Genomic DNA, 448,853 nt, shown 5'->3' with positions numbered 1-448,853 from the left:
GGGTCGCGATCACGAACTGGGTGGTCCGGTGGTGTTTCTCCATCACGCGCCGCAGCGCCTGCTGGAAGTCCTCGCGGATCGCCTCCGCGTTGTCCAAGAGGACCGTCTTGTACTCGCCGGACATCGGCGCGTACGACGCCGACTCCTTCAGCACGCGGTTTATCATGTCGCGTTTCGCCATGCGGCTCCGCCCCGCGAGGAACCCCTCGAACCGCGGGTCGGTGCGTATCTCCTTTTTAGTCCGACCGAAGAAGTCGGCGACGTTGATCTCGATCAGGTCGGCCTCCGGATCGGCGTGCGAGGCGTCCGCGAGCGCCCGCGCCGCCGCCGTCTTCCCGACGCCCGGGGGACCCTGAACGACGAGGTTCATCGGCTCGTCGACCGCGCGACGCAGGCGGTCGCGGGCCTCGTCCTGTCGGATCTCGTCGAGGTCGGGCGCGTGCGCGTCTGTCCACAGCGGTTCCTGCATCACCCGTGAGTCGGAGCCGCGCGGTCAAGAATCGGTCGGTCGGGACGGCGGACTACCGGCGTCCCGCGCGCTCGATCGCGCGCCCCCAGAGGTACGTGGCGACGAGGAGCCCGTACGCGAGGACGAAGGAGCCGATCAGCGGCCCGGCCCGCGACACGGTGAAGAGCGCGCCGCCGACCCCGACGGCGACGACGAGCGCGGTGAACCCGAGCGTCCAGCCGAAGAAGTAGGCGCCGTGACCGGCTACCGGCCAGAGCGCCGCCACGGTGAACGCCCGTCGGATCGACCCGTGTCGGCCGTAGGTCGCCAGTGCGATCGGGACCAGATAGAGCCCGATGACCCCCATGAACAGGACGGCCGTCGAGCCGGCGAGGATCACGGCGACCGGCGCGTCAGCCCCGGGCTCCAGCGTGACGATGCCGTAGAGGGTGACGAGGAGCGCGGCGAACGGCACGCCGAGGAGCGCCACGCAGACGACGATACCGCCGATCGACCGGCGGGCGAGCGTCCGGCCGTCTGCGAGGAAGGGCGGCATGGAGTCGCCCCGTTCGCTGGCGACCAGCACGCGGACCAGGTAGCCGACGACCGGGAGCGCGGGAAGCACCGGGACGACGGCCGACAGCGCGAAGAGCAGCCAGACGGCGAGGAGGGGTCGCTCCGCGGCGTCACCGGCGATCGGGTACGTGACCGCGGCGATCGAAGGGCGCATGGATGCGCTCACCCGCCGGACCGTAGTATGTTCGTCGGTCTCGAGTCGTCCGAGCGAGCGCCGAGCGGCGGCGAATACGACGGCGAGACGACACCGAGAAATTGACTTCAGAAATTGTTCTAAAAGAATGAGTAAGTATATATGGCAATCTTCCATCGTACAGCATGTAGTATCATGACAGACACAAGCGACCGACTATCACGACGACACTTCGTCGGAGCGACGGGGGCGGCGACGCTGACGGGCCTCGCCGGTTGTTCCGGTGGCGGTGACGGCGGCGACGGCAGCGACGGCAGCGATGGCAGCGACGGCGGCGACGGCGGCGACGGCGGCGACGGCAGCGACGGCGGAGCCCCGCTCGAAGTCCTCCACGCCTGGACCGGCGGTGACGGCGCGCGCGCCGCACAGGCGCTCGTCACGGCCTTCGAGGAGGAGTATCCGGATGTCGAACACGAGTTCAACCCCATCGGGGGCGGCGGCAACCAGAACCTGGACGCGGTCATCGCGAACCGGCTCCAGAACAACGATCCGCCGGGCGCCTTCGCCAACTGGCCCGGCCCGAACCTCCAGCGGTACGATGGCGTTCTGGGCGAGGTCGACGACGTGTGGGAGTCCGAGGGCTTCGCTGACGTGATGGTGGACGAGGCGGTCGACCTTCACCAGTATAACGGCGCGTACCGCGCCGTTCCGCTGGGGTCCCACCGGCTGAACTGCCTGTTCTACAACACGTCGGTCGTCGAAGACGCGGGCGTCGACCCCGACTCGCTGACGAGCGTGTCGGCGTTCATCGACGCGTTGGAGACCGTCCAGAGCGAGACGGACGCGATCCCGATGACCCACGGCGCGAGCGGGACCTGGACGACGACCCAGCTGTTCTCCTCGACGATGCTCGGCCAGGAGGGGTACGAGGCGTACATGAACTTCCTCGACGGCAGCCCCGACGAGGCCGCCGTTCAGGCGACTTTCGAGTCGCTGGCGGAGATCCTCGACAACTACATCAACGAGGACGCCTCCTCGATCGGACTCACGGAGTCCAACCAGAACATCATCGAGGGGAACGCGGCGTTCATCCACCAAGGTAACTGGGCGGCCGGCGCCTACCGGAACGCCGAGGACTTCAGCTACAACGAGGACTGGGGCTTCAAGACCTACCCCGGCTCGGAGGGCATGTACATGCTCCACTTCGACTCGTTCCTCTACCCCTCGGGCAACCCGACCCCGGACGCGGCGGACAAGTTCATGCAGTTCGTCGGGAGCGAGGCGGCACAGGTCGCGTTCAACCAGTATAAGGGCTCGATCCCGACCCGAACCGACGTGGACATGAGCCAGTTCGGGCCGTACCTCCAGGAGACGCAGGAAGACTTCGCCAGCGCCGACGAGCGGCCGCCGAACCTCCAGCACGGGCTCGGCGTCCCCTCGGAGACGATGACGGCGCTGAACGACGTGATCTCCAGCGAATTCTCCGGACCGTACAACGTCGAAGCCGCGACGCAAGGCTTCGTCGACGCGGTCTCCAACTGACTCCGGTCCACGATGCGACCGGATTTCGGCGGTTTCGGCACACGACGACCGATATGACACGGAATACTGACAACGGCGACGACAGTGGCGACGCGGTTCCGGACGGGGGCGTCACCGACGGCGGCGTCGCCCGAGACCGGCAGGACTCCGGATTCAGTCCCGTGGCCGCACTGAACGACCGCTTCGGCAGCGACTTCGTGGAGTCGTCACAGTTCTGGCTGCCACCGTTCCTGCTGGTGGGACTCTTCGTCTACGGCGCGATCATCTGGAACCTCCTGATCTCGCTTACGGACTTCAGAGGCTTCGGGACGCCGGACTACAGCGACCTCGACTTCGAGATGTACACCCGTGCGCTGGCGGACGGCGGGTTCATCGACGCCGCGATAAACACCTTCATCCTCCTCGTGGGGTTCACGCTGGTGACGCTCGCGCTCGGGCTCGGGCTCGCGATCCTGATCGACCGGAACATTCGGTTCGAGAACACCTTCCGGACGATCTACCTCCTGCCGATGAGCCTCTCGTTCGTCGTCACCGCCCAGTTCTGGGCGTGGATGTTCAACTTCAACAACGGCGTCATCAACATCGTGATCACGTCGCTCGGGTTCGGCCGAGTCGACTGGATCGGGAACCCGCGGATCGTCCTCTGGGCGGTCATGTTCGCGTTGATGTGGCAGTTCGCCGGCTACGCCATGGTCGTGTTCCTCGCGGGGTTGCGCGCCATTCCGGACGAACACTACGAAGCGGCCAAGGTCGACGGCGCCTCGACGGTCAAGATGTACTGGCGCGTGATCATCCCCCAGCTGAAGGGGTCGACGATCAGCGCGTCGGTCGTCCTGATGGTGTTCGCGCTGAAGGCGTTCGACTTCCTCTACTCGCTGGTCGGCGGCTACCGACCACCGAACGGGGCGGACATCCTCGCGACCAAGATGGTGCGTGAAGCGTACGCGAACCTGAACTGGGCGTACGCGTCGGCGATCGCCATCACGCTGTTCGTGATGACGCTCGGGATCGTCGGCCCGTACCTCTACTACCAGTACAACCGGGGGAACCTATGAGCGACGACGCACGAACCGACGGCGGAACGGCATCGGCGAGAGACCCGGACGCGTCCGCGGGGGCGTTGTCCGGGGTCGACGGGTACCGGGTCCTCCTGTACCTCGGACTGCTCGGGGTCTTGACGTTCTTCCTGATCCCGATCGAGTCCGGGCTCGTTACCTCGTTCAAGACCCCGAGCGGGGTCAGCGGCTCCCTCCCGTTCGCACCGCCGACGGGGAGCACGTTCACCTTCGGGAAGTGGCAGGCCGCGTTCGACGCGCTCGGACGCGGACTGATAAACAGCGCGCTGTACGCGATCCCCGCGACCGTAATCTCGGCACTGCTGGGGAGCTTCGCGGCCTACGGGATCACGCAGTCGAACTGGAAGCCGCGGTACAAGGCGCCGATCCTCGCGCTGTTCGTCGCCGGGATATTCATCCCCTACCAGGCCGTGCTCGTGCCGCTCTCGCAGTTCTGGTCGATGGTCCCGCTTCAGGAGTCGCTTGGATTCCTGTGGGACCTCGGAATCAACAACGACTACACCGGGGTGATAGAGCTGGTCATCACCCACGTGGCCTACGGGCTGCCGATCTGTACCGTCCTGTTCAGGTCGTACTACAAGAACATGAGCGAGGAGATGATCGAGGCGGCGCGGCTGGACGGCGCGTCTATCCGTCGCATCTACCGTCGCATCGTCCTCCCGCTCTCGGGACCGATGTTCGCGGTGGTCCTGATCTACCAGTTCACGCAGATCTGGAACGACCTCCTGTTCACCCTCGTCTTAGTCCAGACCGAATCCAGCGCGGCGGCACCGATCGTGTTGATCCTCGCCGGACTGGGGACGTCGCTCGAAGGCCAAGACTTCGCGCTTCGGATGGCGGGCGCGTTCATCGCCGCCCTGCCGACGCTCGCGGTGTACATCGCGTTCGGCGAAGAGTTCGCCGAGGGGGTGGCGACGTGACCGCCGCCGCTCGCCAGCAGCAATCTATGACTCGACAGCAACCACGCAGCCGACCGAAGGCATCGCTCTCGAACCGCCGCGCCGCTCCGTGGGGGCGATAGCATGGGAACGCTCGAACTCGACGGCGTGACCAAGGTGTTCCCCGACGGCGACGGCGAGGTCGTCGCGGTCGACGACGTCGACATCGAGATGCGCGACGGCGAGTTCCTCGTCGTCGTCGGCCCCTCCGGCTGCGGCAAGTCGACGACGCTCCGGATGGTCGCCGGGCTAGAGACGATCTCCAGCGGGGAGATCCGGCTCGACGGCAGCGTCATCAACGACATGAAACCGCAACACCGGGACATCGCGATGGTGTTCCAGTCGTACGCCCTGTACCCCCACATGACCGTCCGGGGGAACATGGCGTTCGGCTTGGAGGAGTCGACGGACCTCTCCGACGACGAGATCGACGCGCGCGTCACCGACGCCGCGGAGACGATGGGCATCCCCGAGCTGCTCGACCGGAAACCGGCCGACCTCTCCGGCGGGCAGCGACAGCGGGTCGCGCTCGGTCGGGCGATCGTCCGCGACCCGGAGGTGTTCCTGATGGACGAGCCGCTCAGCAACCTCGACGCGAAGCTCCGGTCCGAGATGCGGACCGAGCTCCAGCGGCTCCAAGCCGAACTCGACGTGACGACGATGTACGTCACGCACGACCAGACCGAGGCGATGACGATGGGCGACCGGATCGCCATCTTGGACGGCGGCGAACTCCAGCAGGTCGCGACGCCCCTGGAGTGTTACCACGAGCCGGCGAACCGGTTCGTCGCCGGGTTCATCGGTGACCCGTCGATGAACTTCTTCGACGTCGAGCGGGACGGGGGGACCCTCGTCGGCGACGTGTTCGACTACTCGCTGTCGGCGTCGACGCTCGACGACATCGGTGACGTGACCGATCTCACGCTCGGGGTCCGTCCGGAGGACATCTCGTTGACCGGCGACGCGACCGGCGAGCACACCTTCTCGACGGTCGTCGAGGTCGTCGAGCCGATGGGTGACGAAAACACGGTGTACCTCCGGTTCGAGGACGCACCCGAGGGCGAGACGTTCATCGCCACCGTCGGCGGCCTCCAACAGGTCTCGGTCGGCGACGAGGTCACCATCGAGATTCCGGAGCGGACGATTCACCTCTTCGACGGGAAGACCGGCGAAGCGGTCCACAACCGCGAGATCGACGAGTAGCGCCGCGACAGTCGACGTCGACGGGAGACGGCGACTCCCGGCGCGGCGGTCCGTTCACTCTCGAATCCGCTCTACCTCTCGCCGGATCCCCTCGCGGACCCGGTCAGCGGCGTCGCCGTCCTCCGGGGGGTCGGCCAGCTCCGCGTCTTCGGTCTCCAGCAGGCGGTCGAGTTTCCGTTCGAACTCGCGCTCGTCGATGTCGCCGCGGGCGTACCGCTCGCGGAGGGCGTCGAGGGCGGGGTCGCCGGTCGCGTTCTCGCGCTCGTCGTCGGAGCCGTCCTCCGGGACCGGCTTCACCAGCGTGTGGAGGACCGGGAGGACGATGAAGAGGCCGAAGAACCACACGAGCGGGAGCGACCACCAGAGGCCGGTGAGGAGGGGGGCGGCGACGCCGGCGCCGAGGACACAGAGCGCGAACACCCGTCGCCAGCGGTGGCGGAGGTTCCACGCGATCCGGCCGGGGAGTCCGGTCATGGTCGAGGCGACGCCTGCGAGGCTGAAAGCGGTTTCGTCGACCGTTGACCGCCTCCCGCGACTGAAGACGCGGGAATCCCATCACGGGATATCACGGCGGTCGAGACCGGCCGAGTGCCCGACTCAGCCCCGGTCGAACACCAGCCGGTCGCCCGGGGTGACCCCGTGGCGGTCGCTCCACCCGCGCGGCACTTCGAGGACGTACATTCCGGTCCCCCCGTAGCGCGTGTACGGGCGCGACTCCACCTCGGCCGCATGAATTCGCGTGACGGTCCCGTTCGCGTCGGCGAAGACGATGTCGAGCGGAAACGCCATGTCCCGCATCACGTAGGCGCGCTCCGCAGTCCCGTCGTGGACGAACAGCATCCCCTCGTCGGCACCGAGGTCGTCTGTCGCGGAGAGCCCGACGTACTGTTTGAGCGGCCCGTCAGCGACCCGAACCTCGACGGTCGCGAGCGACTCGCCCGTGTCGCCGTCGACCGCCTCGACCGCCGCGGTGTCGTAGCCGGTTATCAGGAGGCCGGGGGCGCTCAGGGCGGCGCCGACCGCGAGCGCGACGACGAGCGCGCCAGCGAGGGCGGCGGCGTAGCGGCGGTTCACGGCCGGGGTTCGCGGTCCGGAAGGAAATCGTTTTCCGCTCTCGGGGGGTTGTTTCGCTGAGGGCTCGTGGTCTAGCTGGTTATGACGCGGCCTTTACAAGGCTGAGATCGGCGGTTCGAACCCGCCCGAGCCCACTGTTGTTGTCGCGAGCAATTTCGCGAGCGACAGCAACGTGCGTGTTTGAGGGCGGGTTCGAACCCTGAAAGTCGCAGCGTCGAGCGTGGCGAGACCACTGGTCTCGCAGGCAGCCGGCGCGAAGCGCCGGCGACGAAGCGAGACGACCGTCTTTCTTCGGTTCGAACCCGCCCGAGCCCACTATCGGCGCCGCGAACAACTCGTGAGCGGCGTCGCTGTGACTGTTCGAGGGGGGTTCGAAGCAGGGAACGGAGCGAGCGCAGCGAGCGGAGTGAGTGAGGTTCGAACCGCCCGATTCGGTGTTGCCGTCGCGAGCAATTTCGCGAGCCCGAACTGGCGCCGGCGATCCGCTCAGAGGTCGGCGGCGTCGAACTTCAACAGTCCGACGAGCGGCGGCGCGACCGTCCAGAACACCAGCATCGCGGCCGCGGAGATCTGCCGGTTCGCGGTCTCGCCGGCGAACAGTCGTCCGGCGAGGAACTCGCGCGACAGCGCCTCGACCGCCGTGGTCGGGTTCGAGACCCGAAGGAACACCTCGATCTGGGCCGCCGACGCGGGGAGCGCGTCGACGAGCGGACCGGCGGCGTCGATCAGTCGGCCGGTGAGGAGGCCCCAGAGGAGGACGAACAGCACGTAAATGCCGATGCTGCCGATGAGCGCGCGTAACTGCGTCGCGGAGGCGGCCGAACAGCCCACGGAGATGGCGACGAAGACGACGCCGAGCGCGGCCGCGAACACGGTGTAACCGAAGAACGCCCCGGCGTTGAACGTGACCGGCGCGACGATCAGCACGGCCGCCGGCAACAGGAAGCCGGCGAACACCGCGAGCGAGAGCGCCGCGCCGCGACCGACCACCTTCCCGAACACCACGTCCGCCCGCGAGTGCGGGAGCGATAAGAGCAGTTTCAGCGACCCGGACTCGCGCTCGCCGCTGACGGCGCTGTAGCCGACGACGACGCCGACCAGCGGGACGAGGTACGTCACGAGGACCGGGCCGACGAAGAAGCTCAACAGGGCCTCCGTGGCGAACTGTTCGTTCTGTCCGGTGGGGCGAACGATGAACGCGAGCACCGAGACGAGCAGCGAGAACAGCGCGATCAACGCGATCATGCCGCGCGACTGAACCGTCTCCTGAATTTCTTTCCGAGCGATGGCGGCGAGGCTCATGAGTTCACCCCTTCGGCCGCGGTATCGTCGGCAGGGCGGTCGGGGGCAGTCGAGTCGGACTCGGAGCCGGCCGCGTCGCCCTCCGTGTACGCCAAGAAGAGGTCCTCCAGCGAGGCCTCGCGCGTGTGGAAGTCGGCGACCGTGACGCCCGCGTTCTCCAGCGCAGCGATGACGTCGGTCTTGGCGTCGCTGGCGCAGTTCACCACCAGTTCGTCGCCGTCGCGCGTGACGCCGGAGACGCCGGCGAGTTCGCGGACCGCCGCGACCGCGTCGTCGTCGACGCCCGCCGCCGAGACCTCCAGCGTCTCCTCGCCGCCCACGGCCTCGCGGAGCCCCTCGACCGAGTCCTCGGCGACGAGCTCGCCGTCGCGGAGGATACCGACCCGGTCGCAGACGGCGTCGACCTGTTCGAGCACGTGCGAGGAGAAGAAGACGGTGGCGCCGCGGTCCGCCTCCGTGCGGACGATCTCTCGCATCTCCTTGGCGCCGGCCGGGTCGAGGCCGGAGGAGGGCTCGTCGAGGATCAGCAGGTCGGGTTCGCCGACGAGCGCCATCGCCAGGGCGAGTCGCTGGCGCATCCCCTTCGAGTACTCGCCGGCGGAGCGGTCGGCGGCGTCGAGGATCCCGACGCGGTCTAACAGGGCGTCGGGGTCGTCGTCCGCGTCCTTCGACTCCACCGCGAACTCGACGTGTTTCCGTCCGGAGAGGCGGTCGTACACCGCGAACCCGTCGGGGAGCACGCCGGTCCGCTGCCGGACCTCGACCCCGCCGGTCGCGACGTCCGTCCCGAGGACCCGCACCGTCCCCGCTGTCGGGCGGACGAGGTCGAGGAGCATGTCGATCGTCGTCGACTTCCCGGCGCCGTTCGGCCCGAGAAACCCGTACACCTCGCCGTCCTCGACGGTGAGGTCGAGGTCGCGGACGGCCGTGACGTCGGCGAACTCCTTCCGCACGCCGCGCAGTTCGATCGCGGTCATGCCACTCGGTTCCGGCGTCAGCTGATAAAGGGTTGCGGGTTAGAGCCCGCGTCGCCACCGCCCTCAGTCCGACTCGTCGGGCGGCCACGAGACGCCGCGGTCGGCGAGCAGGTCGGCGAACGCGGCCTCGTCGAGGACGGGCACGTCCTCGGCGGCCGCGTCGTCGCGCTTCGACCGGCCCGGGTTCTCCCCGGCGACGAGGTAGTCGGTGTTGCCGGAGACGCTGGAGGTCGCGTTCGCGCCGCGCGCCTCCACGTGCGCCTGCGCCTCGCCCCGCGTCGTCGACAGCGACCCGGTGAACACGAACGTGAGTCCGTCGAGCGCGTCGCCGTCGTCGGCGTCGATCGATTCGGGCTCGACGCCGCGCTCGCGGAGCCCAGCTATCGCCGCCCGGTTCTCCTCTCGGTCGAAGAACGTCCGGATCGACGCGGCCACCTCGGGCCCGACGTCGTCGACCTCGCGGAGGGCCCCCTCGTCGGCGTCCAAGAGCGCGTCGAGCGACCCGAACTGCGCCGCGAGCGCGCGGGCGGTCGTCGCGCCCACGTCCGGGATACCGAGGCCCGCGAGGAAGTCGTCGAGCGGCGGGTTCCGGGTCGCGTCGAGCTCGGCGACCAGGTTGGCCGCGCTCGTCTCGCCCCACCCCTCCAGCGCGGCGAGGTCGTCGGCGGTCAGGTCGTAGAGGTCCGGCAGCGACTCGACGAGGCCCGCCTCGCGGAGCTGTTCGACCCGTTCGGGCCCGAGCCCCTCCACGTCGAGCGCGTCGCGGCGCGCCCAGTGTTCGACCGCTCGCTCCAACTGCGCCGGGCAGCCGAGCCCGCCGGTGCAGAACGCGAGCGGACCGTCTCGCTCGACTTCGGCCCCGCAGACGGGACACGCGTCGGGGAACGCGTACGTCCCCTCGGAGCGCTTCTCGACGACCTCCGGCACGTAGGGGATCACGTCGCCCGCCCGGTAGATCCGGACGCGGTCGCCGACGTTCACGCCGAGCGCCTCGATCTCTGCCGGGTTGTGGAGCGTCGCCCGCGAGACGGTGACGCCGCCGACGTCGACCGGGTCGAGTTCGGCGACGGGCGTGAGCCGCCCCGTGCGCCCGACCTGGACGGTGACTCCCTCGACCGTCGTCGTCGCGGTCCGCGGGGGGAACTTGTACGCGAACGCCCAGCGCGGGGCTCGCGACGTCGACCCGAGCGCCTCGCGGTGGACGAGGGCGTCGACCTTGATCACGACGCCGTCGACCGCGTAGTTCAGGTCGTCGCGGGCCGCGAGGATCTCGTCGCGGTAGTCGATCGCACCCTCGATGTCGTCGACGACCGCGACCCGGTCGTTCCGGGGGAGCCCGAACGACTCGAACGCCGTCAGCGCGTCCCGGTGCCGGTCGGGGCGGTCGGGGCCGTCGTCGCCGGACTCCCACGCCAGCACGTCGAAGAAGAAGACGTCGAGGGGGCGCTCGGCGACGACCGACGGGTCCAACTGGCGGAGCGTGCCGGCCGCCGCGTTCCGGGGGTTCGCGAACGGCTCCTCGCCGCGTTCGATCAGGGCCTCGTTGTACGCCTCGAAGGCGTCGCGGGGCATGTACGCCTCCCCGCGGACCACGAGGCGCTCGGGGTGGTCGGCGCCCCGCAGGCGCCCGGGGACCGAGCCGACGGTCCGCACCTGCGCTGTCACGTCGTCGCCCTCGCGGCCGTCGCCGCGGGTGGCCGCGCGGACGTACTCGCCGTCCTCGTAGACGACCTCGACGGAGAGGCCGTCGAACTTCGGCTCGCAGACGTACGCGAGATCGGCGGCGGCGAACCCGGAGATATCGCCCGACTCGGCGGCGGCCGCCAGCCCGTCGCGGACGCGCTCGTCGAACTCGCGGACCGCCGCGGCCTCGGTGTCGTTGTCGATCGACAGCATCGGCGCGACGTGTTCGACGGTCGCCAGCTCGTCGAGGGGCTCGCCGCCGACCCGACGGGTCGGCGAGCCCGCGGTCGGGAGGTCGAAGGCGGCTTCGAGGTCGCTCAGCCGGGAGAACAGCGCGTCGTACGCCTCGTCAGCGATTAGCGGGTGCGCCTCGACGTAGTAACGGTGGTCGTGCTCGCGGACCGCCGCCCGGAGCAGTGCGGCCTGCTCGGCGGCCTCGTCCTCGGAGAGGTCGCCGACCGGTTCGAAGTCGGTCGGCGGGTCCTCGACGTACGGGTTCTCGTCCGGGTCCGCGTGCCGGGTCGACGAGGTCGTCATCGGTCGATCGTGGGGCCGCCCGGCGTAAAAATGACCGTTTCGGGTCGACGCGGACGCGACTCGGCCGGCGGGTCAGACGAGGCGCTCGCCGCGCACGAACACCGCTTCGGGGTCCTGCCACGCCGCCGCGTCGGCGTTGGGGTCGGCGTCGAGCACGACGAGGTCCGCCCGGTAGCCCTCCGCGACGCGGCCCGCGTCGTCGAGGCCGAGCAGGTCGGCCGCGTTGACGGTGGCGGCTTCGAGCGCCCGCTCCGGCGAGAGCCCGTAGTCGACCATGTGCGCCATCTCCTGTGGAATCTCCTCGAAGAAGTTGAACGGCGTGCCGGCGTCTGTCCCCATCGCGATCGGAACGCCGGCCTCCAAGGCGTGGTCCCACGCGTCGTCGAAGCGGTCCGCGGCGTCTTCCGCCTTCGCGACGGCGTCCTCCGGGATCCCCGCCTCCACGCCGTTCTCGACGATGCCGCGGAGCGCGCTCGCGGTCGGGACCCAGTAGGTCCCCCGGTCCGCCATCATCTCGGCCGCCTCGCGGTCCATGAACGTCCCGTGTTCGACGCTGGAGATGCCGGCCTCGACGGCGTTTTTGATCCCCACCTCGCCGTGGGCGTGGGCCGCGGTCGGGGTGTCGGTCGGCGCGGCCGCGTCGGTGAACGCGTTCAGCTCCTCGGGGGTGAGCTCCGGCGCGCCCGTCACGGCGCCCTCGGTGAGGACGCCGCCGGTGGCCATACACTTGAGCACGTCCGCGCCCGCCTTCAGCTGCTCGCGGGCCGCCTTTCGCACCTCGGCGGGGCCGTCGGCCTCGCGTCCGAACCAGTTGCCGTGGCCGCCGGTCATGATCACGTTGCGGCCGCACGCGAGGACCCGTGCGCCGTCGATGTCGCCCGCGTCGACCGCCTCTCCGGCGTCGAGGGCGAGCATCCCGCGACTGCCGAGGTCGCGGACGGTAGTGACGCCGGCCTCGGCCGCCGCTTCGAGGTTGCTCGCGGCCCGGTAGCTCGCCGTGTAGTCGCTGTCGGAGACCGCGGTGGCGACGTCCGGGCGACCGTCCATCATCACGTGGACGTGCGCGTCGATCAGCCCCGGCGCGACGACCCGTCCGTCGACGCCGAGCGTCGTGACCTCGTCGTCCGCCCCGTCGACCGCGGCGTCGACCGCCTCCGGATCGCCGACCGCGACAACCTCGCCGTCCGCGACCGCGACGTCCGCTTCACGAGTCCCGTCCGCGTCCGCGACGCGACCGCCTCGAAGTACGTACATACCCACACGAGGGACCGTTCGACGGGTAAACGCTCGGGTCGCGGTAGTCCGGCGTTTTCAGATGGTGACGTGTCACACACCCCCACATATAACCGGGTAGCCCGAGACGGCCCGCATATGGCAACAGACGACGAAACGGACCGCGGTGGGGGACTGTACGAGCGGCGGATCGGAACGCCGAAGACGAACGACGAGGTGAACGGCTACTGGCTGTTCGGCTTCGGCGTCCTGCTCGGCCTCGCCGGCGTCGCGGTGTTCTTCCTCACGGAGGCGGCGACGACGACGCGCGGTATCGGGTACGCGCTGGCCGCGCTGGCGCCGCCGTTCTTGATGCTCGGGGCCGTGATCCGGTTCCCGCTCCGACGGACGGGGACCTATCTCGGCTACCTCGGGACGGCGGTGAGCGTCCTCGGCGTCGTGTGGTTCGTGAACATCTTCCCGGGCGGCTGGTCCACCGTCTCCGGAGAGCCGACGGTGATCGGGCTGTACGGCGTCGGGCTGTTCCTCATCGGTGTCGCGGGAACCGTCGTGCCGCTGCTCTCCGACCCCGTCTACGAGGACTACGAGCGGATGCAAGACGAAGCGGCCGCGGCGACGGCGGCGACCGCGGAGACGAGCGGCGAGCTGGACGCGACCCGCGAGGAGCTAGACGCGACCCGCGAGGAGCTAGACGCGACCCGCGAGGAGCTAGACGCGACTCACGACGAGCTAGACGCGACCCGCGAGGAGTTAGACGCGACCCGCGACGAGCTAACCGAGGCACACGAAGAACTGACCGGGACGAACGAGGAACTGGACGCGGCCCGCGACGAGCTGGACGAAACCCGTGAGGAACTGACGGCGACGCACGAGGAACTGGAGACGGCCCGAGCGGAGATCGACACGGTCCGGTCGAGTAAGGCCCGCTTCGAGCTGTTCGAGGACGCGGGCGGGAAGCCGCGCTGGCGGCTCCGCCACCGCAACGGCAACGTCGTCGCGACCTCCGGACAGGGGTACAGCAGCCGCGGGAAGGCCCAGCAGGGGCTCCACAGCGTGCGGCGGAACGCGCTCGGCGCGGGACTCCTCCGGATCGAGACGCCCGTCGAGGAGGCGGCGGCGGTCGCGGACGACGACGGGCCGGAGCCGGAAGACGCCGAGGAGCCGGACGTGGCCATCCCGGACGAGGACGCCGCGCCGGAGAGCCGGGCGACGTTCGAGCTGTTCGCCGACGGCGCCGACGAGTGGCGCTTCCGGCTCCGCCACGACAACGGCAACGTCGTCGGCGACTCCGGCGAGGGGTACGCCTCCAAGTCCAACGCGAAGCGCGCGCTTGCGAAGCTGCGCGACCACGTCGCGGGCGCGGACTATCTCCGCATCGACCCCGCGGCGTTCGAGGTGTTCCGCGACGCCGCCGGCGAGTACCGCTGGCGGCTCGTCCACGAGAACGGCAACGTCCTCGCCGACTCCGGCGAGGGGTACGCCTCCCGGTCGAAGGCCCAGCAGGGACTCGACAGCGTCAGGTCGAACGCGGGCGGCGCGGGCCTCGAGTTCCCCGACGACGAGGGCGCGGAGGGACGGGAAGGCGACGGCGAGAGCAAAGCGACGTTCGAGGCCTACGATGACAGGGCCGGCAAGTGGCGCTGGCGGCTCGTCCACGACAACGGGAACATCATCGCCGACTCGGGCGGGGGGTACGCCTCCAAGTCGAACGCGACGGACGCAGTCGAGCGCGTCGGCGAGTACGCGCCCGACGCGAGCGCGCTGGCGGCCGGGAGCGCGGCCTTCGAGATATACGAGGACGCGGGCGAGGAGTGGCGCTGGCGGCTCCGCCACCGCAACGGCAACCTCCTCGCCGACTCCGGCGAGGGGTACGCCTCCCGGTCGAACGCCGTCGAGGCCGTGACCCGAGTGAAGGCGAACGCGCCGGGCGCGGAGACGGTCGAGCAGTAGGCGCGCGGGCGATTCGGGCGGCGTTTTTCGGGTTCAGGTCGCCGCCAGCAGCTTCAGCCGCAGGTCGCGCTCGTCGACCTCGTACTTGAACGCCGGGTTGCCGTCCACCAAGACGTACGGGACGCGCTCGCCGTACTCCTCGGCCAGTTCGGGGTCGGTGTCCACGTCGACCTCGTCGAGGTCGACCGCCACGGCGTCGAGGTCGGCCGCGGCGGACTCGATCGTCTCGCGGGCGACGACGCAAAGCGAGCAGTCCTCGCGGGTGTAGAGGGTGACCGGGACGGTCGTCGCGTCGGCGGCGGCGCCGTCGTCGTGACCGCCCTCGCCGCCGTCGGTCGAGGTGGGTTCGCTCACTGGTCCGTTTCGTCGTCGGGGTCCGTTTCGTCGTCGGGGTCCGTTTCGTCGGCCAGCAGTTCCTCGGCGACCGTCGCGGGGTCCAACAGGTCGGGATCGACCGCGAGGTCGGCGACGGTCGCGACGAACTCCGGCAGCGACCGGCTCGCGTACGTCACGATCCGAACGTCGGGGTTCAGCTCCTTCGCGATCGGGATCCCGGTGGCCTCCTCGACGTCCGTGAGGACGAACAGGTCGGCGTCGGCGATCCCGGCGTCTTCGAGCTTCGCCGCCGTGACGAGCCCGTCGATGCGGGCGATCTCGACGCCCAGCGCCGCCAACTCCTCGCCGAGGCCGCGCTCGTCCGGGCCGGCGACGACGGCCGTTAGCTGGTCCGCCATCACTCGTACTCGATCGTCGCGGGCGGCTTGTGGGTCACGTCGTACACCACGCGCGCCACGTTCTCGTTCTCGCCGGTGATCCGGCTCTGGATCCGCTGGAGCGTGCTCCAGTCGAGCTCCTGTGCGCGGGCCGTCATCCCGTCGCGGCTCTCGACCGAGCGGACGGCGACGACCCAGCCGTGGACGCGGTTGTCGCCCTTGACGCCGGTCGCCTTCCCGAGGACCGCGGCGAACGCCTGCCACGGGTCGTACTCCTCCAGTTCCTCCTCGACGACGTGGGTCGCCTCGCGGGCGACGTCGGCCTTCTCGGGCGTCACCTCGCCGACGATCCGGACGGCGAGCCCGGGCCCAGGGAACGGCATCCGCTCCGAGATGACCTCCTCTAACCCGAGCGCGCGAGCGACCTCGCGGACCTCGTCTTTGTACAGGTCGCGGACCGGCTCGACGATCCCCTCGAAGTCGACGACCTCGGGGAGCCCGCCGACGTTGTGGTGCGATTTGATGTTCCCCTCGGACTCGATGCGGTCGGGGTAGATCGTGCCCTGAACGAGGTAGTCGGCGCCGACGTCGCGGGCGACCGTCTCGAACTCGTCGATGAACCCCTCGCCGATGACGTGGCGCTTCTCCTCCGGATCGGTGACGCCGGCGAGGCGCTCGAAGAAGCGTTCCTGGGCCTCGATCACCCGCAGCGACTCCATGAAGTCGAACGTCTCGCGTATCTCCGCGGTCTCGCCCTTCCGCATCAGTCCCGTGTCGACGTAGACGGGGGTGAGCTGGTCGCCCACCGCCTCGTATGCGAGCGTCGCCGCGACCGACGAGTCGACGCCGCCGGATAAGGCGATCACGGCGTTCGCGTCGCCGATCGCCTCGCGGATCTCGGTGGTCGCCTCCTCGATGAACTCCTCCGTGTCGACCATCTATAGCCTCACGTCCGCGTTCCGCTCGGTTGTGTCCGTCGATCCCAGCGCGGCCTCGACGAGGGCGACGAACGGCGGGCTCGCGCGGTCCGGCCGCGACCGGAACTCGGGGTGCGCCTGCGTGCCGAAGAAGAACGGGTGGTCGCCGCGTTCGACGATCTCCATCCGGTTGTCGGCGTGCCCGGAGAAGGTGAGCCCGTCGGCCTCCAACCGCTCGATGTACTCGGGGTTCACCTCGTAGCGGTGGCGGTGGCGCTCGGTACAGGAGTCGGCGCCGTACACCCGCGCCGCGAGCGTGTCGGGTTCGATGTCGGTCTCGTGGGCGCCGAGCCGCATCGTCCCCCCCATGTCCTCCGTCTCGTACTGCTCGGGGAGGAGATCGATGACGGGGTGCGGGGTGTCGGGGTCGATCTCCGCGGAGTGGGCGCCCTCCAGTCCGAGCACGTTGCGCGCGTGTTCGACGACCGCCATCTGGAAGCCCAAGCAGAGCCCGAGGAAGGGCACGTCGTTCTCGCGAGCGTACCGGACCGCCTCGATCTTCCCGTCGGTGCCGCGGGAGCCGAACCCGCCGGGGACGACGACCGCGTCGGCGTCGGCGAGACGCTCTTCGTGCTCCGCGCGGGTCTCGTCGGCGTCGACCCACAGCACGTTCACCTCGGTCTCGGTGTGGATGCCGGCGTGTTTCAGCGCCTCGTGGATCGACATGTAGGCGTCTTCGAGCGCGTACTTGCCGACGAGGGCCACGTCGATCTCGCGGTCTCGGTCGCGGGTGACCAGTTCGCGCCACTCCGTCGAGCGCTCTGCTTTCGGGAGCGCCTCGTCGACGAGCCCGAGCCGCTCCATCACGTACTCGTCTAACCCCTCGTCTTCGACCATCAGCGGGACGTGGTAGATGTCCGGCACGTCGGGGTTCGAGAAGACGGCGTCCGTGGGCACGTCACAGAACAGGGCGATCTTCTCTTTCGTCTCCGGGTCGAGGCGGTCCTCGGACCGACCGACCAAGATGTCGGGCTGGAGCCCGATCGAGCGCAGCTCCTTCACGGAGTGTTGGGTCGGCTTCGTCTTCTGCTCGCCGTTCTTCGAGTAGGGGACGAGCGTGACGTGCGTAAAGAGGATGTCCTCGTCGTCCTCCTCGTGAGCGAACTGGCGGAGCGCCTCGAGGAACGGCATCGACTCGATGTCGCCGACCGTCCCGCCGATCTCGACGAGGCAGACGTCGCTCCCCTCGGCGGCCTCGCGGATGCGCCGCTTGATGTCGTCGGTGACGTGCGGGATGATCTGAACGGTCTTTCCGAGGTAGTCGCCGGCGCGCTCGCGCTCGATGACGTGCTGGTAGGTCTTCCCCGTGGTGACGTTGTGGTCGAACGTCATGTCGGTGCCGAGGAAGCGCTCGTAGTTGCCGAGGTCGAGATCGACCTCGCCGCCGTCCTTGAGGACGTACACCTCGCCGTGCTCGTAGGGGTTCATCGTCCCGGCGTCGACGTTGAGATAGGGGTCCACCTTGACGGCGGTGACGTCGAAGCCCGCGTTGGCGAGAAGGCGCCCGGTACTGGCGGCGGTGATGCCCTTGCCCAGCCCGGACATCACACCGCCCGTGACGAACACGAACTTCCGACCCAGCGAGGGGTCGTACCCCGTGTCGGGATCTGCTGGCATATCGACCGTCCGTCAGGGGCCGGCAAAACCGTTTCGGACCCGCCGTTCCGGGTGGACGTTCGTGGCTATCTGCCGAGGCACCGCCCGACCGCCCGACGGCGGGGCGGCCGGCTCACTCCGGCGCGGCGAGCCGGTAGCACATGCCGGGCTCGTCGGTGTCCTCCGGGGCGCGCTCGGTGTAGTAGATCCCGTCGTCGGTGACGAACGGCGCGCTGGTCACCTCGCCGTTGCCCTCGACCGCCCAGGTCACCGAGCCGTCCTCGCGATCGAGCGCGTAGAGGTGCTCGTCGTACGAGCCGACGAGGACGTGCCCGTTCGTCACGGTCACGTTCCCCGTGATCCACCCGTCCGTCGGGGTCGACCACAGCTCCTCGCCGGTCGCTAAGTCGATCGCGTAGACGTTCGTGTCGTGGCTCCCGACGTACACCGTCCCGTCGTGGACCGCCGGCGCGCACATGACGCCGCCGGTGCGGATCGGGTCGGGCTCGTCCGACGGCGACACGGACTCGTCCGTCTCGAACGACCAGAGCCCGGCGCCGTCGGTGACGTCGACGGCGGTGACGGTGCCGGCCCACGACGGGACGACCGCGATCCCGCGGCTGACCGCGATCGGCGCCTTGACGTCGCCGCCGGTGTCGAAGGTCCACGCGCGCTCGCGGTCGGCGAAGGACCACGCGTAGACGCGGCCGTCGTTGGCGCCGAACAGGAAGCGGTCGCGGTCGAGGTCGACCGCGACGGTCGAGTGCGGGTGGTCGGTCGGCCGGCCGTCGCGCCACACCTCCTCACCGCTCTCGGCGTCCAGCGCGACGGCGGCGCCGCTCGGCGGCGAGAACTCGACGGCGACGTACAGGGTTCCGTCGTGGTACGTCGGGCTGGCGGCGGCCGCGTCGCCGATATCGGTCTGCCACTCGATCTCGCCGCTCGCGACCGAGACCGCTGAGACGACGCCGTCGTAGGTGCCGACGTACGCCGACCCCTCGGCGACCGCGGGAGTACCGTGGCTCCCCCACTTGGCGTCGGAGAGGTTCGTCGCCCAGTTCGTCGTCCCGTCGACCGCGATCGACTGGATCCGGCCCGTGTCGTCGGCGACGAGGATGTCGCCCGACGGCGTCTGCATCGGACTGCCCTTCGAGGCGGAGTGCTCGCCCCGGTTCGCCGGCACCGACCACCGCACCTCGACGGTCTCGGGTATCGTCGCGTCGACGTGGCCGTGGTTCCGGAGCCCCTGTCGGAACTGCGACGCGAGTCCGTCGGACGACTGCGGTCGGGCGGCGAGATCCAGCGGCAGCTCAACGTCGTCAAACGTCGGTCCGGCGCCGGCAGCGGGCGAGTCACCGCCGGGCGGCGAGTTGTCGCCGAGCGAGCTACAGCCGGCGAGTCCCGCGACGCCGACGCCGCCGGCGACGCGGAGCAGGTCGCGACGCGTCCGTTCTCTCATGGGAACCGGTTCGCGGGTGGGGATAAAAATCCATGTCGCTCGGACCGAGCCGGAGCGGAGTCGACGAACGCGATACGGCCGCGGCTGCTCGAAGGAGCGGTGTGAGAGTTTTGCGAGGGAAGAGCGCTCCGAGAGCGCCTTCCGCATCACGGGGGGGGGACCCCGGCGATGCGAGGGGAGGGATTTGAACCACGGTCGCGCCGGAGGCGCTCCCTGATTCAAATCCCTCCAGCATTCGGGCGTTGTGACGCGCTCGTGCGAGGGGTGAGATTTGAACCCACGGACCGCCGCGAGACGGTCCGGCTCGCTTCGCTCGCCGGCTGCGACCCGCGTGCTCTCGTTCGCTCGCAAGGCTCGCTCACGAGAACTCTACGGGAGCGGAGCTTGAATCCGCCGTCGTTTCTCGGCAGAGAGTCGCGCGGCTGGCGGGATAACGGTGTGAGAGTTTTGCGAGGGAAGAGCGCTCCGAGAGCGCCTTCCGCATCACGGGGGGCGGACCCCGGCGATGCGAGGGGAGGGATTTGAACCCACGGACCTCTACAGGAGCGGAGCTTGAATCCGCCGCCGTTTCCGGGCTTGGCTACCCTCGCACGCGGTTCGAATGAGTCCCTCGCGGAGATTTAAACCACCGGTTTCCGCGCCGGCCCTCGCGGCGCGCCCCGCGTCGAGGAGCTACTTCGTCGCGATGTCGGCCCAGACGAGCCGGTGGTCGGAGGCCTCTTCGGCCGCGTCGCTGAGCCCGCGCTTGTTCGCGTTCGAACTCGGCCAGACCACGGACGACGAGCGCAGCGACAGGTCCGGCGAGGGCAGGACCCAGTCCACGGTGGCCCCGCCGCCGAACTCGGCCGTCGCGTAGGGGTTCCCGCGCTGTGCGCCGCCCGGACTCGTGGGACGGCTCCGGCTGTTGAAGTCCTCGTTCTCGATGAAGAACTTCCGGGCCGGGTCGAGCGGTTCGTCGCCGGGGCCGGCGTTCATGTCGCCGAGGAGGACGTAGGATGCGTCGTCGTCGAGGCCGCCCTCGGTTCCGGAGTCGTCGTAGATGTAGTCCTCGCCGGCGACGTATTCGGCCCAGAACCGGTTCTCGTCGTGGTTCCAGCGACCGTTGAAGTTGTTCGCGGCGTCGAATCCCGTCGGCGTCGGGTGCGAGAACAGCCCGTGGACGACTTCGCCGTCGACGTCGAACGGCACGTCGATGTGCGTCTTCGAGGAGAGCCGGAACGCGCCCAGTTCGTCCTCGGTCAGGTAGATGTTACCCTCGCTCGTGTCGACCCCGTCGTCGTCGGCGAGCGGGATGAGGTTGTCCGGCATGTCCGCCCACAGGAACTCCTGGAACGAGCGGATCGCGCCCTCGTCGAACGGAATCTTGCTCGCGATGCCGAAGGCGTACTGGCCCGGATAGAACCCGAATCCGAAGGCGTCGCCGGGGCGCTCGCCGGCCTCGCCGTCCTTGTTGAAGTCGTAGTCGGTGTCCGGCAGGAGCCCGGTGTTGCTCTCCGGCTGGAGGGTGTGGTCGTACTCGATGCCGTCGAGACCCTCACGCTGCGGGACGCTGAGGTAGTTGTCGACGAACGCCTCGATGTTCGTCCGGTCCGTGGGAACGTTCACGTCGTCGTCGTCGCTGTTCTCGACCGTCGCCTCCTGCTCGTTGTTCGCGAGCTCGTTCACGACGAGCACGTCCGGGTCGACTTCCTGTACCACGCGGGCGGCCGCCTCCGCCTGGTCGTCGCCGGGAGTCTGGACCTGCTCCGTCCCCAGATTGACGACGTTGAACGCGGCGTACCGCGGCGTCGACGGCTTCCCGCGGGCCGCCGCGGTCCCCGCGACGCCCGAGAGCGTCACCGTCGCGCCGATCGCCTTCAGAACGCTCCGCCGTGAGCTTGGTTGTGGCATGCGAACACGAATTTCATTTGTAGGATGTTAAATTTTTTATTATACATAAATTAATTGACTACTGCGTCGGTGTAATCAGTGCTGCCGGCGAACGCTCTCGTTCGTGAGGAGCGGTCTTCGAGGACGAACGGTTCGGTCCGTCGGGTGGTTCGGTCGTGGCGGCTCAGTCCGCCGACCGAGCGCCGACCAGCGTCGCACGAAAACCGCCGGCCGACGACTCGCCGACCTCCAGCGTCCAGCCGTGGGCGGCCGCGACGCGCTCGACGATGGCGAGGCCGATGCCGGTGCCACCCCCCTTCGAAACGCCGAACGCGGTCAACCCAGACGACGCGTCGGCGGGCCCACCGTCGGCGTCGGGCAGTCCCGGTCCGTCGTCGGCGACGTACAGGCCTCGGTCGTCGACGCCGATCCGCACCTTCGGCGCGTCGCCGGCGTGGTCGAAGGCGTTGCCGATCAGGTTCCCGACCGCGCGGCGGAGGAGCGTCGGGTCGCCGACGACCGGTCCGGGGTCCTCGACGACGACGTCGGCGTCGGACGGGGTGGCGCCGAAGTCGCCCGACTCCAGGCAGTCGCTCGCGAGGTCGTCGAGGTCGACGGCGGCGTCCTCGGTCTCGACCTCGGCCGGGTCGCGGGCCATCACGAGCGCCTCGTCGATCATCGTCTCGATCCGGTCGAGCGCCTCCTCCGCGGCGGCGAGCCGCTCCGTGCTGTCGGTCTCGCGGGCGAGTTCGACGTACCCGCGGGCGACCGAGAGGGGGTTCCGGAGGTCGTGGGAGAGGAAGCCGGCGAGGCGTTCGAGCCGCTCGTTGAGCCGCCGGAGCTCGCGCTCGCGTTCGACCCGGTCCGTGACGTCGCGGATGACCCCGACCGCGCCGACGACGCGTCCGTCGCGTTCGATGGGTGACAGTCGCGTCTCGGTGGTCACCTCCGTCCCGTCGCCGAGCGTCGTCGTGAGTTGGACGCGCTCGTCTTCCGACTCGCCCGCGAGGACGGGTTCGACGGCGTCTCGGTATCGCTCGCCCATCTCCGCGGGCCAGTGTCCGGCCTCGACGATCCGCTCCGGGTGTTTCCCGTGGAGGACCGCCTCGTCGAAGCCGGTCACCTCGCGGAGCCGGTCGTTGACGAACACCCGGTTCCGGTCGGCGTCGAGGACGTACGCCCCGTCGCCGAGCGCGTTCACGATCGACTCGGCGCGGTCGATCGGCGCGGAATCCGGCGCGGTGTCCATGGCCTAGGCACGGGCCCGTCGCTCAAGTGTCCTCCGGGTGGCGGCAAAACCGGCGGGCGCTCAAAGCGCGATCATCGTCACGCCGACGACGGCGAGCAGGGCGGCGAGGAGGCGGATCCGGAAGTAGCGCTCGCCGAGGATGATCCCCCCGAGCACGACGGCGACGATCGCCTGAGTGTTGATCACCGGCGAGGCGACGCTCGCGGGGAGCGACGCGAACGCGACGGTCGTCAGGTGTTCGCCGAGCGCGACGAGCGCGCCGGCGGCGAGGAACTTCGGCGCGTCGCGCCGGGTCACGGCTGCCGGGTTCCGGACCGCGGCCGGCAGCAGGATGACCCCGACGCCGACGAGGAGCAGCGGGACCCACAGCGTGCCGGGGATCGCGAGCTCCTGGAGCGCCACGCGCTTGCCGAGGTCGGCGACGGCGTAACACGCCGCGCTCACGACGGCGAGCTGGGCGGGTCGAGAGTGGACGGCGCTGACGAGCGGCGCGAGCAGGCTCCCCGGCTCGTAGTTCGCGACGTAGACGGCCGCCGTGGCGACGACGGCGCCGGCGATCTGGATCGGCGCCAGCACCTGCCCGAGCAACAGCACCTCGAGCGGGAGCACGAACATCGGGACGACCTTGTTGATCGGCATCACGTACGAGAGGTCACCGCCCTCTATCGCCCGGAGGAAGAGCACGAAGGCGGCCGCGGTCGCCGCCGCGGTGCCGGCGACGACGGCGACTGAGACGGGGTCGACCGCCGCGAGCGACCGCGCGATCCGCCCGGGCGCGCCGACCGGATCGGTCGCGAGCGCCGCCACGTCGCCGTCGGTCGTCGCGGCGGTCACCGGGAGGAACCACGCGAGCGCCGACGCGTTGATCAGCACCGTGACCCCCGCGGGCGGGTAGTCGGAGAAGAGCCGCTTGAGCGCGAAGACGTACACGCCCCAGACGAGCGCGGCCCCGATCGCGAAGAGGAGTCCGAGGTCCATCGTCCGGCCCGAGGGCGGGTCGCCGAAAGAAGGGTTCGGTCCGGTCGCGTCCCGCGGGCCGAGCGCGGCCGAGGAGCGCGACCGAGAGCGGCCGCGGTCGCGAGCGGTGCGACCCGCGGACCGCGAAACGGTTAGGTCGCTGGGCGCGAGACGGCTTCGCATGGACGAGCACACCCGGGACCCCGGCGTCGCCCCGCCGCTCGGGGACCCGACCGGGTGGCACGCGGGCGGCGACGGACCGGACCGGGCTGACGAATCGGACCGGGGTGACGACGCCGGGTCAGCCGGCGACGCCCGGCTCGCCGGCGGCTACTGGGAGCACGCCACGCTCCGGCGGGCGACCGAACACGGCGTTCGGCTGTTCAACGACGGCGCCTACCACGAGAGCCACGACTGCTTCGAAGACGAGTGGTACAACTACGGGCGGGGCACCGTCGAGAGCGCCTTCCTCCACGGGATGGTTCAGGTCGCCGCCGGCGCGTACAAGCGCGTCGACTTCGAGAGCGACGCGGGGATGCGGTCGCTGTTCGAGACGGCCCTCCAGTACCTCGACGGCGTCCCGGGGGACTTCTACGGGGTCGACGTCGACGACGTTCGTGAGACCCTCCGGGCCGCGCTCGACGACCCGAGCGCGGTCGACGACTGGCAGATCCGCCTCGACGACGCGCGGACCGCGGCGTATCCGGCCGACTACGAGTACGCGGAGCGGCTCGAAGAGAGCCACTGAGGCGGGCTGAAGACGCGGGTTCCGATCCCCGGCGGAGAGGCGGCGGCACGACCGCGCGGAGCGCCGGCGATCCGAACGCCACTTATCCGCCGCCTACCTGTGAGCCGTATGGAGATTCACGACTTGGGCGACGGCGACCCGGAGGTCGCCGTGGTCGGCGGGATCCACGGCGACGAGCCCTGTGGACCCCGGGCCGTCGAGCGGCTGGTCGACGCCGACCTCGAGGTCGAGCGACCGGTGCGGCTGATCGTCGCCAACGAGGCGGCGCTCGCCGCCGGCGAGCGGTACCTCGACGCGGACCTCAACCGGGCGTTCCCGGGGAACCCCGACGGAGCGGCACACGAGGTGCGGCTCGCGGCCGACCTGGTCGACGCGCTCGACGGCTGTACGACGCTCGCGATCCACTCGACGCAGTCGTACGCCGGGCCGTTCGCCGTCGTCGACTCGATGGACGAGGTGACCCGCGCCGTCGCGCCGCACCTCCCGGTCGACGCCGTGATACAGACCGACGCGTTCACCGAGGGGAGGCTCATCGAACACCCGCACACGCTCGAAGTGGAGGCCGGGCTCCAGGGCTCCGACGCCGCCGCCGACAACGCCTACTGGCTGTCCCGGGCGTTCCTCGCGGCGACCGGCGCGATCTCCGCGCCCGGCGCCGACGACGTGCTGGACGCCGGCGGCCGGGAGGACGTCGCGGTGTTCCGACTCCGCGAGCGGATCCCGAAGCCCGCCGCCGACAGCTACGAGGTGTTCGCACACAACTTCGAGCGCGTCGCCGCCGGCGAGCGGTTCGCGGCCGCCGACGGCGAACCGCTGCTCGCCGACGAGCCGTTCTACCCGGTCTTGCTCTCGCCGAACGGCTACCGCGACCAGTTCGGCTACGTCGCCGACCGGGTCGGCACGCTGGAGTGAGACGCCGGGACGCCCCCGCTACTCGACGAGTTCGATCGTGTCGTCGCCGTTCGGCACCACGCAGATGAACGCGCCGGCCTCGTCGCCCTCGTTCCGGTACCAGTGTTCGGCGCCCGCGGGGATCAACAGGGCGTCGCCGGGCGAGACCGCGTGTTCCGTGTCGCCGATTCCGACGACGTACTCGCCGGCGAGGACGTACTGCTCGTGTTCGACCGCGTTGGTGTGACGCGGAACCTCGGCGCCCGCCGCGAGTTCGAAGCGTCGCATCGCGAAGTGCGGCGCGCCGTCTGACTCGTCGATGAGGACGGCCTTCGAGAGCCCTTCGGCGGCGTCGACCGGCTCTGCCGTGACTTCGTCCCCGCGTTTCACGATCGGCCCGAGGTCTGCTGTGTCGCTCATGGTCGTCCGTGACGGTGCCCGTGTATTTAAGCGATCACCGACCGAACCGGTTGGCATGCGTGGAATCAAGATCGGGAGCGCGTTCGGCATTCCGATCAGGCTCAACTGGACGTTTCTGATCGTCTTACCGCTGTTCGCGTACCTCATCGGCGGGGAGGTGGGTACTATCGTGGAGGTGATGAACGAGGCAGGGGGGATCGGGATCGACGCGGCCGTGCTCGCGTCGGGGCCCGCGCCGTGGCTGCTCGGGCTGGCGGCCGCTATCGGGCTGTTCGTCGGCGTGTTGCTCCACGAGTTCGGGCACTCGCTGGTCGCGATGCGGTACGGGTACGAGATCGAGTCGATCACCCTGTGGCTGCTCGGCGGCCTCGCCAGCTTCAAAGAGTTCCCCGAAGACTGGAAACACGAGTTCTGGATCGCGATCGCCGGACCCCTGGTCAGCGTCGCGGTCGGGGTCGCGTGTTTCGGGGTCGTCTTCGTCCTGCCCGCCGGGACGGGGGGCTCCGTCGGAGTGAACGCCGCCCTCTTCGTCTTCGGCTACCTCGCGCTGTTGAACGTCGTCCTCGCCGTCTTCAACATGCTGCCCGCGTTCCCGATGGACGGCGGCCGGGTCCTCCGGGCGCTGCTCGCGCGGAACCAGCCGCACGCGCAGGCGACCCAGCGGGCCGCCTCCGTTGGGAAGGTGTTCGCGTTCCTGATGGGGATCATCGGGCTGTTCACCTTCCAGCTCCTGTTGATCGTGCTCGCCTTCTTCATTTACATCGCCGCCTCCGGCGAGGCCCAGCAGACGACGCTGAAGGCCGTCTTCGAGGACGTCACCGTCGGCGACGTGATGACCAGCCGCGAGGACCTCCACACGGTGAGCGAGGACACCTCCGTCGCCGAGCTGATGAATCGGATGTTCACGGAGCGTCACACCGGCTACCCCGTCCTCGACGGGGACGAACTCGTCGGGATGGTGACCTTAGAAGACGCGCGGTCGGTCCGCGACGTCGAGCGCGACGCCTACCGCGTCGACGACGTGATGGCGACCGACATCGTCGCCGTCGCCCCGAACGCCGACGCGTTGAGCGCGCTCCAGACGATGCAAGAGAGCGGGGTCGGTCGGCTCGCGGTCGTCGACGCCGACGGGGAGCTCGTCGGACTCATCTCGCGGTCGGACCTGATGACCGCGTTCAACATCATCCAGACCGGCGGGACGCCGGGCGTCATCAGCGGCCGCCAGGGGGTCGAGGACGGCCCCGGCGTGTTCTGACCGCTCGGCCGCTCGACGTCGGCCGACCGAACCCCCCGGCGTGGGGTATATACGCGGCAACGACCTACCTCGGCACGTGACAACCCGGACCATCCGCGCCCGCGACCGGCCGGTGTTCGGCGTCGACGTCCACAGCGGCGACGTCCGCGGCGACAGCCCCTCCTACGCGCTCGTCATTCTGGACCCCGTCGACGAGGACGACGAGGACGCCCCCGACGCCGACGGGCCGATGGCTCGGGTCACCCGCGACGTGGTCTCCTTCCGGAAGCTCTGCCGGCTGATCGACGACCGCGAACCCCTCTACGTCGCCACCGACAACGCCTACGAGCTGGCGGCCGACAAGGGGGAGCTCGTCGGGTTTCTCCGGTCGCTGCCCGACGGCACCCGACTGGTCCAGGTGACCGGCGCGGAGCGGCCGGAACCGCTCTCGCGGGTCGCCTCCCGACACGGGATCCCCTACGGCAAGAAACCGATGAAGGAGGCCGAGGCGTCGGCGCGGCTCGCGGCGGCCAACGTCGGCCACGAGGTGACCGCGTTCACCGACGAGACGACGGTGAAGGTGTCGCGGGGGCGCTCGACCGGAAAGGGCGGGTGGAGCCAGGACCGCTACACCCGCCGGATCCACGGCAACGTCAGGAAGCGGACGCGACAGGTCCAGTCGAAGCTCAAGGAGGCGAACCTCTCGTTCGAGCGCGACGTGACCGAGAAGTACGGCGGCTTCGCGAACGCGACGTTCACCGTCGAGGCGCGCCCGGAGGACATCCCCGTCTCGAACTCTCGGGCGGGCGACGTGCGCGTCGAGGTCGAGCGCGAGCGGCGCGACGGCATCGAGTACGAGCCGCTCGTGAAGCGGCGCGACCGCGTTATCGTCGGGATCGACCCCGGCACCACCACCGCGGCGGCCGTCGTCGGCCTCGACGGCACCGTCCACGCGCTGTACTCGTCGCGCACCGCCGACACCGCCGACGTGACGGCGTGGATCGTCGAGCAGGGGCGGCCGATCATCGTCGCCGCCGACGTGGAGCCGATGCCGGAGACCGTCGAGAAGTTCCGACGGTCGTTCGACGCCGCCGGCTGGCAGCCCACGACCGACCTCCCGGTCGACGAGAAGCTCCATCGGGCCCGAGAGGCGAACTACGCGAACGACCACGAGCGGGACGCGCTGGCGGCGGCGCTGTACGCCTACGACGACCACGAGGACCAGTTCGACCGGATCGCGGCGAAGACGCCGCCGCGGCTCGACCGCGAGGCGGTGATCGCCGGGGTCGTCGCGGGCGGCTCGTCGGTCGAGGCCGTCATCGAGGACCTCCGCGAGACCGACGACGGCGGGGGCGACGGGGGCGACGAGGACGAGCCCGACCCGACCGAGCCCGAGCGCACCGAGGAGGAGGAGACGATCCGGCGGCTCCGCGAGCGCGTCGACCGGCTGGAGTCGCACGCGGAGTCGCTGGAGGACGACCTCGACGAGCGCGACGAGCGGGTCGAAGAGCTGGAGTCGGAGCTAGAGGAGGCGAAACGCGAAGAGCGGATCGAGGCCCGCACGCGACGGGCGGTCTCGCGGCTGGAGCGCGAGACGGACCGGTTGGAACGCGAGCGCGACGAGGCGCAGGAACGCGTCGCCGACCTCGAACGAAAGGTGGAGACGCTGAAGGAGCTGTGGCGGCTCGACCACTCGAATTTCGGTGACGTCGCCGAGGGACGCGGGCTCGTCAGCGTGAAGGTCGTCGAGCAGTTCACGCTCGACGCCCTCGACGCGGCCGACGAGGCGTACGGGCTCGTCGCGGGCGACGTCGTCTACCTCAGAGACCCGTCGGGCGCCGGCCGCCGGACCGCGGAGCGGCTCGCCGAGACGGAGCCGCGGGCGGTGATCCGCGACGAGGGGAACCTCTCGGACGTGGCCGACGAGGTGCTGTTCGAACGCGGAGTCCCGGTGGTCCCGGCCGACGCGGTGCCGATCCGAGAGGTCGACGAGCTGGCGGTCGCGAACGAGGACGACCTCGCCGACGCCGTCGCCGACTGGGAGGAGCGCGCCGAGCAGCGTCGCCGCGACGAGAAGGCCGAGCGGATCGACCGGATCATCTCGGAACACCGCGCGGGCCGCACGCTCCCCGAGACGGAGGAGTGAGCGGCGAGCGGGGCCGGGGCGGCGGCGCTCCGCGTGAGTCGTCGGCACGCATCCAGAAGTCATATGTCCGGTAACGCACACTCGGAGGTATGGACGCTCACGAGCTGATCACCCGGAACGCGGCCGAGGTGGTCACCGAGGCGGAGATCGAGGCGCTGGCCGACGACCCCGAGGGCAAGCGGGCGTACGTCGGCTACGAGCCCTCGGGCGTGCTCCACATCGGTCACATGCTCACCGCGAACAAGCTCATCGACCTCCAGGAGGCGGGCTTCGAGGTGACGGTCCTCCTCGCCGACGTTCACGCGTACCTCAACGACAAGGGCTCGTTCGAGGAGATCCGCCACACCGCAGAGCGGATGCGCGACCAGTTCATCGCGTACGGGCTCGACGAGTCGAACACGCAGTTCGTGCTCGGCTCCGACTTCCAGCTCGACGACGACTACACGCTCGACCTCCACGCCTTGGAGCTGGAGACGACGCTCGCGCGGGCGGAGCGGGCGATGGCCGAGATCAGCTCGGGCGACTCGGTGAAGGTGTCGCAGGCCGTCTACCCGCTGATGCAGGCGCTCGACATCCCGTACCTCGGCGTCGACCTCGCGGTCGGCGGGATGGAACAGCGCAAGGTCCACATGCTCGCTCGCGACGTGTTACCGAGCATCGAGCGCGAGCCGCCGACGAGCCTCCACACGCCGCTGATCGCCGACCTCGGCACCGGCCGCGGGAAGATGTCCTCCAGCGAGGGCGTCACCATCTCGATGGAGGACTCGCGCGAAGACATCGAGTCGAAGGTGAACGACGCCTACTGCCCGCCGACCGCGGACCCCGAACCGACCGAGGACGGCGCCGACCGCGAGAACCCCGTCCTCCAGGTGTTCGAGTACCACGTGTTCCCCCGGTTCGACTCCGTCGTCGTCGAGCGGCCCGAGGAGTACGGCGGCGACTTAGAGTACGACGACTACGAGGCCCTCGAAGCGGAGTTGGAGTCCGGCGAGCTCCACCCCGCGGACGCGAAGGGGGCGCTCGCCGAGTACCTCGACCGCCTCATCGCGCCGGGGCGCCAGCAGCTCGCCGAGTAGGCCGGTCGCTACTCGGAGTTCGCTTTTCGCTGCGTCGCGTGACTGCCGGCCGGGCAGCTCCCGTCCAGACAGCTCCGTCCGGCGGCCGTCTCGAAGACCGGGAGCCCGCAGTCGCACTCGTCGACGACGACGCCCGCCGGGAACGAGAACGTCGTCTCGCAGCCGGGGTAGTTCTCGCAGCCGAGGTAGACGCGGCCGGGCGCGGAGCGGACGGCGAGGTCGCCCTCGCAGTCGGGACAGTCCCAGACCGCGTCGAACCGGTCGCTGACGGCGTCTTCCATCGGGTCGCAGGCGGGGTCGAGACAGAGGTGGAACGGCTCGCCGCGCTCGACGCGGATCTTCGGCAGCCCGCAGTCGTCGCAGGTCGCGTCCGTGACGCTCGCCCCCGCGGGCAGTCCCCGCCGCGTCTCGCAGTCGAGACAGACCACGTCGCCGCGCGAGCGCACGAGCGGCCCGCCGTCGTCGGGACAGGTACCGACCGGCGTGCCCGCCTCGGTGACGGGGAGCGCCCGGCTCGCTGTCGCCTCCTCTGCGACGACGCGGAGCCGCCGGGAGCCGTCGCGGGCGGTGACGGTGAACCCCTCTTCGTCGCCCTCGACGACGACGCTCTCGGGGCGCGTGAGCCACGCGACCGGCTGGTAGCCGTCGGCGTCGTGGACGAGCGTGGTGTCGTCGGGCTTGATGAGGACCACGACGCGCCCGCGGTGGGTGCGCGTTCGGTCGCCGCGGTCGGTCACCTGACAGTCGCCTGCGAGTACGCGGAGTCGTTGCGGCATAGGGCGGGTTGCCCCGTTCTCCCGTTTAAGCGGTCGGCGGTGAGCCGCTCCGCGCGGCCGGGCGGCCGATCGCGCTCTTTACGGCGGGTATTGTGTGGTTAACTTAGCAAGATCGCTCTGGGAGGGCAGATATGAGGGAGGGATCTGATTCGGACCCGTCGGTGACGGCCGACGGAGCGTCCCCCGTTCGGGTGGGCGTGTTGAGTTTCCACAACAGCAAAGAGACCAAAGCGATCCTCAACGCCGTCCGGGCGTTGGGCCACGAGCCGGTCTGGCTCCGCGAGGAGAACACCAGGTCGTGGATCGAAGACGAGCGTCTCCGATTCGACCCCGACGTGGAGGTCGTCGCGAACCGACTGCTGATGACGAAGGCCGCCGAGCCGTTGGACGACCTCGGGATCGCGACGGCGTACGCCGCGTCCCGCGCGGTGTTGAACCCGCCCGAGGTCGTCGTCCGAGCGCTTCACAAGTACGGGACCGCGGCGAGACTCGCGACGGCGGGGATTCCGGTTCCGGACGCGTACATCGCATTCAGCCGACGAACGATCAACGAGGGGAGCCGCCTCACGAGCGAGAAGGCGGTCCACAAGTCCGCGATCGGGACGAACGGGAATCGGATGGCGATCGTGGGCGCGGACGATACCGTCGCTCCGCATATCGCTCGCCGTCGGGCGTTTTTACAGGAGTTTATCGACACCGGCACCGAGCGGCCGTTCGACGTCCGCGCGTACGTCGTCGGCGACCGCGTCGTCGGCGCGATGAAACGGTACGCGCCGTCGGACGAGTGGCGGACGAACGTCGCCGTCGGCGGCGAGGTCGAAGATTTCACCGCCGACTTGCCCGAGGAGGCGGCGCGGCTCTCACGAGAGGCGGCCGACGTGCTCGGCCTCGACTACGCCGGCGTCGACCTGTTGTGTCGCGACGGCACCTGGTACGTACTTGAGGTGAACGTGACGGCGGGATTCAAGGGGCTCTTCGAGGCGACGGGGATCAGTCCGGCACCGTCCATCGCCGCGCTCGCCATCGAGCGGGGCGGCGGCAGCGTCGACCGCGATCGCGTCACGTCCCTCGCGTCGGTTCTGGACGATTCGGTCCCCGACTGTAAGCCCTCGATCGATCCGGAGCCGGAGGAGTCGATGACGATCGGCTACACCGAAGCTGTGACGGTGAGCGCGGGCCGGCGGGCGGTCGACGTGGTCGCCAAGTCGGACACCGGCGCCCGGCGGACGAGCATCGACTTCGACGTCGCCGCCGAGACCGGCGCCGGGCCGATACTCAAGACGGTCCGCGTGAAGTCCGGATCACAGCGGAAGCGACAGCGGCGCCCGCTCGTCGAGATCGACGTGAAGATCGGGAGCCGCTGGCAGACCGTGACCGCGAGCGTCGAGAACCGGAGTCACATGAACTATCCCGTGCTGCTCGGGCGGGACGTTCTCGACGGGTACCACGTGGACGTCACGAAGCGGGAGCGCGAGGAGTGACCTACTCGACCCTGACCGTCCGCGCCGCCCGGACGGGCAGGAGCGGCAGGTCGGGGAAGCTGACCTCGACGACGAACTCCAGTTCGTCGGCGTCCGGCGGCCCGAACACGCCGACCGGGACCGTCGCCTCCCCGTCGAGGTACGTCGTCGTCGCGCTCATCTCCACGTCGTTGACCGTGACGCGGATCCCGGCGCGGGCGCTCCCGGAGACGGCGGCGACGCCGACCTCGCACATCTCGTTTTCGCCGACCGCGATGGCCTCGGGGAAGTCCCCCCAGTCGACGTCGACCCGCGGGCAGTCGCGGGCGGCGTCGACGACCCGCTCGGCGACGGAGTCGCTCATGCCGGCGCCGGAGAGCGTCTCGGGGCCGCCGTCGACGACGTCGACGGGTGAGGTGAGGTCGGCGTCCGCGAGGCGCTCGGCGCGCCCGGAGCCGACCCCCTCGATCGCCGTGAGCGCGACCGCCTCGCGGGAGACGCCGTGTTCGACGCGCGCCTCGACGCGGCGGGCGAGGTTGGCGGCGCGCGGGCCGGCGAAGCGGTCGAGGAACTCGGCGAGCGCGGCCAGCAGGCGGAGCGCGTTCTGTCGGATCACCCACGCGTCCGAGCGCAGGTCGCTCGGGATGGAGTCGTTCATCCCGGCGAGCAGGATGGCGAACACCTTGCGGTGGCCGTCTTCGAGGTCGGTGTCGCGGCCGTCGAGGATCCGGTCGATCGCGTCCGACTCGGCCGAGCGCGCCGAGACCGAGTCGAACTCGCCGGCGGCCGCGACCGTCTCCAACACCGAGTCGACCGCCATGGAGTCCCGGTCGGCGAGCGCGCGGAACCGGCGGGCGGTGTCGAGCCGCATGTAGTACTTCGATGCGAGTCGCCCCAGCGCGGTCGGTTCGATCGCGAGGTCGTCGTCGGCCGCGACGAACCCGTCGTCGACGAGCGATTCGAGCGTGTCGCGGACGCGGTCGCGCAGCGTGGAGAAGTCGTACTGCTCCGGCTGCGACGCCGCGCGGACGTAGTAGAAGGTGGTCTCTAACCACGCCATCACGTCCTCTAACCCGCGGATCGTCCCCATCGCGATCTCGGCGTTGAGGTGCGACTCCAGTTCGGCCGCCAGTCGAGATTCGATCGCTTTGCCCTCGCGGAGCAGTTTCCGGTACTTGTCGGCGTCCGCGCGGTCACAGACCACCCAGCCGTACCCCACGTCGTCGTACTCCGGGCGGCCGGCGCGGCCGAGCATCTGGAGCACGTCCAACGGCGAGATGTCCGTCTCTCCCTCCAGCGGGTCGTGGTACTTCGTGTCGCGGATGACGACGCAGCGCGCCGGGAGGTTCACCCCCCACGCGAGCGTCGACGTCGAGAAGAGGAACTTGATCTTCCCCTGTTTGAACCACTCCTCGACGCGGTCGCGGTCGTCTTTCCCGAGGCCGGCGTGATGGAAGCCGACGCCGTCGGTGACCGACTGACGGAGCGTGTCGTTCGTCAGCTCCGTGGCCTCGTTGTGGAAGTCGTAGTCGTCCCGCGAGTCGATCGGGATGTCGCGCTCCGTGATCTCGTCGCGCGCCTTCTTGGCGGCCTGGACCGTGTCCTGTCGGGAGGAGACGAAGACGAGCGCCTGCCCGTCTTCCCGGACGTGCGGCTCGGCTAAGTCGAGCGCGCGGTAGAGCCGGCGGTACTTGTCGGCGAACGCGTTCGAGCCGTGCGAGTACGTCTTCACGCCGGTCTCTAAGTCGACGGGGCGGTACTCGTCCCCGAACGCGTACGTCGTCTCCGCGGGCGCGTCGAGCCACTCGGCCACGTCGTCGATGTTCGGCATCGTCGCCGAGAGCGCGACGACGCGCGGGTCCTGGAGCCGGCGGAGCCGCGAGACGGTGACCTCCAGCACGGCGCCGCGCTTCTCGGAGTCGAGCAGGTGGACCTCGTCGATGACGACGCAGTCCACGTCGGTGATGAACGAGTAGCGCGCCGAGTCGTGTTTCCGCGTCGCGCTGTCCGCCTTCTCCGGGGTCGTCACCAGCACGTCCGCGCGCTCGGCGCGGCGGGGGTTCAGGTCGCGCTCGCCGGAGACGACGTAGACGGAGTAGCCCAGCTCCTCGAACCGCTCCCACTCGCTCTCCTTCTCGTTGGTGAGCGCGCGCAGGGGCGCGACGAACAGGGCGGTCCCGCCCTCGGAGAGGGTCTTACAGATCGCGAGCTCGGCGAGCGCCGTCTTCCCGGAGGCCGTCGGCGCCGACGCGACGACGTTGTGGTCGGTCTCGAGAATGCCCGGCAGCGCCTCGCGTTGCATCCGATTGAACTCCTCGAACCCGAAGGCGTCGGCGAACTCCGGCACCGCGTCCGCGACCTTCACGGCACACCACACCCGTGTGCGAGTCGTCGGGAACCGCGGCTGTGTCGCATCGGATCGACGGGAGGGCCTCGGGGGCAAAGGCGTTTCTCATACGGGCGGGACGGGGCGGCCGTGCGCGGCGTGGCGCTCGCGACGGCGGTCGGCGGCGATCGCGCCGTCGGAGACCCCCACCGTTTAGGTGACCGCGACCGACCGAACGGGTATGCTTCCCTCGTCGCCGGTCGTGATCGGTGTCGCCGTCGCGGTCGCGCTGCTCGCGCTGTTCGTGCTCGTCCGCCGGCTCCGCGGCCCGTCGGCCGAGGCGCGCGAGTCGAAGCGCGCTCACGAGGCCGCCCAGAAGCGCGACGCGCCCGTCGAGATCGGCGAGACCTACGAGTTCGGCGTGACGGAGCTCACCGACCACCACTCCGGGGACGAGGTCGCCGTCGGGAAAGTCGAGGGGTTCGTCGTGTTCACCGAGGACGTCCCCGGCGGCCTCGAGCCGGGCGACGTGATCCGCGCGAAGGTGCTATCCTTCAACGAGGGGCGAACCTCCGCCGACGCGACCTTCGTCGGACGGGCGTAGGCCGAGCGGACGGAGACGCGCGGTCACCGCCCGGACCACTTCCTCGCCGAACCGGAGGTTCATACGTGATGCCGACGAAGTGGTGTCGCAATGGCTCAGGCCGGCACCCAGGACCTCACGGAGCGGTTCATTCAGTTCTACCGTAACTACTACCGCGAGGAGATCGGACAGCTCGCCCAGCGGTACCCCAACGAGCAGCGCTCGCTGTACGTCTCCTACGACGATCTCTTTCAGTTCGACCGCGACCTCGCCGAGGACTTCCAGAGCAAGCCGGACCAGATGCGCGAGTACGCCGAGGAGGCGCTGCGGCTCTACGACCTCCCCGCGGACGTCAATCTCGGCCGCGCACACGTCCGCATCGAGGACCTCCCCGACAGCGTCGACATCCGCGGCATCCGCGTCCACGACGACCACATCGGCAAGCTGGTCTCGGTCCAGGGCATCGTCCGGAAGGCCACCGACGTGCGCCCGAAGGTGACCGAGGCCGCCTTCGAGTGCCAGCGCTGCGGCACGATGACGTATATCCCGCAGTCCGACGGCGGCTTTCAGGAGCCACACGAGTGCCAAGGCTGTGAGCGACAGGGTCCCTTCCGCGTCAACTTCGATCAGTCCGAGTTCGTCGACTCCCAGAAGCTCCGCATCCAGGAGTCCCCCGAGGGCCTGCGCGGCGGCGAGACGCCCCAGTCGCTCGACGTGGACATCGTCGACGACATCACGGGAGAGGTGAGCCCCGGCGACCACGTCACCTGCGTCGGCGTCCTCCACATCGAGCAGGTCGAGCAGGGCAACGAGAAGTCCGCCATCTTCGACCTGTACATGGACGGCGTCTCCATCTCCATCGAGGACGAGGAGTTCGAGGACATGGACATCACGGAGGCGGACAAACGCGACATCATCGAGCTCTCCGAGCGCGACGACATCTACGAGGCGATGGTCGGCTCCATCGCCCCGGCCATCTACGGCTACGAGGAGGAGAAGCTCGCGATGATCCTCCAGCTGTTCTCCGGCGTCACCAAACACCTCCCCGACGGCTCCCGGATCCGCGGCGACCTCCACATGCTCCTTATTGGCGACCCCGGAACCGGTAAATCTCAGATGATTTCGTACGTAGAAAACATCGCGCCCCGTTCGGTGTACACCTCCGGGAAGGGGTCGTCCGCGGCGGGGCTCACGGCCGCCGCCGTCCGCGACGACTTCGGTGACGGCCAGCAGTGGTCGCTCGAAGCCGGCGCGCTCGTCCTCGCCGACAAGGGGATCGCCGCAGTCGACGAGCTGGATAAGATGGACTGCGTCACGGGCGACACGCTGGTCTCGCTCGCCGACGGCCGCGTCGAGCGCATCGACGAACTGGCGCGAGAGGCGGCCGAGGACGGCGACATCGAAGACCTCTCGAACGGTCGCCGCGTCCACGACGTCGACCTCGACGTCTGGTCGATGGACGAAGACGGGAACCTCGTGGAGCGGTCCGTCTCCGCGGTGCACGAGTACGACGCGCCGTCGGAGCTGACCCGGGTCACGACGGAGACGGGCGAGTCGCTGACCGCGACCGCCGACCACCCGTTTTTCGTCCTCGATGACGGGGAGCGCGTCGAGCGCGAGGCGGCCGCGCTCGACGACGGCGACTGGGTGTACGTCCCACGAAGGCTTCCGACGAAGGCGGCGGACGGCGGAGCGGTAGCCGCGAGCGGCGGGAGTGGGCCAGCGGCCGAGCCCGTCGATGGGGAGGACGTCGACGCCGCCACGGCGAGCGTCATCGGGTACCTCTCCGGCGACGGGAACGTCTTCTACGACCGCGACGAAGGCGTCTACGGCGTCCGGTTCACCAACGCGGACGAGGAACTGCTGGACGACTTCGAGCGCGCGGCGCGGGCGGCGTTCGACGCGGAGCCAGTGCGACCGCCGAGCGAACAGCGCGACGACGGCGTCGAGACGGTCCGCGTCACCGGGAAGGAACACGCCGACGCCGTCCTCGACGCTGGGATGAACCTCGGTCGGTACGACGAGAAGTGCTTCCCGACCGCCGTCTCGACCGGAAGCCGCGCGGCGAAGGCCGCGTTCGTCCGGGCGCTCGCCGACAGCGAGGGGCACGTCGACGAGTCGGCCGGCAACGTTCGGATCGCGTCTGCGAGCCGAGACCTGCTGAATGGCGCGCGGAACCTCCTCTTAGGGTTCGGCGTGTCGAGCCAGCTCCAGCACCGCGAGCGGGACGGGGGCCGCGACGTGTACTACCTCGCGGTGACCGACGCCGACTCGCTCGCGGCGTTCCGGCGGTACGTCGGGTTCACGGCCACGCGAAAGGCGGAGGCGCTCGACCGCGTCGTCGACGCGGCCGGCGGCGGTCGCACGATCCTCGACGTGGTCCCGGAGGTCGACGACGTGCTCGCGCGGTGTCGCGACTCCCTCCGGCTTCACCAGCGCGAGTGCGGCGTGAATCCGGTCACCTATCACGACTTCGAGAGCGGGGCCGCGAACGTCTCGCTCCACCGCGCCGAGCGGATATTCGCGGCGTTCGAGGAACGCCGGGAGCGCGCGGCCGACGACGTCGGCCCGCTCGACGCGGGCCCGACGTGGGAGGCGCTCTCGGAACTGCGGCACCGATACCACGTCTCGCAGTCCGAGTTGGCCGATGGGACGACGCTGTCACAGCAACGTATTTCCGGCGGGTGGGGCGAAAGCGAGGAAGTCCGCCGGACGGTGACGGACCGGCTCCGGGAGGTGCTGACCGAAGTTGCGGCGACCGACCTCGGGGACCTCCGCGAGTTCGTCCGCGGCGACGTGAAGTGGCGACAGGTCGAGTCGGTCGAGACGGTGCCGCCGGAATCGACCGAACACCGCGGCGAGGTGCTCCGGCAGCGCCTCGCCGACGTCATCGGGGGACCGGTTGAGACGGCCGAACAACGCGCTCGCGACCTGCTCGACCCCGGTCCGGTCAGCGAGACGCGGGCGGAGCTGTCGGCGGCGCTCGACGCGTACGGGATCAGTCAGGCGGACGTGGCGTCGAGACTGGACGTGACGCAGGCGACCGTGTCGCGCTGGCTGTCCGGCGCCGTCGAAACGGATCGGCTCGACGACGTGCGCGAGGCCGTCGCCGAGGAGGTCGACGCCGTCGAAGCGGAACTGCGGTCCATACTGACACGGATCGACGACGGGGAGCGGCCGCGGGTGTACGATCTGACGGTCGAAGGGACGCACAACTTCGTCGCGAACGGGCTCGTCGTTCACAACTCCTCGGACCGCTCCGCGATGCACGAGGGGCTCGAACAGCAGAAAATCTCCGTCTCGAAGGCGGGGATCAACGCGACGCTGAAGGCGCGGTGTTCCCTGCTCGGCGCGGCGAACCCGAAGTACGGCCGGTTCGACCAGTACGAGCCGATCGGCGAGCAGATCGACTTAGAGCCCGCGCTCATCTCGCGGTTCGACCTGATCTTCACGGTGACGGACAGCCCGGACGCGGAACACGACTCGCGGCTGGCGAAACACATCATCAAGACGAACTACGCCGGCGAGCTCAACACCCAGCGGGCGGAGGTCCCCTCCTCGGAGTTCACCGCCGAGGAGGTCGACGCGGTCACCCAGGAGGTGGCACCGGAGATCGACGCGGAGCTGCTTCGGAAGTACATCGCTCACGCGAAGCGCTCCTGTTTCCCGACGATGACGGACGAGGCGAAAGACATCATCGAGGAGTTCTACGTCGACCTCCGTTCGAAGGGGGCCGACGAGGACGCGCCGGTGCCGGTCACCGCGCGGAAGCTGGAGGCGATGGTGCGGCTCTCGGAGGCGAGCGCGCGGGTCCGCCTCTCGGACACCGTCGAGCGCGAGGACGCGGAGCGGGCGACCGACATCGTCGAGTCGTGTCTCAAGGACATCGGCGTCGACCCGGAGACCGGGCAGTTCGACGCCGACGTGGTCGAGACGGGCACCTCGAAGAGCCAGCGCGACCGCATCAAGAACATCAAGGGGCTCATCGCGGACGTCGAAGAGGAGTACGAGCAGGGCGCGCCCGTCGACGAGGTGCTCGACCGCGCGGGCGAGATCGGGATGGACCCCGGGAAGGCGGAACAGGAGATCGAGAAGCTCCGCACGAAAGGCGAAGTGTACGAGCCCAAGCAGGGGCACCTCCGGACGACGTAGATGGACCGCATCTCCGCGATACGGAACGTCGAAGACGCCCTCCGCGAGTTCGAGAACGGGGACGCGGACCTCGCCGCGACCGAGCGGCGCGTCGCGGCCGTGCTCCGGACGTACGCCACCGAGTTCGACGGCGACGACGACGTGTTCCGTGCGGTCGGCGACGACGCCGTCGACGGCACGGTCGTCGTCGCCCCCTCCGAGCCGGCGGCGCGCGAGCGCGTCCTCGCGGTGAGCGGCGTCGATTCGGACGAGGGTCACCCGAGCGACGGCGAGAACGGAGAGGATGACCCGGAATCCCTCGAATTCGACGTTGATCGGGTCTGAGCGTCGACTCCGGTCGCGCGTGGCGTCGGAGCGTCGCTGAACGCGACTGAAACGTTCGGGTCCGGAACCGATAAATTCCGAAATCGACCACCGGCGGGCGTGTTGTTGGTCGTGACCTACTCGGCGGCCGCCCGAACCGGTCTTCGAAACCTGTGTCGCCGCCACGAGTCGGTCGTCGCGCGGCGGTTCGGTCGCGCCGCGCTGTTCGACGAGACGGAGTACGCCGCGTTCCTCGCCCTGCGGCTGCGGGAGTCACACGGCGGGGACGTTCAGATCGAGCGCACCGAGCCGTTCAACGAGTTCGTCGCCGTCGAGCCGGCGGTCCGCGAGGCAGCCGCGGCCTACGCGGACCGCTCCGCGAAGGCGACGCCGTACGCCGCCTTCGCCGCGGGCACCGATCACCCGGACCCGGAGGCGATGCGCGACCGGGAGCTGTGACCGGGGACGCGTCGACGCCGGGTGATTCGAACGCGGACCGAGACGAGGGCTTGACTCCCGCCCGAGTGCCCCCGGAACCGAGCGAGGTGATCGGCCGGCTCCCGACCGACGCAGGGCTCCGACGGCAGCTCGCGGCGGCCGCTCGTTCGCGGGGCCGAACCGCGTCGGTGGCGGCAGAGATCGTCGAGATCGAGGCGGAACTCGCGGACATCGACGTGAAGTCGGTGGACCTGACGGCGGCGCGGCGGCGAGTCGCGGAGGCGACGGGCGAGACCGAGCGGCTGAAAGAGCGGGTCGCGACGCTCCGCGGTGACGCGCGGGCGCGTCGCGCGGTCGACGCCGACGAGGAGGCCGCGCTCGACGAGTTAGAGTCCGCCGCCGCCGAGCTGTCGGCCGCACAGACTGAGGCGATCGCCGCCGAACAGGCGCTCGAACGCGCACGGGCCGAGGCGGCGCGCGCCCGCGACGAACGCCGGCGCCGACTGCGGCTCCGCGACCGGCTTCGGAACCGGCGGCGCGACGCTCGCCGCGAACTCGCCGCGTCGGTGTACCCGGAGTTCCGGGAGGCGCTCGCGGTCGTCCCGGGCGGGGATCCCGACGCGGCCGGCGACGACCCCGGCGCGTACGACGGCGATCCGATCGCCGCGTCGCTCGCTGCCGTGAGGGTCGCGGCGCTCGACGGCGCCGTCGAACTGCGCGGCGAGGCGGCGCGAGCGGTCGAGGCGTCGAAGCGGAACGCGAGGGCGCTGCTTCGAGCGAGTCCGGTCCGGGTGAGAGGCGAATCACTCGCGTCGGTCGGAGCCGGGAGATCCGACGGGCACTGAGATCGCGAACCGGACGTTTCGCCCGGACGTTTACGTACGATTCCGCGGGACCCGGCGCATGGAACTCGACTGGTCCGTCGACCGCGAGGGCGACGCGTCGCTCGTCGGCGTCAGAGTGCGCAACGACGAGGCGGTCCCGAGGCGAGTCCGGATCGAGAGCCGGCTGGACGGAGCGGTGCTCCCGCCGCGGCGCGGCGGCGTCCCCGAGGCGGGGTGGGACGCCGGAGGCGTGACGGCGGTGATCGATCCCGGCGAGCGCGAGACGTTCGGGTTCGCGACCCTTGCGGACCCGGTCGAGCCGCCGGTGGAGATCGCGGGCGTGGCGCCCGCGACGCCCGGGGCGGCTGACGGGCAGGCGGCGAGACAAGGCGAAACGGCCTCCGTTCAGACGGCGGTTCGAGACCTCGCGGACCACCGTCCGCCGCGTCGAGCCGTCGCTGGGGCGGAAGCGGTCGATCACGACGAACGCGGGTCGGACGGAGCCGATCCCGGACGCGACGAGGGCGACGGAGAGCGCGCGGAACCGGTCGGCGAGGGCGGTTCCGATCCGGTCGCGACCACGGAAGAGCGGCCGAACGCGGCGATTCCCGCCGAGATCGAGGCGTGGTTCGCTGCCGTCGAGGCGCGGATCGAACAGGCGGAGCGGCTGACGGGCGCGGACCTCGCGACGGCGACGGCGGTCGTCGAGGAGGCCGGTGGCCTCGACGCGATTGAGGGACTCGACGAGCGCGTCGCGGCCGACGCCGAGCGCCTGAAGGCGGTCCGCGACCGCGCCGCGGCGCTGGCCGAGCGCGCCGACGAGAGCGAGGTCCCGACCGAGGCGCTGGAGGCGCTGGCGTGATCCTCGCGGTGGCCGGCGGGAAGGGCGGCGTCGGGAAGACGACGCTCGCGTACAACGTCGCCGCCGAACTCGACGCGGCGGTCGTCGACGCCGACCTCGGGATGGCCGACCTGCCGAGCGGTCGCGGTCCCGACCTCCACGACGTGCTCGCCGGCGCCGCAGACCCGGCCGAGGCAGTCCGACCCGGACCGGTCGACGTCGTCCCCTGCGGACGGACGCTGGCCGGCGCGCGCGCAGCGGACCTGACGCGGCTGGCGGAGGCGGTCGAGGCGATCGAACGCGAGTTCGGGACCGTCGTCCTCGACTGTCCGGCCGGGCGGCGGGCGGACGCGGGCGTGCCGCTCGCGGTCGCGGACGCCTGTCTCCTCGTCGTCTCGCCGCGGGCGTTCGCGCTGGCAGACGCGATCCGGACCCGGGAGCTCGCCCGCGAACTCGACGCCGGGCTGGTCGGCTGCGCGGTCAACCGGGTGACTGAGCCTCCGCCGGTGGACGCGATCGGCGACGCGCTCGGGGCGCCCGTCGAGGTGGTGCCGGCCGACCCGCGCGTCGGTCGGTCGGTGGCGGCGGAGCGACCCGTCGCGGTCACTGCCCCCGACAGCGACGCCGCAACAGCCGTTCGGTCGCTGGCGCGCCGCGTCCCGGAGTGAGCGGACGGGCGAGGCGTCGCGACATCGCGTCCTTTTACCCGCCGCGACCCCTCGGCGAGAGCGATGCTCACGGTCGCGTTCGTCTTCGGAGTCGCCGTCGTCGCGGCGATCGCGGTCTCGGTCGGCCCGCTGTACGCGGCCGACAGGTTCCGCGACCTGCGGGACCCGACGCCCGCGGAGCGCGCGCAGATCGCGGCGCTGGCGGAGCCCGGCGGTCTCGACGTCGAGCGGATCGCGATCGAACCCGTCGGATCGGACGGTGACGGGAGCGAGAACGCCGGTCCCGCCGAGGTGTCCGTCCGGGGACCGCCCCGACGGCGGGTGTTGTTCCTCACCGAGGACGTGCTCACCGGCCTCGACGAGGACGTCGCGATCGGCCTGTTCGCGGCGGAGGCCGGCCGAGTGGCGACGTACTACGCCGAGTTCCGGGCGGTCGCCGTCGGCGGCGTGTTGGCGGCGCTGGCGGCGGTCGTGACGACGCTCGTCCCGTTCGAAGCGGGATTCCTGACAGTGATCAGCGTCGGCCTCGTCTCCTTCTGGGCCGGCCGGCGGGTCCAGTACGCGGCTGACGCCCGCGCCGCGGACGCGGTCGGCGCCGACCACGTCGCCGACGCGTTCGAGCGCGTCGCGGAGCGCCGCGGCGTCGAGCCCCAGACCGGAGACTGGTCGACGTGGTTCGAGGTCCAGCCGCCGCTCGGCGACCGAATCGCGCGGCTCCGCGAGCGGACCGACGGGTCGGAGTGAGAGGAAAGAGCGGAGAGGGACGGAGTCGGTGGTGTCGGCCCGTGACTCAGCTCTGCGTCTGTCGGGCGACGGCGGAGTCGGGGCCGACGGTGACGTCGTAGCCCGCGACCGAAAGCGAGACGTCGACGTCGCTGTCGGGCCGGCCGGCGACGACGGCGTCTAGGGCGTCCGGGTCGACGTGGTCGTACAGCACCACGCCCTCTTCTTCGAGAAGGTCGGCGGGTTCGACCCCGGCGAGGTCGGCGATCGCTTCGACGACGGCGAGGCTGGGCGCGGGACCGTCGCCGCCGTGACGGACGCGGGCCGTCTCGGGTACCGAACCGGAATCGCTCGATCCGGCTGTTGCGCTGCTCATACATGCCGACACTCCGGCAGACCACATAAACTGGTCGTTCAGTTTATCAGAAGTGAGTCTCGGGCGGCGGCGCGGTCCCGGAACCGTTACCAACCAGCCGCACGCGTGTAGAGACAACTCGAATGCGACTCCCGAAACGACAGCTCGCGGTCCTCGAGGCCGCGAGCGCGACGGACGAGCGGACGGTAGCGGAGATCGCCGCCGAGACCGACACGAAGCCCGAAACGGTCGCCGGGGCGGCGTTCGACCTCGCGGACGAAGGGCTCGTCGAGGTCGGGTCGGTAACCGACGAGACGCTCGAACTCACCGACGAGGGGCGGACCTACGTCGACGCCGGGCTCCCCGAGACGCGGCTCTACCGGGCCGGGCTCGACGCCGGCGCCGGCGCCGAGCCGGTCTCGATGGGGGCCGTCATCGGCGAGGCCGACCTCGACGGTCCGGAGGTCGACATCGCGCTCGCGAACTTCGCGCGCAAGGGGTTCGGCACCGTCGAGAGCGGCGAGCTCTCGGTCGACCCCGACGCCGACCCGGACGGGGACGCGGAGGCGACGGCGCTCGCGGCGCTGGCCGGCAGCGGCGACCCCGGCGTCGACGAGGCGGTGCTCGACCAGTTGGACTCCCGCGGGCTCGTCGACCGCGGCGAGTCGGTCACGCGGACGGTTCGGCTCACCGACGACGGCGTCGACGCGCTGATGATGGGCGTCGAGGCGACCGAGACGGTGGGGGCGCTCACGCCGGAACTGCTCGCCAGCGGCGAGTGGCGCGACGTGGAGTTCGCCGAGTACAACGTCGAGGCCGAGGCGGAGACCGCTCGCGGCGGCCGCAAGCACGTGCTCCGCCGGACGGCGGACCGCGTGAAGGACGTGCTGGTCGGCATGGGCTTCCAGGAGATGGAGGGACCCCACGCTGACGCCGACTTCTGGATCAACGACTGCCTGTTCATGCCCCAAGACCACCCGGCGCGGACCCACTGGGACCGCTTCGCGCTCGACGTGGACCCGATGGAGTCGATCCCGGCGGAGCTGATCGACCGCGTCGAGGCGGCCCACCGCGACGGCTGGGGGGACGACGGCGACGGCTACCACTCCCCGTGGTCCGAGGACTTCGCTCGCGAGGTCGCCCTGCGCGGCCACACCACGTCGCTGTCGATGCGTTACCTCTCGGGGATCGCGGGCGCCGACCTGGAGCCGCCCCAGCGGTACTTCTCGGTCGAGAAGGTGTACCGGAACGACACCTTGGACCCCACGCACTTACTGGAGTTCTTCCAGATCGAAGGGTGGGTGATGGCGGAGGACCTGTCGGTGCGTGACCTCATGGGCACCTTCGAGGAGTTCTACCGGCAGTTCGGGATCACCGACATCCGGTTCAAGCCGCACTACAACCCCTACACCGAGCCCTCCTTCGAGCTGTTCGGCGAACACCCGGAGACTGGCGAGGAGATCGAGATCGGTAACTCCGGCGTCTTCCGCGAGGAGGTCACCGGCCCGCTCGGCGTCGACTGCGACGTGATGGCGTGGGGACTCGCCTTAGAGCGGCTCGCGATGTTGACCACGGGCGCGGAGGACATCCGCGACCTCCACGGGACCCTGGCCGACATCGACTTCCTGCGGAACGCGGAGGTGAGCTACTGATGCCCGTCGTCGACGTCGACCCCGACGAACTCCGCGAGCTCACCGGTCACGAGGACCTGTCGGACGACGACCTCAAGGCGGACCTGTTCGGGCTCGGCTTGGAGTTCGAAGGCGAGACCGAGGAGGGGCAGTACCAGTTCGAGTTCGCGCCCGACCGGCTCGACCGGCTCTCCGTCGAGGGCGTCGCGCGCTCACTGCGGTACCACTACGGCGACGCGCGCGGCGTGTACGTGCCGAACACGAACGACCCCGAGTGGACCATCGAGGTCGACGAGTCGGTGCCCGACGAGCGGCCGTACGTCACCGGGGCCGTGGTCCGCGGCGTCGACCTCGACGAGGCGGCGCTGGAGTCGCTGATCCAGCTCCAAGAGAAGCTCCACGCGACGATGGGGCGCGGCCGCGCGAAGGGCGCGATCGGGATCCACGACCTCGCGATGGTGAAGGGCGCGCCGCTCCAGGAGGGCGCGGAGCGCTCGATCACCTACCGCGGCGTCGACCCCGACGGCGCGCCGTTCGTGCCGCTGGACGCGAACGACGAGCTGACCCCCGCCGAGGTGCTCACCGAGCACGCCACGGGCGAGACCTACGCCGACCTCGTCGCCGACCTCGACCGCTACCCCGCGATCTACGACGAGCTGGGCCTGTTCTCGTTCCCGCCGGTCATCAACGGGAAGCGGACGGAGGTGACGACCGGCTCCCGGGAACTGCTCGTCGAGCTCACCGGCACCGACCAGTGGACGATCGACAAGATGTGTACGATCATCTGTTACGCCCTGTCGGCCCGCGGCGCGACGATCGAGGAGGTCGAGGTGAACTACGCCGACGGCGCGACGCACCCGAGCGAGTACGGGGCAGAACTCGTTCGTCCGAACCTCGACGTCGACGAGAAGTCGGTGGCACACGACCGGATCGAGACGCTGCTCGGGGTCGACTTCGAGCCCGAGGAGGTCGTCGACTGCTTCGAGCGCGCCGGGCTGGACGCGAGCTACACGCTCGGTGAGGACGTGACCTACGAGGTATCGATCCCGCCGTACCGCGTCGACGTGCTCCACCCGCTCGACCTCGTCGACGACGTGGGGCGGGCGTACGGGTTCGACAACTTGGAGCCGCGCTACCCGGACGTGGGCACCGTCGGCGGCCGCCACGAGCGCTCGCGGCTAGAGGACGCGGTCCGGACGAGCCTCGTCGGCCTCGGCTTCGAGGACCTGCTGAATTTCCACATGACGAGCGGCGAGGAGAACTACGAACGGATGCGCGTCGAGCCGGGCACCGGCGGCGCCGCGGTCGACGGCGCCGGCGTCTTCGGCGGCGGGGATCCGGTCGAGATCACGGAGCCGTACAGCGAGGAGTACACCCAACTGCGCAGCTGGGCGCTCCCGTCGCTCGTGATGCTGTTAGAGCGGAACACCCACAACGCCTACCCGCAGGACGTCGCCGAGGTCGGCTTCGTCGCCGAGCGCGACGGCGACGAGAACACGAGCGTCGCCGAATCGCGGCACGTGGCCGGGGCGGTCGCCCGCCGCGACGCCTCCTACGAGGTCGCGAAGGGCCGGCTACAGGCGCTCTGTAGCGACTTCGGCGTCGACGTGGAGACGCCCCCGACCGACCATCCCTCGTTCATCGATGGTCGCGTCGCGAGCGTCGTGATCGACGGCGAGCGCGCCGGCGTGATCGGCGAACTCCACCCCGCGGTGCTCGTCGAGCACGACCTGGAGGTGCCGGTCGCCGCCTTCGAGTTCGACCTCGACGCGCTCAACTGAGCGACCGCGGTGGAACGGCGGAGATCGGAACTTCCGTTCCGTCGGTTCTATCACGTATTATCACGGACGAGTTCGCGAACAGAAGACATATATTCCCGATGGAGAACTGACCGGGCATGAACTGTGAGAGATGCGGTATCGACGCCTCGCTCACGCACCGTGACGTCGACGGCTTCGCGTACTACCTGTGTGGCGCCTGTGTCAGGGGCTGGGACGCGGTGCGGTCCGTGTCGACGGACTCGACCGACGACGCGCGCTCGCCGGCGCGGTAGGCCGACGGCACCGCGGGCGGGCGGCAGCAGTCCGGTTCAGAGTCCGCTCGCCGTCGCCGCGGCGGGAGCGCGTCGCGGGCGGATCGCGGTTCCGACCGGTCGCGGGGCGACGCATCAACCGTCTTTTATTCCGGCGCAGTAGTAGACGTTCACACAGGTGAACCCAGTGTGGCACAGGAGTTCCTGATTCCACTGGTCGCGGGGATCATCGGACTCGGCGTCCTCGCACAGATCCTCGCGGCTCGGCTCCGAGTACCGAGTATCATCTTCTTCCTGTTGGTCGGGGTGATAATCGGGAGACCGGGACTCGGAATCGTGACCAGCGAGACCTTCGGGAGCTCCCTCCCGGCGATCGTCGGGCTCGCGGTCGCGATCATCGTGTTCGAGGGCGCCTTCCACCTGGAGTTCGAGCGCATCCAGAAGGCGCCGCGGGCGGCGGTTCGGCTCGTGACGATCGGCGCCGCCATCGCGCTGGTCGGCACCGCGGTTGCGGTCCGGTTCCTCGAGGGGTTACCCTGGGCGCTCTCGTTCGTGATCGGCGCGCTGCTCGTCGCCACGGGACCGACGGTCATCTCTCCGATCCTCGAGGTCGTCCCGGTCAGGGACCAAGTCGCGGCCGTCCTCGAGACCGAGGGGATCGTCAACGACGTGACGGCCGCGATCACGGCCGTCGTGCTCTTCGAGGCCGTGAACCCGACGGTCGCCGCAGAGGGGCTCGTCCGCGGCTTCGCGCTCCGGCTCGGCGGCGGCCTCCTCGTCGGTCTCGTCGTCGCGGGCGTCCTCTACTACCTGCTCCGGTACGTCGACCTCTCGCCCGGCGCGGCGCCGCGGAACGCGCGGCTGCTCGTGCTCGCCGGCGCGCTGGCCGCGTTCGCCGGCGCGAACCAGCTAGCGAGCGAGGCCGGCGTCGCGGCCGCCGCCACCGCGGGCCTCGCTCTCGGGAACTTAGACGTCCCGTACAAAGAGGAGATCACCGACTTCAAAGGCGACATCACGCTGCTCGTGTTGTCGTTCGTGTTCATCGCGCTCGCCGCCCAGTTGCCGCCGGCGGCGATATTCGACGTGGGGCTCGCCGGGCTCGGGGTGGTCGTCGTCATCGCCGTCGTGATCCGGCCGCTCCTCGTGTTCGTCTCCACGATCGGCGATCGGTTCACCCTCTCGGAGCGACTGTTCATCAGCGCCATCGGACCGCGCGGGATCATCCCGGCGTCGGTCGCGACGCTGTTCGCCACCGAGCTCAGGGCGGCCGCAACCGAGCTCAACGACCCCGCCCTCGCACAGCAGGCGGACCTCCTGATCGGGACGGTGTTCCTGGTCATCTTCGTCACCGCCCTCGTTCAGGGCGGGCTGGCACGCTACATCGCGCAGTACCTCAACGTCATACCCATGAGAGTCATCATCGTCGGAGGCGGGCAGGTGGGCCGCGCGCTCGCCGAACGCCTCGAAGACCGCGGCGAAAACGTCGTCATCGTCGAACACGATGAGGCGAAGGTCGAATCGCTCCGAAACGACGGCTTCTCCACCGTCATCGGCGACGGAACGGACACGGAGCTGTTGCGGAAGGCGGGGGCGGACAACGCCAAGATCGTCGTCGCCGCCACCGGTGACGACGACGCGAACCTCCTCGTCGCGCAGCTATCGAAGACGAATTTCGGCGTCGAGCGCGTCTTAGCGAAGGCGAACAACTCCGACAACGTCGAGGCGTTCGAGGACTTAGGCGTGAGAACCATCTCGGCCGCGATGTCGGCCGCGTGGGCCCTCGACAACCAGATCGAGCGGCCGGACCTGGCCCACTGGATGACCGAGGTCGGTCACAACGGCGACGTCCAACAGCTCGAGGTCACCAACGAGACGTTCTTCGGCAAGAAGGTCAAGGAGGTGGGGACATTGCTGCCCGACGGCTGTCTGATCGCCGTCATCAGCGACGGAGACCGGGAGTCGGTCGAAGTCCCGGGCGCGGACACCGTCATCGAGCGCGGCGACCACGTCACGCTCCTCGGGCAGCGCGAGGCCGTCCGCGAGGGGATGGAACTGGTCGGCGGCGCGTAAACTACCCTACCCTACTCCCTCGGCGCTATGCGCCTCGGTCCTTGAGGGTAGGGCTTTGATGTGGACTCCCGGCAATCAGTCGCCAGCAAGAGGCTGGTAACTCTCGCCGTTCAAGGTCCCACCATTCACACGCACGTCTACTGGTGCGTCTCCGTCCCCCGACTTGGGCGAGGAACGGAGTTTGTGCTGTCGCTTCCGAGCGTACCGCACACCAATGTTCTTCGCAGCGTTATAATCCGCGTTGACCTCATAGCTGCATTTCTGGCACTCGAAGTGTTCACCGTGGCGGTTGCCGTCGTGCGTAAAGCCACAGTCTGTTCGAGAACAGCGTTGGGATGTGTGGTTCGGCTCGACCTGCTCCACGGAGACCCCCTGTTCAGGGCCTTTGTATGAGACGTATTCAAACAGGCGTCGGAACGCCCAGACGTGGTGCCACTTCGCGTGTGGAAGCCGCTCTCGAATGTCGCTCAACTCCTCGAACGCGATTACGTCGCAGTCGTGTTCGACGGCTTCCGAGACGAGTTCGTTGGCGATCGTGTGGATGTACTGTTTGCGCCAGGCTTCTTCACGCTTCCCGAGGCGAAGCAGGGCCTTGTGTGCGGCCTCCGTGCCGCGTTGTTGCATCTCACCACGTCGCTTCTCGAACTCACGACACCAGTGGTCGTAGTCGTCCCCCTGCCAAAACGTGCCGGTTGAGGACACAGCGAGGCTGTTGACGCCGAGGTCGATACCGAGGACCGTTTGGTCGGAGTGCCCGGTATCTTCCGAAACCCCATCGTCACTGTGTGTCCGCCGCGTCGAAATGTTGAGGTAGAACTCGTCAGTGGCCGCGTCGTACCGAAGCGTACTCTCGCGGAACTCATAGTTCTCGGAGAGTACGTACCGCTCGTAGGGCGTCGGACTGTCTGCCGGGAGAACAAACGAGGGTTCGACTCGGCCCTCAACAGTTGCCAGTGACACCTTGTTCCGGTAGAAGGTCGCGCTCCGTGTGTCGTAGTCCATCGTTTCGGCGGTGAACGTCGGTTGAGAGACGCGCTGTCCCTTTTTCCACCGTTCGACACACGCTTTGACGGCTTCGACAGCACGTTTGATAGCGGCTTGGACAAGTTGGGCCTGTAGGTCTGTCTCCTCCCGAAGTTCGGCGTAGAGCGCGTCACGAACCTCTCGCTTGTTGGTCTTACACTCAGTGTAGGAGGTGTCGGACCAACAGTAGTCGGCGGTTCGGTTCGCACAATACCGGTATTGGTCGGCGGTTCGGTGGAGTGCGTCGCGTTGCTCGTCGGAAACGGCGAGTTTCACGACGGCGGTTCGACGCACACCCATAGTTTCAGAGAGTACCCGACGGTACTTATAGGCCTGGGAGTCGGTCGGTCGCGGTGTGGCGGTTGTGTCGTCCCATGTCGGTTTCCTCCCCGACCTACTCGCTCACTCCGTTTGCTCCTTGAGGTCGGGGGCTCCACCTCGAAAATGCTGAGGCCGCCGAGCGCGAGGCCGCGGAACCGTCACTCCGAACCCGGCGACGCGTCCGGCAGCGGCGGATCGATGCCGAGCAGATCGGCGCTCACCTCCCACAGGCGGCGGGCCGCGGTCGCGTCCCGCGCCGCCCGCGACGGCTCGGTAGGTCGCCGGTCGGCGAAGTACTTCCCGGTGACGTCGGCCGTCTCGGGCGACACGGCGGGAACGAGCAGCTCGGCGGCACCGTCCGCGACGCTCGTCACGAACGGCAGCGCGTCGAGCGCCTGAAGCGCGCGCGGCAGCGGGCCCGGGAGGAACCGACTGAACCCGCTGCCGGGGATCGCTCCGGGGTGGATGCTGTTCGAGACGACGGACCGATCGAGCGTCTCGACGCGCTTGGCGAGTTCGGCCGCGAACAGGACGTTGGCGAGCTTCGAGTGCCCGTACGCCCACGTGGCCGAGTAGTCCTCGACCGTGCGGACCCGCGTGAGGTCGAGTTCGGACCCCCGATGGGCGGCGGAGGCCGTCGTCACGACCCGGCTGCCGTCGGTGAGGTGATCGAGGAGCTCGGCCGTCAACAGGTAGGGACCGAGGTGGTTCACGTGGAACGTGTACTCGACGCCGAGGTCGGTCCGTCGCCCCTCTCGGAAGAAGCCGCCGGCGTTGTTGATCAAGACGTCGAGCCCGTCGGTCGCTTCCCGGACGGTCGCCGCGAGGTCGCGGACCGAGTCGGGGTCGGCGAAGTCCGCCGGCACGAACCGCGCGTCCGACCCGGTCGCTTCGAGTTCGTCGACGACGGCGTCGCCGGCGGACCGGTCGCGGCCGTGAACGATGACGTCGGCGCCGAGCCGTCCGAGCGCGAGGGCCGCCGCCCGTCCGATCCCGCTCGTCGAGCCGGTGACGAGCGCCTGAACCCCGTCGCAGTCCACGCCCTCGACGCCGGCGATCTCCTCTGGTCGGCTCATGGGGTACGTTCGTGCCGAGTACACTTGAGACCCATCGCGGACGGCCCCGTTCGACGCGCCGGCGTCGACGCGTCGCCCGGGGGCACGGACCGAGGATCGGTGCGGGCAACGAAGGCGGGAGGGACGGCGGCTCGGCAGCGACGAGTCGGTCAGGCCGGCTGCGACTCGAGTTTCTTGTAGTCGATGTAGTCCGCACCGCGGAGCTCCTCGAGGAGGTTGATCGCCGCGCGGGCCCCTTCCCCGACGGAGGTGGCGATCTGTTGGTGCCCGCCCGTGACGTCGCCCGCCGCGTACACCCGGTCTACCGGCGTCGACTGGTCGGGGTCGGTGACGATGTCGTCGCCGTCGACGGGGACCCCGAGCATCTCCGCGAGGTCGGTGCCGCCGGCGGTACCCAGCGCGACGAACAGCCCGTCGATCGCGATCTCCTCGCCCGAGCGCGTGACAGCGGCTTCGAGCCCCTCCTCCCCGACGAGCCGGTCGAGCCGGTCGGTGGTCACGGGGATCCCCGCGTCGGCGACTCGCTCTCGAAGCCCCTCGTCGGCCTCGAACGACGACCCGTTGGTGAGAATCCGGACGTCGTCGGTGTAGTCGAGCAGCATCAGCGCCTCCGTCGCGGCGTAGTTGTCGTCCCCGACGACGGCGACGGGGCTGTCTCGGTAGAAGTACGCGTCACACTCGACGCAGTAGGAGACGCCGCGGCCCTCGTACGACGCCACGTCTCCGATGGCCGGTCGCTCGTAGTCGGCGCCCGTGGCGATGATCACGCCGTCGACGGCGTACTCGTCGACCGTCGTTTCGATCCGGTACCGCTCGTCGTCGGGTTCGATCCGGACGACTTCCTCTTCGACGATTTCGGCGCCGTACTTCTTCGCGTGTCGTTGACCCAAGTCGACGAGCTCTGGACCGGTGACGCCCTCCGGGAATCCGTAAACGTTCTCCATCGTGTCCACGTCGCGGGTCGTCCCGCCGCCGTCGTCGAACACGAGCGTCCGCCTGTCCGCTCTGGCCGTGTAGATGGCGGCGTTCAGTCCGGTCGGGCCGCCGCCGATGATCGCGACACCAGACATGCGTATTGTATATTTTGTACTATACTCACTTATGTATTCCGGCCGCACGGAGATCGCGCGCGGCGTCTCACACGGCTCTGAAACGCACAGCAGCTACCGGAGGAAGCAGATTCAAACGCACATGGACGCGCCTGACCGCCTCTATCGTCTCGTGTTGTCGGCACGCTCGGATGGTCGAACACGGCCGGTACGCTGACATCGGATGTCGATCGGCATCAATCCGCTCGGTAGATATTGTACATAACACACATAACCATTATATGGATCTAGCCGCAAGGGAGACGCGATGAGCGATCGAGACGAGATCCGACGAAAGAAGCTCGAGGAGCTACGGGAGAGAGCGACGGACGGCGGCGCCGCCGAAGCCGTCGAGGGTCGACGCGAACCCGTTCACGTCGAGGGCGACGACCACTTCGACGAACTCGTCGCGGCGGACGGGGTCGTTCTCGTCGACTTCTACGCGGACTGGTGTGGTCCGTGTCAGATGCTCGAACCGATCGTCGAGGAGCTGGCCGCCGAGACCGACGCCACCGTGGCCAAGGTCGACATCGACCGGCACCAGGGGCTGGCACAGCGACACCAGGTTCGGGGCGTCCCGACGATGTCCCTCTTCGCCGACGGCGAGGAGGTCGAACAGATGGTGGGTGTAAAGCAGAAGGCGGAGCTACGCTCGGTGATCGAACGGTACGCCTGAACGCGCCGCGGCGGTGTCGGCCCGCGGAGACTCGCGGCGAGCCGCTCCGCGGGCGACTGTGGTCAGGCCCGCTGGACCGGCTGATGGGTTTCAGCGAGGCGTCGGAAGTTATCGAAGATCCGTTTACTCGCCCGAGCGGCCTCGACGGATTCGTCGGAGATACCGTTGAGCACGGAGCGGACGCGTTCGTCCGGGAGGTCCTTGCCCTCCGTCACCCAGACCGCGGTCTCGCGGTCGTACTCCGGGTGGAACTGGACGCCGTACGTGCTTCCGACGCGGAACGCCTGTACACCGTTGTCGTTGCGAGCGAGCGTCGCCGCGCCCGCGGGGAGCTCCACGACCCGATCTGAGTGGGTCTCGAAGCTGGTGAACGTCTCGGGGACGCCCTCGAGTAACGGGTCCTCCCCCACGCGTTCGATCCGCTCGTACCCGAGTTCGTACGCACCCATGTCGGCGACTCGGCCGCCCAGCGCCTGTGCGAGGAACTGGTGGCCCCAACAAATTCCGAGGATCGGTACGTCGGACCGGTGAACCCGGCGGACCCACTCCGTCGCCTCGTGGATCCAGTCGCGGTCGTCGTACACTGAGGTCTGCGAGCCGCTGATGACGACGCCGTCGAAGCGCCAGTCCGCCGCCGACACCGACGGCGGGAACTCGCCGTCGCTGATCTTGTAGACGGAGAGGTCCGCGTCGAGTTCGCGACGGAGGTTCGACTCCGCCGGGGTGTCGCCCACTGACGCGTCGATCACCGCGAGTGCCGGGCTCATACTGTACCCGAGGAGTGGTAACGCCAAGTACTTTTGTGTGTAATGTACTATACACGCACAGTTGATCTGCGGTCACCTCTGACCGGGTCCACCGCGGACCGTGATCGGGCGAGTGTCAGCACGTGCGCCGTCAAGGGGGGCTGTATCTGGCGTCGCACGCGGACGAGGCCGGGTGATCCGGCGCCGTCTCGACGTCGAAACACGGAGTCCGAATCGGTGTCTCGCCGCTTAGTATTGTGAAAAATACGCAAATGTATTAAGTGGCCTTGCTCCGTACTCCGTCTCGGAATGGTCGATTCGGTCGCTGACCAGCTCACACGGGACATGGACTGTGAAGCGCTGCTCGGTTGTTTCTACGGGCACACCGGGTTAGACGAGTCGTGTTTCCGGGCGCTCGGATCGTCGAATCGGCCGCTGACGGTCGACGACGTCGCGGCGGCGGTCGGGCACGACCGGTCGACGGTGTACCGGTCGGTCCAGCGGTTGCTCGCGACCGGAGTGGTCGAGAAGGAGCAGGTGAACTACGACGACGGCGGCTACTGTCACGTCTACTCCGTCGTGGACTCCGGAGCGGTCAGTCGTGACATGTACCGGACGCTCAACGACTGGTACACGGAGTTCGACGGGGCCATCGATGACTTCGCGATACCGGACACCGGGCCCGACTCGCCACCCGTCCGGGACTGATCGAGGCGCCGTTCCGGCGAGGACGTCGGGCGCCGCCGTATTACGGCGGCGTGACGCGCTCGGCTCAGACGAGTCGCGCGGCCGCTTCGCGGATCGAGAGCCCCTCGCCGACGACGTCACGCCGATAGTGCATGTACACCGCACCCAACGGTGGCTGGATGACGTACGCCAGCGCGATCGGCAGGACCGCGGCGGCGGGAATCGCCTCGGCGGCGACGACGATCGCCAGCGCTATCGAGAGGTTGCGCATGCTGGTGGCGTACACCAGCGCGACCGCCCGCGGCGGGTCCAGCAGGGCCCGTCCGAGGAGGACAGCGACGCTGAGGAGCGCGGCGTAAAACACCACCAAGGGGAAGATCGTACTCGCCGAGGCGACCGGATCCGCGAGGATCTGACTCGACCGTAAGGTCATCGCGACGAACACGATCAACAGTACGCCGAGAGACGACAGCCCGCCGAACAGGGGTTTCAGCCGTTTGAATCCCTCCGGAGAGTATCGCCGGAGCAACAGCCCGCGGGTGAGCGTGCCGGCGACCATCGGCGCGACGACGATTTGGAGGAGCTGCCGGTACAGTGCGGACGGATCGAACCCGACGTTGGCGGGCACGAGTACCGACAGGTACGCCGGCAGGATCGCGACCGCTGCCAGTAGGTTCACCGCCATCGCGACCAGTGCCGCCTCGAGGTCGCCGTCGGCGAGGCCGGTCCACGCCGCCGTCATTCCCGAAGTCGGGATGAGGGCGATGAAGTACAGCCCGACGGCGTAGGCGACGTTCCCGCCGAAAAAGCCCCGAGCGAGGCCGATCGCCAGCGCCGGGGCGATCCCGAAGTTGACCAGCAGGCTCACCCCAACCGGTCCGGCGTGATCCCGGACGTTGACCACCTCTCGGAGGTCGACGTTGATCATCATCGGGTAGATCATGACGAACAGGATCGGGGTGACGGCGATCTTCAGTGCGCCCTTCGTCGCCGGACCGGCGACCTGGCCGAACGCGAGTCCGACGGCGAGAGACCCGACGACGACGTAGATGAGGTGCTCTTTGACCCCGGTGAGGAACGCGCGTATCATCTCGCGTCGGTGACCCGCCCTATGTCCAGTCGTTCGACCCGGTGGGACACCGCCGCTCGTCGGACGGGCGGGCGGAGTATCGCCGCCGGGCTAGTTCGCTCCGTGGTCCGTGAACGCTCCCGGTCCGGGCCGATGGCGGCGTTACCGCCCGACGCCTCGACGGGTCCGGAGGCGAGCGCGAGAACCGTCCCGCTCGGACCGAAGCCAGTGTGCGATCCAATGAACTCGAAGAGTGTCTCGGGCGCCACGCATTTACTTGTGTGCGTTTCGTACAAAAATGTGCGGGTGACACTCGCATGGGTTTCCGAGGGCACGGCTCGCACTGAATGCGAGCAGAGGGCATTGGAACGTGTATTTGAGGAATTCTGCGAAACGATCTCTCGATCCTCAACGCGTTCGAGCCGGGGTGGGGATACGTAATCGACCCGCGGAAAGCTTAGAATTGTGAAATACCCACAATTACTAGGTGGAACACGCCGATACACTCGTCCGCGTCAAGCATGCCCCTGCGAGAACGAGCGAGGAGACTCACGGACCGAGTGCGATCGGCGGTGGCCGGTGAGCGAACGGTCCGATTGGTCGAGCGACTCCGACGGGTGCGCGGCGGCGACCCGTGGTTCGACAAACGAGGACTCGACACCGTTCGTCGGCGACCGGTCGACGACGAGACCATCGAGCGGCGACGACGGCGACAGCGGTATCTCGGCGTCGCCTTCGTCGGGCTGCTCGTAGCGGCGATCTGGTACCCCGTGCTCGCGGGAGTCGGCGTCGTCGGGTGTGCCACCGCGGCGGTCGGAGTGGGTGCCGTTCGGGGGCGGTTCTACTGTAACCACCTCTGTCCCCGGGGCGGGCTGCTCGACGGTTACGTTCGACTGTTCAGCCGCGGGAAGCGAACGCCGGACTGGTTCAATCACCCGCTGATCCGCGTCGTCGTGGCGGCGACGGCGTTCGGGCTTCTCGCGACGGGGATCCGCGCGGCGTGGCGACAGGGCGGATCGCTCGGCGTCCCGTTCCTGACCATGCTCGCCGTGAGCACGCTCGTCGCCGTCGGTCTCGGCGTCGTTTACCACCAGCGCGCCTGGTGTCAGGTCTGTCCGGCCGGAACGCTCTCACACGCCGTCCATCGGATCGCGGAAGCGCTGGGCCGCGACCCCGCACCGCGCGTCGAAGTCGACGCGGACGCGTGCGTGGACTGCGGCCGGTGTGGGACGGTGTGTCGTCAGGATATCAACCCGGGACAGTACGCCGACCGGGAGGTCACCGACCACGGCGACGTGTTCTCGTGGGGAGGCACTGAGGGTGCGACTCGCGAGGCCGACGGCGTCGTGGACCACGGGGACTGCCTCCAGTGTTCGGCCTGCGTCGAGGAGTGCCCCACGGACGCGCTGTCGTTCGACGCGGAGTAGGCGGACAGCGACTCGGTCGTGTACGGTGCGCTGAATCGAGCGTCACGGCCCCTCGTCGCCGACGCGATCGGCTCCACGGCGTCAACGAGGCGGCGGGAACCGCGGACAACACCGGTGTGACCGGACGAATAGTCAGTATTCTTAATAAATGGGTATTCTACACAATACTATTACGGCGGGCCGCGTACTTCCACGCGTACATGACCCAACTCGACATCGAACCGACGGACACCGTGGACTCGCGCGGGGCCGCCTGCCCCGGACCGCTGATGGACCTCATCGGGCAGGTCCGGTCGGCAGACGCCGGCGACGTGGTCCTCCTGTTGAGCGACAGCGATCGGTCGCTGACCGACGTGCCAGAGTGGGTCGACGAGACGGACAACGAGCTGATCGCCGTCGACGAGACGGGCGACGAGTACGGCTTCTACGTGGGGGTCTCGGGATGACGCGCGTCGCGATCCTCGGCGGCGGCACCGGCGGCGCGGTGCTCGCCAACGACCTCGCGGAGCGGCTCGGCGCGGAGATCGACGCCGGCGACGTTGAGGTGACGCTGATCAACGACGGCCCCGACCACGTGTACAAACCCGTCTGGCTGTACGTTCCCTTCGGACAGCGGGAGCCCGCGGACGGGCGACGGCCGCTCAGCGAACTCGTCGACGAGCGGGTAACCCTGACCGTCGACAGAGCGACCGCGATCGACACCGAGCGCAAGTCGCTGGCGCTCGCCGACGGCGACGCGCTCGAGTACGACTACCTCGTCGTCGCGACGGGCTCGACGCTGGCCGACGGGGAGATCCCCGGCCTCGCGGAGGGCGGTCACGACTACTACTCCGAGTCGGGTGCGCTGGCGCTCCGCGAGGAGCTGCTCTCGATGACGGAGGGACATCTCGTGCTTAGCGTCGTCGGAACGCCCCACATGTGTCCCGCCGCGCCGCTGGAGTTCGTCTTCATGGCCGACGACTGGTTCCGCGAGCGCGGGCTCCGGGACGCGATCGACATCACGTACACGTACCCGGTCCAGCGGGTCCACGGGAACCCCCACATCGCCGAGTGGGCGGCACCGCTCATGGAGGAACGCGACATCGACGTGGAGACGTTCTTCAACGCCGAGTCGGTCGACCCCGACGCGAAGGTCATCGGCTCGATGGAGGGCACCGAGATCGAGTACGACCTCCTCGCGGCGATCCCGCCCCACCGCGGCGTCGACGTCGTCGAGGAGGCCGGGCTCGGCGACCGCGGGTGGGTCGACGTGGACAAACACACGCTGGAGGCCGAGGCGGCCGACGACGTGTACGCCCTCGGAGACGCCGCGACGACCGGCGTGCCGAAGGCCGGAAGCGTCGCGCACTACCAGGCGGGCGTCGTGAGTCAACGGATAGCCAGCGAGATCCGCGGTCGCCCCGCGACGGCGACCTACGACGGCAAGACGCTGTGTTTCATCGAGACCGGGATGGACGCGGCGTCGTTCGTCGAGTTCGACTACGAGAGTCCGCCGTCGCCGGCGCCGCCCTCGGAGAAGCTCCACTGGTCGAAGCTGGCGTACAACGAGTCCTACTGGCTCACCGCACGGGGGCTGCTCTGACCATGACGCGGGACACGGCCTCCGAGCAGGTCGCCCTCGAGGCGGCCATCGAGCGGAATCCCGAGGCGGTCGCGCAGTTCGTGGAGCGCCTCGACGCGGTCAACGAGCTGTTGGACGTGCTCGCCCTCGGCGAGAGCGCGCTGGACGACGAGATGGTTCGCGAGCTCTCCGCGACCGGGTCGACGCTCGCCGAGTCCGCGGACGGGCTCGCGACCGACGAGACGGTCGCGCTCGCGGAGACGGTCGGCGAGAACGGCGACGAGCTACGGGAGGCCCTAGAGACGGTGCTCGCGCTCCAGCGGAGCGGGACGCTCGACGAACTGGCCGAGGTCGCGGAGGTCGGGTCGCTGGCCGCCGCCGCGCTCGACGACGAGATGGTCAGGTCGCTGGCCGCCACCGGTTCGTCGCTCGGGGAGGTCGCACAGACCGCCGCGGACGACGACACCCGCGACGGCATCGAGACGCTGCTCCGGGGCCTCGGCGACGCGGAGCGCGCGTCGCCCGAGCCGCTCGGCGCCGTCGGGCTGGTGCGCGGACTGCGCGACCCAGACGTTCAGCACGGGCTCGGCTACCTGCTGACGCTGGCGGCCGCGATCGGCGCGGAGCGGAGCGAGGACGCGTCGGACGCCGACTGAGTCGGCCGACCGGAGCACCCGTTCCGGCGGTCGCCGTCGCTGGGCGTTCGGTGTCGGGGCGGCTGTCGCTTTTACTGTCAGAAGGGGGAACAGCGGTGACCGTCGGCGGCGGAGCGAACCCCCGACGGTCGCGGTCGGCGTCGCGTTCGAGCGCGTTCGAGCGCGTCTGAGCGCGTTCGACCGACGACGCTCAGACGAGCAGTTGGATGTCGGCGTCGGCCATGTCCTGAAGCGCCGTCGCGGCGCCGACGCCGGTGGTGACGCCGTCGTAGAAGTCGTTCTCGTCGTAGTCCATGAGCTCGATGGTCATCTGGCAGGCCTGGAACTCGACGCCCATGTCGAGGCTCGTCTCGAGAAGTTCCTCGACGGTCGCGGTGTCGTTGTCCGCGATGCGTCGCTCCATCATCTTCGTCGTCACGCGGTCCATGCCGGGGAGCGCCGCGACCGCGTTCGGGACCGGCATGTTGGGGTTGCCGACGGAGCTGAGCTTGAGGTTCTTCGAGCGCTCCTCGTGGAGGATATCCAACCCCCAGAACGTGTGGAAGACGGTCACCTCGTAGCCGAACGCGGCGGCGGTGCTGGCGAGGATGAGCGGCGGGTACGCCATGTCGAGCGTCCCCTTCGTCGCGATGATGCTCATCTTCTTGCCGTCCTCGCCCGTGGCGTCGGCGAGCGCCGCCTCGAGTTCGTCGACGCGCGCGGCCAGTTCCGCGCGCGAGGGCGCGTCGTCGGGCGCGGCGCCGTCGGACGGGGCGTCGGATGTGTCCGTGCTCATCGTTACTCCGTCTTGCGCACGTAGTGTTTGTACACGTCGTCGCCCGCTTCCTGACCGACGAGTTCGACACCCGCGGTGCCGGCCGCCCATCCGTCGATGTCGCTCATGCTGCCGGAATCGGTCGCCAGCACTTCGAGGACGTCGCCGACCGCGAGGTCGTCGATGGCTCCCTTCGTCTTCACAACAGGCATGGGGCACGATGCGCCTTTCACGTCGAGCGTCTCCGCGATGTCGTATTCAGCACTCATTGGTTATCTGCTCCGGTGGTCTGTATTGGAGCTAACGCACAATACCCGATGCCGAAGTAAAAGATTGTCGGTTCTTGTGTTTATCACAAACTACTCTCAGACCGAACCCAGCCATAGACCCGATTAAAGTCTTGTTTTCTGGGTCCTTCTAGTATGAAGCGTTTCTTCAGCGACCATAGTATTGCTTAGTAAAGGAAATACTATGAAAATGCTTTTGTGCGTCAGGCCGGTAGGTGTGGTTGTCCGATATGAACGCTGACGACTTCCCGACTCCCGACGTCTCCGTGGCGTCGGTCGAGCCGGAGACGCTGAAGGACCGAATCGACGCCGGTGACGACGTGACGCTCCTCGACACGCGGATGCGTTCCGATTACGAGGAGTGGCGCATCGACGGTGAGAACGTCACGTCGATCAACGTCCCGTACTTCGAGTTCCTCGAAGACGAGATCGACGACGACGTCCTCGACCGGGTTCCCGACGACCGCGAGGTGACAGTCCTGTGCGCGAAGGGCGGCGCCAGCGAGTACGTCGCGGGCACGCTCGCGGAGCGCGGGTACGACGTCGATCACCTCGAAGACGGGATGAACGGCTGGGCGAGCATCTACGAGACCGTCGAGGTCACCGAGTACGACGGCGCCGGTACGCTCGTACAGTACCAGCGCCCCTCGTCGGGCTGTCTCGGCTACCTCCTCTACGACGACGGCGAGGCCGCGATCATCGACCCGCTGCGGGCGTTCACCGACCGCTACCTCGCGGACGCCGCGGACCTCGGCGTCGAGTTACGGTACGCGCTGGACACCCACATCCACGCGGACCACATCTCGGGTATCCGTGACCTCGACGAGGAGGGCGTCGAAGGCGTCATCCCCGCGGCCGCCGTCGACCGCGGCGTCACGTACGCCGACGATCTGACGACCGCGGAGGACGGGACCGAGTTCCGCGTGGGCGACGCCACCATCGAGGCCGTCCACACGCCGGGCCACACCACGGGAATGACCTCCTACCTCGTCGACGGGAGCCTGCTCGCGACCGGTGACGGGCTGTTCATCGAGAGCGTCGCCCGCCCCGACCTCGAGGAGGGTGACGAGGGGGCGCCCGACGCGGCCCGCATGCTCTACGAGTCCCTCCAAGAGCGCGTGTTGACGCTGCCCGACGACACGCTGATCGGGGGCGCACACTTCAGCGACGCCGCGGAGCCGGCCGCCGACGGGACCTACACCGCGCCCGTGGGCCGGCTCGTCGCGGAGATGGACGCGCTCACGATGGACGAGGACGATTTCGTCGACCTGATCCTCTCGGATATGCCGCCCCGACCGGCCAACTACGAGGACATCATCGCGACGAACCTCGGCCAACACGCCGTCGACGACGAGGAGGCGTTCACCCTCGAACTCGGCCCGAACAACTGCGCGGCGAGCCAGGACTCGCTCGCGGGTGACTGACGCCGCCAATGGTGACTGATCCAGTCCCGCTCCAGATGGCCGCCGAGTTGTTCCCCAACGGGATCAGTCGCTACGCCATCGGCGGGCTTCTCGTCGGGCTCGGCACCGTCGTCGTCTACCTCGGAACGGGTATCCCGGCCGGGGCGAGCACGTTCCTCGAGTCGACGCTGTCGTACGTCTCCGGGCAGTCGCGGTTCCAACAGTACGTCGCCTCGCGGGACTGGCGAGTCGTGTTCACGGCCGGCATCGTGCTCGGCGGCCTGGCCTTCGCCGCGACGTTCCAGTCCGGGCTGGTATCGAGTACGCTGTACGAGCCCGGAGCCACCGGACAGCTGTACGACGTCGCGGGCGTGACGCTGTGGCGGACCGACGTCCAGCCGTGGCGGCTGTTCTTCGGCGGCATCCTCGTCGGTATCGGTACCCGGGTCGGCAAGGGGTGTACGTCCGGACACGGCGTCTGCGGCGTCGGATCGGCGTCGAAGACGTCGCTCGTCGGCGTGGTGACGTTCCTGGCCGTGGCCATCGGAACGGCACAGGTCGTCGCCGCGCTGGGGGTGAGCCCGTAATGGCGGACCGACATCCCCTGTTCAAGCCGCTGGTCTTCGTCGGCGGCCTGATATTCGGGTTCGGTCTCGGATTCAGCCACATGGCGCGCCCGGAGGTCGTGTTGAACTTCCTGCAGTTCGACGACCTCGGGCTGCCGTTCGTCATGTTCGGTGGCGCTATCGTCTCCGGGCTCGCCTTCGCGCTGCTCCCGCGGATTCGGGACGCCGCGCCGCTCACCGGCAGGCCCTACGAGCGGCGGCTGAAGCCGTTCGACCGGAACGTCCTCGTCGGCGGCGCCGTCTTCGGCGTCGGGTGGGGGCTCTCCGGGATCTGTCCGGGCGCGGCGTACGCCAGCCTCGGCGTCGGTAACGTCACGATCCTGTGGGCGCTCGCCGGGATGTTCCTCGGCGCGTACGCCCAAGGCTACTGGCGCAGCCGCAGTCCGGCCTCGGACGCCGCGCCGACGGGCGCCGACTGACGCCCGTTTCAGATGGACCTCGCTTTCACCGCCCTCTTCGTCGCCGCGGCGCTCGCCAGCCTGTTCATGGCGTGGGTGATCGGCGCCGGGTCGAGCGGCGCGACCCCGTTCGCGCCCGCGGTCGGGGCGAACGCCATCGGAACGATGCGAGCCGCCCTCCTGGTCGGCGTCTTCGGGTTCGTCGGCGCCGTCACGCAGGGCGGAAACGTCTCGGAAGCCGTCGGGAGCGGGCTCGTCGGCGGAATGACCATGCCCGTCGCCGGCGTCATCCTCGTGTTGGTGTTGGGCGCCGGCCTGATGGCGGTCGGCATCCTCACGGGGTATCCGATCGCGACCGCGTTCACCGTGACCGGCGCCGTCATCGGCGTCGGACTCGCCCTCGGCGGAACGCCGGTCTGGGCGAAGTACCAGCAGATCGCGACCGTCTGGGTGTTGACGCCGTTCGTCGGCGGCGGGATCGCCTACGCCATCGCGAGCGTGCTCCCGCGGCCCGACGTGCCCGAGCGGTACAGCGTCCCCGTCCTCGTCGGTCTCGTGGCCGTCGTCCTCGTGAACGTCCAGTTCAGCTTTCTCGGCGCGGGAGGCGCCACGGGGACCGCGAGCGGCGTTACACAGCGGCTGCTGGCGGTCGAGGGCCCCGCCGCGGCCGTCGCGGTCACCGGCGTCGCGGCGGTGGGCGTCGCCGCCGCGGTCCGGTGGGACGTCGGTCGCGACCGACGGGGGGGACTCCGTCACGTGCTGCTCGCTCTCGGGTCGCTCGTCGCGTTCTCCGCGGGCGGCAGCCAGGTCGGGCTCGCGGTCGGACCGCTGATTCCGCTCCTCGAGTCGGTCGAGACGGTGTCGCTGGTCGCCGTCCTCGTCGGCGGCGGCGTCGGGATGCTCGCGGGGTCGTGGATGGGTGCCCCCCGGATGATCAAGTCGCTCGCACAAGACTACTCGTCGCTCGGCCCCCGACGCGCCATCTCCGCGCTCGTCCCCTCGTTCCTGATCGCGCAGTTGGCCGTCCTGTTGGGGGTCCCCGTCTCGTTCAACGAGATCGTCGTGAGCGCGATCATCGGGAGCGGCGCGGCGGTCGGCGGGCGCGAGGCGGTAGACCCCGAGAAGATTCTCCTGACTGCGGGGGCGTGGGCGGGGTCGTTCGCCCTCTCGTTCGGACTCGCGTACGGCGCGAGCGCGCTGGTGTTGTAGCGGCGAGCGGGTGGCGCCGCCGTGCGGCTGTCTTCTCTGCGGACCGCCTGCGTCGATCAGAGACGTACAGCGACCGGGTTCCGGAGCCGCCGGCGGGCGATACGTTCGCCATAAGTTACGGATACTCCGGCCGAGGTTACCCGAATATAGTATTGTGCGATAAACCCAAAACCGTTATAGGCACGAGGCGGGTAGGAGTTCTTGAGCAGAAATGTGCCAACAACGAATTTCCGCGGTCGGACATCGGAGTGAGAGTCGATGGCAGGACTAGAGATTCCCACCTGGGATCCGCAGACGGCCTTGCTCATCGGGACGATCCTGCTGGAAGCGATCGTGTTGTACGCGGGGTACGGCGGACTCGAACGGCTCGTCGGCGGGCCGCTGATGCGACTCGTAGTCGGAGGTGAACCGGATGCTCAGTAGTCTGCTCGGCGGCGCGGGATTCCTCGGGACGAGCCCCGAGATGCTGGCGTTGTTCGTCGGGTTCGGCCTCGTCGTGGGAGTCCTGTTCGGGTTCTTCGGCATGGGCGGGTCGTTCCTCGTGACGCCCGCGCTGTTGATGCTGGACTACCCGGCGCCCGTCGCGGTCGGCAGCGGGATGGCGTTCGTCTTCGGAACGGCGGTCATCGCGACGCTGAAACACCACGACCTCGGGCAGGTCGACTACAAACTCGGCGCGATCATGATAACCGGAACGACCATCGGCATCGAGGTCGGTCGCGCCAGCGTCTACTACCTCGAGTCGCTGGGACTGGCCGGCGGCGTCATCAGCGTGGCCTACGTCGTGCTGCTCGGCGGCGTCGGGGCCATGGTGACCCGTGACGCCCTGCGCGGTGACGGCGGGGGCGGCGTCGACCACGAGGCGGCCGACAAGGACCTCAGCGAGTACGAGATACCCGAGGTCGCGAAGACGATCCAACGGACCGTCCGCGTTCCCCCGATGGTGACGCTCCGCGGCGACGTCCGCGTTTCGGCGTGGGTGATCACCGCCGTCGCCTTCGCGACCGGCGTCCTGTCCGGCTTCCTCGGCGTCGGCGGCGGGTTCATTCGGATGCCGGCGATGATCTACGCGATCGGCGTGCCGGTGCCCGTCGCGGTCGGCACGGACCTCTTCGAGATCGTCTTCTCCGGCGGCATCGGGAGCTATCTCTACGGACAGGGCGGCGGCGTGAATCTCGGGATCGTCGTCCCGCTGCTGTTCGGGAGCGCGCTCGGCGCGCGCGTCGGGTCCGCGGCGACCGCCATCGTCGACGCGGACGGGATCAAGGTCTACTTCGGCGGGATGCTCCTGATCGGCGCCGTCGCGGTCGGGATCGGTGAGGTCGGTTCGTTCCTCGGTAACCCCACGCTCGAACTGGTCGGACTGGTCCTCGTCATCGGGGCGGCGGTCGTCGTCGCCGCCGCGATCCTCTACACGACGGTCACCTCCCTCCGACAGACGCGTCGGCAGACGGTCACGGCCGCGGACTGAGCCGTTCGAACGTAGTCTGCGTCGGAGTTCGGTTCGGCCGTCCGCCGCGGCGACCTCTCGGCGGACGAACGGCTCGCAGCCGACCGTTCCCCCCGGTTTCTGCGCCCTCAGCAAAATTGTGCGATATGTACAAAAGTCTTTTATTCGCCCGGGGCATACGTTCTGTCGATACCGATGCCAGACTCGATGGCCGAACAGCTCCGTCAAGACATGGAGTGTGAGGGGCTACTGGAGTGTTTCCACGGGCTCAAAGACCTCGACCGGGAGTGTTTCCAGGCGCTCGTCGAGGCGGAAGAACCGCTGACGGTCGACGAACTCACGGAGCACGTAGACCGGGAGCGCTCGACCGCGTACCGCGCCGTCCAGCGCCTGCTCCAGACGGGGATCATCGAGAAAGAGCAGATCAACTACGACCAGGGCGGCTACTACCACGTCTACTCGCCGAGCGACTCGGCGGAGATCACCGACGACATGCAGCGGCTACTCAACGACTGGTACGCGAAGATGGGCCAGCTCATCGGCGAGTTCGAGAGCAAGTACGAGCAGTCCGAGACCGCGGCCCCCGCCGCCGAAAACTGACGGTACTCCGCGGCAGCCGGTGGTCGCTGCGCGGCCGCCGCGCCGGCTCGACGCGCGCCGGTTCGGCGCACCTCGATCGCCCTCGCCAGCCGACGATCGGCGAGGCGATCACCGGAGAGGTTCCGACAGCCGGCCGCGACGTGGGACATCACAAAGGAACCGCTTAGTACCCACGATAAACGGTCTAACTATTCCTGCTGCCGTTTTAAACGGTCGCTGTCGAGCGTAAATCGACCCGAACGAACCACAGAGCCGGTGAATCCGAGTGAAGACGCGTCAACGCTCTCACCGTTATATGCCCCTGTCCGTGTTGGTCGCAAGTACGAACGCCCCATGTCATCCAGCACGTCCTCCACGCGACTGCCGACGCCAGCCCGACACGGGACCGCCATCGCCGCCGCGTGCGGTCGCCGCGCGGCCGCCGGCGTTCGGGCCGTCGCGTTCTGGGCGGCGGTCGCGCTGCCGCTCGCGTACGTCCCCGCGGCCTACGGTGTCGCACCCTTCGAGGCGGCGGGCAGTCCGCTCGTCCTCGTCGCAGTCCACGTCGCGTGTTTCCTGCTCGGCCACGGCCACGCCGCTCCCGAGAACTCCGACTGAACGCCATGAGCACCGACACAACCACGACCGACGACCGAGAGCCCGAGTCGACCAGCACGAAAGCCAGCCGCCTCGCGTCGTTCCTGCGCGAGGAGGCCGCCGGCGGCGAGGCCTACGTCAAGGCGAAGTTCATCGCCGACGACGTCGACCTCTCGCCGAAGGAGATCGGGGCGCTCCTCGTCCAGCTTCAAGGCTCCGTCCAGGACATCGAGATCGAGCAGTGGTCGTACACGGGCGCGACGACGTGGCGTATCTCGTCGGCGTAGCGGGACGGTCGTCGGGTCGGCTTTGCTTCGACGGGGCGGTGTCGGGAGACCTCCGCGACCGTCCTGGGAGACCTCCGCGACCGTCCTGGGAGACCTCCGCGACCGTCCCGGGAGACACCTCTCGGTTCAGAGCAGAGAGCCCGTCGGAAACGCCAGAACCGGCGGTCAGTCGGAGACGCGGAACGTTCGCGTGGTGTCTCTGTCGCCGCGGACGACGCCGACTTCCTCGAGACCGAGCGAGGTGAAGATCTCGCTCCAGTCGCGGTAGTACAGGGGCGTGTCGTCGTCGACGTAGTTGACGTCCGGGTCGGGGTCAGGCGGTTCCTGGACCGGCCTCTCGATCTCCGCGGTGACGAGGACGGTGTCGGTGACCCGAGCGATTTCCGCGAAGACCCACTCGACGTCGGGATGGAGGTGTTGAAGCGTTTCGACCGAGTAGACCGCGTCGAACTGTCCGGTGTCGAACGATTCGATGCGGTCCTCTATCGGAGCGCAGTGAAAGGTCCCGTCCGCGGCGAGTTCGGGGTACGTCTCCCGCATCGTGTCGAACGCGCCGGCGTCGATGTCGATCCCGGTGAGGTCCTCGAAGCCGTGGTCGGCGAGGTGTTTGAGGTGACGGCCGGAGCCGCAGCCGAGTTCGAGCACGCTCGCGTCGGGGCCGACGCACGTGCCGAGGCCCTCGCGAACGAGCGCACTCGTCTCGTCGGGGCCGTAATGTGAGTAGTACGCCGGGGAGTATCTGCCCGCCCGGTCTGTCCACGCGTCTCGGACGGTATCGGGGTCCACGTGTGTCGACTTCGTGAGAGATATAAAACGTCGTTGAAGGGTCCCCAGCGGAAACGACCGGAAGATCGTGACGTGTTACCGTATTGTACGTTCACGAATGCACTTAATTGGCCACCACCCGCACGATCGTCCATGACAGAAGAAGGGTACGACTTCGTCGTGGTCGGCGCCGGGTCCGCGGGCTGTGTGCTCGCGAACAGACTCACACAGGATCCGGAGACGTCCGTGCTGCTGCTCGAGGCGGGCGAGCCCGACGACGAGCGGAACATCCGGATCCCGGCGGCGTTCCCGGAGCTTTTCAAGACCGAGACGGACTGGGAGTACTACACCGAGCCGCAGGAGCACTGCGACGGCCGAGAGCTCTACTGGCCCCGCGGGAAGACGCTCGGCGGCTGCTCGTCGAACAACGCGATGATCTACGTCCGCGGCCACCGGTCCGACTACGACCACTGGGCCGACCTGGGGAACGACGGGTGGGAGTACGACTCGATGCTGGAGTACTTCAAGCGGGCGGAGACGTTCGAACCGTCGGTCGCGGAGTACCACGGGACCGACGGTCCGCTCAACGTCGCCGATCAGACCTCGCCGCGACCGGCCTCCGAGGCGTTCGTCCGCGCCGCCGTCGAGGCCGGCTACGACCGGAACGACGACTTCAACGGCGCAGAACAGGAGGGCGTCGGCATGTACCACGTCACCCAGAAGGACGGGGAGCGCCACAGCGCGGCCGACGCGTACCTCAAGCCCGTCCTCGACCGCCCGAACCTCACCGCCGAGACGGGCGCACAGGTGACCGAGGTGACCATCGAGGACGGTCGCGCGACCGGCGTCGAGTACCGACAGGACGGCCGGACCCGCGTCGCCGGCGCGAGCGGCGAAGTGATCCTCAGCGCCGGCGCCGTCAACTCGCCGCACCTGCTCATGCTCTCGGGGATCGGCGACCCGGCGCACCTCTCGGAGCACGGCATCGACGTGACGGTCGACGCGCCCGGCGTCGGTCGGAACCTCCAGGACCACCTGTTCGTGTTCACCGTCTACGAGACGGGGAACGACGTGAGCACGCTCGACGACGCCGGCGGGCTCTTAGACATTCTCAACTGGTTCGTGTTCAAGCGAGGCAGACTCACCTCCAACGTCGGCGAGGCGGGCGGCTTCGTGCGGACTGACGAGGAGCAGTCGCGGCCGGACCTCCAGTTCCATTTCGCGCCCTCGTACTTCATGGAGCACGGACTCGCGAACCCCGCCGACGGGAGGGGTTTGTCGATCGGTGCGACGCAGCTCCGGCCGGAGAGCCGCGGCCGCGTCACGCTCGCGTCGGACGACCCGTTCGACGCGCCGCGGATCGATCCGAACTACCTCGCCGAGAGCGAGGACGTCGCGACCCTCGTCGAGGGGGTGAAACGCGCCCGCGAGATCGCCGCACAGGAGCCGCTCTCGGAGTACGTCGGAGACGAGGTGTGGCCGGGCGAGGACGCCCGGTCAGACGCGGCGATCGCGGAACACGTCCGCGAGAAGTGCCACACGGTGTATCACCCCATCGGCACGTGTAAGATGGGCGACGACGAGGCGGCCGTCGTGGACGACAGGCTCCGCGTCCACGGCGTCGAGGGACTGCGCGTCGCGGACGCCAGCGTGATGCCGACGCTCGTCGGCGGCAACACGAACGCGCCGACGATCGCGATCGCCGAGCGAGCGGCGGACCTGATCCGTGACGATCGGGCGGCGCCCGCAGAAGGGCCGGTCGCGGCGACCACCGACTGACGCGGCGCCGCCGCGCGCGTCGCCGACGGTCTCACCTCTCTCGCGACGCCCACACGTCGCGGTCCGCGTCGCCGCGGTCGACGATGGCCACGTCGCACTGAATGTCCTGGATGCGCTCGAAGGTCGGCGGGGAGACGAGCCGCGAGGCCGCGGACCGGTCCCCGCTCGACCCCATCAGGACGAGGTCGTAGGTGTCCGCGTTCGCGCTGAGGAACGCCGTTACCTCCGACCGCGCGACGCGCGTCTCGACCGGCCCCGCCGCGGTCTCGACGAGGTTCGCCAGCTTCGTCTCGGCCTGTCTGCGGTCGGACTCGGCGTCGATACAGGTACAGACGCTCACCCCGCCGCTCTCGCCGGCCAGTCGCTCGGCGAAGTCGATCATCGCGTGCGCCGAGTCGCCGGGGCGGGCGACCAAGACGAGGACGCGCCGCCAGGTGTCGACGCCGTTCGTCGACCGGAACGCGACGGCGTCGAGGGGGCCGGCGAAAACGCCCCGGGTGAACGACGAGAGGAGGCCGTCTTCGGTTTCGTACGGCGTCACGAGCAGGTCCGAGTTCGTCGCGCGGGCGGTCTCGACGGCGACCCGCGTCGGATCGCCGTCGGCCGCGACGACCACCTCGCAGGGCACGTCGAACCGCTCCCGGATGTCCGCGGCGTGGCGTTCGAGTCGCTCGGCCGCCGTCGCCGCCGCCCGGTCCGTGACCGCCTCCTCGAAGTCGCCGTCGAACGACGTGCGCACCGACTCCGGCAGGTCCTCCGGCGTCGCGGCGTCGTGGTCGGCGAGCACCGCGCGCTCTGCGGCCGCCATCTCCGCGTCGTCGACGACGTCGAGGAGGACGACCTTCCCGGCGTCGTGGGCCGCCGCGAGCCGCGCCCCGAAGAACGCGGTCGCCTCGCTCGTCTCCCCGCGCATCGGCACCAGCACGTGGTCGTCGGCCTGCGTCGTCCCGTAGAGGTAGCGGGCGCGCTCCTCGTAGAACCACGTGCGCCAGACGGCGAACGCGCCCGCGACGAGGCCGCCGGAGACCGCGACGCCCACGACGTAGGCCGCCGCCGGATCGACAGCGGTGCCGAACACGAGCACCGCGTCGCCGCGCGCGCTCACCAGGACCAAGAGCGCCGTCGAGAAGGCGGCCGGCTCTTCGACGTCGGCGAGCCACGTCAGGCCGCCACAGAGCATGATCGACAGACCGGCGCTGAGCGGACTGATCGCGGTGGCCGAGACGCCGCCGACGCCGAGCAGCGAGAGTTCCAGCGCGACCCACCCCGCGAGTGCTCCCACCACGAGGCCGCCGACGAACGTCCGCGGCGAGGAGTACTTCCCCTGCGGGTCGGCAAAGAGCGTGTAGGTCCCCGACGCCAGCGGCGGGAAGAGGAGAAAAGAGAGGTCAGTCAGGTTCGTTATCTGGGTGACGAAGGCGATGAGCACCGGCACGAGCAACAGCGTCGTCAAGTGAAGGAGATTGGTCGTGTCCGCGGTCCACTGCCGGAGCTCCGCGAGCTCCCGCCGTTCGATCCGACGCGCCCGTAGGCGAGCGGCGGCGAGTTTCGCTCGCACCCTGTCCAGCATTACTCCCCCTTCGCCCGTGGCGGTCAAGAGCGTGGCGGAGCGTCCGCCGCGGACGCTGAGGTGGCGGCGGTGTCGAGAACGGAGCTCGCCTTACACATCGCCGCCGAAAACGGAGTCCGGATCGGCGCGCATCCGCGACACGATGTCCGCAGAGAGCTCGTCAGGCGACAGCCGTTCGAGTGCTCGCTGGAGTTCCCGTTCTTCGGGGAGGGCGTAAATCTGGCAGCTGACTGCCTCTTCAGACGTTTGAACGACGGTATCGAAGACGAACGCGTACTCCTGTTCGGTCGCGAGGTCGACCATTATCGGGTCGACGAGCGCCGACGCGAAGTCGTGGACGAACTCCGGCGGGGTGTGTTGGTTGGAGGTGCCGAGCACGTTCGCCCAGCCGTCGACGAACCCGCTGATCATGACGTTACAGATCTCTTCGATCGCACTCCGATGCATCGATCCGAAGGATCCACCGACGGGACCGGTGCCCATGGCCTCCGCGACCGTCTTGGCGGACGGTTCGTCGAAGAGGACCAGCACGTATCCGCTCGGCAGCCCGGTGAGTTCGACCGCGACGCCCACTTGCCGGTCGTCGCCGAGTTTCGCGGAGAGGTGCTCGACCCTGAGAAATCTCATCCGGCTGATGTCGACCGTCGTGTCGATGCCGGTCATCATGGTGATGTTGTCGCCGGCCGTCGCTCCGCCCACGGCGGCCATCCGGCTGAAGAGCTGTAGCTTATCCAACGGAACCGGGGTCGACCGGTCGGTGAACTCCTCGACGAGAGCGGACTCGAACGACTCCCGCTCCAAGAAGGAGTACGCCGACGTCTCGACGGCCAAGGCCGACGTCTCGAAGACGCTGGTGACCGTCGTAACCTGCCCGGGCGTTCCGTCCGACGGCGTTCGCTCCGGGAGTATCTCCGTCCCGCTCCCGGTGAGACACGTCGGGGGGTCCTGATCGATGGTGCGTCGCAGGCGGTCGGCCCAGCCGTCGATGAAGCCGCTCAACAGTATGTTCCCGACTTCGGTCAGTCGCGGCTCCACGTTCGTCTCGGCGTCCGTGTCTCCGGGGAGGCTCTTCACGAGCGTCCTCGCGCCGGCGCGGTTGAACACGAGCAGCGCAGTACCGGTGATGCCGCCTGAGAACTCGGTCGCGACCCCGATCAAGTCCTCGTTTCGAAAGTCGGCGACGATGTCGCTTTGACGGAGCAGGTCGATGCTCGTCGCTTCGACGGCCGGCTCGACGCCCGTCAGTTGACCGAGCGCGCGAGCCGCTCGTTCCGATCCCTCGTGAGCGAGCCGATTGAACCGTCCGAGCGCGTCGACCTCCACTCTCATCGGGTTCGTTCGGACCGGACCGCGGTCTGTCGGGGGGTAGCTGGCTGTGAACGACTAGGATCGCCTGACCGAGCGGCCGCGTTCGAACGGACGCCAGTGCGCCGTTCACGACCGGGCGGATCTCCCTGATTCATGTATCGGGCCACTGTAAGTGTGAATTCAAAGACGTGTCAAAAACGTATCCCCTCCAAGTATTGCTGTTGAGAATTATCCCGGAGATTGTCTCGGGTTTCGCCACGGTCGTGCGCAGTCGGGCGGCGCCGCGAGCGTGGCGTTCGCGAGGGGGGTCGTTCACGCCGAGTCGGTCTGCCAACCGATGAACTGCTCGAATGCGTACGTGAACCCGAGGAAGGCGGCGGCGAACACGAACCAGCGGAATACGTCGAACGCGCCCGTGAACGCGAGGACGTTGAAGATGTACGATAACGATCCGCCGATAAACGCGGCCGTGTAGAGGTTGCGTCGGAGGGACATAGAGAGCGTTCGGCGGAGTTCGGCTTAGTTCTGATCCCAATCACGTCCGTCGGTCGACCACAGACCGATCCGGTCGACTACCCTCATCCGTCCGGACGGACTGGTCCGTTCGTCCGGTTCTCGGACGTTTCGACCGGCGATCGAGCGTGTTCCGGTGTGAGTCACTGCTGTTCGGCACCGAGCGAGTACCTCTGCGGATGCGTCACCGCGTCCGGTCACTGAGCGGCTCACGACGAACGGATCGGTTCCGCCCGGTCGCCGCGAAAGCGGCCCGTTCATGTCTGTACGCCGGTTATGTGGTCGATTCGGGGGCCGCGGGATCGGCGATACGGGTTTATCACCGGGGGATCTACCGGGAGTCATGACACAACGATCCCTCCCGGTTCGCGCGCTGTGGTTCGTGTTCGTCGGCTGGTGGGTAACGCCGATCGTCGTCAACACCGCGTGGCTGCTCAACGTCACCGTCGTCCTGCTCCCGGTCGGGATCAAGCTGATCAACCTCGTCCCGACGGTACTCACCCTCGCGGAGCCGCGGTCGCTTTCCGAGCCCGATTCGGCGCGAGGACAGCGCTCGCTCGCCGTCCGGGCGGTCTACTTCGTCTTCGTCGGCTGGTGGCTGAGCCTGCTGTGGGCGAACGTGGCGTCGTTCCTCGCGATCACCGTCGTGGGGCTCCCGGTCGCGGTCTGGATGCTCAACCGGCTGCCGTACGTCACGTCGCTGTACCGGTTCCACGGGTGACGCCGACGGTCGATACCAGGCCGGCGAGCTCGGATCGCTACGCGGGACAGAACTCGCGGACGGCGTCCGCCGAAACGGTCACGTTCCCGTTGCCGACGGTCACCGGGCCACCGGTGACGGCAGCCAAGAAGTCGCGAAGCCCCTCCAGATACGCCGACGGTCGGTCCTCTCGGATGACCATCGTTCGCTTGCCGGCGAACGCCGTCGCTCGGTGGTCGAGGTAGATCCGGGCGAACGACGCCCGTGCCGACTCCGGCACGTCCCACGCGACGGACGGGAAGGCGTCGAGGCCCACCTTCTCGCCCGTCGGGGCACCCATCGCGACGAGACACCGACCGAGGACCGAGCCGTCACACTCCGGTACCACCTCGGTCGCACGGCCGTCGTCGTCGGCCCGGCGGACGGCCGTCTCGACGCCGACTCGGTCGAAGACCGCTCGGACGTCGTCGGTCTCGAGGCGCCGCCCCACGGTCACCGACGGGACGTACGTCTGGGTCTTGATACTGCCACCGGCGAGGACGTGCGCGAGGAGGTCGACGAGCGCGGCCGCGGTCTCGCCTGCCGGGTCGGGATCGAGCCAGCCGTGGTTGAGGCCGGTCTGAATGCCGCGGACCGGGTCGGGCATGCCGCCCTTTAGCCACCCGCGCACGCGACTCGGCGGGAGGTCGAGCGTGTTCCCGACGCGAGTGCGACCGTGGGCCGGGTGCTCGGCCGCGTACTCCCGAACGCGTCGGTAGTCGAGGACCTTCTCCCATGGGTCCGGGTACTCCCGGTCGCTGTACGTCCGGGCGAGGGCTGGGGCCGTGGGGCTCATACCTTGAGTAATGGACACTTACAGCTTGAACGTGCCGGACTAATTTTCACGAGTGAGAGGTGGGCCATCAAGTATTTATACAGGATCTGCCTACCCTTCAGTAGCCAGCGACCCGAGAGACGTGACCCGCGACTAATCCGGGATCGCGCTCATCGGACCCTGCTGGGTTCAACTATGAAACCAGGCAACCTATTCAACAACGATGACCGCGGTGTGAGTCCGGTAATCGGAGTCATACTGATGGTCGCAATCACCGTCATTCTGGCCGCCGTCATCGGGACGTTCGTGCTCGGACTCGGTGATCAGATCGGTGGATCGGCCACGGCCGGCGTGACTGTCGATGGGGATGGAACAGGAAGTGCTACTGTAACGCTCACTAATACTGGAACGGCTGAAAGTGTTGATATTGTGAATTCAACCACTGGTGACCGGGTTTCGTCTTACACGGGGACTCTTCCGATAAACAGCACTGGGGCTAGCGTCACGGTCAGCTCTCAAGGGGATTACAACGTGATCGCAACTGGGCCGAACGGAGAGGAATCGGTTCTCCGTTCGTTCAACGTAACCACGCCGTAGTCGATCAGCCCCGGCGGCTGACTATCTTATTAAGCGGAACCCTCTTTTCATAGAGTTCTATCTCCCTTGTTAAGCGAGATTAAAACCATGTCACCGCCGCCGACTCTGGATTGCTGTTCGGTACCGTAAGCCAACCACTTAAATATTGAACTGCTGGATCGTCACCGGATCGATCTCGTCGCAAGCCTCGCAGATGTTCTCCTGTGGATGGATCAGATGCGCGAGCGGGGCGTCGATCACCACGCTCATCGGAGAATCGTCGTCGGGACTTTTCGCCGAGACCCCGGTCCCGTTCTCAAGTTGGAACTCGCGTTCGTCGGTGACGTTGATTCTGGCTTGACAGATCATTCATACACATTGAATGTACTGCGGTCGCTCGCCGCGCCGGAGTGACTGAACCGCACTCTGTTGAAGTATGTCCGACGGATCGGCCGCAATCCGACGATTCCCACTCGCAACACGACGGATTTCAGGGAACGCTAGTCACGGACGCGGGCGAGGAACTGTTTCTGTGCGACACAAACGTTCTTGCGAACTGATTAGAGTAATTATTCCCTTTTATTCTGATATAAAATCACGTTCGAAGCTATTCGAAAGACGATTGTGGCGAATCTCGGGTTGTCTTTCTCGCTATTTGCTATAAAAGCTCATAAGCGGCCGGTTTTTCGAGGTTTGTCGATACAAGTTTGGGTGGACGCAGGTCCGATCGGGATCGCCGAGAGCTGCGCGCGCGCAACGTAGAATATACAGACTCTCAGGCCTACTTGTCTGTTTTAAACGCTTTTAAGCAGTTTACGCTCATTTTTCAGACGAGGCCGTTCGCTCGACGAACGGTCGATCCGTGTGTCTACAGTGAAATAAGTCGGAAAGTCTAGTAATAGTAAAATCTGATAAGATAGCTCCTATACGATGCGGAACGAGTCACGTGAGAGAGGTCGACGGCGCTCTCGGTTCGAGGGTCGGGCACGAAGGTCGAACCGGCGCTGGGGCTCGGCCACAGCTTCAAAATAACAACGTTACGTTTGTTATGGTACGTAGATCGGTGCGCGGTCAACAATCGACGACCGGTCGCCCGCGGGTCCGGCGCTGTGACCGAACGAGCGGGGAAACCTGCCGTGAAAGATATTTGTTCGGCCGCTACATACTGATCTAATAATAGTCAATTTAGATATCTTTTGAGCCTCGTGTGAATTAAAAGTCGGTTCAAGACGGCTCTGAAACACTTTTATAGGTTATTACGCGTTCTAATCTATTTATCAACTTTTATTTCTGTATTCGGGTACACAGCTCGCTACTTCACGTACGTATTCGAACATATCTGTCGTGTCGTGCGATAGAAATTCATACCGGGGGCACGAGGAGTGAGCCATGGACCGGGACACGCTCAAGCGAGCGCTGGAAAACGCCGACCTGACTGGGTACGAGGCCGAGGCGTATCTGACGCTCGTCGACCACGGACGACTCCCCGCCGTCGACGTCGCCAAAAAGTCCAGCGTGCCGACCTCACAGGTGTACGAGACCCTTCGGTCACTGGAGGGGAAGGGGTTCGTCGAGACCATCGATCAGGACCGGCTTCACGCGGAGCCGTCGGACCCCGTCAACCTCCTCACGCACCTGCGCGAGCGCGGGGAGCTCTTCACCGACGCCGCCGAGGAGCTCGAGGACCGCTGGGAGCAGCCGGACCTCAACGAACACCGCGTCGGCGTCGTCAAACACACCGAGACGGTACTCGAACACGTCCGGACGCAGATCCGGGAAGCCGAGGTCGCCGTCGAGGTCGCGTTGACCGCCGAGCAGTTCGAGTCGCTGCGGACGGACCTGAAGGCGGCCGCCGACCGGGACGTGGTCATTCACGTCGCGGTGTACTACGAGCCGGACCTGGCCGCGCGGAGCGAGGAGTGGGACCTCTCGGCGCCGAACCTAGAGATGCGCGTCGTCAAGATTCCGGGCCCGTTTCTCGCCGTTCTCGACCGGAGCCGGACCTACTTTGCGCCGAACTCGCGCGCCGGGGAGAGCTACGGGATCTTGATCAACGACAACATCCTCTCGTTTATCAACCACTGGTACTTCCAGACCTGTCTCTGGTACTCGTGGGAGCCGCTGTCGTCGAACCAGCGGCTTCCGAAGACGTACATCAGCCTCAAGGAGTTCATCCGCGACATCAGCGACGTGTATCACGGCGGCGCGACGGTAGCGGTGACCATCGACGGCCTCGACGTCGAGACGCGGGAGTTCCGGACGGTCACCGGGACGGTCGCGAACATCTACTACCCGGACATATTCGTCAACCACAGCCCGTCGCTGGAGCGGCTCTCGACGTACTCCGTCGTCTGGCTCGACGCGGAGACGGAGGAGCTCTCGATCGGCGGCTGGGGGGCCGTCTTCGAGGACATCGAAGCGCAGAAGATAACGCTCGAAGCGATCTCCTTCGACGGCGTCGATCAGTCGTAGGTCGTCTCGACGCGCAGTCCGACCGTCTGTTCACCGACGCGGACCGAGTAGTCGCCGGCGGCGGTCTGTCGCACGCCCTCGGCGTCGACCCGACCGAGCGACGCCGCGTCGAGTTCGACGGACACCGAGTCGCGCTCTCCGGCCTCGAGCGAGACGCGCTCGAATCCGCGGAGCTCGCGGACCGGCGTCACCGTCGGGCTGGCGTGGTCGGTGACGTACACCTGGACGACGTCCGTCCCGGCGCGGTCGCTCACGTTCTCGACCGGAACCTCCACCGTCGTCGTCTCGTGCGGGCCGACGATGGAGTCCGCCAGCGTAACCTGTCCGTACTCGAACTCGGCGTAGCTGAGCCCGTGGCCGAACTCGAACAGCGGGTCGTACGACGAGGGGTGTTCGTCCTGTCCGATCGGCGTCGGGTGCGGGAAGTGGTTGAAACGGGCGGGCAGGTGGCCCTCGGACTTCGGGATGGTGATCGGGAGCCGGCCGCCGGGGTCGTTCTCGCCGAACAGCGTCTCGGCGACGGCCCGGCCGCCCATCGTCCCGGGGTAGTACGCCATGAGCAGCGCCGGCACGTTGTCGGCCATCCAGTCGACGATGAGCGGTCGACCGGTAATCAACACGCCGACGACGGGGGTCCCCGTCTCGTGGATCGCCTCGACGAGGTCGCGTTGCGCGTCCGGGAGGCTAAGCGAGTGCCGGTTGGGGAACTCGTCCGGTTCGGTGCCGGTGTCGGCCGTCGGCCCGAACTCGTGGAGGTACCACGGCTCGCCCACGGCGACGACCGCCACGTCGGCGTCCGCGGCCGCGTCGACGGCCGCATCGACGTCGAGCTCGTCGTTCATCGTCGCACCCTGTTCGTATGCGACGTCGCCGTCGGTGACCGCTTCTACCCCGTCACGGACGGTGACGATGTCCGTCCCCTCGGGATCGGGAACGCTCCAGCCACCGAGCTGGTGGACCGGGGCATCAGCGTTCGGACCAGCGACCAGCACGTCGGCGTCGTCGTCGAGCGGCAGCAGGTCGTCGTTTTTCAACAGCGTCATCGACTCCCGGGCCGCCTCGAGAGAGGCCTCTCGGTGCGGCGCCGCGCCGACCACGTCGCGCGCCTCAGCGGGGTCGACGAAGGCGTCCTCGAAGAGTCCGAGCCGGAACTTCTGTTCGAGCACGCGCCCGACGCTCTCGTCGAGGGCCGACTCGGCCAGTTCGCCCTCCTCGACGAGTTCGACGAGGTGCTCGGCATGGTCGACGGCGTCGACCGAGGCGATGTCGAGGCCGGCGTCGCGCGTCTGCCGAACGGAGCCGCGGTGGTCGGCCGTGATCTTGTGGTCGTCGTGGAGCATCCGGACGCCGTTCCAGTCCGAGACGACGGTCCCGTCGAAGCCGAGCGTCCCGCGGAGCAGGTCGGTGAGGTACCGCCGCGACCCGTGCGCCGGCTCGCCGTCGACGGCGTTGTAGCAGGGCATCACCGACTCGACCCCCTCGTCGAGCGCGTCGAGGAACGACGGGAGGAACACGTTCCGCAGCACGTACTCGGACACTTCGACCGGCGCGGCGTCCTCGCCGCGGGCCGGTTCGCTGTACGCCGGGAAGTGCTTGGCCGTCGCGATGACGGACGATGAGTCTTCGATCCCCTCGCCCTGATACCCGCGGACCTTCGCGGCCGCCAGTTTCCCGCAGAGGTACGGGCTCTCGCCGAACGTCTCGAAGGCGCGGCCCCAGCGCGGTTCGCGGGCGACGTCACACGTCGGGGAGTAGTTCTGGTGCGCGCCGGACCGCCGCACTTCCGTCGCCGTGACGTCGGCGGCACGCTCCGCCGCCTCCGCGTCCCAAGTCGCCCCGACGCCGAGGCCGTTCGGAAACGCCGTCCCCTCGGCGACGTACGCGTGGCCGTGGACGGCGTCGACGTTGAACAGCAGTGGAATGCCGAGACGCGTCTCCGAGAGAGCGACCTCCTGGAGCCGGTTGACGTTCTCGACGATGTCGTCCAGGCGCATGTCCGCCGCGCCGCCCCAGCCGAACGACGCGACCGCGCCGAGGTGGTGGTCGCGGATCTCGTCGGCGGCGTCGTCGACCGTTTTGAACTCGCTGAGTTGGCCGGCCCACGTGCCGACGAGCTGGCCCGCCTTCTCTTCGAGCGTCATCCGGTCGAGGAGGTCCTCGACCCGGTTCGAGAGAGTGGCAGTCTCGTCTCTGTAAAGGGGTTGCTCGCTGCTTGACTGCATACGCATAGAGGGTAACCAAGTTGGTTTATAATTTTTGATGGCGGGAAAACCCCATCAGGCGGTCGAATCGCCGGAAACGACGACGATCCCCGACTTCGTGATCCGCAGCCGCTGGTCGGCGCTGACGTCCTCGAAGCGCCGCTCGGTCCCGTCCGGCCAGACGACGCGGAGCGACACCGTCTCGCCGGCGCCGACCCCGACGTGTTCGACCCGGGAGTCCTGCGAGAGGAAGTCGGTGTTCGAGGTGTGACGGACCACCTGCTCTCCGTCGGCCGTCACGGTGACTTCGGCGCCGAGCGCCGTCGCGCCGCGCTCGTCGACGACGCGGAACTGGAGGCCGTTCCGGTCGTCGACCGCGGCGTTGTCGTAGACGACGAACTCGGCGTCGTACGTCGCGACGACGAGCTCCTGTTCGCCGTCGCGGTCGTAATCGAGCGTGGCGAGTCCCCGGCCGTCGGTCTCGCGCATTCCGTTCGTCTCCTTTTCGACGCGCTCGTACGCCCCATCGTCGCCCGCGACGCTCCGGTTGGACTGGAACACCATCGGGTGCGTGTACACCGGATCCTCGCGGTCGACCCTGATGACCCGCTGGGTCGTGTGGACGAGGTCGCGGTCGCCGTCGTTGTCGAAGTCGGTCATGCTCGCGGCCCAGCCCCACCCGCCGCGGCGGACACCGAGACCGTCGGCGCGGTCGGTGAACTCCCCGCCGCCGCGGTTGACGAGGAGGGTGTTCCCCTCGGTCCGACTCGAGTGAATGACGTAATCGAGCAGGCGTTTCAGTCGCTCGTACCGCTCAGGCTCCATGTTCGCTTCGAGGTCGGGGAACCAGATGTTCGAGACGAACACATCCGGCCGGCCGTCGCCGGTCACGTCGGCGACCTCTGACGCCATCCCGTTGCGGGCCGTCGAGCCGCCGAGCGACCGCCGCTCGAACCCCCCGCCACCCCGGTTCACGTAGATTGTGTCGTTGTTGTAGTCGTTAGCGACGTGGATGTCGGGACGACCGTCCCCGGTCAGGTCGGCGAAACTCGCCGCCAAACTCCAGCGCGCCCCCTCGATATCGTCGGTCCGGACGCGCTCGTAGGCGCCGCCGACGTTCTCGTAGAGGTAGTTCGGGTTCCCGTTGTCGACGTCGATGCTGGCGTTCGGGCTGAAGTAGCCCGCGGGCTTCCCCTCGCGCCACGACCCCGACTGGTAGACGAAGAGGTCGGTGTCGCCGTCGCCGTCGTAGTCGGCGGCCGCCGCGCCGAGCGGGTACGTGAGGGTACCGAGCCCGTAGTCGGTCGGCTCGAACGTGCCGCGGTCGTTGTCGAAGGCGTGGACCGTCCCGTCGCGGCCGAAGAGGAGGAGGTCCGGCCAGCCGTCCCCCTCGACGTCGACGAACGAGGCGCTCTTCACTGCCCCGTCGACGGACGGGAACGAGCCCCGCCGCGAGAACGTCCCGTTCCGGTTCACGAACAGCGCCGGCTCGGCCCCGCCGACAGCGAGGACGTCCGGCCACGAGTCGCGGTCGACGTCGGCGACGTACACGCCGGAGTTCCCGTTGCCGACGCCGCCGCCGCTCGCCTCGTACGCCAGTCCCGCCTCCGCCGTGGCGTCCTCGAACTGGATCCGCGGCGGCTCCGTCGCCGGGTCGTCGCCTCCGGTCGCGAACACCCCGGCGGCGGAGCAACCGGCGAGGAGGACGAACAGACAGACGGCGCCGACGCGCAGGCCTCGTCGCATCTCAGACCACCGGGAGCGCGCGCTTCTCGCGGGGCGGGGCGAGGTAGCTGCCGCGCCGGAGCGTCTCTAGGTAATCGGTGATGCCGTGGTCTTCGGCGGGCACGTCGTGGTCGTACTCGTCGACGTTCATCGTCTTCCGCGTCTCGACGAAGTCGGCCATCGTCTCCTGGATCGCGTTGAACTGGAACCCCGCGCCGTCGCGGACCGTGTCGGCGACGCCCTCGGTCCGCCGGAGGATGCGCGGTTCGAAGTCGTCGTCACGGGCCCGGGCAACCTTCTGGGTGTGGCCGACGCGGTCGTACTCCTCGGCGTGGGCGTCGATGTCTTCGACGTGCGACTCGGTGACGCCGCTGTCGCCGCCGAGCTTGTCGCCGGTGTCGCCGACGTCGTCGGGGTCGTGCGCCGGACAGAACATCTCGGCGGTCCGTTCCGCCTGCCCCTGGTCGTACCAGCGGTCGAGGTCGATCCGGAGCGTCGAGGAGGCGATCGTCGTCCCGCCGGCCATCGGCCCCTCGTCGATGGTGACGCGGTCCTCGCTCGGGAGGTTGTCGCGGAATCCGGACTTGTACCCCATCGACAGCGGGGCGTCCTCGGGAACGTCGTCGTGGTCGAGCTTGTCGGCCGGCAGCCCCTTGCCGACGTAGCCGACGTGGCGGCCGGCCTTCGAGAACACCCCCTCGAACGTCGACTCGACCGGGAGGCCGTTGAGCTCGTCGAGCTCGCCGAACAGCGCCTCCTCCGCGGCGAGGAGGATCGAGCCGATGTCGCTCGTCAGTATCAGCACCGCGTCGTACTCGTCCGCGCGGGCCGGGTCCTCGCCGACGGCTTCGAGGACTGACTCCGGGGTCGAGAGCCCCGCGGGGACGTCGCCGACCGCGTCGAAGTAGGCCGGGGCGTATCCGAGCATGAAGAGCAGTCCGCGGTGGAACGGCGCGCCATCATCGCCTCCGGTGCCCCACTGGAAGGCTCGTTCGAGCGTTCGGAGCGCCTCCTCGACAGTCTCCCGCTCGGCGTCCGTCGGCGGCGTCGACCCCTCGTAGCGCATCCCGATCCCGACGAGCTGCTGCGGGGGGACCGTGTTACCGTGCGCGTCGCGGACGAGGAACTCCCCCCAGCGGTGCTGGCCGTCCGGAACGGCACTCGGATCCCCACGCGGGAACGTCGGATCGGCGTCGGCCGGGGCCCCGTCGGTCGAGCCCGGCGCCTCGCCGAGCCGGCCGCGCTCCGCCTCGAGGCACGCGGAAAGGGCGCTGCTGCCGCCGATCGCCACCGCGGTACGGACGAACGCACGACGCGGAATGTCTCGACTCTCGTCTGAAGGCATCATCCGTGGTAACGAGTGTCTCAGGTTAATTCTTTTGTCGCGGTCACGCTCGGGCGTCCTACCGAGAGATCTCGGTTCTGGTCGGCAGGATCGCGGGCCCGCACGCGATCTAGATTGTCCATGATAGTCCATTTACCATAACATTTAATAACAGATGACAGAACGTGATAACCGTTACATGGCAAATCCCAACGACGACTATAGCGATATTGTCAGCCGGCGGCAGTTCGTCGCCACGGCGGGCGCCTCGGGGGCAGCGGCGCTCGCGGGTTGCGCGGGCGGTGACGACGGCGGTGGCGGCGGCAGTGGGAGCGGGAGTAACGGCGGCGACGGGAGCGACGGGAGCGACGGCGGCGACGGGTCGGGCGTGATCGACACCGCGCTCGTCGGCGCCACGAACAACGGCGTGCCGTCGAACCTCCACGTGAACCCGATGGGGACCCAGAACTACGACTGGATCGCCGGCAACCACATCTTCGAGCGCTTCGCCGCGTACAACTTCTCGACGAAGGAGTTCGAGCTCGCGGGGCTCGACGAGTGGTCGTTCGAGGAGACGGCAGTCACGCTCACCCTGCGCGACGACCTCACCTGGGACACGGGCGACGACGTGACGGCGAGCGACGTCATCCGGCAGTTCCGCCTGATGGAGAAGACCGGCTCCGCGCTCTGGGACTACGTCGAGAGCGTCGAGCAGGGCGGCGACGACAAGACCGTCGTCCTGAACCTCGCCGAGCCGACGAACCCGGAGATCATCAAGCACACGCTGGCGAACGGCGACCTCCGGATCCACGCGTACGGGCCGGTGTACGAGGAGTTCGTCGACCAGGACGCCTCGGCCGTTCAGGAGTTCAAGTGGGAGGAGGACATCCACGGGAACGGCCCGTTCAACTTCGAGGAGAAGCGCGACCAGGGGTGGACGCTCACGCGGAACGAGAGCTTCCACTCCGCGGACAACGTGAACTTCAGCACGTACGAGCTGCTCACGCGGACCGACAACACCGCGCTCCAGCAGGGGCTCTTGGGCGGCGAACTCGACGTGGTCACGAGCCTGTTCACGCCGCCGACGACCGTCGCGAACTTCCCGGACCGCGTCGAAGAGGTCCAACTGCCGGCGAAGTGGGGGTACGGCGCCCTCTTCAACCACAACGACGAGCACTTCGGGAAGCGAGAGGTGCGGCAGGCGGTCGCGCACGTGATCAACCGCCAGCAGGTCGCCGAAAACGCCGGGCCGCGGACGAAGGACCCGGCGCCGAAGGTCACCGGTATCGCGCCGGCCGACCAGGAGACGCGGCTGGGCGACCGCTTCGACAGCTTCGAGAGCTACGGCATGGACGCCTCCCAGACGGAGGAGGCCGCCTCGCTGCTCCGCGAGGCCGGCTACTCGAAGTCCGACGGCAAGTGGCGCGACGGCGACGGCAACGCGCTCGGCGGCGAGTACCTCACCCCGGCCGGCTGGACCGACTGGACGACGGCGACGAACACCGTCGTCGACCAGCTCAACTCTTTCGGCTTCGACTTCGACATCAACTCGCTCCCGATCGGCGACTTCTTCAGCAGGTACATCGAGTCGAACTTCACGATGGGCGCGCTCTACTGGCTGCCCGGCGGCGCGCGCTCGTCGTTCCCGTACTTCCCGCTGCGCTGGCAGATGAAGATCCCGGACATCAGCGGCGGGCACGGGTTCACCGAGGGTGAGAAGACGGTGCCCGCGATGGACGGCTCCGGCGAGATGACGATCGACCCCCTCGAGGAGATCAAGACGGTCGCCACGACCCAAGACGAGGCGGCGGCGCGGGAGACGATCCAGCGCGTCGCGTGGCATCACAACCAGAACATCCCGGTGTTGAGCCTGGTCGGGAAGGTCGACCAGTCGTGGCTCACCGACGCCGACTGGGACGTCGTCGGCCCGGACGACCCGGCCCGCGGCGTCAAGTGGCCGTCGCACTGGCTCCCGAAGCAGGGGAAGCTGAGCGCGACGGAGTAATCCGACGGCACATAGTACGCAATGGTCAACTACTACGTGCGGCGGACCGCCAGGGTGTTCGTCACGATCTTCCTCGTAGCGTCGCTGACGTTCGGTCTGGTCCGGCTCCTCCCGGGCGGTCCGTTCACGCTGTTGCGGGCGCAGTTGCTGCGGCAGGGGGTCCCGGCCGACGAGGTCGACGCCCGGATCGCGAACCTCCAGAACATCCGCCCGGACGAGCCGCTGTGGATGCAGTATATCGATTACATGACCGCGCTGGTACAGGGCAACCTGGGCGAGTCGATCTCGCTCGGCGAGCCGGTGGTGTCGGTGCTGGCGAAGGCGGCGCCGTGGACGGTGTTCGTCGTCCTCGTCTCGACGATCCTCGTGTTCGTCGTGGGCATCTTCCTCGGCTCGCTACAGGCGTACTGGGAGGGCGGCCGGTTCGACCAGGTGGTCACCGGCGTCTCCATCTCGATGATGTCGCTGCCGTTCTACGTGGTGGCCGTCCTCCTGTTGTACGTGTTCGCCTACCAGTTCGGCTGGCTGCCGACCGCGGGGACGATCAGCAACAGCGTCGACCGGAGCCTCAGCGTCCCGTTCGTCGTCAGCGCGCTGAAACACAGCATCCTGCCGATCGTCTCGTACACGCTCGGCGCCGCCGGCGGGCAGGCGCTCGCGATGCGGGGCAACAGCATCCAGGTGCTCGGTAACGACTACGTTCAGGTGGCGCGGCTGCGCGGCCTCTCCGACGGGCGTATCGCGACCCGATACGTCGCGCGGAACGCCATCCTCCCGCTGTACACGGGGTTCCTGCTGCTGCTCGGCTTCCGCCTCGGCGGGACCGTCATCTTAGAGCAGATCTTCTCGTACACCGGGCTGGGCTACTACATGATCACGGCGCTGAACGCGAACGACTACCCGCTGATGATGGGGACGTTCCTCGTGATCACCGTGGCGCTCGTGATCGGCGTGTTCGTCGCCGACCTGACGTACAGCCGGATCGACCCGCGGATCAGCGCAGGTGAGTCAGATGAAGCCTACTGAGACCGATAGCACGGCCGTCGACTGGCGGGGCGACAGCGCCTCGTCGCCCGACGTGACGAGGCGGGAACGGCTCAAGGAGACGTACGAGGCGCGGGTGCGGACGCCGGCGCTCGTCGCGTGGTCCGACTGGCGGACCCGGTTCGGCCTGTTGATCATCGGCGGCTACGTCCTCATGGCGCTCGTCGCGGTGCTCGGCCTCTGGCGGGAGCCGTCGACGAGTCAGGCGCCGCGGCTCCTCGGGCCGTTCGCCGACATGAGTTATCCGCTGGGAACGACCCAGTCGGGGGTCGACCTCATGGCGCTTATTATCCACTCGACGCCGACCATCCTCATCCTGATCACCGCCGGCGCGGTCTGGGCGACCCTGATTGCCGTCGTCATCGGCACGGTCGCCGGCTACAAGGGCGGCAGCGTGGACCGCGGACTGATGTCGTTTTCCGACCTGGTGATGGCGATTCCGGGGCTGCCGCTCGTCATCATCCTGGCGGTGACGCTAAATCCGGAGAACCCGGTGGTCCTCGGCGTCATCATCAACATCAGCTACTGGGCCGGGCTCGGACGGTCGCTCCGCTCGCAGGTGCTCACGATCCGCGAGAACAACTACGTCGAGGCGTCGCGGACGATGGGGATCAGCACGCCGCGTATCATCGTCAAGGACATCATCCCGAACCTGATGCCGTACATCACGGTCAACTTCGTGTTCGCCGCGCGCTACGTCATGTTCGCATCGGTCGGGCTCTACTTCCTCGGAGTCTTGCCCTACTCGGCGCAGAACTGGGGCGTGACGCTCAACTTCGCGTACAGCAACGGGGCGCTGTTCTCGTGGCAGGCGGCCCACTGGCTGTTGGCCCCGATGGTCGCGATCATGGGGCTCTCGCTCGGCCTCATCCTGCTCGGACAGGGGCTGGACCGCGTGTTCAACCCCCGCGTCCGGACGCGGATGGCCGGCGAGTCGAAATCGACAGTCGCCGACGACGACGACGACACCGTGACGGAGGTATTCTGAATGGCATCACACACGACGGCCGACGGACGGTACGACGACCCGACGGGCGAAAGCGACCCGATAATCGAGCTGAACAACGCCAAGGTCACCTACGACGGCGGCGAGTCGTTCGTCTTGGACGACGTCAGCCTCTCCGTCGAGCGCAACGAGGTCGTCGGGGTGGTCGGGGAGAGCGGCAGCGGGAAGTCGATGCTCGCCTCGGCGATGCTCGACGCGATCCCCGACCCGGGCCAGCTGTCGGGCGAAGTGCTTTATCACCGCCCCGATGGAACGACCGTCGACGTGCTCGAACTCAGCGACGAGGAGCTGCGCCAGTTCCGCTGGGAGGAGGTCGCGATGGTGTTCCAGGGCGCGATGAGTTCGTTCAACCCCACGATGAAGATCGGCGGGCACTTCGAAGAGACGCTGAAGGCCCACGACGCGCGCGTGTCCGAGGGAATGGAGTTCGCCCGGGAGCTGTTGTCCGACCTGTATCTCGATCCCGAGCGCGTGCTCGACTCGTATCCCCACGAGCTGTCGGGCGGGATGACACAGCGGGCGCTGATCGCGCTCTCGCTCGTGCTCGAACCCGACGTCCTCGTGATGGACGAGCCGACGGCGGCGCTCGACCTGCTGATGCAGCGGTCGATCCTCACGCTGTTGGAGGAGCTCCAGCGGAAGTACGACCTGACGATGGTGTTCATCACGCACGACCTGCCGCTGGTGGCCGCGCTGGCCGACCGGATGGCCGTGATGTACGCGTTCGACCTCATCGAGGTGGCGCCGCGCGACCAGCTCATCGGGAACTCCGGACACCCGTACACGCGCGCGCTGCTCAACTCGACGCCGAACCTCGACGCGCCGTTAGAGGAGATGCGACCCATCGAGGGGCAGAGCCCGGCGCCGGTCAACGTCCCGGCCGGCTGTTCGTACGCGCCGCGCTGTCCGCTCGCCACGGACGAGTGCCGCGAGGTCGACCCCGAGTTCTACAAGACGGGTGAGAACCACCGAACGGCCTGTCACCGCTGGGAGGAGGCCCGAGAGCGAATCACGTTAAACTTCGAGACCGCCGAGGACGGTGCCGCGAGCGGCGGCTCGGAGGGGGGAACATGAGCCGGTCGGACGCGTTCGGCTCGTCCGCCGCCGCCGGGCGGGACGACGAACCGCTCGTGTCGCTCGACGGCGTGGAGGTCCACTTCGAGAAGGAACAGGGCCTCTTCGAGTTCTTCGAGGAGCCGGACACCGTCAGGGCCGTCGACGGCATCTCGCTGGACATCGAGGAGAACGACGTGCTCGCGCTGGTGGGCGAGAGCGGGTGCGGCAAGTCGACGCTCGGGAAGACGACGATCGGCCTCCAGCGCCCCACGGGCGGGAGCGTCCGGTACCGCGGACAGGACATCTGGGCGGCCAAAGACGGCGTCGGCGACGTGGAGATCCCGTTCGACGAGATCCGCTCGTCCCTGCAGATCATCCACCAGGACCCGGGCAGTTCGCTGAATCCGAACCAGAAGATTGTCGAGATCCTCTCGCAGCCGATCAAGCTGACGCACCCGAACGTCGGGGTCAACGAGCGCCGCGAGCGCATCTACTCGCTGCTCGAACGCGTCGGGATGAACCCGGCCGCGGACTTCGCCGACCGGTACCCCCACCAGCTCAGCGGCGGGGAGAAACAGCGCGTCGCGCTGTCGCGCGCGCTGTTGATGAACCCGGACCTCATCCTCGCGGACGAGGCGATAAGCGCCTTAGACGTCTCCCTCCGCGTCGAGATGATGGACCTCATGCTGGACCTCCAGGACGATTTCGACACCTCGTTCGTGTTCATCTCGCACGACCTGTCGAACGCGCGGTACTTCGCCGAGCACGGCGACGGCCGCGTCGGCGTGATGTACCTCGGGGAGATCGTCGAGGTCGGCCCGGCGGAGGAGCTCATCGAGGATCCGGGTCACCCGTACACGAACGTCCTCCGGTGGGCGACGCCGAGCCTAGCGCTCGACGCCGGCGGCGCCGGCGAGCCGCCGGTACGCAAGATCGACATTCCCGACCCGGTCAACCCGCCGAGCGGCTGTCGCTTCCACACGCGCTGTCCGGAGGCGCGGGACGTCTGCCGCGAGGAGACCCCGGAGCTGCGCGGCGAGCCGGGCGGTCACCAGAGCGCCTGCTTCCGTAACGAGCCGGACCATGAGTACTGGGACAGCCGGCCCGTCGAGGACTGAGTCGCCCGCAGCGGTACCTTTTTTTCCGCGTCAGCGAGAGGACTCGTATGGACGCGAAGCCACAGACGCTCGTCGTGACCGGCGCGCTCGGCGGCGCCGGGCGCTGGGTGGTCGATCGGCTCACGGAGGAATCGTACGACATCGTCGCCGTCGACCGCGAGCTCCCGGTGGGGACGCCGCCGGAGGAAGTGGACTTCCGCGCGGTCGACCTCGTCGACGCCGGGGAGACGACGGACCTCATCGCGGCGGTCGACCCCGACGCGGTCGTCCACCTCGCGGCGATCCCCGACCCGCTGAACCACGCCGGCGAGCGCGTCTACCGCAACAACGTGTTGAGCACGTACAACGTGTTGAACGCGGCCGGGCGGATCGGCGCGGACGTGACGTGGACCTCCAGCGAGTCGGCGTACGGGTTCCCCTTCGCCGAGTCGGCGCGGGCCCCGGACGCCCTGCCGATCGAGGAGACGCATCCGCTGCGCCCCGCGGACCCGTACGGCCTCTCGAAGGTCAGCGGCGAGGAGACGGCGAAGGCCGTCGTTCGACGGGACGGGATCTCCGTCGCCTCGATCCGCCCCTCGTGGGTCCAGTATCCCGGCGAGTACTTCGTCACCGAGATCCGGGAGGCGTTCGACCTCGACGCCCTGGCGGCGAATCCGTCGGCGGCGGTCGGCGGCGGCCCCGGGAACTACTGGTCGTACGTCGACGTCCGCGACCTCGCCGACCAGATCGCGCGCACCCTGGAGGTGCCCGTCGACGGGCACGAGCCCTTCCACTGCCACGCGAGGGAGAACTATCTCGGGGAGGAGACGACCGAGCTGTTCGCGGCGCTTCTGGGCGAAGTTCCCGAGCCGTGTGCGCTCTCGGGCGACGCGTCGGCGTTCTCGACGGCCAAGTCCGCGGAGCGGCTCGACTGGGCGCCGAGCCACAGCTGGCGCACCGAGTCGGCCGTCCCGGGCCCCGACTTCGACGCGCCCTGAGCGCGCTGTCGCGTTAACTTAGTAACAACATGGCTGCCGTCATGCGATTTTACTCATGTGTTCTAGAATGTTGTAGCGGATCGTGTTCTGTAGATCAACGGGAAGGAGAAGTGAGAAGGCAGATCCTGTTTCTCACAGAGTTACTACCTATTTTGAGTTTATAAATTGGCTTTCCCGAACCCGGCGAATACCCTCGCCATCTTGCGTTTCTGCTTAACTTAACGCGACCGAGCGCGCCGGCAGCAGTTTTTTGCCGGCGGCGACGAGACGCCGAGGCGTGGAGTACACGACGCTCGGAGCGACCGGAACGGAAGTGAGTCGCATCGGACTGGGCTGTATGAGCTTCGGCGGCGAAGAGCCGTGGATGCTCGACGAGGCGGAGTCCAGAGAGATCATCGACCGGGCCGTCGAGCTGGGGATCAACTTCTTCGACACGGCGAACGCCTACTCCGCGGGTGAGAGCGAGGAGATCCTCGGCCGGGCGCTCGACGAGCGCGACCGGGCGGAGCAGGTCGTCGCCACGAAGGCGTTCTTCCCGGTCGAGGAGGGGCTAAACCGGAGCGGGCTCTCGCGGAAGGCGATAGAACAGGAGCTCGCCGACTCGCTGGACCGGCTCGGGATGGACACCGTCGACCTCCTCCAGATCCACCGCTGGGACGAGGACACGCCTATCGAGGAGACGCTTCGGACGCTCGACGACGCCGTCCGTCGCGGCGACGTGCGACACCTCGGCGCCTCCTCGATGTGGGCTTACCAGCTCGCGAGGGCCCAAGAGACCGCGCGGGCGAACGGGTTAGAGCGGTTCCAGACGATGCAAAACCACTACCACCTGGCGTATCGCGAGGAGGAGCGGGAGATGCTGCCGCTCTGTGAGAAGGAGGACATCGGCGTCATCCCGTGGGGGCCGCTGGGGCAGGGATACCTCACCCGGCCGCACGACGAGCTACAGGCGACCGCGCGCGGCGATCCGGCGAACCACCACAACCCGACGCCGGAGTACGGGGCCGGCGGCGGGCGCGAGATAAACGAGCGAGTCCAAGAGCTCGCCGACGACCGCGGCGTCTCGATGGCGCAGCTATCGCTCGCCTGGCTGCTTCACGAGGACTGGGTGACCGCCCCCATCGTCGGCACGACGAGCGTCGAACACCTCGAAGAGGCCGCCGAGGCGGTCGAGATCGACCTCTCCGAGTCAGACGTGGAGTACCTCGAGGAGCCGTACGAGCCGCAGCCGATCATCGGCCACGAGTAGGCGACGAGCGGTCGCTCGGGGGCGTCCCCGGTCACGCGACGCGTCCGGGACCGCCCTCGGCCCGCTACTCGTCCGGCGGCGACGGCGACAGCCGACCCGACGCCACCATCGCCTCCAGCGGGTGGTCGGCGCCGTCCGCGGGCAGGTCGACCCGGCCGGTCCGGCGGACCGACTCGTACCCGGCGAACACGATCTCGGCGGTGTTGAGGCCGATCCGGCCGCTGAGCGACGGTTCTCGACCGTCTTCGAGCGCGTCGACGACCTCGGCGACCGCCCGGTCCTGGAACCCGGAGCCGTAGCGGTCGGTCTCGGAGCCCGTGGCGTGCATCGTCTCGCCGTCGACGTCGACCGCCTCGCGGTCCCCGCCGTGCGAGACGGCCAGCATCGGCCCGTCGTCGACGTCGATGCGGATCTCGCCGTCGGTGCCGCGGAGCACGAGCGAGGCGTTGGCGAGGTCGCTCCCCTCGCCGCCCGAGAGCACGCCGTAGACGCCGTTCTCGTAGCGCCACTGGGCCCACATCTGGTTCTCCTGGTGCGTCCCGAACCGCACGTCCTCGTCCCGGTAGTCGAGCGCGGCCAGCACCCACTCCGCGGCGCGTTCGTCGTTGAACATCCCCGCTAGGTCGATCGTGTGCGCGCCGGTGTCGTAGAAGTCGCCCCAGGTGATCTCGACCCGTCGCAGGTCGCCGATCTCGCCCTCGTCGAGGAGCCGCTTCGCCTCGACGAACGGCTTGCCGAACCGTCGCTGGCGGTTGAACGTCAGCTGAACGTCGTTCCGCCGACACTCCTGGACCATCGCCCGCGCGTCGTTCCACGAGGTCGCCATCGGCTTCTCGCAGTGGATCGCCGCGACGGTGTCGCTGCGGGCGCAGCCGACGACCACGTCGCGGTGGACCGCGGGCGGCACCGCGACCGTCACGAGGTCGGGGTCCAACTCGGCGAGCATCCGCTCGGACGCCTCGTAGACGGCCGACTCGGGGAGGTCGAACGCGTCGGCGAACGCGGCCCCGTTCTCCGGGACGATGTCGGCGACGCCGACGACCGAACACCGGTCGTCGTTCTCGAACCCCTCCGCGTGTCGATACCCCATCGCGTACCCGTCGACGGACGGGTTCTCCGGGTCCGGGCCTGCGCCGATGACGGCAACGGTGTACTTCGTCACGGGTTAGAGAGTACCATGCGAAACCGGGTGAAAGGCTTTACGCACCTCGGGGGGCCGTACAGCTAAACGGTTCGCGGTCCACGGGGGAACGTGAACGTACTCATCATCGGCGGCACGGGGCTCATCAGCACGGCGATCACGCGGCAGGCGACCGCCGCGGGCCACGACGTGACGGTGTTCACTCGCGGACGGACCGACGCGGGCCTCCCGGAGTCGGTCGATCACGTTACGGGCGACCGGACCGACCGCGACGCGCTGGAACGGGCCCGCGACGCGGTCTCGTTGGGGTGCGTGATAGACATGGTCGGCTTCGACCCCGCGGACGTCGAGACGGCCATCGAGGTGTTCGCCGGCCACGTCGACCAGTACGTCTTCTGCAGCACCGTCGACGTGTACCACCGGCCGGTCGAGACGATGCCGATCCGGGAGCGGGCCGCCCGGGAGCCGCCGGTCAGCGAGTACGGCGCGGACAAGGCGGCCTGCGAGGACCGCCTGTTCGACGCCTACCGGAGCGACGGCTTCCCGGCGACGGTCATCCGGCCCTGGCACACCTACGGCGAGGGGGGCGGCCTCATCGACACGCTCTCCAGCGCGGCGTACGTCGACCGCCTCAGGAAGGGCAAGCCGATCGTAGTCCACGGGGACGGCACCTCGGTCTGGGGGCCCTGTCACCGCGACGACGTGGCCGCCGCCTTCGTCGCGGCGATCGGGAACCACGAGGCCGTCGGCGAGGCGTACCACGTGACGGCGACCGACCCGTTGACCTGGAACCAGTACCACCGGCGCGCGGCGGCCGCCCTCGACGCCCCGGAACCGGACCTCGTCCACGTGCCGACCGACGCCCTTCGCGCGGCGGTCCCCGACCGGGTGTCGCCGCTGGTGGACCACTTCCGGTTCTCGACGGTGTTCGACACGCGGAAGGCGGAACGCGACCTCGGCTTCCGACAGACCGTCTCCTGGGAGGCGGGCGTGCGGCGGACCGTCGCGCGGCTCGAGGCCGACGACGCGATCGAACCGTGGGACGCGGACCCGACGTACGACAGGATCGTCTCGGCCTGGCGGGAGGCGACCGACGCGTTCGTCGCCGAGTTCGAGTAGCCGCACCTCCCGTCGTCGCCGAGGGCGACCGGTACCCCGATGAGTTATACCGCGGCGTCGTGACGTTCCGGTATGACGGAATTCGGCTTCCAGCTCTACAGTCTGCGTGACGTCGAGGACCCGCTGCCGACCGTACTCGACCGCGTCGGTGCGACGGCGTTCACCGGCGTGGAGTTCGCCGGTCTCGGCGAAGCGACGCCGGCGGCGGTCGCCGGGACGCTCGCGGCGGGCGGGCTCGCCCCCGCCGCCGCCCACGCCGGTCTCGAGGCGATCGAGGCCGACCCCGACGCCGTCGCGGCGACCGCCCGCGGCGTCGGGTACGAGGACGTGGTCGTCCCGTGGCTCGGCCCCGAGCACTTCGAGTCGGTCGCCGCCGTCGAGGCGGCCGCCGACCGGCTCTCGGCCGCGGCCGACGCGCTCGCCGACCGCGACCTCCGAGTACACTACCACAACCACGACCAGGAGTTCGTCTCCCTCGACGGCCGCCCGGCGTTGACGCACCTCCTCGAGGCCGCCGACGGCGTCGGCCTCGAACTGGACGTGGGGTGGGCCGGCGCGGCCGGCGAGGATCCGCTCGCCTACCTCGACGCCCACGGAGACCGGATCACGCACGTCCATCTCAAGGACTACGACGCCGCGGCCGGCGACACGGTCGTCGTCGGCACGGGCGACCTCGACTTGGATCGGACCGTCGGACTCGCCCGCGAGAACGCGGTCGAGTGGCTCATCTACGAGGCGGAGACGGGCGCCGACTCGTACGCCACGCTCGAGACGGCGGCCGACACCGTCGCCGGGCTCAAGTAGGGCGTCGAGTCAGGAGGCGGGGCCGGCGGCCGAGGAATCGGTGACCGCGCCGCGGACGGGTCAGACGGTCCGGACGGTGGCGTACCCCTCGAAGTTGAGGACCACCTGCTGAGCGAAGTCGCCAAATACGGCCTTCCCGGTCGGGGATCGCGAGTCGCCGAGGACGAACACGTGGCCGCAGTCGTGCTCGTCGGCGGCGTCGAGGACCCGCTCCGCGCGGTCGTCCTCGGAGCCGACGCTGACGGCGATTTGGACGTCGACGTGGGCGTCGCCCAGCACGTCCGTGACGAACGACCGCGCCTTCGCCGTCGCGCCGTCGATGATGCTGGCGCGGTCGTACTCGACGTTCTCGATCCGCCCCACGGCTTCGAGCGTCGTCACGTCCTCGTCGTACTCGTCGGCGTCGAGGTGCCACAGCGCCACGAGGTCGTCGTCGCTTCCCCGGGCGCTGGCCGCCGCCTCCGCCAGCAGATCGCGGTGTGCGTCCGTCTCTTCGAGGCTTACGAGACCGCGTGTCATACGATCGCGACCGGGGGCAGAGTGATAAAAACACCGGCGAGACGCGCGACGGCGGCGCGGGCGGTCGGCGAGCGGACCGGGACGTTAATCACCGTCGACGCAGTGGCACGGGTATGGCGCTCAGAGAGGCGATCGTCGACGCGGTGTGCGAACAACGGACCCAGCTGCCGCTGCTTTTGGCCGTCGTCATCGTGATGGGAGTGCTGCTCGCGTTCTCGCTCTTGTTCCTCCAGCCCGGGACCGCCGCCTACGTCATCGCGCTGGTGGACGCGATCCTCGTCGTCGGCTGTCTGGTCGTGTTCGGCGGCGCGTACTGGTACTGCACGCAGCGGGCGATGGAGGGGTGAGACACTGCACGCGATGGACGGGTGAGACGCCGGCGGTCAGCTGGCGAGAAACGACGCCGTCTCCGCGGCGAACGTCGCGATCTCCTCGTCCGGGTCGGACGCCGCGACGCGTTCGAGCGCCTCGACGTGCGCCTCGTCGCCGAGGAAGCCGAACAGCCTGACTGCGCGCGCTCGGACGAGGTTCGCCTCCGCGTCCAGCGCCGTCAGGGCGACCGACGCGTGCGGTCGCACCGCCTCGGGAGACGCCCGCGCCACCGACCCGAGCGCGTCCAGCGCCGCGCTCCGAACGACGGCGTCGTCCGCGGCGGCGAGGTCGGCGAGGGTCGCGGCGTGGTCGGCGACGGCCGCCGGTTCGGCGTTCGCCGCCGCGATGACGACGTTCGACGCGAGCTGGCGCGCGTGCTGCTCGTACTCCCGGCTCTCCCGCTCGCGCTGTTGGATCGCCTCCTTGGTCCCCGGGTCCTCGACGTAGGCGACGGCGGAGTCGCCGCCGGCGGTGACCGGCGCGTCACCGAGCCCGTCGAGGAGCGCTCCGAGGACCGGCACGCAGGCGGCCGGCCGCTCCTCGGCCACGTCGCAGAGCGGCCGAGCGCCCGCCAACTGAACGCTCGGGAGATCCGACCCCACCAACGCCGCGAGGTCGTCGACGACCGGCACGAGCGCTGCCGCGTCGAGCGCTGCGATCTCCTGAAGCGCCGCGGCCGCGGTCTGGACGACGCCCGCGTTGTCGTCGCGTAGCACCGCGCCCAGTTCCTCGACGAACGGGCGAACCCTGTCGACGTCGTCGGCCGCGAGCGCCGCACAGACGCGCGCGCCGCGCTGACGGACCAAGGAGCGCTCCGACTCGAGGGCGGCACGGAGTTCGGCCGGCGCTATCGACTCGGGATCGACGTCGTCTAACACCACTCCGTCGAGTGGGGCGTCGCTACGACCCGACATACGGACGAGCCTTCCGTGCCGACGGGCAAATACGTACCGGTCACCCCGTCCTCGCCGTCCGAGCGGACCGCCGGTGGCGGGCGGCGAGATCCGGCCGCTCCGGGGGCGTTCGACGGCCGTTGGCAGTAACATACGAGAGTTGAGGGTATTTGGTTTCAAGTTATAAGTCGTACAATCGCCGTACGTGAGTGCTACAGAAACATAATAACTATATCATGTACGTGCCATTGTAAAATAATTCTGTCTTATCAGCCACGGTCGCGCAAATCGCGCCGGGCGCGGTCGTCCGCTCGGTCACGAGAATAACAATAGTACGACTGTTATTCTGCGACGGGAGCGTTATTCTGCGCTGTCGGCAGCGGCGTGCGCCGAGCGAGGATCCGGGAGGGTAGGCCGTCGGAGCGGGCGACCGCAGGCTCTCGCGGCCGCGCCGGGGCTAGATGTCGGTGATACGTTCGTACTCGTCGGAGAGGGCGGCCGCGTCCTCGGGAAGCAGCGCCACGAGGAGGTAGCCGGTGTAGTCGTCGAGGTACTCGACGAGCGTCGCGATCCGCTCGGAGTCGATGGCCTCCAACGAGTCGAGCACCACGAACGGGAGCGCCTCGTACACCTCGTGGGCGAGGTAGCCGGCGAGCGCGAACACGAGCCCCGTCACTTCGCGCTCGCTCTCCGAGAGGTGGTCGACGGTGTCCTCGTAGGCGGCCCCGGACGCCGACGTGCGGATGACGTGAAGCTCGAACACGGTCTTCGTGACCGTCCGACGCCCCTCGCGGACGTCCCGCTGGACCCGCTCGATCCAGATCCGGTCGAGGTTGTCGTAGTCGAGCAGCGCCAGCACGGTGTCCATGTGGTCGTTGAACTGCTCGACCGCGCTCTCCTCGATGCGCTCGATCTTCGTCCGGAGCAACTCGATCTCGTCCGAGACCGCCTCCCGCTCGCGCTCGATCTCGTCCTGGTCGGCGAGGCGGTCCTCGATCTCGGTGACGTTGGAATCGACGCGTTCGAGGTCGTTCTCCAACTTGCCGAGTTCGTACTCGAGCTCGTTCACCGCCTTGTGGAGGTCGAGCACCGCGCTGGCGTCGTCGTCCTCCAGCTCCTCGACCTCGGCCTGAATCGCCTCGATCTCGTCGATCAGCGTCTCGCGGCGCTCGCGAAGGTCTTCGATGCGCGCTTCGATCTCGCCCTGCTCGCGTTCGATCGCGGACAGCCGCTCTTCCAGCCGGTCGCGCTCGCGCCGTGACTGCTCGTAGTCGCGCTTTTCCGCCTCCAGCTCGGCTATCTCGTCTTCGAGGTCTTTCGCCCTGCCGACCGCCGTCTGGCTGCGGTCTCGCAGCTGGTCGAGGGTGGCCTCGATCTGCTCCCGTTCGACGCTGCTGCCGCACGTCCAGCAGGTCACGTCGTCCGCCGCGAGCAGTTGCCCGGTCACGTCGTCGTCGTCCGCGTCGCCGAGGTCGTCGAACGCCGCCGACTCGGCGTCGTCGAGCATCTCCTCGTTGAAGCCGATGACGCCCTGAAGCTCGTTCACCCGACTCGTCACCCGCTGTTTCTCGTCCCGGAGCTGCCGTATCTCCGATTCGATCTCGTCGATCCGCCCGTCCGGAACGTCGGGGAGATCGGCCAGTTCGCGCTCGAGTTCGCGCTGGTCGCGCGTGATCGCCTCGAGGCTCTCCTGTTCGGTCTCGAGTTCGTACCGAGCGTCGTCCAGCGCCGACCGCTTCGACCCCAACTCGTCGAGCTTCTCGTCGAGCTCGGACGCCTCGTCGCGGCTCTCGTCGACGGTGGCGTCGGCGGCCGCGAGCTCGTCCTGTTTCGCGCGCAGTTCCGCCTTCTTGTCCTCGATCTGCGACCGCAGGTCGCGCCGTTTCTCCTCAAGCGGCGGGAGCTTCCGTTTGAGGGAATCGAGCTCGTCGAGCTCCGACACGAGTGCGTCTCGCCGCTCGACGAGGCCGTCGATCTCCGCGCGAATGTCGTCGACGTCGACGGGCCGCATTATCACCTCCCGGAGGTCGGCGTTGGCGGCCACGGCCCGTCGCGCCTCGTTCGATTCGAGGAGGAACGCGAACAGGTCCGCGGGGTCGGGGTCGTCGAGGTACGGCTCGCCCGACGACGCGATTCCGTCGCCTCGCCGGCGGAACTGTCGCGTGTACGTCTCGTCGCCGATCGAGAGTTCGACGGCGGCCTCGTCGGCGTCGCCCTTGACCGCGACGTTCTCGCTCCCGAGCGCGGCCATGACGGCCTGGAGGAACGAGGTGCGGTTCGTGGCGTTGCGTCCGACGAGCACCGTCACGCCGGGGGTAAACGAGACCGTCGTCTCCTCGATCCCCCCGATGTTCTCCGCCCGCAGGGTGGCATCGTGATCGGTTACCTGTTCGATCTCCATTGCGAACAGATGGCGGCGGTGGACAGATAAATCTTAAGGACGGACCCCTGAACGGTCGCAACGCCGCTGAAGCGACGGGGCCGCGACGCACGGAGTGACCGCGCGGTCACTCCGAACACTCGCACCCGCCGCGTTCGAGCAGCTCCTCTATCTCGTACCGCGTGCCGCAGTCCTCGCAGAACACGCTGATCTCCGCGAAGACGCGGAACTCCCCGATCTGAACGTGACCGCCGTTCCGAAGCTGGTCCAGCCGCTCTTCCGTGACCGTCGTCGCCCGCCCGCGGAGTCGCTGGATGTGCTCCGTCTCGACGACCGTCCGCGGCCGGTCGTCCGTGGCGTGTTCGGCACCGCGGTCGCCCTTCAGGTACGACCGGATCGCTTGGTAGGTGACGAAGTCGCTCCGGAGCCCCTCGACGTCGACGGCGTTGCGTTCGAGTCGCCGGCGGGTCCGCGTCCGGTCGGCGCTGCCGACGTCGTCGTCCGTCAGCAGTCGGTAGATGTTCTCGGTCTCGCCGTCGAGCGGCTGCATCCCCGCGTCCGCCAGCCGCTCCGCCAGCAGCTGCCGGTTGAAGTAGTCGGCGAGCGCACGCAGGCTCAGTCGGTCGTCGCCGTCCGCGGTCCATCGGCGCTCCAGTTCGGGGCCCAGGCTCTCGAAGCCGTACTCGTCGATGAGCCTGGCGACCTTCGTTCGCCGACCGCTCCCGTCGCCGCCCGACTCGTCTGAATCGCTCATACCCGAGGCACGGCCACCGAGCGGAATAGTCTTCTGGGGACGGACCGGTGCCGCGTCGCGAGGGGGCGCGACGGACGCCGGCGGCGAGCCGTCCGTACCGGTTCGCGCCTCGAGAGTCGGGCGGTCGGGCCTAGGTCGGGAGAGTGAAACGCGGAACGAGATTGTGACGGTAGGGGTGCCCGCAGTCGTAGTTAGACGCAACTACCAGAAAGAGTTTATATATGTAAATTTGATATTTTGTCTGTGAGGTCCGCTATCGGCAGAGTGACCGTTAGCGAGTGTCGAACCTGACGAAGGCGATGGATGATATTCAACAAACCCCTCGGGTTCACATCTCACATGAGACCAGTCCGGAGTAATTGAATTAGACAATAAGATTCCAAACAATACATATATAGTAGAAATAAATTACGTAATTGGGTGTTTAATAGTGTCTGTATTTAGAAAATTAATTTAAACTAGACTTTTTGATGAAGTACAAAATTTTTGGTGGAGACACGAATAAATATAATATTGAGTATATTTCTAAATACCTGTTTGTTGTAAGTATTTCTGACCGGCGGCCATAGAACGAACATGAGCGGACTCGACCGCGACGCGCGAAGGGGTCGCGATCGGTGACGTATTCAACCCGATTTCAGGACTGGGTTCAGAAGGAACCGATTTGTCTGATTCCGTAGCGTAGCGAGTCGCTACGGTAGAATTAGTACTTGTCGTGAAACGCTTCGTAAGTAAGCGGGCGCGACGGGATTTGAACCCGCGGCATCTACCGCGACAGCCCCGCTACCGCCCGAAAACAGCAATCTAACATCAGAATAAGCGTGCCTCCGCCCCGCGACAGCCCGGCAGTCCATGAAAATCGTCTCTTGCCGATGAAAGACTATGACCCGAAAATGCGAGAAGCCCGACGCTGATGTGGGCGAAGCGGTAGAATCGTTTCTTTCAGACAAGTCGATTGAGTACGCCGACAGCACTATCTATTCCTACCGGTCTCGGTTAGGCCACTTCGTTGAGTTTTGCCAAAACAATAACATCAACACCCTGGAACAACTCGAACCAGCAGATATTGATCAGTACAAATCGTGGCGGTTCGATGATCACGCACTTGAGACAGTAAAAACACAAATGGACAGCCTCAGAATGCTGTTGGAGTGGTGTGAGAAGCGTGGTTACGTCCAAGAAGGTATTCCGGACGTATGCGAAAGTCCACACACAAGAGGCGCACAGCGTTCTGATATTGTCCGCCACGACCGTCAAAAGGCAATTGTCGATCACTTGGAGAAGTTTCGATACGCGTCGTTAGAACACGTTATTATCGCGCTCCTTTCTCACACCGGTCTCCGTGCTGGTGCGGTTCGTGGACTCGACGTTGCCGACGTGAATGTAGAAGAACAGTCGTTAGACATTGTTCACCGACCCAATTTTGATACTCCACTCAAAAATAAAGAAAACGGAGAGCGGAAAGTAGCGATTTCGGAGCGTATGTGTGATATACTGTCTGATTACATCGAGAACACACGCCACGAACAGGTAATGGACGGAAGAAAGCCACTACTGACGACTTCCTACGGAAGAATCAGCCGGACGGCGTTGCGAGAGACGGCGTATAGGTGGACACAACCATGTCAAATCGGCCGAAAATGTCCACACGGCGAAGATCCCGACGAATGCGAATTCACACAGAGGAACCACGCCAGTAAGTGTGAGAGTAGTAGCGCCACACACGCCTTTCGTCGGGGCGTGATTACGTCTCTACTCCAAGATACATCAGAAGAAGTGGTGGGTGGACGATGTGACGTAACTCGGAGAACTATGAACGCACATTATGATATGCGTTCAGAAGAAGACAAGATGAATAAGCGCCGAGAAGAATTGGGTATTTGAGCAACGACGGCAAATACTTTTTTAAATACATATATAATCGATAGTATGTCAATACAAAATGACATAAATAATAGAGATGAAGAACAGAATATCGAAGTTATCGCCGCCGACGTTCCTGCGTGCGAACGCCCGATGGTTCAATTCGTATTGAATCAGCCGGAATTGGGCGCACCAGTACGTGTGATGGACGCTGGTGACGGGTTCATCGTTGAGACTGACGCTGACGAAATTGTCGAAAACAATATCGCACACGCTGGTCTCACGGTTGTTCGATAACTAACAACCAAAACACCATCTTTTGGGCGCTCTTTTCCGAATATTCGATTGAATTGACGAGATATATCCATACCGTCCGGTCGTTGCTCACCAACATTATGGACGGTGGGGGGAGGGTGCCGTGGTGATCGGGTATAGCGCAAATCACGGGATGGGTGCGCCCGGCCAACCATCACGTGTCGATGGCAAGATGGACGGTAGCGGGCGTCTCCCGTCCACACGTCCGGTCGGCTGTCAGTCTCTCCTGATCGATCTTTCGAACTACTACTACTACTAATCATATAATAAACACTTGTATATATTATTAATTAATTAATAATGTATCGGATAAATTATTAGTGAATAGGGGTGAGTGAGACCAGCGAGAGTGGATTGGGGGAGCGTCGTGTGAACGACAGGTGGCGTCTCTCTCACCGTTAATATCGGACGTGTGAGACCAGCGAGAGTGGATTGGGGGAGCGTCACCCACCCCGTTTTTTGGCGAGACCACCATCACTACGCCACCCTCCCCCACCACCGTCAATTGTGACGTGTTTTACTCCGATATTTTGATTTGGTAAATAATGAATCGAATAATAACCGTTTCAGGTCGTTATTAATTGATAATTAGATATTGTATAACACGTCCACTTGTTCTACCCACCCCTTCATTTGGCGAGACCGTCAAATACCACCACCCCACCAAATAACGCAAATGAAGGGTGATTTATCGTCTTATGTACGCATAACACCCGGCATTAACTGTCTCCCTTTGGAATTTCATAATGGTATCAGTCCTTAATAGAAAAATAATAACCTACTCAATACATTATAACCCTTTATCTTTATATGCTCCTATCACTAAGTAAGTAATATGAGAGAAATAACATGTCATACGGCAGAAGCGGTCGAAAAGCAACCGACAATCAATCTTGGGGACTTGTCGGTGATCAAAACAATCGCCCAATCCGGGAATCGAAAACTATCGAAGGGCGTCGTCATCAGCGAAATGATGGATATGATGTTCCTTCGGCGGCATAATACTACATTGTCGTCTGTAAGCGAACAAGTCCGGCATAATAACGCTCGTATCATACAAAAAGAGGGGACTGACGTGTGGGGGTTGACCGAAACTCGTCGTAATGTGGATGTGGATACAGAGCAGTACGGCGATTCTGACGCTTCTGAACAGGTTAATGCGTGGATTCCTCCCCATATCGTTGATTGTGTTGAAGAAGTATACGGCCCACGCAAGTGGCGAGAGGCAATATCGGCGGCTGTTGGGTGTTATATGTCCCAATCGTTCAATTCGCTCCATCAAGTGATGGCAGTTCAGATTGATGTTATCAGCGAGACTTATGAGACCACAATTGGTGCGTGGATTGACGAAAATGCGGATGAATGGGTGGTCTCGATGAATACCGCCAACCCGGAAGATTGGGGTGACGGCTATCAGAACAATGTTGGTGGTAACACACCACGAGACATCCGTATTGATTGGATTCAAGAGGCGTTTGAGAATATACTACCACAGGCGTATGTTTCCGAATCTAAGGTTGAGAAAATATTAAATCAATTCTTTGACATAAGTGGAGGAGAAGCCAAGAGTAAGGCGACTGATCCTGAAATTGATTATGACCAGATCAACGCCGAGTGGTATGATAGCGTCATCGATAATGTCGATTCTGATGTGAGAGAACGGGTTGATAATCCGACTGAATTGGCGGCTCTATCCGGTGACAATGTCGAACAATTGTCAATCATTGACGACGCTCCTGAAAATATGGTGATGGATGACGGTAAAAACCACGTGACGGCAAAGGCAACTCACAACTTGACGTTCAAAGCCGATTGGGATGATCTCACGTGGGAGACTCGTCTTGGCGTGACGGCCGGGGATGTTGATGATCCTGAATTGAGACATGATAATGGTGATTCACAATGACGGACTCAATCGAACAACGAGACCGGGAAGTGCTGTCGGTTCTGGTTGAACAAGGTGGTGAGACCACTACATCCACACTACGGGATCGAATCTTGTGGATGAATCAACCGTCCCAATCATCATATCGATTAGATAAGTTGGATGATATGGGTCTCGTGTCGGCAACATCCGGGGTTAGTGATGGTTCATACGTCACACGTCGGGTTCAATTGACTGATAGTGGGCGCGAATTTGTTGATAATCACGACATTGAGACCGGAGACCCCAATTGTGAAGACCGACTGAACAAACTTGAAGCCAAGAACAAATCGCTTCAAAAGCAGGTTGCCGCCCAACAAGCCGTCATCGATGAAATCGAACGTGTCTTTGATGACCTTGGAATTAACATGAACGTTGAAAAAATCATGCGAGATGCGGTAGAGATCGAGAACATGTGAGTATTCAGTTGGTTATTCAATTTGAATATTCAACTTTAATAGCCAATTAGAGGTATGGCCAACGAATATCAAAATTTAACTATCCAATTTAGTATCCAATATAGTATTAAATTTAATATTCAATCCTATCCAGTACACAGTCCGTCAAGGTATAAAGGGGTGTGAGCCACGGGCAGGAGTAAAAAGAGCGTGAATATCCGGTGAGCTTCGATCACCGTCACACAAGCGAGCAGTAGGTGCCCCTTCTAATTCTGGTGAGACCATCAATAACTGAATACCGAAGTAGATAGAATATCGACAATAAGCAAAACAAACATCGACAAGTCCTGTGAAATACACAAAATATTAGGCATCGGTAAGTACCGATGACAAGTATCAACATTGAACCCAAATAAAAACACAATTGATGAATTACAACCAAAATTAATTCTAACAGGGCCAGTATCGACAGAGACAAATTTTTAGATAGTGTTGAGGGAAACAGTCATTCAAATTAAAAACCTCTCAGAAGAGTCAGCAGGTGATTTATTTTACAGTTAGGGAGATATGGACACAATGATCACCCAAATATAATGACACACATCGACAATGGAAACCCAAAGAGTACATTGAATATCGAAGTGGAGAAATTATAACTCAACTATTAATTATAATCTGAAATAAGGGGAGTTATAATACCATATACCCACAAGATTAGCGTTAGAAATTAATTAGGATCAAAGTCACAATCCTGAAGTTTCCTCCGAGCTTCGTGTGCTGGAATGATTTTCTTATCCCAATTAAGGAAGCTGTCATCAGAGTTTGTATCAGGACTCGATGGCCGTTCTAAATTATGATAGTATCCAACCTGCTGATCTTCAACTAACTTTTTCTCGTGGTGAAGAAGTATTGGTTCAATATCGGCTTCTTCTGCTAAACTGAGTTGTAAGTAGTAGTTTGGCCAATCATTTGAGTAAGGTGTCCAGCTGTTAGGACTGATTCCAGATCTCTTTATTTCAATTAGTGCCGCCGGATCTCCAGGCTCCTTTTCAACAAATATGTCAAAGTCCTGGATTACATAACTACTTGGCAGATATTCTCGGGTATATTCCTGAAATGAATTTGTCTTTTTATTTTTCGGCTTGTATGCCCCGCCGTCAACGTCAGAATCGGTATCAAATAAATCTTGAATAGTAGGTTCAAGTTCAGATATCTTGACCGTCTGTAAGTCCTTTGTAAAAGTCCCGTCACCAGAGTGCTTGATTTTGCCGATCTCAACAGTTCCCTGCCCCGACCTCCAGCTTATTTTATGTTCTCCGAACCAAATCAACGGTATATTTGCTCTTTCCGCTATCTTTGCCAAGGATTCGAGCTTACCTATTCTTGGCTCTTCGGATTCTCCAGGCGTCAAGTTATCCCAAGAATCCGGCCAGTGAAACGAGATTCCAATTGGGTAGACTTCGCTTTTACCATAAGCGCCAAAGGTTCCCCACATTCTGAACATGTTACCTGCTGTCGATGCGTGGATACCACCATCCACATACTGAGCAAATTCGTCAGTCATACTTCCGAGATAATCTTCTTATGGAGAACGTATAAAATTATGTCATCAGACTAAAAGTCAGATAGTGAGGAATTGCTACCGGAGTCGGGATCGTCATCGAGACCTCCACGGTGGAAACTTCGGGTTCCAACCTCGTCAAACTGGTCAAGATCCCCCACAAGTACATCTGTTTCTTTGGCCCCTTGGACACGACTCTCAGTAACTACACTACGCATTTCTTGAAGCTTTTCTGCTTCAATATCTGAACCAATAGCACTAAGAACAGCTGAATCAAGTCTGGTTTGCGCATTTTCATCACCATTTATTAGGCTTTTGTAGGCCTCTGAAATAGCGTTCTGTTCATCTTCAGTCATGTCTAACACGTTTGCTACTGGTATTTCTTCAAGCTCATAGGTCATAATTTCGAGAGATCCACCCCCTTCATTCCTTCCCCAAAATTCAAGAAGAACAGAATGAACGGTGGAGTTGAGATAGCCCGCAAAAACATCCGATTTGACTTCAGGGTCTATATTTATACATTGTACTCGATTAGATGGAATTAGCTTGTCGGCGTTAGATACAACGACGACTCGCTCATCAATGCCGTATGGGTGAACAAGTTGTGGCGGTTCAAGATCACCCATATTGAACCAAACGTCACGAGACTTGAGAGTGGATCTATTGTGATAGCCCTGCTGTTCACCATGTTCAACGTACTCGGCAAGTACATCATAACCATCGCGTTTTAGAGCGTTTTTAGCCCTTTCTGTAAGGTCAGCATTCGAAGCAAGACCTTGTGTATCTTCTTTAATCTCATTAATATAGCCATTTACATCAAGAATATACAGCCCTGTATCTTCTTTTGTGACTGTATGCCCCTGTACATCACGATAACTTTTGAGTGCCGGGCGATAGAACCGATCGTCAATTGGCCAGGTCTCTAAATCATCTTCAGACAAAAAGAAGAAGTCATTAGCACCGGTTTTGTTACCGTATGACACATCAGCTAAGGTGTCAAGCGAAACCATAGTCTGGTTCTCAGTTAGTTCAATAAGGTCTTGCGGAGCCTTGAGGTAGTGAGCAATTTTGGAGGAAGATCTTTTTTCCAGCGAGGACTGAGTTACTGCTACGATTCTATAATTGGGTCTGTTCCGGAGGATCAGCTCGTCATCGCTCTCTAAATTAAAATTGTAATCAGCAGTATCAACAATATCTTCAGGTTCCATTTTTTTCTTGATACGAATAAATCGCGTTGTAGTGTCACGCCGCTCAGATTCATCCTCACACCGTTCAATTAGGAGTAGGGCCGTATCCACAAGGGCATCCTCAAATGAACGATTTGAGAACCCAACAACAGCATTTATTTTGTAGTGATCATGTAAGAATGTCTGGAAGCTATCACCGTATCTTGTCATCATCCATTTTGTCGGGATAATATAACCAAGCCGACCACCTTCTCGGAGGAACTGTGTAGCATGAGTCACGAAATAAATATACGCATCACATTTTTTAGAGAGGCTTTTACTACCATCATAATATGTTGTCCGACTTTTTGAACCAAATGTTTTGAGATGTTCTCGGAAATGCTCTTTATTTGGATAAAGACTCTCGTGTCTGATGTACGGAGGATTTCCTACGACAGCATCAAATAATCCCATTTCCTCTTCAGATTCTTCTTCCGCATTGTCATCGATCCGTGAGTCCTGAAGGAAGTTAGTATCAGGATCAAAATTAAAGAAGGAATCATTGTACGCGTGGATAGCATCTGTCTTTTCATTGATATTTTGACTCGCCAGGTTTAGAGCAGTAAGGTGAAGCGGGAACCTGTTAATGTCAATAGAAACTATGTTATCAATTATTTGTTGGTGGCCGGAGCTTAGTGAGGATTTATTCAGCCCCTTATACGATTCAACACTAAACGTTCCACTTCCAGATGCGGGATCTAATATCCGGGAGATGGTACTGTCATCAGTACCGTTGTTATCCATGCGGAGGCACCAATTAACAATTGTTTCCGCAATCTTGGGAGGCGTATAGAATTGTCCAAGGGCTTTCCGTTCGGTCTTAGGGATAAGCTCTTCGTAGATTCCACCAAGAAGATCTTCGTCAATGTCCCCGACTGAGATATTTTCTATATCTTCTACTAAGCTGTGAATGTCTTTTTTCGTCTTTTTGTTCTCGGGGAAATTCTCAAATAAACTACTGTCATTATTGAATATTGGCTTGTAGTCGATCTCTTCAACGATACTGTCAAATTTACGGCGGATATGTTCGTCGAGATAGTCAATAGTGGTAACGCCAGTTAGTGGTTCAAGCGAATTTCCACTTGCTGTGGGAATATTATCTGGTGTTTTTTCCCTAACGACTTCATAGAATAGAATCTTATTGGTGAGTAAATATGCGTACTGTTTAGCCGCTACCTCATGCTGTTCTTCATTTGAGAGACTGGAATAGTCATTCTCGTGTACCCATTTGTCGAATTGATTGATGAATTTCTCGTTACTATTGTATGTCTGCTTAGATTCGTATTTATATGCGGGCCAAATAGATGCGTGAAACGAATGTAGGAGATTAACCACACGATCCCTCTCTGTTTGACGGGGTAGTTCCCCTTGATTGTATAGCGTAGAGACTGCCTCCAAAATCTCCGGAACAGATTCTTTAACAGACTTGTTTGTCAGTTTGAGAGAGTAATACGGAATATCGGAAGGATCAATTTGCCCTTGATAGTTGAATAAGAAAAATGATTCAGAATTACAGGTTGCGAAAAAATCTGCGTTAAGATCGTCTGCGTAATCGCGGGCCTGCTTGATTACATCTTTTCTTCGTGGGAAAGTGTCACTCCGTTTGACTTCAATTACCAGGCTACCATTTGTGTGGCTCGGAATATAGATATCTGCTTCTCTACCATCTACATCTTGCTCAGTAGTCGGTTCTGCGAAAGGTGTCTGATTTTCGTCGATATAGTCTTTGAGACGGGTGAATAGCAGGCTGTGGAATCGAGCTTCTTTGGGAGGACTTTCGCTCATTGAATGTTAACAAGGTGATTACTCCAAGCATATTAATTGCTTGTAAGTGGTGGCCTATTCGACAGTACGAGCGAACCAACCCTTCAAACAGGAATTGTTGACTACAGGTATTTTTTGGGGTATGTTCAATAAAATATCGGTTTTTATTCCAGCTTTCGAATAATTTTGCCGGTCAATTCGGACACAACCTCTAAGATCTCATGCTTATTTGAAATCGAGTCCAGATCGTCACGAACACGGACAATTGCGATCAGTCGATCGTTCCGCAAACATAGGCGACAGTTATCGAGACCAATAACAATAGTACCGCTACTGCGGTCAATGACCCACCAGTTGGTGAGGTACTCAATCTCTTCTACGTCCGACCCAAATACATGGGAATCGAGATCTACTTTTGTGGTACGCCACTTCATGCTCGTACGGTTGTCTGTGAGATTAATAAATTTAACTGACATGCGTCAAAACGCATGACTGGAGAGATTTGAGGGGTAAAACCATAAATAAAGTAGAAGTCAAAACAGGGAGATAGTCCGCAACAGAAACAAGCATTTATTTGAATAAGCATTGAAAAATTGGTATGGAAGTCGAATCATTACCTTATAAGAGTAGGATGTTATCGCATTTGATCAAAAGTTACGGCCCACTAAGCAGATCAGAATTAGTGAAGATGGTAGATATGCCTCGTGATGAAATGGATAGGATAATTGTTACTTGGCGTGATATTGGATGGGCTGAAAAGACTAAAGACGGATACGTGATGACAGACATATATTAATATTCACATATTCTTGTAAAATGTGAAAAATTCTCTCTGGTATAGACTCAAAGCAGGGGATAAACAGGTACAGAACCCATTTTATTTTCGCCAAACTCTTGGAAAAGACGAAAACACTTATTAAATTTAAATGCTGACATATAATTATATGAAATTAGAAGAAACAGATTCAGGATATTATCGGTGTTGGCTTTCCGAGACCGAACAAGAACAGATGACCGAACACTACAATGAATCGCCTAAGAAACAGTTGGCACTCCGTCTAATGCTTTTCAGCGGTCTCCGAGTAGGAGAGGTACCAAACATTAGCAAAGACAGCATCGAGACCACAGACGCCAATTATGACCTACTCACGGTAGTTGATGGGAAGTATGGGACACGACAGACAATGATCACCCCGGAGACACGAAATCAAATCAGGACAATAGCCAATACGCTGGAATTGAGCCAAGGTGACCCAATTATAGACGTTGCTAAGAGAACCGTCCAGAATTGGGTCTCACAAGCCGCTGAATCAATTGACCACCCGCACGCCGATGATGTGAGTGCGCACGATATGCGACGTACATGGGCGACACGACTGGTTCATAGCGGTCTCCCATCCGATATAGTGATGGATTGGGGTGGGTGGGATGATCACGGGACGTTTCGAGACCATTATTGGTCGTTGTCAGATGCGCAGGTGGCAGAACAATTAGAACGAGCAGATATTATCTGATCGGCTCTGTTGAAATCCTATTCTTCAGACACATTATTATCTGAAACAGCTGGTCGCTGAAGAGTGCTTACACCGCGGTCAGTTGGTCTCGTTTTGTGTAGACAATGAAGGCGATGTAACCACCAAATACTGTGTGTGCGGCATACAGCGTATTTCTCTCAATCATGCCGGAATACCGTGTGACTGCTAAGACAAAGAATACGCCATATAGGAGACAAGGGAGCGTAATGTATACTGTAATAGCCTTCTTCGGGATCATGTTGCTTCATTTTCAACAACAGTATTAAAACCGTCAGATACGGGTGATTTCCACTTCTTCTGTATTGACCGCAACCGGGTCAGAATATATCACTTCCTGAGGATTTCAACAGAGCCATCTGATCATATATTCATCAAATTCCCTAACATTTTTTCAGAACTATTACATACATTTGCTATGGAAATAACAGATCCAACTGGCGAACAAGAACAGGCTATGATTGAATATGAACCGACAAATGATGAACTATCTAAAATCATCGAAGCAGAACCCAAAACGCGGGATCACAAGGTTCGTGCGCAATTTTGGTTCGATGATGATGGTAATATAGAAATGAAAATCGCGCACAGAGAACAATACGTTCATTGGCTTGATTATCCCGAATATTTGATTTGTGAAATAAACGCTGGCGGAAAAGTGCGAGAAGAAAAACACGTGATGGAACGGCTGAGAGAGATAAAGCGCAGAATCGAATACCCGGCTTAGATAACGCCAGTAATTTTATTTTTGAAGCAGTAAATCACCATACGCAAGAGGCGGCGACATGGTTCGTGTCGGACTCAACGTAGGGTACGTATAAAGGCCGACCGAAAATCGCGTGACGGAAGCGCGATCGATGTTGACCCTAAGAGGTCAGATGCTATACGGGCGCGACGGGATTTGAACCCGCGGCATCTTGGTCCGGAACCAAGTGCTCTGTCCGCTGAGCTACGCGCCCTCACGACGCGATATCCGCGGCGAGCGTTTAACGCTTCTGACTCGGATCGTCGGCGGACGACCGCGGGTCGGTCTGCCACTCGAACGCGTCGACGCCGCCGTCCGTGCGGGTTGCCTCGTCGGCTCCGTCGTCGAACGCGACCGCCGCGTCGGCGCCGCCGTCCGTCCGGGGCCGGTCGACGGTGGTCCCGTCGTCCACGTCGACGTCGATGGCGTCGGCGGCGGCGAGCAGGCGACCGACGAACAGCAGTCCGGGGCGGCGCTCCACGGCGGCGACCCAGACGACCAGCGCCGGGGGCAACACGATGAGCGAGGCGAGGTACGCGAGCGTGATGCTGGCGGCGGTCAGCAGGCCGAACTGGCCGAGGATGGGCGTGATCGCGAGCACGAGGACGCCCGTTCCGAGCGCGGTCGTCGCCCACGTGCCGGTGAGCGCGCCGCCGGTCCCGCGGAGGGTGGTGACCACCGCGGCGTCGACGTCGCCGCCGGCGCTGTACTCGTCGTGGAACCGGTGGGCGACGTGAACGGTGTAGTCGACCCCGAGCCCGATAGTGATCGCGAGGATCGTCGCGGTGATCGCGTTGAACGGGATGCCCGCGAGCCGCATCGTGGCGGTGAGCGTCGCGACGGCGACCGTCACCGGGACGAGCGTGACGAGCCCGAGCGTCGGGCTGCCGAGCAGCAGCCAGAATAGGATTACGAGGAACACCGCCGAGAGCCCGAGCGCCGCCGCCAGCGAGACGATCGCGGAGTCGAAGATCGTGTCGGCGACGGCCTGGAACACGACGATCTGGCCGGTCGCGATCGCGTCCCCGCGGTAGCGGTCGGCCACCCGGCGGGCGTCGGCGGCGATCGCGGCGTCGCTGGCGTCCGACTCGACGGCGTAGACCACCCGGGTCGACCGACTGTCGTCCGCGAGGTACTCGCCGGTGAAGTCGTCGTAGCCCGAGTTCCGCAACTCGGCGTAGATCCGGTCGAGGTTCCGGTTCGGGCGCCCGCCGTCGAGCGCCGAGTTCTCGACGAGCTGCTCGAACTCGGGATCCTCGGCGGCGTAGGCGTCGATCGGGCTCTGGACGCTGTCGACGCTGGCGCGGCCGTCGACCGTGACGAACGTGTCGGGCGGATCGCGCTCGGCGCGAGCGAGGCTGCGCAGGGCGCTGTCGCTGGTCATGCGCCGCTCCACGTAGATGGTGACGGTGTCGTCCTCGCTCGTGGCGAAGTTGTCGGAGAGGAAGTCGATCGTCTCCGTCGCCGTGTACTCGCCGGGCTGGAGCGGCCCGGGGAAGTAGTCGACGTACGCCGGCTGCTCGCTGGGCGGCAGGAAGTCGTCGTCCTCGAAGGTGGTGTCGACGCCCGCGCCGTAGCCCGCGGCGCCCGCCGTGATGAGGAGGACGACGACGAGGAAGACGGCGGGCGCGGGCCGCGAGACGGCGGACAGTCGGGGGAGGAGCCGGCCGAGGACGGAGTCCTCGGCGCCGAGGGGCTGCGAGCCGAACTCGGGGAGGTCGCGCTCCGCGCGCCAGCGGTCGAGGATCAGCTTGGCGGCCGGGAGGAAGCCGACGAAGATGACGAGGGTGAAACAGATGCCGAGCCCGGCGACGAGGCCGAACTCCCGGAGCGGCGGCAGCGAGCTCGTCAGGTTCGCGAGGAAGCCGATGATCGTCGTGCCCGTGATGATCGAGTACGCGACGACCAGCTGTCCGAGGGCGCCGCGCATGGCCGTCTCGGGGGACGCGCCCGCGGCGCGGTCCTCCCGGTAGCGGTTCACCGTGTGGATGCCGAAGTCGATCCCGATCGCCAAGAGGAGGACGGGCACCGCGATCAACACCTCGGAGAAGGCGATCCCCGCGTAGCCGGTGAACCCGAAGGTCCACACGACGGTCATCAGGAGCGCGACCCCGCCGAGCACGAAGTCGAAGGGGTCGCGGTACGCGTACGCCAGCAGCCCGAGGATGACGACGAGCGCCGCCGGCACCACGATTCCGAGGGAGTCGAAGATGACGCGTTCGGTCTCGTCGCTGACGATCCCGCCCCCGAACGCGGTGACGTCGCCCGGGGCCTGTTCGGCGATTACCTGCGCCTCGCCCTGGAGCGCCTGCGTGTCGGCCGACGCCGGGAACGAGTGCGAGACGACGCCGAGCGCCGCGGAGGCCGTCCCCGACTCGCTGTTGAAGTCGTCGGAGAGCAGGGTCGCGAAGCCGGGATCCTCGGCGGCGGCGGCGACCGCGTCCTCGATCTCGCCCTCGCTGGCTCGTTCGATCGCGTCGCGGGCCGCCGCCGGCGTGTCGGCGTCCTCGTCGAGTTCGGCGGCCACGTCCATCGCGGCCGCGGAGAACTCCGTCACCCGCTGGCTGTCGCGATCGGAGAGCCGTTCGGCGGTCGCCAGCATGTCCAAGAGCCCGCGACGGTCGAGCACGTTGACGTCGCGCTGGATCAGTTGGGTCGTCGGGTCGTCGCCGCCGAAGGCCGGCTCGAACTGCTCGTTCACGCGGTCGAGCGCGTCCGCCTCCTCGATCCCGTCGGTGAACTGGTCGCTACCCGCGCTCGCCTCCAGGAGCGCCATCCCGGGCGCGAACAGGGCGGTCACGACGAGACAGGCGATCACGACCCGGCGCGGCTGCTCGATGACCCGGTCAGTGATCGCGCCGAAGAGCCGGGTAACGGGGTCCATCTATCGGGATCGGAGGCGGCGACGGAGCCGCGATATCGCCTCGCTCACTCGGCCGCGCTGCCAGACCAAGGCGCCGCCGACCGCGACGACGCCGAGCAGGGCGACGATCCCGAGCGGCGAGGAGAGCGCGCCGCTGTCGTCGGCGGGCACGACCTCGACCGGGAGCCGGTAGGTGTCCGAGAGCTGCTCGTCGCCGTCGGCGTCGTCGTAGCGGAAGTCCACGGCCCCCGAGTACGTCTTGGGCGTGGCGCCGCCGTCGACCTCCATCTCGAAGGTGACGGTCGTCTCCTCGCCCGGGTCGAGCGAGGTGACGAACGCCTCGTCGTCGGACGAGGAGAGCGGCGAGTCGACGAACAGCTTCGCCTGCACGTCCGAGATCGGTTCGGGACCGGTGTTGCGGACGACCGCGTTGTAGCGGACGGTCGACCCCGGCGTGACCGTCGACGGGACGGTCGCGTTCGGCGCCGGCGACACGGAGAACACGTCCGCCTCGGGGGCGACGTCGACGACGACGTCGAGCGGGTCGGAGACGATGACGTCGCCGGCCGACCCCGTCGACGCGAGCGAGATGGTGCCGTTGTCCGTCCGACTCACGCTCACGCCCTCGTCGGTGGCGAGGCCGCGGTAGCGGACCGCCACGTTGACCGTCCGCTCGCCGGGGTTCGCGTCCGTCCGGAGACCGGCGTCGAACGTCGCGGTGGCCGTCTCGCCGACCGCGAGGTCGCCGACCGTGTCCCGCGTCGAGCGGGGGACGATGTTCGGGTCCGACTGGACCGTCTCCTGGCCCACGCCGTCGGGGGCGGGCGCCTCGTTGCTGAACACGACGACCGCGTTCTCGATGTCGCGGGGACCGCGGTTGCGGACCTCGACGGTGAACGATCCGTCCTCGCCGACCCGGAGCGTGCTGTTCAGTCCCTCGGCGGTGAACGCCTGTCGGGAGAGCGGGGTCACGCCCGTCCGGACCGTCCGGGCCGCCGCGTTGGCGCGCTCGGCGTCGCGGTAGTCGACGTCGAACTCCAGCGTCGACGCCCGCGCGGTCGCCTGCCCCGCGGCGGCGAGCCGGTACGAGAACGTGCGGTTCTCGCCGGGCGCCCACGCGCCGACGTACGTCTCCGTCGTCCCCGCGTCGGTGGCGAACGAGAGGTCGGGGTCGATCGGGTTCGCGGCCACGCTGGCCTCGTAGGCGGTCTCGTTCCGGACGTTCCGCATCGTCACGTCGACGATGCTGTTGTCGCCGGCCTGCACGACGCCGTCGACGCCGACGACCGCGAACTGCGCGCGGTCGGTGATCTCCACGGAGACGAACACCGTCTCGGTGACGATCTCCTCGTCGCGGACGGTGGACCCGTCGTCGACCTCGGCGCTCTCCACGTTCCGGTACTCGAGACGGATCGGGACGCGATAGACGCCGGGGTCGGCGTCCGCGTCGGGGACGACGGTGAATTCGACCGGGCCGGTGACGCCGCGGCCGACGTCGCCGACCGCCTGCTCGCCGGTCCGCACGTCGAAGGGGACCTCGCGGTCGGTCGCGTCGCCGGTGAGGATCCGAGCGGTCGTCTCGTAGGCCGTCACCACCTCGGTCTCGAGGTTGTCGGCCCCCTGCGCGTCGACGTCGCCGCGGTTGTTCAGGCTCACCTGAAGCGTGGATTCCTCGCCGGGGACGAACGCGGTCTCCGGCGCGAACGCCTCGATATCGGGGTCGCCGCGCACCGTGTCGTTGGCCTGCTGCCCGACCACCGTCCCGGTCGCGAGGAGCGACGCGACGAGGAAGAGGACGGCGACCGTCCGGATTCGACTCATATTACGTACCCTCGGCTACGAGACTGCGACGTAATACCCTTCGGGAACCTCCGACAACAACGTGTCTGTTTTCGAAAGTTATCTGATCGGCGTCGGTGGAGACGCCGTCGACAAAGACGCGGCTTCGTCGCGTGATCCGGACCGCTATCGAATACTCTCCGGACGAAACGGATCGCGGATCGACAGAGAAAATCGAAACCGGTTCGGGTTGTTCACGGACTATTTATATATGGTCGCCGCCGGCGAACGCCGTTGCTTTGTGTGGGACGTGCCTACGAGGGATATGGAGTCGCTCCGCGACCTCGGCCTGTCGAGCTACGAAGACCGGGCGTACCGCGCGCTGCTCGCGCTCGGGACCGGAACCGCCGCCGCCGTCGCCGACGAGAGCGGCGTGCCGAAGGGCCGCATCTACGACGCGCTCGGGGGGCTGGAGTCCCGCGGACTGGTCCGCGTCCAGACCGACCGAGAGCCGAAGCGGTACGCCCCCGTCGAGCCCGAAGTCGCCGTCGACCGGCTGGTCGAGACGAAACAGCGCGAACTGCGACAGCGGATCGAGACGTACGAGTCCGGCAAGTCGGAGCTGATCGACCGACTGGCCGACGCCGAGACGACGGGCGAGCGGTTCTGGACCGCCGCGGTCGGCGCGGACGACTCACTCGAACTGCTCTTCGAGCGGATCGACGCCGCGGAGGAGTCGATCGTCGTCGTCGCCACGGACGTCTCCGCGCAGTTCGACGTGGACCGCGAGGGGCCGGAGCTACTCGACCGCCTCCTGGCGGCGATCCGGAGCGGCGTCGACGTCTCCGTGCTGATATCGCCGAACGTGTTCGAGGACGCCCGAGCCGCCGTCGACGAGGACCGCGCGACGCTGACGATCGCGCAGGGGCCCTTCGAACTGCGCGTGACCGAGGACGCCTACGGGAACTTCTACCTCATCGACGGCGAGGAGGTGTGTTTGGAGGTCGCCGACCCGCTCGCGCCAGACCGGCTGTTCGGGATACTGGACCTGCGCGACCGCGGGTTCGCGACGCGCGTGGGCGACGGCTTCGAGGCGGCGTGGGCCGAGGGGGAAGTCGTCGACGAGGTGTGAGAGGTCGACCGGCCGCGTCGACGCGTCGGATGCCGGAGTCGATAACCGTACCAACCGCGTGGAACCGGCGTTCGCGTCCGTCACCGAAAGTCGACGACCGCGCCACCGACTGCTCCCGAAGGACCGCGCCGCCGGCCGGATCCGGCGGGTGTCGGTCCGTTCTAGTTATCGCACTCGATATTCTCGCCGTGGTGCTTTACTACCCGGCCGCCGCATCACTGGTAGAATAGACAGTGACCCTCCGGCCATCCGACACGTCGACGCCCGGCCGCGATGCCGACGAGGGCGATTCCGCCGACACTGACGCCCGAGCCGCAGCCGACATTCCACGCGGCATCGGCGACCGGTCGGTTCGCGACGGGGACGGCACCGAGGGCGGGTCCGCGTCGACTCCGCCCGTTGGCCTCGACCGCGGACCGGCGCAGGGAGATCCGAGACCGGCGGACGGAGAGCCGCCGCGCCGTGAGGCCGACCGCTTCGTCCTCGCCGTCGCCGTGGACGGCGAGGTGTTGTTCGCCGGGCCGTCGGTGCCAGACGTCGTCGGGGTGGACCGCGACGCCTTCGTCGGGAGCGACCTCCTCGACCGCGTCCACCCGAGCGACCGGGACCCGGTCGCCGACGCGCTGTCGGCGTGCGCGACGACGCGAACGGTCACCCACCGCCTCCGCCGCGCGAGCGGCGGGTACGCGTGGGTCGAGTCCGTCGTCGACGAGGAGCTCGCCCCGGAGTTCGGCGGGCGGATCGTCACCGTCCGTCGCGTCGACGCCGACCGCACCTTCCCGGAGCGGTACCGCGCGTTCCTCGAATACGGCACCGACCTCGTCACCGTCGTCGACGAGGACGGCCTCGTCGTCTACGAGAGCCCTTCGGTCGCCGAGGTGCTCGGCTACGAACAGGGCTCGACCGTCGGGCGCTCCCCGCTCGGTTACGTCCACCCGGACGACCGCGAGCGCATGACCGAGCGGTTCTACCGCGCGCTCAACGAACCCGAGGCGGCGCCGACGCTGGAGTACCGCTACCGCACCGCCGACGGCGACTGGGTCTGGCTGGAGTCGCGGACCCGGTCGCTGCCGGCCGACAGCCCCGTCGGCGAACTGCTCATCAACTCCCGAGACGTCAGCGAGCGGAAGGCGCGCGAGCGGCGACTCACCGACCGCAACGAGCGGCTCGACCGCTTCGCGAGCATCGTCTCGCACGACCTCCGGAACCCCCTCTCCGTGATCCGCGGCTCGATCGAGATGGCGCGGCTGAACGACGAGACCGACCCGCTCGAACGCGGCGAGCGCGCAGTCGACCGGATCGACCAGCTCGTCTCCGAGCTGCTCACGCTCTCGCGACAGGGTACCGGCATGGAGGAGCCGACCGAGTTCGGGCTCGCGAGCGTCGCGACCGACGCCTGGGAGACCGCCGCCGAGGGCGACGGCGCCGACCTGGTCGTCGCCCGCGACGCCCGCGTGTGCGGCGACCGCGGTCGCGTGCGACAGGCCTTGGAGAACCTGTTCCGCAACGCGACCGAACACGCGAGACCCGAGGCGGCGGGGGGAACGGAGACCGGTCCCGACGACGCCGCGGGTGAGAACGGCCCGAGCGAAGGCGCCCGGATCGACGGGGACGACGGGCTCACCGTTCTCGTGACCGCGACCGACGAGGGGTTCCTCGTCGCCGACGACGGAACGGGGATCGATCCCGAGGACCGCGAGGCGGTGTTCGAGTCGGGGTTCACCACCCGGGCGGACGGGACGGGGTACGGGCTCGACATCGTCCGCGAGGTCGTCGAGTCGCACGGGTGGAGCGTCGAGTTGCGGTCGGTCGCCGACGGGCCCGTCGACCTCCCGGACGGCAGACGGCTCCGAACGCCCGAGGGAGCCTGTTTCGAAGTGTGTGCCCCCGGTCCGACGGACGCCGGGAGGGACGAACCCTGGATCGACGGGTGAGCGAACCCCGGCGCGTTTATTCCCCGCGAGCGTCAAGCCGGTCCGTGAGCGTCGACGTCGCGATCCGGCAAGTCGAGCGCGCCGACCTCCTCGCGGTGGTCCGGATCGAGCGCGCCTGCTTCTCGGACCCGTGGCCGCACGACGCCTTCGAGCGGCTGTTAGACGAGCCGGCGTTCCTCGTGGCGGTGCGCGACGGCGCGGTCGTCGGCTACATCGTCGCCGACCGGACGCCGAACCACGGCCGCGACATCGGCCACATCAAGGACCTCGCCGTCCACCCCGACGCCCGCGGCGAGGGGATCGGTCGGACCCTCCTCCGGTCGGGGCTCGCCCGCCTCCGCGCGACCGGCGTCGCCGTCGTTCGACTGGAGGTGCGCGAGAGCAACGACCCCGCCCGGTCGCTGTACGCCGACGAGGGGTTCGAGCCGATCCGGCGGGTGGGCGGCTACTACCGCGACGGCGAGGACGCGCTCGTCCTGATCGTCGACCTCGCGGAGTGGGCCGACGGGGACGCGGCAGAGACGAGCTAACGTTTCCCACGCGTATCGGCTCGACGCGCGGGGTTTGACAAGGCTTAGTGTGCGGGAGGCCGACCCGAACGGTATGAGTTCGGTTCCCGAACGATCGGAGATCGACGCGGCGTACAAGTGGGACCTCGACGGCATCTACGCCGACGACGAGGCGTGGGAGGCGGCCTACGAGGCCGTGAGCGAGCAGATCGACGAGCTCCGCGCCTACGAGGGTCGCGTGACGGCGGACGCGGCGACGCTCCTCGAACTGCTCGAACTGCGCGAGGAGATCTTCCGGGAGCTCCGGCAGGTAATGACCTACGCGCAGCTTCGCAGCGCCGAGGACACGCGGAATCAGGAGTACCAGGCGATGTCCGCGAAGGCGTCGTCGCTCGGCTCCGAGGCGTCGAGCGCGATCTCCTACCTCGAACCGGAGCTCCAGTCGCTGTCCGACGCGGACGTCGCGGCGTTCCTCGACGACGAGCCCGGGCTCGTCGAGTACGAGCACTACCTCGACGACGTGTTGCGGATGAAACCGCACACGCGGTCGAGCGAGGTGGAGGAGGTGCTCGCGGACCTCTCCGAGGTCACCGACGCCCCCGGCGAGATCTACTCGATGCTGACGAACGCCGACATGACCTACGGCGTCGTCGAGGACCCCGACGGCGAGGAGGTCGAGATCACGCAGGCGAACTTCACGAAGCTCCAGACGAACCCGGACCGCGAGTTCCGCCGGCGCGTCCACGAGACGTTCTACGACGAGTGGGCGGACGTGCGCAACACGGTCGGGACCTCCCTCGAGAAGGCCGTCCGCGAGCACGTCACGAGCGCCGAGATCCGCGACTACGACTCGGCGCGCGCCGCCGCGCTCGACGGCTCGAACGTCCCCGTCGAGGTGTACGACACCCTCGTCGACACCGTCGACGACAACCTCGGCACCCTCCACCGGCACGCCGAGTTGAAAGCGCAGGCGCTCGGCGTCGACCAGCTCGAGAGCCACGACCTCTACATGTCCCTGACGGGCGATCAGGGCCCCGACGTGGAGTACGAGCAGGCCCGCGAGTGGGTGATCGAGGCGGTCGCGCCGCTCGGAGACGCGTATCAGGACCGGCTGGCCGAGGGGCTCGACTCGCGCTGGGTCGACGTGTACGAGAACCGCGGGAAGCGCTCGGGCGCGTTCTCCTCCGGGACCTACGACACCCAGCCGTACATCATGATGAACTACCAGGACGACATCGCCTCGATGTTCACGCTGGCCCACGAGCTGGGCCACTCGATGCACTCCGAGCTGGCCGGCGACGCGCAGCCGTGGCACGACGCGAGCTACGAGATCTTCGTGGCCGAGATCGCCTCCACGGTCAACGAGACCCTGCTCACGCACCACCTGCTCGACACGGTCGAGGACGACGAGCTCCGGACGCACGTCCTCGACGAGTACCTCGAACGCTTCCGCTCCACCCTCTTCCGCCAGACGATGTTCGCGACGTTCGAACAGCGGATCCACGAGCGCGTGGAGGCCGGCGAGGCGCTCACGCCCGACGCCTTCGACGAGATGTACGCCGACCTGAAGGGCGACTACTACGCGCCCGCCGAGCTCACGGGCGGCATCGAGCGCGAGTGGCAGCGGATCCCGCACTTCTACTACGACTTCTACGTCTACCAGTACGCGACCGGCATCTCGGCGGCCGCCGCCATCGTCGAGCGCGTCTTAGACGAGGGCGAGTCCGCCGCGGCCGACTACCGCGAGATGCTGAAGGCCGGCGGGTCGAAGTACCCGCTCGACGTGGTCGAACTCGCCGGGATCGACATGGCTTCCTCGGACCCGATCGAGTCCGCGGTCGGCGTCTACGACGACTACCTCGACGACATCGCGGCGCTGCTCGATCTGGAGTAGCGGCGCCGTAGCCCGCGAACGGACCACACAAGGCCTATATTTCCCTCGAAGCTATCCGCCCGGCGCGATGGACCGCAGGCTCCTCGTCGTCCCGGGCGCCCTCCTGCTGCTCGTCCTGATCGCAGACGTGGGCGTCTTTCGCTGGCAGGCGACGTACCACGCGGGACCGGGACTCGACCAACATCCGACCGTGAACGCCACCGACCTCCCCGCGCGGTGCGCCGACACCGCGGTCGCCCTCGCGGACGGCAATAACGTCTCGATTCGGGGGTACCGGATCGCCCCGGAATCGCACGACATCCTCGTCGAGCGCACGTCGGCCTCTGGAGAGTGGGCGCTCGGCGAGACCAACTGCGCGGACCGGCTCAGCGGGGTCGCCAACCTGCGCGTCGACGGGGAGTCGTACAGGGTCCTCGGGACGTACTCGGGGGGCCGACCGAGGCCGGCCGCGATGGGGCTTGCGAAGCTCGGAGCCGGGGCCGTCGGCGTCGCGCTGCTCGCGGTCGGGCTCTTCGAGGCCGTTCGCGGAGAGCCCGGGTGACGGCCTCGGCGTCCCTCGACGAGGGGAGTTGAACGACACGCGGCGGCGGGTGCCGGCGAGCGGCCGCCCCCAGCGGCCGCGAGTCGCACGCGCGAGGGAGTCGCTGGCGGCGCCAGCCGCCAGCGACGAGGCTGGGGATGCGTGAGGTGCTGTGCGGTGCGGGGTGGGACTCAAAGGGGCAGTCGGGAGGCGGGCGCACGCTCGCTGCGCTCCTCAGTCGCTCACTTCGTTCGCTCCTTGCGGTGCTTACGTCGCCTGCGCCCGCCTCCCGACTGGGGCTTTGGCGGAGTTCTCGGCCGACCTGCGAGTGACCATTTAGAAATGAGCGACCACCGCGTCGTCGACAGCTAATAGATAATCCTCGTCTCGGCACCGATTTACCGCTCCGCTACGACACACAGTGTAATGGACGAACGCGTACGCGAGCACGCCGAGGTGCTCGTCGACTGGAGCGCGCGGGTCGAGGCCGGCGACGACGTGGTCGTCAGCGTCGCGGAGGACACCCACGAGCTCGGCGTCGCGGTCGCCGCGGCGCTCGGCGAGCGCGGGGCGAACGTCACGACGCTGTACGGCTCCGACGAACTCTCCCGGGCCTACCTGAAGGGCGTCGAGGCCGGAACCGACGGCGACGTCGACGTCGACGACTTCGATTCCGACCCCGCCGTCGACCGCGCGCTCTTCGAGGCGGCCGACGCCTACCTCCAGATCGGCGGCGGACGCAACACCACCGCGACCGCCGACGTCGACCGTCCGACGCGGCAGGCGTACGCGAAGGCGCGGCAGGGCGTCCGCGAGGCGCGGATGGACACCGACTGGGTGTCGACGGTCCACCCCACCCGGAGCCTCGCCCAGCAGGCGGGGATGGCCTACGAGGAGTACGAGAACTTCGTCTACGACGCCGTCCTCCGCGACTGGGAGGCGCTCGCCGAGGAGATGGCCCAGATGAAAGAGGTCCTCGACGCCGGCGAGGAGGTCCGTATCGTCACCGAGCGCGACGACGCGCCCGACACCGACGTGACGATGTCGATCGCGGGCCGCACAGCCGTGAACTCCGCGGCCTCCGTCGCCTACGACTCGCATAACCTGCCCTCCGGCGAGGTGTTCACCGCGCCGTACGACACCGAGGGCGAGGTGTTCTTCGACGTGCCGATGACCATCGAGGCGACGCGCGTCCGGAACGTCCACCTCACCTTCGAGGACGGCGAGGTCGTCGACTTCGCCGCGGAGTCGGGCGAGGAAGCGCTCGCGGACGTCCTCGACACCGACGAGGGCGCCCGGCGGCTGGGCGAACTCGGTATCGGGATGAACCGCGGCATCGACCGCTTCACCGACTCGATCCTCTTCGACGAGAAGATGGGCGACACCGTCCACCTCGCGGTCGGTCGCGCCTACGACGCCTGCCTGCCCGAGGGCGAGTCCGGCAACGACAGCGCGGTCCACGTCGACATGATCACGGACGTGAGCGCCGACTCCCGGATGGAAGTCGACGGCGAGGTCGTCCAGCGGAACGGGACGTTCCGGTGGGAAGACGGGTTCGAGGCGTAGGTCGGGAGGACGATAGCTCGGCGAGAGAACGAGGGACCGTCGGCTCCGTTGAAATCCGCAACTGGTGAGATGCTCTTGGAGGCGTGCTGAATGGAGAGCGCGTATCTCGCATCAAGACAGCCCGAAATCAAAAATGTGTATTCATGCGATACGAACCGCTCACAGTTACTGGACGCCGTCAATCCCTGCGTCAACAGCATTGTTCGGCATAATTGCTTGCGTTTTTGATGAATAGAGCCCCCCATCCATCGACAGGAGTAAGAAAGAGTTAGTCCGCCGCTCTACCGGTCTTCGGTCGAAACATCCGAGATAATAGCCCCTGTTTTGTTTCCAGCGGGTCGAATTCAAGATAGGCGTACAGTTGCTTCCAAAGACCGATGAGGCGAATGGTCCGATTCGCCACGTCGTGCTCTAATACCTCCGCCTCCACGAATTTCGGGATGTGTGTTTGATGTAGGGATACGTATATCGCCTTTCGCTTGGCCGCGTTAGCCTCCTTGCCGTGTTCTCTATGGGCAACTTCCGCTACCATATCGGCGACAGTCGTCTCACCACCCGACCGTGTGAGGATACAGAGCATCTCTCGCCTGCGCCGTGCCGAGAGCAACGTGAATACAGTCTCTTCTGACAGTTCCGTCCTATCAACATCTCGTTTCTTTTTGTAAGTCGGCACAGAATCTCCTAACAGAGAACTAATCTCAGGTGTCATTACCGTTGTCCTACTATAGTACCACTTTAGATACCATCTGAAATTAAAACGAGGTCCACGGTTATCACACGTCCCAATGAAAGAGAGACTCGATTTCTGAACCGGTTACCAGCTTCTAACGAGTACAGCCTCTGTATCTCGCACAGAGGTTCTATCAGTGCCCGAGGATTTCAACGGAGCCGACACCGTCGGAAACGGGCGGGTCGCGGCTAGGCGGTCGCCGCCTCGATGGCGGCCTCCAAGTCGGCGACGATGTCCGCGGGGTCCTCGATACCGACCGACAGGCGCACCATGTCCGCGGTGACGCCCGCGGCCTCCTGCTCCTCCTCGGTCAGCTGCTGGTGGGTCGTCGACGCCGGGTGGATGACGAGCGTCTTCGCGTCGCCGACGTTCGCGACGAGCGAGGCCAGGTCCGCCTCCTCGACGGTCGCCCGCGCGGCCTCGTAGCCCGCCTCGAGGCCGAAGGTGAGCATCCCGCCGTAGCCGCCGTCGAGGTACTCCGTCGCCTCCTCGTGGGTCTCGTGGCTCTCCAAGCCGGGGTAGTTCACCCACGCGACCTCGTCGTGGTCTTCGAGGTACTCGGCGACGACGCCGGCGTTCTCGCAGTGGCGGTCCATCCGCAGCGGGAGCGACTCCGTCTGCTGGAGAGTGTTCCACGCGTCGAACGGCGACTGCTGGTCGCCCAGGTCGCGCAGGCCGCGGGTGATCGCCGCGAACGTGAAGGCGGCGTCGCCGAACCGCTCGGCGAAGTTGATCCCGTGGTACGCGGGGTTGTCCTGTGCGATCTCCGGGTACTTCTCGGCGTGCTCGGCCCACGGGAACGAGCCGCCGTCGACGACGACGCCGCCGACGGTGGTGCCGTTGCCGGTGAGCCACTTCGTCGTCGACTCCCAGACGAGGTCGGCGCCGTGTTCGAGCGGCCGGCAGAGGTACGGCGTCGCGAACGTGTTGTCGACGAACAGCGGGGCGCCGTGCTCGTGGGCGATGTCCGCGATCCGCTGGATGTCCGGGGTGACCAGGGCCGGGTTCCCGATGGTCTCCAGGTGGACGTAGGCGGTGTCCTCGTCGATGGCCTCGGCGTACCCCTCGTAATCGAGCGGGTCGACGAAGCGGGTCGAGACGCCGCGGCGCTCCACGGAGTGGGTGAGGTAGGTGTAGGTGCCGCCGTACAGCGCCGAGGACGTGACGATGTTGTCGCCCGCGGACGCGAGCAGGAACGTCGTCACGTCGAGCGCGGCCATGCCCGAGGCGGTCGCGACCGCGCCGACGCCGCCTTCGAGCGAGGCGATCCGCTCTTCGAGGGCGGCGTTGGTCGGGTTCATCAGCCGGGAGTAGACGTTGCCGGCCTCCTCCAAGGCGAACAGGTCGGCCGCGTGGTCGGCGTCGTCGAACTGATAGGCGGTCGTCTGGTAGATGGGCGTCGCGCGGGCGCCGGTGGTCGGGTCCGGGTCCGCTCCCGCGTGAACGCTTCGCGTGCGGAACTGGCGGCCGTCGTCCCCATCGTCGGATGGCATGGATCGAGCTATCGCGGCCCAGCAGTTAAAGCCGACCGGCCTTCCCGTGCGTTTCCGGTATCTCGGAGACGAACCGAGGAGTCGGACGCGCTTCGGAGACGAGCGGTGCCGACGGGGCGAGCCCGAGCCGGGTCGATCGGGGGTGTACGTGCCAACCGTTAACAACGTCGGGGCGCTATCTCGGGTATGGGAACACAAGGTCCCCGCGGCGAGTCCACCGAGATGGAGGAGCTGCTGGCGGAGATCCCCGACGGGGTCTGGCAGTACCTCGCGCTCGGCGTCGCGCTGCTCGTCGGGTTCGCCCTCCTCAGCCAGAGCCTGGCTGCCGGCGTCGGCGCGCTCGCGATCCTGCTGGCGGCGATCACCGTCGTGAGCGCCGTCGAGATCGTCGACGCCTACGACAAGGAGGCGCTCACCGTCTTCGGCGAGTACCGGAAATTGCTCGAGCCGGGCGTTCACCTCATTCCGCCGTTCGTCTCGCGGACGTACGCGTTCGACATGCGGACGCAGACGATCGACGTGCCGAGCCAGTCGGCGATCACGCGGGACAACTCGCCGGTGACCGCCGACGCCGTCGTCTACATCAAGGTGATGGACGCCAAGAAGGCGTTCCTCGAGGTCGACGACTACAAGAACGCCGTCTCCAACCTCGCGCAGACGACCCTCCGCGCCGTCATCGGCGACATGGAACTCGACGACACGCTCTCACAGCGGGAGCTGATCAACAACCGGATCAACGAGGAGCTCGACGAGCCCACCGACGAGTGGGGGATCCGCGTCGAGGCCGTCGAGGTCCGCGAGGTGAGCCCGTCACAGGAGGTCCAGCGCGCGATGGAGCAACAGACCGGCGCCGAGCGCCGCCGCCGCGCGATGATCCTCGAAGCGCAGGGGGAACGGCGCTCCGCGGTCGAGCAGGCCGAGGGTGACAAGCAGTCGAACATCATCCGCGCGCAGGGTGAAAAGCAGTCGCAGATCCTCGAAGCGCAGGGTGACGCGATTTCGACCGTGCTGCGGGCGCGGTCCGCGGAATCGATGGGCGAGCGCGCCATCATCGAGCGCGGGATGGAAACGCTCGAAGAGATCGGCAAGGGCGAGTCCACGACCTTCGTCCTCCCGCAGGAGCTCACCAGCCTCGTCGGCCGCTACGGCAAGGCGCTCTCCGGCTCCGACGTCCAGCAGATGGAGGGGCTCGACAGCAAGGAGTTCGACGAGGAGACGGAGAAGCTGCTCGGGTTAGAGGACATCGAGAGCGCCCTCGAACAGCTCGACACCGTGGCCGACAGCGACCTCCGGACCGACGAGACCCGAGACGCGGACAACGTCGACCTCGCCAAACAGGAGGAAGCGACCCGCGAGGCGGACCGCGACATCGAGTTGGAGACCGAAAGCGAGCGGCCGGGGACGTAAGCCCGACTCACGGCTACCGGACGTCGACCACGAGGCGGACCGGGGGATCGATCCGGAGCCGGGGACGGAGTGACTGAGGCGGGAGGCGAGCCGCTACGAGTGGCGATCAGCTCTCACAGGCTCTACACTCGAGGATATCTCGACTGAATTTCTGTGCGGCGTTCACGCTGTGCTGATAGTAGAGGCTCTTGACTCCTTTCCTCCACGCTTCGATGTAGAGCTGATTGATCTCCTTGACGCTCACTTCGCTCGGGTCGATGGAGACGTTCAGGCTCTGTGCTTGGTCGATGTACTTCTGTCTCTGTGCCGCCTGGTTTATGATCGCCATCTGTGGTATCTCGGCGAAGGTCTTGAACACCTCTTTCTCCTCGTCCGTCAGACAGTCGAGATGTTGAACGCTCCCGTCTTTGTTCGCGATGCTGTCCCAGACGTCGCGCGTGTCCTCGCCTCGCTCCGCCAGTATCGCCTGAAGGAATCTGTTCTTCTGCGTCGACTTCAGCTTCGCACCGTCTCGCACGAAGTAGTTCGATTTCAGCGGCTCGATGCTCGGACTGACTTGACCCAGAATGACGCTGCTCGATTTCGTCGGAGCCACGCTCATCGTCGTCGTGTTCCGCCTGCCGTAGCCCTCGAGAACCTCCGGCTCCCCGAACTCGTCGGCGAGCGCCTCGCTCGCCTCGTAGCTCCGCTCTTTGATGGTCCGGAACAGCTCCCCGTTCTTCTCCATCGCCTCCATGCTGTCGAAGGGGATCATGTTGCGCTGGAGGTAGCTGTGCCACCCGAGGACGCCGATCCCTATCGCTCTGTGTCTCTTCGCGAACCGCACGGCCCGCTCCATGAACCGTACTCCCTCCGTGCGCTGGATGAATTCCTCCATCACCGCGTCCAGGAACCGCGTCAGTGTCTCCACTGCGTCGGTGTCCTTCCACTCGTCGTAGTGGAGCGCGTTCATGCTCGAGAGACAGCAGACGAAGCTCTCGTCCGCCGTGGCCGGCAGCGCGATCTCGGTACACAGGTTGGACGCGTTAATCTGGTACTCCTTGTCCTTGTAGACCTGCGGCTTCCCCTCGTTCATGTTCCCCCGGAAGATGATGTACGGGACGCCGATGTTGATCCGGGTCTCGATGATATTCGCCCAGATCTCTCGCTTCTCTTCGTCGCCGTCGACCATCGCCTGAAACCAGTCGTCACCGATGATGACGCCGTAGTAGATGTCCTGTACCGGGTCACCCTCGGTTTTGATGTTAAGCCATTCTTCCAGGTCGTCGTGTTCGACGTCGATGTAGCCGGCGAACTGCCCTCGCCGGGTTTCGCCCTGGCTGATGACGTTGATTATCGTATCGAACAGCTCCGTGAAACTGTAACTCCCGTTGCTCTTGCCGTTGTTCGTTATCGGACTGCCCCGCGGCCGCAGCTCACCGAAGTACCCGCTCGTGCCGCCGCCCTGCTTGGTCATCTCGCCCACCTCGGCTTGGGTGTAGAGGATGCTCTCTATGTTATCATCCATGTAGCTGCCGAAGCAGCTGATAGGAAGGCCTCTGTCCAGTCCGAAGTTGGACCACACCGGGCTGGCGAGACTGTAGAAGCCGCGGCTCATGTACTCGTAGAACCTGTCCGCGAACCCCTCCTCGCTCAGAATCTCTTCGGCGCGCTCCGCTATCTGTCTGACTCTCTCTTCCGCTTCGACGCCCTCGAGCAGGTATCCCTCTCTGAGAAACTCCCGACTGTCCTCGTTCAGCCAGTAGAACGGTTCCGTATGCCGTTGCTCAACGCTTTCGAGTGCCGTTTGTGCCATTGTTAGAACATGTCCTCGGCGGTAACGCTCTGCGTGTGTTTGTTGTACGTGGTCGACCGCTTGCTGAAGAAGTCGTTATCCTTCGTCATCATGATGTCCTCATCGAACCAGCGCGTCTCCTCAAGGAGGTCGTCGTCCGTCTCGAATATCGGTTCCACGCCGACGTTTTCCAGGCTTTGATTGAACCGGTCTCGCAGAAACGCGTCGACGTGCGCCCTGGGCAGGAACTCCAGTTCGCCGTCATCGAATATCCAGTCCAGGATCTCCGTCTCTGCCTCGTAGGCCTGCTGACAGGCTTCTCGGACGTCTTCCTCGAAGTCGTCGTCGAAGAGGTCCGGGTTCTCCTCTCTGATCGTCTCCACCAGCTCGACCCCGAACAGCCCGTGGATCTGCTCCTCCTTGCTGGTCGCTTCGACGGCGTTCGCGATTCCCTTGAACTTCTTTTCGTGCTTGTCGAAGCTCGTCATGATGAGGAACTGGCTGAACAGCGACACGTGTTCGACGAACGTACTGAAAAGCAGGATGCTCATCACGTACTCCCGTTCGTCGTCGCTCTCGCTCTTTTCCAAGTACTCGTCGAGATACTCGATCCGCTCTTTCATCGCCGGTTCCTCGGTCACCTGCTCGAAGTCGTCCGTGATTCCTAACACGTCGAGGAGGTGACTGTAGGCGTCCATGTGCCGCACCTCGCTTTCCGCGAAGGTCATCCCCACGTTCCCGACCTCGGCTTTGGGCATCTCCGCGTAGATGTCCGACCAGAACGTCTTCACCTGTACCTCGATCTGCGCGATAGCCAACATCGTCCGCTTGATGACGGTCTGCTCAGCGGGAGTCGTGTTGACCTTGAAGTCCTGGACGTCTCCGTCGAAGTTGAACTCCGTGTGTACCCAGTAGCTGTTCCGGATCGCCTCGACGTAGTCGAGAAACTCGCTGTACTCGTAGGGCTTCAGCTGTCTTCGCTCCGAGAAGATGTCCGTCTCTCTGTCTGCGCCTGTACTCGCGTTCGTGGTTGCGTTTTCGCTTTCACTCATCTTGGTCATCTCGAACGTGACCGATTGCGTTGGATTGCCGCTGCCGCTCTCTGGTCCCAGTCTGGTGGGTCCGACCGCAGTCGTGTCGCTCGGGAGACGGTCTTACAGCGTAACGTGAGTGTAGCCGTGTGAACCGTATCGGACCTCACAGACTCCACTGGGATAAGTATTACCAACAAGATTGTAGTATGACAAGCTCACTTTCATATTGGGAGAGCGGAGACGTTCCTCCGATCCACGAACGGGCGGTGCCGAGGCGGGGACTGCGCCGGTGATTTCCGGTTACGGGTGGTCGCGACAGTGCCCAACTGGCGGCGTCAAACCCCCACCTAGTCCGACTGCGAGGACTCCGCCGAGCAGTTCGGCGAGAAGCGCGGACCGGGATCCGGACGCGAACGAGAGACGGACAGGACGTGAGACTCGGACAACGTCGACCTCGCCCGAAAAAAGCGACCCGCGAGGCGGACCGCGACATCGAGTTGGAGACCGAAAGCGAGCGGCCGGGGAACTGATCGGCGGGCGGCCGATCGGGGCCCGAACTCAGGGACGCCAGCGGTCGGGGTCGACCGCCCAGAGGACACCGACGGCGACCGCGCCGCCGACCCCGCCGGTGACCAGTGGGACGGGGTCTGACGCCCCCGCCGCGAGCGCCGCGAGCAACAGGGCCGAGCCGGCGAGGAGCGTCAGGGTGTCCTCCGTGACCGTCGCCTGAACCACGGGGGCCACGGCCCCGCCGACGACCGCGCCGGCGACGATCGGGGCCGGCATCCCGGAAACGAGGGCCGCCCGCGTCGCCGGGTTCGCCGCCATCTCGGGGACCGACGCGGGTGCGAGGGCGAGACCGACGCCGAACGCGAGCGCGGCGACGGCGCCGAGCGCGGGCGCGACCAGCGCGGCGCGTGCGGAGCGGTCGGTGCCGCCCGCGGCGGCCGCGCCGCCGACGAGCAGGACCGACCCGACCGCGAGGAGCGCGGGGGCCGCGTAAAGCGAGACGGGCGAAGGGGCGACGAACGCGATTCCGTCGGCCGACGACGACGAGGGGACGAAGCCGGGCGCGACCGTTCCGGCCAGCCCGAACGCGGCGACGCCGACGACGAGGAGGGCCGATCCGACGAGACGGCTGCGGAGTGACATGGACGGTCGGACGCGGCCCGGCCACAAAACGATCGCGGGACCGAGTCGGGATCGGACGGTCTCGGCGGTCCCGGCCGTCACACCGTGACGCTGGCGCGTTGACCGCCGAGGGCGACGGTCACCCGCTTCGGCGGCCCGCGCTCGTCGGAGAGCCGCAACAGCAGCGTCTTGACGACCGGGTCGTCGGTCTCGACCTCGCCGCGGACCCCGGTCTGGTCGACGGCGATCCGGAGCGAGTGGTCGCCCGTGCGGCTGATCCCGCCGAGTCGGAGCGTGACCGCCGGCGCGGTGAGCCGCTGTGCGACCACGAGGACCGCGTCGCCGCCGTCGTCGGCGAACTCGGTGCGCTCGACGAACCGCCGGCTCTCGGTCGCGTCCGCTTTGAGTGCGCCGCGAGCCGCCGCGGCGGACCGGTAGGAGGCCGCGTGGGTCAGCAGCTCTTCGGGGCGGTTGAGGACGCTCTGGGCGTCGACCAACGGATTCCCGTCGACGAACCGGCTCCGCACGCCGAGGTCGCGTGGGGTGGAGGCGGCCACGTCGTGGAGGCGATCGATACACCCGGCGGTGGCGACGGCGAACGCCCCGGCGACCACCGCGCGACGGTACACGACCTCGAGTGTGACACACTGAGGTAAAAACCCCGCCGTCGCAGTGACGCGGACTGAGAATCGGAGCGGCTCGCGGTCCGCGGCCCGCTACTCGTCCATCGCGGGCGCCGGAACGCCCTGGTCGCCCGCGTCGAGCTCGAACGCGCGGCGGAGCTCCGCGATCCGGTCGCGGATGTCGGCGGCCAGCTCGAACTCGAGGTTGTTCGCGGCCTCGTCCATGCGGTCTTCGAGCGCCTCGATCTGCGCTTTCGCCTCGTCTTCGCTCTCCACGTCGCCGACGCTCACGTTCGAGGTGTCGGTCTTCGATCCCGGGAGGTTCGTCTCGCTGACCGGCTTGTCGATGGTGGTCGCCTCGTAGCCGTGTTCCTCGTTGTATTCGAGCTGGATCTCGCGGCGGCGCTGGGTCTCGTCGATCGCTTCCCGCATCGAGTCGGTCACCTCGTCGGCGTAGAGGACGACCTCGCCGTTGACGTTGCGCGCGGCCCGCCCCATCGTCTGGACGAGCGTCGTGGTCGAGCGGAGGAATCCCTCCTGGTCGGCGTCGAGAATGGCGACGAGGCTCACCTCGGGGATGTCGAGCCCCTCGCGCAGCAGGTTAATTCCGACGAGCACGTCGATGTTGCCTAAGCGGAGGTCGCGGATGATCTCGTGGCGTTCGAGGGTGTCCGTCTCGTCGTGCATGTACGCCACGTCGACGCCGGCCTCCTCGAGGTACTCGGTCAGGTCCTCGGCCATCCGCTTCGTGAGCGTGGTGACGAGGACACGCTCGTCGCGCTCGATCCGCTCGTCGACGCGGTCGAGAAGGTCGTCGACCTGTCCCGTCGCGCCCGTCACCTCGACCTTCGGGTCGACGAGGTGCGTCGGGCGGACGATCTGTTCGACGATCCGGTCGGAGGTCTCGCGCTCGTAGTCGCTCGGCGTCGCGGAGACGTAGAGGGTGCGGTCCGTCTTCTCCTCGAACTCCTCGAAGGTGAGCGGCCGGTTGTCGTAGGCGGTCGGCAGCCGGAACCCGTTCTCGACCAGCGAGTCCTTCCGGGATTTGTCCCCCTCGTACTGGCCTTTGATCTGGGGGATCGTCTGGTGGGACTCGTCGACGACGGTGAGGAAGTCGTCGGGGAAGTAGTCGAGCAGGGTGTACGGGGCGTCGCCCGACTCGCGGTCGTCCATGTGGACCGAGTAGTTCTCGATCCCGGAACAGTAGCCCGCCTCGCGCAGCATCTCTAAGTCGAAGGTGGTGCGCTCCTCGATGCGCTGGGCGGCCACGAGGTCGCCCTGTCGCTCGAAGTAGCTGACGCGCTTCTCCATCAGGTCCTCGATCTCCGCGACCGCCTGCTCCAGTTTGTCGTCGGGGATCGAGTAGTGTTCCGCCGGGTGGAGCATGACCGCGGGCTCCTCCGAGACGACCTCGCCGTGCATCGGGTCGACCTTGATCATCCGGTCTATCTCGTCGCCCCACAGCTCCACGCGCACCGCGTAGCGCCCGTACATCGGGTAGATTTCGACGGTGTCGCCGCGGACGCGGAAGGTGCCCTGCGTGAAGTCCACGTCGTTGCGCTCGTAGTTCAGGTCGACGAGCCGGGTCAGCAGCTCCTCGCGGCCGATCTGCTCGCCGACCTCCAAGCGCAGCGCCATGTCGCGGTAGTTCTGGGGATCCCCGAGCCCGTAGATGGCCGAGACGGAGGCGACCACGATCACGTCGTCGCGGGTCAACAGCGAGCGCGTCGCGGAGTGGCGCAGCCGGTCGATCTCCTCGTTTATCGACATCTCCTTGTCGATGAACGTGTCCGTCTGCTCGACGTACGCCTCCGGCTGGTAGTAGTCGTAGTAGGAGACGAAGTACTCGACGGCGTTGTCCGGGAACAGCTCGCGGAACTCCTCGTACAGCTGGGCCGCGAGCGTCTTGTTGTGGGCCAGTACGAGCGTCGGCTGGTCTAACTCCTCGGCGACCCACGAGACGGTGTTCGTCTTCCCGGAGCCCGTCACCCCGAGCAGCGTCTGCTTTTCCGCGCCCGACTCGTACCCCTCGACTAACCCCTCGATGGCCTCGGGCTGGTCGCCCGCGGGCTCGAACGGGGCGTCGACGCGGAGGGGGCGGTCGACGGTCGGGCGGTCCTCCGAGAGGGGGGAGTCGGCGTCGCTCACGATACGCGTCGTTGGGCGGCGAGGCACTTGAGCGGCGCGGCGCGCGCGACCGACGCGGACCGGACTCGGCGAGCGAGGCGTCGACGCGGGACGGCCTCGCCGCCCGGACCGGTCGGCTAGACGGGCCGCACGGGGAGAAGGCTGATAGTCGACCCGGCGGAACGCCCGGGCGTGTTCCCCGCCCTCACGCCCGCCGTCGCGGTCGGCGCGGCCCTCCTCGCGTTCGTCTGGATCGCGTCCGTCGTCTGGGTCGCCTTCGACGCGCGTGCTCACGGGAGCGCGCACCCGGCGCTGTGGGCCGTGCTCGCGCCGCTTTCGGGAGTCGTGCTGCTCTATTATCTCCTGTGGTTTCGTCGCGGACGGGCCCGAGAACGCCCCGCCACCCGACCGGAGCGGGCCGCCGCCGTCGTCGTCGTCGCCGGCCTCGGCGGCCTGGTCGTCGGGAGCCTCGTGTCCTCGCCCGATCCGGCCGCACAGTTGGCGACGTGGCCGGTCGCGTTCGTCTGCTGTCTCCCCGTCGGGTACGGGGTGGTCCAGACGAGGTGCGACGCGCCAGAGGGCGGGTCCGCCGGCGGGTGAACCGGCCGTCCGACCCCCGGCCACCGGACGAAAACGTTTCCCCCTATCCCCGCGACGCTCCCCGTATGCGCATCGCCGTCCCCAACAAGGGCCGCCTGCACGAGCCGACGCTCTCTCTCTTGGAGCGCGCGGGACTCCACGTCGAGGAGACCGCCGACCGACAGCTGTACGCCGACACCGTCGACGAGGACGTGACGGTGCTGTTCGCGCGGGCGGCCGACATCCCCGAGTACGTCCGCGACGGCGCCGCGGACCTCGGCGTCACCGGCCTCGACCAGGCCGCCGAGTCGGGCGGGGTCGTCGACGACGCGGCCGCGGCGGGCGACGACGACCTCGTGGACCTGCTCGATTTGGGCTACGGCTCCTGTCGGCTCGTCCTCGCGGCCCCCGAGGACGGCGACGTGTCCGCCGTCGAGGACTTGGAGGGACGAACCATCGCCACCGAGTTCCCGAACGTCACCCGCGACTACCTCGACCGCGTGGGCGTCGACGCCGACGTGGTCACTGTGACCGGCGCGACGGAGCTGACCCCGCACGTCGACATGGCCGACGCCATCGTCGACATCACCTCGACGGGGACGACGCTGAAGGTGAACCGGCTGGCGGTGATCGACGGCGTGCTCGACTCCTCGGTGCGGCTGTTCGCCCGCCCCGACGTCGTCGACGACCCGAAGGTCGAGCAGGTGATGACCGCCTTCGAGTCCGTCCTCGCCGCGGACGGCCGCCGCTACCTGATGATGAACGCGCCGAAGGACCGGCTCGACGAGGTGAAAGACGTGATCCCCGGGCTCGGCGGCCCGACCGTGATGGACGTCGAGGCCGACGAGGACGGCAACGGGATGGTGGCGGTCCACGCGGTCGTCGACGAGCGCGACGTCTTCGAGACCATCTCGGAGCTGCGCTCGGTGGGCGCGACCGGTATCCTCGTCACGGAGATCGAGCGACTCGTCGAGTGACTCGGCGAGTCGGTCGTCGCCGTCGCCAACCCTCCTAGTCGTCGTCGCCGTCGATCAGTTGCTCCTTCTGCGCGCGGGACAGCGACTTGATCGCGTGTTCCCGCGACATCGCCGCCGACTTCGAGCCGAACGACTCGACGTGTCGCAGCGTCACCGGGGTTCGACCCCGAGTGTACTTCGCGCCCTCCCCGGCGTCGTGTTCCGCGACGCGTCGCTCGACGTCGGTCGTGTACCCGGTGTAGAGGGTGCCGTCGGCGCACTCGATGACGTACACGTGGTGGTCGGCCACGAGACGCCGTGCGAGCGCGAGCGTCAAGTGCGTACGGATACGCTCCGTGCCGAAAGGCCCCGCGAACTCGGCCGGTAGTCGGGTCGCTGGCGCGCTCGCTGACCGGGCCGTCACCGCACGAATTTCCCGGTTGGAGGCGGGGCAGTCGCTATCGACGTCGGTCGAATTTCGATCGGCGTGTCACCGATCAGTCTCCGGTTCGCGTCCGTTCGCGAGACACCTCGGCGATGCCCGCGTTCGCGGAGCACTTCGGGCACGCGTTCAGGGCGCCGTGTTCGTCCGCGAACACGCGAGCGAAGCGGTCGGAGACGTGCGACTCGCAGTGGTCACAGCGTGGCATGTGATGCCGACGTACGCCGGCAACTACCATACGAACTCGACGAACAAATACCCTTTCTCGACCCCGTCGGCTACCGGTATTCGGTCGTTCGGCCGGATCGCGAGATCGACGGGGACGGCGGGGCGCAGTCGGGGTCGATCGGGGTCGTCGACGGGAGTGTGTCGAGCCGGTCAGTCGGCGCGGGCCGCGTCGACCGCGCGGGCGATCAGCCCGGCCTGCGCGCCGGCGACGAACCCGGCGTCGACGTTGACGGTCGTGAGCACGGAACACGACTGAAGCGCGCCGTGGAGGGCCGCGACCCCTTCTCCGCCGACGCCGTAGCCGGTCGAGACGGGGAGAGCGATCACGGGCACGTCGACGAGTCCGGCGACGACCGTCGGGAGGGCGCCCTCCCGGCCCGCCGCGACGACGACGGCGTCGGCCCCGCGTATCCGGTCGGCCTGGTCGAGGATCCGGTCGAGGTTCGCGACGCCCACGTCGTCGATCCTATCGACCGTCGCCCCGATTTCGCCGGCGACGACCGCCGCCTCGCCCGCGACCGGCGCGTCGGCGGTGCCGGCAGCCACGACCGCGACCGACGCGTCGAGCGCCGGGGGAGCGAAGTCGGCGGCGTGCGCGACGACGGTCCGCGTCCGGTCGTCGCGGTCGACCGTCGCGTCCGCGTCGAGGTCGGCGACCGCCGACGCGGTCGCCTCGTCCGCGCGCGTCACCAAGGCCCGGCCCGTTGTCTCGACCGCCGTCGTCGCCAGCGCGGCGACCTCCGCCGGGGTCTTCCCCTCCGCGAGGATCGCCTCCGGAATCCCGCGCCGTCGCTCGCGGGCGGCGTCGAACCGCCCGGCCTCGGTCGTCGCGTAGCCCGCGAGCCGCGACTCCGCCTCCTCGACGCCGATGTCGCCCGCTTCGAGCGCCGCTAACGTCTCTCGCATGGGCGACCGTCGACCGCGGAGCCGGTCGTAGCTGTCGGTTCGGCGTCCGGGAGCGCGCCGCGCGCGACGGCGGCGAACCGCGGGCGCGACCGCCACGCGTCCGACGTGTCTCCCGATCCAGTCGCGTTCGGGGTCGCGTTCGGGTCGGCGCGAGGGCCCGAATCTCACAAGATTTATAAGCCCTTGTGTTCGCAACCCCCCGCGAACCGGCGTCACGGCGCCCCTCGCGGGCGAATTCAGGAACTCTTATTAACCACCACCGGGTAGGCCCGATCGCATGGCAGACCTCATTGTCAAAGCGGCCGTCAAGGAAGCCCTGGACGACAAGAACGTCGCTTCGGACTTCTACGACGCGCTGGACGACGAAGTGGACGAGCTGCTCGAAGACGCCGCGCGCCGCGCCGAGGCTAACGACCGGAAGACGGTCCAGCCTCGCGACCTCTAAGACGGACTCGTTTCCGTCCGTTTTATTTCGACGACTCGACCGACTAGCCGCGGCGCCGTCTCGCGGTTTTTTGCCGGAGCGTACCGCTGTACCGGATCAGACGGCGTCGACGCGAACGCCGGACTCGGTGCCGACGTGGACCTCGTCGGCGAGGCCCACGAAAAGCCCGTGTTCGACGACGCCGGGGATCGACGCCAGCGACGCCGCCAGCGACGCCGGCGCGTCGATCGCGCCGAACGCGCAGTCGACCACGAGGTTCCCGTTGTCGGTCACCACTGGACCGTCCTTGCGCTCCGCGCGTCGCAGCGTCGGTTCGCCGCCGAGCTCCCGGAGCGCCTCGGCGACGGCGGTCCGCCCGGCCGGTAACACCTCGACCGGGACCGACCGGTCCAGCCGCGGCGACTCCTTCGAGGGGTCGGCGACGACGAGGAAGCGGTCGGCCGCGGCGTCGACGAGCTTCTCGCGGGCGTGGGCCGCGCCGCCGCCTTTGATCAGGGCGCCGCCCGCCACGGCGTCCGCGGGACCTTCGCCCGTCGCCACCTGATCCGCACCGTCGACCGCGAGGTCGATCCCCGGGCCGTCGGGACCGATCGCCTCGGGGAGGTCGAGACAGGGGATCCCGTTCTCGACCGCGAGTTCGCGGCTCGCGAAGGAGGTGGGGACGCCGCGGGCGTCGAGGCCGGCGTCGATCCGGTCACCGAGCCGACGGATCGCGTGTGCCGCCGTCGATCCGGTCCCCAGACCGACCACCTCGCCGTCGGTCACGGCCTCGACCGCCGACTCGCCGGCGCGTCGCTTCGCCTCGTCGCTCCCGCCGCTCGTCTTCATGGAATCCGATGCGTGGGGAGCCGATGAAAAGGCGTCGGGGACCGATAGAGGAGGCGAGCGGAGATGGGCAAGGGGGCGGGGACGGAGCGGAACGAGACGGGCCGAAAGGCCGGCTCACTCCAGTCGGTCCACCACGGCCTCCGCGTCGTAGGCGAGGGAGAGTTCGCGGGAGCGCCCGCGGCCGTCGACGTCCGCGTACTCCGCGTCGATGACGCCGAGCTGGTCGAGCTTGTTGATGATCTCCGAGTAGCGGGTGTAGCCGAGCCCGGTCTCGTCGTTGAAGGCGTCGTACACCGCGCCGGCCCGCTCGCCGTCGTGCTCGGCGAGGACGCGGACGAGGTCGCGCTCGGAGTCGGAGAGCCCGCGCAGCGACCGCGAGAGGTGGACGTGCTTCGACTTGTCGTAGGCGGACTCGACGTCCTCCTCGGAGACCGTCTTCGAGGCGCGCATCTCGGCGTTGAGCCCGGCGCGGCGGAGGAGATCGATCCCGACGCGGAGGTCGCCGCTGTCGGCGGTGAGGTCGGCGACGCGCTCCAACTCGCCGTCGCCGATGACGCCGTCGTGGAAGCCGCGCTTGGCGCGCTCGGCGAGGATGTCGTATATCTCCGTGGCGTCGTAGACGGGAAAGTACACCTCCTCGGGCCGGAAGACGGACTGGACCCGGGTGTCGAGGTCGTCGATCACGTCGAGCCCGAGGTCCGAGGAGACGACGATCACGCCGATCTTCGCGCCGGAGTGCGCCTCGTGGGCGCGCAGCAGCGAGTAGAGCGTGTCGGACGCCTCGTTCTCGTAGAAGAGGTAGTTCACGTCGTCTAAGGCGACGACGAGAACCTCGTCCTCCTCGACGAGCCGGTCGGTTATCTGGCCGAACAGCTTCTTGAAGGAGATCCCGGAGGAGGGCGGTTCGTACTCGAAGATGCCCTCGAACAGTCGGGAGAACACCGCGTAGCGCGTCGAGTCGACCTGACAGTTGACGCGGACCGTCCGCACCTCGGTCCGGGCGCCGAGTTCGCCGAACAGCTTCTGCACCGCGGTGGTCTTGCCCGTCCCCGGCGGTCCGCGGACGACCGTGTTGAGCGGGCGGGAGCCGCGGACGGCCGGGCGGAGCGCGTACTTGAGGCTCTCCAGTTGGCTCTCGCGGTGGCGGAACGTCTCGGGGACGTGGTCGATCTCGAACACCGACTCGTCGCGGAACACGGACTCGTCCCACGAGAGCATGTCTCCGGCGTCCCCGGTCATGCGAGTACCACGAGAGGCCGCGCACTTAACCGTTGCCCGGCGCCGGGGCGAAACTGAAACTTGTCCCGTGAGCGCTCGCTCGGGGCGATTCCGCCGATCGGTCGTTCACTCTCGGTCCGGCCGAACCGCCTCGGAATCGGCGCGGCGCAACACCAGCACGTGGCGCGTCAGCGACCGGTGAACCCGGCGCTCGAACGCCGCGTCGACGATCCAACCGGCCTCGCGGGCTGGACCGCGCCAGTCGCGGTCGGCGACCAACACGGCGCGCGGCGCGACCCGGGCGGCCTCGTCGAGCGCGCCGGCGACCAAGTCCGCGAGCTCGTGGCGCGCGATCTTCGACTGCCGACCGTACGGAGCGTCGAACGCGACCCCGTCGACGGCGTCGTCGGCGAGGGGGAGCGCGGTCGCGTCGCCGCGCGCGACGTGCCAGTCGGGCGCCCCGCCGGTGCCGGCGTCGCCCAGGTACGCGCGGAAGTTCTCTCGCGCGCCGCGGACCATCTTCGCCTGCGCGTCGCAGGCGACGGCGTCGGCGCCGACGAGCCCGGCCTCGAGCGGCAGGCCGCCGGTGCCGCACATCGGATCGAGCAGGGTCCGGCCCGGAGCGGCGCCGGCGAGGTTAGCGTAAGCGCGCGCGTCCGCCGGGGCCATGCTCCCCGGCTGGAAGAACGGGCGGTCGGTCGGCTTGGGCGCGAAGTCGCGGGCGGCCTCGACCGCGACCCAGCCGAGCGCGCAGCAGTCGGCGTCGCCGCCGTCGGCGCCGGCCACCGCGTCGTGTTCGGCGCGCGGTCCGGCGGAGAAGAGCGCGCGGAGGACGTGGTCGGGGTCGTCGAGGTCGACGTCGAACCCGCGGTCGACGAGGACGCCGCCGAGTTCGCGCTCGGCGTCGCCGGTGGAGACGTCGGCCGTCGCCCGGACGTTCCGAGCGCGGACCGCGACGCTCCCGGACCGGTCGAGCGGCGCGGCCCGGAGCGCGGCGGCCGCGGCGTCGACGTCGGCGTCGGTCCGGGCGACCGCCTCGTGGGCGGCGCGGGTGTACGCGAGCCGGCGGGCGTGCGGCCGGTCGACCGCGCCGGTGCGCGCGATCCCGGGGGCCAGGAGGTCGACGCCGGTCGTCGCGGTCGCGGCCTCGCGGGCGGCGAAGGCGTCGGTCTCGCCGGCGAGTTCGAGCCAGTACACGCCGACGGCTCCGCGCGGCGAGGTGAATAGCGTGGCGGTTCCGAGCAATCACCTTTTTACGGCGTTCGGGCGAGAAATGATGTAATGACGGCCGACCCGAAGGAGACGATCACCGTAGAGAACGTCGTTGCCTCCACGGGGATCGGACAGGAGCTCGATCTCCAGAGCGTCGCGATGGACCTCGAGGGCGCCGACTACGACCCAGAGCAGTTCCCCGGCCTCGTCTACCGCACCACGGACCCGAAGTCGGCCGCGCTGATCTTCCGGTCGGGGAAGATCGTCTGTACCGGCGCGAACTCGATCGAGGCGGTCCACGAGAGCCTCGACATCGTCTTCGAGGAGCTTCGCGCGCTCCAGATCCCGATCGAGGACCCGGAGGTCACGGTCCAGAACATCGTCACCTCGGCCGACCTCAGCGAGAGCCTGAACCTGAACGCGATCGCGATCGGCCTCGGGTTGGAACACATCGAGTACGAGCCGGAGCAGTTCCCGGGGCTCGTCTACCGGCTCGACGAGCCGGAGGTCGTCGCCCTCCTGTTCGGCAGCGGGAAGGTCGTCGTCACCGGCGGCACCAGCCCGGCCGACGCCGAGGCCGCGGTCGACGTGATCGTCGAGGAGCTGAACGGGCTCGGACTGCTCGGCTGAATCTGGCTCGGACTGTTCGGCCGCAGCGAGCCCGGACCGGTCCGCCGCGGCGACCCGAGCGCCCGACCGACGGCGGCGTTCCGCGACCACTTTTACCCTTCACCTCGTAGGGTCGCTATGCTCTTACAGACGGTGACGCCGGTCTCCGTGCTCGGGACGACCGTCCTGTTGGCGCTGTTCCTCTCTCTGACCGCGCACATCGCTGCCCGGAACGTCCTCGGTGACGCCGACCCGCGCCGTGCCCTCTACGTCGGCCCGCTCCCGGCGGTGATCAGCGTCGTCGGGAACGCGTTCGACGCCCCCGGCGCGCTCATCCTCCTCGCGGCGCTCCTCGTCGACGGGACGATGTTCTGGTGGAGCTACGAGCAGCCGCGGCGGGTCGTGGCCGCGATGACGTTGATCCACGGCGTGGTCACGACGCTGCTCGTCGGGGTCCTGCTTTTGGCCTCGATCCTCCTCGCGTCGATGCCGGGATAGACCCACCGAGCGAAGCCCTCGCCCCCCTCTCACGGCGACGGGGGCGGCCCGTCGTACGCGTCGTGGTCCTGATAGAAGTTCAGCATCGCGAACTTCAGCTTCGCGGGGTCGATGTCGAGCAGTTCCGCCCGCTCCTCGGGCGGGAAGGCGGAGCGGACCGAGTACTTCCCCATGTCTGCGGTCGTGTAGCGCCGGTCGGCGAGGATCCGGACGCCGAAGTCCTCCGGACCGCGGATTACGCGACCCAGCGCCTGCCGGGTCTTGCGGATCGTCGGGATCTCGACCGCGTAGAGCCACCCCGGGTCGCGGGCGCTGTCGCGGTCGGCGAACGCGCGGTCGTACGCGTCCTGGACCGCCTCGGTGCGGTCCGAGAGGTGCGGGTACGGCACGCCCACCACGACCACCGTGCGGGCGTCGTCGCCGTCGAAGCTCACCCCCTCGGCGAGCGTTCCCCACAACGAGGTGAACAGCGCGGCGTCGTCGGCGTCGACGAACTCGCTGCGGAGTCGCTCCTCGTCGGTCCCCGGACCGTCGAGGTGGATCGGGCCGAGGTCGGGGTCGCCGCCGGTCGGCGACGCTCCCGCGCCACCGGTCCCCGCGAGCCGTTCGTGGTAGCGCTCGGCTTCCGCGTACGACGGGAAGAAGGCGAGCGTGTTGCCCGGCGTGAATCGGATCGCGTCGCGGAGCAGCGACGCCACCGCGTCCTGCGTCTCGGGGTCGTTGCGCTCGGAGGCGAAAAGCGGCGGCACGTCGGCGGCGAACGTGCGCCGGTTCGCCTCGGGGTAGCCCATCTCGTAGGCCATCGACGCGACGTCCTCCAGCCCGAGCACGTCCTCGGTCACGTCGAACGGGCGCAGCGTCGCGCTCATCAGGACCGACGCGGCCACCTCGTCGAACAGCTCGCTGGTGACGTTTCGAGGGATGCAGGTGTACAGCTCCGCGCGGCCGTAGGCCTCGCCGGTGCCGGCGTCGCGCCGGACCGAGACCACCGGGTACTGGCCGAACTCGGTGCCGTCCTCGACCCACGTCGAGACGAACCGGGCGGCGGCGAGCGTCTGCGACTCCGAGCGGCTCGTCGCCTCCCCGTCGCGGTAGCGGCGCTCGTACTCCTCGTCTATCGCCTGGCCGAGCTGGACGGCGAGCTCGGTCTCGGTGTCGATCCCGCGTCCCTCGTAGTTGCGGAGGAACGCCAGCGTGAGGTCGTCGCGGCGGTCGTCGTTGGCGATGGACACGTCCTCCCAGTTCTCCGTCACCGACTCGGCGCCGCCGAAGCCGAGCCCGTCCTCGTACGTCTCGACGAGGGCGTCGCGGAAGGCGCGGAGGACGTTCTCGGCGGGCTCGGCGCGTGAGTCGTCGCTGTCGGCCAGCTCGTCGAGCGCGGCGTCGAGGGTGTTCTCGGTGAGGGTTCGGGTGGCGTGATCCCGGGCGGCGTCCTCGATGTTGTGCGCCTCGTCGAACACGGTGATTATCTCGGAGGGGTCGCGGTCGATCCAGCGGAAGAACTGCTCGCGGATGTTCGGATCGAGCAGGTGGTGGTAGTTACAGACGACCAGGTCGACCCCCTCCATCCCCTCTTTCAGCAGCTCGTAGCCGCACAGCTCGCGCTCGTCGGCGTACGCGTACACGTCCTCGGGCGTCCGGACGTCCTCGAAGAGCCACCCGAAGAACTCCTCCGTGTCGCGGGTGAGGTTGTTGCGGTAGTGCGCGCAGACGTTGGCGGCCTCGTACTCGTCGACCTCCGCCTCCAACTCGTCCAGCTCGTCCATGATCGCCTCGCGGGCCTCGGCCGCGCCCGCGTCGCCGTCGCGGCTCTCGGCGAGCAGCTCGCGCTGGCGCGCCTCCAGTTCGCGGACCTCGTTTTCGGTCTCGACCATCTCGCGCGTGGTGTCACGGAGGGTCTGACACTCCTGGTAGTCCACGTCGATGTGACACATCGACGACTTCCCCTTGAACACGACCGCTCGGATCGGCTCCTCTCTCGTGATCGCGCGGGCGTCCTCGACGAACTGCCGCATCTGCTGGTGGACGTTCGTCGTGATGACGACGGTCCGGTCGTGCTCGCGGGCGTGCTCCAAGGCGGGCACGAGCGCGGAGAGCGTCTTCCCCGTCCCGGGCGCGCCCTCGAACAGCACGTCCTGTCCCCGGTCTAACGCGTTGGCGACCCTGTCCATCGCCTCGCGCTGGTTCGGGTACGGCTCCTCGTAGGGGAAGAACCGGAGATGCGACGACTCTGACACGGGGTGGGGTTCGGCGCCACCGGGCAAAAGGAGTCGGGTGGCGGGGCGGAAGTGGTCGAGCGACGCGGGCGGCGGCGTCGGCCGCCGCAGCTAGTTTCAATATGTATATACGTTCCGGGAGTGTGCGCCCGCTACGCACTTTGCCGGCAGTTATTACCGGTTGTTGGGTGTGGGTAGTGTACGCATGGCAACCGAAACCGCGACAGCGACGGACGTATCGACCGAAACCGGAGACTGGAAGGCGGGCGTCGTCGGCGGACTCGCGGGAGCGCTCGTCTTCGGCGCGATGATGTCGGCGCTGACGCCGGGCGTCCTCGAGATGGCGATTCCGGCGATGTACGGCGTCGGCGGTCCCGCCGGCGCCGTCGGCTGGGCGATCCACATGGGTCACGGGGCGGTCCTCGGCGTCGCCTTCGCCGGGATCGTGGACCTGCGGCCCGAACTGAGCGAGTCGATCGGAGCGAGCCTCGGCGTCGGCGCAGGGTACGGCCTGCTCGTCTGGGTCGCGCTCGCGGTGATCGCGATGCCGATCTGGCTGGGTGCCGTCGGGTTCCCGGGCGCGCCGCCGCTCCCGAACGTCGGCGTCGAGAGCCTCGTCGGCCACGTCGTCTACGGCATCGTTCTCGGCGGCGCGTACGCCGCGGTGGCGAACTGACCCCCGGTAGCGAACTGACGGCGCGGCGGCGAACCGACGCCGGCGCGGCACCCCGCTTTTTAATCCCCCCGGCGACCATCGATGAGAGCATGTTCGACGAGATCCTCGAGAAGTTCGAGGGGTCACCGAGCCAACAGGCCGTCATCCGACTGTTCTTAGAGCGCGGCTTCTCCGTCAACGAGGAGGGACGGGTCGTCTCCGGCGGGATCGAGATCCCCTACACCGGGATCGCGCGCGAACTCGACGTCGACCGGCGCGTCGTCGACTCGACGACCGACGCGATCCTCGAGGACCCCGAACTGAAACGCATCTTCACCAACATCTCGTCGGTGCCGAGCCTGATGGACCTGGCTCCCGTCTTGGACCTGACGGTGCTGACGATCGAGGTCGCGGCCGCCGACGAGGCCGGCATCGTCGCTGAGGTGACCGGTATCCTGGCCGACCACGGCGTCTCGATCCGGCAGGTGCTGAGCGAGGACCCGGAGTTCACCGACGATCCGAAGCTGTACGTGATCACCGACGCGGACCTGCGGGGCGACCTGCTCGTGGAGATCCGCGACCTCGACTACGTCCGACGCGTGGGGTTTTGACTTCCCGACCGACGAGTCCGTGCGAACGAGACCGCCGGTCGCCAGCGGCGAGAAATCGGGTGCGAAAGGCTCGGTCACGAACGCATCGATCAGTTTCACCCGTCGATCAATCGCGCCGGCCCGGCGAACGCTTACGAACGATGACGAACCACGACCGAGCGCTGTCGCCGGCCGATTTTCACTTTCACTAGGGTGTAAACCAGCCTTTATACGGGATGGCGAACAAGCGATCCGTACATGCCTGAAGACGAACTCGAGGACCTCCCCGGCGTCGGCCCGGCGACCGCGGACAAGCTCGTTGACAACGGATTCGAGAGCTACCAGTCGATCGCGGTCGCGAGCCCCGGCGAGATGTCGAACACGGCCGACATCGGCGAGTCGTCCGCCGCGGACATCATCAACGCCGCCCGCGACGCCGCCGACGTCGGCGGCTTCGAGACTGGCGCGACCGTGCTCGAACGCCGCGAGGAGATCGGGAAGCTGTCGTGGCAGATCGACGAGGTCGACGAGCTGCTCGGCGGCGGTATCGAGACGCAGTCGATCACCGAGGTGTACGGTGAGTTCGGCTCCGGGAAGTCGCAGGTTACCCACCAGATGGCCGTCAACGTCCAGCTACCGCCGGAACACGGCGGCCTCGACGGCGGCTGTATCTTCGTCGACTCCGAGGACACGTTCCGCCCCGAGCGGATCGACGACATGGTCCGCGGCCTCGACGACGAGATCCTCGCGGACGAGATGGAGCGCCGCGAGATCGAGGGCACGCCCTCTGACGAGGAGGCGATGGAGGAGCTCGTCGAGGCGTTCTTAGACCAGATCCACGTCGCGAAGGCGTTCAACTCCAACCACCAGATCCTGCTCGCCGAGAAGGCGAAGGAGCTCGCCGGCGAACACGAGGAAAGCGAGTGGCCGATCCGGATCGTCTGCGTCGACTCGCTCACCGCGCACTTCCGCGCCGAGTACGTCGGCCGGGGCGAGCTCGCCGACCGCCAACAGAAGCTCAACAAGCACCTTCACGACCTGATGCGGATCGGCGACCTGTTCAACACCGCCATCCTCGTCACCAATCAGGTCGCGTCGAACCCGGACTCGTACTTCGGCGACCCGACGCAGGCGATCGGCGGCAACATCTTGGGACACGCGTCCACGTTCCGGATGTACCTCCGGAAGTCGAAGGGGGACAAGCGGATCGTCCGCCTCGTCGACGCGCCGAACCTCGCCGACGGCGAGGCCGTGATGCGCGTCCAGAACGAAGGCCTGAAGCCGGAGTAAGCGGTTTTCTGCGGTGTCGGTCGACTTCGACGGCGGCGTCGCGCCGTCGACTAACTGAAACGGCCAGTCGATCCGGAAACGGGTTGACGAACGTCAATTTCTATCGAGGCGGCCCGAAACTCCCGAAATCGCGGGTAGCGGGCCGTTCGCAGTAATATCGCGAGACAGCAGGGTGGCAATACTCGCCAGAAGCGGCCGCGCACGGTCGTGAGAGGGGTTTTGATCGCAGATCGCGCTGAAACAGACGGATATCTTACACAACAGTCGTTGGGTTCGAGCGCAGCAATTGCCGCGAAATCCCAGAGGAAACGTCCTTATATTCCATGGTCACGTCATTATATCGAACAGCCACCGTATTATCAAGCTGATTTCTTGTGAAACTCAACTCTAACGTTTATGTATAGTCGTTCCCCCGAGTCGAAACGTGATTCAGCACATGAACACGAGCGAAACGCAGTTTGAATCGGACGAGCGTTCAGTAGAGGTGGTCGGAGCGTGACGGCCGACGTACTCGCCACGATCGACCCGAGCACGTTCGCGTCCGCGATGAACGGGACGTGGATCCTAGTCGTGACGTTCCTCATCTTCTTCATGCACGCCGGCTTCGCGATGCTCGAAGCCGGGCAGGTCCGCTCGAAGAACGTCGCCAACCAGCTGACGAAGAACCTCCTCACGTGGAGTATCGGCGTGACGGTGTTCTTCCTGATCGGAACGGCGTTCACGAGCCTCGTGAACGGCTCGCCGGGGATCGCCTCCGCGGCGGGCTCGCTGTTCTCCGGCGGCGAACTAGCGGTCGAGGCCGGCGCGATCGGTCCGTACGTCAACTGGCTCTACGGCGCGGTGTTCGCGATGACCGCCGCGACGATCGTCTCCGGCGCGGTCGCCGGTCGCGCGAAGCTCCGCGCGTACGTCACGTACACGTTCCTCCTCGCCGCGGTCATCTACCCGATGGTCATCGCGTTCACCTGGTCGGCCTCCGGTGACGGCCTCGTCGCCCAGTTGACCGGGACCGCGTTCCACGACTTCGCCGGCGGCATGATCGTCCACGGCATGGGCGGTATCGCGGGCCTCACGGCCGCGGCAGTCCTCGGTCCACGGATGGACCGCTACGCCAAGGACGGCTCGACGAACGTCATTCCCGGCCACTCGCTGACCTTCGCCGTGCTGGGGACGCTCGTCCTCGCCTTCGGCTGGTACGGCTTCAACGTCGGGACGGCCTCGGTGGTCAGCGGCGGCGTGTTCAACACGCTGACGCTCAACCTGGTCGCGATGGGGACGACCATCGCGATGGCGGCCGGCGGGATCGGCGCCGCCACCGTCGTCTGGCTGAAGACCGGCAAGGTCGACACCCTCTACGTCGCGAACGGCCTCCTCGCGGGGCTGGTCGGCATCACCGCGATCCCGGACACCACCGCGTGGTGGGGCGCGCTGATCGTCGGTGGCCTCGCCGGCGCACAGCTCCCGATCGTCTTCGAGTTCGTCTCCGATACGCTCAAGATCGACGACGTCTGCGCGGTGTTCCCGGTCCACGGCAGCGCGGGCGTCCTGGGGACGCTCCTCTTCCCCTTCGTCGCCGCGCCGGGCGAGCTCAGCGCGGGCATCGGCGCACACTTCGTCGCCCAGCTGGTCGGCGTCGTCATCATCGGCGGCTGGACGCTCACCGCGACCGCCGCGGTCTGGTACGCGCTCAAGCTGAGCGGTGAAGCGCGCGTCACCCCGGAACACGAGCAGGAGGGCCTCGACATCTCCGAACACGGCGTCGAGACCTACCCCGAGTTCGGCGGCGACCGCGTCGCGACCGACGGCGGCCCGGATGTCGTCGACACCACTGACGACTCCCCGCGCGCCGACGGCGGCGTGGAGTCCGGCTCGCAGATCAAGATGGTCACCGCGGTCGTCCGCCCGGACAAGCTCGGGGCCATCAAGCAGGCGCTCGCGGAGATCAACGCGCCCTCGCTCACCGTGACGAACGTCTCGGGTCGCGGCAGCCAGCCCGCGAAGAAGGGCCAGTGGCGCGGCGAGGAGTTCACCGTCGACCTCCACCAGAAGGTGAAAGTCGACGTCGTCGTCGCCGACATCCCGGCCGACGAGGTCGCGGAGGCGATCGCGGACGCCTCGAAGACCGGCGAACCCGGCGACGGGAAGGTGTTCATCATCCCGGTCGAGGACGCGCTCCAGGTCCGCACCGGCGAGACCGGCGCGGGGGCGGTGTAGGCGCGTAGCGCGGACGACCACCGCTGTTTCTCACGGACCGGCCGCGGCGCGGCCGGTTCGGCAACTACTTTCAGCCCGCCGACCCAACCGATCGGTATGAACCACGAGCGTTCGCGCGGGCTGTACGACCGCGCGCTGTCGGTCATGCCGGGCGGGGTCAACTCCTCGGTCCGGGCGACGATGCCGCACCCGTTCTTTATCGAGCGCGGCGACGGCGGCCACGTGATCGACGCTGACGGCAACCGCTACGTCGACTGGGTGATGGGGTACGGGCCGCTGCTGTACGGCCACGACCTGCCCGACCCGGTCGAGGCGGCGGTCCAGTCGCACGTCGCGGAGGGGCCGATGTACGGCGCGCCGACGGAGATCGAGGTCGAACACGCCGAGTTCGTGGCGCGACACGTCCCGAGCGTGGAGTCGATCCGGTTCGTCAACTCCGGCACGGAGGCGACGGTCTCGGCCGTGCGGCTCGCGCGGGGGCACACCGACCGCGACAAGATCGTCGTGATGCGGGGCGGCTACCACGGCGCGCAGGAGTCGACGCTCGTGGAGGGGAGCCCGGAGGACCCGCATCCCTCGACGAAGGGAATTCCGGAGGAGTTCGCTCGGCACACGCTCCCGATCCCGTTCAACGACCCGCAGGCCGCCAAGGAGGTGTTCGCGGAGCACGGCGACGACATCGCCGCCGTCCTCGTCGAGCCGATCTTGGCCAACATGGGGATCGTGATGCCGATCGACGGCTACCACGAGACGCTCCGGGACCTCTGTGACGACCACGGGTCGCTTCTGATCTTCGACGAAGTGATCACCGGCTTCCGGGTCGGCGGGCTCGGCTGCGCGCAGTCGAAGTTCGGGGTCACCCCCGACGTGACGACGTTCGGCAAGATCATCGGCGGCGGGTTCCCGGTCGGTGCCATCGGCGGGAAAGCCGAGATCATCGAGGGGTTCACCCCGGCGGGCGAGGTGTTCCAGTCGGGCACCTTCTCGGGGCACCCGGTGACGATGGCCGCGGGGAAGGCCGGGCTGGAGTACGCGGCCGAAAACGACGTGTACGAACACGTCAACCGGCTCGGCCGGAAGCTCCGCGAGGGGATCGCGGAGATCTGCGCGGAGCGCGCGCCCGAGTACACCGTCGTCGGCACCGACTCGATGTTCAAGACGATATTCACCCGCGACGCGCCCGACGACGTCGACGCCTGCTGTGCGGGCGGCTGCCGGCAGGACCCGGACTGCGCCCGCTACGACGCCTGCCCGAAGACCGGTGCCGACGTCGCCGCCGCCGCGACCGACCGCTGGGAGCGCGTGTTCTGGCAGGAGATGAAAGACCGGGGCGTGTTCCTCACCGCGAACCAGTACGAGTGTCAGTTCACCTCCTACGCGCACACGGAGGAGGACGTCGAAGAGACGCTGGAGGCGTACCGAGAAGCGCTCTGACCGACAGCGAGAGCGGGTGTTCGAGACTGCCGTCGTCGGTTCGGTAGTTAACCACGAGCGTCGCAGCGACGGCTGCGCTTACAAAGTGGCGCGTGCCTGAGAGCGGCCGCCTTCAGCGGCCGCGAGCGGCGCGCGCGAGGGACGCGGTGAGCGCTCGGAGAGCGCGAACCGCGAGGCTGGGGAGGCGTGAGGCGCTGTGCGGTGCGGTGCTGTGCGGTGCGGTGCTGTGCGGGGTGGGACTCGAAGGGGCAGCCGCGAGGCGGGCGCAGACGACGTAAGCACTGGAAAGAGAGCAACGCGAGCGACTGAAGCGCGCAACGAGTGTGCGCCCGCCTCGCGGCTGGGGCTTTAGAGGAGTTGTCCGTCGGCCCGCACTCGACTATGTATCAACGAGCGGCTAGGGCTTTGGACGGGCCGTCCGTCGATCCGCGGTTATCTACTTATAATCGGTAGACGGCGACATCCCGATCACAGTTATGCGTATCCGCATCGCCGACCGGCGCCACGTGCTCCCAGTCGCAATCGCAGTCGCACGCGTTCACCGTGGAGTTACGGAACGTTTTTATATCGGAGATCGGGTACGTACAGGTGATGACCGCAGTGGCTCGTCTCGACGCCGTCCTTTTCCGAGGCCGACGAGCCCTGCGACCGCGACGAGACGTCCGACCGCCGCGACCGGCTTCCGGCGCGGCGCGACGACGGGCCCCTTCGGGCCAATAACTTCCATCCCTCGTCGCGTTCGCGCCGTTTTGTCTCCGAGAGTCTCGACTCCGATCGTCGCGAGCGACTGCCCCGCCATTTTCTTACAAATTTGAAACCGCTGAATTTAAGGGCATAGGCCGGGTGTACTCTGGTAATGACAAGCGTTGCACTCGCGTTCAGCGGGGGACTCGACACCACGGTCTGCGTGCCGCTGCTGAAAGAGGAGTACGGCTACGACGAGGTCATCGGCGTCAACGTCGACGTCGGGCAGCCGACCGAGGAGTTCGACGAGGCCGAGGAGACCGCCGAGGCGCTGGGACTCGACATCCACGTCGTCGACGCGAAAGACGAGTTCGCCGACCTGTGTTTCGACGCGGTGAAGTCGAACGCCAGCTATCAGGGCTACCCGCTCGGGACCGCCTTAGCGCGCCCGGTCATCGCCGAGGCCATCCTGGGCGTCGCCGAGGAGCAGGGCTGTGACGCCATCGCCCACGGCTGTACGGGCAAGGGCAACGACCAGCTCCGGTTCGAGGCCGTCTGGCGCGGCTCCGACCTCGAAGTGATCGCGCCCGTCCGCGAACTCGGGCTCACCCGCGAGTGGGAGATCGACTACGCCGCCGAGAAGGACCTGCCCGTCGAGGCCGGCGACGGCGGCGTCTGGTCCATCGACGAGAACATCTGGTCGCGCGCGGTCGAGGGCGGCAAGCTGGAGAACCCGGACTACGAGCCGCCGGAGGACATCTACGAGTGGACCGCCGAGCCGGAAGGCGAGACCACCATCGAGGTGACCTTCGAGGAGGGGATCCCCGTCGCCGTCGACGGCGAGGCGATGGACCCCGTACCGCTCATCCAACACCTCAACGAGTACGCCGGCGGCTACGGCATCGGTCGCACGGACGTGATGGAGGACCGCATGCTCGGGCTGAAGGTGCGCGAGAACTACGAGCACCCGGCGGCGACGGTCCTGCTGACGGCCCATCAGGCCCTCGAAGACCTCGTGCTCACGAAGAACGAGCGCTCGTTCAAGAAGGGGATCGAACAGGAGTGGTCCGAGAAGGCGTACCAGGGCCTCGTCTTCGCCCCCGTCGTCGACGCGCTGAACGCGTTCATCGACGAGACGCAGGACGTGGTGACGGGGACGGCCACCGTGAAGGTCTCCGGCGGCAACTGCCGCGTCGTCGCCCGCGACTCCGAGTACGCCGTCTACTCCGAGGAGATGGCCTCGTTCAACACCGAGGACGTCGCCGGCATCGCCCAGTCCGACGCGACGGGCGTCGCGAAGTACCACGGGCTTCAGGAGCGCCTCGCCAACGACGTGAAGGCGAACGTCTCGAAGCCGGAGTTGGCCACGGACGGCTCGGGAGCGACGGACGAGACCGACCACAGCTAAATGACAGACGACGACCCCGGCACGGCCGTCCGCGGCGATCGCTTCAGCAGCGGTCCCGCCCGCGAGTTCCTGTCGAGCCTCGCGGCCGACGCGGCCATCTTCGAGGCGGACCTCGCGGTCGACCGCGCGCACGTGGTCATGCTGGCGGAGCAGGGGATCGTCGATAGCGCGGTCGCGAGCGAGATCCTGAGCGCGCTCGACGGCGTGGAGGCGGCGGGCCACGGCGCGCTCTCCGACGGGGAGGACGTCCACGAGGCGATAGAGACGGCCGTCATCGACCGGATCGGCCCCGACGGCGGGCGGATGCACACCGCCCGCTCGCGGAACGACGAGGTCGCGACCTGTATCCGGTACCGGCTGCGCGAGGACCTGCTCGCGGCCGTCGAGGCGACCGTCACCGCTCGGGAGGCGCTCGTCGAGACCGCGGAGGCGCACGCGGAGACGCTGATGCCGGGGTACACGCACCTCCAGCCGGCCCAGCCGACGACGGTCGGACACTACCTACTGTCGTACGAGGGCGGGCTCTCCCGGGACACCGCGCGCCTGCTCGACGCGTACGACCGGGTCAACCGGTCCCCGCTCGGCGGCGCGGCGTTCGCGGGGACGCCCTTCGACGTCGACCGCGACCGGACCGCCGAGCTGCTCGGGTTCGACGGGACGGTCCGCAACTCGATGGACGCCGCCTCAGCGCGCGACTTCCTCGCGGAGTCGGCGACCGCGCTCGCGACGCTCGCGACGACGCTGTCGGGGCTCGCGGAGGACCTGATCGTCTTCTCGAACAAGGGGGTCGTCGAGCTGGCGGACGCGTACGCCTCCACTTCCTCGATCATGCCCCAGAAGAAGAACCCCGACACGCTGGAGCTGACCCGCGGCGTCGCGGGCGACGCGGTCGGCGAGGCGACCGGCACCCTGAGCCTGCTGAAGGGGCTCCCGCGCGCCTACAACCGCGACCTCCAGCGCGCACACGCGAGCGTCTTCGAGATCGCGGACGACGTGCGCGAGGCGACGGAGATCGCCGCGGGCGCGGTCGCGACCGCCGACTGGGACGAGGACGCGCTCGCGACGGCCGCCGGAGAAGGCTTTTCGACGGCGACGGGCGTCGCTGACCTGCTCGCGATGGCGGGGCTCCCGTTCCGCACCGCCCACGAGATCGTCGCGAGCGCCGCGCCCGCGGTCGAGGACGGCGACGATCCCGCGACGGCCGCCGCAAAAGTTGACGAGGCCGCACGAGGCGTGCTGGGGGAGTCCCTCTTCGAACGCGTGTCCCGCGAGGCGGTCGAACGCGTGCTCGACCCGACCGAGAGCGTCGCGAGCCGCGACTCCGCCGGCGGCCCCGCACCGGAGGCGGTCGCCGAGGAGCTGACGGCGGCGACCGCGGGTATCGACGCGGACGCGACGGCGCTCCGCGAGCGTCGCGAGTCGCTCGCGTCGGCGGCCGACGCGCTCGACGCGGAGGTGGCGACGTATGAGTGAACGCCCGCCGCAGCCAGATCGGATGCGACGACCGCCGCGGTCGGCGGTCGGTCCGCGACCGTCGGCCGCGCTCCCGTTCCCGCGAGGGGACGAACACATTTCCGGCCTCTGACACACGATGTCCGTCGACCGGTTTCGACCGCTTTTGCTCCGATAGCCGGTGCTTTAGTTAGTGTAAACTATTTGGTAAGTTCGGAACCTTTATGCGTTTTCGCCGCCGAGGAGCAGGTACGATGACGAGCGACACCGACACGCTGGTGGCGGAGGACCCGATCACGGGCGAGGAAATCGAACTCCCGGCCGACGTCGAGGTCGGCGAGATCATCGACAGCCCGGTCACCGGGACCGAACTCGAAGTGATCTCCCTCGATCCGGTCGTCTTGGAAGAGGCGCCCGAACTCGAGGAGGACTGGGGCGAGTAGATGGCGACGAGCGCCGCGTCCGCGACGATCGAGTGGTTCACATGCGCGTAGGCGTCCTCTACTCGCGAATCCGGAAAGACGAGAAGCTGCTGCTTGGCGAGCTCCGCGAGCGCGGACACGAGATCGAGAAGATCGACGTCCGCAAGGAGCGGTTCGGGCTCGAGTCCACGACCGCGGCCGTCGACGACCTCGACATCGTCGTCGACCGCTGCCTGTCGACGAGCCGCTCGCTGTACGCGACCCGGTTTCTCGACAGCTACGGGGTTCCCGTGGTGAACGGCCCCGAGACGGGCGACGTCTGCGCCGACAAGGCGAAGAACTCGCTCGCGCTCGCCGAGGCCGACGTGCCGACGCCCGCGACGGAGGTGGCGTTCACGACGGAGGCGGCGCTCGAAGCGATCGAGTCGTTCGGCTACCCCTGCGTCCTCAAGCCGGTCACCGGCTCGTGGGGGCGCCTGATGGCCAAGATCGACTCGCGCAACGCCGCCGAGGCGATCTTAGAGCACAAGGAGACGCTCGGCCACTACGAGCACAAGGTGTTCTACGTCCAGGAGTTCGTCGACAAGCCCGGCCGCGACATCCGCGTGCTGGCGGTCGACGGCGAGCCGGTCGCCGCGATGACCCGCTCGTCGGAACACTGGCTCACGAACGCCGCGAAGGGCGGCGAGACGAAGTCGTTCGACCTCGACGAGCGCGCGACCGAACTGGTCGAGAAGGCCTCCGACGCTGTCGGCGGCGGCATGCTCGGCGTCGACCTGATGGAGGTGGGCGTCGACGCGGACGGCGACGGCACGGCCGACGACTACACCGTTCACGAGGTGAACCACACCGTCGAGTTCAAGGCGCTCGACGCGGCCACCGAGGTCGACGTGCCGGCGAGAGTAGTCGACTGGCTGGAGTCGAAGGCGGTCGAGCTGGCCGACGGCGACATCGCCGGAGCGGGGAGCGAGGAGGTGGACGCGTGACCGACGAGAGCTACACCGCGAGCGTCGTCGGCGGCACCGGGTTCACCGGCGGCGAGCTGTTGCGGATCCTCGCCGGCCACCCCGACTTCGAGGTCGTCCAAGCGACCTCGCGGTCGGCGGACAACATGACCGTCGGGCGGTCGCACCCGAACCTGCGCGACCTCGACCTGCGGTTCTCCGACCCCGACGACCTGGCGTCGGTCGACGTGCTGTTCGCGGCGACGCCCCACGGCGTCTCGATGGGGCGGATCGACGAGTTCTTCGAGGCCGCAGATACGGTCGTCGACCTCTCGGCCGACTTCCGGCTCCCCGCAGCGGAGCTGTACGACGAGTGGTACGACGGCCACGAGTCGCCGGAGTACTTGGAGCGCGCCGAGTACGCGCTCCCGGAGCTGAACCGCGAGAACCTCCCCGGCGCCGACCTGATCGCCGGCGGCGGCTGTAACGCGACCGCGACGATCCTCGGCCTGAAGCCGCTGGTCGACGCGGGCGCGCTCGGTCCGGATACCGGGGAAGTCGTCGTCGACGTGAAGGTCGGCTCCTCGGAGGGCGGCGCCGGCGGCGGCGCGGCCTCCTCGCACCCGGAGCGCTCGGGCGTCGTGCGCCCGTACGCGCCCACCGGCCACCGCCACGAGGCGGAGATAGAGGCGTACCTCGACCTGTCCGTCTCGTTCACCGTCCACGCGGTCGAGATGGTCCGCGGCGCGAGCGCGACCTGTCACGTCTTCCCCGGCGAGCCGCTCTCGAAGGGGGACCTGTGGGGCGCGTACCGCGACGCGTACGCCGACGAGCCGTTCATGCGTCTCGTCTCGGGCGGCGGCGGCGTCTACCGCTACCCCGAGCCGAAGGCGGTCGCGGGGACGAACCACGGCGAGGTCGGCTTCGAACTCGACCCCGGGAACCGGCGCGTCGTCGTCTTCTCGGCGATAGACAACATGACGAAGGGGTCGGCGGGGCAGGCGGTCCACGCGGCGAACGTCGCCTTGGGGCTGCCCGAGACCGCCGGCCTCGAGTTCCAGGGGCTCCACCCGGTGGGATCGCCATGAGCGGCGGCGAAACCGGGAACGACGACGGGCCGCCGGTCGTCGTCAAGGTCGGCGGCGCGAAGGCCGTCGACCCGGCCGGCGCGGTCGGCGACGTGGCCCACCTCGCCGCCAATGGGCGCGAGGTCGTCGTCGTCCACGGCGGCTCGACGGTCGTCGACGAGACGCTCGAACGGCTCGGGATCGAACCGGAGTACGTCGAGTCGGCCTCGGGCGTCACGGGGCGGTTCACCGACGCGGAGACGATGGAGGCGTTCACGATGGCGATGGCTGGGAAACTCAACACCGAACTGACGGCACAGTTCCGGTCGGCCGGGGTCGACGCGGTCGGGCTGAGCGGCGTCGACGGCGGGCTCCTCGCCGGGCCTCGCAAGTCGGCCGTCCGCGTCGTCGAGGACGGCAAGAAGAAGATCCGGCGCGGCGACCACTCCGGACGGATCGAGTCGGTGAACGCCGACCTCCTCTCCGGGCTGCTCGCGGACGGCTACACGCCGGTCGTCTCCCCGCCGATGGCGGGCGAAGAGGGCGACGGCGAGGTGACGCCCGTGAACGCGGACGCCGACCGGGCGGCCGCGGCGGTCGCGGGCGCGCTCGGCGCCGATCTCGTCCTCCTGACCGACGTGTCGGGCGTGTACGCCGACGCGGACGACCCCGACACGCGCGTCGACGCGGCCGTGACCCCCGACGAGCTGGCGGCCTTAGAGGACGCCGCCGAGGGGTTCATGGGCAAGAAGGTGATGGCCGCGACGGAGGCGCTGTCGGGCGGCTCCGACCGCGTCGTGATCGCGGACGCCAACGTCCGCGATCCGGTCGTCGCCGCGCTCGGCGGCGAGGGGACGACGATCGAACGGTCCGCGCTGGCTGACGACGCCGCCGGTGACGAGACCGGCGACGCGGACGAAACGGAGGGGATCGACGCGTGAGCGGCTTCGTCTTCTCCGAGAAGCCGATCGAGATGGCGTCCGGCGACGGCGTCTACCTCACCGCGACCGACGGCACCGAGTACCTCGATTTCGGCGCCAGTTACGCCTGTACGCCGGTGGGGCACTGCCACCCCGAGGTCGTCGACGCGGCGACGAGCCAGCTGGAGGAGCTCATGTACGTCCAGGCGTCGTACCCGCACGCGGCGCGGACGGCGCTGTACGAGCGGCTCGCCGAGGTCGCCCCGGTCGACGTCGACAACGTCTGGCTCTGTAACTCCGGGACGGAGGCGAACGAGGCCGCGCTGAAGTTCGCACGGCACGCGACGGGCCGGCAGAAGATCGTCGCCACCACGCAGGGGTTCCACGGGCGGACCATGGGAACGCTCGCGACCACCTGGAAAGACAAGTACAAGGAGGGGTTCGGCCCCCTCGCGGGCGGCGTGGAGTTCGTCGAGTACGGCGACGCGGCGGCGATGCGCGAGGCGGTCGACGAGGAGACCGCCGCCGTCATCCTGGAGCCGCTTCAGGGCGAGGGCGGGATCAACCCCGTCTCGACCGAGTACCTCCAGGCCGTCCGGGTCGCGACCGCGACGAGCGGCGCGGCGATGATCCTCGACGAGATCCAGACCGGACTCGGCCGCACCGGCTCGCTGTGGGCGGCCGACCGTCACGACGTGGTTCCGGACATCCTGACGACCGCGAAGGGGCTCGGCAGCGGGCTCCCGATCGGCGCGACGCTGTGTCGCGACTGGATCGCCGCCGACGCCGGCGATCACGGGTCGACGTTCTCCGGCGGCCCCGTGGTGTCGGCCGCGGCGGGCGCCACCCTCGACGTGATCGAGCGCGAGGACCTGCCCGCACACGCCGAAGAGATCGGCTCGTACCTCCGCGGCGAACTGCGCGACCGCCTCGGCGACGACGTCCGCGACGTCCGCGGCGACGGGCTGATGGTCGGTATCGAGGTGCGCCGGGGGTCGAACCGGCTACTGCGGGACCTCGCCATCGACCATCGGATCCTCGCGCTGCCCGCGGGCCGGACCGTGCTGCGGCTGCTGCCGCCGCTGACCGTCGAACGCGAGCACGCCGACGCCGTCGTGGACGCGATCGAAGAGGTGATCGGCTGATGGCGGCCGGCACGGAGCGGGAGGCCGAGGCGGCGTCCGGCGACGGCGCCGACGTCGTCGCCGGCGGTGGCTACCCCGCGGCCTGCGACACCGCGGCCCGCCGGCTGCTGTACGACATGGTATCGATCCCGTCGCCCTCGCGCGAGGAGGAGCGAGCCGCCGAGCGGCTCGTCGACTTCTTCGAGGCGAACGGGCGCGAGGCGTGGATCGACGAGGTCGGGAACGTCCGCGCGCCGGCGAACGACGCCGTCCTCCTCACCTCGCATATCGACACCGTGCCGGGCGACATTCCGGTCGAGGTACGGCCGGCGCCGCCCGAGGGGGAACTGCCGGAGCCCTCGGACGTCCCCGTCGGCGAGCCCGGCGACCCGGTGTTGTGGGGTCGCGGGTCGGTCGACGCGACGGGACCGCTGGTCGCGATGGCGGTCGCGGCGGTGAAGACGGGGGTTTCGTTCGCGGGGGTCGTCCGCGAGGAGGTCGACTCCGGCGGCGCGCGCCACCTCATCGGCGACCGCGACGCCCCCGAGGCGGTGGTCAACGGCGAGCCGTCGGGCTGGCAGGGTATCACGCTCGGCTACCGCGGCCTGCTGGAGGGAACCTACGTGAACACGAGCGAGTCGGGCCACTCCTCGCGGCCGGAGCCGAACGCGATCCAGCACGCGATCGACTGGTGGCACGGCGTCGAGGAGACGTTCACGCCCGACGACTCGGAGACCGCCGTGTTCGATCAGGTGACGACCAAGCCCATCTCGGTCGACGGCGGCCTGAGCGACGACGGCCTCGCCGTGGAGGCGACGATGGACGTTCAACTCCGGATCCCGCCCTCGCGCCCGGTCGACGAGATACACGAGTTGGCGGAGGCGGAGCTGTCGACCGGCTCGGTCCACTGGGGCGACCCGATGCCCCCCGTGATGGAGAGCCCGCGGACCGGCCTGGCCCGGGCGTTCCGCGTCGCGATCCGGTCGGTCGACGGCGACGTTCGCCTGCTGCGGAAGACCGGCACGAGCGACATGAACCTCTACGCGGCCGCGTGGGACTGCCCGATGGTCACCTACGGCCCCGGGAACTCCGACCTCGACCACGCGCCCGACGAGCGGCTCCCGCTCCCGGACCTCGACCGCGCCGTGAGCGTGTTGACGGCGGTCTGTCGCGAGCGACTGTAACCCCGGTCGCCGGCCGCGAACCGACTTCGAAGTACACCACCCTCATACGACACTACCGAACGATGCCACTCGCTACCGACGACTTCCTCGACATCGACGACGTGACGCCCGCCGAACTGGACGCCCTGCTCGACCGCGCCGCCGCGATGAAGGCGGGCGAGACGGACCCGCGACTGGCGGACGCCACGCTCGGGATGATCTTCGAGAAGCCGTCGACGCGGACGCGCGTCTCCTTCGAGACGGGAATGACGCGGCTCGGCGGCCACGCGATGTTCCTCGGGCCCGACGACATCCAACTCGGCCACGGGGAGCCGCTGCGCGACACCGCGCGCGTGCTGGGTCGGTACGTCGACGGCGTGATGGCGCGGCTCTTCGACCACGGGGACGCCGAGACGCTCGCCGAACACGCCGACTGCCCCGTGATCAACGGGCTCACCGACGAGGCACACCCCTGCCAGACGCTCGCCGACCTCCTCACGATTCGGGAGACGGTCGGCGAGGACGCCACGGTCGCGTGGGTCGGCGACGGCAACAACGTCGGACAGTCGTTCGTCGTCGGCGCGGCGATGGCCGGGGTCGACGTGCGGGTCGCCACCCCGGCGGAGTACGGGATGGACCCGGACGTCTTCGAGCGCGCCGCGGCGTTCGGCGCGGACGTGGAGCCGACGACCGACCCCGAAGCGGTGGTCGACGGCGCCGACGTCGTCTACACCGACGTGTGGATTTCGATGGGCCAAGAGGACGAACGCGACGAGAAGCTCACCGCGTTCGACGGGTTTCAGGTGAACGGCGACCTGCTCGCCGGCACCGACGCGCGGGTGATGCACTGCCTGCCCGCGCACCGCGGCGAGGAGATCACCGACGACGTGCTCGAGTCCGACCGCGCCCTCGTCTGGGACCAGGCGGAAAACCGGATGCACGCGCAGAACGCGCTCCTCGTCGAGCTGCTCGGCGGGGAGTGAGGCGAAAACGGCGGTCGGCCGGACCGCGGTCGCGACCGAGGGATCGGTCGGAGCGCGGTCCGAGACGCTGGGAGCGCGAGGCGGACACCTATCCGGAGAGCGTGACGAGCGACGCGCCCAGGACCACGAGCGAAGCGGCCGCGATCAGCGGCCACGTGACCCGCTCGAGACGGCGGGGGAGAAACAGGGCCGAGAGGGCGATAACGATCAGCGGCGCGGTGTGCGTGATCGGGATCACGATCACCACCGGTGCGGACGCGAGCGCGCCGAAGTACGCGAGGAGTCCGACCGTGCTCGCCACCCCGGCGCCGACGTACCACCGCGCGTGCGGGTTCCGGACGATCGACGGGAGCGGGGTTCGGCGGAGGCGGCGGTATCCGGCGTAACCGACGAACGCCGCGGTCATCATCACCGCGAGTCCGACGAGGATCGGCGTCCCGGCGTCGAGCCCGATCCGAACGAGTATCGGTTCGACGCCGGTGAACCCCGCGGCGGCGATCGGAAACAGCAGCGATGACCCCGCGTTGCGCGGCGAGGCGGGCGAGTGCGAGTCGGCGGCGGTCACCCGCGAGATGACCGCGATCCCGACGACGATGAACGCGATCCCAGCGACGTGGGGTAGCGTGAGCGATTCGCTGAACAGCAGCACGGCCAGGACGGCGGCGACCAGCGTCGAGGCCGAGACGATCGGGGTCGTTCGGCTCGCGCCGATCGCCTCGATCCCGGCGAACGCACAGAGGCGTCCGAGGACGAGACCGGCGATCCCCGCCGCGGCGAACGCGCCGACCGCGACCCGTGAGAGCCCGTATTCCGGATGGTGGCGAGCGACGGCCAGCGGGACGACCAGCAGGAGGTTGACGCCCATCATGACGACGACGGCATCACCGACGTCACCGCCGTCGGTGGCGACCCGAATCAGAATGTTTTGGACGGCCAGAAGGGCGGCGGCGAGTACCGCGAGGGCGACGCCGACCAGAGAGACGAACTCGAACATCACGGTCGGAAGATATTCTCGTCGTAGATGCGTATATTCTCGTGAAAATGGCTGGATTCCCGACTAAACGAATACGATTCTTTCGTAGTACTGATCATCATACCGGGAGGGACCGTTCACAAGAATATAAAATTTTGACGACATGTGTCACCACACAACATGACCCACGTCAATAGTTAACAACCCCGGCCGCGGAGGGGCCTTAGTTCCCGGTCCACCGGAGTATCGCGAGCGTCCCCTCGAAGAGCGCGATCATCGTCAGCGTCACGATGATCGGCGCCATCCCGGTCGGGTCGGGGCTAAAGAGGAACGCGATCCCGAGGAACGACCCCCAGAAGATCAGCCGCTTCGCCTCCAGCCACTGCCGGGTGACGAGGTTCATCATGATGGCGAGCATGATGAAAAGCGGGATCTGGAAGACGATCGCCATGAACGACAGCATGATGACGATCAGGTTGAACGTCTCCGCGAGTCCAAAGGCGATCGTCGCCGCGTCGGCGGTGTAGGTGGTGAAATACGAGAAGATCGCGGGCAACACGAGGAAGTGCGCGAACGCGATGCCGATCCCGCCTAACACGAGGCTCGTCGGCACCGCGGCGAGGTAGTAGCGGCGTTCCGTCTGGTAGAGTCCCGGCCGCATGAACCGGTACGTCTCGTAGACGAACGCCGGGAGTCCGACCACGACGCCGGCGAGGCCGGCCACCTTCAGCCGGGTGAGCGGGAGTTCGAGCGGCCCGTACAGCCGGGGCCGGTTCTCCAGCGGCGCGGGGATGTGGTAGCTCCAGAAGTAGTTGATAAGCTCCGTCGACTCGGTGACGACGACGAGCGTGGCCAGTCCGCCGATGAGGAAGACGACCGCGAGCCGCCGCATCATCTCCTCGATGTGGGCGGCAAGCGGCATCTCCTCGTCCGTTTCCGGCCCCTCGATGTCGCCGAAGGGCGCGTCGTCCTCGACGGTCGCGGCCTCCGCCGTATCCGTCGTCGTCGCCGGCGCCCCGCCGTCGCCGAGGCTCTCGGTCGCGGCCTCGTTCTGGGCGGCGACCTCGGCGCCGTCGTCGGCGCCCGCGAACTCGTCGCCGTCCGCGAACTCGTCGGCGTTCGGACCGTCGTCTTCGTCCGCGTCGTCGTCGCCGACCGACTCGGCCGGGGCCGCGTCCTCCGCCTCGACGACCTCGTCCGGCTCGAGGGGGTCGTCGCTCACCGACTCGTCCTCGTCGACCCCGACCTCGGGAGTGACCTCCGAGGTCACCTCGGACTCGACGGAGTCGCCGTCCGGCCCGTCCTCGTCCCGGGTTTCGGGGTCGGTCGCGTCCGCGTCCGGCGACTGCTCCTCGGCGTCGTCGCCGTCGGGAGCGACCTCGTCGGTCGACCCGTCGGCGGCGGCCGAGTCATCGTCGTGCGACCGGTCCGAGTCGTCCATTCAGTTGTCGTACGCGACCGGGCGGTTATCAACCTTTTCGGATGGCCGCGTCAGGCGGTTGGCCGCGGTCGAAAAGGTTGATAACGGCGACGGCCCTCCCCCTCCGTATGGCGAGCGCCCTCGACGAAGACACCCAACGGTCGATCGCGGAGGGCCAAGAGACGGCGAAGGCCTTCCTGCGGTCGATCCAGAAGGACCTCCAGAAGGTGTTCGTCGTCTTCCTCCTCGGCTTCCTCGCGACGTTCTGGGCGCTCCGCGTCTTTATTTGGGACCGGCTCAGGGCGGTCACGGAGTCGAACATGAGCGCCGCGGTCGCCGCGGAGGCGGACGTCATCGCGACGACCCCGTTCGAAGTGATCCTCCTCCAAGCGAAGATCGGACTCATCGTGGGCGCGATCACCGCGATCCCGCCGCTGATCTACGTCACCCGCGACGAACTGCGGCGGCGCGGCATGTGGCCGCGGTCGCCGGTCGCGATCTGGAAGCTCGCCGGGATCGGACTGCTCGGCGTCGGGCTGTTCACCGCCGGCGTCTCCTACGGCGTCTTCGCCTTCTTCCCGCTGATGTTCGGCTTCCTCGCCGAGTTCGGGCTGGAGGCCGGCATCCAGCCCACCTACGGGATCGTGATGTGGACGGAGTTCATCGTCTTCCTCTCGCTGTCGTTCGGGCTCGCCGGCCAGATGCCGCTGCTCATCACCGGGCTCTCCTACAGCGAGATCGTGCCGTACGAGACGTTCCGCGACAACTGGCGCTACGCGGTCGTTGCCATCTTCGTCTTCGGCGCCGTGTTCTCCCCGCCGGACCCGTTCACCCAGCTACTGTGGGCGTTTCCGCTGGTCGCGCTGTACGGCTTCAGCCTCTACCTCGCGAAGCTCGTCGTCACGGCCAAGCGGAGCTCCGACCGGATCGACGTGCTTGGGGCGATCCGGAACCACTGGAACGTCGTCGGGGGCGCGACCGTCCTCGGCGGCGCGCTCGTGTACGGCTTCTACGAGTACGGCGGCCGGACCGGCTTCAACGACCTCCTCCGGCTGGCAAACAGTAGCTGGCGGTTCCTCGAACCCGGCGCGGGCCTCGGCGTCGACCCCGCGACCGCGGCGGCCATCTACGCCGGCCTGTGGGCGTTCGCCTTCGCCGCCGTCGCGACGCTGTGGGCGGTGTACACCGACCTCGACACCGCGAGCGCCGGCTACCAGTACGGCGACCCGACCGCCATCGACGTGAGCGAACTCGACGCCGCGGGCGTGCGAGCGGCCCCCGAGGACGCGTTCGCCGAGATGGAGGAGGCGGAGTCGCTCGCGCTCGCGCAGGCCGCGATGGACGAGGACGACCCGGAGAAGGCGCAGGCGATCCTCGACCGGTTCGACGAGGCCGACGACGGGAACGGCGGCGACGGCGACGGCGGCGGCGCCGAGGGCGCGGACGAGGCCGGCGAGGACGGGCTCGTCGGCTCCGTCCAGAACCGGACCTCGCGGGCGAGTTCGACGTTCCTCGCCGAGCTCACCGACGGAGAGGAGGAGGCCGCCGAAGACGACATCGGCGGCTACTACAAGGACCTCAAGTTCATCTTCGACTCGCTGCGCACCCGGTCGTTCCGGATCGTCGCCGTCTTCGGCGTCGTGATGGCGGCCGCGTTCACGTGGCTGTACCTCGGCGGACTCGGCACGGTCCGCGGCGACCTCGAACGGCGCGTGCCGGCGGAGATCGAGGGCGGGATCAACATCATCACGCTCCACCCGGTCGAGGCGCTGATCTTCATGGTGAAGTTCTCGGTGATGCTCGGGATCTTCGCCGCGTTCCCGGTGGTCCTCTACTACGCGTGGCCCGCGCTCCGCGAGCGCGGCTTCGTCAAGGGTCGCGTCTACCAGGTGTACCTGTGGGCGGGCGCGCTCGGCGCGGGGATGATCGGCGGCTTCGCGTTGGGGTACGCGTACATCGCGCCCGGGCTCATCGGCTGGCTCGTCACCGACGCGCGCCTGGCGGACATGATCATCACCTACCAAGTGAGCGACTTCCTCTGGCTCGTCATCTACACGACGATCGGGATCGGGTTCCTCGCGGACATCCCGATCGCGATGGTGCTGCTGAACAACGCCGGCGTCCCGTACCGCGTGTTCCGCAACCGCTGGCGCGAGGTGACGATCGGGATCCTGCTGGCCGCGGCCGTGTTCACCCCCGCCGACGTGATCACGATGTTCCTCGCGACGATCCCGCTGATGGCGGCGTACGGCGTCGGCGTCGGCGTCCTCTTCCTCGTCACCTTCGGGGGCCGACGGGACCTCTCGCCGCCGACGGAGTTCATCGGGGAGTAGCCGTCCGGCTCGTGACACGCGTGTGGGTGTGTTTATCACACCCGATATTCTGGCAGATAACTACTTACTGGGGTGTTAGCCAGCTTTAGCTATGCTTAAAAAGATCGCGATCGACCGGTTGGACCTTCGACCGAAGCTCATCATCGCCTTCGTCCTCGTGGCGCTGCTGGTCGGCGTCACCGGTGCCGTCGGGTACCAAGCCGTCGGCGACGTCGACGAAGAGGCGCACGTCATCTCCGGGGACGGCGACAAGATCGATGCCTCGCTGAACATGCTCGTCGCCATCGAGGAACAGCAAGTCGCCGTCCACGCCGCCCTCCTCGGAGAGGAGGGTGAACGAGCGGCGTTCGAGGCCGCCGGGGAGCGGTTCGACGAGTATTCGGCGGCGTTACAACGACAGGAGCTGAGCGGGCAAGAGCAGGCGGAGTTCCGGGAGTTACAGGCGCAACACGAGGAGTACGCCGCGGTCGCTGGAGAGCTGTTCGCGGCCGCGGAGGCCGGTGAGATGGTTCGCGCGCGGGAGAAGAGCGACGAGCTGGACGGGATCGTCGCCGGTGCCAAAGACTCAGCCACCGCGCTCGAACGGGCGGCCATCGAGGACAAGGAAGCGTCCGTCGCCGCCGCCGACGCCACGGCGCAGACCGCGCAGCTGGAGGTAGTTGGATTGACCGCCGGAGCGTTCGTCGCGGCGATCGCGATCGGGCTGTTCGTCGCCGGGCGAATCACGCCGCCGATCGCGCAGCTCTCCGAGGGGCTCGCCGCGATCAGCGACGGCGACCTCGAGAGGGAGGTGGACCCGCACGTCGAGAGCGACGAACTCGGTCGGATGGTCGACGCGTACACCGAGATGCGTGGCAACCTCCGCGGGGTGTTCTCCCAGATCGGGACCGCGAGTGAGGGGCTCAAGCGGGGGCGGCTCGACTGGGAGTTCGAGGCCGAGTACCCGGGGCGGTACGGCGAGACCATACGGGACCTCGAGACCGGCGCTAACGAGCTCGCGGCGAGTTTCGGTGAGATCAAAGACGTCAGCGGCGATCTCCAGCGGGGCGTGCTCTCCGGCGATGTCGACACGGACCGGCCGGGACAGTACGGCGCCGTGCTCGATGACCTCTCGGTGGGGGCGGAGCAGCTATCTGACAGCTTCGCGCAGATATCGACCGCGAGCGACGGGCTGAAGCGGGGAAAGCTCGCGCAGGACGTCGACACCGACTACCCGGGGGCGTACGGAGAGGTACTCGCCGACTTGGAAGACGGGATCGACCGCCTCGGCGACAGCGTCGGCAGCGTCAAAGCGATCGTAGAGAGCGTCGACACGTCGAGCGAAGTTGTCGCACAGAACACGGAAGAGGTGAAAGCGGCGAGCGAAGAGGTCGCTAGGTCCGTCGAAGAGATCTCCCACGGCGCGGACACGCAGAGCGAGAACCTCCACGAGGTCGCCAGCGAGATGAACGACATGTCGGCCACGGTCGAGGAGATCGCGTCGTCGGCCGATCAGGTGGCTGCGACCGCGGAGACCGCGGTCGAACGGGGGAACGACGGGCGCGAGTACGCCGCGGCGGCGACCGGGGAGATCGACTCGATCGAGGAACGGGCGGACGAGGCGGCCGCGCAGGTCGCGGCGCTCGAAGCGGACATGAACGAGATCGGCGAGATCGTGGAGATGATCTCCGGGATCGCCGAGAAGACGAACATTCTCGCGCTCAACGCCTCGATCGAGGCGGCGCGTGCGGGGGAGGCCGGGCAGGGGTTCGGCGTCGTCGCCTCCGAGGTCAAGTCGCTCGCGGAGGAGGCGTCGGAGGCCACTGCGGCGGTCGAGGAACACATCGAGAACGCCCAGTCGAGCACCGCGGAGACGGTCGCCGGAATGGATCTGATGAGCGATCGCGTCGAGCGCGGTTCGGAGACGATCGAGCGCGCGATCGAGACGTTCGACGAGATCGCGGACGCGGTACAGGAGGCCGAGAGCGGCATCCGGGAGATCAGCGACGCGACCGACGACCAAGCCGCCTCGACGGAAGAGGTCGTCTCGGTGGTGGACGAGGTGGCCGGCGTGAGCGAACAGACCGCGGCGGAGTCGAGCAACGTGTCCGCGGCGACCGAAGAGCAGGCGTCGTCGCTCGCGGAGACGACGGAAACGATCCGGGGGCTCTCAGAGCTGGCCAACGATCTGAGCGGCGAGGTGGCGGCGTTCGAAACGGCGGACGGAGCGGCGACCCGGACGGACGGGCGGCCGCAGGCAGCGGCCGACGGAGGGCGGTGACGGCTGAGCGTCCTCGAGCGGAGCCGCCGGATCGAGTGGGGCCCTCGGCGCGATCGAGGCCTGACCCGGCGAGCGGTGGTGAGCGGAAGTGTGTTCGTTAAGTGCCTTCGGCGCGTGATTTGGATATCGATGAACCGGCTCCGTCCGACGAACCAAGTACGCGTTACGGTGAGCCTCGATCCATGAGCAAGGACTACATCGAGGTCCGCGGCGCCGAGGAACACAACCTCACGGACCTCGACGTCCGGATCCCGCGCGAGGAGTTCACCGTCGTCACCGGGCTCTCCGGGTCGGGGAAGTCGTCGCTCGCGTTCGACACGGTCTACGCCGAGGGACAGCGCCGCTACATCGAGTCGCTGTCCGCGTACGCCCGCAACTTCCTCGGGCAGATGGACAAACCGCAGGTGGAGTCCGTCGAGGGGCTTTCGCCGGCGATCTCGATCGACCAGAAGAACGCCGCGAACAACCCCCGGTCGACGGTCGGCACCGTCACCGAGCTCCACGACTACCTCCGGCTGTTGTACGCCCGGATCGGGACCCAGTACGACCCCGTCACCGGCGAGGAGGTCGGCGAGCAGTCAGCACAGGACATGGTGAACCAGATCCTCGACCTGCCGGAGGGCACCCGCGCGAAGGTCGCGGCCCCCATCGTCCGCGACCAGAAGGGCGCCTTCGAGGAGCTGTTCGAGGGGCTCGTGAGCGACGGGTACAGCCGCGTCGAGGTGGACGGCGACTCCGTCGACCTGACCCTCGACGACCCGGACCTCGACGAGAACTACGACCACACGATCGACGTGATCGTCGACCGCGTCCGGGTGTCGCCCGAGGCGCGCTCCCGGATCACGGACTCCGTCGAGACCGCCTTAGAGGAGGCCGACGGCGTCCTCAAGCTGATCGTCCCAGACCCGCCCGAGGACGTGCCGTTCGCCTCGAACGCGCGCTCGACCGGCTCGCTCGCGGCCGACGCCGACGGCGACGACCGGCTCGTCGTCGAGTTCTCCGAGGAGCTGGGCAACCCCAACTCCGACGTTCAGTTCTCGGCGCTCGAGACGCGGTCGTTCTCCTTCAACAGCCCGTACGGCGCCTGTCCCGAGTGCGAGGGGATCGGGTCGACGAAGGAGGTCGACGAGGGGCTCGTCGTCGAGGACCCCTCGAAGCCGCTCAAGCACGTCTTCGAGCCGTGGAGCTACGACCGCACCTACTACTCCCGCCAGCTCGACAACGTCGCCGACCACTTCGGCGTCGACCTCGACACGCCCTTCGAGGTGCTCGACGAGGATATCCGGCGGCAGTTCCTCTACGGCACCGACGACCTCGTCCACTTCGAGTGGACCACGAAGAACGGCACCCGGGAGAAGACCGAGCGCTTCGAGGGCGTCATCCCGAACCTGGAGCGACGCCACGTGGAGACCGACTCCGAGCGCGCCCGCGACCACATCGAGGAGTACATGGCCGTGACGACCTGCCCCGAGTGCGAGGGGACGCGGCTCAAAGAGCAGTCGCGACACGTCCTCGTCGCCGGCACGTCGATCACGGAGGTCAACGAGCTGTCGATCGGCGACGCGCGCCGCCACTTCGAGGGGATGGAGTCGGAGCTCAACGAGCGCGAGACGACCATCGCCGAGGAGATCTTAAAGGAGATCCGCGCGCGGCTCGGCTTCATGGAGGAGGTCGGGCTGGAGTACCTCACGCTCGACCGCGAGGCGTCGACGCTCTCCGGCGGCGAGAGCCAGCGCATCCGGCTCGCCACGCAGGTCGGCTCCGGGCTCGTCGGCGTGTTGTACGTCTTAGACGAGCCGTCGATCGGGCTCCACCAGCGCGACAACGACCGGCTGCTCAACACCTTGGAGGGGCTCCGCGACCTGGGGAACACCCTCCTCGTCGTCGAACACGACGAGGAGACGATGCGGCGCGCCGACGAGATCATCGACATGGGGCCGGGGCCGGGCAAGCGCGGCGGCGAGATCGTCGCGCAGGGCACCTTCGACGAGGTGGTCGACGCCGAGGAGTCGGTGACGGCCGACTACCTCGCCGGCCGTGAGTCGATCCCGGTGCCCGACGAGCGCCGCGACCCGGAGGGCGAGCTCGTGGTGCGAGGCGCTCGACAGCACAACCTCGACGACCTCGACGTGCCGATCCCGCTGGGAACGCTGACGACGGTGACGGGCGTCTCCGGCTCCGGGAAGTCGACGCTCGTCAACGACATCCTGTATAAGGGGCTCGCGCGGGAGATGAACGACAACACCTCGGTCGACCCCGGCGAGCACGACGCGATAGAGGGCCTAGAGGGAATCGAGACGGTCCGGCTCATCGACCAGTCGCCGATCGGTCGGACGCCGCGCTCGAACCCCGCCACGTACACGGACGTGTTCGACCACGTCCGCGAGCTGTTCGCGGAGACGAAGCTGTCGAAGCGCCGCGGCTACGAGAAGGGCCGCTTCTCGTTCAACGTGAAGGGCGGTCGCTGCGAGGAGTGCGGCGGGCAGGGGACCGTCAAGATCGAGATGAACTTCCTCTCGGACGTGTACGTCCCCTGCGAGGAGTGCGGCGGCGCGCGCTACAACGACGAGACGCTCGACGTGGAGTACAAGGGGAAGACGATCGCCGACGTGCTCGACATGAGCGTCGCGGAGGCCCACGAGTTCTTCGAGAGCCACCGCGGGCTCAACCGCCGACTGAAGCTGCTGCGAGACGTCGGGCTCGGCTACATGGAGCTCGGCCAGCCGTCGACGACCCTCTCGGGCGGCGAGGCGCAGCGCGTGAAGCTCGCCGAGGAGCTCGGGAAGCGCGCGACCGGCGACACCCTGTACCTGCTCGACGAGCCGACGACGGGGCTCCACAAGGCCGACGAGCGCAAGCTGATCGACGTGCTTCACCGGCTCGTCGACGGCGGCAACACCGTCGTCGTCATCGAACACGAGCTCGACCTCGTGAAGAACGCCGACCACGTGATCGACCTCGGCCCCGAGGGCGGCGACGGCGGCGGCGAGCTGGTCGCCAGCGGCACCCCCGAGGAGATAGCTCGTGTGGACGACTCGCACACCGGGCGCTACCTCCGCGACATGCTCCCCGACGTCGACCTCGAAGGTCCCCGCGACGATCGGCGGAAACCGGCCGTGGCCGACGACGACTGAGACGGGAGAAGATAAATCATCCGACGCCCCGTCCGTGGCGCGTATGGCCACTCAGGGGAGAGAGGCTGGAGAGACCATCTCCATGTCGTCCGAGCCGGCGGTACCGTTCGCGGAGCTGCCGCGAGACGAGCGGCGAGACGTGTTCTTCTCGCTCCCGGAGACCGCCAGAGAGGCGCTCGTCGCGGACATGAGCCGGTCGGCGCTGGAGGCGTTCACCGACAGGCTCGACCCGGACGAGGTGACCGACGTGCTCGGGTACGCCGACGAGGGGACCCGCGAGGCGGTGCTCGCGACCCTCAACGCCGAGCGGCGCGAGAAGATCGACTTCCTGCTGTCGTTCGATCCCGAGAGCGCGGCCGGGCTGATGAACCTCGACTACGTCACCGTCGACCGGAGCCGGCGGTTCGACGAGGTGGCCGAGCGCGTCCGCCGCTTCGAGGACCGGACGGGGCGGGTCCCGACGATTCTCGTCACCGACGGCGAGGCGCTCCTGGGCGAGCTGCCCGGCGCCGCGCTCTCGGTGGCGGGCCCGGAGACCGACCAGATAGCGGACCACCTCAAGGAGGCCCCGTCGATCCGCTACGACCGGGACGACGAGGAGGTGTTGGCGGTGTTCCGCCAGAACAGCGAGCGGACCGTCGCGGTGCTCGACGACGACGGCGACGTCCTCGGCGTGATCTACGCGAGCGACCTCCTCTCGGTCCTCGAGGGGAGCGTCGGGGAGACGCTGTACGAGTTCACGGGCGTCACCGAGGCGGAGAGCGTGCTCGACGGGCCGGTCGAGAAGGTCCGGCGGCGGTACAAGTGGCTGATATTGAACCTCGCCACCGCGTTCCTCGCCGCGGCCGTGGTCGGCCTGTTCGAGTCGACGATCGCCGCGGTCGCGATCCTCGCCGCGTACATGCCGGTCGTCGCCGGGATGGGCGGGAACGCGGGCACCCAGTCGATGGCGGTCACCGTTCGCGGCATCTCGCTCGGACAGGTGTCGCTGTCGACCGGGAGGCGCGTCGTCGCGAACGAGGCGATCGCCGGCGCCGCCAACGGGCTCATCACCGGGGCCTTGGTCGCGGTCATCGCGACCGCCTTCTCGTACGGCGAGTTCGGGGTCCTGCTCGGTGCCGTGATCGGCGTGTCGATGGTGGCGAACCTCGTCATCGCCGGCTTCTTCGGGGCGCTCACGCCCCTGCTACTCGACAAACTCGGCTACGACCCGGCGACGTCGGCGACCATCTTCATCACGACGGCGACCGACGTGCTCGGCTTCTTCGTCTTCCTCGGGCTCGCCGGGGCGGTGTTGGTCTAAGCGGTCTCGGCGGGCTTCGGCGGACGGGGACGGCCTCGACCGTCCGGCCCCGTTCGCGACCCGCAGCTTGATGCCGCGGCGCGCCGTCGCCCCGGTCATGCGAGAGATCACGACCGACGACGTGCCGGAGGCGCTCGGGCCGTACTCACAGGGGATAATCTCGGGCGACACGGTCCGCGTCTCGGGGAAGACGGGCGTGGACCCCGACACCGGCGAGGCGCCGGAGTCGGCCGCCGAACAGACGACGCAGACGCTCGAGAACGTCGCCGCGATCCTGGAGGCGGCCGGCACGACGCCGGACGCGATCGTGTCGGCGACCGTCTACCTCACCGACATGGACGACTACGACGCGGTCAACGAGGCGTACCGGTCGTTCCTCTCCGAGCCGTATCCGGCGAGGACCTGCGTGGAGGTGTCCCGACTGCCGGCGCCGCTCGACGTGGAGATCACGGTCACCGCGGAAATAGACGGCTGAGCGGCGTTTTTGGGCCGTTTCGGGGCGAAATTGGGAAAAGAATTTTTGTTTGCTATCCCCTGCCACACGCCCATGGAACGACGGTCGTTCCTCTCCGTAGGCGGCGCAACGGTCCTCGCGCTCGCGGCCGGACGCTTCTCCACCGCCGGCGACCCGGGCGGCCCCGCGGCGGTCGTCGAGGAGTACTACCGGCGGGCGAGCGCGAGCGAGGACGCCGAGGCGTTCGCGGACGAGGTCGCGGGTCTCGCGCACGGCGCGTCCCCGCTCTCGCGGCTCGCCGAGGACGTGCCGATGGCGTTCGACAGCACTGTCAGACAGGAGCTGTCGGGCGCTGCGGTCGTCGTCGAGGACGTCTCGGCCGAGCGGATCCGATCGATATCCGGGTTCCTCTCGGCCTCGCTGACCGACGACGAGGTCGAGTCGATCGCGGCCGAGAACGCGATCGTCTCGGCGACCGTCGTCGGCGGCGACGGCGGCGAGTTCGAAATCCGGTGGCTCGTCGCGACCGACGACGGCGAGTGGCGGGTCGTGTGGCCCGGCGAGCCCGAGGGGCCGGTGACGGTCGTCAGGGAGTACTACCGGCGGGCGGACGAGGCCGAGAGCGCGGCGGCGTTCGCCGACGACGTCCGGGAGCTCTCGCATCCCGCCTCGCCGCTGCGCGAGGTGGCGGAAGACGTACCGGGGCTCTTCGACGGGGCGCGGCGCCAAGCGGTCGTCGAGGCGGCGGTCGCCGCGCGGGACGTGGACGCCGAGCGCGTCCGCGGCGTCTCGGACTTCTTCAGGGGGGCGGTAGACGACGAGGCGGTCGAGGCGATCGCCGCGGAGAACGCGGTCGTCTCGGTGACGGTCGCCGACGACGACGGCGACGAGTTCGACGTGGAGTGGCTCGTCGCGACCGACGCCGGCGAGTGGCGGCTCGTCTGGCTCTGAGCCGCGGCGACCGCGGGCGGACCGCGGCTCAGAACTTCTCCAACAGGTCGCCGTAGAACTCGCCGCCGCGGTCGTCGGCGAGCTTCTCGACGATGAGCTCCGGCGTCGACCGCGCGAGGTGGCCCTTCTTCGGCGAACGGTTCACCCGGAGTTCGCCGTCGACGAGCCCGTCGGCCTCGATCCCGTCGACGGCGATGTCGAAGGCCGCGGCGTCGCGGATCTCGCGGGCGAGGTGCGAGACGAAGACCGCGGTCGCGTGCTGGTCGTCGAGCGCCTCGAGGATGCCGGCGATGATCTTCGCGGAGGCGCCGGGCTCCGTGATCGACTCCAGCTCGTCGACTAAGACGAGCCGGCCGTCCGCGCCGTCGACGAGGTCGCCGAAGTCCCGGAGCGTCGCCTCGAACGCCCCCGCGTCGAGGGTGCCCTGCGACTTGGCGTAGTAGTGGATCTCCTCGAAGCGCTCGACCGTGGCCGACTCGGCGGGAACGGGAAGCCCCATCTGCGCGAGGACGACGACGAGGGCGACCAGATCGAGGGTGGAGGTCTTCCCGCCGGAGTTGACGCCGGAGAGCAGCGTCGCGCCCGAGACGGCGTAGTCCACGGGCTCGACGGCCGCGAAGTCGACGTCGAGGAGCGGGGACCGCCCGCCCTCGATCCGGAAGCCGGCGTCACCGTCGGTGTCGGGGTCGGTCACCGTCGGCAGCACGCAGTCGAAGTCGTCGGCGAACCGTGCGATCGCGAGCTCCACGTCGAGTTCTAAGGCGTCGCGGACCAGCTCTTCGACCGGTTCGCGGAGGTCGCCGAGGTCGCTCGCGAGGTCGGCCTTCAGCTGCGCCGCGCGGCGGTCGCGGGCCGCTGACAGCTCCGTGTCGAGCCGCGAGACCGCCGTCTCGTCGTGATCGACCGGGAAGGAGGGGTCACCGCCGAAGACGCGCTCGGCCAGCTCCGCCTCCTCGGGTTCGAGCCGGAGCGCGTCGGCGAGGTGGTCGCGGGCGGCGTCGATCGCGTCGTCGTACTCGTCGGCGAGCTCGCGGTCGAGGAGCGAGTCGACGCGGGCCCCCTGCTCGACTAAAGAGAGGAAGTCGGTGCCCTCGATGGTCACGTCGCGCTCGCGGATCGCATCGCGCAGGCGGTCGTCGGCGACCGAGGCCGCCGTGGACACCGCGGCGTCGAGGTCGTCGACCGCGGCCGTCAGCCGGTCTAACTCGTCGTCGCCGGCGATCGTGCCGTCGTCGTCGAGCCGCGAGAGCGCGTCGCGGAGGCGGTCGACGTCGACCGGGGGCGAGCGGTCCGCCGCCTCGTGCACCGCCGCGGCCGCCTCCAGGCGCTCGCGGTTCTCGGCGAAGAAGGCGAGGAGCCGCTCCGGCACCGTCTCCGCCGGGTTCTCCAACGCGTTCGGCCGGACGACCACGTCGCCCTCGACGTCGAGCCCGGCGAACGACTCGTCTAAGACGATCACGGAGGCGTACGACCGGGCCAGCTCGGAGACGTCGCGGGCGTCCTCGACCGTCTCGGCCGAGAGCTCGGGGACCGCCGCCTCGGCGCGCGCGAGCGTCTCCGCGTCGGCGGTCGCGAGACAGCGGTCGCGGACGCGGACGGTCGGGGGGTCGACCAGCGGGGCGCAGTCGGCGAGCGCCTCGCGGACGGCGGGGTCGGCGTCGCGCTCCATCGCGTCGGCCGCGAACGACTGCGCCTCCGCGATCCGCGAGGCGGACGCGCTCGGGTAGAACGTCTCCAGCCGCTTCGCGGCGTAGTCGGTGACGGTGCGCTCGCGCAGCAGGTCGATCGCCTCCCGGTACAGCTCGCGGGCGCGGTCGGTCGCCAGCACGCGCCCGTCGTCGTCGTGGCGGCGGCGGATCGCGCCGCGGGCGATCCGGGCCGCGCGGGCCTCGTTAACGCCCGGTGCGCGGGCGATCGCGGCCACGTCGCCGGACTCGACGGTCGCGACCGGGTCGTCGAGCTCGCGCAGCGCCGCGGCGGTCTTGGCGCCGACGCCGGGTATCGCCTCCAGCTCCATCTACCCGCGGCTACCGCGGCGACGGGCTAAAGCGTGCGGGGTCGGATCGGGGTGCGATCGGATCGGGGCGGGCCCTCGACCCGGGTGCGACGAGCTTTTTCGCGCCCGCCGACAACTCCGGCCATGAGTCAGCAGGCGCGGGCCGTCGGCGACGGCTCGCTCGCACCCGAGACGGCGGCGAAGGCGGCGGCCGCCCGCGACGCGCTCGGCGAGCGCGACGGCGTCCTCGTCGCGTTCTCCGGCGGGGTCGACTCCGCGGTGGTCGCGGCCCTCGCTCGCGACGCACTGGGCGACGACGCCGTGGCGTGTACCGCCCGCAGCGAGACGCTCCCGGCCGCGGAGCTCGACGACGCGAAGCGCGTCGCCGGGGAGATCGGCGTCCGCCACGAGACGGTGACGTTCTCCGAGCTGGACGACCCGAACTTCGTCGCCAACGACGGCGACCGGTGTTACCACTGCCGGACGATGCGGCTCGGGCGGATGTACGAGACCGCCAAGGACCTCGGCATCGACACCGTCTGCGACGGGACGAACGCCGACGACCCCGGCGAGGGACACCGGCCCGGCCTCCGCGCCGTCGAGGAGCTCGACGTGTTCTCGCCGCTGCTCGACGCCGATATCGGGAAAGACGAGGTCCGCGCTATCGCCGAGGCCTACGACCTCTCGGTGGCCGACAAGCCGTCGATGGCGTGTCTCTCCTCCCGGATTCCGACCGGACTGGAAGTCACCGAGGAGCGGTTGAGCCGCGTCGAGAAGGCCGAGCGCCTGCTCCGCGAGTGGGGGTTCGAAGGGTTCCGCGTCCGCGACCACGACGGGCTCGCGCGCGTCGAGATCGCGCCCGACGAGCTCGAACGCGCGCTTGACTCCGCCTTCGCCGACGCGGTCCACGAACACCTCACCGACCTCGGCTTCGAGTACGTCACCCTCGACATGGCCGGCTACCGGACGGGAAGCGTGAGCCCGGGCGGGGAGGAGGCGGACGGCGAAGGGGCGGACGGCGAAGAGCAGTCGAGAACCGACCGCGTAGACATCGACAGACAGTACCCGCGGTGAGAACGAAAGCGCGCCGAGTTCGCGCCCTGTGACGGCGTTATCACCCGAGAGAACCCGGCGGGAACGCTTATAACCCGTGTTATTGAATCGACACCTATGCGTGACGCGCAGACGCTGGCGGTGATCGCCGGCGGCGTCGGCGGTGCCGTCGGGGCGTTCGTCGGCGTCGCGGTCGGCGGATCCGCGCTCTCGGTGACCCTGACGACGCTCGGCGTCGCGACCGTCGTGGGCGTCGGGGTCATCGCGAGCGCGGTCATCGCCGGCGACGTGGAGTTCCTCGCCGACGCGGACGGCGAGTGACCGGAGTCGGGCCGGAAGCGTTCGCGAACGCCGAAGATGGCCGCAGGAACCGCCGCCGACCGCGCGCTTCAAGGCCCCGCCGCGACGAACGAGAGCCATGAGTCTCATCGCGTTCGACTTCGACGGGACGCTCTCCGACTCGGAGATGACGGTGCTGCTCGCCGAGCGCGCGGGCGTCGCCGACGAGGTCGCCGAGATCACCGAGCGGGCGATGAACGACGAACTCAGCTACGCCGAGAGCCTCTACCGCCGAGCGGCGCTGCTGGAGGGGCTCTCGGCGGCGGACACCGCCGACGCCTTCGACGCGGTCCGGATCCGCCCCGGCGCCGCGCGCCTCACCGAGCGCCTGCGCGAGGAGGGCCACCACGTCGCCGTGCTCACCGGGGGCTTCGAGCGGGGCGTGGAGGCCGCGCTCGCCCGCGAGGGGGTCGAGGTCGACACGATCGTCGCGAACCGGCTGCCGACCGCGGACGGCGCACTCACCGGCGAGGCCGAGGGGCCGCTGATCGAGGGGACGAAAGACGACGCCCTGGCGGAGCTGGCGGCCGAAGTCGGTGTCCCGATGGACGAGACGGTGGCCGTCGGCGACGGCGCGAACGACCTGCCGATGCTGGAGGTCGCGGGGCTCGCGGTCGGGTTCGTGCCGAAAGACGCCGTGCGTCCGGTCTGTGACGCCGTCGTCGCCTCCATGTACCGGCTCGGGAAGGTGTTAGCGGCCCACGGCGTCTTGCCCGACGCGGAGTGACCGGACCGGGGCGTTCTCCCACCGATACCTGACCATGTTTGGCTCAAGGGTTAATCAACGACGACGCCAACGTTGGACCATGAGCGTCCTCGCCGGGGTGATCGGATGCTACCGACGCTGACGTATCTCCAGTTCCACCTCGTCTTCAGCCTCCCCGTGTTAGCGCTGCTCTGGTACCTCGCACCGCGGTACGACGCCGTTCGTCGGCGGCGCGCGGCGGTCGGGATCGCGATCCTCGTCGCCATCGCCTACGTGTACACGACCCCGTGGATCAGCTACATGATCCGGCGGGGCGCGTGGTCGTACGCCGACGGCGCGGTCCTCGTCCGGGCGCTGTCGATCCCCCTCGGCGAGTACCTCTTCTTCACCATTCAGACCGTGGTCACCGCGTTCGCGCTCCACCTGATCGGGTTCGACCCGACGTTCCGCGAGGGCGACTTCGACCGCGGCCCCCGGGTCGCCGGCGTCGTCGCGGGCGCCGCGATGGTCGTCGCGGGGCTCTGGCTCGTCACCCTCGATCCCTCGTACCTCTACCTCGGCGGCCTGATCGCGTGGGTCGGCCCCGTCTTCGCGCTCCAGTGGTCGGTCGGCGGCGGCTACCTCCTCCGCACGCCGCGGATGTGGCTCGCCGCGACGCTGATCCCGGCCGCGTACTTCTGGATCGCCGACCGGATCGCGATCGAGATGGGTACGTGGATGCTCTCGACGGAGTACACGACCGGAATCGCCGTGTTGGGCCTCCCGATAGAGGAGATGCTCTTCTTCGCCTCGGCCGGCGTGATGACCGTCAACGGGCTCGTCCTCTTCGAGTGGGTGCTCGACTGGAACGACCGTCGGCGCGGCGTCGCCGAGCCGGCCTCGTCGGGAGGCGCCGAGCGCGACGTCCCCGGCCCGGAACCGCCCGCGGACCCCGATCCCGACGTCGTCGATGACTGAGGCGACGGCGACGGAGACGGCCGAGTCGCGCTCCGCTGCGTCAGGGCGGGGCGGAACGGCCCCGGAGTCCGCGGCGGCCCGAGTGGATCGCTGGTTCGCGCGGAACCCGGCGCTGGCGCTGGCCGCGCTGTTGCCGGTCGGCGCCGTGACCCCCCTGTTTCCGGTCGAACTCGGCGTGGCGACGTTCGCGCTCGGCACGCTCGTCGTGGGAATGGCACACGGCGCGGTCGACCACCTCGTCCCGCTGCGCGCGGCGCCGAACGTGTCGCTGCGCCGGTCGATCGCGGTCGTCTCGGTCGTCTACGCGGTCCTCGGCGGGGCGGTCGTCGCCGCGTTCTTCGTCTCGCCCGTGGCCGCGTTCGTCGGGTTCATCGCGCTCACGTGGCTCCACTGGGGGCAGGGCGACGTGGCGACGCTCGCGATCGCTGGCGTCGATCACCTGCCCACGTCGGCCGAGCGGTGGCTGGCGCTCGTCGTCCGCGGCGGCCTCCCGATGGGCGTCCCCCTGCTCGCCCACCCCGAGGAGTACCGGCTGGTGGCCGAGTGGATCGTCGGGCTGTTCGTCGTCGACGCGACCGCCGCCGCGGCCGCGGTCGACCCGCTGTTCACGCCCGAGATCCGCGCCGCGGTCGGCGTCGGGATGGCGGCCGCGACGCTGGGGTCGGTCGGGCTCGGCTACCGGCGGGTCCGCGCCGGGGAGGAGAGACGCGGCGGCTGGCGCCGCGACGTGGGCGAACTGGCGGTCCTGTGGGCGTGGTTCCTGCTGGCCGCGCCGGTGTTCGCGATCGGGGTGTACTTCGCGCTGTGGCACGCGCTCCGCCACGTCGGGCGGCTGGTCCTCGTCGACCCGCGGGCCGCGTCCGCGGCGTCGGCCGGCGACGCCGTGGGGGCGCTCGCTCGCTTCGGCCGCGACGCGGCGCCGCTCACGCTCGGCGGGTTCCTCGTGGTCGGCGCGGTCGGCGCGACGGTGCCCGCGGGCGTCGCGGCGCCGGGCGACCTGCTCGCCGTCTCGCTCGTCGCCATCGCCGCGATGACGCTCCCGCACGTCGTCGTCGTCGCGTGGCTCGATCGGCGAGAGGGCGTCTGGCGGCCGGGCGCGACCCGGTAAGCGCCGGCCGGGAGACACTCGCCGAGAACCGACGCCGACACCGCACGGCTCTTCTTTCGACGCGCCCTCGGTCCGGTCGATGGACGAGATCGCGATCCGCGACCCGCGGCCCGACGAGGCCGGGACGCTGGAGGAACTCATCACCTCGCACTTCAGCGAGGGGAGCACCTACAGCGTCGACCTCGGGCTCGACGACCCGACGTATCACGTGCTGGTCGCGGTCGAGAGCGGCGGGGCCGCCGAAACGGGCGAAGGCGACGCGGACGAGGCGATCCTCGGCGTGATGGCGCTCCGCGAGCTCTCGGACGCGGCCGCCGTCGCCGAGGAGATGTACTTCTTCGACGACCCCGACCTGCTGCCGCCCGCCGACCGCTACGGCCACCTCGAAATGGGGTACGTCCGCCCCGAGGCGACCGGGCGGGGTATCGGGAGCCGACTGCTCGCCCGGCTCCACGCGGTCGGCGCGGAGCGCGGCGTCGACCTGTTCGTCGCGGACTCGTGGTTCCACGGCGGCGACGACTCCCCGGAGAAGCTGTTCGACGGGCACGGCTACGAGACGGTCCACCGCGACCCGATCGAACGGTCCGCGGCCGAGTGTCCGAAGTGCGTTGGCGAGTGCGTCTGCGAGGGAGCGCTGGCGGTCCGACGCGTCGGGGGTGACGGGTCGTGACCGACGACCGCGGCGACGGGAGGCGATCGTGAACCACGACCGCGTCCACGCGAGGGAGCCCTCGCATCACGTCGACCGCTGGTCGGTCGGCGTGATCGAGTCGATCGGCGAACGCGACGGCCACTGCGTCGTGACGGTCCGACCGGTCGGGGAGTCGGCTGAAGGGGCTGAGTCGGGAGGCTCCGGGGGCGAGGTCGACGGTGATGAGAGCCCCGTCGAGCTACTGATCACGTTCGCCGTCAGGGACCTGTTCGTGAGTCGGCTCGCGATCGCGGACGACGAGTCGCCGGTCGGCGAGCGCGTCTGGTACCGGAAGCGGGGCGGGTAAGGAAAAACGGAGACGGGCGGGCGACCGGGAGCGAGCCCGCCGTCACTCCAACTGGTGGTAGTCGAGTTCGTGGCCCTCGTCGAGGGCGGCCTGGACCGCCTCGCTCGGCTCGTCGACCGATTCGGTCCAGAGCCGCATGCCGCCCACGTCGGCGGCCTCGAAGTAGACGTTGCGCCGCCAGTCGGCGTCGACGTCGGGGAAGTCGGTGCGGTAGTGGGCGCCGCGGGACTCCTCGCGTTCGAGCGCGCCGCGGAGCACCGCCTCGGCGGCGACGGTCATGAACCCGAGGTCGACCGCGAACTCGAACGACTCGCTCGTGACCGGGCCGACGCGTAAGTCGGCGACGCGGTCGCGCACGTCGGCGAGGCGGTCGAGCCCCTCCCGGAGCGACGCCTCGTCGCGGAGGATGCCGGCGTGGTCCCACATCAGCTCGCGCAGGTCGGCGAGCACCGCGTCCACGTCGTGCTCGCCGTCGCGGTTCGCCATCGCGCGCAGGTCGCGGAGGTGCGGCTCGACGAACGACTCGCGGAGGTCGTCCGGGACCGTTCCGGGGCCGTCCGCGCGGTCGGCGATCCGCTCGCCGGCGACGACGCCGTACGCGACGGTCTCGGCCAGCGAGTTCCCGCCGAGCCGGTTCGCGCCGTGGACGCCCGCCATCGTCTCGCCGATGGCGAAGAGCCCGTCCACGTCGGTCTCGCCGTGGTCGTCGACGGCGACGCCGCCCATCCCGTAGTGGGAGGTCGGCGCCACCTCGACGGCCTCCTCGGCCATGTCGACGCCGAGGTCGTGGAACCGCTCGTACATCCGCGGGAGGCGCTCTTCGATGAACGCCGCGTCTCGGTGTGAGATGTCGAGGTAGACGCCGCCGTTCTCGGTGCCGCGCCCCTCGGCGACCTCTTGCGCGATGGCCCGAGCGACCACGTCGCGGGCGTCCAGTTCCATCTGATCCGGCGAGTAGCGCTCCATGAAGCGCTCGCCGTCAACGTTGAACAGGCGACCGCCCTCTCCGCGGACGGCCTCGGTCACGAGGCGACCGCTCCAAGGGGCCCACTCGGAGTCGCTCTCGTCGACGGCCATCCCGGTGGGGTGGAACTGCATGAACTCCATGTCCATCAGCGACGCCCCGGCGTCGTACGCCAGGGCCGCGCCGTCGCCGTTGTTCTCGTCGTCGCGAGAGGTGTGGCGGTTGTATATCGCCGCGTGGCCGCCGGCGGCGAGGACGACGGTGCCGGCGTTGAACAGGACGAACTCGCCCGCGTCCATGTCGTAGCCGACGGCGCCGTAGACCGCGTCGCCGTCCGAGACGAGCTTCGTGATCATCACGTTCTCGCGGTACGGGACGGACAGTTCCTGTGCCCGGTCGACGAGCGCGTTCAGCATCGACTCGCCGGTGTGGTCGCCGGCGAAGGCCGTCCGCCGGAACGACTGGGCGCCGAAGAAGCGTTGGTCGATTTCGCCCTCGTCCGTGCGCGAGTACTCCATTCCCCACTCGTCGAGCTCGCGGAGGCGCTCGGGCATCTGTTCGGTCACGGTCTCGACCTTCGCCGGGTCGTTGACGAAGTGGCCCTCGTTGAGGGTGTCGGCCGCGTGGATCGCCGGCGAGTCTTCGGGGTCGTGCGTCCCGAGCGCGCCGTTGATCCCGCCGCGGGCCCAGGTCGTGTGCGCGTCGCCGTGGCCGCGCTTCCCGAGCACTAAGACGTCGTCGACGCCCCGTTGGGCGAGCTCGATCGCGGCGCGTGCGCCCGCCGCACCGGCGCCGACGACGAGGACGGAGACGTCCTCGCGGTCGTACTCGACCGGTTCGTCGTCGATCGGTTGCCGTTCACTCATACCGTACGGTAGGGTCCGCACACGGGTAAGTCCCACGCGCGTGTGCGCGCACGCGAGCGGAATCCCGGATCCCTCCGATCCACTGACTGCGCGGCCGCGTCAGTCCCAACCCGGCGTGCCGGGCGCGCCGGCGCCGTCCTCCACGTCGCGGACCAGTTCGGCCAGGGGCTCGGCGGTCGCGTCGACCGGGTCGCCGGAGACGGTCGCGCGCTCGGTCCACTCGCGGATCGCTGCCCCGACCCACGAGTCGGCGGCGCGGGCCCGGGCTCTGGCCTCGGTCATCCGGTCGCGGTCGACCGACAGCGACCCGGGGCGAGAGCCGACGGCGGCGCCGGCGAAGCGGGCGCGGTCGTCGGCGGTCGCCTCGCCGTCGCGGAGCCGGGCGACGACCCCGTCGAGGGCGTCGGGGTCGGGGTAGGCGAACACGGTCGCGCCGAGCGCCTGCGGGCCGAACGCCGGCGCCGGGAGGTCGTCGGGCGGTTCGTCGTCGAGGAGGCGGTCGCCGCCGCCGGCGGCCTCGACGCGCTCGCACTCCGTCTCGGCGCCGAGTTCGAGGTTGTGTCCGGGGTAGCTCGCGCAGGTGTCGGGATATCGGTCCGAGTCGTGTATCCGGCACTGGAGCGTCGTCGGGTCGAGGAAGGCGCACGTGTCGAGCCAGCGCGGGTCGTCCGTCCCGATCGGCGCGACCGGTTTCGGGGGTTTCCGGAGCCCGACGACGAAGACGGGGCGCCCGGTCGCGGCGGCGAGGTCGACGCCGTCGACCCGGACGCTGTCGTCGCGCTCGGACGGTTCGAACAGCCGCGGGACGAGGGCGTCGCCGAGGCCGTCCTCGACGAAGCCGGCCACTTCGTCGCGGGTGAGCGGAACGAGGTCGTAGGCGTCGTCGAGCGGGGGGCGGGGGCCGGTGCGGTCGGAGCCCGCGGCGGCGGGATCGAGCGGGCGCCAGTCGACGCAACAGCCGGCACACCCCTCACAGCGGAGGTCCATGCGACCGTGCGAACGGCTCCCACGGTCATAAGCGATCCGCGGCCGGAGCCTCAGAGTTCGCCCTTCGTGCTGGGCGTGTCGCTGCGGCGCTCGTCGAGGCGGGTGGCGTCGTCGAGCGCGCGCGCCAGCGCCTTGAACAGCGCCTCGACCTCGTGGTGCGCGTTATCGCCGCGTTCGACCGCCGCGTGGAGCGTGAGGCCGGCGTTGTGCGCGAGAGAGAGCGCGAAGTGGTCGGCCATGACGCTCGTGAACTCCCCGACCGACTCCTGTGAGAACTCGCCGGAGAACTCGTAGTAGGGGCGGCCGGCCACGTCGACGACGACGCTCGCGACCGCCTCGTCGAGGGGGACGCGCCGGTCGGCGTACCGCCGGATGCCGCGCTTGTCGCCGAGCGCCTCGTCGAACGCCTCGCCGAGACAGATCGCCACGTCCTCGACCGTGTGGTGGTCGTCGATGTCGAGGTCGCCGTCACAGCGCACGGTCAGGTCGAAGAGGCCGTGCTTCGCGAACGACTCGAGCATGTGGTCGTAGAAGCCGATCCCCGTCGAGACCTCGCCGTCGCCGTCGCCGTCGACCGCGAGAGTGAGTTCGATCGTCGTCTCGCTCGTCTCGCGGGTGACGGCCGCGGTCCGGTCGTGCTCGCTCATACGGTCCGGTCGTCGGGGACTGTTAAGGGAATTGCGGGCGGTGCCTATTTCACCTGCCCGGCGTGACACATTCGCATGGCACCCGACGGCGGACCACCGGGGGACTCCTCGGCGGGAGCGACCGATCCCGCGGTATCGCCTTCCGACGCACCCGACCCGACGGTCGAACACGACACCGACCAAGGCGAAGGGGAGCTCGAACGGACGATCGGACTCGCCGGGGGCCTCGCGATCGGTATCGGGACGATGATCGGCGCAGGGATCTTCGTGTTCCCGGGCCTCGCCGCGGAGAACGCCGGCCCGGCGGCCTCGCTGTCGTTCGCCATCGGCGCGGTGATCGCGCTGTTGGTCGCGCTGCCGACCTCCGAGCTCGCCACCGCGATGCCGCGCAGCGGCGGCGGCTACTTCTTCATCTCGCGCGGGCTCGGCGCCGGTCCCGGAGCGATCGTCGGACTCGGGCTCTGGCTCGGGCTCGTGTTCGCGTCCGCGTTCTACCTCGTCGGACTCGGCAGCTACGCCGGACAGGTGTTCCTCGAGGCCGGGCTCGCTCTCCCGGTCGACCCGGCGGTCCCGCTCGGCGTCGCGTTCGGAATCGGCCTCACCGTGCTCAGCCTCTTCGGGACCGAGAACACGGCGTCGCTTCAGAACGGCATCGTCATGGTGCTCCTCGTCATCCTCACGCTCTTTTTGAGCTACGGGAGCCTCGACGCGCTCGGCGTGTTCGGGGCCGAGAGCGTCCCGGAGCGCTTCTTCCCGCCGGGCGGGGCGCTCCCCGTTCTCCAGACCGCCGCGCTCGTGTTCACCTCGTACCTCGGCTTCGCACAGGTCGCGACGGTCGCGGGCGACATCAAGGAGCCGTCGCGGAACCTCCCGCTGGCGATGGTCGGCTCCGTCCTCCTGGTCGGGGTCTTCTACGTCGTCACCATCTTCGTCGCGACGAGCGCGTTCGGGAGCGCCCGCCTCGGGGAGTTCGGCGAGACGGCGATGGTCGAGGTCGCCCGGGAGTTCATCGGGTTACCCGGCGCGCTCGCCATCGTCATCGCGGGGCTGTTGGCGACCTTCTCCAGCGCGAACGCGTCGATTCTCAGCGCGTCGCGGGCGGTGTACGCGGTGAGTCGCGACGACCTCATCCCCGAGGCGGCGAGCCGGATCAACCTCAAGTACGGCACGCCGCACGTCGCCCTGGGGCTCGCGGGCGGTCCGATCGTCGTCCTCTCCGCGACGGGGCAGGTGGAGCTGCTCGCGGAGGTCGCCTCCTTCCTCCACCTCGTGATGTACGGCCTGATCTGCGTCGCGTTGATCCGGCTCCGCCGCGAGCAGCCCGACTGGTACACCCCGACGTTCCGCTGTCCGGCCGGGTTCGCCGTCGCCGGGGTCGGCGGCCTCGCGAGCTTCGCGCTCATCGCGTTCATGCAGCCGGCATCGATCGCGATCGGAGTCGTGGTGATGATCGTGAGCTACGCGTGGTACCGCTACTACGCGACCGACGTCGCCCTCAAGGGGAAATTCTGAGATGACACCGACACGCACACCGACGACGGACGAACAGCCGACGACTGACGGCGGACGGCCCACGGACGAGGACGGGACCTCGGCGCGGGGCGACTCGGAGCGGTCCCCCGAACGCCCGACGGTCCTCGTTCCGCTGGAAGTGCTGGAGGGCGACTCGCTCCCGGCGGGCGTCCCGGAGCTCCTCGCGAACGCGCACGTCGTGCTGCTCGGCTACCACGTGCTTCCCGATCAGACGGCGACCGAACAGGCCCGCGAGCAGTTCGGCGAGAAGGCGATGTCGAAGATCAGCGGCTTCGCCGAGACGCTCACAGAGGCGGGCGCGACCGTCGAGACGCGGCTCGTCTTCACCCACGACAAACAGACCACGATCGACCGCCTCATCTACGAGTACGACTCGCTCGCGGTGCTGGTGCCGAACAGCGTCGAGAGCCTCGATTCCGTCCTCGTCGCCGTGCGCGGGACCGTCGGCATCGGCCGGAACACGCGGCTCGTCGCCGGGCTGTTCGCCGGCACCGACATCGATGTCACGCTGTACCACATCCTCGGCGAAGACGAGCTCGAGGACGACGCAGAGACGCTGTTGAACGGGGCGCGGAGCGAACTCGTCGAGCGCGGGATGGATCCGGACGCGATCGACGTGCGGGTCGAGACCCCGTCCGAACAGACGGCGATCGACGCGATCGCGGAGCTCGGCGAGACCCACGACGCGGTCGTCATGGGGGAGACGGACCCCTCGGTCACCACGTTCGTCTTCGGAATGCCGTCGGAACAGGTCGCGGAGCGGTTCCTCGGCCCGGTGCTCGTCGTCCAGCGGGAGCGTCCGGACGGCGACGAGGAGTCGGAGGAGTGACCGTCGCGTCGGCTCGCGCGGCGCGGCCGGTCGGGTTCCCGGTGGTCGCGGCTCAGGCCTCGTCGGCCGCGACCTGCGCCTCTCGGAGCGTGAACTCGCCCTCGTAGAGCGCGGTCCCCGCCACGACCGCGGCCGCGCCCGCCTCCTTCAGCGCGACCACGTCGTCGACGGTCGCCACGCCGCCGGAGGCGATCACGGGGACGTCGACCGCGTCGACCACGCTCGCGACCGCCTCGCGGTCGACGCCCGCCAGCTGCCCCTCCACGTCGACGTTCGTGAACAGGATCGCGCCGGCGCCCAGTTCCTCGTAGCGGGCGGCCGCCTCGGCGGGGTCGAGGCCGGTCCCCTCCGTCCAGCCGCTCACGACGACTTCGCCGTCTTTCGCGTCGAGGCTGACGACGACGCTACCGGGGTGCGTCTCGTCGATCTCGGCGACGATCTCCGGCGTCTCGACCGCCGCGGTCCCCAGTATCACGCGGTCGAGGCCCAGATCGAGGAGGTCTCGCGCGCCGTCGGCGGTTCGGATGCCCCCGCCGAGTTGGAGGCCGACCCCGTCCGGGACGCTCCGGACGACCGCCTCGATCGCGTCGGCGTTGACGCGCTCGCCCTCGAAGGCGCCGTCGAGGTCGACGAGGTGGAGCGTCGCGGCGCCGGCCTCGATCCAGCGCTCGGCGGCCGCGACCGGATCGCCGTAGCGTTTGCCCGTGCCGCGCTCGCCGCCGACCAGCTGGACGACCTCGCCGTCCTGGACGTCGACGGCGGGGATCACCTCGAACTCGGGGAAGCCGCTCATACCCGCACACAGTCGCGGCCGCCGATTAAACGGGTCGGTTCGGAGGGGGCGGCCCGACCCGGGCGGCGGACGAGTCCGTTCGCGCTCACGCCACCGAGATGAGCAGCTGCGAGACGTCCTCGTCGAAGGTCGCGGGGTCGGTCGCGAGCGCCGCCGCGGTCTCGCCGTCGGCGAGTTCCGTCACGGCGGTCTCGGCGTCGACCGCGTCGGGCAGCGCTTCGTCGAAGACCTCGATGAGCGGCTCGGTCGGGTACGCGCCGCCCGCGACGAGGGCGTCGGTGCCGTCGTGCCAGACGCCGAGCCGAGCCCCCGTGTCGACGCGCCCGTCCACGTTCGCGGTCGAGCCGTCGGGGAGCGGAACCGCACCGTCGAGCGCGTACTCGCCGGTCAGTCGCCAGACGGTCGCGGTGTTGCCGGACCGGACCGTGGAGATTCCCTCGTCGGCGATCCGGGCGTCCTCGACCCCGCGGTCGCGGAGTTGCGCGCGGAACACCTCGGTCGCCGCCGCCTCCACGCGGTCCATCACTCGGTCCCGACCGACCTCGCCCGGGAGCCGGTCGACCGCGGGCCGGAGGTCGATGCGCGTCGCGGAGAAGGTGACCGGCGACGCCGACGCGCCGACCGTCTCGTCGAGCGCGTCGGCGACGGGCGCGTACTCGTAGGTCCGCGTCCGTTCGAGCGCCCGGGCGCTGACGGGGCCGTACGACTCCTCGAAGGCCGTCCCCTGTGAGTCGTCGGTGAGCCGCCAGTCGTCGATGCGGTCGCTGGTCACCGTAGGCGACGGCACCGGACCGTCGCGACCGCCGAGACAGCCTGCGAGCCCACCGAGAGCGACCGTCGCGCCGCCGGCGAGCAGCCGCCGTCGGGTGGTCCGCGACGCGCCCGACGCGGAGTCGTTTCCCATGCGTGTGGGTGGCGGTCGCGGAGTAAGTGGGTGTCGCCGGGGGCAGCGCTCGGACGCCGGGGGAACGAGGCGGGGCGGTCTGTCGGTGGCGCAGCCGGGCGCGACCCGACCCCAACACTCATTCCGCTACCACGTCTCCACCGCCCGATGGAAGACCCATCTCGGTGTAGTCACACGTTTTCGGTCCCGTCCTACGACTTGCCGGGCGACGACCGGTCAGAAGGGCGGCGCTGGATGCTCACCGAAGACGTTCCCGGCGTGACGGACCGGGTCTGGTCGTGTGCGCACGACGCGCTGCCCGAGAGAGACGTCTGTCCGTTTCACTGCCCGCCCGACGAGCGCCCGCCGGACCTCGATGAGACGGACGCGTTTCGCAGCTGTCTCGCACGGGCGGCGACCGCCGACGACCAGCGCCGAAGCCGGCGACTCTGTCAGTTCATCGACGCGACGTTCGAGGAGCTCGCCTTTCGGGGGACGACCGTCGGCGGCGAGGTGAACCACGCGATCAACCTCGCTCACGCGGAGATCGGCGAGTCCGACTGGACTGACGCGACGTTCCGTCAGCCGATACGGTGTTCGCACGCGACGTTCACCGGACCGCTCACCCTTCGTGACGCGCGCTTCGAGCGGAGTGGAGGGTTCAGAAACGCGACGTTCGAGGGCGACGTACAGCTCCGGGGAGGGGTGTTCGCCGGACCCGCGGTGTTCAAACACGCTGACTTCCGGGGCGACGCCCGCCTCTGGTACACGCAGTTCGAGGCGCACGCGAACTTCCGACGGGCGCGGTTTCGAGACGTAGCGTACTTCGAGGCGGTCGACTTCACCGACTACGCCAGGTTCACCCGTGCGACGTTCGACGGCGAGACCACGTTCAAACTCGCCGAGTTCGACGACGACGCCGACTTCGACGGCGCGCGCTTCCGCGGGGATCACGGGTTCCGGCGAGCGTCGTTCGACCGCATCACGGACTTCTCCGACGCCCTCGTCGAGGGACCGCTCGACCTGTCGACGGCCGAGGTCGCCACGCTGGAGTTGACCCCGTCTGCCGAGGCCGGCGACCGCCGCGAGGACGCGCACACTGACGAAGGCAGCGCGGAGACGCAGTGCGTGAACCTCAGGGAGGCGACCGTCGGTTCCGGGACGCTCGGCCAACCCGCGTCCGGGAGCGTTCTGTACGACTGTACGGACGCCACGCTCGGCGACGTGTCGTTCACTGACCCCGACGGCGGCCCGGTCTGTGACCGGGTTCGGTTCGCGCGCACTCGGTTCGAGGACTTCGTGTTCGAGAACGACGACCTCGATCCGGCCGCGGCCGGCTGGCGACTGTCCGAGGTGGCCGATCCGGGGGCGCTCCCAGAAGCGAGTCGGGGTGCGCCGGACACGGAAACGCTGCGTCAGACCTTCCTGAACGCGAAGAACGGCGCGGACGAGACCGGGAACAACACGGCCGCGAGCGCGTTCTTCTATCGGGAACTGACGTACCGTCGGCGTCGGTACGCCGAGCTCGCTCGGGACGGAACGCGCCGGTGGCGAGACCGAGCGGCCGACGCGACGAAGTGGGGACGAAACCTCGCGCTCATGTTGTCCACCGGCTACGGTGAGCGCCCCGACCGGGTCGTCTACTCGTCGGTGACGATCATCGTCTTCTTTGCGCTGCTGTACGCCCGGTTCCTCTCGGACGTCGAGTACGCCCCCGTGGACTACGTCGTGTTCAGCTTCCAGAGTTTCATCACGTTCATTCTCGGGACGCCGCCGGCCGGCACGGCTCGGTCCGTCGAAGTCCTGAGCGCGGTCGAGGGCTTCGTCGGCGCGTTCTTCATCGCGCTGTTCGTGTTCACGTTCACCCGTCGAATCAACAGGTGAGACGGCGAACGAGTCGGCGTAGACCGTTCCAGCCACACCGCGGCGCGTCGAGGTGCGGAACGAGGACGGATCCCTTATGTAACCACCGAGTACAACAACCGAGTGATGACTACCGACGAGAGCGAGACGCGGCGGCGACGCGCCCGGTCGCACACCCGACGACGCTTCTTGACCGCGACCGGCGCGGCGGGAGCCGTCGCGCTCGCCGGCTGTAGCGCGACGCCGACCGGCGACGGGAGCGGCGACGACGGGGGAGACGGGAGCGGGAACGAGACCGACGGCGACGGCGGCGACGGGACGGGAGACGGCGAGACGCCGACGCTGACGGTGGCGACGTACACCAACTTCATCGACGCGCCCTCGGTGAGCCCGGGCGAGTGGCTCAAAGATGAGTTCGAGAGCCGGTACGACGCCGAGTTGGAGTGGGCGACGCCGGACAACGGCGTGAACTACTACATCGAGCGCGCCGCCTCGGGCGCGGGCGTCGACGCCGACCTCTACGTCGGCCTCACCACCGAGGACCTCGTCCGCGTCGACGGGCAGCTCGACGGCGACCTCTTCGCCGAGCGGGGCGATGTCGACGGCTTCGAGGACGTCCGAGAGGGGCTCTTGTTCGACCCCTTCGACCGAGCGGTCCCGTTCGACACGGGCTACATCAGCCTCGTGTACGACGGGACCGCCACCGAGGCGCCGGCGACGTTCGAGGGACTGCTCGACGACGAGCACGCCGGCGCGCTCATCGCGCAGAACCCCGGCGCCTCCTCCACGGGTCGGGCGTTCCTCCTTCACACGATCAAGCGCTTCGGGGACGGCGGGGTCGCGAGCGACGGCGAGGGGGAGGCGATCGCGGGCGCGGACGGCGACCCCGAGTACGACTACCTCGACTACTGGGCGGACCTCCAGGAGAACGACGTGCGCGTCCTGGGCGACTGGGACGAGGCGTACACCGCCTGGAGCAACGGGGAGGCGCCGATTGTCGTCTCCTACTCGACCGACCAGGTGTTCGCCGACATGGAGGGAGCGGACTTGGAGAAACACCAGATCCGGTTCCTGAACGACCAGGCGTACGCGAACCCGGAGGGGATGGCCGTCTTCGACGACGCGGACGAGCCCGCCCTCGCCCGGCAGTTCATGTCGTTCATGCTGGAGCCCGACGTGCAAGGCGAGATCGCCCAGCGCAACGTCGCGTTCCCGGCCGTCGGGGACGCGGAGCTGCCGAGCGACTACGCCGAGCTGGCACAGGAGCCGGCCGACCCGGTGACGTTCACCTACGACGAGCTCCGCGGCTCGGCCGACGCGTGGGTCGAGGCCTGGGAGCGGCAGTTCGCCGGGAACTAACCGCGTGTGCGACGAGGGGCCGGGCACGTGACTGACGACGGCGGCCGCACGGGAGGCCGAGAGGGGCCGCTCACCCGAGTCCGGGACGCGATCGAGACGCGCTCGCTGACCGCGCTCGCGGTCCTCACCAGCGCCGCGCTCGTCGTCGCCTTCTACTACCCGACCGCGACCGTCCTCGTCGAGGCGGTCGTCGTCGACGGCGCCGTCACCCTCGCCGTCTTCGCCGAGATCCTCACAGACCCGTTCTACTTCGGCGAGCTCGCGCGGCTGCTGTCCGGCGAGTCGCCGGGGGTCGTCGCGCGGGCGCTGCTCTCGCCGGACCGACGGCTGGGGATCGTCGGCTTCACCGCCTATCAGGCGCTCCTCTCGACGGTCGCGAGCGTCGCCTTGGGCCTCCCCGCCGCCTACCTGCTCGCGCGCTTCGAGTTTCCCGGCCGGAAGACGCTGCGCTCGCTGACCATCGTCCCGTTCGTCCTCCCGTCGATCATGGTCGCCGTCGGGTTCGTCGCCACGTTCGGCGAAAACGGTACGCTGAACGCCGTGCTGACGAGTCTCGGGCTCCCGCCGGTGAACCTCCTCTTCACCCTCGAAGCGGTGGTGATCGCCCACGCCTTCTACAACGCGCCGCTCGTCGCGCGCGTGACGACCGCGGCGTGGGAGTCGGTCGACGCGAGCGCGGTCGAGACCGCCCGAAGCCTCGGAGCCGGGCCGGTCCGAGCGTTCTACGACGTGGTCGCGCCGCAGGTGTACCCCGCCGTGCTCACGGGCGCGGCGCTCACGTTCGTGTTCACGTTCGGAACCTTCCCCATCGTCCTCGCGCTCGGCGGGTTCCAGCTGGCGACGGTGGAGGTGTTCGTCTACCGGCTCGTCCGCGATCTGAGCTACGCGGAGGCCGCCGCGTTAGCGATCGTCGAGCTCGTGATCTCGCTCGGGGTCCTGCTGGCGTACCTCCGGTACGAGGCCCGACGCTCGACGACCACGCGCGGGGCTCGCCCCCTGCCGCGGCGTCCGCTCGTCCCGTCGACGCCCACGCTCAGCGAGTTGTTGCCGCGGGTCGGGCTCGGCGTCTATTCGATCTTTGCGGGCGTGATCTTCCTCGCGCCGATAGCCTCGATGGTGCTCGCGTCGGTGACGGGCGGCGACGGCGCGCTCACGCTCGACCACTACCGGTTCCTGATCGAGCGCCAGCAGACGGGGGCGGCGTTTCAGGTGCGGCCGTGGCCCGCGATCCGTAACTCGCTCGCGTTCGCGGCCGCCGCGACCCTGCTCGCGCTCCCGATGGGCGTCGTCGTCGCGGTGTTGACCACGCGGCGGTACCGCGGCCGGACGCTCGTCGACGCGGCCGCGATGGCGCCGCTTGCGGTCTCCGGGATCATCGTGGGACTCGGCCTGTTGCGGGGGCTCGTCTTCGGGGTCGAGATAGCGGGGTGGCGGATCGCCGCGAGCGGGGCCGTCGCCATCGTCGTCGCGCACGCGGTCGCGGGCTACCCGTTCGTCGTCCGGACCGTCTCGCCGGGGCTCTCCGGGTTGGACCGCTCGCTGATCGAGTCGGCGCGGGCGCTCGGCGCCTCGCGGGCGCGGGTGATCCGGGACGTGGAGCTCCCATTGGTTTGGCCCGCGGTCGTCGCGGGCGCCGCGTTCGCGTTCGCGATCTCGGTCGGGGAGTTCACCTCGACCGTCGTGTTGGCGACCGGCGCCGACGCGTACACGATGCCCGTCGCGATCGAACGCTTCATCGGGCGGCGGCTCGGACCCGCGACCGCCATGGGCGTCGTGCTGCTGGTCGTCACCGGCCTCAGCTTCGTCGTCATCGAGCGGCTCGGAGGTGAGACGCGTGGGCTCTGAGCGGGAGGGGGCGGCGGGAGACGACGGCGACCGTGCGCCCGTCGCCGTCGAGCTCGACGGCGTGAGCAAACGCTACGGCGACGCCGACGCCGTCGACGACGTGAGCCTCCGGGTGCGCGAGGGGGAGTTCTTCACGCTCGTCGGCCCCTCCGGGTGCGGGAAGACGACGACGCTCCGCCTGGTCGCCGGGTTCGAGGAGCCGACGAGCGGGACGGTCAGGTTCGGAGGCGAGTCGGTCGCGGGCGTCCCGCCCGAGGACCGCGACGTGGGAGTCGTCTTCCAGAGCTACGCGCTGTTCCCGCACATGACCGTCGGCGAGAACGTCGCCTACGGGCTCAACTTCGCCGAGCCGCCCGAGGGCGTCACGCGCGAGGAGCGCGTCGCGGAGCTGCTCGAACTGGTCGACCTGCCGGACGCGGCCGACCGCGACCCCGAGAGCCTCTCGGGCGGGCAACAGCAGCGGATCGCGATGGCGCGGGCGCTCGCGCCCGGTCCCGACGTCCTCCTCTTAGACGAGCCGATGAGCGCGCTCGACGCGCGGCTCCGCGAGCGGCTCCGCGCGCAGGTGAAAGAGATTCAGTCCGAGCTGGGCATCACCACGATATACGTCACGCACGACCAGGAGGAGGCGCTGGCCGTCTCCGACCGCGTCGCGGTGATGAACGGCGGGACCCCCGAGCAGGTGGCCGTGCCCCGGACCGTCTACCGCGAGCCAGCCACCCGGTTCGTCGCGGAGTTCGTCGGCGACAACAACGTGTTCGCCGGAAAAGTGGTCGACGCGCCCGCCGACGGGGAACTCGCCGTCGACGTCGACGGCGGCGACGAGACGCTCCGGGTCGCGGTCGGGAGCGACGAGGAGGAGCCGACCGCGACGCGACTCCCCGAGGTCGGCGACCGGATCGCCTTCTGCGTCCGCCCGGAGCACCTCCGCGTCGCGAGCGTGGACGAAGCGGCAGACGACGAGCCCGGCGCTCCGACGGGCGAGAACGCCCTTCGAGCGACCGTCGCCAACTCGGAGTTCCTCGGGGAGACGACGCGCGTCACCCTCGACTGGGGCGACCGCGAACTGCTCGTCCGGGCCGTGGACCCCCTCGACGGCGCGGTCACAGTCGGATTCGACCCGGGCGACGCGCACGTGATCGAGGTCGAAACGCGGTGAACGGCAACGACTATTTATAAATGCGTGCGGTGGCGCGTGCCGACGAGCGCCTGATAGGGCGCGAGTCGCACGCGCGAGGGAGTCGGCGGTCCGGAGCGAAGCGAAGGACCGCCGACGAGGCTGGGGAGGTGTGAGGCGCTGTGCGGTCGCGGTCGGGCGGGACTCAAAGGGGCAGCCGCGAGGCCGGCGTATGCGACGCAAGCACTGGAACGAGGGAGCGAACGCAGTGAGCGACCGAGTGAAGCGCGCAGCGAGCGTACGCCGGCCTCGCGGCTGGGGCTTTGGAGGTGTTGTCCGTCTATTTTGTAGCAGCTACTTATAAAGGAGCAGTCGGCGCTTCGGCGTTGTCGTCCGTCGACTCGCTAACGGCAGTCTACCGAACAATCCCGCCGAAACGTCTCGTATCGTAATCGTATCGAGGCGACACGCCTTACCCCGCGGGCCCAGTAAGGCACACATATGGCCTCCGAGGCGTGCGACGTCTGCGAGCGGTCTGTGCGGATCGCCGGCGGTATCGGCGACCTGTGGAACTTCGCGTTCGAGTCGACACAGGGGTTGACCCTCGAACTCACCGACGGCTCGGAGTTCTTCCTCTGTTTCGAGTGTATGGAGCGGCTCCCGGACGACCACGAGCCGACCGCCGAGGACGTCGCCGCCCTCCGCGAGCGCACCGAGCCGATCGAGGAGGACGGCAACAGCTTCTGGCACTGGGGGTAGGAGACGCCGACGGCTCGGCCCCGCGCGGTCACTCCGCCGGCGTGCCGAACGCCTCCAGCGAGTCCTTCTCGAACGGGGCCGTCGAGAGCAGCGAGACGACGTCGCCGGCCTGGAACGTCGTTTCGCCCTTCGGGGTGAGCACGTCGCCGTCCCGCTCGACGCCGACGACGTGGGCCTCCCGCGAGATCTGTCCGTCGGCGACCGCTCGCTCGATGGTCTTGCCGGCGATCTCGGCGCCCTCCGAGACGGTGAACTCGGCGACCTCGGCGTCGCCCGTGAGGCTCATGAAGTCGGTGAGCGACGGGCCCTTCGGGACGGTCTCGGGGCCGAACGGGTCGTAGGGGCGGTAGTACTCGCCCTGGACCACGCTCTCGTCTTCGATCGTCAGGCCGAGGTCGGCGATCGTCTCGGCGATGTGGTTGATGTCGTCGGTGTCCGCGCCGACCACGGTCACGAGGAGGTTCGCCGAGCCGGACATCAGCTCCTGGACGCCGACGACCCCGGAGACATCCAGCGCCGACTGCGCGAGCCGCGTCCGCTTCGGGATCGGCGCCGTACACCTGAACAGGTAGGTGATGTAACCGCCGATCGACTTGTAGTCGATGTCGGCGAGGTACCCCCGGAGGATCCCCCGCTCTTCGAGCTGGTCGATCCGGTTTCGGATCGTCGCCGGCGTCACCCCCATCTCCTCGGCGATGTCCGACGTCGCCGTGTTCCGCGCGTCCACCGCGAAGTAGTAGAGGATGCGCTTGTCTATCTCGTCGATGCGGTGTCCCATACCCGAACTACGATCAGGCGGCACATAGATTTTCTCATGCCCCGTTTTACATCGCGCTGTCTTTTGTCTACCAAAATATAATGGCCTAATATTTTTCTAGCGAAATAGAGAACCCAACAGTTATAACTAAGAAAAAATACAGCCTGTGATAGGTTCCGAAACAAAAACGCAGTCCGCGGTCGGATCCGAACTGGCCTCGGCCGGAGCCGAACCAGCCGGAACCTACACAATATCCATGACTTCACCCGAAATCGACCCCCCGGACGGCGTCTCGGACGACGTGATCACTGCGCTCGACGAGGCCGGCGACGCGCAGCTGAAGGAGACGATCCACTACGCGCAGCGGCTCCTTCGTGAGAAGCCGACGCTGACGGACGCGATCGAGTCGCGGGAGGGAGAAGAGCTCGTGCGCGCCGAAGACCACGGCGCGTACACCGTCGCCGTCGTGGAGCGGCCGGACGAGACGGGCGTCGCCCGCGGACCCTTCGCGTACAGGGTCGAATGGGAGCCCGCGACGGACGGCGGAGACGGTCACTACCGGTGGCACTACCTCGGGAGAGCGAGCGGTGGCCCCGGAGGGGACGGCGGTGCGTGACCCGTTCCGTCAGTGCGACGGCTCGGAGACGGGCCGCGGGCGCGGGACGACACCGGCGGCCGCGCGGCCGAACCGCGGACGCGCGACTCGGATCGAGAATCGGCTGACGAACTGATCGGCTACACCTACCAACTCATGTACGTCATCATCGTCGGAGCCGGCGACATCGGAACGCCGCTCATCGAAATCGCAACGGGCGCCGGATACGAGGTCGTCGTCATCGAGACGGACCCCGAGAAGGCGGACGAGGTCGCGAGCGACTACGACTGTATGGTCCTCAACGCCGACGCGACCGTCAAGGAGACCCTCGTCGACGCCGGAAGCGACCGCGCGGACGCGATCATCACGACGACCGACCAGGACGCGACCAACGTGATGGTCTCGCTGCTCGCACAGGAACTCGACGTTCCCAACGTCGTCTCGGTCGTCCACAACCCCGAACACATGAACCTCTTCCGCCAGATCGGGGTGAACACCATGCAGAACCCGCAGCGGCTCATCGCCGAGTCGCTGTTCCGCTCGGTCGACCGGCCGTCGATCGTCGACTACATGCGGGTCGGCGACGTCGCCGAGGTGTTCGAGATCACGGTCGCAGAGGAGGCGCCGATCGCAGAAAAGACCCTCATCGAGGCCGACGAGGACGGGCTCCTCGGCGACGAGACGCTCATCGTGGCGATCGAGCGGGAGGACACGGACTCCCCGGTCACGCCCCGCGGACAGACCCGCATCGAGACGGGCGACCTGTTGACCGTCTACTCCGGAACCGGCGCGACGCCGGACGTGACGGACATCTTCGGCCACTACGAGGATCAGGAGAACGGCTCGAACGGGGTGCGACTGTGACCGTCCGCCCGGTATCGCGGGGCGACCGCTCCGACGACGGCGACTCATGAGAGTCAAGACCGACACCGTCGGCCGCGACGTCGGCCGCATCGTCCAGGCCGTCTCGCTCATGATGCTGATCTCGCTCGTCGTGGCGGCGGTCAACGGCGAGTTCTACACCGTCCCGGCGTTCGTGGTCTCCGCGGTCGTCATGGCGGGGATCGGAACCGGGCTGGTCCGGCGGTACCGCGGCGCCGACCCGCCGGAGAAGCGCGAGGCGATGGTCACCGCGGCCACGGCGTGGGCGCTCGTGGGGATCCTCGGCGGACTCCCCTTCGTCCTGATCGCGTGGACGATCCAGCTGAACCCGTTCCCCGTCTGGATGAACACGCCGCCGATGGACTCGACGACCGCGGTGTTCCTCGACCCGCTCGACGCGGTGTTCGAGAGCATGAGCGGCTTCACCGGGACCGGGCTCACGATGGCGGCCGTCGAGGAGGAGCTCCCCCGGGCGATCCACTGGTGGCGGTCGTTCATCGAGTGGGTCGGCGGCGTCGGCGTGATCGTCTTGACGGTCGCGATCCTGCGCCGCTCCGGCGGGAGCAGCGGCTCGTACACGCTGTACGAGAGCGAGGCGCGCTCCGAGAAGATCCACCCCAGCATCGTGACGACCGTCCGCGAGATCTGGAAGATCTTCGTCGGCCTCACGCTCGGTTCGATCGCCCTGTTCCTCCTCGCCGGGATGCCCCTGTGGGACGCGATCAACCACGGGATGACCGGCATCTCGACCGGCGGGTTCTCCGTCCACGCGGACTCGATCGGCCACTACGGCAGCCCGCTGATCGAGTACGCCACGGTCCCGGTCATGGTCGCGGGGAGCATCGCGTTCCCCGTCCACTACCTGATCTTCAAAGGGGAGATCCGGAACTTCTACACCGACCTCCAGACGCGGTGGGTGTTCATCTGGTTCACCGTGGGGTCGCTCGTGTTGACCGCGATCCTCTACGCGAACGGCCAGTACGCCACGCTGGAGGAGACGTTCCGGGTGAGCCTGTTCCAGTTCGTCTCCGCGACGTCGAACACCGGCTTCGGGAGCGCGTCGATCGGCGGCGGCACCGAACGCGTCTGGACCGCGGGCCCGACACTGTTCGCGTGCCTCGGGATGTTAACCGGCGCGGCGGCCGGCTCGACGGTGAGCGGGATCAAGCTCATTCGCGTCGTGACGCTGGTCAAGGGGACGATCTGGCAGATTCAGGACGTGTTCCGGCCGCAGGCCGCGATCCGCTACCTCCAGATCGGCGACCGGCGCCTCAGCGAGGCGCAGGCGCAACGGGAGTACACCGAGGCGACGGTCGTGTTCCTGCTGTGGATCGCGTTCCTCGTGATCGGCGTCGCCGTCCTGCTTCGGGTCCTTCCCCCGACGTACCCGCTGGAGTACGTGATCTTCGACGTGATGAGCGCCCAGAGCAACGTCGGCCTCGACTCGGGGGTCACCGGGGCGACCATGCCCGAGACGGCGAAGGCGATGCTGATCGTCAACATGTGGGTCGGTCGACTCGAAATAATCCCGGTGGCGGTGTTGCTCGGAACGATCGTCCGCCGGCTCGACCGCTCCGCCTGACGGAGGCGTCAGTCGCCCGGCGGATTCGGACCCCGGCCTCGTCGGTCAGTCGTCGTCCTTCGGATCGACCGTCGGGTCGTTCTCCGAGCCGTCGATCTCGGGCGTCGACGGCTCCGGCTCGACGCCCGTCTCGGCGGGCGTCGGGGTCGCGTCGGTCACGTCTTTCGACCGCGCACCGCCGCCGAAGAGCCGGGCGAGGATGCCGCGGTCGCTCCGGCGCTCGGCGAGCAGCACGGAGCACTCGACGTCTTCGAGCACGCTCAACACGAGCGAGCCGCTGACCAGCCGCGAGAGCAGCCCCTTCTCCGTCGCGCCGACGATGAGCATCGTCGCATCGCGGGCGGCGCGCTCGATGCTGGCCTCGACGTCGCCGGTCTCGATCCGCAGCGTCGCGTCCGCGAGGTCGTGCGCGTCGGCCCACTCGGAGAGGAAGGCGCGCCCCGCCTCCTCCTCGCCGTCCTCGGAGACGTGGAGCAGGGTCACCTCGCCGCCGAACTCGGACTGGAGCATCTTCGCGACGGCGCCGGAGAGGTCCGAGGCCGGACCGCCCGCGGTCGGCACGAGGATGCGCGAGGCGTCGAACCCGCGGTCGCGGAACACGAGGAAGTCCGAGGGCAGCGAGTACGCCAGCTCGTCGACGGCGGACTCGGCGCGCCCCGGCGCCCCGTGGGAGTCCTCGCCCCAGCCCATCACGGTCATGTCGGCGCCGTAGGTGCGCGCGGCGTCGAACACCTCCTCGAACACGCGGTGCGATAAGACGACGTGCGTCTCCACGTCGACGCCGAACGTCTCCGCGTCCGCGCGGGCCTGATCGAGGAGGCCGTGGGCCGCCTCGTGGGCGCCGCGGTCGCGGGCCGCCTCCAGAGAGGTCTGGTCGGGCACGTTCGCGATGTTGACCGCGACGACCGTCCCGTTCCGCTGCTTCGCGATGGCCGACGCGAGCGTGATCAGGTGCTCTTCGGTCTTGGGGTTCGCGAGCGGCACCATCACCCGGTAGTCGTCGCCGCTCGGTTGGACCGACGTCGCGGCCGAGACGGCCTGCTCGGGCAGGTCCTCGGAGCGGTCGAGGATCCACCGGCCGAGGAGGCCGGTGCGCTCGACCTTCCGGCGGGCGTACAGGAAGTACCACAGCACCGCGGCGACGATGAACGCCCCGGCGAGGGCGACCTCGACGGCGCCGACGAACGGGAGGAGCCCGAGCGAGAAGACGATCCCCGCGATGGGGGTCAGCGGGTAGAACGGGACGGTGAAGTCGGGGTCGTACTCGGCGATGTCCGCCTCGCGGAAGACGATGAGCGCGGCGTTCATCAGCGCGTACACGACGAGGTGGAGCACGCTCGCCGCCTTGGAGAGGATCTCGACGTCCTGGCCGAGCGCCGCGATGAAGACGATGATCATGATCCCCGTCACGACGATCGAGCGGTACGGCGTCGCGAACTGCGGGTGGATCTGGTTGAGCCAGTTCGTGACGATCTTGTCGCGGCCCATCGCGAAGTTGATCCGCGCGGAGGCGAGGATCGATGCGTTCGCGCTGGAGGCGGTCGCGAGCAGCGCCCCGCCGGTCACGATCGTCACCGCGGCCGCGGTGATCGCGGGGGAGTAGGCACCCGAGAAGGCGACGTCCGTCGCCTGCGTCAGCGGCGCGTCCGTACTCAGCTCCGGCCACGGAACGACGCCGAGCATGATCGACACGAGGATCGCGTAGATCACCGTGACGATCGCGACGCTCCCGATGACCGCCCGCGGGAGGTTCTTGCCGGGGTTCTTCAGCTCCTCGGCGACGGTCGCGATCTTCGCGTACCCGAGGAAAGAGACGAACACCAGCGCCGTGCCGGGGAGGATCGCGCCGTATCCCTTCGGCGCGAGCCCGTCGGTCCCGGCGAGCGTCGCGTAGTCGAACGAGAGCCAGCCCTGTATCGCGAACAGCCCGAGGATCACCAACAGCCCCGTGACGATGACCGTCTGGACGCCGCCCGTCTCCTTCGCCCCGACGTAATTAACGAGGACGAAGAGGCTGCCCGCGATCAGCGCACCGATCTGGATGTCCGTGAGGAACAAGAACCCCGGTATCGGCGCGAGCGTCGCCAGGTACTGGCCGAACCCGATGGAGTAGAACGCCGAGGCGAACGCGAGCCCCATCCAGTCGCCCATCCCGGCGATCGACCCGAAAAGCGGACCGAGCGCGCGGTTAACGTAGTAGTACCCGCCGCCGGCCCGCGGCATGGCGGTGCCCAGCTCCGAGACGGAGAAGGCGTTCACCATCGCGATGATCCCGCCGACGACGAACGAGACGACGACGATGGGGCCGGCCTCCCGGGCCGCGAGGCCGGGCAGCACGAAAATCCCGGCGCCGATCATCGTCCCGATGCCGATCGTCATCGCCGAGACGAGTCCGAGGTCCTTCGCGAGCTCCTCGTCGCCGCTCACGGCGGGCCACCTCGGACGGTTGTAACTCTTCGGGCGTATATCATACGCCCTTTCTTTTCTCCGTTCGTATAAAGCCGTTTGATCCCGGCGATAACGCCGTTTGCGTCGACGGAGTCGATCGCGGGTCGCGCCTTTTGAACGGAACACAAGGAACATACCCGCGCGCGACGCGGTACGATCCAAGGTGGATCCCGTGACGAAGAAACGCGAATACCGCGACGACTACGACGAGAAGACGCTGTACATCCCCGGCCCGACGGAGGTCCGCGACGATGTCATCGAGGCGATGGCTCAGCCGATGTTCGGCCACCGAATGGACCGGATGACAGACCTCTACACGACCATCGTCGAGGACACGAAGGAATTCCTCGGCACCGACAACGAGGTCGTCATCCTCACCGGGTCCGGCACGGAGTTCTGGGAGGCGACGACGCTGAACCTCGTCGACGAGCGCGTCCTCGTCCCGACCTGCGGCGCCTTCAGCGAGCGCTACGCGAACGTCGCCGAGCGGCTCGGGAAGGACGTCACCCGGCTGGAGTACGAGTGGGGAGAAGCCGTCAAACCCGAGGACGTCCGGGAGGCGCTGGAGTCCAGCGACGAGGGGTACGACATGGTCGCGGGCGTGATGAACGAGTCGTCGACCGGCGTCCGCAACCCCGTCGAGGAGATGGGCGACGTGATAAGCGAGTACCCGGACACCTACTTCGCCGTCGACGCCGTCTCGTCGCTCGGCGGCGACTACGTCGACATCGACGACCACGACATCGACGTGATCTTCGCGTCGACCCAGAAGGCGTTCGCGATGCCGCCGGGGCTCGCGGTCTGCGTCGTGAGCGACGACGCCTACGACCGCGAGACCGAGAAGGGGGACTCCTCGTGGTACGGCGGCTTCCGCCGGACGATCGACTACTACGACCGGAAGGGACAGACCCACTCGACGCCCGCCATCCCGATCATGTTGGCGTACCGCCAGCAGATGAAACACATGCTCGACGAGGGGCACCGCGCCCGCGACGAGCGCCACCGCGAGATGACCGAGTACGTCCACGACTGGGCCGGCGAGCACTTCGCGATGTTCCCCGAGGAGGGGTACGAGTCGCAGACGGTCGCCTGCATCGAGAACACGCAGGGGATCGACGTGGCCGCGACCATCGAGGAGGTGAGCGAGGAGTACGACATGGCCTTCTCGAACGGGTACGGCGACATCGGCGAGGAGACGTTCCGGATCGGCCACATGGGCGAACACACCGTCGAGAGCGTGAAGGCGCTCACCGACGCCATCGAGGACGTCGCCGACCTCTGACGGGACCGAAAGGCGAGTCAGTCCTCGTCGCGGTCGCCGACCAGTTCGATCCGGTAGATGCGTCCGCCCGCGTCCGTCCGGTCGACGCCGACGACGACGAAGGCGTGGTCCGCGACGTCGACGATGTCTCCCGTGTCGAGCGGCGCCGTCGCGTCTTCGTCCGCGTCTCCGGCGACGGCGTCCGCACCGACGCTCAGGGCCGCTTCGCCCCGATCGATCGCGCGACGCCAGAAGGCGTCTGACGGCGGCCGCGGCCCCACCCGCGACGCCAGTTCGCTCCGTGTGAGTCGTCTCATCGGATTTGCCTCGTCGCGGGCGCCCTTAGCCGGTTCGGATCCGGCCGAGTCGACTCCCGGAGAACGCTCACAGCCAGAGCAGTTGCGCGTGTCGCGTCTCCTCGAACTCCAGGACCGTCTCCTCGTCGACGAGCCCGGCCTCGACGGCGACGCCGACAGATTCGGTGCCGACGATGTTCGCCACCTGCGCGCGCTGGAGCCCGTCGATGACCTCATCGCGGGTCGCCTCGACGGCGTCGTCCCCGCCGTAGAACTCCTCGCTCACGGTGAGCGTCACGGGGCCGTCCTCGTAGGTCTCGCCGAGGCAGTCGGGGTCACAGACGGAGACGAGCCGACCCTCGGCGGTCTCGCGCTCGCGCAACAGCATCTAAAAGCCCTCGGGACCCTCGCCTTGCAGCTCGCGTTCGGGGCCCGCGGCGTCGCCCCCGTCGCGACCGCCCGCACCGCGGCCGCCCGCTCCGGGTTGCCCGCCCTGCGGTCGACCGCCTCGACCGGGCGCCTGCCCGGTCTGCTCTTCGATCATCTCGCCTTCGGTCTCGCGCCGGATCTCCTCGGCGCGGTCGGCGACCTCCTCGGCCTGCTCGTGTTCGCCGGCCTCCTCGAGGGCCCGCGCCTTCTCCTCTAACACGCCCGCGTCGCGGTAGCCGAGGCGGATCGCGTTGTCGAAGCAGGTGACGGCGTCCTCCGCGAGGCCGCGCTCGACGAGGAGGAAGCCGCGGTTGTACCAGGCTTCGGCGAAGCGCGGGTCCGTCTCCACCGCGCGCTCGGCGTGTTCGAGCGCCTGCTCGCCCTGACCGGACTCCCAGAGCGCGTACGCGAGGTTGGTCTCGGCGGTCGCGGCATGTTCGGAGTCCTCGTCGATGCGCAGCGCCTCCTTGTAGGCGCCGATTGCCTGATCGAACTCCTCTAACTGGGCGTGGGCGGCGCCCTTGTTCACCCACGCCTCCTGTGCCTCCAGCGAGTCCTCGTCGGCGAAGCGGGCGGCGCGTTCGAAGGTCTCAGTGGCCTCCTCGAAGCGGTTGATTCCCATGTACGAGAGGCCGACGTCGACGAGCTGCTCGACGTCGACGTCCTCGCTGCCGATGTTCCGTCGGTCCAGCTCGTCGGTCAGCGCGCGCGAGTCGACGGGGTCGACGCGGCTCGGGTCCTCGCCGAGCTCCGGCGGCTCCAGCGTGAACGCGTCGTAGTCGGCGTCGACGCCCTGCCCCGAGGAGAACTCGTGGCCGTCGTCGTCGCGTTCGTCGGTCATACCATCGATTTAGCGGCCACGACGCGTAAGGGTTGCGTCGCACCGCACGCATCGTGGACGGTTCTCACGGCGGGGCGGCAGGTCGGGGTCGCCGTCGCCGGGAGCGCGTGGTGAGCGGGAAAATCGGAGCGTATCGGCGTGCCCGAGACGGGCACGCGTCGCACGTTCTAGGTCGGACGGCCGCCGCGCGGCGTATCAGGCCGCGATGGTGCGGTCGTCGGAGTCGGGGGTGACGGGGTCGGCCACGAGCGTGGCGTCGAGGCTGTCGTCGCCGAGCATCCCGGTCGCGAACACGGTGTAAGACGTCGCGCCGTCGAAGTCGACGTCCGAGAGGCGGAGGACGCTGTCCTCCGAGCCGGTCGGGCGGACGTCGATGTCGTAGGCGTCGGCACCGACCGTCGCGAACGAACTGTCGCCGAACGCGACGTGCTCGAAGAGGGTCGATCCGCCGGCCATGACGTCGACCGCGGGGGCGTCCGGGACCGTGTGGACGAACCGAATGCGTGCGTCGCCGGCGTCGACGGTGGAGCGGTCGTCGGTCATGACGAGCGCCTCGATGTCGGCGAGGGCGTTGATCGCCAGGACGGTGTAGCTCTCGCCGTCGGCGACGTCGAGCGTGGCGGAGAGGACCGCGTCGCCGCCCGTGGCGGGAACGATGTCGACGTCGTAGGAGCCGGCGTCGACGTCCATGTACTCGCCGAGTGTGCCGAAGGAGACGCCCTCGAGGAGCGAGTCGCCGTCGATACGGATGTCTACCGCGGGTGCGTCAGGGGAGAAGTGGCCGATACGAAGCTGAGTGATCATGATGTACAGTACAGTAGGACAGCTGAGTATATAAGGATAGTGAGATGTTAGATAGCACTGCGCGATAGCGGGGCGAACGCCGCCGTCGGCCGCGCCGTTTCGACGAGAGCGAACGCGTAGAAGGGACTTAGGGGCCCATATAACGTCGAATACTGCGTTCTCGGTCTCGACATTCCTTCGCGATTCCGCGCGTGTGTCACGGGACGCACGTTCGACGAACGGTCGTTCGGTCGCGATTCCTATCTGAATCAAGAAACTTCTGCGACCTATCGCGGGCGGAACGACTCTATCACGGACGAACGCGGTTCTCAGAGCCCAGAACGTCAGATCGGTGCCGTAGTTTTATCAGTTCGGGGCGCAGACGTTCGGTCGATGACAGGTCTCCGACTCTCGACGCGACTCCGGTTCGGCGTCGCGGCCCTCCTCGTCGCCGTCGGCGCCGCCGCCAGTCTCGCGACCGCACCGGACCTTCCGGAGCGAATGGTGACGACGTGGAACGGCGCCGGCGAGCCGACTGGAACGCTCTCCCGGACGGTCGGCATGTGGCTCGTGCCGGGACTCGGCGCGGCGCTGCTCGGCCTGTTCGCGGTGCTTCCGCGGATCGACCCACTCGGCGAGAACGTCGCCGCGTTCCGGGTCCACTACGACCGGTTCGTCGTCGTGTTCACGGCGTTTCTCACCGCCGTCCATCTCGCCGTCCTCGCGTTCAACCTCGGGTACCCGGTCGACGTGACGACGCTCGCGGTGGCGGGGTCGGCCGCGCTGTTCTACTACGTCGGAACGGTGCTCCCGCACGTCGAGCCGAACTGGTTCCTCGGGGTTCGGACGCCGTGGACGCTCAGCGACGACGCGGTCTGGGACCGCACCCACGCGCTCGGCGCCCGACTGTTCAAGCTGTCGGCGCTGATCGCCGTCGTCGGCCTCTTTTCCGGCGAGTACGCGGTGTACTTCCTCGTCGGCCCGGCGCTCGCGACCGCCGCGATCACGGTGGCCTACTCGTACGTCCTGTACGCGCGAGGCGAACGGGAGACCGACGCGGGCGACGAGGTCGGTCGGACTGCGAAGTGAACGGAGCGAGAGCGACCGGCGACGGTCGTCCGGCGTTCGGGCGAGTACGGCCCCGGTGCCCGGCGTTTATATCCGCGGCCCCGAAGGTGTTGGTATGACCGAGGAGTCACGCGCGGACCGACGGTCTCCCGTCGGCGAGCCCGTCGTCCGGTCGGACCCGGCGGTGACCGGCGACCGGGCCGCGGAGGCGGTGGGCTTCGACCCGAACGACCCCGAGAGCGTCGCGGAGGCGGCCGAGACGGTGGCCCGGTTCGCGGCCGGCGGCGTGGGCGACGACGACAACGTCTTAATGTTACGCGGCGCCGCCGCCTGCGCGGCGCTCGTCCGCGGCGTGGGGTCGTACAAGGACGCGGCGGAACGGGCGGGCGACGGCGTCTCCGTCGCGTTCATCCGGAAGTGGGCGCGGGTCCACGACCTCCCGCAGGCGATCCGTCGACAGGTCGCCAACGGCCGGATCGCACCGAGCGCCGCGAAGCACGTCGCGCGGCTGGGCGGGAGAGACCGATACCTGCTCGCGTGGGCGGCGATCGACGGCGACCTCACGGTCAGAGAGGTGCGCGCGGTCGCCTCAGCGGTCAACGACGGGGCCGACATCGAGACCGCCGTCCGCGACGCGGGCGTCGAACTCGGCCGGCTCCAACTTCGGCTCCCGCCGGAGACGTACGTCGAACTGCGCCGCCGCGCGTCGATGGAGAACGTCGATCCGGGGACGCTCGTCGCCGACGCGGTCGACGCGTACCTCGACGAGTAACCCGGGGTCGGCTACGAGTCGTCCGCGCGGTCGCTCGCGAACCGCACCGCGGCGGCGGCGATCGCTTCTCTCGCCCGCTCGACTTCTTCCCACGCGATCGTCTCGTCCGGGTAGTGCGCCTCGTCGATGGTGCCGGGACCGAACAGCACCGCCGGGATTCCGGCTCCGACGTAGTGGCGCGAGTCGGCACCGTACGTCGCGCCGCGCGGCTCGGCGTCCGGGATGCCGGCCTTGACGATCCCCGCCCGCACCGCCTCGACGACCGGCTCGTCGACGGCGATCTCCGCGGGCTCGAACTGGACGGAGAACCGCTCGAACCGCGGCGGGTGGTCGCACAGCCACGGGTCGTCGGCGACCACCGACCCCAGCCGCTCGCGGAACGTCGACTCGACCTCGGCGACGGTCTCGCCTGGGGCCACGCCGATCCGGAACTCGGCGGTGAGCGTCGCCGGGACCGTCGACGCCCACGACCCCGCCTCGACGCGCCCGCAGACGACGGGCCACGGGACCGGAAACTCGTCGTAGAGCGGGTGGGCGACCGATTCGGTGCGCTCTCGCTCTAGGTCGGCGAACGCCTCCCGCACGGCCTCGAACCGCGGGAGGACGTCCTCGCCCCGCCACCGCGTGGCCGCGTGCGCGCTCCGGCCTTCGATCTCCAGTCGGGCCATGAACGACCCCTCGGAGGCGACGACGGGACGCAACTCGGTCGGCTCCGCGACGATCGCCGCGTCGCGCTCGAAGGGGTACGGGTTCGCGAGCGCGGCGGTCGCCGCGCCGTAGCCCCCGTCCTCCTCGCCGGCGACGGCCTCGACCACCAGGCGAAGCCCCGACGCGGGAAGCGCGACGGAGCCGTCAACGACCCGCGCTCGGAGGTCGACGGCGGCGCCGATACAGGCCGCGATCCCGGACTTCATGTCGGCCGCGCCGCGGGCGGTGAGCGTCTCGCCGGCCGCGTCCGCCCCCCAGACCGGCTCGAAGGGATCGCTCGACCACTCGGTCGGCTCGGCGGGAACCACGTCGAGGTGGCCGTTCAAGACCAGCGTCGGCGTCGGGTCGCCGTCCCCGTCGACTCCGCGGGAATCGGCGGCGTCTCCGACGCCCAGTTCGAGGACGCCCGCGACGCTCCGCCGCCCCTCGACGGCCGCGGCGTCGAGGTCGTCGGGGAAGGAGGGGTGGTCGGCGAGGACAGAGGCGTCGGCGTCCCAGGCGTACGTCTCGAAGCCGAGGTCGTCGAGTCGGTCCGCGACGAACGCGGCCGCGGCCGCCTCCTCGCCGGCGGTCGAGCGATACCGGCAGAGATCGGCGGCGAAGGCGCGCATGTCGAACACCATGCTCGCGGCGACGACGGGGGGTCGGAAACCCTTTCGGGTCGGGCCGGCGGCTATCGCGGTTCTAAACGTTTATCCGTCGGCTGGCCGTACAGCGATTCGTCTGGGCCGGTAGCTCAGTTAGGGAGAGCGTCCGGCTTTTAACCGGACGGTCGGGGGTTCGAATCCCTCCCGGCCCGTACAGTGAGACGGTGAGCAACGCGAACCGTCGAGTGAACCGGTCGGGAGGGATTCGGAGAGGCCAGTCGCGCGGAGTGAGCGAAGCGAACGAGCACGTCTGGGCGTGGTTCGAATCCCTCCCGGCCCGCTGTACCGCCGCGAGCAAAACCGCGAGCGGCGGTGCTGTGCGAAGGGCGGGATTCGAATCAGGGAGCGGGAAGTGAGCGAGCGCAGCGAGCGAACGAAGGCGACCGTGGTTCGAATCCCTCCCGGCCCGTACCCCTCGCGGCGAGCACTCCGCGAGCCGCGAGGCCGTCGAAAAGAGAGGGATTCGAACCCGAGGAGTCGCGCGCAGCGAACGGAGTGAGCGAGCACGTCTCCACACGGTTCGAATCCCTCCCGGCCCGCTGTACCGCCGCGAGCAAAACCGCGAGCGGCGGTGCTGTGCGAAAGGCGGGATTCGAATCAGGGAGCGGGAGGTGAGCGAGCGAAGTGAGGCGAACGGGCGCGACTGGCCCACGCTCGCTCCGCTCGCGCGGATCCCTCCCGGCCCGCTGTACCGCCGCGAGCAAACCCGCGAGCGGCGGCTCACGAGCGTCGAAACCGGGAGAAACGTGCCGCGTCGCCGCGGTGAGCCGGCTTCAGTAGCCGAGCTGCTCGCGCACGAGGACGATCGTCGTCCGGCCCTCCTCGGTCTCGCGGCGGTAGACGAGCTGTTTGGCGATGGCGGATTCGACGCCGTACGCCTCCTGTGCGCGCTCGTTCTCCAGCGGATACGCGACCGACTCCAGGCGGTCGAAGGCGTCCGAGAGCGTCGGAACGATCTTGTTGATCCCGGTGACGATGACGACGTTGCCCGCGGCGAACGGGTACGCGCCGATCCGGCTCCCGGAGAGGTCGGCGGCGACGAGCTCGCCGGTCTGCGCGACCGCGTTGATGCCGCCGAGGAAGTAGTCCGCCGTCTGCGACTCCCGCCGCGCGGTCTGTCGCTCCGCGTCGTCGTCGATGCCCCATATCTGGTCCGGCAGGCTCTCCCACTCGTGGTCGCCCTCACTGAGGAACTCGTCGAAGCCGATCTCTTCGAGCGTGGTCGAATGACCGTTCATCACGGAGACGCTCGCGGGGATCTGGGCTTTCACGGTCTCTAACGCCTCCTCGGCGTCGTCGACGACGATCACGTCGAAGCCGCGCTCCTCTAGCTTCGCGACCGTCTCCTCGACGGTCTCGTCGTCGGGAAGTTCGTCCAGTTCCGCGTCGATCTCGGCGTCGTCCGCGTAGTCGGCTTTCTGCTGTGGCATGGTGAACGTGAGAACCTCGTCGAAGGATAGGAGGGTCGGGAGTCACTTAATCGCTCGCGGACACCGCCGTCCAGTGGTTACGCCGGTGTTACCCTCCTGTCGTACGAGGCGAATGTGGGGAACAGTGACGCGGCACGTGGTCGGAGGCGGCCGGGACGCTCGGGTCGAACGACGAGCGGAACGCTCGGCGACTGAGTCGTCGATAAAAGTCGCATGTCGTCGGGGCCCGAAGGCGGGCGCACGACGGTCGGTCTGCGGACGGTGCGGTGAGGCGACTGCGGTCGGCGTGGGTGGTGTAGTTGTCCTATCGGACGCTTACATCGCGCCGCCCATGCCGCCCATGCCGCCCATGCCGCCGCCCATGCCGCCGGGCGCGCCGCCGGGGCCGCCGTCGTCGCCGCCGTCGTCGGTGCCGCCGCCTTTGAGGTCGCCGGCCGCAATGACGTCGTCGATGCGGAGGATCATGACGGCCGCCTCGGTGGCGGACTCGATGGCCTGGGTCTTGACGCGGAGCGGCTCCACGACGCCCTCGGCCTCCATGTCGATCACGTCGCCCGTGTAGGCGTCGAGACCGGCGCCGAACTCGCCGCCGTCGTGGCGGGAGCGGAGGTCGACCAGCGAGTCGATGGGGTCGAGACCCGCGTTCTCGGCGAGGGTGCGCGGGACGACTTCTAAGGCGTCGGCGAACGCCTCGACGGCGAGCTGCTCGCGGCCGCCGACGGAGTCGGCGAAGTCGCGGAGCTGCAGCGCCAGCTCGGCCTCGGGGGCGCCGCCGCCGGGCAGCACCTTCCCGTCGAGCAGCGTCGTGCGGACGACGCCGAGCGAGTCGTCGATGGCGCGCTCGACCTCGTCGACGACGTGTTCGGTGCCGCCGCGGAGGATGAGCGTGACGGACTTCGCCTCCTCGACGTCCTCGACGAAGATGCGCTCGTCGCCGCCGATGTCCTTCTGGGCGACGGAGCCGGCGAAGCCGAGGTCGTCGGACTCGATGTCGTCGAGGTTGGAGACGACGCGGCCGCCGGTCGCGCGGGCGAGGCGTTTGAGGTCGCCGGACTTCGCGCGGCGGACGGCGAGGATGCCCTCCTGCGCGAGGTAGTGCTGCGCCATGTCGTCGATGCCGTCACCGACGAAGACGACGTCGGCGCCGATGTCGGTGAGGTGGTCGACCATCTCGCGGAGCTGCTCCTCCTCCTGGTCGAGGAACTGCTGGAGCTGGTCGGGGTCCGTGACGTTGACCTCGGCGTCGATCTCCGTCTCCTTCACCTCGATGGCGCCGTCGAACAGCGCGACGTCGGCGTCCTCGACCGCGAAGGGCATGTTCTCGTCGACGCGCTCCTTGTCGACGATGACGCCCTCGACGAGCTCCGACTCGTCGATGGAGCTGCCGACGACCTTCTCGACGGAGACGTTCTCCGTGTCGATGCCGTCGTCGTCCCGGACCGCGAGGACGGCGTCGACGACGAGCTCGGCGAGGAGGTCCTTGGAGTTCTCGGCGCCCTTGCCCGTCATCGCCGTCTCGGCGATCTCGACGAGCGTGTCGCGGTCGTCCGCGGAGACGTCGATGGCCTCCTCGTCGAGGATCTCCTTGGCCTTCTCGGCGGCCTGACGGTACCCCTGCGCGAGGGTCGTCGCGTGGATGTCCTGATCGAGGAGCTCCTCGGCCTGATCGAGGAGCTCACCGGCGACCACGACCGCGGAGGTGGTGCCGTCGCCGACCTCCTCCTCCTGCGTCTCGGAGACCTCGACGATCATGTTGGCCGCCGGGTGGTCGATGTCCATCTCCTTCAGGATGGTGACGCCGTCGTTCGTGACGACGACGGACCCGCCGGAGTCGACGAGCATCTTGTCCATCCCTTTCGGGCCGAGCGTGGTGCGGACGGACTCCGCGACCGCCTTGCCGGCCGTGATATTCATGTTCTGAGCGTCCTTTCCGGATGTTCGCTGCGACTCCTCGGAAAGTACGATCATGGGCTGATTGCCCATCCGCTGGCGCTGTGACATTACAACCATTGATTGTTTGTGATTCTATATAAACCTTCCGCTCGGGTCGTGCGGAACCGCAACACGGTGGGGGAGTAACGGCTGGTGTGCGGTGCGTTCACACAGCCCTTTATATAGAACTCCAGATCAACTATCGGCCGTTGGTCGCTTATAAACAGACCGCGGTGGCGCGTGCCTGCGAGCGGCCGCTAGGCCGCGAGTCGCGAGGGACCGGAGGTCCCTCCGGCAGCCGGCGCTACGCGCCGGCGACGAAGCGAGCAACGAGGTTGGGGAGGCGTGAGGCTGCGGTGCTGTGCGGTGTGGGGCGGGATTCAAAGGGGCAGTCGTGAGGCGGGCGCAGGCGACGCGAGCACCGCAGCGAGCAGCGCGAGCGAGGAGCGCGGCGAGCGTGCGCCCGCCTCACGACTGGGGCTTTGGCGGTGGTCGCTGTCGATCCGCTGTCAGCAGTTTATACGCGATCGACCGGGCCGCCGGAAACCGTCGCAGCGAAATCAGTCGGAAGGAAACAGAACCGATCGGCGACGCTGACACCGGATACCGATTACTGCGGCGCGTTGAAGCTCACGTCGTCGTCGAGCTCGTTCGACATCCGCTCTAAGTAGGAGTACACCGCGCCGTGCGGGGCGCCGTCGAGCAGCATCCCGACCGCTCGGCGGACCACTTCGAGCTCCTCGGGCTGGCCGACGGCGCCCACGGTCGAGCCGTAGACGACGACGTTCGCGCCCGACAGTTCCTCGATCAGTTCGCGCGTGCGACCGTTCTCACCGATGATCCGGCCCTTCTTGCGCTGGAGGTCGTTGTCGTTGCGGGTGTGCTCCGAGAGGTCGATCAGGTCGAGCGTCCGGAGGTCGTGGTCGAGGATCGACAGCGCCGTCTCCGGCTTGAAGCCGCGGCCTATCGCTTTGATGATGTCCGGTGCGACCATCGCCGCGACGGGGTCGTCGCGCTCCTCGATGGCGACGCTCCCCGACTCCGAGTCGATGTCGAGCCGCACGTTCGCCCGCTCTTCGATCTCCCGCATCGTCTCGCCGCCGGCGCCGATGACGACGCCGATCCGGTCCTGCGGAACCGTCACGTGTTGCATACGACGGAGTACCCGGCGGAGCCTTTTAAGCGTGTTCCGGTGACGACGACCGCGGGAGGCGGTAACGCGCCCGTAGCGCGGTGGACGCGGTCGAACACGACGCGAGACAACGTTTCTCACACCTGCCGAGCGTATTTACCGGAAAGCGTCCGACTCGGACCATGGAAGTTCGTCGACCGACCGACGAGACGGACATCGAGGAGTCGATCCGGGTCCACGGGCTGGCGTGGCGGGCGGCCTACGACGAGATCCTCCCCGAGGCGGTCCTCGACGAGACGACGGTCGATCCGACCCCTGAGGACGTTCGGAGCTGGACGGACCGGCTCGACGACGGCGACCGCGGCGTCGTCTTCGTCGCCGTCGACGACGGCGTCGTCTGCGGGTTCGTCGACGTACGCTGGGGTGCGGAGAACACGAAGCCGTTCGTCGGGGCAGACGAGGCGGGCGTGAAGGCGATCTACGTCCGTCCCGATCGGTGGGGCGAAGGGATCGGTTCGGCGCTGCTCGACCGCGCGATCGACGCGGTTCCGGACCGGGTGGAGGCCGTCCGACTCGAAGCGTTCGCCGAGAACGACGTCGGTGCCCGGTTTTAAGAGGCCCGCGGCTTCGAGCGGGTGGACGCGGGCGAGGCCGAGATCGGCGGCGGGACGTACCCGACCGCTATTTACGCCCGCGAGGTCTGACCCGAACCCGCGGTCGGGGCCGCGGCCGAGTCACTCCCGCTCGTCCGCTTCCGGCACCTCGTCCGCCCCCGCGCTCGACTCCCCGTCCGCTCCCGGCTCGCCGCCCGGCTCCGGCTCCGGCTCGGTCACGTACGCGCGGAGGTCGTCGGGGTCGACGTCGATCCCCTGTCGCGTGAAGAAGGTCGCCACGTTCTCGCAGTCCCGCTTCAGGAACTCTCCGGCGTTGGGATGATGGACCGTCACCGCCTGCCCCATGTCGATTATCACCAGTTCGCCCTCGTGGATGATCATGTTGTACTCCGAGAGGTCGCCGTGGATCAGCCCGGCGCCGTAGAGCCGGCGCATGTACTCGCGGACGACCTCGTAGGCGGTCTCCGGGTTCTCCACGTCGACCTCCGAGAGCCGCCGGGCGCGCTCTTCGGCGTGTCCCACCAGCTCCATCACGAGGACGTTCCGCTGGACCGCGATCGGTTCGGGCACCCGGACGCCGGCCTTCCGCGCTCGTTCGAGGTTCGCGAACTCCTTGCGGGTCCACGCCAGCACGACCGCCTTCTTGTCGCTCGCGATCCCGTCGAAGCGCGGGTCGCCCTCGAGGTAGTCGCGCATCTGCCGGAAGTTCGAGGAGTTGATCCGATACACCTTCACCGCGACCTCGCGCTCGGGCGTGACGCCCTCGGGACCGCCCCCCGCGGCCTCCGATCCCGGCTCGGGGCGCTCGCCGGCCTGCCCGCCGAGCGCCTCGAAGACGCTCGCCTCCTTGCCCGTCGACACCGGCCCGCCGAAGGCGTCGACGTAGCCGTCCTGGACCAGCTTGTACACCGCCGCAAGCGTGGCGTCGTCGAACACCGACTCCTGCAGCTTGAACTGCTCCGTGTCCTTGATCCGCTTGCGGAACTCGTCGAACTCGCGGTCCTGTCGGAGGGCGATCCGGTCCGCCTCCGTGTCGGAGACGTCCAGCTGTTCCCACTCGTCGCCGGGCTGGTCCGCGGGTTCGAGCAGACCGAAGTCCTCGCTCATTCGTCACCGGGTTCGGCGGCACGAGGGATAAGCGAGGGGGTCCGTGCCCCCCCCCCCCCCCGACGACGGCGACCGAGCGCGATCGAAACGCCCGTCACAGCACGTCCATCGCGTCCTCGACCGGCATGTGGCCGTCGCGGACCGCCTCCAGTATCGTCCGGCGCTCCTCGGTTTCCGGGTCGGTCGAGTCCGCGTCGTCCCCCTCGTCGCCGACCTCCCCGAGCGTCACCTTCTCCGTCTCGCCGACGAACTCGGGGAAGTCGGTGCCGTCCGCGAGGGCTTTCTCCTTCTTGACGCGATACGAGCCGGCGTCGGTGGTGTAGAGGTCGCCGGGGTGGAAGAAGTACCAGTCCTCGCGGTCGAACCGCACCGCGATCCGCGCTTTCGCGCCGAAGTTCCGCGCGAAAAAGAGGAGCGCCTCGACCTCCTCGCCGGTGAGGTAGATCGGGTCGCCCGCGCTCGATTTCGCCTCGATCGCGTAGAACGTCTCGCCGTCGCCCGCGAGCACGTCGGGGAGCTCCCGCTCCGTCGCCGAGCCGCTCGCCGGGGCGCGCATCACGGCGAACCCGGCCTCGTCCAAGGCGTTCACCAGCTCGCGCTCGCGGCGGTCTCCCTTCCGGTTAGCGGACACGGTCGTCGTCACCCGGTTCGATCATGGGCGTCGTAGACGCGAGCCGGGCAAAAGCCCGGCGGGTCGGCGGGGCGCGGTCGCAGAGCGATTCCATGCGCGCGGCGCAGTCGCGTTCTCGCGTCACCCTCGCGCCTCGCATCACCCTCGGAGCCGGCACCACAGCGACCGGATCCGGTAGCCGAGCGACCCGCGCTCGTACCCGTTCCAGCCGCTCATCCCGCCGGCGAGCGTCGACGCCTCGTAGCCCGCGTCGTCGAGCATCCGCGTCGCGCGCTTGGCGACGATCCCCATCTTACAGACGGTGACGACCTCGCGGTCGTCGGGGACCTCGTCGAGCCGGCGGCGGAGCGCGGCGTCGTCGCCGCCGCGGAGGTCGTCGTACACCGGCACGTTCCGGCTCCCGTCGATCGCGCCGGCCTCGAAGTCCGCCTCGGGGCGGATGTCCAGCAGGAACGGCTCGTCGTCGGTGCCGAGGCGCTCGTCCAGTTCGTCCGGGCGGATGCGACTCATCGGCGGAGGGTCGGTCTCACGAGGGAAATTCCTGCCGACCGCGGCCGGTACTCGGCGACCAGCACCACCCTCACTCCCGCATTCGCTCGGCGTGTTCGAGGACGACCCGACCGAGTCGCTCGGTGCGGCGGCGGAGGTCCTCGTCGGTGATCCGGGGACCGGCGTTCGGATCTGTCGCGCCCGTCTCGATCTTCGAGGAGGCGCCCTGGATCCCGACCTCGTGGGGGACCGTCCACGCGTGGACGTTGCGGAACGTCGACCGGAGGTGTTCGAGCGTGCCGCCGTAGGAGCCGCCGCCCGCGGTCGCGAGCAGGCCGACCGCGGTGTTCGCGTACTCGTCGGAGCCGCAGAAGTCGTGGAAGTTCTTGAACGTCGACGAGTAGGAGCCGCGGTAGACGGGCGTGCCGGCGAGGACGCCGTCCGCCTCGCGAACGCGGCGTTTCAGCGCCTCGCTGTCGCCCTGCGCGTCCTCGTCCGGGTGGTACAGCGGGAGGTCGACCGCCCCGAGGTCGATCAGGTCGGTCTCGGCGCCGACGTCGGCCGCGGCCGAGAGCGCGACGCGGAGCGCGGCCCGCGTCGTGCTCGCCGCCCGGCGGCTTCCGGACACCGCGACGATTCGAGTCATGGCCCCGCTTCGCGGGCCGGTAGCAAAAGCGCGGCGAGTCGAAGCGGCGACCGGGCGGCACCGGGCCTTATTATCTCGGCCGGTGACGAGGCACGCATGGACGAGATTGCCTTCGGCACGGACGGCTGGCGGGCCACCCTCGACACGTTCACCGACGACCGGGTGCGGATCGTCGGACAGGCGGTCGCCGATCACCTCGCGGCGGCGGGCCACGACGAACCGGTCGCGGTCGGCTACGACGCCCGCGAGACCTCGGAGGGGTTCGCCGAGAGCCTCGCGGAGGTCCTCGCCGGCAACGGCTTCGACGTGATCCTCCCGGAGCGCGACGCGCCGACGCCGGTGATCGCCCACGCCATCGTCGAGCGGGGCCTCGCCGGCGCGTGCATGGTCACGGCGTCGCACAACCCGCCCGAGTACAACGGCGTGAAGTTCATCCCCGACGACGGTGCGCCGGCGCTGCCCGAGGTCACGGAGGACATCGAGAGCCGACTCGCGGAGCCTGACCTGCTCCCCGAGGCCGAGCGCGGCGACGTGTCGCGAGTCGACCTCGTGAGCGCCCACGCCGACGCCGCCCGCCAGATCGTCGGCCGGATCGCCGGGGTCGACGGGAACGACGTCGACCTCGACGGGGTGACGGTCGCGTACGACGCGATGCACGGGAGCGGGCGCGGCGTCACGGACGCGCTCCTCGAGTCGGCCGGCGCGGAGGTCGTCCGCCTGCGCTGTGACCGCGACGTGACCTTCGGCGGGGACTCCCCCGAGCCCTCGGCCGAACACCTCGGCGATCTGGCCGACCGCGTCACCGACCCGGAAAGCGAGGTCGACCTCGGGATCGCCAACGACGGCGACGCCGACCGGATCGCGGTCGTCACGCCCGAACGCGGCGTCCTCGACGCCAACCTCTTCTACGCCGCCTGCTACGACCGGCTCCTCGAAGCCGACTCCGGGCCGGCGGTCCGCACCGTCTCGACGACGTTCCTCGTCGACCGCATCGCGGAGGCGCACGGCGAGGCGGTGTACGAGACGCCGGTCGGGTTCAAGTGGGTCGCCGAGGCGATGGGCGACCACGACGCGCTGTTTGGCGGCGAGGAGTCGGGCGGGTTCACCGTCCGCGGGCACGTCCGCGAGAAGGACGGGGTGTTGATGGCGCTGCTCGCGGCCGCGACCCACGCCGCGGAGCCGTTCGACGAGCGGGTGAACCGCCTGCTCGACGAGCACGGCCGCATCGCGGCGGGGAAGGTGTCGCTCGACTGCCCCGACGACCGGAAGGCGGGCGTCCTCGACGACCTCGACGACCACATCCCGGAGACCGTCGACGGCCACGCGGTGGCGAAGGTCGTCACGCTCGACGGGTTCAAACTCCTCTTGGAGAACGGCTCGTGGCTGCTCGTCCGGCCGTCTGGCACGGAGCCGAAGCTGCGGGTGTACGCGGAGGCCGACTCCGAGGCGGCCGTCGACGACCTGCTCGCCGCGGGGCGCGACCTCGTCGAACCGCTGATCTGACGCCGGAGCGGCGACCGGCCGGGTCGCGAGCGAGCGACGCGCAGACGACGGCCGACCGGACCGCCGCCGACAGACCTGCGGGCCGACGGCGCGAGAGTTTCAGTTCCGCCTTGCGTTCGGCTCGTTTATTTATGAATTAACCTCGTACCGTCGCGTACGGCCGGAGGTCCGGCCGAGAGCGACCCATGATCGACGAACCGCTACCGACGCCGAGTGGCAACGACGCCGAATCAGAGTCGAGCGACGAGCGACCGAGCGATGAGCAGACGGGCGACGAGCAGCAGAACGCGGAGCAGTCGAACGAAGCACAGCCGGACGCGCCGCGCCCGGTCCGCGGGCCGGCGACCGGTCCGGATCGAACCACCGATCCGCCGCCCGATTCGGGCGCGGGCGGAGAGGCCGATGACCGCGAGCCGGAGCCGCTGGCCGGCGACGGGGACGCGGACGAGTCTGAACCGCTCGAACACCGACTCGAACGCATCCGGCTGTGGCGAACCGTGGTGACGCTCGCGGTCGTCGTCGCCCGTCTCGTCCGGTCGCTTTGAGCCTTTCACTGCCGGTCCGATCGGGTGCCTTTTTAGGTGATACCGCCCTAGCCGAACGTATATGTTCAAGGCCATCGTGGGCGCGTCGACGTTTCAGGACGCGCTCGATTCGGTGAGCGTGTTGGTCGACGAGTGTAAGATCCGCCTGAACGAGGAGGAGCTCTCGATCCGCGCCGTCGACCCCGCCAACGTCGGCATGGTCGACCTCACGCTGGAGGCCGCGGCGTTCGAGTCCTACGAGGCCGACGGCGGCGTCATCGGCGTCAACCTCGCCCGCTTAGAGGACATCGCCGGCATGGCCAACTCGGGCGACCTGATCCACCTCGAACTCAACGAGGAGACCCGCAAGCTCCACATCGAGATCGACGGGCTGTCGTACACCCTCGCGCTCATCGACCCCGACTCGATCCGCCAGGAGCCGGACATCCCCGACCTCGACCTCGCCTCCGAGATCGTCGTCGAGGGCGCCCAGCTCGACCGCGGTATCAAGGCCGCCGACATGGTGTCCGACCACATCCGCCTCCGCGTCGACGAGGCCGAGGAGGCGTTCTTCATCGAGGCCGAGGGCGACACCGACGACGTCGACTTGGAGCTCGCCCGCGAGGACCTCATCGCGCTCACCGCCGGTCCCGCCGACTCGCTGTTCAGCCTCGATTACCTCAAGGACATGAACAAGGCGATCCCCTCCGACGCCGAGGTCACCGTCGAACTCGGCGAGGAGTTCCCCGTCAAGCTTCACTACGGCTTCGCCGAGGGACTCGGTAACGTGACCTTCATGCTCGCTCCGCGCATCCAGAGCGACTGAACCGGCCGATATCTGTTTTTTCGCAGAGCCTACGGAGACGGCGGGCGCTCCGACTCGGTAACGAGCTGCGATCGGCTCACTCGTCCACGATCGGGATCGACACCGTCACGCGCGTCCCGCGCGGCTCTCGCCCTTCGTAGGTCACGTCCGCGCCGATCGCGGCGGCGCCCCACGCGACGACCCACAGCCCCAGCCCGGAGCCGTGTTCGAGCGCGGTCTCCCGGCCGGACTCGACGGCCTCGACCTCGTGGTCCGGGATGCCGGGGCCGTCGTCCTCGACGGTGAGGACGAACCGCGCGCCGTCGCGGCGGCCGCCCGTCTCGGCCGCCGCGTCGCCCCCGTCCCGGCGGAGCGACGCCCGGACCCACGGCCCCCCGTCCTCGCGCTCGGTCCCCTCGCCGTCGTGGTGGTCGATCGCGTTCTCGACGGTGTTCTCGACGACGGCTCGAAGCGCGTCGGGTCTGACGCGCGTGGTCCAGTCGGCGGCGGCGTCGCCGAGGTCGAGTTCGACGGTCGCGTCGCCGTCGCGCTCGCGGGCGTCGGCGACGACGGCCTCGACGAAATCGCGAACGTCGGTCGGCTCGGGGTCGGTCTCGGCGAGGAGTCGGTCGACGGTACCGGCCTTCTCGCCGAGCGCGGCCAGCGCGCCGGCCCGCCGCTCGATGGCGTCCGCCATGTCGACCAGGTCGGGGTCGTCGAGCCGGTCTCGGAGGATCTCCCCGTAGCCGTGGACGAGGCCGGCGTCGTTCCGGAGGTTGTGGCGCAGGATGCGGTTGAGGACTTCGAGCTGTTGCCGGCGGCGCTCGCGCTCGGTGATGTCCGAGAGGACGACCGTGTACCCGACGTGCGTGCCGTTCGGGTCGGTCAACCGGGAGACCGACACCGCGTACGTGCGCCGTCCGGCGCCGGTCGCCGAGTCGATTTCGACCGTCTCCCTGGAGCCGCCGGGACCGGCCTCCTCGTCTGCGGTCCCATCGCCTGCGCCGTCCGCGGCATCCGCGGTCGTCGCGTCCGGATCGTCGGGGGCGTCGTCGCCGATCTGAACCGGCAGGTCGAGGAACTCGGCGAGCGGGCGGTCGCGGGCGGTCGCGGCGTCGACGCCGAGGAGGGTCTCGGCCGCGGGGTTGAGTCGGACGACGCGGCGGTCGAGCGCGAGCGCGACGATCGGGTCCGCGAGGTCGTCGAGCGCGGTGCGCTCGGCGGCGCGGCTGGTCGTCGGGTTCCGGTCGAACATCTCGGCGCGGTCGAACGCGTACGCGTCCAACAGGACGTGCGGGACGAACATGATCGGCGCGAGTTGGAGCTGCGGCACCGGGCCGAGCGCGAGCGCCCACGCGACCAAGGCGAACCCCGGCGGGATCGGGCTCAACGCGACGGCGGCGCTCTCCCGACGGTACAGCGGCCCGTAGCTGAGCAGGGTGTCGACGAGGAGGAAGACGGCGCTGGCGACGAGGACCGTCTCCGCGGCGACCACCAGATACCCCCACGGGCCGAGCGCGTACGAGACGGTCTCGACGCCGAAGACGGGGTCGCGAGCGAAGTCGGTCCAGAAGGCGCCGTGGACCGGGTTCGTGACGAGCAGCGCGGTCGAGAGGAGTCCGAAGCCGGCGATCGTCGCGAACAGGCGACTCCGGACGACGTCGCTCCGGCCCGTGTACTCCAGCGCGAAGCCGAGGAACGTCACGCCGGTCCAGACGATCCCGAGCCACGTCGCCGTCTCCAACAGGACGCGGAGGGCGGGGTCGGCCACGAGGAGTCCCGCGGCGTAGGAGAAACACCACGTCGCCTGCGCGGCGAACACCCCGAGGAACCAGTCGACGCCGGGGCGACCGCGGCGTTCCCGGATCGCCCACGCGAGCCAGACCGCGCCCGCGCCGCCCGCGAACGAGCCGAGGGCGGGCCACGCGGGAACGGCGTCGAACATGTGTCGGTCAGGAGGGCGAGCCGCGGGGTAAAAGTATCGCGCTCGCTCGCCGGAGGTCAGTCCGCGGACCGGCGGAACGCCACGGCGACCGGGACGAGGAGGAGCGCACCCGCGAGGAACGGCGACGCGACGGAGGCGGTGTAGAGGAGGGCCATGACGGGCGGGCCGACGCTCCGCCCGAGGCTCGACGCGCCCTGCGTCACGCCGAAGGCGGCGCCCTGGTCCGCGTCGTCGGCCGACCCCGAGACGAGCGTGGCGAGCGAGACGTTCACGAGGGCGTTCCCGAGCGAGAGCGCGGCGAGCGCGACGAGCAGCGCGACGAGGGGGAGCGTGAGCCACTCCGGGCCGCCGAGGGCCACGTCGCCGGCGACCCGATCGATCAGTCCGGTCGTCGGGATCGCGACGAGCGCGGCCGCGAGCACGACGGACCCCGCCGCGACGAGGGTCCGCGACGAGACGAGCCGGGAGAGCCGCCCGACGAGGACGCCCTGGTTCACCGCCCCGAGGACGCCGATGTAGGTGAGCAGGAACGCCGCGGCGGTCGCGTCGTAGCCGAACGCGTCCGCGACGTACGGGATGAACATGACCTGGACGCCGGCGAACGCGACGGCCACGACGAAGTACGCGACCGTCAGCGGGCGGAGCGACGCGGACGCGAGCGCGTCTCGAAACTGGCCGATCGCTGTCGTGCGTCGCCCCGTCTCCGCGGCGGGTCGCGTCCGCTTCGGTTCCTCCAGGAAGCGGGCGCCGAAGCCGACCGCGAGGAAGCTCATTCCGGCGGCGGCGAAGCTCGGGAGGGAGTACGCCGTCGCCGGGATGAACGCCGGGAAGAGCGCGTCCGCCCGGGCGACCACGGCGTCGGCGGCGAGCAGGCCGCCGATCGCCGGCCCGAAGACGAACCCGAGCGCGAACGACGCGCCGACGAGCCCGAGCGCCCCGGCCCGCCGGTCCCGGGGCGTGATGTCGGCGACGTACGCCTGCGCGGCGGCGATGTTCCCGCCCATCGCGCCCGCGAGCGTCCGAGAGGCGAACAGCGTCGCCAGCGCCGCGGCGGGGCCGAAGCGCGCCCCCGCCGAGCCGGCGTAGCCGAACGTCACCCACGCGACGCCGGCAGTCGCGAGCGACGCGAGCAGGACGGGCCGGCGTCCGATGCGGTCGGAGAGCCGACCGAGCGTCGGCGCCGCGAGGAACTGCGCGAGCGAGTACGACGCCGCGAGCAGCCCGATGAAGGCGTCGCTGACGCCGAACGAGCGCACGTAGAAGGGCAAGATCGGGATCACGATTCCGAAGCCGACCAGATCGATGAACACGACGCCGATCACGACCGCGAGCGCGCGCCGCGGGTTGGCGACGGCGGGGGGTCGGGAAGCGTCGTCGCCCGAGCCGGTCCGATCGTCGTCGACCGCGTCGGCGACGTCGGCCTCGGTCGACGCCGCGCCCGCCTCCGGATGTGTCACGGTGGTGAGACGCCCCGCTCGAACTTAAAAGGGCGTCCGAGGCGGCGGCGAGCGTTCCGGGCCCGCCCGGCGCCGCGCTACAGGTGTCGTTCGATGACGCGTTTGGCCGCCTGTCCCTTCTCCTTCCAGCCGTACCCCTCGTCGTACACGTGGCGCTTGCCGTCGACGAGCTCTTCGGGGGTGGACTCCTCGAAGCCGCCGCGGTCCCACGCGCCCGACTCGCGGAGCCACGCCACCACGTTCTCGCGGGTCTCGGGCCACGAGAGCCCCACCATCTCGTACCACGCCACCATCGCGAAGACCGCGTTGTCGTGACAGCCCGGGACGGAGCCGTGTTCGTACACCGTCCGCATCGGCTCGCGGGTCGGCTCGGAGACAAGCTCCTTGAACTCGGCGGCGGTGAGCAGCCGGAGGTCGTCGCCGTCCTCGACGACGCGCTGGTCGCGCCGGAGCGCCCCGAGCGCCGCCTTGTGGAGCCCGCCCCAGTCGGCCGGGACCGCGTCGCGCAGCGCCGCCTCCGAGAGGCCGTCTCGCTCGGCGGAGAGCACCGACAGCAGGTCCGTGTACGCCTTCTCGACGGTCGGCCAGCTCACGCCCTCGAACTCGCAGTCGGCGTCGTGAAGGCTGTTCGTCGTCCGACAGCCGGGACACGGGTAGCGGAACGTCGGCACGACGCGTCGGTTCGACGCGCCGGGAGTTAGGGGTTTCGCGACGACGCTCGCGAGCGTTGCGGGGGTTCCGAAACGTTTACTCACCGCCCGGTCGCGGATCAAGACGGTATGACAAAGGTCAGCGTTATCGGTGCGGCGGGGACCGTCGGAGCCGCGGCGGGCTACAACCTCGCGCTGCGCGACGTGGTCGACGAGCTCGTCTTCGTCGACATTCCGGACCAGCGCGAGACGACCATCGGGCAGGCGGCCGACGCGAACCACGGCGTCGCCTACGACTCGAACACGACCGTCCGGCAGGGCGACTACGCGGACACCGCCGGCTCGGACGTCGTCGTCATCACGGCCGGCATCCCGCGCAAGGAGGGCCAGACCCGGATCGACCTGGCCGGCGACAACGCGCCGATCATGGAGGACATCGGCGCCTCCATCGCCGAGCACAACGACGACTTCGTCACCGTCACCACCTCGAACCCGGTGGACCTGCTCAATCGCCACCTCTACGAGGCGGGCGACCGCGACCGCGGCAAGGTGGTCGGCTTCGGCGGCCGGCTCGACTCCGCGCGCTTCCGCTACGTCCTCTCCGAGCGATTCGACGCGCCCGTCAAGAACGTCGAGGCGACGATCCTCGGCGAGCACGGCGACGCGCAGGCGCCCGTCTTCTCGAAGGTGCGCGTCGACGGCCGCGACCCCGAGTTCGACGCCGACGAGAAAGAGCAGATCCTCGCGGACCTCCAGGAGTCGGCGATGGACGTGATCAGCCGGAAGGGCGCCACGCAGTGGGGGCCCGCCACCGGCGTCGCCCACACCGTCGAGGCCATCCTCAACGACACCGGCGAGGTGCTGCCCTGCTCGGTCGTCCTCGACGGCGAGTTCGGCTACGAGGACACCGCGCTCGGCGTGCCCGCGAAGCTCGGCTCGAACGGCGTCGAAGAGGTCGTCGAGTGGGACCTCGACGAGTACGAGGCCGACCTGCTCGACGAGGCCGCCGAGAAGCTCTCCGAGCAGTACGAGAAGATCGCGTAGCGAACCGATCGCCCCGATCGGTTCGGACCGCTGCGGCGACCGCTACCCACCGGACTTTTATCGCTGCCGCGCCGTCGTTGCGTCATGAACCGCGCCGAGATCGACACCGACGACCTGTTGAAGCTCGTCCTGCTGCTCGTCGTGGCGTGGCTTCTGCTGGAGATAGTAGAGGCCGTCCTCGGCCTCGCGTTCTGGCTGCTCGACGCCCTCCCGACGCTGATCGGGGTCGCGCTCGTCGTCGTGATCGCCTTACACCTCACCGATCGGATCTGAACCGGCGTCAGCGTGTTCAGCCTCAACGTTCCGCTCGCCCCCGCAGTCGAGCGTCTCGCGGCCGATCTCCACCCGAAACTGGAGGGGTTCGAGACGGTCCGCGAGCGCTACACGCTCGTCTGTAAGCGGTTCGGCGTCGCGGACGTCGGCGAGCGGGGAGAGGGGAGCGAGGACGGAGACGCCGAGCCGCCGCGGCGAGCGAACGCGCTCGACCGTCTGCGCGGGCGGCTCGGTCGCCCGCTCGGGAGAACCGCACCGTTCGAGGTCGCCGTGACCGGAGTCGACGTCTTCGACGCGCCGGCGTCCGGGTCGGCGCCAGTCGTCTATCTGACCGTCGAGAGCGAGGGCCTCCTGCGGCTTCACGGTCGGCTCTGTGACGCGTTCGGAGCCGTGGAGGGGATCGAGGGCGACGAGTACGTGCCACACGTCACGCTCGCGCGCGGCGGGAACCCCGAACCGGGAGCGGTCGCGGGGTTGGTGGACGCCGAGTTCGACCCGGTCCGGTGGCGAGTCCACGCGCTCGACGTGTGGGACCCCGAGTTCCGCGAGGTCGCGGCGACGGTCGACCTCTGAGCCGGCGTCGTCGGTCTCCTCAGCCGTCGTCGACATCGCTGCGAGCGTCGACCGCGTCGTGCTCTCCGACGGGCCCGTGCGTCGGGCAGACGCCGGCGATGGGGGTGGCGTTGAGACAGCAGGCGCGCCGTTTCCCGGCGACGAGACCGCGGCTGAGGGGCTCGCCGCACCGCGCGCAGTAGGGTTCGGCTTCCTCGCCGGCGTCCGCCATCTCAGCGCTCGCGGAGCCGCATCGGTACCGGGTGGTCCGGATGCATCGTCAGCGAGCCGCGCAGGGAGAGGTCGGGCCCCTCGTAGTCGAGGTCGAACCGCGAGCAGACCGTCGCGAGGATTATCTTCGCCTCCAGCAGGGAGAACGCCTTCCCGATGCAGTGGCGCGGGCCGCCGCCGAACGGAAAGTAGGCGAACCGGGGGCGCTGGCTCCGACGCTCGGGCGTCCAGCGACCGGGGTCGAACGTATCCGGGTCGTCGTACCACCGCTCGGAGCGGTGGACGACCCACTGCGAGATCATCAGCGCGGACCCCTCCGGGATCCGGTACCCCCCCAGTTTCACGTCGAGCTTCGGCTCGCGGAACAGCGTGTAGACGGGCGGGTAGAGCCGCATCGACTCGTTGAGCACGCGCTCGGTGTAGTCCATGTCGCGGACGCCGGCCGCGGTCAGGGGGCCGTTGCTCACGGCCGCGCCGGCCTCGTCTGCGACCCGCTCCCGGGCCGCCGGGTGGTCAGAGAGGAGGTAGAAGGCGTAGGTGAGCGCCAAGGCGGTGGTGTCGTGGCCGGCCAGAAGCATCGTGACCAGCTCGTCCCGGAGGTTCGCGTCGGTCTGCTCGCCGCGGTCGCGGGCGCGGAGCAGGACGGAGAGGAGGTCCATCGGGAGGTCGCCGTCGGGGTCGCCGGGCGGGCCGCGCACCGCGGCCCCGTCCGGACCGGCGGGGTCGACGCTCGGGTCGCGCTCCGTGCCGCGGCGGCGGTCGACGATGCCGTCGATCACCGATTCGAGCGTCTCGATCGCCCGATCGAACTCCCGGTTCTCGCGCGTCGGCATCCAGTTCGGGATCAGGTAGCGGCGGGGGTCGGGCTCGAACCGGGCGCCGAGCGGTTCGAGGTTCTCCTGGACCGTCTTGACCTCCTCGTCGCTGATGTCGGCGCCGAACATCGCCGTGACGATGATCTTCACGGTGAGCCGCGCCAGCTCTAACTGGAGGTCGACGACGTCGCCGTCCTCCCACTCGGCGACGTGCGATTCGGCGTGGTCGGCCATCACGCCGGCGAGCGCGCCGATCCGGCGGTTGTGGAAGGCGGGGTTGGCCAGTTTTCGCTGGCGCTGCCACGTCTCCCCCTCGCTCAGGAGGAGGCCGTCGCCGAGCAGCGTGTCCATGGCGTCGTCGCCGAACTGGGGCTTCCGGTAGCGCTCGGCGTCGGAGACGAGCGCGCGCTCGACGTCGGCGGGGTTCGTCAGCAGGTACGTCTCGCGGGGACCGAGGTTGAGGCGCACCACGTCCCCGTAGCTGTCGGCGCAGGCGCGCAGGAATCCGAACGGGTCGTCAGCGAACTGGCGACCGTTCCCGAAGAGGGGGTCGCCGAGCGGTCCGGGCGGCGTAACGGACATGCTGTTTCTGGGGGTTGAGCGGGGTTAAACGTTCGGCGGGAGGAAGAAAATCGATCGAACGAGGCGGGCGACGGGCGGGCGTCGAGACGGGAACGGTCGAGGGAACGTGAGCGTTAGGACGCGGGACTACCGGGCGTCTAACCGCTCGACGCGGGCGATCAGCTCGTCGACGGCCGCCTCCTGGTCGTCGGTGGCGTCGACGATGCGCTCGGTCGCGTCCTCGGTGCGGTCGGAGCGCTCGCGGACCGCCTCCAGCGACGAGGTGAGCTCCTCGACGGTCGCGGCCTGGTCGTCGGTGGTCCGCGCGACCTCGGCGACGCCCGCGGCCGCCTCGTCGACGGCGTCGGCGATCTCCTCGAGCGAGTCGAGGACCGTCTCGATCTCGGTGCCGGCGTCCTCGATGCGGTCGTGCGAGCGCTCGACGGCGGTGGTGGTCTCCGCGGACTGCGCCTGCAGCTTGTCGAGGCTCTCCGTGATCTCCTCGGTGTAGCCGCGGGTCTCGTCGGCGAGCTTCTTCACCTCCTCCGCGACGACCGCGAAGCCGTCGCCGCCCTCGCCGGCGCGGGCGGCCTCGATGTTGGCGTTCAGGGCGAGGAGGTTCGTCTGCTCGGCCACTTCGGAGATGACCTCGATGACCTCCTCGATGTCGTCCATGCGGTCGGAGAGCGCGCCGACGCTCTCGACGAGTTCGTCGCCGATCTCGACGACGTCTTCGGTCGCCTCGCGGGCGTCCTCGCTGGCGTCGAGCCCCTCGTCGGCCGCGTCGGCGGCCGCGACCGCGGCGGTGTCGACCTGGTCTGCGGTCGCGGCGACCTCCTCCATCCCCGCGGAGAAGGACTGCATCTCCGAGACGCTCTCCTCTAAGAGCTCGTTCTGCTCGTCGACGTTCTCGGCGATGTCGGCGGCCGCGGCGCTCGCCTCCTCGACGGTGCCGTCGAGGTCGCGCGCCTTCTCGTGGACGCCCGAGGAGAGCTGGTCGAGGTTCTCGGCCATCTGGTTGACGACGCCGACGACCCGGAGCAGGTCGTCGCCGAGGACCTCCTCACACTCGTCGTGACAGACCGCGCGAGCGTCGAGGTTCCCCTCGCCGATCGCCTCTGCAGTCTCGCGGATCTCGGAGACGAGTCGGGCCGTCGCGTCGCGCTCGTTGACGTTCTCGGTGCGGTCGATGACGACCTCGCTGACGCCGACGATCTCGCCGCCGTCGCCGTACATTGGCGTCGCGGTGAACTCGATGTGCTTCTCGTCGCCGTGGCGGTCGACCATCGTGCTCGTGTCGCGGTAGCGGGTCGTCGCGGCGTCGCAGCGCTCGACGCCGTACACCTCGTCCGCGGTCTCCGGCGCGTCGAGCACTTTGTCGGCGAGCGTGTCGGCCCGTCGGCCGTCGGGGTAGAACAGCTCGGAGACGTGGCCGTGGCCGATGGCGTCCTCCCGCTCGGCCCCGGTAAGCGAGACGATGGACTCGTTCCACTCGGCGACGTTGCCGTCGGCGTCGAGGATGAAGGTCGGGACGCTCGTCGCGTTGAACACCTGCTGGAAGCCCGCACCCGCCAGCGTCTCGGCGCGGTCGACGCCCTGCTCGTCGGCTATCTCGTACGTTTCGTTGTCTCCCTCGGCGGTGCCGCTCTCAGTCGGTCCCGCGCCGTCCGACGGCCCGTCGACGACGACTCCCCCGTCGGGGACCGACCGGGAGTCGCTCCCCCGCCCGAACACGTTCCGCAGGCGCTCGCGAAGTCCCGTCATGTCTACGTCACCGTCTCCCAACCGCCATCATAAACCGCACGTCCCGGAACTCACGTTTGATAACTCGAGTGAAACGGCGAAGAGGGGAGACCGCCCCGCCCCGCAGCGTTCAATGGCGTCGGGCGGCTACGGCGATCCGAGACCGATGGACGCCGAAGCGGTGCGAGAGCGGGCCCGCGACCTCCCGACCGAGCCGGGGGTCTACCAGTTCCGCGCGGGCGAGACGACGCTGTACGTCGGGAAGGCCCTCGACCTCCGCGACCGGGTGCGGTCGTACGCCGACCCGCGCTCGGGCCGGATCCGGGGCATGGTCGAGCGCGCCGACCGCGTCGAGTTCGCGGTCACCGACACGGAGACGCAGGCGCTCCTGCTCGAGGCGAACCTGATCAAGCGGCTCCGGCCGCGGTACAACGTCCGGCTGAAAGACGACAAGTCCTACCCGCTCGTCGCCTTCTCCGACCACGCGGTGCCGCGGATCGAGGTGACCCGCGACCCCGAGGAGGGCGCCGTCGCGTACGGCCCGTTCACCGACGTGGGCCGCGTCGAGACGGTGGTGAAGGCGATCCGCGACGAGTACCGCCTGCGGGGCTGTTCGGACCACAAGTACGAGGGCCGCGAGCGCCCCTGTCTCGACTACGAGATGGGGATCTGCTCGGCCCCCTGTACCGGCGAGATCGACGCCGAGAGCTACGCCGAGGACGTGGCGGCCGCGCGCCGCTTCTTCGACGGCGAGACGGGGGTCCTCGCCGACCCCCTACGCCGGCGGATGGAGGCCGCCGCCGAGGCGAACGAGTTCGAGCGCGCCGCGAACCTCCGCGACCGGCTCGAGGCCGTCGAGGCGTTCCACGGCGAGGGCGGCGAGGCCGTGAGCGACCGGAGCGACGACCGCACCGTCGACGTGCTCGCGGCCGCGGTCGAGGGCGACACCGCCCGCGTGGCCCGGCTCCACAGCGAGCGCGGCCAGCTGGTCGACCGCAGCCGCCACCGGCTGGACGCGGCGGCGGTGGAGGACGAGCGCGGGGCCGGCGGGGAGACCGACGGCGCGAGCGACGACACGAGCGACGGGTCGGCGGCCAACACCCCGGCCGCCGTCCTCGCGGCGTTCCTCGCGCAGTACTACGCGGAGCGCGAGTTCCCCGACGCGGTCCTCTTGGCGGAGCGCCCGTCCGACTCGGACGTGGTCGACTGGCTGGAGGGCGAAGGGGTCGCCGTGCGGGTCCCGGGGGCCGGCCGCGAGGCGAAACTCGTCGAACTCGCGCTGAAGAACGCCCGGAAGCGCGGCGGCCGCGACGACCCCGTGGGCGCGCTCGGCGACCGACTCGGCGTCTCGCCGCCCGCCCGGATCGAGGGGTTCGACGTGAGCCACGCGCAGGGGACCGCCGTGGTCGGTTCCGACGTCTGTTTCGTCGACGGGAGCGCCGAGACCGCGGACTACCGCCGGAAGAAGCTCACCGAGCGCAACGACGACTACGCCAACATGCGCGAGCTGATCCGCTGGCGCGCGGAGCGCGCCGTGGAGGGCCGAGACGACCGACCCGACCCGGACCTGCTGCTCATCGACGGCGGCGACGGACAGCTGGGTGCCGCGCGCGACGCCCTCGCGGAGACGGGCTGGGACGTGCCCGTCGTCGCGCTCGCGAAGGCGGAGGAGCTGGTGGTGACCCCCTCCGGCACCCGCCGCTGGGACGACGACGCCCCCGAGCTCCACCTGCTCCAGCGCGTCCGTGACGAGGCCCACCGCTTCGCGGTGTCGTACCACCAGACCGTCCGCGACGAGGTGGCGACGGTCCTCGACGACGTGCCCGGCGTCGGCCCCGAGACCCGCCGCCGGCTCCTCCGGCGGTTCGGGTCGGTCGAGAACGTCCGCGAGGCCTCCCGAGACGACCTCACCGACGTGGACGGCGTGGGCGACGCGACCGCCGACACGCTCCGAGAGCGGTTGTAACCGCGGTCTTCTCCTCTGGCGGCGACCGCCGTCACTCCGACTCGACGGCGCGCTCGACGACCGCCGCCTCGGCCTTCCGGAGCAGCTCGCCGGCCGTGCTCGTCGCGCAGTCGAGCCCGGCCGCGACGTCCGCGACGGTCCCCTCGCGGGGCACCTCGTAGTACCCCACCGAGACCGCCGTCTCCAGCGCCGCGCGCTGTCGGTCGGTCAGCCGCGACGGCGTCCGCCGGCGCTCGAACTCGTGGACCCGCTCGATGGTGAGGTCCGCGAGGGCCGCGAGGTCGTCGTGGAACGCGCTGAGCGCCGCGGTCGCGCCCGCCGCCTCGAACCGCACGTCGCCCGACTCGCGGAAGACGACCGGCGGGAGGAAGATCACCCGCGACGCCGCGACGGTGTCGAGGAGGGCCGCCGGGAACTCGTAGTCGTCCTGTCGGAGGAAGGCGTAGGTCCCGCCCGCGTCGCGCACGAGGCTGCTCGCGACCAGCGAGTCGATCGCCCCGACGGCGGCGGTCGTCGCGTCGCGGTCGCCGTCGAACCAGAGCAGCGTCGTCGCGTCCGCCGTCGGACTCCACATCAGCAGCTCCGCGCGCGAGATCGGCGACTCGCCGACGATGGCTCGGTGGAGGGGGTGGCGGAGCCGCTCCGGGTAGTCGGCCGAGAACCTGATCCGTTTCATTCGGCGGTCGCTCGCCGTTCGACCGTTCCACACATCAATCCGCATGGTTCGGCGCGGGTTCAGGACGGGGTCGGGACGTGGGGCGGTTCGGAGCGGTCAGCGGGGACGTGGGGAGGGCCGGAGCGGTCAGCGGGGACGTGGGGAGGGCCGGAGCGGTCAGCGGGGACGCGCCAGCGCCTCGGGGGCGGCCCGGAGGAGCGTCCCGAGGTGGTCCGCGCCGTCGAGGGTGCGGAGGTCGGCGCTCGGGAGCGCCTCGGCCAGTCGTTCCGCCCCGGCTATCGGGACGTTGGCGTCGGCGGTCCCGTGCCACAGGCGCACCGGGGTGTCGACCGCGTCGAGGTCGATCCCCCAGTCGGCTCCCGCGTCGCGGAACTCGGTGACCGCGCCGGTCCGGTGGCGCTCGAACGCCGCGAGGAAGTCCGCTTTCACCGTCGCCGCGGCGTCGTCGGGGACGGCGTCCGCGTCCGCGGCGTACTGGCCGACCACGAACGACGGGTCCGCCCGGTCCGCGACCCACGCCTGTCCGCGGAACAGCGCACCGAGGACCGAGGGCGTCGCGGCCGCGAGTCCGGTCAGCAACCGCTGTACCGCGGGCGTGTCGTCGGTGAACGCGGGCGGCGTCGCCCCGGCGACGAGGTCGACGCCGGTGACCCGCGCTCGAAGCGTCGCCGCCGTCGAGAGGGCGTAGGGAGCCCCGCCGGAGAACGCGACGAGGGGCGCACTCTCGACGCCCGCGTCGTTCAGGACGGGCCGCACGGACGCGGCGGCGTCGGCGACGGTCCGGTCCGGGTGCGGCGAGGACCGACCGTAGCCGGGCCTGTCGGGCGCGATGACCCGGACGTCGTTCGCTTGCGCCGCCGGTTCGAGGAGCGCCCCCAGTCGGCGGGACCCGGGCGTCCCGTGGAAGAAGACGACCGGATCGCCGGCGGGAGGGCCGTACGTCGCGTACGCGATCCGGCGGCCGTCGTCCGGGCGGACGACGCTCGGTGCTTGAGCCCCCGGAGTCCGACGCTCTGGAGTCCGACGCTCCGGGGTCGATTGCGGCCGCGCGGAGTCGGTGGTGCCCATCGATGTCGACTACGACCGCGCCCGTGGTGGGGTTAATGCCGGACTGATGCGGGAGTATTTACGTGCGACTCGTTGGCTCGGCCACCCCAAGCCGTATCCGTCGCTCGGCCGATCCCTCGACCGAGATGCGCGCGTTCTTCGCCGTCGACCTGCCGGAGTCCCTCGCGGCCGGCGTCGCGGCGGCACAGACCCCGTTCGCGGACGCCTCCGGCGTGAGTCCGGTCGATCCCGAGCAGGCGCACGTGACGCTGAAGTTCCTCGGCGAGGTCGGCGCCGGAGGCGGCGACCGAGGCCGAGATCGCGAGGGAGACGGGGACCGAAGTCGAGACCGGGACGGAGACGAGGGCGCCCCCGCCCTCGACGACGTGATCGCCGCCGGCGAGCGGGCGGTCGACCGCGCGGGCGTCGCGCCGTTCGACTGCGCGGTCGGCGGCCTCGGCGTCTTCCCGAACCGCGACTACGTGTCCGTCGTCTGGGCGGGGATCGAGCGCGGCGGCGACGACCTCGCCGCGCTCCACCGCGCCCTCGAGGCGGAGACGACCGCGCTCGGTGTCGACCCCGCCGACCACGCGTTCACCCCCCACGTCACGCTGGCGCGCGTCGAGAGCGCGACCGGGGCCGAGGCGGTCCGAGACGCACTCGACGCGGGCGACTCCGAGGTAGGTGCGTTCTCAGTCGGCGAGATCCGACTGGTGGCGTCGACGCTGACCGCGTCGGGGCCCGAGTACGACGCAGTCCGGGAGTTCCGGCTGGAGTAGTGCGGTTCGCGGAGCTCGGCTCGGCCCGCACCGCGGGGAGGTTCTCATCGGTGATAGCCGCGGGCGTACGTTTAACCTACCGGATCGGTGAGAGGTACGCGAAATGGACGACGGGGCGCGACCGGAGGGAGACGCGAGGTCCGGGTCGGGCGGCGACGCGGACCGAGGCAGCCGCGGCGACGGCGGTCGAACCCCGGCGTTGACTCGTCTCGGTCGGCGGTTCGAGGCCGAGACGCGGCGCGAGGCCGCCGAGGCGCTGGGCAACCCCTCCGGATCGATGAGCGCCGACGAAGGCCGGATCGTCGAGGCGCTGTTCGAGACCGCCCTCGACGACCCGGACGAGTCGGTGCGCGCGGCGGCGATCGAGTCGCTGTACTTCCACGGAGACGCCCACGTCGACCGGCTGGCGGCGCGCGTCGCCGACCGCCGCGAATCGGGTGAGGCTGCGAGTCACGTGTCGAAGGCCGACTCCGGCGTCGCCGAGACGTTCGTCCGGTGGCTGGAGAGCGACCGCGCCGCCTACCGGATGGTCGGCGCGACCGGGCTGGCCGCCGTCGGCGCCGAGTCGGCGACGTCCCGGCTCCGCGAGGCGTTCGACGACGACGACGCTCGCGTCCGCGCCCGGGCCGTCGAGGGATACGCCCGGTCCGGCGGCGAGGCGGTCGAGGCGGTGCGACCGCTGGTGAACGCGCCGAACGGCCTCGTGCGCGGCGCCGCGGTGGACGCGCTCGTCGCGATGGACAGCGACGACGCGACCGAACTGCTCGCGCTCGCGGCGCGGCGTGGCAACGAGCGGCTTCGACTCACCGTCGTCCGCCGCCTCGGTCGGCTGGACCGGCGGGACGCCGCCGGGGTGCTCCTCGGGTCGTTAGCGGATCCCTCGGAGGCGGTGCGGCGGGCCGCCGCGGCGTCGGTCGCCGCGGTGATCGCCGAGGCGGGCGCGGTCCCCGCCGGCGACGTGCGCGACCGACTCCTCACCGAGCGGCCGTTTGAGACCGACGGGGTGCTCGCGGTGTTCCGCGCCGTCGCGGCCGAGCGGACCGCGGCCGCGCGAGGCGGAACCGAGCGCGGCGACGCGGATCGGTCCGAGGCCCGCGTCGACGCCGAGACGCGGCGGTACGCGGCGTGGCTGTACTGCGAACTCCTCGAAGCGGCGGACCCGACCGCGGCCGACCGTTCGGCGGCGATCGAGTGGCTGATAGAATCGCTCGACCACCGCGACCGGCTGGTGGCGGACCTCGCGGCCGCGTACCTGCCGCGGATCGTCGCGGCCGCCGGGGCCGAGGCGGAAGGCGCCGACGCGGATCCGCCGGAGTCGCCGCTCGGCGTCGACGTCGAGCGGTCCCTCCGGGAGCTTGCGGGCGACGAGGCGACCTCCGACGCCGCTCGGGAGCGCGCCAGAGCGGTGTTGCGGCGGCTCAAGCGCGCGGTCGTCGAGACGGCCGCGGACCGCCACGTGGAGTACGTCTACGTCCGCTGGCCCGCGGACTACACGGAGAGTCGAGAGGAGTGAGACGGAGAGCCGTTCACGAGCGGGAGCCGCTCACGGGCGGAAAGTCGATCGCGGGCGGGGAGTCGCTCACGGACGGCGGACGAACCGGTCGTCGTCGACGGCGACCGTCAGGTCGATCGTCTCGTCGAAGAAGTTGAGGACCGTGGCGACGTTCCGGTCCGCGTCGGCGTCGACGTACAGCTGTAACACGCCGCCCGTGTCGGCGAGGCGCGCGGCGAGCATTCGGACGAACGAGACCGCGCGCTCGACGTCGAAGGCGGCGACGATCTGGTGGAAGACGCTCACCTCCAGCGACACGCGCTCGCCGGGCCGGTGGTTGGCGTCGAGGATGCGCGAGACGGTCTCGCCGACCTCGTCGGGCGAGAGGCGCGGGTCGAGTTCGACCATCTCGATGCCGACGCCCTCGAAGTCGACGTCCGGCGTCGCCTCGAAGTCGTACTCGCCGGTGCTGACGATCACCGTCCGCCGGGGCCACGCGTCGAGGCGCTCGTCGAGCGCGCGGACCAGCCGCTCCGGAGACGGCGTCACGGCGATGACGAGGCCGGCCGCGCCGTGGAAGTGCGCCCGGAGCGCGTCTGCCTCGTCGTCGACCGGCGACGCGTCGACGCGGACGACGCCGTCCCAACTCACCCGGTCGGCCACGTGGACCCCGTCGGCGACGCGGTCGGTCACGTGACCGTGGAGGTGATCCTTGAACTCGGCGACCGCGCCGTCCGTGTCGTAAGCGGTCTTGGCGGTGGCGCAGTACGGGCAGTCCCAACTGACGCGGAAGTCGGACCGAGAGAGCGCGTCCGAGTGGTGAGCGAGCAGGTGCGACCCCGTCACCTCGCGCATCCCGGACCGGTCCCGCGTCCACGCGACGAACCCACACCGGTCACACGCCCAACGGCCAACCATGATCGAGAACGTGTCTCGACGGTTCCGTCGGAGACACATGTATGTTGTGTTATGTGTGATCGGCGGCCCGTTCGGCTTCCCGGACGACCCGATCCGTGCGTCTCACGCCGGGGTGAGTCCGGGGAAGTCCGGAAACCCGAATCGAGTCCGGGGAACCCGCGTCAAGCCGACGCGAACCCGTTCTCGTCGGCGTGTTCGACCCGGACGCGGGTGACGCGGGTCGCGGTCGCCCCGGTGACCGTGAACGTGACCTCGCCGACCGCGACGCGGTCTCCCTCGGCGGGGAGTCGCCCGAGTTGGCGGGTGACGAGTCCCGCGACGGTGTTCGCGCCCGTGTCGGCGGGCAGCGAGAGGCCGAGCGTCTCGTTGAGGTGCGTCACCGTCGTCCAGCCGCGCACGACGGCGGTGTCCGGCGCGACGACGTCGACGGCGTCCGTCTCCCACCGGCCGACCAGCTCGCCGACGACCTCCTCGAAGAGGTCCTCCAGCGTCGCGACGCCGACGACCGAGCCGTGCTCGTCGACGACGACGACCATCCGCGTCTCGCTCGCGCGCATCTCCGCGAACAGCTCGTCGAGCGGCTTCGTCTCGGGGACGAACACCGGCTCGCGGAGCGCGCTCGCGAGGTCGGCGCCCGTCTCGTCGGCGCGGATCGCGTCGCGGACGTCGACGACGCCTATCACGTCGTCGCGGTTCTCGCCGTAGACGGGCATCCGCGTGACGCCCTCCTCGGCGGCCGTCGAGAGCGCGTCTGCCGGAGTCGCCGTGTTCGGCAGCGCGACCACGTCGGTCCGGGGGACCATCACCGAGACGACCGTCGTCGCTTCGAGGTCGAGGACGCCCCGGATCATCGCGCCCTCGTCGGCGTCGAGCGCGCCGGCGAGCTCGCCGGTGCGCACGAGCGTCGCTATCTCCTCGCGCGTGAGATACGACTCGATGTCCGACTCGCCCCCGGTGAAGCGGTTGACGACGCCCGAGAGCGCCTCGAAGACGAACAGGATCGGACGGAGGACCCGCTGGACGACGACGACGATCCGCGAGACGCGGAGCGCGTGTTTCTCCGCGTTGGCGACGGCGTACGACTTCGGCGCGATCTCGCCGAAGACGATGACGAACACCGAGGTGACGAGCGTCGACCCGGTCGCCGCCTCGCCGCCCGAGAAGCCGAAGCGGACGAACACCGCGGTCGCGACGGACGCGGCGGCGATGTTGGCGACGTTGTTGCTCACCAGGGCCGTGACGAGGAAGCGGTGCGAGTCGTCGCGCAGCGCCGACAGCGCCCTCGCGCCCGGAACGTCGGTCGCGACGAGCGAGTCGATCCGGTGCGTGGGGACGGAGAACACCGCGAGTTCCGAACTGGAGAAGAAGGCGCTCACGGCGGTCAACGCGAGGATGGCGCCGACACCGACGAACGCGATAGTGAAGTCCATATACGGATATGCGACCCCGTATAAAAGGCAGTACCGGCGGTGAGTGTGTACACGAACGCGGACGTTCCAGTCGAAACAGAGGGGTTAGGTATCCACGAACGCGGATTCGTTCGGCCGGCAAAACGGCGCGATGAGGAAAGCGTTAACCCCGCGCCGCGGGTGCCTACGAGCATGAAGGTACTCGTGACCGACCCCATCGCGGACGCGGGGTTGGACCGACTCCGAGACGCCGGCCACGAGGTCGTAGCGGACTACGAGGCCGAGGGCGACGCCCTGCTCGACGCCGTCAGTGACGCCAACGCGCTCATCGTCCGGTCCGGAACCGAGGTCACTGAGGCCGTCTTCGAGGCTGCCGACGACCTCGTCATCGTCGGCCGCGCCGGCATCGGCGTGGACAACATCGACATCGAGGCCGCCACCGACCACGGCGTCATCGTCGCGAACGCGCCCGAGGGGAACGTCCGCGCCGCCGCCGAGCACACCGTCGCGATGACGTTCGCGGTCGCGCGGTCGATCCCGCAGGCGCACGGACGCCTCGTCGACGGCGAGTGGGCGAAAGGCGAGTTCCTCGGCACCGAAGTGAACAACAAGACGCTCACCATCGTCGGCCTCGGCCGCGTCGGCCAGGAGGTCGCCAAGCGGCTCGACTCGCTCGGGATGGACCTGGTCGTCTACGACCCGTACATCTCCGAGGAGCGCGCCGACCGGATGGGCGCGGAGCTGGTCGAGGACCTCCACGAGGCGCTCGCGGCCGGCGACTTCGCGACGATCCACACGCCGCTGCTCCCCGAGACCGAGGGGATGATCGGCGAGGACGAACTGGCCCAGCTCGAGGGCGGTTACCTGATCAACTGCGCCCGCGGCGGCATCGTCGACGAGGAGGCGCTCGCCGCGGCGGTCGAGGACGGCGTCCTCGCGGGCGCCGCGCTCGACTCGTTCGCCGAGGAGCCGCTCCCGAAGGACTCCCCGCTGCTCGACGTCGAGGAGATCGTCTTGACCCCGCACCTCGGCGCCTCGACGGAGGCGGCACAGGAGAACGTCGCGGTCGACACCGCGAACGCGGTGCTCGCCGCGTTCGACGACGAGCCCGTGTTGACGGCGCTCAACGCGCCCTCCGTCGACGAGACCGCCTTCCCCCGGATCAAGCCGTACATCGCCGTCGCGGAGACCGCCGGGAAGGTGGCCGCACAGCTGCTCGACGGCCGGATCACCGAGGTCGAAGCGACCTACGAGGGCGACATCGCCGAGGAGGACGTCGAGCTCGTCACCGCGAGCGCCCTGAAGGGCGTCTTCGAACCGCTGGAGTGGCAGGTGAACGCGGTGAACGCGCCGCGGCTCGCCGAGGAGCGCGGCATCGACGTGACCGAGTCGAAGACCCGCCAGACGGAGGACTTCCAGAGCCTCGTGCGCGTCACCGTCCACAACGGCGACGATTCGATCGCCGTCGAGGGCACCCTGTTCGCCGGCGAGGACCCCCGAATCGTCCGGATCGACGGGTTCCGGGTCGACGCGGTCCCGTACGGCCACATGCTGGTCGCGCGCAACACGGACGAGCCGGGCGTCATCGGTCTCATCGGCACCGTCCTCGGCGACCACGATGTCAACATCGCCGGGATGTACAACGCCCGCGAGACTCAGGGCGGGGAGGCGCTCACCGTCTACAACCTCGACCACGACGTCCCCGACGCTGCCATCGAAGCGCTGCTCGAGGACGGTCGGATTGTCGAGGTCACCGAGATCACGCTGGACGACGCGGACGAGCGGCCGGCGGAGTAACGGTTCGGCGGAGTCATTTTAAACAGCCGGCAGGTCGGTTCCCGAAGCGAGCGACTCGCCCGCGAGACGTCTCACTCGTGGAGGTGATCGAGCACCGCGTCGACGTCGTTCGGGACCGGTTCGGGCTCGCCGCCGGCCTCGTAGGCCGCCTCGGGGTCTTTGAGCAGGTGACCGGTCGTCAGGCAGACGACCTGTTCGTCGTCGTCGACGACCCCGGAGCGCCGGAGCTTCTTGAGCCCGGCGAGGCTCGCGGCGGAGGCGGGCTCGACGCCGACGCCCTCGCTGGCGAGGTGACGCTGCGCGGCGGTGATCTCGTTGTCGCTCACCGCGACGGCGGTGCCGCCGGTGTTCCGGATGCCCGGCAGCGCCTTCGGCGCGTTGACGGGGTTGCCGATGCGGATCGCGGTCGCGCGCGTCTCGACGTGCTCCCACCGCCGGATCTCGTCGTTGCCCTCCTCGACCGCCTCGACCATCGGCGCGGCGCCCTCGGCCTGGACGCCCGTCAGCTTGGGGACCTCGTCGACGTCGAGCGCGCCCGACTGGACGAGCTCGCGGAAGCCCTTGTACAGCGCCGAGGTGTTACCCGCGTTGCCGACCGGCAGGACGATCCGGTCCGGGAAGGCGCCGTAGTCGGCGTAGAACTCCTCTAAGATCTCGAAGCCGATCGTCTTCTGGCCCTCCAGACGGAACGGGTTCAGGGAGTTGAGCAGGTACGCCTCGCCGCGGGCGGCCAGCTCCTGGACGATGTCGAGACAGGCGTCGAAGTTGCCGTCGACCTCCAGGATGCGGGCGCCGTGGAGGCTCGCCTGCGCGACCTTGCCGGCGGCCACTTTGCCCTGCGGGAGCAAGACGAGCGTCTGCATGTCGCCGCGGCCGCCGTAGGCGGCGAGCGCGGCCGAGGTGTTCCCGGTGGACGCACAGGCGAGCGCGCCGACGCCGAGCTCCTTCGCGACGCGGACGCCGACGGTCATCCCGCGGTCCTTGAACGAACCGGTGGGGTTCATCCCCTCGTGTTTGATCCGGAGCGCGTCGACGCCCACCGCCTCCTCGATGCGGGGGACGCGGTGGAGCGGGGTGTCGCCCTCGGGGAGCGTGACGCCCAGGTCGAAGGGGAGCGCCTCGCGGTAGCGCCAGACGCCGCGGTCGGGGCCGTCGGAGGGGGCGCCCGCGCCGAACTCGGCGAACGTCGGGGGGTCGTTGTAGCGCACTTCGAGCAGGCCGTCGCACTCGTCGCAGGTGTACCGGACCGCCTCGAAGGGCGCGAACGTCTCGTCGCATTCGATACACGCGAGCCACGTCCCGTCGGCGGCGCAGTCGGGCGCCGCCGGGGCCGGGGCGTCGATAGCGAGATCCATTACGTGACGGTCCGTCCCGGCAGGGCTTAAGACGGGCGGTCGGAACGGACGTTGCCGCCCGAATCGAACGTGTTCGGCCGTTCCGTCCTCAGTCGACGATGATCTCGGAGCTGTCGTTGCCGTCGTCGGTGCCGGAGCCGAGCCGGTCTTGATAGCGCTGAATCCAGTCGGCGAAACAGTCGGGACAGAGCCGCTGGGTGTCGATGTTCGCCCGGTCGACGCTCAGTCGGACGGTGCGCGCGAGCGCGTCCGTCGTCGCCTCGCCGCAGGCGTCGCAGGGCGCAGTCGTCGGCGCGTCGCTCATATCGTGTCGGTCGCGGCCGCGGCTCTTAAATGTACGTCGGCGGCCGCGGTATCCTCGAATCGGGGGCGCGGGGAACGACGCGGGGCTTAGACCGTCCGGAACGCGCGGTCGCCGGCGTCGCCGAGTCCGGGAACGATGAACCCGTCGTCGTCGAGGCGGTCGTCGATGGCGACCGTCAGGAGGTCGGCCTCCGGGACCGCCTCGCTCACGCGGAGGAGACCGGCGGGCGCGGAGACGGCCGAGAGGACGAACAGGTCCTCGAAGTCGTCGGCCTCGTCGAGGACGTGGTCGAGGACGGCCGCCATCGTCGACCCGGTCGCGAGCATCGGATCGGCGACGATCACGGTGTCGGCGGATCGGATCTCGGGGAGCTTCACGTAGTCGATAGTGATCGGGAACTCCCCGTCCTCGTTCATCCCGGCCGCCTCGTCGCGGCCGGCGGAGATGACGCCCTGTTTCGCCCGGGGGAACGCCTTCAGGAGTCCCTCGACGAACGGGGTCGCGGCCCGGAGGACGTTGATTATCACCACGTCGTCGAGCCCCTTGACGCGCTCGCCGGTCGTCTCCGCTAAGGGGGTCTCGACCGGGACGTACTCGGTCTCCATCGCGCCGTCGATGATCTCGTAGCCGCAGATGCGGCCGAGCTTCACGAGCCCCTTCCGGAACGCGACCTGCTCGGTCTCGACGTCGCGCAGCCGCGAGAGGGTGTCCGTCGCCAGCGCGTGCGTGATGAGGTACGCGTCGTCGCGGTCTTCGATCGTCATTGTCCGGAATCGGGCCCGGAAACGTCTTAAAACGTGGCGAAGCGCGCGTCGCTCCCGCGGAACCGGTACGTCGCTCACCGCAGAACGAGTACGTACGTCAGCGCGAAGATGAGCAGCGCGAGCGTCGCGACGCTGCGCAGCGCGAACTCGGCGCTGCCGACGAAGTCGAGCCCCCAGACGACGATCCAAGCGAACCACGTCGAGAGGACGGCGTTCATCGCGAGCAACACCCGCGGGTCCCCGGAGGACCGCTCGACGGCGTCGCCGATCCCACGGCTCTCACTGCGTTCGCCGCTCTCGTCGCTCATACGCCTATCCGCGAGAGAGCGGCACTTATCTCTTGTCCGTGCGGCTCGTAGCGGGACGCATGGTCGACGTGCCGCGCGCCCGCAACCGCCACGGCGAGCGGGTCGACGCCGTTCCCTTCCTCGTGACGACGGGGCTGGCGTTCACGCTCGTCTTCTCGTTCGGCCCGATATACGGGCTCGCGTACGGGCTGTCGCTGGCCGCGTCGCTCGGTCTCTCCGCGGTCGGGTTCGCCGGTGCGGCGGTGCTCGCGTACCACCAACTCGTCCGGCTGGCGCCGTTCGAGGACGCCGGACCGCTGCCGGCCGGGCCGCGATTCGAGCGGCTGCTGTACGTCGGTCTCGGGCTCGGCGCGCTCTTCGTCGGGCTCACGGTGCCGCTGCTTTGAGTCCGCGGAGGGGGAGCGGACCGGAATTCGACTGTGCGAATGAATCGCACGACACCGTGAGACTAAGGCGATCGATGGTGATAATTCTGGTATGGGAATCTTCGACACCGTGACCAGCGTGCTGGAGGGCTCGACCCAGCGCGCGCCCGGAACCGCGGGCGACGACGGCTCGGAGGGGGCGTACTGGTGTGACGACTGCGGCGTCCGCGTCCGCGACGTGGCGGTCGACGAGGAGGGGTTCGACCGCGACGCGGACGGCGTCCCGGTGTGTTCCGACTGCGGCGAGTCGATGCGCTTCGAGCGCGCGACCGGCAGCGGCTGCGCCTGCTGAGCCGTTTAGGGCTCGCGGAGCGCGGCCTCGGCGCCCTGCTCGTCCGGGAACGGCGCGGGGTCGACGGCGGCCGGGTCGTCGCCGATCCCGGCGTCGCCGAACTCCGATAGCTCCGCGTCGGAGAGGAGGGCGTCGTCGAGCCGCGCGACGAGCGAGTCCGCGTCGACGTCGGTCCCGATGACGACGAACTCGGTCAGCCGGTCGCCGCGCTCGTCGTCCCAGTCGAGGTTCGGCCGGTTCGATCGGAGCATGTCGCGCTCGACCGACGGGAGGCTCGCGATCCACGGGCCCGGCGCGGTGACGCGGACCGATCGCCCCGCCTGTCCGACCTGCTGGCGCTGCTCGGTGCCCGCGACCCAGAGCGTTCCCTTCGACCGGACCACGCCCTCGGGCAGATCGCGGAGGACGGCGGCGATCCGGTCGGGGTGGAACGGCCGTCGCCGGCGGTAGGTGAAGGAGGTGACCCCGTACACCTCGTCCGGGTGGCGGTGGTCGTGGTCGTCGTGGTCGTGGTCAGCGTGACCGTCGCGGGCCGTTTCGTGGTCGTCGTCCCCGTCTCCTTCGTCATCGGTCAGCGCGCGCTTCCAGCCGGGAAGGTCGCCGAGTTCGCGCTCGTCGAACAGCCCGACGTCGAGGAGGCGGTCGGGGTCGACCGCGGAGAACTCCGCGACGATCGTCTCCGCGCCGGGCTGAAGCGCCCCGACGAGGTCGATCGCCTCGTCGATCTCGGCGTCGGTACACAGGTCCGCCTTGTTACAGACGACGAGGTTCGACACCTCGATCTGCTCGACGAGGAGGTCCGAGAGCGGGCGCTCGCCGTCGCCGTCGGCGTCGCCCGCGGCCGGGTCGACCCGGCGTTCGGGGGCGTCGTCGCCGCCGAAGGCGTCGAGGAACTGCCGCGTGTCGACGACGGTCACCAGCGCGTCGACGCGGTACCGGGCCGCGGCGCGCGACTCGGTGGTGAACAGGCGCGCGACCGGCGCCGGCTCGGAGATCCCCGAGGACTCGACGACCAGCGCGTCGAACGAGCGGTCGTCGGCGAGCCGGACCACCGCGGACTCCAGGTCGTCTTGGAGTTCACAGCAGATACAGCCGTTCGACAGCTCCGTGACGCCATCCACGTCGACTTCGGACTCCTCGGCGATCAGCTCCGCGTCGACGTTGACGTCCCCCATGTCGTTGACGAGGACCGCTATCTCCCGGTCGCCGGCGTTCCGTAGCAGGTGGTTCAACAGCGTCGTCTTGCCGGCGCCGAGCCCCCCCGAGAGCACGGTCACCGGAATGCGGTCGTCCATACGGTCGGATCGGACAGGACCCCCTTCAACTCCCCGGCGACGGCAGCGGCGCGCCGGTCGCCCGTCGCACGGTCGCTCCGAGCCGATACGTTGATACCCCGCGGTCGTCGAACTCGCGGCATGGTTGCATCCGTCTCCACCGTGGGCCTGGTCAGCGTGGCGATGACGGTGCTGATGGTCGCCGCGATGCTGTACCTCGTCTGGGAAACCCGTGACAGCGACATCCACTCGCCGAGTCCGGGCAACGACGAACAGCCGGAGCTCGGCGACACCGACGAGGCCGCGGCAGACGACGAGACGCAGGGAGAGCTGCCCGACGGCAGCTCCGCCTGACGCCGAGATCGGCGGCGACCGTAACGACCGACCGGACCGGGCGGGGCCGCAGTGAACGACGAGCCGAGTTCGTCGCCCGCGACAGGTTTTAACGCGGGGGAAATGTCATCAGGAATGATGACAGTAGCAGACCGTATCGAGCGGTACCGGGCCGTCCTCGAGGAGTGGGTCCGGGGGCTGTACCACGGGATGATCACGCACCCGGCCTACGAGAAGATCGAGAAGGAGGCCGAAGACACCGAAGACGAGTTCATGCTGGCGTGTTTCCCGGACGCCTTCGGCATCCCGTCGCCGGTCTCGTACTACACCGCCGAACTGCTCCCGTACCTCGAAGACGAGTTCGAGGCGTGGGAGCGTCGGCTGTGGGACCGCGAGACCCTCCTCGAACGGAAGGGCCAGCAGTACCACTTCTGATGAGCGACCGATTCGGGGGTACGTGATGGAGCAGTTCGTCTTCTTCGGCGGAAAAGGCGGGGTCGGCAAGACCACCGTCTCGTGCGCGTACGCTCACCGCTGTGCGACCGACGGCGTGCGGACGCTCGTCGTCTCGACCGACCCGGCGCACTCGGTGTCGGACGTGTTCGACCAGCAGTTCGCGGACGAACCGCGCTCGGTCAACGGCGTCGAAGGCCTCGACGCGATGGAGATAGACCCCGAAGACGAGATGCAACGGCACCTCGACGAGATCCGGGAGTCGCTCTCCGAGCAGGTCTCGGCGGCGATGGTGTCGGAGATCAACCGCCAGTTGGAGATGTCTCACGGCACCCCCGGGGCGTACGAGTCGGCGCTGTTCGACGCCTTCGTCGACGTGATGCGCGAGGAGAGCGACCCGTACGACCGGGTCGTCTTCGACACCGCCCCGACCGGGTCGACGCTGCGACTGCTCGGGCTTCCCGACTTCCTCGGCGACTGGATCGACCGACTGCTGTACAAGCGGAAGCAGTCCATCGACCTGTTCGAGAAGGCCGCCATCGGCGACATGGAGCCGCGGCGGCTGTTGGAGGGCGATCCCGTGATCGAGCGGCTCCAAAAGCGCAAGGAGTTCTTCGAGTACGCCGGCGAGACGATGCGGACGGACGCCGCCTTCTTCCTCGTGTTCAACCCCGACCAGCTGTCGGTCAACGAGACCGCGCGGGCGATAGAGGGGTTCACCGATCGCGACCTGCGCGTGCGGGGGCTCGTCGCGAACAAGCTCACGCCGTCGCCCGACGACGACGAGACGGGCCGCGGCGCGCGGTACCTCCGGGAGAAGGTCGAGACCGAGCGGGACCGGCTCGCGCAGGTCCGCGACGGGTTCGAGCCGCCGCTGGTCGCGGAAATCGAGTCGCGGACCACCGAGGTCCGCGGCGACGTGCTCGCCGACGTCGCCGACGCCCTCGACGTGGAACCGTAGGGGACTCGGGTCCCGACCCCCGGCTGAGTCCGTATCACCCGACTGCGGACCGGCCGCGCGCGAGGTCGATCACCCGCTGAACGGCCCGAATTTAACCCGGCGAGCGGAGCAAAAAACCGGAATATCGCCGAAGAGACGGGAGCGATCGCCTCGTTATCGCGCAATCATCATGAACGAAAGTAACGTTTAAGTTGGGCATAGTGAACCGATACCACGAGGCAGGGAGCCTATGACAAGTGTAATTTGGATCGTCGTCGCCGTGCTCAGTACGTTCACCGTCGGCTACGTGGGGTACTCTCGGTACCTCTCGCGGTTCGTCGAACTGGACAACGAGCAGGAGACGCCGGCACACAAGTACGAAGACGGTCAGGAGTACGTACCGGCGAAAAAGCCGGTGCTACTGGGGCATCACTTCTCGAGTATCGCGGGCGGCGCGCCGATCGTGGGCCCGATCACGGCGGGGGCCATCTGGGGATGGGTCCCGGCGCTTCTGTGGGTCGCCATCGGGAACCCCCTGATGGGCGCGGTCCACGACTTCATCTCGCTGTCGGGGTCGATGCGACACGAGGGGAAGTCGATCGGCTACATCATCGGCGAGTACGTCGGTGAGCGCGGCAAGAACATGCTGCTGTGGTTCGCGTTCCTCACCATCATCCTCGTGGTGGCGGTGTTCGCGCTGGTCGTCGGGATCGTGTTGAACGCGTTCCCGTCGGCCGCGACCGCGAGCCTAGTGTACATCGCGCTCGCCTTCGCGTTCGGGGTCTACCTGTACCAGCTAGACGGTCCGTTCCTACCGGGGACGGTCCTGTTCGTCGCCGGCGTGTTCGGCGGCGTCTGGCTCGGCATCCAGTACCCGATGGCGCTGTTCCCGGCGGTCGAGGCGGGAACGTATCCGCAGGGGACGATCGTCCTGTTGGAGTTCCTCGGTAACGGCGCTTGGCTGCCCGGCGCGGTGGTGAGCACCGACGCCATTCTCCAGCCGAACGTCGCGGCGTGGGTTCCGGTCATCCTCGTGTACGCGACGCTCGCGAGCGCGCTCCCGGTGTGGGTGCTGCTCCAGCCGCGCGACTACCTCTCGTCGTTCCTGCTGTACTCGGGCGTCGGTGGGGCGCTGCTGGCGATCATCGTCGGGACGTTCATCACGACGCCGGTGGAGCCGCTGACGATCGACCCCTCCATCGGGGCGTACATGGGCTTCTTCGGGAGCGACTTAGCGATCGGAGAACGGGGGATAACACCGCTTTTCCCCTTACTGTTCGTCACGATCGCCTGCGGGACGATCAGCGGATTCCACTCGCTGGTCTCGTCCGGGACGACTGCGAAACAGCTCAACAAGGAGAGCGACGCCCGTCTCATCGGCTACGGCGGAATGCTCGGTGAGGGGCTGCTCGCCTCCGTCGCCATCTCGACGCTCGCGATCGCCGGTTCCACGACGGCCGCCGCGGGCGGCGGCATCGGCGGTGCGCTCCCGAACTTCGCGACCGGCGGCGGGATCATCCTCACCAGTCTCGGGATTCCGCAGCGCTTCGGCGCGCCGTTCATGGCGCTCGTGCTGGTGAGCTTCCTCCTCACGTCGACCGACACGGCGGCGCGGCTCGGTCGCTACATGATGGAGGAGATCGTCGGCACGCAGGGCAGCGGGACGTCGACGGGCTTCTCCACCGACCTCGGCAGCCTCGCCAAGGGCCGGTACACGAACCCCGCGCTCCAGTCGCTCATCGCGTACGCGCTCGTCATCTCCGGCGAGTGGGTGACGCTCTGGGCGCTGTTCGGCGGCGCGAACCAGCTGCTCGCGGCGCTGGCGCTCTTGGCCGGCACCGTGTGGCTCGCCAACTGGGACGAGTCGAAGCAGCTGGCCTCCACCGGCATCCCGATGACGATCATGGTGACGATCACCGTGCTCGGGCTGTCGTGGGTCGCGCTGTGGGACAACCTGTATCAGAAGCTGATCCTCGGTAACGTCGCCGGGCTCAGCGGACAGATATCGGCCGTCGTCCAGATGGCGCTCGCGTTCGTGCTCATCTACCTCGCGCTGTCGCTCGTGCGGATCGGCTACGACAACATCACGAGCGTTCGGGGAAGCAGCGGGGCCGCGGTCGAACCGAGCGACGACTGACGGACTGCGATCGGTGCGGTTTTTCGTTTTTCGACCGAGCAGCGACGAGCGCGCTCAGCGCCAGAACCGCTTCGCGAACCGCGAGAAGATCCCCTCGTCCGGGTCCTCGACCGGCTCCCACAGGCGGAACGCGGCGGCGGTGTCGGCGCTCTCGCTGGCGACGAGGCCCTCGCTTTCGGGCGCCACCACGACGAGGTTCACCTCGTAGTGGCCGTAGTAGCCGAATTTCAGCAGCGTCCGGTCGTGGAACCCGTCGACGAACGAGGCGACGTCGTCGGGGATCCGGTCCGCGACGAGCACGACGGTGACGTCGGTGCCGTAGTGTTCCTCGTGTCCCTCGACGCGCTCGTCGGCGACGCCGTGGGCGAACTCGACGAGCCGCTCTAATTCGCCGACGGACGGGGTCGAGACGCGGCGCGCGAACACGTGCTCCATCATGTCGTGGTCCGCGTAGCTGAGGGCGGGGTGGAGGAACTGCTTCTGGTTTCGCACCCGCATCTCGGCGCTCATCTCGAACCGCTCGCCGTCGGCGACGACGTCGCGGTCGAGGTCGTAGCTGTACATCAGCCGGTCGGAGACGCGGTCGAGGTACTCGTCGTCGTAGTCGGGGACGTTCTCGCGGATCTCCGGCGGCAGCTCCTCGGGGTCGTGACGCCCGTCGCCGTCGTCGGCCGCGTCACTCATCGTCCGGGTCGTACGCGACCGCGTCGCCCGCGGCCGGCGGCGTGCCGATCGCGAGCACGGTCACCGGCGCGTCGGCGTCCTCGGGGTTGTACGCTCGCTGCGGGCTCTCGGGGTCGACGACGAACAGGTCGTCCGCCGGGACCTCGTAGGTCCGGTCGGGAGTCTCGACGGCGAGCGTGCCGTCGAGGACGTAGAACGCCTCCTGTTGGGTCTCGTGGTAGTGGTACGCGAGCGGGAGCTGTTCGCCCGGGGCGGCGCGGAACCGGTTGATCGCCGCGGCGTCGAGCTCGCCGGGGTCGGACAGCTTCCGACACTCGCAGGGGCGGTCCGGCTCCGGCTCGACCGAGTCGACGTCGACGGCGCGATATCCCATGTGAACGCATTCCACGGAGCGAGTGAAAAACTCGTCGGGACCGTCGGGTCCGAGGAGATACGCCGAGACCGCGTCGAGGGACGCTGAGGAGTGGTTTTAACTGTGAGAACGTCTTGTATGATAGTATATGACAGACGACACCGATCGCGAGCCGGCAGTGGATCCGGAGGTCACGGCGGAGGCGTGCGGTCGCTGTTCGATGTCGACCGTCGTCGGAGCGGTGGCAGACGACAGGTCGCCCGAGGAGCGCGCCGAGCGCGATCTGTTCGCCGGCGAGCGGATCGAGGTGGACGAGTCAGCGATCCGTCGGATCTCGCCCGCGGGATTCCTCGGCGACCTCAAGCGGCGGGCGAACGAACTCGGCCGGCGGATCGCGTACGGGAAGTAGCGTCGCCGCGCCGAGGCCGACTCACGTCAGGTCGGAGAGACTTATACGCGTCCGTTTCGTAACGGGGACACGCGATGGAAGAGAGCATCTCCGGCTTCAAAGTGCGCGGCGACTGGGGCGACGTCGTCGAACACGGCGAACGGGTCGCCTTGGCGCTCCGCGAGGTCGGCGTCGACGAGGGCGCTTACTACGAGTTCGACGAGTGGCGCCCGAAGAGCCACGAGCGCATCGACGAGGACGTCTCGGAGAAGACCGCGGCGCAGGCGTCCGTCGACGAGGGGGAAGGCGAGCGCGCCGGCAAGTCCCCCGGCGACGACCTCCAGACGGCCGGAGAGAAGCTCACGGAGTCCTACGAGAAGGTCGAGGAGAACGACACCGAGAGCGCCCGCGAGAGCTGGGGCGAGTCGATCGGACACGTCGCCCGCGCGGCGGACTCCGCCAGCCGAAAGGCGCTCAGAAGGGTCGAGGACGCCGTCTACCGCAACGTGATGACCCAGATGGCGCCGTACTACTTCGACAACGAACTCGTCAGCGCCAACGTTCAGGAGGTCGCCCGCGCCGAGGACGGGGAAACGTTCGTCTTCGAGGTGAACGTCAACGACGACGAGCTGAAAGCCGAGGTTTCGGACGTTCTCGACGAGTACGAGTCCGAGATAGACCGCTGGCACGTCGAGGCCGAAAAGCGGACCGAGGACGTCGCGGCCGCCGAGGGCGTCGAACCGCCCGCCGAGGAGGGCGGCCCCGACTCGACGAAGACGTGAACGGACGCGTCGGGCGAGACGAAGGGGAGTCGGCGCTCGACTCGAAACGGACCGCGAGGCACATCGGTCGGCTTTAACTCGCGGACCGTCGAATCGAACCCATGAGCGAGGTACTCCGGGTCGAGGCGGGCGAACTGGCCGTCGACGAACTCATCGACGCCCTCAACGACGGGCAACGCATCCTCGTCGACGTGGAGGTCGCCGGGGCGAGCCACGAGGTCGCCCTCCGCTACGACGGCGAGACGTACCACTGCGACACGCCGACGAACCTCCACCGACACGCGGACGAGTCGGGGATGCGCGGCTGTATCGATCAGATGGGCTACGCGGCCGAGGAGTGACGGTCGGCCGAAGAGACCGACATTTAACCTCGCCGCGCGCGAACCGAGCGGCATGAGCGACCCCGAAATCGAGGACCTCGTCGGCGACAGCTCCCCCTCGTTCGAACACGTCCTCTCCTGTGTCTTCGGCGTGCGCGACCACGAGAGCCGCGCGTACCTCACGCTGCTCGAGTATCCGGGCAGCACCGTCTCCGAACTCGCCGAGACCCTCGACCGGGACCGGTCGAACGTGAACCGGTCGCTGTCGACGCTGCGCGAGAAGGGGCTCGTCGAGCGCCGCCGCCGACTGCTCGACTCCGGCGGCTACGTCTACCAGTACACCGCGATCCCGGTCCCGGAGGCCAAGCGCCGGCTCCACGACGCCCTCGACGAGTGGGTCGCGGACGTCCACGACGCCATCGACGAGTTCGACCCCGACGAGCGCTGAGCCGAGAGCTGACGCGGACGCCTACTCCTGTGCCTCGTCCGACTCGTCGGACTCCTCGCCCGCGGTCAGCCCGTCGTCCTCGGGACGGTCGAGCGCGCGCTCGGCGTCGTGGTGGTCGGAGTAGCCGTCGAACCAGCGAGCGATCCGCTCGATGCGGTCGACGACGTGGGCCGGCTCGCCGGACCGGGACAGCTCGTGGCCCTCGCGCGGATAGCGCACGAACCGCGTGTCGACCCCGTTCTTCCGCAGCAGTCGGTGGTACAGCTCCGCCGTACAGATCGGGGTCCGGGTGTCGTCCTCGGAGTGGATCAGAAGCGTCGGCGTGTCGACCGCGTCGGCGTGTCCCGTCGGCGACTGGTCCCAGAGCCACTCGGGCTCCGCGCCGGGGACCGTGTCGAAGTCGCCCTCGACGAGCTTGTAGGCCGCGTCGGTCGAGCCGTAGAACCCGGTGAGGTCGTAGACGCCGCGCTGGGAGACGGCCGCGTCGAAGTAGTCCGTCTGGCCGACCGCCCAGGCGGTCATGAACCCGCCGAAGGAGCCGCCGGTGACGAAGGCGTTCGAGGCGTCGATCTCGGGGCGGTCGGCGACCGTCTCGACGCCGGCCATCACGTCGCGCATGGTGACCGCGCCCCAGTCGCGCTCGATGGCTTGAGTGAACTCCTCGCCGTAGCCGGTCGAGCCGCGCGGGTTCGACCAGAAGACGGCGTAGCCGCGGGCCGCGAGCGTCTGGAACTCGTGCCACATCGTCCCCGAGGTGGACCACATCGCGTGCGGACCGCCGTGGATCTCGACCGCGAGCGGGTACGGCTCGTCGGCGTCGCCGGCCGCGTCACCGGACTCCGCGGCGTCGACCCCCGCGGGCGGGGTCAACAGCCAGCCCTGGATCTCGACGCCGTCGGACTCGAACCGGACCTCCTCCGGCTCGCCGACCGCTCGCTCGGCGAAGTAGTCGGCGTTGAGTTCGGTGAGGCGCGTCGCCTCGTCGGCGCCGGCGTCGTGGAGGAACGCGTCGCCCGGGTGGTCCCACTCGCTGGCGGCGTAGGCGACCGCGACCGACTCCGGACCGGCGCCCGCCTCGCCGCCGACCGTCGCGCCGGACACGGTGCCGGGCCGGAGCAGGCGCTCGGGGTCGTCGGCGCCGTCGGCGGGGACGTGCCACAGGGCCGTCTTCCCCTCGTCGGGCGTCGCGAAGTACAGCGTCTCGTCGTCGGGGCCCCACTGCGGCGTCGTCTCCCGACCCAGCCCGCGGTCGAGGTCGCCGGTCAGGTCGGTGACCGCGCCGGAGTCAGCGTCGAGCACGCGGAGGTCCGTCGGCCGCATCGACACCTGGTCCGGCTCGGCGTGGGTGAACGCGACGCGGCCGTCGGCGGTCGCCGCGAGGTCCGCGCCCCAGCCGGTGGTGGTGTGGACGCGCTCGGTCTCGCCGGACCCGAAGTCGTGGGCGCGGATCGCGATCTCGACCGAGTCGTCGGGGTCGTCGCCGACCGCCTCCGTGTAGTACAGCGTGTCGGCGTCGCCCCAGTCCGGGGCGGCGAAGTCGGCGTCGCGGTCGGTGACGCGGGTGACGGCCTCGGAGTCGGCAGGGTCGGGGTCCGTGACGCCGCCGACGGTCGCGTCCGCGTCGACGACGTACACGCCGGGGCGTCGGCCGTCGAAGTACCGCTCTGCGGCGCGGTAGACGGTCCGGTCGATCACCCGCGGGTCGGGGTGTTCCGCCGGCTCGTAGTCGTCCGGCACCGCGCGGTCGCGGTCGGCCTCGCGGTCGTCGGCCGTCACCGACTGGACGAACGCGATCCGCTCGCCGTCAGGCGACCACGCGATCTGTGAGACGCCGCCGACCACGTCGGTGACGCGGCGGGCCTCGCCGCCGTCAACGGGGAGGACCCACAGCTGCTGGCGGTCGTCCGCCGCGCCCCGGGTGGAGGTGAACGCGATCCGGTCGCCCGAGGGGCTCCAGCGCGGCTCGGCGTCCGTGCCTTCCGAGAGGGTGAGTCTGCGGGGGTCGTCGTCGCCCGCGGCGTCGGCGAGGTACACCGTCGTCTCGTAGCTGTCGTCGCCGTTCGGCTGTCGGCGCACGAAGGCGACGCGGTCGCCGTCCGGCGAGAGTCGGGGGTCGGTCGGGACCGCGATGTCGTGGTAGTCCGCCGCGGTGACGCGTTCCATGCGCGTCACTCGGACGGCGGAGGCAAAAGGCGTCGGGAGCCGGAAAGGCGGTCGACGGCGGTGGGCCGGTCGTCGGGCGGACGCCGACTGCCGCCGGTCAGTCGCCGCCGTTGTCGAACGCGAGCGAGACGCCGTCGCCGTCGACGGTCGCGCCGGCGGCGCAGACGGGGTGTTCGAGGTCGGCCTCCAGGAGTTCGGTCGCGGCGGACGCGGCGTCGGTCGCCGTCAGGTCGTACGGCTCCGGGGCGTCCGTCTCGTAGGTCGCGACCACGGTGGGATCGTCGACGGTCTCGACGAGCAGCGCGTCGCGGCGGACGACGCCGATCGTCGCCGTCTCGGCGCCGACGACGCCGGCGATCCGCGGGGTGTCGTAGTCGTCCTTCTCGAAGTCGAGCGCGAGGAGCGGCGACGCGAGCGCGTCGCGGGCGGGGTAGCCCAGCTCCAGCTTCTCGGCGATCGGGTCGACGTGCGAGCCGTTTCCGAGGACCGCGAGCGACTCGCCCGTCGGCGTCTCGACGGCGCGGGCGCAGTTGTAGGAGACGTACGGGTTGTCCGTCTCGGGCGCGCCCGCGGTCGGGCCGACGGTGAGCGTGCCGTCGCGATCGCGGACGCGGCGGTTCGGGAACGAGCGCGAGGAGACGCGGTAGCCACCGATGCCGGGCGCGACGACGACGAATCGTCCGACGTACATACAGCTTCGTGCGGATTGAGTCGTGTAAAACGCGTCGATGTAATCACGAACGCGATCCAGTAGAGGGAACAGGAGTCCAGCCGGACCCACGAGGAGCGCCGGAAGGACCCGACGGCGTCAACCGATCGCACGGCGGACGTAACGCGCAACGCTTACAAAGACGTGCGGGCTACTCGTGAGTACGCAGTCCATTGGGGTAGTGGCCAATCCTGTTGCCTTCTGGGGGCAACGACCCTGGTTCGAATCCAGGATGGACTACTTCTGCTGTTTCCTCGTTTCGACTGGGCCGGAGAGGCGTCCGCGTCCGGTGGTCTCCAGTCGAAACGAAGGGGTTTGCGCTCTCACTTCTCGACGTCGAGCAGCGCGACGCGCTCGCGGACGACGTCGGCCACGCCGCCGTTCGTCGCGGCGAGTTCGCGGTCGGTGACGCCGTAGAACTCGCGGACGCGGTCCTCGTCGAACGCGGCCTCGAAGTGGTCGCCGTCGGCCGGGCCCTTAGCGTCGGGGCGGTCGATCGAGTCGCCCGGGAGCGATCGGGCCGAGTCGACGGCGAGCGATCGGGCCGCCTCGACCGCGGCGGGGAGATCCGCGGCCGGGCGGTCAGCGCCGGGCACGTCGCCGAAGTCCGCGACGAGGATCGCCACCGACCGCTCCCCTTCCGAGACGCCGAGTTCGAGCGCGCGGTCGATCTGCCTGCGTCCGGCGGCGTACAGTAAGATCTCGACGCCGGGGTCGCGGGCGACCGCCTCGCCGCGGGCGATCGCTCTGGCGGCGAGCCGCGCCGCCTCGCGGAGCTGCGTCGCGGAGACGACGAGGTCGGCGTCGAACGCCTGAACGACAGCCCCGGTGTCGGCGGCGATCGCGTCGCAGTCGGCGAGGAACGCGTCGAGGTCGTCGATGTCGACGGTGCCCGCCACGAGTCTGACCCCGGGGTCGGGTGCGGGCTCCGGCGTCGATCCCGCCGCCGCGTCGGTCATCCGAAATCACCCAGACTGGCCTGTCCGTCGCCGTCGCCGTCGGCGTCCGCGCCCGCGGTCGCCGCCGCCGAGGCCGAGCTGTCGGGGTCGACCCCGTCCAGCGAGGGGTCCTCGCGGCCGGCGTTCTCCAGGATGCGCTCCGCGGTGCGCTCGCGGCCGCGGAGCGCGCCGAGCACGACCGCTTTGTCCGCCTCGCGGAGGTCGGCGCGGCTCTCGATGCCGGCCTCGTAGAGTCGGCGGGCGCGCTTGCGACCGACGTTCCGGACGCCGGCCAGATCGAGGAGTTCCTCGCGGACCCCGTACTCCAGCCGCTTGCGGGCCTCGCGGACCCGGACGACCACGTCGCCGTCGATCCCCTCGACGTCTCTCGCGAGCGTCTCCGCGGCCCGGAGGAGCCACTCGGCGGTGTCGACCTTGCCGCGGATGTCGCCCGGACCGACGCCGTACCGCTCCGTGATCCGGTCTTCGTCCACCTCGTTCGCCCAGTCTTCGAGCAGGCGGGCCGTCTTCAGCGCGGCGAGCCAGTCCTCAAACCGAACTTCCTCGTACTCCGAGGGCACGTCGCCGAGGAACTCCGTCTCGCGCTCGTAGCACACCTCGGTGTACGTCTCCCGGTCGCCGGACTTGAGGTACAGCTCGTAGGTGTCCGGCGTCCGGCTGACGAGGTGGTAGAGCCCGAGCGGGGTGACCGCGGGAGAGTCCGAGCCGGCCGCTCCCTCCGACTCCTCGCCGTCGTCCTCGCCGGCGGTCCCCGCAGCGTCCCCCCGAGTGTACGTGGTGAAGCCCGGTTCGTCGGCGTCCGAGTCCGCGCCGTCCGCCGGGACGAACGCGTCGCCCTCGGCGTCGGGCGTCGCGTCGGCGCCGTCCGCGACGGTCCGGAGTCCGTCGAGTATCTCGGCCGCGCTCATCGGGTCGAGGTAGAGCCGCGAGACGGTGTGGCCGATGCCGGTCGCGGCCAGGCTCTCGGCGCCGCCGTCGCGCTCGCGCTCGACGAAGCCGTTGACTTCGAGGTACTCGAGGACCGTGTCGGTGACCGCGGCGAGTCGCCCCTCGTCGTCGGTCTGCGTGGCGTAGAGCGTGTTGTCGAGGAACGTCAACAGGCCCTCGCGGGTGGCCGCGAAGCCCGAAGCGATCGTCGCGAGGACGTGCGTCCGGAGCGCGGGCTCGGCCGCCAGCTTCGAGCGGACCGGCTCGGCCTCGGCCCAGAGGTACCGCTCGAACAGCTCCTCGCGGGTGTCGGCGTCGTTCGCGAGCAACACCGCCTCGCCGTACGGGTCGAGCCCGGGGCGGCCGGCCCGTCCGCACATCTGGTGGACCTCGAGGACGTCGAGGGGTTTCATGCCGCCGAACTCCCCGTCGTAGCGGCGCCAGTCGCGGACGATCACCCGGCGGGCAGGGGTGTTGACGCCGGCGGCGAGTGTCGGCGTCGCGGAGATACACTTGATCAGGCGGTCGCGGAAGGCGTCCTCGACGAGGCTGCGGTGTTCGCTCGCGAGCCCGGCGTGGTGGAAGGCCGAGCCCTTCTCGACCGCGTCCGCGAGGTCCTCGGAGGTCTCGGTGTCGGAGACGCCGCGGATCTCGTCGGCGAGGTCGCGGAGTCGGTCGCGCTCGCCGTCGGTGAGCCGCGCCCCCGTCACGTCGGTCAGCTTGCGGGCGGACGACTCGGCGTTGCGCCGGGAGTTGACGAAGACGAGCGAGGAGCCGCCCTGCCCGCCCTCCTCGGTGTCTAAGGCGTCGCCGACGAGCTTCGCGGTCTGGTCTTCGCCGCGATCGACCGGCACCTCGCGCTGGCTCCCGTCGTCGAAGTTGATCGCGTTGCCGAAGTGGACGCCGGTCCGGAGTTCGATCGGGCGCCACTCCGACTCGACGAGTTCGGCGTCGAGCCAGTCGGCGATGACGTCGGCGTTGCCGACCGTCGCCGAGAGCGCGACGGTCTGGAGGCCCGGATTCACCTTCCGGAGCTTCGCGAGCGTCACTTCGAGGGTGGGGCCGCGGTGCGAGTCGTCGACGAGGTGGACCTCGTCGCTCACGACGCAGGTGAGGTCGTCGATCCACGGGGCGCCGTTGCGGATCAGCGAGTCGACCTTCTCCGAGGTGGCGACGATGATGTCGCGGCTCGCGAGCCACTCGCCGTCGGAGTCGTAGTTGCCCGTCGAGACGCCGACCGTGACGCCGTGGTCCTCCCAGCGCTCGAACTCGGTCTTCTTCTCGCTGGCGAGCGCGCGCAGCGGGACGATGTACAGCGCCTTGCCGCCGCGCTGGATCGACGAGAGCATGGCCAGCTCCGCGATCAGCGTCTTGCCGGAGGCGGTGGGGACCGCCGCGACGAGGCTCTCGCCGTCGAGCACGCCGGCCTCGACGGCGGACTGCTGGGGCGGGTACAGCTCCGCGACGCCCTCCGCTTCGAGCGCCTCGCCGACGCCGGCGGGGAGCCCGGAGAGCGAACTCGGTTCCATTACCGGACTCTGGTCTCCGACGCGATTTAAACCGTCGGAACGGGGTCGCGAGAGGGACAGAACCGCGGTGGCGCGTGCCGACGAGCGCCCGGAGGGCGCGAGTCGCACGCGCGAGGGAGTCGGGGAGAGGTCAGACCATGGGCGCCGTCTCGCGACCTACTCCCCGTGTGATCCCGACGTTACGGTGTCCCGGCGGCTGACGACCACGTACAGACCTCGAAAGCCGACGGCGACGCCCGCGCCGAGCGACCCGAGCGCGGTCGCGACGGCGAGCGCGGGAACGAAGAAGGCCGGATCGAGGACGTAGTCGGGGGAATCGGCGATGAACGCGATCGCGGTTGCGTGTCCCAAGACGGCCGCGGCGTCACCGAGCCACGCCAGTGCGATCCCGCACCGATACCAGTAGACGAGCGCCGCGATCGGAGCCCCGAACACGGCGTACCCGAACGGCTGGTAAGCCGGATAGGAGGCGTATAACCACAACGTAGACAGGACGGAGAGAACGGCGGCGACAGCGATGATGACGACCGCTCTGTGCCGATCCCCCGACATGCCGAAAAAGCGTTCTGACGCTGAACGCTCGCTCGGGGGACTCAATCGACGGAGAACAGAACCGACGACGACGGCGAAGGCGCCGACAGCGAGGCCGAGCCGAAGGTGAGTCGGAAGCGTGACGCCGAGGACTTCCATCTCCAGTACGTCTGGCAACGGGCTGAACGCCGCCCGCGCGAGGGCCGATGCGACCGGGAAGATGGGGCCCGCTGCGAGCGTGTAGATGGCGGTACCACCGTGATACTGAACGAGGATAGCGATCGCCGCGGCGGGCAGGTAGAGGACGGCGGTAGCACGCGAGTGACCGATGTCGCTGATCTCCGGGGCGACCGCGCGGATGGCACCGAGTTGGGTGGTCACCTCCGTACTCGCACCGTACGCCGCGTTCGACCGCCAGTAGGCGGCGTAGAGCACGAACACAAAGACGAACACGAGACCGACGGTGCCGGCGATACGGAGGTGTCCGTCGGGAGGGCCGAGGAGGGCACGGACGTCCATTGAGGGAGATGACCGGGGCGCTCGGTAAAACGGTTGGGAGATCAACTGTCCGTCTCGCACCGGCCGCCACGGGAGGTCGAATCTCGACGGACCGGGTCAGGGCGCGACGCCGACCGTCAGCAGCGTCCCCCACGTGCGGTACCGGTCGACCATCGCCTCGCGCGTCTCGTAGTTCTCGGTCGGGAACGCCTCCGCGTCCGGGATTTCCGTTTCCCGGTCCGGGATCGCGTCCTGCTCGGCGACGTACAGCCCGGCCTCGCGGAACGCTTCGCGGTACTCCTCGCGCGACCACAGCGTCATGTCGACCGAGATGCTCTCCTGCCACGCGTGGGTCGTCTCGCTCTCCGCGAAGTAGTTGACGGCGCAGTAGAAGGTGCCGCCCGGCCGCAACACCCTGCGGACCTCTTCGAGGGTGTGGACCGGGTCGGCGGCGTAGTAGAACGCCTCCATCGAGAACACGTGGTCGAGGGAGTCGTCGGCGAAGGGGAGGGAATCGAAGTCGCCGACCAGGTACCCCACGGCGTCGTCGTCGGTGTAGCCGTGGGCGTTGCGGGCCATTTCCGGGGCGCCGTCGAGACCGTATCCGCGACCGATCCCGCGCTCGCGGAGGGCGCGGAGCGCGTAGCCGGAGCCGGTGCCGAGGTCCAGCACGTCGTCGCCCGCCTCGACGGGCATCCGAGCCAAGACGTGTTTCGCGGTGTGCCAGTGTCGGTCCTCCATGCCGCGGTCCTTCCCCGTCGCCGCCCACTCGTCGAACTCCTCGCGAACGCTCATACCGGAGCGACGGGGAGAACGGTGAAAAACGGCGGTGTTTTATCGGCCCCCGCGCACCATCGTGGGTATGAAGCGGCCGAAGGCGCTCCGGCGACCGAAGTTCCGGCTCGCCGACTCGGCACAGCAGGCGGTCGGCGGGTTCCTGCTCGCGGGCCCGTTCGTCGTCACCGAGGAGGTGTGGGTGCTGGCGGCCGGGATGCACTGGATTCAGGGCGTGGTGACCGCCTTCATCGTGGCGCTGATCGGCTACGCCGCGCTGTATCGGGCCGACACCGACCGCGACCCGGACGTGGAAAGCGAGATCGCCGGGATCCCCACGCGGTTCGTCTCGCTGATGGTGGTCGCGTTCGGCTCCGTGCTGCTGCTGGCTATCCTCTTCGACGCGCCCGACACGTTCCTGATCGAACAGGGGGTCACGGGCGCCGAGCTCTGGGGGACGACGCTCAAGGCCGTCTCGGTCGGCGCGGTGTTCAGCGTCGTCGGCGCCGCGACCGCCGACAGCGTGTTCTGAGGGGTCGTCAGGGGGAACCGCGGTCCGGGACGACCGAAACGGCGGCGTCACAACACGACAGAGACGACCGCGAAGAGGATCAACACGCCGGCCACGTCACAGAGGTTCGTCACCACGGGAATGGTCGTGTCGTCGGGGTTGAGCCCGACGCGGTACGACACCTCGACCGCGGCGACGCTGGCGACGACGACAAGCACTGCGAGGCAGAGCCCGGAGACTAAGGAGATCAGCAGCACTCGGCCGAGCGCGAGCGACCCGCCGAGCGCGAGGCCGATCCCCCACGCGGCGACCCCCACCGCGCCGAAGACGGTCGCCGCGAGCCCGAACACCGCGCCCGCGTTCGCCCGGAGCGCGGGGTTCGACGGGCTGAGCTCGTAGGTCCCGAGGTACAGCTGGGTCGTGAGCCGCGAGCAGGTGATCGACGCGAGGTTCCCGGCCGTCCCGATCTGGACGGGCACGAGGACCAGAAGCGCCGGGTACCGGAGGAGGACCGCCTCGTAGGTCTCCAACACCGTCCCGGAGACGAGTTGGAGCACGGACAGCGCGGCTAAAAGCGGGATCATCGTCCCGACGATCCGCCGGATCGCCCACTCGTCGACGACCGTCGGTTCGGGCTCGGTCACGAGACGACCCCCACGACGGCCACCCCGACGAGGAGGAAGAACACGCCGAACACGTCGCCGAGCGTCGTGACCACCGGGCCGATGACGTTGTCCGGGTCGAGCCCGCGACGGTAGCCGACGAAGATGACCGCGATCAACACCGTGATCATCAACACCGCGGAGAGGAAGCCGGCGACGGCCATCACGCCGACCAACTGGAACAGGCTCCCGCCGTCACCGAACAGGACGAGCGTCGCGTAGGTGACGACCGCGATGAACACGGAGACGGTCATCCCGTTGAGGAACGAGGCGACGATAGCGTTCGTGAGCCGGCGGTCGAGTCGGAACCGCGGTTCGATGATCCCCTGATGGAGCCCCGTCGAGAGCCGCGCGCCGAGCGAGCCGTACACGCCGCCGCGGGTGGCGAGGAAGGCCGGCAGCAACAGGAGCAGCCCGGGGACCTCCGCGATGTTGGCGCGCATGGTCTCGGAGGCGAGTATCGTCCCCGCGAAGAGCCCGGCGATCAGGCTGATCGATATCACCGGGAGCGCCTGTCGGTAGATGTCGCGCGCGGTGTCGTGCCCGGGCATCAGCGGGACCGACGGCGAGCGGGGCAAAAAAACCGACCACCACCGGGCGGGAGACGCGGCGGCCCGCACGGTTAAGTCGGTCGGGCGATTGCCGATCCCATGGACTACTCGCTCGCCGTCGAGAACGGACCGGAAACGATACCGGGCGGGACCGGACTCCTGCTCGTCCACCCGAGCATCGGCGAGACGGACCGGATCGACACCGACTTCCTGAAGACCGACACGGACGCCTTCCTCGTCGTCTCCACTCGGACGACCGCCCGCGAGGTCGAACAGAAACTCGAGTACTACGACGTCGACGAGACGAAGGCGACGATCCTCGACACGCTCTCGGTCGAGCGCGGCTACTCGCGCCGCACCGCCGACGACGTCTACTACGTCTCCGCGCCGGACGACCTCGACGGCGTCGTCGACCGCGTCGAGCGGTTCCTCACCGAAAAGGAGGGGAAGCGACGCGTCTCCGTCGACTCGCTCACGGAGATGGCCTACTACGCCGACGACGACGCGGTGTACGACGCCGCCGCCGAGATACTCGACCTCCTCGACGAACACGACGCGGTCGGCATCTTCCACCTCTCGGAGGAGGTCCACGAGGTCGCGACGCTCGATCGCTTCCGAGCGCTGTTCGACGGCGTGATCGACCTCGACGGGGAAGGGAACGTCACCGTCGACCTCTGAGCGGCGACGCCGGCGTTCGGTCGAAATGGTATACCAGTGACGGAAGACGGGACCGCGCTCCGCGTCGGAGCGTGCGGTTACGACGCGCCGGAGCGTGCGGTTACGCCTCGTCGTCGAACAGCGCGTCGAACGTCTTCTCCGCCCACGTGACCGCGTAGTCGGCGCCGCGGTCGCGGTACGCCGCCGTGTCGAGCGCACCGTACGGCGCCGGGAGGTCGAGGCCGTGTTTGACGGCCGAGCAGGCGTACTCCGTCGCGGCCGGGAACTCGGTGTCGCCGCGCGCGACCTCCCCGGAGAGGCCACCGAGCCGCCCGGAGAGACGGTCGCCCGCGTCGACCCAGGCCTCGTACAGCCGAGGATACTCGTCCGCCCACGAGGCGAACGCGTCGCGGGTGTGGAGCCCCACCCACGCGTCGAACAGCGCGTTCGCGACCTGGAAGACGTCGGTCGGTCCGAAGCCGGTCGTCGACGCTCCGGTCTCCGGATCGGGCCGGCGGATCGCCGCGTCGAGGTCGCGGTACCGCTCGCCGAAGAAGGGGAGAAACGCTTCGGGCAGGGCGGGGTCACAGCCGATCTGGACCAGTCGCTCGGCGATCAGGAACGCGAGGAAGCCGTCCGGGGTCCCCTCCGCGCGCTGCTTGACGAGCACGGCGTGCGGGTCGGTCTGCGTGGTCCGGACGACGGTCCCGTCGCCGGGCAGTCCGACCGTGAACGCCGGTCCGGCGTGTTTGCGGAGCAGGTCCGGCACCGCGTCCGGAAGCCACTCGGTGGGGTACGAGGCGGGGTCGAGTCCGTCGACGAAGAGGCCGAGATCCTCCGCCGCGGCCGGCGGCAGGGTCTCGAAGTCGGAGTCGACGTCGAGAACGGGCGATCCCGGGGCGTGCTGGTCGCGGACCGCCGCGAGGTCGTCGTCGAGTGGCCGAGACGAGAACATCAGGCGAAGACGTACGAGAGGACGATGAGCACCGAGAGGACGGCCGAGACGCCGACCGTTCCGACCACGATCTTGGTTGGTTTGGACATGCGCGTCAGTGCGTCCGCCCGTCGTTAAAATCATCCGGTCGGCGCCGACCGCGCGGCAGCGACTTTATGTCGTCGGGCGAGAGTGCGAACGTATGCGAGTTCGCGACGCGGTCGAGGCCGACGCCGCGGCGCTGGCGTCGATGACGGGGCGGCCGAGCGGCGTCGTTCGCGACATGATCCACGACCGGTCGGTCCGCATCGCGGCGACCGACGACGGCGGGGCGGCCGATGACAGTGACGCGACCGACGGAGAGACGGCGACGGGTCGGGACGGCGACGACGGGGCGGACACGCCGGCCGACTCGGTGCTCGGGTTCGTCGCGTTCGACGTGCGCGACGGCGTCGTCCACGTGACGAACGTGGAGGGGGATCCGGACGCCCTCGGCCGACTGTTCGAGGAGCCGGTGCGGTTCGCGACCCGAGAGGGGATGACCGTGGAGGCGGTGCTCCCGACCGACGGGACCGCGGTCGAGGCGGCCCGAGCGCTCGGGTTCGAGGCGGTCGGCTCCGGGCCGCGGATCGACGGCGCGTCGACGACGCGGTACCGGTTCGATCCGGACGCGAGCGAGTGACGGCGCGGTCGTTCCGGTTCGAGTCAGACGCCGCCACCGGCGACGGCGTCGCCGTGGGAGCAGCTCAGTCGAACCGGTCTTGGACGATTTCGAGGGCGGTCTCGCGGTCGTCCCAGTCGACGAACACCGCGACGGAGGTGGCGCTCGTGATCAGGTCGATGATGTTGATGCCGGCGTCCGCGATGGGCGCGATGATGTCCTGAATGACGCCCGACTGGTTGGGGAGTTCTCCGCCCGTGACGCGGATCACGGCGATCGGGTCGGCCACGGTGACCGAGGAGAGCGCCTCGTCGGTGACGACCGACTCGTGGAGCAGCGCCTCTGCGGTCTCGGCGACCTCGACGTCGACGTAGAAGGTGACCGAGTCCATCCCGGAGGCGACCGCGTCGATGTTGATCTCCTCGGCGCGGAGCGCGCTCGCCAGTTCGGAGAGGATCCCCGGGCGGTTCCGGATCGCTCGGCCCGCGATGGTGAGACACGCCAACGGCTCCTCGCGCATGTCGATCAGGCTCTCGAACTCGCCTTCGATCCGGGTGCCGCCGCGGAGGAGGTCGCCGTGCTGGTAGTGGACGACCCGGACGTCGAGATCCTCGTCCTTGTACGAGAGCGCCGACGGCGCGACCACTTCGGCGCCGCGGAACGAGAGGTTCCGCAGCTCGTCGACGGTGATCTCGCCGACGTTGCGGGCGCCCTCGACCACGCGGGGGTCGCCGGTCATCACGCCCTCCACGTCGGTGACGATGACGACCTCGTCGGCGTCCATGTAGTTGCCGAGCATGACGGCTGTCGTGTCCGACCCGCCGCGCCCGAGGGTGGTGACGTTCCCCTCGTGGTCCTCGGCGAGGAACCCGGTGATGATCGGGACGACGCCGTCCATGTCGGCGGCGATCTCTCGGGCTCGGCGCTTCGTCTCTGCCACGTCGACCTCGCCGAGTTCGTTCGTGATGACGGGCCAGTCGGGGTGGCCGGGTTCGAGGAAGACGGCGTCGACGTCCCGGACCGAGAGCGCGGCCTTCAACATCCGGACGCTGGTGCGCTCGCCCATCGAAACGATCTCCGCGCGGTCGGCGTCGTCCGTCTCGAAGGTGATGTCGTCGAGGAGGTCGTCGGTGGTCGACCCCATCGCGCTTGCGACGACCGCGATCTCGTGCCCGGCCGCGACAGCGCTCGCGACCGAGTCGGCCGCGCGCTCGATCCGGTCGCCGCTACCGAGGCTCGTGCCCCCGAACTTCGCGATCACGCGCATCGGGATACCTCGTCAGCAGTCCGAGAGGATCGGGATCCGGCGGCCGGTCGACGGCGGGCGAGCGAGACGGTAGGGACCGATCCGGAACCGGAATTCCGGCCCGGTCGGCGGAAGCGATCGGTAAACATGCGACCCCGTAGCGGTGGAAGCCGCATAACAGTGTCTTATTCCACAAGGGTCGCCCGAAACGCCGTGTCGGCCGAATACGGGGTCGAGCGGCGGTGAAACACGGGAATAGAACGGAGGTGAGACGTGAAAATTGATCGACGGGATTCCGCTTCGGCGGTCGAATGCGCGGCGGTCAGGGTTCGGATTAGGGGAGGCGGGGGGTCACTCGTCCTCGATGCCCCACGCGTCGGGCATCTCGATGACGTACCGGCCGTCCTCCTGAAGGGAGATGATGTACTCCTGTCTGTCGTATAGTTCCATCAGGTTGAGTTCGTACTGCCCGGGGCTGACGATGCGGATGCTCTCGAACTGCTCGTTGAGTTCGTCGCGGAGCGCGTCGAGGCCGGGTCGGGGCCCCTCGTCCGTCGACTCCGGTTCCTCGGCGTCGACCTCGCGGCTCGCGCGGTCGAGTTCGTCCGGAGAGACGACATCGGAGCGAGCGCTCGCCTGTGCGGTGTCCTCGTCGCTCCGGTCCGCGATCTGCTCCGTGCCGTCCGGATCGCCCGCCGCGGGCGTCGCCGACTCGGCCGGAGCGGCGTCCGCCGGCGAGGGAGCGTCGGTGTCGGGGGTCGGGTCCGGAGAGCTCGTCCGTGCGTCGTCGGCGCCGGTCGGCGTCGGGTCGGCGCCGGTCGGCGGCTGGTCGTCGTGCGGCTCGTCCGGAGTCGACGCCGGCTCGTCGCCCGGAGTCGACGCCGACGGGTCGCTCGGGTCCGAAACCGTCCGATCAGTGGTCTCGCCGGCGGCGGTGGTCCCGTCGCCCGGGTCCGCGTCGTCGACGGCGCTGGCGGGCTGGAACTGGAACTTGTTCCCGCCACAGTCCGGGCATCCCGACAGCATCTCCTTGGAGCCGTCGGGGAACGTCCGCCCGCAGGTGGTACACTGGTGGGGCATCTACTTGCGGGAGACGAGCGTGCTGATGAGGTTCTCGTCTTTATGGAGTGTCTCGATCCGGTTCGCCGGGCCGATCACGGTGAGCTTCTGCGTCGACTCCCGCCCCATTAGCTTGTCGAGGAAGCTCTGGTCGCCGGCCTCGGCCTTCGGGTACGTCTCGATCTCGATCCCGGTGAAGTCGTCGGGGCTGATCTCCGTCATCGTCACCTCGATGAGTCGGGACTCCTCGTCGGGCGAGAGCCCCTCCTCTAAGATGACGATGTTGCCGTCGCGGACGCCGTCGAGGATGAGACGGATCTTCTCCATGCTCGTGAGCCCCTCCATCCGCGCGCCGCTTATCATGTCGATCCGGACGCCGTCGCCGGAGTCGTCGGGGTCGTCGTCCGCGGCGCCGACGTTGGCTTTCGGGCCAGGCATCAGCCGAAGTACTCCGCGATTTTGGTGTACACTTCGTCCATGTTGTCACCCTCCAGCGCCGAGAGGGGGATCGTCTCGTGTTGCGGGAACGCGTTCGCGATCTGCTTGACGTCCGCCCCCGGCAGGTCCGTCTTGTTCGCGAGGATGAGCGCCGGGAGGTCCTGCGACTCGATGATCCCGATCAGCATCGTGTTCACCTGCGTGAACGGGTCCGTGGTCGCGTCGAGCACGTAGATGACGCCGTCGACGTCCTCGCGGAGCCAGTGCATCGCCTCCGCGACGCCCTCGGTCGCCTCGCGCGACCGGCGGACGGCGTCGTCTTTCTCCATGTCGTGGTCCAAGAACTCCTTGTAGTCGACCTTCGTCGTCACGCCCGGCGTGTCGACGATGTCGATGGTGACCGACCGCCCGTTGCGTTCGATCTCCACGTTCTCCTTCCGGCGTGCCCGGCGGGTTTCGTGGGGGATGTGGCTCTCCGGCCCGACGGCGTCACCCGTCCAGTCGCGTGCGATCCGGTTGGCGAGGGTCGTTTTCCCGGCGTTCGGCGGTCCGTAGATCCCGATCCTTTTGGGTTCGTCGGCCGCGAACAGCCCGTCTGTGACCCGTGATATGCTGTCTCTGAGATTCGTGAGCAGTCCCATCCTGACCTCCAGTCCGTGTGTTTACTCCCGAACACCGCGTTCGTCGGCCTCGACGCCGTTCGATCCGAGCGCTCGACGCCCGTTCGGGGAATTACGGTACGCTCCACGCCGCTCTCACTTAAGAACTGCGTCAGACACCCCCGATCCGGAGCGTCGGCGCCGAACGGTCGCGAAATCGACGACCGGGCGGGGGTGAATCGGTGACTAGTCGCCGGCGAAACCGCGTATCTACGTCTACGCGGGGTGGATGCGCGAATCGACGAAGCCGAGTACGACGACGTGGTCCGACGCGACGATCTCGTCGACGTTCGACGCCGACAGTCCGGTCCCCACCTCGACGATCTCGCCGTCCTCGATCGGGATGTCGGCCTCGCCGTACTCACCCACGTCCGGGTCGAGCGAGATCACGGCCCCGGTTTACACGATCGTTTGTGTGATGTTCGATAACGGGGTTTGGCAGTGAGGTTGATTTTACCGGGCAGTAAGAGCACTAGGAGCAATCGTATTATGTACCTCACACGTTGAGTGGCGACATGAGCGAATCGCGAAGCGGGTCCGGCCGCGAATCCGCCGAGTCCTCCGGCGAGACGGTGTCCTCCAAGGACACCAAGGAAGTGATACTGGAGGCGACCTTCCGTGCGCTGAGCAAACACGGGTACAAGGACCTCCGAATGCGCGACATCGGCGAGGAGATGGACCTCACGCGACAGGTAATCCACTACCATTACGACGGGAAGTACGACCTGATGTCCTCGTTCCTCGAACACATCATCGACCAGTACGAGGGGAGCGTGGTCGTCGACGGCGACGACGACCCCCGGACGGAACTGCGCGCGCGAGTCGACCAGTGCCTGTTCGGACCCGAGTTCGAGGAGTTCAGCCACTGGGACCGCATGAAGGTGTACCACGAGCTGTACACGCAGGCACAAAACGACGGCGACCACCGCGAGGTGTTCAACGAACACTACGAGCGGATCCGCGGCAGCATCGTAGAGGTCGTCGAGGAAGGGATCGAGGAGGGCGTCTTCCGCGACGTCGACGCGGAACGGATGGGTCAGTTGGTGACCGACGTGATCCACGCGGCGCGAGGGCGTCGCATCTCGCTCGGCCACGAGGATGCGCCCGAGGAGGCGCGGAAGGCGATAGACGAGTTCATTCTGGAGTCGCTCGAACGGACCGAGTAGCCGAGAGGTTCTGGCGAGGCGGGAGTAGTTTGTTTGGTCCGCTTTCGTCGGTTCGGAGTCCTGGTTACGAGTCGTCGACTACGACGAGCCGGGGATCGGTTCGCTCTGCGGTCCCGGGGCGAAAGTTCTGAATGAAGAGGTCCGCCTCCTCGACGAGCTCGTACAGCGCCTCCTTGGCGTCGTCATTCTTCAGGTCGAGTTCGAGGCTCTTCTTCCCGTAGCTCAGGCTCCGGTAGTACGGCCACTCCCCTTGATGAATGGTGGGCCGGAGTGCGGGACGGCGTCGCCGCGGTCGGGGGGTTCGATCTTGACGACCTCCGCTCCCTGGCTCGCCAGCATCGCCGAACAGAAGCCGCCGGTGACGAACGTCGAGAGGTTGAGAACCGTGATCCCGCCTAAGATCTTCCCGCCGCGCTTAAGCGTCGCTGCTGGATGTCACCGGAGCACCTCACCTGACGTGCGGATCTGTCGCATAGGTGTGTGTGGAGAATTTGTTTATCGGATGGTAAAACACCGGCATCAACCATGGTATTCGTTTGGTGGGAGCACCGGGGAAGCGGTCATGGGTCCGTCACGACGATTGATCGTGTCAGATAACTGATAGAAGTGTGTCGCTTGTCGGGCCTGCCCCCCACCCCTTCGTTTCGGGTGGAACCGTGAGAGACCGGGGTGGTCGGTAGTCGTCTCGGCGGGAGTCCCCGTGGCGACAGAATATCTCGTAGAGAAACTGAATAAAATAACTACAAACACTACAATAATAACTGAGAGGCTTTGTCGAGGGTACCGTTTCTCGCCTTATGTAATAAAACCACCGATATCTATATCACCACTCACGGCCCCCACCCCCTGTTTCGCCGTTCCACCCGAAACGAAGGGGTGGGGGGGTCCGCCGGATCGAGTCGAACCGAATCGTAGGTGAGATTCCCGTGAGGTCCAGGTAGGGTCCACGTGAGATCGGCGTGAGATCTGCGTGAGATCCGCGTGAAACGGAGGCACACACGAAACGGACAAAACCGAGGGAAGCGTTCCGGCAATGAGAATTCGGGTACTCGTAGCAGGTTCGACCCGAGAAAAAGTCACAACAGGGTTACTGGCTACGACACGGCCGCTCCTGTGACGGTGGGAGTTCGTTGGGGCGGAAACCGCGATCGGCGGAACGGCCCACGAGACCCGTCGCTCCGCGACGGACCCTCGACCCTCTCGACCGGTCCGAGAGGCCCCGAATCGACGAGCGATCCGACGAAGGGGGATCGTTTCAACTCCAGAGAGGAACACTTTTGTACCGTCTCTTCATCTGGTTCGACTGTATCAACTGGACGTGGTCGACGCCTGATTCGACCACGAATCCGTATTTCCGGCACGAGACGGCGTGTGCGTCGATCTGCGCGGCCGTCTCCACCTGAAACAGGGGGGTTCACATGGACGAAGGCGATAACACACCGCGGGCCGACGGCGGTATCGACCCGGACGATGTCGACGAACCGGACCGAAGTGGCGACTCCGACGGCTCCCGGCCGGACGGGTCTCCGCCGGACGGGTCCGGCGAAGACCGATCTCCCTCGACTCCCGACCCGGGCGACTTCGACATCGGAGATTCCGGCACCGACAGCTCTGAGGCGATAGGCTCCGCTTCGGACGTCGAAGAACCCGACTCCGAAATCGAGGGGCTCGACGGCGGCGGTCCGGCCGGCCCCTCTTCGGGTGACGGTCTCGATGTCGATGGCGGCTCGGAGTCCGACTCCGGCCCCTCCGGCGCTACACCCGAAACGACGGGGCTCGACAACGGCGGCCGCGACCGGTCGTCCCCCGACGTCGACTTCGACGGCGTCGTCCTCGACAACGACGACGACAACCAGGGCCTGTTCGATGACCTCCTGTCCGGTGAACCGATATTCGAGAACAAGGAGGTCCTCCGGCCCTCGTACACCCCGCACGAACTCCCGCACCGGAACGACCAGATCAACCGGATGGCGACCATCCTCGTCTCAGCGCTCCGCGGCGAGACCCCTTCCAACATCCTCATTTACGGGAAGACTGGAACCGGCAAGACCGCCTCGGCGAAGTTCGTCTCGCAGGAACTGGAGTCCACCTCTCAGAAGTACGACGTTCCCTGCGAAGTCGAGTACATCAACTGCGAGGTGACGGACACCCAGTACCGGGTCCTCGCGCAGCTCGCGAACACGTTCATCGAGGAGAACCAAACGGTCATCGCCGACAAACTCGACCGGCTCGAAACCCTCCGCGCGGACGCGCGAGACGACGCGGCCGACGCGGCGTCGGCGCTCGTTGGCACCGATTTCGACTCCGTCGACGACCTCGACGACCGGATCGACGAACTCGAAGCCGACGCGGACGAGATGGAGGAGGTCCCGATGACGGGGTGGCCCACCGACCGCGTCTACTCCACCTTCTTCGAGGCGGTCGACTACCACGAGCGCGTGGTCGTGATCATGCTCGACGAGATCGACAAGCTCGTCGAGAAGAGCGGCGACGACACGCTGTACAACCTCTCTCGGATGAACTCCGAACTCGACCGCTCGCGCATCTCGATCATGGGAATCTCGAACGACCTGAAGTTCACCGACTTCCTCGACCCTCGCGTCAAGTCGAGCCTCGGCGAGGAGGAGATCGTCTTCCCCCCGTACGACGCCAACCAACTCCGCGACATCCTCCAACACCGGGCCGACACCGCGTTCAAACCCGACGCGCTCACGGACGACGTGATCCCGCTGTGTGCGGCCTTCGCGGCGCAGGAACACGGTGACGCGCGCCGCGCGCTCGACCTGCTCCGCACCGCGGGCGAACTCGCCGAGCGCTCGCAGGCGGAGATCGTCGCGGAGAAACACGTCCGGCAGGCCCAGGACAAGATCGAACTCGACCGCGTCGTCGAGGTCGTCCGCACCCTTCCCACCCAGAGCAAGATCGTCTTGTTCGCCGTGATACTCCTCGAGAAGAACGGCGTTCACAACATCAACACCGGCGAGGTGTTCAACATCTACAAGCGCCTCTGCGAGGAGATCGACGCCGACGTCTTAACCCAGCGCCGGGTCACCGACCTCATCAGCGAACTCGACATGCTCGGGATCGTCAACGCCGTCGTCGTCTCGAAGGGCCGGTACGGGCGGACGAAGGAGATGGGCCTCTCCGTCCCGGTCGAGGAGACCGAGGCGGTCCTCCTGTCGGACTCGCGGCTCGGCGACATCGAGAACGCGCAGCCGTTCGTTCAGGCGCGGTTCGACAACTGACTCGTCACCCGGCCAGTCCCGCGTTCCCGACGGGGAGACTATTCCCGACGGAGAGACTATTCCCGACGGGGAGACTACCCTCGACGGGGAGACTACCCTCGACAGGAACCGCGCTCCCGACCGTCCGCGCTATCGCTTCGTTCAGCTCTACCTGTCCCGTCGCTATCAGGCGAATGTACCCGAGATACGGGACGCGGACCCGCGCCACCCCGTTCACCCACTCGGCCCTGACCGGCGGCGAGAGGCCGCTGGCTTGGTCGTAGGCCCCGTTGTTGTCTCCGAGCGTGACGAACCCGTCGTGCGGGGCCGGACAGTTGGCGAGGGATCCGCAGTCGACGGCGTTGTGATACTCCTCGTCGGCGCGGTCGTACCAGTTTTCTCCCTCGTTAACGTGGAACATGGCTCGGTGGATGATCGGCGACCCGGTCCGGCCCGGCGGCGTGTATATTACGACCGACCCGTAAGCGCCGAACGTTTGATAGTCGACGTCTTGGCCCACCTCGTGGGTGACGACGCCGACGCCGTTGTCGGCCGCATCGGGCGCGAATCGCCCGGGCTCGGTGACGAACACGAGGTCGCCCACGTTCATGTTCGGCTCCATGCTCCCCGACTCGACGGCGACCATCGGCGGCCAGATGCCGCTGACGCCGAACAGCAGCAGGCCGACCAGCAGCACGACGCCGACGCTCGCCGACATCTCCCGGATCCACATCAGCACCCCGTCCCGGTCGTGTCGGAGTCGGTACAGCAGCGACTCGTCCGTCCCGGACGGCTCTGACGATCCAGCCGGCTCCGCAGTCCGAGTGTAATCGCCGGTGACGGGCCCTTCGCCGTCAGCCGCTGACCCGCCCAAATCGGATTCGGACCCGGTTTCCGCTCCCGGCTCACCCGGTTTTTCGACCGAACCGTCGGGGTCGGCGACCGGTTCGGAATTGGTCGTCGGATCGACCCCGTCCGCCTCGCCGGGCTCTTCGGCGACCGGTCCGTCGGTCCCTTTCTCTGACCGCTCCGCCGTTCGCTCGCCTCGACTCTCTCCGGTCTCTCCCTGAGTCCGCTCGTCTCGACTCTCCTCGGCCGCTCCTTCCGTCCGCTCGTCTCGATCGGCCGACCCGTCCGCGTCCGTCGGCCGATCTCCTTCGTCCATTACGTCGGCTTTGGCGGGTTTCGTTCATAAGCTTCCGGGTCCAATTGCGACAGCGACGCGCTCGGACGACGAGACACGGGTCGACGAGAGAACGCCGGCGGGAGAACGCCGTCTTCCGAACGCGCGCTCCGACCGTCCGGAACGGTTTTGGTCGGGAGCACCCTTTCGAGTAGCGTGCCGCTGGAGTCGAACGCCCGGATCGCGAAAGCCCTCGCCGAGCGCGGCTACAACGCCGAGCGCGAGGCGGTCACCCTCCTCGCGGGCGCGACCGACCCGGCCGCCGCGGTCGCGGCCGCCGTCGATCACGCCCCGGACGACGCCCTCCGGATCACCGCCGACCACGTCCGTGCGGTGACCGCTGCCGACGAAGGATCGCCGGCCTCACCGGACAAAAACGGACAATCTCCAGTCGAAACGAAGGGGTCGGCCGGAGCCGACACGGGGAACTCCGTCCCCGATTCAGAGGCCGCACCGACCTCGGGTTCGCCTGCCGACGGATCCGTCGCGGCCGTCGATCCCGGGTCGACCGATTCCGCGCCGACCGCTGGCTCCTCCGCCGTCCCTCCCTACGCGGACTCTCCCACTGCCGACTCTCGGACTACCGGTTCTTCCACCGCCGACTCTCCGACCACCGAGACCACTCGGGATCCCGACCTGCGGGACCTCGAAGTCGGCAACGACATGACCGGCCGCAGCACCGGGACCGGCGAGTACGGCGACTTCGTCACGACGTTCCGCGACCGGTACGAGCGGCTCTCGAAGATACTTCGCGGTCGCGTCAACCACCGGCCCGCCGAGGCGATCGCGGACATGCCCGGCGGCAGCGACGCCGCGATGATCGGGCTCGTCAACGACGTGCGCTCCACCAAGTCCGGTCACTGGTTGATCGAACTGGAGGACACCACCGGGACCTTCCCCGCCTTGGTGATGAAAGACAAGGGGCTCGCGGACGTCGTCGACGAGATCCTGTTGGACGAGTGCCTCGCGGTCGAGGGGACGCTCGCCGACGACGCCGGCATCCTGTTCGCCGACTCGCTCCACTTCCCTGACGTCCCCCGGACCCATCACCCGGGCGGCGCGGACCGCCACGTCCAGGCTGCGCTGATCTCCGACGTCCACGTCGGCAGCGACGAGTTCATGGCGGACGCGTGGCACAGCTTCACCAACTGGCTCCACACGCCGGAGGCGGACCCGGTCGAGTACCTGTTGCTCGCCGGCGACATGGTCGAGGGCGTCGGCGTCTACCCCGACCAGGACGAGGAGCTTGACATCGTCGATATCTACGAGCAGTACGAGGTCTTCGCGGAACACCTCAAGGAGGTGCCCGCCGACACCGAGATCGTGATGATCCCGGGCAACCACGACGCGGTCCGACTCGCCGAGCCACAGCCCGGGTTCAACGACGAAATTCGCTCGATCATGGACGTCCACGACGCGCAGATCGTCTCGAACCCGGCGACGGTCTCCGTTGAGGGCGTCGAGGTGCTGATGTACCACGGCGTCTCGCTCGACGAGGTGATCGCGGAACTGCCCGAGGAGAAGGCGAGCTACGACGAGCCCCACAAGGCGATGTACCAGCTGCTGAAGAAGCGCCACGTCGCGCCGCAGTTCGGCGGCCACACCCGCGTCGCCCCCGAAGAGCGCGACTACCTCGTGATAGAGGACGTGCCCGACGTGTTCCACACCGGCCACGTCCACAAGCTCGGCTGGGGGAAGTACCACAACGTCCTCGCGGTCAACTCGGGCTGCTGGCAGGCCCAGACCGACTTCCAGAAGTCCGTCAACATCGACCCGGACGCCGGCTACGCGCCCATCCTCGACCTCGACACGCTCGACATGACGGTCCGTAAGTTCTCGTAGCCCGCATCGGTCCCGCCGGCATCAACCCCGCCGGCATCAACCCCGCCGGCATCAACTCCGCCGACATCAACTCCGCCGACCCTACTCTCCTATCTCGACCCGTCCGCTCGTCGCGTCGTTGAGCCGCTCGCGAAGCGCGTCGACCTCCTCGACGGGCACCCGGAGGTCGAACCGGACCCGCTGCCCGTAGTCGGCGTCGAACTCCACGCCAGTCGACTCGATCACGCCGCGAACCGTCCCCGAGTCGTCGTACTCGGTCTCGACGACGAGGCTCCGGTGCGGCCGCTCCTCGATCACCCCGGCCGCGTCGACGCCCTCTTTCACCGCTCGCGAGTACGCGCGCGCGAGCCCGCCGACGCCGAGGTTCGTCCCGCCGTAGTACCGCGTCACCACCGCGGCGACGTTCCGGACCTCGCGCTGTTGGAGGACGTTCAGCGCCGGCTTCCCGGCCGACCCGGTCGGCTCGCCGTCGTCCGACGAGTACTCCCTGAGCATCGGCTCGGCCCCCGGCGCGCGCTCCGACGGCTCGCCGGCGGGGACCCGGTAGGCCGGCACGTTATGGGTCGCATCGGCGTACTCCTCGCTGACCGCCTCGACGAACGACTCGGCCTCGTCGACGGTGTCGACCGGCGCGACGTGTCCGAGGAACTCAGACCCCTGGACCTCGAACCGCGCCGTCGCGCGCTCGGCCACCGTCCGATACGCGTTGGTCACGGCTCCTCTCCGCTCTCTGCTCGCCCTTCCGCTCCGGGTCCTTCCGCTTCGGGCCCTCCCTCGCCTCGGGCCCGTCGTTCGACGACGACGCTCGTCGGCGGCGCGAGGCGGAACAGCGCGAGGTACGCGCCGACCCCGACGACTTCGACGATCGCGGCCACGATCGCGAGCGGGTCGGCCGCGAGCGCCGCGAGCGCGCCCGTCCCGTGCCACACGAGGAAGCCGCCGAGGAACGTGCCGAGCGTCCCGGCCCCGAGCGCGTACAGCCGCCGGTACTCGTCCGCCCGTAGCGTCGCGACGGCGACCGCCACGGCGAGCGCGCTCCCCGCGAGGAAGAAGTACGGCCGCGCGTCCGGCGGCGACCCGAGCCGCGGCCACGCCCACAGCAGGTGGACCGCGCCGGCGACGACCGCGGTCTGAACGGCGATCCCTCGGAGCAGTCGCTTCTTCGGGGCGTCTCGCGTCGATTCGGAGCCGGCGTTTCGGCTCACTCCCACGGGTGGGTACCGCGCGCGTCCGGCCAGAGCGGGTACCAGTAGGACTCGTCGTCCTCCAAGCCGAGCTCCCCGTCGAGGACCGACTGGAGCTTGAACTCGATCCGCTGGTTCCGGTCGTTCGTCCCCCGCGGCGCGAACGGGTAGTACGCCCCGCGCCGGAACGAGTAGATCCAGTAGGCCGGACCCTCGTCGTTCTCGAAGCCGAAGACGGCGGCGAGCAGCCGCGATCCGAACCCCTCCTCGATGAACTGGTCGGCCGCGAAGTGGACGCTCGTCACCAGGTCCTCGGGGTCGTCGTCCTCGAGGACGAACCACTGGTAGCCGTGGTCGTCCTCGTGGCGGTGGAACCCGGTTCCCGTGTCGATCTCACCGGCCTCCAGAATGGCCTCGACGTTCCCGACCGCGTCGTCGAACCGGGTGCTGTCGACGCCGGAGAAACACAGCGCGGCCTCGCCGCAGTGGTCGTAGCCGAGGTCCGCCTCCATCGTCAGGTACGCGGTCGACATCCCGAAGAGGTCCTCGGGGTCCGCCTCGCGGGTCGCGTCGGTCTCGGCGCTCGTCCCGAGCACGGCGCGGATCGTGTCGAAGATGCCCATCTGAGCGGGTCTACGTGCGGCGGGGTTTAGGGAGTTTCTCTCGACTCGCCTCTCGGCGCCGTCGAGCCGGTCGGCCCGTCTCTCCTCGCTGTCGGCCTGTCCCCCGCTGTCGGCCTCTCACTCCCCGTCGACCCGGTCGAGGTACGTCAACACGCCGCGCGTGTTCAGGCTCGTGTTCGCGCGCGCCCGCTCCGGGTTCCAGTAGTCGATGTCGCGGCTCGCCGCCTCGAAGTGATCGAGGACGGCTTCGTCGTCGTCGAGTTCGGCGCGCTTCTGCCGGACGCGCTCGACCCACTCGACGTACGCCCGCTTCGCCTCGCCGATCAGGTCCGCGTCGCAGCCTCGCGGCCCGAAGTGGCCGAAACAGAGCGTATCGGGATCGAGATCCTCGACCAGTCGAATGTCGTCGAGACACTGCTCGAAGTCGAACTGCGGCGGCGGCGTCGTGGGGGTCACGGCGTCGACTGCGGGCACGTAGATGCCGGCCGCGTCGGCGGTGAACACGACCTTTGCGTCGGGGTCGTGATAGACGGCGTGGTGAGGCGCGTGCCCGGGAGCGTCGTGAACGACCAACTCGCGGTCGCCGAGGTCGATCCGGTCGCCCTCGGTGACGCCCTCGATCCGGTCGTCCGGGACCGGCTTCGGCTCCGCGTAGTGGTCCCACTGGTCGCCGACCGCCGACTTCGTGCCGGCGACGAGCGCCTCCGGATCGACGAGGTGGCGGACCCCTCGCTCCGGGACTCGGACCTCCGCGCTCGGGTAGCGTTCCGCGAGGTAGCCGGCCCCGCCCGCGTGGTCGAGGTGGGCGTGCGTCGGGAGGATCCACGCGAGTTCCTCGCGACCGATTCCGATCTCCTCGATCGACCCGAAGAGCGCCTCCCGGTTCGCTCCGGTTCCGGTGTCGATCACGATCGGCCGCTCCGCGTCGTAGACGTACACCGCGCCGTACTCGTCGGTCTCGAACATGCCGGTGTCGTGGACGTACAGGTCGTCGACGCCTCGAACCGGCTCGAACTCGCCAGCGCGCATACCGGACGAGGAACCCGGGGGCACTTCTAGCGATCGGTCCGGGAGCCGCCGCACTCCGCGTCCCCCCGCCACGAGCCCGCTCCGCCAACGGGCCGGGGCTTATGGTCGCTCCGCCCGTGGAGACCGTATGCGAGTACTCGTCACCGGTGCGACCGGATTCGTCGGGAGCCGACTGGTCCCGACGCTCCTCGACCGCGGCCACGAGGTGGTCGCGCTCGTCCGCGACGCCGACGGTTACGCGGCTCCCGAGGGGGTCGCGGTGGTCGAGGGCGACCTCTTAGAGCCTGACACCCTCCCGCCAGCGTTCGAGATCGACGGCGAACCGGTCGACGCCGCCTACTACCTCGTCCACTCGATGGACGGCGGCCCGGGCTACGAGGAGCGCGACCGGAACTGCGCGACCAACTTCGCAGCGGCCGCGTCGGCCGCGGGCATCGACCGCATCGTCTACCTCGGGGGGCTCGGTGAGGACCGCGACGACCTCTCCGAACACCTCCGCTCGCGGCGCGAGGTGGAGCGCATCCTCGGCGAGGGCGACCCGGCGCTCACGACGCTGCGGGCTGCGATCATCATCGGCGCCGGCAGCGCCAGCTTCGAGGTGATCGCCGGGCTCGCGCGACGCCTCCCGGTGATGGTCACCCCGAAGTGGGTCGACACGCTCTGTCAGCCGATCGCGGTAACCGACGTGGTCGCCTACCTCGCCGGCGTCCTCGACGTCCACGAGACCGCGGGCGAGACCCTCGAGATCGGGGGCCCGGAGGTGATGACTTACGCCGAGATCCTGCGGCGGACCAGGCGACAGCTCGGCGGCGGTCTGCGGATCGTCAGGGTACCGGTGTTGAGCCCCGGGCTCTCGGCACGGTGGCTCCGACTGGTAACCGACGTGAACCCCTACCTCGCCCAGTCGCTGGTCGAGGGGCTCCGGAACACCGTCATCGTCGAGGACGACCGGATTCGGGAGTTCCTCCCGATCGAGTGTACGTCGTTCGAACTGGCAGTCGCGCGGGCGCTGACCGACTCGCAGAACGCCGAGCGGTCGCGACTGGGGGCGATCCCCGGGGTCTCCCCGTGAGCCGAGAGTACGGAGAGACGTGGGTGTACGAGAGCCTCGTCGGGGGAATACCCGGGCTCGGCATCTCGCGGACGCTGGCCGTCGCGCTCCAGTTCGTGATCTTCGAGGTCGGCGTCGTGGCGCTCGGCTGGTACTACGGGGTCTGGAACGCCGTGATCGCGGGGACGGTCGCCGTCGTCGTCGCCGCGATCGGGAGCGTCGAGATGCACCGGCTGGGCGCGAAAAACCGGCTCCTCGGGACGCCGCCGGAACACAAGCGGCTGCTGTTCGGGTCGAGCATCGAGATCGTGTTGGGCGTGCTGGCGTTCATCGCGCTGGTGACGTACCTGTTCGCTTGGGACGGTACGCTCCTCGACCGGCTCTTCGGCGCCGATCCGCCGATCCCCGTCGTCTACCTCACGCTGCTCGTCCTCTGGGACCTGACGTACCGCATCGGCACCTCGTGGTGGAGCGCGGTCGTCGCGTTGTGGCGAGCGATCCACGTCGACCTGTCGCCCGAGGAGCGGGCGACGGTCAGACGGCTCGACGCCGAGAACATCGGCTTCTCCGTGATACAACTCGTGCTCGTCCCCTTCCTGATCACGGAGCCCGTCCTGCTCGGAGCGGTCGTCGGCCACGTCATCGCGGTCGCGATAGTGTGTACGGCGGCGATCTGGCTCACCTGACGCGTCGCCACTCTGTCGCTCCACGTCCGTCGCCACCCTGTCGATCCGCGTCCGTCGCGTCCGTCGCGCCCATCGCGTCCGTCGCGGTCGTCATCACCGCGGTCGCAACGAGCACTAGAATCCTCGCCGCGATCGCGAGGGCCGTCGCTCACGGTCGTTGTCGTCGGTCTCGCCGAGAATCGAATCAGTAGCCGCGGCGCCGCCGCGGCCGCGTCACTCGCCCTGTAGCTCTTCGAACTTGTCGAGGAGTGCCTCCGCGGAGTCGCCCGAGTCGTAGGTCAGCGATCCGGAGTACTCGGGCCGTTCCGCGTCGAAGTCGGCGTCGACTTCGCTGGTCTTCTTCTCGCGACGCTCGTGTTCGGCCTCGTCATAGGCACCCATTGACATGGTACGACCACACTTGACCGTTTCCTGTAATATACCTGTCGGTGAACGTATCATAAACCGTGAACATTAGCCTCCCGCCACCGGAATCGATTAACCTCGCGGTGTGATACCGAACGACTGTGGCACAACCGCTCCGCTTCAGGCGCTCGCCCGGCCGATGGACTCCGGATCGGGTCCGGTCGCAGCTCCGCCGCCCTCTCGACGAGAACCTCGGAGCGACCGCCGACGCCCCGTGGTTCGCGGCCCCGCCCGGCTACGAGGCGCGCCGCTTCGACATGGACGACGGATCCTTCGCGTTGTTCTGCTGGACCGACGACGACGCGGACCCGCCGTCCGGCGCCGACGGCGGGCCGGTCGGGTACTGGCTCGGCAACACGGAGACGCCGAGCGAGCTCTGGCGGACCGACAAGTACGGGTTCGACGAGGTGCCCTACCCGGTCTCGCGGTGGGCACAGCGGGAACTGCTCGCCGGGCTCCACGACGACGAGCCGTGGCTGGCCGACTACCCCCACGTCTCGTGGTACTTCCTCCCCGTGTTCTGCTCGAAAGACGGCGCGGAGACGAGCCGGGCGTTCTTCCGTGACCACGCCGCCGGATTTCCGGACGCGACCCGCGACGAGGGGACCGGCTTCGTCGAGGAGACGCTCCGGTCCGGGGTCCTCGACGACGACCGCGAGGTGATGGCCGGGAAGCTCGGCACGTCATCTTCCCGCGACCTCGTCCGGATGAGCGCGGCGATAGCCGAGTTCACCGCGGCGTGGATCCTCACGCGGGCCGGCTACGAGGTCACGCCGGAGATCGAGGTGACGACGGGCCACTCGCTCGACTACCGGGCGACGGACCCCGAGACGGGCACCGGGCAACTCGTCGAGGTGACCCGCCCGCAGCCGACGGCCGGCCGCTCGGCCGACGACCCAGTCGCCGCCGTCCGGGACACCGCCGAGACCAAGACGAGCGGTCAGCTCGCGGCCCACGGCGGGGGCGTCACGCTGTTCGTCGACTGCTCGTCGTTCCCCGCCGACGAGTGGGCTGCGGTGCGCGCGGCCGAACCAGCGGTCCGACACAAGCCCGCGGTCGTCTACCGCGCCGAGCCCGACGGCTCGGTGGAGGGGTATCAGAAGGGGTCCGTCCCGCTCGACCTCGACGGAGCCATCGATCCGGTTTCGTAGTCGCGCCGCTTCGCAAGTGTGGCTGACGCTTTACGGACCGGTTCAGTAAAAACGGATACGGTTTCGGTGGGTCCGGCGCGTCAGAACGAGACCGGCGAGGGCCCGTCCTCCGCGTCGGTGGTCGGGTCGCGGTCCGAGTAGAACCGGCGACCGACTCCTCGGTGACAGACGCCGGCCCGGAGCGTGGTGAACACGTCCTCCGCGTCCTCGAACGTCTGGTCGCCGAACCGCTCTAAGACGTCGCCGAGCCGCTCGGACCCGTTCGCAAGCTCTACGGTCGCGTTGCCGTGAGCCGCGATGATCTCCTCAGACGTGGTCGGGTACTGGTGCCGTTCGAGTCGGTCGTCGACGCCGTTCAAGCGCATCAACAGTCGGAAACCGCCGATGGTTCTTAATGATTGTCCATGTACGACCTTAGTCGGAGGGGATACCTTATATTGCCTTATATCAGATCGGATCCGGCGGTTCCCGGAACCGCCGCGGCTTAGTGTCGGGCGCAATCATCCGACTTCATGCCCGCTGACTCCGCCGATTCCGCCGAATTTTCCGATTCCGCCGCTCCCGGCGATCCGGTCGTCGCCGACCTCCACGCGCACACGGTCGTCTCCGACGGCACGCTGACCCTCGACGAGGTGCCCGCGGCCGCCCGCGAGGCGGGCGTCGACTGGGTCGCCGTCACCGACCACGACCGGATCCACCCGGGGCTCGACGCGTCGGTCGTCGAGCGCGACGGCGTCCGGATCGTCCGCGGGATCGAACTCCGCGTCGACGCCGGCTTCGAACGGCTCGACCTCCTCGGCTACGGCGTCGAACACACCGACGCGCTCGACGCGGAGATCGACCGCCTCCAGCGGGACCGCCGGGAGCGCGGGGCCGCCATCCTCGACCGGGTCGAGGACCGACTCGGCGTCGACCTCGACGTCGACCCCCGCCCCGGCCTCGGGCGGCCCCACGTCGCCCGAGCCATCGACGAGTCCGACGCGCCCTACGACTACGCCGGGGCGTTCGACGAGCTGATCGGGGACGACGGCCCGTGTTACGTCGCGCGCGAGGTGACGACGCTCGACGAGGGGCTCGCCCTCCTCGACGACGCCTGTGCGCTCGTCGGACTCGCCCACCCGTTCCGGTACGAGCGCGTCGACGAGGCGCTCGCGGTCGCCGAGGAGTCGACGGCGATCGATGCGATCGAGCGCTTCTACCCGTACGGCCGCGCGGTCGACGACGGCCGGATCGACCGTCTCGCTGAGGAGGCAGACCTGCTCAGAACCGGCGGTACCGACGCTCACGAACGGACCCTCGGGGTCGCGGGGCTGACGGGGCCTGCCTTCGAACCCGTTCGTGAACGGCTGCCGGAGCCAGTCCCCGTCGAATCGCTTTCCGCCGGGGCGACGGGCGACAAACAGGATTAAGCCGGCGCCGAACGGAGTGTCTCGTATGCGGTGTCACTACTGCGACCGGGAGGCCACGTACGAGGCCGAGCAGCGCGGCGTGGTCGTCGGGCTCTGCGAGTCCCACTTCAAACAGCGCGTCGAGGAACTCGCCGAGTCGGACGAGCTCGCCGAGCTTCGCGACCGGATCGACATCGAGTCCTCGGAGTAGCCGCCGAGGCCGAACCGGCCGCTTCCGAGCCGCCTCTTCCTTCCGAGCGGTCTCACGATCCGCGTCGAGACGAACGGTAAAAGTCCGTGCGGGGCCAATCCGCCGGTATGGACCTCACGGACCGGCCCCGCCGCCTCCGGGCCGACGGCGTTCGCCCGCTCGTCGCCGAGACCGACCTCTCGGCGTCGGACCTGGTCGCGCCCGTCTTCGTCGACGCGACGACCGACGAGCGCGTGCCCATCGAGACGATGCCCGGTCACGAGCGCGTCCCGGTCGATCAGGCGGTCGAGCGCGTCGCCGAGATCAGCGACACCGGCGTCGAGGCCGTGATCCTCTTCGGCGTTCCCGAGTCGAAGGACGCCACGGGAAGCCGAGCGTACGCCGACGACGGCGTCGTCCAGCGGGCGGTCCGCCGGCTCGACGCCGAGACGGACGCCACCGTGATCGGCGACGTCTGCCTCTGTGAGTACACCGATCACGGGCACTGCGGCGTGATCGAGGAGTCGGCCGAGACGAACCCGACGCTCACGGTGAAAAACGACGAGACGCTCGACCTGCTCGCCCGGACCGCCGTCTCGCAGGCCGACGCCGGCGCGGACGTGGTCGCTCCCTCGGCGATGACTGACGGACAGGTGGGCGCGATCCGCGAGGCGCTCGACGCGTCGGGTCACGAGGACGTGGCCATCCTGAGCTACGCCGCGAAGTACGAGTCGGCGTTCTACGGCCCCTTCCGCGACGCGGCCGACGGCGCGCCCGCGTTCGGCGACCGCCGACACTACCAGATGGACCCCGCGAACCGTCGCGAGGCGCTCCGGGAGGCCCGGCTCGACGCCGAGCAGGGCGCCGACGTGTTGATGGTGAAGCCCGGTCTCCCGTACCTCGACATCGTGGGCGACCTCCGGCGGGAGTTCGACCGCCCCATCGCCGCGTACAACGTCTCCGGCGAGTACGCGATGCTCCACGCCGCCGCGGAGAAGGGGTGGCTCGACCTGGAGGCGACCGCGCTGGAGTCGCTCACGGCGCTCAAACGCGCGGGCGCGGACCTCATCATCACGTACTTCGCAGAGGACGTGGCCGAACACTTGTAAATAGAATCGGGCGAGAATCGACGCGCCCGGTGAGTTATTCACTACGGCGCGTGCCTCCGAGTGGCCGCCAGCGGCGGCCGCGAGGAGCACGCGCGAGGTCGTCGGGCGAAGCCCGACTGCCAGAGGGACCGAAGGTCCCTCGCTGGACGCGGCGACCGGAGCGAAGCGAAGGGAGCCGCGAGGCTGGGGAGGCGTGAGGCGCTGTGCGGGCGGGGCTTCGGTGGCGTTCGCCCGAACCGATACACCGGCACCAATTTATCAACAGCTAATCGACCGTCCAGAACCGTTCACACCACCTGTTCGCCGTCGTCGTCGTACACTTCGATGGCGTCGACCGGGCAGACGCGCGCTGCGAACTTCGCGTCGAACTCCTCGCCGTCCGGGACCTCGACGACGAACAGGTCGTCTTCTTCCTCGCTGCTCCCTTCTAAATCAGCCTTTCCGTCGTTCAGGTTCTTCTCGAAGGCGTCCCACTCGGCGACGCACTGGTACATCCCGACGCAGGTGTCGCGGTCGAACTCGACGTACATGGCTCTCGCTTAGATGAGACGGTACAAAGCCGTGGCGACGAGACGCGCAGGACGCTAGTCGATTCGGCTGCCGACTGCCGGAGAGTACCTCCAAAGCCCCAGTCGGGAGCGCCCCGGACGCTCGCTGCGCGCTTCAGTCGCTCACTTCGTTCGCTCCTTCCAGTGCTTGCGTCGCCTCCGGGCCGCTCCCGACTGCCCTTGAGTCCCACCCCGCACCGCTCCGCTCCGCCCCTCACGCCTCCCCAGCCTCGCCGCTCGCTCCCTCCGGTCGCTCGCGGCGTCCCTCGCGCGTGCTGGCTCGCGGCCTCCGCTTCGCTCCGGCCGCTCACAGGCACGCGCCGACCGTGACCGCCCTCCGGAACCGGTCCCCGCCACGGGCTCTCCCACAGCGCGACCGTCCTTTTTAAGCGTCACAGGCACCCATCGCCGCGTATGACCACGGTCTGGCTCGTCGACCGGCAGTTCGACTCGAAGGGACTCGTGCGGCTCACCTACGCCACGGAAGACGGCGAGCGGATGCACACGAAGGAACTGGCCGAACAGCGCCTCGTCACGGGCGACGGGATCACCGCCGGCCGCGAGGTCGACGAGAGCGCGCTGGGCGAGAGTCCCGCGGACGAGGTGGAGCGGTTCGCGGCGGAGGCGTCGAAGATGGCCGCCGAACACGACCTCGACGACCGGGTCTGACCGCGTCCGATTCCGCCCTGACCGCGTCTGACTCCGCCCGTCCGCGCGACCAGCCCCCACACAATCGAGTCCGTTAAGGGGGAACCGGCGGAACGTGTGGCTGAAATGCCCAGTGGTGAGTACGACCCCGACGCCGTCGAGCCGCGGTGGCAGCGGCGGTGGGTCGACGAGGAGACGTACGCGTACCCCGACGACGATCCGACCGATCCCAACACGGTCTTCTCCATCGACACCCCGCCGCCGACGGTATCGGGCAGCCTCCACATGGGCCACCTCTACGGGTTCACGCTCCAGGACTTCGTCGCCCGCTTCGAGCGGATGAACGGCGGGGAGACGTTCTTCCCGTTCGGCTACGACGACAACGGCATCGCCTCCGAGCGGCTCACCGAGGACGAGCTCGACATCCGTCACCAGGACTTCGAGCGCCGCGAGTTCCAGGCGAAATGTCGCGAGGTCTGCGCGCAGTACGAAGACCAATTCACCGAGAACGTCCAGTCGCTCGGCGTCTCCGTCGACTGGAACCACACCTACCAGACGATCGAACCCCGCGTCCAGCGCGTCTCCCAGCTGTCGTTCGTCGACCTGTACGACAAGGGCCGCGAGTACCGCGAGAAGGCCCCGGCGATCTGGTGTCCCGAGTGCGAGACCGCCATCTCGCAGGTCGAGACGGAAGACGACGAGCAGGACAGCCACTTCCACGACATCGCCTTCCCCGTCGCGGAAAGCGGTGACGCCGGCGACGCGGAGACGTTCACCATCTCGACGACCCGGCCCGAGCTCCTCCCGGCCTGCGTCGCCGTGTTCGTCCACCCGGACGACGACGCGAACCAGCACCTCGTCGGCGAATCCGCCGAGGTCCCGCTGTTCGGCCACGAGGTGCCGATCATCGCCGACGAGCGCGTCGACATGGAGACCGGCTCCGGCATCGTGATGTGCTGTACGTTCGGCGACCAGAACGACATCGAGTGGTACCAGGTCCACGACTTAGACCTCCGGGTCGCCATCGACGAGTCCGGCCACATGACCGAGGTCGCCGAGGAGTACGAGGGACTACACTCCGGCGAGGCGGGCGAGGCCATCGTCGACGACCTCGACGACGCGGGCGCGCTGTTGGACCGCCGCCCCATCTCTCACACGGTCAACGTCCACGAGCGCTGCGGGACGAGCGTCGAGTTCCTCGTCACCGAGCAGTGGTACATCGAGATGCTCGACAAGACCGACGAGTACCTCGAAATCGGTCGCGAGATGGACTGGTCTCCCGAGAAGATGTTCACGCGGTACGAACACTGGGTCGAGGGGCTCCAGTGGGACTGGCTCATCTCCCGGCAGCGCTCCTCCGGCATCCCGTTCCCGGTGTGGTACTGCGCGGACTGCGGCGAGGTCGTCGTGGCCGACAAGACCGACCTGCCGGTCGACCCCCTTTCGGACGACCCGCCGGTCGACGCCTGTCCGGCCTGTGGCCACGACGAGTTCGAACCCGAAGACGACGTGCTCGACACGTGGGCCACCTCCAGTCTCACGCCGCTGATCAACGCCGGGTGGGACTGGGACGACGAGGCCGGGGAGTTCACGATGGAGCACCCGGAGCTGTACCAGTTCGACCTCCGGCCGCAGGGCCACGACATCATCAGCTTCTGGCTGTTCCACACGCTGGTGAAGTGTTACGAGCACACCGGCGAGGTCCCGTTCGACGAGACGATGATCAACGGGCACGTCCTCGACGAGAACCGCCAGAAGATGTCGAAGTCCGTCGGCAACGTCGTCGAACCCGAGACGGTGCTCGAACAGTTCCCGGTCGACGCCACGCGCTACTGGGCCGCCGGCACCGCCGTCGGCGACGACTTCCCGTTCAAGGAGAAGGACCTCCGCGCGGGCGAGAAGCTGATCCGGAAGCTGTGGAACGCCTCGAAGCTCGTCGAGTCGCTCGCGCCGGAGCCGTTCCCGTCCGAGCCGGCCGACGGCCTCCGCGAACTCGACCGCTGGCTGCTGGCCGAGCTCGACGCCGAGGTCGAGCGGCTCACCGGCCTGCTGGAAGAGCGCGCGTTCTCGAAGGCCCGGGACGAACTCCGGAGCTTCTTCTGGAACACGTTCTGTGACGACTACCTCGAGATCGCGAAACAGCGGGACGACGCCGCCGCGGCCTACACCCTTCGGACGGCTCACCGCCGGTTCCTGAAGCTGTTCGCGCCGCTCTTAGCCCACGTCACTGAGGAGCTGTGGCAGGACATGTACGCCGACGACGCGGCCGGCGCAGACGGCGTCTCGCTCGCCGACGGCGCGACCGATTCGATCCACCTCTCCGACTGGCCCGAACCGATGGGCGTCGAGGCCGACCGCGACGCCGGCGCTGCCGCCACGGCCGTCGTCGGTACCCTCCGGAAGTACAAAAGCGAGAACCAGCTCCCGCTCACCGCCGCGCTCGACGCGGTGGAGGTGTACGCCGACGTGCGCGGCTTCGAGGACGATATCACCGGCGTGATGCACGTCGAGGATCTCACGGTCCACCCCGACGGAGACGCGCCCGTCGAAACCGTGATCACGGGCATCGACCTCGACTACGCCACCGTGGGGCCGAAGTACGGCAATCAGGTCGGCGACATCGAGGCCGCCTTGGCGCAAGGAGAGTACGAACTCGACGGCGACGAACTCCGCGTCGCGGACGTCACGCTCGTCGACGACGAGTTCGCGGTCGAGGAGGAGCGGCAGTACCAGGACGAGGGCGAACTGCTCCAGGCCGGCGACGTCGTCGTCATCGTCCGCAACGAGGCGTAGGCCTCAGCCGCCGACTCGTTTCTCTCACAGATCCGCGCCGACGGCGTCTTCGACCGAGTCGAACCCGTCCCGCTCGAGTAGTTCGAGGAGCCCCTCGTTGATGTCGCGGGCGAGTCCGGGCCCCTCGTAGACGAGTCCGGTGTACAGCTGGACCATCGAGGCACCCGCCCGTATCTTCTCGTACGCACCTGCGGCGTCCGAGACGCCGCCGACTCCGATCACCGGGACGTCAGTGCGCTCGGCGACGAACCGCACTCGCTCCGTCGCGAGCGATTCGATCGGCTTCCCGGAGAGCCCGCCCCGCTCGGCCCGGTTGTGACCCCGCAGGGAGTCGGGCCGCGACGTCGTCGTGTTCGTCGCGATGACGCCGTCGAGGTTGAGGTCGTCGACGACCGCGAGCGCGTCCGTGACGGCCGGTTCGGGCAGGTCCGGAGAGAGTTTCACGAGCAGAGGGTCCGCGCCGGCGTCGTCGAGGGTCCCGAGGATCCGCTCCAGAGCGGCCCGGTTCTGGAGCTCGCGGAGTCCCGGCGTGTTCGGACTTGAGACGTTGACGACGAAGTAGTCCCCCGCGTCCGCGACGCGCTCGTAGGTGTACAGGTAGTCGTCTGGCGCGTCGTCGAGCGGAGTCGACTTCGACTTCCCGATGTTGATGCCGACCGGTACGTCCGGAAGGGGGTCGCGATCGAGCCGTTCGCCGACCGCGTCCGCCCCCTCGTTGTTGAATCCCATCCGATTGACGAGCCCCTCGTCTTCCGGTAGTCTGAAGAGTCGCGGTCGGGGGTTTCCGGGCTGTCGTTCGGCCGTGACGCCGCCGATCTCGACGTGGCCGAACCCGAGCGACGCCAGCGCTCGCGGGACGTGCGCGTTCTTGTCGAACCCCGCCGCGACGCCCACCGGGTTCGGAACAGTCGTGCCGAAGGCGTCGATCGCGAGGCGATCGTCGTCGACCGCGTATCGGCCGGCGAGGGCCGTGCTCACCGGTGTCCCCTGAACGCCGGCGAGCAGTCGATGTATCAGTCCGTGTGCGGTCTCCGGCGGAAGCCGGAACAGCGCCGGCTTCAACAGATCGTACGCGCCCATCGTGTTAGTCTCCTCGCGAGCGCTAATCAATCCGCCGACCGTCGGTCCGACCCTCGACACGCTCGAGGCCCTCGCCGACGGAACGCCGCGATCCGCGTCAGAAGTCGTGTTCGAGTTGGTCCGGGTTGGAATCGGCCCGCTGTATGATTATCTTCCCGTCTCGGACCCGCACGAACACTTCGTCGCCGATTTCCATGCCGGCGACGGCGAGTTCGTCTTCGTGGAGGTTCACGTGCACGTTGTGATACTCCCCATCGTCGTCTTTGGCGCCACTGGGGCTGAGCTTCTTTTTGCGGACCATCGCGGGTGTGCTTGTCGCACTTCGCCATAGCAGACACATAAGTGTTGTTTACCGATAGCCGTCCGGTCCCGGGTCCCGCACTCGCAGTCTTCCTTCCCTCACGGTCGGACCGAGCGTGGAGCCGCCTCCGGGTGCGAACGGGTCGCCTCACGAACCCCACACGGGCCCGCGCGGTGCGGGCGTTCTCAGGTCTACTGGCGGTCCGGGCGCCGGCAACCGTCGTATCGGCGCCGAAATCGCTACCAGCAGCCGGGATAGTATATAAAAATTGTGGCGTACAGCTTTCATTTCCCCGATATATTTATTACAGACTGTGTGCTGGTGTCACACGGAGGCAAAACCATGGTACGTGAAGACGGTAAGCGAAACTTTGCCCTTCGGGAGGAAGACGGATCGGAACCGAGCGAGTTCTCGGGGAATATGCCGCGTCAGGCGGCACTCAAAGCGGCTCGAACGCTCGAGCCGGCGCCCTCCGAAGAGGAGGCGCAACGAACGACGCTCCGCCTTCGTGAAAAGGGGACTCGAAAAGTCCACGAGTACGAGGGATGGGCGTGGAAAGACAGCGCTCCGGAAGTCGACGAGGCGGAAGACGACTTCTGGCTCAACGACCTCGACGACATCACCAAAGCCAACGTCTCGAAACAGGGCATCGAGTACCTCGACGAGGAGTAGCCTCGGGCGCTTCGATTCCGATCTCTCCTTTTAGCCGGCGGAGTCCGACCCGTCACGATCTGAACCCAGGACCGCTGCGGAGACACCACTCTGGTTCCCTCGTTCGCCCCTCACCTGATCCGGTCGAAGGTCGTCTCCTTCCCGGCATGAAATCGCATGACGTGGCGCAGGTAGTTCGACGGGGTTAAGTACAACCCGGGCATTCGAAGAAATGCGAAGAACGCAACGCGGACTCGGGCCGTTCAACTCGGCCCGGTTTCGCTGGATCGGACAGATTCGATGGGTTTATGACCCGTCGAATGGTACGTTCAGGTCCGCGAAGGATGAGGATCGCGCCCCCTGCGCTCCGGCGTAAGCGGCGATCTGATGTGAGCCGTGGTCGTTCGGTGCCATCCAAGCCGTTGGCTGGACCCGGACACCACACAGACCAATGCAATGGTGTGTCAACCTTCGTCTCAACCGAAGTTGACACCCGCCAACACCCCCTTTGAGCCGGGAATCAGGCTCAAAGGATATTCATTCCGGTTGATCCTGCCGGAGGCCATTGCTATTGGGATCCGATTTAGCCATGCTAGTCGTACGAGTTCATACTCGTGGCGAATAGCTCAGTAACACGTGGCCAAACTACCCTTCGGAGCTCCATACCCTCGGGAAACTGAGGCTAATAGAGCATACCACACCACCACTGGAATGAGTAGTGTGTCAAACGCTCCGGCGCCGAAGGATGTGGCTGCGGCCGATTAGGTAGACGGTGGGGTAACGGCCCACCGTGCCAATAATCGGTATGGGTCATGAGAGTGAGAACCCAGAGACGGAATCTGAGACAAGATTCCGGGCCCTACGGGGCGCAGCAGGCGCGAAACCTTTACACTGCACGACAGTGCGATAGGGGGATCCCAAGTGCACAGGCATAGCGCCTGTGCTTTTCGGTACCCTAAGGCGGTACCAGAATAAGGGCTGGGCAAGACCGGTGCCAGCCGCCGCGGTAATACCGGCAGCCCAAGTGATGGCCGATCTTATTGGGCCTAAAGCGTCCGTAGCTGGCCGCGCAAGTCCATCGGGAAATCCACCTGCTCAACAGGTGGGCGCCCGGTAGAAACTGCGTGGCTTGGGACCGGAAGGCGCGACGGGTACGTCCGGGGTAGGAGTGAAATCCCGTAATCCTGGACGGACCGCCGATGGCGAAAGCACGTCGCGAGAACGGATCCGACAGTGAGGGACGAAAGCTAGGGTCTCGAACCGGATTAGATACCCGGGTAGTCCTAGCCGTAAACAATGTCTGCTAGGTGTGGCTCCCACTACGAGTGGGTGCTGTGCCGTAGGGAAGCCGCTAAGCAGACCGCCTGGGAAGTACGTCCGCAAGGATGAAACTTAAAGGAATTGGCGGGGGAGCACTACAACCGGAGGAGCCTGCGGTTTAATTGGACTCAACGCCGGACATCTCACCAGCATCGACTGTAATAATGACGATCAGGTTGATGACCTTATCCGAGTTTCAGAGAGGAGGTGCATGGCCGCCGTCAGCTCGTACCGTGAGGCGTCCTGTTAAGTCAGGCAACGAGCGAGACCCGCATCCTTACTTGCCAGCAGTACCGCGAGGTAGCTGGGGACAGTAGGGAGACCGCCGTGGCTAACACGGAGGAAGGAACGGGCAACGGTAGGTCAGTATGCCCCGAATGTGCTGGGCAACACGCGGGCTACAATGGTCGAGACAAAGGGTTCCAACTCCGAAAGGAGACGGTAATCTCAGAAACTCGATCGTAGTTCGGATTGTGGGCTGCAACTCGCCCACATGAAGCTGGATTCGGTAGTAATCGCGTGTCACAAGCGCGCGGTGAATACGTCCCTGCTCCTTGCACACACCGCCCGTCAAAGCACCCGAGTGAGGTCCGGATGAGGCGCGTCACACGCGTCGAATCTGGGCTTCGCAAGGGGGCTTAAGTCGTAACAAGGTAGCCGTAGGGGAATCTGCGGCTGGATCACCTCCACCGACCCGAGACTCCCGCTCCGCGGGAGCTCACCTTACGACCGTCTCCACAGACGGTCACTACTCATTCGCATTGGCCTGTGTACCGTCCGCCCACCCGCCGGCTTGGACACCTTAGAACGACCACGGTTCACACACACACGCGAGACACCAAACCTTCCCAAACGGGAAGGTGGGCTCATAGCTCAGCGGTAGAGTGCCTCCCTTGCAAGGAGGATGCCCTGGGTTCGAATCCCAGTGAGTCCATGTCCGTTCGGTCCGAATCCGTCCCCTTATATGGGAGACGCGACTCGGACAGAACACGACGACCGATGCACCATCCCGGGAAACCGCGGATGGGAAGGGTTCGACGAACGCCCCGTCACACCCGGTGGCGATTCAATGACAACCGTGTATACGTGCGATCCAGACGTCCACTGAACTCATCCGAGTTCGTGGAACGTCAGTGAACCATAACAGTCGAAGACTTTGCCGTCTTTGACACCGTCAGTCTCTCTCCTTCAAGAGCAGACTGACACACTACTGGCTACTGTGCCAGCTGGTGAATGGCTCGGCTCGAGAGCCGACGACGGACGTGCCAAGCTGCGAAAAGCTCGTGGGACCCGCATGGAGGGGAAGAACACGAGATCTCCCAATCGGAATCCGTTCAACAATTGCCTCGCGCAATAGGGAACGCCCTGAATTGAAACATCTCAGTAAGGGCAGGAAAAGAACGCAACAGCGATGTCGTCAGTAACCGCGAGTAAACGCGACACAGCCCAAACCGAAGGTCGTCAGACCAATGTGGTGTTCGGGTTGACAACCAAATCTCGACAACTCATCTGAAGTCTCCTGGAACGGAGCGTGAAACAGGGTGACAACCCCGTAAGATGAGTCAGTACGGATGGCGTCAAATCCAGAGTAGTAGGGGTCGGATATCCTCTATGAACATCTCAGGCATCCCCTGAGAAGGCTAAACACTCCTCGAGACCGATAGCGAACAAGTAGCGTGAGCGAACGCTGAAAAGCACCCCGAGAAGGGCGGTGCAATAGGGCCTGAAATCAGCTGGCGATCGAGCGACAGGGCGTACAAGGCGATTCTTGAAACGACCGAGGAGCGATCCTCTAGTAGGAAAAGAATCGAGCCGGCGTCGTGTCGTGCGTTTTGAAAAACGACCCAGGGAGTGCACTTGATTGGCGAGTCTAACCCGTGAACCGGGGAAGGCGCAGGGAAACCGATACGGCCGCAGCATTGCGAGGGCCACCGTGTTCAAGCGCGGGGAGTCAATTGGGTGCGACCCGAAACCAGGCGATCTACGCACAAACAAGGTGAAGCGTGGCGAAAGCCACGTGGAGGCCTGTTAGAGTTGGTGTTCTACAATACCCTCTCGTGATTTGTGTGTAGGGGTGAAAGGCCCATCGAGCCTGGCAACAGCTGGTTCCAACCGAAACATGTCGAAGCATGACCTCACCCGAGGTAGCCCGCGGGGTAGAGCTACCGATTGGATGACCCGCCTCCGAGAGGAGTCGGCCATCCTGTCGAACTCCAAACCCGCAGGCGCCGCAGACGGTGGGAGTCCGGTGCGCGGGGTAAGCCTGTGTACCGTGAGGGGAACAACCCAGAGCCGGGTTAAGGTCCCAAAGTGTAGATTAAGTGCGATTCGAAGGTGGTCTCAAGCCCTAAACAGCCGGGAGGTGAGCTTAGAAGCAGCTACCCGCTAAGAAAAGCGTAACAGCTTACCGGCCGAGGTTTGAGGCGCCCAAAATGATCGGGGCTCAAATCTACCACCGAGACCTGGCCGTGCCCTTGACAGGGGCAACCGCGTAGGTTGGCGTACTGGTCGGACGGAAGCTCGGGCGAGAGCTCGCGTGGACCGTCCAGTAACGACAATCCTGGTCACAGTAGCAGCGATAGTCGGGTGAGAACCTCGACGGCCTGAAGAGCAAGGGTTCCTCGGCACTGCCGTTCAGCCGAGGGTTAGCCGGTCCTAAGATGTACCACAACTTGACTACATCAACGGGAAGCTGGTTAATATTCCAGCGCCATCGTGCAGTAAACGCCGACGCCGTGTGGAACGCTGAGCCGGGCCTTCGCCCGGTCGAATCGTGGAAACTCGTGGAAGCCGTCACGGCACGAAGCGAGCGAAACGCGAGATAGCGAAAGTCAGCCGTACATAGGGCCCGTGAAAAGGCAAGCATGATGTCCGTACCGAGATCCGACACAGGTGCTCTGCCAGCGCAAGGCAAGGCCTGTCGGGAGAACCGACGTTAGGGAATTCGGCAAGTTAGTCCCGTACCTTCGGAAGAAGGGATGCCTGCTCTCTACGGAGCAGGTCGCAGTGACTCGGGCGCTCCGACTGTCTAGTAACAACACAGGTGACCGCAAATCCGCAAGGACTCGTACGGTCACTGAATCCTGCCCAGTGCGGGTATCTGAACACCTCGTACAAGAGGACGAAGGACCCGTCAACGGCGGGGGTAACTATGACCCTCTTAAGGTAGCGTAGTACCTTGCCGCTTCAGTAGCGGCTTGCATGAATGGATAAACGAGAGCGCCACTGTCCCAACGTTGGACCCGGTGAACTGTACGTTCCAGTGCGGAGTCTGGAGACCCCCAAGGGGAAGCGAAGACCCTATAGAGCTTTACTGCAGGCTGTCGCTGAGACGTGGTCGCCGATGTGCAGCATAGGTAGGAGTCGTTACACAGGTACGTGCGCTAGCACGCCACCGAGACAACATTGAAATACTACCCGTCGGTGACTGCGACTCTCACTCCGGGAGGAGTACACCGGTAGCCGGGCAGTTTGACTGGGGCGGTACGCGCTCGAAAAGATATCGAGCGCGCCCGAAGATCATCTCAGCCGGGTCGGGAACCCGGCGAAGAGCGCAAGAGCACAAGATGGTCTGACAGTGTTCTTCCCAACGAGGAACGCTGACGCGAAAGCGTGGTCTAGCGAACCTACGAGGTTCCGGAATGGGACCCGTAGATGACAGAAAAGCTACCTTAGGGATAACAGAGTCGTCACTCGCAAGAGCACATATCGACCGAGTGGCTTGCTACCTCGATGTCGGTTCCCTCCATCCTGCCCGTGCAGAAGCGGGCAAGGGTGAGGTTGTTCGCCTATTAAAGGAGGTCGTGAGCTGGGTTTAGACCGTCGTGAGACAGGTCGGCTGCTATCTATTGGGGGTGTGAGGTACCTGACGTGAACGAACGTATAGTACGAGAGGAACTACGTTTGGTCGCCACTGGTGTATCGGTTGTCCGAGAGGGCAGATGCCGAGTAGCCACGCGACACGGGGTAAGAGCTGAACGCATCTAAGCTCGAAACCCACATGGAAAAGAGGTACCACAGAGGTCACTCGTAGAAGACGAGTTCGATAGACTCGGGGTGTACGCACCAAGGCAACGAGGTGTTAAGCCCACGAGCACTAACAGACCGAGCCACATTCATTGGCGCTGACGCGCCACGACTCGCATGAGTTCAGGCGGTACCTGGATCGCACGTATTACACGGTTGGTATCGAACCAGACCAACACAGGCGTCTTCCTGGCAGACAGGAAGTCTCGGTTCGAGCCCGAGAGTTGGCATGAAGGCGGCCAGAGCGGCGGGGAAACACCCGTACCCATTCCGAACACGGAAGTTAAGCCCGCCAGCGTATCGTGAAGTACTGGAGTGAGCGATCCTCTGGGAACCACGAGTCGCCGCCTACCCATTCATACGGGAGCAATACCGCTCCCACCGTATCATTTCGTTCGGCGAGCGAGAGCGCTCGCCAGACATCCACTCCACTAGCGACCGCTAGGCTTAAACGCTCGACAGCGGTACGTCAGATTAGCGCCAAGGTGGCAGAGTTCGGTCAGACGCAGCGGCCTGCAGAGCCGCCCAACGCCGGTTCAAATCCGGCCCTTGGCTTCTGATATTCTCCGGGAAGCGTCGCGGAGCGGTCCCACGAACTGACCCGCTTAGTAACCGTTAAACACCGGGTGACCCATGCGACAACCATGCAACGACGCGCTGTGGCTGTGTTCGTCGCGCTCTTCCTCGCCATCGCAGGCGTGAGTGGCGCGCTGACCGCGACGGCCGATAGTCCAGAGATAGCGCTAGAGAGTCCGGATTTCGAGGTTTCTCAGGGTGACCCGGTCGAAGTCAACGGGACGTCGTACACGGTGGCCGACATCTCGGAGTCCGAGGAGGGTGGCGGTGGCCACGGTGGCGCGGCGACGACCGTCATCTCGGGGACGCTCGAACGCGAGTTCACCGCCGAGATGTCCGAGACGTGGGCGAACGGGTCGACGGTCACGGTCGGTGACCGCGACTGGCGCGTGACGGTCGACGGCGCGAACGCGACCGAGTTCACGCTCGTCGAAGTCCTCGACCGGCAGGCGATCCTCGAAAGTGACGACGCGGCCGAAAACCAGACCGTGACGCTCGAAGACGGCGAGTACGTCGCAGTGACCGACGACTCGGGCGAGCGGACGCTGGTGCCCGTCGAGGAGTACTTCCCCGCGCCCGAAGAGCGGACCTACGAGACGGGAGCGACGTTCGAATACGGTGGGAACACGGTCACCGTTGACGGCGTGACGGCCGACGGCGCCGTGCTCGTGTGGGAGGCCACCCAGACGGAGACGATCGATGTCGCCCAAGAGGGGACGGTCACGCTCGGCGGCACGGACTACATCGCGCACTTCCCCGACGCGTCGACGCTCAGACTGTCGAGTGACATGGAAGGGTACGAGGCGCAGGTCGCCGAGATAGACACGTTCAAACAGTACAACACCGGACTCACCCGCGTGTTCGTTCTCTCGGCGCTGTCCTCGATCCTGCTCGCCGGAGCGGCGTTCCTCCCGTCGCGGTACTGACTCCGCCCGGCGGTCGATTTCGGTTCCGTTCTATCGCCTGATTCTCTATCGACAGTCACTAGCCGACGGGAGCGCTATCGGAGGCATGACTTCGGCGACCGCGAAAGTGCGACAGCTCACGCCCCACTGGGTTGTGATGTTCGTCGCCATGTTCCTCGCGCTAGGGGTCGCCGATCGGGCGCTGGGCGGGCTCGGCCTCGCGGCGTCGCTGGCGCTCGTGTTGGGAATCGCCGTCGCCTATCCGTTCGTCGTTCGGGCGCTCGGCGTCGCGCCTCCGGTCTGGCAGCGGTGATCATCGGACTCCACAGATGACGACACAGATCAAAGACCCGGTTCACGGCTACATCGAACTCGACGACGCGGTCGTCGACCGTGTGATCGACACGTCGACGTTCCAGCGGCTCCGGTACGTCAAACAGCTCTCGGCGACCCACCTGGTTTATCCGGCGGCCAACCACACGCGGTTCGAACACAGCCTCGGCGTCTACCATCTCGGCCGTCGCGTCTTCGAGAATCTGCGCGAAGAGCCGTACTTTACTCGCGAGACGTCACCGGCGGGACTCGACGAGATCCAGTCGACGCTGGAGTGTGCGTGTCTGCTCCACGATGTCGGTCACCCGCCCTTCTCGCACGTCTGTGAGCGCTTCCTCGACGCCATGGAACTGCGGGATCGGCTCGCAGATCGGGGCTTCGTCGCGTCGCTTCGGGACGCCGGACTCGACGACGTTCCGCTCCGAGAGGCGAGTCCGCACGAACTCATGAGCTGTCTGCTGATACTCGACCGCTTCGACGGCGCGCTCCGGTCGCTGTCGGTCGACCCGGAAGAGGTGTGCGCGTACGTCTTGGGGTACAGCCTGGTGTACGAGCGCGGGGGGCCGTGGCAACACGGGCTGGGCGCACAACTGCTCCACTCGCCCGTCGACGTCGACCGCCTCGATTACATCTCGCGGGACAACTGGATGACGGGGGCGAACGTCCTGAACTTCGACACCGACCGCATGGTCGACGCCTACACCGCTCACCCCGACGAGGGGCTCGCGCTCTCGGAGAAGGCGCTCTCGACGCTCGGCAACTACCTCGAAGGCCGGATCGCGTTGTACATGTGGGTGACACAGCACCACAAGTCGGTGTACGCGAACGCGCTGCTCGCGGCGCTCACCGAGCGGGCCGCCGAACTCACCGGTGAACCGCCGGTGACGATCGACGGCGTCCTCGACGGGGAAATCGACGACAACACCGTCGCGGAGCGGCTGCGCCGACTCGCGCGGGACCGACCCGACACGACGTTCGCGACGCTATACGAACGGTATCGCGCGCGGCGCTTCCCGAAGACCTGCTGGAAACACCGGATCGCCTACGCGGATCGGATCGATGTCGACCGCGAGGCGTTCGGGGAGTGGCTCGTCGCGGGCGACGACCGGCTCGAACGCGAGCTCGCCGCCGAGTTGGGCGTGCCGACACACGACGTGTGGATCGAGCGGTCGTACGTCCCCGAGTACGAGCCCTCGGAGCTGGCCGACATCCCCATCGCGTACGGCGGCACGACGCGTTCGGCCGGCGACTGGGGGCTGTACGGCGAGCGCGCCTTCGACAGCCCGATCCCGTTCGTCTACGTGCCGGAAGGGGAACGCAAGCGCGCGACCCGGTGGCTCGTCGATCGGTTCCGCGCGGAGTACGGCGGCTGACGACGGTCGCAGCGCCCGACTCCGATAACACCGGTGTTAGCCGGTCACAGTCCCGTCCCTGTCGATTTTATACGGCTCGGTCGCCTTCAAACAGCTATGAGCGACGAGAATCAGGCTCCGGTCACCGCGGAGTCGCCCGACGCACCGTTTCACACCACCGGGACCGACCACATCACGGTCTGGGGGAGCAACGAGGAGGACACGCTCGCCTTTTACCGCGACCTGCTCGGGATGCCGCTCGTGTTGCGCCAGCCGAACCTCGACGACCCCTCGCAGACGCACCTGTTTTTCGACACCGGCGACGGCCGGATCCTCACGGTGTTCGTGAGCGACGAGCGCGCGTCCGCCCGCGGCCAGCGCGTCAACACCGGCGCGGTCCACCACCTCTGTTTCAGCGTCGAACCGGACGAGTACGAGGAGATCATGGCGGCGCTCGAAGACGCCGGGAAGGGGTACAACGTGTTCGATCGCGGCGTCTTCCACTCGATCTACACGCAGGACAACAACGGCCTCGTCGTCGAGCTGTCGGCCGACAAGTACGAGATTCCGTCCGACCGGAAGGGAGAGGTACTCGCGACCGCACAGCGGCTCCGCGAGGAGGACGGTGCCGACTTCGCGCAGGACCGTCACATGGAGGGGGCCCTAGAGGAGCTCGGCCTCCCCGTGAACAAACACGACCTCCCCGACGCCGACGCCGGCGTCGGCGTCTGAGATGGCCGACCGCTCCGCGGACCCGCACGCGGGCGACGATCCGCACGGCGACGAGCCGCTGGTCACGGCCGGGACGCCGCTCGACGCGGCCGACGCGGCGCTCGTGCTTGTCCACGGCCGCGGCGCGACCGCCCGCAGCGTCCTCGACCTCGGGGAGGAACTCGCCGGGGACGGCGACGTCGCTATTCTCGCGCCGTCGGCCGCCGGCAACACCTGGTATCCGAACTCCTTCCTCGCCCCGGTCGCGGACAACGAGCCGGGGCGGAGCTCCGGACTCAGGGCCGTCGGCGCGGCGGTCGACCGCGCCGTCGACGCGGGCCTCGGCCGCGAGAGCGTGCTGGTCGGCGGCTTCTCGCAGGGCGCCTGTCTCGCCAGCGAGTTCGTCGCTCGGAACCCGACCCGGTACGGCGGGCTCGCCGTCTTCAGCGGCGGACTGATCGGCGAGACGGTCGACGTCGGCGACTACCTCACGGACGCGACCGGCGACGATGAAGACGGCTCGGACGACGCTGCTCCGCTCGCCGGCACGCCCGCGTTCGTCGGCTGTAGCGACGTCGACCCGCACATCCCCGAAGAGCGTGTCCGCGAGACGACCGCCGTGCTGGAGGCGCTCGGCGCCGACGTGGACGAACGCCTCTACGAGGGGATGGGTCACGGGATCAACGAGGAGGAGGTGGCGGCGGTAGCGGCGATGGTCGCGCCCCTCGCCTGAGGGCCGCGCTTCCCGATCCGAGAGCGACCCGTCTCGACCGGCTCACGCCAGCCAGTCGTCCGGTTTCGTGTCGTAGTCGACCTCGTCGGCGGCGATCCGCTCTCGGATCGCGTCGTCGAGGTCGTGTTCCGTCACCGCGCCGCCGTCGTACTGGAACCGCACGCCGACCTCGGTGCCCTCGGGCTCTTCGCCCCGGCGCTTGGCGCGCCGGACGGCGCCCTCGTCATACTCGACGCGGATCGTCGCGAGGTTCACGGGTCGGCCCCACAGCTCGAACGCGCGCTTCAGCGTCGACCGAGCGCGCTCCTCGTCGAGCGCGACGCCGTTGTACCGGTGGCCTAAGAGCAGTTCCCCCCGGTTTCGGAAGTTCCCGTCCAACACGACGACCGTCGGCTTCCCGAAGTTCGTGAACCGCAGGAGCAGCTTCTTGCGGACGTCGTCGGCGTCGACGCTCGCGACGCGGTACTCGTCTGCGGCCCGGCTGTACTCGTAGGTGAAGTAGTTCCCCTCGCGCACGAACTCGTCGGTGAGGAACGCGTCGATGAACGTCACGTCGTTGTGGCTCTCGCGAACCTCGACCATGCGGTCCCAGCCGGCCTCGCGGTCGACGTCGCCGATCGCCGCTTCGACCGTCTCGTACCGGTCCACGTCGAACAGGTACCGCGCCTGCTCGGCTAACGCCTCGCGGGAGACGTTCCGGAGCGCACCGCGGTGTTCCGGCCGCGAGAGGACGTAGTGCCGCTCGGCGAGCCCCTCTCGCGTGAGCAGCTTCCACGGGTAGCGCTCGATGTCTAGACCGTCGCCCTCGCTTTTGTCGGGATCCCCGTTCGGGTCGCCTCCCCTGATCGAGAGCGCCCGATCGACCGCCTCGGCGTCGATGCGAGGGTCGCCCTCGGCCGCGAGTTCGGCCAGTTCGTCCAGCGTCGCCGGTCCGGCACCGGCGATCGCCGGGTGCGGTTCGAGCAGCTCCGCGACCCGGTCGAGGTCGATCCGGGCGTGGAAGTTCTCCGGCGTGACTCCCTCGACGCGCAGCAGCTTGTCGATCACGTCTCGACGCGCGGCCCGCAGTTCGACGTGCGTCCACAGCTCGAAGCCGAGCTTGTAGGGGTTGAGTCCGGGCGAGCCGAGCACCCGGGCCATGTGGTCGGCGTACGTGAGGAACTCGTCGGGGCCGGCGAACCCCTCGCCGCCCATCATCACGGACTCCCAGTACGTCGCCCACCCCTCGTTCATCACCTTCGTCTGCTTCTGGCCGGCGAAGTAGTACGCCTCCTCGCGCAGCGCGTCGATGACGGTGGTCTCCCACGGCTCGCGGTCGACGGCCTTCCCGCTCTCGGGGTCGTACCGCTTCCCGTGGTCGCGCAGGAACGCGAGCACGTCCGGGCGCGGCTCCTCCGGCTCGACGCCCTCGCCGCGCTCGTCGAGCCACTCGTCGTCGAACACGTCCCGCCGGACCTCCTCGGAGAGGTCGAGCTCGTCGATCTGCGCTTCGACGGCCGCGAGCGGGTCCTCGTCGCCGTCGCTCACGTCCTCCGTGAGTCCCGGCTCGTCGACGGACCGGGCGGCGTCGACCGGGCTGTGCTGGTCGATCGCGTCCTCTAACGCGGTCACGGCGTCGATCAGGCGCTCCACGTCGTCGCGGTCGACGTCGGCGCGCTTCGCGATCGACGCGATCCGGTCGGCGTTGCGCTCTAGCCGCGCCGCGGCGTTCGGGCCGCCCTCGCCCCGGTCGGCGTACAGCCCGAACCACCCGTTGTTCGCGAAGAAGTCCGCGTGCGCCTCCACGTGGGTGATCACGGCCTTCTGGTCGGCGGCCGCGTTCGACTCTTGGAGGAACGCGTGGGCGGGGTCGTCGTTGTTGACGATCTCGAACGCCTTCCCGAGCCCGTGCCGGTCTTTCTTCCGCTGTCGCTCGTAGTTCATCCCCCACCGCCAGTGCGGGTAGCGGCGCTGGAAGCCGCCGTACGCGATCAGCTCGTTCATCTGGTCGTGGTCGACGACCCAGTACCGCACCGGGTACGGCGCTAATCCGAGCCGCTCGGCCAACGCCCGCGCCTCGCGGGCGGGCTCGTCGAGCGTCGACGCCTCGCGTTTCGCCTCGACTCGGTCGTCTCTCATCGCCGCTCACCTCCGTCGGTCCGCCCGCGGGCGCTCTCGCCGCCGGCGCTCCCGGTCGCTTCCGACTCGGTGCTGAGGATCTCGTAGATGGCCTCCGTGACGTCGTCGGGCTCGCCGACGCGCGCGACCGCCACGTCGTCGGCGTCGCCGAAGGCGGACTCGACCTCGTCGGCGTGGCGGGCGTTCGCCGCGCCGTCGCCGGGTTGGGTCTCCACGTACCCGTGGAGGTTGGCGTCGATCGACTCCATCAGCGGGATCACGCGCTCGGTGGTGTCGCTGGCCGCGTTCTCCGAGTCGCCGGCGGCGAACACGTACCGGTTCCACTCGCTGTACGGGTACTCTTCGAGGATCTCCTCGACCAGCTCGTAGGCGCTGGAGATGCGGGTCCCGCCGCCCGACTGGATCCCGAAGAACTCCTCGCGGTCGACCTCCCACGCCTCGGCGTCGTGGACGACGTACCGGAACTCGGCTGCGTCGTACTTGCCGGTCAGGTACCAGTCCATCGGGGTGAACACCCGCTCGACGAGCTCCCGTTTCGTCTCCCGCATCGAGCCGGAGGCGTCGCGGACGTTCACGACGACGACGTTGCGCTCGCGCTCCTCGATCACCTCCGGATGGCGGAACCGCTCGTCCTCGCGGCGGAAGGGAACGCTGTCGAGCCCCTCGCGCCGAATCCGGTGCGCGGCGGACTCGCGGTCGACTTCCTCGCCGAGCGCGTCGAAGCTCTCCCACCGGTCGAGCGCCGCCACGGGCTCGCCGCGCTCCGATTCGAGCGTCGCGGCCGCGTCCGCGACCCAGGCCCGCGAGACGGGGACCCCTTCGCCTCGCGCCCACGCGAACACGTCGTCGGCGTCGGCGCCGTCGACGAACAGGCCCTCTCGGACGTACGACTCGTCGAAATCGGTCGCGAGGTGCCGCTTCAGTCCGCGCTTGAAGAACTCGTTGACGTCGAGAGCGCCCCTCGGACCCGTGCGGGCGGTGTCGGTGAAGTCGCCCTCGACCTCCTCGACGACCCGCTTTCCCTTCGGTTCGAGGTCGAGCCCGAGCGCCTCGTCGAGCTCGCGCGCGAACTCCTCGGGGTCCATCTCGTAGTACTCGTGGTCGCCGCCCTCCTCGCCGGGGTCGCCGTCCTCGTCGCCGTCGCCGGGCTCGGGATCGACCGGCTGCCCGGGCTGCGGCTGCCCGTCGCCGCCCTGTCCGACTCCGCCGGCCGAGCGCTGGTCGTACTCGAAGGCGGGGAGGTCGACCACCTTGATCGGGATCCGGATCCGGTCGGCGCCGGAGCCGCCGAGGTCGCCGTGGCTGATGAACTCGGCGAGGTCCTCTCGGCGCGTCTCGCCGACCTCGCGGAACCGCTCGCGGTCCTCGGTCAGTCCCACGGGCCCTCACCTCCGTTCCGGCCGTCGTCGGCGTCCGGGTCGCCGCCCGCCGCGCCGTCGACGTCGGGCCACTCGTCGCGGACGTCCTCCATCACGGCCCGGCTCGCCAGCTCCGCGGAGGCGGGGCTGTACCCGCGCTCGCAGAGTCGGCCTATCGTCTGGCGTTTCACGCGGGCCGTCTCTGTGTCCGCCGGCGGGTCGGGCCACGCCGCCGGGTCGAGGTCGGGGAACCGCCGTTTCACGTCGGCGAGGTCGTTCGCGTCGAGCACCGCCTTCAGCTCCGGAACCTCCCCGAGGTCGACGTCGTCGATGCTGAACGCGTCGCCGCGGTTCCGCCACGCGTACCGCGTGAGGCCGCGGATCACCCGCTCGCGCCGGAAGCGCTCGACCGCGCGCCCGGGGTCGGTCCCGCGGTAGTCGCTCTCGTCGAACCGGCCGAGCGTCTCCGTCTCGAACACCTTCAGGGCGAGCGGGTCCGGCGCCTCGCCCTCGCGGCCGCGCGTCGTCGGCTCGTCGTCGTCCCACGCGTACACGTGTTCGACGTACTCCGCGACCCGCTCGGTCGAGACGGTCGCCTCCGCGAGCATCGCCTCGATCACGTCCTCTCGCTGCCGCTCGCGGACCCGCGCCGCGACCGGCTCGCGGCGCCCCTCGAACTCGGCCGCCTCGGCCCGCGAGAAGACCGGGGCGTCGGCGAGCCCGTCGGCCATCGCGTCGAGCACGTCCGTCGGGGTGACCACGTGCTCGACGGGGAACTCCGGATGGCTCCGGTCCGCCGGCGTCGCGAGCAGGTCGGCGACCGCGTCCCGGGCGTACGTGACCGGGATGCCGTTCCGGCCGTCCCCGTCGGCGACCTCCACGTCGGCGACGGTGACGGCGTCGTCGCCGCGTCGAACCTCGCCGCTCTCGTACAGCTCCGCCGTCTCGATCAGGTCGAGCCCGCCGGGGAGGTCGTCGGCGTCGAGCCGCGTGACGACCGCGTACAGCGCCGCGGCCTCGATCGCGTGCGGCGCGATCTCGCGGTCGACGACCGTCCCGTCGGACTCCCGCACCCCGATCGACAGCGGCGCCGCGCCCGGGTCGCTCTCGGGGCTGTCGGGGTTCGCGGCGTCTTCGGGCGTCGCTCCGTCGCCGGGGCTCGCGGCCTCGCCGCCGCTCGCGCTCCCGCGCGAACCGGTCTCCGTCACCGGCGTCGCCCCGGCTATCTCCCGGCGCAGGAGCCGCGCCTCCAGCCGGCGGTTCGTGAGGTAGCGGAACTCGTGTTTCGAGAGCCGACGCTTCAGCGCCTTCAGCGGGTCGGCGTCGCCGCGTTCGGCGTGGCGGTCCAGCTCCGCGTCGAGGTCGGGGTTCGAGATGACGATCAGCTGCGTGTCCAGGTCCATCCCGATCCCCTTGTCGAGTTTCACCCGCCGCTCGTCCGGCACGTTGAGCAGGCGCCGGAGGAGGTCGGCGTGCTGGCTCGCGTCCTCGACGACGGTCGCGACGCCGTTCCCCTGTGAGAGCACGCCGTCGTAGCTGAACGCCTGCGGGTTCTTTCGCCCGCGCGAGTCGAGTTCGCGGAGCATCCCCCCCATCCATGAGCCGACGAGGCGCTCCTTCGGCGTCCCGTCGTCCTCGGCGTGGAGGACACCGATCCCGCGTCCCACGTCGACGACGTAGCTCGTCACCCGGAGGTGGTCGCGGCCGGCGATCGCCGAGAAGAGGTCGTCGTGCCCCTGCTCGCGGTACACCGACTCCAGGTGGTCGTACGCCTCGCGGCTGAACGGGTCGAGTTCCACGTCGGCGGCGATCGGGTACGCCTCGTCGTCGACCGCCTCGGCGACCGACTCCCGCACCGACTCGGGGAACACCGACAGCGGGTGGGTCTGGACCGGGCTGCGGTACCACGCGCTCGCGTCGCCGCCGCCCCCGTACGACAGCGACGCGCCGCTCGCGCCGCCACCGGTCCCCGCGCCCGTGACGTTCCACTCGACGGTGTATCGGCGGCCGGCGTCGGTCTTCGAGAACGCGCGGAGCCCGTTCACCAGACACCGCTTGAACTCCGATTTCCCCGTCGCGGTGGGGCCGTCGATCCAGACTATCGTCTCGTCGTTCCCCCGCCCGGTCGCGGCCGCGCGGAGGTCGTCGACGAACGCGTTGAGCGCGCGGGTGTTGCCCAACACGGCGTGTTCGCCGTCGTTCGCCGGGTCGTCGAAGAACCGGTACCGGTCGAGCGTCTCGCCGCGCTCGCGGACCTCTCGGGTGCCGTACGCCTCGATGGCCGCGAGGATGTACCCGGCCCCGGAGGCTGCCGCGGTCGGGTCCTCCAACACGCGGTCGACGTAGGACTCGAGGCTCATCGGCGGGTCGTACGCGCCGCGAAGCCGCTCGTCGGCCGCGGCGACGAACCCGTCGCCGTCCGATCGGGTGCGGTCGCTCATCTCACTCCCCGCCCTCCATCTCCGAGCGCGCGACCGCCGCGCCAGCGTACTCCAGCACCTCGGCGGCGCCGTCCTCGGAGTAGCCGCGCTCGACGAGGGCGTCCACCCAGGCGCTCCGGTCCTCGTCGTCGATGTCGGTCGCGGAGACGAGCGCGGAGAAGTTGATGTTGTGTTTCTTGTCCTCCCACAGCTTGCGTTCCAAGGCGCGGCGGAGCCGGTCGTTCTCCTGCGGGTCGAAGCCGCGCCCCTCGCGGGCGCGGCGGGACACCCAGTTCGACACCTCCTGTCTGAAGTCGTCCTTCCGGTCCGAGGGAATGTCGAGCTGTTCTTCGACCGCGCGCAGGAACGTTTCGTCCGGCTCGGTCTCGCGGCCGGTGAGCTCGTCGTCGACGGTGGCGTCGTCGATGTACGCCATCACGTGGTCCATGTACTTCTCGCCCTGTCGCCGGAGCTCGTCCACGTCGTACGCCAACGCGTGTCGCACGTCTTCGATGGCGCGCTCGCGGTACTCCTCGCGGACCTGGTCGAGCAGGCGCTCGTAGCGGTCGAGGTCTTCCGCCGCGATCGAGCCGTGGCCGCCGAGGTTCGCCTCGAAGTGGTCGAAGACGGACAGCGGCGAGAGGTGGTTTCGGTCGCGGTGGGTGGCGTCCATGATCGCCTCGGCGATCTCGTCGCCGACGAACCGCGCCGAGATGCCGTCCATCCCCTCGCCCACGTCGGCGGACTCGGCGGCGTCCTCGCGGAGCTTCCGCCGGTCGATCTCCTCGTCTTCGAGCTCGCCGTTGTACGCCTTCGCCTTCTCTAAGAGCGTGACCGTCTCGTCGGTCGGCTCCTCCAGTCGGGTGAGCACGCCGAACAGCCCCGCCATCTCCAGCGCGTGCGGCTCGACGTGGACGTTCGGCACGTCCGCGTTGGCGAGCATCTTCCCGTATATCTCCGCCTCGCTGTCGTACTCCAACACGTACGGGTAGTCGATGCGCTTCGTCCGGTCGTTGAACGCCTCCATCTTCTCGTCGCCCGTCTTCTCGCGGTACTCCGGCATGTTCGTCCGCCCGACGATCACCTGGTCGATGTCGATCCGGGGGTTGTTCTTCGGCTTGATCGTCGACTCCTGGGAGGCGTGAAGGAAGTCGTAGAGGAACTCCCGCTGGAGCTTCAGCAGTTCCTCGCCGGAGAACAGCCCGCGATTCGCGTTACAGAACGCGCCGGCGTAGTCGAACGCGCGCGGGTCGGACTCCCCGTAGACGGCGAGTTTCGCGTAGTTCACGTCGCCGGTGAGCTCCGTCTCGTCCTGATTCTTCTTGTCTTTCGGTTCGAACGTCTCGATACACTCGCGCCGGTTCTCGTCGGCGACCAGTCGCACGACCTCGACGTGTTCGTCGAAGACGCGCTGGAGGTCGTCGTCGTAGTGGGCGAGCAGCTCGTTCAGGTAGAACTCCGAGGCCGGGTCCGGGTGTTGGTCGTTCCGGAGCGTGTACGGCGCGTCGAGCCGCTCGTTGAGGTCGTCGATGACCTCCTGACGCTGCTCTTTCGGGAGCAGCACGAGCGGATCTTGGCTCATCGGCGACCGGACCGTGTCGTCGTCGGGGTCCTGGTCGTCGATCACCGAACAGAGGTCGACCCACCGGAAGGTGTACATCCGCCCGGCGTCCTCCCGGGTGTACGCCTCGAAGTACCGACGGACGAGCCAGTCGAAGTGAGACTTCCCGGACCCCACCGGACCGAGCAGGAGCTTGATCCGTTTCTCGGGGCCGAGGCCGCGGGCGCCGGACTTCACCTTGTTGACGAACTCGTGGATCGCCTCGTGGATCTCCCGGCCGTAGAAGACGTTCTCGCCGTCGTGGAGCGGGTCCTCCGCGGCGAGCGCGTACTCGACGACGCCGCGTTCCTCGTCGTAGTGGGTCCCGTAGTGGTCGAACATGTCCGCGACGCGCTGGTGAGCGTTTCGCGTGATCTTCGGATCGTCGTACAGCGCGTCGAGGTACCAGTCGAACGATCGGGCCGCTCTGAGATCGTCCGGTACCGCGGTCTGGTACGCCTCGCTGAGCCGTTCGAGCGTGTGTCGTTCTGCCATCGTATCACGTTCGCTCGGAGAGGGCGAGCCCACCGACCCCCGGCGCGCACGAGACGGCGCTGCGGCTCTCGGTGCGCGTGTCAACACATCGTCGAGCCGCGAGCGACGCGTCGTCGGTACGCGATCGGGTGCCGGTCGGTGCCTCGCCCGTATCCGAGGCTATATATGTGGGAGGGATTGGCACGGATAAGTATGTCGCCCGTTGACACCCGACATGAACTGATCGGCGCCTCCGCGGTCGCCGGATCCGGTCGGCTCGGTGACGGTCCGTCGGCGGCTCTTATCAGCGACCCGTGAATTCGACGGCGGCCCCGAGCGCTCGGCTCCCGCGGGTCGCTCGCACGCGCGCTCTTCGCGCGCAGCCGGAGAACCGGAACCATCACCCCCGGAGCGCACCCTTTTGCGGGTCGCCCACACAGGACCAACGTGACGTTCAGCATCTGCGTTCGCGAGCGGTACACCGACGAGGACGGCGGCGATCAGACCCGGTTCGGCGTGGCGGTGACGACTCGGCTGCCCGGCGTGGGCACGCTGTGTCCGTTCGCCTCGTCGGACGGCGCGGTGGCCACCCAGTCGCTCGTCAACGTCGAACTCGGGCGGAAGGGGATCGAGTACCTCGACGACGGACTCGCCGTCGACGACGCGCTCCAGTCGCTGTTGAACGCCGACGAGGGGAGCGCGCAGCGCCAGCTCCACGGCGTCGACGCGGACGGGACGTTCGCGTTCTCCGGCGACGAGTGTAACGACTGGTACGGCCACGTCGTCGGCGAGAACTACACCGTCGCCGGCAACCTCCTGACCGGGGAAGACGTGATAGACGACACCGCGGCCGCCTACGAGTCCGACGCCCACGGCGAGGCGCCGCTCGCGGAACGGCTGATCGACGCGCTCGCGGCGGGCCACGCCGCGGGCGGAGACAAACGGGAGGACCTCGAGGTCCAGTCCGCGGCACTCCTCGTGTGTAACACCGAGGAGGAGGCCGACGACCCCTACTACAACGACCTGCGCGTCGACGCGAGCGAGACGCCCGTCGCCGACCTCCGGGAGACGTACGAGACCGCCAAGCGCGGCTACGAGACCATTTTGGAGAAGTACGCGGAGGAAGACGGAGAGACGGACGACGGCGACGAGGAGTAACGGACGGCGGGACCGAGACGGAACCACCGGTCGCGACGAGGCCCGATCCCCCTACAGCGACAGCCGCGCGAGGATCGGGAGGTGATCGGAGGGGTACCGGCCGCGGTCGTCCCGGTCCGCCAGCGTCGCGAACGCCTCGACAGACACCTCGGGCGAGACGAGCGCGTGGTCGATCCGCCGACCGTCGATGAGTCGAGCGAAGTCCGTGAGGCTCGTCTCCGGGCCGTGCCGGAGGTCGGCGGCCGCCGCAGCGTCGCGCAGCGAGAGGCGCCCCGCTCTCGACCGGTCCGGCTCGCCTTCCCCGTCCCGTGGTGAGCCCTCTCCGACGAGAATTTGGTGCGGCTCGGACCCCGGCGTACAGTTGAAGTCCCCCACGAGGACTATCGGAGTCGCGCCGTCGGACTCTCCTGCGCCCCCGCTCGCGATTTCCGGAAGCCGTTCGCGGAGCAGCCGGGCGGACTCGCGGCGCGCGGTCGCGCTGACGTGATCGAAGTGCGTGTCGACGGCGAGGAAGGCGGCGTCGCCGTCGGTGGCGCGCACCCGCGCCCACGTCGCGATCCGCGGGTGCGTGGCGCCCCAGCCGGTCGACGGCTCGTCCGGCGTCTCGGAGAGCCAGAACGTGCCGTCGTCGACGACCCGCCAGCGCTCGCTTCGGACGCCGATCGGACACCCCTCTCCCTCGCCGTCGGCCCCTCGCCCCCGGCCGACGAACTCGTACGCGGGGAGCCGCTCGCGGAGGTCCCGACGCTGCCCGGGCAGCGGTTCCTGGAACGCGACCACGTCGGGTCGGTGAAACCGGACGAGGCGGCCGACCGCGTCGCGGCGGTCGTGCCAGGCGTCGTGGTGGTCGCCGCGGTTGGCGTAGCGGACGTTGTAGCTCAGCACCCGGATCCCGGTCATTGTCGTGGGACTCGCGGGCGAGGCGATTAAAACACGCGGAGCGATCGCGGCCCCGCCCGGCCGTGATCGCGTCGCTCGCGCGGACGCTCCTCGCCGCTACCGCAATCGCGGCCGCGGCCGCTCTTCGGTCGCCGACCGCGGTTCACACCGAGAACTCGTAGAGGTCGTCGCCGACGTGGTGGATCGACTCGACGACTTTCCCGCTGTCGCCGACCATCGCGTCGCCGTCCACCATCGCGCGCCCGACCGCGAGCACCTTCTCGTGGGTCTCCTCGGCCACGACGACGAGGTCGCCCTCGCGGATCGCCGAGTCGGCCTCGACGATGCCGGGACGCATCACGTCGGCGCCGTCGGAGACGAACGAGATGGCGCCCGCGTCGACCGTGACGATCCCGGTCTCCGGCTCGTAGTCGTTCGCGCCACGCACGGTGAGGAACGGCTCGTCGTCGTCGACGTAGAACACCGCCGGCTCGCCGTCGACCAGGACGAGTTCGTAGCCGGCGTCGACGAACTCCACGAACTCGAACGCGTCGCCGTCGATGTCGACCCCGAGGTGGTCGGCGACCGCCTCACGGATCGTCGTGATCTCGTCGCTCCGGAGGTGGTGCCGTGATTTCACTTGCATGGGCGCTACGTCGACCGCTCGGGCGATAAATGGACCGCTCCGTGACGTGTCTCTCGGACCTCCTCTCCCCCTTCGTCACCCCGTATCCGGACCCCTCGGCGCTCTCGCCCGGTTGGACCGATCAAAACGGCCTTAAACTACCTCTCCTAATCGACTCGTATGTTCAACCCACTGGCGATCGTGGCGATCGCGACGATCGTGAACCCGCCAGCGATCGTGCTCGCGGCGGTCATGACGTTGTTCATCGTCCTCATCGGCACCGTGAAAGGGACGGGGTGGGAGCCCACGACGGACATTTCGGACGAAGTGCTCGAACGCCGCGCGGCGACCGTTCCGGAGACCGAGTTCCCGGAACCGGGCAACCGCGCGGTCGGCGGCGGCGGCGGCGGCGCGGGCGCCATCCCCGCCGGTGGCGACGGTGAAGAGGGCGAACTCGAATCGGGCGGCACCGTCAGCTCCGGCCCCGGTGACATCCCCGAAGACGAGGTCGAGTACTTCGAGGTCGAGTTCGTCAAGCAGGGCCAGACGGTCGAGCTCGCGAACGACGAGCCGATCCTCGATCAGGGCGAAGACGAGGGGTGGGACCTCCCGTACGCCTGCCGACAGGGGCAGTGCGTCTCCTGTGCCGGCCGGATCGCCGACGGTCCCTCCGAGGACTTCGTCGAGCACGACAACCAACAGATGCTCGAAGAGGCCGAGATCGACGACGGCTACACGCTCACCTGCGTCGCCTACCCGCGCGACTCCTTCAGCATCGAGACGGGCGAAGCTCCGTAGCCGCTCCGCTCGCAGGTCCGTTATCCCCGCCGCTCCGTCTCGGCTCTCTCCGCCGCTCCGTCTCCGCTCTCCTCGCGACACCCTTTTTCGCGTCTCGCCCCAACCGTTCGTATGTCAGTCACCACGGCGCTCGTCGCCGGCGGCGGCGGCGCCGTCGTCGCGCTGATCGCCGCGGCCGTCTACCGCGACGCCGTCCGCGTCGGGGTCGACCTCGGGTCGCCCCCGCTGTGGGCCGCGCTCGTCGTGTTCACCGGCGGCGCCAGCCTCGTCACCGCGATCCTCGTACCCGACGCTCCCCTGCCCGGAGTCCTCGTGTTGACCGCGCTCGGCCCCCTGTTGTACCTGCTCGAACGCGACGACTCGATGCACGGGGACGCCGCGGCCGACCCCACGCAGCTCCCGAGCGAGTCCGGGAACCCGCCCGACGGCTCCGACGACTCGGACCGATAGCCCTCCTCTCGGCGATCCGGACGAACGGCCGGCTCGGCGACGATCCGGGCAAACGACCCGTCTCGCGACCGCATCCCGTCTCATCGACGATGACACAGTTCCTTTCTCGCTCGTTTCGCGCTCCTAAACCGCAACTTTCCATACCGTCGGGGGAGAAGGAGAGACAATGAGCGACGAGAACGACGAGAGCCTCGCGGACCGGGTCGAGCGGTGGATGGTCGGACAGATGCCGATCATCCAGATGCACGGCGGCACGAGCGTCGTGCGCGAGGCCGACCCCGACACCGGCGAGGTCGTCGTCGAACTCGGCGGCACCTGCTCCGGCTGCGGCATCTCGAACATCACCGCCGACAACATCCGTCGCGACCTCATCATGGACTTCGACGAGGTCGACAACGTCACCGTCCGAACCGCCTCCTCCGGCGACAACGGCGCGTCCACCGTCGAGGGCGGCCGCGGCGGCGAACTCAAACACGAGACCGAGTCCGCGAACCACTTTTAGGTCAGCTCGACCGGGCCGCTCAGTCGCTCCGAACGGGGTGCCGCCGGCGCACCTCCCGCCCGAGACGCTCCGCGTGGTCGAGGCGAACCCGCCTCGCGTCCGCCTCGGTAAGCGGTCTCTCCTCTCGTAGCCCGGCCGACAGCGGCTCGTACGCCGCCGTCTCGAAGCCCATGCGTTCGAGGTACGACCGGACCGCGTCCGAGGCGAGCCCGTCTCGGACGGCGTCTTCGACGCGTTCGCGAACCGTCTCGAACGGCGGGAGGACGACGGCTTCGTCTCCGACGCCCCGCCGCTCGCCGCCCTCCCACGGATCCTCGCCGACGCGGAACTCGGCGTCTTCGAGCCGCTCGACGACGCCGGCGATGTCGTCGGCCAACCGGACGACCTGGCTCGGGAGCGCGGCGTCGGCCGAGCGCCACTCGACAGTCCCGAACTCCGCTCGGAGCTTCACCGGAGTCCAAGCCGCGCTCTCCGGGGTGAAACACCCCTCGACGGCTTCCCGATCGCAGCCGGTGACGACCGCCCCGGTGACGAACGCCTCGTACCGGCGTTCGAGGCGCGTACCCCACTCTTCGGTGCTCTCGGCGTACGGCCACAGCTCGCCCTGCCACGGGAGGTGGTCGTACGCCATCCACCGGTACAGCATCGATCGCGCGCCCGCCGCCAGCGGCTCGTGACCGAAGTACGGCGAGGAGTTGACGAGCGCCAGCGCCGGGTCGAGCGCCGTCAGTAGGTTGAGCTGGTCGATCTCACGTCCCGGTAGCTGCTCGACGTGGACGTGCGTCCCGGCGCAGTGGCGGACGTACTCGAACCGGTCGCCCAAGACGCGGTCCTGAACCCGCGTCCGCTCGCTCCCGAGATCGGGGATGTCGCCGTCGCAGATCGGTGTCGCCAGCGGGACGAGCCCCTTGTCGAGCGCGTCTGCCCGTTCGAGGACTCGGTCGAGGCGGTCGAACAGCTCCTCGCGGAGTTCCGCGGTCGACTCGCACGGCGACGTCTTGACCTCCAAGAGCGGAACGACGAACTCGCGTTCGACGCCCGCCGCCGCGTCGACGAGCCCGCCCGGTTCGGTCAGCCGACCGTTCTCGTCGACCACCCAGTACTCCACTTCGACGCTCCGCCGCATCGGTCCGGTGTCTGCCGTCGATCCACCGTCCGGCCCGGCCGCCTCGGTTACGTCGCTCACCGTCTGCCGGTCCGATCGCCGTCTCCCGTCCGCTCGCTCGCTCGAACAGGTGTGGTATCAAATAGCATGGTTTCGAGTCACGACAGCGAAGTAATAACTCTTCTGTGGATACTGTTAAGAACACCTCAGAATCCTTGTTCTCATTTAGGAATATGGCTTTTCACATATAGAAAAGAAATTTTCACCCGCTAGCTCAGTCGTTTCGACAGTCTATGACGGCCGCTTTCGATCGGCGGGTGAAGGGCGGTCAGAGGGGACCGATCTGACGCGGACCGGATGTCCGTCTCTCGGCTCTCGTCCCGACGCTTCGACCCGCTACAGCGGCGTGAACGGCAGCGACGCGAGCGTCTCGGCGTCGTAGTCGAGCGCGTCCGCCTGCGAGACGCCCTCCGGCGTGATCAGGTCGATCACGCGGGGCGCGTTCCCGGCCGCGCCTTCCTTTGCGCCGCCGAAGACGAAGGCGCCCCGGCTCTCCTGTACGTCGCGGAACGAGCCGAAGTCCTCCGACCCGACGACCGGCAGGACTTCCCAGTCGGCGAGGTCGGCACCGCCGAGCGCGCTCTTCGGCACCGAAACGACCGCGACGCCGGACTCGAAGTCGGCGATCCGCTCCGGGGAGCCGAGTCCGTTGCCCTCGGCGTCGACGACGCTCCCGCCGAACCCGCTCGCGGCGACCCGGTACCGCCAGTCGTCGTCGAACTCGGCCGTGACGGAGAGGTCGCCGAGTTCGGTCGCCCGGCCGCCGTCGCCGTCCGGATCGCGGAGGTAGACGACGAAGTAGTGCGGCGAGAACGTGCCGCCGAACCCGGCGTAGAGGTTCTCGACCTCGAACGCGAAGCGGTACTTGTCGTCGGTCTCTAACAGCCGGAACGAGCGCAGGTCGAAGGCGTCCTCCTGGAACGCTTCGTTTGTCGGGTAGACGTACTCGCCCGGCCCGTCGTCGTCGCCCGCGGGATCGGTCAGCGTCGCGATGAGGTCACCCGGGGCGACCGTCACCGTCTCGGCGGCGAGCGTCTCGCCCGTCTCGGGGTCGCGGACGGCGATGTCGAACTCGTCGATGGCCGAAATCCGATAGCCCAGCGTGACCGTCTCGTCGGTCGCGTTCGGGGGGAGTCGCACGTTCGCGATCGCGTCCACCTCGCCGTCGACGACGACCTCGACGTTCGTGCCGCCGACGAAGCCGGCGTCGTTCGAGCCGGTCGCCGTGATGAACGGCTCGTTGAGGTCGGCCTCGTCGGCGATGTCGATCGAGATCTCCTGTTCCGGTCGCTCGTACTCGGGGAGGCGGCTGATCTCGGGACCGCGGGCCGGCCGGAGCCTGACCGCGGTACCGCCGCTCGGCGCGGTCGACGCGAGCAGCGTCGTCGACGGGTCGACGACCGCCTCGTCGATCCGGGTCGCGGTCGGATCGGCGTCGACGCCGCCCCCGATCGCGTCGCCGTAGATTTCTGCGACGTACTTCGGCCCGGAGCGGCCGTTGCCCTTGCCGTTTCCGTTGCCGCGTCCGTTCCCCTTTCCGCCGTTCCCCCCGCGTCCGGGCGCCTCGCCGGAGTTCCCGGGCGCGAGGAAGTCGAGCGGCACGTCGATCGCTCGGCCGTCGCCGTCGGTCATCACGCCGACGTACCACTCGTCGCCGTGGCGTCGGGCGATGGCGAGGTACTCACCGATCGCCGAGCCGACGACGCGCGTCTCGTCCCACCCCGCGGCGGGGACTGCCTCGATGAAGCCGAACTCGGGTTTGGCGTCGAAGTTCTCGTTCGCGGGGACGTACCCCTCGTAGTCGGCCGGAACCGGCGACGGCTCGCCCGACTCGGTGACGGCGACCGCGTTGAGGTTGAACCCGCCCACGTCGCCGACGAACCCGTCCTCGCCGTCCTCGTAGTCGAGCTCGATCGCTATCTCGTTGTCGCCGGCCGCCAGTTCGACCTCGGTCGTGAACACCTGCCAGTCGTCCCAGTAGCCGGTGAATCCGGGCGCTATCGGCTCGGTCTCGTCGTTGACGCGCAGCGTGGCCTGCGGGCCGCCGGCGTCGATCACGCGCCCCGCGTTCTCCTCCGGCGCGCTCGCGTAGCGGAGGTGGAGGTCGTAGGTGCCGGCCGCCGGCGCGTCGGTCACGGTGTACCTGACGGACGAGCCGCCCGGCGCGCGGTTCGGGTCGACGGCGACGTGGTTCGTGCCGAACGCGTCTCGCCACGTGTCGTCCGTGACGAGTCCGTCGCGGTCGCCGGCGGCTGCCTGAAGGCCCTCCCCCACGCCGAACGTCTCGTCGACGTACCCCTCGATCCGGTCGGCGGCCATCTGGAGGCCGCTGAGGTACGTGGGATACATCGCGAGCTGTTTCGCCCGCGTGGTCTGGATCTGGTCGCCGCGGTCGTCGCCGAAGGTGATGTCGAAGATGCCCGGCTGGAAGCTCACCGGGCCGGCGAGGTTCCGCGTGAACGGGAGCGTGACGTGGTGATCGCGGCCGACGTTCGAGCCGAGCTGGCCGAACCCGTCGTACTCTTGGGCCTTCACGACCTCGCGGTTCGCCACGTTCGGGTAGGTGCGGATCTCGCCGGTGGGCTTTATCCCCTCGTGGATCTCCAGCAGCTGTCGGTTCGCGGCCGCCTCGCGGATCACGAGCCGGTGGTGGTTCACCGCGAGCTGGTTGTGCTGGTTGTGGGTCGGCCCGTCGGCGCCGTCGTCGATCCTGAGCCCGGGGTCGGAGACGTACCCGTTCTTGATCGAGTTGATCCCCTGGCCCTCGTAGCCGGCGAACACGTCCTCGTCGAGGATCGCGTCCTCGTAGTTCGGGAGGTTTCCGGCCGTCTCGTTGTGGATCGTCATCTCGACGGGATCGGGGAGGCCTGCGCCGTAGCCCGTCACCTCCCGCACGTCGAAGTCGGGATACGAGTCATCGACGCCGAAGCCGAAACCGGTGCCGTCGCCCGGGTAGGTGTCCCACCCTTCGTTCCACCCCTCGACGAGCACGCTGTCGAGGCCGTTCTCGCTCGCGAAGCGCATGTACCGCTTCATTCGCTCGGTGCGAGCGCCGTGGACGTACGAGGCCGGGTTCCCGCCGCCGCCCGCGATCGCGTCGTCGGAGCGGTACTCCCAGTTGGCCTGTCCCGCGATCATCGTCCACCAGATACCGACGTACTTGCGGGGCTCGATCCAGTCGGTGTCCGGCTCGCCGCCCGCGGTCGGTAGCGCCGACTCGTCGAGCGGGTCCGAGAGGAGCGGCACCAGCTGCGACTCGATCAGCTCGCCCGGTCGGTCGACGAGCTGGATCGTCCGCCACGGCGTCGCCGCCGGCAGGTCCAGCGAGGCACGCGACCCGTCGGGCAGCGGCGTGAGTTCGGTCGCGAACCCCGTCCCGCCGCCGTCGCTCCGGGGGGCCAGCGTCGCGGCCGCGTAGTCGTCGAGGTTCGCCTCGTGGACGCTGAGGTACGCGTCGCCCGCGTCGACGGTGAGCGGCGTGTGCGCGCCCTCGCGCATCTGGGTACCGGTCGGTCGTCGCGGCTCGCTGCCGCCCGGAATCTCCGACAGCGGGGTCTCAGCGTACTCCTGCTCGAACCGCGGGTTGGTCACCTCGTTGCGGATCCACCACGCGTCGTAGTCGTCCGCGAAGTCGAGGCCGGTGTTCTCCGAGTCGATCACCGCCCTCTCCGAGTTGCTCGCGAACCCCTCGCCGAGGACCGTCCGGAACCCGACACCGTCGTCGAACACGCGGATCTGGAGGGTCGCGCCGCGCCCCCCGTCGGCGGGGGAGCCGTCCGACGCCGCGTCCGCGAGGCCGACGCTCACGGCGCTGTACTCGGCCGAAACCTCGTCGGCCGCGCCCCACACCGGCTCCCACTCCTCGGTCGCGGCCTCGCGTTCGGTCCCGGTGACGGTCACCGCGCCGTCGTCGCCGGTCGCGCTCGCGCCGAACGTCGGCTGGTTCCGGAAGTCGAAGCCGAGCGTCGACGACTCCACGTACGTCGTCCCGCCGCGCGCGACCTCGTAGGTCGGGACCCCGTCGCTGACGTCGACCGTGACCGTGATCGACCCGTCCGGTGACGCCACCGTCTGGACCGGGTCGTCCGCGTCGTTGGCGACCCGCGCGGCGTCGTCGGCCGCGACGCTCCCCGAATAGGCGGCCGCTGCCACCAGCGCCCCCACGCTCCCGAGGAAGCCGCGCCGACTCGTTTCGTCGAATCTGCGCTGTGATAGTTTTTCACTCATTGTGCGTCTCCCATGAATGCGATGATTGATAATGTTATTGTAACGAACGAGAGGTGTTTCATCCGTTCGTATTCGAGTTAAAACTACGTGGGGACAGGTCGCTTCGGTTCGCCGTCGCGCGGCGAGCGGCGCTTCGTCTCCCGATATTGAAACGCCGTCTCGGGGGCGTTCTCGCCGCGGTCGCACGGAGCGGCGCGGCGTTTCGGCTCAGCCGTCGCCTCGCTCGACGTCGTCGAGCCAGTCGGTGACGGCCCCTTCGAGCGCCCCGGTCGTGCTCCCGAGGTTCACGATCTGGTAGCCGTTCGCCGCCTTCTCGCCGGCGTCGTCCATCCCGAACCCGAGCCCGCCGACGGGGACGCCCGCCTCGACGGCCGCGGAGCGGACCGTCTCCACGGCGTCTCGAACGTCCGGGTGGTCGAGTTCGCCGGGGTGACCGAGCGCCACGGAGAGGTCGAACGGGCCGATGAAGACGAACCCCAGCTCCGGGACGGCCAGGATCTCGTCGATGTCCTCGACGGACTCCGCGGTCTCTATCGTCGCGCCGACGAGCGTCTCGTCGTCCTCGGTGGCGACGTACTCGTCGGCCAGTCCCCAGCGGCTCGCGCGCGGCGACGCCAGCCCCCGATCGCCGGGACCGTCATCGTAGCGGAACCGGGCCGACCGGACCGCCTCTCGCACCTCGTCGGCGGTCTTCACCCGGGGGAGGAAGGCGTTCCGAACGCCGAGGTCCAGCGCCTTCCGGACGAGCGTCGGGTCCGTGTCGGGGAGCCGGACGAGCAGCTCCACGCCCGTCCGCTCTGCCGCGCGGAGCAGGTCTTCGATCCGTCCCGCGTCCCGCGGGGACGGGCCGCCGTGTTCGAGGTCGATCCAGACGAAGTCCGCGCCGAGCTCGCCGTAGAGCTCCACGAGCGTCGGACTGTACGCGTTGTCGAGTACCCCGAACGCGACCCCGCCGCCCTCGACGGTCGCCGCGAGGTCGTTCGTCGGCTGTGCCGCGTTCACGAGCGACCGCCCCCTTCGTCGTTCATCGTGGCTCGGACGTTCGCGAGCGGCTGGTAAAACACGGCGTATATTCACGCTCTGCGTGTTTGTGATTAACCGAGAGACGGTCGGCGGCTCACAGCGCGCTCTCCAGCGCCGACGCGACGCTTCGCGCCTTCTCGGCCAGCGGTTCGGGGACCGTTCCGGCCGCGACCGCCTCTCGGAGCTCGTCGTCGTCGACCCGCTCGACGGTGCCGTCCGGCAGTTTCACCACGTCGACGTGGAGGTCCACGTAGCGGGCTGCGTCGGGGAACACCTCCACGGGCGTGCAGACGTTGACGTACGTCCCTCGGACGGTCCCGTCGCGGCCCCGGTACGTCGTCGGGTACCACCAGCGCCCCTCCTTCAGGCTCGTCTCGGCGACGTCGCCGGCCTCGCGGTCGACGCCCAGTCCGTCGTATGTCCCCCCGCCGGTCATCTCCCGTTCGACCGTGACGCCGCCGTCGGCGTCGACGCCCGTGACCGTCCCCTCGCCGAGGGTGATCAGCCGGCCGTCCGGCTTCCCGTGGTCGATCCGGAACGCGTCGCCTTCCGCGGGGCCGAACGCGTCGGTCACGACCGCGAAGGGGAACGCGGCGTCGGGGTCGGGTTCACAGAGCGCCTCCGCGAGGTCGACCCCGGCCGAGGCGTCCGCCGACCCCGCCTTCACCCGGTGGTGGCCCGGCATCGTCGCGGTCGCGGTCCGCCGCGCGTCGTCGAGTCCGCCCCGGCTCTCGCGGCCGAACCAGACCCAGACCCCGGCGTTCGGCTCGGCCACCGGCGTCTCGCGGAGTCGAGACCGGTCGTCGAGGACGCCGAGGCCGCTCTCGGCGTCGCCGGGTCCGTCACCGCCCCCGCCGACCGCGTCGCTGCCGTCCCCGGTCGCCGCGCGCAGCGCTTCCGCGGCGTCGACCGCGCCGTCGAGTCCGGATTTCAGCGCCTCCGTGTCGGCGTCGACTGCCGGCGGGAGCCACACCGCCCGCCACCCGGCCGGCGGTTCGAGGCCGAGCAGGTCGAGCATGCCCGACAGCTCCCGAGCGTCCTCGTCGTTCCGAACGTCGACCCGGGTGCCGGACCCCGGTTCGAGCGCGACGAGGCCGCCGCCGACCCGGAGTTCGCCGGCGAGTTCGGGGCGGCGGTCGGTCCACGGCGCCGCCGACTCGCGCACCTGGACGCGGACCGCGTCGCCGGACTCCACTCTGGCGTCGACGCTGCCGAACGGGAGGTATCCCTCGACCGGGCCGGCCGGCTCGGCCGATTCGAGCGCGCCGTCGCCTTCCGTCCCGCCGGTTCGGAGCGTCACCACTGCCCCGCCGCCGAGCGTCTCCGTCACCTCGCCGTCGAGGACGGCGCCCGGCGGGGTCGGGTCCGGCCACGCGAGCGCGTCGCGGCCCGCGCCGGTCAGGGGTTCCCGGACCGCGGCGACCGCGTCCGGATCGCCGCTCGCTCCGACGCCCTGCCGGTCGTCGCTCGTCTCGACCCGGACCTCCGGCGGGTCGTCGGGGAACGCGGCGTCGAAGCGTCGCCGGATCGGCGCCGAGGCGTCGACCACCCCGTGGCCCGCGTCGAGCAGTCGCGCGGTGAGCGCCGTCGCGTAGATGCCGCGGACGCGAACCCGCGCCATCGTCACAGGGCCCCGCGGTCGCGCGCGAACCGCACTCGGTCGTTGACGGTGTCGCCGAGGGTGAGCTCGACGACTATCGGCCCGCCGTCCGAGCCCGACGCGCCGTCGTCCTCCCCGCCCCCTCCGTCCGCCGCTCGGAGGATCCGTCCGCCCTCGACCGGGACCCCCCAGCCGTCGAGCGAGAGGTACCCGCGCAGGTCGCTCCCGTGCGTGAAGAGGTCGACGTCGGCGGTCGCGTGTTCCTGGACCTCCGCCGTGCTGTGTGCCATCTCCATGTCCGAGTAGTAGGGACCGTCCGCGTCGAAGAACGATCGGAGGCGGTCGGCGTCCCGCGCGACGAGTTCGGCGACGCGGTCCGACGCGTCCGCGACGGCGTCCGCGTCCAGCCCGGCCTCGCTGAGGGCGCGCTGGACCCGAGGATCGAAGTGCATACTCCGCCTTCGGGCGCCGCCGTTTCAATCCTGTCGACCGCGGCGCTCGGCGCCCGCGGCTTCGATCGACCGGCGACCCGTCGCACGGTCGCCGCCGCGTGGCCCGGGGGCGACGCCGCGGTCCGTCCCTCTCGCGAGTGTTCCCCCGACACCGACGATTAAGTCACCGTGGCGGCAATCGACCCCTATGCCATCCGAGGAGGACCCGATCGCGTCTCGGGCCGACGACGACCGCGACCTCTACGACATCGCGACGTGGGAGGAGCGGACCTCGCTCGACGGGCTCTCCGTCGCGCTCCACTGGTTCATCACTCGGTCGGCGAAGGCCGCGGTCGTGCTCGTCGCCTTCGCCGGCCTGCTCGTCATTCTCGGGTCGTTCGGGATCGGACTGCTCTTCGACCCCGCGATCGCGATCCTCCTCGGACTCTCGGTGATCCCCGCGCTCGGGCTCGCCGCCTACGTGTACTCGTCCGATGTCACGACCGGCGAGCCGCTGTCGCTGCTCGTCGCCACGTTCCTGTTGTCGATCCTGACCGCGACGTTCGCCGCGGTCCTCAACAGCGAGCTCCAGCCCTTCTTTCGGCCGTTCGGCTTCCCGGGGCTCGTGCTCTTCTTCTTCCTGATCGTCGGGCCCGTCGAGGAGTCGGTGAAGCTGCTCGCGGTGCGGCTGTACGCGTACACCGACGCCCGGTTCGACGCCGTCATCGACGGGGCCGTTTACGGCGCCATCGCGGGGCTCGGGTTCGTCGTCATCGAGAACCTCGTGTACATCGCACAGAACGTCGACCTCGGAGAGCTGACCGTCGGCATCGCCACGCTCGGCGCCGGCGACGGGATCGCGGCGTTCCGGGCGCTCGCGGGCCCCGGACACGTGATCTACTCCGCGTTCGCGGGCTACTACCTCGGGCTCGCGAAGTTCAACCCCGGCAACCGCGGACCCATCGTCGTGAAGGGACTCGTGCTCGCGGCCGCGATCCACGCGCTGTATAACACCCTCGTCGGGCCGGTGACCGGCGTCGCGGCCGGGCTGATCGGGATCCCGCAGGTGATCGCGCTGTTCGCGTTCGTCGTCGTGTTCCAAGGGGCGTTCGGCTTCGTGCTCCTCCGGAAGATCCGGCGCTACCGCGACGCGTACCTCGACACTCGCGACTCGGTCGACCCCGAGGTCGAGCCGGAGCTCGACGAGTTCGAGCAGTAAGGGCGAAACCGGCCTCGTTTCCGGCTTCCGTCAGAGCGCCTTCTCGACGCGCGAGCGGTCGCCCGTGCCGCCCGTCACGGCGGCGTCTCGACTCGCGAGCGGTCGCCCGTCCCCCCCGTGAGCGCGCTCGCGAGGGCGCCTTTCACGACGACCTCGTCGCCGAGGTCGGTCAGCCGGACCTCGGGGACGTTGATGAACACCATCTCCGGGAGCTTCTCGCGGATCGGATCCAGCACGCGGTCGGGGTTGTTGAGCGCGACCGCGCCGCCGACGCTCACGACCAGCGGCGCGTACGCGTGAATGACGTTGGCGATTCCCATGGCGTTCCAGTGGGCGACCTGGTCGATCACGTGGTCCGCGAAGGTGTCCTCGCCCGCCGCCTCGAACACGTCGACCGCGGAGAAGTCGGGGTCTTCGATCGGGAGCACCGTCTCGATCGGGTCCTCCTCGTGGAGTTCGCGGGCGTACTTCGGGATGTTGTTGCCCGAGCAGTACCCCTCCCAGTGTCCGTCGAGCCCGCAGCCGCAGGTCATGAAGCCGTGGGGGTCGACGGTCATGTGCCCGACCTCGCCCGCGTTCCCGTCCCACCCCGAGAGCACGTTGCCGTCGACGGCGACGCCGGCGCCGATCCCCGAGGAGATGGTGAGGTACACCATGTCGTCTGGGTTGCGCTCGGAGTGGAACCGCTCGCCGATGACGCCCGCGATGGTGTCGTTGTGGAGGTACACCTCGTCGGTGTCGAGCAGCCGACCGACGGGGCCGACGAGCGGGATGCGCTCGACCGTGTCCGGGAGGTTCGCGGGCCCCTTGACGACCCCTTCCGCGAGGTCGAGCGGGCCGATCGAGCCGATCCCGGCCGCGACCGCCTCGTTCGGTGTGATCCCCGCTTCCGTACAGGCCCCCCGAGTGACCTCCAGTACCGCCTCCGTGACGGCGATGCCGTTCGGTCCCCGCGGGGTGGCTCGCGACGCGGAGCCGAGGATCGCCGCGGTCTCGTCGCCGACGACCGCTCGGACGTTCGTCGCCCCGAGATCGACGCCCACGTAGTACATCGGGTGTAAGCGCGGACCCGCTTCACTTAAGCGGGACGCTTCGCGTGGTCGAGCGACGGGAAAGAACCCGGTCGTCACCGAGAAATCGCGTTACGAGGCGACTTCGCGGACGAACGTCACCGGACACGGAGCGCTGAGGAGGACTCCCGTGCGACGCTGCCGAACGCGGCCTTCTCGGTCGGCGAGCGCTGCCGAACGCCGACGAACCGGCGGATCTCGACGGACGGACCGCGCTTCGCGAAGAGATCGCTCTCGGTGGCTCGACCGACGGAGGCGACGGCCGCGGGGACCGCTCAGTAGTCGGGCGCGTCGTCCTCGACTTCGCGTTTCAGCGAGTCGCGTCGGGACTTCGCGTCGCGGCCGGTCGCCTCCAGCAGGAACTCGTTTTTCGCGTCGACGGCGTCCGCGGCGGCGTCGGCGTTGCCCTCCGCGATGACGTCTTCGGCGGGTCGCTCCTCGAAGTGGACCGCCAGCTTGTCCTTCTTGCTCCCGTACTCGGCGGCGCCGGCCACGATGCGGTCGAACACCGGGTTGTCGGGGTCCTCGACGACGTACAGCTCGTGTCCCTGCCACTCCTCGGTGCCGGTGACCTCGCCGAAGTAGTCCTCGATCGAGGCTTTCAGGTCCGGCATTCGGTCGTCCAGATGCTCACCGCGTCGCATCTTGTACTCCTTCATGCCGCGACCGTTCGACAGGCCTGCGTAAACCAGTTTCGTCACGGCGGCTCGGCGGGCTCGACCGCCGACGCGCCCGTTTCGACGACGACTACCGGGGGCGTTCGTCGACGTACCCGCGCTTACACTCCGGACAGATGTCGCCCGCGCGCATGGAGCTCCCGTCCGAGGCCCGAACCATCCCGCACTCGGGACAGTAGTACTCCGTCGGCTCGTTCGAGCCCGCCGTCTGTAGCTCTGGGCTCTCGCTCCGGGTGATCCCCGTTCCGCCCTCGCCGTCGGCGTCGAGCGAGACGCTCTCCGAGTCGTCGGGCGCCTCGACGTACTCCCCCTCTCCGTCCGCTTCCTCCTGTTCCGCGGCCTCCGGAGTGAGTCCGCCGCCGAACTCGACGCCGGCGTCTCCGCCCTCGCCGACCTCGGCGCTGAACCCCTCGTCTTCGCCGCCGTGGTCGGGCCAAGCGGCCGCCCCGTCTCCCTCGGCGTCCTCCTCGTCGACCTCGGGCCACGCGCCGCGCTCCCGGCCCTCGACCGACTCGTCGTCGTCCTCGTCGAGGATCACGCCGTCGTCGGTCTCCGCGTCGGGCTCGTCGTCCGACGCGGCGTCGGTCGCGGGCGCCTCGCCGGCTCCCGCCCCGCCGCCGGCCGCCGCCCCGTCGCCGGCGTCTAACAGCTCCGCGTCCTCCTCCGAGGGTCCCGATCCGGCCGTTCCGGGCGAGTCGTCGACGGCGCTCGCTTCGGCGCCTCCCGACGCCGCCCCGGGACCGCCGTCGTCCGCGTCGGCCGTCGCTCCGTCGTCGAGGATCACCGCGTCGTCGGCGCCGGCGCCGGGCTCTTCGTCCAGGGTCACCGACTCCTGTGGGGCGTCGTTCGGCTCGCTCCGTCCCGCGGGTTCCTCCGCGGCACCCGGGGTCGTCGCCGGACCGGCGGGACCGCCGGGGTCGCTCTCGCCCGTCCGGTCCGCGGCGGCCTCGTCGGCCAGCTGTTGCATCGTCGTTACCTCCGTGTTCTCGCTGACGACCTGCGTCTCGCCGCAGCGAGCGCAGGTCTTCACCTCCCTGACGGTCGTGACGACCTCGTCGCCGTCCTCCTCGCGTTCCCGCTGGAGTTCGGGTTCGTCGAAGTCGTGCCCGAGCAGACACCTGAGTCCCATTGTGCCTCCCTGCGGTGCCGAGGGTAAAAAACGCCCCGTCGGCGTCCGACGCTCGGCGCACGACCGTTTCGGACCGCCGCGACCGGTTTCCCCCCGCGGGCCGCGGACACAGACTCTTTGTGGATCGCCGCTGTACCGTTCACCGACATGCCTACAGTATCCTATCAGGGCGAGGAGATCGAATGCGAGAAGGGCGCCGTGTTGCGCGACGTGCTCAAGGAGGCCGGCCTCTCGGTGTACAACGGCAAGATGAACCAACTCAACTGCCGGGGCGCCGGGTCGTGCGGCTCCTGTGCGGTCCAGGTCGAGGGCGAGGTCAGCGAGCCGGGAAAGAAGGAGCGCGCCCGCCTCTGGTTCCCGCCGCATCACCCGAGCCACGACGTCCGCCTCGCCTGTCAGACCAAAGTCGAAGGCGACGTCGAAGTGACGAAGGGCCGCGGGCTCTTCGGCCAGCACATCTGAACCGCGACCGACGCCTTCTCCGTCGGTTCAGCAACTTCTATCCAGCGCGGCCCTCGCCGCTGCTCGCGACGAGCCGTCCGCTGGTCGGTGTGAAATACGACCGCGACGGACGTGAGTCCGCGACGCGGGCAAAACGTTCGATACCGTGTGTCAGAGTCGCGTTCGGCGTCAGCCGGACCGACCCACCATTTCGGATCGGCTTACTGCCGAACGACGTTGGACGCGCGCGGGCCCTTCTCGGAGGACTCGATGTCGAACTCGACCTCCTGTCCCTCCTCGAGGTCCGGGCCGCCGACGTCTTCCATGTGGAAGAACACGTCGTCGTCCGCGTCGTCAGTCTCGATAAATCCGTAGCCGCCAGTGTCGTTGAAGAAATCAACCTTTCCGGTCGCCATTGCGTCTGAACGAACGCGCTATCGGATTATAAGGATTGCGAGTGTACAGTTACCACGGCCCTCTTCGGACAATTGTTTCTGAAAAGCGCGCTATCGCAGACAATTAGTGACCGTCCATGGGAGGACTATCGCCCGTCTCGATTGATCCGTCGGTTTCACGTCACCCGGCTCGACGCCGACGTTTATGCCCACGGCCTGAAAACGAGGTGCTGTGTCTCGCACGCGTCACGCCGACGGTCCCGCGCTCAGCCTGCGCGAGAACGGTCCCGCCCTGCTGGTCCCGGCGGCGTGGGGCGTCGCCGCGGCCGCCCTGACCGGCGCCGTCTCCGAACACGCGTTGTTCGTGGCTCACGTCGTCATGAGCGTCCTGCTCGTCGCCTTCGTCGTCGCCTCGTGGCGCGACATGGAGACGGGCGTCCTCAGGGCGTGGAAGCTGGTTATCCTCGCGGGGACGCCGGTCACGCTCGCGGGCGTCGCGGGCTTCCTCGCGCTCGCCCCGCTCCCGGCCGACGCGCTGCTCGCCGTCGCCTTCTACGGCTGGATGCTGCTGCCCGCGCCCGCGTTCGTCTACACCGGCCTGCGCGACTCGGCGGTCCCCCGCTCGACCGTCCACTACGTCGCCGCCGCGTGTTCGGTCGCCGGGGCGGCCGTCGCCGCGCTCGCGGGCTCCCCGGCCGGGGTCGTCGCGGGAGTCGCGCTCGTCGGCCTCGGTCAGACCGCGGGCATCCTCGCGGCGACCGCGCTGTACTGAGCGCTCTCTCCGCCTCGGACCCACGGACGCCGAGGCCCCTCGCCGTGCCCTCACTCGACCGATCCGTCGAGCGCGTTCCGGAGCGCGCGCCGGTGGAACGCGACCGCCGCGTCCCGGTCGACGGGCGGGTACCGCGGGTTCGTCACGACGCCCGCACTGTCGACGACGGCGCTCGTGACGGCCGCCACGCGGTGGGCGCGCCCGACGGGCGGTAGCGGGGCGACCGACTCGTACCCCTTGCGAAACGACCGCCGGAGCGTTTCGGTCTCGGCCGCGGGCGCGTACCAGTCGACGACCAGGTGTTCCGCCTTGGCGACCGACACGCCCGCCGGAGCCGAAAGCGGCGCCTCCCAGTCGATGACGGCCGTCACCGCGCCGTCCGCGACGAGGGCGTTCCCGGGCCGGAAGTCCCACGGGAACAGCCGCGGCGCGGCGTCGCCCTCGATCGGTTCCCGAAGCGCCTCGGCGAGCGCCCCGCGGAGGTCGTCGAACTCCGCCGGAAGCCGATCCGCGTGTCGCTCGCCGAACCGTCGGAGCCACGTCGTCGCGTCGACCGGCTCTCGGACGACTAGCGGCGAGTCGCCCCCGAGCGCTGCGTTCGATTCGGCCCCTCCCTCGACGGCGAGGCGACCGCACCCGTCGAAGCGAAACGCCTCGTGGATCTCGGCGAGGAACCGTCCGAACGCCTCGGAAACCTCTCCCCGAGCCGCCGGATCGAGGTCGACGAACGCCTCGTGGAGGTCGCGTCCGTCGATCAGCGGCGTGACGAACCACCCCGTGCCGTCGACGGTTCCCCCGCCGATCGGACGCGGAACGGGAACGGTCGTTCGCTCGCCGATCGCCGCCAGCAGCGCCGCCTCGGTCCGCGCCGCGCCCGGCGTCGAGGAGCACTGGACGACGACCGGGTCGGCCGCCTCGAACCGCACCACCTCCGTCCGCTTTCGGTTTCCGCGGCCCAGCGGCTCGACGCTCGTCGCCGTCGCTCCCGGGCGCGTCTCCGCGAGGGCCCGCTCTCGGACGCCGTCGCTCACGGGTCGGCCTCCGCCTCGGCCTCGGGCTCGCACGCCAAGAGCGACGCGAGTTCGTCCAGCGAGTCGAGGACGTAGTCCGGCCGGTACGGGGCCGCCGCGTCGTCGGGGTCGGCCCGCAGCCACGCCGAGAGAAGGCCGGCGTTGTGCGCGCCCGCCACGTCGTACGACAGCGAGTTTCCGACGTACAGCGTCTCTCCCGGTTCGACCGAGAGTGCGGCGGTCAGCCGCTCGAACGCCTCCGCGTGGGGTTTCCGGCGCGGCAGGTCGCCCGCGTACACGATCGCGTCCACTCGGTCACCGAGACCGAGCGCCTCGACTTTCGCCCGCTGTCTCCGCTCCGGGCCGTTCGTGAGAACGCCTACGGGCCCCGCCGCCGCCGCGGCCGTCAGCCCGTCGACCGCTCCGGGGAGGTACGCGACCCGCGAGTCGTCGGCGACGGACTCGAACGCCTCGGCGAGCGCGATCGGATCGACGTCGCGGCCGTGTTGGGCCGCCAGCCGCGCGAACCCCGCGCCGAGGTACCCGACGCGGTCGTTCGGGTCCGGCGCGCCGTCGAGGAGCGGCCACAGCTCGTCGGGCTCGCCGAACGGTTCGACGCCCGCCGCCTCGAACGCCCGTCGGTACAGGGCGTCGATGTCGTGGTCGTGGCGGCACAGCGTGTCGTCGAGGTCGAACGCCACCGCCGCGAACCGGCTCATGGGAGATCGGTGGCGCCGCGCGGCGAAGTCCGTTTCGGCGACGCGCCCGTACATCCGACGATGCCCGACCCCGAGGACACCCACGCCTGCGAGACGTGCGGCGCGACAGTCTCCGTCGCGGACGCCCGCCGGTCCGAGCCGTTCGGCGACCTCGACCCCAACACGTGGCAGACGCTGAACTGTCCGCACTGCGGCGACCGGCTCGCGACCGTCTTCGTCGGCGACGAGTGAGCCGCGGCCGATCGACAGGCGGCGAGAGCCGTCATCGACCCTTGGTGACCCCCCACACTATCTACGTCTCCGGCCCGTAGTCGCCCCCATGCTGGACGCCGGCACGGTCTACCTCGTCGCGACCGGCGCGGCCCTGCTCTTCGCGTTAGGACTCGGCGTCCGTGTTCTGGTCGGTATCTTCCGCGAGGGCCGCGAGCGGAGTCGAAAGCGACGGGCGGGCGAGACCGAGCGGTACACCGAGGACCCGATCTACGACCGCGACCCGCCGGCGCCGGACGAGCGGTCCTCGTCGACCTGTCCGCAGTGCGGCGTGGAGAATGAGTCGGAGTTCACGTACTGTCGCGAATGTGCGGCGCCGCTCGGTCCGGGCTAACGACCGAACCCATTCGCTCTCGTCGGTGGTAGATGAATCGACGACCGAACTGCCGCCGGTCGCCGTCGCTCACGGCTTTAGAGTATGCCGCCCCCGCGATCTGAACTCCGGAAGCCGTGCTCGCTTCGCTGCGCTCGTCTTCCGTGCTCAACTCGGGTCGGGAGCGTTTTCGCTGCTCACGACTCGGTCGCTGCGCTCCCTCGTAGGTTCGCAGGAAAATGCCGCCTCCCCGATTTGAACTCGCCGAGACGCTCGCCCTCGCTCCGCTCGGGCTCACGACTCGTCTGCTCAAATCGGTCCGGCGTCGTTTTCTCGACGGTGAGGGCCGCTCACCGTCTCGAAATATGCCGCCTCCCCGATTTGAACGGGGGACAGCTCGATCTTCAGTCGAGTGCTCTCCCAGTCTGAGCTAAGGCGGCTCGCACTCCCACCAACGCCGATTCGGGACAAAAGGATTTCGAAAGGCGGCGGTCGGATCGCGCTCCTTCGCTCCCCCTCGCCGCCGTGGTCGTGGACTTCCCGTCTCGACCCTTCTCCCGATATCGGAGGATATCGCCGCCGCTCCTCGGCGACGGCGGCGATCGTCGTTTCCGCAACGGGTCCGTCTCCGGCGTCCGTCCGTTCTACCGATGTCACACGACCATGACCAAGACGATCGCGACACGCATCACGAGCACCTCGAAGCCGCCGTCGACGAGCGCGACGACTGGGCGCGCCGCCGTCGGAAGGGGATCCCGACGGACGAGAACCTCCTCGTCGTCGCCTGTATGGACGAGCGGATCCCGATCGAGGAGGCGCTCGGCATCGACCTCGGCGACGCGCAGGTGTTCCGCAACGCGGGCGGAAAGGTGACCGACGACGTGATCCGGTCGGCCGCGCTCACAACGAACTTCTTCGACACCGACGAGATCGTCGTGATCAACCACACCGACTGCGGCATGATGAGCGCCCCCGACGAGGCGATCCGCGACGGTCTCAAGGCGCAGACCGGCGACCTCGACGCCGCCGACTTGGACCCCTCGCTGCCCGATCTCACCATCGGTGACGCCGACCTCCTCGACTGGGTGAAGATGACCGACGACATCGACGCCGCCTGCGCCGCGCAGGTCGAGTACCTCCGCGAGTCCGCGTTCATCCCCGACGACACGACCGTCTCCGGCTACGTCTACGAGGTCGAGTCCGGCGAACTCCGCCGCCCCGACGAACGGATCGCCGAGGAGATCAGCGAACGACGCGCCTGAGTCGATCGAATTCGACGACGACGCCGGCCGCTCTCGTCGGTCTCGCCACCGCGGGCTTCGCCGACTCCGCCACCACGGGCTTTCCGCCCTCGCCGCTTCGCCGGCCGAGGTGTGACGTTTTTATGCGCCCGCGGCGAATCCGGTGACGAATGGACCGAGTACGCGCGCCCGCGTTGAAACGAGGTGGTGCCCGTGGGCGCTGACGACGCCGACGCCCCGGTCGTCGCCGGGTTCTTCTCCGGCTGCGGCGGCCTCGACCGCGGGTTCGAGCAGGCCGGCTTCGACGTTGTTCTCGGCAGCGACGAGTGGGAGCCGGCCGCGCAGACGTACCGACGCAACTTCCCCGACACCGAGTTCCTCGAAGGGGACGTCCGCGAGTTGGACGCCGACGCCCTCCGCGAGGCCGTGCGCGGGGCCGGCCACGAGCCGGCCGACATCGAAGTGGTGATCGGCGGGCCGCCGTGTCAGGGATTTAGCCGGCTCAACAACGAGCAGATAGAGCTCGACGAGATGGAGAAGGACCGCCGGAACACCCTGTTCGAGGAGTTCCTCCGGGTCGTCTCCGTCCTCGAACCGCAGGTCGTCCTGATGGAGAACGTCCGCGACCTGATCAACCGGCAGACCAGCGACGATCGGTACGTGAAAGACCTCATCGTCGACGAGTTCGCGGCCCACGGCTACAAATGCGAGTACCGGGTGTTAGAGGCCGAACAGTACGGCGTCCCGCAGAAGCGTCGCCGGATCTTCTTCGTCGGCACCGACCGCGACGTGCCGATCCGGTTCCCGGAGCCGACGACGCCGGAGGGGAGCTGGCGCACCGCCGGCGAGGCGCTCGCGGACGCGACCGACGACCTCCCGAACATGACGTACGCGAACACCGGCGAGAAGACGCTCGAACGCATTCGCCACGTCCCGCCGGGCGGCTACTACCGCGACCTCCCGGACCGCCTGAAGACGAAGAAGTACCGCTGTGACTGCGAGGACACCGACGCCTGTCCCCACGAGCCGGAGATCGTCAAGCGGTACGGCACGTACCTCCGCCGGCTCCACCCCGAGGAGCCGTCGCTGACGGTGAGCACGAACGTCTTCATCCACCCGCACGAGGACCGCTACCTCACGCCCCGGGAGATGGCGCGGCTCCAGACGTTCCCCGACGACTTCGCGTTCGAGGGGACCAAGACCGACGTGATGAAACAGATCGGTAACGCCGTCCCCGTCCGGCTGGGCGAGGAGCTGGCGAACCAGATCCGGGAGTACTACCCCGAGGTCCGCGACGCGCCGCCGGCCGACCCCGACGTCTACGAACAGCAGTCGCTCACGGACCTGGCCTGACGCCGCGACTTCTCTCGGTTCGTTCCGTGGTTCGCATCCGTTCCGACGCTGCTGCTCGCGGAGTTGCTCGCAGCAGGAATGGGACCGCCCGGATTCGAACCGGAACCGGACGTGCTCGCTCGCTCCGTTCGCTGCGCGCGACCGGTAAAGTTCGAATCCGTTCCAGCGCTGCCGCTCACGGATGTTCGCGGCAGCGATGGGACCGCCCGGATTCGAACCGGGGTCACGGGCACCCAAGGCCCGGAGTATACCACTAACCCACGGTCCCGCACCAGTACGTACCCGCAAGAGTCGCTAAAGGGTTTCGTTGCGCTCGCGCGGGAAGGGGGAAGCCTCTTTGGCCTCCCCGGTATCTGAGGATCAACGGTGTTGCCGACGTCACTCCTTCCACTCACCGGCGCGATCCCGCCGATAACGACCGAAATCGCCGTGATATTCGGTCTCGTCGCCGTCGCGCTCGTCCTCTTCGTCACCGAACTGGTCCCCGTGGACGTCACGGCGATCGCGGTGATGGTCGCGCTCGTCGTCTTAGAGCCGTGGACCGGCGTCGACGCCGCGGTCGGGATAAGCGGGTTCGCCAGTCCGGCGACGGTGACGGTCCTCGCGATGTTCATCCTCAGCGAGGGCATTCGACAGTCGGGGCTCGTGAACCTCGTCGGGGCCGCCATCGCCGACCGCTTCGGAGACAGCCCGAACAAGCAACTGCTCGCGGTCCTCGGCCTCTCCGGCGGGACGGCCGGCTTCATCAACAACACGCCGGTCGTGGCGATCATGATCCCGATGGTGAACACCATCGCCGAACGGACCGGCATCTCCCCGTCGAAGCTGTTGATGCCCGCCTCCTTCGCCGCGATGCTCGGCGGGATGCTGACGCTCGTCGGCACCTCGACGAACATCCTCGCCTCCGACGTCTCCGCCCGCCTCCTCGATCACCCCTTCTCGATGTTCGAGTTCACCGGGCTCGGCCTCGTCGTCCTCCTGACCGGGGTCGCGTACCTCGCGACGGTCGGCCGGTACCTCGTCCCGGAACGGATCGCGGCCGGCGACGGGCTCGTCGCCGAGTTCGACATGGCCGAGTACCTCACCGAGGCCGTCGTCCGCGAGGACTCCCCGCTCGTCGGCGAGACGATCGGCGCGAGCCTCGAAGCGCTCGACGTCGACGCCGACGTGGTTCAGCTGATCCGCGACGACCGGGCGTTCACCGAACCGCTGGGCCCGAAGGAGGTCCACGCGGGCGACGTGCTCGTGCTCCGGACCGACCGCGAGAACCTGCTCTCGCTCGTCGACGCCGAGGGGCTCGACCTCGCGCCCGACGCCGAGGTGACGGATGAACAACTCGACGCCGACGAGGCGGCCGTCGAACCGGTGACCGACCAGAGCCTCGTCGAAATCGTCGTCTCGCCGGAGGCGTCGGTGATCGGGGAGACGCTCGAAACGCTGTTCTTCAGGGACCGCTACGACGCCAGCGTCCTCGCGATCCGACGCGGCGAGCGCGTCATCCACGCCCGGATGGACGAGCGACCGCTCCGCGGCGGCGACGCCCTCCTGATTCAGGCGACGGAGACGACGATCGGTCGCTTCGCCGCCGACCGGGACTTCGTCCTCGCCCGCGAACTCACCCGCCCCGACTTCCGGACGAGCCGGATCCCCGTCGCGGTCGGCATCCTCGTCGCGGTCGTGGCGCTGGCGGCGCTGGAGGTGCTCACGATCCCCGTGAGCGCGCTCGGCGGCATCGTCGCGATGGTCGTGACCGGTTGCGTGAAGCCCGGAGAGATGTACGACGCGGTCGACTGGAGCGTCATCCTCCTGCTCGCCGGACTGATCCCGCTCGGCGTCGCCGTGGAACGGACCGGCGCGGCGGCCTGGCTCGCGGACGTCGCGGTCGTCGGGACCGTCGGCCTCTCGCCGGTCCTCGTGTTGGGCGCGTTCTACCTGTTCACGGCGCTCGTCACGAACGTCATCAGCAACAACGCCAGCGTCGTCCTCATGATCCCCGTCGCGGTCGAGACCGCCGTCCAGATCGGAGCGAACCCCTTCGCGTTCGTCCTCGCGGTGACGTTTGCGGCCTCCTCGGCCGTGCTCACCCCGATCGGGTATCAGACGAACCTCATGGTGTACGCGCCGGGCGGCTACGAGTTCACTGACTTCTTCCGGGTCGGCGCCCCGCTCCAGTTGCTGTTGGCGGTCGTCACGACGGCGGGCATCGCGGTCCTCTGGGGCGTCTGAGCCGGACCAGTTCGCGGGATCCGAGGACGGAGGCCGTCCGCCCGAGCGCTCGCTCTGCCGTCACTCCTCGTCGTCGCGCCGCTCGAGGTCGGCGACGATGTCGTACGGGTCGGTCCCCTTCCGCACCGAATCGAGGATGAAGAACGCCTCGTCGGGCGCGAGGAAGTGCCTCGTGACGCCACGACCCAGCGCCGTCGGTTCGAAGCCGTCGATGAAGTTCCACTCCAGCAGCTTCCCCAGGGCGTGTTTCGTGGGCACCTCGCCGATCATCCGGTCGTTGAGTCGCTTGGCTTTCTTCCCGGCCACGACGACGTTCGCGAGCGTCTCCTCGGCGGCCGCGGTCTCGTCGTAGTGGGTCGCCACGTCCTCCATCTCGCCTTTCAGGAGGGTGAACGCGACCTCGTCTTCCGTGCGGTCCATCGAGCCGTGGTACACGCCGTCGGGCTCGACGAGGAGGTAGACGCGACCGCGGTCGTGGTAGTCCGGTCGCCCCGCGCGCCCGAGCATCTGCGAGAACTCCTGGACGGAGAGCCACTCGATCCCCATCGCCAGCGAGTCGAAGATCACCTGCGAGGCGGGGAAGTCGACCCCGGCCGCAAGCGCCGCGGTGGTGACGACCGCCGAGAGGTCCTGGTTCCCGAACTGGCGCTCGACCTTCTTCCGCCGCTTGTAGTCGAGGCCGGCGTGGTACGGCGCCGAGTCGTACCGCAGCTTGCGGCTGATCTCGTGACAGCGACGCCGCGAGTTCGTGAAGATGATCGTCTGCCCGCGGTACCCCTTCGACGATTTCGTGTCGAACTCGCGTTTCACGAGCTTGTCGGCGATCTGCGCCTTCTCGCGGCTGTCGGCGAAGGTGACGTGACGCTCGATTGGCACGGGCCGCTCCTCGTACTCGATGAGCGTGGCGCGGAGCTTCTTCGCGAGCCACTCCGGGTTACCGACGGTCGCCGAGAGGTAGACGAACTGGGTGCCGTCGTACCCCTCGTGGGTCTCCATCCGGTCTTCGCTGTAGTACTTCAGACGCGAGATGAGCCCGTCGAGCCGGTGGCCGCGCTCGCCCTCCTTCAGCGTGTGGACCTCGTCGATGACCACCGTTCCCACGTCGCCGAGGTCCTTACCGGTCCGAAGCGCGTGGTCGATCCCCTCGTAGGTGCCGACGATCACGTCGGCGTGCGGGTCGAAGCGGTTGCCGTCGTCGTTCACCCGCGAGGAGCCGACGCGGATGGAGACGTCGAGGAGGTCGCCGTAGCGCTCCTCGAAGTCCTCGTGTTTCTGATTGGCGAGCGCGACGAGCGGAACCAAGAAGAGCAGCTTCCCGTCCCCCTTCAGCGCGCGGTCGATCCCGGTCAGCTCGCCGACGAGCGTCTTCCCGGTCGCGGTCGCGCTCACGACCAGCTGGTCGTCGCCGTCTAAGAGTCCGTTCCGGACGGAGAGGCTCTGGACCGGCAGCAGCTCCTCGAACCGGCCCTGAAGGTGCGCGGAGAGGTCCGGATGGAGGTCCAGATCCTCGGTCCGCACCGGCGAGACGTCGTCGACGTTCGCGGAGACCTCGTCGTACTTCGTGAGGTCCGGGTCGAGCCCGCCCTGAAGCAGGCTCACGATCCGGTCTAAGTCACCGGACTCGTACAGGAGCTCTTCGAGGCGCTCCTCGGCCGCGCCCGTGAACTCGCCTTTGTACGACAGCTCTCGTTCCAGCTCTCGACGGGCACAGTCCCGACAGATCAGTTCGCCGTTGTGCTCGATCGCGTCGTCGCTCGTGATCGGCCCGTACCGGCCGTCGTTCGCGCAGCGCCGGCAGGTCCGCACGGCGAGCGAGTCCAGCTGATAGCCGTCGAGCATCGCCTCCAGCCGCTTCCGGTTCTCCGGGGTCGTCTGCTCGGAGATCCGGATGCGGTCGGCCGCCCGCGCGAGGTCGACGAACTCGTCCGGCTGGCGAGGGTGGTCCTCGCCGTCGCGGACGACGCGGAACTTCGCCGGGCGCGGGCCCGCAGACGTGTCCTTGAGTTCGAGCCGCCCGCGGAGGACCCGGTTGCCGTCGCGGGTGGCGACGACGGTGTAGTCGCTCCGCGACTCGTGGAGGAACAGCGTCTCGACCTCGGCCAACTGCTGTGACACTGCGGTTTGGTACGCGAGCGAGGTATTTCAGGAGTTCGGCTCGGGGGTCGCACCCGCGTCTCTCCGTGCCCGGCGCCGCGGCTGTCCGGAAACGGTCGCGCGGAAAAGGACCCGCCTCGGGGACGGGGGTGGAGTCGGTCGTTACGAGACGAGCAGCTTCTCGCCGCGGTCGACCGTGATCCGGCACGGCGGCGAGAGCTTGTTGTACGCGCGGCGGAACGCTTCCTTCACGACGGACGCCTGCTCGACGTCGCAGTAGGCCGTGAAGACCACGTCGTCCTTGCTGAGTCGCGCGGCGGTGCCGACCGGCTTGCCGAACGCCTGCCGCATCCCGTCGGAGACGCGGTCCGCGCCGGCGCCGGTCGCCTGCTTGTTCTCTCGGATGACTTGGTGGGGGAACTTGCGGAGGGTCATCTTGTAGTTGCCCTCGCCGAGCTCCTTGATGAGGTGACGGTTCGCCGAGAGGCGCGCGCTCTCCAGCGAGCCGTGTCGGACCTGGAGCTCCTCCTCGACGCGGAGGCTGATCTGGACGGGGTAGTCGTCCGGCTCCGCGGAGAGGTCGCCCATGTTGTGCTGGGCGATCTTCGAGCCGGGAATGCCCGTGATGTATTCGCGGCGGGTGTACGACGGCTTGTCGATCGTCCGATACATAGAGGCGGGTTTGTCAGACATGGCTACTTGTCCGATGTAGCCCGTGCTGCGGCGATAAAGCCTTCGATAGCGAGCCGTCTCCGCCGACCCGTCGGCCGTCAGCGTCTGTCAGCCGCCGGATCGAGCCACGGGTTGACACGCGATTCGAGTCACCCGTCCGGGGCCGGTTCGAGCGCGACGTGGGCGAACCCTCGGTCGGCGAGTCGCTCCGCGGCTCGATCCGTGACCGACGGCGCGACCAGAACGCCGCGGACTTCGGGCGCGCTCTCGCCGTCGCGGTCGCCTTCGCCCTCCAGATCCCCGTCGCCCTCGACGCCCAGCTCCTCGCGGAGCGCGCGCACGTACCGGGCGAGCTGCCCGACCGCGTCCGGTCCGACCCGGCGGCGTTTCAGCTCGACGACGACCGGCGTCCCGTCGGCGTCGACGCCGAACACGTCCATCGGCCCGGCGCCCGAGGGCCGTTCGGTCTCTCGGGGTTCGAACCCCGGCTCGACGAGGTCCGGGCGTTCCAAGATTCGAGTCCGGAGGTCCTCCTCGCTGCCGTGAAGCTCGAGGTCGCGGCCGCCCGTCACGCGCATCGCCGAGAGCTGTTCGACGGCCGAAAAGCGGACCGTCAGCGTCTCGTCGGGGTTGGTTCGCGACGAGACCACGCGCAGTCGCCCCTCGCGGACCGCGGCGCGGTGTTCCGACCCCGGCGGCTGCCAGTTGACGGGCTGACGGCCCTCGTCAGTGTGGACGAGGGCGGCGCCGTCGGGCTTCAACACGAGCAGCCGGTCGCCGGCACCGAGGTCGGAGGCGGCGCGGCCCTCGTACGAGACCGTACAGCGGCCGAACAGGCTGACGAGGTCGCCGCGCTCGAAGGCGTCTTCCAGCTCCCAGAGCGCCTCGCGGTGGCTCGGGTCGTGGACGCTCGTGACTGTCACTGGGCTCCGTAGGCGGTCGCGGGGCAAAAAGGGCGCGCGCCGGAGGCGCTCGCCTCAGTCGCCGCGTCGCGACACGACGATCCCGGCGACGAAGAGCACGGCGCCGAGCGCGAACGCGGCGATCCGAAGCGTCGTGTCCGAGACGAGAATTCCGGCCACCACCGCTACCCCGAAACCGCTGTGTAACACCGCCGTCAGGTTCATACACTCGGTACGGTCGCGTCGCACAAAAGCCGGTCGAACGGACCGCGCGGCACCGACCTACCGGAGTCGGCCCCAGTCGAGTCCGATCAGGTGCCGTGTTCCCAACTGCCCATGTACTCGCGCTGTTCGTCGGTGAGGTGGTCGTGTTCGACGCCTTCGGCGGCGAGTTTGATCTCGGCGACCTCGCGGTCGAGTTCGTCGGGGACGTCGTGGACGCCGGCCTCGTACGCGTCGCCGTTGTCGGCCAGTTCGCGCACGACGACCGCTTGGACGCCGAAGCTCTGGTCCATCACTTCGACCGGGTGACCGAGGGCGATGGGCGCGGCGAGGTTGACCAGTCGCCCCTCGGCGATGACGTTCAGGACGCGTCCGTCGGGCATCTCGAACCCCTCGACCCCCTCGCGGACCTCGTAGCGGTCGACGGCGAGGTCGTCGAGGTGATCGAGGTTCACCTCCACGTCGAAGTGGCCGGCGTTCGCCAGCAGGACGCCGTCACCCATCTCCTCGAAGTGCTCGCGGGTGATCACGTCGCGGTTGCCCGTCGTCGTGATGAACACGTCGCCCTTCTTCGCGGCCTCGACCATCGGGAGCACCTCGTACCCCTCCATGTGGGCTTCGAGCGCCTTCCGCGGGTCGACCTCGCAGACGATGACGTTCGCGTTCTGGCCCGAGGCCTTCTTCGCGACGCCCTTCCCGCACTGGCCGTAGCCGCCGACGACGACGTTCTTGCCGGCCCACGAGAGGTTCGTCGTCATCGCGATGGTCGCGAGCGACGACTCGCCCGTGCCGTGGACGTTGTCGAACAGCTGTTTCATCGGCGTGTCGTTCACGGCGAAGACGGGGTAGTTCAACTCGCCGTCGGCGTCCATCGCGCGCAGGCGGTCGACGCCGGTGGTCGTCTCCTCGGCGCCGCCGACGATGGAGTCGATGAGGTCCGGGTACTCCTCGTGGACGAGTTTCACCATGTCCATCCCGTCGTCGACGGTGATGGTGGGGCCGTGCGCGATACAGGCGTGCATCGCGTCGTAGTACGCGTCGTCGTCGACGCCGCGGACCGCGTAGGAGGTGATCGACTCGTGCGCGTCGAGCGCGGCCGACACGTCGTCGTGCGTCGAGAGGGGGTTACAGCCGGTGATCGCGACCTCGGCGCCGCCCTCGGCGAGCAGTTCGACGAGGTTCGCCGTCTTCGCCTCGACGTGCATCGCCATCGCGATCGTCTCGCCTTCGAGCGGCTGCTCGTCGACGAACTCCTCGCGGAGCGCGTTCAGAATCGGCATGTGCTGGAGCGCCCAGTCCATCTTCCGGCGCCCCTCCTCCCGGGCCGCCTCGACGTCCGAGAGGTGCTGTGACACCGGCGCGTACGCGGTTTCGCTCATGCCTCACGCTTCGCTCACGGCGCACTAAACCCTGCCGACACCGGACTCCCCTCCGAAAAAGCCGCTTCGGCCGTCAGTCACCGTTCGGGTCGCTCGCGCCGCCGGACGGGCGGTCAGCCCGTCCGATCAGTTACCGCCCGGGCCGCCGGCGTGGTCCGGCGGTCCGCCGTCGTCCTCGTCGTCATCGTCCTCGTCGCCCGCTTCTTCCTCCTCTTCGTCTTCGTCCGCTTCGTCCGCTTCGTCTTCCTCACTCTCTGCCTCGTCCTCTTCCGCGTCGTCTTCTTCTGTTTCGTCGGCGTCGTCGCCGTCGTCAGCGTCGTCGCCGTCGTCCTCACCGGGACCGGCGTGGTCCGGCGGGCCGCGCTCGCCGTCGTCGTTCGCGTTCCCGACGCCTTCGGGAGCGTTACCCGGAGCGTCGCTCGCGTTCTCGTCGTCGGTCTCGTTGGCGCCGTCGTCCTCGGCGTCAGCCGGACCGCCGGGTCCGCCGGCGTGGTCCGGCGCGTTGCCGGGGTTGTTCTCCGTCACGAAGTCGGAGACGGCCCCGCCGATGCCGCCCTCGCGGCCGCTGAGTCGCTCGATGAACTCCCGAACCAGCTGTCCGAACGGCTGGTCCGCGGACGAGTTCTCGCCGCCGACGGTCAGGTCGACGGTCTGCGTGACGCTCTCCCCTTCGTACTCGGCGGTCACATCGACCGTGACGTTCTCCTCCGCGGCGGGGAGTTCGACGGTCCCGTTCGCGTCCGTGGTGTAGTCGCCGTCGCCGGCGTAGGTGGCGTTCTGCCCGTCGACGGTCGAGACGTTCACGCTCGCGTTCTCCACGGCGTCGTCGTCGTTCGTGACCGTGACGACGGGCGCTCCGTCGGTGTCGGCCACGTCGAGTTCGAGGCCCTCAGGGGCTTCGAGGTCGACGGTCGCCGAGTCGGTCTCGTTGTCCGCGGTGGCCGAGACGTTGACCGTCACGTCCTCCTCGGCGGCGGGGAGTGCGACCGTTCCGTTCTCGTCGGTCGCGTACTCGCCGTCACCGACGTAGGTGACGTTCTGGTCGGCGGCGGTCGAGACGTTCACCGTGGCGTTCTCGACGGCGGTGTCGTTGTCGGTCACCGTTACCGTCGGTTCGCCGTCGGCGTCCTCGACTCCCACTTCGAGGTGGCCGTCGGCGGCCGCGACGCCGGTCATCGCACCGAGTGCGACGACCGCGATCAGCAGCAGACTGGTCGTGCGTTGTCTCATGTCCACTCGGGTCCACTCCCTGTTACCGTATAAAAAGAGAAGTCCCTTAACGCGGTTTAATTCGGTTTGTATCCGGCTTAACGGCTCTGAGGCGTCTGTTTTGGTGGATCAGAGGTTCGGCGGCGGTTTCGCCGTGATCGGTGCCGGGTTCGTCCCTGGTTTCGGGTCCGTCGTCGCTCGCGCGCGATACGTCTCCGGGACTGTCGCGCTCTACCGAGTCGTGTTCCGTTGTTTATAAGCAGGCGACCATCTCGCGGCGATGATCTCCAAGGCCCCGGCCGTTCGCTTACAAACGGTTGATACCGGATCGACAGCGAACACCTCCAAAGCCCCAGCCGCGAGGGCGGCGCACGCTCGCCGTCGTTCGAGACGCCTTCGGCGTCTCGTGATGACGAGAGAGCTTCGCTCTCTCGAACCACGCTCCTCAGTCGGTCGCTGCCGCTCTCCTTGCGGTCCTTGCGTCGTCATCAGAACGCTGCGCGTTCTGATTGGCTCACGAGAGCTTTGCTCTCGTGAACGCCTGCGCCGCCCTCGCGGCCGCCCCTTTGAGTCTCGCCCCGCACAGCACAGCGCCTCGCTGCCGTTCGCTCCGGCCTCCCTTCGGTCGCCCGTCGCTCACGGCGTCCCTCGCGCGTGCGACTCACGCCCTTCGGGCGTTCGTCGGCACGCGCCACCGCGCGTTCATTGATAAACAGGCCGCGGGTCCTGAATTTGACAGCTAAATACTGCCGACGCGGGTCGGGTTTGCGCGTCGCGTTTGATCGCGCTCTCGCTGTGCGCTACGCCGATTCGACCCGCTCGACGAGGTCGCTCGCGGCGTTCGCGGCGCGCTCTCGGACCGCCGCCGCGTCGAGCGTCAGGACCTCGCGGTCGCGCATCAGCACCTCGCCGTCACAGACCGTGTGGCGCACGTCGCTCCCGTGCGCCGCGTACGCGAGGTGGGAGACCGGGTCGTGGACCGGCGTGAGGTGCGGCGCGTCGAGGTCGACTACCGCGAGGTCGGCGGCCGCGCCCGCTTCGATCCGGCCGCCGGGGAGCCCGAGCGCGTCCGCGCCGCCCGCCGTCGCCATTTCGACGACCGCGCTGGCCGGGACCGCCGCGGCGTCGTCCGCGGCGAGTTTCCCGAGCATGGCGGCGTCGCGCATCTCGTCGAACACGTCGAGGTCGTTGTTCGAGGCCGCCCCGTCGGTGCCGAGCGCGACCGTCACGCCCGCCTCCCGGAGCCGCTGGACCGGCGCCATCCCGCTGGCGAGTTTCATGTTCGAGGCCGGACAGTGGACGACCGCGGTCCCCGCCTCGGCGAGTCGGTCGACCTCCGAGTCGTCGACGTGGACGCCGTGCGCGAAGAAGTCGTCCGCGCCGAGCGCGTCGAGAGACTCGGCGTACGCGATCGGTCGCTCGCCGCGCTCGTCGACGATCGGATCGACCTCGTCTGTCGTCTCGTTCGCGTGGAGGTGAACCGGGACGCCCGCCTCACGCGCGCCGGCGACCCCCTCGCGCAGGTACTCCTCGCCGACCGTCGTCAGCGAGTGCGGCATGAACGCGGTGCGGATCCGGCCGTCCGCGGCGCCGTCGAGTTCGCGCGCGACGGCGAGGCTCTCCTCCACGTCCGCCCGCGCGTCCGCGTCCTCTTTCGCGACCGTCACGACGCCGTGGCCGAGGCGGGCGCGCAGCCCCGCGCGGTCGACCACGTCGGCGACGCGGTCCATCGCGAAGTACATGTCCGCGAACGCCGTCGTCCCCGACCGGATCATCTCGAGGACGCCGAGTTCGGCGCCCGCCTCGATGTCGTCGGGCGTCAGTTCGGCCTCGGCCGGCCAGATGTCCTCGCGGAGCCACGGGTCGAGCGGCTTGTCGTCTGCGTACCCGCGCAGCAGCGTCATCGCGACGTGCGTGTGGGCGTTGACGAGCCCGGGGATCACCAGCGACCCGTCGGCGTCGAGCGCCTCGCCGGGCGGCTCGCCGACCGCGTCGTCGACTTCGTCCGGCGCTCCGACGGCCCGGATCGTTCCCTCGTCGCGATCGACCGCGACGTCCGCCCGCTCGACTCGGCCGTCGGGCCGGAGCACTCGTCCGCCGGCGACGCGGAGGTAGTCCATACCGGTCCGTTCCGCCCGCCCCACCAAACGCCTTCGGTTCTCAGCCCCGGGCGATGACCGGTTCCTCGCCGGCCGTCCGGACTGTCTCGCCCGCCGGCGGCCGCGTCCCGCCGCGGGAATCGATGCCCGGAAGCCGTGTTTCGGGGCGGGAATCACGTTCGGCTCGTCGTACCGCCAGTTCGCCGGCATGCCCGTCACCCCGTCGGGCACGCGGACGACGACCGAGGGCTACCGGCTGATGGAACCAGTCCCCGTCGAGAAGTGACCCGCCTATCGGCACGTGTGACGTGGGTGTCGGCATAGCATTGTACATCGATCACTGATAATGGAAATAAAATCTCAGTAGAGACACTATATTCTCAATATGTGGTTGTTTTGTCGGTGAAACGGCCCATAGATTTATTATCCACACACTGGTGTCAGTAGACGACCCGAATGAGTGACCGCGACCAGTCGGACGGGCTCGACCACTTGTTCGCCGAGACCGTCCGGGAAACGATGGATAGCTCCGTGTACGGGGCGTGGCGGGATATCCGCGACCCCGAGGCCGTCCCGCTGAGCTTCGGATTCCCGTATCCGGACTCGTTCCCGAACGAGGAGTTGGTCTCGGCGGCCGAATCCCTCTTCGACGCCGAGGGCGACCGAGCGCTCCAGTACGGCGGCGGCGAGTACGCCGACGCCCTCCCGGAGGTGATCGCCGATCGGGCCCGCGACCGCGGGATCGACTGCGGGACCGAGGAGATCCACGTGACGAACGGCGCGACGAACGCGATCGACACTGTGTGTCAGACAGTCCTCGACCCGGGCGACACGGTTTTCGTCGAGGCGCCAACGTTCATGGGCGCGCTGCGCCTCTTTCGCAACTACGGGGTCGACATCGAGGGCGTCGACATGGACGAGGCGGGGCTCGACATCGAGGCGCTCGCAGCCGACCTCGCCGCGCGCGAGATGGCCGGCGAGCCGCTGCCGAAACTGCTGTACACCATCCCCAACTTCCACAACCCGACCGGGGTAACCCTCTCCGCGGAGCGGCGCGAGCGCCTGCTCGAGCTAGCGGTGCGGTACGACTTCTTGGTCCTCGAGGACGACCCGTACGGACAGCTCCGGTACAACTGCGCGGAGCCACCGCCGCTCCGGTCGCTCGACGAGACGGGCCGGGCGATCCGGGTCAACACGTTCTCGAAGACGATCGCGCCGGGCGTCCGGACCGGGTGGATCATCGCCGAGCCGTCGTTCGTCGAACAGTTCGACCGTATCAACGCGGGCGGCGAGCCGAGCTTCACCCGCGGTCTCATCGCTCGCTACGCCGAGGACGGTCGGCTCGACCGGGCGATCGAGGAGCTGACCGCTGGCTACCGCGAGCGGCGCGATCGGATGATGGAGAGCCTCGACGAGCGGATGCCGCCGGAAACGACGTGGAGCGAACCCGACGGGGGCTTCTTCCTCTGGGTCGAGTTCCCCGAGGGGGTCGACGCCGAGGAGATGCTCCCCGACGCCATCGACGAGGGCGTGGCGTACCTTCCGGGGTCGTTCTTCTATCACGAGGACGGGGGGACGCGCAACGCGCGGCTGTCGTTCAGCCACGCCTCGCCCGACTCGATCGACGAGGGGATCGCGGCGCTGGCGACCGCGGTCCGCGCCGAGGCCCCGACGGTCGAGGCGGACGACTGACTCTCTCCACCCGGCCGTCAGAGGATCCGGTTCCGGAGGTCCTCGAGGTCGCCGGCGGCGTAGCGCCGGTAGTTCTCCTCGAACAGCGACCCGACCCGGTCGGCGTATTTCGGCGTTGACCCCGCCATATGCGGGGTGATGACCGCGTTCGACAGGTCCCACAGCGGCGACTCCTGGGGAAGGGGTTCCTTCTCGAACACGTCGAGGGCGGCCCCGCGGATGCGGCTCTGCTGGAGGGCGGTCTCGAGAGCCGACTCTTCGACGACCTCCCCACGGGCAACGTTCACCAGCACCGCGTCGGACCGCATCGACATCAGCTCCTCGGTGCCGATCAGCCCCCGCGTCGCCTCGACGAGCGGGCACGCGAGGACGAGGTAGTCGGACCGGGCGAGCAGCTCCGGTAGCTCCTTGGGCGGGTACGCCTCGTCGACGGCGTCGGGGGCGGTTTCCGGCGTGCGCTTCGTGCCGATCACCTCCACGTCGAACGCCGAGGCTAGCTCCGCGACGCGCGTGCCGATGGCGCCGACGCCGACGATCCCGAGGGTCTTCCCGGCGAGTTCGCCCGCGGAGTACCGCCGCCAGACGCCGTCGCGCTCCTGTTGGCGGATCCCCTTGTGGATCCGACGTTCGAAGACCAGCAGGTAGCCGAGCACCTGTTCGGCTATCGGTTCGGCCGCGACGCCGGCGGCGTTCGTCACCGCGACCTCCCGGTCCGCGAGCGTGTCGAGGTCGTACGAGTCGACGCCGGAGTTGAGCGTCTGGATCCAGTCGGGCGCCGCCCCGTCGGAGAGCTGGTCGCTGATCGACCGGATTGTCAAGACGACGTTCGCGTCGTCGATGGCCGCGCGGGACTCCTCGGCGGTCGTCGCCGTCTCGACCTGCTCCGTCGACGGGAGCGCGCTGTCGACCCCCGACGCCAGCCGCTCGACGAAGTCGCCGCCGAAGACGGCCGAGACGCTGTGGTGGAGCAGCACGTCTGTTCCCTCGGCTGCGGCGTTCGCGTCGATGCTTCCATTCATGCGAGTTCGATACGTTCGTTCGGATCGATGGTGGTGTCTGAGTTCACTTTCGGTGTTCCGGGAGCCGGGGCGATCGGTCGGCGGACGACCCGTCGGCGGGCACCGGTCGCGCGACTACGCTCGGCCGAACCGGGCGGCTACTTGGCGTACACGCTCATCGCGTCGGGGTTGAGGTCGACGGAAACCTCGCCGGACTCGGGGACGCTCGTCCGGCCCTGTACGGCGACGTCGAGCTCCGGGAGCGAGTCGTCGTGCGGTTCGATCACTAGGTTCGTGCGGTCGCCGTGGAAGTACTGATCGACGACCGTTCCGTCGATGGCGCCGGCCCCGGCCTCCGCGATCTCGACCTCTTCGGGACGGATGGACGCGACCACGTCGCCCTTGGTCGGGGCGTCACCGAGGTCGATGCTCACGTCGGTCACCGCGTCGAGTTCGAGCCGCGGCGGGTGCGTCGTGTTCTCCACGACGCCGTCGAGGAGGTTCGTGTCGCCGATGAAATCGGCCACGAACGCGGTCGCCGGCTCGCGGTAGATCTCCTTCGGCGTCCCGATCTGTTCGATCTCGCCGTCGTTCATCACGGCGAGACGGTCTGACATGCTCATCGCCACGTCCTGATCGTGTGTCACGTAAAAGAACGTACTCTCGACGCGGTCGTGGATCTCCTGTAGTTCGACCTGCATCTGCTGGCGCAGCTTGCGGTCGAGACTCGAGAGCGGCTCGTCCAACAGCAGGATGTCCGGCTCGTTCACAAGCGCACGCGCGATGGCCACGCGCTGCTGTTGTCCCCCCGAGAGGTCCTGCGACTTGCGGTCTCCGTACCCCGAGAGGTCCACGATGTCGAGGTACTTCTCGACGAGGCGCCCCCGTTCGCTCGAGTCGACGCCCGCCTTTTTGAGTCCATACCCGACGTTCTCGGCGACGGTCATGTGCGGAAACAGCGAGAGGCTCTGAAACACCAGGTTCGTGTTCCGCTTGTTCGGCGGCCGGTGGACGACGTCGTCGCCCTCGATGCGGATCGAGCCCTCGGTCGGGGTCTCAAAGCCGCTGATCATCCGGAGGGTGGTCGTCTTTCCGCAGCCGGACGGTCCCAGGAGCGAGAAGAACTCGCCGTGCCGGAGATCGATGTCGATCCCGTCGACAGCGGTCGTGTCGCCGAACTCCTTCCGAACGCCGTCGAGCTGTACCGCCGTCGTTGGTGTCGTCATACGGCGACCGAACACGCCGATAGTATTTAAGTTTTGTCCAGTTAAAACGATTATATTCGAGAATACATACGATTTAAACACGTAATACACAAAATATGGGCGCAAATACCCGAATTATTGAATCAAGCAGGATAAAATATGACTGTTCGGGGGTGAGAGCAAAAAAACACCGACCTGAAATGGGTATATGTCACATTGCACGTCTCAGAAAGTTATAGGTAGAACAATATAAGGGTAATATTTTGCTATAACAGTGTTACTTGGGGCAGATTTATAACATATCAGCAAAATCCGCTGATGCGTATGGTAGACAGACGGCAGTTCATCAAAGCGACGGGCGCGGCCGGTGTCACCGGTATGGCGGGCCTGTCCGGATGTATTGGTGGCGGCGGATCAACCACGGTCTCGATCCTGACGTGGACCGGATACGACGGGGTCAACGATCAGGTCGAGGAGGCGCTCGACGGCGTCGAGTTGGAGATTTCGGTCGCCGACGGCTCCGCGAACATGTTCTCCACCGTGAACGCGGGCGGAGGCGAACAGTACGACATCGTCATCCCGAACAACGAGTACGTCCCGCGGTTCATCGACGCGGACCTGGCCGCCCCGGTGGACATGGACATCATGACCAACTTCGACGCGCTGTATCCCACGTTCCAGAGCGCGGCGGAGGGCCAGTTCTCCGACGGCGACGACGTCTACGGGATGCCCGTCCAGTTCGGGTGGTACGCGTACGGCTACGACAGCTCGAAGCTCCCGGAGGACCACGAGCACTCCTACGACGTCCTCTTCAGCGAGGAGTACGCGGGCGTTGACCTCACCGGCAGCATCACCCTGTACGACGGCTACTACAAGTCGATCATGGCGACGGGGCTCGCGCTCGGTTACACCGAGGCGTTCGAGGGCGACACCGTCTCGTTCACCGACGAGCAGCTCACGACGATCGAGGAGACGCTGACCGAGTTCAAGCCGAACCTCCTCGGGTTCATCCACGACGAGGAGACGCTCACGCAGGACTACCAGAACGGGAACATCGCCGTCTCGTTCGCGAACCGCAGCACCCACGTGGGGATCATGAACGACGTCGACAGCGTGGAATTCTCCCAGCCGAAAGAGGAGGAGCTCACCTGGTTCGAAGGGGCCGTCGTCACCGCCGGCTCCTCGAACAAGGAGGCCGCCTTCCAGGTGTTAAACGAGTACATCAGCCCCGAGACCGGCGCGGCGCTCTCGGAGAACCGGAACATCATGAACACCTCGCAGGACGCGATGGACAACATCGAGAAGGAGTCGCTCCAGATCGAACCGGGCGTGCTCGAGGGGATGATCCCATTCAAGCCCGCCGAGAAAGACGACGAGTGGATCGAGATGTTCCAGCGGGTAAAGAACGCGTGAGCACGAGATGAGCACCATCCAAAAGCTCGACGACGCGTTCGGACGGCGAAGCAAGCGGGCGAAGCTCGCGCTCATGGCGGGACCGGGAGTCGGATGGCTGCTCACGCTGATACTGGTCCCGACCGCGTTCCTCGTGATGGTGAGCTTCGCCGAGATCAACAGCTCGTACGACGTGGTGTGGTCCTTCTCCGTGTCGAACTACAGAGAGCTGTTCGTCGGGGAGAGCGGGCTTTTCCAGACCCCGTTCGTCGACTCGTTCTTCCTCTCCCTACGCATCGCCGGGGCCACCACGTTCCTGACCGTCGTCCTCGCGTACCCGGTCGCGTACCTGCTCACGCGGCTCTCCGGACGGCGATTCAAGCTCCTGTTGTTCGCGGTCTTGGTCCCGTTTTTCACCATCTTCATCGTGCGCATCTACTCGTGGCTCTCCCTGTTCGGCAGCCAGGGGCTGATCAACTCGGCGCTGGTCGCGACGCCTCTCGTCTCCGAACCGGTCGGGGCCTTCGAGTACGGGGAACTGGCGGTGATCATCTCGCTCACCCACGCCTTCTTCCCGTACATGCTACTGACGCTGTACTCGAGCCTCGAGGGAATCGACTACGGCGTCATCGAGGCGTCGCGCGACCTCGGGGCGACGCGGCTGGAGATCGCGAAGGACGTCGTGGTCCCGCTGTCGGCACAGGGGCTCATCACCGGGTGCGTCTTCGTGTTCGTCCCGGCGCTCGGGACGTTCATCACGCCCCAGTTCCTCGCCCGGGGGAAGTTCCTCATGATCGCCGAGGTGCTCACGGCCAGGATAAACGAGATGTACGCGATCGACTTCGGGGCGGCGGGGTCGCTGTTCCTCATCATCCCGACCATCGTCGCGTTCGCGATCGTGATGCGTACCACCAGCCTGGAGGCGATGGGGTGAACCATGTCGGACAGCGAGAAATACAGCCGGCTGTCGCGTCTCGTCGGCCGGCCCGGCCTCACGGAGACCGTCTCCGTCGACCGGATCGTCTCCGGCTTCGCCTCGTACGGCATGTGGGCGCTGACGATCGGCATCGTCCTGTTCCTCTGGCTCCCGCTCTCGCAGATAATCGTCCTCTCGTTCACGGAGAACTCGGTTCTTTTCCCCCTCGGGGGCGTCACGCTTCAGAACTACGTCAGCCTCTTCACCAACGCGTCGCTCCTCATGGCGGCCAGACAGAGCGCGTTCGTGGCGACGGTGTCCGCCTCGGTCGCGACGCTGCTCGGCGTCCCGCTGGGGTTCGCCATCGCCCGGCACAGCTTCCGCGGGAAGTCGCTGCTCAGAGGTCTCGTCATCGTCCCGCTGTTGATGCCGGGGATCATCATGGGGATCTCGCTCCTGATCCTGTTCCGCGTCGTCGGGCTCTCTTCCGGCTTCTTTACGACCGTGCTCGCTCACTCCGTGTACGGGCTGCCGTTCATCGTCCTGCCGGTGATCGCTAGGCTCGCCGTCTTCGACCGCAAGCTCGAGGAGGGCGCCCGCGACCTCGGCGCGGACGGCAGCGCCGTGCTGAGAGACATCACGCTCCCGATCATCTCTCCCGCGATCGCGGCCGGCTTCGTGTTCGCCTGGCTCCGCTCGTTCGAGGACTTCATCCGCGTCTTCTTCGTCGGCGGCACGATGGACGCGCTCACGAAGGAGATGTACGGCATGGTGGTGTACTCCCAGGGCACGGAGGCGATGGATCCGATGGCGACGATCATCGTGCTGGTCATCAGCGCCGCGTTGGCCGTCGCGATCAACTTCCGCGACATCCTCGAGTACGTCTGACCACGGCGGGTCGCCCGCGACGCTCCGGCGGCTCCGTCCGGTCACCGATTCGGCCCACGCGCCGCGCGTCGACCACCGCGTCCGCGCCCGCCCGCCGTCCGAACCTTCTTGCCCGCCCGCGGCCGCGTTCCACCATGGCAACCGACGCCCAGCAGGCGTGTTTCGAGGCCGGGATCAAATTCGGCTCGCTGTACCACCAGTTCGCCGGAACGCCCGTCAGTCCGTCGAGCACGCGGAGTCTGGAGGCCGCGATGGCGGAGTCGATCGAAAACCAGCCGCACTGCGAGGCGGTCGACGTGACGATCCACGACGACCGGGTCGCCGACGCCATCGACCACGAGAACGGGTACACCGAGCTCACCGGCTCCCTGATGGACGTCGAGATGCGGATCGAGTACGAGGGCATCACGGCCCGCACGCGGATGGCGATGGCGGACGGCTATCCCCTGATGGAACTGGTCGAAGTGGTCGACGACGCCGGCCCGTCGCCCGCCGACGAGACCGACCCGAACGCTTAGTACCGGAACACTCCTACCCGGAGTCGAACCGCGGAGTCCCGATTTACCACCTTCAGAGACGCACATGGTCGACAAACGCCACGACGGTTCGGCGGACCGCACCGGCTTCGACGAGACGCGGAACTACCTCTCTGACGCCCTCGGTCGCGTCGTCCCGCGCTCGGTGGCGCGGCGAGCGATCGAGGTGACCGTCAGCACGGACGCCGCCGAGTACGCGCCCGACGAGCCGGTCGCGATCACCGTCGCGATCCGCAACCGCCTGCCGGTCCCGATCGAGGTCCCCACGACGACCCGCCGCCTGTGGGGCTGGGCGGTCGACGGCGTCGTCGAGGCCACCGACGAGCGGCGCTACGTGCCCGCCGAGGCGTCCTCGCTGTCGCTCCGAGCCGGCGAGACGAAGCACGCGACGGCCACGTGGAACGGGCGGTTCCGCCGCTCCGGCGGCGACGACGGGCTCGACCGGTCGGTCCGGGCCGAGCGCGGCGACCACACGATCACCGTGTTCGTTCCCGTCCCGGACGCCGACGCCCGTCACGAGGACGCCACGCAGATCCGGATCCGGTAGCTCCCCGCCGACCGACCCCGTCCTCGCCGAACCGAATCACCCTCGAAAAAACGACCGTTCTCCCCGACCTCCGACCCGCGGCGAGCGCTCAGTCGTCCGCGCCGGAGGCCCCCGTGTTCGGCGACACCGACCCGTCCAGCGCGGCCTCGTCGACCGCGGACGCGATCGCCTCGTCCCGCCGCAGGTGACACGCCGCGTAGTGACGGCCGTCGTCGAGGTCGGGGTCCAGTTCGTAGGCTGGGTTCGCGGTCGCGCAGACGCTCTCGTCCGTGAACCGCTCGGTGAGAAGTCCCTCGGCGTCCTCGAACTCCTCGCGTTCGATGTGGCCGAGCGCCTCGTCGAGCAGCGTGCCCGCGTCGCCGCTCGGGACCGCGTCGTCGAAGTAGCGCGCCCGGAGGGCGTTCGGATCGGTCTCCTCGAACGCCCGCCGCCTGACGGCGCGCTGGAACTCCACGACGTTCCGCCAGGCGGCGTCGCTCATGTCGTACGCCTCCGGCTGGATCACCTTCGGACACCGCGTCCGGAACCGACAGCCCGACGGCGGATCGATCGGCGACGGCACGTCGCCAGAGAGGAGTTCTTTCCGCCCGTCGCTCCGCGGGTCCGGGACCGGGATGGCGTCGAGTAACGCCCGGGTGTACGGGTGTTTCGGGTTCTCGAACAGCTCCTCTTTGTCGGCCAGCTCGACGATGTTCCCGAGGTACATCACCGCCACGCGGTCGGAGATGTGGCGGATGACGCTCAGGTCGTGTGCGATGAACAGGTACGTCAGGTCGAACTCCGCTTGGAGCTCTTCCATCGTGTTGAGCACCTGCGCCTGGATCGACACGTCGAGCGCCGACACGGGCTCGTCGCAGACGATGAAGTCGGGGTTCACCGACAGCGCCCGCGCGAGGTTCACGCGCTGGCGCTGCCCGCCGGAGAACGCGTGGGGGTAGCGGTTGTAGTGTTGCGGGTCGAGTCCCACCTTCTCTAACAGCTCCTTCGCTCGCGCCTCCCGCCCTTCGTCGTCGAGCATGTCGTGGGCCTTCATCGGCTCCTCGACGATGGGGCCGACCTTCATCCGCGGGTCCAGCGAGGACTGCGGGTCCTGGAAGATCATCTGCATGTCCTTCCGCTTCCGCCGCAGCGGCTCGCCGGACAGCGACGCGAGGTCCTCGCCCTGGAAGTAGACGCTCCCGTCCGTCGGCTTGAGCAGCCGGAGGACGGTGCGCGCCAGCGTGGACTTCCCGCAGCCGGACTCGCCGACGAGTCCGAGGGTCTCGCCCTCCTTGATGTCGAAGTTCACGCCGTCGACGGCGCGGACGTCCGACGGGTCCCGTCTCACGTAGGGGAACTCGCCGTCGACCGAGACGCCGCCCAACAGCCCGCTGTCGTTGTCGAAGTACTTACACAGGTTCCGGACCTGTAACAGCGCCTCGGGGTCCGAATCCGGCGGTCCGACCTCGGTCATTCCGCCTCACCTCCGGTCTCCGTGAAGCCGGCGGAGAAGCCGCCGGTCGCGTCCGTGTCGATCGGCGGGCTCTCCTCGTAGCCCACGTCGAACGCGTCGTGTTTCACGCACGCCGCCGTGTGCGTCGCCTCGCCCTCTCCGCTCAGGTTCCTAGGCTCGGGGTGGACCTCGCGGCACACCTCCCGCGCCTCCGGACACCGCGAGTGGAACCGACAGCCGGCGGGCGGATCGATCGCCTCCGGCATCACCCCCTTGATCGGTTTGAGCTCGTCGAGCGTCTCGTCCGGGCGCGGCATCGAGTCGAGCAGCGCCGACGTGTACGGGTGTTTCGTGTCGTAGAACAGGTCGTCCACCTCGGCCTGTTCGATGATCTCGCCGAGGTACATCACGCTGACTCGGTCGCAGATCTCCGCGACGACGCTCATGTCGTGGGTGACCCAGATGAACGCGGTGTCGTACTTCGCCTGGAGGTCCTTTACCATCTCTAAGATCTCGCCCTCGACGGTGACGTCGAGCGCGGTCGTCGGCTCGTCGGCGATGATCAGGTCCGGCTGGCACGCGAGCGCCATCGCGATCAGCACGCGCTGTCGCATCCCGCCGGAGAACTGGTGCGGGTACTCGTCGTACCGGGACTTCGGCGCCGGGATCCCGACCTCCCTGAGCATGTCGATCGCTTCCGCTTTCGCTTCCTCGGCGTCGAGGTCGCGGTTGATCTCGATGAACTCCCGGAGCTGTCCCCCGACGGTGAACACCGGGTTCAACGACTCCATCGGGTCCTGGAAGATGATCGCGATCTCGCGGCCGCGGATCCGCTTCCGCATCTCCGACTCGGAGAGCATGTCCTCGCGCGGCCGCAACTCGCCGCCGTCGTCCTCCTCGAGGCCGAAGATCGTCTCGCCTTTGAACTCGATCTCGCCGCCGACGATCTCACCGGGGCTGTCGACGAGCCGGAGGATACTGGAGGTCGCGACGGACTTTCCGGCGCCGGACTCGCCGACGAGCCCGACGATCTCTCCCTCGTTCACGTCGAAGGAGATGCCGTCGACCGCGCGGACCGTGCCGTCTTCGGTGAAGAACTGTGTCTTGAGATCGCGTACGCTGAGTAGTGGTTCGGTCATATCAGTTGTTTATCCGCGGGTCGAGAGCGTCCTGTAGGCCGTCGCCGAGAATGTTGAAGCCGATGACGGTGACGAGAATCGCCAGTCCGGGGAAGAGGCTGAACGTCGGCGCGGGGAGCATGTAGTTCCGCGACGCCGAGAGCATCTGCCCCCACGACGGGGTCGGCGGCTGCGCGCCGAACCCGAGGAACGAGAGCCCGGCGACGATGAGGATGCTCACGCCGATCTGGAGCGTCGCCTGGACGAGCACGGGGGCGAAGCTGTTCGGGATGACGTGCCGGAGGATGATGTTCCGGTCTTTCACCCCGGCCGCGCGGGCGGCCTCGATGTAGTCCTCCTCGCGGACCGAGACGACCCGCGACCGGATCAGGCGGTTGAACACCGGGACCGAGGTGATCCCCACCCCGACCATCGCGAAGGTGAGCTCCTTGCCGAACGCGGTCATGAACGCGATGACCAAGACGAGGAACGGGATCGCGTAGATCGTCTCGGTGACGCGCTGGAGCACGTCGTCGATCCAGCCGCCGTAGTAGCCCGAGACCGCGCCGATCAGCGTGCCGCCGACGAGACCGATCGCCGTGGCCATGAAGCCGACGGTGATGGCGATCCGAGTCCCGTAGAACAGCCGGCCGAAGATGTCGCGGCCGCGGTGGTCGGTCCCCATCGGGTGTTCGAGGACCCCCTGTCCGTACTGGTTCTCCATCCCGACCGGCGGGAGGAGCCGTTGGACCTGTTCGGGGTCCTGTACCGGGCTGTACCAGATCGCCTCCGCGATCCCGTAGTCGAACACGTAGTGGTCGATCGACGCGAGTATCGCCACGACGGCGATGAACCCGACGGTGTAGATCCCGATCCGCGCCGTCGTGTCGCGTTTCACTTGTCGCAGGGTGTATCGGAGGCCGACGCGGGCCTCGATCTCCTCCGGGCCGGTTCCCCCGGTGTCGGTCGGGGCGTCAGTCGATGAGTCGGTTTCGGTAGCCATTATGTCTCGTCACCGTAGGCGACACGGGGATCGATGTACGCGTACGCGATGTCCGTGATGATGACGCCGACGACGAACGCGACGCCGAACATGAACGTCGTCCCCATGATCAGTTCGTAGTCTTGGTTGCTGATCGCCGTGATGATGAGCCGCCCCATCCCCGGTATCTCGAAGACGGTCTCGGTCAGCACCGCGCCGCCGAGGGCCGTCGAGAGGCCGAGACCGATGATGGTGATCACGGGGAGCTGTGCCACTTGGAAGGCGTGTTTGCGGACGATCTTCGACTCGGAGACGCCGTAGGCGCGGGCGAGTTTGACGTACTCCCCCTGGAGCGACTCCACCATCGACGACCGCTCGATCCGGGTGATCTGGGCCATCTGGAGCGTCCCGAGCGCCACCATCGGCATCGCGAGGTGATGTAACGACGTCCGGAGCACCTGGAGTTGGGTCTCCGCGCCGCGGACGTCCGTCGGATCCGCCCACGGGAGCGGCAGTCCGCGGGCGGGGAACCACCCGAGGTAGAACGCGAAGACGATGATGAGCATGAGACCGATCCAGAACGACGGCGTCGAGACGCCGATGAGCGAGACGATCCGGGAGACGTGGTCGGCGGGCTTGTTCCGGCGCTTCGCCGAGATGACGCCGAGCGGGATGGCGGTCACGATCGCGAACATGAACGCCGACACGGTGAGGTACAGCGTCACCGGGAGCCGGAGCAGGATCATCTCGAGGACCGGCCGGTCGTAGTAGATGCTCTGGCCGAGGTCACCTGTTGCGACGCCCGAGAGGTACGTCAGGAACCGCTCGTAGGCCGGGCGGTCGAGGCCGTATCGGGCCCGGATCGCCTCCACCTGCTCCTGTGCGGGACTGGGTCCCAGCATGATCTCGACCGGATCGCCGGGGATCTGGTTGGCGAGGAAGAACGTGATCGTGATAATTCCGACGAGTACCGGGATCGCCTGTGCGAGCCGCCAAAGTGTGTACCGTAAGAGCCCCATTTGTTAGTTTATTACTGTCGATGACTGTGGACGGTTACTTAATTGTCCGCGTTTCCACCACGCCCGTGTCGTCGCTTCTCGGAGGTTCGGCCGGTCTCGGTCGGCGGAAATCCGGTCCGGAACCGGAGGCCGCGGAACGGTTCGCCGCGGGAACCGTTACTCCACCGCGACGTTGTTGTGCCCGGTGAAGAGCTGAATCTCGCTCGAGATGGCGTGCGAGCTGAAGTCCGAGACCCTTTCATGGATCCCGTAGGTGTTCTTGAGGTTGTACGCCGGGATGTGGACGCGCCCCTCGAGCAGCTCCGTCGTCGCGTCGATGTAGAGCTGGCGGCGCTCCTCGTAGTCGGCGCTCTCGCGGGCCTGCGTCAGCATCTCCGACGCCTCGTCGTATCCGTGGAAGGTGCCGTTGGTCGTTCCCTCGACCTCCTGGCTCAGCAGCTGGTACGCGAACGCGTCCGGGTCGGGCGAGCCGGACCAGCCGAGCGTGTACATGTTGTACCGTTCCGGATCGCCGGTGACGTAGGCGTCGAGGAACGTCCCCCAGTCCAGCCGCTGGACTTCGACGTTGCTGAAGCCGGCGTTCTGGAGCCCGTCACCGATCGAGATACCGATCTGTTCGCGCTTGTCGTCCGGCGGGACGATGATGCGCCAGTTGTAGTCCATGTCGACGCCGGCCTCCTCGAAGAGCGCCTGCGCCTCCTCGAGGTCCTGGTCGTGCGAGATGTCGCCCCACTCGTCGATGGGGAAGTCCCACTCGTCGGCCATCGTCTTCGGGTACGGACTCACCTGCCGCACGCCGGCCGGTTCGACGAAGTTCTCGACGGCCTGGTCCATCGAGACGCAGTAGTCGACGGCCTCGCGGACGAGGGGGTCGGCCGTCGGTCCCTCGGCGCAGTTGAACGCGAGGTAGAAGTATCCGATACCGGGCGTCTCGCTGATCGAGGCGTTCTCGTTGTTCCTGACCGTCTCGTACAGCTGCGGCGGGATGGTCTCGATGATGTCGACGTTGCCCGTCTCGAGCTCCGTCACGCGGGTCGTCTGCTCTTCGATCGGCTCGAACTCGATGGTCGCGAGGTTCGGCAGCCCGTCGGAGTCGCCCCAGTAGTCGTCCCAGCGTTCGAGCGTCGCGTAGCTCTCGGGCTCCCACTCGGTGAGCTGGAACGGCCCCGAGCTGACGGGGTCGGTGTTGTACGCGTCTCGGTCGCTGGTCCGGACCTCCTTGTTGACGACGCTCCGAACCAGTGCGGTCTCGAACGCACCGTAGGGGTACGCCAGGTCGAACTGGACCGTCGTCTCGTCGATGGCCTCCGCGGAGTCGACCATGTTGACCTCCGCGGCGTTCTCCGTCTCCTCCTCGGCGGGCGCGAGGACCGTGTGCATGACGTCTTCCGCCGTCACCGGGTCGCCGTTCTGGAACATGGCGTCGTCGCGGATCGGCACGATGAACCGCGTTCCCTCGCGTTCGACGGTCGGCATCTCCGAGGCGATGCCCGGCACGAGACCGACGCCCTCGTCGTACTCGTAGATGCCGTCGAAGATTCGCCCCGCGATCTGCGCGGACGGGACGTCGTTGATGATGACTGGGTCCATGTCGAGCGGGCCCTTCACCTGCGCGAAGTACAGCTCCTGGTTCGGGAGGTCGCCGCCGTCGCCGCCGCCGCCGTCGCCGCCGTCTCCCCCGCCGGTACACCCGGCAAGGAGGAAGGACGTGCCGGCCGCACTGCCGGCGAGGACCTTCCGTCGTGAAATGCGTTGTGTGTGTTCTTGACGCATACAGCGAACTCATCTCTCTATCATATAAATGCTTTGGCGGACGTGTCCGTACGGTCACCATTGTTCGCTGTGCTGTCGGTTCTTCGTACCGATCGAAGCGACTCTCTTCCGAATCAACGAAAACAGCGACACACTCGGAACGGCCGGCCCGACATCGGCGTCGCTCCGCGCCGAACGGGAGTCAGCGACCGTCGGGCGACGCTCCGTCTCCGCCGGTTCCGGTGCCTGTCACCGTCCCGACCCCCTTGCTCGATCCCTCGCGGAAGACGAACCGCTGTCCCGCCTCGACCAGGTACGGACGGAACTTGAACCGGACGCGCGACTCGCCCGTGTCGCCCGGCAGCAGCCGCCCGTCCGCCGGGAAGAACGCGGCCGCCTCGGAGACGGTCTCGAGGTGGACCACGGGCTCGTACCCCTCCTGAATCCGGGTCGGATGGTTGAGCACCATCACCTCGGCGTCGAACTCGCGGACCGGCTCCGGCTCGCTGTCGCGGGGAACCAGGGCCATCCCGCGTTCGATCTCCGACTCGTCGACGCCCTTCAGCGCGATGCCGACGATCCGGCCGGCTGTCGCCTTGTCGACGCGGTGGTAGTGCATCTCGATCGAACGCACCTCGACCTCGCGGAAGGACCCGTCGGGCATGGGGCCCAAGAGCAGTTCGTCGCCGGTCTCGACGGTCCCGGAGTTCACGGTGCCGGAGGCGACGGCGCCCACGCCGGTCACCTTGTAGCTGCGGTCGATGTACATCCGGAAGGTCTCGCGGTCCGGCGTCGCCCGCTTCGGCAGGCACTCGAACAGCGTGTCGAGGGTCTCGATCCCCGCCTTCGTCACCGCGCTCGTCCGCAACAGGGGCACGACCCCGTCGCCGACTTCCGCCACCGCGGTGTCGACGCCGTGGCGGTCGACGAGCAGCGGGGTCTGCCCGGCGTCCCGCAGCATCGACTCGACCTCGCGTTCGACCGCGGCGAGCCGCTCGTCGCTTACGGCGTCCGCCTTCGTGACCGCGACGATCGTCGGCAGCTCCGTCGCGAGGAGGATCCCCAGGTGTTCGCGGGTCGTCTTCGTCGGCCCGTCGTCTGCGGCCACGACGAGCAGCCCGTAGTCGAGCTTCTGCCCGACGAGCCCGCGGATCGTCGTCCGGAGCCACGGCTCGTGGCCGACGGTGTCGACGAACGAGACGAGGCGGTCGGCCGCCTCGACGACGCCGGCCCGGTCGGACTTCCGGTGGGGGTTGTCCATCCGGACCGGCTCGTCGGCCTCGTCGTCGAAGCCGTACACCGCGTACGACAGGTCGGCGGAGAGCCCCCGCTCGACCTCGTGCGGTTGGACGTCGAGGAAGCCGCGCGTGCCGCCCTGCCCGTCGTCCGCGCGCCCGGTGACGAGCGTGCCGACGAGCGTCGACTTGCCGTGGTCGACGTGCCCGGCCGTGCCGACGACGAGGTGGTCCTCGTCGGCCTCGAACACGCCCCCGTCCCGCAGCGTCGCGAGCCCGACGAGCCCCGCGTCGTCGGCGTCGCCGCCGGTCCCGGCGCTCCACGTCTCGGCGTCGGCGATGTGCGCGTCCGCCTCGTCCGCCAGAAGCGAGAGCACGTCCATCGTCTCGGAGAAGGCGTCCGGAGAGATCCCGGCCAATCCGCCGTCGTCGGTGACGCCCAGGACGTAGGTGGCCTCGCCGTCGCCGGAGAGCACGCGGTGGCGGAGCTGCGCCACGAGCGACTCCATGCGGCCGTCGGCCAGATGTACCTCGCGGGTCAGTCGCTCCTTGAACTCGATGGCGCCACCGTCCCGCTCGCCGCGCTCGATGGCCCGCCGGAGGGCGGACCTGTCAGCGCTCATGCCCGCTCGTAGGCGACAGCCGGGCTTAACGGTTTTCGTGCTATGAATCCCCACGTCACGTGATCGCCCGTCACTCCTCGGGGGCGCTCCGGCGGACTATTTAACCGACCGCCGCGGACAACGACGGTATGGACACCTCGGTCCCCAGCGTCGCCGAACGCCGCGTCCACGTCGTCCCGCTCGGCCGCGAGCGCGATCGGATCGTCGAACCCCTCCGCCGCCACGGCGCCGACGTGGCGTACCTCCTCGTCGACGCCCCCGACCGCGAGGGCGCCCGCGGCGACGTGGACTTCGACGCCGCCGGCGCTTCGGACCCGGCCGACACCCGCGTCGACCACGACCGACTCGTCGAGTACCAGCGCGACGCGTGGGCGTCGGTCGCCGAGTTCGCCGCCGTCCGCCCCGTCCCGGTCGCGCTCGCGGACGTGTACGACGTGCTCGGCGTGACGACGACCGTCGCCGCCCACCACCGCGCCGGCGAGGACGACGGCGACCGGCTCTTCGGCAACGTCTCGACGGGCCCGCGGATCGCCGCGGTCGGCGTCGCGCTGGCGTGTATGATCGTCGGGGCGCGGCCGTACAGCGTCGAGCCCGAGCGGCACCGCCACGACCTGCGCGAGGAGCCGCTCACCGAGGGCGTCGAGCGCACCGTGGACCTCCCCATCTACCCGATGGACGCGCCGACGACCGATCAGGTCGCGGTGCTCGGCCGGCTCCACGAGCGCAGCGAGGAGCACTTGGCCACGGACAAGTGGAACCTGATCGAGTGGGCCCGCGAGCGCGACCTGCCGTTCCTCCGCGAGGCGGGCGAGAGCCGGACGGCGAAGTACCGGGCGCTGGAGACGCACGTGCTCTCGCCGCTGCGCGAACGCAGCTACGTCGAACTGGAGGACATCGGTCGCTCCGACACGGTCCGGCTCACCGAGACCGGCCGCCGCGTCTTCTTCGCGTTCAAGCACAAGATCGACGGCCGGTAGCCCGGGTCGCGGGCGATGACCGGCGTCCGGGCGGCCGCAAGCGCCACGACGCGTGACGCGCCCGGTCGGTCACGGCCGACACGCAGCGAGCGATTCGTGCGATTCGAACGCACTGTTCGGTCCGTCCGTACTGTCGACGGCTAACGTAGAATTACCCCCCGCACGTCGACTAAGATGCGTGACGCCCGCCGGGCGGCCGGGGCACCCTCCCCGCCCTCCATTCCCCCCGCCCGCTATCGCGGTCCCCGCTGACGCCGCCGCGGCCGCCCGACGGTGCCGTCACGGCCGACGGATCGCCCGTCGGCGTTCCTCCGTTCACTCTCCGGTCAGATCGACGTACGTCCGCCGGACGGTCACCGGCGTCACGTCGGCGACGTCGGCGGCCTCCCGCTGGGTACACTCCGCGTCCAGTTCGCGGGCCGCGGTGTACAGGCACGCGGCCGCGACGCCGACCGGGTTGCGGCCGTTCGCGATCCCCTCCTCGACGGCGCGCTCGGCCAGCTCTCCCGCCCGGCGCTCGACGGCCGGGTCACAGCCGAGGTCGCTGGCGAACCGCGGCAGGTACTCCGCCGGGCCGGTCGGCGCGATGGGGAGGCCGAGTTCGCGGTTCATCGCGTCGAAGGCGGCCCGGTGTTCGTCCTCAGTCGCCTTCGCCTCCGCGCACACCTCCTCGACGGTGCGGGCCACGTCGGCGGTCCGGCAGGCGACGTAGACGCAGGCCGCGGCGAACCCCTCGAGCGAGCGCCCGCGGAGCAGGCTCTCCGACTGCGCGGAGTCGAACAGCGCGCAGGCGGCGTCGCGGACGCTGTCGGGAAGCCCCAAGGCGCCGGTGAGCCGCCGGATCTCGGTGTACGCGTACACCTTGTTGCGGTCGCGCTTCGTGGAGATCTGCGCGCGGTTGTGCTGGGTCCGCATCCGGGCGAGGCGCCGGCGCTTGCGACCCTTCACCTTCGTCGACCGCCCGATCTCCGTCGAGAGGCCGCGGTCGTGCCGGGAGCGCGTCAGCGGCGCGCCGGTGCGTTTCGGATTCGTGTCGTCGTCGTCGAACGACCGCCACTCGGGTCCGTGGTCGATCCGGTCCGCCTCGACGACGAGTCCGCAGTCGGTACAGACGCGCTCCGCGGCGTCGGCGCGCGTCCGCCCGCCGCACTCGGGACAGGTCTCCCGGTCGGCGGTCGCCTCGTCGCCTGCGTGTCCACTCGTGACGGCCTCGTCGTCGGTGGTCTCCTCGTCGCGAGCCGCCTCGTCGGTGCCGGCCGCGGCGCGGTCCGGCGCCGCGACGTCGTCGGTTTCGGTCCGGGGCGAACGAACGCGGGTCGAGCGTGCGTCACTCATCACACGTCGAACTCGGGCCCGATGCCTTACTTAAACCCGGGCGAATCGGCGGGTTCTCGGCCGGATCGCGGGCGCTCAACCGACCGGTTATCGGTCGGTGATTACGCCGTCCAACCCGACGCAGTACGGTGGTTTTAAGCGCTAACACGATCCAGCCGTTCGCATGACGCTGTCGGAGATCGCGGCCGGGGTCGAGGTGACCGCGGACCAGCGCGACCGCGGGGTCGCGCTCGCGGACGACACGGAGACGCCGCTCGTCGATCGCCTGTCGGACCACGCCGAGTCGCTGCCCTGCACGCCCGAGGCGACCGCCACGCTCGTCGACGCCTACACGGCCGGACGGAGCGTCGGGGACGCGGCAGCGGAGGCGGGCGTCACTCCGATGACGGCCGCGAAAACGCTTCACCGATGCGGCGTCGCGGGGGTCTGTCCGCTCTCTCCCACGGGCCGCGACATCGTCCGCGACTGGCTCGCGGGCCGGACCGCCCGCAGCGAGGCGGTCGAACTCGCCGGCTGCGACGAGGCCGACTTCGCGCTGGCGACGTACGTCGAGACGCACGACCCCGTCGACGCCGTCGCCGAGGCCGTCGACGCGCAGGTCGCGGGGTCCGCGCCGCTCGGGGACGGCCTCGGCGACGGCGGCCCCCTCGGCGACGCGCTCGGCTCCCCGGACGGTCTCCGCTGAGCCACGACACCCCGTTTCGACTCCCTTCTCAGGGCGTGAACCGCTCGATCAGCCCCGACTCTGGGAACTCGACGCCGAGCGAGGTGTCGAAGGCGGCCTCGTAGGCGGTCGCGATCGCCTGCGCGTACGCGTGACTTCCCATTGCCGCGGTCGGCGCGGCCGCCACCGCCGGGTCCGTTTCGGGCAGGCGAACGACGGCCGCGTCGCCGCCGCCCTCTTCTCCGTCGTCGTCCGCCCCCGACCGCTCGACCGCGAGGGTCGCGTCGAGACCGCCACCGACGTCGGCGATCCGCCCGCGCAGGCGCTGTGTCGCGTCCCGGCCGTGGGCCGTCGCCGGCCTGACCGCCACCGCGCGGTCGACGCTCGTCGCGGCCGCGACGGCCTCGTTCGACCCGACCGGCGCGGCGTCGACGACCACCGCGTCGTACGTCGTCGCCGCCTCGTCGATCCGCCGTTCCAGCTTCCGACCGGCCTCCGCGGTCTTCGCCCGCGCGACGCGCTCGAACGGCGCCCGCGCCGGCACCGCGTCGACGCGTCCCGGGAGGTCGGGCGCGTCGCTCTCGTCACCGACGCCGAGGCCGGAGCGCCCGCGTCCGTCGCCGCTGCCGCCGCCGGCTCGAGTCCCGGCGATCGGATACGCCGCCGCCGACAGCGCCGCGTCCGAGTCGTCGGTGAGGAGCGCGGTGAGGTCGGGGTCGATCCGCCCGGCCACGTACTCGGAGAGCCCCTGCGTCGTGAACGCGGCGTCGACGACCGCGACGTCTCGACCGTCGCGAGCGCCCATCGCCGCCAACTCGACCGCGGTCCGCGTCGTCCCCGCACCGCCGGTCGCGCCGACTACCGCGAGCGTCGTCGTCTGCATGTCCCGGTCTCGCCCGAGGCGCTTCTTAAAAATCGCGAAGCCGAGCGACGCCTCTCCCGCCCCCTTCGTTTCATCTGGAGAACAGTATGGCCGCAGTCAGCCGTCTATCGCGGCCGCGACCTCGTCGGCGACCGCGTCGAGGTCGTCGTCGGAGAGGTCGGGCCGCCCGCCGGCGACCGCGTGGATCGCCGCGCCGCCGTCGCCCTCGAAGCGCGGGACGACGTGGACGTGGACGTGCGGGACTTCCTGTCCGGCCGCCTCGCCGTCGTTGAGGCCGACGTTGGCGCCGTCGGCGTCGACCGCGGCCTCGATCCGCGGGGTGAGCGTCGCCACGGCGTCGAACAGGTCGCTCGCGAGGTCGGCGTCGAGGTCGCCGACGTGTCGCGCGTGCGACTTGGGTATCACGAGCGTGTGCCCGCGGGCGAGCGGGTTGGCGTCGAGGAACGCCAGCACGGAATCGGTCTCGTACACGGTCCGCGCCGGGATGTCCCCGGCGACAATCGAACAGAAGATACAGTCTGCGGACATACGCGACGGATCGGCGGGGCGTCGTATCAAGGTTTCCCGGCGCCGCGGCGGTGCGGGCTCGCCTCGGCAGGGTTCGCCCCGATTCGGCTTCGCCCGCCCCGCCAACGGACCTATATTCGCCGCGCCGAAACGGGCGGTATGGACGACCGGCTCGAACGCGTCATCCGCCAGCAGCTCCGGAAGGCGGGCAAGCAGTTCGAGGAGGCCAAACGCGCCTACTCAGAGGGGCGCGACGACCCCGACGGCTCCGCGGCCGCCGCGGCGCGGTTCGACCTCCCGACCGACGACGCCGGCCGCGCTCGCATCGTCTGTCGCCGCCACGCGGAGCGCCGGACCGTGCCGGTCGACGCCGAGGGCCGGCCCGCCTGCTTCGCGTCCGGGCACCCCGACTGCGAGGGCTGCGCCGAAGATGTCCGTGACGGCGTCGTCGAGACTTGGTGACGTATCGATAGCGGCCGGACGCGGCCCCGCCGCGGCTTCGGGCTCACCAGAACGCGTTTCTTTCCCGGGGCTCTCAGGCTTCCCATGAAGCGGACCGGCGTCGTCGTCGCCCTCCTCCTCGTCGTCGGGCTCGGGCTCGCCCTCTCCGGGTTCCTCGGCGGGCCGGCCGGGGAACCCACCGCCGGCGACGTGCCGGACGACCGCCTCATCGAAGTCGACGGCGACTACCGGCTGTGGCCGTACACGAGCCGGAGCAGGACCGTCGAGGGTCGAACCCTCGCTATCAACCTCGTGTTCCACGCCGACGCCGCGGCGACCCGGGCCGCCATCGAGGGCGATCCGGCCGCGAACTGGGAGGAGACGGCGCCCGACGAGGCGGCGTCGACGCCGAACGACGACGACCAGGTTCGCGAGTTCGTCGCCCGCGACTGGCAGGACGCCCACAGCTCGCTCCGCTACTCGTACGTCGAGGGCCCTGACGGCGGCGCGTGGCTCACCGAGACGTTCGAGCTCCACGACGGGTCGTACCTCGGCGTCCGCGACCACCTCCGCGCGTACGAGTCCCCCGACGGCGCCTACACCGCGGTCCAGGCCCACGAGGAGTACTACGACTGGTTCCGGCTCCGCCACACGGTCCCCGACATCGACGCGCCCGCGACGCGGCTCGAGAGCGAGTTCGTCGAGTCGAACCGCGCGACCGACGTGCGCCGCGAGTACCGCGGCATCGACGGCGGGCGCAGCGACGGCTGGCTCTCCGTGATCGAACTCGCGACGGCGACGGCGGTCGCCGGGTCGCTGCTCCGCCGCCGGACCCGCGAGACCGCCGTCGACCTCGCTCGTCGGCTCCGGACCGACGCGGGGCGACACGCCGCGGCCGCGACGCTGGGGGTCGCGCTCGCCGCCGTCGTCGTCGGCGTCCGCGTCGCGGGCGTGACGCTGGAGACGGCGCTGCCGGGCGCGTCGCCGAAGGCCATCGCCGCTCCGCTGTACCTCGTCCTCGCGGCCGGACTCCCCGCGCTGGTCGTCTGGCGCGCCCGGCGGACGGAGCCGGCGGCCGCCACGCTGGCGGTCGTCGTCGGCCTCGGCGCCGGGTTCCTAGCCGACTTCGCGACGCTCGGCGTGGCGCTCTCGCCGGACCTCGTCGTTCACCGGGCCGCGCTCCTCGCCGCGCTCGGCCTCGTCGCCTTGGGCCGGGCGGCCGCGGACCGACCGATCGTCGCGGTCGGGCTGGCGGCGTGGGTCGTCGGGCTGGCGCTCCCGCTGGCGGGCGTGATCTGACGCCTCGGTCGCCGGACGACGGGGCCCGATCCGCGGGCTCGACTCCGATCGGGCCTCGACAGCACAGAAGAGATATACAGCGTGACGGAAAACAGGAGGAAACGAACGCATGACGCGACCGATCAGTCGACGAGCGGCGCTCGCTGGCCTCGGCCTCGCGGCCACCAGCGCCGGTTGTCTCGGTCGTACGGAGAACATCGCCGGACGAGACCCCCACTCGCAGCTGACTCTCGAGATCAACGCGACGCCCGCCGACGGCGACCCTCACGGCATCCGCATCGCGAGACAGCTCGAAGAGCATCTGACCGCGGTCGGCATCGACGTCCGCCTCAACACCGTCGGTCAGACCGACCTCCTGCGGAAGGTCCTCATCAACCAGAACTTCGACATCTACGTCGGGCAGTTCGTGGAGACGCAGCCGTTCGACCCGGACGCGCTGTACGGGCTGGCCCACTCGAAGTTCGTCGCGGAGCCGGGGTGGCAGAACCCCTTCGGCCTCACCGAGATGGCCGTCGACGACCTGCTAGAACGCCAGCGCCGCGCCACGGGCGACGACCGGTCCGCCGCCGTCGACTCCCTCCAGGAGACGGTGTGCGAGGTCCAGCCCTTCTCGGTCGTCGCGTTCCCCGACGCGCTCACCGCCGTTCAGGAGAACCGGTTCGACGGGTGGACGACGGACCGCCAGCCGACGTCGGTAACGGGGCTCCTCGGCCTCGAAGGCGTTCCCACCGCGGTGGACGACGGCTCGACGGACGGCGGGTCGAACGACACCGACGCGACGAGCGACGGGTCGAACAACACCGACGCGACGGGCGACGGATCCTTCGGCGACGGGTCGTGGGCCGACTCCGACGTCGGCGTGCTGCCCGACGGCAACGTCACGGCGAGCGACGCCGAGTCGGAAGCCGTTCTCCGGCTCGTGACGACCGACGACCGCATCACGCAGAACTGGAACCCGATCGCCGCGGAGTACCGCAAACACGGCACGTTCACGGGGCTGCTGTACGACCCCCTCGTCCGCACGGACGGCGAGGGCGTCGTCCCGTGGCTGGCGGCCGACTGGGAGCGGGTCGACGCCGACACGCTCGACGTTTCGCTTCGGGACGCCCGGTGGCACGACGGCGAGCCCGTGACCGCGGGCGACGTCGCGTTCACCTACCGGTTCCTCCGGGACACGTCGCTCGGGAACGTCGAGACGCCGGTCCCGGCGCCCCGGTTCCGCGGCCGGAGTTCGCTCGTCGAAGACGAGCGAGTCGTCGACGACGCGACGGTTCGGCTCTCGGTCGCCGAGGCCAACGACACCGTCGTCGCCCGCGCGCTCCGGGTGCCGATCCTGCCGGAACACGTCTGGTCGGACCGCACCGACGCGGCGACGATCGCCGGCTTCGAACTCGACTTCGAGACGACGGAGGCCGTCGTCTCGAACAACTCCGATCCGGTCGGGAGCGGCCCGCTTCGCTTCGTCGAGGCGACCGCGGGGGAGTCGGTCGTCTTCGAGCGGAACCCCGACCACTTCCTCGTCCGGCCGGCCGACGGCGACTCGACGCCGTCCGCCGAGTCGACGGACCCGCGAGCCGGAATTCCCGAGCGATACCACGGGAAGCCGGCGTTCGACCGGCTCCGCATCGGCGTGTTGCCCTCCGACATCTCGGCCGTGGAGTCGGTCGCCGGGGGCGCCGCCGACGCGACCGTCTCGAACCTCGGTCCCGCGGCCGTCCCCCGGATCGCCCGGTCGGACGAGACCCGGCTCGTGAGCGGTCGCTCGGCCGCGTTCTACCACGTCGGGTACAACGTGCGCGAGAGTCCGCTGTCGAACCCCCGGTTCCGGGCGGTCCTCGCTCGCCTGATCGACAAGTCGACGATCGTCCAGGACGCCTTCGACGGATACGCGCGGGCGGCGGCGTCCCCGCTCGCGGCGTCGCCGGACGCGGTCCCGGACTCGGTCGCGTGGGACGGCGCCACGGACCCGGTCCACCCGTTCTTCTACGACGGGGGATCGCTGGACGTCGCGGCCGCCAGGGACGCGCTCCGTGACATCGGGTATCGCTTCGACGACGAGGGGCGGCTGCTCTCTCGGGGGCAATGACGCCGTTACTGTCGGTTCTCACCTCGGTCTTGGCGTCGGTCGCCGCGATGTTGGCGGTCGCGAGCCTCGCCGTGATCGGTCCCGCCCGACTCCGCGAGACGTGGGGCGGGCTCCGCGACCGGATCTGGGACGCGCGGCGGGCCGGCGCGGCCCTCGCCGCGGTGTTGATCGCCAGCGCGATCGGCCGCAGCTCGCTACAGACGGTCTCCGAACTGTTCGGCCTTCAGGCGACGGCGCTCATCTACGGCTTAGAAGGCGGCTTCGTCCCGTGGGTCCAAGCGACGTTCGCCGGTCCCGCGCTGACCACCTACTTCTCGTGGGTGTACGTGTACGGCTACGCGTTCCTGCTCGCGTTCCCGGTGGTCGCGTACCTCGCGCTCCCGCAGACGGCGACGCTCAGGCGGCTCCTCGTCGCGTACGCGCTGAACTACGGGATCGGGTTGGTCGTCTACACGCTGGTGTTCGCGCACGGCCCGCGCAACGTGATGCCGGACATGGTGACGCCGCTGCTTTTCGCCAACAACCCCGACGTGATGGCGCTGACGAGCGAGGTCAACGTGAACACGAACGTCTTCCCGTCGCTTCACACCTCGCTCGCGGTCACCGTGGGGACGTTCGGGCTCCTGACCCGCGAGGAGTACCCGCGGTGGACGCCGGTCGCGGTCCCGCTCTCGCTGTCCGTCGTCGTCGCGACGATGTACCTCGGTATCCACTGGCTCACCGACGTGATCGCCGGGTTCGCGCTCGCGTTCGGTTCCGTTTTCCTCGCCTATCGCTCCGTGGACTCCCGGGCCGACGCACCTGAACCGAGTGGCGACGCGGGCGACACGGACGACGAGCGTCCCGAACCCGGGGCGGGCACGGACGACTGAGGCGAACGCCGAGAGACCGTCTCCGCGATCAGGCCCCTTCGACGAGGCGCTCGAGCTGTTCCGGCGGGACCGCGCCCCGCGCGGCGTGCCCGTCGTACGCGAACGTCGGCACGCCGGTGACGCCGCGCCGCCGGGCGGCGTCGAACAGGTCGGTAACGCGCCCGCGCAGCGCGTCGTCGTCGAGCGCCTCGTCGACCACGTCGGCGTCGAGGCCCTCCACGTCCGCCGCGACGTCGGTGAGCACGTCGCGGTCACCGATGCCGCGCCCGTCCAGCCAGAGCGCGTCGAAGACGCCCTCGTCGAACGCGAGCCACGCGTCGGGCGCGGTCTCCCGCACGTGGACCGAGACGACCTGCGCCGGCAGCGAGTCGACGTCGGTGCGGAGCTCCTCGGCCATCTCCACGTCGTACTCCGCTTGGAGGCGGCGGACGTTCTCTCTCGCCTGCTCGTAGTAGTCCTCGTCTTTCCCGTCGTCGGCGTCGTGGTCGATCTCGCCGTCCGGGCCGCGCTTGCCCGCCCGGAGGTCGAACGGGTGCCAGTCGATCGCGAGCGGCTCCTCGCGCGTCTCCTGATACTGCGAGAGCGACTGCCGTCCGAGGAAGCAGAACGGACAGACGTAGTCGGAGTAGACGGTGATCGCCTCGGGTTCGTCGGCGCCGGACGCGGCGTCGGACTCGGTTGCCATACATCGCATACGCCGCGGAGCCGAAAAGGTCGTTCGGCGACGGCAGGCCCCGGACGCGGGATGCCGACCGACCGGCGAGCGGAAGTCCGTCCGGTTCGGTCTCGAACCATCACGGATTAATATAACTAGGTTGTACCACTGCGTATGTCCGACTACGACCCGATCTATCCCCCCGTCGCGCTCTCTGTCGCCGGCAGCGACAGCGGTGGCGGCGCGGGAATTCAGGCGGACCTGGGCGCGATGACCGCGCACGGCGTCTTCGGCACCGCGGTCGTGACGGCGACGACCGCACAGAACACGCGCGGCGTCGAGGACGTTCATCCGCTCCCGCCGGACCACGTCGCGAGCCAGTACGCGGCGGTGGCCGACGACTTCGAGATCGCCGCGATCAAGACGGGGATGCTGGCGACCGCTGCGATCGTCACCCGGGTGACCGACCTCGTCGCGGGTGCCGACGCCCCGCTCGTCGTCGATCCCGTCATGGTCGCGGCGACCGGCGACCGACTGCTCTCGCCGGCGGCCGAGGACGCCTACGAGGACCTGATCGCGGCCGCGACGCTCGTCACGCCGAACGCCGACGAGGCCGCGGTCCTGACCGGCGAGCCGGTCGAGACCCCGGCCGACGCCGAGCGCGCCGCCCGCGAGCTCGTCGCGCTCGGCGCGGACGCGGCGCTCGTCAAGGGCGGCCACCTCACGGGGACGACGAATTCGGACGACGACGAGGTCGTCCTCGACACGCTCGTCCGCGGCAAGGCGGCAGGAGGCCCTGACGACGCCGCGAACGACGGACCCGCGTCCCGGCCGGCCGTCGACCGCTTCGAGTCGCTGCGTGTCGACACCGACGCCACCCACGGCTCCGGCTGTGCGCTGTCGAGTGCGATCGCCGCGCGACTGGCCCGCGGCGAACCCCTCCGCGACGCCGTCGCCGCGGCGGTCCGCGAGATGAGCGAGGCGGTCCGACGCGGCTACGACGTGGGCGCGGGTCCCGGCGCGGTCAACCCGACGGTTCTGGGCGGGGAGTGAGCGCTCGGGTCGCCGGGTCGGTCGACCCGGACCGCTCGGGTCGGACGACTCACACGAGTCGGTCCGCAGTCACAGGTACGCGAGCGGGACCATCAGCGCGACGCCGAGCGCGACGCCGCCGACGAGGACCGGCTTCCCGCCGCGCGGGAGGTCGGCGCCCGTCTCCAGCGCCTCGGGGATGAACTCCGAGAGGACGAGGTAGACCATCGCGCCCGCCGCGAAGCCGAAGCCGTACGGCAGGAACTCCCTGGCGTACCGCACGAACGCGAACGCGATCACGGCCCCCACCGGCTGCGGCAGGCTGGAGAACACCGCCCACCACACCATCTTCCACTTCGAGACGCCCATCGCCCGCAGCGGGATCGAGATCGCCGTCCCCTCGGGGACGTTGTGGATCGAGATGGCGACGGTCATAAACACGGCCAGTAGCGGGACCGTGAAGCCGAACAGCGCGGTGCCGCCCGCCAGCCCGAGGTCCGCGAAGGAGACGCCGACGGCGATCCCCTCGGGGAAGCTGTGGACCGTCAACACCCCGAGGATCAGGATGAGCTTCTTGAAGTCGGCCTCCTCGTACTCCTTGGGATCGACGTCGGCGTCTAACAGCACGTCGTGCGCGATGACGACGAGGGCGACGCCCGCGAGCATCCCGACGCCGATCTGGACGGGCGTCCCCTCCGCGAGCCCCTCCCGAACCAGCCCGAACAGCGACGCCGAGACCATGATCCCCGACGCGAACCCCCACAGCGCCACGTTCCCGCGGTCGCTGATGGTCTCGAAGAAGAAGAACGGGAGCGCGCCGATCCCGGTCGCCAGCGCCGTGATAAGCCCCGCGACGAACACGAACGCGTAGGCGTCGAGCGCGACCATTCGATGGCTGGTGGTACGCCGGTACCGCTCATAACTCCGGCGGGCGCGGTCACCGGCTGAGAACCGCGTCTCGGCCGCGCGGTCGGCGAGTTCACCCGAGCATCCGAACGAGGCTGGCGAGGAACACGAGGAGAAGCAGCGCGACGAGCACCAACAGCGCGGTGAGTTTCGCCCCGGGCGCTGCGTACCGCGCGCCGAACCGCGTGCCGCGCTTCCGAAGCCGCTCCCGCGGGCGACTCGGCGAGGCCACGCTCACGCTCCGTCAGCGGACTGCGACGGGTCCAGAGGGTGCCGAACGCCGGCCGCGTCGACGCGGTTCGCGTCGTCCGCGGTCGAGCCCTCGGCGGTCGCGTTCTCCGCCGGGGCCGACTCGTTCGTCGCCGTCTCGTCATCCGACGAACTCGGCTGGTCTCCCGTCGGACCGGTCGGCGTCGGTTCGTTTTCGTCCGTCTCGGTGTCGTTCGCCGCCGGCGCCGTGGCGTTCTGGTCCGTCGGAGCCGAGGCGTTCTGGTCCGTCGGAGCCGAGGCGTTCTGGTCCGTCGGAGCCGAGGCGTTCTGGTCCGTCGGAGCCGAGGCGTTCTGGTCCGTCGGAGCCGAGGCGTTCTGGTCCGTCGGAGCCGAGGCGTTCTGGTCCGTCGGAGCCGAGGCGTTCTGGTCCGTCGGAGCCGAGGCGTTCTGGTCCGTCGGAGCCGAGGCGTTTTCGTCCACGGGCGGCGCCGTGGTGTTCTCGCCGGTCTCCGTCCCGTTCGCCGCTGACGACGTTCCGTTCTCTCCCGCGGCGGTCGTCCCGTTCTCGACGGGCACGGTCGCCACGGCGAACCCGCTCCCGATCGACTCGTTCACATCGCGCAGTTCGTCCGGCGTCTCGAACGTCGTCGTCACGTCGACGCTCGCCGAGAGGACCGCGACCGTGGCCCCGCCGGCGAACGCGACGCTCCACACCAACACGGCCAGCGCGACGAGCGCGACGAGCCCGCGGTTCGCTGGCATCAGTCCACCTCTCCGGCGGCGTCGGGGCGTGCCGTCGGCGTCCGTACCGGTGCCGACTCGTCCGGTTCCACGCGCGCTTCGTCCGTCGCGACGGCCGCCGAGTCCGTCTCGTCGACGTCCGCGTCGCCCTCACCGGCTTTCGGCTCGCCCTCGTCGACGTCCCGTTCGCTCTCGGAAACCCCGCCGTCGGCGGCCGTTTCCGACGCGTCTCTCTCCGACTCCGCCGCGGCGCTCCGTCCGCTCCGGTCGAGCACGCCGCTCGCCGGCACCCACATCGCGAGCGCGCCGAACAGGAGCGTCGCGGTCGCCACCGCCACCGCGATCGCGGCGGCGCTCCGGAGCTCGAACGCGACGTACGCCGCGTACGGAGCGAAGACGACGAGCACCGCCGCCGCGCCGCCGACCGCGTCGACCGAGACGCCCCCGGCGCCCTCCGTGGCGGCGCCGACTGCGGCCGGATCGGCCTCGGCCGCACCGACCGCCGTCGGCCCGCTGGCCTCGTCGTCGGCCGACTCGCCGGTCGGGTCGACCGTCGTCGTCGGGCGTTCCTCGGGCTCGTCGCGACCGCGGACGATCGACCAGACCTCGGTGACCGCGAGCAGACCGAAGGGGAGCAAGACGAGCGCGACGAACCCGGCCTGCGTGCCCGCGAACTGGATCACGTACCCGATCCACGGGATCGTCAGCGCCACGACGCCGACGAGGTTGCCTGCGGGGACGAACCCCGGATCCGGCCCCTCGTTGGCGTCGCCCATCGTCTCGAACGCGAGGGTGCCACCCTCGCCGACCACGTCGATCACGCGGTGTGTCACCGGCACGTCGCTGGTGCCTCGCATGAACGTGATCACGTCGCCCTCCGCGATCGCGGTCGGATCGCGATCGGCGACGATCACGACGTCGCCAGGCGCGATGGCGGGCGTCATGCTCGCCGTGAGCACGACGAAGCTCTCGTCGGCGCCGACGACCTCTGGGGCCGCGTACACCGCGAACGGCGCGACGAGCGCGATCAGCAGGACGATCCCGAGTACGTTCGCCGCGCGTTTCGTCCGTGGTGATGTGAGTATATTGGTCATCAGTTCGCCTCCGTGCCGCCGCTTCCGCTGCCCTCGCTTCGACCGTCGGCGTTCGCGGACCCGCCGTCGGACTCCTCCGGTTTCCCGTTCCCTTTTCGGCCGGAGCCGCCGCCGCTGTCGTCCGCGGCACTGCTGTCGTTCGCGGCACTGCTGTCGTTCGCGGCACCGCTGTCGTTCGCGGCGTCAGCGAGGTCGTCGCCGCGCTCGCCGTCGCCGGCGCAGACGCTGACGGTGACGTTGCTGACCCCGTACCGCTTGCCGTTGGTGGGGTTCGGCGGCGCGAACACGACCGCTCCCGTCTCCGGAGCCACCGGGGCGATATCGACGCCCTCGGGGTCGCGGTCCGGTCCGCCCTTGACCGCAACGGCACACATGTCCGGTCCCGGGTTCCCGTCGGCGTCCCGGAGCGCGAACGCGACGCCGACGACCTCGCCGCCGTCCTTCGTCTCGACCTCGGTGACCTCGATCTCGTGCGGCCCCGCGCCGTCGAGGATCATCTCCAGCGGGAGGACGTCGCCCGGTGCGGTCGACCCACCGAATTCGGCCTTGCCGAACTCGACGCACTCGGGGCAGTCCACCGCTGGCTCCCCGCAGAGGACCTCCGCGAAGGGGTTCGCCCCCGGCGCGTTCGCCTGCTCCTCCGAGACGTGGCGGCACTGCTCGGCGTACAGCCGGAACGTCAGGTCCGTTGTCTCTCCGCCAACGTCGGGCGAGTCCGCCGGGAGGTACGGGGCGACCTCGACGACGATCGGGCCGCCGTCCGAGTCGAGGCAGCCGGCGTCGATCCGCACGCCGGTCGCGAGGTCGCGCTCGACCTCCGCGAGGGGGCGGTAGCCGTCAGTCACCGACTCGCCGTCGACGACGACCTCGAGTTTGAGGGCGTTCCCCAGCCGATCGCCGTCCGGGCACTCCGTCGCGAGCCACACCCGCACCGGGTTCTCCGACGCCCCCACCTCGAACCGCTCGGGGGCGGGGCGCTCGTCGAACGTCGTCCGGTCGACCGCGAGCGGGCCGACGGTGACGGTCCCGTCCGTGGGGTCGCCGTCCACCGTCAGGCCCACCTCGCCGGCGCCGAAGGCGTTGCCGGGGAACGTCTCCCGGTCCGAGAGGTACGCGCCGGTGCCGAGGCCGCTCGCCATTCCGACGGCGCCGACGCCGCCGATCCCGGCGAGCAGCCGGCGGCGGCTCAGGCCGCTCGGGCGCCGTCCGACGTCGTCTCCGGGGCTCATGCGCTCCCTCCGACCCCGTTGGTCTCCGTCGAGGCGCCCATCGCGAACGGGTTCCCCTCGGCGCCGCAGTCGTCGGCGGCGAACGCCACGTCGAACTCGACTGCGCCGCCCTGTCCGGCGTTGCCCCCCTCGGCGTCGAACGCCCAGTCGAAGGTGAGACAGCGCCGCTCTCCCGGGAGGAGGCAGCCGTCGTCGAAGAGCCCGGGGTTGAGTTCGACCCCCGCCGCGAGCGCGGATCCGTCGAACGACGCGAGGCTGCCGGCGCCGATCGACTCGCCGTACTCGGCGAAGTCGCCCTCGGCGCCGCCGCATCCGCCGATCCCGAGCACGCCCGTGTCGTACCGCACGTCGAGGCTAATGCGCTCGGCGAGCGCGGCGCTCGCGGCGTCGGAGCCGTCGAAGCTGGGCGCGATGCGCAGCCACACGCGGACGCCGTCCGGGGCGGTCCCCGCGGGGTCGTCGAGCCGCAGCCCGACGCTCGCGGTCCCGTAGTCACCGGGCAGCGCGTTCTCGACGTCGACGAGCCGGATCCCGGCCCCGACGTCGTCGACGGCGTCGGTCGGGCTCGAATCCACGACCGCGCCGTTCTCCGTGCGCCGCCAGCCGACTACTAGGTTCCAGGGCGTGTCCGACTGGGCGTACGTGTACTCCGAGTACTCGCCCCAGCCGTCCGTTCCCGTCGGCCGTCCGGAGCCCGCCCCGAGGGCCGCGAAGCCGACGGCTCCGAGTCCCGCGAGTGCCTGCCGCCGCGTGAGTTTCGATTCCTTTTGTATCATTGTGTGTCGTCGCGGCTCCGAACGGCCGTGTCGTCGATATCGTCCCTCGTCTCACCACCTCTACCGTCGCCGTAGTGGTATGTATGCGCGTCATACCCGGCCGGCCCGGTGGCCGTACCCGACGGTACGGACACCGTACCTCACCGTTGGTCGCTCGATCCGGCCTCGCCGCCGATCGGCCTCGCCCGTCGACGCCGCGGTGGGATCGGAACGCCGGATCAGGCCGGCGTCGACGTCCCGGCGCCGTCGTTGTGACGCGCCTGCTCGGTGTAGAAGCCCAGATCGAAGGCGAGCGTGTCGCCCTGGATCTCGTTGCCCACCTCGAGGGGCAGCTCCCACTCGAGCGCGACGCAGTGCATCACGCCGTCGCCGCGGAACGCGTCGCGGTCCGCGTCGTCCGCCGGGTCCGCGAGCTCGTCGTACAGCGTCGCGCGGTTGCCGTCGAGCGGGATCCCGTCCCCGTCGGCGAGCTCGGCGAGGACGTTCGCGAGCGTGTCCTCCATGATGATCTTCTCTTGCGTCGTCTGCGCCGCGAGATTGCCGAACACCGTCGGGATGTTCAGCGGGTCGTCGAGGTCGTTGAAGAACAGCAGGTCGCCGCCCGCCCCGCCGGCGGGGCCGGCCATCGCCAGCAGGGTGCTGGCGCTGCCGTCCACGTTGATCGTGTAGACGTCGGTCGCCGGGCTCGGCGACGCCGCGCGGGCGTCGTCGGCCGCGTCGGTGGGCGAGGAGAACTGGGTGGTGCCAGTCCCGTTGAACGACTCGCCGTCGGAGAGGACGATGTTCTGCTTCGCCGCGCTCGGGCGACCGTTCGCGTCGAGTTCGGCCTGGGCGTCGTCGACGCCCTCGCCGATGTACGTGCCGGTCGCGATGCTGCTCGCGTTCGAGAACGGGTTGGCGTCGCCGTCGCCGTCGGTCGGGGTCGAGCTCGCGCCGCCGCTCACGACGTTCGCGAGCTTTTGACGGAGGCCGTCGAGCGCGCCGTCGACGACCGAGAGGTCGCTGGTCAGCGCCTGTAAGACGCCGGTCCGGGGCTCGCTGTCGACGCTCTTCTCGCCGTCGAAGTACGCGACGCCGACCTGTACGTCCGCGTTCGCGTTCTGTAGGAAGTCGATGAACTGCCGGGTGCCGAGCTCGACGAGGTCGATCTTCGTCGTCTCGGTGTAGGTGGTCCCGTTGATCGCGATGTCGTCGTTACTGACCACGCCGCCGTACTGGTCGTACAGCATCGAGCCCGAGAAGTCGAGCGTCAGCATGATGTCGACCGGCTCCGCCGGGTCGTAGACGTTGTCGCAGTCCTCGTCGTACCAGAGCCGCGCCTCGATGGCGTCGCCGAGGTCGCCCACGTTGTCCGGGTCGACGAGCAGCTCGGGCTCGGTGCCGGCGCCGCCGTCCTCGGAGACGTTGCCCGCCTGCATCCAGATGTACCCGGGGTTGTCACAGAGGTGCAGCGAGAAGGTGATCTCGCCGGAGTCGCCGGGCTTCACGTCGGTGAGCCGGACGAGCGTCTCCATCTCCTCGCCCGTGACGGGGTCCGTCCCGAAGTCCGCCTCCGAGAGCGGCGGGATGTTGTCGCAGGTCAGCACCGGGAGGTTCGCCCCGTTGCTGTCCTCGTCGGTCTCGTCCGGGAAGTCGCTGTAGCTGAACACGTCGCCGTCGATCTCGACCGACTGCTCGCCGTCGCCGTCGTGGTCGGGGTGCGCGCTGACGAACTGACGGCCCTCGCCGAAGTCGTAGGTCTGTTGCCAGTCGACGAGCAGGTCGAGGTTCCCGGCGGTGAGCGTGTTGTCCTCGAACGACTCGGTGTCGTTGAAGTACGCCGTGGTGCCGAGGCCCGCGCCCGCGGAGGCCACGCCGATCGCGCCGAGGCCCGCCAGCATCTTGCGCCGCGACAGTCCGATCGTGTCGAATTTCTTGCTGTCTGTCATGATTGTGAATCCCCGAGGGGAGTCCCACCGACGGAGTCGAACCGTCGAACGCCAGTGTGGGAGTGGTCACCGTCGGCGCGCGAGCGCCGAGAGCGATTACTCGACGCTGATGTCGAACGCGACGCCCTCGTCGCTGCCGGAGTAGTCGCCCTGTACGTCGACGGTCACGTCGCCGGTGATCGCGAACGCGTTCGCGACGTCCGCCGCGTCGGTGTCGAACGCGAGGTAGGTGACCTCGCGGCCGGAGCCGTCGTTCGTCGCCGAGACCGCGTCGGGACCGCTGAGGGTGACCGCGGTACCGTCGAGGTCGAGCGCGAGGTTCGCGACCGAAACGGTCGCCTCGTCGGCCTTCGTCGTGATGGCCAGCTTCCCGCTCGGGGCGGGGATCCCGCTCGCGACGGTCACGCCGTCGAGGGTGAACGAGGCGTTGCCGCTCCCGTCGTACGAGTAGCTGAACGGAACGGTGTCCCCGGGCGTCCAGACGTAGTTCGCGAGGTCAGCGCTGCCGACGTCGGGGCCGACCGCGACTTCCCACGCGCCCGAGGGGCCGTTGTCACCGAAACGCCCGCGAGCGAAGGAGGTCTCCTGCTCGGTAGCGAACTCCTGCTGCTTGGCGAAGCCCTCGCCGGTCCGGGTCGTGATAGACGGGACGCACGGGTTTGCCGTGCCGTCGTTGTGGCGCGACTGGACCGCGTGGAACTCGAAGTTCATCGTCAGCGAGTCCGACTGGATCTCGTTGCCGACGCTCGTCGGGATTTCCCACGAGAGGCACACACAGGGGCCGGTGATGAACGCCTCGCCCTCGTCGGGCTCGACCACGTCGGCGTACTCCGCCTGCTCGCCGGGAACGAGGCCGGCCGTCCCGTCGCCGTCGAGGGCCGCGCCGCTGGAGATTGCCGCGATGACGTCGACGAGCGAGCCGGAGACGATCTCCCCGTCCGCGAGCGGTTCGCCGTCCTCGTCACAGTAGGCGAGACTCGCAACGATCGAGTCGCCGAGCTCGCCGAGGTCGGGCGTGTCGTCGACGGCCGACTCGGGTTCGTTGATGCCGTTCTCCGCCTGCGAGAGGTCACCGCACGCCCACATGTACGAGGGGTTGTCCACGATACGGAAGCAGAACTTCACCTCGCCGGAGTCGCCGGGCTTGACGTCGTCGAGGTCGTAGAACATCCCGGCGGGCTCGCCGTCCTGCGTGCCGCTCGCCATGTCCGCCATGTTCTGTACCGCGCCGTCGCTGTCGTACGAGGCCTCGTAGTCGACGAACAGGTCGAGCGAGCCCGCCGTCAGCGTGTTGTTCTCGAACGTCTCGGTGTCGTTGAAGTACGCCGTCGTTCCCAGTCCCGCGCCCGCGGAAGCCACGCCGACCGCACCGAGTCCCACCAGCATCTTGCGCCGCGATAGTCCGATTGTGTCGTCGTTCATTGTGTATCATCCCCGAAGGGAACTCCCGGCGGCGGTCGCGAGCCGCCGCGTCGGCCGCCCGAAGGCGCCGAACCGGGAACCGGACGTGTCTCGTCGTCCGGAGTGACTGCGTTGCTCCGCGGCGTTACACGCTGGTGCTGTTCGCCTCCGTCCCGTTGAACGTCACCTGCGGGTCGTCGTTGTGCCGCGACTGCTCGGCGTAGAGGCCGATGTCGAACATGACCGAGTCGGTCTGGATCTCGTTGCCGACCTCCGCCGGGAGCGTCCACTCGAAGCCGATGCACTGGGTGGTCGCGCCGGGGTACGGCTGGCGACCCTCCTCTTGGCGGTTACCGTCGAGCGCGACGCCCTCGGCCAGTTCCGCGAAGACCTCCGCCATCGACCCTTCGAGGATCTTCTGTTCGCCCGCGAGGACGATCTGCGCGATCTCGGCGTAGACGGTGTCGAGGTCGGCCGGGTCGGGCGCGATGAACGCGTCGTCGGGACTGGTCGCGATGTTGTTCTCGAGGAAGGACGTCGCGGCGCCCGCGCCGAGTGCGATGGTGAAGATGCGGATGCCCGCGTCCTTCGCCGCTGTCGCGGCGCTCGTCGCGGCGCTGGTGCTGGACGGCTGGCCGTCGGTGAGGACGATCATCACCTTCGATGCGCCGGCCGTCGCGTTCGCGCCGGACAGGAGTTCGGTGGAGCCGGTGGTGATCCCCTGGCCCATGTCCGTTCCGCCGCCCGCGGTGTACTGGTCGATGGCGTCCTTGACCGCTTGGTAGTTCGTCGTGAGTCCCTGGTCGAGGCTCGCGCCGTTCGAGAACGAGATGGCCGCCGCCTCGTCGGGGTTCGAAAGGTTGTCCACGAAGTCCTTCGCGGCGGTCTGTAGGTCACCGATCTCCTGGCTCATCGAGCCGGAGACGTCGCTAACCAGCGCGACCTCCAGCTCCTGCTGCTGGCCCGTCCCCGTGGGCTCGTACACGTTGTCGCAGTCCTCGTCGTACCAGACGCAGACCTCGATGGCGTCGGCGAGCTCGCCGATGCCGTCGGTGTCCTCGCCCTCGTCTTCCATCTCGGGCTCGCTCTGCCCGTTCTCCGCGTTCTCGGTCAGCTCGCCCGAGAGGTAGAGGAACGCGGGGTTGTCACAGATGTGAATGCTGATGGTGACTTCGCCGGAGTCGCCGGGCTTCACGTCGTCGAGCGTGAACACCGGGATCCCGCTGCCGTTGACGAGGTGCTCATCAGCTTCGGGCGAACAGAACGGGAACTCCTCGCCCTGGACGAGGTCCTCCCACTCCTGTAGGGCCGCAGGCGCGGGCGCCTGTCCGATCAGGTACTGCCCGTCGCCGAGGTCCTGCGCTAAGAAATTGTCATTCGGGCCGTATCCCATCGCCCGAATGTCGTCCAGGCGGCCGGGGCCGCCGAGGTACGTCGACTTGTAGTCCAGCTTCAGGTCCAGCTCGCCCGCGGTGAGGGTGTTGCCCTCGAACGACTCGGTGTCGTTGAAGTACGCCGTGGTACCGAGTCCCGCGCCCGCGGACGCGACGCCGACGGCACCGAGGCCGGCGAGCATCTTGCGCCGCGAGAGTCCGATTGTGTCGTTTGTATCCTGGCTCATGGTTTCTCCCCCGACCCGCCCCCCGTCCGCGCTAGGCTGACCGAATCGGTTACTTCCCCCTCCGAGAGATACCGACGTAGTTACGCGCTCCCACGTCACCGTCGAACGGCCGATTCCACGCGATAGAACGTCTCACGCCGCGGGTCAAAGGCTCAGTTCGACCGGCGGTCCGGCGACCCTACTCCGGGCGTTAGGGCCGGTATGAGCCCCGTACCACCGCCTCCGGAGGCGGCACGAAGACCGTACTTGTCGGGCCGAATCCGACAGGGACCGCGTACTTTCGCGGCTCGATCGGCGGGCCATCGGGGTAGCGAGCCCATACATATACTCCCGTCTGACGCAGTGGGGGACAGAACTTGGGCGCCGCCGAGCGCGGCCGCCCGGATCCTATTCCATGAAACTCCGCAACGACGTGCTTCCGGCCGAACAGGTGTACGCGATCCTCGCCAACGAGCGCCGACGGCACGCGATCGAACAGCTCCGCTTGACCGGTGGCACGGTCTCGGTCAACGAGCTCTCCACGCTCGTCGCTCGCCACGAAACGGGCGAGAGCCCGCCGCCGAAGCGCTCTCGCGAGAGCGTCTACACCTCGCTGGTCCAGACGCACCTCCCGAAACTGGAGGCCGCGGGCGTCGTCACCTACGACCGCGGGTCACGGACCATCGAACTCTCACGCCGTGCGCGCGACCTCGGCCTGTACACGGAGGTACTGGCGCCCGGAGGCGCGACGTGGTCGGAAATCTACCGCGCGCTCGCGGTGGCGTCGCTGCTCGTCGTGCTCGCCGCGCTCCTCGACGTTCCGCTTGTCTCGGCCGTCGACCCGGTCCTCTGGACCAGCCTCGCGCTCGGCGCCTTCGCCGCCGCGAGCGCCGTTCAGCTGTGGGTCAACCGCTTCTCGGTGCTGCGACAGCTGCGGCCGCGGTGACTCGGGTCGAAAAAGACGTCTTTTCAGTCGCACTCCGCTCTCCCGTCCGAGCCGCCGGTCCCGCCTATTCGGCGGCAGCCGCGAGCGAATCGGGCAGCCGAAGTTCGAACAGCCGCTCGTCACAGCCCGCACAGCGGCCGGCGACGACGTCGTAGCTGGAACAGCAGGACTCGACGACGCGCTCTTCGAGCCCCACGTCGCCCTCGCAGCTCGGGCACTCCGCGACGAACAGCCGAAGCGCGCCGAGCGTCGCGCTCCGGTCCGCGAGCGGGAGGTCCGGCCAGTCGCTCCGCGTCGCCGTCAGCACGCGGTCGGCCGCCGCGTCCGCCCGGAACGCCGCGCGGGACTCCCAGCTGCCGATCAGCTCGTCGTCGGCGTACGCGAACCCCACGCCCCCGCGCCAGTCGATCGACAGCGCGTCGCGGTCGAGGCCGGTGAGCCCCGCGAGCGCCTCGATGTCGTCTTCCGCGCCCGCGCTCGCGTCGCCGTCGGGCGCGCTGCCGTCGCGGTGTACCGCCGCACGCCACGCCGCGGCGAAGTCGGCCGCGAACGCGAAGTCGTCGCCGGCCGGATCCTCGACGAGGATACCGGCGTCGAGGAGGTACGCCTCCGGGTCGACGTCGCCCGCCGGACGCCCGCCCCGGCCCGTCCCGTCGGGCGCCTTGCCGAACAGCGCGAGGACGCGTTCCGGGAGGTACCGCTTCGTGAGTTCGGGCGTGCCCGGGATCAGGTAGCCCCGGAGCCAGATCGCGGCGAGCGAGACGAGGGAGACCCCCGCGCCGAAGCCCGGGCCGACCAGTCTGCCCGCGGCGAGCGCCGCGCCGGCGGCGACGGCGACGTTGACGGTCGTACAGGGCAGACAGCGGTTCGCGCCGGTGTACTCGGGTCGGCGGAGGCGGTCCAGCGGTCGGCGGCCGGCGCGTTCCGCCGGCAGGTCCGACGCCTTGGTGTCGTGTGACGTAGACATGGCCGGTAGTTCGCGCCGAACGATCGTATGTATGGAGGTCCTACCGCCCGGTAACCGGTCGCGGAGATCTCCCGGTGGACGCTCCCCGGCCCCCGGAGAGCGCGAATTCCGGTATATCACGCCGAACGCATCTCGTTAAAAATTATAGAAAATGATATGTTCATCGGTGTCAATTAACGTATTGATTACTCACATGAGGTCCCCATGACGCTTCAACTCAAGACGCCCTCGCGGGTACCGGACGAGGAGGGGCCGTCTCGCGACGAAGTGTTCACCGCGCTGAGCAACCGACGTCGGCGGAACGTGATCACGTACCTGAAACGGAACGGCGACGACGCCCGCGTCAGGGACATCGCCGAGCAGCTGGCGGCGTGGGAGAACGACCTCGAGATCCCCGAGGTGACGTACAAACAGCGCAAACGCGTCTACACCGCCCTTCACCAGTCGCATCTCCCGAAGCTGGCGTCGAGCGGGTTCATCGACTACGAGTCCGACCGCGGGATCGTCTCGCTCACCGACGAGAGCCGGCAACTGGACGTGTACCTCGAGGTCGTCTCCGAGAACGAGATCCTCTGGAGCGAGTACTACGTCGGGCTCGCGGTCGTCTGCGGACTGCTGGCGGCGGCGGCCTGGGCCGGGACCGTTCCGTTCGACGCGGTCTCCGGGTACGCGTACGCGGCGCTGTTCGCGCTGGTGTTCGGCGTCTCCGGGCTGGTCCATCGAACGGTGACGCGTCGCAACCGGGTCGGATAGCGTCGGCTCGGTCCGACACCCGCAGGGTTTTACGCGCCGGTGGCCGGTGTACGGACATATGGCAACGGGGATCGTCGGGGAGTTCCTCGATCTCAAGGCGGAGACGGACGCGGACGTCCTCGCGATGCAGTGCGGCGACTTCTACGAGTTCTTCGCGGACGACGCCGAGCTGGTCGCCGACGAGCTCGATCTGTCGGTCTCGCAGAAGTCCTCCCACGGCTCGTCGTACCCGATGGCGGGCGTGCCGCTCTCGGAGCTGACGCCGTACGTGAACGCCTTGGTCGAGCGCGGCTACCGGGTCGCGGTCGCCGACCAGTACGAGACCGACGCCGGCGACCACGCCCGCGAAATCGTCCGCGTCGTCACGCCGGGGACCGTCCTCGAAACGAGCGACGACGACGCGCGCTACCTCGCCGCCGTGGTCAGCGAGGAAGGCACAGATTCCGACGCCGACGGCCCCTACGGGGTCGCGTTCGCCGACGTGACCACCGGGCGCTTCCTCGCCACGACCGTCGACGACGGGGGCGACCTGCGCGCCGAACTCTACCGGTTCGACCCGGCGGAGGTGCTCCCCGGCCCCGCCGTCCGCAACGACGACGCCCTCCTCGGAGCGGTCCGCGAGGACCTCTCGGGGCGCGTGACGGCGTTCGACGCGGAGGCGTTCGCGGCCGGCCGCGCCCGTCACGCGGTCCGCGAGCAGTTCGGCCGCGAGACGACCGACAGCGTGGGGCTCGACTCGGCGCTCGCCGTCCGCGCCGCGGGCGCGGTCCTCTCGTACGTCGAGGAGACCGGCGCGGGCGTGTTGGCGTCGATGACCCGCCTCACCGCCTACCGAGACACCGACCGCGTCGCCGTCGACGCGACGACGCAGCGCAACCTCGAGATCACCGAGACGATGCGGGGCGACGCCGACGGCTCGCTGTTCGACACCGTCGACCACACCGTCACGGCCGCCGGCGGCCGGCTGCTCCGCGAGTGGCTCACGCGCCCGCGCCGCGACCGCGAGGCGCTCACGGCCCGCCACGACGCGGTCGAGGCGCTCGCGTCGGCGGCGCTCGCGCGCGATCGGATCCGCGAGATCCTCGGTGACGCGTACGACCTCGAACGGCTCGCGGCGCGGACGACGAGCGGGAGCGCGGGTGCGCGAGAGCTCCTCTCGGTTCAGGACACGCTCGCGCTGCTCCCGGCGCTCGCGGACGCCGTCGAGGGCACGCCGCTCGCCGACTCGCCCGCGGCCGCCGTGCTCGGCGGCGTCGACCGCGAGCGCGCGGCCGACCTCCGCGCCGAACTCGCCGACGCGCTCGCCGAGGACCCGCCGAAGGCGAAGACCGGCGGCGGGCTGCTCAAGCGGGGGTACGACGCGGAGCTCGACGAGCTGATCGAGCGCCACGAGTCCGTGAAGTCGTGGCTCGACGGGCTCGCCGAGCGCGAGAAGCGCGCCCACGGGCTCAGCCACGTCACGGTCGACCGCAACAAGACGGACGGCTACTACATCCAGGTCGGCAAGTCGGTCGCCGACCAGGTGCCCGAGGGCTACCGCGAGATCAAGACGCTGAAGAACTCCAAGCGGTTCGTCACCGACGAACTGACGGAGAAGGAGCGGGAGGTCCTCCGACTGGAGGAGGCCCGCGGCGAACTGGAGTACGAGCTGTTCGAGGAGCTCCGCGAGCGGGTCGCCGAGCGCGCCGAACTGCTCCAGGACGCCGGGCGGGCGGTCGCCGAACTCGACGCGCTCGCCTCGCTCGCGACCCACGCCGCCCGCAACGACTGGACGCGCCCGACCCTCACCGACGAGCGCAGGCTCGACGTGGAGGCCGGGAGACACCCCGTCGTCGAGGGCACGACCGACTTCGTGCCGAACGACCTCCGGCTCGACGAGGACCGCGGCTTCCTGATCGTCACCGGCCCGAACATGAGCGGGAAATCGACGTACATGCGCCAGGCCGCGCTGATCCAGCTGCTCGCGCAGGCCGGCTCGTTCGTCCCCGCGCGCGCCGCCGAGGTCGGGCTCGTCGACGGCATCTACACCCGCGTCGGTGCGCTCGACGAACTTGCGCAGGGCCGGTCGACGTTCATGGTCGAGATGCAGGAGCTGTCGAACATCCTCCACTCAGCGACCGAGGACTCGCTGGTCATCTTAGACGAGGTCGGCCGCGGCACCGCCACCTACGACGGCATCTCCATCGCGTGGGCGGCGACCGAGTACCTCCACAACGAGGTGCGCGCCCGGACCCTCTTCGCGACCCACTACCACGAGCTGACGACGCTTGCGGACCACCTGCCGCGCGTGGCGAACGTTCACGTCGCCGTCGACGAGCGCGACGGCGAGGTGACGTTCCTCCGAACCGTTCGGGACGGCCCGACGAATCGATCGTACGGCGTCCACGTCGCCGACCTCGCGGGCGTCCCCGACCCCGTGGTCTCCCGCGCCGACGAGGTCCTCGACCGGCTCCGCGAGGAGAAGGCGATCGAGGCCCGGGGCGGATCGCGCGGCGGCGGAACCGGCGGCGCGGCGGGCGCGGACGGCGACCGCGGCACTCAGCAGGTCGTGTTCGACCTCTCGTCCGGGTCGTTCGCGGGCGGAGAAGGGAGTCGTTCCGACGGCGAGTCGCCCGCGACCCCGAACCGCGGCGGGACCGCGGCCGAGCCGGAGTCCCGGGCCGCCCCGGCAGATTCGGAGTCGGGCGCCGCCGCCGGCTCGGAGGCCGGGGCGCGACTCGACCCGGAGACGCGGGCGGTGATCGAGGAACTCTCCGGCGTCGACGTCGCCGAGACGACCCCGGTGGAACTGCTCTCCCGCGTTCAGGAGTGGCAGGACCGGCTGGAGTGAGTGCGTCTGACGTAAGAACTAATGTCTGACCTCGTCGTGTGGTGTGTATGGGCATCATGAGCAAGATCCTCGGCGGGGGCGGGAGCCGCTCCGTCGACGACTACGTCGAGCTCGACACGGACGACTTCGCCGACGCGCACGCGGAGACGGGCGTTCAGGTACACTTCGCCGAGATCGGCGACCAGAGCGACATCATCCCGATCAAAGACGCCGTCTACGACGGCGACTTCGTCATCGCCGACATCACCCGGCACTCCACGTCGGACCGAACGATAGAACACGTCTACGACGAGCTCCGCCAGGTCGTCCAGGAGGTCGACGGCGACATCGTCCAGAAGGGCGACGACCAGATCATCGTCACGCCCACCGGCGTGAAGGTCTCGCGTCAGAAGCTGTAACCCTCGCCGCCCCCGATTTTGGGGCGGATCGGGGCGTACCCGGCCGAACCGTGTCATATATGCCGTTCTCTCGCCCACGTACAGTCGAATGGACGAGCCGGTCCTGTTGACGGGCGCCGGCGGACGGGTGGGACAGGCCATCCTCCGCGGCATCGGCGACGACTACGAGTGGCGGCTCCTCGACCGGGAACCCCTCCCGGCCGCGAAGGTGCCCGCCGGGGTCACCGACGCCGACCGGTACGTCGCCGACATCACCGACGAGCGCGCCGTCCGCGAGGCGGTCGCCGACGTCGGCGCGGTGATCCACCTCGCCGGCGACCCCCGGAAGACGGCGCCGTGGGACTCCGTCCTCCGGAACAACATCGACGGGGCGCAGGTCGTGATGCGCGCCGCCGCCGAGGCCGGCGTCGAGCGGTTCGCGTTCGCCTCCTCGAACCACGCCGTCGGCGGCTACGAGACGGAGGACCGCACTCCCGACCTGTACCGCCCGGACGACGACTACCGGCTCGACGGCACCGAGCTCCCGCGGCCGGGAAACCTCTACGGCGTCTCGAAGGCGGCCGGCGAGTCCCTCGGGCGCTTCTACCACGACGAGTTCGGGATGAGCGTCGTCTGCGTCCGCATCGGCAACCTCACTCGCGATCACCCGCCCCGCGAGTACGAGCGCGGCCAGGCGATGTGGCTATCCCACCGCGACTGCGCGCACCTGTTCGACCGCTGCCTCCGGGCCGACTACGACTACGAGGTCGTCTACGGCATCTCGAACAACGACCGACGGTACTACTCGCTCGAACGGGCGCGCGAGGCGCTCGGCTACGACCCCGCCGACAACTCCGCGGACTACACCTTCGAGGGGAAACCCAAGGACGACGGCGACTCCGATACCGACGGGGAGTACGTCGACGACCCCGACGTGACGACGGACGACACGCCCGCCGAACCGAACTTTCCCACCGACCCCGACGCGCCGAGCGACGGCGCCTGATCGGCTCGACGCCCGTCCGAATCGACGCCTGTCCGAATCGACGCCCGTCCGAATCGACGCCCGTCCGCATCGACACCAGTCCGGCTCGACGCCTGCCGGCCCGATGTCCGATCCGCTCGGCTAGAACAGGTCGTCGACGTCGCGCCGCTTCCGCTCCTCGATCGCGACGTGATCGCCGAGCCGCGCGGCCACCTGCGGCCGGGTCTCGGGCGTGCGAAGGTACGCGAACAGGAGTTCGGCGAACCGACTCCGACCGGTCCCTCGCTCCGCCGCCGCGAACTCCGCCGCGGCCGCGAGCGTCGCCGCGTCACCGGGCTCGCCCGCCCTCGCCAGCGCCGGCGCCGCGACCCCCGCCGCGTCGAGCGACAGCCCGTCGAAACGCGGGGGTTCGCCGTCGACGTCGATCCGGGGCTTCTGTCCTTCGGCCGCGTTCTCGGGAGCCGTGGCTAGGCGATCCACCCACTCTCGGACGGGCGCCAGCCGCACTCCGTGCGAGTCGGAAACGCCCTCCAGCGAGGCGACGGCGGTCTTCGCGTACTCGGCCGCCTCGTCGGCGTCGCCGTCCGCACCGTCGGCCGCACGGTACGTCGCCGCCGCGGTCGCGGCCAGTCCACGGAGCAGTCGCTCCGCGTCGGTCCCGTCGAGCGACTGGCCCGCCGTCTCCCAGACGTCGCGCGCCGCGAGCGGGTGCCCCTCGTTGAACAGCGCGGCACCGGCGGCGAGCGCGGCCGGATCGGGCGCGTGCGCGCCCCCCTCGGAGTCACCGTCGCTTCGGTCGTCGCGATCACTGCGGTCGCGATCGGTCACGCCTCTCGGTCGGTGACGGCGACTGATAAGTGACGAGTTCGACGGGCGCGACCGCGGATAGAACGCGGCCACGAGCCGAACGCGACCACGGATAGAACGCGGCCACGAACGGAGACTGGCCGTGCCTCTGCCCGCCGAGTCGCGGAGCTGTCCCCCTCGCTTTGCCTTTTCTACCCGTACACTAAGAGGGTAGAGTGCGTATCGGTAGCAGACGTGTCCAGTAGCCTCCTCCCGGTGATCGCGGCGATACTCGTGTCTGGGCTCGCCGTCCAGCTGCTCGCTCACCGGCTCCAGGTCCCGAGCGTCATCTTCTATCTCGCGATCGGCGTGCTGTTGGGCCCGGAGCTGTTGGGGATCGTGACGCTGGAGACGTTCGGGGAGGGGCTGGAGATCATCGTCGGACTCAGCGTCGCGATCATCGTCTTCGAGGGGGCGTTCGCGCTCCGGATCGATCGGATCCGACGCGCGTCCACGGTGTCCCTTCGGCTGGTGACCGTCAGCGCCCTCGTGATGTTCGTCGGGACCGCGGCGGCGGTCCGCGCGTTCACCGACGGCACGTGGGAGATCGCGCTCCTGATCGGGGCGCTGTTGGTGGCGACCGGTCCGACCGTGATCACCCCGATCCTCAACGTGGTCCGGGTGCGAGACCACGTCGCGACCGCCTTAGAGACGGAGGGGATCGTCAACGACGTGACCGCGGCGATCGTCGCAGTCGTCATCTTCGAGACGCTGCTGCTCGACGACCTCGGCGTGCCCGCGACGGTGGCCTCGTTCCTCCAGCGGTTCGGCGTCGGAGTCGCCGCCGGACTGCTCGCCACCATCATCATCTACTACCTGTTGGACAGCGACTTCGTCCCCGAACGCGACGTACAGGCGTCGCAGTTCCTCGTGCTGGCGGCCGCGATCGGCTCGTTCGCGGGCGCCGAGGCGGTCGCCGCCGAGGCGGGCATCGCGGCGGCGGCGACGAGCGGCATCCTCCTCGGGAACCTCGATCTGGACAACCGCGAGGAGATCGAGCGCTTCGCGCAGAACACGACCACGATCGTCTTGTCGTTCGTGTTCATCTCGCTCGCCGCGCTGATCGACGTCGAGGCGATCGCCGGCCTCGGGGTCGGCGTGGTCGCGATCGTCGCCGTCATCATGCTCGTCCTCCGGCCGCTCGGGGCGTTCCTCGCCACCGTCGGCGTCGAGCGGTTCACGCGTCCGGAGCGGCTGTTCATCGCGAGCGTCGGGCCCCGTGGGATAATCCCGGCGAGCGTGGCGACGCTGTTCGCCATCGAGCTGGAACTCGCTGGTAGCATCGCGGCCGGCGAACTGCTCGTCGGGACGGTGTTCGCGGTCATCTTCGCGACGGTCATCGTCGAGGCGGGGCTCGCGCGACAGATCGGAGCGTTCCTCGGAGTGTCACCAATGCGCACAATAATCATCGGCGGGGGCCGCGTCGGTCAGGCGCTCGCCACGCGACTGGAGAACAGGGGCGAGTACGTCGTCATCCTCGAGGCGGATCCGGACGTCGTCGAGCGGGCGCGGGCGGACGGGTTCACCGTCTACGAGGGCGACGGCAGCGACACGGAGTCGCTTCGGGAGGTGGACATCGAAGACGCCAAGCGGTTCATCACCACGACGGCCGACGACGACATCAACCTCCTCGCGTGTCAGCTCGCGATCACCAAGTTCGACGTCGAGTCGGTGTACTCGCGGGTGACGGACCCGGCCAACATCGACGCCTTCGACAGCATCGGCGTCACCGCCATCGACGCGTCGACGGCGACCGCGGTCGCCATCGACGACGAGATCGAACGCCCGGCGCTCACCCACTGGATGAACGAACTCGGCGACAACCACGACGTCCAAGAGGTCGAGGTGACGTCGTCGGAACTCGCGGGGCGGACCATCCGCGAACTCAACGCGGAGATCCCCGACGGCTGCTTCGTCGCCGTCTTGAGCCGCGACGGCGAGAACCACGTCCCGTCCGCGGACAGCGTCCTCGAAACCGGCGATCACGTGACGTTTATCGGCACCAGCGACGCGGTCCGCCGCGCGATGGACCGGTTCCACCCGCACGATTAAGACGTGAACTATGTCGACCGGACCGTCTGCGGAGGGTAGATCGTGGCCGATGGACCGCAATTGGACCGTTCGGAAATCACCGACGATGGCGCGGCGAACACCGCCAAAGCCCCAGCCGCGAGGGCTCGGTGCGCTCGCTGCGGTCCTCAGTCGGTCGCTGACGCTCCCTCCTTGCGGTCCTTGCTTCGCGCGCCTTCGCCCTCGCGACTGCCCCTCCGAGTCCCCCCGACCGCACAGCACCGCAGCCTCACACCTCCCCATCCTCGTCAGTCGCCCTCCGCGTTGCTCCGGGCGACTGACTCCCTCGCACGCGCTCCTCGCGGCCGCCGGTGGCGGCCGCTCGCAGGCGCGCGCCACCGCAGAACAAAGTACCATTGAACGTGTTGCGTAGGACCTACACACCGGTCGCAACCGACGCGAGACTGTAATCAAAAAAGTCCTGACGGAGTCCGACGCGAGCGGTGCGAGGGCGACCGAAGGGAGCCCTCGACAGTGAGCGGCGAAGCCGCGAACGAGCGAGCGCAGGGCACGTCAGGACCGAACGCAGCGGCCGTCGAACGAAGTGAGACAGCCGCAAAGTGAGCGTCCTGACGGAGATTTGAACTCGGAACGACGGTCGGCCTCGCTGCGCTCGGCCGCTGCGACGTTCCTGCTCAAATCTCCGCGTCGTTTCTTTCAGCACGGCTGCTCGCTACGCTCACAGCATTGTGCTGAAAGAAACGTCCTGACGGAGATTTGAACTCCGGTCCCTGGCTCCGCAAGCCAAGAGGATAGTCCACTACCCTACCAGGACTCATCTCCACGTACCGCGGTAGAACATAAGACGGTTACGGTCCGGCGGCCGCGTGCCTGCGGTCCGCACGCACCCGCCGGCGCAGGATGAACACCTTTTGTATCGACGGGACCCATGAACGCCTATGAGACGCCTTCGAGCCGCGACCGCGCCCCCGGTCGGTCGCTCCGCGGACCGTTCGGATCCCGGCGCGACCTCCGGGCAACGGCAACGCTTATGCGCGAATTCGTCGACAACGGGGGTACGCGTATGGGAGCTATAGAGGAGGTGTACGAGGATCTCGACACCGACGTCGAGTTCGAGGAGTTCGAGGCCGCGGTCGAGGACAAAGTCGAGCAGATGGGTGGGCTCGCGGACGAGGAGACCGCCGCGATGCTCATCGCACACGAACTGCGCGACGAGCAGGCCGACACCATCGCCGACATCGAGCCCGGGATGAACGAGGTGAAGTTCCTCGGCAAGGTGACTGCCATCGGCGAGATCAAGACCTTCGAGCGCGACGACGAAGAGGCCGACGAGGGGCGCGTGTGTAACGTCGACGTCGCGGACGCGTCCGGCTCGGTGCGGGTCGCGCTGTGGGACGAGATGGCGACGGCCGCCGAAGAGCAGCTGGAAGTCGGACAGGTGCTCAGGATCATGGGTCGCCCCAAAGAGGGGTACAGCGGCCTCGAAGTGAGCGCCGACAAGGTCGAGCCCGACGAGGACGCCGAGGTCGACGTCCAGGTGCTCGACACCTACCGCGTCGAGGACCTCACGCTCGGCGCGTCCGACGTCGACCTCGTCGGACAGGTGCTCGACACCGACTCGATCCGGACGTTCGACCGCGACGACGGCAGCGAGGGGCGAGTCGCCAACCTCACCCTCGGCGACGAGACGGGTCGCGTCCGCGTCACCCTCTGGGACGCCAAGGCGGACCTCGCCGAGGAGTTCGCGGCCGGCGAGGTCGTCGAGGTCGGCGACGGCTACGTCCGCGAGCGCGACGGCGACTTGGAACTTCACGTCGGCGACCGCGGGACGGTCGAACGCGTCGACGAGGACGTCGAGTACGTCCCGGAGACCACCGACATCGCCGACCTCGAGATCGACCAGACCGTCGACATCGGCGGCGGCGTCATCGAGACCGACCCGAAGCGGACGTTCGACCGCGACGACGGCAGCGAAGGGCAGGTCCGGAACGTCCGGATCAAAGACGAGACCGGCGAGATCCGCGTCGCGCTGTGGGGCGACAAGGCCGACCGCGAGATCGATCTGGCCGACCGCGTCGTCTTCACTGACGTGGAGATTCAGGACGGCTGGCAGGACGACTTAGAGGCGTCCGCGAACTGGCGGTCGACCGTGTCCGTCCTCGACGAGGGAAGCGACGCGTCGGTCGGCGCCGCGAGCGGGGCGGCGGGTTCAGGCGACGACGCCGGAAGCGAGGAGCGAGACGCGAACGACACCGGGCTCGGCGCCTTCGCCGAGGACGGAAAGAAGGCGGCCGCGGAAGCGGTCGCCGGCGAGGCCGGCGGCGACGAGAGCGACGGCGGCGGTGCCGCGGCCGCGACGGCGGAGCAGTCGACCGAGGCCGTCGAGTTCACCGGCACCGTGGTCCAGACGGGCGACCCGGTCGTACTCGACGACGGCCAGCAGACGAGGACGGTCGACACCGACGCGAGCCTCCGGCTCGGCGAGGAGATAACCGTTCGCGGCCCGGAGCGCGACGGGACCATCGACGCCGACGACGTCTTCTGACCGATCTCCTCTCCGGCCGGTTCCGGCGGCGATGCGGGTAACGGAAAGCGTTATACGATACACGGACGCGTCTGTGTGTATGAGTGTCGAGTTGCCGTTCGCGCCGGTGGACGGGATCATCCGGCGGAACGCGGGGGAACTCCGCGTCAGCGCGGACGCCGCGGAGGAGTTGGCTCGCCGGATCCAATCGCACGGCGCGGAACTGGCCGTCGCCGCCGCGGAGCGAGCGACCGACGACGGCCGGAAGACGCTGATGGCGGCCGACTTCGGCGTCGAGCAGGTCGTGGCCCGCGGGGACCTCACGCTACCGGTCGCGCCAATCGACCGGATCGCTCGGCTTCGGATCGACGACAGCTACCGCGTCGGTGTCGACGCGCGGATCGCGCTCGCCGACATCCTGGAGGATTACGCCAACAACGTCGCGAGCGCGGCCGCGACGCTTGCCCGCCACGCAGACCGACGCACAGTACAGGCCGAGGACATCGAAACGTACTTCGCGCTCTTCGAGTAGATGCGGTTCGGCTACAGCGAGCGGTGTCTCGACCACGACACCGGCGAACGACACCCGGAAAACCCGGACCGGCTCCGCGCCATCCGTCGCGGTCTCACGAAGCGACACGGCGTCGAGTACGTCGAGGCGGACGCCGCCGAGAAGTCGGCGGTCACGGCGGTCCACGACCCCGACTACGTCGACGAACTGGAGTCGTTCGTGGCGGACGGCGGCGGCAGTTGGGACCCCGACACCGTCGCCAGCGACGGCACGTGGGACGCGGCGCTCACCTCGGCGGGGCTCGCCCAGTGGGCGGCCCGCGAGGCCATCGAGGGCTCGACCGGGCGGCAGACGCCGTTCGCGATCGGCCGCCCGCCGGGCCATCACGCGGTCACCGACAACGCGATGGGGTTCTGCTTTTTCAACAACGCGGCGGTCGCGGCCCAGACGGCCCTCGACGGGGACCTCGCGGACCGCGTCGCGATCTTCGACTGGGACGTCCACCACGGGAACGGCACGCAGGACATCTTCTACGAGCGCGGCGACGTGCTGTACGCGTCGATACACGAGGACGGCCTCTACCCCGACACGGGCGAACTCGACGAGACCGGCGACGGGGACGGGACGGGAACGACCGTGAACCTCCCGCTGGCCGCCGGCGCCGGCGACGCCGACTACCTGTACGCCGTCGACGAGGCGGTCGCCCCGGCGATCGAGCGGTTCGACCCCGATCTGCTGCTCGTCTCTGCGGGGTTCGACGCGCACCGCCACGACCCCATCTCGCGGATGCGCGTCTCCTCGGAGGGGTACGCGCTGTTGACCGACCGCATCCGGACGCTCGCGGACGAGGCCGGCGCCGCCGACGCGTACGTTCTCGAAGGCGGCTACGGCCTCGACACGCTCGCCGAGGGCGTTTCCATGGTTCACGAGACGTACGACGGCCGCACCCCCGTCGCGACCGACGAGGAACCGGACCAGAAGACCGAGACGATCGTCGACGACCTGCGGGCGGAGCTCGACTTGTAAGTCGGGCGAACGCACTGTTCGACTCGTTCACCGCCATCACGTCGCTGTCGCTCCTCGCTCGCAGTCGGCGTCGACAGAAACGCCCGGAGCGGGATTTGAACCCCAGTCGTTCCGCTCGCTTCGCTCGCTCCACTCCCTGATTCAAATCCCCGTGCGAACGCTTTCGACGAACGGCTCGCTTCGCTCGTCGTGTTGTCCGTCGAAAACGCCCGGAGCGGGATTTGAACCCGCGTCACGACCGTGACAGGGTCGTATGATGGGCCACTACACCATCCGGGCAAACAGCGACTAACCCCGAAGCGTGGGGACGCCCGGAGCGGGATTTGAACCCGCGTCACGACCGTGACAGGGTCGTATGATGGGCCACTACACCATCCGGGCTTGTCGCGTCAGTTCGTACCCCTGTCTGGCAAATAAGGCTTGTCATCCCCGACGACGGTGCGGGTCGGTGACAGGGAAATCTGTCACTCGGTGCGCTGACGACGCGGGCGTTCGAAGCGGTCGCGTGCGCTCGATTTTCGCCGGCTCTCTCCTCCCGTCCGGTATCCTTTTGTGTGAACCCCGCATGCGTGGGAGTGTCGAACGCCCCGGCCCGTGAGCCGCGCACGGCGGCGCTTGGCAAGTCTTATGACGCTGGCGTATATACGTCTCTGTAGTATCTCGTGATAGCTTCTCCCCACCACCAGCACCCATGGTAGACGTAAGCCAACACGAACTCGTCCCGGACCACGTGCTCCTCGACGACCCCGAGGACGTCGAGGAGGTCCTGGCGGAGTACGACGTGAAGAAGACGGACTTACCGAAGATCAAGCGCACAGATCCCGCGATCCCCGACGACGCCGAGGTCGGTGACGTGGTGAAAATCGTCCGAAACTCCCGCACGACCGACGAAGCGGTCGTGTACCGACTAGTCGTCTCATGAACAGGCAAGACCGACGCGTGGTTTCACGCGAATATTTCTCAGACGAACGGCTCGCCGAGCACCACTTCCGCTCGTTCAATAACTTCCTGGACCGCGGCATGCAGGAGGTCGTCGACGAGAAGGAGACGATCGAGACCGACATCGGCGACAAGGAGGGCCAAGAGCCCGTCTATGTCGAACTCGGCGACGTTCGGATGGTCACGCCGCGCGTCCGCGAGGCCGACGGCTCCGAGGAACTGCTCTACCCCCAGGAGGCGCGGCTTCGTAACATCACTTACTCGGCGCCCGTGTTCATGGAGATGTCCATCGTTCGCGGCGGCGAGGACGAGCCCGAGCAGGTCGTCGACACGACCGAGACGAAGGTCGGCCGGATGCCGATCATGGTCGGCTCGGACAAGTGTAACATGGCCGGCTTCTCCGACGACGAGCTCATCGACATCGGCGAGGACCCCGTCGACCCCGGCGGCTACTTCATCGTCAACGGCTCCGAGCGCGTGCTGATGACCTCGGAGGACCTCGCACCGAACAAGATCCTCGCGGAGTACGACTCGAAGTACGGCGACGAGATCCAGGTCGCGAAGACGTTCTCGCAGCGGCGCGGGTACCGCGCGCTCGTGCTCTGCGAGCGCAACCGCGAAGGACTGCTCGAGGTCTCGTTCCCCTCGGTCTCCGGTTCTATCGACTTCGTGACGCTCGTTCGGGCGCTCGGACTCGAATCCGACGAAGAGATCGTCCACCGCGTCTCGGACGACCCCGAGATCGTGAAGTTCATGCTGGAGAACCTAGAGGAGGCCGACGTTCAGACGACCGAGGGCGCCATCGAGACCCTCGGCGAGCGCGTCGCCTCCGGCCAGGGCAAGAACTACCAGCTCAAGCGGGCGAACTACGTCATCGACCGCTACCTCCTCCCGCACCTCCACGAGGAGGGCGTCGACGAGGAGGACGTGCGGATCAACAAGGCGTACTACCTCTGTCGGATGGCCGAGGCGTGCTTCGAGCTCGCCTTGGACCGCCGGGAGGCCGACGACAAGGACCACTACGCGAACAAGCGCCTGAAGGTCTCCGGCGACCTCATGCGCGACCTGTTCCGCACCGCGCTGAACAAGCTGGCGCGCGACGTGAAGTACCAGCTCGAACGCGCCAACATGCGGAACCGGCAGCTCACGGTCAACACGGTCGTCCGCTCGGACGTGCTGACCGAGCGGCTCGAACACCCGATCGCGACGGGGAACTGGGTCGGCGGCCGCTCGGGCGTCTCACAGCTCGTCGACCGGACGGACTACATGGGCGTGCTCTCGCACCTCCGGCGCCTGCGCTCGCCGCTGTCGCGGTCGCAGCCGCACTTCGAGGCGCGGGACCTCCACGCGACCCAGTGGGGTCGCATCTGTCCCTCCGAGACGCCGGAGGGGCCGAACTGCGGGCTGGTGAAGAACTTCGCGCAGGCGATGGAGCTGTCACAGACGGTCGAGGACGAACAGGGGCTGAAACGAGAACTGGCGTCGATGGGTGTCGAGGGGATCCCCGGCATCGAGGGCGTCGAACGACAGACGGCGGACGACTAACATGGCACAAGCAGAACGCGAAGCGAAGGTGTACGTCAACGGGAGCCTCGTGGGCACCCACGAGAACCCGGACGAGCTCGCCGAACAGATCCGCGAGGCGCGCCGCCGCGGCGACGTCTCGGAAATGGTGAACGTCTCGGTGAAAGACCGGACCCGCGAGGTCATCGTCAACGCGGACGCGGGCCGAGCCCGCCGTCCGCTCATCGTCGTCGAGAACGGCGAGCCCCTGCTGGGCGACGAGGAGATCGAGGCGCTCGAACGCGGCGAAGTCGAGTTCGAGGACCTCGTCGAGCGCGGCTACGTCGAGTTCATCGACGCCGAGGAGGAGGAGGACATCCTCGTCGCGGTCGACGAGGAGGACGTGTCCGACGACCACACGCACCTCGAGATCGACCCGCAGCTCGTGTTCGGTATCGGTGCGGGGATGATCCCGTACCCCGAGCACAACGCGAGCCCGCGGATCACGATGGGCGCAGGGATGATGAAGCAGTCGCTCGGGCTCCCCTCCGCCAACTACCGCATCCGGCCCGACACCCGGCAGCACCTCCTTCACTACCCGCAGCTGGCGATGGTGAAGACGCAGACGACCGAACAGATCAGCTTCGACGAGCGGCCGGCCGCACAGAACTTCGTCGTCGCCGTGATGTCCTACGAGGGCTTCAACATCGAGGACGCGCTGGTGATGAACCAGGGCTCCGTCGACCGCGCGCTCGCCCGCTCGCACTTCTTCCGAACCTACGAGGGCGAGGAGCGCCGCTACCCCGGCGGTCAGGAGGACCGCTTCGAGATCCCGGAACAGGACGTCCGCGGCGCCCGCGGTGAGGACGCCTACACGCACCTCGACGAGGACGGCCTCGTCAACCCCGAGACGCGGGTCGACGAGTCCTCGGTGCTTCTCGGGAAGACGAGCCCGCCGCGGTTCCTCGAGGAGCCGGACGACATGGGCGGCCTCTCCCCGCAGAAGCGCCGCGAGACCAGCGTGACGATGCGCTCGGGCGAGTCGGGCGTCGTCGACACGGTGACGCTGATGGAAGGCGAGGACGGGTCGAAGCTCTCGAAGGTGAAGGTGCGCGACCAGCGCGTCCCCGAACTGGGCGACAAGTTCGCGTCCCGACACGGACAGAAGGGCGTCGTCGGCCACCTCGCGCCGCAGGAAGACATGCCCTTCACCGAGGAGGGCGTGGTCCCCGACCTCGTGCTCAACCCCCACGCGCTGCCGTCGCGGATGACGGTCGGCCACGTGCTGGAGATGCTCGGCGGGAAGGTCGGCTCGCTGCGCGGCTCCCGCGTCGACGGGACGCCGTTCCAGGGCGAAGACGAGTCCGAGCTCCGCGACGGACTGGAGGAGCACGGATTCAAGTCCTCCGGCAAGGAGGTCATGTACTCCGGCGTCACCGGCGAGAAGATCGACGCCGAGATCTTCGTCGGAACGATCTTCTACCACAAGCTGTACCACATGGTGTCGAACAAGCTCCACGCCCGTTCCCGCGGGCCGGTCCAGGTGCTCACGCGCCAGCCGACCGAGGGGCGCGCCCGCGAGGGCGGGCTGCGCGTGGGCGAGATGGAGCGCGACACGATCATCGGCCACGGCGCGTCGATGGTGCTCAACGAGCGGCTGCTCGAGTCCTCCGACGCCGAGACGGTCCACGTCTCCGCGGAGACCGGGCTCGTCGCCGTCGAGGACCGCGAGCAGCGCCGCGTGTACGACCCGGTGACGGGCGACGAGGACGACATCCACGAGCTGGAGGTCAGCTACGCGTTCAAGCTGCTGCTCGACGAGATGATCGCGCTCGGCATCCGACCGAAACTCGAACTGGAGGACGCGATTTAAATGTCAGTACAAACACCCAAAGTGCTCGGCGGCATCGACTTCGGCCTCATGGACCCGGAAACGTACCGGGACATGTCCGCCACGAAGGTGATCACGGCCGACACCTACGACGACGACGGTTACCCGATCGACATGGGGCTGATGGACCCGCGGCTGGGCGTCATCGACCCCGGTCTGGAGTGTCGGACCTGCGGCTCCCACTCCGGCTCCTGTAACGGCCACTTCGGCCACATCGAACTCGCCGCCCCCGTCATCCACGTGGGCTTCACGAAGCTCATCCGACGGCTGCTCCGCTCGACGTGCCGGGAGTGCGGGAAGCTCGCCTTAGACGAGGCACAGCGCGACGAGTTCCGCGAGCGCTACGAGCGCGCGAAGGAGCTCGGCGACGACGAACACGACGTGCTGAAGGCCGCCGTGCGGCAGGCCCGGAAGGCGTCGACCTGTCCGTTCTGCGGCGAGCCGCAGGCGGACATCAAACACGAGAAGCCGACCACGTACTACGAGGTCCAGGACGTGCTCTCGGGCGACTACTCCGAGCGCATCGCGGCCGCGATGCAGCCCGACGAGGAGGAGGACGATCCGGGCACGTCGCCCCAGGAGCTCGCCGAGAAGACGGACATCGCCCTCGACCGGATCAACGACATCATGGCCGGCGAGTTCCGCCCGCGCAAGGAGGACCGCCGCGCCATCGAGAAGGCGCTCGGCGTCGACCTCACCGAGGAGGACATGAACAAGCTGATGCCCTCGGACATCCGCGACTGGTTCGAGGACATCCCGGACGAGGACCTCGAGGTCCTCGGCATCGACTCCGAGCACTCCCGACCCGAGTGGATGATCCTGACGGTGCTGCCGGTGCCGCCGGTCACCACCCGTCCCTCGATCACGCTGGACAACGGGCAGCGCTCCGAGGACGACCTCACCCACAAGCTGGTCGACATCATCCGGATCAACCAGCGGTTCATGGAGAACCGCGAGGCGGGCGCTCCGCAGCTGATCATCGAGGACCTCTGGGAACTGCTCCAGTACCACGTCACCACGTTCGTCGACAACGAGATCAGCGGGACGCCGCCGGCGCGACACCGCTCCGGTCGCCCGCTGAAGACGCTCAGCCAGCGCCTGAAGGGGAAGGAGGGTCGCTTCCGCGGCTCTCTCTCCGGGAAGCGCGTGAACTTCTCTGCCCGGACCGTCATCTCGCCCGACCCGACGCTCTCGCTGAACGAGGTCGGCGTCCCCGACCGCGTCGCCAAGGAGATGACGCAGACGCTCAACGTCACGGAGCGGAACGTCGACGAGGCGCGGCAGTACGTCCGGAACGGACCGGAGGCGCACCCCGGTGCCAACTACGTGCGCCGTCCCGACGGTCGCCGGCTGAAGGTGACCGAGAAGAACTGCGAGGAGCTCGCCGAGAAGGTCGAGGCCGACTGGGAGGTGAACCGACACCTCGTGGACGGCGACATCGTGATCTTCAACCGGCAGCCGTCGCTCCACCGGATGTCCATCATGGCCCACGAGGTCGTGGTGATGCCGTACAAGACGTTCCGGCTCAACACCGTCGTCTGTCCGCCGTACAACGCCGACTTCGACGGCGACGAGATGAACATGCACGCGCTCCAGAACGAGGAGGCGCGCGCCGAGGCGCGCGTCCTCATGCGCGTCCAAGAGCAGATCCTGAGCCCCCGCTTCGGCGGGAACATCATCGGTGCCATTCAGGACCACATCTCCGGGACCTACCTGCTCACCCACTCGAATCCCGAGTTCTCGGAGACGCAGGCGCTGGACCTGCTCCGGGCGACCCGCGTCGACGAGCTGCCCGAGGCGGACGGCGTCGACGACGACGGCCGCGAGTACTGGACCGGCCGGACGCTGTTCTCGGAGCTGCTTCCGGACGACCTGAACCTCTCGTTCACTTCGTCGGCCGGCGACGACGTGGTCATCGAAGGGGGACAGCTGATCGAGGGGACCATCGACGAGGACGCGGTCGGCGCGTTCGGCGGCGAGGTCGTCGACACCCTCACGAAGGACTACGGCGAGACGCGTTCGCGCGTGTTCATCAACGAGATCGCGTCGCTGGCGATGCGCGCGATCATGAACTTCGGGTTCTCGATCGGGATCGACGACGAGTCGATCCCGCCGGAGGCCGAAGAGCAGGTCGACGACGCGATCGAGAGCGCCTACGACCGCGTTCAAGAGCTGATATCGACGTACGAGGCCGGCGAGCTGGAGTCGCTGCCGGGCCGCGGCGTCGACGAGACGCTGGAGATGAAGATCATGCAGACGCTCGGGAAGGCCCGCGACTCGGCCGGCGAGATCGCCGACCAGCACTTCGGCGACGACAACCCGGCTGTCGTGATGGCCCGTTCCGGCGCGCGTGGTTCGATGCTCAACCTGACGCAGATGGCCGGTTCCGTCGGTCAGCAGGCGGTTCGCGGCGAGCGGATCAACCGCGGCTACGAGGACCGGACGCTGTCGCATTACCGACCGAACGACCTCTCCTCGGAGGCGCACGGGTTCGTGGAGAACTCCTATCGCGGCGGGCTCACGCCACAGGAGTTCTTCTTCCACGCGATGGGCGGCCGCGAGGGGCTCGTCGACACGGCGGTCCGGACGTCGAAGTCCGGGTACCTCCAGCGGCGCCTCATCAACGCGCTCTCCGAACTGGAGGCGCAGTACGACGGGACGGTCCGGGACACCTCGGGCCGGATCGTTCAGTTCGAGTTCGGCGAGGACGGCACCTCGCCCGTGAAAGTCTCTTCCGGCGACGACAACGGCATCGACGTCGACGGCATCGTCGACCGCGTCGTCGACGCCGAGTTCGCGTCGAACGAGGAGAAAGAGCGGTTCCTCGGGGAGCGTGAACCCCCGACGAACCTCTCGGAGCACGCCGGTCCGGGGCTGAACAAGGCCTCCGAACTGGAGGTGGAGTCGGATGACTGAGTACGACCACGTCACCGACGACATGGAGGCGGTCGTGGAGGCGACGGAGCTTCCCCGCCGACTCAAGACGAAGGTGTACGAGGCCCTCGACCGGAAGGGCGAGGAAGCCGGTGAGGTCACCATCGAACAGGCGACCGACATCGTCGAGGGCGTCCGGAACCGCTACGAGCAGACGCGGGTCGACCCCCTCGACCCCGTCGGCACCGTCTCGGCGCAGTCGATCGGCGAGCCCGGGACGCAGATGACGATGAACACCTTCCACTACGCGGGGGTCGCAGAGATCGACGTCACGCAGGGGCTGCCGCGGCTCATCGAGCTGGTGGACGCGCGGAAGACGCCGGACACGCCGATGATGACCGTTTACCTCGACGGCGAGTACGCGACCGACCGCGAGAAGGCCCACGAGGTCGTCTGGTCGATCGAGGCCACGCGGATCTTAGCGCTCGGTGACGTCTCGACGAACGTCGCCGACATGCTGGTCCGGATCGACTTAAACGACGACACGCTCTTAGAGCGGTGGCCGACCCACTCGGACCCCACCGAGATCGCGGAGATCATCACGGAGACGATCGAGGACGCCCTCGGCGTCGACGCCCGGCAGGCGGGCACCGTGATCGAGTTCGGCCCCAACGAGCCGAGCTACCGCGAGCTGCTCCAGCTCGTCGAGCGGCTCCGCGAGATCGTCTTCAAGGGGATCGAGGAGATCGAGCGCGTCGTCATCCGCAAAGAGGAGCTCGACGGCGACGAGGAGTTCGTCCTCTACACCGAGGGGTCGGCGTTCGGCGACACCCTCGCTATCGAGGGCGTCGACGCCTCCCGGTCGACGTGTAACAACATCCACGAGATCTACCGGAACCTCGGCGTCGAAGCGGCCCGCGAGACGATCATCGACGAGACGAAGAACACGCTCGAAGAGCAGGGGCTCGACGACGTGAACGTCCGTCACCTCATGCTCGTCGCGGACATCATGACGAACAACGGCGAGATCGAGTCGATCGGCCGGCACGGCATCTCCGGCAACAAGGACTCGGTGCTCGCGCGGGCGGCGTTCGAGGTGACGGTCAACCACCTGCTCGACGCGGCGATCCACGGCGAGTACGACGAGCTCGACGGCGTCATCGAGAACGTCATCGCCGGGAAACCCATCTCGATGGGGACCGGCGACGTCGACCTCCGGATGGGGTCGCGCGTCGTGGGCGACGACTAATGTACGTCGAGCTCTCCGACGAGGCGCGGCGGTACATCGGTCGGTTCGACGAGCTGACCGGCGTCACGCCGACCGACTGCCTCGTGGAGGGCGACCGGCTCGTGTTCGTGGTGCCCGCCGGCGAGATGGCGGCCGCGATCGGACAGGGCGGCGAGACCGTCGCGGAGGCCGAACGGCGGCTCGGCATGTCGATCGAACTGGTCGAGGACGCCGACACCGTCGAGGCGTTCGTCGCGAGCACGCTCGCGCCAGCCGCGGTCAACGCCGTCACCGTCTCGGAGCAGAACGACCGCGTGGCGTACGTCGAGGTCCCCGAGGCGGACCGCGGCGTCGCCATCGGTGCGGACGGAGACAACATCGAGACCGCCCGCCGGCTCGCGGAGCGACACCACGACGTCGACGATGTCCAGCTGACCTGAGGCCGGAACCCGCCCCCTTTTGCCCGCCGGCCCGCTTGTCGACCCATGAACCGGAGACGCCTCCTCGTCGGTCTCGGAACCGCCGCCGCGGTCGGACTCGCCGGCTGTTCCGGCGACGACAGCGACGGCGGCAACGAAAGCGACGACACAGGCGGCGACTCGACCGATCGACCGTTCCCCGACGCCGACTGGCGGAGCGAGGACGGCCTCGACCTGCCGACCCTCGCGGCGCGGCACGCCGACGCGCTCGTCGACGCCGGGGGCGCCACGCTGTTCTCGACGGCGGCGACGAGCCACGACGGCGACGCGGAGCCGACGCCGTGGCTCCCCTCGCAGGAGTACGAGGCCGCGTACGACCTCGAAAACGGGCGCCAGCACGTGCGACAGGAGCTGACTGAGACCGAGCAGGTCGACGCGTCTGAGCTGTACGTCGCCGACGGCCTGGCGCTGATACGTCGGGAGGCCGGCGGCGAGACGCGATACGCCCGTCGGGCGGTCGACCGCTCGGACGGCGACCTCGAGTCGCTGATGCGCTCGGAGGTCGCGACGGGGATCCGCGTCGAGGGCGAGACCGCGGGCGGCGAGGCGGAGTACGAGGGGCTGAACCTCTGGAACCCCACGAGCGACGGCGGCGGCGAGGTTCGCGGCGAGCCGACCGCCCGGTTCACCGCCGACGCCTTCGACGGCGACCGGAGCGTCCCCGAGACCGTCGACACGGCGTCGGCGACGGTTCACGTGTACGAGTCCGGCGTGGTCCCGCGGCTCGAACAGTCGTGGGCGGGTACGCACGACGAGCAGGCGGCGTCCGTCGACGTCGACATCGACTACCGGGACGTCGGCGCGACGGTGCCCGTGCCCGACTGGGTCGAGACGGCGCGCGACGAGACGGGCGACTGACGACCGCGCTCCGGCCGAAACGACGGGCGCTCGCGCCGGCTTACCGTCTCAGCGGGAGCGAACGTCCGTCATTTCCTCTCCGAGACGGTCGGCGAAACACCCTCAGATCCGTCGAGAGGTACCGCTCGGGGGATCTGAGGCCGTTTCTCGACAGAGAAAGACGACGCTTAAGTAGCTCCGTTCGGAAGTAGACGTACGATGGCGAACGGCAAATACGCGGCCCGTAAGCTCAAAAAGGACCGGCAGAAGCGCCGCTGGTCCGACTCCGAGTACGCTCGGCGAGAGCGCGGGCTCAAGACGAAGTCCGACCCCCTGGAGGGTGCCCCGCAGGCGCGCGGCATCGTCCTCGAAAAGGTCGGTATCGAGGCAAAGCAGCCGAACTCGGCGATCCGAAAGTGCGTCCGCGTTCAGCTCATCAAAAACGGGAAGCAGGTCACCGCGTTCTGCCCCGGTGACGGCGCGATCTCGTTCATCGACGAGCACGACGAGGTCACCATCGCCGGGATCGGCGGTGCGAAGGGTCGTGCGATGGGCGACCTCTCCGGCGTCAACTACAAAGTCGAGAAGGTCAACGGCGTCTCGATGATCGAACTGGTTCGCGGTAACGCGGAGAAACCGGTCAGATGAGCGGTGAGGAGACCGAGGCGCCGTCCGAGGAGGATGTCGCCGCCGACGAGCCGGACCCAGACGCGCCCGCGTCGAGCGAGGCCGCAAACGAGAACGCCAAGCTGTTCGGCGTCTGGGACGTGACCGAGATCGCCTACGAGGACCCCTCCACGAAGCGATACATGACCGTGACCCCCATCGCGCACACGATGGGCCGGCACGCGTCCAAGCAGTTCAAGAAAAGCGAGATCTCCCTGGCCGAGCGTCTCATCAACCGTCTCATGCAGACCGATGAGAACACCGGGAAGAAACAGCAGGCGACGCGGATCGTCCGCGACGCCTTCGACATCGTCCACGACCGGACCGAGGAGAACCCGGTCCAGGTCCTCGTGACGGCCGTCGAGAACGCCGCGCCCCGCGAGGAGACCGTCCGCCTGAAGTACGGTGGCATCTCCGTCCCGAAGGCGGTCGACGTCGCGCCGCAGCGCCGCGTCGATCAGGCGCTGCTTTTCATCTCCGACGGCGTCGCCAACGCGACGTACAAGTCGAGCACGCCCGCCGCCGAGGCGCTCGCCAACGAGCTCGTCGCCGCCGCCGACTACGACGTCGAGGGCTCCTACTCCATCTCGCAGAAGGAAGAGCGCGAACGCGTCGCCGCCGCGGCCCGCTAACGCGTCGACACCCGCTTTTGCGGTTCTTTCTTTCGGCTCGCTAGCGACGCGGCCGGGGTCGCCCCGGTCGGCGGATCGCGTCGCGGTCGGTCAGTCGACCTCGATCCGTTTCGACGCCGGTGAGCGGCTGCCGTCGCCGGAGACGGCCGCGGCGCTCTCGGGGCGAAAAAACGAGAAATCGATGTCGGACCGGGCGGTCGCGGTCGTCAGTCGTCCGCGGGCGCCGCGCCGGAGCCGCCGCTCGAGTGCTGCTGTTTGACCCACGCGAGCTTGCCGCCGGCCGCGAGGATGTCGCGTTCGCGCTCGGAGGCGTCCAGGTCGGCGGTGAACTCCCACTCGCCGTTGACGCTGACGGTGAACTCCTCCTGTCCGGAGCGGACGCCGGCCGGCACGTCGTCGACGATCTCGAGGTCGTCGCCCTGGTCGATCCGCTCGTACGTCTCGGAGTCGATCGCCAGCGGGACGATACCGAAGTTGAACAGGTTCGCCTTGTGGATACGGGCGAAGCTCTGCGCGAAGACCGCCTCGATGCCGAGGAACATCGGGCAGAGGGCGGCGTGTTCACGCGAGGAGCCCTGTCCGTAGTTCTCGCCGGCCACGAGGACGCCGCCGTCGGCCTCGAGCGCGCGCTCGGCGAACGTGTCGTCGACGCGCGAGAGCGTGAACTCGGAGAGCTTCTCGATGTTCGAGCGGAACTTCAGGATGTCCGCCGTCGCCGGGATGATGTGGTCGGTCGTGATGTTGTCCTCCATCTTGAGGAGGGCCTCGCCGCCGTCCACGTCGATCCCGTCTTTGAGCGGCACGTCGCCGATGTTCGGGCCCTTGACGAGGCCGTCGTCGATCGCCTCGTCGGGCGAGATGATGTCGGAGTCGGACTCGCCCATGCCGGGGCCGTACTTCGTTCCCATCTCGAAACCGGGCTCTTCGAGGTCGCCGAGGTCGTCGGCGAGGTCACGCGGGTCGACGATCTCGCCGGTGATGGCCGCCGCGGTGGCGACCTCGGGCGAGCAGAGGAAGACGGAGTCGTCCTCGATGCCGGAGCGACCCTCGAAGTTGCGGTTGAAGGTGCGCAGCGAGACGGAGTCGGAGGCGGGCACGTGACCGATACCGATACACGCGCCACACGTCGCCTCGGAGAAGTTGACGCCGGCCGCCATCATCTCCGCGGTCCAGCCCTCGCGGGCCAGCATCTCGGAGGCCTGCTTCGAACCGGGCGCGACGATCATCTCGGTCTGCTTGGCGACCTCGCGGCCCTCCAGCATCTTCGCGCTGGGGAGGATGTCCTCGTAGGCGCCGTTGGTACAGGAGCCGATGATGACCTGCTCGACGTCGGTGCCCTCGTACTCGCTGACGGGGGCGACGTTGTCGGGCATCGAGGGGGCGGCCACGAGCGGCTCGAGGTCGGAGAGGTCGACCTCGATCTGCTCGGCGTACTCCGCGTCGTCGTCGGGCTGGAGGTCGACGTACTCCTCCTCGCGGTCCTGGCGCGCGAGCCAGTCTTTCGTCTTCTCGTCGGTCGCGAAGATCGAGGAGGTGGCGCCGAGCTCGGTGCCGAGATTCGTGATCGTGGTCCGCTCGGGGATCGAGAGGTTCTCGGCCCCGGGGCCGGTGTACTCGAAGATCTTCCCGACGCCGCCCTTGACGGTCAGCTCGCCGAGCAGGTGGAGCGCGATGTCCTTCGCGGTCGCCCACTCGGGGAGCTCGCCCTCGAGGTGGACGTTGACGACCTCGGGCATCTCGACGTAGTAGGGGCCGCCGCCCATCGCAACGGCGATGTCGAGCCCGCCCGCGCCGATCGCGAGCTGGCCGAGCCCGCCGGGAGTCGGCGTGTGCGAGTCGGAGCCGAGCAGCGTCTTGCCGGGCGCCGCGAAGTTCTCCTTGTGAACTTGGTGGCAGATACCGTTGCCGGGCCGCGAGAAGTACGCGCCGTATGTGCCGGCCGCAGAGCGGAGGAAGCGGTGGTCGTCGGTGTTCTTGAAGTCGAACTGGTACGTCTGGTGGTCGCAGTACTGCGCGGCGAGCTCCGTCTGGACCTCGTCGAGGTCCAGCGCCTCGAACTGGAGCCACACCATCGTTCCCGTCGTGTCCTGCGTCAGCACCTGGTCGATCTCGATGCCGATCTCCTCGCCGGGCGTCAGCTCGCCCTCGACGAGATGATCACCGAGGATCTTCTCTGTAATCGTTTGTCCCATATCATCCCGAATTGGCTCTCCCGTGGATATAAAACCCGCGAGTTTCCCGAAGATCGACCGTGTTAGATCGCTCACGCCGGCAACGTTCTCCGCGACACGCCCGTGGTATCACACGCCGTGGAACACGTATCCTTGCCGAGTGTTTTAGGTCATTAAACGTCTGAAACGCGCGAAAACAGAACTCTCAGCGGTCCCGGCGAGACCCGCCGCTTCGCCCGCGATCGGCGCGCGTCGCGGCCGACACCGTTGCGCGTCGCGGCCGACACCGTTGCGCGTCGCGGCCGACACCGTTTAGTCTCGCCCGCGGCTCCGGACGCGCATGTTCGACTCGGGAGCCGCGGTCGCCGAGGCGCTCTCCGCGGCCGGCGCCGACCTCGCCGACGAGCAGCGACAGCCGAACGGCGTCGACCTCACCGTCGACGCGGTGTTCGAGCAGACCGAACCGGGCTTCGTCGGACGCGACGAGAAACGCGTGGGCGAACGTCGCGAGGTGGAGCCTGTGGACGGTCGCTACCGGCTCGACCGCGGCACCTACGTCGTCCGCTACGGCGAGCCGGTGGGAATCCCCGAGGAGCGGATCGGCTTCGTCCTCCCTCGCTCGACGCTGCTGCGCAACGCCTGTACCCTCGACACCGCGGTGTGGGACGCGGGCTACGAGGGGATCGGCGAGGGACGGCTCGACGTCGGTCACCCGATCGAGATCGAGCCGGGGGCCCGCATCGCGCAACTCGTCCTCGCGAGCGCGGACCACGAGGGGACCTACGACGGCGACTATCAGGGCGAACGCCTCTGAACCGTCCCTCGACCGATCGCCGTCGCCGACGGTTCACGTTCCGTGACGGTCACGGCGACGTGACCGGCGGCGGTCTCCGTCTCCTCGGTGTACCGGTTGGGGACGAACGCGACGAGCGACTCGCGCTGCGCGGGCGACAGCGACAGCGTCGACGAGAACTGTAACAGGGGTATACCGGAGGCTCGCTCGGGGGCGACTTCGGTCTACCGGCGGAGAGCGATCGCTCTTTCGGTCGACTCCGTCGTGACAAGACTGAGCGAGCGCGTCGCTCGGTAGGTAAAGGAACGAACGGCACGCCCGTGCCGGGAAAAGATGGCACGAGCGTGTCGTTCTGTAGGTCCCCGCTGACGCTTCGGCCCTCCAGACGAAGCGTCACCCGATACAAACGGTAGTAGACACTTAAGCGTGCCGGGGGCGGCAGTACCGTCGTATTAGATAGCGGTAATTCGTTCACAACAGTTCGCTAACAGGCGGTCGAAAACCGCACGACTACGCGCCTTTCGAGCCGATTCGGGCTGCCGACTTCCCTCCGTCCGCTGCGATCCCGGTCGTTTTCGCTCGGTTCCATCTCCCGACGCCCGCGCTACTTCCGGGCGGGGTGGTCCGCGCGGAGCCGCGTCTGTCCTTCCCCGAGGAGTCGCTCGCGGAGCGTCTCGCCGCGCGGTTCGGCGTCGACCGCGGGAACGAGTCCCCGCTCGCGTAGCTCCGGCACCACGAGGTCGACGAAGTCGACGAGCGAGTCAGGCCGAACGACCTCCTTGACGTTGAACCCGTGAACGCCGACCTCCTCGTGCCAGCGCTGGACCTCGTCGGCCACCTGCTCGGGCGTGCCGACGATCTTCGGCGACGTGGTGCCGAGCCCGCAGAACTCCGCGACCTCGCGGACGGTCCACTCGCGGTCGGGCTGGGCCTTCGTGAACGCGTTCATCGTCCCCTGGATCGCGTCCGTCTCGATGTGTTCGACCCTCTGGTCGGGATCGAGCTCCGACAGATCCATGTCGAGGAATCCGGACAGGAGCGCGAGCGTCGCCTCGACGTCGACGTGCCGCTTGTACTCTTCGTATTTCGCCTCCGCGAGCGCCTCCGTCTCGCCGACGACCGGCACCACGCCGATGAAGAACCTGAGGCTCTCGGGGTCGCGGCCGGCGTCGGCCGCGCGCGATTTCACGTCGTCCACGTACTCGACCACGCCCTCCTCGGTCGGCTGGCTGGCGAAGACGGCCTCCGCGTTGCGCGCCGCGAACGACCGGCCGTAGTCGGAGGAGCCGGCCTGATAGACGACCGGTGTGCGCTGGGGCGACGGCTCGGAGCCGTGCGGGCCGGGCACCGAGAAGTGGTCCCCCTCGTGTTCGACCGCGTGGACCTTCTCCGGGTCGGTGTACCGGCCGGCCTCGCGGTCGACCTCGACGGCGTCGTCCTCCCAGGAGTCCTCCCACAGCTTGTAACAGACGTCGAGGAACTCGTCGGCGCGCTCGTAGCGGGTCTCCTTGTCCATCCGCTCGTCGAGCCCGAGGTTCGCCGCGGCGGACTCGAGGTACGAGGTGACCACGTTGATCGCCACTCGCCCGTCGGTGAGGTGATCGAGCGTGGAGAACTCGCGAGCGAGCTGGTACGGGTGGTTGTACGTCGTCGAGCGCGTCACCGCGAAGCCGAGGTCCTCCGTGACCTCCGCCATCGCGGGCACGACGAGCTGCGGGTCGTTCGCGGGCGTCTGAACCGCCTTCTCGACGGCGACCGCGCGGTCGTCGCCGTACACGTCGTAGACACCGCGGACGTCCGCGAAGAACACGGCGTCGAAGCCGCCCCGCTCGGCGGTGCGGGCGACCTCCGTCCAGTACTCGCGGTCGGCGTAGTCCGCCGAGCGGTCGCCGGGGTACCGCCACGACCCGGGCGAGACGTGCTCGACCGAGGTCATGGTAAAGAGGTTGAGATGCAGGTGATCGGACACGCGTCTCCGTACGCGCTCCGGAATAATACGACCACAGAAAGTGGCGGCACTTGTCGCCGTCGCGGACGGTCCGGGCGAAACGTCGAAGCGCGTCCCTGCCGACCGATCCGGTCGTCCGGAGCGCGCTACGCCGAGACGGACTCCGGCGAGGAGACGTACGCCGCGAAGTCGGAGGTGGTGATGATGCCGATGGGCGTGTCGCCGTCGACGACCGGAACGTGGTGGAAGCCGTGTTCGAGCATCGTCGCGGCGACCGCGGCTACGTCGTCTTGCGCGCCGGCCGTGATCGGGTCGCGGGTCATGTATCGCTCGACGGTCGTCTCGGCCTTCGGCTGGCTCTTGGCGACGATGTCGACGAAGTCCGTCGAAGTTAAGATTCCGACGAGCGACCCGTCGTCGTCGACGACCAGCACGGAGCTGATGTCGTTGTCGAGCAGCACCGCGGCCGCGTCCTCGACCAGCGTGTCCGGCGTCACCGTGTGGAGGTCCGTCGACATCAGTCGGGCGACGAAGACGTCTTCGATCTCGTCCATACCGAGAACACCCGCTCTCGCCGTATAAGCGTTCTCACGGCCGCCCGTCGGCGTCGCGCCGAGGCGTTCGTCGGCACACGTCGCTTCACGCCAGCCGGCCCGGGCACGCCGCTCACGGAGGCCCACCGGTCCCGGCGGTCACAGGTACCGCGAGAGCCCGGACTGCCGGCGCGGGCCGTCGCCCTCGGGGGCGGCGACCCACGCGGTCCGTTCGTCTCGGAGGCGGTCGCGCTCCGCGTCCGGCGGGTCGGCGGGCTCGAAGGCGGGACAGCCGCTTCCGCACTCGCGGCCGGGGTCGACCACGCGGTCGAAGTGCGCACAGCGCGGTCGCCCGTCGGCGGTCGCCTGGGCGTGCGCGCACGCCGGCGGCTCGGGGCGCCACCCCTTCCCGTACGCTCGCTCGGCGATCCGGCGCCGCTTGCGGGCCTTCGCGTCGGGACCGACGAGCGCGACGTCGGTTCGAGAGGGCCGCTCCGATCGGACCTCGACGCCGGGCGCCTCCGGGTCGAGCGGCGTCGGCTCGCGGACCACCTCCCGGTCGCCGGTCTCCGTGTCGAACCGCCAGACGCCGACGGCGTCGGGGATCCGGTTGAGGTGCGCGCGGGTGACGTACGAGGCGGTCGCGAGGACCACCTCGTCGAACAGGCCGAGCGCGGCGTCGTAGCGCAGTTGCGCCTCCAGGTCGCCCGGCGTTCCGAGGTCGGGTTTGTTCTCGACCGCGACGAGGTCGCCGATCCAGTCGCCCGGGTAGCGCGCGGTCGCGCGCACGGCCGGTCGACCGTTCCGGCGCTCGCGTTCGAGGTAGCCGACCTCGACCGCGCGGTCGACGACGGCGGCGGCGCGGTCCGGCGGGAGGTCGAACGCGTCGGCGACGGGAACCGCCTCGCCGGGACCGACGGCCGCCTCGATGGCGGGGTCGGGGATCCGCTCCGCGCTGATCTCGGCCCGCTCGTCGAAGTCTGGCCCCGGCGACAGCAGGCAGACGTCGACGATGCGCGCGCCGGGTCGCTCGACGCCCGCGCCGAGCTGTCGGGCGACGACGCGCTCCGGGGATTCGAGGGCGGCACACAGCGCCAGCTCGAACCGGAACTCCATGCGTCACGCTGGGCCGCCGCGGGCTAAAGCGCGTCGGCGGCGGCGCCACCCGCTTCCCTCCCGACGCCGCGCCGTCGTCGGCCGAAACCGGTATTCCCCGCCGGCCCCTACGGCGACCATGCGCCGGGTCACCCGGAACGTCGTCATCGCCATCGTCGTCGTCGTCGTCGCGCTGCTCGCGCTCGGCGCGCTGCCGAGCTATCTCGGGAGCGGTGACCCGTACTACCTCACCGTCGAACCGATCGAGACGAACGACACCCTCGCCGACGTGAACAACGTCTCGGACCGTCGGTACCCGTACCTGATCGGCGCGATAGAGAGCGCCGACGGCCGCTCCGAGGGGTATCAGACCGGTCCGTTCGGCATGAAGGAGTCGTTCACGCACACGCCGTTCGACGAGGTCGGCGCCCTCACGAAACAGGTGCCGGGCGCCGCGACGGAGACCGGCGTCCGGGTGCGTCGCGGCGGTCAGGCGTACCGCGTCGAGGTGGTCCGCCCGTGAGCGGCGACGGACGCGACGACCGCGCCGACCGAAACGAGGCCGCAGCGGACGGCGGCGGCGCCCCCGCCGCCGACCTCCGCGACCTCCCGGCCTTCTCCGACGGCCGGAACCACTCGCTGCCGGGCGAGCCGGAGTGGCCGGTCCGCGAGGTCGTCGTCGAGTACGACGAGGGCTGGTTCGTCGGCGGCTACGACCGCGTCGAACAGCCCGACGGGACGGAGAAGAAGTACTACTGGGCGGAGCTGTCGCCCGCGACGGTGATCGTCGCGGTCGCCGACGACCGCGTGCTGTTCGTCGAGCAGTACCGTCCCACCGTGCGGAACACCCAACTGGAGCTCCCCGCGGGGATCGTCGAGTCCGGCGAGTCCTACACCGAAGCGGGCGCGCGCGAACTCGCCGAGGAGACCGGCTTCGAACCGGACTCGACCGCCCTGCTACAGGAGGTGTGGTGTTCGACGGGGGTGTTGCGCCACAAGCGCGGCTACGTGTTCGCCGAGGGGTTAGAGCCGGTCGACGTCGACCACGACAGCAACGAGTTCCTCGCGCCGCGGTCGGTCCCGGTCGACGAGGCGCTGGAAATCGCCCGCGACCCCCCGACGAACGACGCGACGCTGGAGGGGCTCCTGCTCGCCGAGCGAGAGGGCCTCCTGTAGGCTTACGCCCGCCGTCAGCCCCGCCTGCGAACCCGACGAACGTCCAGTTCCCCGCGCCGACGGGGAGCTATTAGGCGTCTCGGCCCCTAACACCTCCCATGAGCCAGACCTCGGAGCAGTCGGTGTTGCTGTCGGACGACCCGCCGCTCGACCTCCGCCTCTCGGAGGACGAACTGGAGGCGGCCCGCGAACGGATCGTTTCCTTCATCCGCGACGTCGTCGACGACGCGGGCGCCGAGGGGGCGGTCCTCGGCCTCTCCGGCGGTATCGACTCGACGCTCACCGCCCACCTCGCGGTCGAGGCGCTCGGCGAGGACGGCCTCCACGGCCTCACGATGCCCTCGGCGGTGAACGACGCGGACGTGATGAGCGACGCGGAGCGCGTCGCCCACGACCTCGGGATCGAGTACGACGTGGTCGAGATACAGCCGATCGCCGAGGCGTTCTTCGACGCGATGCCCGAGGCGGCCGACGACCGCATGGCCGCGGGCAACGTCTACGTCCGGACCCGCGCCGTGTTGAACTACTTCGTCGCCAACGCGGAGGACCGCGTCGTCCTCGGGACGGGCAACCGCGCCGAGGCGATGACGGGCTACTACACGAAGTACGGCGACCAGGCGGTCGACTGCAACCCGATCGGGAACCTCTACAAACAGCAGGTGCGCCAGCTGGCCGCCCACGTCGGCGTCCCCCGCGAACTGGTGATGCAGGAGCCGACCGCCGGCATGTGGGAGGGACAGACCGACGCCGAGGAGATGGGGCTCGACTACGACACCGTCGACGCCGTCCTCGCGGTCCACGTCGACGGCGGGCTCTCGCGCTCGGCGACGGTCCGCGAGTTGGACGTCCCGGAGGCGGCCGTCGACCGCGTCGTCGACCTCTACGAGCGCAGCGCCCACAAGCGCGCGATGCCGCCCGCGCCCGAGCGCTAGGCGTCCGCGGACGGAAGGCGAGCACGGAAAGAGAGGGCCGATGCGAACGGATGGCGGGACTCGGCGGCGGGGGACTCAGACGTCCGGCGCTCGCTCCTTCGCGACCTCCGCGATCCCGGCGTTCGCGGAGCAGTTCGGACAGGCGTGTACCCGACCGCGGGCGTCCGAAAACACCCGGACGAACCGCTCGGAGACGTGCGCCTCGCAGTGTTCACACGTGGGCATCTGAAGCGAACACCTCGTGTGGAGCGTGGACGAGTACCACTTGTTTGACGCCGCACTCCGAAGTTGGGTCTCCACCCGTAAGTGAACTTTCCAAACTCCGACCAAAATCTCACCCAAATCTGCGTGAGAGGCGTCGAAAAGACGATATTCGGCAGCCGCGGTTGGTGCGTGACTCCCGGCGATCAGAACTCGCGGAGGTCGTCGAGGACCGCCTGCGCGGAGCCGTCGTCGATCGCTTCGCGGGCCATCGCCAGCCCATCCTCGATGGAGTCCGCGTCCTCGCCCGCGTAGATCCGGAGCGCGGCGTTGACCGCGACGGCGTCCGCGAAGGCGCCGTCGCGCTCCCCGGCCAGCACCTCCTCGGTGATCGCCGCCGACTCGGCGGCGACGTCGTCGACCGCCAGGTCGTCCTCCTCGAGGTCCATCCCGTACTCGGCGGTCTCGATCTCGAAGTCGTCGAAGGACGCCCCCTCGCTGCCGGCCTCGTCGTCCCCGTCGGCCGCGTCCCACTCGGCGACCTTCGTGTAGCCGGGGCGCACGTCGTCGTACCCCTCCATTCCCTGGAACATCAGGACGCGGTCGAGGTCGTGAAACTCGCTTTCCACGAACGTGTCGACCACCTTCTTCGCGAACGCGAGGTGGTAGAAGGAGCCGAGGTGGACCGAGGCGCCGGCGGGGTTCGCCAGCGTCTCGATGGTGTTGACGAACGAGCGGACGCCCATCATGTCGCGGCGCTCGAACAGGTCGTCGACGGCGGGGTTGAACGCGGGCTGGTAGTAGAAGCCGAAGCCGGTCTCGTCGACCATGTCGGCCGAGTCGCGGGGCGTGAGTTCCGTGTAGACGCCGAGCTCGTCGAGGACGTGTTTGTACGCGTCCTGCTTCTGCGTGGGGACGCGGTCGCCGGAGTGGACGACGACGGGCGTGCCCGCCGCGGCCGCGACGGCGCCCGCCGCGACGCCTAAGATCGCGGTCCGGCCCTTCCCGTCGTAGTTGGCGCCGCAGTCGACGGGGTCGACGTCCGGCTCGGCGTACTCGACGCGGTCGCACATCACGTCGACGTACGCGCCGAGCTCCTCGGGCGTGTTTCGCTTCCAGCGGTTCGCGAGCCAGAACGCCCCGAGCGTCGTGGGGTCGGGCTCGCCCGCGAGGATGCGCTCGAACGCCTCCGTCGCCTGCGCGCGGGTGAGGTCGTCTGCCGACTTGTGCCCGGAGCCGCAGACCTCGGTCATCAGCCGCTTGAGGGGCCAGTCGCCGAACTCCTGGGTCGCCTGAGCCATACGTTCCGTTCGGCCTACCCGACGAAAAGTCCCCCGCTCGACTCCCGCGCACCGGGAACGAGACGGACCGACCGCTCACCCGAGTGCCCCCGGACCTGGAGCCGACGCGCGCGAGCGACGGACCCGAACCGCGAGGCGGTTTTCGCCGCGTCCGTGGGAACCGTTCGCAAAGTAGAAAAACACGTTCGTACTTTTCCACCGAATAAAATCACTCATCTAGTTTGTTCTATTTCGTTTGTATCCCGCAATCAGTTCTAAACAGCGCCAGAGTTATATGTACGTCCATACTGTACGCAATCGTACCCGATGACGTCCAAATCCGTGTCCACGGCTCTCACGCTGTACCGTTCCCGCACACTGACCCTCGAACAGGCCGCGACCGTCGGCGGCTGTTCGACGGCGCAGCTCGAGGAGAGCGCCCGCGCGTTCGCCCCGACGCCCGCCGCCAGCGACGACTGACCTCGAGCCGTCGTCGGCCGGCACGGTCCCCGCTGACGAGCGCGATCCGCTCTTCCCCTGACGAGCGCGAACCGCTCTCCCGCTGACGCTCGCCCGCTCCGAGCCCCCGCCCCTCTCGCTCCGAAACCGGTACGTACGCGCGACCCCAAACGAACGTAATGAGCCTGGACGCCGACTGGCGGGCCGACATCGACGCCGTCGACGCGGCCCTCATCGACGAGTACCAGAGCGACTTCCCCGTCGAGCGACGCCCGTTCGAGCGGGTGGCCCGAGAGATCGCGGCCGAGACGGGTGTCGACCTCGACGCCGACGCGGTCCTCGACCGCGTTCGCGACCTCCGCGAGCGCGGCGTGTTCCGGCGGTTCGGTGCGGTGCTCAACCCGCCGGTCATCGGCTCTTCGACGCTCGCGGCGGTACGGGCGCCCGAGGACCGGTTCGACGAGGTCGCCGAGGTGATCAACGGCTACCGGCAGGTGAACCACAACTACCGGCGCGACCACGAGTGGAACCAGTGGTTCGTCGTCACCGCCGGCTCCCGGGAGACGCGCGACGAGATCCTCGCGGAGATCGAGGAACGCACCGGCTGCGAGGTGCTCGCGCTCCCGATGCTTACGGACTACTACATCGACTTGGAGTTCCCCGTCGTCAACGCCGACCGGTTCGCGAGGGAGTCGCTCGACGAGACCGACGTCTCGGCCACCCGCATCTCCGAGGACGCTCGCGGCGATCTGAGCCCCCTCGAAGCCGACCTCCTCTTGGCGATCCAGGACGGCTTCCCGTTGTCTGCGACCCCCTACGAGGACGTGGCGGACGAGATCGGCGCGAGCGACTCCGGCGTCGACCCGACTGTCGACGACGTCCTTGCGGCCGTCGACCGCCTGCTCGCGGACGGCTGTATCAAGCGCGTCGGCTGTATCGTCAACCACGTCGTCACCGGGTTCACGAACAACTGCATGGTGGTCTGGAACGTGCCCGACGACGAGCTCGACGAGCGCGGCGAGGCGGTCGGCAGCCTCCCGTACGTCACCCTCTGTTACCACCGGCCGCGCCGTCCCGACCAGGACTGGCCGTACAACATGTTCACCATGATCCACGGCCGCGAGGCGGAGGCTGTCGACGCGAAGATCGACGAGCTGGCGGCCGATCACCTCCCGTTCGAACACGAGCGGCTCTACTCGACGGAGACGCTGAAACAGACCGGCGCGCAGTACGACGACCTCGTCGCCGGCGACGCCGAGTGACCGCCGGGGTCCACCAAGCTCGCCCGCGCGAACGGGCGGATTTTTGCCCCGGCCGTCGGAACCCTTCGGCATGGCCGACGCATTCGACAGGCTCGGGTACGGGACGTACAAGCTGGCCGACGGCGAGGAGTGTGTCTCCGGCGTCACCCACGCGATCGAGACCGGCTACCGTCATATCGACACTGCGCAGGGGTACGACAACGAGGCGTCGGTGTCGGCGGGGATCGACGACACCGACGTCGACCGCGAGGAGCTCTTCGTCGCGACGAAGCTCTCGACGGACAACCTCTCGTACGACGACGCGACCGCGACCGCCCGGGTGAGTCGCGACCGTCTCGGCGTCGACTCGATCGACCTGCTGTACGTCCACTGGCCGATCAACAGCTACGACCCCGCGGAGACGCTGCCCGCGCTCGACGACCTCGTGGACGACGGCGTGATCGACCGGATCGGGCTCTCGAACTTCCGGCCGGACCAGCTCGACGAGGCGATCGACCGCCTCGACCACGACGTGTTCGCCCACCAGGTGGAGTGTCACCCGCTCTTACAACAGGAGACGCTCCGCGAGTACGCCGTCGACGACGGCCACTGGCTCGTCGCGTACTCGCCGATCGCGCGCAACCGCGTCGCCGACGTGGACGCGCTCCGGGAGATCGCCGCCGCGCACGACGCGACGCCCGCCCAGGTGAGCCTCGCGTGGCTGCTCTCGAAAGAGCGCGTCGCGCCGATCCCGAAGGCGGCCGACTTCGGGCACGTCGCGGACAACTGGGCCGCCCGCGAGATCGACCTGACGGCGGACCAGATCGCCCGAATCGACGCGCTCGACCGCGGCGAGCGGGTCGTCGACTTCGAGGAGGCCCCGTGGAACCGCGCCTGAGTTACGGAGCCGTCCATAGCGGTATCGACCCCTCATAGTCGGTTTTACCGTCACTGGAGTCGAACGCCCGCCCGTGCCGAGACCCGGTCACGACCTCGACGCCGACGCCCAACCCGACCCCGCCTCCGACGGTGACGCCGACACCGGCGCACCCGAGCCAGGCCGCGGCGACCGCCCGGCGCTCCTCGCGGCGACACCCGACGCGAACGCGGTGTTCGCTCGGCTCCGAACCATCGCCGTTCTCGTCGGCGCGCTCACGCTTTTCGTGCTGTTGGTCACCGCGGAGCTGCTCGTCCGACTCTGAGCTGCGTCCGCCCGAACCGAAACTGAACGCGATGCGCCCTCGATCGGACGACTGCCGCGCCCTCCCCGGCGGTTTCACTTCCGCTTTCGGGCGCGTTTTTAAAAGGTGCGGGCACGACGGTTCGGACATGGCCCAGTCCACGTTCGACGACGACGACCTGTTCGGCGAGGCCGCCGAGGAGACTCGCGCGGAGGTCGAAGAGCACCTCGCGGCGGCGCGCGAGCAACTCCCGGATCCGGACGCCGTGTGGGAGACGGACGCGGACAACGTCCTCGGCGCGCTCAACGGACTGAAGTCCGCGCTCGACGCCGGCGACGCGCTCGACAGCGTGCGCTCGGCGAAGAAGGCGTACGTCCTCGGCGAGCGCGCCGACGCCTTCGACGACGCCGAGGACCTCGAAGCGGAGATCGAGGAGCTCGAATCGCTCGTCGGCGACATCCAGAGCGCCGCCGACGACGTGGCCTCGCTCACCGGAACGGTCCCGGCGATCCGCGGCGCGCTTCAGGACGCGGCGGACGACGACGAGTAGCCCTCACAGCCCTTCTCACGCCGATTTCCGCTCGACGACGGCCGCCGCCAGCTCCGCGAGCGCCCCGCTCGCGCGGTCGAGCAGCTCCGTGCCGCGTGCGGCGTCGCCGTCGCGCGGGTCGCCGACGACGCCGTTGTCGGTGAACTCGTCGGAGTCGTGCGCGAGGTTCACGCCCGAGACCCACTCGCCCCACCGGTCGGCGGCGCCCGCGCTCGCCCCGTCGACGCGTTCCTCGCGGACCAACTCGGGGTTCGTCGCGCGCAACAGCGCCGTCTCCAGCGGCCCCGCGTGGCCCATGTCGCTCCCGTGGTCGCCGACCGCCTCGAACCACGTGAACGCGACGCCGTACCCGTCGTGGTCGGGGTCGCGCGAGAACCGCCGGGCGACCTCGGCGAGCGCCTCGACGTTTCCGCCGTGCCCGTTGACGAACACGACGCGGTCGACCCCGTGGGCGACCAGCGACTCGGCCGACTCCCGGACGTACGCCCGGAAGGTCTCCGGCGAGACCCACATCGTCCCGTCGAACGCGCGGTGTTCCTCGGCGACCCCGACCGGTATCGGCGGCGCGACCGCGACGGCGCCCGGGGAGTCGGCGGCGTCGGCCGACGCTGCGTCTCCGTTCTCGTACGCCTCGGCGCCGGCCTCGGCGACCGCGACGGCGTTCAGCGTGTCGGTACCCAGCGGCGCGTGCGGCCCGTGCTGTTCCGTGCTGCCGACCGGGAGGAACGCGACGTCGACGTCGGCGTCGCGCACGTCGGTCCAGGCGGCCTCGCTGAGGCGCATACCCACACCTCGGCGGCCGGCGTCGTATAGCCGGCGGTCGTCGCCGACCTCGCACCGATCCGGTTCGTCCGGGTCGGTCGCATCGGTCCGGGTCGGTCGAGCGCGTCCGCGTCGCTCGCGTCGCTCGGGCCGCGAGCGGCCGACGCCGGCCTTCGTCGGCTCCGCTCCCGGGGTATTATGCCGTTCCTCGTGGATCGCGGTCATATGAGCAGTGACAACGCGGACCACGATCTGGAGGGGGACGACCCGGCTTCCGCCGTGACGTTCGGCCCGCTGAAGCGGGCGCTCCGCGAACACCGCTATCCGGTGACGACGGCGGAACTCCGGGAACAGTACGGCGCCGCCGCCGTGGAGACGCCGACCGCGAGCGAGCGGTTCGGCGGCCTGCTCGAAGGGTGTGAAGCGACGCGGTTCCGGGAGCCGCGGGAGGTCCGTGACGCGGTCCTCTCGGTCCTCAGTACGCGCGACGGGTCGATACCGGACCCGTCGACGAAGGCCGCGGACGACTGGACCCGCCTCCGGCGGTGAGGCGGCCGTCGCGCGGCTCCGTCAGTCGTCGTCGCCGCTCTCGGCCTCTTCGGCGATCCGCGCCGTGCGCTCTTGCGCCCGGTCGATGAACTCCTGTGGTAGCTCGTCGATCTCGCCCGCCTGAACGCCCCAGAGGTGCGCGTACAGCCCGTCGTTACTGAGCAGTTCGTCGTGGGTGCCGCGCTCGGCGATCTCGCCGCCCTCCAACACGAGGATCGTGTCCGCGTCCTTGATAGTCGAGAGCCGGTGGGCGATCGCGAACGTCGTCCGGTCGGCGGTGAGTCGGTCGAGCGAGCGCTGGATCAGCATCTCCGTCTCCGTGTCCACGTCCGAGGTCGCCTCGTCTAGGATGAGGATGTCGGGGTCTTTGAGCACGGCCCGCGCGATGGTGACGCGCTGGCGCTGCCCGCCGGAGAGCTTCACGCCGCGTTCGCCCACCATCGTGTCGTAGCCGTCGGGCAGGTTCTCGATGAAGTCGTGGGCCTCGGCGGCCTCGGCCGCCTCGCGAACCTCCTCGTCGGTCGCGTCGAAGGTGCCGTACGTGATGTTCTCGCGGACGGTGCCGTAGAACAGGTACGACGACTGGCCGACGTAGCCGATCGACCGGCGAAGCGACTTGAGCGTCACGTCCCGGACGTTCTGGCCGTCGATCTCGATCGACCCTTCGTCGACGTCGTACATCCGGAGCAGCAGTTTGAGGACGGTGGACTTCCCGGCGCCGGTCGGTCCCACGAGGGCGAGCGTCTCGCCGCCCTCGACGGAGAAGTCGACGTCCTCGACGATCGTCTCCTCGCCGTAGCCGAAGGAGACGTCGTCGTAGACCACGTCGCCCTCGCCGACGGCCAGGTCCTCGGCGCCGGGGTCCTCTGCGAGCCGAGACGGCTCGTCCATCAGCCCGAAGATCCGCGCGGAGGAGGCGCGGGCGCGCTGGTACATGTTAATTATTTGTCCGAACTGCGCCATCGGCCAGATGAACCGCTGCGTGTAGAGGATGAACACGACGAACATCCCGACCGAGAGGTCACCCGTGAACGGCCCCGGCGGCGCGTCCTGGAACACCCAGAGCCCTCCCACGACGAACGTGAGCACGAAGCCGATACCGGCGAGCACGCGGAGCGCCGGGAAGAACTTGATCCGGGTGGTGATCGCGTCCCAGTTGGCGTCGAAGTAGTCCATCGAGACGTCGTCGACGCGGTCGGACTCGTACGGCTCCGTGTTCGACGACTTGATCACCTGGATGCCGCCGAGGTTGTTCTCCAACCGGGAGTTCATCTTCCCGACCGACGAGCGCACCTCGGCGTACTTCGGCTGGATGATCCTGATGAACAGGTAGGTGAAGCCCGCGATGATCGGGACGGGCAGCAGCGCGACTAAGGCGAGCTGCCAGTTGATCCAGAACAGGAGCACGCCGATACCGACCACCATCACCGACAGCCGGAACAGGGAGTTCATCCCGTCGTTTAAGAACCGTTCGAGCCGGTTCACGTCGTTCGAGAGGATGGACATCATCTCCCCGGTCTGCTTGTCGGAGAAGAACTCCATGTTGAGCCGCTGCATCTTGTCGTAGGTGTCCGTCCGGACGTCGTGTTGGATGTTCTGGGCGAACGCGTTGAACCCCCAGTTGCGGATCCAGTGGAACCCCGCCCCGATGCCGAACGCCCCGCCGATGACCGCGATTGTGAACCAGAACTGCTCCGTCTGTCCCGTCGGAAGCCACGCGTCCGGGAGGACCACGAGCGGGATCTGCTCGCTGAACAGCGCGTCCTCGTAGAACACGGCGTCGATGGCGATCCCGAGCATCAACGGCGGCAGGAGATCGAGCAGGCGCGCGAAGACGCTCGCGAAGACTCCCACCGTCACCTGCGGGACGTAGTCGCGGCCGTACTCAACGAACAGCCGCTTCATCGGATTGTCGATCTTGTCCCGCTGCTCCTCGAAGGGGTCGTCTTCTTCCCATTCGACGCCACTCATCACACGAACGTATCCGACAGGGCGGCAAATAGGTTTCCTTCGAACCGAAATACATCGGCAGAAAACGCCGGTAACACGCCCCCATTCGGGCGATCCCGCCCTCGACGGCCGCGGGCGAGAGACCGGTCGTGGCCGTTCGACCGGTCTCGATCGGCAGGCGCGGTGACTGCGGGCCCCCGCGGCGTCGAGACCGGCACTGTTCGCCGCCGACCCGCGGCGTCGGAACCCTCGTCGCCCGCCTTCGATTCGCGGCGTCAGAGGTCGCGCCGCTCGATCGCGGGGTCGATACCGGCGGCTTCGAGGTCCCCCCGGACGCGACGCCTGAGCGGATCGGGGACGCGCTCGCGCGGGATCGGCGCGGCCGTGCCGGCCTCGTCGTCCTCGGTCGGGACGGTCCAGTAGAGGGTGCGCTCCGTCTCGGCGTAGAACTCCACCGCGAACTGCTCGCGTGCCCCCTCGTAGTGGACGCGGGCCGCCGCGCCCTCGGCGCGCCAGCCCTCCTGTCGGACCAAGGCGGCGATCGGTTCTCGCATGGCCGCCTTCGGGCGGCCGGACGGATGTGGGTGTCGGCCGCGGCGTCGAACGCTCGTCTCCCGTCCGGCCGCATCGACACCGGTTTACAACCGCCGCTCCGACGAGTGGACATGTCTCTTCGCGTCACGTTCCTCGGGACGGGCGGCGCCGTTCCGACCGTCGAACGCGCGGCGAGCGCCGTCTTCGTCAACCGCGAGGGCGACCGCTTCCTCTTCGACTGCGGCGAGGGTACCCAGCGCGAGATGATGCGCAGCGGGACCGGCTTCGCCGTCGACCGCGTGTTCGTCTCGCACCTCCACGGCGACCACGTCCTCGGCCTCCCCGGACTCGTCCAGACGCTCGGGTTCAACGACCGCACCGACCCGCTCACGATCCACTGTCCGCCGGGGACCGGCGACCGTCTCCGGGATCTGGTCCGCGCCGCCGGACACGACCCCGCCTTCCCGGTCCGGATCGACCCCGTCGCGCCCGGCGAGGTCGCCCACGAGGCCGACGACTACGCCGTGCGCGCCTTCGAGACGGAACACCGGACCAAATCACAGGGCTACGTCCTGGCGGAGGACGATCGACCGGGGCGGTTCGACCGCCCGAAAGCCGAGGAGCTCGGCGTTCCCGTCGGGCCGAAATTCGGCCGCCTCCACGAGGGCGAGGCGGTCGAGGCGGAGGACGGGACGGTCGTCGAGCCCGAACGGGTGGTCGGCCCGCCGCGTCCCGGTCGCAAACTGGTGTACACCGCCGACACGCGCCCGAGAGAGCGGACCGTGGAGGCGGCCGAGAACGCGGACCTGCTGATCCACGACGCCACCTTCGCCGACGACATGGCCGACCGCGCCCGCGAGACGGCCCACTCGACCGGCCGCGAGGCGGGGTCGATCGCGGCGCGCGCGAACGCGAAACGGCTCGCCTTAGTCCACATCTCCTCGCGGTACGCGGCGGACGCACGCCCGATCCGGCGGGACGCCCGCGAGGAGTTCGACGGGGAGTGCCTGCTGCCCGACGACGGCGACCTGATCGACGTGCCGTTCCCCGACGCGGACTGAGGCGTTGACGGTTCGACCGGTCGGTTCTACTCGGATGGTTTTGTGACTGGCACGAACGCCGCCGGAGCCCCGACCGCTCGATACGAGGTAGCTGCCGCTGCGGACACGACTGCCGAAGCCCCACCCGACCGCAACCGCACCGCACCTCACGCCTCCCCGGCCTCGTCGACGGCTCCCTTCGGTCGCCGCCGACTCCAGCGAGGGACCGAAGGTCCCTCTGGCAGCCGGCGCGTAGCGCCGGCGACAGCGAGGCGCGACGCGCCTCTGGCAGTCGGGCGAAGCCCGACGACCTCGCGCGTGCTCCTTGCGGCCGCCTCCGGCGGCCACTCGCAGGCACGCGTCATCGGATCGGTCCGTTGCTCTCGTCGAGCCCTCGTCTCGTGCGGCTGCGACCCGTGTGATCGTTCCACTCGAAACGAAGCCCGCGTGTGGCTGACGAGCGTCTGACGCGGTCGACGCCGCTGCGTCGTCGGATCTCCGCGGATCGAGAGAACCCTGTTCTGACGCCCTCAGACGACGGTTTTGATCCACTTTCACCGCGGTCACCGTCGTTTTAATACGGTGAGGAACCAACCACCGTACGCCTCCCACCGAAACAAGACCGGAGGCGGAGACACCCCATGAGCGAACTGCGACAGGAAGCGGAAGCGATAGCGGAACAGTTCTCGGACCACGTAGACGTCGATCCCGACGACGTCGAGGAACGGCTGGCGACGCTCGTCGACGAGTACCGCGTGCCGCTCGACGAGGCCCGCCGGAGCGTCACCAACAGCTACCTCGAAGACGCCGGGATGGAGCGGGACGAACTCGGCCGCGGCGGCAGCGAGTCCGTCCTCGTCAACGAGATCGACGAGGACGAACAGTGGGTCGACCTGCGCGTGAAACTGGTCGACCTCTGGGAGCCCCGCAGCGACTCCATCTCACAGGTCGGACTCGTCGGCGACGAGTCGGGCACGATCAAGTTCGTCGCCTTCGAGACCTCCGACCTCCCCGACCTGACGGAGGGGCAGGCGTACGAACTGACGAACGTCGTCACCGACGAGTACGAGGGGAGCTACTCGGTGAAGCTGAACCGGACGACCGGCATCACCGAGGTCGACGAGGAGATCGAGGTCGGCGACAACGCCGACACCGTCGAAGGCGCCCTCGTCGACATCCAGTCCGGCTCCGGACTCATCAAGCGCTGCCCCGAGGACGACTGTACGCGCGTCCTCCAGAACGGCCGCTGCTCCGAGCACGGCCAGGTCGAGGGCGAGTTCGACCTGCGGATCAAAGGCGTCCTCGACGACGGCGAGACCGTCACCGAGGTCATCTTCGACCGCGAGGCCACCGAGAAGCTCACCGGTATGGGCTTAGAGGAGGCCAAGGACATGGCGATGGACGCGCTCGACACCACCGTCGTCGCCGAGGAGATGGGCGACGACGTGCTCGGGCGCTACTACCGCGTCACCGGCCCGACGTTCGGGCGGTACGTCCTGGTCGACGAGATGGAGGACCCCGGAACCGTCGACGTTGAGAGCGCGCTGATCGAAGCGAGGTCGATCTGAATGAGCCAGTCAGCACCCACCCGAGAGGTCGCCCGGCGCGTGTTCGCGAACGAGTTCAACGACGCCGGCTACACGTTCACCGAGTCCGACGACGAGCGCGCCCCCGTCTACGCGCTGTTACCGACCGGCGAGTCCTCGAACCGCGTGTTCTTCGTGGGCACGCTCACCGAGAAGGAAGACGTCGGCGAGGACAGCGAGTACTGGCGCGGCCGCATCGTCGACCCGACGGGCACGTTCTTCGTGTACGCCGGGCAGTACCAGCCGGAAGCCGCTTCCAAACTCCGGGACATGGAGCCCCCGGCCTACGTCGCAGTCGTGGGGAAACCCCGGACCTACGAGGCCGACGACGGCACGGTCCGGGTCTCCGTCCGCCCCGAGTCGATCACCGAGGTCGACGCCGCCACCCGCGATCGCTGGGTCGCGGAGACCGCCCATCGGACCGTCGAGCGCGTCGCCGCGTTCGACGACGAGGGCAACGAGTACGCGCGCATGGCGCGCGAGGAGTACGACCTCGACCCCGAGACGTACAAGGCCGCCGCGCTCTCGGCGTTGGAGGACCTCGACGAGAGCGGCGACGAACTCGCGGGCGACGACGCCGCCGACGGACCCGACCCGGCCGGCACGCCGGAACCCTGACGGCGCCGGCGCGTCCCGGCTCTCGCACGCGATCGCATTTCTTGCTACCGTCTGACAAACGCTTAAGTGATCTGCGGGACCAACGTTCCGCTGATGGGCAACAAGAACAAGACGATCTCGTTCCGCGTCAACGAGGACGCGTTCGAAGCCCTCCGCGACATCGCCGAGGAGCGAGACATCTCGCTGTCGGCGGTCTTCCGGGATTACGTGGACACGCTCGTTGCCCACGACGGTCAGGTCCGAGCCGTTCCGGAGGCCGAGTTGGACCGCATGGACGACGGCGGCGAGTCGTTCCCCCCGAAGATCGAGGTCCCGAAGAGCTTCGTCCGCGAACACGAGCGGCTGGAGCTCGAGGCCGAACACCTCCGCGAGCAGCTCGAAGAGCACAAGCGGTACGTCAACCACCTCCGCGAGCAGCTCGACGACGACGACGAAGAGGTGATCCAGCTGGAGGACTTGGACGGCGACGCCGACGAGCCGTCGTTCCGGCTCGGATAACGACGTTCCGACTCACTCACTCTCGCCGTACCCCCGCCCGTTCAGCCGCGCCGCCGCCCGTCGCCTGCGGTCCCCGCGGTCGAACCCTCGCGCGAAAACCTTCCTGTTCGTCCGTTACTAACCCGCGAAACGCACATGTCGGCGAAAATATTGCCGGACTGCTCGGAGTTTGTTCAGAAATGTCCGATTCTCTCCCCGTCTGATGGACGGTTTCTCAGCGCTAACCCACTATTTCTGATTATACTAAATTATTTACGAAAACAATATTACCCGGGCGGTGGACGGATCGGACATGCGAAGGTGGGTTCGTCCGTGACCGTGTTCGACAGGGCGTACGACGAGACGGTTCGCGTCCTCGACGAGGACGGCGAGGTCGTCGGTGATCTCCCCGACCTCGACGACGAGTCGCTCGTCGAGATGTACAGACACATGCGGTTGGCGCGTCACTTCGACGGCCGCGCGGTGAGCCTCCAACGACAGGGCCGGATGGGGACGTACCCCCCGCTCTCCGGGCAGGAGGGCGCTCAGATCGGCTCCGCGTACGCGCTCGACGAGGACGACTGGATGGTCCCGTCGTACCGCGAACACGGGGCCGCGCTGGTCCACGGGCTCCCGCTGAAACAGACGCTCCTCTACTGGATGGGCCACGAGGACGGCAACAACGCGCCGCCGGACGTGAACGTCTTCCCCGTCGCCGTCCCCATCGCGTCGCAGGTGCCCCACGCCACTGGCGCCGCGTGGGCCTCGAAGCTCCGCGGCCGAGACGACGCCTTCATCTGCTACTTCGGCGACGGCGCGACGAGCGAGGGCGACTTCCACGAGGGGCTCAACTTCGCGGGCGTCTTCGACACGCCGACCGTCTTCTTCTGTAACAACAACCAGTGGGCCATCTCCGTCCCGCGCGAGCGGCAGACCGCGAGCGCGACGCTGGCACAGAAGGCCGAGGCGTACGGCATCGACGGCGTCCAGATCGACGGGATGGACCCGCTCGCCGTCTACAGCGTCACGAAAGCGGCCTTGGAGAAGGCTCGCGACTCGGAGACCGACCGACCGCGACCGACCCTCATCGAGGCGGTCCAGTACCGTTTCGGCGCGCACACGACCGCCGACGACCCGACGGTCTACCGCGACGACGACGAGGTCGAGCGGTGGAAGCGAAAGGACCCGATCGACCGCCTGGAGTCGTACCTGCGGGACGAGGGCGTCCTCGACGACGAGCGGATCGCGGAGATCGAGTCGTCGGTCGAAACGCAGGTCGCGGACGCCATCGACGCGGCGGAGTCGATGGCCCGCCCCGACCCGCGGGCGCTGTTCGAACACGCCTACGCGGAGATTCCGGCCGAGTTGGAGCGACAGTACGACGAACTCGCCGCGCTGCGCGACGAACGGGGCGACGCGGCGTTCTTGGAGGATTGAATGACTGACACACAGAATCTCACGCTGGTACAGGCGGTGCGCGACGGACTACAGACCGAACTACACGAGGACGACGACGTCGTCGTGATGGGCCAAGACGTCGGCAAGAACGGCGGCGTCTTCCGGGCGACGGAGGGGCTGTTCGACGAGTTCGGCGGCGACCGCGTGATCGACACGCCGCTGGCCGAGTCGGGCATCGTCGGCACCGCGGTCGGCATGGCCGCGATGGGGATGCGACCGGTCCCGGAGATTCAGTTCTCCGGGTTCATGTACCCCGGATTCGACCAGATCGTCTCCCACATGGCGCGGTTCCGCGCCCGCAGTCGCGGGCGGTTCACCCTCCCGATGACGCTGCGTGCCCCCTACGGCGGGGGAATTCGCGCGCCCGAACACCACTCCGAGTCGAAGGAGGCGTTCTACGCCCACGAGGCGGGGCTGAAGGTGGTCATCCCCTCGACGCCGCACGACGCGAAGGGGCTGCTCGCGGCGTCGATCCGCGACCCCGACCCGGTGATCTTCCTCGAACCGAAGCTCATCTACCGGGCGTTCCGCGAGGCGGTGCCCGAAGAGCCGTACACCGTCCCGCTCGGCGAGGCGGTTACCCGCCGCGAGGGCGACGACGTCGCCGTGTTCACCTACGGCGCGATGACACGCCCCACGCTGGAGGCGGCCGAGACGCTCGCCGAGGAGGGGATCGACTGCGAGGTCGTCGACCTCCGAACGATATCGCCGCTCGACCGCGAGGCGGTCGTCGAGTCGTTCAAGAAGACCGGCCGCGCGGTGGTCGTCCACGAGGCGCCCAAGACGGGCGGGCTCGCGGGCGAAATCACGGCGATCCTCCAGGAGGAGGCGCTGTTGTACCAGGAGGCACCGATCGGGCGGGTCACCGGGTTCGACGTGCCGTACCCGCTGTACGCGCTGGAGGACTACTACCTCCCGTCCGCGGCGCGCATCGAGGACGGCATCCTGGAGGCGGTCGAATTTTAACATGGCCGTCGGAGATACACCCATGACCGCCGAGGACCGACGCGTGGCCCCAGAGGTGACCGACAGATGACGATCAAGGAGTTCAAACTGCCGGACGTGGGCGAGGGCGTCGCCGAGGGCGAACTGGTCTCCTGGCTGGTCGCTCCCGGCGACCGCGTCGAGGAGGACCAGCCCGTCGCCGAGGTCGAGACGGACAAGGCGCTCGTCGAGGTGCCGTCGAGCTACGACGGGACCGTCGAGGAGCTGTTCGTCGAGGAGGGACAGATGGTCCCCGTCGGCGACGTGATCATCTCGTTCCGCGTGGACGAGGACGGCGGCGAAGACGCCACCGCGGCCGACGACGGCGAGAGCGCCGCCGCCGCGAGCGAGACGGCCGCCGACGAGGGCGCTCCCGACACAGCCGACGCGGAGCCCGAAGCAGCCACCGAGGACGGCACGGAGCCGACGGACGCCGAGCCCGACACGCCGAGCGGTCGGACGTTCGCGCCGCCGTCGGCCCGCCGCCTCGCCCGCGAACTCGGGGTCGACGTCGCGGCCGTCGACGGGAGCGGCCCCGGCGGTCGCGTCAGCGAGGCGGACGTCCGGGCGCACGCGGAGGGCGGTTCGAGCGACGCCCCCGACCCGCGGCCCGCCCCGACGCCGACCGACACCGACGCGGGCGAGCGCAAGTCCGCGGTCAGCAAACGAGGGAGCGCCGACGCGACGGACGCGGGCGGATCCGAGGCCGCGTCCGCCGCGAGCGCGCCGGACCCCGCGGGCCGCGAGACGACGCTCGCGACGCCCGCGACGCGGAAGGTCGCCCGCGAGCGCGGTGTCGACCTCGACGACGTGCCGACCGACGAGACCCGCGACGGCGAGGCGTTCGTCACGGCCGACGCCGTCACCGCGTACGCGGACGCGCTGGAATCGCCGGCCGAGTCGACGCCCGAGCCGGAACCGACGGACGTCGACGCGGGCTCCGCCCCCGACGCGACCGGCGAGCCTGCCGCCGCCGAGACCGCCGGAGGCGACGAGACCGTCCCCTACCGGGGCGTGCGTCGCACCATCGGGAAGCAGATGGAGCGGTCGAAGTTCACGGCGCCCCACGTCACGCACCACGACACCGCCGAGGTCGACGCGCTCGTGGAGGCCCGCGAAGAGCTGAAGCCCAAGGCGGAGGCGGCGGGCGTGAAGCTCACGTACATGCCGTTCGTCATGAAGGCCATCGTCGCGGGGCTGAAAGAGTACCCCTACCTCAACAGCGAACTCCGCGAGGACGAGGAGGAGATCGTTCTCAAAGGCGAGTACAACCTCGGGATCGCCGTCGCGACCGACGCCGGACTGATGGTTCCCGTCGTCGAGGACGTCGACGAGAAGGGCCTCTTCGAACTGGCCGAGGAGGTCAGGGACCTCGCCTCCCGCGCCCGAGAGCGCAAGCTCAAACCCGCGGAGATGAAGGGCGGCACCTTCAGCATCACCAACTTCGGCGCCATCGGCGGCGAGTACGCCACGCCGATCATCAACTACCCGGAGACCGCGATCCTGGGGCTGGGCGCCATCGAGGAACGCCCCGTCGTGCGCGACGGCGACGACGGCAGCGAGGTCGTGCCCGCGCCGACGCTCCCGCTCTCTCTGTCGATCGACCACCGAGTCGTCGACGGTGCGGTCGCGGCCGAGTTCGCGAACACCGTCATGGAACACTTAGAACACCCGCTGCTACTACTCAACGAATAATGGTCGTCGGAGATGTCACCACGGGAACGGAGGTACTGGTCATCGGCGCCGGACCGGGCGGCTACGTCGCCGCCATCCGCGCCGCACAGGAGGGGCTCGACACGACGCTGGTCGAGAAGGACGCCTACGGCGGCGCCTGTCTCAACCGCGGCTGTATCCCCTCGAAGGCGCTGATCACGGGGAGCGGGCTCGCCCACGAGGCCGGCAACGCGGAGTTCATGGGGGTCCACGCGGACCCCGCCGTCGACATGGGGAAGATGATCGAGTGGAAGGACGGCGTCGTCGATCAACTCACGAGCGGCGTCGAGAAGCTCTGTAAGGCCAACGGCGTGAACCTCGTCGAGGGAACGGCGTCGTTCGCCAACGACCACACCGTCCGCGTCGCTCACGGCGGCGACGGGCAGGGGTCGGAGTCGATCGAGTTCGAACACGCGATCGTCTCGACCGGCTCGCGACCGATCCGGATTCCCGGGTTCGACTTCGCAGACGATCACGTCTGGAGCTCGGCGGACGCGCTCGACGCCGAGACCGTCCCCGACCGGCTCGCGGTCGTCGGCGGCGGCTACATCGGCATGGAGCTGGCGACCACCTACGCCAAGCTCGGCGCCGACGTGACGGTCGTCGAGATGCTCGACGACATCCTCGACCCGTACGAGGACGACGTGAAGCGGATCGTCCGCACGCGGGCGGAGGAGCTCGGCGTCGAGTTCCGGTTCGGCGAGGGCGCGAGCGGGTGGTCGGAGGGCGGCGACGGCGGCTACCTCCTCCACACCGAGACCGAAGGAGGTGAGGAGGCGTCGTACCCGGCCGACAAGATCCTCGTCGCGGTCGGCCGGCAGCCGGTCACCGACGGGCTCGACCTCGAGAATGCCGGGATCGAGACGGACGACCGCGGGTTCATCGAGACGGACGACCGCACGCGGACCGCGGTCGACGGCATCCACGCCGTCGGCGACGTCGCCGGCGACCCGATGCTCGCGCACGCGGCCTCCAACGAGGGGATCGTCGCCGCGGAGGTGATCGCGGGCGAACCGGCTGCGCTCGACCGGCAGGCGGTCCCCGCGGCGGTGTTCACCGATCCCGTGATCGGCACGGTCGGCATGACCGAAAGCGAGGCCGAAGAGGCCGGCTTCGAGCCCGCAGTCGGCGAGATGCCGTTCAACGCCTCCGGCCGAGCGATGACGACCGGTCACACGGACGGTTTCGTCCGGATCGTCGCCGACGAGGAGACCGGCTTCGTCCTCGGCGGACAGATCGTCGGGCCGGAGGCCTCGGAGCTGATCGCCGAGGTCGCGCTCGCGGTCGAGATGGGCGCGACCCTCGGGGACGTCGCCGCGACCGTCCACACTCACCCGACGCTCGCGGAGGCCGTGATGGAGGCCGCGGAGAACGCGCGCGGACAGGCGATACACACGCTGAACCGCTGAGGGCTCCCCGAACCGCTCGGGACTCTCGGTCACTGCGGGCGTTCCGATCGTTGGAGGCCCTCCATCCGGGGTGCCCGCTTCTCGAGGTATCGACACACGACCGCTCTCGAACCGTTCGTTCGAACCCTGCTTTCGACTACCGTCTGCCGAACTCTCTACTCCGGCCGGTGCCATCGCGGGCCGCGGGACCGGTTTCGTAGATCGGTAAATAGAACTTCATTATTTTGATAGATACTCCGTTATAATGATTATTCTCTTCCCGAATTAGACAATATTATCAGCGGAGAGGGCGGACGCCTTTTCGATGGCTAGCAACACCCGAGACTGGTGGCCGGACCAGTTGGAGTTGGAGATTCTCGATCAGAACGCCGCTAACGTCAGCCCCTACGACGATGAGTTCGACTACGCGGCGGAGTTTGCGGAGCTTGATCTCGACGAAGTGAAGGCGGACATCGAAGCGGTCCTGACGGACTCGAAGGAGTGGTGGCCGGCCGACTACGGCACCTACGGCCCGCTGTTCATCCGAATGACGTGGCACGCGGCCGGGACGTACCGCTCCACGGACGGCCGCGGCGGCGCGGCCGGCGGTCACCAGCGGCTTCCCCCGATCAGCAGTTGGCCCGACAACGTGAACCTCGACAAGGCCCGCCGGCTGCTGGAGCCGGTGAAGACGAAGTACGGGCGCAAGCTCTCGTGGGCCGACCTCATCGTGCTCACCGGGAACGTCGCGCTCGAGTCGATGGGCTTCGAGACCTTCGGCTTCGCGGGCGGTCGCGAGGACGACTTCAAGGGCGACGACGCCGTCGACTGGGGTCCCGAGAGCGAGTTCGAGACGACCTCCCCAGACCGCTTCGACGAGGAGGGCGATCTCAAGGACCCGCTCGGCAACACCGTGATGGGCCTCATTTACGTGAACCCCGAGGGGCCGAACGGCGAGCCGGACCTCGAAGGCTCCGCGAAGAACATCCGGCAGTCGTTCAGCCGCATGGCGATGGACGACAAGGAGACCGTCGCCCTCATCGCCGGCGGCCACACGTTCGGGAAGGTCCACGGCGCCGACTCCGGCGACAACCTCGGCCCCGAGCCCGAGGACGCTCCAATCGACCTCCAGGGCCTCGGCTGGGACAACGAGTTCGGCGAGGGGAAGGGTCCCGACGCGATCACCAGCGGCATCGAGGGACCGTGGAACGCCACGCCGACCGTCTGGGACACGAGCTACGTCGACAACCTGCTCGGCCACGAGTGGGTCCCCGAGAAGGGCCCCGGCGGCGCCTGGCAGTGGACCACGAAGAACGACGAACTCGACGACGCCGCTCCCGGCGTCGCCGACCCGGACGACGAAGAAGACGTGATGATGCTCACGACGGACGTCGCGTTGAAGCGCGACGAGGACTTCCGGGCGGTGTTAGAGGAGTTCAGCGAGGACCCCGACGAGTTCCAGGACGCCTTCGCGAGGGCGTGGTACAAGCTCCTCCACCGTGACATGGGCCCGCCGGAGCGCTTCCTCGGTCCCGAGGTCCCGGAGGAGACGATGATCTGGCAGGACCCCCTGCCGGAGGCCGACTACGAAGTCATCGGCGACGACGAGGTCGCCGAGCTCAAAGCCGAGCTCCTCGATTCGGAGCTGTCGGTCGACGAGCTCGTCAAGACCGCGTGGGCGGCGGCGTCCACCTACCGCGACAGCGACAAGCGCGGCGGCGCCAACGGCGCCCGCATCCGCCTCGAACCGCAGCGGAGCTGGGAGGCCAACGAGCCCGACCAGATGGAGACCGTCCTCTCGACGCTCGAAGCCGTTCAGGCGTCGTTCAACGAGTCGCGCGACGACGACGTGCGCGTCTCGCTCGCCGACCTCATCGTGCTGGGCGGCAGCGCCGCCGTCGAGCAGGCCGCGGCCGACGCGGGCCACGACGTCGAGGTCCCGTTCGAACCCGGCCGCGTCGACGCCACGCCCGAGCAGACGGACGCCGAGTCGTTCGAGGCGCTCGAACCCGACGCCGACGGCTTCCGGAACTACCTCGGCGACACGGACGAGGCCGTCGAGGACCTCATGGTCGACAAGGCTGACCTACTCGGGCTGACCGCCGCCGAGATGACGGTGCTGGCCGGCGGCCTGCGCGCGCTGGGCGCGACCTACGGCGACTCCGACCGCGGGGTCTTCACCGACGAGCCCGGCACGCTCTCCAACGACTTCTTCGCGAACCTGCTCGACATGCGGTACGAGTGGGACGCGGTCACCGACGACCAGGACGTCTACGAGATTCGCGACCGCGACACCGGTGAGGTCCGGTGGGAGGCGACGCGTGCCGACCTCGTCTTCGGCTCGAACGCGCGACTCCGCACCATCGCGGACGTGTACGCGAGCGACGACGCGAAGTTCGTCGAGGACTTCGTCGAGGCGTGGAGCGAGGTCATGACGCTCGACCGCTTCGACCTCGAGTAACGCGTCGCTCGCGGTTCCTCTCCGATTCGACGCCGTTCTCTCCGGTTCCGCCGTCCTCCCTTCCTCCCTCGCTCGCCGCTCGTCGAGCCTGCCGTTCGCATTCGCCAGTCCCCACTAACTCACGACCGCGGACGACGGGAGCGCTGCCCTTCTGGAGTCACCTCGGACTCCGCTGGCGCTGCCTGCGCAATTCTATATCGCGTTATACGATTTATTACTGGACTCACTATGGGCTCCCCGCTGTGACGGCACACCGCTCCGTTCCCGTCCGTGCCGGCGTTTCGCCGCCGATCGACCGGCTTTTTTCCCGCCGAGCCGTGGTTCGCGACATGGCAAACGAGTTCGACCCGGAGAAGTTCGAGGACAAGTACGCCAACTACTTTCAGGAGCTCCAGCGGGCGTACAAGAACGCGTTCAACCAGATGAACGACCGGTACGACTCGGAGCTGATCCACGGTATCGACCAGACCGTGCTCAACGAGTCGGAACCGTTCTACGAGGACGGTGCCTTCCGCGTCGAACTCCCGGAGAACCCGCGCGAGCGGATCCGCGGCGCCGTTCCGGTCGACGACGACACGTTCGAGGAGGCGCTCGACGAGTACGTCGAGCGGATCGAGTCCGAACTGTACCGGACGCTCGGCGTCGACCGCCCGGAGTAACGCTCCACCCGAATCCGCCCGAACCAAAGGCATAAGCACGCCGCCCGCCAACTCGCGAGCATGAGCACGGACACGACTGACGCGGACAACGACCTCCGCGAGCGGATCACGAACTTCCTGCGGCGCAACTTCCCGCAGATCCAGATGCACGGCGGAAGCGCCGCGATCAACCACCTTGACCGCGAGACGGGCGAGGTCACGATCCAGCTCGGCGGCGCGTGTTCCGGCTGCGGCATCTCTCCGATGACGATCCAGGCGATCAAGTCCCGGATGGTCAAGGAGATCCCCGAAATCGAGACGGTCCACGCCGACACCGGCATGGACTCGGGCGCCGACGGCGACCTCGGCGGTACGAGCAGCGGCGGCGGCATGTCCCCCTCCTTCCCCGGGGAGACCACCGACGACGGCGGCGACGACGAAGGCCCGCAGGCGCCGTTCTGAGGTAGCCGACGCCGCTCCGTTCTTCTATATTCTCGGTTCGACGAGCCACTGCCATCGAAATCGGCCGTTTTGCCGGAAGAATCGTCTCTATCGCCTGATTCTGTAGTCTGAGATGCGCCACCGTCCGCCCGTGCCGACGCGAAAATAAACCTCATGACGCTATATAGAATTCGGTACGACATCCCCGTCGCTCCGACTGAAGCCTTTTTCATCCCGGCAGTCGTGGGGAGACTCTATGTACCATCGCAAGGTCGAACCCACGGCGGAGTACGTCGCGCGGTTCGAGACGGGCGCCGACTGGCGCGAGGAGATCGAGTCGCTCGCCCGCGAGGAAGACGTCGAGGCCGGCTGGTTCACGGCGCTCGGCGCGGTCCAGGACGCGGACGTCTGGTTCTACGACCAGGAAGACACCGAGTACCGGTCGGTCACGTTCGACGAGCCGCTGGAGGTGGCCGCCTGCGTGGGTAACGTCTCGCTCCTCGAAGGCGAGACCTTCGCGCACACGCACGCCGTCCTCTCGCGGCCGAGCGGGCAGGCGCTCGCGGGCCACCTCGACTCGGCGACCGTGTGGGCCGGGGAGTGTCACCTCCGCGCGTTCGCCGAGCCGCTGGAGCGCTCGCACGACGAGGCCACCGACCTCGACCTGTGGCTGTGAGCCGACGAACGCGAGGCGACGAGTCCCGGCGATGAGACCGGACGACGAGCGCTACTTCGCGCGGATCGAAGACCGTCTCGACGAGGCGTGGGACGTCGCGGAAGCGGCCAAAAAGCAGGGACGTGACCCGGAGCCGGAGATCGAGATCCCGGTCGCGCGCGACATGGCCGACCGCGTCGAGAACATCCTCGGGATCGACGGCGTCGCGGAGCGCGTCCGCGACCTGGAGGGAGAGATGTCCCGGGAGGAGGCGGCGCTCGAACTCGTCACGGACTTCGTCGAGGGGACCGTCGGCGACTACGACTCCCGCGAGGGGAAAATCGAGGGGGCGGTCCGGACCGCCGTCGCGCTGCTCACCGAAGGCGTCGTGGCCGCGCCGATCGAGGGGATCGACCGCGTGGAGCTGTTAGAGAACGACGACGGCACCGAGTTCGTCAACGTCTACTACGCGGGACCGATCCGGTCGGCGGGCGGGACCGCACAGGCGCTGTCGGTGCTCGTCGCCGACTACGCCCGCTCGCTGCTCGATGTCGACGAGTACAAGGCCCGCGACCAGGAGGTCGAGCGGTACGCCGAGGAGATCGCCTTATACGACAAGGAGACCGGGCTCCAGTACACGCCGAAGGACAAGGAGTCGAAGTTCATCGCGAAGCACATCCCCGTCATGCTCGACGGCGAGGCGACGAGCGACGAGGAGGTGTCCGGGTTCCGCGACCTCGAACGGATCGACACCAACTCCGCCCGCGGCGGGATGTGCCTCGTCGCGGCCGAGGGGATCGCGCTGAAGGCCCCGAAGATCCAGCGGTACACCCGCGATCTGGAGGAGGTCGACTGGCCGTGGCTCCAGGACCTCATCGACGGCACGATCGGGAAGGACGGGGCCGGCGACGGCGACGACCCCGAATCTGCGGACGGGGCGGACGAGGCGGACGAGGCGGACGACGCGGCGGGCGGCGACGAGGCGGCCGACGGCGAACCGGACGACGCGGAGTCCGACGTCGAAGCCGAGGCCGACGGCCCGCCGCGAGCCGAGCCCTCGCAGAAGTTCCTCCGTGACCTCATCGCGGGCCGCCCCGTCTTCACCCACCCGAGCGAGGCCGGCGGGTTCCGGCTCCGTTACGGCCGGGCGCGGAACCACGGCTTCGCGACCGGCGGCGTCCACCCCGCGACGATGCACATCGTCGACGACTTCCTCGCGGCCGGGACCCAGATCAAGACGGAGCGGCCGGGGAAGGCGCACGGCGTCGTGCCCGTCGACTCCATCGAGGGGCCGACCGTTCGACTCGCGAACGGCGAGGTCCGGCAGATCGACGACCCCGAGGAGGCGAAGGAGATCCGGAACGGGATCGAGAAGGTGCTCGATCTGGGGGAGTACCTCGTCAACTACGGCGAGTTCGTCGAGAACAACCACCCGCTCGCGCCGGCCTCGTACGTCCCCGAGTGGTGGGTCCAGGAGTTCGAGGACGCCGGCGCCGACGTCCGCGCGATGCGGGACGATCCGCACGTCGACCTCGAACACCCCGCCGTCGACGCCGCGCTCGCGTGGGCGGACGAGTACGACTGCCCGCTCCACCCCGAGTACACCTACCTCTGGCACGACGTGTCGGTCGACGCCTTCGAGACCCTCGCCGACGCGGTCGCCGCGGGCGATGTCGTCGAGGGCGTGCTCGCGATCGAGCACACCGACCGGGTGCGAGACGCCTTGGAGTCGCTGCTGATCGAGCACGCGGCGACCCCCGACGCCCTCCGAATCCCGACGTGGCGACCCCTCGCGCGGTCGCTCGGAATCGACGACGGACTCCGCAAGGAGTGGGACGCGGACGACCTCTCGCGGGCCGCCCGCGGGTACGCAGACGGGGAGAACGCGGTCCGCGCGGTCAACGAGGTCGCCCCGTTCGAAGTGCGCGAGCGCGCCCCGACCCGGATCGGCAACCGGATGGGGAGACCGGAGAAGTCGGAGAGCCGCGACCTCTCGCCGGCGGTCCACACCCTCTTCCCGATCAACGAGGCGGGGGGGCCCCAGCGCGACGTCGCGGAGGCGGCGAACGTGATGGACGACCGCGGCCGCCGCGGCCGCCACGACCTGGAGGTCTCCGACCGCGTCTGCCCCGACTGCGGCGACCACGCCTACGCCGCTCGGTGTCCGGACTGCGGGGCGCACACGGAGCCGCACTACGAGTGCGGCGACTGCGGCACCGTCTGCGAGCCGGACGAGGCCGGCCGCGTCGAGTGCCCGAACTGCGAGTGGGAGGTGACGGCCGCGAGCTACCAGGAGGTCGACGTCAACGACGCGTACCGCTCCGCGCTGGAGACGGTCGGCGAGCGCGAGTCCGCCTTCGAGATCCTGAAAGGCGTTCAGGGGTTGACCTCGCGGAACAAGACGCCGGAGCCGATCGAAAAGGGGGTCCTCCGCGCGAAGAACGGCGTCACGTCGTTCAAGGACGGGACGGTCCGCTACGACATGACGGACCTCCCCGTCACCGCGGTCCGCCCGGAGGAACTCGACGTCACCGCGGACCACTTCCGCGAGCTGGGCTACGAGACCGATGTCGACGGCGAGCCGCTGCGACACGACGACCAGGTCGTCGAACTGCGAGTCCAGGACATCGTCCTCTCGGACGGCGCCGCGGAGCACATGCTGAAGACCGCGGACTTCGTCGACGACCTCCTCGAACAGTTCTACGGGCTCGACCGCTTCTACGAGGTGAACGAGCGCGACGACCTCGTCGGCGAGCTCGTCTTCGGGATGGCGCCGCACACGAGCGCCGCGACCGTCGGGAGAGTGGTCGGTTTCACATCGGCCGCGGTCGGATACGCGCATCCGTACTTTCACGCCGCGAAACGGCGGAACTGCTTCCATCCGGAGACGGAGATCGAGTATCGAGACAACGCGGGTCGGCACCGCGAAACGATCGAGACGTTCGTCGAGGACCGGCTGGACGATCCGCGGACCGACGACTTCGGAACGCTCGTTGAGGAACTCGACGGTGCGATCGAGGTGCCTTCGATCGACGAACGCGGAAACGAGGTGACACAGCCGGTGACTGCCGTCTCAAAACATCCGAGTCAGGATCACCTCGTCCGGATCGAAACGCGTCGAGGGCGTTCGATTCGCGTGACGCCCGACCACACGATGCTGCGAGTCGTCGACGGGGAAGTTGAAAAAGTGGCCGCGAACGAACTGGAGGTCGGTGATTCCGTTCCGTCGAGTCCTTCACAGCAGAACGTATCGCCGAACGCCGCCACCGGCATGGCGACGGACGGAGGAATCGAGACTGACGAAGTTGCGTCGGTTTCGTTCCTCGAAAGCGACGTCGAATACACGTACAATCTTACCGTCGCCGAGACGCACACGCTCGCGGCGAACGACTTGTCAGTCGCTCAATGTGACGGCGACGAGGACTGCGTCATGCTCCTCATGGACGGACTGCTCAACTTCTCGAAAGAATACCTCCCCGATCAGCGTGGCGGCAGTGTCGCCGAGGACTCCCGACTCGTCGCTCGCGATCCACATGGACGGATCCGATACCTCACATTCCAGGAGTTCTGGAACGAGCTCGAATCGCCCGTCGAAGTCGATGGGAAGTTCAAGAAACGAACGTGCGTACACGAAGGCTGGCAGACGTACACGTTCGACGGGAGTCATGAGTCGAGTCTCCAACCGATCGAGAAGGCGATCCGATACCGCGCCGACGAGGACGAGACCCTGCTTAGGGTCGAGACGCAGTTCGGACGATCGCTCGATATCACGCCGAATCACAGTCTGTTTCGGTACGATGACGGTATCGAAGAAGTCGCCGGCGATGACCTCGAAGTCGGCGACCTCGTCGTCGCGCCACAGCAGTTCGACGTCGAGCCGCAGGCCGGCAACGTCGTCGACGTCGCGGAGTGCGTCGACGATCCCTACGTGTTCATCGACGAATCGGTTGAATCCTATCTCCGAGAGGTGTGGGACGAGACGCCGTGGGGAAGTGACGCTCGCGCTGCCTTCGACGGCGGACTCTCGTATCGACTCTCGAAAAAGAAGATCGCCTTGCGAACCCTCCGTGATATCGAAGGGGTATCACGAAACTGGCGCGCTGAGTGGAACCTGCAGATCGGTCGCAAGGGATCCTCAAAAGGTGTCTCGCGGTATATCCCGATGAACGAGGACTTCTCGTGGCTTCTCGGACTGTTCGCCGCTGAGGGATCGACCTCGTCTGTTCGACCGACTATCACCAACGCCGACGAGGAGGTCGTCCGACGGGCCGAGCGCATCATCACGGATACGCTCGGCGTCGAACCGTCAGTACGGTGGTCGAACAAGGCGTACGAAATCGGGTTCCCGGCTGTGTTCGAGGATGTCTTGTTCGAACTCGGCTTCCGTGACGAGGAGTCGTACGATTCGAGCGAGAAGGTCGTTCCCGAACCGATCCGCCGCGGCGACCGATCGGTGGTACGGTCGTTCTTGCGTGGATTCATCACTGGAGACGGGAGCGAACCGACCGACGAAAATCACACGTCGATCAGATTCCATACGACGAGTGAAGACCTCAAAGACGGGATCGTCTTCCTGCTCCACCGACTCGGCATCGTTGCCAACGTCTCGACGCGCGACAGAGAGACGCCTCGACAACGGATCTACACGGTTACCGTCTCCGGCGGGGCCTCAGACAACCCGCTTCGACGCGTTCTTGACGGCGAGGATCCATATCAACCGAAGAGTCTCACAGTCGGCGTTCCTGAGGAACTCCTCGAAATCAGACGCATGGACATCTCGGGAATCACCGAGCTCATCCCGAAATACCTCAAGCGACGTGAAAACATCAGCCTCGAACAGCTGGAGTCGATCGTCGAGACGCTCGACGAGCGCGACCTCCCAACCGTTGCACGCGAGATGCTCGAGACGATCCGTCCGCTCGTTGACGGTGACCTCGCGTATCTCCGGGTTACCGATGTAGATCGCATCGATTACGACGGTCACCTCTACGACTTACAGGTCGGCGGTGACCCGGTGTTCACGGCCAACTGGCTGTACGCTCACAACTCCATGGACGCGCCGCTCGTCATGTCCTCGCGGATCGACCCCTCGGAGATCGACGACGAGGCGCACAACGTCGACATCGTGCGCGAGTACCCCAAGGAGCTGTACGAGGCCTCGCGGGAGATGGCCGACCCCGAGGCGGTCGAGGATCTGATCCAGATCGGCGAGGACACCCTCGGCACGGACGACGAGTACCACGGGTTCGACCACACCCACGACACGACGGACATCGCGATGGGGCCGGACCTGTCGGCGTACAAGACGCTCGGCGACATGATGGAGAAGATGGACGCGCAACTTGAGCTGGCCCGGAAGCTGCGCGCGGTCGACGAGACCGACGTGGCCGAGCGCGTCATCGAGTACCACTTCCTGCCGGACATCATCGGGAACTTGCGCGCGTTCTCGCGACAGGAGACGCGCTGTCTCGACTGCGGCGAGAAGTACCGCCGGATGCCGCTGACCGGCGAGTGCCGCGAGTGCGGGGGTCGGGTGAACCTCACCGTCCACGAGGGGTCGGTGAGCAAGTACGTCGACACCGCCATCGAGGTGGCCGAGCGGTTCGGCTGCCGGCCCTACACGAAACAGCGGCTGAAGGTGTTAGACCAGTCGCTCGAATCGATCTTCGAGGACGACACCAACAAGCAGTCGGGCATCGCGGACTTCATGTGAGGCGGTCCGTCGGGCCGCTCGCGGCCGCCCCTCCGGGGTCACCACTCGTGGCCGCCGACCCGGACGACGGCGCCGCAGGCGCCGCACTCGTACACCTGTAGCGGATCGTCGGCCGAGTTCGCGACGACGAGCCGACCGCGGCCGGTCGACGCGCCGCAGCGGACGCAGCGGTCGGCGTCCGTGGGCATCGGGATGGTCGTCATCGAGAATCGCTCATAGCGTCTCTCACGCTCGCTGACGCAATAAGCGGGTATCCGGGTTCGGCTGTCAGGTCCGGATGATCGCCGGAGCGCTCGACGCCGGTCGGCACGGCGTCGTCGCCGCAGGCGCCGCTGAGCCGACGGCCGGCGCGCGGCGCGGTTCCCCCGCTTACTCGTCCCCGCGCGCCTCCTCGACCACTCGCGTGAACTCGCGGGCGGTCTCGGTGATGACCTCGTAGTCGCCGCGCTCGGCGGCGTCGTAGTCGACGAGCGCGCCGCCCGCGCCGACCGCGAACGCGCCCGCGTCGACGTAGTCGGCGGCGTTGTCGGGGCTCACGCCGCCGGTCGGCATCATCGGAATCTGTCCGAGCGGCCCCTTCATCGCGCCGAGGTGGTCCGGCCCGACGGTCTTGGCCGGGAACACCTTCACGAAGTCGGCGCCGGCCTCGTAGCCGCGGACCGCCTCCGTCGGCGTCATCACGCCCGGCGCGCTGACGGCGCCGTAGCGGTTGCACGTCTCGATGACGTCCTCGTGGAGGCTCGGCGAGACGACGAACTCCGCGCCCGCCATCAGCGTCGTCCGGGCGGTCTCGCTGTCGAGGACCGTTCCGGTGCCCACGACGACCTCGTCGCCGAAGGAGCCGGAGACCTCGTCGATGAGTCCGGCGACGTTCGGCGTGTCGGCGGTTATCTCCACGGCGGTGACGCCGCCCTCGCGCAGCGCTTCGGCGATTCCGATGAGCTGATCGGCGGGCACTCCGCGCAACACTGCGACAACGCCGCTGTCGACGAGCCGTGAGAGCGTCTCGTTCATACCTCCCGTTTCCCGAGTCGGTCTTAAAACCGCGCCGATGACGGTAGACGGTGTCACGGAACGCGGCTCGGGAGGGGGCCCGACGGCGACCGCTCCGTGACACCCGTCGACACGAAATCGGCGGGGTTCCCGGGTGATCCCCGGCGAAACGGCCGCGACGAAACACTACCCTTTTGACCCTGCTTTCGGTAACACTCGGTATAATGGGCCGACGCAAGAAGATCGTTCAAGAGTGCGAGCGGCTGATGGACACCCCGGAGAACATCCGGAACATCGCCATCGCCGCCCACGTCGACCACGGCAAGACGACGCTCTCCGACAACCTGCTGGCGGGTGCCGGGATGATCTCTCAGGACACCGCGGGCGAGCAGCTCGCGATGGACACGAAGGAGGACGAACAGGAGCGCGGCATCACCATCGACGCGGCGAACGTCTCGATGACCCACGAGTACGAGGACACCAACCACCTCATCAACCTCATCGACACGCCCGGCCACGTCGACTTCGGGGGCGACGTCACCCGCGCGATGCGCGCGGTCGACGGCGCGCTGGTGGTCGTCGACGCCGTCGAGGGCGCGATGCCCCAGACGGAGACGGTGCTCCGGCAGGCGCTCCGCGAGGGCGTGAAGCCGGCGCTTTTCATCAACAAGGTCGACCGACTCATCTCGGAGCTCCAGGAGGGGCCCCAGGAGATGCAAGAGCGGCTGATGTCGGTCATCGCCGACGTCAACGAGCTCATCCGCGGGATGGCCGAGAACATGGACGACATCCCCGAGGACTGGACCGTCTCCGTCGAGGACGGCACGGTCGGGTTCGGCTCCGCGCTGTACAAGTGGGGCGTCTCGATGCCCTCCATGCAGCGGACCGGCATGGACTTCGGCGACATCATGGAGCTCGAACAGAACGACAAGCGCGAGGAGCTCCACGAGCGGACGCCGCTCTCGAACGTCGTGCTCGACATGGTCTGTGAGCACTTCCCGAATCCGGTCGACGCTCAGCCCCGTCGTGTCCCGCGCATCTGGCGCGGCGACGCGGAGAGCGAGCTGGCCGACACGATGCGGATGGTCAACGAGGACGGCGAGGTCGTCTTCATGGTCACCGACATCTCGATGGACCCGCACGCGGGCGAGATCGCGACGGGCCGCGTCTTCTCCGGGACGCTGGAGAAGGGCCAAGAGCTGTACGTCTCCGGCACAGCGGGGAAGAACCGCATCCAGAGCGTCGGGCTCTTCATGGGGTCCGAACGCGAGGAGGTGGACCGCGTCCCGGCGGGGAACATCGCCTCGGTCACGGGGCTGCGTGACGCCATCGCCGGCTCCACCGTCTCCTCCGTGGAGATGACGCCGTTCGAGTCGATCGAACACATCTCCGAGCCGGTCATCACGAAGTCCGTCGAGGCCCAGAACATGGACGACCTGCCGAAGCTCATCGAGACGCTCCAGCAGGTCGCCAAGGAGGACCCGACGATCCAGATCGAGATCAACGAGGACACGGGCGAGCACCTCATCAGCGGGCAGGGCGAGCTCCACCTCGAAGTGATCACCCAGCGGATCCGCGACAACCAGGGCATCCCGGTCATCACCGGCGAACCGATCGTCGTGTTCCGCGAGCAGCCTCAGGAGTCCTCCCGCGAGGTCGAGGGGCAGTCGCCGAACCGGCACAACAAGTTCTACATCACCGTCGAGCCGATGGACCAGGACATCGTCGACGCCATCCAGCTCGGCGAGGTCTCGATGGACATGCCCGAACTGGAGCGCCGCGAGGCGCTGCAGGAGGCCGGCATGGACAAGGACACCTCCCAGAACGTCGAGGACATCCACCGGACGAACATCCTCATCGACGACACGAAGGGTATCCAGCACCTCAACGAGACGATGGAGCTGGTCTTGGAGGGGCTTCAGGAAGCGCTCGACGACGGCCCGCTGGCCGCCGAACCGGTCCAGGGGTCGCTGTTCCGCCTCCACGACGCGAAGCTCCACGAGGACACCATCCACCGCGGCCCCGCGCAGGTCATCCCCGCGGTCCGCGACGCGGTCCACCGCGCGCTGATCGACGGTGAGGTCCGCCTGCTCGAGCCGATCCAGGACGTCCGGATCGACGTGCCCTCGGAACACATGGGCGCGGCGTCCGGCGAGATTCAGGGCCGTCGCGGCCGCGTCGACGACATGTACCAGGAGGGCGACCTCATGGTCGTCGAGGGCATCGCGCCCGTCGAGGAGATGATCGGGTTCTCCTCCGACATCCGCTCGGCCACCGAGGGCCGCGCCTCGTGGAACACCGAGAACGCGGGCTTCCGCGTGCTCGTCGACAACCTCCAGCGCGAACAGATCATGGAGATCCGCGAGCGCAAAGGAATGAAGCTCGAACTGCCGCAGTCGATCGACTACTTCTAAGTCGACGACGCGGTTCGCGGTTTCTGCGGCCGCTCTTCGCACGACTCTCCGTTCGACCGCCCGCTCGTGACGCTTCTCGCTGACCGGCTCCCGTCGTCAGCGGCGGAACCGGTCTCGCGCCGCCCCCGTCAGCCGCGGACTCGCTTGACCGCCGACCGTCCGCCGACGAGGACGAAACCCACGCCGACCGCGACCGCGAGCAGCGGCGCGTTCGACGTCTGGGACCGGAGGAACGCCCCGTCCGGGTCCGACGGATCGACGTACGCCGTGGCGGTCTCGTCGACCGCGTACCCGTCGAGGACCGCTCGCGCCGCCGACTCGGTGTCGTAGTTCGGTTCGATCGCGGACGGGAACACGTTCGTGCTCTCGTGGTCGCGCCCGTCGTACTCGTAGGTGAACCGGACCGTCGGCCGGTAGCTCGCGCCCGTGCTGCTTCCGGTCGTGACCGGTTCGACGCCGAGTTCGGTGACCGTGGCGTCGACCTCGACGGCGCCTTCCACGGCGTTCGACTGCTGGGTGTAGTCGTACGCGCCGTAGCCGGCCGCGGCGAGGCCGATGACCAGCATCACCACCGCACCGGCGACCGTGCTCGGCCCGTTGATCGTGAGTCCGTCGCCCATTCGCTACGACACCTCGGGGCGGCGGCGGACGATTCTACGGGGACGTTCGCGTCGTGGCCGCCGACCGGCGGGGTGGAGGGAGTTCACACCCGCGAGACGGGTCGGTGACACATAATTCTCCCGTCGACACCCCCGTCGTCGATCGGTTTCCCCGCGATCGACGCCCCGATTCGACCCGTGGGGCGCGTTGGCAGACGCGGAGGCGAGGCAACGCCTGCCATCGCCGAAGGCTTATAGCGGATCGTCCGACTCCGTTCGGGTATGCAGACGGGCACGACTCCCCCCCGGCGCATCGCGACGGAGCCACCGAGCGACCGCTCCACGTCGGGAACAGGAACGCGCCGACCTCGGGCGTGCCCCCGCAGCCGTGACGCGCCGGAGGTGGCGGCGTGAGCGACCGTCGCGACGGGGCGCCAGAGGCCGCGTCCGACGAGCCGGACCCGACGACCTCCGGAGCGTCTCCGGACGGCGGTCACGCGGCCGCGACCCCATCGACGCACACGGTGCGGCTGGAGCTCGTCGACGAGCCCGGACAGCTGCTCGCCGCGCTCCACCCGATCGCGGACAACGGCGGCAACCTCCTCTCGATCTACCACGAGCGGGGGAACAAGACGCCGCGGGGGCGGATCCCGGTCGAGGTCGACTTCGAGGCGACGCCGGACCACTTCGAGGAGATCGTCGAGGCCCTCCGCAGCGAGGGCGTGAACGTGATGCAGGCCGGAACCGAGCGCTACGCCGAGGAGGTGACGATCCTCCTCTTCGGCCACCTCATCGACACGGACCTCTCCGACACGCTCTCGCGGATCGAGGCCTGCGAGTCGGCGTCGGTCGCCGACGTGTCGCTCGCGGCGCCGCAGGGGACCGAGGAGGCGTCGAGCGCGCGGCTCCGCCTAGAGGCCCGCGCGGGCGAGACGGACGCGGCGCTCGCGGCGGTCCGCGACCTCGCCGCGGAGAAGGAACTCCGCGTCGTCGAGCCGCTCACGGGGGTGGACGCGTGAGACTCGCCGTGATCGGCGCGGGCGCCGTCGGGCGCTCCGTCGTCGAACTGGCCGGCGAGTACGGTCACGAGGTCGTCGCGGTCGCGGACTCCTCTTCGGCGGTCGTCGCCGACGGGACCGGCGGTCCGGACGGTCACGCCGGCGTCGATCCCGAGGCCGTCGTGGCTCGCAAAAGCGAGCGGGGGATCGTCGGCGACGACGACCCGGCCGACGCGCTCGCCGCCGACTACGACGCCCTCGTCGAGGCGACGCCCACGACGCTCGGCGACGCCGAACCCGGCTTCTCGCACGTGACGACCGCCTTGGAGCGCGACCGCCACGCCGTCCTCGCGAACAAGGGTCCGGTCGCGGAGCGGTTCGGCGACCTGCGGGCCGCCGTCGACGACAGCGACGGCGAGATCCGGTTCGAGGCGACCGTGGGCGGCGCGATCCCGGCGGTCTCGACCGTCGAGGACATCGAGCCCGGCCACGTCACCGCGGTCCGAGGCGTCCTCAACGGGACGGCGAATTTCATCCTGACGCGGATGGCCGCCGAGGGGCTCGACTACGACCACGTGCTCGCGGAGGCGCAGGACCTCGGCGTCGCCGAGGCCGACCCCTCCTTCGACGTCGACGGGACCGACGCGGCGCTGAAGTGCGTCATCCTCGCGAACGTCCTCTCGTTCGGTGCGGCCGACGCCCCCGCCGACGCTCGGGAGTTCACGCTCGACGACGCCGACGTCTCCGGAATCCGCGACGTGCCCGGCTCCGCGCTCCGCCTCGCGGCCGAGGACGGACGGACGGTGCGGCTGATCGGCGAGGCGACCGGCGAGACCGTCCGGGTCGCCCCGCGGCTCGTCCCCGAGAACGGGACGCTCGCGGTCTCCGGCACGCAGAACATCGTCCAGATCGAGACCTCTCACGCCGGGCGGCTCAACATCTCCGGTCGCGGCGCGGGCGGCCCGGAGACGGCGAGCGCGGTCCTCGGCGACGTGGGACGACTCGAGTAGCGCTCCCCGGTCGATCGTTTTCGCCCTGTCGACGCAGTTCGGCGTCAGCGCGTCGCCGCCGAGCCGACGCCCGTGCGTCGGTGTGGCGTGCCCCGCGTTGTCGAGAATCGCCGGACAGCGCCGGGATCGTCTGTGGGCCGTATCGAAACCGTTTTAGTGGAATCTACCGAAACTTACTCACAGAGCGCCTTAGCGCGTGATTACCCCATGAGTGACAAACCGCATCAGAACTTGGCCATCATCGGCCACGTCGACCACGGCAAGAGTACGCTCGTGGGTCGCCTCCTCTTCGAGACGGGGAGCGTCCCCGAGCACGTAATCGAGCAGCACCGCGAGGAAGCCGAAGAGAAGGGCAAGGGCGGCTTCGAGTTCGCCTACGTGATGGACAACCTCGCCGAGGAGCGCGAGCGCGGCGTCACGATCGACATCGCCCACCAGGAGTTCGACACGGACAACTACTACTTCACCATCGTCGACTGCCCGGGCCACCGTGACTTCGTGAAGAACATGATCACGGGCGCCTCGCAGGCCGACAACGCGGTGCTCGTCGTCGCGGCCGACGACGGCGTCGCGCCCCAGACCCGAGAGCACGTGTTCCTGGCCCGCACGCTGGGTATCAACGAGCTCATCATCGGCGTCAACAAGATGGACCTGGTCGACTACCAGGAGTCCTCCTACAAGGAGGTCATCGGCGAGGTCGAGGACCTGCTCAACCAGGTCCGCTTCGCGACGGACGACACGACGTTCGTGCCGATCTCGGCGTTCGAGGGCGATAACGTCGCCGAGAAGTCCGACAACACGGACTGGTACGACGGCCCGACCCTGCTGGAGTCGCTCAACGACCTGCCGGAGTCCGAGCCGCCGACGGACGCGCCGCTCCGACTCCCCATTCAGGACGTGTACACCATCTCCGGTATCGGGACCGTCCCCGTGGGACGCGTCGAGACCGGGATCCTCAACACCGGCGACAACGTCTCCTTCCAGCCGTCCGACGTGGGCGGCGAGGTGAAGACGGTCGAGATGCACCACGAAGAGGTGCCCAAGGCCGAGCCCGGTGACAACGTCGGATTCAATGTCCGCGGCATCGGCAAGGACGACATCCGCCGCGGGGACGTCTGTGGCCCCGCCGACGACCCGCCGAGCGTCGCCGAGACGTTCAAGGCGCAGGTCGTCGTCATGCAGCACCCGTCGGTCATCACGGCCGGCTACACGCCGGTCTTCCACGCCCACACGGCGCAGGTCGCCTGTACGATCGAGTCGATCGACCAGAAGATCGACCCGTCGTCCGGTGAGGTCGCCGAGGAGAACCCGGACTTCATCAAGTCCGGCGACGCCGCGGTCGTCACCGTGCGCCCCCAGAAACCGCTCAGCATCGAGCCGTCCGGCGAGATTCCGGAACTCGGCAGCTTCGCCATCCGCGACATGGGTCAGACCATCGCGGCCGGCAAGGTGCTCGAAGTCAACGAGCGATAATCGATGCAGCAGGCACGCGTCCGCCTCGCCGGCACGAGCCCCGAGGACCTCGACGACATCTGCGACGACGTCCGCGAGATCGCGGACTCGACGGGAGTCGCCCTGTCGGGCCCGATCCCGCTGCCGACGAAGACGCTCGAGATCCCGTCGCGAAAGTCCCCGGACGGTGAGGGGACGGCGACGTGGGAGCACTGGGAGATGCGCGTCCACAAGCGTCTGATCGACATCGACGCCGACGAACGCGCGCTCCGTCAGCTGATGCGCGTCCAAGTGCCGAACGACGTCAGCATCGAGATCGTTCTGGAAGACTGAGCGCTAGGGCGTTTCTCTTTCACCCCTTTCGTTTTTTTCCCACCGAGTAGCGACGCGGCCCGCGAACGCCTCACCGCGCGTCGAGGAGACTGACCCGGCCGGCCACGAGGCCGCAGAACGCGCCGGTCGCGTGCGCGACGAGCGCGACGCCCGGCGCGGCCGTCGTCGCCGTGAGGACGACGGCGACCAGTCCAAATAGGAGCAGTTGGACCCGCGGGGAGAGCCGCAGCCGGTCGAACAGCGTCGCGCTCACGACGTTGCCGGCGAGCAGGTAGCCGCCGAGCGCGAACAGCGCGCCGCTGATCCCCAACACGGCGGCCGAGGGTCCGAGGATACCACTGAGTACCACCTGCGTGACGCCGGCGAGCGCGCCCGTGGTGACCACGAACGCGTGGAACCGAGCCCGGGTCGTCCGGCGCTCGACGAGCGGACCGACGAGCAGCAGCCCGACGCCGTTCGCAACGAGGTGACTCACGGAGCCGTGCGCGTACACGCTGGTGACGAGCGTCCACGGAGCGACCGACAGGGGCGTCGACAGCGCGAACAGGCCGGCGAGACCGACGACGCCGAGTACGGACTGGACGGCGCCGACGAGGAGGGTGATTCCGAGCGTTTCGAGGGTGGCTCGCATCGGTCGAGCGTTCGGGCCGCGCGGTCAAAAGCGGTGTGGGCGGCCCGAGCGCGGGACCGCTCCGGCCGCGACTCGCTCGCGGCTCAGATCACGTCGTCGGGGTCGTGCGCGTTCGCCATCCGGGCCGCCTCGGCGGCGTACCGCTCGCGGTCGTCGGGGTCGTCGACGGTCCCGACGTTCGACGGCGCCGCGTCAACGGCCGCCGTGGTGTCGCGGATGTCCGAGAAGGAGGTGAGCGCGCGCTCCTTGCGGAAGTAGCGGTCGCCGTCAGGCGTCGCGTACGTCAGGATGACCATGTTCTGCTCGTCGTCGGAGTAGGTGCGCTCGACGAGCCACATCCGCACGCCGTCCCGTTCGGTACCGGCCTCCGGGCTGTTCGCGTCCATGTGTGCCAATCACATTTCTCCGAACAAACGAGTTTCGGCGGGCCGGGCCGGATCACGGCTCCGGTCTCGTCGGCACGAACCGCCAGCGTTTTACTGTTTAGGCCAACCTAAACAATTGAATGAACCCGCGCGTCGCCACCGCTCGACTCCGCGAACGCCTCCCTCGGGGGTCGCTCACGGTCGCCGGAACCCTCCTCGTGCTCGCGGTCGGCGGCGCGGTGACGGTGCGAACGCTCGACGTCGAGGCCGTCGTCGCGGCGGCGACGGCCGCGAACCCGGCGCTCCTCCTCGCGGCGCTTGCGGCGTACCTGCTGTCGTGGCCGGTTCGCGGCCGCCGGTACGGCGACGTCCTCGCGCCGATGGGACACCGCTGTCGCACCGGCTTCCTCACGGCGGCGGTGTTCGCGAGCCAGACCGCGAACCTGATCGTCCCCGCGCGGGCCGGCGACGGAGTGCGGGCGTACCTCCTGAAAGACCGGCGCGGAGTGCCGTACCCGACCGGCGTCGCGTCGCTGGCGGTCGAGCGCGCGTTCGACCTCGTCGCGCTCGGCGCGATCGGGGGCACCGCGCTCGCGGTCCTGCTCGTCGACGGTCGGGCCGTCACGCCGAACGGGTCGGGGCAGGCGGTCGCGGCCGCCGCCGGGATCGCCGTCGCGGCCGCGGCGTTCTCCGCGGGGGTCGTCGCGCTCGCCCGCAGCGACCGACGGTTCGGCCCGTCCCTCCGGGAGCGCGTCGACGGTCCTCGGCTCTCCCGAGCCGTCGACGCCGCGGTCCGGTTCGGGGCCGCCGTCCGGGTCGTCGCCGCGGACGCGACCGCGCTCGTCCGGGTGTTCCTCGCGAGCGGCGTCGTGTGGGCGCTGGACGTGGTGACCGCCGTCTTCGTGCTCGCGGCGCTCGTCGGCGGGTTCTCCGGGGCGGTCGCCCCCGCGACGCTGCTCGTCGTCGGCACCCTCGCCGTCTCGGCCGGGAACCTCGCGAAGGTGTTACCCCTCTCGCAGGGAGGGATCGGGCTGTACGAGGCGGCGTTCACCGCCATCGTCGTCGCGACCACGCCGATCCCGGCCGAGACCGCGCTCGCGGCAGCGGCCCTCGACCACGCGCTCAAGAACGCCGTCACGCTCGCCGGCGGCGGCCTCGTCGCGGCCGCGCTCGACCTTTCGGTGACCCGCGCTCCCGACGAGTCGACCGCTGAGTCCGACTCGGCGACGCGGGCCACCCCGGACCGCTAATTTTTTTTAGGTGGGCCTAAAAACTACCGTGTATGGATGCGACCGCCTCAGGCCGCGACGGTCCGGACACCTGCGTCATCGTTCCGACGATCCGAGAGTACGACTGCGTCCGCGCGTACGTCGAGAACGCTCGCGAGCACGGCTTCGACGTCTCGCGGCTCCACTTCGTCTTAGTCACCGAGGACTTCTGTGAGGTCGCCGAGATGCGCTCGATGCTGGACGAGTTGGGCGTCTCCGGCGAGGTGTTCGACGGCAGCCGCCGCGAGGAGTGGTACGAGGCCAACGGGGTCGCGGAGTACGGCCACGTCGTCCCGGCCGCGAGCCACGCCGAGACGAGCTTCGGCCTGCTGTACATGTGGGCCGACGAGTCGTTCGACTACGGCGTGTTCATCGACGACGACACGCTCCCGCACGACGACGTCGACTACTTCGGCCGGCACATGGAGAACCTCGCGTTCGGCGGTGAGATCGAGCGCGTCAGCTCCGACGAGGACTGGGTGAACGTCCTCTACCAGAACGCCGACGAACACGGCCTCTACCCGCGCGGCTACCCCTACGCCGCGATGGACGAGACGGTCGAGACGGACTCGGTCGCGGTCGAGGCGGGCGAGGTCGTCGCCTCGCAGGGGCTCTGGACGAACGTCCCCGACCTCGACGCGGTCCGGATCCTGATGGACGGCGACTTAGAGGGGCAGGCGCAGACGCGGACGAGCGCCGACGACTTCGGCGAGGACTTCGTCGCCGCGCGCGGCAACTACCTCACCGTCTGCTCGATGAACCTCGCGTTCCGCCGCGAGGTGATCCCGGCGTTCTACCAGCTGCCGATGGACGACAACGAGTGGGACGTGGGCCGGTTCGACGACATCTGGTCGGGCCTCTTCGTAAAACGCGCCTGCGACGTGCTCGGCAAGCGAATCTACAACGGCGGGCCGCTCTGTGAACACAACAAGGCCGCGCGCTCGACGTTCGACGACCTCGCGAACGAGGTCGCGGGGCTGGAGCTGAACGAGCACGTCTGGGAAGTGATCGACGACGTCGGCGACGACGCCGACTCGTACGCGGCGGTCTTCGACGCGATGGCCGACGCGCTCGCGGAGGGCGACTTCGACGAGTGGAACAACGGCGCGTTCCTCAACCACTGCGGCGAGTATATGCGCGACTGGCTCGACTGCCTCGACGCGATCCGTCGAACGCCGGCGCCCGCGGACGATTGAACCGACACGACTAAACCCATTTAGGCAAGCCTAAAACACATGACGAACCACGAATCCAACGGACGTGACGGACGCGACGTTCGACGACGGAAGTTCCTCGCGACGGCCGGCGCGGTCGGCGTCGCGGGGATCGCCGGCTGTAACGGGACCGGCGGCGAGGACGGCGACGGCGACGACGACGGCGGCGACCTCGTCGGGCAGATCGGCTCCGGCCGCGCGGGACGGGGCGCCCCCGGCGGTACGTCGATGTCGGAGATGCCGGCGCTCGAAGGCGAGCTGACCGTCTACTCCGGCCGCGGCGAGTTCCTCGTCGGCGAGCTCGTCGACTACATCGACGACCTGTACGACGACCTCGACCTGACCGTCCGGTACAACAACTCGACCGACCACGTGAACGCGATCATCAACGAGGGCGAGGGCTCGCCCGCGGACGTGTTCTACTCGGTCAACGCGGGGTCGCTCGGCGCGCTCGCGGACGAGGGGCG

At 68.4% G+C, this 448,853-nt stretch carries 409 protein-coding genes, 12 tRNA genes, 3 rRNA genes and 2 pseudogenes (2 of these 426 cut by a window edge); 234 read left to right on the top strand and 192 right to left on the bottom strand.

The features are described 5' to 3' along the window. Positions 1 to 469, bottom strand: the start of a protein-coding gene (locus ACZ5KW_RS04615; protein WP_343776030.1) for an AAA family ATPase. It extends 581 nt beyond the left edge of the window; 469 of the gene's 1,050 nt are visible here — the first part of the coding sequence; it begins with the start codon at positions 467 to 469; its stop codon lies off the left edge, out of view. Between the two features lie 52 nt (positions 470 to 521). Beyond that, on the bottom strand, positions 522 to 1,178 hold the full coding sequence (locus tag ACZ5KW_RS04610) for a DUF4013 domain-containing protein (protein ID WP_343776032.1): 657 nt from the start codon (positions 1,176 to 1,178) through the stop codon (positions 522 to 524). Positions 1,179 to 1,352: 174 nt separating this feature from the next. Here ACZ5KW_RS04610 and ACZ5KW_RS04605 point away from each other — a divergent pair, with 174 nt between their 5' ends. From ACZ5KW_RS04605 to ACZ5KW_RS04590, 4 genes are all read left to right on the top strand, one after another. Beyond that, a complete protein-coding gene (locus ACZ5KW_RS04605; protein ID WP_343776035.1) occupies positions 1,353 to 2,699 on the top strand; it encodes an ABC transporter substrate-binding protein in 1,347 nt (448 codons plus the stop codon). A 53-nt stretch (positions 2,700 to 2,752) separates the two neighbouring features. Further along, complete coding sequence (locus ACZ5KW_RS04600) at positions 2,753 to 3,754, top strand: carbohydrate ABC transporter permease (protein WP_343776038.1); 1,002 nt, start codon at positions 2,753 to 2,755, stop codon at positions 3,752 to 3,754. Continuing rightward, positions 3,751 to 4,695, top strand: a complete 945-nt coding sequence (locus tag ACZ5KW_RS04595; RefSeq protein WP_343776041.1) for a carbohydrate ABC transporter permease — start codon at positions 3,751 to 3,753, stop codon at positions 4,693 to 4,695. The genes ACZ5KW_RS04600 and ACZ5KW_RS04595 overlap by 4 nt, the downstream gene beginning before the upstream one ends. A gap of 102 nt (positions 4,696 to 4,797) precedes the next feature. After that, complete coding sequence (locus tag ACZ5KW_RS04590; protein ID WP_343776043.1) at positions 4,798 to 5,916, top strand: ABC transporter ATP-binding protein; 1,119 nt, start codon at positions 4,798 to 4,800, stop codon at positions 5,914 to 5,916. Between the two features lie 54 nt (positions 5,917 to 5,970). On the opposite strand, the gene ACZ5KW_RS04585 is transcribed toward ACZ5KW_RS04590, so the two are convergent. Together ACZ5KW_RS04585 and ACZ5KW_RS04580 are read right to left on the bottom strand one after the other, a co-directional pair. Then, positions 5,971 to 6,390, bottom strand: a complete 420-nt coding sequence (locus ACZ5KW_RS04585) for an SHOCT domain-containing protein (protein ID WP_343776044.1) — start codon at positions 6,388 to 6,390, stop codon at positions 5,971 to 5,973. Between the two features lie 123 nt (positions 6,391 to 6,513). Further along, positions 6,514 to 6,990 carry a DUF192 domain-containing protein gene (locus ACZ5KW_RS04580; RefSeq protein WP_343776046.1) on the bottom strand — a complete coding sequence of 159 codons (477 nt, stop codon included), beginning with the start codon at positions 6,988 to 6,990 and terminating at the stop codon, positions 6,514 to 6,516. A gap of 60 nt (positions 6,991 to 7,050) precedes the next feature. Between ACZ5KW_RS04580 and ACZ5KW_RS04575 the strand changes: the two genes are divergently transcribed. Then, positions 7,051 to 7,124, top strand: a tRNA-Val gene (locus ACZ5KW_RS04575). A 352-nt stretch (positions 7,125 to 7,476) separates the two neighbouring features. Here the strand turns inward: ACZ5KW_RS04575 and ACZ5KW_RS04570 are convergent. The 4 genes from ACZ5KW_RS04570 to ACZ5KW_RS04555 all read right to left on the bottom strand — a co-directional run bounded on the left by ACZ5KW_RS04570 (position 7,477) and on the right by ACZ5KW_RS04555 (position 12,743). Continuing rightward, complete coding sequence (locus tag ACZ5KW_RS04570) at positions 7,477 to 8,292, bottom strand: ABC transporter permease (protein WP_343776047.1); 816 nt, start codon at positions 8,290 to 8,292, stop codon at positions 7,477 to 7,479. Then, on the bottom strand, positions 8,289 to 9,269 hold the full coding sequence (locus ACZ5KW_RS04565; RefSeq protein WP_343776048.1) for an ABC transporter ATP-binding protein: 981 nt from the start codon (positions 9,267 to 9,269) through the stop codon (positions 8,289 to 8,291). The genes ACZ5KW_RS04570 and ACZ5KW_RS04565 overlap by 4 nt, the downstream gene beginning before the upstream one ends. 63 nt (positions 9,270 to 9,332) lie before the next feature. After that, complete coding sequence (ligA, locus tag ACZ5KW_RS04560) at positions 9,333 to 11,489, bottom strand: NAD-dependent DNA ligase LigA (protein ID WP_343776050.1); 2,157 nt, start codon at positions 11,487 to 11,489, stop codon at positions 9,333 to 9,335. 72 nt (positions 11,490 to 11,561) lie between these two features. Then, complete coding sequence (locus tag ACZ5KW_RS04555) at positions 11,562 to 12,743, bottom strand: metal-dependent hydrolase family protein (RefSeq protein WP_343776052.1); 1,182 nt, start codon at positions 12,741 to 12,743, stop codon at positions 11,562 to 11,564. A 117-nt stretch (positions 12,744 to 12,860) separates the two neighbouring features. Here ACZ5KW_RS04555 and ACZ5KW_RS04550 point away from each other — a divergent pair, with 117 nt between their 5' ends. After that, positions 12,861 to 14,672 carry an HVO_2922 family protein gene (locus tag ACZ5KW_RS04550; RefSeq protein WP_343776054.1) on the top strand — a complete coding sequence of 604 codons (1,812 nt, stop codon included), beginning with the start codon at positions 12,861 to 12,863 and terminating at the stop codon, positions 14,670 to 14,672. A 33-nt stretch (positions 14,673 to 14,705) separates the two neighbouring features. Here ACZ5KW_RS04550 and ACZ5KW_RS04545 read toward each other — a convergent pair whose 3' ends face one another. The 9 genes from ACZ5KW_RS04545 to ACZ5KW_RS04505 all read right to left on the bottom strand — a co-directional run bounded on the left by ACZ5KW_RS04545 (position 14,706) and on the right by ACZ5KW_RS04505 (position 23,513). Then, positions 14,706 to 15,026, bottom strand: a complete 321-nt coding sequence (locus tag ACZ5KW_RS04545; protein WP_343776055.1) for a glutaredoxin family protein — start codon at positions 15,024 to 15,026, stop codon at positions 14,706 to 14,708. After that, positions 15,023 to 15,406 (bottom strand): DUF7126 family protein, encoded by a 384-nt coding sequence (locus ACZ5KW_RS04540; protein ID WP_343776057.1) that lies wholly within the window; start codon positions 15,404 to 15,406, stop codon positions 15,023 to 15,025. The genes ACZ5KW_RS04545 and ACZ5KW_RS04540 overlap by 4 nt, the downstream gene beginning before the upstream one ends. Beyond that, positions 15,406 to 16,323, bottom strand: coding sequence for a glutamine-hydrolyzing GMP synthase (gene guaA / locus ACZ5KW_RS04535; protein ID WP_343776059.1), 918 nt, complete (start codon positions 16,321 to 16,323; stop codon positions 15,406 to 15,408). Before guaA ends, ACZ5KW_RS04540 begins: the two co-directional genes overlap by 1 nt. Beyond that, on the bottom strand, positions 16,324 to 17,979 hold the full coding sequence (locus ACZ5KW_RS04530; protein ID WP_343776061.1) for a CTP synthase: 1,656 nt from the start codon (positions 17,977 to 17,979) through the stop codon (positions 16,324 to 16,326). Between the two features lie 112 nt (positions 17,980 to 18,091). Continuing rightward, on the bottom strand, positions 18,092 to 19,417 hold the full coding sequence (locus ACZ5KW_RS04525; protein WP_343776063.1) for an outer membrane protein assembly factor BamB family protein: 1,326 nt from the start codon (positions 19,415 to 19,417) through the stop codon (positions 18,092 to 18,094). Between the two features lie 506 nt (positions 19,418 to 19,923). Beyond that, positions 19,924 to 20,007 (bottom strand) — tRNA-Leu (locus tag ACZ5KW_RS04520). 82 nt (positions 20,008 to 20,089) lie between these two features. Continuing rightward, positions 20,090 to 21,307, bottom strand: a complete 1,218-nt coding sequence (locus tag ACZ5KW_RS04515; protein WP_343776065.1) for an endonuclease/exonuclease/phosphatase family protein — start codon at positions 21,305 to 21,307, stop codon at positions 20,090 to 20,092. Between the two features lie 163 nt (positions 21,308 to 21,470). Further along, positions 21,471 to 22,535 carry a PAS domain-containing sensor histidine kinase gene (locus ACZ5KW_RS04510; protein ID WP_343776066.1) on the bottom strand — a complete coding sequence of 355 codons (1,065 nt, stop codon included), beginning with the start codon at positions 22,533 to 22,535 and terminating at the stop codon, positions 21,471 to 21,473. Between the two features lie 60 nt (positions 22,536 to 22,595). Next, on the bottom strand, positions 22,596 to 23,513 hold the full coding sequence (locus ACZ5KW_RS04505) for an EamA family transporter (protein WP_343776068.1): 918 nt from the start codon (positions 23,511 to 23,513) through the stop codon (positions 22,596 to 22,598). Between the two features lie 160 nt (positions 23,514 to 23,673). Between ACZ5KW_RS04505 and ACZ5KW_RS04500 the strand changes: the two genes are divergently transcribed. Together ACZ5KW_RS04500 and ACZ5KW_RS04495 are read left to right on the top strand one after the other, a co-directional pair. After that, positions 23,674 to 24,240, top strand: a complete 567-nt coding sequence (locus ACZ5KW_RS04500; RefSeq protein ID WP_343776070.1) for a DUF309 domain-containing protein — start codon at positions 23,674 to 23,676, stop codon at positions 24,238 to 24,240. A gap of 108 nt (positions 24,241 to 24,348) precedes the next feature. Continuing rightward, positions 24,349 to 25,152 carry a M14 family metallopeptidase gene (locus tag ACZ5KW_RS04495; protein ID WP_343776072.1) on the top strand — a complete coding sequence of 268 codons (804 nt, stop codon included), beginning with the start codon at positions 24,349 to 24,351 and terminating at the stop codon, positions 25,150 to 25,152. Between the two features lie 18 nt (positions 25,153 to 25,170). On the opposite strand, the gene ACZ5KW_RS04490 is transcribed toward ACZ5KW_RS04495, so the two are convergent. After that, a complete protein-coding gene (locus ACZ5KW_RS04490) occupies positions 25,171 to 25,551 on the bottom strand; it encodes a cupin domain-containing protein (RefSeq protein WP_343776074.1) in 381 nt (126 codons plus the stop codon). Positions 25,552 to 25,606: 55 nt separating this feature from the next. Here ACZ5KW_RS04490 and ACZ5KW_RS04485 point away from each other — a divergent pair, with 55 nt between their 5' ends. From ACZ5KW_RS04485 to ACZ5KW_RS04475, 3 genes are all read left to right on the top strand, one after another. Continuing rightward, a complete protein-coding gene (locus ACZ5KW_RS04485; protein WP_343776076.1) occupies positions 25,607 to 26,806 on the top strand; it encodes a CBS domain-containing protein in 1,200 nt (399 codons plus the stop codon). A gap of 76 nt (positions 26,807 to 26,882) precedes the next feature. Continuing rightward, positions 26,883 to 28,931, top strand: a complete 2,049-nt coding sequence (locus ACZ5KW_RS04480; RefSeq protein ID WP_343776078.1) for a DUF460 domain-containing protein — start codon at positions 26,883 to 26,885, stop codon at positions 28,929 to 28,931. Between the two features lie 89 nt (positions 28,932 to 29,020). Continuing rightward, positions 29,021 to 30,007 carry a tyrosine--tRNA ligase gene (locus ACZ5KW_RS04475; protein WP_343776080.1) on the top strand — a complete coding sequence of 329 codons (987 nt, stop codon included), beginning with the start codon at positions 29,021 to 29,023 and terminating at the stop codon, positions 30,005 to 30,007. An 8-nt stretch (positions 30,008 to 30,015) separates the two neighbouring features. Here ACZ5KW_RS04475 and ACZ5KW_RS04470 read toward each other — a convergent pair whose 3' ends face one another. Beyond that, the gene (locus tag ACZ5KW_RS04470) at positions 30,016 to 30,783 is read right to left on the bottom strand and encodes a topoisomerase DNA-binding C4 zinc finger domain-containing protein (RefSeq protein WP_343776082.1); all 768 of its coding nucleotides are present in this window, start codon (positions 30,781 to 30,783) and stop codon (positions 30,016 to 30,018) included. A gap of 131 nt (positions 30,784 to 30,914) precedes the next feature. Here ACZ5KW_RS04470 and ACZ5KW_RS04465 point away from each other — a divergent pair, with 131 nt between their 5' ends. Then, complete coding sequence (locus ACZ5KW_RS04465) at positions 30,915 to 32,264, top strand: putative ATP-dependent zinc protease (protein ID WP_343776084.1); 1,350 nt, start codon at positions 30,915 to 30,917, stop codon at positions 32,262 to 32,264. A 1-nt stretch (position 32,265) separates the two neighbouring features. Here ACZ5KW_RS04465 and ACZ5KW_RS04460 read toward each other — a convergent pair whose 3' ends face one another. Continuing rightward, positions 32,266 to 34,608, bottom strand: coding sequence for a DEAD/DEAH box helicase (locus tag ACZ5KW_RS04460; RefSeq protein WP_343776086.1), 2,343 nt, complete (start codon positions 34,606 to 34,608; stop codon positions 32,266 to 32,268). A 202-nt stretch (positions 34,609 to 34,810) separates the two neighbouring features. Between ACZ5KW_RS04460 and ACZ5KW_RS04455 the strand changes: the two genes are divergently transcribed. The 8 genes from ACZ5KW_RS04455 to ACZ5KW_RS04420 all read left to right on the top strand — a co-directional run bounded on the left by ACZ5KW_RS04455 (position 34,811) and on the right by ACZ5KW_RS04420 (position 43,122). Next, complete coding sequence (locus ACZ5KW_RS04455; RefSeq protein WP_343776087.1) at positions 34,811 to 35,173, top strand: TRAM domain-containing protein; 363 nt, start codon at positions 34,811 to 34,813, stop codon at positions 35,171 to 35,173. A 90-nt stretch (positions 35,174 to 35,263) separates the two neighbouring features. After that, positions 35,264 to 39,304: an LAGLIDADG family homing endonuclease gene (locus tag ACZ5KW_RS04450; protein WP_343776089.1), complete on the top strand. Its 4,041-nt coding sequence runs from the start codon at positions 35,264 to 35,266 to the stop codon at positions 39,302 to 39,304. Further along, entirely contained in the window at positions 39,305 to 39,628 is a 324-nt protein-coding gene (locus ACZ5KW_RS04445) for a DUF7854 family protein (protein ID WP_343776091.1), read from the top strand. It abuts the gene before it with no gap. 99 nt (positions 39,629 to 39,727) lie between these two features. Further along, positions 39,728 to 40,066, top strand: a complete 339-nt coding sequence (locus ACZ5KW_RS04440; RefSeq protein ID WP_343776094.1) for a DUF7855 family protein — start codon at positions 39,728 to 39,730, stop codon at positions 40,064 to 40,066. Beyond that, complete coding sequence (locus ACZ5KW_RS04435; protein WP_425544599.1) at positions 40,063 to 40,890, top strand: DUF7856 family protein; 828 nt, start codon at positions 40,063 to 40,065, stop codon at positions 40,888 to 40,890. Before ACZ5KW_RS04440 ends, ACZ5KW_RS04435 begins: the two co-directional genes overlap by 4 nt. Before the next feature lie 58 nt (positions 40,891 to 40,948). Further along, positions 40,949 to 41,731 carry a DUF7857 domain-containing protein gene (locus ACZ5KW_RS04430; protein ID WP_343776095.1) on the top strand — a complete coding sequence of 261 codons (783 nt, stop codon included), beginning with the start codon at positions 40,949 to 40,951 and terminating at the stop codon, positions 41,729 to 41,731. Continuing rightward, positions 41,728 to 42,378: a nucleotide-binding protein gene (locus ACZ5KW_RS04425; RefSeq protein WP_343776096.1), complete on the top strand. Its 651-nt coding sequence runs from the start codon at positions 41,728 to 41,730 to the stop codon at positions 42,376 to 42,378. Before ACZ5KW_RS04430 ends, ACZ5KW_RS04425 begins: the two co-directional genes overlap by 4 nt. 63 nt (positions 42,379 to 42,441) lie before the next feature. After that, the gene (locus ACZ5KW_RS04420) at positions 42,442 to 43,122 is read left to right on the top strand and encodes a peptidase (protein WP_343776097.1); all 681 of its coding nucleotides are present in this window, start codon (positions 42,442 to 42,444) and stop codon (positions 43,120 to 43,122) included. 46 nt (positions 43,123 to 43,168) lie between these two features. Here ACZ5KW_RS04420 and ACZ5KW_RS04415 read toward each other — a convergent pair whose 3' ends face one another. Next, on the bottom strand, positions 43,169 to 43,477 hold the full coding sequence (locus ACZ5KW_RS04415) for a HalOD1 output domain-containing protein (RefSeq protein ID WP_343776099.1): 309 nt from the start codon (positions 43,475 to 43,477) through the stop codon (positions 43,169 to 43,171). A 122-nt stretch (positions 43,478 to 43,599) separates the two neighbouring features. Between ACZ5KW_RS04415 and pheS the strand changes: the two genes are divergently transcribed. The 4 genes from pheS (at position 43,600) to ACZ5KW_RS04395 (ending at position 49,189) form a co-directional block, all read left to right on the top strand. Then, on the top strand, positions 43,600 to 45,108 hold the full coding sequence (gene pheS, locus ACZ5KW_RS04410; RefSeq protein WP_343776101.1) for a phenylalanine--tRNA ligase subunit alpha: 1,509 nt from the start codon (positions 43,600 to 43,602) through the stop codon (positions 45,106 to 45,108). Next, on the top strand, positions 45,108 to 46,868 hold the full coding sequence (pheT, locus tag ACZ5KW_RS04405; RefSeq protein WP_343776102.1) for a phenylalanine--tRNA ligase subunit beta: 1,761 nt from the start codon (positions 45,108 to 45,110) through the stop codon (positions 46,866 to 46,868). The genes pheS and pheT overlap by 1 nt, the downstream gene beginning before the upstream one ends. Positions 46,869 to 46,984: 116 nt before the next feature. Beyond that, positions 46,985 to 47,140: a hypothetical protein gene (locus ACZ5KW_RS04400; RefSeq protein ID WP_343776104.1), complete on the top strand. Its 156-nt coding sequence runs from the start codon at positions 46,985 to 46,987 to the stop codon at positions 47,138 to 47,140. A gap of 168 nt (positions 47,141 to 47,308) precedes the next feature. Next, a complete protein-coding gene (locus ACZ5KW_RS04395; RefSeq protein WP_343776106.1) occupies positions 47,309 to 49,189 on the top strand; it encodes a cation:proton antiporter domain-containing protein in 1,881 nt (626 codons plus the stop codon). Positions 49,190 to 49,264: 75 nt separating this feature from the next. Here the strand turns inward: ACZ5KW_RS04395 and ACZ5KW_RS04390 are convergent, their stop codons facing one another. The 3 genes from ACZ5KW_RS04390 to ACZ5KW_RS04380 all read right to left on the bottom strand — a co-directional run bounded on the left by ACZ5KW_RS04390 (position 49,265) and on the right by ACZ5KW_RS04380 (position 52,679). Continuing rightward, positions 49,265 to 50,512: an RNA-guided endonuclease InsQ/TnpB family protein gene (locus ACZ5KW_RS04390; RefSeq protein ID WP_343776107.1), complete on the bottom strand. Its 1,248-nt coding sequence runs from the start codon at positions 50,510 to 50,512 to the stop codon at positions 49,265 to 49,267. A 179-nt stretch (positions 50,513 to 50,691) separates the two neighbouring features. Beyond that, on the bottom strand, positions 50,692 to 51,609 hold the full coding sequence (locus ACZ5KW_RS04385; protein ID WP_343776109.1) for an SDR family NAD(P)-dependent oxidoreductase: 918 nt from the start codon (positions 51,607 to 51,609) through the stop codon (positions 50,692 to 50,694). 149 nt (positions 51,610 to 51,758) lie between these two features. Beyond that, complete coding sequence (locus ACZ5KW_RS04380; RefSeq protein ID WP_343776111.1) at positions 51,759 to 52,679, bottom strand: NAD(P)/FAD-dependent oxidoreductase; 921 nt, start codon at positions 52,677 to 52,679, stop codon at positions 51,759 to 51,761. 286 nt (positions 52,680 to 52,965) lie between these two features. Between ACZ5KW_RS04380 and trxA the strand changes: the two genes are divergently transcribed. Beyond that, positions 52,966 to 53,373 carry a thioredoxin gene (gene trxA / locus ACZ5KW_RS04375; protein ID WP_343776113.1) on the top strand — a complete coding sequence of 136 codons (408 nt, stop codon included), beginning with the start codon at positions 52,966 to 52,968 and terminating at the stop codon, positions 53,371 to 53,373. Positions 53,374 to 53,435: 62 nt separating this feature from the next. Here the strand turns inward: trxA and ACZ5KW_RS04370 are convergent, their stop codons facing one another. Beyond that, positions 53,436 to 54,140: a type 1 glutamine amidotransferase gene (locus tag ACZ5KW_RS04370; protein ID WP_343776115.1), complete on the bottom strand. Its 705-nt coding sequence runs from the start codon at positions 54,138 to 54,140 to the stop codon at positions 53,436 to 53,438. A gap of 288 nt (positions 54,141 to 54,428) precedes the next feature. Between ACZ5KW_RS04370 and ACZ5KW_RS04365 the strand changes: the two genes are divergently transcribed. After that, on the top strand, positions 54,429 to 54,827 hold the full coding sequence (locus ACZ5KW_RS04365) for a helix-turn-helix domain-containing protein (RefSeq protein WP_343776117.1): 399 nt from the start codon (positions 54,429 to 54,431) through the stop codon (positions 54,825 to 54,827). A 64-nt stretch (positions 54,828 to 54,891) separates the two neighbouring features. On the opposite strand, the gene ACZ5KW_RS04360 is transcribed toward ACZ5KW_RS04365, so the two are convergent. Beyond that, complete coding sequence (locus ACZ5KW_RS04360) at positions 54,892 to 55,896, bottom strand: arsenic resistance protein (RefSeq protein WP_343776119.1); 1,005 nt, start codon at positions 55,894 to 55,896, stop codon at positions 54,892 to 54,894. A 539-nt stretch (positions 55,897 to 56,435) separates the two neighbouring features. On the opposite strand from ACZ5KW_RS04360, the gene ACZ5KW_RS04355 reads away from it, so the two are divergent. The 4 genes from ACZ5KW_RS04355 (at position 56,436) to ACZ5KW_RS04340 (ending at position 59,519) form a co-directional block, all read left to right on the top strand. Then, positions 56,436 to 57,302 carry a 4Fe-4S binding protein gene (locus ACZ5KW_RS04355; protein ID WP_464388583.1) on the top strand — a complete coding sequence of 289 codons (867 nt, stop codon included), beginning with the start codon at positions 56,436 to 56,438 and terminating at the stop codon, positions 57,300 to 57,302. Between the two features lie 200 nt (positions 57,303 to 57,502). Further along, entirely contained in the window at positions 57,503 to 57,748 is a 246-nt protein-coding gene (locus ACZ5KW_RS04350) for a sulfurtransferase TusA family protein (protein ID WP_343776123.1), read from the top strand. After that, entirely contained in the window at positions 57,745 to 58,884 is a 1,140-nt protein-coding gene (locus tag ACZ5KW_RS04345) for an NAD(P)/FAD-dependent oxidoreductase (protein WP_343776125.1), read from the top strand. The genes ACZ5KW_RS04350 and ACZ5KW_RS04345 overlap by 4 nt, the downstream gene beginning before the upstream one ends. 2 nt (positions 58,885 to 58,886) lie before the next feature. Beyond that, positions 58,887 to 59,519, top strand: a complete 633-nt coding sequence (locus tag ACZ5KW_RS04340; RefSeq protein WP_343776126.1) for a helical membrane plugin domain-containing protein — start codon at positions 58,887 to 58,889, stop codon at positions 59,517 to 59,519. 190 nt (positions 59,520 to 59,709) lie between these two features. Here ACZ5KW_RS04340 and ACZ5KW_RS04335 read toward each other — a convergent pair whose 3' ends face one another. Both ACZ5KW_RS04335 and ACZ5KW_RS04330 read right to left on the bottom strand, forming a co-directional pair. Further along, positions 59,710 to 60,294, bottom strand: coding sequence for a DsrE/DsrF/DrsH-like family protein (locus ACZ5KW_RS04335; RefSeq protein WP_343776128.1), 585 nt, complete (start codon positions 60,292 to 60,294; stop codon positions 59,710 to 59,712). Positions 60,295 to 60,296: 2 nt separating this feature from the next. Then, positions 60,297 to 60,542 carry a sulfurtransferase TusA family protein gene (locus ACZ5KW_RS04330; protein WP_343776130.1) on the bottom strand — a complete coding sequence of 82 codons (246 nt, stop codon included), beginning with the start codon at positions 60,540 to 60,542 and terminating at the stop codon, positions 60,297 to 60,299. A 248-nt stretch (positions 60,543 to 60,790) separates the two neighbouring features. Here ACZ5KW_RS04330 and ACZ5KW_RS04325 point away from each other — a divergent pair, with 248 nt between their 5' ends. From ACZ5KW_RS04325 to ACZ5KW_RS04285, 9 genes are all read left to right on the top strand, one after another. After that, entirely contained in the window at positions 60,791 to 61,984 is a 1,194-nt protein-coding gene (locus ACZ5KW_RS04325) for an MBL fold metallo-hydrolase (protein WP_343776131.1), read from the top strand. 8 nt (positions 61,985 to 61,992) lie between these two features. After that, positions 61,993 to 62,550, top strand: coding sequence for a YeeE/YedE family protein (locus ACZ5KW_RS04320; RefSeq protein WP_343776133.1), 558 nt, complete (start codon positions 61,993 to 61,995; stop codon positions 62,548 to 62,550). Next, positions 62,550 to 63,008, top strand: a complete 459-nt coding sequence (locus ACZ5KW_RS04315; RefSeq protein WP_343776135.1) for a YeeE/YedE family protein — start codon at positions 62,550 to 62,552, stop codon at positions 63,006 to 63,008. The genes ACZ5KW_RS04320 and ACZ5KW_RS04315 overlap by 1 nt, the downstream gene beginning before the upstream one ends. A 12-nt stretch (positions 63,009 to 63,020) precedes the next feature. Continuing rightward, the gene (locus ACZ5KW_RS04310; RefSeq protein ID WP_343776136.1) at positions 63,021 to 64,196 is read left to right on the top strand and encodes an inorganic phosphate transporter; all 1,176 of its coding nucleotides are present in this window, start codon (positions 63,021 to 63,023) and stop codon (positions 64,194 to 64,196) included. A 258-nt stretch (positions 64,197 to 64,454) separates the two neighbouring features. Next, complete coding sequence (locus ACZ5KW_RS04305; RefSeq protein ID WP_343776138.1) at positions 64,455 to 64,619, top strand: DUF7512 family protein; 165 nt, start codon at positions 64,455 to 64,457, stop codon at positions 64,617 to 64,619. Then, positions 64,609 to 65,667, top strand: a complete 1,059-nt coding sequence (locus ACZ5KW_RS04300; RefSeq protein WP_343776139.1) for a sulfite exporter TauE/SafE family protein — start codon at positions 64,609 to 64,611, stop codon at positions 65,665 to 65,667. The genes ACZ5KW_RS04305 and ACZ5KW_RS04300 overlap by 11 nt, the downstream gene beginning before the upstream one ends. A 174-nt stretch (positions 65,668 to 65,841) precedes the next feature. Next, entirely contained in the window at positions 65,842 to 66,246 is a 405-nt protein-coding gene (locus tag ACZ5KW_RS04295; RefSeq protein WP_343776140.1) for a helix-turn-helix domain-containing protein, read from the top strand. A 333-nt stretch (positions 66,247 to 66,579) separates the two neighbouring features. After that, positions 66,580 to 66,843, top strand: coding sequence for a DUF8028 family protein (locus ACZ5KW_RS04290; protein ID WP_343776142.1), 264 nt, complete (start codon positions 66,580 to 66,582; stop codon positions 66,841 to 66,843). A 5-nt stretch (positions 66,844 to 66,848) separates the two neighbouring features. Then, complete coding sequence (locus ACZ5KW_RS04285) at positions 66,849 to 67,109, top strand: DUF7123 family protein (RefSeq protein ID WP_343776144.1); 261 nt, start codon at positions 66,849 to 66,851, stop codon at positions 67,107 to 67,109. A 165-nt stretch (positions 67,110 to 67,274) separates the two neighbouring features. On the opposite strand, the gene ACZ5KW_RS04280 is transcribed toward ACZ5KW_RS04285, so the two are convergent. Further along, positions 67,275 to 67,895, bottom strand: coding sequence for a class I SAM-dependent methyltransferase (locus ACZ5KW_RS04280; RefSeq protein ID WP_343776146.1), 621 nt, complete (start codon positions 67,893 to 67,895; stop codon positions 67,275 to 67,277). Between the two features lie 132 nt (positions 67,896 to 68,027). Here ACZ5KW_RS04280 and ACZ5KW_RS04275 point away from each other — a divergent pair, with 132 nt between their 5' ends. Next, entirely contained in the window at positions 68,028 to 69,653 is a 1,626-nt protein-coding gene (locus tag ACZ5KW_RS04275; protein ID WP_343776148.1) for a GMC family oxidoreductase, read from the top strand. Between the two features lie 31 nt (positions 69,654 to 69,684). Here the strand turns inward: ACZ5KW_RS04275 and ACZ5KW_RS04270 are convergent, their stop codons facing one another. The 3 genes from ACZ5KW_RS04270 to ACZ5KW_RS04260 form a co-directional block, all read right to left on the bottom strand. Further along, positions 69,685 to 71,223, bottom strand: coding sequence for a universal stress protein (locus tag ACZ5KW_RS04270; protein WP_343776150.1), 1,539 nt, complete (start codon positions 71,221 to 71,223; stop codon positions 69,685 to 69,687). A 90-nt stretch (positions 71,224 to 71,313) separates the two neighbouring features. Continuing rightward, on the bottom strand, positions 71,314 to 72,552 hold the full coding sequence (locus ACZ5KW_RS04265) for a chemotaxis protein CheC (protein WP_343776152.1): 1,239 nt from the start codon (positions 72,550 to 72,552) through the stop codon (positions 71,314 to 71,316). A 291-nt stretch (positions 72,553 to 72,843) separates the two neighbouring features. After that, positions 72,844 to 73,026, bottom strand: coding sequence for a hypothetical protein (locus tag ACZ5KW_RS04260; RefSeq protein WP_343776154.1), 183 nt, complete (start codon positions 73,024 to 73,026; stop codon positions 72,844 to 72,846). 361 nt (positions 73,027 to 73,387) lie between these two features. On the opposite strand from ACZ5KW_RS04260, the gene ACZ5KW_RS04255 reads away from it, so the two are divergent. After that, positions 73,388 to 73,765, top strand: a complete 378-nt coding sequence (locus ACZ5KW_RS04255) for a YccF domain-containing protein (RefSeq protein ID WP_343776156.1) — start codon at positions 73,388 to 73,390, stop codon at positions 73,763 to 73,765. Between the two features lie 37 nt (positions 73,766 to 73,802). Here ACZ5KW_RS04255 and ACZ5KW_RS04250 read toward each other — a convergent pair whose 3' ends face one another. Next, positions 73,803 to 74,579, bottom strand: coding sequence for a hypothetical protein (locus ACZ5KW_RS04250; protein WP_343776158.1), 777 nt, complete (start codon positions 74,577 to 74,579; stop codon positions 73,803 to 73,805). Between the two features lie 240 nt (positions 74,580 to 74,819). On the opposite strand from ACZ5KW_RS04250, the gene ACZ5KW_RS04245 reads away from it, so the two are divergent. Beyond that, complete coding sequence (locus ACZ5KW_RS04245; RefSeq protein ID WP_371152136.1) at positions 74,820 to 75,155, top strand: type IV pilin domain-containing protein; 336 nt, start codon at positions 74,820 to 74,822, stop codon at positions 75,153 to 75,155. A 138-nt stretch (positions 75,156 to 75,293) separates the two neighbouring features. On the opposite strand, the gene ACZ5KW_RS04240 is transcribed toward ACZ5KW_RS04245, so the two are convergent. After that, the gene (locus tag ACZ5KW_RS04240; RefSeq protein WP_343776162.1) at positions 75,294 to 75,503 is read right to left on the bottom strand and encodes a DUF7386 family protein; all 210 of its coding nucleotides are present in this window, start codon (positions 75,501 to 75,503) and stop codon (positions 75,294 to 75,296) included. Between the two features lie 1,020 nt (positions 75,504 to 76,523). Between ACZ5KW_RS04240 and ACZ5KW_RS04235 the strand changes: the two genes are divergently transcribed. Next, on the top strand, positions 76,524 to 77,606 hold the full coding sequence (locus ACZ5KW_RS04235) for a TrmB family transcriptional regulator (protein ID WP_343776164.1): 1,083 nt from the start codon (positions 76,524 to 76,526) through the stop codon (positions 77,604 to 77,606). On the opposite strand, the gene ACZ5KW_RS04230 is transcribed toward ACZ5KW_RS04235, so the two are convergent. The 3 genes from ACZ5KW_RS04230 to ACZ5KW_RS04220 are packed head-to-tail and all read right to left on the bottom strand — an operon-like array spanning position 77,597 to position 82,877. Beyond that, a complete protein-coding gene (locus tag ACZ5KW_RS04230) occupies positions 77,597 to 79,828 on the bottom strand; it encodes a glycoside hydrolase family 3 N-terminal domain-containing protein (RefSeq protein WP_343776166.1) in 2,232 nt (743 codons plus the stop codon). The genes ACZ5KW_RS04235 and ACZ5KW_RS04230 overlap by 10 nt on opposite strands. Positions 79,829 to 79,882: 54 nt before the next feature. Further along, a complete protein-coding gene (locus ACZ5KW_RS04225) occupies positions 79,883 to 81,553 on the bottom strand; it encodes a CRTAC1 family protein (RefSeq protein WP_343776168.1) in 1,671 nt (556 codons plus the stop codon). A gap of 1 nt (position 81,554) precedes the next feature. Then, entirely contained in the window at positions 81,555 to 82,877 is a 1,323-nt protein-coding gene (locus ACZ5KW_RS04220; RefSeq protein WP_343776169.1) for a DUF7405 family protein, read from the bottom strand. A 178-nt stretch (positions 82,878 to 83,055) separates the two neighbouring features. Here ACZ5KW_RS04220 and ACZ5KW_RS04215 point away from each other — a divergent pair, with 178 nt between their 5' ends. The 7 genes from ACZ5KW_RS04215 to ACZ5KW_RS04185 all read left to right on the top strand — a co-directional run bounded on the left by ACZ5KW_RS04215 (position 83,056) and on the right by ACZ5KW_RS04185 (position 91,311). After that, positions 83,056 to 84,861 carry an ABC transporter substrate-binding protein gene (locus tag ACZ5KW_RS04215; RefSeq protein ID WP_343776170.1) on the top strand — a complete coding sequence of 602 codons (1,806 nt, stop codon included), beginning with the start codon at positions 83,056 to 83,058 and terminating at the stop codon, positions 84,859 to 84,861. Positions 84,862 to 84,882: 21 nt separating this feature from the next. Then, on the top strand, positions 84,883 to 85,887 hold the full coding sequence (locus tag ACZ5KW_RS04210) for an ABC transporter permease (protein ID WP_343776172.1): 1,005 nt from the start codon (positions 84,883 to 84,885) through the stop codon (positions 85,885 to 85,887). Further along, entirely contained in the window at positions 85,874 to 86,893 is a 1,020-nt protein-coding gene (locus ACZ5KW_RS04205) for an ABC transporter permease (RefSeq protein WP_343776174.1), read from the top strand. The genes ACZ5KW_RS04210 and ACZ5KW_RS04205 overlap by 14 nt, the downstream gene beginning before the upstream one ends. Further along, the gene (locus ACZ5KW_RS04200) at positions 86,894 to 87,985 is read left to right on the top strand and encodes an ABC transporter ATP-binding protein (protein ID WP_343776176.1); all 1,092 of its coding nucleotides are present in this window, start codon (positions 86,894 to 86,896) and stop codon (positions 87,983 to 87,985) included. After that, positions 87,982 to 89,085: an oligopeptide/dipeptide ABC transporter ATP-binding protein gene (locus ACZ5KW_RS04195; RefSeq protein WP_343776178.1), complete on the top strand. Its 1,104-nt coding sequence runs from the start codon at positions 87,982 to 87,984 to the stop codon at positions 89,083 to 89,085. The genes ACZ5KW_RS04200 and ACZ5KW_RS04195 overlap by 4 nt, the downstream gene beginning before the upstream one ends. A gap of 47 nt (positions 89,086 to 89,132) precedes the next feature. Next, positions 89,133 to 90,062: an NAD-dependent epimerase/dehydratase family protein gene (locus ACZ5KW_RS04190; protein WP_343776179.1), complete on the top strand. Its 930-nt coding sequence runs from the start codon at positions 89,133 to 89,135 to the stop codon at positions 90,060 to 90,062. 277 nt (positions 90,063 to 90,339) lie between these two features. Then, positions 90,340 to 91,311, top strand: a complete 972-nt coding sequence (locus ACZ5KW_RS04185) for an aldo/keto reductase (protein ID WP_343776181.1) — start codon at positions 90,340 to 90,342, stop codon at positions 91,309 to 91,311. A gap of 64 nt (positions 91,312 to 91,375) precedes the next feature. On the opposite strand, the gene ACZ5KW_RS04180 is transcribed toward ACZ5KW_RS04185, so the two are convergent. After that, the gene (locus ACZ5KW_RS04180; RefSeq protein WP_343776182.1) at positions 91,376 to 92,473 is read right to left on the bottom strand and encodes a Gfo/Idh/MocA family protein; all 1,098 of its coding nucleotides are present in this window, start codon (positions 92,471 to 92,473) and stop codon (positions 91,376 to 91,378) included. A gap of 90 nt (positions 92,474 to 92,563) precedes the next feature. Between ACZ5KW_RS04180 and ACZ5KW_RS04175 the strand changes: the two genes are divergently transcribed. Together ACZ5KW_RS04175 and ACZ5KW_RS04170 are read left to right on the top strand one after the other, a co-directional pair. Continuing rightward, positions 92,564 to 93,571: an NAD-dependent epimerase/dehydratase family protein gene (locus ACZ5KW_RS04175; protein WP_343776184.1), complete on the top strand. Its 1,008-nt coding sequence runs from the start codon at positions 92,564 to 92,566 to the stop codon at positions 93,569 to 93,571. 72 nt (positions 93,572 to 93,643) lie between these two features. Then, positions 93,644 to 94,375, top strand: coding sequence for a sugar phosphate isomerase/epimerase family protein (locus ACZ5KW_RS04170; RefSeq protein ID WP_343776186.1), 732 nt, complete (start codon positions 93,644 to 93,646; stop codon positions 94,373 to 94,375). A 60-nt stretch (positions 94,376 to 94,435) separates the two neighbouring features. Here ACZ5KW_RS04170 and ACZ5KW_RS04165 read toward each other — a convergent pair whose 3' ends face one another. Next, entirely contained in the window at positions 94,436 to 94,894 is a 459-nt protein-coding gene (locus ACZ5KW_RS04165) for a universal stress protein (protein WP_343776187.1), read from the bottom strand. Positions 94,895 to 95,007: 113 nt separating this feature from the next. Here ACZ5KW_RS04165 and ACZ5KW_RS04160 point away from each other — a divergent pair, with 113 nt between their 5' ends. Continuing rightward, on the top strand, positions 95,008 to 95,241 hold the full coding sequence (locus tag ACZ5KW_RS04160) for a hypothetical protein (protein ID WP_297885289.1): 234 nt from the start codon (positions 95,008 to 95,010) through the stop codon (positions 95,239 to 95,241). 36 nt (positions 95,242 to 95,277) lie between these two features. Here ACZ5KW_RS04160 and ACZ5KW_RS04155 read toward each other — a convergent pair whose 3' ends face one another. From ACZ5KW_RS04155 to rdfA, 3 genes are all read right to left on the bottom strand, one after another. Further along, the gene (locus ACZ5KW_RS04155) at positions 95,278 to 96,180 is read right to left on the bottom strand and encodes a hypothetical protein (protein ID WP_343776188.1); all 903 of its coding nucleotides are present in this window, start codon (positions 96,178 to 96,180) and stop codon (positions 95,278 to 95,280) included. Positions 96,181 to 96,616: 436 nt separating this feature from the next. Further along, the gene (locus ACZ5KW_RS04150; protein ID WP_343776189.1) at positions 96,617 to 98,560 is read right to left on the bottom strand and encodes an archaea-specific SMC-related protein; all 1,944 of its coding nucleotides are present in this window, start codon (positions 98,558 to 98,560) and stop codon (positions 96,617 to 96,619) included. A 106-nt stretch (positions 98,561 to 98,666) separates the two neighbouring features. Continuing rightward, positions 98,667 to 99,293 carry a rod-determining factor RdfA gene (rdfA, locus tag ACZ5KW_RS04145; protein ID WP_343776191.1) on the bottom strand — a complete coding sequence of 209 codons (627 nt, stop codon included), beginning with the start codon at positions 99,291 to 99,293 and terminating at the stop codon, positions 98,667 to 98,669. Positions 99,294 to 100,208: 915 nt separating this feature from the next. On the opposite strand from rdfA, the gene ACZ5KW_RS04140 reads away from it, so the two are divergent. From ACZ5KW_RS04140 to ACZ5KW_RS04125, 4 genes are all read left to right on the top strand, one after another. Continuing rightward, positions 100,209 to 101,177: a tyrosine-type recombinase/integrase gene (locus ACZ5KW_RS04140; protein ID WP_464388582.1), complete on the top strand. Its 969-nt coding sequence runs from the start codon at positions 100,209 to 100,211 to the stop codon at positions 101,175 to 101,177. Between the two features lie 45 nt (positions 101,178 to 101,222). Further along, complete coding sequence (locus tag ACZ5KW_RS04135) at positions 101,223 to 101,453, top strand: hypothetical protein (protein ID WP_343776194.1); 231 nt, start codon at positions 101,223 to 101,225, stop codon at positions 101,451 to 101,453. An 853-nt stretch (positions 101,454 to 102,306) separates the two neighbouring features. Then, on the top strand, positions 102,307 to 103,377 hold the full coding sequence (locus ACZ5KW_RS04130) for a hypothetical protein (protein ID WP_343776195.1): 1,071 nt from the start codon (positions 102,307 to 102,309) through the stop codon (positions 103,375 to 103,377). Further along, positions 103,374 to 103,814 (top strand): hypothetical protein, encoded by a 441-nt coding sequence (locus tag ACZ5KW_RS04125; protein ID WP_343776197.1) that lies wholly within the window; start codon positions 103,374 to 103,376, stop codon positions 103,812 to 103,814. Before ACZ5KW_RS04130 ends, ACZ5KW_RS04125 begins: the two co-directional genes overlap by 4 nt. A gap of 706 nt (positions 103,815 to 104,520) precedes the next feature. Here the strand turns inward: ACZ5KW_RS04125 and ACZ5KW_RS04120 are convergent. Beyond that, positions 104,521 to 105,357, bottom strand: coding sequence for a hypothetical protein (locus tag ACZ5KW_RS04120; protein WP_343776199.1), 837 nt, complete (start codon positions 105,355 to 105,357; stop codon positions 104,521 to 104,523). 50 nt (positions 105,358 to 105,407) lie between these two features. Continuing rightward, a complete protein-coding gene (locus ACZ5KW_RS04115) occupies positions 105,408 to 108,365 on the bottom strand; it encodes an Eco57I restriction-modification methylase domain-containing protein (RefSeq protein ID WP_343776200.1) in 2,958 nt (985 codons plus the stop codon). Positions 108,366 to 108,942: 577 nt separating this feature from the next. On the opposite strand from ACZ5KW_RS04115, the gene ACZ5KW_RS04110 reads away from it, so the two are divergent. The 3 genes from ACZ5KW_RS04110 (at position 108,943) to ACZ5KW_RS04100 (ending at position 110,603) form a co-directional block, all read left to right on the top strand. Next, positions 108,943 to 109,140 carry a hypothetical protein gene (locus tag ACZ5KW_RS04110; protein ID WP_343776202.1) on the top strand — a complete coding sequence of 66 codons (198 nt, stop codon included), beginning with the start codon at positions 108,943 to 108,945 and terminating at the stop codon, positions 109,138 to 109,140. A gap of 148 nt (positions 109,141 to 109,288) precedes the next feature. Then, positions 109,289 to 109,858, top strand: a complete 570-nt coding sequence (locus ACZ5KW_RS04105; RefSeq protein WP_343776204.1) for a site-specific integrase — start codon at positions 109,289 to 109,291, stop codon at positions 109,856 to 109,858. A 436-nt stretch (positions 109,859 to 110,294) separates the two neighbouring features. Beyond that, positions 110,295 to 110,603 (top strand): hypothetical protein, encoded by a 309-nt coding sequence (locus ACZ5KW_RS04100; RefSeq protein WP_343776206.1) that lies wholly within the window; start codon positions 110,295 to 110,297, stop codon positions 110,601 to 110,603. Between the two features lie 159 nt (positions 110,604 to 110,762). On the opposite strand, the gene ACZ5KW_RS04095 is transcribed toward ACZ5KW_RS04100, so the two are convergent. The 3 genes from ACZ5KW_RS04095 to ACZ5KW_RS04085 all read right to left on the bottom strand — a co-directional run bounded on the left by ACZ5KW_RS04095 (position 110,763) and on the right by ACZ5KW_RS04085 (position 115,305). Next, positions 110,763 to 110,835 (bottom strand) — tRNA-Arg (locus ACZ5KW_RS04095). Positions 110,836 to 110,862: 27 nt separating this feature from the next. Beyond that, positions 110,863 to 113,505, bottom strand: a complete 2,643-nt coding sequence (locus ACZ5KW_RS04090) for an efflux RND transporter permease subunit (RefSeq protein WP_343776208.1) — start codon at positions 113,503 to 113,505, stop codon at positions 110,863 to 110,865. After that, positions 113,506 to 115,305 carry a COG1361 S-layer family protein gene (locus tag ACZ5KW_RS04085; protein WP_343776209.1) on the bottom strand — a complete coding sequence of 600 codons (1,800 nt, stop codon included), beginning with the start codon at positions 115,303 to 115,305 and terminating at the stop codon, positions 113,506 to 113,508. 283 nt (positions 115,306 to 115,588) lie between these two features. On the opposite strand from ACZ5KW_RS04085, the gene ACZ5KW_RS04080 reads away from it, so the two are divergent. From ACZ5KW_RS04080 to ACZ5KW_RS04055, 6 genes are all read left to right on the top strand, one after another. Continuing rightward, positions 115,589 to 116,395, top strand: coding sequence for a TrmB family transcriptional regulator (locus ACZ5KW_RS04080; protein ID WP_343776211.1), 807 nt, complete (start codon positions 115,589 to 115,591; stop codon positions 116,393 to 116,395). Positions 116,396 to 116,628: 233 nt separating this feature from the next. Beyond that, entirely contained in the window at positions 116,629 to 118,329 is a 1,701-nt protein-coding gene (locus tag ACZ5KW_RS04075) for a PAS domain-containing protein (RefSeq protein ID WP_343776212.1), read from the top strand. 44 nt (positions 118,330 to 118,373) lie between these two features. Continuing rightward, the gene (gene rimI, locus ACZ5KW_RS04070; protein ID WP_343776214.1) at positions 118,374 to 118,859 is read left to right on the top strand and encodes a ribosomal protein S18-alanine N-acetyltransferase; all 486 of its coding nucleotides are present in this window, start codon (positions 118,374 to 118,376) and stop codon (positions 118,857 to 118,859) included. A gap of 73 nt (positions 118,860 to 118,932) precedes the next feature. Further along, positions 118,933 to 120,732 carry an oligoendopeptidase F gene (gene pepF, locus ACZ5KW_RS04065; RefSeq protein ID WP_343776216.1) on the top strand — a complete coding sequence of 600 codons (1,800 nt, stop codon included), beginning with the start codon at positions 118,933 to 118,935 and terminating at the stop codon, positions 120,730 to 120,732. Between the two features lie 67 nt (positions 120,733 to 120,799). Continuing rightward, positions 120,800 to 121,273, top strand: a complete 474-nt coding sequence (locus ACZ5KW_RS04060) for a hypothetical protein (RefSeq protein WP_343776218.1) — start codon at positions 120,800 to 120,802, stop codon at positions 121,271 to 121,273. A 405-nt stretch (positions 121,274 to 121,678) separates the two neighbouring features. Continuing rightward, the gene (locus tag ACZ5KW_RS04055) at positions 121,679 to 122,818 is read left to right on the top strand and encodes an aminopeptidase (protein WP_343776219.1); all 1,140 of its coding nucleotides are present in this window, start codon (positions 121,679 to 121,681) and stop codon (positions 122,816 to 122,818) included. A 268-nt stretch (positions 122,819 to 123,086) separates the two neighbouring features. Here ACZ5KW_RS04055 and ACZ5KW_RS04050 read toward each other — a convergent pair whose 3' ends face one another. Together ACZ5KW_RS04050 and ACZ5KW_RS04045 are read right to left on the bottom strand one after the other, a co-directional pair. After that, on the bottom strand, positions 123,087 to 123,527 hold the full coding sequence (locus ACZ5KW_RS04050) for a DUF7344 domain-containing protein (protein WP_343776221.1): 441 nt from the start codon (positions 123,525 to 123,527) through the stop codon (positions 123,087 to 123,089). Between the two features lie 209 nt (positions 123,528 to 123,736). Further along, positions 123,737 to 125,041: an O-acetylhomoserine aminocarboxypropyltransferase/cysteine synthase family protein gene (locus ACZ5KW_RS04045; protein ID WP_343776223.1), complete on the bottom strand. Its 1,305-nt coding sequence runs from the start codon at positions 125,039 to 125,041 to the stop codon at positions 123,737 to 123,739. A 186-nt stretch (positions 125,042 to 125,227) separates the two neighbouring features. Between ACZ5KW_RS04045 and ACZ5KW_RS04040 the strand changes: the two genes are divergently transcribed. After that, positions 125,228 to 126,448 (top strand): SPFH domain-containing protein, encoded by a 1,221-nt coding sequence (locus ACZ5KW_RS04040; protein WP_343776225.1) that lies wholly within the window; start codon positions 125,228 to 125,230, stop codon positions 126,446 to 126,448. A gap of 106 nt (positions 126,449 to 126,554) precedes the next feature. On the opposite strand, the gene ACZ5KW_RS04035 is transcribed toward ACZ5KW_RS04040, so the two are convergent. The 5 genes from ACZ5KW_RS04035 to uvrB all read right to left on the bottom strand — a co-directional run bounded on the left by ACZ5KW_RS04035 (position 126,555) and on the right by uvrB (position 133,158). Continuing rightward, positions 126,555 to 128,243, bottom strand: coding sequence for a ribonucleoside-diphosphate reductase subunit alpha (locus ACZ5KW_RS04035; protein WP_343776227.1), 1,689 nt, complete (start codon positions 128,241 to 128,243; stop codon positions 126,555 to 126,557). 2 nt (positions 128,244 to 128,245) lie between these two features. Then, positions 128,246 to 129,274 (bottom strand): ribonucleotide-diphosphate reductase subunit beta, encoded by a 1,029-nt coding sequence (locus tag ACZ5KW_RS04030; RefSeq protein ID WP_343776228.1) that lies wholly within the window; start codon positions 129,272 to 129,274, stop codon positions 128,246 to 128,248. 540 nt (positions 129,275 to 129,814) lie between these two features. Then, on the bottom strand, positions 129,815 to 130,408 hold the full coding sequence (locus ACZ5KW_RS04025) for a hypothetical protein (RefSeq protein WP_371152118.1): 594 nt from the start codon (positions 130,406 to 130,408) through the stop codon (positions 129,815 to 129,817). A gap of 77 nt (positions 130,409 to 130,485) precedes the next feature. Beyond that, positions 130,486 to 131,016, bottom strand: coding sequence for a hypothetical protein (locus tag ACZ5KW_RS04020; RefSeq protein WP_343778374.1), 531 nt, complete (start codon positions 131,014 to 131,016; stop codon positions 130,486 to 130,488). 87 nt (positions 131,017 to 131,103) lie between these two features. Continuing rightward, positions 131,104 to 133,158 carry an excinuclease ABC subunit UvrB gene (gene uvrB, locus ACZ5KW_RS04015; protein WP_343778376.1) on the bottom strand — a complete coding sequence of 685 codons (2,055 nt, stop codon included), beginning with the start codon at positions 133,156 to 133,158 and terminating at the stop codon, positions 131,104 to 131,106. A 171-nt stretch (positions 133,159 to 133,329) separates the two neighbouring features. Here uvrB and ACZ5KW_RS04010 point away from each other — a divergent pair, with 171 nt between their 5' ends. Both ACZ5KW_RS04010 and hisG read left to right on the top strand, forming a co-directional pair. Continuing rightward, positions 133,330 to 133,737 carry a hypothetical protein gene (locus ACZ5KW_RS04010; protein WP_343778378.1) on the top strand — a complete coding sequence of 136 codons (408 nt, stop codon included), beginning with the start codon at positions 133,330 to 133,332 and terminating at the stop codon, positions 133,735 to 133,737. Positions 133,738 to 133,802: 65 nt separating this feature from the next. Continuing rightward, positions 133,803 to 134,693 (top strand): ATP phosphoribosyltransferase, encoded by an 891-nt coding sequence (gene hisG / locus ACZ5KW_RS04005; RefSeq protein ID WP_343778380.1) that lies wholly within the window; start codon positions 133,803 to 133,805, stop codon positions 134,691 to 134,693. Between the two features lie 34 nt (positions 134,694 to 134,727). On the opposite strand, the gene ACZ5KW_RS04000 is transcribed toward hisG, so the two are convergent. The 3 genes from ACZ5KW_RS04000 to larB all read right to left on the bottom strand — a co-directional run bounded on the left by ACZ5KW_RS04000 (position 134,728) and on the right by larB (position 136,248). Continuing rightward, positions 134,728 to 134,982: a GIY-YIG nuclease family protein gene (locus ACZ5KW_RS04000; protein ID WP_343778382.1), complete on the bottom strand. Its 255-nt coding sequence runs from the start codon at positions 134,980 to 134,982 to the stop codon at positions 134,728 to 134,730. A 187-nt stretch (positions 134,983 to 135,169) separates the two neighbouring features. Then, a complete protein-coding gene (locus ACZ5KW_RS03995) occupies positions 135,170 to 135,322 on the bottom strand; it encodes a DUF7563 family protein (RefSeq protein ID WP_343778384.1) in 153 nt (50 codons plus the stop codon). A 170-nt stretch (positions 135,323 to 135,492) separates the two neighbouring features. Continuing rightward, a complete protein-coding gene (gene larB / locus ACZ5KW_RS03990) occupies positions 135,493 to 136,248 on the bottom strand; it encodes a nickel pincer cofactor biosynthesis protein LarB (RefSeq protein WP_343778386.1) in 756 nt (251 codons plus the stop codon). A gap of 277 nt (positions 136,249 to 136,525) precedes the next feature. Between larB and ACZ5KW_RS03985 the strand changes: the two genes are divergently transcribed. After that, positions 136,526 to 136,693, top strand: a complete 168-nt coding sequence (locus ACZ5KW_RS03985; RefSeq protein ID WP_004047560.1) for a DUF1931 family protein — start codon at positions 136,526 to 136,528, stop codon at positions 136,691 to 136,693. A 96-nt stretch (positions 136,694 to 136,789) separates the two neighbouring features. Here the strand turns inward: ACZ5KW_RS03985 and rpiA are convergent, their stop codons facing one another. The 3 genes from rpiA to ACZ5KW_RS03970 form a co-directional block, all read right to left on the bottom strand. Beyond that, positions 136,790 to 137,521: a ribose-5-phosphate isomerase RpiA gene (gene rpiA / locus ACZ5KW_RS03980; RefSeq protein ID WP_343778388.1), complete on the bottom strand. Its 732-nt coding sequence runs from the start codon at positions 137,519 to 137,521 to the stop codon at positions 136,790 to 136,792. 114 nt (positions 137,522 to 137,635) lie between these two features. Beyond that, positions 137,636 to 138,760: an ORC1-type DNA replication protein gene (locus ACZ5KW_RS03975; RefSeq protein ID WP_343778390.1), complete on the bottom strand. Its 1,125-nt coding sequence runs from the start codon at positions 138,758 to 138,760 to the stop codon at positions 137,636 to 137,638. Positions 138,761 to 138,865: 105 nt separating this feature from the next. Continuing rightward, positions 138,866 to 139,936 (bottom strand): THUMP domain-containing protein, encoded by a 1,071-nt coding sequence (locus ACZ5KW_RS03970; protein WP_343778392.1) that lies wholly within the window; start codon positions 139,934 to 139,936, stop codon positions 138,866 to 138,868. An 84-nt stretch (positions 139,937 to 140,020) separates the two neighbouring features. On the opposite strand from ACZ5KW_RS03970, the gene ACZ5KW_RS03965 reads away from it, so the two are divergent. After that, positions 140,021 to 140,581 carry a TATA-box-binding protein gene (locus ACZ5KW_RS03965; RefSeq protein ID WP_343778393.1) on the top strand — a complete coding sequence of 187 codons (561 nt, stop codon included), beginning with the start codon at positions 140,021 to 140,023 and terminating at the stop codon, positions 140,579 to 140,581. Between the two features lie 117 nt (positions 140,582 to 140,698). Beyond that, positions 140,699 to 141,058 (top strand): DUF7473 family protein, encoded by a 360-nt coding sequence (locus ACZ5KW_RS03960; RefSeq protein ID WP_343778394.1) that lies wholly within the window; start codon positions 140,699 to 140,701, stop codon positions 141,056 to 141,058. Between the two features lie 29 nt (positions 141,059 to 141,087). Here ACZ5KW_RS03960 and ACZ5KW_RS03955 read toward each other — a convergent pair whose 3' ends face one another. After that, a complete protein-coding gene (locus ACZ5KW_RS03955) occupies positions 141,088 to 143,295 on the bottom strand; it encodes an ATP-dependent DNA helicase (RefSeq protein ID WP_343778395.1) in 2,208 nt (735 codons plus the stop codon). Positions 143,296 to 143,479: 184 nt separating this feature from the next. Here ACZ5KW_RS03955 and ACZ5KW_RS03950 point away from each other — a divergent pair, with 184 nt between their 5' ends. The 14 genes from ACZ5KW_RS03950 to argF all read left to right on the top strand — a co-directional run bounded on the left by ACZ5KW_RS03950 (position 143,480) and on the right by argF (position 159,624). Further along, a complete protein-coding gene (locus ACZ5KW_RS03950; protein ID WP_343778397.1) occupies positions 143,480 to 143,950 on the top strand; it encodes a histidine kinase in 471 nt (156 codons plus the stop codon). A gap of 89 nt (positions 143,951 to 144,039) precedes the next feature. Then, the gene (locus tag ACZ5KW_RS03945) at positions 144,040 to 144,540 is read left to right on the top strand and encodes an ACT domain-containing protein (RefSeq protein WP_343778399.1); all 501 of its coding nucleotides are present in this window, start codon (positions 144,040 to 144,042) and stop codon (positions 144,538 to 144,540) included. A gap of 237 nt (positions 144,541 to 144,777) precedes the next feature. Continuing rightward, complete coding sequence (radA, locus tag ACZ5KW_RS03940; RefSeq protein ID WP_343778401.1) at positions 144,778 to 145,809, top strand: DNA repair and recombination protein RadA; 1,032 nt, start codon at positions 144,778 to 144,780, stop codon at positions 145,807 to 145,809. Between the two features lie 495 nt (positions 145,810 to 146,304). Further along, entirely contained in the window at positions 146,305 to 148,023 is a 1,719-nt protein-coding gene (locus ACZ5KW_RS03935) for an ammonium transporter (RefSeq protein WP_343778402.1), read from the top strand. 96 nt (positions 148,024 to 148,119) lie between these two features. Next, on the top strand, positions 148,120 to 149,457 hold the full coding sequence (gene hemL, locus ACZ5KW_RS03930) for a glutamate-1-semialdehyde 2,1-aminomutase (protein WP_343778404.1): 1,338 nt from the start codon (positions 148,120 to 148,122) through the stop codon (positions 149,455 to 149,457). 856 nt (positions 149,458 to 150,313) lie between these two features. Next, the gene (locus ACZ5KW_RS03925) at positions 150,314 to 151,549 is read left to right on the top strand and encodes an argininosuccinate synthase (RefSeq protein WP_343778405.1); all 1,236 of its coding nucleotides are present in this window, start codon (positions 150,314 to 150,316) and stop codon (positions 151,547 to 151,549) included. Then, entirely contained in the window at positions 151,550 to 153,022 is a 1,473-nt protein-coding gene (gene argH / locus ACZ5KW_RS03920) for an argininosuccinate lyase (protein ID WP_343778407.1), read from the top strand. It abuts the gene before it with no gap. A gap of 233 nt (positions 153,023 to 153,255) precedes the next feature. Further along, positions 153,256 to 153,444, top strand: coding sequence for a lysine biosynthesis protein LysW (gene lysW, locus ACZ5KW_RS03915; RefSeq protein WP_048077712.1), 189 nt, complete (start codon positions 153,256 to 153,258; stop codon positions 153,442 to 153,444). 41 nt (positions 153,445 to 153,485) lie between these two features. Further along, positions 153,486 to 154,409, top strand: coding sequence for a lysine biosynthesis protein LysX (gene lysX, locus ACZ5KW_RS03910; RefSeq protein ID WP_343778410.1), 924 nt, complete (start codon positions 153,486 to 153,488; stop codon positions 154,407 to 154,409). Continuing rightward, complete coding sequence (gene argC / locus ACZ5KW_RS03905; RefSeq protein WP_343778412.1) at positions 154,406 to 155,455, top strand: N-acetyl-gamma-glutamyl-phosphate reductase; 1,050 nt, start codon at positions 154,406 to 154,408, stop codon at positions 155,453 to 155,455. The genes lysX and argC overlap by 4 nt, the downstream gene beginning before the upstream one ends. Further along, complete coding sequence (locus ACZ5KW_RS03900; protein WP_343778414.1) at positions 155,452 to 156,375, top strand: acetylglutamate/acetylaminoadipate kinase; 924 nt, start codon at positions 155,452 to 155,454, stop codon at positions 156,373 to 156,375. The genes argC and ACZ5KW_RS03900 overlap by 4 nt, the downstream gene beginning before the upstream one ends. Further along, entirely contained in the window at positions 156,372 to 157,499 is a 1,128-nt protein-coding gene (locus ACZ5KW_RS03895; protein WP_343778416.1) for an aspartate aminotransferase family protein, read from the top strand. Before ACZ5KW_RS03900 ends, ACZ5KW_RS03895 begins: the two co-directional genes overlap by 4 nt. Next, on the top strand, positions 157,499 to 158,662 hold the full coding sequence (locus ACZ5KW_RS03890) for a [LysW]-lysine hydrolase (protein WP_343778418.1): 1,164 nt from the start codon (positions 157,499 to 157,501) through the stop codon (positions 158,660 to 158,662). Before ACZ5KW_RS03895 ends, ACZ5KW_RS03890 begins: the two co-directional genes overlap by 1 nt. A gap of 62 nt (positions 158,663 to 158,724) precedes the next feature. Next, entirely contained in the window at positions 158,725 to 159,624 is a 900-nt protein-coding gene (gene argF, locus ACZ5KW_RS03885; protein ID WP_343778419.1) for an ornithine carbamoyltransferase, read from the top strand. A gap of 88 nt (positions 159,625 to 159,712) precedes the next feature. Here the strand turns inward: argF and ACZ5KW_RS03880 are convergent, their stop codons facing one another. After that, positions 159,713 to 160,618, bottom strand: a complete 906-nt coding sequence (locus ACZ5KW_RS03880; protein ID WP_343778420.1) for a DMT family transporter — start codon at positions 160,616 to 160,618, stop codon at positions 159,713 to 159,715. 202 nt (positions 160,619 to 160,820) lie between these two features. Continuing rightward, entirely contained in the window at positions 160,821 to 162,038 is a 1,218-nt protein-coding gene (gene tatC / locus ACZ5KW_RS03875) for a twin-arginine translocase subunit TatC (protein WP_343778421.1), read from the bottom strand. A gap of 107 nt (positions 162,039 to 162,145) precedes the next feature. On the opposite strand from tatC (ACZ5KW_RS03875), the gene tatC (ACZ5KW_RS03870) reads away from it, so the two are divergent. From tatC (ACZ5KW_RS03870) to ACZ5KW_RS03845, 6 genes are all read left to right on the top strand, one after another. Further along, positions 162,146 to 164,350, top strand: coding sequence for a twin-arginine translocase subunit TatC (gene tatC / locus ACZ5KW_RS03870; protein WP_343778422.1), 2,205 nt, complete (start codon positions 162,146 to 162,148; stop codon positions 164,348 to 164,350). 91 nt (positions 164,351 to 164,441) lie between these two features. Continuing rightward, positions 164,442 to 166,610 (top strand): methyl-accepting chemotaxis protein, encoded by a 2,169-nt coding sequence (locus ACZ5KW_RS03865; protein ID WP_343778424.1) that lies wholly within the window; start codon positions 164,442 to 164,444, stop codon positions 166,608 to 166,610. A gap of 182 nt (positions 166,611 to 166,792) precedes the next feature. Continuing rightward, positions 166,793 to 169,744: an excinuclease ABC subunit UvrA gene (uvrA, locus tag ACZ5KW_RS03860; RefSeq protein WP_343778426.1), complete on the top strand. Its 2,952-nt coding sequence runs from the start codon at positions 166,793 to 166,795 to the stop codon at positions 169,742 to 169,744. 43 nt (positions 169,745 to 169,787) lie between these two features. After that, positions 169,788 to 171,047: a magnesium transporter gene (locus tag ACZ5KW_RS03855; protein WP_343778428.1), complete on the top strand. Its 1,260-nt coding sequence runs from the start codon at positions 169,788 to 169,790 to the stop codon at positions 171,045 to 171,047. 97 nt (positions 171,048 to 171,144) lie between these two features. Further along, positions 171,145 to 171,522 carry a RidA family protein gene (locus ACZ5KW_RS03850; protein WP_343778429.1) on the top strand — a complete coding sequence of 126 codons (378 nt, stop codon included), beginning with the start codon at positions 171,145 to 171,147 and terminating at the stop codon, positions 171,520 to 171,522. A 72-nt stretch (positions 171,523 to 171,594) separates the two neighbouring features. After that, entirely contained in the window at positions 171,595 to 172,452 is an 858-nt protein-coding gene (locus ACZ5KW_RS03845) for a hypothetical protein (RefSeq protein ID WP_343778431.1), read from the top strand. Between the two features lie 28 nt (positions 172,453 to 172,480). Here the strand turns inward: ACZ5KW_RS03845 and ACZ5KW_RS03840 are convergent, their stop codons facing one another. After that, positions 172,481 to 174,469: a MutS-related protein gene (locus ACZ5KW_RS03840; protein WP_343778432.1), complete on the bottom strand. Its 1,989-nt coding sequence runs from the start codon at positions 174,467 to 174,469 to the stop codon at positions 172,481 to 172,483. A 123-nt stretch (positions 174,470 to 174,592) separates the two neighbouring features. On the opposite strand from ACZ5KW_RS03840, the gene larE reads away from it, so the two are divergent. From larE to ACZ5KW_RS03805, 7 genes are all read left to right on the top strand, one after another. After that, on the top strand, positions 174,593 to 175,522 hold the full coding sequence (gene larE / locus ACZ5KW_RS03835; protein WP_343778433.1) for an ATP-dependent sacrificial sulfur transferase LarE: 930 nt from the start codon (positions 174,593 to 174,595) through the stop codon (positions 175,520 to 175,522). A 96-nt stretch (positions 175,523 to 175,618) separates the two neighbouring features. Next, complete coding sequence (locus ACZ5KW_RS03830; protein ID WP_149799034.1) at positions 175,619 to 175,822, top strand: hypothetical protein; 204 nt, start codon at positions 175,619 to 175,621, stop codon at positions 175,820 to 175,822. A gap of 97 nt (positions 175,823 to 175,919) precedes the next feature. Then, a complete protein-coding gene (serB, locus tag ACZ5KW_RS03825) occupies positions 175,920 to 176,567 on the top strand; it encodes a phosphoserine phosphatase SerB (RefSeq protein WP_343778435.1) in 648 nt (215 codons plus the stop codon). A gap of 105 nt (positions 176,568 to 176,672) precedes the next feature. Beyond that, positions 176,673 to 177,503 (top strand): lycopene cyclase domain-containing protein, encoded by an 831-nt coding sequence (locus ACZ5KW_RS03820; protein WP_343778437.1) that lies wholly within the window; start codon positions 176,673 to 176,675, stop codon positions 177,501 to 177,503. Continuing rightward, a complete protein-coding gene (locus ACZ5KW_RS03815; protein WP_343778439.1) occupies positions 177,496 to 178,611 on the top strand; it encodes a Brp/Blh family beta-carotene 15,15'-dioxygenase in 1,116 nt (371 codons plus the stop codon). Before ACZ5KW_RS03820 ends, ACZ5KW_RS03815 begins: the two co-directional genes overlap by 8 nt. Before the next feature lie 79 nt (positions 178,612 to 178,690). After that, complete coding sequence (locus tag ACZ5KW_RS03810) at positions 178,691 to 179,281, top strand: GNAT family N-acetyltransferase (RefSeq protein ID WP_343778440.1); 591 nt, start codon at positions 178,691 to 178,693, stop codon at positions 179,279 to 179,281. Positions 179,282 to 179,309: 28 nt separating this feature from the next. After that, the gene (locus ACZ5KW_RS03805) at positions 179,310 to 179,609 is read left to right on the top strand and encodes a DUF7861 family protein (RefSeq protein ID WP_343778441.1); all 300 of its coding nucleotides are present in this window, start codon (positions 179,310 to 179,312) and stop codon (positions 179,607 to 179,609) included. 42 nt (positions 179,610 to 179,651) lie between these two features. Here the strand turns inward: ACZ5KW_RS03805 and ACZ5KW_RS03800 are convergent, their stop codons facing one another. The 3 genes from ACZ5KW_RS03800 to hisB all read right to left on the bottom strand — a co-directional run bounded on the left by ACZ5KW_RS03800 (position 179,652) and on the right by hisB (position 183,073). Further along, positions 179,652 to 181,439 carry an L-aspartate oxidase gene (locus ACZ5KW_RS03800; protein ID WP_343778443.1) on the bottom strand — a complete coding sequence of 596 codons (1,788 nt, stop codon included), beginning with the start codon at positions 181,437 to 181,439 and terminating at the stop codon, positions 179,652 to 179,654. Positions 181,440 to 181,538: 99 nt separating this feature from the next. Then, positions 181,539 to 182,426, bottom strand: coding sequence for a YkgJ family cysteine cluster protein (locus ACZ5KW_RS03795; RefSeq protein WP_343778444.1), 888 nt, complete (start codon positions 182,424 to 182,426; stop codon positions 181,539 to 181,541). 50 nt (positions 182,427 to 182,476) lie between these two features. Next, positions 182,477 to 183,073 carry an imidazoleglycerol-phosphate dehydratase HisB gene (gene hisB, locus ACZ5KW_RS03790; RefSeq protein ID WP_343778446.1) on the bottom strand — a complete coding sequence of 199 codons (597 nt, stop codon included), beginning with the start codon at positions 183,071 to 183,073 and terminating at the stop codon, positions 182,477 to 182,479. A gap of 75 nt (positions 183,074 to 183,148) precedes the next feature. On the opposite strand from hisB, the gene ACZ5KW_RS03785 reads away from it, so the two are divergent. After that, on the top strand, positions 183,149 to 184,585 hold the full coding sequence (locus tag ACZ5KW_RS03785; protein WP_343778447.1) for an APC family permease: 1,437 nt from the start codon (positions 183,149 to 183,151) through the stop codon (positions 184,583 to 184,585). Position 184,586: 1 nt separating this feature from the next. After that, complete coding sequence (locus ACZ5KW_RS03780; protein WP_343778449.1) at positions 184,587 to 185,435, top strand: universal stress protein; 849 nt, start codon at positions 184,587 to 184,589, stop codon at positions 185,433 to 185,435. Positions 185,436 to 185,487: 52 nt separating this feature from the next. Here ACZ5KW_RS03780 and hisA read toward each other — a convergent pair whose 3' ends face one another. Then, positions 185,488 to 186,228, bottom strand: coding sequence for a 1-(5-phosphoribosyl)-5-[(5-phosphoribosylamino)methylideneamino]imidazole-4-carboxamide isomerase (gene hisA / locus ACZ5KW_RS03775; protein ID WP_343778452.1), 741 nt, complete (start codon positions 186,226 to 186,228; stop codon positions 185,488 to 185,490). 85 nt (positions 186,229 to 186,313) lie between these two features. Beyond that, on the bottom strand, positions 186,314 to 187,132 hold the full coding sequence (locus ACZ5KW_RS03770; RefSeq protein ID WP_343778455.1) for a DUF6517 family protein: 819 nt from the start codon (positions 187,130 to 187,132) through the stop codon (positions 186,314 to 186,316). A gap of 147 nt (positions 187,133 to 187,279) precedes the next feature. On the opposite strand from ACZ5KW_RS03770, the gene ACZ5KW_RS03765 reads away from it, so the two are divergent. The 5 genes from ACZ5KW_RS03765 to ACZ5KW_RS03745 all read left to right on the top strand — a co-directional run bounded on the left by ACZ5KW_RS03765 (position 187,280) and on the right by ACZ5KW_RS03745 (position 194,054). Then, positions 187,280 to 188,995 (top strand): pentapeptide repeat-containing protein, encoded by a 1,716-nt coding sequence (locus ACZ5KW_RS03765; protein ID WP_343778456.1) that lies wholly within the window; start codon positions 187,280 to 187,282, stop codon positions 188,993 to 188,995. A gap of 105 nt (positions 188,996 to 189,100) precedes the next feature. Beyond that, complete coding sequence (locus tag ACZ5KW_RS03760) at positions 189,101 to 190,333, top strand: thiamine ABC transporter substrate-binding protein (RefSeq protein WP_343778457.1); 1,233 nt, start codon at positions 189,101 to 189,103, stop codon at positions 190,331 to 190,333. Between the two features lie 27 nt (positions 190,334 to 190,360). Beyond that, complete coding sequence (locus ACZ5KW_RS03755) at positions 190,361 to 192,178, top strand: ABC transporter permease (protein ID WP_343778459.1); 1,818 nt, start codon at positions 190,361 to 190,363, stop codon at positions 192,176 to 192,178. Further along, the gene (locus tag ACZ5KW_RS03750; protein WP_343778461.1) at positions 192,168 to 193,337 is read left to right on the top strand and encodes an ABC transporter ATP-binding protein; all 1,170 of its coding nucleotides are present in this window, start codon (positions 192,168 to 192,170) and stop codon (positions 193,335 to 193,337) included. The genes ACZ5KW_RS03755 and ACZ5KW_RS03750 overlap by 11 nt, the downstream gene beginning before the upstream one ends. 459 nt (positions 193,338 to 193,796) lie before the next feature. After that, complete coding sequence (locus tag ACZ5KW_RS03745) at positions 193,797 to 194,054, top strand: DUF7561 family protein (protein WP_343778462.1); 258 nt, start codon at positions 193,797 to 193,799, stop codon at positions 194,052 to 194,054. 28 nt (positions 194,055 to 194,082) lie between these two features. Here ACZ5KW_RS03745 and ACZ5KW_RS03740 read toward each other — a convergent pair whose 3' ends face one another. After that, complete coding sequence (locus ACZ5KW_RS03740) at positions 194,083 to 194,832, bottom strand: Lrp/AsnC family transcriptional regulator (protein ID WP_343778464.1); 750 nt, start codon at positions 194,830 to 194,832, stop codon at positions 194,083 to 194,085. Between the two features lie 235 nt (positions 194,833 to 195,067). Between ACZ5KW_RS03740 and ACZ5KW_RS03735 the strand changes: the two genes are divergently transcribed. From ACZ5KW_RS03735 to ACZ5KW_RS03725, 3 genes are all read left to right on the top strand, one after another. Next, positions 195,068 to 195,427: a hypothetical protein gene (locus tag ACZ5KW_RS03735; RefSeq protein WP_343778466.1), complete on the top strand. Its 360-nt coding sequence runs from the start codon at positions 195,068 to 195,070 to the stop codon at positions 195,425 to 195,427. 135 nt (positions 195,428 to 195,562) lie between these two features. Further along, entirely contained in the window at positions 195,563 to 196,270 is a 708-nt protein-coding gene (locus ACZ5KW_RS03730; RefSeq protein WP_343778624.1) for a potassium channel family protein, read from the top strand. A 46-nt stretch (positions 196,271 to 196,316) separates the two neighbouring features. After that, positions 196,317 to 197,870, top strand: coding sequence for a TrkH family potassium uptake protein (locus ACZ5KW_RS03725; protein WP_343778467.1), 1,554 nt, complete (start codon positions 196,317 to 196,319; stop codon positions 197,868 to 197,870). Between the two features lie 45 nt (positions 197,871 to 197,915). On the opposite strand, the gene ACZ5KW_RS03720 is transcribed toward ACZ5KW_RS03725, so the two are convergent. Next, complete coding sequence (locus ACZ5KW_RS03720; protein ID WP_343778469.1) at positions 197,916 to 200,297, bottom strand: amino acid permease; 2,382 nt, start codon at positions 200,295 to 200,297, stop codon at positions 197,916 to 197,918. Positions 200,298 to 200,490: 193 nt separating this feature from the next. Between ACZ5KW_RS03720 and ACZ5KW_RS03715 the strand changes: the two genes are divergently transcribed. After that, the gene (locus ACZ5KW_RS03715) at positions 200,491 to 201,600 is read left to right on the top strand and encodes a pyridoxal-phosphate-dependent aminotransferase family protein (protein WP_343778471.1); all 1,110 of its coding nucleotides are present in this window, start codon (positions 200,491 to 200,493) and stop codon (positions 201,598 to 201,600) included. 17 nt (positions 201,601 to 201,617) lie between these two features. On the opposite strand, the gene ACZ5KW_RS03710 is transcribed toward ACZ5KW_RS03715, so the two are convergent. From ACZ5KW_RS03710 to ACZ5KW_RS03695, 4 genes are all read right to left on the bottom strand, one after another. Then, positions 201,618 to 201,896, bottom strand: a complete 279-nt coding sequence (locus tag ACZ5KW_RS03710) for a hypothetical protein (protein ID WP_343778473.1) — start codon at positions 201,894 to 201,896, stop codon at positions 201,618 to 201,620. Positions 201,897 to 201,963: 67 nt separating this feature from the next. Then, positions 201,964 to 202,263 (bottom strand): DUF424 domain-containing protein, encoded by a 300-nt coding sequence (locus tag ACZ5KW_RS03705; protein ID WP_343778475.1) that lies wholly within the window; start codon positions 202,261 to 202,263, stop codon positions 201,964 to 201,966. Then, the gene (locus ACZ5KW_RS03700) at positions 202,264 to 203,145 is read right to left on the bottom strand and encodes a tetratricopeptide repeat protein (protein ID WP_343778477.1); all 882 of its coding nucleotides are present in this window, start codon (positions 203,143 to 203,145) and stop codon (positions 202,264 to 202,266) included. Between the two features lie 195 nt (positions 203,146 to 203,340). After that, positions 203,341 to 203,949 carry a DUF4397 domain-containing protein gene (locus tag ACZ5KW_RS03695; RefSeq protein WP_343778478.1) on the bottom strand — a complete coding sequence of 203 codons (609 nt, stop codon included), beginning with the start codon at positions 203,947 to 203,949 and terminating at the stop codon, positions 203,341 to 203,343. A gap of 372 nt (positions 203,950 to 204,321) precedes the next feature. Between ACZ5KW_RS03695 and ACZ5KW_RS03690 the strand changes: the two genes are divergently transcribed. Together ACZ5KW_RS03690 and ACZ5KW_RS03685 are read left to right on the top strand one after the other, a co-directional pair. Further along, positions 204,322 to 205,017, top strand: coding sequence for an SdpI family protein (locus ACZ5KW_RS03690; RefSeq protein WP_343778480.1), 696 nt, complete (start codon positions 204,322 to 204,324; stop codon positions 205,015 to 205,017). A 94-nt stretch (positions 205,018 to 205,111) separates the two neighbouring features. Then, a complete protein-coding gene (locus tag ACZ5KW_RS03685; protein WP_343778482.1) occupies positions 205,112 to 205,768 on the top strand; it encodes a DUF7119 family protein in 657 nt (218 codons plus the stop codon). Positions 205,769 to 205,779: 11 nt separating this feature from the next. Here the strand turns inward: ACZ5KW_RS03685 and ACZ5KW_RS03680 are convergent, their stop codons facing one another. After that, a complete protein-coding gene (locus ACZ5KW_RS03680) occupies positions 205,780 to 207,099 on the bottom strand; it encodes a M20/M25/M40 family metallo-hydrolase (RefSeq protein ID WP_343778484.1) in 1,320 nt (439 codons plus the stop codon). 102 nt (positions 207,100 to 207,201) lie between these two features. On the opposite strand from ACZ5KW_RS03680, the gene ACZ5KW_RS03675 reads away from it, so the two are divergent. After that, positions 207,202 to 207,275: transfer RNA gene (locus ACZ5KW_RS03675), tRNA-Lys, on the top strand. A 621-nt stretch (positions 207,276 to 207,896) separates the two neighbouring features. Here the strand turns inward: ACZ5KW_RS03675 and ACZ5KW_RS03670 are convergent. From ACZ5KW_RS03670 to ACZ5KW_RS03660, 3 genes are all read right to left on the bottom strand, one after another. Next, complete coding sequence (locus tag ACZ5KW_RS03670; protein WP_343778486.1) at positions 207,897 to 208,553, bottom strand: lactate utilization protein; 657 nt, start codon at positions 208,551 to 208,553, stop codon at positions 207,897 to 207,899. 315 nt (positions 208,554 to 208,868) lie between these two features. Then, positions 208,869 to 210,521, bottom strand: coding sequence for a thermosome subunit alpha (gene thsA / locus ACZ5KW_RS03665; protein ID WP_343778626.1), 1,653 nt, complete (start codon positions 210,519 to 210,521; stop codon positions 208,869 to 208,871). Positions 210,522 to 211,095: 574 nt separating this feature from the next. Then, on the bottom strand, positions 211,096 to 211,638 hold the full coding sequence (locus tag ACZ5KW_RS03660) for a KH domain-containing protein (RefSeq protein WP_017343573.1): 543 nt from the start codon (positions 211,636 to 211,638) through the stop codon (positions 211,096 to 211,098). 161 nt (positions 211,639 to 211,799) lie between these two features. Here ACZ5KW_RS03660 and ACZ5KW_RS03655 point away from each other — a divergent pair, with 161 nt between their 5' ends. Then, entirely contained in the window at positions 211,800 to 212,231 is a 432-nt protein-coding gene (locus tag ACZ5KW_RS03655) for a GNAT family N-acetyltransferase (protein WP_343778488.1), read from the top strand. A gap of 120 nt (positions 212,232 to 212,351) precedes the next feature. Here the strand turns inward: ACZ5KW_RS03655 and rio1 are convergent, their stop codons facing one another. The 4 genes from rio1 to ACZ5KW_RS03635 form a co-directional block, all read right to left on the bottom strand. Further along, the gene (gene rio1, locus ACZ5KW_RS03650; protein WP_343778489.1) at positions 212,352 to 213,338 is read right to left on the bottom strand and encodes a serine/threonine-protein kinase Rio1; all 987 of its coding nucleotides are present in this window, start codon (positions 213,336 to 213,338) and stop codon (positions 212,352 to 212,354) included. 94 nt (positions 213,339 to 213,432) lie between these two features. Next, entirely contained in the window at positions 213,433 to 213,981 is a 549-nt protein-coding gene (gene hjc / locus ACZ5KW_RS03645) for a Holliday junction resolvase Hjc (protein WP_343778491.1), read from the bottom strand. Between the two features lie 126 nt (positions 213,982 to 214,107). Next, positions 214,108 to 214,479, bottom strand: a complete 372-nt coding sequence (locus tag ACZ5KW_RS03640; RefSeq protein ID WP_343778492.1) for a rhodanese-like domain-containing protein — start codon at positions 214,477 to 214,479, stop codon at positions 214,108 to 214,110. 70 nt (positions 214,480 to 214,549) lie between these two features. Then, complete coding sequence (locus tag ACZ5KW_RS03635; protein WP_343778494.1) at positions 214,550 to 215,104, bottom strand: NADPH-dependent FMN reductase; 555 nt, start codon at positions 215,102 to 215,104, stop codon at positions 214,550 to 214,552. A 96-nt stretch (positions 215,105 to 215,200) separates the two neighbouring features. Between ACZ5KW_RS03635 and ACZ5KW_RS03630 the strand changes: the two genes are divergently transcribed. The 3 genes from ACZ5KW_RS03630 (at position 215,201) to ACZ5KW_RS03620 (ending at position 217,957) form a co-directional block, all read left to right on the top strand. Further along, positions 215,201 to 216,607, top strand: a complete 1,407-nt coding sequence (locus tag ACZ5KW_RS03630; RefSeq protein WP_343778496.1) for a phosphohexomutase domain-containing protein — start codon at positions 215,201 to 215,203, stop codon at positions 216,605 to 216,607. A 185-nt stretch (positions 216,608 to 216,792) separates the two neighbouring features. After that, on the top strand, positions 216,793 to 217,152 hold the full coding sequence (locus ACZ5KW_RS03625; protein WP_343778498.1) for a hypothetical protein: 360 nt from the start codon (positions 216,793 to 216,795) through the stop codon (positions 217,150 to 217,152). 61 nt (positions 217,153 to 217,213) lie between these two features. Beyond that, positions 217,214 to 217,957, top strand: a complete 744-nt coding sequence (locus ACZ5KW_RS03620) for a DNA polymerase sliding clamp (RefSeq protein ID WP_343778499.1) — start codon at positions 217,214 to 217,216, stop codon at positions 217,955 to 217,957. Between the two features lie 76 nt (positions 217,958 to 218,033). Here ACZ5KW_RS03620 and ACZ5KW_RS03615 read toward each other — a convergent pair whose 3' ends face one another. The 3 genes from ACZ5KW_RS03615 to ACZ5KW_RS03605 form a co-directional block, all read right to left on the bottom strand. Continuing rightward, positions 218,034 to 219,881 (bottom strand): histidine kinase N-terminal 7TM domain-containing protein, encoded by a 1,848-nt coding sequence (locus ACZ5KW_RS03615; RefSeq protein WP_343778501.1) that lies wholly within the window; start codon positions 219,879 to 219,881, stop codon positions 218,034 to 218,036. Positions 219,882 to 219,937: 56 nt separating this feature from the next. Further along, the gene (locus tag ACZ5KW_RS03610; protein WP_343778503.1) at positions 219,938 to 221,338 is read right to left on the bottom strand and encodes an MFS transporter; all 1,401 of its coding nucleotides are present in this window, start codon (positions 221,336 to 221,338) and stop codon (positions 219,938 to 219,940) included. A 77-nt stretch (positions 221,339 to 221,415) separates the two neighbouring features. Beyond that, the gene (locus ACZ5KW_RS03605; RefSeq protein WP_343778628.1) at positions 221,416 to 222,009 is read right to left on the bottom strand and encodes a DUF7474 family protein; all 594 of its coding nucleotides are present in this window, start codon (positions 222,007 to 222,009) and stop codon (positions 221,416 to 221,418) included. 108 nt (positions 222,010 to 222,117) lie between these two features. Here ACZ5KW_RS03605 and mdh point away from each other — a divergent pair, with 108 nt between their 5' ends. The 3 genes from mdh (at position 222,118) to ACZ5KW_RS03590 (ending at position 223,878) form a co-directional block, all read left to right on the top strand. Then, on the top strand, positions 222,118 to 223,032 hold the full coding sequence (mdh, locus tag ACZ5KW_RS03600; protein ID WP_343778505.1) for a malate dehydrogenase: 915 nt from the start codon (positions 222,118 to 222,120) through the stop codon (positions 223,030 to 223,032). Positions 223,033 to 223,116: 84 nt separating this feature from the next. Continuing rightward, positions 223,117 to 223,305: a DUF7554 family protein gene (locus tag ACZ5KW_RS03595; RefSeq protein WP_343778507.1), complete on the top strand. Its 189-nt coding sequence runs from the start codon at positions 223,117 to 223,119 to the stop codon at positions 223,303 to 223,305. 12 nt (positions 223,306 to 223,317) lie between these two features. Next, a complete protein-coding gene (locus ACZ5KW_RS03590; protein WP_343778509.1) occupies positions 223,318 to 223,878 on the top strand; it encodes a 2'-5' RNA ligase family protein in 561 nt (186 codons plus the stop codon). 19 nt (positions 223,879 to 223,897) lie between these two features. Here ACZ5KW_RS03590 and ACZ5KW_RS03585 read toward each other — a convergent pair whose 3' ends face one another. From ACZ5KW_RS03585 to ACZ5KW_RS03575, 3 genes are all read right to left on the bottom strand, one after another. Then, positions 223,898 to 224,089: a hypothetical protein gene (locus ACZ5KW_RS03585; protein ID WP_343778511.1), complete on the bottom strand. Its 192-nt coding sequence runs from the start codon at positions 224,087 to 224,089 to the stop codon at positions 223,898 to 223,900. Between the two features lies 1 nt (position 224,090). After that, positions 224,091 to 225,485 carry a cytochrome P450 gene (locus ACZ5KW_RS03580; protein WP_343778512.1) on the bottom strand — a complete coding sequence of 465 codons (1,395 nt, stop codon included), beginning with the start codon at positions 225,483 to 225,485 and terminating at the stop codon, positions 224,091 to 224,093. 126 nt (positions 225,486 to 225,611) lie between these two features. Further along, positions 225,612 to 227,228 carry a methyl-accepting chemotaxis protein gene (locus ACZ5KW_RS03575; RefSeq protein ID WP_343778514.1) on the bottom strand — a complete coding sequence of 539 codons (1,617 nt, stop codon included), beginning with the start codon at positions 227,226 to 227,228 and terminating at the stop codon, positions 225,612 to 225,614. Between the two features lie 145 nt (positions 227,229 to 227,373). On the opposite strand from ACZ5KW_RS03575, the gene ACZ5KW_RS03570 reads away from it, so the two are divergent. Continuing rightward, the gene (locus tag ACZ5KW_RS03570; protein WP_343778515.1) at positions 227,374 to 229,173 is read left to right on the top strand and encodes an excinuclease ABC subunit C; all 1,800 of its coding nucleotides are present in this window, start codon (positions 227,374 to 227,376) and stop codon (positions 229,171 to 229,173) included. A 31-nt stretch (positions 229,174 to 229,204) separates the two neighbouring features. Here ACZ5KW_RS03570 and ACZ5KW_RS03565 read toward each other — a convergent pair whose 3' ends face one another. Both ACZ5KW_RS03565 and ACZ5KW_RS03560 read right to left on the bottom strand, forming a co-directional pair. Next, positions 229,205 to 229,849, bottom strand: a complete 645-nt coding sequence (locus ACZ5KW_RS03565; RefSeq protein WP_343778517.1) for a helix-turn-helix domain-containing protein — start codon at positions 229,847 to 229,849, stop codon at positions 229,205 to 229,207. A gap of 156 nt (positions 229,850 to 230,005) precedes the next feature. Continuing rightward, the gene (locus ACZ5KW_RS03560) at positions 230,006 to 230,917 is read right to left on the bottom strand and encodes an alpha/beta fold hydrolase (protein ID WP_343778518.1); all 912 of its coding nucleotides are present in this window, start codon (positions 230,915 to 230,917) and stop codon (positions 230,006 to 230,008) included. 125 nt (positions 230,918 to 231,042) lie between these two features. Here ACZ5KW_RS03560 and thpR point away from each other — a divergent pair, with 125 nt between their 5' ends. Continuing rightward, complete coding sequence (gene thpR, locus ACZ5KW_RS03555) at positions 231,043 to 231,675, top strand: RNA 2',3'-cyclic phosphodiesterase (protein WP_343778520.1); 633 nt, start codon at positions 231,043 to 231,045, stop codon at positions 231,673 to 231,675. A gap of 103 nt (positions 231,676 to 231,778) precedes the next feature. Then, positions 231,779 to 233,188, top strand: a complete 1,410-nt coding sequence (locus ACZ5KW_RS03550) for a HEAT repeat domain-containing protein (RefSeq protein WP_343778522.1) — start codon at positions 231,779 to 231,781, stop codon at positions 233,186 to 233,188. Positions 233,189 to 233,254: 66 nt separating this feature from the next. Here ACZ5KW_RS03550 and ACZ5KW_RS03545 read toward each other — a convergent pair whose 3' ends face one another. Together ACZ5KW_RS03545 and ACZ5KW_RS03540 are read right to left on the bottom strand one after the other, a co-directional pair. After that, on the bottom strand, positions 233,255 to 234,085 hold the full coding sequence (locus ACZ5KW_RS03545; RefSeq protein WP_343778524.1) for a DUF7504 family protein: 831 nt from the start codon (positions 234,083 to 234,085) through the stop codon (positions 233,255 to 233,257). 161 nt (positions 234,086 to 234,246) lie between these two features. Further along, a complete protein-coding gene (locus tag ACZ5KW_RS03540; protein ID WP_343778526.1) occupies positions 234,247 to 235,515 on the bottom strand; it encodes a hemolysin family protein in 1,269 nt (422 codons plus the stop codon). A gap of 171 nt (positions 235,516 to 235,686) precedes the next feature. Between ACZ5KW_RS03540 and serA the strand changes: the two genes are divergently transcribed. Then, on the top strand, positions 235,687 to 237,291 hold the full coding sequence (gene serA / locus ACZ5KW_RS03535; RefSeq protein WP_343778528.1) for a phosphoglycerate dehydrogenase: 1,605 nt from the start codon (positions 235,687 to 235,689) through the stop codon (positions 237,289 to 237,291). A 71-nt stretch (positions 237,292 to 237,362) separates the two neighbouring features. On the opposite strand, the gene thrC is transcribed toward serA, so the two are convergent. The 4 genes from thrC to ACZ5KW_RS03515 form a co-directional block, all read right to left on the bottom strand. Further along, a complete protein-coding gene (gene thrC / locus ACZ5KW_RS03530) occupies positions 237,363 to 238,646 on the bottom strand; it encodes a threonine synthase (RefSeq protein ID WP_343778530.1) in 1,284 nt (427 codons plus the stop codon). Positions 238,647 to 238,734: 88 nt separating this feature from the next. Continuing rightward, positions 238,735 to 238,950 carry a DUF7569 family protein gene (locus ACZ5KW_RS03525; RefSeq protein WP_343778532.1) on the bottom strand — a complete coding sequence of 72 codons (216 nt, stop codon included), beginning with the start codon at positions 238,948 to 238,950 and terminating at the stop codon, positions 238,735 to 238,737. An 86-nt stretch (positions 238,951 to 239,036) separates the two neighbouring features. Continuing rightward, positions 239,037 to 239,714: a uracil phosphoribosyltransferase gene (gene upp / locus ACZ5KW_RS03520; RefSeq protein WP_343778534.1), complete on the bottom strand. Its 678-nt coding sequence runs from the start codon at positions 239,712 to 239,714 to the stop codon at positions 239,037 to 239,039. A gap of 74 nt (positions 239,715 to 239,788) precedes the next feature. Beyond that, positions 239,789 to 240,022: a hypothetical protein gene (locus ACZ5KW_RS03515; protein WP_343778536.1), complete on the bottom strand. Its 234-nt coding sequence runs from the start codon at positions 240,020 to 240,022 to the stop codon at positions 239,789 to 239,791. A 59-nt stretch (positions 240,023 to 240,081) separates the two neighbouring features. Between ACZ5KW_RS03515 and ACZ5KW_RS03510 the strand changes: the two genes are divergently transcribed. Beyond that, positions 240,082 to 240,408 carry a hypothetical protein gene (locus ACZ5KW_RS03510; RefSeq protein WP_343778538.1) on the top strand — a complete coding sequence of 109 codons (327 nt, stop codon included), beginning with the start codon at positions 240,082 to 240,084 and terminating at the stop codon, positions 240,406 to 240,408. A 91-nt stretch (positions 240,409 to 240,499) separates the two neighbouring features. After that, the gene (locus ACZ5KW_RS03505; RefSeq protein WP_343778540.1) at positions 240,500 to 240,739 is read left to right on the top strand and encodes a hypothetical protein; all 240 of its coding nucleotides are present in this window, start codon (positions 240,500 to 240,502) and stop codon (positions 240,737 to 240,739) included. Positions 240,740 to 240,744: 5 nt separating this feature from the next. Here the strand turns inward: ACZ5KW_RS03505 and ACZ5KW_RS03500 are convergent, their stop codons facing one another. Then, positions 240,745 to 242,034, bottom strand: a complete 1,290-nt coding sequence (locus ACZ5KW_RS03500) for a CobW family GTP-binding protein (protein ID WP_343778542.1) — start codon at positions 242,032 to 242,034, stop codon at positions 240,745 to 240,747. Positions 242,035 to 242,154: 120 nt separating this feature from the next. Between ACZ5KW_RS03500 and ACZ5KW_RS03495 the strand changes: the two genes are divergently transcribed. The 4 genes from ACZ5KW_RS03495 (at position 242,155) to ACZ5KW_RS03480 (ending at position 245,876) form a co-directional block, all read left to right on the top strand. After that, positions 242,155 to 242,367, top strand: coding sequence for a hypothetical protein (locus ACZ5KW_RS03495; protein ID WP_343778544.1), 213 nt, complete (start codon positions 242,155 to 242,157; stop codon positions 242,365 to 242,367). Positions 242,368 to 242,484: 117 nt separating this feature from the next. Continuing rightward, the gene (locus tag ACZ5KW_RS03490) at positions 242,485 to 242,781 is read left to right on the top strand and encodes a DUF7990 family protein (protein ID WP_343778546.1); all 297 of its coding nucleotides are present in this window, start codon (positions 242,485 to 242,487) and stop codon (positions 242,779 to 242,781) included. Between the two features lie 25 nt (positions 242,782 to 242,806). Then, on the top strand, positions 242,807 to 243,760 hold the full coding sequence (locus ACZ5KW_RS03485) for an ArsA family ATPase (RefSeq protein WP_343778548.1): 954 nt from the start codon (positions 242,807 to 242,809) through the stop codon (positions 243,758 to 243,760). 229 nt (positions 243,761 to 243,989) lie between these two features. Continuing rightward, positions 243,990 to 245,876, top strand: a complete 1,887-nt coding sequence (locus ACZ5KW_RS03480; RefSeq protein WP_343778549.1) for a carbon starvation CstA family protein — start codon at positions 243,990 to 243,992, stop codon at positions 245,874 to 245,876. Between the two features lie 54 nt (positions 245,877 to 245,930). On the opposite strand, the gene ACZ5KW_RS03475 is transcribed toward ACZ5KW_RS03480, so the two are convergent. Together ACZ5KW_RS03475 and ACZ5KW_RS03470 are read right to left on the bottom strand one after the other, a co-directional pair. Further along, a complete protein-coding gene (locus ACZ5KW_RS03475) occupies positions 245,931 to 246,560 on the bottom strand; it encodes a DUF8052 family protein (protein WP_343778551.1) in 630 nt (209 codons plus the stop codon). Next, a complete protein-coding gene (locus tag ACZ5KW_RS03470) occupies positions 246,553 to 246,933 on the bottom strand; it encodes a cupin domain-containing protein (RefSeq protein ID WP_343778553.1) in 381 nt (126 codons plus the stop codon). Before ACZ5KW_RS03470 ends, ACZ5KW_RS03475 begins: the two co-directional genes overlap by 8 nt. A gap of 127 nt (positions 246,934 to 247,060) precedes the next feature. On the opposite strand from ACZ5KW_RS03470, the gene ACZ5KW_RS03465 reads away from it, so the two are divergent. The 4 genes from ACZ5KW_RS03465 to ACZ5KW_RS03450 all read left to right on the top strand — a co-directional run bounded on the left by ACZ5KW_RS03465 (position 247,061) and on the right by ACZ5KW_RS03450 (position 248,850). After that, complete coding sequence (locus tag ACZ5KW_RS03465; RefSeq protein WP_343778554.1) at positions 247,061 to 247,321, top strand: hypothetical protein; 261 nt, start codon at positions 247,061 to 247,063, stop codon at positions 247,319 to 247,321. 74 nt (positions 247,322 to 247,395) lie between these two features. After that, on the top strand, positions 247,396 to 248,082 hold the full coding sequence (locus ACZ5KW_RS03460) for a DUF5828 family protein (protein ID WP_343778556.1): 687 nt from the start codon (positions 247,396 to 247,398) through the stop codon (positions 248,080 to 248,082). A 101-nt stretch (positions 248,083 to 248,183) separates the two neighbouring features. Beyond that, positions 248,184 to 248,423 carry a hypothetical protein gene (locus ACZ5KW_RS03455; protein WP_343778558.1) on the top strand — a complete coding sequence of 80 codons (240 nt, stop codon included), beginning with the start codon at positions 248,184 to 248,186 and terminating at the stop codon, positions 248,421 to 248,423. A gap of 52 nt (positions 248,424 to 248,475) precedes the next feature. After that, entirely contained in the window at positions 248,476 to 248,850 is a 375-nt protein-coding gene (locus tag ACZ5KW_RS03450; RefSeq protein WP_343778560.1) for a helix-turn-helix domain-containing protein, read from the top strand. Between the two features lie 21 nt (positions 248,851 to 248,871). Here the strand turns inward: ACZ5KW_RS03450 and ACZ5KW_RS03445 are convergent, their stop codons facing one another. Both ACZ5KW_RS03445 and ACZ5KW_RS03440 read right to left on the bottom strand, forming a co-directional pair. Beyond that, a complete protein-coding gene (locus tag ACZ5KW_RS03445; protein ID WP_343778562.1) occupies positions 248,872 to 251,013 on the bottom strand; it encodes a S9 family peptidase in 2,142 nt (713 codons plus the stop codon). Between the two features lie 97 nt (positions 251,014 to 251,110). Beyond that, positions 251,111 to 251,704 (bottom strand): IMP cyclohydrolase, encoded by a 594-nt coding sequence (locus ACZ5KW_RS03440; RefSeq protein ID WP_343778563.1) that lies wholly within the window; start codon positions 251,702 to 251,704, stop codon positions 251,111 to 251,113. A gap of 185 nt (positions 251,705 to 251,889) precedes the next feature. Between ACZ5KW_RS03440 and ACZ5KW_RS03435 the strand changes: the two genes are divergently transcribed. Continuing rightward, positions 251,890 to 251,962 (top strand) — tRNA-Gln (locus tag ACZ5KW_RS03435). An 83-nt stretch (positions 251,963 to 252,045) separates the two neighbouring features. Here ACZ5KW_RS03435 and cgi121 read toward each other — a convergent pair. From cgi121 to ACZ5KW_RS03415, 4 genes are all read right to left on the bottom strand, one after another. Next, entirely contained in the window at positions 252,046 to 252,681 is a 636-nt protein-coding gene (gene cgi121 / locus ACZ5KW_RS03430) for a KEOPS complex subunit Cgi121 (protein ID WP_343778565.1), read from the bottom strand. Continuing rightward, positions 252,678 to 255,137 (bottom strand): ATP-dependent DNA helicase, encoded by a 2,460-nt coding sequence (locus ACZ5KW_RS03425; protein ID WP_343778566.1) that lies wholly within the window; start codon positions 255,135 to 255,137, stop codon positions 252,678 to 252,680. Before ACZ5KW_RS03425 ends, cgi121 begins: the two co-directional genes overlap by 4 nt. 156 nt (positions 255,138 to 255,293) lie before the next feature. Beyond that, positions 255,294 to 256,187, bottom strand: a complete 894-nt coding sequence (locus tag ACZ5KW_RS03420; protein WP_343778568.1) for a hypothetical protein — start codon at positions 256,185 to 256,187, stop codon at positions 255,294 to 255,296. Positions 256,188 to 256,283: 96 nt separating this feature from the next. After that, on the bottom strand, positions 256,284 to 256,961 hold the full coding sequence (locus ACZ5KW_RS03415; RefSeq protein WP_343778570.1) for a class I SAM-dependent methyltransferase: 678 nt from the start codon (positions 256,959 to 256,961) through the stop codon (positions 256,284 to 256,286). A 67-nt stretch (positions 256,962 to 257,028) separates the two neighbouring features. Between ACZ5KW_RS03415 and ACZ5KW_RS03410 the strand changes: the two genes are divergently transcribed. Next, the gene (locus ACZ5KW_RS03410; RefSeq protein ID WP_343778571.1) at positions 257,029 to 257,472 is read left to right on the top strand and encodes a DUF2391 family protein; all 444 of its coding nucleotides are present in this window, start codon (positions 257,029 to 257,031) and stop codon (positions 257,470 to 257,472) included. Positions 257,473 to 257,519: 47 nt separating this feature from the next. On the opposite strand, the gene ACZ5KW_RS03405 is transcribed toward ACZ5KW_RS03410, so the two are convergent. Together ACZ5KW_RS03405 and ACZ5KW_RS03400 are read right to left on the bottom strand one after the other, a co-directional pair. Further along, a complete protein-coding gene (locus tag ACZ5KW_RS03405; RefSeq protein WP_343778573.1) occupies positions 257,520 to 258,095 on the bottom strand; it encodes a magnesium transporter in 576 nt (191 codons plus the stop codon). Then, positions 258,092 to 258,664: a magnesium transporter gene (locus ACZ5KW_RS03400; protein WP_343778575.1), complete on the bottom strand. Its 573-nt coding sequence runs from the start codon at positions 258,662 to 258,664 to the stop codon at positions 258,092 to 258,094. The genes ACZ5KW_RS03405 and ACZ5KW_RS03400 overlap by 4 nt, the downstream gene beginning before the upstream one ends. Before the next feature lie 99 nt (positions 258,665 to 258,763). On the opposite strand from ACZ5KW_RS03400, the gene ACZ5KW_RS03395 reads away from it, so the two are divergent. Further along, the gene (locus ACZ5KW_RS03395; RefSeq protein ID WP_343778577.1) at positions 258,764 to 259,342 is read left to right on the top strand and encodes a DUF7090 family protein; all 579 of its coding nucleotides are present in this window, start codon (positions 258,764 to 258,766) and stop codon (positions 259,340 to 259,342) included. A gap of 100 nt (positions 259,343 to 259,442) precedes the next feature. Here ACZ5KW_RS03395 and ACZ5KW_RS03390 read toward each other — a convergent pair whose 3' ends face one another. Further along, on the bottom strand, positions 259,443 to 260,276 hold the full coding sequence (locus tag ACZ5KW_RS03390) for a DUF7089 family protein (RefSeq protein WP_343778579.1): 834 nt from the start codon (positions 260,274 to 260,276) through the stop codon (positions 259,443 to 259,445). After that, positions 260,276 to 260,365, bottom strand: a complete 90-nt coding sequence (locus tag ACZ5KW_RS03385) for a hypothetical protein (RefSeq protein WP_425544609.1) — start codon at positions 260,363 to 260,365, stop codon at positions 260,276 to 260,278. Before ACZ5KW_RS03385 ends, ACZ5KW_RS03390 begins: the two co-directional genes overlap by 1 nt. Before the next feature lie 92 nt (positions 260,366 to 260,457). On the opposite strand from ACZ5KW_RS03385, the gene ACZ5KW_RS03380 reads away from it, so the two are divergent. Further along, the gene (locus tag ACZ5KW_RS03380) at positions 260,458 to 260,937 is read left to right on the top strand and encodes a hypothetical protein (RefSeq protein ID WP_343778581.1); all 480 of its coding nucleotides are present in this window, start codon (positions 260,458 to 260,460) and stop codon (positions 260,935 to 260,937) included. Positions 260,938 to 261,001: 64 nt separating this feature from the next. On the opposite strand, the gene ACZ5KW_RS03375 is transcribed toward ACZ5KW_RS03380, so the two are convergent. The 5 genes and pseudogenes from ACZ5KW_RS03375 to ACZ5KW_RS03355 all read right to left on the bottom strand — a co-directional run. Beyond that, positions 261,002 to 262,183 (bottom strand): aspartate kinase, encoded by a 1,182-nt coding sequence (locus ACZ5KW_RS03375; RefSeq protein ID WP_343778583.1) that lies wholly within the window; start codon positions 262,181 to 262,183, stop codon positions 261,002 to 261,004. A 330-nt stretch (positions 262,184 to 262,513) separates the two neighbouring features. Further along, a complete protein-coding gene (locus ACZ5KW_RS03370; RefSeq protein WP_343778584.1) occupies positions 262,514 to 263,242 on the bottom strand; it encodes an OapC/ArvC family zinc-ribbon domain-containing protein in 729 nt (242 codons plus the stop codon). After that, the gene (locus ACZ5KW_RS03365) at positions 263,243 to 263,659 is read right to left on the bottom strand and encodes a DUF2073 domain-containing protein (RefSeq protein WP_343778586.1); all 417 of its coding nucleotides are present in this window, start codon (positions 263,657 to 263,659) and stop codon (positions 263,243 to 263,245) included. It abuts the gene before it with no gap. Then, positions 263,659 to 264,300: an Era-like GTP-binding protein gene (locus ACZ5KW_RS03360; RefSeq protein ID WP_343778587.1), complete on the bottom strand. Its 642-nt coding sequence runs from the start codon at positions 264,298 to 264,300 to the stop codon at positions 263,659 to 263,661. The genes ACZ5KW_RS03365 and ACZ5KW_RS03360 overlap by 1 nt, the downstream gene beginning before the upstream one ends. 237 nt (positions 264,301 to 264,537) lie before the next feature. Continuing rightward, a pseudogene (locus ACZ5KW_RS03355) lies at positions 264,538 to 264,708 on the bottom strand (amidohydrolase family protein); the annotation flags it as partial. Between the two features lie 125 nt (positions 264,709 to 264,833). Between ACZ5KW_RS03355 and ACZ5KW_RS03350 the strand changes: the two are divergent. After that, positions 264,834 to 265,484 (top strand): TetR/AcrR family transcriptional regulator, encoded by a 651-nt coding sequence (locus ACZ5KW_RS03350; protein ID WP_343778590.1) that lies wholly within the window; start codon positions 264,834 to 264,836, stop codon positions 265,482 to 265,484. Positions 265,485 to 265,548: 64 nt separating this feature from the next. On the opposite strand, the pseudogene ACZ5KW_RS03345 reads toward ACZ5KW_RS03350, so the two are convergent. Next, a pseudogene (locus tag ACZ5KW_RS03345) lies at positions 265,549 to 265,823 on the bottom strand (CoA transferase). A 1,079-nt stretch (positions 265,824 to 266,902) separates the two neighbouring features. On the opposite strand from ACZ5KW_RS03345, the gene ACZ5KW_RS03340 reads away from it, so the two are divergent. Then, entirely contained in the window at positions 266,903 to 268,729 is a 1,827-nt protein-coding gene (locus tag ACZ5KW_RS03340) for a Cdc6/Cdc18 family protein (protein WP_343778592.1), read from the top strand. Positions 268,730 to 268,733: 4 nt separating this feature from the next. Here the strand turns inward: ACZ5KW_RS03340 and ACZ5KW_RS03335 are convergent, their stop codons facing one another. After that, positions 268,734 to 269,873 (bottom strand): S26 family signal peptidase, encoded by a 1,140-nt coding sequence (locus ACZ5KW_RS03335; RefSeq protein WP_343778593.1) that lies wholly within the window; start codon positions 269,871 to 269,873, stop codon positions 268,734 to 268,736. Positions 269,874 to 270,047: 174 nt separating this feature from the next. Here ACZ5KW_RS03335 and ACZ5KW_RS03330 point away from each other — a divergent pair, with 174 nt between their 5' ends. Further along, entirely contained in the window at positions 270,048 to 271,733 is a 1,686-nt protein-coding gene (locus ACZ5KW_RS03330) for a DNA-directed DNA polymerase II small subunit (protein WP_343778595.1), read from the top strand. A gap of 81 nt (positions 271,734 to 271,814) precedes the next feature. Here the strand turns inward: ACZ5KW_RS03330 and ACZ5KW_RS03325 are convergent, their stop codons facing one another. From ACZ5KW_RS03325 to ACZ5KW_RS03310, 4 genes are all read right to left on the bottom strand, one after another. Then, the gene (locus tag ACZ5KW_RS03325) at positions 271,815 to 272,447 is read right to left on the bottom strand and encodes an IMPACT family protein (protein WP_343778596.1); all 633 of its coding nucleotides are present in this window, start codon (positions 272,445 to 272,447) and stop codon (positions 271,815 to 271,817) included. Further along, positions 272,444 to 272,944, bottom strand: coding sequence for a hypothetical protein (locus ACZ5KW_RS03320; protein ID WP_371152056.1), 501 nt, complete (start codon positions 272,942 to 272,944; stop codon positions 272,444 to 272,446). Before ACZ5KW_RS03320 ends, ACZ5KW_RS03325 begins: the two co-directional genes overlap by 4 nt. Beyond that, complete coding sequence (gene pspAB / locus ACZ5KW_RS03315) at positions 272,935 to 273,540, bottom strand: PspA-associated protein PspAB (RefSeq protein WP_343778598.1); 606 nt, start codon at positions 273,538 to 273,540, stop codon at positions 272,935 to 272,937. Before pspAB ends, ACZ5KW_RS03320 begins: the two co-directional genes overlap by 10 nt. A gap of 117 nt (positions 273,541 to 273,657) precedes the next feature. After that, positions 273,658 to 274,569: an MBL fold metallo-hydrolase gene (locus ACZ5KW_RS03310; protein ID WP_343778600.1), complete on the bottom strand. Its 912-nt coding sequence runs from the start codon at positions 274,567 to 274,569 to the stop codon at positions 273,658 to 273,660. 127 nt (positions 274,570 to 274,696) lie between these two features. Here ACZ5KW_RS03310 and ACZ5KW_RS03305 point away from each other — a divergent pair, with 127 nt between their 5' ends. Together ACZ5KW_RS03305 and ACZ5KW_RS03300 are read left to right on the top strand one after the other, a co-directional pair. Beyond that, complete coding sequence (locus ACZ5KW_RS03305; protein ID WP_343778602.1) at positions 274,697 to 275,641, top strand: NAD(P)H-binding protein; 945 nt, start codon at positions 274,697 to 274,699, stop codon at positions 275,639 to 275,641. After that, a complete protein-coding gene (locus ACZ5KW_RS03300; protein WP_343778604.1) occupies positions 275,638 to 276,306 on the top strand; it encodes a DUF7530 family protein in 669 nt (222 codons plus the stop codon). The genes ACZ5KW_RS03305 and ACZ5KW_RS03300 overlap by 4 nt, the downstream gene beginning before the upstream one ends. Positions 276,307 to 276,519: 213 nt before the next feature. Here the strand turns inward: ACZ5KW_RS03300 and ACZ5KW_RS03295 are convergent, their stop codons facing one another. Beyond that, positions 276,520 to 276,687 (bottom strand): DUF5786 family protein, encoded by a 168-nt coding sequence (locus ACZ5KW_RS03295; protein ID WP_343778630.1) that lies wholly within the window; start codon positions 276,685 to 276,687, stop codon positions 276,520 to 276,522. A 125-nt stretch (positions 276,688 to 276,812) separates the two neighbouring features. Between ACZ5KW_RS03295 and ACZ5KW_RS03290 the strand changes: the two genes are divergently transcribed. Beyond that, positions 276,813 to 277,862 (top strand): DUF5784 family protein, encoded by a 1,050-nt coding sequence (locus tag ACZ5KW_RS03290; RefSeq protein ID WP_343778606.1) that lies wholly within the window; start codon positions 276,813 to 276,815, stop codon positions 277,860 to 277,862. A gap of 80 nt (positions 277,863 to 277,942) precedes the next feature. On the opposite strand, the gene ACZ5KW_RS03285 is transcribed toward ACZ5KW_RS03290, so the two are convergent. Continuing rightward, the gene (locus ACZ5KW_RS03285; protein ID WP_008585525.1) at positions 277,943 to 278,227 is read right to left on the bottom strand and encodes a DUF5789 family protein; all 285 of its coding nucleotides are present in this window, start codon (positions 278,225 to 278,227) and stop codon (positions 277,943 to 277,945) included. A gap of 147 nt (positions 278,228 to 278,374) precedes the next feature. Here ACZ5KW_RS03285 and ACZ5KW_RS03280 point away from each other — a divergent pair, with 147 nt between their 5' ends. From ACZ5KW_RS03280 to hemB, 3 genes are all read left to right on the top strand, one after another. Further along, positions 278,375 to 279,271, top strand: a complete 897-nt coding sequence (locus tag ACZ5KW_RS03280; RefSeq protein WP_343778608.1) for a PHP domain-containing protein — start codon at positions 278,375 to 278,377, stop codon at positions 279,269 to 279,271. Between the two features lie 25 nt (positions 279,272 to 279,296). Then, entirely contained in the window at positions 279,297 to 279,461 is a 165-nt protein-coding gene (locus ACZ5KW_RS03275; protein ID WP_006114727.1) for a DUF6757 family protein, read from the top strand. A gap of 107 nt (positions 279,462 to 279,568) precedes the next feature. Continuing rightward, positions 279,569 to 280,549: a porphobilinogen synthase gene (gene hemB, locus ACZ5KW_RS03270; RefSeq protein ID WP_343778611.1), complete on the top strand. Its 981-nt coding sequence runs from the start codon at positions 279,569 to 279,571 to the stop codon at positions 280,547 to 280,549. Positions 280,550 to 280,836: 287 nt separating this feature from the next. Here hemB and ACZ5KW_RS03265 read toward each other — a convergent pair whose 3' ends face one another. Beyond that, positions 280,837 to 281,079 (bottom strand): ferredoxin, encoded by a 243-nt coding sequence (locus ACZ5KW_RS03265; RefSeq protein ID WP_343778613.1) that lies wholly within the window; start codon positions 281,077 to 281,079, stop codon positions 280,837 to 280,839. Between the two features lie 432 nt (positions 281,080 to 281,511). On the opposite strand from ACZ5KW_RS03265, the gene ACZ5KW_RS03260 reads away from it, so the two are divergent. Next, positions 281,512 to 281,766, top strand: a complete 255-nt coding sequence (locus ACZ5KW_RS03260; RefSeq protein WP_343778615.1) for a DUF7967 family protein — start codon at positions 281,512 to 281,514, stop codon at positions 281,764 to 281,766. A gap of 105 nt (positions 281,767 to 281,871) precedes the next feature. Beyond that, entirely contained in the window at positions 281,872 to 284,538 is a 2,667-nt protein-coding gene (locus ACZ5KW_RS03255) for a valine--tRNA ligase (protein ID WP_343778616.1), read from the top strand. A 24-nt stretch (positions 284,539 to 284,562) separates the two neighbouring features. Here the strand turns inward: ACZ5KW_RS03255 and ACZ5KW_RS03250 are convergent, their stop codons facing one another. Continuing rightward, positions 284,563 to 285,618 (bottom strand): quinone-dependent dihydroorotate dehydrogenase, encoded by a 1,056-nt coding sequence (locus ACZ5KW_RS03250; protein WP_343778618.1) that lies wholly within the window; start codon positions 285,616 to 285,618, stop codon positions 284,563 to 284,565. Positions 285,619 to 285,715: 97 nt separating this feature from the next. Further along, on the bottom strand, positions 285,716 to 285,919 hold the full coding sequence (locus ACZ5KW_RS03245; RefSeq protein ID WP_343778620.1) for a hypothetical protein: 204 nt from the start codon (positions 285,917 to 285,919) through the stop codon (positions 285,716 to 285,718). Positions 285,920 to 286,261: 342 nt separating this feature from the next. On the opposite strand from ACZ5KW_RS03245, the gene ACZ5KW_RS03240 reads away from it, so the two are divergent. The 11 genes from ACZ5KW_RS03240 (at position 286,262) to ACZ5KW_RS03190 (ending at position 296,526) form a co-directional block, all read left to right on the top strand. Beyond that, positions 286,262 to 286,591 carry a non-histone chromosomal MC1 family protein gene (locus ACZ5KW_RS03240; protein WP_343778622.1) on the top strand — a complete coding sequence of 110 codons (330 nt, stop codon included), beginning with the start codon at positions 286,262 to 286,264 and terminating at the stop codon, positions 286,589 to 286,591. Positions 286,592 to 287,109: 518 nt separating this feature from the next. Beyond that, positions 287,110 to 288,579, top strand: a 16S ribosomal RNA gene (locus tag ACZ5KW_RS03235). 173 nt (positions 288,580 to 288,752) lie between these two features. Next, positions 288,753 to 288,824, top strand: a tRNA-Ala gene (locus ACZ5KW_RS03230). Between the two features lie 271 nt (positions 288,825 to 289,095). Next, positions 289,096 to 292,008 (top strand): 23S ribosomal RNA (locus ACZ5KW_RS03225). A 139-nt stretch (positions 292,009 to 292,147) separates the two neighbouring features. Beyond that, positions 292,148 to 292,269 (top strand): 5S ribosomal RNA (rrf, locus tag ACZ5KW_RS03220). Together the 16S, 23S and 5S rRNA genes with 2 tRNA genes alongside form the textbook arrangement of a ribosomal RNA operon. A gap of 126 nt (positions 292,270 to 292,395) precedes the next feature. Beyond that, positions 292,396 to 292,471, top strand: a tRNA-Cys gene (locus tag ACZ5KW_RS03215). A gap of 104 nt (positions 292,472 to 292,575) precedes the next feature. Beyond that, positions 292,576 to 293,418 carry a hypothetical protein gene (locus ACZ5KW_RS03210; RefSeq protein ID WP_343779865.1) on the top strand — a complete coding sequence of 281 codons (843 nt, stop codon included), beginning with the start codon at positions 292,576 to 292,578 and terminating at the stop codon, positions 293,416 to 293,418. A gap of 85 nt (positions 293,419 to 293,503) precedes the next feature. After that, positions 293,504 to 293,710, top strand: coding sequence for a hypothetical protein (locus tag ACZ5KW_RS03205; RefSeq protein WP_343779826.1), 207 nt, complete (start codon positions 293,504 to 293,506; stop codon positions 293,708 to 293,710). 16 nt (positions 293,711 to 293,726) lie between these two features. Beyond that, complete coding sequence (locus ACZ5KW_RS03200; RefSeq protein ID WP_343779825.1) at positions 293,727 to 295,103, top strand: HD domain-containing protein; 1,377 nt, start codon at positions 293,727 to 293,729, stop codon at positions 295,101 to 295,103. A 96-nt stretch (positions 295,104 to 295,199) separates the two neighbouring features. Beyond that, entirely contained in the window at positions 295,200 to 295,814 is a 615-nt protein-coding gene (locus tag ACZ5KW_RS03195; RefSeq protein WP_343779824.1) for a VOC family protein, read from the top strand. Between the two features lies 1 nt (position 295,815). Then, positions 295,816 to 296,526 (top strand): alpha/beta hydrolase, encoded by a 711-nt coding sequence (locus ACZ5KW_RS03190; protein WP_343779823.1) that lies wholly within the window; start codon positions 295,816 to 295,818, stop codon positions 296,524 to 296,526. Between the two features lie 42 nt (positions 296,527 to 296,568). On the opposite strand, the gene ACZ5KW_RS03185 is transcribed toward ACZ5KW_RS03190, so the two are convergent. The 4 genes from ACZ5KW_RS03185 to ACZ5KW_RS03170 are packed head-to-tail and all read right to left on the bottom strand — an operon-like array spanning position 296,569 to position 304,517. Then, entirely contained in the window at positions 296,569 to 298,644 is a 2,076-nt protein-coding gene (locus ACZ5KW_RS03185; protein ID WP_343779821.1) for a SpoVR family protein, read from the bottom strand. Further along, positions 298,641 to 300,023 (bottom strand): DUF444 family protein, encoded by a 1,383-nt coding sequence (locus ACZ5KW_RS03180; protein WP_343779819.1) that lies wholly within the window; start codon positions 300,021 to 300,023, stop codon positions 298,641 to 298,643. Before ACZ5KW_RS03180 ends, ACZ5KW_RS03185 begins: the two co-directional genes overlap by 4 nt. Further along, entirely contained in the window at positions 300,014 to 302,443 is a 2,430-nt protein-coding gene (locus ACZ5KW_RS03175; RefSeq protein WP_343779817.1) for a kinase anchor protein, read from the bottom strand. Before ACZ5KW_RS03175 ends, ACZ5KW_RS03180 begins: the two co-directional genes overlap by 10 nt. 1 nt (position 302,444) lies before the next feature. After that, positions 302,445 to 304,517 carry a PrkA family serine protein kinase gene (locus ACZ5KW_RS03170; protein ID WP_343779814.1) on the bottom strand — a complete coding sequence of 691 codons (2,073 nt, stop codon included), beginning with the start codon at positions 304,515 to 304,517 and terminating at the stop codon, positions 302,445 to 302,447. A 426-nt stretch (positions 304,518 to 304,943) separates the two neighbouring features. Here ACZ5KW_RS03170 and ACZ5KW_RS03165 point away from each other — a divergent pair, with 426 nt between their 5' ends. Further along, the gene (locus ACZ5KW_RS03165) at positions 304,944 to 305,654 is read left to right on the top strand and encodes a DUF1028 domain-containing protein (protein WP_343779812.1); all 711 of its coding nucleotides are present in this window, start codon (positions 304,944 to 304,946) and stop codon (positions 305,652 to 305,654) included. A 51-nt stretch (positions 305,655 to 305,705) separates the two neighbouring features. Here the strand turns inward: ACZ5KW_RS03165 and ACZ5KW_RS03160 are convergent, their stop codons facing one another. After that, a complete protein-coding gene (locus tag ACZ5KW_RS03160) occupies positions 305,706 to 306,554 on the bottom strand; it encodes an endonuclease/exonuclease/phosphatase family protein (protein ID WP_343779809.1) in 849 nt (282 codons plus the stop codon). A gap of 142 nt (positions 306,555 to 306,696) precedes the next feature. Continuing rightward, the gene (locus ACZ5KW_RS03155) at positions 306,697 to 307,179 is read right to left on the bottom strand and encodes an RNA-binding protein (protein ID WP_343779808.1); all 483 of its coding nucleotides are present in this window, start codon (positions 307,177 to 307,179) and stop codon (positions 306,697 to 306,699) included. Positions 307,180 to 307,338: 159 nt separating this feature from the next. Here ACZ5KW_RS03155 and ACZ5KW_RS03150 point away from each other — a divergent pair, with 159 nt between their 5' ends. The 3 genes from ACZ5KW_RS03150 (at position 307,339) to ACZ5KW_RS03140 (ending at position 308,908) form a co-directional block, all read left to right on the top strand. Then, positions 307,339 to 307,956, top strand: a complete 618-nt coding sequence (locus tag ACZ5KW_RS03150; protein ID WP_343779806.1) for a 2Fe-2S iron-sulfur cluster-binding protein — start codon at positions 307,339 to 307,341, stop codon at positions 307,954 to 307,956. 111 nt (positions 307,957 to 308,067) lie between these two features. Continuing rightward, positions 308,068 to 308,406, top strand: a complete 339-nt coding sequence (locus ACZ5KW_RS03145) for a hypothetical protein (RefSeq protein WP_343779804.1) — start codon at positions 308,068 to 308,070, stop codon at positions 308,404 to 308,406. Positions 308,407 to 308,572: 166 nt separating this feature from the next. Beyond that, positions 308,573 to 308,908, top strand: a complete 336-nt coding sequence (locus ACZ5KW_RS03140; RefSeq protein ID WP_343779802.1) for a NifU family protein — start codon at positions 308,573 to 308,575, stop codon at positions 308,906 to 308,908. 19 nt (positions 308,909 to 308,927) lie between these two features. Here the strand turns inward: ACZ5KW_RS03140 and ACZ5KW_RS03135 are convergent, their stop codons facing one another. From ACZ5KW_RS03135 to ACZ5KW_RS03115, 5 genes are all read right to left on the bottom strand, one after another. After that, positions 308,928 to 310,094 carry a glutamate-cysteine ligase family protein gene (locus tag ACZ5KW_RS03135; RefSeq protein ID WP_371152823.1) on the bottom strand — a complete coding sequence of 389 codons (1,167 nt, stop codon included), beginning with the start codon at positions 310,092 to 310,094 and terminating at the stop codon, positions 308,928 to 308,930. 315 nt (positions 310,095 to 310,409) lie between these two features. Continuing rightward, positions 310,410 to 314,237 (bottom strand): glycoside hydrolase family 97 N-terminal domain-containing protein, encoded by a 3,828-nt coding sequence (locus tag ACZ5KW_RS03130; protein ID WP_343779861.1) that lies wholly within the window; start codon positions 314,235 to 314,237, stop codon positions 310,410 to 310,412. A gap of 270 nt (positions 314,238 to 314,507) precedes the next feature. Next, positions 314,508 to 315,302, bottom strand: a complete 795-nt coding sequence (locus tag ACZ5KW_RS03125) for an HpcH/HpaI aldolase family protein (protein WP_343779800.1) — start codon at positions 315,300 to 315,302, stop codon at positions 314,508 to 314,510. Between the two features lie 115 nt (positions 315,303 to 315,417). Further along, complete coding sequence (locus ACZ5KW_RS03120; protein ID WP_343779798.1) at positions 315,418 to 316,944, bottom strand: ribonuclease FAU-1 family protein; 1,527 nt, start codon at positions 316,942 to 316,944, stop codon at positions 315,418 to 315,420. Between the two features lie 2 nt (positions 316,945 to 316,946). Then, positions 316,947 to 317,375 carry a DUF7532 family protein gene (locus ACZ5KW_RS03115; RefSeq protein WP_343779796.1) on the bottom strand — a complete coding sequence of 143 codons (429 nt, stop codon included), beginning with the start codon at positions 317,373 to 317,375 and terminating at the stop codon, positions 316,947 to 316,949. 187 nt (positions 317,376 to 317,562) lie between these two features. Between ACZ5KW_RS03115 and ACZ5KW_RS03110 the strand changes: the two genes are divergently transcribed. Beyond that, entirely contained in the window at positions 317,563 to 318,573 is a 1,011-nt protein-coding gene (locus ACZ5KW_RS03110; protein WP_343779794.1) for a PrsW family intramembrane metalloprotease, read from the top strand. 74 nt (positions 318,574 to 318,647) lie between these two features. Here the strand turns inward: ACZ5KW_RS03110 and ACZ5KW_RS03105 are convergent, their stop codons facing one another. From ACZ5KW_RS03105 to ACZ5KW_RS03095, 3 genes are all read right to left on the bottom strand, one after another. Next, on the bottom strand, positions 318,648 to 319,625 hold the full coding sequence (locus ACZ5KW_RS03105) for an ROK family protein (RefSeq protein ID WP_343779793.1): 978 nt from the start codon (positions 319,623 to 319,625) through the stop codon (positions 318,648 to 318,650). A 293-nt stretch (positions 319,626 to 319,918) separates the two neighbouring features. Beyond that, positions 319,919 to 320,302: a DUF5611 family protein gene (locus ACZ5KW_RS03100; protein ID WP_343779791.1), complete on the bottom strand. Its 384-nt coding sequence runs from the start codon at positions 320,300 to 320,302 to the stop codon at positions 319,919 to 319,921. An 88-nt stretch (positions 320,303 to 320,390) separates the two neighbouring features. Then, a complete protein-coding gene (locus ACZ5KW_RS03095; RefSeq protein ID WP_343779788.1) occupies positions 320,391 to 321,449 on the bottom strand; it encodes a DUF7093 family protein in 1,059 nt (352 codons plus the stop codon). Between the two features lie 147 nt (positions 321,450 to 321,596). Between ACZ5KW_RS03095 and ACZ5KW_RS03090 the strand changes: the two genes are divergently transcribed. Continuing rightward, positions 321,597 to 321,911: a 2Fe-2S iron-sulfur cluster-binding protein gene (locus tag ACZ5KW_RS03090; RefSeq protein ID WP_343779786.1), complete on the top strand. Its 315-nt coding sequence runs from the start codon at positions 321,597 to 321,599 to the stop codon at positions 321,909 to 321,911. Positions 321,912 to 322,111: 200 nt separating this feature from the next. Here ACZ5KW_RS03090 and ACZ5KW_RS03085 read toward each other — a convergent pair whose 3' ends face one another. Beyond that, positions 322,112 to 322,306 (bottom strand): cold-shock protein, encoded by a 195-nt coding sequence (locus tag ACZ5KW_RS03085; protein WP_343779784.1) that lies wholly within the window; start codon positions 322,304 to 322,306, stop codon positions 322,112 to 322,114. 211 nt (positions 322,307 to 322,517) lie between these two features. On the opposite strand from ACZ5KW_RS03085, the gene ACZ5KW_RS03080 reads away from it, so the two are divergent. Next, the gene (locus ACZ5KW_RS03080) at positions 322,518 to 323,057 is read left to right on the top strand and encodes a hypothetical protein (RefSeq protein WP_343779783.1); all 540 of its coding nucleotides are present in this window, start codon (positions 322,518 to 322,520) and stop codon (positions 323,055 to 323,057) included. A gap of 50 nt (positions 323,058 to 323,107) precedes the next feature. Here ACZ5KW_RS03080 and ACZ5KW_RS03075 read toward each other — a convergent pair whose 3' ends face one another. Continuing rightward, complete coding sequence (locus tag ACZ5KW_RS03075; RefSeq protein ID WP_343779781.1) at positions 323,108 to 324,088, bottom strand: phosphotransferase family protein; 981 nt, start codon at positions 324,086 to 324,088, stop codon at positions 323,108 to 323,110. Continuing rightward, on the bottom strand, positions 324,085 to 324,786 hold the full coding sequence (locus tag ACZ5KW_RS03070; RefSeq protein ID WP_343779779.1) for an HAD family hydrolase: 702 nt from the start codon (positions 324,784 to 324,786) through the stop codon (positions 324,085 to 324,087). The genes ACZ5KW_RS03075 and ACZ5KW_RS03070 overlap by 4 nt, the downstream gene beginning before the upstream one ends. A 60-nt stretch (positions 324,787 to 324,846) precedes the next feature. Here ACZ5KW_RS03070 and ACZ5KW_RS03065 point away from each other — a divergent pair, with 60 nt between their 5' ends. Further along, positions 324,847 to 325,017 (top strand): hypothetical protein, encoded by a 171-nt coding sequence (locus tag ACZ5KW_RS03065; RefSeq protein WP_343779774.1) that lies wholly within the window; start codon positions 324,847 to 324,849, stop codon positions 325,015 to 325,017. A gap of 88 nt (positions 325,018 to 325,105) precedes the next feature. Beyond that, positions 325,106 to 325,390, top strand: a complete 285-nt coding sequence (locus ACZ5KW_RS03060; protein ID WP_343779772.1) for a DUF7577 domain-containing protein — start codon at positions 325,106 to 325,108, stop codon at positions 325,388 to 325,390. 345 nt (positions 325,391 to 325,735) lie between these two features. Here the strand turns inward: ACZ5KW_RS03060 and ACZ5KW_RS03055 are convergent. After that, positions 325,736 to 325,809 (bottom strand) — tRNA-Phe (locus tag ACZ5KW_RS03055). Between the two features lie 210 nt (positions 325,810 to 326,019). Here ACZ5KW_RS03055 and ACZ5KW_RS03050 point away from each other — a divergent pair. Together ACZ5KW_RS03050 and ACZ5KW_RS03045 are read left to right on the top strand one after the other, a co-directional pair. After that, entirely contained in the window at positions 326,020 to 326,631 is a 612-nt protein-coding gene (locus ACZ5KW_RS03050) for a beta-class carbonic anhydrase (RefSeq protein WP_343779769.1), read from the top strand. A 183-nt stretch (positions 326,632 to 326,814) separates the two neighbouring features. Then, complete coding sequence (locus ACZ5KW_RS03045; protein WP_343779766.1) at positions 326,815 to 327,963, top strand: DNA cytosine methyltransferase; 1,149 nt, start codon at positions 326,815 to 326,817, stop codon at positions 327,961 to 327,963. 197 nt (positions 327,964 to 328,160) lie between these two features. On the opposite strand, the gene ACZ5KW_RS03040 is transcribed toward ACZ5KW_RS03045, so the two are convergent. Next, positions 328,161 to 328,231 (bottom strand) — tRNA-Pro (locus tag ACZ5KW_RS03040). Positions 328,232 to 328,386: 155 nt separating this feature from the next. On the opposite strand from ACZ5KW_RS03040, the gene ACZ5KW_RS03035 reads away from it, so the two are divergent. Continuing rightward, on the top strand, positions 328,387 to 330,189 hold the full coding sequence (locus ACZ5KW_RS03035; RefSeq protein ID WP_343779859.1) for an SLC13 family permease: 1,803 nt from the start codon (positions 328,387 to 328,389) through the stop codon (positions 330,187 to 330,189). A 60-nt stretch (positions 330,190 to 330,249) separates the two neighbouring features. Here the strand turns inward: ACZ5KW_RS03035 and ACZ5KW_RS03030 are convergent, their stop codons facing one another. The 7 genes from ACZ5KW_RS03030 to ACZ5KW_RS03000 form a co-directional block, all read right to left on the bottom strand. Then, on the bottom strand, positions 330,250 to 332,304 hold the full coding sequence (locus tag ACZ5KW_RS03030; RefSeq protein WP_343779765.1) for a DEAD/DEAH box helicase: 2,055 nt from the start codon (positions 332,302 to 332,304) through the stop codon (positions 330,250 to 330,252). 141 nt (positions 332,305 to 332,445) lie between these two features. After that, positions 332,446 to 332,976 (bottom strand): 50S ribosomal protein L16, encoded by a 531-nt coding sequence (locus ACZ5KW_RS03025; protein WP_215087182.1) that lies wholly within the window; start codon positions 332,974 to 332,976, stop codon positions 332,446 to 332,448. Between the two features lie 128 nt (positions 332,977 to 333,104). Continuing rightward, entirely contained in the window at positions 333,105 to 333,878 is a 774-nt protein-coding gene (gene nucS, locus ACZ5KW_RS03020; RefSeq protein WP_343779763.1) for an endonuclease NucS, read from the bottom strand. A 54-nt stretch (positions 333,879 to 333,932) separates the two neighbouring features. Beyond that, positions 333,933 to 334,082, bottom strand: a complete 150-nt coding sequence (locus ACZ5KW_RS03015; protein ID WP_343779761.1) for a hypothetical protein — start codon at positions 334,080 to 334,082, stop codon at positions 333,933 to 333,935. Between the two features lie 86 nt (positions 334,083 to 334,168). Further along, on the bottom strand, positions 334,169 to 335,458 hold the full coding sequence (locus ACZ5KW_RS03010; RefSeq protein WP_343779760.1) for an adenosylhomocysteinase: 1,290 nt from the start codon (positions 335,456 to 335,458) through the stop codon (positions 334,169 to 334,171). A gap of 126 nt (positions 335,459 to 335,584) precedes the next feature. Beyond that, complete coding sequence (locus tag ACZ5KW_RS03005) at positions 335,585 to 336,688, bottom strand: hypothetical protein (protein ID WP_343779759.1); 1,104 nt, start codon at positions 336,686 to 336,688, stop codon at positions 335,585 to 335,587. A 779-nt stretch (positions 336,689 to 337,467) separates the two neighbouring features. Next, complete coding sequence (locus ACZ5KW_RS03000) at positions 337,468 to 338,787, bottom strand: amidohydrolase (protein WP_343779758.1); 1,320 nt, start codon at positions 338,785 to 338,787, stop codon at positions 337,468 to 337,470. Between the two features lie 435 nt (positions 338,788 to 339,222). Here ACZ5KW_RS03000 and ACZ5KW_RS02995 point away from each other — a divergent pair, with 435 nt between their 5' ends. After that, complete coding sequence (locus ACZ5KW_RS02995; protein ID WP_343779756.1) at positions 339,223 to 340,458, top strand: aminotransferase-like domain-containing protein; 1,236 nt, start codon at positions 339,223 to 339,225, stop codon at positions 340,456 to 340,458. Between the two features lie 17 nt (positions 340,459 to 340,475). Here ACZ5KW_RS02995 and ACZ5KW_RS02990 read toward each other — a convergent pair whose 3' ends face one another. Beyond that, the gene (locus tag ACZ5KW_RS02990) at positions 340,476 to 341,477 is read right to left on the bottom strand and encodes a D-2-hydroxyacid dehydrogenase (protein WP_343779755.1); all 1,002 of its coding nucleotides are present in this window, start codon (positions 341,475 to 341,477) and stop codon (positions 340,476 to 340,478) included. Between the two features lie 137 nt (positions 341,478 to 341,614). Then, the gene (locus ACZ5KW_RS02985) at positions 341,615 to 342,682 is read right to left on the bottom strand and encodes an ABC transporter ATP-binding protein (protein WP_343779754.1); all 1,068 of its coding nucleotides are present in this window, start codon (positions 342,680 to 342,682) and stop codon (positions 341,615 to 341,617) included. Positions 342,683 to 342,985: 303 nt separating this feature from the next. On the opposite strand from ACZ5KW_RS02985, the gene ACZ5KW_RS02980 reads away from it, so the two are divergent. The 5 genes from ACZ5KW_RS02980 to ACZ5KW_RS02960 all read left to right on the top strand — a co-directional run bounded on the left by ACZ5KW_RS02980 (position 342,986) and on the right by ACZ5KW_RS02960 (position 346,940). Then, positions 342,986 to 344,074: an ABC transporter substrate-binding protein gene (locus ACZ5KW_RS02980; protein ID WP_343779753.1), complete on the top strand. Its 1,089-nt coding sequence runs from the start codon at positions 342,986 to 342,988 to the stop codon at positions 344,072 to 344,074. Positions 344,075 to 344,081: 7 nt separating this feature from the next. Continuing rightward, entirely contained in the window at positions 344,082 to 344,987 is a 906-nt protein-coding gene (locus ACZ5KW_RS02975; RefSeq protein WP_343779751.1) for an ABC transporter permease, read from the top strand. Positions 344,988 to 344,990: 3 nt separating this feature from the next. Then, complete coding sequence (locus ACZ5KW_RS02970; protein WP_343779750.1) at positions 344,991 to 345,857, top strand: ABC transporter permease; 867 nt, start codon at positions 344,991 to 344,993, stop codon at positions 345,855 to 345,857. A 134-nt stretch (positions 345,858 to 345,991) separates the two neighbouring features. Continuing rightward, positions 345,992 to 346,375, top strand: coding sequence for a dihydroneopterin aldolase family protein (locus ACZ5KW_RS02965; RefSeq protein WP_343779748.1), 384 nt, complete (start codon positions 345,992 to 345,994; stop codon positions 346,373 to 346,375). A 64-nt stretch (positions 346,376 to 346,439) separates the two neighbouring features. Continuing rightward, positions 346,440 to 346,940 carry a hypothetical protein gene (locus ACZ5KW_RS02960; RefSeq protein WP_343779746.1) on the top strand — a complete coding sequence of 167 codons (501 nt, stop codon included), beginning with the start codon at positions 346,440 to 346,442 and terminating at the stop codon, positions 346,938 to 346,940. An 88-nt stretch (positions 346,941 to 347,028) separates the two neighbouring features. Here the strand turns inward: ACZ5KW_RS02960 and ACZ5KW_RS02955 are convergent, their stop codons facing one another. The 6 genes from ACZ5KW_RS02955 to ACZ5KW_RS02930 all read right to left on the bottom strand — a co-directional run bounded on the left by ACZ5KW_RS02955 (position 347,029) and on the right by ACZ5KW_RS02930 (position 355,101). Next, a complete protein-coding gene (locus tag ACZ5KW_RS02955; RefSeq protein WP_343779745.1) occupies positions 347,029 to 348,393 on the bottom strand; it encodes an ABC transporter ATP-binding protein in 1,365 nt (454 codons plus the stop codon). Beyond that, positions 348,390 to 349,511 (bottom strand): ABC transporter ATP-binding protein, encoded by a 1,122-nt coding sequence (locus ACZ5KW_RS02950; RefSeq protein WP_343779744.1) that lies wholly within the window; start codon positions 349,509 to 349,511, stop codon positions 348,390 to 348,392. The genes ACZ5KW_RS02955 and ACZ5KW_RS02950 overlap by 4 nt, the downstream gene beginning before the upstream one ends. 1 nt (position 349,512) lies before the next feature. Then, a complete protein-coding gene (locus ACZ5KW_RS02945; protein ID WP_343779743.1) occupies positions 349,513 to 350,493 on the bottom strand; it encodes an ABC transporter permease in 981 nt (326 codons plus the stop codon). Next, the gene (locus ACZ5KW_RS02940) at positions 350,493 to 351,428 is read right to left on the bottom strand and encodes an ABC transporter permease (RefSeq protein ID WP_464388592.1); all 936 of its coding nucleotides are present in this window, start codon (positions 351,426 to 351,428) and stop codon (positions 350,493 to 350,495) included. Before ACZ5KW_RS02940 ends, ACZ5KW_RS02945 begins: the two co-directional genes overlap by 1 nt. A 219-nt stretch (positions 351,429 to 351,647) precedes the next feature. After that, positions 351,648 to 353,264, bottom strand: a complete 1,617-nt coding sequence (locus tag ACZ5KW_RS02935; protein WP_343779740.1) for an ABC transporter substrate-binding protein — start codon at positions 353,262 to 353,264, stop codon at positions 351,648 to 351,650. Positions 353,265 to 353,445: 181 nt separating this feature from the next. Beyond that, positions 353,446 to 355,101, bottom strand: coding sequence for a GTPBP1 family GTP-binding protein (locus ACZ5KW_RS02930; protein WP_343779739.1), 1,656 nt, complete (start codon positions 355,099 to 355,101; stop codon positions 353,446 to 353,448). A 128-nt stretch (positions 355,102 to 355,229) separates the two neighbouring features. Between ACZ5KW_RS02930 and ACZ5KW_RS02925 the strand changes: the two genes are divergently transcribed. Then, positions 355,230 to 356,078 carry an HFX_2341 family transcriptional regulator domain-containing protein gene (locus ACZ5KW_RS02925; RefSeq protein ID WP_343779738.1) on the top strand — a complete coding sequence of 283 codons (849 nt, stop codon included), beginning with the start codon at positions 355,230 to 355,232 and terminating at the stop codon, positions 356,076 to 356,078. Between the two features lie 315 nt (positions 356,079 to 356,393). On the opposite strand, the gene ACZ5KW_RS02920 is transcribed toward ACZ5KW_RS02925, so the two are convergent. Continuing rightward, positions 356,394 to 357,413: a transcription initiation factor IIB gene (locus tag ACZ5KW_RS02920; protein ID WP_343779737.1), complete on the bottom strand. Its 1,020-nt coding sequence runs from the start codon at positions 357,411 to 357,413 to the stop codon at positions 356,394 to 356,396. Positions 357,414 to 357,576: 163 nt separating this feature from the next. Between ACZ5KW_RS02920 and ACZ5KW_RS02915 the strand changes: the two genes are divergently transcribed. Then, positions 357,577 to 358,098, top strand: coding sequence for a DUF7858 family protein (locus ACZ5KW_RS02915; protein ID WP_343779735.1), 522 nt, complete (start codon positions 357,577 to 357,579; stop codon positions 358,096 to 358,098). Positions 358,099 to 358,126: 28 nt separating this feature from the next. Here ACZ5KW_RS02915 and ACZ5KW_RS02910 read toward each other — a convergent pair whose 3' ends face one another. Beyond that, complete coding sequence (locus tag ACZ5KW_RS02910; RefSeq protein ID WP_343779733.1) at positions 358,127 to 358,960, bottom strand: P-loop NTPase family protein; 834 nt, start codon at positions 358,958 to 358,960, stop codon at positions 358,127 to 358,129. A 96-nt stretch (positions 358,961 to 359,056) separates the two neighbouring features. Further along, positions 359,057 to 359,488, bottom strand: coding sequence for an HIT domain-containing protein (locus tag ACZ5KW_RS02905; protein ID WP_343779730.1), 432 nt, complete (start codon positions 359,486 to 359,488; stop codon positions 359,057 to 359,059). A gap of 138 nt (positions 359,489 to 359,626) precedes the next feature. Here ACZ5KW_RS02905 and ACZ5KW_RS02900 point away from each other — a divergent pair, with 138 nt between their 5' ends. From ACZ5KW_RS02900 to ACZ5KW_RS02885, 4 genes are all read left to right on the top strand, one after another. After that, positions 359,627 to 359,929 (top strand): DUF7091 family protein, encoded by a 303-nt coding sequence (locus ACZ5KW_RS02900; RefSeq protein WP_343779727.1) that lies wholly within the window; start codon positions 359,627 to 359,629, stop codon positions 359,927 to 359,929. A gap of 84 nt (positions 359,930 to 360,013) precedes the next feature. Next, positions 360,014 to 361,207, top strand: coding sequence for a hypothetical protein (locus ACZ5KW_RS02895; protein ID WP_343779725.1), 1,194 nt, complete (start codon positions 360,014 to 360,016; stop codon positions 361,205 to 361,207). A gap of 109 nt (positions 361,208 to 361,316) precedes the next feature. Then, positions 361,317 to 363,293, top strand: a complete 1,977-nt coding sequence (locus ACZ5KW_RS02890; protein ID WP_343779724.1) for an ABC transporter substrate-binding protein — start codon at positions 361,317 to 361,319, stop codon at positions 363,291 to 363,293. After that, positions 363,290 to 364,165, top strand: a complete 876-nt coding sequence (locus tag ACZ5KW_RS02885) for a phosphatase PAP2 family protein (protein WP_343779721.1) — start codon at positions 363,290 to 363,292, stop codon at positions 364,163 to 364,165. The genes ACZ5KW_RS02890 and ACZ5KW_RS02885 overlap by 4 nt, the downstream gene beginning before the upstream one ends. 28 nt (positions 364,166 to 364,193) lie before the next feature. On the opposite strand, the gene ACZ5KW_RS02880 is transcribed toward ACZ5KW_RS02885, so the two are convergent. Further along, complete coding sequence (locus ACZ5KW_RS02880; protein ID WP_343779719.1) at positions 364,194 to 364,850, bottom strand: DsbA family oxidoreductase; 657 nt, start codon at positions 364,848 to 364,850, stop codon at positions 364,194 to 364,196. 144 nt (positions 364,851 to 364,994) lie between these two features. On the opposite strand from ACZ5KW_RS02880, the gene thiD reads away from it, so the two are divergent. Then, on the top strand, positions 364,995 to 365,873 hold the full coding sequence (gene thiD / locus ACZ5KW_RS02875) for a bifunctional hydroxymethylpyrimidine kinase/phosphomethylpyrimidine kinase (RefSeq protein WP_343779717.1): 879 nt from the start codon (positions 364,995 to 364,997) through the stop codon (positions 365,871 to 365,873). 69 nt (positions 365,874 to 365,942) lie between these two features. On the opposite strand, the gene ACZ5KW_RS02870 is transcribed toward thiD, so the two are convergent. The 9 genes from ACZ5KW_RS02870 to ACZ5KW_RS02830 form a co-directional block, all read right to left on the bottom strand. Then, on the bottom strand, positions 365,943 to 366,740 hold the full coding sequence (locus ACZ5KW_RS02870) for a ZIP family metal transporter (RefSeq protein WP_343779715.1): 798 nt from the start codon (positions 366,738 to 366,740) through the stop codon (positions 365,943 to 365,945). A 91-nt stretch (positions 366,741 to 366,831) separates the two neighbouring features. After that, the gene (locus ACZ5KW_RS02865; protein WP_464388581.1) at positions 366,832 to 366,990 is read right to left on the bottom strand and encodes a hypothetical protein; all 159 of its coding nucleotides are present in this window, start codon (positions 366,988 to 366,990) and stop codon (positions 366,832 to 366,834) included. Between the two features lie 2 nt (positions 366,991 to 366,992). Next, complete coding sequence (locus ACZ5KW_RS02860; RefSeq protein ID WP_464388580.1) at positions 366,993 to 367,730, bottom strand: hypothetical protein; 738 nt, start codon at positions 367,728 to 367,730, stop codon at positions 366,993 to 366,995. Further along, a complete protein-coding gene (locus ACZ5KW_RS02855) occupies positions 367,730 to 368,803 on the bottom strand; it encodes a signal peptidase I (protein ID WP_343779708.1) in 1,074 nt (357 codons plus the stop codon). Before ACZ5KW_RS02855 ends, ACZ5KW_RS02860 begins: the two co-directional genes overlap by 1 nt. Further along, on the bottom strand, positions 368,803 to 370,032 hold the full coding sequence (locus ACZ5KW_RS02850; RefSeq protein WP_343779705.1) for a SipW-dependent-type signal peptide-containing protein: 1,230 nt from the start codon (positions 370,030 to 370,032) through the stop codon (positions 368,803 to 368,805). Before ACZ5KW_RS02850 ends, ACZ5KW_RS02855 begins: the two co-directional genes overlap by 1 nt. Then, positions 370,029 to 370,808 carry a hypothetical protein gene (locus ACZ5KW_RS02845; protein ID WP_343779702.1) on the bottom strand — a complete coding sequence of 260 codons (780 nt, stop codon included), beginning with the start codon at positions 370,806 to 370,808 and terminating at the stop codon, positions 370,029 to 370,031. Before ACZ5KW_RS02845 ends, ACZ5KW_RS02850 begins: the two co-directional genes overlap by 4 nt. Before the next feature lie 218 nt (positions 370,809 to 371,026). Continuing rightward, on the bottom strand, positions 371,027 to 372,736 hold the full coding sequence (locus ACZ5KW_RS02840) for a SipW-dependent-type signal peptide-containing protein (protein WP_343779698.1): 1,710 nt from the start codon (positions 372,734 to 372,736) through the stop codon (positions 371,027 to 371,029). A gap of 96 nt (positions 372,737 to 372,832) precedes the next feature. Beyond that, entirely contained in the window at positions 372,833 to 374,158 is a 1,326-nt protein-coding gene (locus ACZ5KW_RS02835) for a choice-of-anchor W domain-containing protein (protein ID WP_343779696.1), read from the bottom strand. Between the two features lie 124 nt (positions 374,159 to 374,282). After that, the gene (locus ACZ5KW_RS02830; protein ID WP_343779694.1) at positions 374,283 to 375,758 is read right to left on the bottom strand and encodes a vWA domain-containing protein; all 1,476 of its coding nucleotides are present in this window, start codon (positions 375,756 to 375,758) and stop codon (positions 374,283 to 374,285) included. Between the two features lie 394 nt (positions 375,759 to 376,152). Here ACZ5KW_RS02830 and ACZ5KW_RS02825 point away from each other — a divergent pair, with 394 nt between their 5' ends. After that, positions 376,153 to 376,683 carry a DUF7344 domain-containing protein gene (locus tag ACZ5KW_RS02825; protein WP_343779692.1) on the top strand — a complete coding sequence of 177 codons (531 nt, stop codon included), beginning with the start codon at positions 376,153 to 376,155 and terminating at the stop codon, positions 376,681 to 376,683. Positions 376,684 to 376,747: 64 nt separating this feature from the next. On the opposite strand, the gene ACZ5KW_RS02820 is transcribed toward ACZ5KW_RS02825, so the two are convergent. Then, the gene (locus tag ACZ5KW_RS02820; RefSeq protein ID WP_343779690.1) at positions 376,748 to 377,650 is read right to left on the bottom strand and encodes a DUF8054 domain-containing protein; all 903 of its coding nucleotides are present in this window, start codon (positions 377,648 to 377,650) and stop codon (positions 376,748 to 376,750) included. Between the two features lie 204 nt (positions 377,651 to 377,854). Between ACZ5KW_RS02820 and ACZ5KW_RS02815 the strand changes: the two genes are divergently transcribed. From ACZ5KW_RS02815 to azf, 4 genes are all read left to right on the top strand, one after another. Continuing rightward, positions 377,855 to 378,403 carry a DUF7344 domain-containing protein gene (locus ACZ5KW_RS02815; RefSeq protein WP_343779689.1) on the top strand — a complete coding sequence of 183 codons (549 nt, stop codon included), beginning with the start codon at positions 377,855 to 377,857 and terminating at the stop codon, positions 378,401 to 378,403. A 58-nt stretch (positions 378,404 to 378,461) separates the two neighbouring features. Beyond that, a complete protein-coding gene (gene mutS, locus ACZ5KW_RS02810) occupies positions 378,462 to 381,233 on the top strand; it encodes a DNA mismatch repair protein MutS (protein ID WP_343779687.1) in 2,772 nt (923 codons plus the stop codon). A gap of 47 nt (positions 381,234 to 381,280) precedes the next feature. Beyond that, positions 381,281 to 381,631 carry a cell division protein SepF gene (locus ACZ5KW_RS02805; protein ID WP_343779685.1) on the top strand — a complete coding sequence of 117 codons (351 nt, stop codon included), beginning with the start codon at positions 381,281 to 381,283 and terminating at the stop codon, positions 381,629 to 381,631. An 88-nt stretch (positions 381,632 to 381,719) separates the two neighbouring features. Continuing rightward, positions 381,720 to 382,616: an NAD-dependent glucose-6-phosphate dehydrogenase Azf gene (azf, locus tag ACZ5KW_RS02800; protein ID WP_343779683.1), complete on the top strand. Its 897-nt coding sequence runs from the start codon at positions 381,720 to 381,722 to the stop codon at positions 382,614 to 382,616. A gap of 120 nt (positions 382,617 to 382,736) precedes the next feature. Here the strand turns inward: azf and ACZ5KW_RS02795 are convergent, their stop codons facing one another. Then, the gene (locus ACZ5KW_RS02795; protein ID WP_371152796.1) at positions 382,737 to 383,423 is read right to left on the bottom strand and encodes a hypothetical protein; all 687 of its coding nucleotides are present in this window, start codon (positions 383,421 to 383,423) and stop codon (positions 382,737 to 382,739) included. Between the two features lie 234 nt (positions 383,424 to 383,657). Between ACZ5KW_RS02795 and ACZ5KW_RS02790 the strand changes: the two genes are divergently transcribed. Further along, complete coding sequence (locus ACZ5KW_RS02790; RefSeq protein WP_343779856.1) at positions 383,658 to 385,493, top strand: cation:proton antiporter domain-containing protein; 1,836 nt, start codon at positions 383,658 to 383,660, stop codon at positions 385,491 to 385,493. Between the two features lie 720 nt (positions 385,494 to 386,213). On the opposite strand, the gene ACZ5KW_RS02785 is transcribed toward ACZ5KW_RS02790, so the two are convergent. Beyond that, positions 386,214 to 386,286: transfer RNA gene (locus ACZ5KW_RS02785), tRNA-Arg, on the bottom strand. 249 nt (positions 386,287 to 386,535) lie between these two features. Here ACZ5KW_RS02785 and ACZ5KW_RS02780 point away from each other — a divergent pair. The 3 genes from ACZ5KW_RS02780 (at position 386,536) to ACZ5KW_RS02770 (ending at position 389,533) form a co-directional block, all read left to right on the top strand. Further along, positions 386,536 to 388,017 carry a single-stranded DNA binding protein gene (locus ACZ5KW_RS02780; protein WP_343779681.1) on the top strand — a complete coding sequence of 494 codons (1,482 nt, stop codon included), beginning with the start codon at positions 386,536 to 386,538 and terminating at the stop codon, positions 388,015 to 388,017. 79 nt (positions 388,018 to 388,096) lie between these two features. Continuing rightward, a complete protein-coding gene (locus ACZ5KW_RS02775) occupies positions 388,097 to 388,528 on the top strand; it encodes a histone family protein (RefSeq protein ID WP_343779680.1) in 432 nt (143 codons plus the stop codon). Then, the gene (locus tag ACZ5KW_RS02770) at positions 388,529 to 389,533 is read left to right on the top strand and encodes a histone deacetylase family protein (RefSeq protein WP_343779679.1); all 1,005 of its coding nucleotides are present in this window, start codon (positions 388,529 to 388,531) and stop codon (positions 389,531 to 389,533) included. Positions 389,534 to 389,739: 206 nt separating this feature from the next. On the opposite strand, the gene ACZ5KW_RS02765 is transcribed toward ACZ5KW_RS02770, so the two are convergent. Then, positions 389,740 to 389,812: transfer RNA gene (locus tag ACZ5KW_RS02765), tRNA-Asp, on the bottom strand. Between the two features lie 29 nt (positions 389,813 to 389,841). Continuing rightward, a tRNA-Asp gene (locus tag ACZ5KW_RS02760) sits at positions 389,842 to 389,914 on the bottom strand. A gap of 310 nt (positions 389,915 to 390,224) precedes the next feature. Here ACZ5KW_RS02760 and ACZ5KW_RS02755 point away from each other — a divergent pair. The 9 genes from ACZ5KW_RS02755 (at position 390,225) to ACZ5KW_RS02715 (ending at position 400,582) form a co-directional block, all read left to right on the top strand. Further along, positions 390,225 to 390,455 carry a DNA-directed RNA polymerase subunit H gene (locus tag ACZ5KW_RS02755; RefSeq protein WP_343779678.1) on the top strand — a complete coding sequence of 77 codons (231 nt, stop codon included), beginning with the start codon at positions 390,225 to 390,227 and terminating at the stop codon, positions 390,453 to 390,455. Next, positions 390,452 to 392,017 carry a DNA-directed RNA polymerase subunit B'' gene (locus tag ACZ5KW_RS02750; protein ID WP_343779676.1) on the top strand — a complete coding sequence of 522 codons (1,566 nt, stop codon included), beginning with the start codon at positions 390,452 to 390,454 and terminating at the stop codon, positions 392,015 to 392,017. The genes ACZ5KW_RS02755 and ACZ5KW_RS02750 overlap by 4 nt, the downstream gene beginning before the upstream one ends. A 1-nt stretch (position 392,018) precedes the next feature. After that, positions 392,019 to 393,848, top strand: a complete 1,830-nt coding sequence (rpoB, locus tag ACZ5KW_RS02745; RefSeq protein WP_343779673.1) for a DNA-directed RNA polymerase subunit B — start codon at positions 392,019 to 392,021, stop codon at positions 393,846 to 393,848. After that, complete coding sequence (locus ACZ5KW_RS02740) at positions 393,849 to 396,782, top strand: DNA-directed RNA polymerase subunit A' (RefSeq protein WP_343779671.1); 2,934 nt, start codon at positions 393,849 to 393,851, stop codon at positions 396,780 to 396,782. Further along, positions 396,775 to 397,989, top strand: a complete 1,215-nt coding sequence (rpoA2, locus tag ACZ5KW_RS02735) for a DNA-directed RNA polymerase subunit A'' (protein WP_343779668.1) — start codon at positions 396,775 to 396,777, stop codon at positions 397,987 to 397,989. Before ACZ5KW_RS02740 ends, rpoA2 begins: the two co-directional genes overlap by 8 nt. Continuing rightward, positions 397,989 to 398,408 (top strand): NusA-like transcription termination signal-binding factor, encoded by a 420-nt coding sequence (locus ACZ5KW_RS02730; protein WP_343779666.1) that lies wholly within the window; start codon positions 397,989 to 397,991, stop codon positions 398,406 to 398,408. Before rpoA2 ends, ACZ5KW_RS02730 begins: the two co-directional genes overlap by 1 nt. A gap of 45 nt (positions 398,409 to 398,453) precedes the next feature. After that, complete coding sequence (locus ACZ5KW_RS02725) at positions 398,454 to 399,305, top strand: DUF7537 family lipoprotein (RefSeq protein ID WP_343779664.1); 852 nt, start codon at positions 398,454 to 398,456, stop codon at positions 399,303 to 399,305. A gap of 198 nt (positions 399,306 to 399,503) precedes the next feature. Continuing rightward, a complete protein-coding gene (locus ACZ5KW_RS02720) occupies positions 399,504 to 399,932 on the top strand; it encodes a 30S ribosomal protein S12 (protein WP_006111505.1) in 429 nt (142 codons plus the stop codon). Then, entirely contained in the window at positions 399,929 to 400,582 is a 654-nt protein-coding gene (locus ACZ5KW_RS02715; RefSeq protein WP_343779662.1) for a 30S ribosomal protein S7, read from the top strand. The genes ACZ5KW_RS02720 and ACZ5KW_RS02715 overlap by 4 nt, the downstream gene beginning before the upstream one ends. A 206-nt stretch (positions 400,583 to 400,788) precedes the next feature. Here ACZ5KW_RS02715 and ACZ5KW_RS02710 read toward each other — a convergent pair whose 3' ends face one another. Continuing rightward, positions 400,789 to 402,774, bottom strand: coding sequence for an aconitate hydratase (locus ACZ5KW_RS02710; protein WP_343779660.1), 1,986 nt, complete (start codon positions 402,772 to 402,774; stop codon positions 400,789 to 400,791). 319 nt (positions 402,775 to 403,093) lie between these two features. Here ACZ5KW_RS02710 and ACZ5KW_RS02705 point away from each other — a divergent pair, with 319 nt between their 5' ends. Further along, positions 403,094 to 403,567, top strand: coding sequence for a deoxyuridine 5'-triphosphate nucleotidohydrolase (locus ACZ5KW_RS02705; RefSeq protein ID WP_343779659.1), 474 nt, complete (start codon positions 403,094 to 403,096; stop codon positions 403,565 to 403,567). A 583-nt stretch (positions 403,568 to 404,150) separates the two neighbouring features. On the opposite strand, the gene ACZ5KW_RS02700 is transcribed toward ACZ5KW_RS02705, so the two are convergent. The 3 genes from ACZ5KW_RS02700 to ACZ5KW_RS02690 all read right to left on the bottom strand — a co-directional run bounded on the left by ACZ5KW_RS02700 (position 404,151) and on the right by ACZ5KW_RS02690 (position 407,143). Continuing rightward, entirely contained in the window at positions 404,151 to 405,515 is a 1,365-nt protein-coding gene (locus ACZ5KW_RS02700; protein WP_343779657.1) for an LLM class flavin-dependent oxidoreductase, read from the bottom strand. A 125-nt stretch (positions 405,516 to 405,640) separates the two neighbouring features. After that, the gene (locus tag ACZ5KW_RS02695; RefSeq protein ID WP_343779655.1) at positions 405,641 to 406,048 is read right to left on the bottom strand and encodes a CBS domain-containing protein; all 408 of its coding nucleotides are present in this window, start codon (positions 406,046 to 406,048) and stop codon (positions 405,641 to 405,643) included. A gap of 138 nt (positions 406,049 to 406,186) precedes the next feature. Next, positions 406,187 to 407,143: a DUF5787 family protein gene (locus ACZ5KW_RS02690; RefSeq protein ID WP_343779653.1), complete on the bottom strand. Its 957-nt coding sequence runs from the start codon at positions 407,141 to 407,143 to the stop codon at positions 406,187 to 406,189. A 118-nt stretch (positions 407,144 to 407,261) separates the two neighbouring features. Between ACZ5KW_RS02690 and ACZ5KW_RS02685 the strand changes: the two genes are divergently transcribed. From ACZ5KW_RS02685 to ACZ5KW_RS02675, 3 genes are all read left to right on the top strand, one after another. Then, positions 407,262 to 407,645 carry a hypothetical protein gene (locus ACZ5KW_RS02685; RefSeq protein ID WP_343779651.1) on the top strand — a complete coding sequence of 128 codons (384 nt, stop codon included), beginning with the start codon at positions 407,262 to 407,264 and terminating at the stop codon, positions 407,643 to 407,645. Beyond that, positions 407,642 to 408,298 (top strand): NUDIX hydrolase, encoded by a 657-nt coding sequence (locus ACZ5KW_RS02680; protein WP_371152786.1) that lies wholly within the window; start codon positions 407,642 to 407,644, stop codon positions 408,296 to 408,298. Before ACZ5KW_RS02685 ends, ACZ5KW_RS02680 begins: the two co-directional genes overlap by 4 nt. A gap of 98 nt (positions 408,299 to 408,396) precedes the next feature. Further along, the gene (locus ACZ5KW_RS02675) at positions 408,397 to 409,230 is read left to right on the top strand and encodes an NAD+ synthase (protein WP_343779649.1); all 834 of its coding nucleotides are present in this window, start codon (positions 408,397 to 408,399) and stop codon (positions 409,228 to 409,230) included. Between the two features lie 75 nt (positions 409,231 to 409,305). On the opposite strand, the gene ACZ5KW_RS02670 is transcribed toward ACZ5KW_RS02675, so the two are convergent. Both ACZ5KW_RS02670 and ACZ5KW_RS02665 read right to left on the bottom strand, forming a co-directional pair. Continuing rightward, positions 409,306 to 409,455: a DUF7563 family protein gene (locus tag ACZ5KW_RS02670; protein ID WP_343779648.1), complete on the bottom strand. Its 150-nt coding sequence runs from the start codon at positions 409,453 to 409,455 to the stop codon at positions 409,306 to 409,308. 182 nt (positions 409,456 to 409,637) lie between these two features. Beyond that, positions 409,638 to 410,732: an anthranilate phosphoribosyltransferase gene (locus ACZ5KW_RS02665; RefSeq protein ID WP_343779646.1), complete on the bottom strand. Its 1,095-nt coding sequence runs from the start codon at positions 410,730 to 410,732 to the stop codon at positions 409,638 to 409,640. A 306-nt stretch (positions 410,733 to 411,038) separates the two neighbouring features. On the opposite strand from ACZ5KW_RS02665, the gene ACZ5KW_RS02660 reads away from it, so the two are divergent. From ACZ5KW_RS02660 to ACZ5KW_RS02640, 5 genes are all read left to right on the top strand, one after another. Then, on the top strand, positions 411,039 to 411,191 hold the full coding sequence (locus tag ACZ5KW_RS02660) for a DUF7317 family protein (protein ID WP_343779645.1): 153 nt from the start codon (positions 411,039 to 411,041) through the stop codon (positions 411,189 to 411,191). 158 nt (positions 411,192 to 411,349) lie between these two features. Continuing rightward, entirely contained in the window at positions 411,350 to 412,432 is a 1,083-nt protein-coding gene (ahbB, locus tag ACZ5KW_RS02655) for a siroheme decarboxylase subunit beta (protein ID WP_343779643.1), read from the top strand. A 70-nt stretch (positions 412,433 to 412,502) separates the two neighbouring features. Further along, entirely contained in the window at positions 412,503 to 413,309 is an 807-nt protein-coding gene (locus tag ACZ5KW_RS02650) for an aldo/keto reductase (RefSeq protein ID WP_343779641.1), read from the top strand. A 73-nt stretch (positions 413,310 to 413,382) separates the two neighbouring features. Further along, on the top strand, positions 413,383 to 413,613 hold the full coding sequence (locus ACZ5KW_RS02645; RefSeq protein WP_343779639.1) for a hypothetical protein: 231 nt from the start codon (positions 413,383 to 413,385) through the stop codon (positions 413,611 to 413,613). Between the two features lie 127 nt (positions 413,614 to 413,740). Next, complete coding sequence (locus tag ACZ5KW_RS02640; protein ID WP_343779637.1) at positions 413,741 to 414,142, top strand: DUF5790 family protein; 402 nt, start codon at positions 413,741 to 413,743, stop codon at positions 414,140 to 414,142. A gap of 15 nt (positions 414,143 to 414,157) precedes the next feature. Here the strand turns inward: ACZ5KW_RS02640 and ACZ5KW_RS02635 are convergent, their stop codons facing one another. Further along, on the bottom strand, positions 414,158 to 414,925 hold the full coding sequence (locus ACZ5KW_RS02635) for a creatininase family protein (protein ID WP_343779635.1): 768 nt from the start codon (positions 414,923 to 414,925) through the stop codon (positions 414,158 to 414,160). A gap of 204 nt (positions 414,926 to 415,129) precedes the next feature. Between ACZ5KW_RS02635 and ACZ5KW_RS02630 the strand changes: the two genes are divergently transcribed. After that, the gene (locus ACZ5KW_RS02630) at positions 415,130 to 415,453 is read left to right on the top strand and encodes a DUF5789 family protein (RefSeq protein WP_343779633.1); all 324 of its coding nucleotides are present in this window, start codon (positions 415,130 to 415,132) and stop codon (positions 415,451 to 415,453) included. Between the two features lie 21 nt (positions 415,454 to 415,474). Here the strand turns inward: ACZ5KW_RS02630 and ACZ5KW_RS02625 are convergent, their stop codons facing one another. Both ACZ5KW_RS02625 and ACZ5KW_RS02620 read right to left on the bottom strand, forming a co-directional pair. Continuing rightward, positions 415,475 to 417,424: an ABC transporter ATP-binding protein gene (locus ACZ5KW_RS02625; RefSeq protein WP_343779631.1), complete on the bottom strand. Its 1,950-nt coding sequence runs from the start codon at positions 417,422 to 417,424 to the stop codon at positions 415,475 to 415,477. Positions 417,425 to 417,678: 254 nt separating this feature from the next. Continuing rightward, the gene (locus ACZ5KW_RS02620) at positions 417,679 to 417,957 is read right to left on the bottom strand and encodes a DUF7538 family protein (RefSeq protein ID WP_343779629.1); all 279 of its coding nucleotides are present in this window, start codon (positions 417,955 to 417,957) and stop codon (positions 417,679 to 417,681) included. Positions 417,958 to 418,068: 111 nt separating this feature from the next. Here ACZ5KW_RS02620 and rnz point away from each other — a divergent pair, with 111 nt between their 5' ends. The 13 genes from rnz (at position 418,069) to polC (ending at position 437,109) form a co-directional block, all read left to right on the top strand. Beyond that, the gene (rnz, locus tag ACZ5KW_RS02615; RefSeq protein ID WP_343779627.1) at positions 418,069 to 418,998 is read left to right on the top strand and encodes a ribonuclease Z; all 930 of its coding nucleotides are present in this window, start codon (positions 418,069 to 418,071) and stop codon (positions 418,996 to 418,998) included. A 620-nt stretch (positions 418,999 to 419,618) separates the two neighbouring features. Then, positions 419,619 to 420,545 carry a replication factor A gene (locus ACZ5KW_RS02610; RefSeq protein WP_343779626.1) on the top strand — a complete coding sequence of 309 codons (927 nt, stop codon included), beginning with the start codon at positions 419,619 to 419,621 and terminating at the stop codon, positions 420,543 to 420,545. Next, entirely contained in the window at positions 420,546 to 421,181 is a 636-nt protein-coding gene (locus ACZ5KW_RS02605; RefSeq protein ID WP_343779624.1) for an RPA family protein, read from the top strand. A 93-nt stretch (positions 421,182 to 421,274) separates the two neighbouring features. Next, the gene (locus ACZ5KW_RS02600) at positions 421,275 to 421,679 is read left to right on the top strand and encodes a DUF8146 domain-containing protein (protein ID WP_343779621.1); all 405 of its coding nucleotides are present in this window, start codon (positions 421,275 to 421,277) and stop codon (positions 421,677 to 421,679) included. A gap of 312 nt (positions 421,680 to 421,991) precedes the next feature. Beyond that, entirely contained in the window at positions 421,992 to 423,095 is a 1,104-nt protein-coding gene (gene pdhA / locus ACZ5KW_RS02595) for a pyruvate dehydrogenase (acetyl-transferring) E1 component subunit alpha (protein WP_343779619.1), read from the top strand. Further along, positions 423,096 to 424,082: an alpha-ketoacid dehydrogenase subunit beta gene (locus tag ACZ5KW_RS02590; RefSeq protein ID WP_343779617.1), complete on the top strand. Its 987-nt coding sequence runs from the start codon at positions 423,096 to 423,098 to the stop codon at positions 424,080 to 424,082. 66 nt (positions 424,083 to 424,148) lie between these two features. Further along, positions 424,149 to 425,795, top strand: coding sequence for a 2-oxo acid dehydrogenase subunit E2 (locus tag ACZ5KW_RS02585; protein WP_343779615.1), 1,647 nt, complete (start codon positions 424,149 to 424,151; stop codon positions 425,793 to 425,795). Beyond that, on the top strand, positions 425,795 to 427,222 hold the full coding sequence (gene lpdA, locus ACZ5KW_RS02580; protein ID WP_343779613.1) for a dihydrolipoyl dehydrogenase: 1,428 nt from the start codon (positions 425,795 to 425,797) through the stop codon (positions 427,220 to 427,222). The genes ACZ5KW_RS02585 and lpdA overlap by 1 nt, the downstream gene beginning before the upstream one ends. Positions 427,223 to 427,526: 304 nt before the next feature. Continuing rightward, a complete protein-coding gene (gene katG, locus ACZ5KW_RS02575) occupies positions 427,527 to 429,662 on the top strand; it encodes a catalase/peroxidase HPI (protein WP_343779611.1) in 2,136 nt (711 codons plus the stop codon). 329 nt (positions 429,663 to 429,991) lie between these two features. Further along, positions 429,992 to 430,321, top strand: a complete 330-nt coding sequence (locus tag ACZ5KW_RS02570; protein ID WP_343779609.1) for a DUF5783 family protein — start codon at positions 429,992 to 429,994, stop codon at positions 430,319 to 430,321. A gap of 60 nt (positions 430,322 to 430,381) precedes the next feature. Then, a complete protein-coding gene (locus ACZ5KW_RS02565) occupies positions 430,382 to 430,762 on the top strand; it encodes a NifU family protein (RefSeq protein WP_343779607.1) in 381 nt (126 codons plus the stop codon). Between the two features lie 235 nt (positions 430,763 to 430,997). Beyond that, positions 430,998 to 431,417, top strand: a complete 420-nt coding sequence (locus ACZ5KW_RS02560) for a PPC domain-containing DNA-binding protein (RefSeq protein ID WP_343779604.1) — start codon at positions 430,998 to 431,000, stop codon at positions 431,415 to 431,417. 31 nt (positions 431,418 to 431,448) lie between these two features. Continuing rightward, the gene (gene polC / locus ACZ5KW_RS02555) at positions 431,449 to 437,109 is read left to right on the top strand and encodes a DNA polymerase II large subunit (protein ID WP_343779601.1); all 5,661 of its coding nucleotides are present in this window, start codon (positions 431,449 to 431,451) and stop codon (positions 437,107 to 437,109) included. A gap of 38 nt (positions 437,110 to 437,147) precedes the next feature. Here polC and ACZ5KW_RS02550 read toward each other — a convergent pair whose 3' ends face one another. Both ACZ5KW_RS02550 and ACZ5KW_RS02545 read right to left on the bottom strand, forming a co-directional pair. Next, complete coding sequence (locus ACZ5KW_RS02550) at positions 437,148 to 437,297, bottom strand: hypothetical protein (RefSeq protein ID WP_343779598.1); 150 nt, start codon at positions 437,295 to 437,297, stop codon at positions 437,148 to 437,150. A gap of 181 nt (positions 437,298 to 437,478) precedes the next feature. Continuing rightward, positions 437,479 to 438,123, bottom strand: a complete 645-nt coding sequence (locus tag ACZ5KW_RS02545) for a bifunctional 4-hydroxy-2-oxoglutarate aldolase/2-dehydro-3-deoxy-phosphogluconate aldolase (RefSeq protein ID WP_343779595.1) — start codon at positions 438,121 to 438,123, stop codon at positions 437,479 to 437,481. 203 nt (positions 438,124 to 438,326) lie between these two features. Between ACZ5KW_RS02545 and ACZ5KW_RS02540 the strand changes: the two genes are divergently transcribed. Next, positions 438,327 to 440,516 carry an elongation factor EF-2 gene (locus ACZ5KW_RS02540; RefSeq protein ID WP_343779593.1) on the top strand — a complete coding sequence of 730 codons (2,190 nt, stop codon included), beginning with the start codon at positions 438,327 to 438,329 and terminating at the stop codon, positions 440,514 to 440,516. Between the two features lie 128 nt (positions 440,517 to 440,644). Here ACZ5KW_RS02540 and ACZ5KW_RS02535 read toward each other — a convergent pair whose 3' ends face one another. Further along, positions 440,645 to 441,136, bottom strand: coding sequence for a DUF3592 domain-containing protein (locus ACZ5KW_RS02535; RefSeq protein WP_343779590.1), 492 nt, complete (start codon positions 441,134 to 441,136; stop codon positions 440,645 to 440,647). 389 nt (positions 441,137 to 441,525) lie between these two features. Between ACZ5KW_RS02535 and ACZ5KW_RS02530 the strand changes: the two genes are divergently transcribed. From ACZ5KW_RS02530 to rpsJ, 4 genes are all read left to right on the top strand, one after another. Then, positions 441,526 to 442,134: an amino acid-binding protein gene (locus ACZ5KW_RS02530; protein WP_343779588.1), complete on the top strand. Its 609-nt coding sequence runs from the start codon at positions 441,526 to 441,528 to the stop codon at positions 442,132 to 442,134. Then, positions 442,131 to 443,123, top strand: a complete 993-nt coding sequence (locus ACZ5KW_RS02525) for a homoserine dehydrogenase (protein ID WP_343779587.1) — start codon at positions 442,131 to 442,133, stop codon at positions 443,121 to 443,123. The genes ACZ5KW_RS02530 and ACZ5KW_RS02525 overlap by 4 nt, the downstream gene beginning before the upstream one ends. A gap of 207 nt (positions 443,124 to 443,330) precedes the next feature. Next, positions 443,331 to 444,596, top strand: coding sequence for a translation elongation factor EF-1 subunit alpha (tuf, locus tag ACZ5KW_RS02520; RefSeq protein ID WP_343779585.1), 1,266 nt, complete (start codon positions 443,331 to 443,333; stop codon positions 444,594 to 444,596). A gap of 3 nt (positions 444,597 to 444,599) precedes the next feature. After that, complete coding sequence (gene rpsJ / locus ACZ5KW_RS02515) at positions 444,600 to 444,908, top strand: 30S ribosomal protein S10 (protein WP_004048854.1); 309 nt, start codon at positions 444,600 to 444,602, stop codon at positions 444,906 to 444,908. Between the two features lie 70 nt (positions 444,909 to 444,978). Here the strand turns inward: rpsJ and ACZ5KW_RS02510 are convergent, their stop codons facing one another. Next, positions 444,979 to 445,539, bottom strand: coding sequence for a rhomboid family intramembrane serine protease (locus ACZ5KW_RS02510; protein WP_343779582.1), 561 nt, complete (start codon positions 445,537 to 445,539; stop codon positions 444,979 to 444,981). 83 nt (positions 445,540 to 445,622) lie between these two features. After that, positions 445,623 to 445,925, bottom strand: coding sequence for a DUF7967 family protein (locus ACZ5KW_RS02505; protein WP_343779579.1), 303 nt, complete (start codon positions 445,923 to 445,925; stop codon positions 445,623 to 445,625). A gap of 119 nt (positions 445,926 to 446,044) precedes the next feature. Between ACZ5KW_RS02505 and ACZ5KW_RS02500 the strand changes: the two genes are divergently transcribed. The 3 genes in view from ACZ5KW_RS02500 to ACZ5KW_RS02490 are tightly spaced (at most 39 nt apart) and all read left to right on the top strand, a layout consistent with a single transcriptional unit that may run on beyond the window. Continuing rightward, on the top strand, positions 446,045 to 447,154 hold the full coding sequence (locus ACZ5KW_RS02500; protein WP_343779577.1) for a lysylphosphatidylglycerol synthase transmembrane domain-containing protein: 1,110 nt from the start codon (positions 446,045 to 446,047) through the stop codon (positions 447,152 to 447,154). A 32-nt stretch (positions 447,155 to 447,186) separates the two neighbouring features. After that, on the top strand, positions 447,187 to 448,368 hold the full coding sequence (locus tag ACZ5KW_RS02495) for an alpha-1 4-glucan-protein synthase (protein ID WP_343779574.1): 1,182 nt from the start codon (positions 447,187 to 447,189) through the stop codon (positions 448,366 to 448,368). A 39-nt stretch (positions 448,369 to 448,407) separates the two neighbouring features. Further along, on the top strand, positions 448,408 to 448,853 hold the start of the coding sequence (locus ACZ5KW_RS02490; protein ID WP_343779571.1) for an extracellular solute-binding protein. 703 nt of this gene lie beyond the right edge of the window; 446 of the gene's 1,149 nt are visible here — the first part of the coding sequence; its start codon is at positions 448,408 to 448,410; its stop codon lies off the right edge, out of view.

This window comes from Halorubrum ejinorense (genome assembly GCF_055389685.1).
This window is presented reverse-complemented; position numbering and strand designations above follow the sequence as displayed.

Coding starts and splice junctions, on each gene's coding strand:
- ACZ5KW_RS04610 (WP_343776032.1), bottom strand. CDS start 1,178: ATGCGCCCTTCGATCGCCGCGGTCACGTACCCGATCGCCGGTGACGCC.
- ACZ5KW_RS04605 (WP_343776035.1), top strand. CDS start 1,353: ATGACAGACACAAGCGACCGACTATCACGACGACACTTCGTCGGAGCG.
- ACZ5KW_RS04600 (WP_343776038.1), top strand. CDS start 2,753: ATGACACGGAATACTGACAACGGCGACGACAGTGGCGACGCGGTTCCG.
- ACZ5KW_RS04595 (WP_343776041.1), top strand. CDS start 3,751: ATGAGCGACGACGCACGAACCGACGGCGGAACGGCATCGGCGAGAGAC.
- ACZ5KW_RS04590 (WP_343776043.1), top strand. CDS start 4,798: ATGGGAACGCTCGAACTCGACGGCGTGACCAAGGTGTTCCCCGACGGC.
- ACZ5KW_RS04585 (WP_343776044.1), bottom strand. CDS start 6,390: ATGACCGGACTCCCCGGCCGGATCGCGTGGAACCTCCGCCACCGCTGG.
- ACZ5KW_RS04570 (WP_343776047.1), bottom strand. CDS start 8,292: ATGAGCCTCGCCGCCATCGCTCGGAAAGAAATTCAGGAGACGGTTCAG.
- ACZ5KW_RS04565 (WP_343776048.1), bottom strand. CDS start 9,269: ATGACCGCGATCGAACTGCGCGGCGTGCGGAAGGAGTTCGCCGACGTC.
- ligA (WP_343776050.1), bottom strand. CDS start 11,489: ATGACGACCTCGTCGACCCGGCACGCGGACCCGGACGAGAACCCGTAC.
- ACZ5KW_RS04555 (WP_343776052.1), bottom strand. CDS start 12,743: ATGTACGTACTTCGAGGCGGTCGCGTCGCGGACGCGGACGGGACTCGT.
- ACZ5KW_RS04550 (WP_343776054.1), top strand. CDS start 12,861: ATGGCAACAGACGACGAAACGGACCGCGGTGGGGGACTGTACGAGCGG.
- ACZ5KW_RS04540 (WP_343776057.1), bottom strand. CDS start 15,406: ATGGCGGACCAGCTAACGGCCGTCGTCGCCGGCCCGGACGAGCGCGGC.
- guaA (WP_343776059.1), bottom strand. CDS start 16,323: ATGGTCGACACGGAGGAGTTCATCGAGGAGGCGACCACCGAGATCCGC.
- ACZ5KW_RS04530 (WP_343776061.1), bottom strand. CDS start 17,979: ATGCCAGCAGATCCCGACACGGGGTACGACCCCTCGCTGGGTCGGAAG.
- ACZ5KW_RS04525 (WP_343776063.1), bottom strand. CDS start 19,417: ATGAGAGAACGGACGCGTCGCGACCTGCTCCGCGTCGCCGGCGGCGTC.
- ACZ5KW_RS04515 (WP_343776065.1), bottom strand. CDS start 21,307: ATGCCACAACCAAGCTCACGGCGGAGCGTTCTGAAGGCGATCGGCGCG.
- ACZ5KW_RS04510 (WP_343776066.1), bottom strand. CDS start 22,535: ATGGACACCGCGCCGGATTCCGCGCCGATCGACCGCGCCGAGTCGATC.
- ACZ5KW_RS04505 (WP_343776068.1), bottom strand. CDS start 23,513: ATGGACCTCGGACTCCTCTTCGCGATCGGGGCCGCGCTCGTCTGGGGC.
- ACZ5KW_RS04500 (WP_343776070.1), top strand. CDS start 23,674: ATGGACGAGCACACCCGGGACCCCGGCGTCGCCCCGCCGCTCGGGGAC.
- ACZ5KW_RS04495 (WP_343776072.1), top strand. CDS start 24,349: ATGGAGATTCACGACTTGGGCGACGGCGACCCGGAGGTCGCCGTGGTC.
- ACZ5KW_RS04490 (WP_343776074.1), bottom strand. CDS start 25,551: ATGAGCGACACAGCAGACCTCGGGCCGATCGTGAAACGCGGGGACGAA.
- ACZ5KW_RS04485 (WP_343776076.1), top strand. CDS start 25,607: ATGCGTGGAATCAAGATCGGGAGCGCGTTCGGCATTCCGATCAGGCTC.
- ACZ5KW_RS04475 (WP_343776080.1), top strand. CDS start 29,021: ATGGACGCTCACGAGCTGATCACCCGGAACGCGGCCGAGGTGGTCACC.
- ACZ5KW_RS04470 (WP_343776082.1), bottom strand. CDS start 30,783: ATGCCGCAACGACTCCGCGTACTCGCAGGCGACTGTCAGGTGACCGAC.
- ACZ5KW_RS04465 (WP_343776084.1), top strand. CDS start 30,915: ATGAGGGAGGGATCTGATTCGGACCCGTCGGTGACGGCCGACGGAGCG.
- ACZ5KW_RS04455 (WP_343776087.1), top strand. CDS start 34,811: ATGCTTCCCTCGTCGCCGGTCGTGATCGGTGTCGCCGTCGCGGTCGCG.
- ACZ5KW_RS04450 (WP_343776089.1), top strand. CDS start 35,264: ATGGCTCAGGCCGGCACCCAGGACCTCACGGAGCGGTTCATTCAGTTC.
- ACZ5KW_RS04445 (WP_343776091.1), top strand. CDS start 39,305: ATGGACCGCATCTCCGCGATACGGAACGTCGAAGACGCCCTCCGCGAG.
- ACZ5KW_RS04430 (WP_343776095.1), top strand. CDS start 40,949: ATGGAACTCGACTGGTCCGTCGACCGCGAGGGCGACGCGTCGCTCGTC.
- ACZ5KW_RS04420 (WP_343776097.1), top strand. CDS start 42,442: ATGCTCACGGTCGCGTTCGTCTTCGGAGTCGCCGTCGTCGCGGCGATC.
- ACZ5KW_RS04415 (WP_343776099.1), bottom strand. CDS start 43,477: ATGAGCAGCGCAACAGCCGGATCGAGCGATTCCGGTTCGGTACCCGAG.
- pheS (WP_343776101.1), top strand. CDS start 43,600: ATGCGACTCCCGAAACGACAGCTCGCGGTCCTCGAGGCCGCGAGCGCG.
- pheT (WP_343776102.1), top strand. CDS start 45,108: ATGCCCGTCGTCGACGTCGACCCCGACGAACTCCGCGAGCTCACCGGT.
- ACZ5KW_RS04400 (WP_343776104.1), top strand. CDS start 46,985: ATGAACTGTGAGAGATGCGGTATCGACGCCTCGCTCACGCACCGTGAC.
- ACZ5KW_RS04390 (WP_343776107.1), bottom strand. CDS start 50,512: ATGGGTGTGCGTCGAACCGCCGTCGTGAAACTCGCCGTTTCCGACGAG.
- ACZ5KW_RS04385 (WP_343776109.1), bottom strand. CDS start 51,609: ATGAGCCGACCAGAGGAGATCGCCGGCGTCGAGGGCGTGGACTGCGAC.
- ACZ5KW_RS04380 (WP_343776111.1), bottom strand. CDS start 52,679: ATGTCTGGTGTCGCGATCATCGGCGGCGGCCCGACCGGACTGAACGCC.
- trxA (WP_343776113.1), top strand. CDS start 52,966: ATGAGCGATCGAGACGAGATCCGACGAAAGAAGCTCGAGGAGCTACGG.
- ACZ5KW_RS04370 (WP_343776115.1), bottom strand. CDS start 54,140: ATGAGCCCGGCACTCGCGGTGATCGACGCGTCAGTGGGCGACACCCCG.
- ACZ5KW_RS04365 (WP_343776117.1), top strand. CDS start 54,429: ATGGTCGATTCGGTCGCTGACCAGCTCACACGGGACATGGACTGTGAA.
- ACZ5KW_RS04360 (WP_343776119.1), bottom strand. CDS start 55,896: ATGATACGCGCGTTCCTCACCGGGGTCAAAGAGCACCTCATCTACGTC.
- ACZ5KW_RS04350 (WP_343776123.1), top strand. CDS start 57,503: ATGACCCAACTCGACATCGAACCGACGGACACCGTGGACTCGCGCGGG.
- ACZ5KW_RS04345 (WP_343776125.1), top strand. CDS start 57,745: ATGACGCGCGTCGCGATCCTCGGCGGCGGCACCGGCGGCGCGGTGCTC.
- ACZ5KW_RS04340 (WP_343776126.1), top strand. CDS start 58,887: ATGACGCGGGACACGGCCTCCGAGCAGGTCGCCCTCGAGGCGGCCATC.
- ACZ5KW_RS04335 (WP_343776128.1), bottom strand. CDS start 60,294: ATGAGCACGGACACATCCGACGCCCCGTCCGACGGCGCCGCGCCCGAC.
- ACZ5KW_RS04330 (WP_343776130.1), bottom strand. CDS start 60,542: ATGAGTGCTGAATACGACATCGCGGAGACGCTCGACGTGAAAGGCGCA.
- ACZ5KW_RS04325 (WP_343776131.1), top strand. CDS start 60,791: ATGAACGCTGACGACTTCCCGACTCCCGACGTCTCCGTGGCGTCGGTC.
- ACZ5KW_RS04320 (WP_343776133.1), top strand. CDS start 61,993: ATGGTGACTGATCCAGTCCCGCTCCAGATGGCCGCCGAGTTGTTCCCC.
- ACZ5KW_RS04315 (WP_343776135.1), top strand. CDS start 62,550: ATGGCGGACCGACATCCCCTGTTCAAGCCGCTGGTCTTCGTCGGCGGC.
- ACZ5KW_RS04310 (WP_343776136.1), top strand. CDS start 63,021: ATGGACCTCGCTTTCACCGCCCTCTTCGTCGCCGCGGCGCTCGCCAGC.
- ACZ5KW_RS04305 (WP_343776138.1), top strand. CDS start 64,455: ATGGCAGGACTAGAGATTCCCACCTGGGATCCGCAGACGGCCTTGCTC.
- ACZ5KW_RS04300 (WP_343776139.1), top strand. CDS start 64,609: ATGCTCAGTAGTCTGCTCGGCGGCGCGGGATTCCTCGGGACGAGCCCC.
- ACZ5KW_RS04295 (WP_343776140.1), top strand. CDS start 65,842: ATGCCAGACTCGATGGCCGAACAGCTCCGTCAAGACATGGAGTGTGAG.
- ACZ5KW_RS04290 (WP_343776142.1), top strand. CDS start 66,580: ATGTCATCCAGCACGTCCTCCACGCGACTGCCGACGCCAGCCCGACAC.
- ACZ5KW_RS04285 (WP_343776144.1), top strand. CDS start 66,849: ATGAGCACCGACACAACCACGACCGACGACCGAGAGCCCGAGTCGACC.
- ACZ5KW_RS04275 (WP_343776148.1), top strand. CDS start 68,028: ATGACAGAAGAAGGGTACGACTTCGTCGTGGTCGGCGCCGGGTCCGCG.
- ACZ5KW_RS04270 (WP_343776150.1), bottom strand. CDS start 71,223: ATGCTGGACAGGGTGCGAGCGAAACTCGCCGCCGCTCGCCTACGGGCG.
- ACZ5KW_RS04265 (WP_343776152.1), bottom strand. CDS start 72,552: ATGAGAGTGGAGGTCGACGCGCTCGGACGGTTCAATCGGCTCGCTCAC.
- ACZ5KW_RS04260 (WP_343776154.1), bottom strand. CDS start 73,026: ATGTCCCTCCGACGCAACCTCTACACGGCCGCGTTTATCGGCGGATCG.
- ACZ5KW_RS04255 (WP_343776156.1), top strand. CDS start 73,388: ATGACACAACGATCCCTCCCGGTTCGCGCGCTGTGGTTCGTGTTCGTC.
- ACZ5KW_RS04250 (WP_343776158.1), bottom strand. CDS start 74,579: ATGAGCCCCACGGCCCCAGCCCTCGCCCGGACGTACAGCGACCGGGAG.
- ACZ5KW_RS04245 (WP_371152136.1), top strand. CDS start 74,820: ATGGTCGCAATCACCGTCATTCTGGCCGCCGTCATCGGGACGTTCGTG.
- ACZ5KW_RS04240 (WP_343776162.1), bottom strand. CDS start 75,503: ATGATCTGTCAAGCCAGAATCAACGTCACCGACGAACGCGAGTTCCAA.
- ACZ5KW_RS04235 (WP_343776164.1), top strand. CDS start 76,524: ATGGACCGGGACACGCTCAAGCGAGCGCTGGAAAACGCCGACCTGACT.
- ACZ5KW_RS04230 (WP_343776166.1), bottom strand. CDS start 79,828: ATGCAGTCAAGCAGCGAGCAACCCCTTTACAGAGACGAGACTGCCACT.
- ACZ5KW_RS04225 (WP_343776168.1), bottom strand. CDS start 81,553: ATGCGACGAGGCCTGCGCGTCGGCGCCGTCTGTCTGTTCGTCCTCCTC.
- ACZ5KW_RS04220 (WP_343776169.1), bottom strand. CDS start 82,877: ATGCCTTCAGACGAGAGTCGAGACATTCCGCGTCGTGCGTTCGTCCGT.
- ACZ5KW_RS04215 (WP_343776170.1), top strand. CDS start 83,056: ATGGCAAATCCCAACGACGACTATAGCGATATTGTCAGCCGGCGGCAG.
- ACZ5KW_RS04210 (WP_343776172.1), top strand. CDS start 84,883: ATGGTCAACTACTACGTGCGGCGGACCGCCAGGGTGTTCGTCACGATC.
- ACZ5KW_RS04205 (WP_343776174.1), top strand. CDS start 85,874: ATGAAGCCTACTGAGACCGATAGCACGGCCGTCGACTGGCGGGGCGAC.
- ACZ5KW_RS04200 (WP_343776176.1), top strand. CDS start 86,894: ATGGCATCACACACGACGGCCGACGGACGGTACGACGACCCGACGGGC.
- ACZ5KW_RS04195 (WP_343776178.1), top strand. CDS start 87,982: ATGAGCCGGTCGGACGCGTTCGGCTCGTCCGCCGCCGCCGGGCGGGAC.
- ACZ5KW_RS04190 (WP_343776179.1), top strand. CDS start 89,133: ATGGACGCGAAGCCACAGACGCTCGTCGTGACCGGCGCGCTCGGCGGC.
- ACZ5KW_RS04170 (WP_343776186.1), top strand. CDS start 93,644: ATGACGGAATTCGGCTTCCAGCTCTACAGTCTGCGTGACGTCGAGGAC.
- ACZ5KW_RS04165 (WP_343776187.1), bottom strand. CDS start 94,894: ATGACACGCGGTCTCGTAAGCCTCGAAGAGACGGACGCACACCGCGAT.
- ACZ5KW_RS04160 (WP_297885289.1), top strand. CDS start 95,008: ATGGCGCTCAGAGAGGCGATCGTCGACGCGGTGTGCGAACAACGGACC.
- ACZ5KW_RS04155 (WP_343776188.1), bottom strand. CDS start 96,180: ATGTCGGGTCGTAGCGACGCCCCACTCGACGGAGTGGTGTTAGACGAC.
- ACZ5KW_RS04150 (WP_343776189.1), bottom strand. CDS start 98,560: ATGGAGATCGAACAGGTAACCGATCACGATGCCACCCTGCGGGCGGAG.
- rdfA (WP_343776191.1), bottom strand. CDS start 99,293: ATGAGCGATTCAGACGAGTCGGGCGGCGACGGGAGCGGTCGGCGAACG.
- ACZ5KW_RS04135 (WP_343776194.1), top strand. CDS start 101,223: ATGTCAATACAAAATGACATAAATAATAGAGATGAAGAACAGAATATC.
- ACZ5KW_RS04130 (WP_343776195.1), top strand. CDS start 102,307: ATGAGAGAAATAACATGTCATACGGCAGAAGCGGTCGAAAAGCAACCG.
- ACZ5KW_RS04125 (WP_343776197.1), top strand. CDS start 103,374: ATGACGGACTCAATCGAACAACGAGACCGGGAAGTGCTGTCGGTTCTG.
- ACZ5KW_RS04120 (WP_343776199.1), bottom strand. CDS start 105,357: ATGACTGACGAATTTGCTCAGTATGTGGATGGTGGTATCCACGCATCG.
- ACZ5KW_RS04115 (WP_343776200.1), bottom strand. CDS start 108,365: ATGAGCGAAAGTCCTCCCAAAGAAGCTCGATTCCACAGCCTGCTATTC.
- ACZ5KW_RS04110 (WP_343776202.1), top strand. CDS start 108,943: ATGGAAGTCGAATCATTACCTTATAAGAGTAGGATGTTATCGCATTTG.
- ACZ5KW_RS04105 (WP_343776204.1), top strand. CDS start 109,289: ATGAAATTAGAAGAAACAGATTCAGGATATTATCGGTGTTGGCTTTCC.
- ACZ5KW_RS04100 (WP_343776206.1), top strand. CDS start 110,295: ATGGAAATAACAGATCCAACTGGCGAACAAGAACAGGCTATGATTGAA.
- ACZ5KW_RS04090 (WP_343776208.1), bottom strand. CDS start 113,505: ATGGACCCCGTTACCCGGCTCTTCGGCGCGATCACTGACCGGGTCATC.
- ACZ5KW_RS04085 (WP_343776209.1), bottom strand. CDS start 115,305: ATGAGTCGAATCCGGACGGTCGCCGTCCTCTTCCTCGTCGCGTCGCTC.
- ACZ5KW_RS04080 (WP_343776211.1), top strand. CDS start 115,589: ATGGAGTCGCTCCGCGACCTCGGCCTGTCGAGCTACGAAGACCGGGCG.
- pepF (WP_343776216.1), top strand. CDS start 118,933: ATGAGTTCGGTTCCCGAACGATCGGAGATCGACGCGGCGTACAAGTGG.
- ACZ5KW_RS04060 (WP_343776218.1), top strand. CDS start 120,800: ATGGACCGCAGGCTCCTCGTCGTCCCGGGCGCCCTCCTGCTGCTCGTC.
- ACZ5KW_RS04055 (WP_343776219.1), top strand. CDS start 121,679: ATGGACGAACGCGTACGCGAGCACGCCGAGGTGCTCGTCGACTGGAGC.
- ACZ5KW_RS04050 (WP_343776221.1), bottom strand. CDS start 123,527: ATGACACCTGAGATTAGTTCTCTGTTAGGAGATTCTGTGCCGACTTAC.
- ACZ5KW_RS04045 (WP_343776223.1), bottom strand. CDS start 125,041: ATGCCATCCGACGATGGGGACGACGGCCGCCAGTTCCGCACGCGAAGC.
- ACZ5KW_RS04040 (WP_343776225.1), top strand. CDS start 125,228: ATGGGAACACAAGGTCCCCGCGGCGAGTCCACCGAGATGGAGGAGCTG.
- ACZ5KW_RS04035 (WP_343776227.1), bottom strand. CDS start 128,243: ATGGCACAAACGGCACTCGAAAGCGTTGAGCAACGGCATACGGAACCG.
- ACZ5KW_RS04030 (WP_343776228.1), bottom strand. CDS start 129,274: ATGAGTGAAAGCGAAAACGCAACCACGAACGCGAGTACAGGCGCAGAC.
- ACZ5KW_RS04025 (WP_371152118.1), bottom strand. CDS start 130,408: ATGTCACTCCGCAGCCGTCTCGTCGGATCGGCCCTCCTCGTCGTCGGC.
- hisG (WP_343778380.1), top strand. CDS start 133,803: ATGCGCATCGCCGTCCCCAACAAGGGCCGCCTGCACGAGCCGACGCTC.
- ACZ5KW_RS03995 (WP_343778384.1), bottom strand. CDS start 135,322: ATGCCACGCTGTGACCACTGCGAGTCGCACGTCTCCGACCGCTTCGCT.
- larB (WP_343778386.1), bottom strand. CDS start 136,248: ATGCGAGAGACGTTAGCGGCGCTCGAAGCGGGCGACATCGGCGTCGAG.
- ACZ5KW_RS03985 (WP_004047560.1), top strand. CDS start 136,526: ATGGCAGACCTCATTGTCAAAGCGGCCGTCAAGGAAGCCCTGGACGAC.
- rpiA (WP_343778388.1), bottom strand. CDS start 137,521: ATGAAGACGAGCGGCGGGAGCGACGAGGCGAAGCGACGCGCCGGCGAG.
- ACZ5KW_RS03975 (WP_343778390.1), bottom strand. CDS start 138,760: ATGACCGGGGACGCCGGAGACATGCTCTCGTGGGACGAGTCCGTGTTC.
- ACZ5KW_RS03965 (WP_343778393.1), top strand. CDS start 140,021: ATGACGGCCGACCCGAAGGAGACGATCACCGTAGAGAACGTCGTTGCC.
- ACZ5KW_RS03960 (WP_343778394.1), top strand. CDS start 140,699: ATGCTCTTACAGACGGTGACGCCGGTCTCCGTGCTCGGGACGACCGTC.
- ACZ5KW_RS03950 (WP_343778397.1), top strand. CDS start 143,480: ATGGCAACCGAAACCGCGACAGCGACGGACGTATCGACCGAAACCGGA.
- ACZ5KW_RS03945 (WP_343778399.1), top strand. CDS start 144,040: ATGTTCGACGAGATCCTCGAGAAGTTCGAGGGGTCACCGAGCCAACAG.
- radA (WP_343778401.1), top strand. CDS start 144,778: ATGCCTGAAGACGAACTCGAGGACCTCCCCGGCGTCGGCCCGGCGACC.
- hemL (WP_343778404.1), top strand. CDS start 148,120: ATGAACCACGAGCGTTCGCGCGGGCTGTACGACCGCGCGCTGTCGGTC.
- ACZ5KW_RS03925 (WP_343778405.1), top strand. CDS start 150,314: ATGACAAGCGTTGCACTCGCGTTCAGCGGGGGACTCGACACCACGGTC.
- argH (WP_343778407.1), top strand. CDS start 151,550: ATGACAGACGACGACCCCGGCACGGCCGTCCGCGGCGATCGCTTCAGC.
- lysW (WP_048077712.1), top strand. CDS start 153,256: ATGACGAGCGACACCGACACGCTGGTGGCGGAGGACCCGATCACGGGC.
- lysX (WP_343778410.1), top strand. CDS start 153,486: ATGCGCGTAGGCGTCCTCTACTCGCGAATCCGGAAAGACGAGAAGCTG.
- ACZ5KW_RS03900 (WP_343778414.1), top strand. CDS start 155,452: ATGAGCGGCGGCGAAACCGGGAACGACGACGGGCCGCCGGTCGTCGTC.
- ACZ5KW_RS03890 (WP_343778418.1), top strand. CDS start 157,499: ATGGCGGCCGGCACGGAGCGGGAGGCCGAGGCGGCGTCCGGCGACGGC.
- argF (WP_343778419.1), top strand. CDS start 158,725: ATGCCACTCGCTACCGACGACTTCCTCGACATCGACGACGTGACGCCC.
- ACZ5KW_RS03880 (WP_343778420.1), bottom strand. CDS start 160,618: ATGTTCGAGTTCGTCTCTCTGGTCGGCGTCGCCCTCGCGGTACTCGCC.
- tatC (WP_343778421.1), bottom strand. CDS start 162,038: ATGGACGACTCGGACCGGTCGCACGACGATGACTCGGCCGCCGCCGAC.
- tatC (WP_343778422.1), top strand. CDS start 162,146: ATGGCGAGCGCCCTCGACGAAGACACCCAACGGTCGATCGCGGAGGGC.
- ACZ5KW_RS03865 (WP_343778424.1), top strand. CDS start 164,442: ATGCTTAAAAAGATCGCGATCGACCGGTTGGACCTTCGACCGAAGCTC.
- uvrA (WP_343778426.1), top strand. CDS start 166,793: ATGAGCAAGGACTACATCGAGGTCCGCGGCGCCGAGGAACACAACCTC.
- ACZ5KW_RS03855 (WP_343778428.1), top strand. CDS start 169,788: ATGGCCACTCAGGGGAGAGAGGCTGGAGAGACCATCTCCATGTCGTCC.
- ACZ5KW_RS03850 (WP_343778429.1), top strand. CDS start 171,145: ATGCGAGAGATCACGACCGACGACGTGCCGGAGGCGCTCGGGCCGTAC.
- ACZ5KW_RS03845 (WP_343778431.1), top strand. CDS start 171,595: ATGGAACGACGGTCGTTCCTCTCCGTAGGCGGCGCAACGGTCCTCGCG.
- ACZ5KW_RS03840 (WP_343778432.1), bottom strand. CDS start 174,469: ATGGAGCTGGAGGCGATACCCGGCGTCGGCGCCAAGACCGCCGCGGCG.
- larE (WP_343778433.1), top strand. CDS start 174,593: ATGAGTCAGCAGGCGCGGGCCGTCGGCGACGGCTCGCTCGCACCCGAG.
- ACZ5KW_RS03830 (WP_149799034.1), top strand. CDS start 175,619: ATGCGTGACGCGCAGACGCTGGCGGTGATCGCCGGCGGCGTCGGCGGT.
- serB (WP_343778435.1), top strand. CDS start 175,920: ATGAGTCTCATCGCGTTCGACTTCGACGGGACGCTCTCCGACTCGGAG.
- ACZ5KW_RS03820 (WP_343778437.1), top strand. CDS start 176,673: ATGCTACCGACGCTGACGTATCTCCAGTTCCACCTCGTCTTCAGCCTC.
- ACZ5KW_RS03815 (WP_343778439.1), top strand. CDS start 177,496: ATGACTGAGGCGACGGCGACGGAGACGGCCGAGTCGCGCTCCGCTGCG.
- ACZ5KW_RS03810 (WP_343778440.1), top strand. CDS start 178,691: ATGGACGAGATCGCGATCCGCGACCCGCGGCCCGACGAGGCCGGGACG.
- ACZ5KW_RS03800 (WP_343778443.1), bottom strand. CDS start 181,439: ATGAGTGAACGGCAACCGATCGACGACGAACCGGTCGAGTACGACCGC.
- ACZ5KW_RS03795 (WP_343778444.1), bottom strand. CDS start 182,426: ATGGACCTCCGCTGTGAGGGGTGTGCCGGCTGTTGCGTCGACTGGCGC.
- hisB (WP_343778446.1), bottom strand. CDS start 183,073: ATGAGCGAGCACGACCGGACCGCGGCCGTCACCCGCGAGACGAGCGAG.
- ACZ5KW_RS03785 (WP_343778447.1), top strand. CDS start 183,149: ATGGCACCCGACGGCGGACCACCGGGGGACTCCTCGGCGGGAGCGACC.
- ACZ5KW_RS03780 (WP_343778449.1), top strand. CDS start 184,587: ATGACACCGACACGCACACCGACGACGGACGAACAGCCGACGACTGAC.
- hisA (WP_343778452.1), bottom strand. CDS start 186,228: ATGAGCGGCTTCCCCGAGTTCGAGGTGATCCCCGCCGTCGACGTCCAG.
- ACZ5KW_RS03770 (WP_343778455.1), bottom strand. CDS start 187,132: ATGGGAAACGACTCCGCGTCGGGCGCGTCGCGGACCACCCGACGGCGG.
- ACZ5KW_RS03765 (WP_343778456.1), top strand. CDS start 187,280: ATGGAAGACCCATCTCGGTGTAGTCACACGTTTTCGGTCCCGTCCTAC.
- ACZ5KW_RS03760 (WP_343778457.1), top strand. CDS start 189,101: ATGACTACCGACGAGAGCGAGACGCGGCGGCGACGCGCCCGGTCGCAC.
- ACZ5KW_RS03745 (WP_343778462.1), top strand. CDS start 193,797: ATGGCCTCCGAGGCGTGCGACGTCTGCGAGCGGTCTGTGCGGATCGCC.
- ACZ5KW_RS03740 (WP_343778464.1), bottom strand. CDS start 194,832: ATGGGACACCGCATCGACGAGATAGACAAGCGCATCCTCTACTACTTC.
- ACZ5KW_RS03735 (WP_343778466.1), top strand. CDS start 195,068: ATGACTTCACCCGAAATCGACCCCCCGGACGGCGTCTCGGACGACGTG.
- ACZ5KW_RS03730 (WP_343778624.1), top strand. CDS start 195,563: ATGTACGTCATCATCGTCGGAGCCGGCGACATCGGAACGCCGCTCATC.
- ACZ5KW_RS03725 (WP_343778467.1), top strand. CDS start 196,317: ATGAGAGTCAAGACCGACACCGTCGGCCGCGACGTCGGCCGCATCGTC.
- ACZ5KW_RS03710 (WP_343778473.1), bottom strand. CDS start 201,896: ATGAGACGACTCACACGGAGCGAACTGGCGTCGCGGGTGGGGCCGCGG.
- ACZ5KW_RS03705 (WP_343778475.1), bottom strand. CDS start 202,263: ATGCTGTTGCGCGAGCGCGAGACCGCCGAGGGTCGGCTCGTCTCCGTC.
- ACZ5KW_RS03700 (WP_343778477.1), bottom strand. CDS start 203,145: ATGACCGACGAACGCGACGACGACGGCCACGAGTTCTCCTCGGGGCAG.
- ACZ5KW_RS03695 (WP_343778478.1), bottom strand. CDS start 203,949: ATGATCACTCAGCTTCGTATCGGCCACTTCTCCCCTGACGCACCCGCG.
- ACZ5KW_RS03690 (WP_343778480.1), top strand. CDS start 204,322: ATGACAGGTCTCCGACTCTCGACGCGACTCCGGTTCGGCGTCGCGGCC.
- ACZ5KW_RS03685 (WP_343778482.1), top strand. CDS start 205,112: ATGACCGAGGAGTCACGCGCGGACCGACGGTCTCCCGTCGGCGAGCCC.
- ACZ5KW_RS03680 (WP_343778484.1), bottom strand. CDS start 207,099: ATGGTGTTCGACATGCGCGCCTTCGCCGCCGATCTCTGCCGGTATCGC.
- ACZ5KW_RS03670 (WP_343778486.1), bottom strand. CDS start 208,553: ATGCCACAGCAGAAAGCCGACTACGCGGACGACGCCGAGATCGACGCG.
- thsA (WP_343778626.1), bottom strand. CDS start 210,521: ATGATCGTACTTTCCGAGGAGTCGCAGCGAACATCCGGAAAGGACGCT.
- ACZ5KW_RS03660 (WP_017343573.1), bottom strand. CDS start 211,638: ATGCAACACGTGACGGTTCCGCAGGACCGGATCGGCGTCGTCATCGGC.
- ACZ5KW_RS03655 (WP_343778488.1), top strand. CDS start 211,800: ATGGAAGTTCGTCGACCGACCGACGAGACGGACATCGAGGAGTCGATC.
- rio1 (WP_343778489.1), bottom strand. CDS start 213,338: ATGAGCGAGGACTTCGGTCTGCTCGAACCCGCGGACCAGCCCGGCGAC.
- ACZ5KW_RS03640 (WP_343778492.1), bottom strand. CDS start 214,479: ATGAGTCGCATCCGCCCGGACGAACTGGACGAGCGCCTCGGCACCGAC.
- ACZ5KW_RS03635 (WP_343778494.1), bottom strand. CDS start 215,104: ATGACTCGAATCGTCGCGGTGTCCGGAAGCCGCCGGGCGGCGAGCACG.
- ACZ5KW_RS03630 (WP_343778496.1), top strand. CDS start 215,201: ATGGACGAGATTGCCTTCGGCACGGACGGCTGGCGGGCCACCCTCGAC.
- ACZ5KW_RS03625 (WP_343778498.1), top strand. CDS start 216,793: ATGATCGACGAACCGCTACCGACGCCGAGTGGCAACGACGCCGAATCA.
- ACZ5KW_RS03620 (WP_343778499.1), top strand. CDS start 217,214: ATGTTCAAGGCCATCGTGGGCGCGTCGACGTTTCAGGACGCGCTCGAT.
- ACZ5KW_RS03615 (WP_343778501.1), bottom strand. CDS start 219,881: ATGTTCGACGCCGTTCCCGCGTGGCCCGCCCTCGGCTCGTTCGCGGGC.
- mdh (WP_343778505.1), top strand. CDS start 222,118: ATGACAAAGGTCAGCGTTATCGGTGCGGCGGGGACCGTCGGAGCCGCG.
- ACZ5KW_RS03595 (WP_343778507.1), top strand. CDS start 223,117: ATGAACCGCGCCGAGATCGACACCGACGACCTGTTGAAGCTCGTCCTG.
- ACZ5KW_RS03585 (WP_343778511.1), bottom strand. CDS start 224,089: ATGGCGGACGCCGGCGAGGAAGCCGAACCCTACTGCGCGCGGTGCGGC.
- ACZ5KW_RS03580 (WP_343778512.1), bottom strand. CDS start 225,485: ATGTCCGTTACGCCGCCCGGACCGCTCGGCGACCCCCTCTTCGGGAAC.
- ACZ5KW_RS03575 (WP_343778514.1), bottom strand. CDS start 227,228: ATGACGGGACTTCGCGAGCGCCTGCGGAACGTGTTCGGGCGGGGGAGC.
- ACZ5KW_RS03570 (WP_343778515.1), top strand. CDS start 227,374: ATGGACGCCGAAGCGGTGCGAGAGCGGGCCCGCGACCTCCCGACCGAG.
- ACZ5KW_RS03565 (WP_343778517.1), bottom strand. CDS start 229,849: ATGAAACGGATCAGGTTCTCGGCCGACTACCCGGAGCGGCTCCGCCAC.
- ACZ5KW_RS03560 (WP_343778518.1), bottom strand. CDS start 230,917: ATGGGCACCACCGACTCCGCGCGGCCGCAATCGACCCCGGAGCGTCGG.
- thpR (WP_343778520.1), top strand. CDS start 231,043: ATGCGCGCGTTCTTCGCCGTCGACCTGCCGGAGTCCCTCGCGGCCGGC.
- ACZ5KW_RS03550 (WP_343778522.1), top strand. CDS start 231,779: ATGGACGACGGGGCGCGACCGGAGGGAGACGCGAGGTCCGGGTCGGGC.
- ACZ5KW_RS03545 (WP_343778524.1), bottom strand. CDS start 234,085: ATGGTTGGCCGTTGGGCGTGTGACCGGTGTGGGTTCGTCGCGTGGACG.
- ACZ5KW_RS03540 (WP_343778526.1), bottom strand. CDS start 235,515: ATGGACTTCACTATCGCGTTCGTCGGTGTCGGCGCCATCCTCGCGTTG.
- serA (WP_343778528.1), top strand. CDS start 235,687: ATGAAGGTACTCGTGACCGACCCCATCGCGGACGCGGGGTTGGACCGA.
- thrC (WP_343778530.1), bottom strand. CDS start 238,646: ATGGATCTCGCTATCGACGCCCCGGCCCCGGCGGCGCCCGACTGCGCC.
- ACZ5KW_RS03525 (WP_343778532.1), bottom strand. CDS start 238,950: ATGAGCGACGCGCCGACGACTGCGCCCTGCGACGCCTGCGGCGAGGCG.
- upp (WP_343778534.1), bottom strand. CDS start 239,714: ATGACGATCGAAGACCGCGACGACGCGTACCTCATCACGCACGCGCTG.
- ACZ5KW_RS03515 (WP_343778536.1), bottom strand. CDS start 240,022: ATGAGCGACGAGAGCGGCGAACGCAGTGAGAGCCGTGGGATCGGCGAC.
- ACZ5KW_RS03510 (WP_343778538.1), top strand. CDS start 240,082: ATGGTCGACGTGCCGCGCGCCCGCAACCGCCACGGCGAGCGGGTCGAC.
- ACZ5KW_RS03505 (WP_343778540.1), top strand. CDS start 240,500: ATGGGAATCTTCGACACCGTGACCAGCGTGCTGGAGGGCTCGACCCAG.
- ACZ5KW_RS03500 (WP_343778542.1), bottom strand. CDS start 242,034: ATGGACGACCGCATTCCGGTGACCGTGCTCTCGGGGGGGCTCGGCGCC.
- ACZ5KW_RS03495 (WP_343778544.1), top strand. CDS start 242,155: ATGGTTGCATCCGTCTCCACCGTGGGCCTGGTCAGCGTGGCGATGACG.
- ACZ5KW_RS03490 (WP_343778546.1), top strand. CDS start 242,485: ATGACAGTAGCAGACCGTATCGAGCGGTACCGGGCCGTCCTCGAGGAG.
- ACZ5KW_RS03485 (WP_343778548.1), top strand. CDS start 242,807: ATGGAGCAGTTCGTCTTCTTCGGCGGAAAAGGCGGGGTCGGCAAGACC.
- ACZ5KW_RS03480 (WP_343778549.1), top strand. CDS start 243,990: ATGACAAGTGTAATTTGGATCGTCGTCGCCGTGCTCAGTACGTTCACC.
- ACZ5KW_RS03475 (WP_343778551.1), bottom strand. CDS start 246,560: ATGAGTGACGCGGCCGACGACGGCGACGGGCGTCACGACCCCGAGGAG.
- ACZ5KW_RS03470 (WP_343778553.1), bottom strand. CDS start 246,933: ATGGGATATCGCGCCGTCGACGTCGACTCGGTCGAGCCGGAGCCGGAC.
- ACZ5KW_RS03465 (WP_343778554.1), top strand. CDS start 247,061: ATGACAGACGACACCGATCGCGAGCCGGCAGTGGATCCGGAGGTCACG.
- ACZ5KW_RS03460 (WP_343778556.1), top strand. CDS start 247,396: ATGGAAGAGAGCATCTCCGGCTTCAAAGTGCGCGGCGACTGGGGCGAC.
- ACZ5KW_RS03455 (WP_343778558.1), top strand. CDS start 248,184: ATGAGCGAGGTACTCCGGGTCGAGGCGGGCGAACTGGCCGTCGACGAA.
- ACZ5KW_RS03450 (WP_343778560.1), top strand. CDS start 248,476: ATGAGCGACCCCGAAATCGAGGACCTCGTCGGCGACAGCTCCCCCTCG.
- ACZ5KW_RS03445 (WP_343778562.1), bottom strand. CDS start 251,013: ATGGAACGCGTCACCGCGGCGGACTACCACGACATCGCGGTCCCGACC.
- ACZ5KW_RS03440 (WP_343778563.1), bottom strand. CDS start 251,704: ATGTACGTCGGACGATTCGTCGTCGTCGCGCCCGGCATCGGTGGCTAC.
- cgi121 (WP_343778565.1), bottom strand. CDS start 252,681: ATGACCGACGCGGCGGCGGGATCGACGCCGGAGCCCGCACCCGACCCC.
- ACZ5KW_RS03425 (WP_343778566.1), bottom strand. CDS start 255,137: ATGGAACCGAGTTCGCTCTCCGGGCTCCCCGCCGGCGTCGGCGAGGCG.
- ACZ5KW_RS03420 (WP_343778568.1), bottom strand. CDS start 256,187: ATGGACGTCCGTGCCCTCCTCGGCCCTCCCGACGGACACCTCCGTATC.
- ACZ5KW_RS03415 (WP_343778570.1), bottom strand. CDS start 256,961: ATGAGCGTTCGCGAGGAGTTCGACGAGTGGGCGGCGACGGGGAAGGAC.
- ACZ5KW_RS03410 (WP_343778571.1), top strand. CDS start 257,029: ATGAAGCGGCCGAAGGCGCTCCGGCGACCGAAGTTCCGGCTCGCCGAC.
- ACZ5KW_RS03400 (WP_343778575.1), bottom strand. CDS start 258,664: ATGCCCGGGCACGACACCGCGCGCGACATCTACCGACAGGCGCTCCCG.
- ACZ5KW_RS03395 (WP_343778577.1), top strand. CDS start 258,764: ATGGACTACTCGCTCGCCGTCGAGAACGGACCGGAAACGATACCGGGC.
- ACZ5KW_RS03390 (WP_343778579.1), bottom strand. CDS start 260,276: ATGTTCTCGTCTCGGCCACTCGACGACGACCTCGCGGCGGTCCGCGAC.
- ACZ5KW_RS03385 (WP_425544609.1), bottom strand. CDS start 260,365: ATGTCCAAACCAACCAAGATCGTGGTCGGAACGGTCGGCGTCTCGGCC.
- ACZ5KW_RS03380 (WP_343778581.1), top strand. CDS start 260,458: ATGCGAGTTCGCGACGCGGTCGAGGCCGACGCCGCGGCGCTGGCGTCG.
- ACZ5KW_RS03375 (WP_343778583.1), bottom strand. CDS start 262,183: ATGCGCGTGATCGCGAAGTTCGGGGGCACGAGCCTCGGTAGCGGCGAC.
- ACZ5KW_RS03370 (WP_343778584.1), bottom strand. CDS start 263,242: ATGCCCCACCAGTGTACCACCTGCGGGCGGACGTTCCCCGACGGCTCC.
- ACZ5KW_RS03365 (WP_343778586.1), bottom strand. CDS start 263,659: ATGCCTGGCCCGAAAGCCAACGTCGGCGCCGCGGACGACGACCCCGAC.
- ACZ5KW_RS03360 (WP_343778587.1), bottom strand. CDS start 264,300: ATGGGACTGCTCACGAATCTCAGAGACAGCATATCACGGGTCACAGAC.
- ACZ5KW_RS03350 (WP_343778590.1), top strand. CDS start 264,834: ATGAGCGAATCGCGAAGCGGGTCCGGCCGCGAATCCGCCGAGTCCTCC.
- ACZ5KW_RS03340 (WP_343778592.1), top strand. CDS start 266,903: ATGGACGAAGGCGATAACACACCGCGGGCCGACGGCGGTATCGACCCG.
- ACZ5KW_RS03335 (WP_343778593.1), bottom strand. CDS start 269,873: ATGGACGAAGGAGATCGGCCGACGGACGCGGACGGGTCGGCCGATCGA.
- pspAB (WP_343778598.1), bottom strand. CDS start 273,540: ATGGGCATCTTCGACACGATCCGCGCCGTGCTCGGGACGAGCGCCGAG.
- ACZ5KW_RS03310 (WP_343778600.1), bottom strand. CDS start 274,569: ATGCGCGCTGGCGAGTTCGAGCCGGTTCGAGGCGTCGACGACCTGTAC.
- ACZ5KW_RS03305 (WP_343778602.1), top strand. CDS start 274,697: ATGCGAGTACTCGTCACCGGTGCGACCGGATTCGTCGGGAGCCGACTG.
- ACZ5KW_RS03295 (WP_343778630.1), bottom strand. CDS start 276,687: ATGGGTGCCTATGACGAGGCCGAACACGAGCGTCGCGAGAAGAAGACC.
- ACZ5KW_RS03285 (WP_008585525.1), bottom strand. CDS start 278,227: ATGCGCTTGAACGGCGTCGACGACCGACTCGAACGGCACCAGTACCCG.
- ACZ5KW_RS03280 (WP_343778608.1), top strand. CDS start 278,375: ATGCCCGCTGACTCCGCCGATTCCGCCGAATTTTCCGATTCCGCCGCT.
- ACZ5KW_RS03275 (WP_006114727.1), top strand. CDS start 279,297: ATGCGGTGTCACTACTGCGACCGGGAGGCCACGTACGAGGCCGAGCAG.
- hemB (WP_343778611.1), top strand. CDS start 279,569: ATGGACCTCACGGACCGGCCCCGCCGCCTCCGGGCCGACGGCGTTCGC.
- ACZ5KW_RS03265 (WP_343778613.1), bottom strand. CDS start 281,079: ATGTACGTCGAGTTCGACCGCGACACCTGCGTCGGGATGTACCAGTGC.
- ACZ5KW_RS03260 (WP_343778615.1), top strand. CDS start 281,512: ATGACCACGGTCTGGCTCGTCGACCGGCAGTTCGACTCGAAGGGACTC.
- ACZ5KW_RS03255 (WP_343778616.1), top strand. CDS start 281,872: ATGCCCAGTGGTGAGTACGACCCCGACGCCGTCGAGCCGCGGTGGCAG.
- ACZ5KW_RS03250 (WP_343778618.1), bottom strand. CDS start 285,618: ATGGGCGCGTACGATCTGTTGAAGCCGGCGCTGTTCCGGCTTCCGCCG.
- ACZ5KW_RS03245 (WP_343778620.1), bottom strand. CDS start 285,919: ATGGTCCGCAAAAAGAAGCTCAGCCCCAGTGGCGCCAAAGACGACGAT.
- ACZ5KW_RS03240 (WP_343778622.1), top strand. CDS start 286,262: ATGGTACGTGAAGACGGTAAGCGAAACTTTGCCCTTCGGGAGGAAGAC.
- ACZ5KW_RS03205 (WP_343779826.1), top strand. CDS start 293,504: ATGACTTCGGCGACCGCGAAAGTGCGACAGCTCACGCCCCACTGGGTT.
- ACZ5KW_RS03200 (WP_343779825.1), top strand. CDS start 293,727: ATGACGACACAGATCAAAGACCCGGTTCACGGCTACATCGAACTCGAC.
- ACZ5KW_RS03195 (WP_343779824.1), top strand. CDS start 295,200: ATGAGCGACGAGAATCAGGCTCCGGTCACCGCGGAGTCGCCCGACGCA.
- ACZ5KW_RS03190 (WP_343779823.1), top strand. CDS start 295,816: ATGGCCGACCGCTCCGCGGACCCGCACGCGGGCGACGATCCGCACGGC.
- ACZ5KW_RS03185 (WP_343779821.1), bottom strand. CDS start 298,644: ATGAGAGACGACCGAGTCGAGGCGAAACGCGAGGCGTCGACGCTCGAC.
- ACZ5KW_RS03175 (WP_343779817.1), bottom strand. CDS start 302,443: ATGAGCGACCGCACCCGATCGGACGGCGACGGGTTCGTCGCCGCGGCC.
- ACZ5KW_RS03170 (WP_343779814.1), bottom strand. CDS start 304,517: ATGGCAGAACGACACACGCTCGAACGGCTCAGCGAGGCGTACCAGACC.
- ACZ5KW_RS03160 (WP_343779809.1), bottom strand. CDS start 306,554: ATGACCGGGATCCGGGTGCTGAGCTACAACGTCCGCTACGCCAACCGC.
- ACZ5KW_RS03155 (WP_343779808.1), bottom strand. CDS start 307,179: ATGCAAGTGAAATCACGGCACCACCTCCGGAGCGACGAGATCACGACG.
- ACZ5KW_RS03150 (WP_343779806.1), top strand. CDS start 307,339: ATGTTCAACCCACTGGCGATCGTGGCGATCGCGACGATCGTGAACCCG.
- ACZ5KW_RS03145 (WP_343779804.1), top strand. CDS start 308,068: ATGTCAGTCACCACGGCGCTCGTCGCCGGCGGCGGCGGCGCCGTCGTC.
- ACZ5KW_RS03140 (WP_343779802.1), top strand. CDS start 308,573: ATGAGCGACGAGAACGACGAGAGCCTCGCGGACCGGGTCGAGCGGTGG.
- ACZ5KW_RS03120 (WP_343779798.1), bottom strand. CDS start 316,944: ATGGCGCGGGTTCGCGTCCGCGGCATCTACGCGACGGCGCTCACCGCG.
- ACZ5KW_RS03115 (WP_343779796.1), bottom strand. CDS start 317,375: ATGCACTTCGATCCTCGGGTCCAGCGCGCCCTCAGCGAGGCCGGGCTG.
- ACZ5KW_RS03110 (WP_343779794.1), top strand. CDS start 317,563: ATGCCATCCGAGGAGGACCCGATCGCGTCTCGGGCCGACGACGACCGC.
- ACZ5KW_RS03105 (WP_343779793.1), bottom strand. CDS start 319,625: ATGTACTACGTGGGCGTCGATCTCGGGGCGACGAACGTCCGAGCGGTC.
- ACZ5KW_RS03100 (WP_343779791.1), bottom strand. CDS start 320,302: ATGAAGGAGTACAAGATGCGACGCGGTGAGCATCTGGACGACCGAATG.
- ACZ5KW_RS03095 (WP_343779788.1), bottom strand. CDS start 321,449: ATGGGACTCAGGTGTCTGCTCGGGCACGACTTCGACGAACCCGAACTC.
- ACZ5KW_RS03090 (WP_343779786.1), top strand. CDS start 321,597: ATGCCTACAGTATCCTATCAGGGCGAGGAGATCGAATGCGAGAAGGGC.
- ACZ5KW_RS03085 (WP_343779784.1), bottom strand. CDS start 322,306: ATGGCGACCGGAAAGGTTGATTTCTTCAACGACACTGGCGGCTACGGA.
- ACZ5KW_RS03070 (WP_343779779.1), bottom strand. CDS start 324,786: ATGAGCCGGTTCGCGGCGGTGGCGTTCGACCTCGACGACACGCTGTGC.
- ACZ5KW_RS03065 (WP_343779774.1), top strand. CDS start 324,847: ATGCCCGACCCCGAGGACACCCACGCCTGCGAGACGTGCGGCGCGACA.
- ACZ5KW_RS03060 (WP_343779772.1), top strand. CDS start 325,106: ATGCTGGACGCCGGCACGGTCTACCTCGTCGCGACCGGCGCGGCCCTG.
- ACZ5KW_RS03050 (WP_343779769.1), top strand. CDS start 326,020: ATGTCACACGACCATGACCAAGACGATCGCGACACGCATCACGAGCAC.
- ACZ5KW_RS03025 (WP_215087182.1), bottom strand. CDS start 332,976: ATGTCTGACAAACCCGCCTCTATGTATCGGACGATCGACAAGCCGTCG.
- ACZ5KW_RS03015 (WP_343779761.1), bottom strand. CDS start 334,082: ATGAACCTGACGGCGGTGTTACACAGCGGTTTCGGGGTAGCGGTGGTG.
- ACZ5KW_RS03010 (WP_343779760.1), bottom strand. CDS start 335,458: ATGAGCGAAACCGCGTACGCGCCGGTGTCACAGCACCTCTCGGACGTC.
- ACZ5KW_RS03005 (WP_343779759.1), bottom strand. CDS start 336,688: ATGAGACAACGCACGACCAGTCTGCTGCTGATCGCGGTCGTCGCACTC.
- ACZ5KW_RS03000 (WP_343779758.1), bottom strand. CDS start 338,787: ATGGACTACCTCCGCGTCGCCGGCGGACGAGTGCTCCGGCCCGACGGC.
- ACZ5KW_RS02995 (WP_343779756.1), top strand. CDS start 339,223: ATGAGTGACCGCGACCAGTCGGACGGGCTCGACCACTTGTTCGCCGAG.
- ACZ5KW_RS02990 (WP_343779755.1), bottom strand. CDS start 341,477: ATGAATGGAAGCATCGACGCGAACGCCGCAGCCGAGGGAACAGACGTG.
- ACZ5KW_RS02985 (WP_343779754.1), bottom strand. CDS start 342,682: ATGACGACACCAACGACGGCGGTACAGCTCGACGGCGTTCGGAAGGAG.
- ACZ5KW_RS02980 (WP_343779753.1), top strand. CDS start 342,986: ATGGTAGACAGACGGCAGTTCATCAAAGCGACGGGCGCGGCCGGTGTC.
- ACZ5KW_RS02975 (WP_343779751.1), top strand. CDS start 344,082: ATGAGCACCATCCAAAAGCTCGACGACGCGTTCGGACGGCGAAGCAAG.
- ACZ5KW_RS02970 (WP_343779750.1), top strand. CDS start 344,991: ATGTCGGACAGCGAGAAATACAGCCGGCTGTCGCGTCTCGTCGGCCGG.
- ACZ5KW_RS02965 (WP_343779748.1), top strand. CDS start 345,992: ATGGCAACCGACGCCCAGCAGGCGTGTTTCGAGGCCGGGATCAAATTC.
- ACZ5KW_RS02960 (WP_343779746.1), top strand. CDS start 346,440: ATGGTCGACAAACGCCACGACGGTTCGGCGGACCGCACCGGCTTCGAC.
- ACZ5KW_RS02955 (WP_343779745.1), bottom strand. CDS start 348,393: ATGACCGAGGTCGGACCGCCGGATTCGGACCCCGAGGCGCTGTTACAG.
- ACZ5KW_RS02950 (WP_343779744.1), bottom strand. CDS start 349,511: ATGACCGAACCACTACTCAGCGTACGCGATCTCAAGACACAGTTCTTC.
- ACZ5KW_RS02945 (WP_343779743.1), bottom strand. CDS start 350,493: ATGGCTACCGAAACCGACTCATCGACTGACGCCCCGACCGACACCGGG.
- ACZ5KW_RS02935 (WP_343779740.1), bottom strand. CDS start 353,264: ATGCGTCAAGAACACACACAACGCATTTCACGACGGAAGGTCCTCGCC.
- ACZ5KW_RS02930 (WP_343779739.1), bottom strand. CDS start 355,101: ATGAGCGCTGACAGGTCCGCCCTCCGGCGGGCCATCGAGCGCGGCGAG.
- ACZ5KW_RS02925 (WP_343779738.1), top strand. CDS start 355,230: ATGGACACCTCGGTCCCCAGCGTCGCCGAACGCCGCGTCCACGTCGTC.
- ACZ5KW_RS02920 (WP_343779737.1), bottom strand. CDS start 357,413: ATGAGTGACGCACGCTCGACCCGCGTTCGTTCGCCCCGGACCGAAACC.
- ACZ5KW_RS02915 (WP_343779735.1), top strand. CDS start 357,577: ATGACGCTGTCGGAGATCGCGGCCGGGGTCGAGGTGACCGCGGACCAG.
- ACZ5KW_RS02910 (WP_343779733.1), bottom strand. CDS start 358,960: ATGCAGACGACGACGCTCGCGGTAGTCGGCGCGACCGGCGGTGCGGGG.
- ACZ5KW_RS02905 (WP_343779730.1), bottom strand. CDS start 359,488: ATGTCCGCAGACTGTATCTTCTGTTCGATTGTCGCCGGGGACATCCCG.
- ACZ5KW_RS02900 (WP_343779727.1), top strand. CDS start 359,627: ATGGACGACCGGCTCGAACGCGTCATCCGCCAGCAGCTCCGGAAGGCG.
- ACZ5KW_RS02895 (WP_343779725.1), top strand. CDS start 360,014: ATGAAGCGGACCGGCGTCGTCGTCGCCCTCCTCCTCGTCGTCGGGCTC.
- ACZ5KW_RS02890 (WP_343779724.1), top strand. CDS start 361,317: ATGACGCGACCGATCAGTCGACGAGCGGCGCTCGCTGGCCTCGGCCTC.
- ACZ5KW_RS02885 (WP_343779721.1), top strand. CDS start 363,290: ATGACGCCGTTACTGTCGGTTCTCACCTCGGTCTTGGCGTCGGTCGCC.
- ACZ5KW_RS02880 (WP_343779719.1), bottom strand. CDS start 364,850: ATGGCAACCGAGTCCGACGCCGCGTCCGGCGCCGACGAACCCGAGGCG.
- thiD (WP_343779717.1), top strand. CDS start 364,995: ATGTCCGACTACGACCCGATCTATCCCCCCGTCGCGCTCTCTGTCGCC.
- ACZ5KW_RS02870 (WP_343779715.1), bottom strand. CDS start 366,740: ATGGTCGCGCTCGACGCCTACGCGTTCGTGTTCGTCGCGGGGCTTATC.
- ACZ5KW_RS02860 (WP_464388580.1), bottom strand. CDS start 367,730: ATGCCAGCGAACCGCGGGCTCGTCGCGCTCGTCGCGCTGGCCGTGTTG.
- ACZ5KW_RS02855 (WP_343779708.1), bottom strand. CDS start 368,803: ATGACCAATATACTCACATCACCACGGACGAAACGCGCGGCGAACGTA.
- ACZ5KW_RS02850 (WP_343779705.1), bottom strand. CDS start 370,032: ATGAGCCCCGGAGACGACGTCGGACGGCGCCCGAGCGGCCTGAGCCGC.
- ACZ5KW_RS02845 (WP_343779702.1), bottom strand. CDS start 370,808: ATGATACAAAAGGAATCGAAACTCACGCGGCGGCAGGCACTCGCGGGA.
- ACZ5KW_RS02840 (WP_343779698.1), bottom strand. CDS start 372,736: ATGACAGACAGCAAGAAATTCGACACGATCGGACTGTCGCGGCGCAAG.
- ACZ5KW_RS02835 (WP_343779696.1), bottom strand. CDS start 374,158: ATGAACGACGACACAATCGGACTATCGCGGCGCAAGATGCTGGTGGGA.
- ACZ5KW_RS02830 (WP_343779694.1), bottom strand. CDS start 375,758: ATGAGCCAGGATACAAACGACACAATCGGACTCTCGCGGCGCAAGATG.
- ACZ5KW_RS02825 (WP_343779692.1), top strand. CDS start 376,153: ATGAAACTCCGCAACGACGTGCTTCCGGCCGAACAGGTGTACGCGATC.
- ACZ5KW_RS02820 (WP_343779690.1), bottom strand. CDS start 377,650: ATGTCTACGTCACACGACACCAAGGCGTCGGACCTGCCGGCGGAACGC.
- ACZ5KW_RS02815 (WP_343779689.1), top strand. CDS start 377,855: ATGACGCTTCAACTCAAGACGCCCTCGCGGGTACCGGACGAGGAGGGG.
- mutS (WP_343779687.1), top strand. CDS start 378,462: ATGGCAACGGGGATCGTCGGGGAGTTCCTCGATCTCAAGGCGGAGACG.
- ACZ5KW_RS02805 (WP_343779685.1), top strand. CDS start 381,281: ATGGGCATCATGAGCAAGATCCTCGGCGGGGGCGGGAGCCGCTCCGTC.
- azf (WP_343779683.1), top strand. CDS start 381,720: ATGGACGAGCCGGTCCTGTTGACGGGCGCCGGCGGACGGGTGGGACAG.
- ACZ5KW_RS02780 (WP_343779681.1), top strand. CDS start 386,536: ATGGGAGCTATAGAGGAGGTGTACGAGGATCTCGACACCGACGTCGAG.
- ACZ5KW_RS02775 (WP_343779680.1), top strand. CDS start 388,097: ATGAGTGTCGAGTTGCCGTTCGCGCCGGTGGACGGGATCATCCGGCGG.
- ACZ5KW_RS02770 (WP_343779679.1), top strand. CDS start 388,529: ATGCGGTTCGGCTACAGCGAGCGGTGTCTCGACCACGACACCGGCGAA.
- ACZ5KW_RS02755 (WP_343779678.1), top strand. CDS start 390,225: ATGGTAGACGTAAGCCAACACGAACTCGTCCCGGACCACGTGCTCCTC.
- ACZ5KW_RS02750 (WP_343779676.1), top strand. CDS start 390,452: ATGAACAGGCAAGACCGACGCGTGGTTTCACGCGAATATTTCTCAGAC.
- rpoB (WP_343779673.1), top strand. CDS start 392,019: ATGGCACAAGCAGAACGCGAAGCGAAGGTGTACGTCAACGGGAGCCTC.
- ACZ5KW_RS02740 (WP_343779671.1), top strand. CDS start 393,849: ATGTCAGTACAAACACCCAAAGTGCTCGGCGGCATCGACTTCGGCCTC.
- rpoA2 (WP_343779668.1), top strand. CDS start 396,775: ATGACTGAGTACGACCACGTCACCGACGACATGGAGGCGGTCGTGGAG.
- ACZ5KW_RS02730 (WP_343779666.1), top strand. CDS start 397,989: ATGTACGTCGAGCTCTCCGACGAGGCGCGGCGGTACATCGGTCGGTTC.
- ACZ5KW_RS02725 (WP_343779664.1), top strand. CDS start 398,454: ATGAACCGGAGACGCCTCCTCGTCGGTCTCGGAACCGCCGCCGCGGTC.
- ACZ5KW_RS02720 (WP_006111505.1), top strand. CDS start 399,504: ATGGCGAACGGCAAATACGCGGCCCGTAAGCTCAAAAAGGACCGGCAG.
- ACZ5KW_RS02715 (WP_343779662.1), top strand. CDS start 399,929: ATGAGCGGTGAGGAGACCGAGGCGCCGTCCGAGGAGGATGTCGCCGCC.
- ACZ5KW_RS02710 (WP_343779660.1), bottom strand. CDS start 402,774: ATGGGACAAACGATTACAGAGAAGATCCTCGGTGATCATCTCGTCGAG.
- ACZ5KW_RS02705 (WP_343779659.1), top strand. CDS start 403,094: ATGTTCGACTCGGGAGCCGCGGTCGCCGAGGCGCTCTCCGCGGCCGGC.
- ACZ5KW_RS02695 (WP_343779655.1), bottom strand. CDS start 406,048: ATGGACGAGATCGAAGACGTCTTCGTCGCCCGACTGATGTCGACGGAC.
- ACZ5KW_RS02690 (WP_343779653.1), bottom strand. CDS start 407,143: ATGGAGTTCCGGTTCGAGCTGGCGCTGTGTGCCGCCCTCGAATCCCCG.
- ACZ5KW_RS02685 (WP_343779651.1), top strand. CDS start 407,262: ATGCGCCGGGTCACCCGGAACGTCGTCATCGCCATCGTCGTCGTCGTC.
- ACZ5KW_RS02675 (WP_343779649.1), top strand. CDS start 408,397: ATGAGCCAGACCTCGGAGCAGTCGGTGTTGCTGTCGGACGACCCGCCG.
- ACZ5KW_RS02670 (WP_343779648.1), bottom strand. CDS start 409,455: ATGCCCACGTGTGAACACTGCGAGGCGCACGTCTCCGAGCGGTTCGTC.
- ACZ5KW_RS02665 (WP_343779646.1), bottom strand. CDS start 410,732: ATGGCTCAGGCGACCCAGGAGTTCGGCGACTGGCCCCTCAAGCGGCTG.
- ACZ5KW_RS02660 (WP_343779645.1), top strand. CDS start 411,039: ATGACGTCCAAATCCGTGTCCACGGCTCTCACGCTGTACCGTTCCCGC.
- ahbB (WP_343779643.1), top strand. CDS start 411,350: ATGAGCCTGGACGCCGACTGGCGGGCCGACATCGACGCCGTCGACGCG.
- ACZ5KW_RS02650 (WP_343779641.1), top strand. CDS start 412,503: ATGGCCGACGCATTCGACAGGCTCGGGTACGGGACGTACAAGCTGGCC.
- ACZ5KW_RS02640 (WP_343779637.1), top strand. CDS start 413,741: ATGGCCCAGTCCACGTTCGACGACGACGACCTGTTCGGCGAGGCCGCC.
- ACZ5KW_RS02635 (WP_343779635.1), bottom strand. CDS start 414,925: ATGCGCCTCAGCGAGGCCGCCTGGACCGACGTGCGCGACGCCGACGTC.
- ACZ5KW_RS02630 (WP_343779633.1), top strand. CDS start 415,130: ATGAGCAGTGACAACGCGGACCACGATCTGGAGGGGGACGACCCGGCT.
- ACZ5KW_RS02625 (WP_343779631.1), bottom strand. CDS start 417,424: ATGAGTGGCGTCGAATGGGAAGAAGACGACCCCTTCGAGGAGCAGCGG.
- ACZ5KW_RS02620 (WP_343779629.1), bottom strand. CDS start 417,957: ATGCGAGAACCGATCGCCGCCTTGGTCCGACAGGAGGGCTGGCGCGCC.
- rnz (WP_343779627.1), top strand. CDS start 418,069: ATGTCTCTTCGCGTCACGTTCCTCGGGACGGGCGGCGCCGTTCCGACC.
- ACZ5KW_RS02610 (WP_343779626.1), top strand. CDS start 419,619: ATGAGCGAACTGCGACAGGAAGCGGAAGCGATAGCGGAACAGTTCTCG.
- ACZ5KW_RS02605 (WP_343779624.1), top strand. CDS start 420,546: ATGAGCCAGTCAGCACCCACCCGAGAGGTCGCCCGGCGCGTGTTCGCG.
- ACZ5KW_RS02600 (WP_343779621.1), top strand. CDS start 421,275: ATGGGCAACAAGAACAAGACGATCTCGTTCCGCGTCAACGAGGACGCG.
- ACZ5KW_RS02590 (WP_343779617.1), top strand. CDS start 423,096: ATGACTGACACACAGAATCTCACGCTGGTACAGGCGGTGCGCGACGGA.
- ACZ5KW_RS02585 (WP_343779615.1), top strand. CDS start 424,149: ATGACGATCAAGGAGTTCAAACTGCCGGACGTGGGCGAGGGCGTCGCC.
- lpdA (WP_343779613.1), top strand. CDS start 425,795: ATGGTCGTCGGAGATGTCACCACGGGAACGGAGGTACTGGTCATCGGC.
- katG (WP_343779611.1), top strand. CDS start 427,527: ATGGCTAGCAACACCCGAGACTGGTGGCCGGACCAGTTGGAGTTGGAG.
- ACZ5KW_RS02570 (WP_343779609.1), top strand. CDS start 429,992: ATGGCAAACGAGTTCGACCCGGAGAAGTTCGAGGACAAGTACGCCAAC.
- ACZ5KW_RS02565 (WP_343779607.1), top strand. CDS start 430,382: ATGAGCACGGACACGACTGACGCGGACAACGACCTCCGCGAGCGGATC.
- ACZ5KW_RS02560 (WP_343779604.1), top strand. CDS start 430,998: ATGTACCATCGCAAGGTCGAACCCACGGCGGAGTACGTCGCGCGGTTC.
- polC (WP_343779601.1), top strand. CDS start 431,449: ATGAGACCGGACGACGAGCGCTACTTCGCGCGGATCGAAGACCGTCTC.
- ACZ5KW_RS02550 (WP_343779598.1), bottom strand. CDS start 437,297: ATGCCCACGGACGCCGACCGCTGCGTCCGCTGCGGCGCGTCGACCGGC.
- ACZ5KW_RS02545 (WP_343779595.1), bottom strand. CDS start 438,123: ATGAACGAGACGCTCTCACGGCTCGTCGACAGCGGCGTTGTCGCAGTG.
- ACZ5KW_RS02540 (WP_343779593.1), top strand. CDS start 438,327: ATGGGCCGACGCAAGAAGATCGTTCAAGAGTGCGAGCGGCTGATGGAC.
- ACZ5KW_RS02535 (WP_343779590.1), bottom strand. CDS start 441,136: ATGGGCGACGGACTCACGATCAACGGGCCGAGCACGGTCGCCGGTGCG.
- tuf (WP_343779585.1), top strand. CDS start 443,331: ATGAGTGACAAACCGCATCAGAACTTGGCCATCATCGGCCACGTCGAC.
- rpsJ (WP_004048854.1), top strand. CDS start 444,600: ATGCAGCAGGCACGCGTCCGCCTCGCCGGCACGAGCCCCGAGGACCTC.
- ACZ5KW_RS02510 (WP_343779582.1), bottom strand. CDS start 445,539: ATGCGAGCCACCCTCGAAACGCTCGGAATCACCCTCCTCGTCGGCGCC.
- ACZ5KW_RS02505 (WP_343779579.1), bottom strand. CDS start 445,925: ATGGACGCGAACAGCCCGGAGGCCGGTACCGAACGGGACGGCGTGCGG.
- ACZ5KW_RS02500 (WP_343779577.1), top strand. CDS start 446,045: ATGAACCCGCGCGTCGCCACCGCTCGACTCCGCGAACGCCTCCCTCGG.
- ACZ5KW_RS02495 (WP_343779574.1), top strand. CDS start 447,187: ATGGATGCGACCGCCTCAGGCCGCGACGGTCCGGACACCTGCGTCATC.